Raw genomic sequence first — 461,373 nt, 5'->3', positions numbered from 1 at the left:
AAACGCGGATGAAGCTTCTCTTTCATTTGAGGAATTCCGCAAAATGGTGCTTGAAGATTACCGCATAGCAAATGAAAGCCGTCAGGCAAGTATACTGGGTCGACGGGAAGTGCTTACAGGCAAAGCCAAATTTGGCATCTTCGGCGATGGAAAGGAAGTGGCTCAACTGGCCATGGCCAAACAATTCCGGGAAGGCGACTTCCGCTCGGGATACTATCGTGACCAAACCTTCATGATGGCAGCCGGCCTGCTCAACATGGAAGAATACTTCGCGCAGCTTTACGCCCATACCGATGTACACGCCGAACCTTCCTCCGCCGGTCGGTCCATGAACGGACACTACGCCACACGCACCGTTAATGACGACGGAAGCTGGAAGCAATTATCCCAGTTAAAAAACTCCTCCGCAGACATTTCGCCCACAGCAGCTCAAATGCCCCGCCTGCTCGGACTGGCACAGGCATCCAAACTGTTCCGGGACAACAAATCCCTGCACGCATACACACAATTTTCAGAGAAAGGAAACGAAGTGGCCTTCGGAACCATCGGTGATGCAAGTACATCCGAAGGGCTTTTCTTCGAAACAATCAATGCCGCCGGCGTACTACAGGTACCGATGGCCATTTCCATATGGGACGACGGTTACGGCATTTCCGTTCCCAAGAAATTCCAAACCACCAAGGAGAGCATTTCAGAGATACTGAAAGGACTCCAACGTGATGAAAGCGCACCCGGCTACGAGATCTTCCGGACCAAAGGTTGGGACTATCCCGGCCTTTGTGAAACCTACGAAAAGGCCATTGCCATCTGCCGCAATGAACATGTTCCCGTAATGATCCATGTGGAAGAAGTGACCCAACCCCAGGGACACTCGACCTCCGGCTCCCACGAACGATACAAATCAAAAGAAAGGTTATCCTGGGCGGAAGAGCACGACTGTATCAAAAAGATGCGCGAATGGATCCTGCAATCAGCCATTGCATCCGATGAAGAACTTACAGCCATTGAAAAGAATGCCATCAAATTGGTACGGGATGCAAAGAACCGTGCCTGGGAAGCCTTTCAACGACCGATACGCAAAGAACGGGAAGCGTTCGTGACATTGATCAATACAGTAGCGTCTCAAAGTCCGCAAGCCGCTTTCATCCACAAATTGCGGGATGAAATCCTGGGACATCACGAACTTGAAAGACGCACCCTTGTCAGCGCCGCCAGGAAAATCCTCCGGATGTTACGCCTGGATGACATACCGGCAAAAGAACGCCTGCAAAGCTGGTTGCGTGACACGAACCTCGCCAACCTCGATCGTTATCAATCACACCTTTACAGCCAAAGCGACCATTCATCCCTGCTCGTGGATGAGGTTAAACCGGAATACAACGATGACCAGTTGGTCGACGGACGTGAAGTACTCAGAGATAATTTCGACGCCATCTTCAGTCAGAACCCGCTGGTGGTAGCATTCGGTGAAGATGTCGGATACCTTGGCGGCGTGAACCAGGCTTTCGAAGGCCTGCAACTGAAACACGGCGAGAACCGCATCATGGATACCGGCATCCGTGAAGCAACCATCATCGGTCAGGGCATCGGCATGTCCATGAGAGGCCTCCGCCCCATTGCCGAAATACAATACCTGGATTACCTGCTGTACGCCTTGCAGATCATCAGTGACGACCTCGCTACGGTTCGCTGGCGCACCAAGGGCGGACAAATGGCTCCGCTGATCATCCGCACCCGCGGACACCGACTGGAAGGCATCTGGCATGCCGGCTCACCCATGGCCACCATCATTCATTCGTTCCGGGGCGTGAATGTACTCGTGCCGCGTGACATGACCCGCGCAGCAGGATTCTACAACACCATGCTGCTATCCGACGACCCGGCCCTGATCATTGAGCCGTTGAACGGGTACAGACTCAAAGAAAAACTTCCATCCAACCTGGGACAGTTTACCGTACCGGTCGGGGTGCCTGAAGTCCTCTCGGAAGGAACGGATGTCACCATCGTTACCTACGGTTCACTTTGCCGCCTGGCCCTGGAGGCCGTGAAACAACTGCAGGAAGTAGGCATTTCCTGTGAACTCATTGATGTGCAGTCGCTGTTGCCCTTTGATGTAAATCACACCATCGTGGAATCGCTCAAAAAAACCAACCGCATCTTGTTCCTCGATGAAGATGTACCCGGAGGCGGAACGGCCTATATGATGCAACAGGTGCTGGAAGAACAAGGCGGATACCGCCACCTGGATGCAGCCCCGGTAACCCTCAGCGCCAAAGAACATCGACCGGCTTACGGTTCGGACGGGGACTATTTCTCCAAACCGAACGTGGAAGACATCTTTGAAGCCGTGTACCGGATCATGAACGAATCGGATCCCACCCAGTTCCCGGCCATCTGAAGAATCTACCTTTTTGAAAAGGCAAGGCTCTGCTTAAATTCAAACAAGACGTTTTATTAAAAAGGCCACGAAGTCACAAAAACACAAAAATCCCTTGGAAAAGATTTGTGAATGCTTGACAAACATCTTTGTGCCTTAGCGCCTTTGTGGCTGTTCAATCATATCATTTCCAACAAAAGAAACCATCCATCCAAGACAGTTAACTTCTATGTTGAACTGACCCCATACCCGGTTCCAGTTTGAGGATTCATTTGTAACTTCATGGCCCCATGAAGAAGATCACCGAATCCCCATCCCGTTTCGACAAACTCGAATCGTTGTCAGTAAGGGAACTTCTGACGGGTATCAACCAGGAAGACAAGACCGTTGCATACGCCGTGGAGAAGTGCATTCCCGCCATCCAACGCCTCGTTGAAGCCATCCTCCCGCGCATGCAAAACGGGGGGCGACTGTTCTATATCGGTGCAGGAACCAGCGGCCGGCTGGGCATCGTAGACGCATCCGAATGCCCACCCACTTACGGCGTAGATCACAACCTGGTGATCGGACTGATCGCAGGCGGTGACGGCGCCATCCGCAAAGCAGTAGAATTTGCGGAAGATGATGAGAACGGCGGCTGGAACGACCTCCAAAAACATAGCATCACCCCTAACGACAGTGTGATCGGCATTGCCGCTTCCGGTACTACCCCCTATGTGGTGGGTGCACTGAAACAAGCCCGGGAACAGGGCATCCTCACCGGCGCCATCACCTGTAACCCCGGAAGTCCGGTTGCCCTGGCAGCCGAATACCCCATCGAAGCCATCACCGGACCGGAGTTCGTAACCGGCAGCACACGCATGAAAGCGGGTACCGCCCAGAAACTCATCCTGAACATGATCTCCACCTCACTCATGATCCGGCTCGGACGGGTAGAAGGAAACCGCATGGTGGACATGCAGCTCACCAATCAAAAACTTGTGGAGCGTGGAATACGTATGCTGATGGAAAGATTGTCCTGCAGCCGCGAAGAAGCCGCCCGTCTGCTCAATGAGTACGGCAACGTAAGAAAGGCCATCCAGGCACGGAAGCATCCTTAAAAGCAAAGACCATACGTGCATACCATCGAGCCTTTTTACAGTTGGGACAATCTCTATGTCGCGTCCGAAGACAGCCGGTCGCCATTCTTCGAGCGCGAGTATTCGGAGTTCGAATTCGAGTACGCCATCTACGACCACCTGATCCATCCCCAGTGGGACACCATCGGCTCTCCCACCCTGTTCATCAAAATCCTGTATGTGGATTATGACGAGGGATACGCCATCATTGAACTGATGGGCGAATGGAACGACTGCCTGCATAACGATATCATGACGCTCAAGCGCGACATCATCGAACTAATCCAGGCGGAAGGCATCAACAAATTCATCCTGATCGGTGAAAACGTATTGAACTTCCATGCATCCGATGACTGTTACTATGAAGAGTGGTTTGATGAAGTGGAAGACGGATGGATCGCCGCGCTCAACTTCCGAAGCCATGTGCTCGAAGAGTTCCGCCGCTACAACATTGATTCCTACTTCCTGATGGATGGTGCATTGAACATGGTCGACTGGCGCACCTATCGGCCCGATCAGCTCTACGGGATGATCTCCCTCCAGGTCCGTCGAAGATTGGGCGCCTGACGGTTCATTCCTCCGTCAATAATGATACCTTTGGGGAAAAATTTGATTGCATGAATCCTACCAATTCCCCCAAGCTTACCACATGGTTAACCGTTCCGGAGCAAAGTGATTTCCCCATCCAGAACATCCCATTCGGCATCTTCCGATCGAATGCGTCCACCCCGCCACGCGTGGGAAGCCGCATCGGTGATACGGTCATCGACATACACGCACTTTCAACCCTCGGCTACCTGGGCAACTGCCCCGTACCAACCGAGGCGCTGGCACAGGACAAGCTCAACGCATTCTTCGCCATGGGCCGCCCTGCCATCACCGCACTCCGCAACAAGATCTCCGAAATATTCCGAAGCGACAACGCCGTGCTGCGCGACCATGAAGACCACCGCCTTCTGATCTGTCAACAGGTGAATGAAGTGACCATGCTGATGCCTGTATTTATCCAGGACTACACCGATTTTTACAGCAGCATGGAACACGCCACCAATGCGGGCAAAATGTTCCGCGACCCGGCCAATGCGTTGCTACCGAACTGGAAGCACCTCCCCGTTGGTTACCACGGCCGCTCGTCCTCCATCATCCTTTCCGGAACCGACATCCATCGCCCCAAGGGACAAACCAAGGCAGACGACCAGGATATGCCGTCTTTCGGCCCCTGCAAACTGCTCGACTTCGAACTGGAAATGGCCTTTATCACCTGCAAGGAAAACAAGCTCGGCAGCTCGGTCTCCACATCCGAAGCGCCCGACTACATCGCAGGCTTCGTGCTGTTCAACGACTGGTCGGCACGCGACATCCAGAAGTGGGAATATGTGCCGCTGGGTCCTTTCCTGTCTAAGAACTTTGCGTCCTCCATCTCTGCATGGGTCGTAACACTGGATGCACTCGAACCCTTCCAGGTGGCAAGCCCGAAACAGGATCCGCCCGTGCTTCCCTATCTTCAATACAAAGGCGACTGGAATTACAACATCAACCTGGAGGTATGGATCCAACCCGAAAAAGGCGAAAGTACCCGCGTCACCCTGTCGAACTTCAAATACATGTACTGGAACATCTGTCAGCAACTGGCTCACCACACAGTGAACGGTTGCAACATACAGGTGGGCGACCTCTACGGATCCGGCACCATCAGCGGACCGGATGACACCAGCTACGGTTCGATGCTGGAAATCACCTGGCGCGGCAGCAAACCGGTGAAGCTGAAAGACGGATCGGAAAGGAAGTTCATCCAGGACAGCGACACCGTGATCCTGAAAGGGTATGCTGAAAAAGACGGCGTGAGGATCGGCTTCGGGGAAGTTTCCACCAAGGTGCTTCCGGCCATTTGATCGCCTTGGATAAGACCCTGCGCGATTCGTATTTTGGTACCTTTGTACAGAAGAGATTGTTGATTGTATGCAAGTGATCGATCGGGAACAAGAGAAGTCTGAGATCCTCAAACGGTACCGCGCCCTGCTGCGCGATTGCCGGAGGAGCGTTACCAAACACGATAAGCAACTCATCCGGAAGGCCTTCAACACAGCGTTGGAAGCCCACATGGACATGCGTCGCAAGTCGGGCGAACCCTATATTTTCCATCCCATTGCAGTTGCGCGTATCGCTGCCGGCGAGATCGGCCTCGGCACCACATCGGTGGTGGCTGCGCTGCTGCACGATGTTGTGGAAGACACCGAGATCACCCTGGATGACATCAAGCGCCTGTTCGGCGTAAAGGTCTCCCGCATCATCGACGGACTCACCAAGATCTCCGGAATGACCGGCAACAGCACCTCCATGCAAGCCGAGAATTTCCGGAAAATGCTGCTGACGCTTTCCGACGATGTCCGCGTGATCCTCATCAAGCTGGCCGACCGCCTGCACAACATGCGCACGCTCGACTCCCTCGATCGCAAGAAGCAACTGAAGATCGCCTCCGAAACACTTTACCTGTATGCACCCCTGGCGCATCGCCTCGGACTCAACGCCATCAAAACGGAGCTGGAAGACCTCGGACTCAAGTTCACCGAACCCGACATCTACCACAGCATCGAGCAAAAGCTGATCGAAACACAAAAGGAACGGGCCCGATTCATCAACCGTTTTATCACCCGCCTGCGCAAACCGCTGGACGACCAGCAACTTCATTGCTCCATCAAGGGACGCCCCAAATCCGTGTACTCCATCTGGAACAAGATGAAGAACAAGGGCATCCCGTTCGAAGAGGTATATGACATTTTCGCCATCCGCATCATCCTCAAATCCGAACCCGACCAGGAGAAAGCCGACTGCTGGCGCGCCTATTCGGTGGTGACCGATCACTACCTCCCCAACCCCGACCGCCTGCGCGACTGGATATCCACCCCGAAAGCCAACGGGTACGAGTCGCTGCATACCACCGTAATGGGCCCGGAAGGTAAATGGGTGGAGGTGCAGATCCGTACCGAACGCATGGACGAGATCGCAGAACTCGGATATGCCGCCCATTGGAAATACAAAGACAGTGTGTCGGAGCATGCCCTGGAAGAGTGGATCCGCAAGATCAGGGAGATGCTGGAAAACCCCGAACCCAATGCGCTCGACTTCATCGACGATTTCAAGCTGAACCTCTTTGCCGACGAGATCTTCGTGTTCACGCCAAGGGGGGAATTGCGCACGCTGCCATCCGGTTCCACCGCGCTCGACTTCGCTTTCGACATCCATACCGTTGTGGGCTCCACCTGCCTCGGCGCCAAGGTGAATCACAAGCTGGTACCGCTGAGCCATACCCTGAGAAGCGGGGACCAGGTAGAGATCATCACCTCCTCCAAACAGTCGCCCAAGGAAGAGTGGCTCTCATACGTGGTCACGGCCAAAGCGAAATCAAAGATCAAAGACGTACTGAAGGAAGAGAAGAAAAAAGTGGCCGAAGAAGGCAAGGACGTGCTGGTCAAAAAACTCAAAGGCATGGGCGTTGAAATCAACAGCGCCAATTTTGCCGAACTGCAATCGCACTACCGCTGCACCAGTACCCTCGACCTGTTTTACCGGATCGCCATCAACGCCATTAACATGAAGGACCTCCGGAAATTCAAAGTGGCGAACGGGAAACTGCATTCTCCCCTGAAAGGCGGCAAAGGGGTCAAATCCCTTGAACAGATTGTAGCCGAAGCGGGCGGCAAAGGCGGCATGCTTGTTTTGGGCGACAAGCTGGACAAGATCGAATACCAACTGGCCCCTTGCTGCAATCCCATTCCCGGAGATGATGTGTTCGGCTTCGTAACGATGCAGGACGGCATTGAGATCCACCGCACCAACTGCGTGAACGCCGTGCAACTCATGTCTAACTATGCCTACCGGATCGTGAAGGCCCGCTGGATGGGACAGGAAGCCATCGCTTTCCTGGCCGGCATCCGCATCACCGGTATTGATGAAGTGGGATTGGTCAACAACATCACCAAGATCATCTCCGACCAGCTCAACGTGAACATGCGCTCCATCAGTTTCGATACCATCGCCGGCACATTTGAAGGAACCATCATGGTGTATGTTCATGACACCGAACACCTGAAAAGCCTGATCAATCAGCTGATGACAGTCGGGGGTGTGCATTCGGTCGAAAGGATCAGTTAACCCGGCATTTTGGTTGTGAACGGGTCTGGGTTTTTTCGTACCTTCATGCCTTCAAAACAGGAACACATTACGCAGCATACGCATCCATGCCTTCTGAAGACAAACAATTGCAGGATACCGTAAAAGGTATTTTCTCGGCGTTCCTGGAACAGCATGGTCACCGGAAAACCCCGGAGCGATTTGCCATCCTGCACGAAATCTACTCCCATGAAGGCCATTTTGACATCGAATCCCTTTATGTCAAAATGAAGAACAAAAACTACCGCGTCAGCAGAGCCACGTTGTACAACACCATTGAACTGCTGCTCGACTGCAACCTGGTCAGAAAACATCTCTTCAAAAAAAACATCGCCCAGTTCGAAAGGGCCTACAAGTCGCGCCAGCACGACCACCTGGTATGCACCAATTGCCAGCGCGTGATCGAATTCTGCGACCCGAGGATCCAGAACATCATGGATACCGTAGCCAAGCTCACCGGGTTCCATGTGGTACACCACGCCCTCAACATGTACGGCATCTGCAAAGAGTGTGCAGCCAAAAGCGAAACAAAATCAACCACCACCCAGAAGCAATTTCATGAGTCAGAACTTTGAGGTGATGCGCACCGACGACATTGCCATTATTGCCATCCACGGTAAATGGATTGACCCTTATCAGGGCAAAGAACTTCTTGATGAGGTCACCGAATTGCTGAGTGACGGCACCCTGCGGTTCATTGTGAACATGCACGATGTGCCCCAATTGAACAGCTCCGGCCTCAACACCATGATCCAACTCCTCACCAAAGTGAGAAACAATGACGGAGACCTGGTACTGGCCGAACTCTCCGACAAGGTGAAGGAACTTTACATCATGACGAAACTCAACTCTATCTTTTCCATTGCAGACACAGTGGAAGAAGCGAAAAACAAACTTTCAGTTAGCTAATCAATGAAGGCGGATATTTTACTTGGATTGCAATGGGGCGACGAAGGAAAAGGCAAAATCGTTGACGTACTCACCCCCCACTATAACATGGTGGCCCGGTTCCAGGGCGGACCTAATGCCGGACACACGTTGGAGTTCGACCAGTTCAAACATGTACTGCACACCATCCCTTCCGGTATCTTCCACGAGAAGACCCTGAACGTAGTGGGCAACGGCGTGGTGATCGATCCCGTGATCCTGTTGAAGGAAATTCAAAAAATCGAAGACCGCGGCATCTCCGTTGACAACCGACTGTGCATCTCCCGCAAGGCGCACCTGATCCTGCCTACACATAAGCTGCTCGACGCGGCTTCCGAAAAAGCCAAAGGACAGAACAAAATCGGATCCACGCTCAAAGGAATCGGCCCCACCTACATGGACAAAACCGGCCGCAACGGCCTGCGTGTAGGCGACATCGCCAAACCCAACTTCAAAGAGAAATACAACGAGCTGGTGAACAAACACCGCCAACTGCTGGATTTCTTCAGCTCCGAGTACGACCTCGCTCCCCTTGAACAGGAATGGTTCGAAGCCATCAAGCTGTTTGACAAACTGCGCCTTGTCGACAGTGAGCACCTCGTAAACGAATACCTCGACGCGAACAAAACCGTATTGGCCGAAGGCGCACAAGGTTCCCTGCTCGACATCGAGTTCGGGTCTTATCCCTTCGTAACTTCCAGCAACACCCTGTCGGCCGGCGCATGCACCGGACTGGGCATTGCACCCGCCCGCATCGGCGAAGTATACGGCATCTTCAAAGCCTACTGCACCCGTGTGGGCAGCGGCCCCTTCCCCACCGAACTGCTGAGCGAAACCGGTGAACTACTCCGAACCAAAGGCCATGAATTCGGCGCCACAACCGGCAGGCCCCGCCGCTGCGGATGGCTTGACCTGGTGGCATTGAAATATGCCATCATGCTGAATGGCGTAACCCGCCTGATCATGACCAAGGCGGATGTGCTGAGCGACTTCGACACCATCCGCGTATGTACAAAGTACAAGGTGAATGGCACAACCACCGATCGTTTCCCTTACGACATCTGCGACACCGAGATCGAACCGGTGTACGATGAACTACCGGGATGGAAGACCGACCTGACAGGGCTTACAAGTCCGGATGACATGCCCGAAGCACTCACGCAGTACGTGCATTACCTGGAGAACGCACTGAACCTTCCCGTGAGCATCGTATCCGTTGGCCCCGACCGAACACAAACTTTGCTGCGCGAAGCCATTCCGGCATAATTCGTGCATAAGGACCTCCACATGACAAAACCGATGGTCCGACGTTCATTCCCGATCCGCAAACTGGCTTTGCTGGCACTCGCCATATGCACGTGTAGCAGCCTGTTCGGCCAGTCGAAACCGAGGGAAATCAAAATCAACCATGCCGATGTCGCCCGGCTGGAGAACCAGGGAAACAATCCGGCCAAACGCCTGATCGGTCATGTGCAAATGGAACATGACGGGGTGATCATGACGTGCGACAGCGCCTGGCACTTCTCCGTTCAAAACGCTTTCCAGGCCTTCGGCAACGTGGTCATCCGGCAGAACGACACCCTCACCATCACCGGCGACTCGGCACGTTACGATGGCAAAAACAAGAAAGCCTACATCTTCCACAATGTTCACCTCCAGAACACCACCACCCAGCTCAACACCGATTACCTGATTTACGACCTGGATTCCAAACAAGGCAGGTATTTACTGGGTGGCACCATCACCGATAAAAACAACCAACTGAGCAGCCGCAACGGAACCTACGATGCGAACTCCGCTTCCTACGCGTTCAAAGACAGTGTGGTGCTACACAGCAAGCAATACACCATCCTCACAGACACGCTCCACTACAACACAAGAAGCCACCAGGCCACATTCCTCGGCCCCACACGCATTACCGGGGAGAACACATCCGTTTACTGTGAGAACGGCTTCTACAACACCTCTTCCGGCAAGCTGGAATACTACAAAAATGTGATGATCACCAAAGGCGACCGAAGCATTGGCGGCGACAGCATTGTGTACGATGAGAAGACCGGCATCGGCCAGATCTACGGCAGGGCCATCATGATCGATACCGCAGAACATACCATGATCCGGGGCGACTACGCCTCCTACCTGGATAGAAAAGACAGTTCGTTCGTTACCGGAAACGCACTGCTGGTAATGGTGATGGATGGTGATTCGATGTTCCTCCATGCCGATACCCTGACCAGCAAAGAAGACACCATCACAAAAAACCGCACGGTGTATGCCTATCATCATGTCAAGTTTTTCAAAAGCGATATGCAGGGCAAATGCGATTCGCTGACCTACCGCGAATCCGACTCAACCATGTACATGTTCGGTACGCCCATCCTGTGGTCGGAAGAAAACCAGATCACCGCAGCCAACATTCGCATCCGCATCTGGGACGACAAAGTGCAGAAGATGTTCATCGAGGAAAATGCCTTCATCGTTTCACAGGAAGATTCCTCCAAGTACAACCAGATCAAGGGAAGAATGATGACAGGCTTCTTCCTTGAAAACGCCCTCAGCAAAATTTGGGTGGAAGGCAACGGACAAACCATCTACTTCCCGAAATCCGAAAAGGGCTTCATTGGCGTGAACCGCGCCGATTGCAGCAACCTGTGGGTACGAATGCAAGAAGGCAAAGTGCATGATATCGTTTTCATGACCCAACCCGACGCCACCTTGTATCCGCTGGAAGATCTTCCGCCCCCGGACCGTATCCTGCGCGGGTTCCAGTGGCTGAGCAACCTCCGACCTTATCAGAAAGGAGATGTGTTCTCATGGTAACCGCCGGCCACATCAGTGAAGAATTCCGCGAACGTTGTATCACCCACATCACGGAATCACATGAACGCATCCTCAAATGCATAGACGCATTGAACGAGGAACAACTGTGGCTGCGCACCAACGCCGCTTCCAACAGCATCGGCAACCTGGTGCTGCACCTCAACGGCAACATCACCCAATACATCCTTTCATCCCTGGGCGGACAGGAAGACATGCGGGAACGTGACCTGGAGTTCAAAGAAGAAAGCCGCATCGCCGGAACCGAACTGAAGCAACAGTTCACTGAAACAATCACCGAAGCCATCCGGGTGATCAAAGCACAAAGCGTAGATGACCTGATGAAGATACGCAGCGTACAAGGCTTCACCTACACCGGCCTCGCCAACATCCTGCACGTGACCGAACACCTGTCGTACCACACCGGCCAAATCGCATTCTACACCAAGCAACTGCTGAACCTCGACCTGGGATTCTACGCCGGCATCAACCTGAATGAACACAACCGGAAATGAGTGAAGACCGGCCTGTATTCCCCATTTACCTTCGCTACACCAATGGCAGGTCTTACTTCAAGATTCTCTCGCCGACCTCCATGGTGGAATGGCAAGTAGTCGGCAGAACCATCGCCATGCACCCGTTCCAAGCACGCACCTACCCCGACCGCGTGATGATCGACGACCTGATCAACAACACCCACAACAACACCGAACGGATCACGGAACAGGAACTGAACAATTGGTTGGGGGGATTTTAGATGTTAGACATGAGACATTAGATGCCGGCCATTTCTAATTCCTAATTCCTAATTTCTAATTACCCCATCCATTGCCTTCGGGTTATCATTTCCCGGATCACTTTTCCAGCGGATTCTCCCGGTGCCTGTTTCATTTTTGTTACCTTCACCCCCGCCAAAACAATCTGGATTTCATGAAAAAAATGAGCTTCTTCCTGCTGCTGCTATTGATCTCGGCAGGACTCCGGGCACAGAACCTGGACAAACTGGATCAGTACATTTCCAAGGTGCAGAAAGACTGGAAGGTTCCCGGCCTTTCCGTGGGCATCGTGAAAGACGGTAAGCTTGTCTTCGCTAAGGGATATGGCGTTCTCGAAAAAGGAAAGAGCGAACCCACCAACGAACATACACTCTACGCAATCGCCTCCAACACCAAGGCTTTTACCTCCGCCGCCATCGCCAGGCTGGTGGATGAAGGCAAGCTGAACTGGCACGATCACGTGGTCGACTACCTGCCGTGGTTCAAGCTGCACGACCCCTGGATCACCGCCCACCTCACCATTGAAGACCTCCTCTGCCACCGGGTGGGCTTCCGCACGTTCTCCGGTGACCTGCTGTGGAATTCAACCACCTATAGTCGAAGGGATATCGTGGAACGCGCACGCTACCTCGAACCTTCTTACGATTTCCGCGCCGGCTTCGGCTACTCCAACATCATGTTCATCACCGCCGGTGAAGTCATCGAAGCAGTCACCGGACAGTCGTGGGAGCAATACATCACCGAACAATTCCTCAAACCCCTCGGCATGAACGAGTCGGTACTCAGTACAACCCAGCTTCCAGGAAAGAAGAACGTGGCAAGTCCGCATGCCCCCGAAAACGGCGAATACAAAGCCATTCCCTGGGAGAACTGGGACAACATGGGACCGGCTGGCGCCATCATCACCAGCGTAAGCGACATGTCCAAATGGCTCACCATGCAACTGGCCGGCGGCACCGTTAACGACCACACCTACTTCACCAAAAAACAGCAAGACTTCATGTGGGAAGCGCACAACCCACTGACCGTTTCGCAAGGATACAAAGACGCCTACCCATCTACCCATTACCGCGCGGCCGGACTGGGATGGTTCACATTCGATTACAAAGGCGTGAAGGTCGTGAACCACGGCGGCGGCTACATCGGCATGCTGTCTCAAGTGGCGATGGTACCTGAAAAGAACCTGGGCATCCTCATCTTCACCAACGGGCTTGAAGGCGTAAGCGGCCCCATCATGTACCGCATACTCGACACCTACCTCGGCGGCGATATGCCCGACCGGAGTGCACAGGGACTGGAAAGAAAAGAGAAATGGGAGGCATCTAAAAAAGCAGACAAAGAAGCCTTTGACAAAGCCACCATACAAGGAACCCAACCGAGCCTCGCACTTGAAAACTATGCAGGCACATACTCCGGCGACCTCTATGGCGATGCCACCATCGAAGTGAAAGACGGCAAGCTGAACCTGCAAATGGTACCCACCCCAGCCTTCCACGCCGTGCTGAAGCACCGCCATTTCGATACCTTCCTGGTGCAGTTCCCCGACTTCCCCTACCTGCCCGAAGGCACCGTGAACTTTGTGCTGAACGCCGCCGGTGAAGTGGAAGAAATGCGCATCTTCATCCCCAACGACGACTTCTGGTTTGAAGAGTTGAAGTTTGTGAAGCAGAAGAAAAAGGAGTAGACACGGACGTAGACGTCCGCGTCAGCGTTTTCCGAAGAGACCGGTTTATCGCACGCTTCAACTGCCGTCGGGCTATTCGTTACAAGTCCGGCCCGTGCACATGCCTTCGCACTGCGGGCTTTCCACTGCTATCCCGTCTATCTTGCCGGTGTCCTGGCGTTGTAGCTTCCGGATGACCCAAAGCACGGATTGCAAATCCGCGCCAGCCCCCTCCAATGAAGCATGGTCCGGCTGCCATGAACAACATTCCTAATTCCTAATTCCTAATTTAAAATTCATCACATAAGCAAACGCCTTCCCGAAACAATCAATCATGTCTCCCGCCATCATCGCTTCCTGCGAATGATCTTCCGCAGCGAGATCGCCTGCCAGTCCGTGCAGGTGCACACCCAGCAAACAAGCATCCAGGGACGGGTAGCCTTGTGCAAGCAATGCCGTGATGAGTCCGGTCAGGGAATCGCCGCTGCCGGCCGTGGCCATGCCGGGGTTGCCGGTGCTGTTGAAGAAGCATCTGCCGCGTGGCGTAAAGGTGGCGGTCACGCCTGATTTCAAAACAAGAAACACGCCGTGCTTCACCGCAAAATCACGGGCCAGTTGCAGACGCTCGCAGTCGCCCGGCTTGGCGCCGGTCAGCCTATCGAACTCGCCGATGTGGGGGGTGAGGATCGAACCCTGCGGAAGGAATGACAGCCACGTAGGATTCTCCGCAAGAATGTTCAACGCATCCGCGTCGAGTACAAGCGGACAAGGGGCTTCCTGTATCAGCAACTTCAACATGGAAGCAGTCCGGTCATCGGTACCGACACCGGGTCCGACGCCGATGGCACGGTATATCTCCAACGGGGGACATGCGGTCAGAAAACGTTGTTCCTCATCGGTCAACACCATCACTTCGGGTTGTGCAGTTTGCAGTATCTCATATCCGCAGGCAGGGATATAAACGGTCACCAGTCCGGCCCCTCCCCGCAAGCATGCACGCGATGCCAGAACCGCAGCACCCATCTTACCGTAACTTCCCGCCATAATCAGCGCGTGCCCGTAAGTACCCTTGTGCCCGAAACGTTGACGTACCTTCAGTAGGGGCGCCACTTCAGCTGGGGGCAACCACTCCCAGGGCGTATCAGTACGCGCGATGGCATCGGGGTGAAGGCCGATGGGCAACAAGTGCCATTGTCCGACAAAAAGCTGGCTGACCGGCAGCATGAAAGGAAGCTTGGGAAGTTCGAAAGACAGGGTATGTGTAGCACATATCACCCGGTCGGGGTGTACATCATCCGTATGATCGCAACTCAGGCCGGAAGGAACATCCACCGATACCACCACGCAACGGGAAGCATTGACATGCGCCACCACGGCTGCCGGCAGGCCTTCGAGCGGCCGATTCAATCCGGAGCCGAACAACGCATCAATCACCAACGTACCGGGAGCGAGTTCAGGCAGGTCATCATCCGTCATCACATCCACCACTTTCACCTTCGGAGATTTCGGAAGAAGTTTGAGGTTGGCCTTGAAATCATCGCTTGCCTCAGGGGTATACTGCACGACGTACACGGCAATGTCTTTGATGTACTTCGAGAGCAGCCGGGCAATGGCCAATCCGTCGCCGCCGTTGTTGCCCTTGCCGCAAAACAAACTTACAGACGGCGCTTCGGGGTATTGGTTGCGGATCCAGACAGCGCATGCAGAGGCCGCACGTTCCATCAGGTCAACGGATGCCACCGGTTCATGTTCGATGGTATAGGCGTCAACTTCCCTTGTTTGAGAGGCGGATAATATTTTCATGGATCTTGAGGATCTGTGGCAGCAACATCGTACTGCCGTCGTTAACGATCACGTCATCGGCTTTTTCCTCCCGCTGATCATCGTTCCATTGGTTGCGCATGCGGTTGCGTACGTGCGCTTCATCGGTGTGGTCACGTTCGGTCACGCGTTGAATGCGCAAGGACTCGGGGGCACTTACCGTTACCGCACGATCAACCTGCCTGTATGCACCACTTTCAAAGAGGATGGCCGCTTCCTTCACCACATAAGGCACATGGCTGTTCAACTTCAACCATGCATTAAAATCACGGGCCACGGCAGGATGAATGATGGCGTTGAGGGCTTCCAGTTTTACCGGATCGTTGAACACCACTTCCGCCATGCGTATCCGGTCGAGGGCGCCTCCGGCATCGTACATATCATCTCCGAAAGCTTTGCGGATGGCGTGTATCACCTGCGGGTCTGATGCAGTCAGCCGGCGCCCGGCCTCATCAGCCTGATAAACGGGTGCACCCAGCAGTGAGAAGACGTGGGCCACGAGGCTCTTTCCGCTTCCGATACCGCCGGTCAGGCCCACCTTGATCATCACTTGCGGATTAGGAATTCGACTTTCTGAGGTTCCAGGCGAATGGACGAAAGATACGAAGGCGCGCGGGAAAGGGTAACCTTAAGTGTACGCACCTGGGTAAGCATCACGCCTGCCACGTCGATCTCTGCGAAGAAATCGCCGGATTTCACCTCATCGAAATGGCTGAGTCCGACATTGTAGATCACCTTTACCTCTTCCGGGAAAATGCGCAGGCGCACAGAATCGGGCAGGTTCACCACATGTACGGGCACCATGCGCGTGTCTTCGGTAAAAGACTCAACGGGTATCTGTACTTTGATGCGGTCGTGGGACAAGTCGCACATGCGTGTCACTGAATCCTTCACCAGGGTCAAAGTTCCCGAAAAGTCTTCATGCACATCATCGGCTTCCACCGGCTGAGTAAAAACGCGTTCCACCTGCTTCACCAACACGGCAGGTCCGGAGATTGTTACGCTGTCGGGGGTCAGCATGGGGGTATCTTTCATCTGGAACTGTTTCCGGAAGGTCATGCGCGTATCAAGCACAACGGGCACTTTACGCGACGTACGTTCATCGAACCGGAACAGGATGGAATCGGGATCAATATCGGTCATGCGAATGTTCCGGTTCCATTGATCGCTGAAGTAAGAAAGTTTTTGATTGGGGAGGATGTAATACTCCTTGTCATTCTTCATCCGCAGACGAAGCTTGGCCACGTTCACCTGCAACTGAAGACCCGGCTCCCTGATGCGCAGGCCAAGGAGATCAAAACCGTTTCCGCTGACTTTCACCGTGGCCCTGAGCGGAAGTGAATCCACCAGCACCTTGTCTGACGGAAGCCCGGTATATACCAACCGGGTTGAGATGCGGGCGGACGAAGATTCGGACAATGTGATGAGCAACCAGAAGATGGTCGACAACAACACACAGGACAGGAAGACATACAGCTGCCGATTGCGGAGACCACGACGAATGTTGCTCCGAACGAACGATTCTTGCTGTGCCTTTTCGTCCTTCATGAACGATGTTTATTTGGATGATCCGGGCGGGCTTGTCTCTTTTGAGAAATCCATGGAGATGGCGCTCTTTTCCACCTTCAGGCGGTTGCCGCCTTCCACCTCAAGGATACATACATTTTCCTTCACTTCTGCGATCTTGGCATGAATACCACCAATGGTGATGACTTTATCGCCCGGCTTCAGGCCCTCTTTGAACTTCTTTTGTTCTTTGGCTTTCTTGGCCTGCGGGCGAATCATGAAGAAATAGAACACGATCAGCATCAGTCCGATCATGATCATGGTTTGGGATGAACCACCACCGGAGGGAGATGCAGCCTGAAGGAATATGGTTAATGTTTGTGACATGAATGAAATCGATTAGGGGGTATAAGAAAATAAATTACTCGGTTGCTTCACTACCGGGGGCAGCCACTTCACCGTAAAGTTTCAGGGTGGTTCTGTTCGGTTGTGTGTTGGCGAGGATGGTCACCGTTTTTTCCTGGCGGCCGCTTTTACCGTCGCTGTCGAATACCACGTCAATGGTACCGGTTTCTCCGGGGGCGATGGGTTGATCGGGCCACTTGGGTACGGTGCAACCGCAGCTGCCTGTAGCGTTGGAGATGATCAGGTCTGCTTTGCCATTGTTCTTGAACGTATAGGAGTGGGCCACTTTCTCTCCCTGGGTGATGGTACCGAACCCGTAGGATGGCTCGTCAAACTCCATGGTAGGCAAGTCGGCAGGGTCTCCTCCGTCGGCGCTGGCCGGATTTTCCACCAGGCCCGGTGAAAGGTCTTCGGTTGCTTGTTCTTGCTGATCACCTCCACAAGACATCAGGGTCAGGAAAGTGGCGGCAGCCAGAAAATTGAGATAATTACGCATGGTACTGAAATTTTGCAGATTAGAGATTCACGTTATCGGATTCATTCCACCAGGCCCCGACCCGTCTTTTTGATCTCCTGGGCGGTTCGGAGTTCGGCGAGTATTTTATCGAGTACGCCGTTCACAAACACTTTGCTTTTGGGGGTGCTGTAGTATTTTGAGATATCGATGTACTCGTTCAGGGTCACTTTCACCGGAATGGTAGGAAAGTCAACGAACTCACACAATGCCATCTTCATCAGGAGCATATCCATCATGGCAATGCGGTCGGCATCCCAGTTGCGTGTTTTATCTGCGATGAGCGATGAAAAGCGTTCATTGCCGCCAATGGTTTTGTTGTACAGCGATTTCACAAAATCCTTCTCCTCTTTGTCGAGCACAAACCAATCCTGGTGCGGCAATGCCTCTTCTTCCCCGGTCAGATCCTGGATCACCTTGATCACCTGGGCACAGGCGAACTCAAAGTCATCCACCCAGAAAATACTTTGTTCTTCAAAGAACTGGAACACACTTTCGGAAGGTGCGATCACTCCGTTGATCATGAAGATCACAAGGCGTTGGTCTGCGCCGTAGCTACTTTCGCTGTCGGTCATGTACTCCCTGTAGCGTGAACTTTCCTTCAATGTATTGTACAACCTCCTGACGATGGTGTCATCGGGCCAGTGAATCCTGCGGTTGGCAGGTAGTTTCATCACCTCTTCCGTATTCCGGATTTGGCGGAACACGCGGTTATCAATGAAGCGCCGGTTTGGATTGAGGTCTTCGGCTGTGGGCAGCAGCTTGAGTTTGGCATCCGACAATTGCTTCTCAGCAAAGTCAGATACCTCCAGCAACAACAACAACAGATTCAGGTATAGGTCCCACGTTTTCTGGATGCTGAGCATCAACTCCTTTTCACCTGCAAGCTGGTCTTTCCGGTCGGATTGTAGAAAGGCATACAATGCCTGCATCACTTTCACCCGCAAATGTCTCCTGTTCAGCATACCTCAAAAGAACAATTCATTTTCGAATACTCAGATAATGGCTAATTTTGGCAACCACCAAAAACGATGGATGTGTTTGGTGTGCAGCAAATGTAATGTAATTTTTCCTACCGGGAAGGGAATCCTAAGGGATAAAAGATCGGGGTCATGCGGGAGCTTAGATATCTCAATACATATTTTCGCAAGTACAAACTCAGGCTGTTGCTGGGTGCCCTCTTCGTTGCCGTATCCAATGTATTCGCCATCTTTCCCGCCCAGATCATCCGTCACGCGTTCGACCTGGTGGGCGATACCATCAGCACCTACCGGCTTTTTAACGGCTTCGGACTTCAGGCAGACCTGTACGAATCCCTGGCCTGGGTGCTGTTGCTGTTCGGAGGAATGATTGTTGGGATGGCATTGCTGAAAGGCCTCTTCATGTTCTTCATGCGTCAGACGCTGATCATCATGTCAAGGTTGATTGAGTTCGACCTTAAGAATGAAATTTTTGCCCACTACCAGAAACTCGACCTGGCCTTTTACAAACGCAACAACACCGGCGACCTGATGAACCGGATCAGCGAGGATGTCTCGCGCGTGCGCATGTACATAGGTCCGGCGATCATGTACTCCATCAACCTCCTATGCATTTTCATATTCGTGGTGAGCACAATGGTATCGGTGAATGCCGAACTGACCATGTATGTGCTGATGCCATTGCCTGTGTTATCGGTCATCATCTACTTCGTCAGCAACCAGATCAACAAACGCAGCGAGGTGGTACAGCGCAGGCTGTCTACCTTGTCCACCTTCGTACAGGAAAGCTTTTCCGGGATACGTGTACTCAAGGCCTATGTACGAGAAGACGAATGGAACAAACGGTTCGGCGACCAGGCGCAGTCGTACATGACCGAGTCGCTGAAACTGGTAACGGTGAATGCCTTGTTCATGCCGGCGATGACCTTGCTGATCGGGCTCAGTACGGTCATCACGATTTATGTAGGCAGCATGGAGGCATTGGCAGGAAGGGTATCATTGGGCAACATTGCCGAATTCGTGATTTATGTGAACCTGCTCACCTGGCCATTCACGGCGGTGGGCTGGGTAACTTCCATCATCCAGCGGGCGGCGGCATCGCAGCAACGGATCAACGAATTCCTGAAAACAGAACCTGAGATTCGCAACACAGGCACCCTGCTTATGCCGGAACACGCCGGAATCGAATTTTCTCATGTGACCTTCACCTACCCCGATTCGGGCATTACCGCATTGCAGAACATGTCCTTCCGGATCAAAGCCGGAGAATCCCTGGCCATTACAGGTCGCACGGGGTCGGGTAAATCCACGCTGGCCCACCTGCTGTGCCGCTTGTACGAGCCGGATGAAGGCCGGATCCTGGTGGGCGGAACCGACATCCGAGAGATGAACCGCGACGCACTCAGATCGAACATGGGTTATGTACCCCAGGATGTATTCCTGTTCTCCGACACGATCGGGAATAACATCGCGTTCGGATTGAAAGATACGCAGGCCGGTAATGCAAAGGAAAAACTGCAACATGCAGCACGTCAGGCAGGGGTATACGACAACATCATGGAGTTCAGGGAGGGTTTTGAAACACGCATCGGAGAAAGGGGCATTACATTGTCGGGCGGACAAAAACAACGGGTGTCGATTGCCCGCGCCATCGTGCGTGAACCGCGCATCCTGATCTTCGACGATTGCCTGTCGGCCGTAGACACGGAAACCGAAGAGGCCATCCTGCGGAACCTGAAAAAGGTCATGGAAACCAACACCTCCATCATCATCAGTCACCGGGTGTCTTCACTGAAAAACGCCGATCGCATCCTCGTGCTCGACCAGGGAGCCATTGTAGAGGAAGGTTCGCACGACGAACTGATCGCAAAAGGCGGCGAATACTTCACGCTGTACCAAAAACAATTAAGGGAAGACAGGCAGCGGAATTTGTCCGACGCCACGTAAGAGATTTCCGCTGTTTGTCGGTTTTTTCTCTACCAACGAATATTTTTTCCGGATAAATGTTGTTTCTGGAAAAAATTCTCTAAGTTTGCTTGAACAACATTCAACCATTTAACGGATTCTAAACCAATAGCGAGCAAGATGGAAGATTTTGAAAAGGACCAGAAGCAGAACCAGGAAGAAATTTATTCCAAGGTGGTAAGGGCAGGCAAAAGGACTTACTTCTTCGACGTGAAATCTACCAGATCAAACGATTACTACCTGACCATTACCGAAAGCAAGCGTCGTTTCAGCAACGACGACAACAAGTTCTTCTACGAGAAGCACAAACTCTTTTTGTATAAGGAAGATTTCGACAAGTTCAAGGAAGGGCTGGCCGAAACCATCCTGAAAATTCAGGCGCTTCAGGAAGAAAATCCTGTTCAGGAAACACATGACAGGGAGCCATCGGAAAACGGACACCGGAAAGAGGAACACGCTTCTTCTTCCGTGAATGCTTTTTCAGATGTGAGCTTTGAAGACCTGGGCAAAGAGCACGAGGAAGAAGTCGCAGAAGAAACTTCCCGTCACTAAAACATTTCTTCGCACACGATCGAACAGCCTTGTTGCCGAATGGCAGCAGGGCTGTTTTGTTTTGGGGGGTGCTCCCTGCGGGAGTGTAAATGGGCTGCGCCGTAAATACGCTGCGCTGTCAGAAGCTCCTTACAGTCGCGTAAGTACGCTGCGCTGTCAATTGCTCCCTCCGGTCACGTCAATGACATCCGGCCACGCATTGACTATTGACCACTCCCCCTCCTCCAACATTTTCCGGACACCAACTTGCTTGCCCGTCCGTAGCTTTAGGGAAGGCGGGAAACTTGCGACTTGAAACTTGAAACTCGCGACTTCCTGTGGCGTACCCATGGCACGCAAGAACCTACCATCCAAATGCATGCCACCAATGTGTTGCTCCTATGGAGCAGGCTGCCCACCAATCCTTAACAGCCAACTTGAGACTTGTAACTTGAGACTTGAGACTACCTATGGCATATCATCCATGTACGCCGAACAAACCACCCGCCTTCGCTCCGCTACGGACGGGCAAGCAAACTACCTTTAACTTATCAACACCTGTGTATAAATATCCGCTATAAACACTGGATAAAGTCTTAATTTTAACATGCCGGAAATAAACCCTGGCCGGCGACATATGGTTGCTTTCGGGTTCGCTTAAACCAGATTGAAATGAAGATCACTTACTACGGACATGCATGCTTCTCCCTGGAGACCGGCGATACCCGTATACTGGTTGATCCCTTCATTTCACCCAACCCGCTGGCAAAAGCCATTGACGTGACCACCATCCAAGCCGATTACATCCTCATCTCCCACGGACATGAAGACCATGTGGCCGATGCATTGGCCATCGCCAAGCGCACCGGCGCCATGCTGATTTCCAATTACGAGATCGTGAACTGGTTCGCTGCACAGGGCATCAAACATACCCACCCCATGAACCTCGGCGGAAGCAAAACGTTTCCTTTCGGCAGGGTGAAGTATGTGAATGCCGTTCATTCCTCCGGACTACCCGATGGAACCTACGGGGGCAACCCCGGTGGGTTCGTGATCGAAACGGATGAAGGCACCGTCTACTATTCCGGAGATACGGCCCTTACCATGGACATGCAGCTGATCAGCCGCAACCACAAGGTAAACCTGGCCTTGCTGCCCATCGGCGACAACTTCACCATGGGCGTTGATGATGCACTGGTGTGTGCCGAAATGGTGGGATGCAGGAAAATACTCGGACTCCACTACGACACGTTTCCCTATATCGTCATCAACCATGAGGAGGCGCGCGGGAAAGCCAAAGCCAAACAAATCGAACTGCTTTTGCCCGCCATCGGGGAAAGCGTTAACGTTACAAATTAGCTTATAGCAAATGGGAAAGATCATTGCGGTTGCCAATCAGAAAGGAGGCGTCGGAAAAACGACGACCGCCATCAACCTCGCTGCCGGCCTCGCTGTACTTGAACACAAGACACTGGTGGTGGATGCGGACCCGCAGGCCAACTCCACCTCCGGGCTCGGGTTCGACCCGCGGAACGTGACCACCAGCATTTACGAGTGCATCACCAACGACATGAACCCGGCCGATGCCATCTTGAAAACCGATACCCCGAACCTCGAACTCATCCCCGCCCACATCGATCTGGTGGGTGCGGAAATCGAGATGATCAACCTGCCGCAACGCGAGTACATGATGAAGAAGTCGCTGCAGAAGATCAAAGACGACTACGCCTTCATCATCATCGACTGCTCTCCGTCACTCGGCCTGGTAACCATCAACGCCCTGACCGCAGCCGACTCGGTGATCATCCCCATCCAGTGTGAATACTTCGCCCTGGAAGGTCTCGGCAAACTGCTTCATACCGTGAAGATCGTTCAGCAACGCCTCAACATCGACCTCTCGATCGAGGGCCTGCTGCTGACCATGTACGATGCCCGCCTGCGCCTGTCGAACCAGGTGGTGGAAGAAGTGAAGACCCACTTCCAGCAGATGGTGTTCGATACCGTCATCCAGCGCAACACCAAACTCGGTGAAGCACCCAGTTTCGGGAAGACCATCATCATGCACGATGCCACCAGCAAAGGTTCCATGAACTACCTGAACCTGGCCAGGGAAATCCTGCAGAAAAACGATATGACGCGCATGAGAGAATCGGATAAAATCATTAACATTGAAGAATGAGCGGAAAAAGAAATGCCTTAGGAAAGGGGCTTAGCGCCCTCTTGGAAAACGCCGGTACCGACATCACCACAGGGATCGGAGCGGAAGATGCGGAAAAGGTAGTTGGGGCCATCGCCCGCATACGCCTCGACCAGATCGAGGTGAATCCGTTCCAGCCCAGGTCTGAGTTCGACCAGGAGAAACTGGATGAGCTGGCTGCGTCCATCAAAGAACACGACATCATTCAACCCGTAACCGTACGCAAACTCGGTTACGACAAGTATCAGCTGATCTCAGGGGAACGTCGCCTGCGTGCCGCACAAATCGCCGGTCTCACCGACATTCCGGCTTACATCCGCGTGGCTAACGACCAGTCGATGCTGGAGATCGCCCTGGTGGAAAACATCCAGCGTGAGAACCTCGACCCCATTGAAGTGGCCATCTCATGCAAGCGACTGGTAGACGAGTGCAAACTCACCCAGGAAGAGGTGAGCGAGAAACTCGGCAAGAAACGCTCCACCGTTGCCAATTACCTGCGCCTCCTGAACCTGCCGATCGATATCCAGCAAGGCATCCGGGAGGGCAAGATATCCATGGGACACGCCCGCGCCATCGCCGGTGTGCCCGATGCAGAGCAGCAAATGAAGCTTTTTCAATCGCTGCTCAGTCAACAAATCTCCGTACGTGAAGCGGAGGACATGGCACGCAAAGCCATGCCCAAAAAAGTGAAGGGTGCCCCTCCGCCGGTATCTTTCGAAATGCAGAAGCTGAAGGAAGAACTGCGACAGTCGTTCGGCACCAAAGCCCAACTCTCCATCCAGGGTGAAAGCAGGGGAAAGATCACCCTTCCTTTCAAAACCGCTGATGAACTGGAATCCCTGCTGAAGAAGCTGGGACTGGCCTGATCCGGATGGCCATGCCCCGCACGATCCGGTCCCTCGCCCTTGGCTCGTTGCTGTGCCTGATCTGTTTCAGTGGTCACGCACAGGACTCCACAGCAGCGAAACAACCGGAACCGTTTCATTCTCCGAACAAAGCGGCGATCATGTCGGCGGTGCTACCCGGGCTCGGACAGGCATACAACCGCAAATACTGGAAGATACCAATCGTATACGGCGCTTTCGGAGGGCTTACCTATTTCGCCCTTTACAACAACAGCAAATACCGGCTCTACAGAGACGAGTACGTGGCCAGGATTAACGAAGACTCCGTGAACATCGACCCCGCACTCAGCTGGATCCCTACCGACAACCTGCGTTCGGCTCAGTCAACTTTCCGCCGGTACCGCGACTTCGACTTCATCCTGATGGGCGTGGTGTACACGCTCAACATTGTGGATGCTGTGGTGGATGCCCACCTGTATTACTTTGATGTGAGTGACGACCTGTCCCTCGAATGGCATCCTTCTTTGCTCCCCGTTCACTCGTCTTACCACCGAGCACCGGGCCTCACCCTCACCCTGAGGTTGTGATTTTTTCTTTTCTTTGAACCTTCAAAATATTCATCACCCTCAAGCGTAAGTTAGTATCACATGAACATTGCCATCATCGGTTTGGGAAAAATGGGACGCATCATCCGTGACATCGCCCTTGAGCGCGGCCACCAGGTGCCGGTAACAATAGACAAGGACAACCTGAACGACCTGAAAAGCGAAGCATTCAAAAAAGCGGACGTGGCCATTGAATTCACCACACCCGGAACCGCCGTTCCCAACATCATGGCCTGCCTGGATGCGGGTGTACCTGTGGTGGTGGGCACCACCGGGTGGATGGATCATCTGCCTGAAATATCAAAAGCTTATCAAGACAAAGGCGGTAGCTTGTTTTACGCCTCGAACTTCAGCATCGGGGTGAACATCTTCTTCCAGGTGAACAGGAAGCTGGCCGAACTGATGAACCCGCATACGAGCTACGATGTGACGATGGAAGAGATCCACCACATCCACAAAGCGGATGCACCCAGCGGCACAGCCATCACCCTGGCCGAAGGTATCCTGGAAAACGTCGACCGGAAATCGGCATGGTGCCTGGCCCCTTCCCTGCCCTACAAAGCCGAACAGCTGCAGATCGCAGCCCTTCGCACTGCAGAGGTGCCGGGAACGCATACCATCCGCTGGGAATCCCCCATCGACGACATCGAAATCAAACACACAGCAAAAGGTCGCCAGGGATTTGCCCTTGGTGCGGTCATCGCCGCCGAGTGGCTGAAAGGACGACAAGGCGTTTTCAACATGCCCGACCTGTTAAAAAATGCTTGAATAACCGAACAAGAAACAATATACGTCGGACCAGGCGCGTCCGTACACCAAAATACCATACGATATGTCATCTGAAGGAATCATTTGGATCCTGATACTGGTTGCCATCCATGCCGGATTATGGAAGATCTTTGAAAAAGCCGGTAAGCCCGGATGGATCGCCTTTGTTCCATTGCTCAACTACTACACCTGGCTGAAGATCCTCAAACGCCCCTGGTGGTGGCTCATCATCCTGGCATTACCCGTTGTAGGCATCATCATGTTGGCGGTGATGATCGTGGACCTGATGAACGCCTTCGGCCGAAAGAAATTAAGCGAACAAATGGTGGCCGTGCTGCTGCCCTTTTACATGCTGCCCAAGATCGGCTTTTCCAAAGAAGATAAATTCCTCGGCCCCCCTTCGCAATCCGAGGGGCAACGCTCCGCTTCCACCGAATGGAGGGATGCCATCATCTTCGCCGTGATCGCAGCAACCATCATCCGCACCTTCGGCTTCGAAGCATTTACAATTCCTTCTTCTTCCATGGAGAAGACGCTGATGGTGGGCGACTTCCTCTTCGTGAGCAAAGTCAACTACGGGCCGCGTGTGCCCAACACACCCATCGCTTTTCCCTTTGCCCACCACAGCTTCCCGTTCAGCAGCATCCGGGCGTATGTAGACTGGAGTCCGATCCCTTACCTGCGGCTGCCAGGATACGAGAAGATCAAAAACAATGACATCGTGGTGTTCAATTATCCGATGGAAGATTTCCGGCCGGTGGACAAGCGCGAGAACTTCATCAAGCGCTGCATCGCCATTCCGGGTGACACCCTGTTCATCGACAACCGCCAGGTGTACATCAACAGCAAGAAAGCAGAGACGCCACCCCATGCGCAGTTCACGTATGACATCGCCACAAACAAGCAAACCATCTTCAACGACCGGCAACTTTACGACATGGGCATTTCGGCCGACGAGGGCGGCTATGTATCCGAAGCCGGTGACCCGCGTAATTACAACCACTTCATCTACCCGCTCACGCAGGAGTCGATGAACAAACTGAAGGAACTACCCGGCGTGGAAGACATCAAGGTTCGTTGCAAGCCCAAGGGCAAGTTCGAGTCGGGGTTCCCTCCCTCACCCATGTATCCGTGGAATGTGGATAATTACGGGCCGCTCGTGATCCCGCAAAAAGGCGTCACCATTTCCATCAATAAGGAAAACCTGGCCATTTACCACCGGCTGATCACCGTATACGAAGGGCATACCGTGGCCGTATCCGGCAACGACATTCTCATTGACGGCAAAGCCACCGACAAGTACACCTTTGCGATGAACTACTACTTCATGATGGGTGACAACCGCCACAACTCGGCCGACTCCCGCTACTGGGGCTTTGTTCCGGAAGACCACATCGTGGGCAAGGCGGTGTTCATCTGGATGTCGCTGGATCAGCATGCCAACTGGCTGCATAAGATCCGTTACAGAAGGCTGTTCACCTTCATCAACAGCGGTGATTTGTCCCGGTCGTACTTCATCCACTTCCTGGTGATTGTTGTGCTGATCTCCGCCGGCACCAACATCTACCGGAAAAAGAAGGAGAAGAAAGCCAACGACGCAGCCTGACATGCCTTCCGATCAACTGGTTCTTTCCACCGCCTTCTTTCCACCGGCGGCATACTTTGCCGAAATCGCACGTGCAAGAGAGGTGCTCATCGAAGCGCACGAACACTACGTGAAGCAATCATACCGCAACCGTTGCTACATCTACGGTGCCAACGGCATCCTTCGGCTGACCATCCCTGTGAGCCATGGCAAGGGAGAGCACACGCCGGTGAGTGAGATCCGGCTTGACAACTCCTACGACTGGCGCAAGATGTTATGGAAGTCCATCCAAACCGCCTATCGTACCAGTCCGTTCTTCGAATACTACGAAGACCAGCTGCTACCCGTGTTCATGCAAGATGAAGACTTCCTCTTTCCCTGGAACCAGGCTTTGCTTACCCTATGCCTCCGGCTGCTGGAGATCAATACACCGGTACATACCACCGAAAGCTACATCCCCGAATACCCTGCCGATGTGCGTGACCTGCGCCGCATCCACCCCAAGGGCGCAAGCCGCGGACTGGTGCTGGAACCGCTGGCACATACGCCCTACCCGCAGGTGTTCAGCGGAACACATGGCTATATTGCCGGACTGAGCATATTGGATATGCTGTTTCATGTGGGACCGAGGACGGGAGACCAATTACTAATTAGGGATTAGGAATTAGGAATTGAGAATCTGTTCCAAACCCGAAAGCGGAAGGTGTGTAGGGTCTGGTGTCTGAAGTCTAGCATCTGATGTCTAATATCTAGCATCTAACATCCTAAAAAAAGGCCGCCCGAAACGGACGGCCTTTTTTGCATACGAACGAAGCCTGATTACTCCTTCACAACTTTTTGGATAAACACCTGCTGGGGTGTGGTGAGTTTCACCAGGTAGATGCCTTTTGGCTGCACGCCGAGGTCGATCTGATCTTGGGTGAACGTCGCATACGATTGCTCAAACACCACCTTGCCGGTCAGGTCGAATACCTAGAGAACGGCTGTATTCACTTCGCCATCCACTGCCACATTCACCGATCCGTTGGTGGGGTTCGGGAAAAGTTGCAAGCTGGTAACCGGCGACAGCACCACATCCTTCAATTGAATTTCCTGTTTACCGGCACCCATGCCACCGCCGGAAGCACCACCTCCGGTGGCGCCGCCACCTCCTGTACTACCGGAATGTTCCTGGTACACGATATGGTATGCTTCTGTTGGCAACAAGCAGCCATCGTTGGACCAAACCACCCTTTTAATCTTGTAATATTTGTTGGTTTGAAACACCACCGACGGATTGGTGGTGGAGAAGTCGATCTCCCCATCTCCGTCATTGTACTCAGGCCACCAGCCCGATGGATTGCTTTGCACCGTTGCAATGACATTGTGGGCCGGCGTACCATCCACCTCATAGATATACCAGGCTTCTCCCATGCCCGAAAGCACTTCGTTAAACGTAACCCGAACTTTGTAGGTATTGCCCCCTGCATAGAAGTAAGGAGGATACACATTGAAATTTTTGTTCATGGTGAGGTACGGGCTCTTGGACACCGTGATGCAGTCAGTGGTTTTGCAGCCCGTGTTCATGTCGGTGATCTCCAGGCAGAAGCTACCGGGACCCGACGGGGTGAAAGAACCGCTGGTGGAGATAACTTGTCCGACCCCCTGGTACCACTTGTAAGACACCATGCCACCGGGGTTGTAGGGCGCGTGGTTGTACAGGGTTGGATAGGGGTCTCCGTCGCACATGACCACATCCGGACCGAGATCTACCTGCGGCGGTGTGAGCACATTCACGGTGATGCTTTTGGTACCCTGGCAACCGGCGCCGCTGGTGGCGGTAACGGTATAGGTGGTTTTGTAAGCTCCCCATTTTCAGGACATCGCTAAACTAACAAACTTTCATCTTCTTCTGATGATTCCTTCAAGGGGCTAGCCCCTTGAAGGAATTTTTCTGCGTACATCACCGGTGGCAGACCTTTGAGACCATCGTGTGGCCGGTGATGGTTATAATCTTCTTGCCATATCTGGGAAGCGACCCGGAGTTGATCCAGGTTCTCGAAGATGTGCGCATCCAGTACTCCTCTGCGATAGGAGCCATTGAACCGTTCTACATAAGCGTTCTGCGTGGGCTTGCCGGGCTGGATATAGATGAACTCAATCTGATGAGCCTCGCTCCATTGCTGAGTAATCTGCGCAACCAATTCCGGGCCGTTATCCATTCTGATACGCTTGGGCTTTTCTCTGCGCCTGATCAGGTGATTCAATACCCATATAACCCTTTTGCTCTTCAGTGAGTAATCAATCTCTACATCCAGAATCTCCCGGTTGGCATCATCAATGACATTAAAGCAACGCACCTTACGGCCGTTCTCCAAACGGTCTTGCATGAAGTCGATGGACCAAGTGTGATTCAACTCCCGGGGAACTTCCAATCGACGTTTTACTCTGGCCGGCAATCGCTTCTTTGTTTTTCTGCGCATGGACAGTCCAAGCTTTTTGTATACCCTGTAAACCCTTTTGTGATTCCACGATTCACCTTCCAGGCGAAGTCGCCCGTAAGCCTTCCAAAAGCCCTCGCGGGGGTGGGCTTCGGCTTTGCTTAGCAATGCGTCTTCAATGACCTTATCGTCTTTGATCGATTCATAGTAAATCACCGATCGTGATACCTGCAATACACGGCACGCCCTGCTGATACCGTAACAGGATAGTTCATTGGCAATCGATCGCTTCTGGCAGGGCTTTAAAGCTTTTTTGAGATGATCTCCTTGGCCATCTGGTGATCCAGCGCCAACTCTGCATACATGCGCTTGAGCTTCGCATTCTCTTCTTCCAACTCCTTCAAGCGCTTCAGGTCACTGGCTTCCATGCCTCCGTATTTCTTCTTCCAGCTATACAATGTGGCCTGGCTGATGCCGTGATCACGACATACCTCAACGGCCGTTTTGCCTCCTTCATATTCCTGAAGGATCTTGACAATTTGATGGGCGGTAAACTTGCTCTTTTTCATACTTGACAGTTTAAATTTACTACATTTCTAAACTGTCCTGTTTTTAGGGGAGCTTACAATAATACTGACTTATATCATACTTTTTCTATTCAACAAGGCTATTTTTGCAAAAACAAAATCTTGATTTTTATCAACAAAAGCAACTTTTTGTCTTATTATACGTATGAGGAAAATAGTATAACTTAGCACCCATTAGATGTATAAAATAGTCTTAAAACCTAATATGATAAGACGTGTTGCATTATCAGCAATAAATACCCTTTTACCCCCCCCCCCCCCGAATTTTTCAATCATAAGAAGCCCTATAATGATGGTAACGGCAAGACCAAAATTATCCCCCTATTTGACATATATTCTACTTGCCATTATCTATCTATGTTTTATTATACCGAATACCTTTGGGCAAACAACATATACTTGGAATGGAAGCAATTCTTCTGCGTGGAATGATAACTTAAACTGGACACCGAATACAGGATTTCCTTTAGCAGCAGATGATGCTGTCATTACCTCATCAGGGTTTTCTCCTGTGCTTGATGCCACTCGTTCCATAACCAATCTTACGTTGAGTTCCGGAACGTTTGATCTAAATACATTCATTTTAACAATTACCGGAACTGCCACCTTTACAAGCGGTAATGTAAATAATGGTACAATCTCCCCGGCAGGGACAAGTGCGTCTTTCGGTGGTACAACTTTTGGAGCAAACGTATCGGCTAATTGTGCTACTATACTTTTAAATGGAAGCACTTTTAATGGAATAACAACTATTGAAAAAAACGGGGCTGCAAATAATACCTGCACTGGGAACAACACATTTAACGGTGCCACTACCATTATCAATAGTGGCACAGGATGGATACGGTTATCCAATACTACCCGCGATATTTTTAATGGCGATGTAACTTTTACAAATACTGGAACCAGCTTAATCTACCCGGCTTATAACGATGCGACCGGCACACAATTCAATGGTAATATAGTAGTAAACTGCACCGCTGGAACCGGGATCTATTTCGGGCAAGGAAGCGGGATAGCAACGCTCGCTGCAACAAAAACCATTACTGTGGGAGGCACTGGATTCACAATAGGTTCCTTGCGCTTAAGAAATTTTACCCAAACAGGTGCTACCTCACAAGCTTTGACCCTCACAGGTACTGCTGTTTTGTATTTCCAAACAGGAACTACATTTAATGGAGATGTTACTGTTGCAAGTCCTCAACTATACCTGAATGGTACTACATTTAACAGTATAACCACACTCGAAAAGAATGGGGCAACGGACAATGCAGGTATCGGAGGAAATACTTTTAATAATACTACAACAATTATTAATAGTGGAACGGGGTATCTTTTATCAACCAACACCACAGCTGATATTTATAATGCCGATGTTACTTTTACTGCTACAAATACGGGGAGAATAATTTCTGTTCAGAATGGAGTAAACACACAATTTAATGGCAACATCATTGTGAACAGCACAGCCGGCGGCTCAGTTGAAATAGGGAATAGTACAGGGACGTCAACACTTGCAGCGGGCAAAACTATTTCTATTGGCGGAAGCGGATTTTCCAACGGCACACTTGAACTTAGAAACTTTACGCAAACCGGTGCGACAGCACAATCATTCATACTAACAGGCACTTCAATTCTTCAACTTGGTTCCGGCTCAACATTCAATGGAAATGTAAATTTTACTTCCCCCCAGCTTTACCTCAATGGATGCACTTTTAATGGCACTGCCACTCTTGAAAAAAGTGGAGCGACCAATAACGCAAGTGCTGGTAATAATACTTTTAATGGCACCACTACCATTACCAACAGCGGAAGCGGGTATATATATCTTTCAAACACAACAAGAGATCTATTTAATGCCGATGTAACTTTTACAAGTACTGGATCAAATTTGATTTACCCCGCATACAATGATGTAACCGGAACTCAATTTAACGGTAATATTATTTTAAACAGTACGGGAGCTTCAACAGGCATCCGTTTCGGACAAGGTACCGGAACAGCCACATTGGCAAATACAAAAACCATCAGCATCGGAGGCAGCGGTTTCTCATCAGGAAATTTATACATCAGAAATTTTACTCAAGTTGGAGCAACCGCCCAGTCAATGACCACTTTTTCAGGCACAGTTATAGTATATCTCCAAACCGGGAATACTTTTAACGGAAACGTAACTTTTACTGCTCCGCAGTTGTATCTCAATGGAACCACATTTAATGGAACTGCGACTTTGGAACAAACAGGAGCAACCAATACCAACTGTACCGGAGGAAATACATTTAATGGAGTTACGACTATTACAACAAGCGGGAGCGGTTATCTCTCATTAGCATATACAAATCCTGATGTATTTAATGAAAATATTATTGTAAACAATCCCGGTGGAGGTGGTGTCAGATTTGGGCAAAATACTGGAACTGCCACCCTTGCGGCAACAAAAACAATCACCATTGGAGGCGGTGGATTCACTGCTGGTAATTTAATGTTTCGCAACTTCACGCAAACAGGAGCCACAGCCCAAAATTTTACTTTAACAGGTACAGCAATATTATATTTTCAGACAGGAACTACTTTTAACGGAGATATTTCTGCTGTTAGTCCACAACTCTTCTTGAATGGAACTACTTTCAATGGGGTCGCTACACTTGAAAAGAATGGAGCTACTAATAATGCAGGCATAGGAGGAAATACTTTTAACGGAATCACTACAATCATTAACAGCGGTTCAGGATATTTGATGACAGGCAATGGAACAGGGGATAATTTTAATGCTGATGTTACTTTTACCAATACAGGAGCTGGTATTTATGTAGCTTACGCAACTGGTGCCACCGCATTCAACGGTAATATTATCATTAATAGTACCGGAACAGTGGGAGTTCAGTTTGGCCAGGCAGGGGCCGGGACAGGGAGCTCTACGCTTGCTGCGGGTAAAACCATATCTATTGGAGGCAGCGGATTTTCAGGTACTGGTACACTTTTATTGCGCAGTTTCACCCAAACCGGGGCAACAGCACAATCGTTGGCATTAACTGGCACAGCTATACTTACTATAGGCCCTTCATCTTCGTTTGGTGGGAATGTTACTTTCACAGCGCCACAGCTTTATCTGAACGGATGTACTTATAGTGGCACCGCTACACTTGAAAAAAATGGAGCTACTGATAATGCAAGTACCGGAGGAAATATATTTAACGGGATTACCACTATTACCAATAGCGGATCAGGATATGTACGTTTGTCGAATACCACTTATGATATTTTCAACAGCGATGTAACTTTCACAAACAGCGGATCAAATTTAATTAATGTAGCATATACTGATGCAGTAAATCCTACTCAATTCAATGGAAACATTATTTTAAACAGTACAGGATCCTCAACAGGTATACGTTTCGGACAAAATACGGGAACAGCTACGTTGGCAAATACAAAAACCATTTCCATTGGAGGCAGCGGTTTCTCATCAGGAAATCTATACATAAGAAACTTTACCCAGACTGGTGCAACAGCTCAAACGATGACTACTTTCGCAGGCACGGTAGCATTATATCTTCAAACAGGAAACACCTTTAATGGAAATGTATCATTCACAGCCCCTCAGTTATATCTCAATGGAACCACATTTAATGGTACTGCAACATTAGAAAAAAGCGGGGCAACCAATAATAATGGAGTAGGCGGGAATACCTTTAATGGCGCTACGATTATTACAAACAGCGGAAGCGGATACCTCCGCCTTTCCAATACTACCCGCGATATTTTTAATGCCGATGTAACCTTTACCAGCAGTGGGTCTAATTTAATTTATGTAGCTCAAAACGATGCCACAGGAACACAATTCAATGGTAATGTTATTTTAAACAGTACCGGAACTTCAACGGGTATTCGTTTTGGTCAGGGCACTGGTACTGCCACGCTGGCAAACACAAAAACCATCAGTATCGGAGGCATCGGCTTTTCATCAGGCAATTTATACCTTAGAAATTTTACTCAGACCGGCGCAACCGCACAGACGATGACCACTTTCTCTGGCACAGTAGCATTGTATCTTCAAACAGGAAATACTTTTAACGGAAATGTTACATTCACGGCTCCGCAATTATATCTCAATGGGACAACATACAACGGGACAGCTGTACTTGAGAAAAGTGGAGCAACAAACAACGCAGGTGCAGGAGGAAATACATTTAATGGTGTTACAACTATTGCCAATAGCGGAAGCGGATATCTTATGCTTGGCAATGGCAACACTGATAATTACAACGCAGATATTACATTTACAAACACAGGTTCAAACTATATTTATGTGGCTTATGCTACTGCTGCTGCAACTTTTAATGGCAATATAATTGTCAATAGTACCGGGTCTTCACTGGGTGTTTTATTTGGTTCAACAACCGGAACAGCCACACTGGCAAATACTAAAACCATTAGTGTTGGCGGTAGTGGTTTTTCCACAGGAACGCTGTTACTAAGGAACTTTACTCAAACAGGAGCAACTGCACAGGCTTTGACATTGACTGGCACAGCCATTTTAACAGTTGGTACAGCAAGCACTTTTAATGGTAATGTTAATTTCACCTCCCCCCAGCTCTTTCTTAACGGATGCACTTATAACGGAACTGCTACGCTTGAGAAAAATGGGGCTACGAATAATCAAAGCGCAGGAGGAAATACTTTCAATGGAACTACAACAATTACTTGTAGCGGAAGCGGATATATTTTACTTGCTAATTCCACCAGAGACATTTTTAATGCTGATGTTACCTTTACAAATACAGGTTCAAATTTGATTTACCCTGCATATAATGATGCAACCGGAACCCAGTTTAATGGCAATATCATTTTAAATAGCACTGGGACTTCAACAGGAATCCGTTTTGGACAAAACACTGGTACAGCCACTTTAGCGAATACAAAAACCATCACTATTGGAGGCAGCGGCTTCTCATCGGGAAATTTATACATAAGAAATTTTACACAGACAGGAGCAACTGCTCAAACAATGATCACTTTTGCAGGCACGGTAGCATTATATCTTCAATCCGGGAACACTTTTAACGGAGATGTTACCTTCACGGCTCCACAATTATTCCTCAATGGAACAACATTTAATGGTACTGCTACCTTAGAAAAAAACGGAGCCACTAATAACACAAGTACCGGAGCAAATATATTCAATGCTACTGCCACCATAAAAAACAGCGGAACGGGAATTATGTATTTGGCCAATACCACAGCGGATGATTTTAATAGCTCCGCAACATTTATTCAAACAGGTGCAGGCACTTTATATCCTGCTTACAATACTAACTGCACTTTTTCAGGTGATATTTCAACCGTTGGAACTGTAACAGCCATTACATTTGCTCAGGCAGCCGGAGGCAGGATAACTATTGATGGCAATGGAGTACAAAACTTTAATGGTGCATCGGCACAAAAGCCGGTTGTCAGGAGAATGAGCATGACCACCTCTGGAGGAGGGACATTAACACTCAATGTTCTGGTTGATATCAACATTGATTTAACGATGACCACCGGGAATATTGTTACAACCTCAGTAAATCTTTTAACGCTAACCGATGAAAGTGTAACAACTACTGTTGGCAGTGCCGGCAGTTATATTGACGGTCCTATGGCATACATAATGTCTCTTAACGGAACAAGCACCTTAAATTTTCCTGTGGGTAAGGGAGGCGACTGGAGACCGGTGGTTCTTACTCCTACACACAATGCTGCAACAGCATATACCTATACTTCAGAGGTAATCAATTCTTCGGCAGCTGCTTTGGGATACACGTTGCCCGGAACAGTTGATAAAGTTTCTTCCGTAAGATACTGGCAGATTGACCGTACTCCATCAATCAATGCAAATCTGACCGGTGCAACAGCCCGGCTTTATTATGGAAGTACGGGCAATGGTGATGGAGTTACGGATTATACCAATCTTACCGTGTGTAAAACGAATGGAGCTGGCACTGCATGGCTCGATGCGGGAGGAACGGCAACAGCTAATAATGACGGGAATATAATTTCCAATTCCTTTACTTCCTTCAGTAGATTTACTCTGGGTAATTTGAATGGGGGTGCAAATCCTTTACCCATTGAGTTAATTTCATTTGATGCGAAAATGATTGATAACGGGGAAGTAAATACAACATGGATTACCGCAACCGAAACTAATAATGATTATTTTACCATTGAAAAATCTACTGATGCCTTGCATTTTGAAATTGTTGGCAAAGTTAAAGGTGCAGGTAACAGCACAGTTCCACACAACTATTCTTTAATAGATAAAAATCCGTATTCGAGTATTTCTTATTATAGGTTAAAACAGACCGATTTCGATGGTAAGTTTACATATTCTGATTTGGTTGCTGTTGAAAGTTCTGAAAAATTTGATTTTAATGTATTTCCAAACCCTACGACTAATGGTGATATTAATCTTAGTATCGTGGGAAATGAAAATGATGAAGTTTTAATTATTGTTAACGATTTGTTGGGAAGGAATTTTTATTCCAAAATTTTTATTCTGAATGATAACGGGAACGCTATTATTGCATTAGACAAATTGGAAAATCTTGTTCCGGGGGTGTATAACATTTTTGCAACGAACAATGAGAAATTGTATAACCGAAGAATTGTAATAAGGTAAATTGTGTTTTCTTTTCATAGTTGATTTTGGTTAATCAGCTAAAGGAGGGCCAATATGAGTCCTCCTTTTTAATTTTCAGATTTTCCTACTATGGAGGAAGGATTCATTCATAAATGAAATGATGTCTTTTATCACAACGATTAAAAGCATGTAAAAACTTGAAGAAGGTCATAAATACACTAATAGATGATTTAGAAAAAGAGTTAAAGCTCATTGAGAGCGAGGAGAGTAATATCCTCAAGAAAAGTGAACATTCTATATATAAAATTCAGGAGTGCCTCAAGAGTCTTGAAAAATTTGCGATCTCAAACAGATTTAAAAATACTCAGGAAGAAATATGTTTTTTTAAAGAATTAAAACCTCGTATATTTTCTAAGCTGATTTATTATGTACGGATTTACAACATAGAATCAAAGCGTCCGAATGGTAGCGATAGAGTTCAAAAAAAATATTTGATGAATGAGTTAGATCGCTTAAAGAGTTTTTTCGATAACAATCTTGAATTTTATCAATACTACCGAACCGGAGCAACGTACCTTGACGATAAATATTTTGTTCGAGGGAAACATGATATAAGGCTCTCGCTTGATACTTTCTTTTTTGCTACCAATTCTAAATTTTCTACAAGCCACGATTATAAGGTATCAAAAATCTTAGCCAACGAATTACTCAGGATTTATCTGAATGCAGAACTGACAGCCTTAGAACGGAAGGAAGAGCATCCATTGTGCGTCTTAAAACAAATCCGGACAAAAGGCGATCTAATTTAAGTCATAGATTTAACATTTGCTGACGGTGGTATTTTCTTCTTTGTTTCATGGTTCTTTCTTTGATTTGTTTTCGTCTGGCCAGGATCTGTTTATCCCTGCCGAAGAATACGTCGGCAGGGGTGAGATTTTCCAGTGATTCATGGTATCTACGGTTGTTGTAATATTCAATGAACTCAGCCAGTGCCTGGCGCAACTCATCGGGTGAATAGTAGTTGTCCAGCTTGATCACATTCTTCATGGACTGATGCCAGCGCTCGATCTTTCCCTGGGTCTGTGGATGACGGACTCTTCCGCGCACATGCTTGATCTCTCTGTCCTGGAAGAAGTCAGCCAGGTCTTTGGCGATGTAACACGGGCCATTGTCGCTGAGTACTTTGAGAGACTGTGTGGTTTTGTCAGGAACCACACCGGTGATCTCAATGGCCTTATCGATATTGCGCTGTACGTCATCGGCTGCCATGTTGGTGCATAGTTCGGCATGGATCACGTAGCGGGAGTAATCATCCAGTACCGTGCAGAGGTAATACCATCCCCAGTGTCCCACTACTTTCAGGTAAGTGAAATCGGTCTGCCACATCTGGTTGACCCGGGAGGTCTTGTCTTTGTACTGGTTGGCAGCATGATCCACCACAAAGGCCGGTGCAGTGATCAGCCCTCTTTCTTTGAGAATGGCATGCACGCTGGACTCGCTGATATACCAGCCCCGGTGATCTACGATGTGCCAGGCCAGTTCTCTGGATGAGAGGTCTTCCATGTCCAGGGCCAGCTCTACCACCTCCTGGCGTTTCTCATCGGGGATCCGGTTCCACTGGCTTCTTGCCGCCCGCTTCTTGGGAGCCAGTCCTTCAAACCCTTCCCGCAGATACCGGTCGTACCAGTCATAGAAAGTCGCCTTGGGAATGTCCAGCTCTTTCAGGGTGGCCCGTACGCTCAGATCACTGTTTTCCACTATGGAAATGATCTCCATTTTCTCTGATTGACTGTATCGCATATACCGCTGCCTTTTTAAGCGTCCCCACTCAAACTTTTTTTTAGGACCCTATTCTGCAGGGTGAGCTCGGCGACCACTTCTTTCAGCTGGCTGTTCTCCTTGCGGAAATGATCCACTTCGGTGGTGTTGGCCTCTCGGAGGGTATCTCCTAAAAGCCGTTTCTTACCGGCTTCCAGGAAGTCTTTACTCCAGCGATAGTAGAGGTTGGCGGCAATGCCTTCACGGCGACATATCTCTGAAATAGACAACTCGCCTTTGAGGCCTTCCAGTACGATTCTGATTTTCTCCTCAGCGGAGAACTTGCGGCGGGTCCTGCGTTTGATCTCACGGACTACCGCTTCGGGACTTTGATCTTTCTTTTTCATGTTTGGACTGTTTTTCAAGGTTCCGGTTTTTTACCTTGAAAGCTAGCTTTCAAGGTAAAAAACTGTGACTAAACTATTGTACCTTAACAGTCCGAATTTTGCTTACGCTGGACACCCAGCGCTTCTCGAATTCGCCGGCATCCAGAAACCGCTTCACTTCCCAGTAGTCTTTGTCTTTGGGAATGTGCACGGCAATCAGGTGTTTCACATGACTTACCTCCCAGTCACATCCCATGGCGGTGAATGCGGCACATACTTCATCGATCGTACGTTCATCAAACACCACCAGCCGCACCACGCTGTTGCCCGAAGGCCGCACGGTATTTTTCAGGCGCAACGTGTCTCCGTCGCTTGCGACTTCCACCACATCATCCATCGCAAGGTTCCTTGCAAAAAACGGGATGCTGGCCACCACATAATGTTCACCGGTTTGCGTGGCCCATACGCTCTCCGTTTTGCGTTCACCGTCTTCTTCATACACGACCAGCACACGGTAGCGCATGGCTTTGCCTTCCATGTGGTCGCGGGTATGGGTGGATTTGTTCATGATTGGAATGGTTGAATACGATCAGAAACTCTCGGCTTCTGACCGGTTAAATATAAAAGAAAGGAGAAATGATGTCAACTTCCGGAAGTGTGTTCAAACAAATACCTATACAGGCAACATTCCATCAACAACATTTACCTATCTTACCAACCGAAGTATAAGTTACGAACTCATAACGCCACACCTACCCCTATGGCCTACAACGAATTTCTCGCCGACCGGATCCGGAATATACTCCGCGACCAAAAGACCGCCTTTGAAGAAAAGAAAATGATGGGCGGACTCTGCATCATGGTGGATGATAAGATGTGTATCGGCGTTATGCAAGACGAACTCATGGCTCGGGTGGATCCCGACAACAAAGACACCTTGCTCAAGAAAAAAGGCGCCCGCATCATGGATTTCACCGGCAAACCCATGAAAGGGTTCCTCATCATCAATGCTTCCGGCATCGATAATGAAACCGATCTCTCCTTCTGGGTAAACGAATGCCTGGCATTTAATCCGAAAGCAAAATCGAGTAAGAAGGGGAAAGGTAAATGACTCACTGCGTTCGTGTCAATAGGCTACGCGGTCAATGGCTCCCTCCGGTTGCGTCAATGGCATCCCACCATCAAAGATCCACCTGCACCATATCTACCACACACACTCCGGTCGGATGCACCATTTTCAAATCAGCACATGAACAAATTATCAAATTAAATCCCTCCATGAAAAAAACCTCCTTCCTTTCCATCTCCCTCTCCCTCTTCATCAACCTTGCGGCTGCCGACGGCGACACGGTTTCCCTCTCTACCGATTCACTGGGTATCAACCTGGACTCACTGATCCGCAGCTACGCCCAGGAGATGGATTCCATCGAAAGCTCCCTCCATTACAAACAAGGGAAAATCATCCTCGGTGACGGCATAGCTACCATCAACGTACCCGATGGTTACAGATTCCTTGAATCGGAGGAAGCCGAACGCGTGCTCGTTGATGTCTGGGGCAATCCCAAAGACGACACTCCTCCCCTCGGCCTGCTGGTGCGCGCTGAACACGGCGTAACAAGTCCCGACTCATGGGCATACACCGTAGAATACGACCCCATGGGCTACGTCAAAGACGATGACGCCGATGACATCAACTACGACGACCTCCTGAAAGAACTCAAACAAGACGCCCAGGAAGCCAACAAACAACGCGTACAAATGGGATACGACCCCATCGAAATGATCGGCTGGGCCTCTCCTCCCTATTACGACAAAGACCGCCGCATCCTCCACTGGGCCAAAGAAGTTCGTTTCGGTGAAGAAGAAGAAAACACCCTCAACTACAACGTTCGCATCCTCGGCCGCAAAGGCGTGCTGGTGGTCAACGCCATCTCCGGCATGAGTTTGATCGACAGCGTGAAAGCAGACATCCCCAGCCTCTTCAGCATGATCGAATTCACCCCGGGTAATACCTACCTCGACTTCGACCCCGACGTGGATCAGGTAGCCGCATGGACCATCGGCGGTCTCGTTGCCGGGAAACTTCTCGCCAAAGTCGGCTTCTTCGCCATCATACTGAAATACCTGAAGTTCATCGCCATCGCTGTAGCCGGCGCCTTCTCGTTCATCTGGAAACGCATCAGAGGACAAAAAGACGAGCCAGCGAAAGAGTCGTAAGTCGTTAGTCACAAGTCTTTAGTTTTTTTGAAGCGGTACGCTTATCGTTCTGCCCAACAGCCGTCCCGCTATCCGCTGTACCCGCCCGGACTTTTTGATGCGGGAAATCAACTGACTCCAATGGTTTTTGGGCCTCGCCCGCCATAGCTTCAGCGAAGGCGGGTGCCACTCCTATCGGGGCTATGTTGCAGGCGTTCCGTCGTTGTCGCAGTTGAGAGACGGTAGATATTAGATGGCATGCCGCCCAATCCCTAATTTCTAATCCCTAATTCCTCATTCACCAAAGGCATTGCGCCCAAATACCACGGATACCAACTTACGACCAAAGACTAAAGACTTACGACTATTTGTGGCGTACCTACGGCACGCTGCATTCTTTTTCACGAATCACTTTGCTACCAATGTGTTGCTCCTACAGAGCAATGCGCATCGTCACATGAAAAGATATTTCGACTAACACATTCCTAATTCCTAATCCCTAATCCCTAATTCACCAAAGGCATTGCGCCCAAATACCACGGATACCAACTTACGACTAAAGACTATAGACTTACGACTATTTGTGGCGTACCTACGGCACGCTGCATTCTTTTTCACGAATCACTTTGCTACCAATGTGTTGCTCCTACAGAGCAATGCGCATCGTCACATGAAAAGATATTTCGACTAACACATTCCTAATTCCTAATCCCTAATCCCTAATTCACCAAAGGCATTGCGCCCAAATACCACGGATACCAACTTACGACTAAAGACTATAGACTTACGACTATTTGTGGCGTACCTACGGCACGCTGCATTCTTTTTCACGAATCACTTTGCTACCAATGTGTTGCTCCTACAGAGCAATGCGCATCGTCACATGAAAAGATATTTCGACTAACACATTCCTAATTCCTAATCCCTAATTCCTCATTCATCAATGGTATTGCGCCCACATACGCCGAATGCCAACTTACGACTAAAGACTATAGACTTACGACTATTTTTTCCGTACGTTTGCTTCCATGACAAAAGTGGAAACATTGGACCTGACATTCAACAAGAACGAGGATGCCATGCGCATGCTCCTTACCCGCCTGCGCAAAAAACACGAGGAAGTCTCCCTCGGTGGCGGCAAAGCCAAAATCGAGAAACTACACGAGCAAGGCAAGCTGACCGCCCGCGAACGCATCGAGAAACTGATCGACCCCGGTAAACCCTTTTTCGAAGTCGGCGCCTTCGCCGGCGACGGCATGTATGAAGAACACGGAGGTTGTCCCTCCGGTGGCGTGGTGACTGGTATCGGCTACGTCAGCGGACGCCAGTGCATGATTGTAGCCAACGATGCCACCGTCAAAGCCGGCGCCTGGTTCCCGATCACCGGGAAGAAAAACCTGCGGGCACAAGAGATCTCCATCGAAAACCGCCTGCCGATCATCTACCTGGTTGACAGTGCCGGCGTATACCTGCCCATGCAAGATGAGATCTTCCCTGACAAAGAACACTTCGGACGCATTTTCCGCAACAACGCCATCATGTCTTCCCACGGCATCATCCAGATCGCCGCCATCATGGGCAGTTGCGTAGCCGGAGGCGCTTACCTCCCCATCATGTCAGACGAGGCCATGATCGTGGATAAGACCGGCACCATCTTCCTCGCCGGCTCTTACCTTGTAAAGGCCGCCATCGGTGAAGACATTGATAACGAAACACTGGGCGGCGCCACCACCCATTGCGAAATCTCCGGGGTGACCGACTACAAATGCAAGAATGATGAGGATTGCCTGCAAAGGATCCGCAACATCATGGACAAGGTGGGCCACTTTGAAAAAGCCGGCTTTGACCGCGCCGAACCCCAACCACCTGCCAAAGACCCCAAAGAAATCTACGGCATCATGCCCGACGGCCGCGAGAAACCTTATGAGACGATGGAAATCATCGAACGCCTGGTAGACAATTCAGATTTCGAAGAATACAAAGCCAGCTACGGCAAAACCATCCTCTGCGGTCTCGCCCGTATCGATGGCTGGTCGGTAGGCATCGTGGCCAACCAACGAAAAGTGATCAAGAACAAGAAAGGCGAAATGCAGTTCGGCGGCGTCATCTACTCCGACTCTGCCGACAAGGCAGCCCGCTTCATCATGAACTGCAACCAGAAAAAGATCCCCTTGGTTTTCCTGCAGGATGTGACCGGCTTCATGGTCGGCTCCCGCTCGGAGCAGGGCGGTATCATCAAAGACGGCGCAAAAATGGTGAATGCCATGTCAAACAGCGTGGTGCCCAAGTTCACCGTGATCATGGGTAACTCCTTCGGCGCCGGCAATTATGCCATGTGCGGAAAAGCTTATGATCCCCGGCTGATTGCCGCATGGCCCACGGCACAAATCGCCGTAATGGGTGGCGCACAAGCCGCCAAAACGTTGCTGCAGATACAGGTAAGTGCCCTCAAAAGCAAAGGCCAGGAAATCGATGAAAAAGAAAAGAACGAACTGCTGAAAACCATCACCGACAGGTACAATTCGCAGATGTCACCTTACTATGCCGCATCCCGCCTGTGGGTAGATGCCATCATCGACCCGTTGGAGACCCGCAAGATGATCTCCATGGGTATTGAAATGGCCAACCATGCACCCATCACGCGGGCGTTCAACCCCGGCGTATTGCAAACCTGATTCGTCATGGACGCCAAACACATGCTCCGCGACCTGCTCGTATACCACGATCATTTCAATCGTGCGATATTGGAGTTGTTGATCGCACATCAAGATCGGGTGGATGAACGCGCCCACCCCCTGTTCTGTCACATCCTGAACGCACAACGAATCTGGAACAACCGACTCCGGGGAAAAACATCTTCATCTCCCTTTGAAACGTTTCCGTTGGAAAACGCCCTCGTTGTTCAGGAAGAGAACCATCGCACCACCCTTTCCCTGTTGGGAGATATGGATCCGAACGCAGTCATCTCCTATCAAAACACCAAGGGGCAATCGTTTCAAAACACAGCTGGCGACATCCTCCTCCATGTATGCAACCACACCACCCACCACCGGGCCCAAATCGTGTCGATGCTTCGTGCTGCAGATATCACACCACCTGTTTCCGACTACATTTTCTTCAAACGGGGCTTCTGACCTTTTCCAAATAAATCAGCTAGAACGCTGGTATTCTCATTATTTAAAGAGATATTTGTCCTTACCCGATTCCAAAATACTTTGACTACACCCACTGTAAACTCAATCATCACAGGCACCGGGAGCGAGATCCCGAAAACTGTCATTCCCAACGAACATTTCCTTCGAAATACTTTCTACTACGATTCCGGTGAGCTCATGCAAAAGCCCGTATCTGAGATCGTACAGAAGTTCTTCGAGATCACGGAGATTGAGGAAAGAAGGTATGCCGAACCCAACCAGGTGGCATCCGATCTCGGACTATTGGCAGCGAAGAAAGCCATCGCTTCGGCCGGTATTGATAAAGAATCGCTGGACTACATCATCGTGGCCCATAACTTCGGAGATGTGGATGCCAACAACATGCGCTCCGACCTCGTCCCCACCATTGCATCCCGCATCAAGCAAAATCTTGGAATTGTTAATCCCTATACCGTCTCCTATGACGTTCCCTTCGGATGCCCTGGGTGGCTGCAGGCACTGATCCAGGCCCACTACTTCATCCAATCGGGCGAAGCCAAAAAGGTACTGGTAATCGGTACGGAAACGCTGTCACGTGTCAGCGACCCCCACGATGTCGACAGCATGCTCTATTCAGACGGCGCAGGTGCCGTTGTGGTGGAAGCCCGGGAAGGCGAAGAAAAAGCAGGCATCCTTCACCACCTGACCCGATCAGACACCATTGACCACTGCCAGCTCCTGAAAATGAGCCGCTCCTATAACAATGAAGTGGACCCGAAGGCCATCTTTCTGAAGATGAACGGACGCAAGCTTTACGAATACGCGCTGAACCATGTACCCCAAACGGTGCAAAGCTGCCTTAACAAAGCAGGTTTGGGCCTCGCCGACATCAGCAAGGTATTGATGCACCAGGCCAACGCCAAAATGAACAAAGCCATCCTGTTACGCCTGTTCAAACTATACAACTACGAAGAAGCCGATGAGAATACCATGCCGATGACCATCTCAAAACTCGGCAACAATTCCGTGGCCACGCTGCCCATCCTGCTCGACCTACTGCTCACTGAAAAACTCAACGGCCACCGCATCCATCCCAACCAGTACATGGTGTTCTCTTCGGTAGGCGCCGGCATGAATGTGAATACAGTGGTGTACAAGATGCCCGGTTGATGTGACAATGTGGTGATGTGACAGTGTGAAAATGGGGGATCCCGCCAAAGATGAATAACATTCACCGCAAGTACCAGTTGACGCAATGCATACGTACGTCGGAACCAACTTGAGACTTGAAACTCGCCACTTGAGACTATTTATAGGTTCACATAGGCTACATGAATCATGAATCGCCTGACCCGGGACGACATCCAACTGTTGTTCGACGAAGCCCTGATCCGCGCCAAGAACAATGCCCTCACCCACCTCTTACAGGACATGCAGCACGTTCGCGATCAATGGATTCTCCATTGCCGCCAAAACCTATTGAACATACCTGAACCCCTTACCTCATGGAACGCCAAGATTCATCGCGGCGAGAACCACCACGGCCTGCCCTGGATGGCATGGGATTACCCTGCCCTGATGACGACGGAAGACATCTTCACCTTCCGGACCATTTTTCTGTGGGGACAAGGTATTACGTGCACCCTGCAACTCCAGGGCCACAGGCTGGAGCAACTGCGCCCTGTTCTGGAATCATCACAGGCAGCATTCGGTGAGAACTGGCAAATGGCCATGGGCAGGGACCCGTGGGAACATCGGTTTGTGGCACCGCACTACGAACCGGTGGCATCCTTATCTTCCGAAGCATGGAAAAAGAAAATCCAGCTTGATGCCTTTGTCAAGATCGGCAGGAAGCTGGATGGCATGGAACTTTCAGGAATGGAATACTTCGTAAAGGAAACAGGGGAAACTATTCTTTCCCTGGTCTTCCCGGCGCATCATCCTCTACATTGATATCAGGATCACGCTTGATCACCTCTTCGTCAGAGAGTGATTCTCCGGGCATATCGCGTTTCAGCGCTTTGTCCAGGTCTTCATCAGATGGCATGTTTCCCATCATCCCCTCTTCTTCCCCGTTGACCTCGAACTCCGGACGTACAGTGCCTTTATTGGCACGAATGGCCCGGATAGCCAACAGACGCGCACGACGTGAATGATGAATGGCCCGCAGGGGTTTGTTCTGCATCAGCAACCGGCGGGCCAGTTTCTGGTGGGCAATGCCCTTCGCCAGGTCACCGGTGAAGTTGCGGTTTTCTTTCACTTGTTGACGGGCATACAGGATCGCCACATTGGTTCTGCGCAGGAACTTCCTCGCGGCAATGCGGCTCACAGCTCTTTGCGCGGAAGCGGTATCAGGTGCAACCACGCTGGCTACCAGAAGGAAAAACAGGAGGAATTTCAGGTACTTCATGATTCCGGGTTTATCTCCTCATCCCAAAATATCATGCCAAAGTGCATTGAACAAAGAGGAGCATTCTTATGCCACGAAGGCACAAAGTCACAAAGGCAGGATGGATCTGCATCCGTTCCGTAGGGATAAGAGCCAATGTTTGCATTGTATTTAACCAACAAAACAATCTTCGTGTCTTTGTGCCTTTGTGGCTATACCAAATTCTCCCTGAACTAAAATCCCAAACGCCGCAATCCGTCCGTGGCCAATTGGAACGTGGCGTCCTTCTTCAGCACAGCCGAGTATATCTCCACGGCCTTATCGTCAAAGCCCAGCATCTCATCGCAATACCCGATCATGTACTCTGCCTTCAGATAGGTGCTGTCTACCTTCAGTGCGTCTTCAAAAAAGCCTTTGGCCAGCGCATATTTCTTGAACTCGTTCGCATAGATATAGCCGAGGTTGTAATGGGTTTGCAGGTGCCTGGAATCCTGTGTAAGGATCTGGTTATAGACTTCCAGCGCCTGGTTCACATGGCCGTTTTGCTGGTAGAACATGGCCTTCCCGTACATGGCCTCTATGCTCACAGGGTCCAGCCGGAGGGCGTTGTCGTAGTAATCGATCGCCAACGGATTGTGCTGAATACCGCTCAGAAGGCCCAGTTGCATGTAGGCATCATAGTAATCGGGGTTCTGCTCCACCGCCGTCTGGAAGCTGGAGATGGCCTTGGCGGTATCACCAAGCATCTTAAAGTCGAGCCCTTTCAGCATGTAAGCCTTCGACTGGTGTTTGTCGATCTTCAGTACCTGGTCGGCATACTCCACCGACTTGGGATAACCCTTCACATAGAGGTACAACTCGGCCAGTTTCAGCAGGGCCTCCACGTGGTCGGGTTTGAGGCGCACGCACTTCTCAAAGGCATCACGCGACTGGCGCGTTTGGTTGATATGGAAATAGGCTTCACCGGCAGTGAAATACACATCGGCCTTGGTGGAGTCCAGCTTCAGCGAACGGTCGATGTCTTTGATGGCGGCTTCGTAGAGCCCGCTCTCCGCTTGCATTTTCGAACGTTGGTAGTACAACGAAGCATCGTTCGGGTTATCCAGTATCTTCCGGTTGAGCGTCTCCAGGTCCGACACAGGCTGGTCTTTCTCAGTCGACGGGTTACATGCCGCCAGCCATACACACAGGGGCAGCATCCATATCAGCAGTTTTTTCATGGAGGCAAAGTAAGCAAATGATGTGGTAATGTGATAGTGGTTATTTGGTTATTGGTTATTGGTTATTGGTTATTGGTCAATGGTCAATGGTCAATGGTCAGTGGTCAATAGAAAGGCCGGACACCATTGACGCGACCGAAGGGAGCTTTTGACAGCGCAGCTTATTGACGCAAACGGAGGAAGTCAATGGTCAGTGGCCAGTGGCCAATAGAAGAGCCCGGCACCATTGACGCGACCGAAGGGAACCATTGACCAAATCGCAAGGTACTGGCGCGGATTTGAAAATGGGCGTTTGTCCAAGGGGGGCGATCCTCCCTATTCCAAATTCCTAATTCCTAATTCCTAATTCCTAATTTCTAATTTCTAATTTCTAATTTCTAATTTCTAATTACCAGTTGCCCACTTCACCGTTTCCACCGCATCCATCCACTGATCACGAATGGCGCCGGACAGTTCAACCTGGAAATAGTGCTCGAAGTCGTACAGCATATCAGTCGCTTCCTTAACATTGTTCAATGCCATCACCTCAAGCCGGCCCAGTATTTCCTCGATGCTTCCCGGGTAAAGCTTACCGGTGCCTTTGAGGCCGCGCATTTCTTTCAGGTAAGGCCCTGTCCTGGCGGTATCCATCTCTGTCGGCTCGTAGGCAGGTGTCTTTGGCGCAACCTGCACCTGGTCGCCTTTGGCATAGATTCGTTGGTTTCCCACAACCACCTGTTTCCATTCCCACTTTTCCCCCACAGGTAGAAACCGCAGCTCGGAGATCGTCAATCCGCCCTTTTCATTTTTCAGCATGCAGGTTCGGGCAATCCCATATTGTGCCAGCGACGCACCCGTGGCGCAATTGAACACGTCAAATTCCGAAACCATGATCTCCTCTTCACTCAAGCCCTTCTGCTCAAACCCGCATACCGCGAGGATCACACCGTTGTCCAGACCGACGGTTAACAAAGGGGTATCCTCCTCCCTGGAGCCGATACCGGCAAAGCAGGTGCAGTCATCGGATTGGGCGAAAGCGGAGAGGGAGAGAAAGGTGAAGAGGATGGTGAGGGAGCGGGGCATGGGAATGTGGGAATGTGGGAATGTGATAATTTGAAAATTTGATAATGGGGCGATGTGCTAATGTGCTGATTTGAAAATGGGGCTGCCGGGCAAAGATGAGCAATGGTTCTTTATTTGTCATTTTAATTACCAATTGACACAAACGAAGCAGGCATTTATATCATAACGGAAGTGAAATTATCACAACCACATTTTCGGAACTCATCTCAAGGAAACCGTCACTTTTCTTTTGCCTGTCAAAGTCAATGCATTGTTGATCCACCGGTGCGTGAGCATCACCAAATGTTGCTCACCATTTACCGAATCGTATCCATCCCACTCTTCTGTGAAAACCACATTCGAATCGGTATCCGGTCGCAAGTTGGCCAGTTCTTTTGCCTCAGGGTGCAATTGCAGTTCTTTTGTTTTCGGATCAACAATCAACAGATGCCCCCGAGACATGGCCCAACCATTTGATACCGTTACCTGAATAAACACATCATTCTGTCCATCAAAATTATAATCCTTAAACATAACATCAAACTCAACAGGAAATGCATCCAGACCGTGAACGCCATCTATCAATTGCCAACCATCGGGCCCGATGGTGTACACGCAAACGTCATACATGCTATCCGCAGGACATATCACCGCCAGTGCATATTTTTTATGTTCATCAAGAAAATACCCCGATTTAAAGTACAAGAAGGGATCGCGCTGATCCACCTGCATGGTATCCACGCTTATGGACTTGTTAAGTAATGCCTCCAGGATGACCGCATCGTTTGTGACGGAGGTATCCGCATCCATAAGGCTTGCTGCGGCATGTTCATCCGTACCCGATGATTCGCATCCGAAAAACGCCCCCACCAAAACCAGCAAAACGGCAACAACGCTGTAATTCATGCTTCGCGGATGTTTGAATGATTAGTTTCTAACCTCTATCTTTTTATACATGGCGCCTGGTTTGAGACACAAGAATGCATTCAGAAGATATTCATCTGTTCCATCAGCATGGTTGCATTCATGTTTTGACATACCCCATCCCTGTACGTATAGTCGAATTTCATTTCATTGTTCTCCATCTCAATTTCAAAGGCGATGTTCCGGATTTGTCCGGGATGAACAGCACTCAACCGGGTCAGGTCCACGTCGTGGGTGGCGATCATGCCCACACCGTTCAACCGGATGATGTTTTCAATGAGCTTACTTGCCCCCGAATGCTGGTCGCGGGAGTTGGTTCCTTTCAGTATTTCATCCAGCATGATGTAGGACATTTTGTTTTGCTTCACCTGGTCTACGATGAATTTGAGTCGCTTCAGCTCGGCAAAAAAGAACGACGTGTGCCGTTGCACCGAATCATTCGTTCGCATGCTGGTGAACAACTTTACAGGGGTAAAAGCGAACCTCTCCGCACACACGCATGTGCCTGCCATCGCCAGCACCAGGTTAACACCAATCATTCGCAGGAATGTGCTCTTACCCGCCATGTTGGCGCCGGTGATCAGGAGAAGGTTCGGACTGCCCTTCTGAACAAGGTCATTGGTTACAAGGCCCTCCCGATCCAGCAACGGATGCCCGCCTTTGCTCACCTCCAGATGAAACATGTCGGCATCAAGAACTTCAGGCACGTCATAGCCGGGATGGTTATACATGAAACCTGCCAGGCTTGAACATGCATCGAATTGCGCAATGGCGTGGATCCATTCCGGGAACATCTCACTGAATTCATCCACCCACTTTTCAATCTGGTACATGTAATTGATATCCCAAAGAAACAGCCCGTTCAATATACCTGCCAGCACCATGTTCAATCGGTTGTCGAGTTGATCCACCAGCCTGATCAGCCGGGCAAAAGACGCTGACGGCCCTTGATCATTCCGGAATGTCTTCCTTTTGATGGCAACCAGGTATTCCGAACTGAATTCTTCCTGTTCGATCGTTTCCATCAGGCGATAGAACTTTCTCAGGGTTGCCAGATTTTTGTGGATGAGCTGATGCCGCATGTTCACATACTTGAGGTGCTGACCGGTCAGCATCAACTGCAATGAGGAAAGTATCACCGGCAAATGAACCGGGACCAGTCCGACCGCCCACACAACCCATGCTGCCAGCGTAACAGCCGGAACCAGCTTGCGGATACGTGCATAGAATTTATTACCATAGAAAGTGTTCGGCACACCCAACCAATACTCAATCTGTCCGCGATCAGATGGTGATTCAACGGTGAGTTGTCCGACTGCCTGAAACCTCTGCCTCCATTCGATTTTGCCGGACAGCTCAATAACTGCTTTTTGCCGGGCGATGATTTCCTCCTTATCCGTGCACAAGTTTGTCAGGCATCCGGCAAGGGTCTCATTTCCGTGGCGGGTGCTGGTTCTGTTTAACATCTGAAATATGGAACCATCCCCGAATATGTCCATGTCGTATGAATAAGGATGCTCCGGATCCATATATTCCTTACCATTTCCAAACGAGGATATATCGCCGGCCAACGCTTTCACCTCGTTTCGATTGATCTTTAGCAACTCTTCCTTATATCTCTTCTCCTCTTTCAGTGCAGTGGTGGCTTTCACCAGGAATACAAATATGCCAACAGCCAGTACCAGTCCGCTCCAAAGCAACAGGTTGCTCTCCCGGAACAGCAACACGATGCAGGTGATTGCCATGCCGGCCAACATCAGCCTGAACAAGGAAATCCTTTCAACTTTTCCTGTGATTTGCCCGACCGAAGTGGTCAGTTCATTGATTTGTTTTTCGTAGTAATCGCCCGGTGACATATATAAGTTGTACAGTTTAACAACGGCCTCCCGGCCTCTGGCAGCGCAGATTTACACGCTGTACTTATCGCACACCGAAAGTACCAAATCCAACTGCCCGCTGTCGCGGATTTGTAATCCGTGACCAAAGTACCAAATCCTCCACAACCCGTGCATCCGTCTACCAACAAAAAACCCTTCACACCGGCGGCGTGAAGGGTTGGAAAAGGTACGGAGTTGTAAGAGGGTAATTCCGTAAGGAGGTAAAGAAGTAATCAGGTAAGAAGGTAAAGAAGTAAGGGGGTGACTGGAACCGTGTTACTTTCCTTCTTCTTCCTTCGCGATGACTTCCTTGATTTTGTTTTCGATCTCTTCGGCGAGTTCGGGGTTGTCGCTCAGCAATTGCTTCACGGCATCGCGGCCCTGGCCGAGTTTGGTGCCTTCATAACTGAACCATGATCCGCTTTTCTGGATGATGTTCTTGTCGGTACCCAGATCGATCAGCTCTCCCGTTTTGGAGATACCGGCGCCGAACATGATGTCGAACTCGGCGGTACGGAACGGCGGCGCCACCTTGTTCTTCACCACCTTCACCTTGGCGCGGTTACCGGAAGCGTTCTCACCGTCTTTCAACTGGCTGGTGCGACGGATATCCAGGCGGATGGACGCATAAAACTTGAGCGCGTTACCGCCTGTGGTGGTTTCGGGGTTGCCGAACATCACGCCGATCTTCTGGCGAAGCTGGTTGATGAAGATGCAGCAGCATTTGGTTTTGCTGATGGTGGCAGTGAGCTTACGCAGTGCCTGCGACATCAGGCGGGCCTGGAGACCCATCTGCGAATCACCCATCTCCCCTTCGATCTCGCTGCGGGGCGTGAGCGCCGCTACCGAGTCGATCACGAGGATGTCGATGGCGCCGGAACGGATGAGGTTATCAGCGATTTCGAGGGCCTGCTCACCGTTGTCGGGTTGGGAGATCAGGAGGTTCTCGATGTCCACGCCCAGCTTCTGCGCATAGAAGCGGTCGAACGCGTGCTCTGCATCGATGATGGCTGCGATGCCGCCGCGCTTCTGTGCTTCGGCGATGGCATGGATGGCCAGGGTGGTTTTACCGGAAGACTCCGGACCATAGATTTCAATGATGCGGCCCTTGGGGTAGCCGTTCACACCCAGGGCAATGTCGAGGGTCAGTGAGCCGGAAGGGATGACTTCCATTTCTTCCACGGCGGAATCGCCCATGCGCATGATGGCACCTTTGCCATATGTTTTTTCAAGCTTGTCGAGCGTCAGTTGCAGCGCTTTCTGCTTGTTCGCGTCGATCTTGTCTTCGGTCTTTTTTTCTACAGCGGTGGCCATATATCTGTTGGGTTAGGATGAAATACTTGGTATTGGTTTGAATGTCAGCCGAAGCTATCCCGACATGCTTTCAAGGACCTGGCTGGTATGCTCGGCCGTGTTCACATCGGTGATCACCTCTTCGATGATACCGGTCTCGCCGATCACGAATGTGGTGCGGATGATGCCATCGTATTCGCGACCCATGAACTTCTTGGGCCCCCACACGCCATAGGCGTTGATGGTTTCCTTCTCGGTGTCGGCGAGCAAAGGGAACGGCAGGTCGAACTTGACGGCGAACTTCTTGTGGCTTTTCACCGTGTCGGCGCTCACGCCCACCACGGCAAAGCCCTTCTTCAACAGCATGTCGTAATTGTCGCGCAGGTTGCAGGATTCCGCCGTGCAACCCGGTGTATCATCTTTGGGATAAAAATACAGCACCACTTTCTTCCCCTTGAAATTCTCCAGGGAGATGGCATTGCCATCCTGATCCTTACCGGAAAAAACGGGCGCTTTGTCACCTGGCTTCAACATCTTTTCAATTGCATTTGAATCGCCCGGAAAAGCATGTTTTCCGGGGAAAAGTTCATAAAATGATTGATCTACAAAGTAGGCGAAAAGCCCGGCGAATACCAACCCCGCCAACAATAAGTTATTAACATCGGTGCATCCCCGTGCGTAACAATCTGCTAACTTGGGGCACAACTGTAATCCGTATCATTGCCCCGTGAAAAAACTTACATTCATCGGCCTGCTGGCACTCATCGTGCAAACCGCCTCCGCCCAGAAGTTCGCCTTTTCTTATTCAGATGATTTCAACCGCCTGCGCACCGAAGCCGCCGCGCCCGAACAGGCCGGTGTGAACCAGCAGAACCTGGACCGGTTCGTCGCCGCCGACACCACCCTGAAAGACGAAGAAGTTTTGAAGCTGCTGATCGCCCAGACCACCCGTAGCAACTACCAACCCTACAACCTGGCCTTTACCGAGGTGCAAACCGGAAAACTCAATGAAGAAGGAAAATTTGCGGAAGCACTTGCGCTGTGTGATTCCATCCTGCAGATTTTCCCGTTTTCCACCAAAGCCCTCATCGAAGGTTCCTTTGCCTGCTTCAAACTGAACAAGCCCGACTCCAGCCGCAACCTGGCGATCCGCTTCAACCGCATCATGCGCGCCGTCGCCCGCAGCGGCACCGGCACCGACCCCGAGCATGCCTTCTTCGCCCTGAGCCCCATGGACCCTCCCCTCTTTATCTCCCGCTTCCTGGATGCGAAAGTCGGCGATATCACCACCACCCGCGACATCCACAACCTGCAGGTAGACATGGTGGAAATGAAATGGCCCGACCCCTCCACCGGCCAACCCCAAAGCCGTGTCCTCTATTTCTACATCGACCACGCCGCACAAACCATGTCCAAAGATGTGAAGTCGGCTTCCGAGCAGAAAGAGTCACCCGCCCCACAACCTGAGATCCCCAACACCAAGAAGAAGTCCGGAAAAAAGGAAAAGTGAAGAAGGCGGTCCGGTTTTTCAAACAAACAACCGTCGGGCTATTCGCTGCAAGTCCGTCCCTCACCCATGCCTTCACACTGCGGGCTTTCCGCTGCTATCCCGTCTAACTGGCACGTGCCCCGGCGTTGCTTCAATGCACGATGGATTCTATTCCTACACATATCCTGATGTTAATCCGTTATGCCGTTTATGCTATAAACCTATTACCCCTCCGGGGTAAGGCATTGCCACTTGCCACTTGCTTGCCCGCCGAAGCTATGGCGTAGGCGGGAAACTCACTGTGGCGTACCTACGGCACGCCTGAATCTCCCGTTGAACCACATACCACCAATGTATTGCTCCTATGGAGCAAGTCTTTCCACCAATCCAGGACCGCCAACTTACAAGTGAAGAATCCATCTTCAGAGAAGGTGACTTTATTGAAAAGAGGGCAAAACCCTCAAACTAAAAGAATGCCACAAAGGCTCTAAGGCACGATACTTTGCTTTGCTAAACCTTCCTTCGTGACTTTGTGCCTTGGTGGCTATACCAAATTCTCCCTGAACTAAAATCCCAAACGCCGCAATCCGTCCGTGGCCAAGAGGAATTTCAGGTACTTCATGATTCCGGGTTTATCTCCTCATCCCAAAATATCAGGCCAAAGTGCATTGAACAAAGAGGAGCATTCTTGTGATGCCACGAAGGCACGAAGGCACCAAGACACCAAGGAAGGACGGATCTGTCATCCGTTCCGTAGGGATAAGAGCCAATGTTTGCATTGTATTTAACCAACAAAACAATCTTCGTGTCTTTGTGCCTTGGTGGCAAAAAAAATCCGGCGGAGCCTGCGGTGCATGACCACCATCTAAGACCGCGGGTTTGCAAGTTGAACTAAAGACTTCTTCCTATCTTTACCCCCGCCCAAAACCCCTCTCATTCCCATCAAATAACCGCAGCAAGCTGCTGCACGCCATGACACATACATCCGCCAACGACACCATCGCCGAACGCCTGCAACAACTGGAATGCATCGCCCTGCAACTGGAAACGCCCGCGACCGACCGCAAAACGGTCACCGACGCGGTGATCCACTACGCCGAAAACTTTCTCGATTCACTGGAAGACAAGAAGGCCTATGTGATCAGCGAAGAGAAAGGCGCCGGTATCACCAGCCTCCCTGTCAGCGAATCCGGGCACGACATCCGAACCCTGCTTCACCTGCTCGAAACACAGGTGGATGAACCCGGCCTGAACCCGGCTTCCGGCGGCCACCTCGGCTACGTTCCGGGCGGCGGCGTTTACTATTCAGCCCTGGGCGACTTCCTCGCCGATGTCACCAACCGGTACGCCGGCATCTTCTTCGCTTCCCCCGGCGCCGTACGCATGGAGAACATGATGATCGAATGGCTGGCCGGATTCCTCGGATACCCGGAAACCTGCGGCGGCAACCTGGCCTCCGGCGGCAGCATCGCCAGCCTGATCGCCATCGTAACCGCCCGCGATGCCATGGAGGTGAAAGCACGCGACATCGAACGCTCGGTTATCTACCTGAGTCCACAGGTACACCATTGCCTGTACAAAGCCATCCGCATCGCCGGACTGCACGAATGCATCGTGCGCCACCTGCCGCTCGACGAAAGGTTCCGCATCCGGCCCAATAAGCTTGCGGAACAGATCGCAAAAGACAAGGCAGACGGACTCAAACCCTGGCTGGTCATCGCCTCCGCAGGTACCACCGACACCGGCGCCATTGATCCGCTCACGGAAATTGCCGGCATCGCCAAAAAGGAAAACCTATGGTTCCACATCGATGCTGCCTATGGCGGTTTCTTTGCCCTGTGCGACCAGGGACGTGAATTATTGAAAGGCATGGACCTGTCGGATTCCATCGTAGTGGATCCACACAAAGGCATGTTCCTTCCTTACGGACTCGGAGCTGTGTTGGTAAAAGACAGGAAGAAGCTGATGGCCTCTCATTACTACATCGCGAATTACATGCAGGACGCCCACCGCGGCGCCGACATCGATTCCCCCGCCGACCTCTCACCCGAACTCACCAAGCACTTCCGCGGCCTGCGCATGTGGCTGCCCCTGCAGCTGCTGGGCGTGCAACCGTTCAGGGCCGCCGTGGAAGAAAAGATGTTGCTGGCCCGCTACTTCCACAACGAGATCAGCCAATGGGAAAACATGGAAGTGGGCCCAACACCCGACCTGTCAGTGGTGGTGTTCCGCTATGTACCTACATCCGGAGATGCCGACGCTTTCAACCAGGCGGTAATGGACCGTGTATTGCAGATCGGCAGGTTCTTCTTCTCAACCACCCGCATTGACGGGAAGTTCATGCTACGCGTTTGCATTCTATCCTTCAGAACACACAGAAAAATGATGGATGAAGCATTGGCCATCCTGAAGGAACAGATCGCGCAATTGGAACGTGAACAGGCCGTTGTGTAGGTCCGGCAATCCTCGTATTTTTGCCCAACTAGCGACCGGACACATTGGAGAATCAATCATCTTATCTTTTCGAAGAAGCAGTGCTGGCTTTCAGCAAGCTCCCGGGCATCGGCAAGAAATCGGCCATCCGTATGGTGCTGCATCTGCTGCGTCAGGATGCGGAGGAAATGGAAGCCTTCGGACAGGCTGTGCTGAACCTGCGCCATGGAGTCAAGTACTGCCGCTCCTGCCACAACATGTCCGACGGCGAACTGTGCCACATCTGCAAAGACCCCATGCGCGACGGTCACACCATCTGCGTGGTGGAAAACCTGCGTGATGTGCTGGCCATCGAAAACACCCGCCAGTTCAAAGGACGCTATCACGTGCTGGGCGGCATCATCTCACCCATGGATGGTATCGGTCCGGCCGACCTGAATATCGAAGACCTGGTGGAAAAAGCGGCGAAGGGCGAAGTGTCGGAGATCATCATGGCACTCAGCACCACGATGGAAGGAGATACCACCAATTTCTACCTTTACAAACGACTCAAAGATCACGGCGTTCGCGTATCCACACTGGCCCGTGGCGTTTCCATCGGCGACGACCTGGAGTTTGCCGACGAGACCACGCTCGGACGCTCACTGTCGCACCGCATACCTTACGAAGACCTCATAGGAAGATAGCATATCCGCCATGAAACTCTCCGTCATCATCGTCAACTACAACGTTAAGTTCTTCCTGGAACAATGCCTGATGTCTGTGCAAAAAGCCGCAGCCGGACTCGACGTGGAAGTATGGGTGGTGGACAACAACAGCGTAGACGGATCCATGGCCATGGTACGCGAGCGTTTTCCGTGGGTGAAATGCATCAACAACAAACAGAACGTGGGGTTCAGTCGCGCCAACAACCAGGCAATCCGTGAATCCTCAGGCGAATACATCCTCCTCCTGAACCCCGATACGGTGCTGGAGGAAGACACCCTTTCCAAATCCGTCAGCTTCATGGACGCCCACCCCGATGCGGGCGGACTGGGCGTGAAGATGGTGGATGGCAATGGCAAGTTCCTGCGGGAGTCGAAACGCAGTCTGCCCACCCCTTCGGTTGCGTTTTACAAGATTTTCGGCCTGTCGACCCTGTTCCCGAAATCAGCCATCTTCTCACGTTACCACCTGGGTCACCTGGACGAGAACAAAACCCACAAGGTAGAGATCCTGGCGGGAGCCTATATGATGCTGCGCAAGGAAGCGCTGGACAAAACCGGCCTGCTGGATGAGTCGTTCTTCATGTACGGGGAAGACATTGACCTGTCGTATCGCCTGATCAAAGCCGGGTATAAAAACTACTACCTGCCCGAGACGCGTATCATTCACTACAAAGGGGAAAGCACGAAAAAGAGCAGTGTGAATTATGTGCTGGTGTTTTACAAGGCGATGATCATCTTCGCCAGGAAACATTTCTCCCAGAAGAACGCGCGGGTGTTCAGCACACTCATTCATACCGCCATTTACCTGCGCGCCTTCACCGCCATCGTCACACGGCTGGTGAAAGCCGCCCTACGCCCGCTTGCCGACGGGCTGCTTATCTGGTCGGGCCTTGCCCTGATGGCACCGTACTACGCATCACATGTACAATTTCCCGAAGGCGGCAGTTATCCCGACTTCTTTGGCAACATCATGCTGCCAGCCTATACGCTGATATGGATTTTGTCTCTGGCCCTCAACGGGGCTTACAGGAAACCCGCCAGGGCCATCCGGATTGTGAGGGGCATCGCCTCCGGCACACTTGCCATCCTCGCATTGTATGCGCTGCTCGACAAACAATACCAGGTATCCAGGGCCATGATCCTGATTGGATCCGCATGGGCATTCGCCGTGGTTTTCGGCGTGTTCCTGATCCGGTCGCTGTTCAAAGGAAGCGGATGGAGCCTGGATGAAGACAGGCCCCGCCAGGTGCTGGTGATCGGCAATGAAACGGAAGCCAGGCGCGTGAGAGGACTCCTGGAACAAACCCCCTCCCGTGTGCATATCCTGGGTTTTGTACTCCCGGACGAAAATACCAGGGATACATCTGGACTGAATTACCTCGGCTCCATCCAGCAACTGCGTGAACTGGCAATCATTTATAAAGCAGACGAGGTCATCTTCTGCTCCCAGGACCTGACCGCCCATCACATCATCGACACCATGTCTGCACTGGACGGTATGGACGTGCAGTTCCGCATCGCACCGCCGGAAGCGCTCTTCATCATCGGCAGCCAATCGATCGAAGCGCCTACGGATCTGTACGTGATCGACGTCAACTCGCTCGCACAGGTGTTCAACCGCCGCAACAAACGTTTCGCTGATGTGGCATCCGCCATTGTGCTGCTTGCACTGACTCCTTTCACCTGGTTCATGGTGAAAGGTCCGCGCGGCTACCTGAAGAACATTTTCCAGGTACTAACCGGTAAAAAAACATGGGTGGGCTACCATCCAAACGCTGGTGACGCCGGCAACCTGCCCAGGCTGAGACCGGGCATCCTCACTCCTTCCGATGCCTTACGGGAGAAATCGCTTCAACCCCAAACCCTGCAGGAACTGAACATGCTGTACGCACGTGATTACAGTGTTTCCCACGACCTGGCAATCATGCTGAAAGGATTTGCATACCTGGGACGACAATAGTTAATGTGTGGATGTGCCAATTTGAAAATGGGCATCCGACCGATGGATATCTATCAGGGGACTTTGGACTTGCTTGCCCGCCGAAGCTTTGGCGTAGGTGGGAGACTTGCGACTTAATGAGCTCATTGTCACGGCCTGTAGGCAATGAAAACAGGGTTGGTATTCCGAAATAATCGGTTATTTTTGCATGTACCATATTTTCAATGAATGTAGTGTTATGGCAAATGTAGAAGTTCTCATGCCCAAGATGGGCGAAAGTGTAGCGGAAGCCACCATCACCAAGTGGTTGAAAGAAGAAGGGGAAATGGTGGAATTGGATGAACCGCTTCTGGAAATAGCAACGGACAAAGTAGATTCGGAAATACCTTCTCCCTACGAAGGTGTTTTAAGCAAAAAACTTTTCAAGGAAGGTGATGTGGTGCAGGTAGGCAAACCCATTGCTGTGATAGGCAGTGAATCAGCCGCAAGTCAGCCCTCACCTGCTGCCGCACAAGCACCGGCCGATGAAGTACCGGCACAACCGGCTCCGGCAGCTCAGACAATGGAAACGCCTGCTGTTGCGGAAACATCCCACGTCAGTCATGCTGCCACACCCGCCCGTTCAGGCGACCGCTTTTACTCACCCCTGGTGAGAAACATCGCGCGACTGGAAGGCATTGGGATTGATGAGTTGGATGCCCTGGAAGGAACCGGCGTGAACGGCCGGGTAACCAAAAAAGACCTGCTCGCCTATCTGCCGGTACGGAAAAGAGGAAGGGTACAACCTACTGCCAATGGCAGCGCATCACATGTTGAAACAGCCCCCGCTGCACCACCTGCTCCGGCAGCCAAACCTGCGGCTCCCGCCCAGGCACCTGCTGTTTCGGTAAGCGGCGACGACGAAGTGATTGAAATGGATCGGATGCGCAAGCTCATCGCCGACCATATGGTGATGTCCAAGCATACATCACCGCACGTAACCTCGTGTGTGGAAGCGGATGTGACCAACATCGTGTTGTGGCGCGAGAAAATGAAAAAACATTTTGAGAAAAAAGAAGGTGAAAAGCTGACCTTCACCCCGATCTTCATCGAAGCCCTGGTGAAAGCCATCAAGGACTTTCCGTTGATCAACATATCGGTGGACGGCCAGCGCATCATCGTTAAAAAGAACATCAACATCGGTATGGCCGCGGCACTGCCTTCGGGCAACCTCATTGTACCGGTGATCAAAAATGCGGACCGCATGAACCTGCTGGGACTTACCAAAGCGGTGAATGACCTGGCCAACCGCGCACGTATCAACAAGCTTCAACCCGATGAGATCCAGGGAGGCACGTACACGCTCACCAATGTGGGCACCTTCGGAAACGTGCTGGGAACCCCCATCATCAACCAACCCCAGGTAGCCATCATGGCAACCGGTATCATCAAGAAAAAACCGGTGGTGATAGAAACACCGTCGGGAGACACCATTGGTATCCGCCACATGATGTTCCTCTCCCATTCTTATGACCACCGGGTGGTAGACGGCGCACTGGGCGGAAGCTTCGTACGTCGCGTAGCCGATTACCTGGAGCAATTTGATATGAATCGGGAAATTTAACAATTACAGCCCGGCGAGAAGGATCACCAGGGAGTTGACCGGGTATTTGTGGTTCACATACATCAAATGAAACATACATCACTCCGATCCTTCCGATATATAGCCACGGTTCTTTGCCTCCCGTTCATGGCATTGGCCCAGGATGAAGATCCGAAAGCACTCTTCGACAAAGCCGAATCGTACATTGAGTACCTGGATTTCCAGCAGGCACTACCCTACTACCTGAGGTTGATCAAGACCGATCCGGAGAACGCCAACTTCAACTACAAGGTGGGCATGTGTTACCTGCATTCCCCATCCGACCAAGGCAAGGCCATCCCCTACTTCAAAAAAGCGATCCTGCATACCACGCCGAAATACCATGTCAACAGTTTCAAGGAAACCAACGCACCTGATGACGCCTTCTATTATGTGGCACAAGCTTTCCACCTGGGCAATCAGATTGACAGCGCGCTGTATTACTACGACAAGTTCAAACCCCTGATCGAAGAAAAGGTACCCCACCTGCTCCCCGAAGTGGCCCGGCAAGTGAAGATGTGCCAGAACGCAAAACAATTGATGGCAAACCCCGTGAAGATCGACATCACAAACCTGGGGTCCACCATCAACACATCGTTTCCTGAATACGGACCCGTTCTATCCGTAGGCGAAGACGTGTTGATCTTCACCTCCTGCCGGGAGGGAAGCACCGGTGGCTACCTGACGGACGACGGGTATTTTTATGAGGACATCTACATCTCCAACAAAGAAAATGGCAAATGGACCCAGCCGGTAAGCATAGGTACCAACATCAATACAAGTGGAAATGAAGCCACCATCAGCCTTTCCGCCGATGGACAGGAACTGTTCATTTATAAAGATGACAACGGGGACGGCAACATCTATGTGAGCAAACTCAACGGCGATCAATGGTCTGCACCGGAAAAGCTCGGCCCTACCGTTAACACATCTTACCTGGAGACTCATGCCTCCATGACGCCGGACGGGAACCGCCTTTTCTTCGCAAGCGACCGCCCCGGTGGTTTCGGTGGTCTTGACATATACATGGTACAGAAACTTCCCACCGGCGAATGGAGCATGGCCCAAAACCTCGGTCCTAAGGTGAATACACAATATGATGAGGACGGCCCTTTCATTCACCCGGATGGAGTGACCCTGTACTTTAGCTCGGAAAGCGAAAGCAGCATGGGCGGGTTTGACATCTTTTCCTCATCATGGGACGAAGTGACACAATCATGGGGAAAACCAAAAAACATCGGATACCCCATCAACACAACAGCAGATGATCTTTTCTTCGTGATGACAGCCGACGGCAAACGCGCTTATTACTCTTCCGCCACCGAGGAAGGGTATGGCGACCGTGATATTTACATGATCCAGTTCGCCAGTCATGAAGAAACAGGCCTCACGGTGATGAAGGGAACGGTGCAAATCGGTGAATCAGGCAGGATACCCGAAGATGCGAAAATCACGGTGAGGGACCTTGAATCAAAGGAAGTACTAGGAGAATACACGCCCAACAAAAAATCCGGCAAATACCTGCTGATCCTGCCTCCGGGAAAGAACTACACGGTATCGTTCGAAGCACAAGGGTACATGACGCACAGCGAAAACCTGTTCGTTCCTCCCAAATCCACCTACAAGGAACTGAACAAACCCATCAAGCTCAACAACCTTGTGGTGCGCGACAAACTGGAATTGCGAAACATATATTTCGAGTACAACAGCGCCAAACTGACCAAAGACTCCGAGAAGGAACTGGACAAACTCTACGATTTCCTAACCACCAACACCAAGCTGGTTATCTCGGTTCAGGGACATACGGATAACAAGGGGAATGAAAAATACAACCTGGAACTTTCACAAAAAAGAACCGAGTCGGTGAAGAAATACCTGGTAAAAAAAGGCATCTTTGCAGCCAGGATCCGTGCGAAAGGTTTTGGTTCATCCCAGCCGATCGCAAAAAACACGAACGCGGACGGAAGTGACAACGAAAAAGGAAGGGCCCTCAACCGAAGGATTGAAATCATTATCATTGGGGGCGAAAACGAGTTTGATGTTGTAAAAAAAGACGAAGTACCGGAAGAATTAAAAATCAACCCAGAATAAGAAGGGAATCCTATGAACATTCCATTTCAACATGTGTTTCGAATCGCTGCAATGTGTGCGCTTGTTTGCGTGCAAACCGCAAACGCAAAGGCAGGAGGTGACGGAGACAACCGGAAATCGTTCGAAAAAGCCCAGGCGTACCTGAGTGACGAAAACTACCAGAAAGCCCTGCCATTGCTGGAGCAAATCCTCGAAACAGACCCTGAAAACGCGAATGTTCACTACCTGGTGGGTATCTGCTACCTGGAGAGCCAATCAAACAAAAGCCTGGCCATTCCCCACTTCAGGTATGCCATCAACCACACCACTTCCAGCTACAAAGAGGAATATTTCAAGGAGACCAAAGCACCGGACGATGCCATGTACCACCTCGCCCGGGCCTTCCACCTTTCCAACCAGATCGACAGCGCACTGTATTATTTTGAGAAATTCAACACGATCGTGGCGGATGACAAGCTCGATATCAAAAAGCAAGTGGCCAAGAAAATAGAGGAATGCAACACCGCCAAAGAACTGATGGCAAACCCTGTAAACATCACCATCACATCTTTGGGCATCAATGTGAATTCACCCTTTCCGGAATATGCGCCCGTGTTATCGGCTGATGAGTCTACCCTCATCTTCACTTCCAGAAGAGACAACAGCACCGGCGGTGAACTGACCCCGAGCGGCGAGTACTTTGAAGACATCCTCATTTCTTTCAAGGAAAACGGTGAATGGTCAAAGCCCCTGAGCATCGGCAGCAACATCAACACCCCCGGCCATGAAGCCACCATCGGTCTATCGGTGGACGGACAACAACTGTTCATTTACAAAGATGACATGGGAGATGGCAACATTTATGTCAGCCACCTGGAAGGCGATGTATGGACTACACCCGAAAAACTTGGATTCACCATCAACTCTCCCTACCAGGAAAGTCACGCGGTACTCTCTGCAGACGGGAACACCCTTTACTTCACCAGCAACCGGCCCGGTGGATTCGGCGGAAAAGACATCTACCGCGCCAAGAAGCTCCCTACAGGCGACTGGAGCCTGGCTACCAACCTGGGTGCTACCATCAACACACCTTACGACGAAGAAGGCCCTTTCATCCACCCGGACGGAGTAACCCTGTACTTCAGCTCGCAAGGACATAAAACCATGGGTGGTTTCGATGTTTTCTCTTCCGTTCATGATGAAGAAGAAGACACCTGGTCGGAACCTGTCAACATCGGATACCCCATCAATACCACCGATGACGATGTATTTTATACCACATCACCTGACGGCAAACGCGCCTATTATTCTTCCGCCAACAAAAACAGCGGCCTGGGAGAAAAAGACCTTTACCTGATCAGCCTGGCCACCACGGAGGAAAAACAACTGACCGTTGTGAAGGGATTGGTTAAAACCACTTACGGAACGGTTCCCTCGGACGGACAGATCGTGTTGACCGATGTGGAAACCAATGAGGTTGTGGGTATTTACAAACCCAACTCCAAAACGGGTAAATTCCTTTTGATCCTGCCCGCAGGAACCAATTACGACCTGTCGTTTGAAGCACAAGGCTTCATGTTCCACTCTCAGAACCTCGACATTCCGGAAGGAAGTGCTTACAACGAAATCAACACCGCCATTACGCTCGAACCGATCATCGTGGGTGAAAAGATTGTGCTGAACAACATCTTCTTTGAGTACAACAGCGACAAGCTCACACAGGAATCGAAACTCGAGCTTGATAAACTTTACCGCCTGCTTGACATCAACGAAAACCTGGCGGTAGGTATCCTGGGGCACACCGACTCCAAGGGCAGTGAATCATATAACATGAAACTCTCTCAGGCCCGCGCAGAATCAGTGATGAACTATGTGATCGGCAAAGGCATTGCCAAGGAACGCATGACAGCAAAAGGATTCGGAGAATCACAACCGATTGCCCGCAACGAAAATCCAGACGGATCAGACAACCCGGAAGGTCGGGCGCTCAACAGAAGGATCGAATTGAAGGTACTCAGTACCGAGGGAGAAGTGGACGTGATCGACCAAATTGAGGTCCCGGACAAACTCAAACCTGAGAAGAAGTAAAGTCCTGCAAGGGAGTCCGATACGGGCTCCCTTTTTTTCGAAACCTTTTTCCGGATGCGGGGTAAAATAGCATCGTTCCAACCCCAAAACGATCCCGGGCATGATTACACACCAACGCATCCTGCTTCTCCTTCCATTTGTATTGCTCACCCAACTTCTCTTTGCACAAACCAGCGAAAAAGAGCTCCTTGAATCCGCCCAGGAAATGATGGCCTACGGCGACTTTGCCAGCGCAGAAATCTACTACAACAAACTGCTGCAAAAAGCGCCCGACAACCCGGTCTACAATTTTGAAATGGGCGCGATGCTCTTTCTCACCGGCGACAGAAAATCCAGAGCCATCCCTTACCTTGAGAAAGCCAGGGATTTCAGGGTTGATGAGAACAGCACACCGGACATGTATTACTACCTCGGTCAGTGCTACCAGATTGCTGGAAGGTATGATGAGGCCATAGAAGCTTACAATTCTTTCAAGAACAACCTTAAGAGTACCAAGAAGGGCCTCAGTCTCCAGCAGGAAGTGAACCGCAGGATTGAATCGTGCAACCACGCCAAGATCTTCAGCAAATCAGCTGTCAGGGCCACCATCACCAATGCCGGAGAGAACATCAACAGCCCGGAACTCGACTACGGAGCCGTGCTCTCTTCCGACCAGACCATGATGTACTTCACCAGCCGCCGTACAGGCAACTTCGGAGAAAAAGCGTTTGATGAAACGTACCAACGGATGCTGAACAATGAAGACATCTACCAGGCTTCCATTTCGGTAGGCAACGGCATGATTACATTTGACAAAGCCAAGAAAGCTTCCACCCACATCAACACCACCGACCATGATGCCGTGATTGGTATCTCCAAAGACAACCTGAAACTATTCCTGTACCGCGACAATGATCTATGGTACTCGCAAAAAGCCGGTCGCGACTGGGGCGAGCAAAAACGACTCAGCCAGAAATTCAACACCAAGAAAGGACAGGAAACGAGCATTGCCATATCACCCGGACAGGATCACATCTTCATCGTAAGCAACCGCAAAGGCGGATACGGAGGAAAAGACATCTACGAATCGGTACTGCAGGCCGACGGATCATGGAGTCCGCTAATAAACCTGGGGCCCACCATCAATACGTCTTACGATGAAGAAAGTCCATACCTCAGCGACGACGGTAAAACACTCTTCTTTTCATCCAAAGGACACAGCTCCATGGGCGGATTCGACATCTTCGCATCCTCCTATGAAAAGGGCGACTGGACCGCTCCCAAGAACATCGGGTATCCCATCAATTCATCCAGTGACGACGTGTTCTTCACCGTTGACCCAACCGGTCATATGGGTGTATTCACCTCCGACAGAGAGGATGGCCTCGGTAGCTTCGACATTTACCAGGTGAAAATGGAAAAAGAAGATATCCCGGTTACGGAAGTGAGGGGTATCGTGCTGGCCGGCGCAGCCAAAAGTCCGATCGGCGCTAAGATCACCGTTACCAATACCTCCACCGGTGTTGTGGTAGGTTACTACTCATCCAATGAAGACACCGCCAGTTCAGACCATGGTAAATACCTGTTGGTATTGTCGCCCGGTGAAGAATACAACCTGCTGGTGGAAGCGGAAGGGTACAAACCCTATAACCAGGACATTTTCGTACCCGCCGAATTCGAATACCACCAGATGTACCAGGAAATTCATCTGGGAGAAGACAACTCCACCATGTACAATGCCCTCTTCGACATTGACACACAGTACGACAATGCCTATTCCTATATAGAGAAGCAATTGACCGTTGATCCGGAATATGCCGAATACCTCAAGAAAGACAATATGTATTCGGCCTACATCAACACACTCATCAAGATCGACAAAATATTGAGTGAAGACGCCAAGGTGGTGAACGACGGATCCAAGCCAGCCGCCGACAAATCAACGGAAAACGGCATTGGTCTTTCCGATTTCTTCACACCTGATGAGCTGCTTGCCGTCATGGCAGACTCGTTGGCAGATCAAGTCATCATTCTGCCCAACATCGAATTCGATTACAACAGGGCCACACTCCAGGAACCGTCGAAGATCGAATTGAATAAGTTATATACCTTCATGAAAAACAGCCCCAAAACGAAGATAGAATTCCGGGCACACACCGATGACCAGGGTGACGACGATTTCAACCTGCGGCTGTCGCAAAGCCGTGCCAATGCAGTCAAAGATTACCTTGTCTCCAAAGGGATTGATGCCGGGCGTATCAATGCAGTAGGATACGGTGAATACAAGCCCATTGCACCGAACATCCTCCCCGACGGATCTGACAACCCCAAAGGGCGTCAGAAGAACAGACGCATTGAAGTAAAAATCACACTATAGTTAGCTGGTAATTAAAAAATAATTACCTTAGAGCGAGCACAGAATGCTGGCGCGATGGGATTTGACGGAAGGATAACACTCAACATCTTCATCTTTTTGTGTACGTTTACCTGCTACGGGGCTGTGTCTGCACAGACCAGAAGGCCTACGTCCGCGAGGCAACAACCGGTTGTAGAAGGAAGTAAACGGGAAGCAAAAAGTAATTTCGAGATCGAAAACTATCGGGATGCGATCCCTGAATATGTGGCATTGCTCAAAGATGACGGTGCCAACCTGGAATACAATTACAGACTGGGGATCTGTTACCTGCAAACCTACATTGACAAAACACTCGCCATTTCATTCCTGAAAACGGCGATGGACAACCCCAAGCACGAAGAAGACACGCCGTATTACCTGGGCGTGGCCTATATGCATGCCCATCAGTTCGAAGATGCCATCAAGTATCTGGAGATGTATAAGAAGACGGTGGTGGGTAAGCCGAACGAAACCCGCATTGTAGAAACCACCATCCAGAATTGCCATGTGGCAAAAATAGCCATCCAAAATCCCATCCGGGTCAAGTTCGAAAACCTGGGAAGTGATATCAATACAGCCAACCCCGAATACAACCCATACATCTCACCGGATGAAGAAACATTGATCTATACCAGCAGAAGTAAAAAGAACATGGGCGATCTGTTGGATTTCGATGATGAGTACCCTTCGGACGTATTTATTGCCACGGCGAAATCAAACGGTGAATGGCGACGAGGTCGTAGCATCGGATCCATGATCAACACGGAACTGAATGAAGAAACCGCCGGCATGTCGGCAGATGGCCAATACCTGTTCATTTGCATCGACAACTTCAACGGCTACGGTGATATATGGTACGCCAGCAAACGCGGGCGTGGTTACCAGAGAGCAGAAACACTGGACAAAGATAACGTCAATGGCTCCGCCTACGAATCCAGCGCCACTGTTACCAATGATGAACAGGTACTCGTGTTTTCGTCCAACAGGGACGGCGGCCAGGGCGGCATGGACCTCTACATGTGTAAAATGCTACCCACCGGCCAGTGGGGCAAACCCATCAACCTGGGGCCAAAGATCAACACCCCTATGGATGAAGAATATCCCGCCTTCTCTCCCGACCAGCAAACACTGTATTTTGCTTCCAACGGACCGAAGAGCATGGGAGGCTACGACATCTTCAAAACTGAGTGGCAATCCGAAGGAACCGATTTCCAGGATCCCCAGAACCTGGGATTCCCTTTGAACACGACAGCAGACGAGACCACCATCTCATTTGACCAAACCGGGCGTTATGCCTATATGGCCCGCGGACACAAGGAAGGTTCTGGTGACCTGGATATCTACAGGCTCACCATTGAAGATGTGGATCCACGCTACAGCGTGATCAAGGGCTTCGTTCTCAATGCCGATTCCACCTCCAGCGGCAAGGAAGGGATTATCAATATTTATGATGCAGACTCCAAACTGTTGTTCGGTGTATACAAAATCAAACCGGAAGACGGAAAGTACCTCATCATTCTCCCTCCCGGAAAATGGCATGCCGAATTTGATCTGGAGAGTCTCGACAAGTTTACAGAAGATTTTGAAGTCAAGGGTAAAGGCGACTTTAAGGACCTGATCGAAAGGAATTTTATCATCGGAGGCGCACCCGAACCGGCTCCCACACCGAATGGCCCGCTCTCCCCTCCTCCGAAAAAACGGAGGTAGCACCCGTTCCCCTATCATGAAAATCATTGCCATCGGCCGGAATTACGCCGAGCATGCCAAAGAGATGAAGAGTGAAGTTCCGACGGAACCCGTATTCTTCATGAAACCGGAGACCTGCCTCATTAGAAAAAACAGGCCCTTCTTCTACCCCGACTTCAGCCAGGACATACATCACGAAGTTGAACTGGTCCTGCGCATCAACCGCGTTGGAAAAAACATCGCCACACGATTCGCTCACAAATATTACGACGAGATCGGTATAGGCATTGATTTCACCGCACGGGATGTGCAGGCGGAACTTAAGAAAAAGGGACTTCCCTGGGAAAAAGCCAAGGCCTTCGACGGCGCCGCTCCGCTGTCGGACACATTCCTGCCCAAGGATACGTTCAAAAACCTCGGGAACATTTCCTTTCACCTGGACGTCAATGACAGAACCGTTCAGAAAGGCAACACGAAAGATTTGCTGTTTACCTTTGACGAACTGATCTCTTATGTATCCCGCTTTGTAACACTGAAAAAGGGAGACCTGATCTTTACCGGCACACCGGAGGGTGTAGGACCGGTACAGAAAGGCGATCGCCTTCAGGCATACCTGGGCGATCAGAATTTACTCGACTTTAAGGTTATTTGATCCCCTTTGAAAAAACAGGGAGGGTAAATGTGCGGATGGGTGTGGAAACACTCAGCATATAGACACCCTGAGGCAAAGGCGGGAACCCCTCCACCTCCACCATGTTGTAGGTATTGCTAACGAACCGTTTCTCGTCGTTGAACAACCTTTGCCCCATGGCGTTGAACAACTCGATAAGGACGGTCTGATTCACGGCCGAATAAAAGTAGAAGTGCAGTTCATCCCCAAACGGATTGGGGTACGCCTGAATCAACTGGTCGTTGTCGAAATTGTCCCTGGTCATTCCATCCAGGATCATACTTGCAACCGCGAAGTTGGGAATACCATATCCTTTCAACGTATCCGGCGCAAAATACTGGTCGCCGCTTTGCTCAATCGCACGAATGAGTTGTTTGTTGGTGGCATTGGGATGCGCCTGCCACAGGCATGCTGCCAATCCGCTCACCAGCGGAGCTGAAAAAGAGGTTCCGCTTCCGGTCTGAATCCTTGGACTCGGACTCGCATCAGGCGCCACGGAAGCGATGATGGTCGACAATCCCTGCGCCACCACATTCGGCTTAATGCGCCCGTCATAGGTGGGTCCTTTCGAACTGAAGTAAGCCCATATCTTGAACTGATCCACAGCTCCCACGGCCAATACATCTGCACCGTCTGCAGGAACTGCAACGTATTTCCACGGGCTTGAGCCTTTGTTTCCGGCACTGTTTACCACAAGGATGCCCTTGGACGATGCTTTCTCCGCGCCCTTGGTTACCACCGTAGTTTTTCCGTCCAGGTCCGCATATGAATGATCTTCGGTGGCATCGTCAAACGTCGTATAGCCGATGGATGAATGAATGATATCCGCACCCACACTATCGGCGAATTCAGCAGCCACCACCCAATTGTCTTCTTCCATGACTTTCTCACTTCCCGAATCTTCTGCGCGCAACAACCAGTAATTGGCCTCGGGAGCGGTTCCCACCAATGCCCCGGGCAGGTTCCCTGCCATCACGGAGAGTACCTGCATACCATGGGTGTGGTCTTCGTACACGGAGGTACCTCCATCCACAAAATCCCTTGTTCCCATCAAATGCCCGTTCATGCGCAGGCTGTCAAAAGCCACGCGCGTACCCACTTCCCAGAACCCTGCATCGATCACCGCGATCAGCATGCCTTCTCCGTGAAAACCTTTGGCATGCATGTAGTCGCCACCCAGCATATAGGTTTGATGATAGGCCAGTCCATAATCATAAACCGCCTGGCTGGCTGCAGCCTCATGTGTCTTCAGTGAAGATACTTCGGAAAGATCTCCGAGCCGTTCGTCATTTTCACATTTATACGTGTGAACCGCCGAGGTGGCCTGCACGAAGGAAAAGGAGGATATCTTCTGTAACACGACAGGATTCTGAACTTCCACGCTCACGGCATTGAACCACCTGGAACGGTGAATCACTTTTGCACCGGCCTGAATCAGGGCATCTACCTGGCTTTGGGAAACGGGCAAGTCGTCTTCGGTAATGGGGATACCTTGCCTTTCACGTCTGGCAATGGCTTTTTCCGACAAAAACTCCTGGGGCCTATCAAGCGAGTAACCGCTGTTTGTCTTCCCGGTGAAATACACCCAGTAGCGTTTGGCGCCAACTGTTTGTGACCAAACGGGCAAAGCAGAGAGGACCAGTAGCATCAGGAAAACCGATGGCCAAACAATTCGCTTCATCAGATGTAGATTATGGGGACGCAATTTGCAATGTAACAATTGGCAAGATGAAATCAAAGCGGCCTTCTGTAAAAACAAACCCTCCTTTCATTCATGGATGGTTATTCCGACCAATCCAACAGGGTCATCGTGTAGTCCAGTCCGCCTTTGATTGTGCCATCCACTTCCTTATCAAGCACCCTGTAGGTCTTACGGACCATACCTACATGGAGGGCATACACTTCTTCAACACTTTTTTCTTCGATGAGATTGGCCTCATCCACCTGTTGCACGGTAACGGTGGAATCAAAATCAAACGTTCCTACGGTATAGGATTGGTGTACCGCGGTATAACGATAATTCCATGTCTCCAACGTATTCATGGCATTGCCATCCCAGCTGTGATTCTTCCGTGGCGGGAACTGGAGCCTTACATAACGCAGGTTTTCTTCCACACGTTCCAGGCGATCATCAAAGCGATTGGCGTACCACACATCCGAAATCAACCAGGGATCGGTATCGGCCTGACGCTTGAACCGTTCGATCCTGTAGGTCGTCTGACCGGTGTTATCCTTAAAAACATCGGCGATCACCTCCTTGATTTGGTAATGATAGTTGGTATCGGCACCATTCAGAAAGGCATCATACACGGTAGAATCCATGTCATATATCACCCAATGCCCTACATCCACCGGGTAATAGTCTGTATAGGTCAGGGGCGGATCCACGGTGCTTTTCTTGCAGGATGCCCATGCCGTCAACACACCGAAAATCAAAATGAATTTGAAGAAACCATGTCGGGTCACGGCTGAATCAAACGAGAGGGGGCTTATAAAGTTACGACGCAGACGCAAGGGGTTCCCTGAGTATAAAGCCTCCTCCGATCAGGTCCTCTCCGTCATAAAACACAGCAGATTGTCCGGGTGCCACAGCGGTCACCGGTGCGTGGAAGGCCACATTCACCTCATCGCCTTCCTGGGTGAGGGTACATACCGTACCCGGGTCTTTATACCGGATCTTGGTTACCGCTTCAAAGGATGTATCCAGACGATCCCACTTCTGCAGGTTCACCCTACCCACACGCATGTGTTGCTGTTCGAGGTCTTCCACATCGCCCAGCACCACGGTATTTGTTTCCGGGACGATCTTGACTACATATTTGGGCACGCCGGTGGCAATCTCAAGCCCTTTGCGTTGCCCTACGGTATAGAAGGGATATCCCTGGTGGTTACCCAGCACTTCGCCGTTCACAGACACGAACTTTCCACCCTGAACACGTTCTTCCAGCCCATCCACACGCCGTTTCAGAAAGCCGCGGTAATCGTTATCGGGGATAAAGCAGATCTCGTAGCTTTCCTTTTTATTGGCAAGGGCTTCGAATCCCCGGTCCATGGCCATTTTGCGAATATCGGTTTTGCGGAAGTTGCCCATGGGGAACAGGGTACGTTTCAGGCTCTCCTGGGTGAGGCCCCATAGCACATACGACTGGTCTTTTTCCACATCAAGTCCGCGCGACACCACATACCGACCGTTTTCATCCTGCCTGACGCGTGCATAGTGACCGGTGGCAATGAAATCACACGACAGTTGATCGGCACGTTTCAGCAGGGCTTCCCACTTGATATGGGTATTGCACAACACACAAGGGTTGGGGGTTCGGCCCGCCATGTACTCTTCCACGAAGTTATCGATAACCGCATCGCCGAACTCATCACGAATATCCAGGATGAAATGGGGGAATCCCTGTTCAACGGCCAGGATCCGTGCATCGTTAATAGAATCAAGGCTGCAGCAACCGGTTTCCTTTCGTGAACCGCCAGCGGAAGCATAATCCCACGTCTTCATGGTGATACCGATCACCTCATACCCTTCTTCATGCAGCATGAGTGCAGCCATCGAACTATCGATACCACCGCTCATGGCCACAAGTACTTTTCCTTTTCCTTTTCCTGCCATCACTTCACCAGGTTACCTTCGTGATATTTCTCAACCTTGTCCACGGTTCCGTCTTCTTTATAATAGGTCACCTCCCCTTCCAGTTGCCCGTTCACATAATTGGCTTTCATCTTGAGTACCTGCACTTCCAGTTTTTCTTCACGGTCCGCCTCTTCCTCTTCCCCGAATTGTTGGTTGTTGGTTTTGCCGGGCACTTCTTCCACCACCCATTTACCCACAGGGTAATATTCCAGGTATTCACCTTCAAGTTTGCCATTGACATAGTTCATCACTTTGGCCGGGATGCGACCAGGATGGTACTCAGTGAAGGTGCCGTTTACCCGGGTAGACCCGGTCATGTATCCATTGCTGTACCTCACGATACTTCCCAAACGACCATCTCCCAGGAAATACTTCCAGGTACCATTCTTGATCCCTTTGACATACGGCCCCGTCATCTGCACTTTACCACTTGGATAATGGAAAGTCACATCCCCTTCCAGGTGATCGTCGGTATAATGACCGGTGGTACGGATGGTTCCGTCTTCGAACTGCTGGACCCAGTCGCCGTCTTTCTTGCCGTCTTTCCATTGCATGCGGTTCACGATGTTGCCGGTTTCGGGGTAGTACTCTTCGAATGTGCCGTCTTTCACACCTTTCTTAAAGGATTCCTGTGAGGTCTTCTGGCCTTTCTCGTTGAAATATTGCCATACACCATCCTTTTCCTGCCCGATGTACCGGCCCATGGCCACAACCTGCCCATTCTCATGGTAGACTTTTGTATCACAGGTAACACCATCCGGGGCATAATCCATATCCGCCTCAAGCTTGCCGTTTTCCCGGTATCTTTTCAGAAGTCCGACAGGCTTATCATCCTTAAAAAAGCCGTCGTAGCGCACCTGGTCATTGGGATAGGTGCGGATCCAGTGGCCCTGCTTGTGTCCTTTGGCATCGGTCACATTCAGTGAGTCTTGAGCATGCACGGAGCCGAAGCCGGCCAGCAGCGCAATGAATCCCAGGATATATCGCAAACCTTTTATCATGAATACGAAGATAGTTACTTTGAAACGATCAACACGACAGCTTCGTGTCACAATTAGTTAACAGGCCACTTGCGAAGAAGATACAAATCCGGTGCCGGAAAAGCCCGGATTAAATGGATGGGTTCAATCTTTCGGACACGTGATACACGTTGCGGTCCGGAGAATTGCGTGAAACCAATTCGGCAAGGAAGCCGGTCAGGAACATTTGTGAGCCGATGATCATGGCCAGAAACCCGAGGTAGAACAACGGCCTTTCGGTCATCTTGTATTCCAGCCAGTACAGCTTGGCAAAGCTCAGGTAGCATGCGATTCCGAAGCCTGCGAGGAAAAACAAGGTTCCCAGCAACCCGAACAGGTGCATGGGTCGCTTACCGAACCGGGTCACAAAGGAAATTGACATCAGGTCGAGAAAGCCGTTAACGAAGCGTTCCCACCCGAATTTGCTATAGCCGTACTTTCTGGCTTGGTGCTGCACCACTTTCTCAGTGATCTTTTTGAATCCCGCCCATTTGGCAATGAGTGGAATGTAGCGATGCATTTCACCGTAAACCTCGATGGTTTTGATCACATCTTTCCGGTAAGCTTTGAGGCCGCAATTGAAATCATGCAGCGGGATGCCGGACATGATGGAGGTTGTTTTGTTGAAGAACTTGCTGGGCAGGGTCTTCATCAGGGGGTCGTAGCGCTTCTTCTTCCATCCGGATACGAGATCGTATCCATCCTCCATGATCATCTTGTACAAATCGGGAATCTCATCGGGGTTGTCTTGCAGGTCGGCATCCATGGTGATGACCACATTGCCGGTGGCTGCTTCAAAGCCGCAGTTGAGTCCGGCTGATTTGCCGTAATTTCTTCTGAAGCGGATGCCTTTAATGGATGGGTATTGGCGGGAAAGTTCGCCGATCACTTTCCAGGAACCGTCGGTACTGCCGTCATCAATTAAGAGGATCTCATGGCTCAGGTCATGTGCCTTGCAAACGCGATCAATCCACGCCACCAGTTCGGGCAGCGACTCCTCCTCATTCAGCAGGGGTATGACAAGCGACAGGTCCATATGTACTACGCTGAAGGGATACCGGTTTCCTCTTTTTTGATGAAGATGGAAGTGATAAGTGAGAAGATAAAACCGATGAGTACATGCCCTATTACAACCATCACCATAATCACACCCGGGGACATGAATATATTTGCAATCTTCATACCCTGCTCCAGTTGGGCATCGGTCAGGTTCGGATTGGATTCCAGCATTTTCTGCTGGGCTTCCGCCCTTGATTGTTCAAGCAGTCCGGGATCAATTTGATACATTAAAACGTATGTGTACAGCGCAACGATCAGCGAGGAAAACAACGCGATCATCACACCGGTTCCCAAGGCTTTACCATAAGAGATATGTCCGCCGAGATACCGGTCCCGGTACTGGATACATCCGTAGATAATGAATCCGAGTATGACGGCATATCCTGCCACCGCTGTTATTGTTGACCGCGTCATACCCGCCATGTAAAACAGAAGGTTTACGATAACGGCAGCCATTCCCAGCATACCCCCATAGGTCATGGCGATCTTCATGACACCGGGATCGTTGTTCTGGGAGGTGGAGTCGAGTAAAGGTTGTTCTTCTTGCATACTATAGGGTTATGGGCAAATATAACTAAAATGCAATGCCTGTATGTGAACGATTGATGTAGTCTGCCAGTGCATCGGTATCAAACTTTTGCTGTTCACCGCTTTCCATATTCTTCAGGGTGATCTGTCCGCTTTTCAGTTCTTCTTCACCCACCAGTGCCACCCACGGGATCGACTTCTGGTTGGCATACTGCATTTGTTTCTTCAGCTTAACCTGCCCGGGATACACTTCCACCCTTACACCTTTCTTTCTGAGCAGATGGGCAGCTTTCATGCAAAACTTCTCTTCCTCTTCACCGAAGTTCACAAACATCAGCTGGGTAGACATGGTGCTGGTTTCCGGGAACAGGTTGAAGGTTTCCATCACGTCGTAAATGCGATCCGCGCCGAAGGAAATGCCCACGCCCGACATACCCGCCAGACCGAATATACCGGTCAGGTCGTCATACCTGCCGCCACCTATGATGCTTCCGATGCCGCTTTCCGGAACCCCCACTTCAAATATGGCTCCTGTGTAGTAGTTCAGTCCGCGTGCAAGTGACGGCTCGAAAGAAATATGTTCTTTCCCGATGAATTCCGAGGCCATCTGCCACATATCGGTCAGCTCACCGATCCCTTTCTGTCCCACTTCGATGTCGGCCAGTTTCAGGCGAAGCGTATTCATCTTATCTTCCGAATCACCATTGATTTCAAGCAACGGCGTCATGAGGTTCACGGCATCCTGACTGAAACCCCTTTCCAACCATTCCTTTTGCACAGCTTCCAGTCCGATCTTATCAAGTTTATCCATGGCCACAGTGAGATCGGTGATGCGTTCGGGGGCACCCATGAGGGCCGCCATGCCTGCCAGGATCTTGCGGTTGTTAACCTTCAGTACCCATCCGGGAATCTTCAGTCGTTCCAGTACTTCACTGATGATCTGGATCAGCTCCACTTCGTTCAGCAGTGAATCGCTTCCGATCACATCCGCATCGCATTGGTAGAACTCGCGGTAGCGGCCTTTCTGCGGCCGGTCGGCACGCCATACGGGTTGAATCTGGTAGCGTTTGAACGGGAAATTGATATCGTTCTGATGCTGCACCACGTACCTTGCAAAGGGTACGGTCAGGTCATACCGAAGGGCTTTTTCCGAAATCTTGCCGGTCAGCTCACGGGATTCGGTAATGGCCAACTCGCTCCGGTCAACATCTTTCAGAAAATCCCCGGAGTCGAGGATGCGGAAGATGAGGCGATCACCTTCTTCACCGTATTTGCCCAGAAGCGTGGATGCATGTTCCATGGCGGGTGTTTCAATGGCCTGGTATCCGTGAAGGTGAAACACTTCACGGATCACGGAAAAGATATGATTGCGCCGGGCCATCTGCACCGGGGAAAAGTCCCTCGTGCCCTTGGGTACACTCGGTTTGGTCATGGCATGATCTTATCTGGGTAAACAATACCCTGCACGGAGGCGGTGTCTTCATACACCCTGTCCGGAAGCTCACGGAACACCACGATATCTTCCAGGCTACGGCCACCGCGGCCACCGGACAGCAGAACGCCGTCATAGTTCTTATATCCCGACCACAGGTCGCTGATGCTTGGCTCGGTCATGGAGGCATTGGCAAAATAATCCCACCGGCTCACCAGGTGGGTTTCCGGATCCACATACACCCGGTATTTATTCTCGGGCGTATAGCCCACGCTGTTCCCGAACGTGAGTTCCAACACGTCCGTCATTTTGCCGTCCTGGGTTGTATCCTTGCCCACGTACTTCAGGTTCACGCCCGGATCGAGAAGCTTGAAGGGCATCACGAGCCAGTAGCTGTCGTTCACCCATATCTGGCGGCCGATGTCAACGAGTTTCTTCAAAGTATCCGGCTCGGTGATCTCCTGGTTGCCTTCGAAAACGCGGCCGGTGGTGTCATTCACGTTGATCAGGAACAGCATATTCCATTTGTGGTGTTCAATGCGCACGCGCCCTGTGTATTTATCCCACAACAGGTGCCGGCTGCCAAAGAAACACCAGCCGATGTGGCGGGTGCGGTCCCAGGCTTCACGGCCACCCATGGCCTGCATGACTTCTTTTGCGATGCGCCTGGCTTCCGGATCGGCACTGGCGGTTTCCACTGCGGTTGAATCTGTGCCACCCTGTTCTGACGAGGGTGCATTATCCTGGCATGCGTTTGTCATCAAAACAACGGCGCCCAGCAAAACGATAAATGATAGCTGCCTGAACATGCACGCGAAAATAGGCAAAATCAGCGGGCCGGGCACATCCTTTATTTACCGATGATCTTAAATTCGGTACGACGGTTGCGGGCCCTGCCTTCCTCGCTGGTATTGGAAGCGATGGGGTTGGTTTGCCCGAACCCTTTGTAAGAAAGCCGGTCGGGGTCAATGCCTTCAATAACGAGGTACTGGTACACCGAACGGGCACGGTTGTTCGACAGTTCCATGTTCTGATGCGCATCGCCCTGGTTGTCGGTGTGCCCCTGGATGGCTATTTTGAGTGTGGGGTTGCGGGTGAGGTAATCTATAAACTCATCGATCATGGCCATGGCCTCTGCGGAGAGATCGAATGAATTGGTGGCATAGATGATATCATTCAACTGATACGACTCACCCACCTTGATCTCCTTTGTTTCAAAGGCCACCGTCATGGGCTTGACAGGTTCGGGCTTCTTGGTTTCCAGGTAAACGGCATTGAACGCCTTGTCTTTCTCTTTTACTGAAAGAATAAAATCCTCGTCAGCTTGTACCGTCACCGCAGCCACGTATTTACCATCATCCTTGTTTATCTTGATCTCGGTGACCTCCTTGGTCTTTAAACTCTTCAGCTCCAGTTTGGCGTCTTTTGCAACTTCACCGTTTTCATCCTTCACCTCACCTTTCACCAGCAACACCTTTTCGGGTTGGGCTTCTTTGTAGAGAGGGAAACTGTATATATCGTATCCCCCCACCCCGCCTTTCAGGGTATTGGATGCGAAGTAGGCGGTTTGCCCGTCGGTGCTCACGAAAAAGCCAAGCTCATCGGTTTCCTTGTTGATGGGGTAGCCGATGTTGGTGGGTTCCATCCACTTTCCGGTCTTCTTATCGGCTCGGGTGTAGAAGATATCATACCCTCCGAGCCCGGGATGACCGTCGGATGAGAAATAGAGCGTTTGGCTATCGGTATGAATAAAGGGAGATTTCTCATTGCCCGGGGTATTGATGGGAGCGCCCAGGTTCTCGGGTTTGCTCCATTGGGAACCGGGAAGGCGATGGCAGACATAAATATCGGAACCTCCGAGTCCACCGGGCCGCATGCTCGCAAAGTAGAGCGTTTGCCCGTCGGAAGAGATGGACGGCTGGGAATCCCATAGTTGGGGATCATTGATGTCGTCGCCCAGGCTGCGGATGTCGCTCCAATGACTGTTCCTCCATTGCGCATAGTAGATGTCACAGTTTTTTAACGAGGTACCGATGTCGGTACACACGGTGAAGTACAATTCTTTGTTATCAAGAGAAACGGTGGGTCCACCTTCGTTCATGTTGGTGTTGAAGGGAGGTGGCAGCGGTTCTCCTATCTGCCACTTGCCATCTTCCCTGTTGCTGCGGCAGAACTTCTCAATGCGATCATCCCCGGAAATCTCTCTTTCAAAAACATAATCGGCAGGCAGGTTCTTGTCCTTCCGGCTATATCCGCGTGTAAAGAAAAAATACTCATCGTCCGGAGATACCATGGCCAGGTATTCATCCACCTCGGTTGAAATGCCATCCACCACGTGCGGATCAAAAGGCACCGGATTCTTGTATACCTTATCATAGAAATTCGCCATGCGCAACAGTTTTTCGGCATCGGCCTTATCCTTGGCTGATTTGATGGACTGCGGATAGCCAAAGAACTTCTCGAGCAGCATGATCGACTTGTCGTAGTACTGCAGGTTGTATGCAATCTCCGCCATGTACAGGTAGGCATAGGGATCACGGTCGGGACAGCTCTGCACAGCTTTCTGGAAATACTTATAAGCGATTTTTTCCTGGTGATCTTTGTAGAACTCACCTCCGAGGAAGAGCTGAAGGTCGGTGAAGTCTTCCTCCTTATCGGCCAGTTCCTGGAGTTCTGACATGGCATTTTTGCGGTCGTATCTCCAACGGCTCAGTGCATCATCGAACAGGGCCTGGGACTTTTTTCCAGGCACGGGGCAATCCTGCGCGACCGCACTTCCCTGCAACGACGCCGACAAAACGAGCGCCCATAGATATATGTTCTTCCGGACCATACCAGTCATCTTCCCCGGGAACGGAAGTTTGGCCGTAGCTTATATAATCAACTGCAACTGTTATTTATTCAGCAAATCGTCTGCCTTTTGTTTGGCGGTATTTTCAATTCCATCCGCCTTACGATTGGCTTCGTCTTCCACCTGCTTCGCCTTTGCTTCACCTTCCTTGCGTACCTTGTCAGCAGCAACCTGTGCGGCTTTCTTCTTCAGCGGATTGCCTTTTCCTTCATCCTCAATCTTCTTGGCGTTGGCTTCCGCTTCGTCACGGATGCGTTGCGCAGCAGCTTTTCCTTCCGCACGCACTTTGTCTGCCTGTTTCTGTAATTCTTCGCGACCCTTGTCTTTCAGTTCCTCCACTTTTTCTTTCACCACTTCCTTCACCTGATCCTTCACCTGTGTGGTTGCACCTTTGATGCTTGGGGTGATGGTCGGATTGGTAACGGTACCACCGATCATCACATCCACAGGCAAGGTGGCGTTGGGGTCGTTTTTCAGTCCTGCGGAAGCCAGCAAACCGTTTACGGCATCGCCTCCCATATCGCTTCTGGGGATCTGCAGATTAAGAACATAGTCCAGGGTCTGATCAAATCCATTGGATCCCTGCATGGTTCCTTTCACATTCCCCAGCTTGAGGGGAACCGGGTCCACATGCACCCTTCCTTCGGAAAACCGGAAGGCCACATCCATGTTGTTGAATTCCCACTTTTTCAGTTTGGGGTTGCGCAGCACGTCAGCCATTTTTTCAAGGGGTTGGAAACCTTCCACCTTAATATTCTCGGCTTTCAAACGACCCTGACCGGCCAGTGTATTCATCACCGGTTCCATCTTATCATCCAGCTTCGTCACAAACGACATGCTGGTGGAATAGCTGCCTTTGCAGGCTTTGGCAATGGGTGCAATCTCGGCCACGGTATTAAAGGTAGATGTGGTTTGCTCCACATCGAAACCTTTGATGTCCAGACTGAAATCCACGTCGGGGGACTTCACATCTTTTGTACCATATGTGCCGTTCACAGTCATGGCACCTCCGAGGGTATTCATTTTGAAATTTTCGAGGGTAATCACCTGGTCTTTGATCTTCAGGGAACCCGACACGTTGTCCATCGGCATGTTATCGTACAACAGTTTCCCGAAAGACGCCGAAGCCACGAAATCAATGAACGGTGGCACTTCAATCACCGACAAAGCTTCTTCTGCAGGAGGAGCGGCTTCTCCGGATGCCGGTGTACCTTCACCTGACGCCGGCGTTGAAGCAGCTGCCGCTTCATCCTCTGTCATGAATTCATTCAGGTCGAACGAAGTGGATGTCATGCGGAAGTTACCCGCCAGTGTGGCACTGTCTTTTAATGCATAGGCCAGGTAATTGGTCACCTTTCCACTGGCCTGGAGATCGCTCTTTCCGATCATGCTGTTGAATTCGGCGAGGTCGAGGTACTGCGGACTGAAATTGAACTGCAGCTTATTGATTCGCATGCCCTGTGGGAAATCTTTGGTCTGGTAATACATATCGGCAATTCCCAAACCACCCACGGCGTGGAAGTCTTCATACCGTCCCTGGTCAATGGACGACTGGCGTCCTTTCAGTTCGAGGTCGGCAGTGATGATACCCGAAAGCTTGTCGTCCTTTTCCCTGGGCACGATGTCACCCAGCTTGCTCAGATTGATCACGCCCTTCATGGCGCCATCCACCTGGGGGTCGCTCACCGGGGTGGCGATGCGCATGTGCATATCGAAGGGGTTACCCATCATCTCCACATGAAATTTGCTGATGTCTACCACCGTCTGATCCGGGTCGCCGGTGGGGCTATCGATGTTCACGGCTACCTGGATGTTTTGCATGGCTCCGGGCAGGTCGGGGTATTTGAACATGGCATCTTCAATGACAATATTGGTACCGAAGCCCGGCATGATGCTGTCGTTATACAATCCCTTCACATACCCGTCAAGGGCCAGTTTCCCGGATGTCTTAACAGAGGCAAAATCGTTCGCATAGACGGCTGGCACCATCGACAGGAAATTCTTGAACTCATTCTTTTTGGCGGCGAACTTCAGGTCCATCACATAACCGTTGTCGGGCATGGCAAACTTTCCGTCCAGGCCGAGTTCGAGTTCATTCACTTTCAACTCATTTTCCTTGAAAGTGAATTCAAACTTGTTCATATCCGCATCCAGGTCTGCCTTCAGACCCACCACAGCCTTCGTCAGGTAAGGCACACCTTCGTAGGACATATCCACCGCATGAATGGATCCTTTTGATTTTACGGATGTGAAATCTGCTGTGAAGTCGCCACTCAATTCGAAGTCCAGTTCATTCAACACCATGGCGAATGCCAGGCTTTTGTCTTCGTAGGCCATATATCCCTTCACAATCTCCAGTGATTTCAGGGCGGCTTTGAACGGCGCTCCTTCAGAAGGGGCTTCCTCTTTTTCGGGGCTGGTTTCCGGGGCTGATGTTTCTCCGGTTGCAGATGACTTGGCGATGTCCCAGTTGGCACGCCCGTCTTCCAGCACGCTGAAATTCATGCGTGGCTGGTCCAGGCGAACGGTTTTGATCTTCATCTCGTTGCCACTGATCACGCTCATGAGGTCTACGGTAAGATGCAAGGATTTCATGCTGATAAGGGTATCCCCTTCGAACGGTTCCTTGTTGGCCACCGACAGGTCATTGATCTCAACGCTGAAGTCTGGAAATGATCGAATCAGTGAAAGATCGAAATCCCCGAAGTTCAGGGTGGCGTTCAGGTTGTCGTTCGCCGCATCCTTGACGGCCTGCACGATGTTATCCTTGAAAACAATAGGCAGAACAATGATGGCGCCCAACACCAGCGCAATGAGTACACCCAGGATGATGAATATTTTCTTGATCATATCAGAACAACGTTTGCTCGGTTTGCATGCTTTTGGTTTCCGATACAAATCGGTTTGACCGGAACCGGGCTTTAAAGGTAAAAAAAGTAAAGATGGGAATTCAGGACATCAGGTCTTCCTCCGTCACATCCTTCAACTGACCTTCCGAATGAGCCACAATGGTAGCTACTGTAGCGTCACTAGTCACGTTCACAACGGTGCGGCACATATCCAGGATGCGATCCACCGCCATCACCAGGGCAATGCCTTCCGGTTGTACACCTATGCCGGCGAGCACGATCATGAGCATCACAATACCTACGCCCGGCACCGCTGCGGTGCCAATGGAGGCAAGAGTAGCCGTAAGTACAATGCTGGCCTGGTCGGCCAGGGTAAGATCGTAGCCAAAGGCTTCGGCAATGAAGACGGCGGCCACGGCCTGGTAGAGGCAGGTTCCATCCATGTTGATGGTGGCCCCGAGCGGCAGCACAAAGGATGTCACTTTGTTGGATATTCCCAGGTGTTCTTCACACCGTTCCATGGTTACCGGCAGGGTGGCTGCGCTGGAACTGGTTGAAAAAGCCAGCAGCTGCGCCGGCATAATACCTTTGAAAAAGTCGAGGGGCTTTTTGCGTGCGAAGAGGTAAAGCAGCACGGGGTACACCACGGCAACCATCAGGAACAGGCCGATGATAACGGTAAGCGAATACATCCCGAGGGCCTGCATCAGTTCGCCGAGCGAATCGGCAAAACCCACAATCACACCCGCCATCAGCGCCATGACTCCGTAGGGGGCAAACAGCATAATCAGATCGATGATCTTCAGAAACACTTCATTCAGTCCGTCAAAAAAGCCCCGCACATGAACGGTGGTTTCCTGGGGTAACATCACCAGTGCCACTCCGAACAGAAGCGAGAATATAATCACCTGCAGCATTTTCTTGTTATCGGTGGCGGCGTCAATGAAGTTACGCGGCACCATGTCCACAAGAAACTGAAGCGGACCACTGCTTTTCACCTGTTCGGCGCCGGCCTTTCTCTCCTCCACCGAAGACGCATATTTCTCCTGAAGTTCCGTGCGCTTCTCCTGCGAGAACGATGTACCCGGCCGTGTGATGTTCACCAATATCAATCCGAGTGTAACGGCAATGACTGTAGTACCCAGGTAGAAGCCCATTGTTTTCAATCCGATTCTGGAAAGACTGGATATATCGGTCAGGCTGCTGACGCCTTTCACCAGCGATGCGAATACCAGGGGCACTGCGATGAGCTGGAGCAGGTTCATGAAGATGGTACCGAACGGACTGATCCAGTGCTCCACGAAGGTCACATGACCTGAGGCAGCTGCTCCCCAACCCAGAAACACCCCGATCAGCATACCTGTCAGGATTCTCCAGTGCAAGGCCATTTTTTTCATATCACATGGGATTTAACCGGGTTCCCCCTCATATCCGTGCGGTCTTGTGCAGCAGCACATGGTCTGCCAGCACCAATGCGGCCATGGCTTCCACGATGGGAACGGCTCTTGGTAGTACACAAGGATCATGGCGCCCTCTGCCTTCTACGGTAACGGATGCGCCTTCCTTATTGACGCTTTGTTGCGGACGCATGATCGTAGCCACGGGTTTAAACGCAGCCTTGAACAGGATGGGCATGCTATTGGAAATACCTCCCTGGATCCCTCCCGAATGGTTGGTCTGGGTGCGGATCTCATCTCCTTCCCGGATGAATACGTCATTGTGTTCCGATCCGCGCAAACGTGTACCGGCAAAACCCGAACCGTATTCGAAACCTTTGCATGCGTTGATGGACAGCATGGCAGCGCCGAGGTCGGCATGCAGTTTATGAAAGGCAGGCTCACCGAAGCCGGCCGGGCATCCGGTGACGGCAGCGGACACAACTCCACCGACGGTATCTCCGTCCTTGCGGATCTGATCGATCAGGGTGATCATTTTTTCGGCCACCGCAGCATCCGGACAACGAACAATGTTGGACTCAATGGAAATATGATCCGGAACTTCGGACGGATCTTCCATCGCGATTTCACCCACAGATGACACCCAGGCACGGATACTGATGCCTTGGTGCTGAAGCAGCTGGCGGGCAACAGCGCCACCCACCACGCGACTGGCGGTTTCCCGGGCAGAAGACCTGCCGCCACCACGGTAATCGCGATGACCATATTTGGCGTCGTAGGTGTAATCTGCATGTGACGGACGATACACTTCTTTGATGTGGTCGTAATCGGCAGACCGCTGATTGGCATTCCTGATAATAAACCCGATGGGGGCTCCGGTGGTTTTGCCTTCGAAAATCCCCGACAACCATTCCACGGTATCGGGTTCTTTTCTTTGCGTGGTGATCTTGGATTGACCGGGACGGCGGCGGTCCAGTTCCTGCTGGATGGCCTCCAGGTCAAGCGCCAATCCGGCCGGGCATCCATCGATCACGCCCCCCAGTGCAACACCGTGCGACTCACCAAAAGTGGTAAGCCTAAATATTTGTCCAAATGAATTTCCAGGCATGCGGCAAAAGTAAGATAAATCGGTGATCCGGTCCAGCAACTACCAAAAGGCCACCTCTTACAGGGTTCACCGGCAATATCATCCGTTGGTAGCTGAGATGAAGAAACTTTGTGTACGTTTGTATGTAGGTGTGGCGAACAGGAGCGCAGAATACCGATGGTCGGTTCACACACCTGCAGCAGGGCACATTACTTTGTTGAGAACCAAAAGTCAAAACCCAACATGCAACAGGAAGGGCAGGTGATCGAATGCATCCCCAATTTCAGTGAAGGCAGAGACAAAAGTATCATTGACGCCATATCGGACTCCATCACATCCGTAGAAGGCACAAAACTATTGCATGTGGACATGGGTGCGTCTGCCAACCGGACGGTGATCACCTTTGCCGGTCCACCCGACGCTGTGATTGAAGGGGCGTTCAGGGCCATCAAAACTGCGGCTGAAAAGATTGACATGCAACAGCACAAAGGCACACATCCCCGCATCGGAAGCACGGATGTTTGTCCGCTCGTGCCCATACGCAACATCACCATGCAACAGACCGTGCACTACTCGCGGATATTGGGAGAACGTGTGGGACAGGAACTGGACATCCCCGTATTCCTGTACGAAGAATCGGCACTGTTGCGCTCGCGCCATAACTTATCCAAAATTCGTGCGGGAGAATACGAAGGCATGGCGGAAAAGATCCTGCAACCCGGCTGGGCTCCCGACTTCGGAAGGGCCCACTTCAATGCACGGTCGGGGGTTACAGTGATCGGCGCCAGACCGTTCCTGGTGGCATACAACATCAACCTGAACACAAAAGACAAAGAGATCGCCAGGTCGATTGCGGAAGAAATCAGGGAGAGCGGCGCCATCCGGGGCTACGATGCCCTGGGTAACCTTGTGGTGCTGGCCGGGGAAATGAAAGCCGTCAAGGCCATCGGATGGTACATTGAAGAATACGGGAAAGCACAGGTTTCCACCAACCTGACCAACATTGACATCACACCCATGCATATGGTTTTCGAAAGGGTAAAGGAAAAGGCCGCAGGATTGGGCGTTGAGGTAACAGGATCGGAACTGGTGGGACTGATCCCCTTGCGTTCCCTGGAAACGTCAGCCAGGTTTTATTGCGGCAAGGAAGGAACCATCACAAAGGATGACCTCCAGGTTGCCATTGATCGCCTCGGTCTCGCGGAACTCAAACCGTTCCGACTGGAAGAGCGCGTCATTGAATATCTGCTGTAGCAACAAGATTGTTTCAGGGAGCCTTAACCTTCTTCAATCCATTGCGTATTTAAGTGAGGAACCACCGCAAAGGTACATGAGCACACCAGATGACAACGGCTTTTGGAACTCGGAAAGATGGAGTCGCCTGTACTACTTCTTTCCGTTTCAACTGCTGGTACTTCATCTGAAAAAGAACCAGCTCCTGCTGGTATTCTGGGCCATCATGTTCGGCTTCGTAGGCCAGCACATACTCGTACGCTACGGAATTCCCTACCTGTTTCTTGATCCCGAATACCTGGGCCGGGTCGACTTCTTCTCGTACCTCTTCATGGGCGTTACCGCCGGTGCCTTCATCATGGCTTTCCATATTTCCAGCTACATCGGAAACAGTTTCCGCTTTCCCTTCCTCGCCACACTATCGCGCCCGTTCTGGAAGTTCTGCGTGAACAACTCCGCCATCCCTTTCGCCTTTTGCATATACTACAGCTATAAAATCTACCTGTTCCAGGGCGAAAACGAATTCGTTCCGTTCGGCGACACCGTGATTGATATCCTGGGATTCCTGCTGGGCGTGTTCCTCTTCATCGCTTTTGCCTTTGCCTATTTTTTCAACACCAACAAAGACCTGTTCAAGATGTTCGGGGTGAGGGTGGACATGGAAGGACCTCCCGACATGCAGGTGCGTACCCTGGGAGACACCAAATACATCATCCAGAAACACGCCGAAAAACCCCCTCCCAAGAAAAGCAGACGCGGCAAGGAATGGCGGGTAGATACATACATGACAAGCCCGTTCAACATGCGGCTTGCCCGCAAATCTTTCCACTATGACAGGGCCATGCTCGAGCGGGTGTTCCGGCAGAACCATACCATGGCTGCGATCTTTGAAATGATCCTGATCGGAGCATTGATCGCCCTGGGCCTCTTCAGGGAGGTGAAGTACTTCATGATCCCCGCCGGTGCAAGCATCATTCTCCTCTTCACCATGTTCCTGATGCTGACCAATGCATTGAAGTTCTGGTTGCGGGGATGGTCTTTCACGGTATACGGACTGCTTTTCCTGCTCATCAATTTCATGGCGCAGTTCGAATTCTTCAACCCGGGGAACCGGGCCGTGGGAATGAACTACCAAACGCAATCCAAACCCGCATACACCATTGACCACCTCCAGGCACTGAACTACGATCCGGAGATGAACCACAAGGACATCAGTCGCACGGTGGAGATCCTTAACAACTGGAAGAAAAAAAATGAGAGCCTTTACCCTGAAAAGAAACCGAAGCTGGTCATCGTGAACACAAGCGGTGGCGGTTTACGCGCAGCGGTGTGGACGTTCAGGGCCTTGCAGTACGCCGACAGTGTATCCGGACAACAACTGATGAAGCACATGATGCTCATCACCGGATCTTCCGGAGGAATGATCGGTGCCGCCTACCTGAGGGAACTTTATTACCGGTCGCAAACAGCCGACACCAACCACATCAACCTGAACAACCCGCAATACCTGGACAACATCGGCACCGATATTCTGAATCCCATGGCATTCAGCGTTGCGGTGAACGACTTCTTCCTGCGCATACAACAATTCGAATATGAGGGCCAGACCTATCGCAAAGACCGCGGTTTCGCTTTCGAACAACAGCTCAACACAAACACGGGCAACATACTGGAACATCGGCTGAAAGACTACACGATTGCCGAATACAGCGCCACCATTCCAATGATGGTACTCACACCCAGCATCCTGAATGACGGCCGCCGCCTTTACATATCCGCTCAACCCATTTCTTATCTCACCCAGAATGCTCCAGTGGATAACCTGGTGAACGACCCCTTGCTGGAAGGCATCGAATTCACCCGGTTCTTCAGCGATCAGAACCCTTACAACCTCCGCTTCACAAGCGCCCTCAGGATGAATGCAACCTTCCCGTATATCTGTCCGATCGTATACCTGCCCAGCGAACCACCCATCCAGGTGATGGATGCCGGACTGCGTGATAACTTCGGTCTTAAGACCAGCCTTAAATTCATTTACTCCTTCCGATCATGGATCGCCAACAACACCAGCGGGGTGATACTCATCCAGGTGCGCGACCGATACAAGGAATATGAAGTGGATAAAAACCCCAGGGGTACCCTGGTACAAAACATGCTGAACCCGATCGGCAAGATGTACGACAACCTGTTTATCACACAGGATATGGACCACGACCAGCTCCTGCAGTATGCCAGCAAATGGTTCGGTAATACCATTGACGTGATCAAACTCCAGATGTACAATGAGCAGGATGACAAGGTGGCCCTGAGCTGGCACCTCACCACCAAGGAGAAAAAGAAGATCCACAATGCTGTGCTGGAGGCCCCGAACCAGGAAGCCTTCGAGAAAATCAGGGACATGCTGAAGCCGTAAAGAAACCACCTTCCGAGAAGGTGGATTTGTTAAAAGAGGGCAAAGCCCCCGGAAATCAAAGAATACCACAAGGGCTCCAAGACACGGTGGTTTGCTGTGCGAACTTTTCTTGGTGACTTTGTGCCTTGGTGGCAAAACAATACGGCGGGGCCTATAGAACCTACCTGCCGATGCACAGGCTAGCGTGATGACAGGCAGGCATGACCACCGCCTAAGACCTTGGGTTTCTAAGTTGAATAAAAAAATAAGCCCCCGGGAAATCCCGAGGGCTTATGACATAGAATGGGGGTACTATGCTTATGAAAGACTTGCAACCTTCTTGGTCAGGCTTGACTTCAGGTTGGATGCTTTGTTCTTGTGAATAATGTTGCTCTTGGCAAGCTTATCCAGCATGGCCGAAACCTTTGGCAACAGGTCCGTTGCTTCTTTCTTGTCGGTTGTGGTACGCAGCTTCTTGATCACGTTACGCGCGGTCTTGTGCTGGTATTTGTTCCTTTCTGTGCGGGCCTCGGTGGCACGGATTCGCTTCAGGGCTGACTTATGGTTTGCCATAATGACTTGCTTCGATCATTTTTATTAAGGGTGCAAATATAAGTTTTTTTTGAATTTCCACCAACAAGTTAAAAATCTGACCGGATTTTAGGATATCTGAATCCCATAGCCCCATCCACCCCACATTGCGATTATCTGTGTCTTTTGCTAATTTCGCCACCACATTTGAGACCGCAAAAAACACATCACCATGATATTCGACCTTGACATGATCAAAGCGGTGTATGCCCGCTTCCCCGAACGCATTGCCGCAGCACGTAAAGTGGTTAACAAACCCTTGACGCTCTCTGAAAAGATCCTCTACACCCACCTGTGGGATGGTTCAGCCACCACAGCCTATGAAAGGGGTAAATCCTATGTGGACTTCGCGCCCGACCGCGTAGCCATGCAGGATGCCACCGCCCAGATGGCCCTCCTCCAGTTCATGCAAGCCGGTAAGGAAACAACCGCCGTGCCTTCTACCGTGCACGCCGACCACCTGATCCAGGCACGCGTGGGCGCCGACAAGGACCTGCAGGAATCCATCAACAAAAACAACGAAGTATTCAACTTCCTCGCTTCCGTTTGCAACAAATACGGCATCGGTTTCTGGAAACCCGGCGCCGGTATCATCCACCAGGTGGTACTCGAAAACTATGCATTCCCCGGAGGTATGATGATCGGTACAGACAGCCATACAGTGAATGCCGGCGGACTTGGCATGGTGGCCATCGGCGTGGGCGGCGCAGACGCCGTTGACGTGATGGCAGGTATGGCATGGGAGCTGAAGTTCCCCAAACTGATCGGCGTGAAACTGACCGGAAAGCTGAACGGATGGACATCCGCCAAAGACGTGATCCTGAAAGTGGCCGGCATCCTTACAGTAAAAGGCGGAACCGGCTGCATCGTGGAATATTTCGGCGAAGGCGCCCGCTCCCTGTCATGCACAGGCAAAGGTACCATCTGCAACATGGGCGCCGAGATCGGGGCCACCACCTCCACCTTCGGATACGACGAGTCCATGTCGCGTTACCTGTCGGCCACCGGACGTGCGGATGTAGCCAAACTCGCCGATGCCATCAAGGAACACCTCACCGGCGATGACGAAGTATACGCCAACCCTGAAAAATATTTCGACCAGGTGATCGAGATCGACCTGTCGACCCTCGAACCGCATCTGAACGGTCCATTCTCGCCGGACATCGCCACCCCCATCTCCAAGATGCGTGAAGCCGCCGAGAAGAATGGGTGGCCGACCAAGATTGAATACGGCCTGATCGGTTCCTGCACGAACTCTTCCTATGAAGATATTTCCCGTTCCGCCTCCATCGCCAAACAGGCGGTCGACAAACACCTCAAAGCACAATCCCAGTTCACTGTGACCCCAGGTTCCGAACAGGTACGCTATACCATCGACCGCGACGGCTTTATCGACACGTTCAATCAGATCGGAGCCAATGTGTTTGCGAATGCATGCGGTCCCTGCATCGGCCAATGGGCGCGTGCGGGTGCTGACAAACAGGAGAAAAATACCATCGTCCATTCATTCAACCGGAACTTCGCCAAACGCGCCGACGGCAACCCGAACACCTATGCCTTTGTGGGATCACCCGAACTGGTCACAGCTATGGCGATCGCCGGTGACCTGGGCTTCAATCCACTTACCGATACCCTCACCAACGAAGAAGGTCAGCAGGTAAAACTGGATGAACCCAAAGGATTCGAACTCCCACCCAATGGCTTTGCCGTGGAAGATGCCGGTTACCAGGCACCCGCTGCTGACGGCAGCAAGGTGGACGTGGTGGTGAAGCCCGACTCAGAACGTCTCCAGCTCCTGACCCCCTTCCAACCCTGGGACGGCAAGAACATCACAGGCATGCGTGTGCTGATCAAAGCAAAAGGCAAGTGCACCACCGACCACATCTCGATGGCCGGCCCGTGGCTGCGCTACCGCGGACACCTCGACAACATCTCCAACAACACCCTCACCGGTGCGGTGAATGCTTTCAACGACGAAACCAACAAAGTGAAGAACGTTATCACCGGTGAATACGGTGAAGTGCCGGCGGTACAACGTGACTACAAAGCCAAAGGCATCCCAACCATTGTGGTAGGCGATTCCAACTACGGTGAAGGTTCTTCCCGCGAGCACGCCGCCATGCAACCCCGTCACCTCGGTGTTCGTGCGGTGCTGGTGAAATCCTTCGCCCGCATCCACGAAACGAACCTGAAAAAACAAGGCATGCTGGCGCTCACGTTCTCCAACGAAGCCGACTACGACAAGATCAGGGAAGATGATACCATATCCTTCACCGACCTGGATCAGTTCGCGCCAGACAAGCAGCTGACCCTGCGACTGGATCATGCCGACGGCACCTCGGATGAGATCAAGGTGAACCAGAGCTACAATGAAAGCCAGATCGAGTGGTTCAAAGCCGGATCGGCGCTGAACCTGATCAAACAACGCGAGAAAGCAAGCATCTGATCCGACCGGCATGGAATTGAAAAACGACCTCATCCTGCGGGCAGCCAGGGGAGAAAAGACCGAAAGAACGCCCGTGTGGTTGATGCGTCAGGCCGGACGCGTGTTCCCGGAATACCGGAGGGTGCGCGAAAAAGCCGGCAGTTTCAAGCAGCTGGTGGAGAACCCGGAACTGGCGTGTGAAGTCACCATACAGCCTGTGGACATCCTGGGCGTGGACGCCGCCATCCTGTTCTCCGATATCCTGGTGATACCGGAAGCCATGGGACTTCCCTACGAAGTGGTGGAAGCCAAAGGCCCTGTGTTCGAACGGTTCATCAAACGACCGGAAGACCTGGACAGCCTGCACATAGCCAACCCTGAGGAAGACCTGGCATATGTGGTGGAGGAAATCCGACTCGTGAAATCCGCCCTGGCCGGTCGCGTGCCGCTGATCGGTTTTGCAGGCGCACCATGGACCATCTTCTCTTATATGGTGGAAGGCAGCGGATCCAAAACCTTTTCAACCGCGCGCAAGTGGTTGTACACAGACGCGGAGACGAGTCACCGCCTGCTCGACATGATCACCCGATCCACCATTGCCTACCTGAAAGCGCAGGTGCAGGCGGGCGCCAACATGGTGCAGGTGTTCGACAGCTGGGCCGGCGTACTTTCGCCCGACCAGTACCACACCTTCTGCATCCCCTACCTGAAAGCGATCTGTGAAGCCATCACCGACGTGCCGGTGATCATCTTCGCAAAAGGCGCCTTCTTTGCCATGAACGAGCTGGCGCAACTACCATGCGAAGTGCTGGGACTCGACTGGAACATGCCCATCAGGGAAACCAAAGCACAGATCGGAAACGGAAAAACGGTACAGGGCAACCTGGACCCGTGCCTGCTGTATGCCGATAAGCAAGTGATCACAAAGGCCACCCACGCCATGCTGGAAACCTTCGGACCACAGCGGCACATCGCCAACCTGGGCCATGGCCTCTACCCGGACACAAACCCGGATCACGTTAAACATTTTGTGGAAGTCGTTCAGTCGTACCGCCACCGCGAATGATCGAAAAGGGAAATAAGAAGATCATCAGGGGCTGGGCCATGTACGACTGGGCCAACTCGGTGTACAGCCTGGTGATCACCTCCACCATTTTTCCCATTTACTACAATGCCGTTACTTCCTCCGATGGAAACGACCAGGTGGTATTCCTGGGCCGCCAGTTCACCAACACCGCCTTATACTCCTACACCATTTCCGCAGGTTTTCTGCTGGTGGTGCTGATCTCACCGCTTCTTTCCGGCATCGCCGACTACAGCGGGCGCAAGAAAGCCTTCATGCGCTTCTTCTGCTACCTGGGCTCTGCCGCCTGCTGCGCGCTGTACTTCTTCGACAAAGACCACCTGGGCATTGGCCTGGGGGGATTGATGCTGGCCACGATGGGTTTCTCCGGCAGCCTCGTATTCTACAACGCCTACCTGCCCGAGATCGCGGAGGTAAAAGACCAAGACAGGGTGAGCGCCCTGGGGTTCGGACTGGGCTATGTGGGCAGCGCCATCCTGCTGATCGTAAACCTGATCATGATCATGAGTCCGGAAACATTCGGTATGCCTTCGGATGGAACACCTGCCCGGATCTCGTTTGTGATGACGGGCATCTGGTGGTTCGGCTTCTCCCACATCACCTTCAGGGTACTGCCGAAAAACGTGTACCAGAAACAGGCATCGGGCAACCTGCTTACCAAAGGATATGCGGAACTGCTGGGTGTGTGGAAACAAATCCGCACGGAAAAAGCATTGCCGATGTTCCTCACCGCCTTCTTTGTTTACAGCATGGGCGTACAAACGATGATGTACATGGCCGCTTCTTTCGGTGACAAGGAAATCTCCATGAAAAGCGATGAGCTCATCACCACCATCCTCATCATCCAGTTTGTAGCCATGATTGGCGCCTGGGCCTTTTCAAGGGCCTCTTCCCTGTTCGGAAATATCCGGGCCCTGTCCGTGTCCCTTGTAATCTGGGTGGGGATATGCGTGTCCGCCTATTTCGTGTATACTGCCAATGCCTTCTACCTGCTGGCCGCCGTGGTGGGATTGGTCATGGGTGGCATCCAGTCGCTGTCGCGATCCACTTACGCCAAGATGCTTCCGGAGACACATGACCATGCATCTTATTTCAGTTTTTATGAACTCTGCGAAAAGACAGGCATCGTATTGGGCACAGCCAGCTACGGCCTGATCGAAGAGCTGACCGGCAGCATGCGGAATTCCGTTTTCGCCCTGATTGTCTTTTTTGTTGTCGGATGGTTCTTTCTGTTTCGCCTTCCGCGGAAAAATACCGACCTTTGACCACTCGAAAAAGCAAAGGCTTCGCGAATGGACGTTGAACTTTTTATCCCCTGTTTCATAGATCAGATCTACCCGGATACCGCCGCCAACATGGTACGGATCCTGGAACGCATCGGTTGCACGGTGCACTACAACCCCGACCAGACCTGCTGCGGTCAACCGGCTTTCACCAGTGGACACTGGGATGAAGCCAGGGAGGTGGCCGCCAAGTTTATCAAAGACATTGACAACACCCGGCCGGTGGTCACGCCCTCAGCATCGTGCGCAGGCATGATCAAGAACTATTACGACGACCTCTTCAAGAACTCAGCCCTGCACAATGAGTACAGGCAACTGCAGAAAAACACCTTCGAGCTGTCGGACTTCCTGGTGAACCACCTAAAGATCACCGACCTCGGCGCCAAGATGGATGGCAAGAAAGCCACCTACCATGATTCCTGCGCCGCCCTGCGTGAGTACGGCATCAAGCGCGAACCCCGCATACTGTTGGAAAAGGTGAAAGGTCTGGAACTCGTGGAAATGAAAGACACCGAAAGCTGCTGCGGCTTCGGAGGGGCATTCGCCGCCAAGTTTGAAGCCATCTCCAGCAGCCTGGCGGAGGTAAAGGTGAACAACGCCCTGGAAACGGAGGCCGACTTCATCGTAAGCACCGACGCATCCTGCCTCATGCACCTCAACGGATACATCCGCAAGGAAAAGAAACCGTTGAAGATCATGCACCTCGCAGACGTACTGGTTTCCGGTTGGGATTGATTTCATATTATGTATTGGGAAGCTTATTCACACAGCAAAATCAGGGACCGGGTTTTCCAGGCCCTGAATCAAAACCTGGATTTCCGGCAACGCGATGTGCTGGGACTCCCCGCCTCTTTTCTTGACCCCGAAGAGTTTTACCCCGACGCTCCGTTCCTGGATGACGCCCCGTACATGCGGGCCCTCAACTCCAACCCCAACCACATCGGATGCCATACGGTGACCCAATCCGAAGAAGCGTTCAAGGGAACGCAGGAGCTGGAAAGGGAAGCCATCGCCCTATGCGCGGAAGAGATCCTGGGTGGAGAAAGCGGACAGCAGGACGGGTATGTAGCGGCAGGTGGAACCGAGGCCAACATCATGGCGCTTTGGATCTACCGCAACTATTATATGGAGAAGCACAGCGCTCGGCCGGATGAAATCGCCGTGGTGTATTCGCAAGACAGCCACTACTCCATGCCGAAAGGCTGCAACCTGCTTTGCCTGAAACAACTGGTGATGGAGGTGGATGACAGCACCCGCCTCATCAAAACAGATGCCCTGAAGCAACAACTCGGCGACGCAGCAAAGAGCGGGATCAAGTACCTGATTGTGGTGATGAACATGTCCACCACCATGTTCGGTTCGGTGGATCCGATTGACGAGGTGACGGCGGTGCTGGATGCACAACCGCTCCCCTTCATGCTGCATGTGGACGGCGCGTTCGGCGGCTTCATCTACCCGTTCTCATCGGGCGATGAACGCTATACCTTCAAGAACCCGCATATCACCTCTTTTACCATGGATGCACATAAGATGCTGCAGGCGCCTTACGGTACCGGCATCTTTCTGATCAGGAAAGGATGGATGCAATATGCGATGACCAAAGAGGCACGCTACGTACATGGAAACGACTACACCCTCAGCGGATCCCGCTCCGGTGCAAATGCCATAGCGATCTGGATGATCCTTCGTACGCACGGGTCGGACGGATGGAAAAGCAAGGTGCGCAAGCTCATCGCCCGCACCGACCGTTTGTGTGAAACGCTGGACAAAAAAGGCATCGCGTATTACCGTCATCCCCACATGAACATCGTTACCATCCGTGGGAATGCAATCTCGCACAAAGTGGCAGAAAAATTTGTGCTGGTACCCGACACCCATGAGGGCGAGCCCAACTGGTGGAAGATCGTGGTGATGGACCACGTGACCCAGGGTATGCTGGACCGCTTCCTGGCCAGCGTTCACTAAGTCCGGTTACTTCTTACCGAGCTCGTCGAGCAACTCCTTCACAGCTCGTTCCAACTGCTGGTCTTTACCGACTGCTACCTGCTCGTACTCGTTCTTCACCTTGATGTCGGGTTGCAGTTCCTGGTTTTCCAACAGTGTACCATCAAGGCCCATGTAGCCTACCTCAGGAATACCGAATACGATACCTATATAAAGGCGCTCCCACCACACCGAGGTGCCGGTTCCCGGAACGGGCATCCCGATGAGTTTGCCGATGTTGAGTTCCTTGTAGGCATATGGAAAGATATGTGCATCCGAATAGTTGGTTTCGCACATCAGCACCACCGAAGGTTTGGTCCACCGGGTATCCGGACGAATGCCCAGCACCTGTCCGCGTGGGAATGTGGTGAAGTATTTCTTGCCGCTCAGGAACACACACAGCTGATCGTGCAGGTTGCCTCCGCCGTTGAAGCGTGTATCCACTACAAGCGCTTCCTTGTCGAAGTACTTGCCCATGGCTTTGTCATACACTTCCCGATAACTCTTGTCGTTCATACCCCTTACATGCACATATCCCAGGCGGCCTCCGGACAGGCGTTCGGTTTCATCCTCACGGCCTTTCACCCATCGTTCGTATAGCATGTTGCCTTCATCACCCACGGATGTAGCCTTCACCCTTTCTTCCCAGCGACCGCGGGAGGCGGGGTCGTAAAGTGACAACAACACATACTTACCTGATTTGTGGTTCAGCAGTTCATAGGGGTTGTTGGTCATGGTCAGCTGTTCGCCATCGATCTTTTCAATAACCACGCCGCGTTTCACCCTGGATGCCGCGAGGTCGAGCGGACCACCCGGCAATACCTCGGATACTTTCAGGCCGGCACCCACATAACCCCGATCGTACATCAGTCCGAGCGATGCCGTTTCATCCGATCCTTCCGGTGTTTTGCCGCGGTACTTAGCACCGGTATGGGAGGCATTCAGTTCACCCAGCATTTCACTGGCGAGCTCGGAAAAATCGCGGAGGTTGTTTACATCAGGAAGCACCCTTTCATATTCTTTCAGGTAAAAGGCCCAGTCCACACCTTGCATATCCACCTTATAAAATTTCTTCAGCGCCTGCCGCCACATATGTTCGAGGAAGTACTTGCGTTCTGCGGCTTCATCCACTTCCATTTCCGCTGAGAACGAGATGGCACTTTTCTTTCCGCCGGATGTTTCCACTGTATACATTTTATCATCGGATATCACGAACAGGGTTTTGCCGTCTTTGCTTAGGGTAAGGGTACCCATCCCACCCACATTGGCCAACGATTTGATTTCATCCTTGTAGAGGTTGCGGCTCCAGATGTCATATCCTTCATTGTCGGATTTGGCCATGTAGTAAAGCGTCCCGCCATCATCGCTCACAACGGCATCTGCCAGCCAGCTGGCATGGGGCGTCAGTTGTTTTGTGCGGCGTTCGATGCCGTTCAGATCGATCTTAATGGGAGGCACATACCCCCCTTCGCTCTTTTTATGATCCTTTTCCTCCTCCTTCAACAACTCCCATTCAACCTCCGACAGATTGGCGCGGTCAAAGGCTTCGCGGGTGAAATACATGGCCTCTACATCGTCTTCGGAACCGGAACCGCTGTGCCGGAAATTGCCGTTGCGGTCGGTGTACCAGATCATCGCTTTCCCGTCCAATATCCATTTGGGATGATAATCATTATATCCGCTGTTGGTTAGGTTCACCACTTTGCCGTCGCCGGCCGCACTGACCAGTCCGACTTCCCCGTCCCATCTTTCACGGTCGAAAAAGCTCACCAGTAACCATTTCCCATCGGGTGACCATTGAAAGTACTGATCGCCATCGATGTAACTGTAGGTATGATCTCCCGACATGGCCACGCGTGTACGACGGGTGGCAAGGGTGAGTATCTTCAGGGTGGTTCTTTCCTCCAGGTATGCAATCTCTTTTCCATCTGGCGCCCACTGCGGTTGAAACGCTTCTTCCGGGCCTTCCACCAGGGGTGTCTCTTTCAGCACAGTGGCCTGGTAGAAGTACTTCTCATCTTCCCTGACCATTTTGGTTTGATAAATATTCCAGCTGCCGTTGCGTTCGGCTGCATAAAGGAGGCTTTTGCCATCCGGACTGAAACTCACAGAGCGTTCCATCTCCGGGGTGTTGGTGATGCGTTTGGTGATGCGATGATCAACAGATGTCACGAACACTTCCCCTCTATTGATGAATGCGATCTCTTTGCCGTCGGGTGACACGTCCATCTCGGATACTTCCGATCCGAGCGGTTCGAACTTCCGCTCCAGGTCCCGTCCATCGTTGCGAACCTGAATGGAAACCTTGACAGGCTGCTCTCCATCGCGAACAGTATAGATACTTCCATGGTAACTGTAGCACATAAGTCCGTTCGAAGCGATAGACAGGTTGCGTACCGGGTGATTTTTATGATTGGTCACCTGGGTAACCTGGCTGGGATCCAAGAGGGGAAACTTCCACACATTGAACGATCCGCTTTTCTCGCTGAGGTAAAAAATCTCCTGTTCATTGGGCGCCCACACGGCGTTGCGGTCTTCACCTTCATATGTGGTAAGCTGCCGGTGTCGTTTGTTCTCCACATCCAGCACCCATATATCATGGGCTACGGAAGAAGTCTGGTGTTTCCTCCAAAGGTCTTCAACACCTTTCAGGTCATCATACAAGATCATCTTTCCCGACTTATGGTAGCGTGCATTCAGCGCGGGGGTCGTCAGGATCATGACGGGCATTCCACCGGCAACGGGTACTTCGTACAATTGCGGGAATCCCCAGGAAGGGAACTGAGATGAACCGGGATCATCGGTACGCCGTGACGAGAACAGCACTTTATCTCCTTCCGGGGTGAAATCGCTGGGAAGGTCGTTGGACGAATAATAGGTCAGACGCGTGGGTTTTCCGCCGGATGCAGGTATGGTGAACACATCGTAGTTGCCATAGCGGTCGGATGCAAAGGCGATGGTTTTTCCGTCGGGTGACCACACGGGCATGAAGTCATGGGCCTCATGCAATGTCAACACACGGGCTACGCCGCCGGCCACAGGAACGGTGTAGATATCGCCGCCGTGGCAGAAGGCGATGGTACTTCCGTCGGGTGATACAGCGGGGTAACGGTACCAGGTAGAATCGGTATCCTGGGCAAATGCACCTGCGCAAAAGAGGCTGCAGACAATAACGAGGAGGATGTTTCTCATAGAATGCAAGTCGGATGGATTTTTTTATTGGCTGCCCAAAGGTTACGAATTTGGACCAGATTCCAAAGTATCTGATTCAGCCGGAGTCAGATCAACGGATGAGCTTGTAGTTGCGGTACTCTCCCACCCGCCATCCGGTTATCCGTTCAATCCACCCGAGCACGCGGGTTTTGAAAGAAAGTTTACGTGACGAAGGGTCGAAGGCAAAAGACCAGTTCATGCGACGGATGCGGTCTTCCATCACCTCCGGATGTTGTCCTTCAAAACGGGCCAGGGAATCGATCCGGGAATAATCGAAACTATCGTAGATCTTCACGTTGGATTCCACCCAATTGTCATCATGCCACAATGCATGGAAAGCTTCCTGTCGTTGTTGCTGCACCTCCGGGGGGCGCACCCAACCGTAGTGATACATGGTGGCATTCGCCGGCTTCACATACAAAGACCTTCCGTCTTTTCGGAAGCCCTGTGCATCGCGGTAGGAATACACGGCGGGATCGGGGCGTACGGCACGCACCTCACGGCGGTACCAGCGCCTGGAATCGCCTACATAATCGTAAGAACCATAAAAATGAACGTAGTCAAACAGGAGTCCTTCCACCCGTTTGTCATCCTTCCATTGTTCCATGGCGGCACGCAACGGCCGGTGGCTTGATTCGGGAAGTACTTCATCGGCCTGAATGTACAGGGCCCAGTCGGCATCGGTGCGAACAGCACGCAGTGCCTTGTTCGTTTCTTCCGCGAGCACCCTTCCACCTTCTCTGAGGGAATCGTCCCATTCGGTTTCGATGATGCGGATCTTATCCGGAGCGATGGACTGTACCAGGGCCAGCGTATCGTCTTCAGATTTTCCCACGGCAACAATCACTTCATCGCATACAGGCAATATGGAACGCAGGGACTCCACCACCGGGTAGTCATACCGGATGGCATTGCGAATGAATGAAAAGCCGACAACTTTCAAAACTGGCAAACGTGCGGTCGTATACTACTTGATGGTGATGCTGATATTACCGGCCCTACCGCTGTTGTTATACTGGCGGAGGATCTTCAGTTGCCGGAAGTTTTCGGAATGGAACTGGCCGGTAGCACCATCATTAAAGGTGATGGAACCTTTGAGTATCTTGATGCGACCGAACACATTGTACTTCAGCTCTTCGATTTCAAGGGTGATGAGCCTGCGTTTCAGATCTTGCTGGATATCCTTGATCTCCTGCTCGGTTTGGGTGGCCTTGATAACCAATTCGAAATTCTTAGGGTTGTTGGCCTGTTGCGCAAAGGCAGTGCCGGAGATCAGCATGCACAACGCACAAAGGAAAACGGCGAGGATGGGTTTCATGGCGATGGTGTTGTTGGGTGGTTTTATGAACTGACCCCGGTATAGTTGGCGGGTGTAATGGTTTTGAGTTCCTCTTTCACCGCTTCAGTTACCTTCAGCTGTTCAATGAAAGCATGAATGGCTTTGCGGTCGATCTTTTCGTTGGTGCGTGTAAGTGCTTTGAGGGCTTCATAAGGTTGATCAAACCCTTCACGACGCAGCACGGTTTGAATGGCTTCGGCCACCACAGCCCAGTTGTTTTCCAGGTCGTTGGCGAGTGCTGCCTCATTCAGCAACAGTTTCCCCAGTCCTTTCCTTGTCGACTGAAGGGCAATGACCATGTGTGCGAACGGCATGCCCACGTTACGCAGCACGGTACTGTCGGTAAGGTCGCGCTGGAGGCGGGAAACGGGAAGTTTGGCCGCCAGGTGCTCGCACAGTGCTATGGCGATTCCGAGGTTACCTTCTGCGTTTTCAAAATCAATGGGATTGACTTTGTGTGGCATGGCCGACGAACCCACTTCACCTTCCTTGATCTTCTGGCGGAAGTACTCCATGGAGATGTAGGTCCACATATCCCGGCACAGGTCAATCAGAATCACACAGATGCGTTTCAGGGCGTCGAACAGCGCTGCGAGCTGGTCGTAATGTTCGATCTGGGTGGTGGGGAACGACCGGGTAAGGCCGAGGTTGCGCTCCACAAATCCCCTGGCAAAGGTCTGCCAGTCGGTATCCGGGTAGGCCACATGGTGCGCGTTCAGGTTGCCGGTGGCTCCGCCGAACTTGGCGGCGAAAGGCACCTGGTTCATGGCGTCCATCTGTATGCGCATGCGCTCCACAAACACCTGAAGTTCTTTACCTAATTTGGTGGGAGAAGCTGGTTGGCCATGGGTTCTGGCCAGCATGGAAACATCTTTGTACTGGATAGCGAGTCCTGCCAGATCTGCAACCAGTTCCTGCATCAAGGGCATCAATTCGTTCACAAGGGCCTCTTTCAATGACAGGGGCACACTGGTGTTGTTGATATCCTGGGATGTAAGTCCGAAATGCACGAACTCCCTTTCGGAACCGATCCCCCACGCTTCCAACCTTTGTTTGAGGAAATACTCGACCGCCTTCACGTCGTGGTTGGTTACCTTCTCAATGTCCTTTACTTCTTGTGCCTGTTCGGGTGTGAACTGCTTGACCAGGTCGCGCATGCGTTGGAACAACTCAGGTTTAACGCCCTTCAGTTGCGGAAGGGGCAGTTCACACAATGCGATGAAATACTCAACTTCCACATGCAGCCGGTAACGGATCAATGCGAATTCTGAAAAATAGCCGGCGAGGTTTTTGGTGACCCTCCGGTAGCGGCCATCTACCGGGGAAATTGCTGACAACTCGTTTAGTTCCATGTGATTGTGATAGGCGTCCAAAGGTAAGCAATCCGTGGGAAGGGTAAAGGCATGAGTTTTCCACAATTTCCGTGCTACCGGCAACGGCCTGAAACCGCATACCGAAGGGATAATTCGCTAATTTCGCAGCATGTCCTTCACCACCCAGGTACTGCTGGGCTTTCGCAGCTATGCAGAGGCCCATCAATTCATCCGCAACCATAGGCTGTGGGGCTACCTGCTGGTACCCGGAATCATCAACCTTATCTTGTTCGCGGTATTCGCGTGGACAGCGTGGCAATGGTCGGCTGCCATGCTGGATACCTTTTGGGCCTGGGCCAATCTGGACAGCTGGGGCTGGGCCGGATGGCTGAAAGGTTCCCTGGTGTTCCTTACGGGGTTTGTACTGAGGGCAGCCTTACTGATGATCTACCTCAGCATTTACAAATACATGGTACTGATCTTGCTTTCCCCTTTGCTGGCACTGTTATCGGAGAAATGTGATGAGATCCTGACGGAACGCTCCTATCCCTTCAGCATGAGCCGGTTGATGTCGGATGCATGGAGGGGCGCCCTGCTCGCCATCAGGAACCTGCTGGTGGAAGCGCTGATCACACTGGCACTGTATCTCGGGGGGATGATTCCTTTTGTGGGCATGGCAGCCCCGGTGCTTCTCTTGCTGACCGAAGCCTACTTTTACGGCTTTTCCATGATCGACTATTCGTTGGAACGAAAGCGCTTGAATCGCAAAGAAAGCATTGATTATGTAAGAAGATACAGACCCCTGGCCATTGCCAACGGGCTTGGGTTTCACGCCCTGTACCTCATTCCTGTGGTGGGCTGGATGATTGCTCCCACCTACAGTGTGGTTGCAGCCACCCTGGCCATCCACCAAATCCCGAATTCAGATGGAAAAACATAACGGTCCGTTGCAGGTATCAGCGGTTTCATTCGGCAACACGCGGCCCTTCATTTACGGCATGGAGCATATGGGGGTCATGGACCGTCACCGGGTTTCTCTGGATATTCCTTCCGAATGTGCCAGGAAACTGATTTCCGGAGAGGCCAATGTAGGACTCGTACCCGTTGCCGCCATTAACAGCATACCCAACGCCCGCATCATCACCGGGTACGGGATCGGCGGCTACGGACCTGTTGATTCCGTGATGCTTTTCAGCCAGGTACCGTTGGAAGAAATCCGCAGCGTTCTGCTCGACTACCATTCCCTTTCATCCATCCGATTGGTAAAGGTTCTGGCTGCCATGCATTGGAAAAAGAACTGGCAGTGGGCGCCCGCATCGCAGGGATATGAAGAGCTGATCCATGGCGAAATGGCCGGTGTGGTGATCGGTGATCGTGCTTTTACCTTGAACGAGCGCTACGCATACCGGTATGATTTGTCAGAGGCCTGGTTCGAACTAACGGGCCTCCCCTTCCTGTTTGCTGCGTGGGTTTCCAATACCGACCTGCCCGATGCATACATCGAAGAACTGAATGAAGCCTTCGCCTTCGGAACCAGCCACCTGGAGAACAGCGTAGCACAGGCATCCCATCCATACCTTGACGCCGCTGGCTTTGTCAATTACCTTCAAAAAATACGTTACGAACGGAATGAAAACATGATGAAAGGGTTCCGGCAATTCAACGAGTATATAAGCATGCTGGAACCTCAATTCAACCTGGAGATCAGGCCAAACAATTGATGATCAAATGATTCATCCAATATTTCTTTTAACTGTCACCGAAAAGCATTAGTTTAGCTTTAGTGTGCTGACACCAATAAGAATCGCGTGAAAAAAAGCTTCCCACTCCTTGCTTTACTGGTCATTTCAGTGGCCCGCTTCTCCCCGGCATACGCTCATGACGGGGAACATCCTGTAAGTCCGCCCCTGCTGGATGGCTTTCATCTTTACGGCGGGGTTGGCTTGCTGCACAACTACGGGGAAATCAAGGAACACCGTCTGATTCCGGTGCGGCGACACATGAATGAAAACATGCCGGGCTTTACTTTTTCGCTTCAAAAAAACCTGACGCGGGCGGTTTCTTTAAAAGGCATGCTGTTGTTCGGGCAGTTGCAAGGCACCAAAAGGGAACTGACCCTGGTAAGCGATGTGGTGACCCGGGGAGCCTATTTTCACAGCCACGTTTCCGAAGCAACGTTGGGTGTTCACCTCGACTTCGAGCGATTGTTCATGCCCTGGGTGTTGGATCCGTTCCGCAAATGGCGGTTCATGGGATACACCACCATCGGTTTCACCCGGTTCCAGAGCCAGATCTATTCCCTGAAAACCAAGGAGGCGGTCAAGAACCTGCAAAAGGGAATTGCCAACACCGGAAAAACAACAGAAGTGGTTGTCCCCGTTGGACTCCAGGCAGGATACCGCATCGGGAACAACTTCGAAGCCAACATTGAATTCTCCCTGCGCTTCATGGGTACCGACAAACTTGATGGATGGATTGAACCCAGCAGCCATAACGACAAGTACTCGTTCGTAGGACTCGGCCTCACCTATTCATTCGGGCCGAAGAAAAACCTGGTGAACAAAGAGGCCGAAAAAGTCAGCCATAACTTCTCCGTACAGGACATCATGAAGATGTGGAAAGCCCAGAAGGCGTTCAAGGAAAAGAACTATGTGGTGGGGCTCGCCCTTTACCAGGAATTGTACAAGAACAACCAGAACAATGCTTTCCTGAACTACCGGATCGGGCTCTCTCACCTGAACCTCAAAAACTCCCAGGAATCCATCTCATTTCTGCGCAGGGCCCACCAATTAGACCCTTACGTGGATCCTGAGATCCACCTGAAAATGGGCCAGGCTTTTCATCAGGAAGGTGAACTGGACAGCGCCATGACGCAATACCAACTTTATCGTCAGCTGATAAATCCCGACAAACTGGATGAAAACATCGTGAATACGTACATCAGCCAGGTATGGTATGCAAGGGAACAAATGGCCAAACCCGTTGATGTAACGATCCGAAACCTCAGCGACAAGATCAACACACAGTACCCGGAGTACTCTCCCTCTGTAACAGCTGATGGAAAAACGCTGATCTTCACCAGCCGGAGACCCAATACCACAGGGAAATCCATCGACATCAACGACCACGGTTATTACGAAGACATTTACATTTCCCACTTCAATGACAGCACACATGCATGGAACCAGGCGGAAGGCATCAAAGGTGCCCTGAACACCGACTACCATGACGCCGCCCTGAGCATCTCACCCGATGGCCATGACATTTACGTGTATAAGAACACGCCCAACCGCACACGCAGCGGCGACATCTTCGTATCACACAAAGGGGAAACAGGCAGGTGGTCGGCCCCGGAAAATCTAGGAAAAGACATCAACTCATCTTATTTTGAAACCGCTGCCAGCGTAACACCCGACGGAAAAACGCTGTACTTTGTCAGTGAAAGGAAAAACGGTTACGGTCGCGGTGATATCTACAAGAGTTACCGGGATGAGAACAACGTACGCCACGTAGAGAATCTGGGACCTGTGATCAATACCTCGGAAGACGAGATCTCCGTCTACATCCACCCTGACGGCAAGACCCTTTACTTCTCATCACGCGGGCACAAAGGTATGGGGGGCTACGACATCTTCCGGTCCGTGTATGAGAACGGTCAGTGGTCAGAGCCCGAGAACCTGGGATATCCGATCAACACCACCGACGACAACGTGCATTTCATTCTCACCACCGACGGAAAGAAAGCGTACTACGCCAGCGTGGAGAAAGACGGTCTGGGAGACAATGACATTTACGAAATCGACATGTCACGCTATGTGTTGCCGAGCCAGATGAACAACCAGGTGAAACCTGAAAAGGTGGAACTTGCCATCCTGGAAGGACAGGTCAAAGACAGCCAAACCGGCAAACCGGTGAACGCGGAAATGGTTATCGTCGACGAGGAAACGGGCGAGAAGGTGGCTTCTTTCCAGGCCGGGCAGAACGGCATGTACTTCATGACACTGGTGGCCAACAAACCCTATAGGATCTCCCTCAACCACGAACTCTACCTGGAAAAGAAAACGGAGATATCAACCGAAGTCCCCGAAGATACCGTAATGACCTTTGTCAGCGACTTCATGCTGGAAAGGAAGGAAAAACTTCCGGATGATGTGACACCCGAACTGTTTGAGGTGAAGAACATCCAGTTCAAGTTTGAGAAGGGCAGTTCAAAACTGGTGATCATTGACAGTTCGGTTGCGGAACTGAACAAACTGATCGATTACATGAAACGGGTGAAAAGCTTCACCATAGAGATCAGTGGGCATACCGACAACAGCGGAAGCCCGGAGTTCAACTACAAACTCTCAAAGGAAAGAGCACAGGTGGTGGGTGATTACTTCTCCAAAAACGGCATTGAAAAAGGCAGGATATTGGTGCAGGGATTTGGTGCCGACAAGCCGGTTGCAGACAACCAAACGGAAGAAGGAAGATCCAAAAACCGGCGTGTGGAAGTCCGTATCGTGGAGTAAGTGTTGCGTCAGTCCTGACTGCTGGGAATCCGTATCCATTTCACATCCTTGAGCACATCGTCAATGTACTGCTCGAATGACCTCAACTCTCTGGGACCCTGGTAGCGATTCACAATGGCTTTGTCTTTCCCGTCAAAATGGCAACGTGTTTCAGTGGACGGCAGGTCGGTGACATACTCATTGTCGTACTTATCCTCCATCTCAAAATACCCCACCTCATTTGCGTATTTTTTGATGTCTTCCAGTTTGGATGCAGGCAAATGGGCATAGAAAAACCCAACCGTATCCGTAAACCGCTTGGCGTCATACGTGGCATAACCACTCTGGTAAATCAGTACCTCGTACATCGGACAACGACCGAAACAAGCACCCCTCCTGAGGCGTGCAAATACGGAATCACCGTCTTGCACCTGATCTTTGACCTCCGTTGTTTCCGAACCTTTTGAATCATCCGGCTTGTCGCCCGAAGTCATTCCCTTTTTTCCGGAACCGCATGCCGCCATCAGCGCCACGCCCATAATCACCAACCAGTTGTACATATGCTTTTTCATAATAATAAAATTGGCTTTACCCACCTTGAACAAGAATGATTCCAATATCTGCTTTTAAGCGGGCTTATGCAAAACAAAATGGGAAGCACGGTGGATTTCAAAGGAAGCTCTTCAACCAACGGATGGCATCTCCTTTTTCATTTGCCCCGTAGAATTTGGTGGGTCTTACCGGAGATACTACGTTCACATAAAACCTGGCCAGAATGCGCTGAGGCAATGAATGCAAAATAAAGGCATCGGCAATGGTCAGGCGATTGGCCTCTTCACTACCCATGTATTTGAGCACCTGGAAAGAGGTAGTAGCAAAATCTTCGGCAATGATCAGGTTACAACAAGGTGATCCGCCGGTCGCCTCCTCAATGGCATCCTCTAGCATCTTCACATCTTCAACCTGGATGTAACACCCCTTGGCAATGCGTATTTCAGCAATGCCGGGTTCAGGAAAAGACAGGTTTATTTTGCCCGTTTTACGGAGTTTTTCTTGTACGCGCACACCTTAAGTTTCAAGAAATGACGAGGCAATATCAACGCTTGGGTGGCTGATATCCCCGTTGCTTCATCATCTCATCCATTCTTTCCTGGAACTTCGATTTTTTCTGGGAAGCAGGCTTCTTTTTGTTTTCCTGGATCTTTTTGTGGATCGCATCATCGTCAACAAAACGCCTGAATATCTGCTGCTGCAGGAAAGTAATCATGTTGGACAAGAAGTAATAGTACGTCAATCCGGAAGAATAGTTATTCAGGAAACCCATGAAGAAGACCGGCATCACATACATCATGATCTTCATCTGCTTGCCCATCTGGTCATTGCTTCCGTATTGCCCCGTGTTGTACTTCATGGTGGCAAAGATCGATGCGGTCATTAATAAGGTAAACAGACTGACATGATCTCCGTATCCCGGAATGTGAAACGGCAATTGCAAGACCGAGTCGTAGGTTGACAGATCTTTGGCCCAAAGGAACGGCTGCTGCCTGAGTTCGATGGACGCCGGGAAGAAGCTGAACATGGCGTACAGGATCGGCATTTGCAAGAGGGTTGGGATGCAACCTCCAAGGGGGTTTACTCCGGCCTGCCGGTACAGCGCCATGGTGGCCTGCTGCTTTTTCAGTGTATCTTCCGGTTTGAACTTTTTGCCCAGTTCCTCGATGTCCGGCTTCAGCACACGCATTTTAGCGGAAGACAAATAGGTGCGATAGGTAAGCGGAAACAGGAGCGACTTGATAAGTACCGTAAGCAACAGGATGATCAATCCATAGCTGAGATCAAAACTATCCAGGTAATTGAACACGGGGATCACGAGGAATTTGTTCACCCACTTAAACACGCCCCATCCGAGATAGATGATGTTCTCCATTCCCACATCCAGATCCTTCAGCGTCTTGTAGTGATTGGGACCGAAATAGAACTGGAATGCATGGTTCTCCGAAGCTTTGTGGTCATACGGAATACTCATTTCCGCCTTGAGGGTCTTCAGGTATTCGGCATGTATCTCATCATCGTCTTTTTCTTCAAAGGGCTTTACTTCCACGGACAGGGGTTTGTCCAACCCTTCCTTGCTCATCAGGGCTGCCGTGAAGAACTGAGATTTCATGGCCACCCATGAGGATTTGGCTTCAAGGTCTTTCTGGTCTTCCTTGGTGGTGCTGAGGTGATCGGTTTCACCATCTTCCATGTAGTGGTAGTAAACGCTGGTATTCCTGCGTTCGGTTTTGACATTTTTTTCCTGGCGGGGGGCATCGAATTCCCAATTCAGGTCTACAAAGTTGGTATTGGCTGCAATCACCTGGTCAAGCCCCACCATGTTGATATTGAAATCAACCACATAGCTACCGCCGGTGAGTCCATAGGTATATTCGATGTACTTTCCCTGGCCTGCCGAAGCGCGGAAAGAAATGGAATTCTTTTCACCGGCATTCACCGAAAAACCATCGCTACCCGGTGTGAAATACAAATCGTTGGTGGCAATCACACGGGTGCCTGCGGCAAAGCGCATGTTGAAAGATGACCTGTCCGGTGTGAACAGGTAGAGCGGAAGCGAATCGTAGGTATGATATTCTTTCAGCTCAGCGGAGACCATGCGACCTCCCCGGGTGGAGATCACCAACCTCACCTTGTCATTCTCAATGGTGATCAGCTTCTCCTCTCCCACAGTTGCATCGGCAAACACACCAAACTCATTCTGACGGAGGATGGCTTTCACACTGTCAGAAACTGTGGTGTCCTGTTGAACAGCGTTGCTGTTTGCTTCAGGTGTAAGGGAGTGCTGTTGCGCCGATTCCTCGGCCAGTTTCTTTTCTTGTTCTACCGCTGCAATACTGTCCTGGCGGCTCTTCTGAGCTGCCAGCTCCTCTTCGCTGGGTCGGTTCATGATGCTGAACACGACCATAATCAATCCGATCAGCGTCAGACCGATGATACTGTTTCTATCCATTCGCTGCTTTCAAGGCATGAAAAAATCAGCGCCAAAGATAACCAAAATGAAAGAAGATCGGGGGAATAGAGAGGCAATATCCGAAATTACTTCTCAGATACTTTTTCACGTTTACTGGAAACGCCTTTCTCAATAGCCGCCTTCACGAAATGAACAAACAACGGATGCGGGCTTTCAACTGTGCTTTTGTATTCGGGATGGAACTGCACACCTACGAAGAACGGATGCGACTTCAATTCGATGATTTCCACCAGCCCCTCATCGGGATTGATCCCGGAGGCCACCATGCCGGCTGCTTCGAACTCCGACAGGTATTCATTGTTGAACTCGTATCGGTGGCGGTGCCTTTCACGCACTTCCGGAGCGCCGTAAATTTTGGCTGCCAAAGTATTCTTCACGAGCCGACAAGGGTAAGCCCCCAAACGCATGGTACCGCCTTTCTTGGTCACCGTTTTCTGGTGTTCCATGATATCGATCACCGGGTGCGACGAATGGGCTTCCATTTCGGTTGAGTGCGCATCAAGCCCGAGCACATTCCGTGCAAACTCCACTACGGCGCACTGCATACCCAGGCAGATTCCCAGGAATGGGATTTGTGTTTCCCTTGCGTACTTGATGGCGAGTATCTTTCCATCGATCCCGCGGTCACCGAAACCGGGTGCCACCAGGATCCCTTTCAGGCCGGAAAGCTTGTCGGCCACATTGTCTTCATTCAGGTCTTCCGAATGCAACCATTTGATATTGACTTTGCATTCATTGGATACACCGGCATGGATAAAGGCCTCAGCGATGGATTTATAAGAGTCTTTGAGTTCAATGTATTTTCCGACCAGGCCGATGGAAACTTCCGTGCGCGGGTTCTTCAGGCGTGTCACGAATTCCGTCCAGCGGGTCAAATCCGTTGCGCCACGTACGGGCATTTTGAGTTTTGCCAGCACCACTTCATCAAGCTTTTCAGAACGCATCAGCAGGGGCACATCGTAGATGGTTTCAGCGTCGAGCGACTCTATCACCGCTTCCTTGCCGACGTTGCAAAACAGGGCCAGTTTGTTGCGAATGTCTTCCGTGATATGCCTTTCACTGCGGCAAACAAGAATATCGGGTTGCACACCTGCTGCCTGCAGTTCTTTCACCGAGTGCTGGGTGGGTTTTGTTTTCAACTCGCCGCTTGCGGCCAGGTAAGGAATCAGGGTCAGGTGAATCACCAGGCAGTCGTCTCCCATTTCCCAGTTCAGCTGGCGAACCGCTTCTATGTAAGGCAATGATTCGATATCACCAACTGTACCGCCGATTTCTGTGATCACAAAGTCGAATTTACCTGTATTACCCAGGTGCTGGATACAGCGTTTGATTTCATCGGTGATGTGCGGAATCACCTGAACGGTTTTCCCCAGGTAAGCGCCTTCCCGTTCCTTGTTAATCACATTCTGGTAGATGCGACCGGTGGTTACGTTGTTCGCCTGTGAAGTGGGTACATTCAGGAAGCGTTCGTAATGACCGAGGTCGAGGTCGGTCTCCGCTCCGTCGTCGGTTACATAGCATTCCCCATGCTCATAGGGGTTCATTGTACCGGGATCAACGTTGATGTAGGGATCGAGTTTCTGGATGGTAACTGCATAATCGCGGGCCTGCAACAGTTTCGCCAGGGAGGCTGAAATGATGCCTTTTCCAAGCGATGAAGTAACTCCACCCGTAACAAAAATGTATTTCGTGCCCGCCATTCGATCCTAGGTTTAACGACGGACCCAAAGGTAATAATTATCCGTGAGTTAATGGCATACGATCCGGCAATTCCGGGCATAAAAAACAAAAAGGCCCTGCAGGAAAACTTCCGCAGGGCCCGTCAGCATAACGCTGATCAGAAACTCATGTTCAATCCGAAACTCGGCATGAATGGAAGCTGGTTCACCCTTTCGTACCGAACCCGGTCGAAGTAAAAAATGTTCTCCCGGTTATAAGCGTTCGTGACACCCAGAATCATTTCCATTTCCGCACGTTCCCCAATATAGAACTTGCGCTTCACCGTCACATCCAGGCGGTGGTAATAGGGTAAACGCCCGCCGTTCAGTTCGCCATAATAGATTCCGAGTTCTTCATTGGAAGACACATAATCGGTGTTGATGCCATCCTGAAAATTCTGTTTGGGGAAGAAGCCACCGGTTTGCGTGAACGGGAATCCGGATCCCAGGTTCCATCGGGCATTGGCTTCGTAGTTCAGTTTCTTTCCAAAGGTATAGGAAGCCACCAGGTTCACATTGTGGCGGCGGTCGAAGTGCGGACTGTACGATTGCACGTCATCATGCCGGGTTACTTTTCCGAGTGAGTACACCGCCCAGATGTACATGCGTTTGAAATCGTACTTCACCAGGAAGTCGACCCCATAGGCCTTGCCCCTTTCGATGATGAAATCTTTTTTCAAGGCATCCGGTTTGTCGGCGTTGTCGCCATCGTCATCAAACACCTTGTTGCGGTTGAGGTTGGTCAGTTGGTTGAAATCCTTCACATAACCTTCCACGTTCAGATCCAGGTGCTCGCCCAGGTCGTATTCAAACCCGGCGATCAGGTGACGTGCTTTTTGCAGGTTGTGCTTCACATCCTTGCCGTCAAACGTCTTCTGCAGGTTGTCCGGACCCGACAGGAATCCGTAAAACAGATTCACTACATCCCGGTCGGAGGTAGCGCTGATCAGGTTTTGTGAGTAAAAACCACCTGCAAATTTCAACCTGAGTTTATCAGACACCATGTACTTTCCACCCAATCGCGGTTCCGGGGAGAAGGTCGATAGGGATGCATAATAGTGTGCCCTGAAACTGGGCTCCAGCAGGAACTTCTCGCGTGCGATCTTGTACCGGACGAAGCCTGCCAGCTCCGTGGTATTCTGTTGTTGTTCGATCTTACGCCCTACGCTGTTGGTGAAATTGAAATCGGTTTTGAATCCAAGCACATCCACCCCGTATTTGATCTCATCTTTGCCCGGATAGTACGTGAAATTCAAGCCCAGGTTGAATCCGTTGATCTCACTTGTCCGCGGTTTGGCATCCGCTTCGGCCAGGGAGATTCCATAATCCGAATAAGAAACGTGACCACTGATGAGGGTTGGGGATGCGCCGGGAATGAGAATGAAGTTGCTTCCGAAGCCCGAAGCTTTCCAGTCAAGATCTGACACGAACTGATAGTTCACCTTATCCCGGAAGTTGAATCCGAACAGGTTCAGCTTGCTGCCGTTACTTGAGTTCAACGACACCTTACCGTACAGGTCGGTGAAGTTGTAAGGCAAGCCACCTGTGTCAATATAGGTGTAGAGCAATTTCGAACTCTCTTTCAGGTATGAATTCTTGGCTGAGAAGATAAAGGAAGATGAACCTCCGTTCTCCGTTTTGCTCTTCACGATGGGTCCCTCGATCAGTGCTTTTGAGTTGAAGGTTCCGGCCGAAACCTTCCCGCTGATGTTCGACTTGTTTCCGTCGCGTGTGGTGATGTCCATCACAGACGAAATCCTTCCGCCATAATCTGCGGGAAAGCCCCCGGTGTACACATCCACATTCCGAAGGATGTCTGTATCGAACACCGAGAACAAACCGATGGAATGAAAAGGATTGTACACCACCATGCCGTCAAGCAGCACCACATTCTGGATAGGCGTACCTCCACGGATGTAGAGCTGTCCGCCCTGGTCTCCTGTGAACACCACACCTGGCAGAATCTGCAGGTACTGCGCGATATCCGGTTCACCGCCAATGGTCGGTATATGTTTGATTTGTTTCGGGGTGATGGTTTCAACCGCCACATCCACTTCCGTGGTTTTCTTCAGGGCCTCCTGAGAGATAACCACCGTACCCAGACGGATGTCCTGTTTCTTTAGGTAAGCATTCTGGTTCACAATCTGGCCGTTTCCAACCTTGATGTTCACACGCACGGTATCGAATCCGATATAGGAAACACGCAGGGTGTAATCTCCGGTAGGCAATTTGGTGATGTTGTAGTACCCGTTCACATCAGTCGCGATTCCGTACGTGGTACCTTCCAACACCACATTGGTGAAGATCACCGGCTCACCCGATTCTTTCTCGTACACAAAGCCACGAACACTTCCGGTCTGGGCCAGCGAGGCGGAAACAGATACCAGCAATAGCAAACAAGCAGCAATGAAATTCTTTTTCCTGTTTTTCATAACAAAAGATGACACGGGGAGTTAGGCCGCCCAAAGATATAAATATGGCACAGAAAACCAGGAAAAAAGGGGAATCGATTCACCAAATCGAATAGAAAGTTCTGGCAAGGTAAGGATTGCAGCGATACGGGTCAAGCGTGCATCAACCGCCAAACCATTTCCTGCAGCAGCTCTCCCTGGCTGTTGCTGGCATTGCCCACACCTTTCGACTTGAGGTCATAATCACGCAGGATGCGAATGGCATCCCGGGTTTGTGACGGGTTGAAATGCTTCGCGTAGCGTTCGTAATCTTTCAGGAAATACGGGTTCACCCTGAGCGCGGCAGCCAGTTCATTCCGGGGTTTGCGCTTGTGCACGTGGTACAACAACAATTTGCTGAAGAAATAGTACAACGAGCCCATGGTCAACACCATCGGATGTTCCTTCTCATTGCGCGCAAAGTAGTTCACGATCTGGTTTGCTTTGGCAATATTGCCTGTACCAATGGCCTTTTGAAGCTCAAAGCTGTTATAATCATTATTGATTCCGATGTAACGTTCGATCAGTTCGGGTGTGATCTGGTGGTCCGGAGGATCGGTGATGATCAGCTTCTGGAGTGCATTGTGAATCCTGTCGAGGTCGGTACCCAGGTATTCGGTCAGCAAAACGGTGGCCTTGGGAGTAATGGTGAATTTCCGCGCAGCCAGGTACCGTTCGATCCAGTCGGGCACCTGGTAATCCCTGAGTCGTTCGGCAACAAAAAGCACCCCTTTTTTGTCAATGGCCTTCACATAACTTTTGCGTTTGTCGGGGTTCTTGTACTTGTAGCAGAATACAAGGATGGTGGTAGACTGTGGCTTTTGCATGTATGATTCCAGCACCTCCAGGTTTTTCAGGTGTTGTGCTTCCCTTACAATCACCACCTGGTAATTCGCCATCATGGGAAAGCGCTTGGCTTCCACCAAGACCGCATCCATGCTGGTATCCCTGCCATACAGGATGGTTTGATTGAATTCCCGTTCCGACTCGGTCAGTACATGTTCGGCAATGTAGTTCGATATCTGATCAATGTAGTAAGGCTCCTCGCCGGCCAGGAAATAGACAGGGTGGTAGATTTGCTTTTTGAGGTCACCTAAGATCTGATCGAATTTCTTCATGTGCTTCGGCTTAGAACTTCAGGTGCCTTACGGTGAGTCCGTTGTTGATGAGTTCCTTCAACGACTCAATGCCGATGGCAAGGTGTTCTTTAACAAAGTTCTCCGTCACCGCCTTGTCGCTGGCTTCGGTTTTCACACCTTCGGCAATCATGGGTTGGTCTGACACAAGCAACAACGCGCCAGTCGGGATCCGGTTACGGAAACCCACAGCAAAAATGGTGGCTGTTTCCATATCGATGCCCATGCACCGGATCTTTCGCAGGTAATTCTTGAATTCATCATCATGTTCCCACACCCTGCGGTTGGTGGTGTACACGGTTCCCGTCCAGTAGTCCCTTTGATGGTTGCGGATGGTGGTACTAACAGCTTTCTGCAGGTTGAATGCGGGCAACGCAGGTACTTCCGGAGGAAAGTAATCATTGGATGTACCTTCCCCGCGGATGGCTGCGATGGGCAGGATGAAATCACCCACAGCATTCTTCTTTTTCAGTCCGCCGCACTTTCCCAGGAACAAACAGGCCTTGGGAGAGATGCCTGTCAGCAGGTCCATGACGGTAGCGGCGTTGGCACTTCCCATTCCGAAATTGACCATGCTGATGCCATCGGCTGTTACGGTTGGCATCGGTTTATCCCAGTTCACATCATTCACCCCATGAAGCTCCGCAAACAGTTCAAGGTAATGATTGAAATTGGTCAGCAGGATATAACTCCCGAATTCCTCAATGGTTTTACCGGTATATCTGGGGAGCCAGTCCTTAACGATCTCTTCCTTTGTTTTCATGGATCAACAATCAATGTACAAACCTATTACTTTTACGGTCAACATGGAAACGGTACTGCCACTTTACATATTCCGTACCCGGGTTCAAAACGGGCAGGAGCAGATCTTTGATCCGGTACGTAAAAAGTTCATTGCATACACCCCGGAAGAAACCGTGAGACAAAGATGGATCCGTTACCTGAGCGAGGAAATGCAATTCCCTATTTCCCTGATGTCGGTTGAAAAGAAACTCGCATACAACCAACGCACCAAGCGCAGCGACCTGGTGGTATACGATCTTTTCGGAAAACCGATACTCTTGCTTGAATGCAAGGCTCCGGAGGTGACCATAACCGAGGGTACCTTCCAACAGGCTGCCATGTATCACGCAACACTTCAGGTCAGTTATCTTCTGCTATCCAATGGTGCCCATCATGTGTTGTGTCACAAGTTACCGGAAACCGGCCAGTGGCAATTTCTTCGCAAGCTACCGGCCTACCCTGAATTGTGAAGCCCGGATTGTAAAAACGGATAACCATTGCGGGTTAATTTCGTATACCGGCCATGATCCGTTTCCGTCATGGCATGACACACATCCAACGCATTGCATTGACCCTGGCCTGCCTGTTACCGGTTTGCCATGACTCATTTGGCGCCGGCCCTAATCCTGCTGATCCACCGGCATTTTTACCCAAAACCATCATCGTAAAGATGAAGCCGGCATACAGGAATGCATGCAGCACCAACTTCATCGACCTGCCTGAGATCAACAGGTTCTTCAACCAGATCGGCACCAACCGGTCAGCAAAGATTTACCCCGATAAGAACCCGCAAAGCGGAACCGGGAAAAAATTTCCGGACAAAAAAGTAGATCTCTCATTGATCTACGAAATCACATGGACCGCCAACATGTCCGTTGATGAAGTAAGAAAAAAACTTCAAGCCACCGGCCTGGTGGAATATGCAGAACCACATAACTTACCGCAATTGCTGTTCACTCCGAACGACCCCAACCTTCCATCTCAATATGAGCACCCGCTGCTTCAATCATTTGATGCATGGGACATCAGCCAGGGAGATACTTCCGTGGTGATTGGCATTTCGGATACAGGAACCGACATCGACCATGAAGACCTGGTAAACAACATCAAGTACAACTATTTTGACCCCATCAACGGCGTGGATGACGACGGAGACGGATACATCGATAACTACAGAGGATGGGATCTGGGACAGAACGACAACGATCCTTCAAGCAACGACGTCGGCAAACACCACGGGGTATTCGTGTCCGGACTTGCGGCTGCCAGCACAAACAACGGACTGGGTATGGCCGGGGCAGGATTCAATTGCAAGTTCATGCCACTGAAGATCACCGATGCCAACGGGTACCTGACCAAAGGATACGAATCCATCATCTATGGTGCCGATCACGGATGTGATGTAATCAATTGCTCATGGGGAACAAAAGGCGGTAACAGTGCATACGAACAGGATGTCATCAACTATGCAACTTACAATGAAGATGTGGTGATGGTAGCAGCAGCCGGTAACGACAATGACCCTATTCCCTTTTATCCGGCATCCTACCAAAATGTACTGTCGGTAGCAGCCACCAACAACATGGACGTTAAGTGGGGCGGTTCTTCCTACGGAACCCTTGTTGATATTTCGGCACCCGGCGACCAGGTATACAGCACGTGGAACGGTGACGGTTACATCATATCCAGCGGCACATCCTTCGCAAGCCCGATTGTTGCAGGATGCGCAGCGCTTGTCAGATCATACTACCCTGACCTGAATGCGTCCCAGATCGCTGCATTGCTTAAAAGCACAACAGACAACATCGATACCATAGCCGGTAACACAGCCTATGCCGGACTGATGGGTACCGGGCGTGTCAACTTATTCAAAGCTTTGTCTACTTCCGGCTCACCCGCCATCGAACTGGATCACGTAGACATCGATGACGGCTACGACGGGATGTGGAATTCAGGAGATACGCTTGACATGGTGGTAACCGTCACCAATTTCCTGGCACCGAGCGGTCCGCTCACCCTCAACCTCAGCACCCAGTCCATCGACGCAGAAATATTCATCGACTCTTCAGGCATTGGCCCCCTGGGAACAGAAATCAGCGGCGACAACCAATCATACCCTTTCCGTATTAGAATCAGTGACAGCGCAGCATCCGGGGGCACCATCAACTTCAAACTCCTCATCAGCGATACTTCAAGCTACCAAACCTACGCGAACTTTTCCATCGACATCAACCTCGACTACCTGAACCTGACGGAAAACAGGCTGCATACCACCATAAGCTCCACCGGCGACATCGGCTACCGCAATCCTTACCAACAAAAAGGCATCGGTATATCCAAAGATGACCAGGCCAACATGGTTTATGATGCAGGGTTCATGATCGGTCGCAAAGGAAAAGTATCAGACAAACTGATCGGATCAATCAGCAGCCTGTATGATGCGGACTTTTCCATCCTGCAATCCATACGGGTTATCCCGTCATCCTTACGCGCCGACCATGAATCGGTAGCCAGGTTCGACGATTCGAATGCCGGCGCACCGCTATCGGTGCAAATCACCCAACGAAGCCTGGTTTACACCACCTCACCGGACGACAGTTATGTGATTCTGGAATATGTTGTAACCAACAAGGGAGCCACAGATCTTGATAGTGTGTATGCGGGGATTTTCACCGACTGGGACATTCAAAGCAACGACAAGAACCGGGCGGAAACAGATTCAGCGAAGCGAGTCGGTTACGTGCAGAACATTCAACCGGGTGGATGGTATGGAGGCGTGAAGGTTCTTTCATCCACCAAGTTCAACCATTATGCCATCGACAACAACCCAACAGGCAGCGGCGGAGTAATTGTGTCGGATGGATTTTCACCGGCAGAGAAGTTCAAGGTGATATCGCAACCGCGCAACCAGGCAGGAACAGCGTTGGGTGGTGGCGATGTAATCAGCGTTGTTTCCAGCGGACCGTACGATATTCCAAAAAACGACAGCGTGACCATTGCCTTTGCCATTCTGGCGAACGAATCCCTGGAAGGATTGCTCGAGAACGGCCAACGGGCGCAGCTTAAATACGACCCCACACTAACCGGCATATACGATACCAAGGGAGATGACCATACACCCCGTATCACCGCCTTCCCCAACCCCGGGAACAACATCCTTCGCATATCATCACAGGATCAACACCCCATCGTTGCGGTAGAAATCCTCGACATGAACGGAAAGCTGGTCTGCGCTTGGCCTCACCTGAAGCCTACCGGCACGACGGTTACACTCAGCCTGCCGGATCTCATCCCGGGTGCCTACCTGATCCGCACGCAGGACGCCGACGGAATGTCGTCATTCACACGCTGGATAGCTGCCGGCAAATGATGCGTAGGCACGGATTGCATTGCATATCAGGGTCAAATGTGGTAGCTTAGTCGCGAGTCTCCCCGAATACAGTTCTATCAAACGTACCTTATTCCAACATGACACGCAGCGCGGTTCACTTGCTCCTTTTCATTGGTCTCGCACCGGTTTCCCTGTTTGCCGGCAATGGTGTTTCCGCACCATCCGAATCCGTTCCTTCCCCACATGCACCTTACGTGATGCCTGCGGGCTTTGTCTCCGGGGTCGACTACAACGCGAACACGGTGATCATCAAACTCAAACCCGAATACCAAACTTTGTTTGCAACTGCTGATCATTTGCCTGTTCCGTTCAAGCAATTGATGAATCAGATCGGCACCAGGTCCTTCGCAAAAAAATTCCCTCACAAATCACCTCTTACCACCCGGAAAAATGCACTGGGGCAGCAACTGGTGGACCTGTCGCTTGTCTATGAGCTCACCTACTCCGCCGAACTGCCGGTGGAAAAAGTGGTGAACCGGATCCTGCAAATGGGCTTCGCCGAATACGCCGAACCCCACCTCATCCCCCACCTGGATTATACTCCCAATGACGGCCTGCTGAGCAACCAGACTTACCTCAACAGCATGCATGTACCGGAAGGATGGGACATCGACAAAGGTGACACCAGCGTGGTGATCGGAATCACCGATACCGGCACCGATACCGATCATCCCGACCTGATGAACAACATCGCTTACAATACCGCCGATCCGATCAATGGCACGGATGACGACAACGACGGCTATGTAGACAACTACCGGGGATGGGACGTGGGCATGAATGACAATGACCCTCAGTGGGAAGCACTGACACACGGAGTGGCCGTATCCGGACTTGCAGCTGCGTCCACAGACAACAGCGAAGGAATCGCATCACCCGCTTTTAAATGTCGCTTCCTACCGGTGAAGATCGCCGACAACACCGGAAGTCTTGTAGGTGCGTACGAAGGAATCGTATATGCCGCCGATCATGGTTGCCAGATCATCAACTGCTCCTGGGGAAGTTCCGGTTACAGTGCATACAATGAAGACATCGTAAACTATGCCGCCATCAACAAAAATGCCCTTGTGGTAGCCGCAGCTGGCAACACAAACAAAGACGAGGCCCATTATCCCGGATCATACAAGAATGCCCTCAACGTGGCGGGATACAACAATGACGGGCGCAAAGGCAGCTACTCCACCTATGGCTATACGGTGGATATCGGCGCACCCGGAACCAGTTCCTATTCCACCATTGATGGCGGGGCATACGGATCGATCGGGAACGGCACTTCATACGCAAGTCCGCTTACCGCCGGATGTGCTGCCGTGGTAAAATCACACTTCCCATCCTACACCGGCCTCCAGGTAGGAGAACGCCTTCGCATCACCGCCGACCTGGTAGACACCGTAACAGGAAACGCGACCTATACAGAGAAGCTGGGAGCCGGCATGGTGAACCTCTACCGCGCACTGACCGACCCGGATGCACCCTCGGTGGTGATGAGTGACGAGAACATCGATGACCACGGAGACAACATTTTTGTGGTGGATGATACATTGTGGATATCCGCCACATTCACCAACTACCTCGCCCCTACTTCCAACCTCACCGCCACACTCTCAAGCCCATCAAGCTATGTGACCATTACTGACAACCAAACCTTGCTGGGCGCGCTTGGCACGTTGGCATCCACCGACAACAGCGGCGACCCGTGGACCGTTGTGATCGATTCCGGAACACCTCAAAACACGGTGATCACCTTCGTGGTTGATATCACCGATGGCAGCTACAGTTCAAAAGCTTATTTCAAGCTTACGGTAAACGTAGACTACATCAACGTTACCATCAATGAAGTCAAAACCACGGTTACCAGCAAAGGCAGAACCGGGTACAACCTTCCCAACCAGGTGGAAGGACTCGGGTTTGTTTACAAAGACAGTTCCCTGATGTACGAGGGTGGATTGATGCTGGGCATTTCCAGCGGACCGGAAGTCTCTGACAACATGCGGGGCGCAACGGCCGGAAATACCGATGAGGACTTTGCTTCAGTGATACCTGTATACCAGGTGATCCCCTCCCTGAAATCGGATTTCGACCTGGCGGGTGAATTCAACGATGCACCGGCAAGCGTACCCCTGAATGCCCACGTCAAACACAAGTCGTTCGCATGGACGGAAGCCGGGCACACCAAATACATCATCCTCCAGTACACCATTATTAATGAAGGAAGCACCGCATGGAGTGATCTTCATGCCGGTATATTTTCCGACTGGGACATCATGGATTACAGTCAGAATCGCGTAGCTACCGATGCGGCTCACAAACTGGGATACGCATATAGCACACAGGCATCCGGTATTTACGCAGGCATCCGACTGCTGACCGGAGGGCCCTTTCTGCACTATGCCATTGACAACGACGGAACCGGGGGAGGCGTGAACATCTACGATGGATTTCCATCTTCCGAAAAATACACCACATTATCAACCAACCGTGACACTGCAGGCATGCGAGACATTGCTTCGGTGGTATCGAGCGGGCCTTTTAATGTGGCCCCCAATGATTCGGTGGTGGTTGCTTTCGCATTGATCGCAGGCGATGACCTGACAGACATCATTACCAGCAGCGACCATGCACAAGACAAATACGACTGGCTGGTGGGCCTGCCTACACAAAACCCATGGTCACTGCAGTTCGGCGACATCTTCCCGAACCCCGGCAAGGATCAGATCGGTATTCGCTTCGAACTGGAAACCGCCACCACGCTGTCGTTTGAAGTGTATTCCGTATCCGGCCAGAAAATCACGAAAACCAAACCCGTGAAATATGCAGCCGGTGCACACCAGGAAACGCTTTCCGTGGCACAACTGGCAGCAGGCACTTACGTACTGGCGGTGCGAAACGACAAGATGGTATCGAGCCGATCGTTCATCCTACGGAAATAGCAACCATGACACACTTCCCGCATTGTTCGTAACGGCGGAGATAAAATGTGATTGCCATTTATTACATTTGTCGAGAAACTGAAGGTATTATGGATTTATCGGAAATTATTTCAATCACAGGACAGAACGGACTTTTCAAGGTAGTAGCCCGTCACAAAAACCGCATGATCGTGGAATCCCTGGTAGACGGGAAGCGCTTGCCTGCGTACGCGCACCAACGCATCACCACACTGGAAGACATCAGTATATATACAACGGAGGAGGACATTTCCCTGAAGGATGTTTTCTCCAAGATCAAGGAAAAAGAAAACGGCGGCGCCTGTCCGGAAAGTAAATCCGACGCCGACACATTGAAATCATACTTTGCCGGTGTACTTCCCAATTACGACAAGGAAAGGGTGTACATCTCCGATATCAAGAAAGTGGTAGGCTGGTATAACATACTTCGCACCACCGACCTGCTGGAAGAAAAACCGGAAGAAGACAAGGAAAAAGAAGGAGAAGAAAAGAAACCGGCCAAAGCAACAAAAGCTGCAAAAAAGCCTGCCGCTACACAAGACAAACCTAAAAAAGCAGCTCCTGCATCCAAAGCGTCCTCCACCAAAAAAGCTGCACCCAAAAAGGCCTCCGCCCCAAAAACAAAAGGAAGTAAGGAAAAATAAACATGTCGAAACCGAAGCCGTCGGATGCATCGTCCGACCACGAACTACGACCCACAGACCCATCTACACTCAAAAGGAATTATCTCCCGAAAACTTTCCGGATCACATCATGGGAAGACCTGGAGCAACATTTCCATGAACTTCTCAACAGGGAAATTCACTCATTATCGGACCTGAAACAATGGATTCTTGACCGGAGTGAAGTGGATGCAGCCGCCACGGAAGAATTTGCTCGCCGTTACATCAACACCACACGCGATACACGAAGGAAAGATTTTCTTGAGTCCTTCCAGTTTTTTGCTGAAACCATCACGCCCAAGCTTTCCAATGTAGGCAACGAACTGAACCTGAAAATGCTTGCCTCCCCATTCCTTACGGATCTGGAAAACGGAGACCTGCATGTATACATACGTTCGGTGCGCAACGAAACCGAGCTCTTCCGGGATGAAAATGTACCCCTCTTCACCCAGATAGAACTTGCCGACCAGGAATACAACACCTTGATCGGTGCCATGACCATCGAACATGAGGGCAAAACACTGACCATGCCTCAAGCCGCGAAGGTGCTGAAAAGTGACGACCGGACATTGCGTGAGACCATCTATCGGAAAATTGCAGCAAGAAGGATTCAGGATCGAGACAAGCTGGACGATATATTCGATCGCATGCTGGGTCTGAGACAGGCAATCGCCCGGAACGCAGGTTTTGACAATTACCGGGATTATGCTTTCCGCGCCAAAGAACGATTTGATTACACCCCGCAGGATTGTCTTGATTTTCATGCTGCCATCCGCCAGGAGATCGTACCGGTGATCGCAACATTCAATGAACAACGTCGGCAAGCCCTGGGCATCGACACACTACGCCCCTGGGATACCGAGGTGGATGAAGACGGAAAAGCACCCCTGCAACCTTTCACCGATGAAGCCGACCTGATTCAAAGAAGCATCAACTGTTTCAACAAGCTGGATCCGTACTTCGGCAACTGCCTGAGTGAAATGAAGAGCCGTGGTTTCCTCGACCTGGAATCGCGGGTTGGCAAAGGCGCAGGTGGGTACAACTACCCGCTTGTAGAAACCGGCATCCCGTTTATTTTCATGAACTGTTCAGGTACCATGAGAGATGTGGTGGTGCTGATGCATGAAGGCGGACACGCCATTCACTCGTTCCTCACTGCCGATATTCACCCCTACTACTGCAGACAAACACCTCATGAGGTGGCGGAACTGGCTTCCATGACCATGGAATTGTTCTCCATGGCACACATGCAGGAAACCTTTGACCTAAGCGATGCGGATTATAACCGTGCACTGACGGAAAAACTGAAAGATGCCATCGAGTTGTTTCCCTGGGTAGCTGCAGTGGATGCATTCCAGCACTGGCTATACACCCATGAAGGTCATACGCGTGAAGAAAGACGCAATGCCTGGAAGCAATTGATGAATGAATTCGGCTCCACGGCAACCGGTATCGACTGGTCAGGGTTGGAGGAAAACCTGGACCATCTCTGGCACAAACAAGGTCACATTTTCTCGGTTCCCTTCTATTACATCGAGTATGCAATTGCACAACTGGGCGCACTCGCCATGTGGAAGAACTTCCGAACCGACAGGCAGGCCAGCCTCAACGCATACAAAAATGCACTGAAGCTGGGAGCAACAAAAGATATTCGGGAAGTTTATGAAACGGCCGGCATTTCCTTCAGTTTCTCAAAGGCACACATGGAAGATGTGATCTCGTTTGCCCGGCAACACATCCCGGACGAGGTGCAGTCGTAGGGTACGGAGCTCGTTTTTCGATGTTCGCTTGTTGTTTAAGAACCAAAGAAACAGATCAAACCAGCCACACCGGTAAAGGATAATAGATATTGGTCGGCAGATGTCGGATGATCTGGTGATACCTTTGTCGAAACAAACTCTCAACTTGAGACTCTCGACTTGAGACTTAAAACTCACTCCATCTCCGCCATCAGCGCCATCAACTTTTCGAAATGATGCCGCATCATCAGCGGTGTACACTCGAAGTTGTTCGCCATCATGGCAAAGGCCAGCAAGCGGCCTGAACGGGTGTGTACATATCCTGCATAACTCCTCACGCGACTCATGTATCCGCTTTTGGCATGCACATTTGCCTCCGCACGGGTACCGAAGCATAAACCGCGCAATGTACCGGTTCGACCTGCAACAGGCAGGGTACCGTAGATCTCATTGAACAAAGTGGTGTCACGGCCATATGCCTGAAGCATTCGAGCCAGTTGACTCGGGCTGATGATGTCGAAACGGGAGAGTCCGCTTCCATCCACCTGGTAAAATCCGCGCACATCCAATCCTTTCCTCTGCCAGTAACTTCTGATGATATCTGCCCCGGGAACAGTGCTACCAAAACCGGTTTTCTCCAATGCCACTTTCTTAAGAATGGACTCGGCATAGAAGTTCTGGCTGACCGTATTGGTATAGGTAATCAGATCCAGCAGCGGCGGGGATGATATCTTAAGTAGGGTCTTCCGCTCCGGCTGCTGACTTCCTATGCGGTTCAGGCGTCGCATGGTATTGGCAGAATCCCGCACATACACGCCCTTCCGCTTGAGGGCACCATACAACGTATATGCACACAGGTAAGCAGGATCAGGAACCTGACACTTAACGCCGAACTTCGTGGAGTCAGGAGACACATAGCCCTGCACGAAACACTTGTTCATATACGGAGAACCTGACACCCAGATGGCATTTCCTGGAGCATCTTTGCCTGTTTTCAGGTTGCTGACCAGGCTGAAATCCGGAATGACCATATCAGGCACCATGCGGAAAGTATCTTTCTGAACCTCCACCTGGATGTTGTAAACATTCTCGTTGAAAGACAAACCACTGGCACCCGCACAGTATCCGCTTTGCATATCTTCCCAGGCCCACCCCGCGGGTATCATGTCATATTCATAGGCGCGCGCATCACCGATAACCGAACCATACACCGTATCGATCCCGGCTGCCCGGATGGCCCGCACCCATTTCCTGATGATGCTATCGCGCCGTGTGGTACCGAACACTTCCGACCCCAAAGACGGATCTCCCCCGCCCCTGATAACGATGTTACCGAACAGCACCCGACGAGCGGTATCCAGGGTTCCCTCGTATTGCAGCAAAGTCTCAAATCGCGCATCAGGGCCTAACAGATCCAATGCCACACCGGTGGTTACCACCTTCATCACCGATGCCGGTATCAGGCTCATATTGGCGTTGTGCGCAGCCACCACGGTATCACTGAAAACCGGAATGGCAAAGAACCCCCATGAAGCATGTCTCAGCTCCGGCATGTCAGCCATCCGATCAAGGTAGTCATGCAAGGACGAAGCCGTAAGTGAATCAGGCTCAAACGGAGTGATGGTAAGAAGCGTGCTTGGGGGTGCGATTTCCGGCTCCGCACGTTGTGGGTCCCTGACCTCATGATCACCAAAAAACAACACCGTTACCAGTAGGATGGCCAGGCCGGTTAAGGCCCCCAGGATGACAAGCTTTCTGATGAAATTAGGTCTCATACCGGACAAAGCGGCGTTGAAGGTATAGGGAAATCACCATCTTTGCAAAACCATGTTGAACCGGAACCGTTCCATACCCCTGGTATTGTCTCCCAGAAAAAGAGGATTACACCTGATCACCCACGACATCGAACAGGCCATAGAAACTTTCCCCGAAACCGGTTTGTTGCATGTATTCATCCGACACACATCCGCCGGACTCACCCTGAATGAGAATGCCGATCCTACAGCCAGACACGACTTGCAAAAGTACCTGGACCGGCTTGTACCGGAGGATGATCCGGCCTATGTTCATACCCTGGAAGGATCGGATGACATGCCGGCCCACATCAAGTCAACACTTGTTGGAAACGATATAACCATTCCAGTGATGCAGGGACGATTGGCTCTTGGAACGTGGCAGGGCATCTACCTGTGCGAATTCCGCAACCATGCACCATCACGTTCGCTGATGCTAACCTTGCTCTCATGGTAAAACGCATTGTGCGCATACTTATCCGAACGGTCATCGGAATCGTGGGATTCTTCGTGTGGGTCTTTGCTTTTTCCAACTTACCTACCCGTATATATCGCTTTCCTGAAGCCCGGCCATTCACCGGTGACCATTTTTACAATCCCTACGATGGCCTGACAGAGGGTGGTTGGAAGATTGGCAACTTTCACGCTCATGCACACGCATGGGGCGGTGTTACACATGGATATGACAGCCGGGAGGATATCATCCGTAAATACCAGGCTTTTCACTACGACATCATCAACATATCGGATTACATGAAAATTCCGGAAGCACCCGATCCGGGAACCTTGCTTCGTGTTTATGAGCATGGCGTGAACATAGGCAAGCATCATCAGGTGGTAATCAATCCGAGCGAAGTAAACGGACTGGAATTCCCGCTCTGGCAGCACATCCACAACAAACAAACCATGATATCTTCACTAAAGGAAGACACGGGATGTGTGGTAGCGCTGGCCCATCCTTCTTTCAGTGTGGGATACAGTGTGGAGGAACTACAAAAGATCTCGGGCTATGACATGATGGAAGTTCTGAACCACCGCGCCTATTCCCTATCCAGATGGGATGCCGCCCTGTCGTCCGGCCACCCGGCATGGATACTGGCAGACGATGACATGCATGAGATTGCCGACTCAGCCTACCTGGCCCGCAACGCCACCCTGGTGTATGCACCCGACCTGAAAGCGTCTTCTATTGTAAATGCACTGCGCACCGGTAAAACCATAGGGGTGGAAATCTACACTTCCTTCGACGAGCCCCTGATGACCAAAACCTCCCGGATCGACAGCATGGAAAGAATCACAGGGGTACAACTCCAGCATGACACCCTGAAGATCGGGTGGACAAAGCCCGCCTCCCACGTAACGTTCATCGGACAAAATGGAGACACCCTGTTCCAAACCAAGGATGGCCTGAAAGCTGCTTACGGGATCAGACCTGAAGACACCTATGTGCGCACCGAGATTACGTTTGAAAGCGGAAACCGGTTTTTCCTCAACCCCATCATTCGCACCAAAGGTGGATCACCGCCGGTACCCCGTGTTGAAGAAAGGGTGGCGCTAACCTGGATATACAGGTTCCTCATGTTCCTGATCGTACTAACGCCGCTGGGTTGGTGGTGGAGGAAAAGACGTTAGAAACTCGGGCAAAAAATCGGCCTCAACTTAGGCTTTTTGGGTTTGCAATCGAACTGAAAGGCCATGGAGAATTCATGTGAACCACCGGTAATCGGACTGAGCTTACTGATGGTAACATCATAGGAATACCCCACCCGCACCATATCTCCTTTGATTCCCAGCACCAGGATCACCGCATCCCGCTCGAGCAGGCGCGTCCACAAACCGGCAACCAGGGGCCCCTTGCTGGTATACACACCCACATTCAGTTCCTTGAAATCACCCTGTTGCTGGTACAGCACATTCGGCGACAACATCACATCCGTTGAATGAGACTGATAGAAATTAAGTCCGGCATGCGCGGTGAATTTCATGGGCAACGGGCTTTCCGGTTTAATGATGGATTCATCCGGCTCGGTGAGGTGGTTCACCGCCACCCCAAAAAACGCGTGCTTGTTGTGCACCAGCAAACCAGAAGAGAAATCAACCACACCTTTGGTGGTCACGGGTTCCTGTTCCTGGGTTGGAAGGATAAAACCTTTTTTGTTGTCGATCTGATCGCCGAAAAGCAGTTTGCTCCAATCAAGTTTTCGCTGGTGATACTGTACTTCCACACCGAAGTTCAATGTCCAACGATTGGCAATCCGCTGGTGGTAGGCATAATCGAAACCAACCTGGGTAACCGAATAGGTTGCCTGCCCTGCCCTATCATGCAAAAAACGCAGCCCAACACCTCCTTGCAAAACTTGTACAAATTGGTCGTAGGAAGCCGAATAGGTTACAAAATCACCTGAAATAGCACCCCACTGATTGCGGTAATTCAAGTGCACCCTCGGGCAGATGGATGATCCGGCAAAGGCAGGATTAAGATAAATCGGATTGGCATAGAACTGGGAAAAATGTGCATCCTGCGCCTGTACGCTCGACCCACAAATGGCAGCGCATACGACAACGGTCATCAACAGCAGGATTCCTTTTATATAGATTCTCATTGGACGCAGGTATTTGGGTTGAACACTCATTCCATAAGGGTCAACCGGCATCCATTTTCCACAACCCCATTTTTTTAATGACCGGCGAATGACATGGAAAAGACAGCATTGCAGGCATGTAAATCATTGGCAGATAGCAGTTTTACCATCAATAAATTCATCCACTGGGGATTTTTAAATATTTTTGCCGCGGGTATGGAAATTGCGCATGTGCGCACCCCAGTAGAATACGAAAGCCGGAAGGTTTGTCAAAGAAACCCATAGTTCCCGATAACGAACTGATCGAGATGTATCGGAATTCGCACGATGTAAAGTACATCGGCGAATTGTTCATGCGATACCATCATCTCATTTCAGTCATTTGCCTCAAGCATCTGAAGAATCAGGATGACGCTCAGGATACGACCATGGACATTTTTGAGGTGCTCACGCACGATCTGAAAAAGCACCAGGTAAAACAGTTCAAGGCGTGGATCATGACGGTTACAAAGAACCTGTGTTACAAGCGACTCAGGAAGAGCGCCCACCTGACCGTTGACGAAAACATGCTAAAAGATGAGGGGGCATTTATGGAAATGGAGGCCGGTGCATCCCTTAATGAAATAAAGGAGACGCAACTCGTAAGGATGGAACAATACCTGGAAGAGATTCCGGCCGATCAATCCCAATGCCTGAAGCTATTTTTCCTTGAAAACAAAAGCTACCAGGAAATCTCGGATCAAACAGGAATGACACTGAACGAAGTCAAAAGTCATCTGCAAAACGGAAAGCGCAATTTGCGGATACGGATGGAAAAAACATGATCACAAAGGAACAAGCACAAGAAATGCTGAGTGAAGGAAACTGCCTCGAACTGCAGGACCTTTACGCGTACAGCCAAGGAACGCTATCCGGCGAAGCCAGGCTTCGGGCAGAGGCGCACCTGGTATCGTGCGTATTGTGCCGTGAAGCATTGGAGTGTACCGACGACGTTCCCCAGGATCTGGCCCAGCAATTTTCCCAGCGAATAGGTGCAATCGTGACGAAAAAGGCTGGCATTGCCGGGCAAAACAAAATCCTTGGGAACAAGCTGTGGATCTTTGCAGCCCTTGGAATCGTGCTTACATTTATTGGACTGCTGATGCTCCTCCCCGGAGATGAGTCCCCGGTCCAAACCGAAACCACACCCTTACCATCTGCTTCACCCGCAATGGAAGAACCCGCGCCAGCGCCTTCCGCCGCGGTGGTAACCGATACCACTGGCGAAGCATGGAGCGAAGTCCGTGATGAACAGGATCAAAAAATCGCCATATCCGAGCAGACAGACAAACCTGCAGAAAAGGAATCCTCCAAAAACAACGGTGAAGCACAAATTTCGTCAACCGAAAAGAACAAGAAAACCGCTTCCAGGGAAGACGCCAGAACCAAACCAGACCCCAACCAACCACCAAGGGAAGAAGTTAAAGAACCCAACAAACCGGTCTTTTCCCTGGCAGTTGACATCATGCGTCGTGAACACATCGAAAAACAGAAAAAACAAAAGGAAGAAGACAAAGAAGGTGGCAAGGCGTATTCCGCACTTTTCAACAACACCGATGAATACGATGCTGAAGGCATGCCACAGTTCCAGGGAGGAGATGCAGCACTGAACTCCTATCTCAAAACCAACAACCCGCTTCCCGAATCGGTGATGAATGACCAGGTAACCGGATCAGCCATTGTAAGCTTCACCGTAAGCCCGGAAGGCAACATCACCGATGTGGTCTTGATGAAAACGCTCGAAGGTGACCTGGATAAACAGATTGTTCAATCCATCCGGGAAATGCCGGCATGGCAGGCAGGAAACAAAAAGGGAAAAGACGGCTGGGCCAAGTACACCGTCATGTTCAAAGTGAACAAAACGCAGGAATAACTTCGCTTTTACTCCAACCAAAACCGGTCCTGCACCAAACGCATCCCTTATTTGCCTTAGGTAAACACGCCGAGCAACCGCACTTTTTTCAATCCGTATAATCCACCGGATTTACACACCTGTTCCAGTAGTGGTGTGTGGGCATTTAATCATTTACTTGATGCGTCCGGATTGAACCATGAGCATCCCTTCAAGGTGTCTGCACCAATGTATCGTATCCATTGGCACTCGGACAATACAGACGGGATGACCTACTTTGATGTGCAGCCAGGCGCATGGTCTGAACAGGAATATATGTTACACATCCGTCTTAAACGAATGGGCATGGACGACTTGTACATACCCAGGGAATTCGAATGGCTTGCCCCGACCGGATCATCTGCGCCGAATCCAACGAACACCATATTTACCTCCTCCCGGAAAACCTCATCCGATCCGGTATAACAAATGCATATAATGACACAAAGCGAACACGCTCAAACCCTGCAAAGTCTGCTGCCTACATCAGGCAACGGGTTACCCAAGCCGAAGGTCTTAATGGTAGATGACCACATGGAAAACCTGGTTGCACTGGATCGTTTGCTTAAAGACATGAACCTTGATCTGTATAAGGCAACCAGCGGAAATGAAGCATTAAAGCTGACCCTTCGCCATGACTTCGCCCTCGCTCTCCTGGACATCCAGATGCCAGAAATGGACGGGTATGAACTGGCCGAGATCCTTCGTTCTGAAGAAAAAACGGCACAAATGCCTTTCATCTTTATTTCCGCCATATATACAACCAACCTGAATGTATTCCGGGGCTATGAGCTGGGTGCCTTCAGTTACATAACCAAACCCTTTGATCCACAGGTATTGTTGAACAAGGTGAGAATCTTCATTGAAAAATATGAGCAACAACAATTGCTGATGGAGTCTCAGAAATGGCTGGAAATAAAAGTAAAAGAACGCACCGAAGCCCTCCAAAGATCCAACAAAGACCTGGAACAATTCGCTTACATCGCATCCCACGACCTGCAAGAACCCCTGCGTACCGTAACCAGTTACCTGCAAATGATCCAACGCAACAATGCCGGAAAACTGGATGAAAAAAGCGAACGGTACATCGAAATAGTGGTAAACGGAGCCAAACGCATGAAGGCTCTGATCGACGGGCTTCTGTCTTACTCAAAACTCGCATCCAATACAGATCTCGAGGTGGAGAAAGTGAATTGCGAGGAAACCATACGGAAAGTAATGACGGATCTTCGTGTAATCATTTCTGAAAACGGCGCGAAGATCACCACGGAAGGACTTCCTTCCATAGAGGCCAACCCGCTTCACATGCACCTGCTTTTTCAGAATCTGCTGAGCAACGCCATCAAGTTCAAGCATCCGGAAAGAACACCCGAGATCCATATCAAGGCGGTTAAGGATGATGAACACTACATCTTCTCGGTTCAGGACAATGGCATCGGCATTGAACAGGAATTCTTCGAGCGGGTGTTTGTGATTTTTCAACGGCTGCACACACGCCAGGAATACGAAGGAACCGGTATCGGATTATCAATTTGCAAGAAGATCGTTGAACGTCACAAGGGCAGGATCTGGATCACTTCGGAACCCGGAAAGGGTACCTGCATCCACTTCCGGATTCCCATCCACCATCCCAAAGAAGATCATCACCAAAAACAATGGAATTGAACACAGATATGAATGTAGAAGTCCTGCTCGTTGAGGACAGCCTGGAAGATGTTGAACTCACACGCATGGCGATTGAGTCTCATACACCCCACTTTCACTTACATGTAGTCAACGACGGTATGGAAGCGCTCAAGTTTTTGCGCAAGATCAATGGTTACAAAACCATGCCCACCCCAGACATTGTACTGCTGGACCTGAACCTACCCAGGAAGGACGGTCGCGAAGTGCTGGCGGAAATTAAGATGGATAATGAACTCAAAAAAATACCTGTAATCGTACTTACCACCTCCAATTCAGAAGCCGATATACTAGCCTGTTATAACAATTATGCCAACTGTTATGTCACAAAGCCCGTCGACCTTGAAAGCTTCATGGAGATGGCAAAAATCATTGAACAGTTCTGGTTCAGAGTCGTTTGCCTCCCCAAGAAACATGACCAGTCCGCTTAACATCCTGATGATCGAAGACAACCCTGATGACCAGCAGTTCTTCAGGGACCTTTTCTCCGAAAGCAGCCTCGGGCAGTTCAACCTGCACCTGACCGACCGCCTGAAAGATGGAAAGGAATACCTCAGAAAACATGCAATTGACGTACTTCTGCTTGACCTTTCGTTGCCCGACAGTTTTGAACTGGAAGGCTTCATAGAGATCAAGGAGGAATTCCCACATCTGCCGGTGATCATTCTCACGGGCATGAGTGATTTCAAAATGGCCGTCAAAGCCATTCAGTTCGGGGCACAGGACTACCTGGAGAAGTGGAGGTATGACGACTACCTGATGGCCAAGTCGATCAGGTACGCACTCGAACGCCAGAAGCTGCTACTGGAACGGGAAAAAGTAAGCAACCAACTGATGAACAGCCTGAAAATGCTGGATGTCGTCAACGTGGAACTGAAAGAGCTGAATGAACAACTTGAGGAAAAGGTCAGGAAACGTACCAACGATCTTCTGAAAGAAAAACAAAAGGTGGAGAAGCAACACCAGCTCATCACCGAAAGCTTGCAATATGCCAGCACCATCCAGCATGCCATCCTTCCGCACCAGCAGGTGATCATGCGGAACATCCCCGAGTCTTTCATTCTTTTCAAACCGAAAGACATTGTGAGTGGCGACTTTTATTGGGCAGCCAAAACCAATGGCAAGATCATCATTGCCGCTGTGGACTGCACCGGACACGGGGTTCCGGGAGCCATGTTATCCATGCTCGGATACACGCAACTCAACCAGATTGTCAGGGAAAACGGCATCACCAACCCACCGGATATTCTCACCAGGTTACACGACAACATGCAGAACCTGCTGAACCAGAAATTCATGCACTCGGGATCCAGCGACGGCATGGACATATCCCTGTGCTGTATCGACCAGAAAGAAAACAGGGTTTCGTATGCCGGAGCCATGCGCCCTTTGTTCCGCTACCGCAACGGTGAGTTATCTATCTTCTCCGGGAACCGCATGCCTATTGGCGGCAAATACCGGAACGGAACCCAGTATTTCCAGGGAGATGAATTCCTTTATGAGCGAGGTGATACCATTTATTTATTTACCGACGGATACATCGATCAATTCGGAGGAAACGAAGGAAAAAAATTCAAGTCGCGCAATTTTAAAACACTACTAAAAACGATTCACCAGCTACCTGCAGAACAACAACTCGAGGCCCTCGAAAAGCAATTCAACACATGGAAAGGCAACGAAGAGCAAGTCGACGATATCCTGGTGATCGGCCTGCGCATGTAGGAAAGAATGTGCGTGAATAGTTATCTTATGAACGGTTCCGACTCCATACAAAATGATACGCCGAACAAAGTCCGGGTGCTGATTGCAGACGACCACGAAATCATCCGGGACGGGGTCAAATTCATGCTGCGAGATTCTCCATTGATTCGTGTTACTTCAGAAGCCAAACATGGGAAGGAAGCAATTGCCATTGCCATGAAAGAGCGCCCTGACCTTATCATCATGGACATAAGCATGCCGGAAATGGATGGCATCGAGGCCACCAGGGAACTCCATCAGGTTCTGCCCGAAATATACATTCTCGGCTTTTCCGTGAATGATGACCTTTACAGCATCAGCCGTTTGGTGGAAGCAGGTGCCCACGGATACGTGTTAAAAACCACCGGATTCGAACAGTTGGTTGCCGCCATTGAAGTAATCATGGCAGACGGGTATTTCTTCAGCAAGGAAGTGGGCGCCCAGATGATGCGCTATTTCATGAAGCCGGGCAAGAATGGCCAGGCGATCATTTCATCCACGCTTTCACAAATGGAAGAAAACATTCTGAATCAGCTCAAATCCGGCCTCAACCCCGAAGAGATCTGTGGCAAGTTCCGATTGTCGCGACTGGCCGCAGACACCCACATCCGGAACATTCTTCTGAAAAAAAATGCCGTTCATATCAGGGAACTGTTCGATTCCTGAACTCCTGGATAGCGGTTTGGAACAACAGTATGCAGCATACAGCATACAGCATATAGCAAGAGCATACAGTATCGGTGCGGTATTCCGGCAGGTGCAAACAAATCGTCTATTTAGGAACTTAAAGGGACATCTGTCAGTCCCTACCCATATATGACCAATGTCACACCTGCCCCTGCGTGTGTATTGGTGGAATTCTATTATTTTTACCCCGTCACCAGGAATGGGATACCGGGAAGGTGTGCCAGAAGAAAAAGTAACAATGATCAACATACCTGTGCCTGAGGAAATATGAATTGGTTGACCAGCGATGTCCCTGCACGAATGAATCCGATCCGTTTCGTGGAACCCAAACCCTATTTTAGACCTTTGTTGCACTGATGGCATTCATCGGAACCATACTGCAGGAATCCATACGGCTGAGGCAAAACATTGCAGCCGGAAGAATCAGGGCTACCCCGTTTCTTCAACAACATAAAATACTGGAGAAGATACTCGGTAATGCTGAAGAAACCCTCTTCGGAACCGATCACGATTTTGTTTCCATCCAGAATGCGAAGGATATGCCGCAGGCATTCCGGCAAGCCGTCCCCCTCACCAACTACGAGACGATGCTGAAAGGCTACTGGCATCGAACCCTCAATGATGAAGAAGACATCTGCCACCCGGGCAGGACAAAGTTCTTCGCACTGACCTCGGGTACTTCGGAAGCCGCCAGCAAAAAGATCCCGGTAACGGCCAACATGATTCGTGCCGTACGCCGCACCAGCATCAGGCAAATGCTCACACTGTCCAACTTCGACCTGCCCGGAAATTTCTACGAAAAAGGCGTGCTTATGCTCGGAGGAAGTACCCAGCTTCAAAAGATGGGACAGCACTTCGAAGGTGACCTGAGTGGTATCCTGGCCAGCAACCTCCCTTTCTGGTTCTATCGGTTTTACAAACCTGGTCGTAAGCTGGCCATGGAACGCGACTGGACCACCAAACTGGAACTCATCACCCAGGAAGCGGCCAGATGGGACATAGGGATCATTGCCGGCGTTCCGGCATGGGTGCAAATTCTCATCGAAAAAATTATCGAACACCACAAGGTCAAACACATCCACGACATCTGGCCCAACCTGAAGTTCTTCGTACACGGCGGAGTGGCTTTCGAACCCTATAAAAAAGGATTCCGGAACCTGCTGGGGCAAGACATCAACTACATGGAGACGTACCTGGCCAGCGAAGGGTTCATGGCGTTCCAGAGTGGTGGTGAAGAACACATGCACCTGGTCCTGGACAATGGAATCTTCTTCGAATTCATCCCATATAACGAAGACAATTTTGATGACGCAGGCAACCTGCTTCCCCATGCAAAAACACTGCTCATCCATGAAGTACGCGAAGATGTGGATTACGCCGTGGTGATCACCACCAATGCCGGCACCTTCCGCTACCTCATTGGTGACACCATCAGGTTCGTGGACTGCAGCCGGAACCAAATTATCATCACCGGACGAACCAAACACTTCATCAGCCTTTGTGGTGAACACCTTTCAGTTGACAACATGAACCGCGGCATCGAAAAGGTAGGAGAGCAGTTCAACTGTGAGATCCGTGAATTTTCGGTGGCAGGAATTCCGCACGACGGACTTTTTGCACATCAATGGTACATAGCCATGGACAAGGAAGCGGATCCGGACCAAGTCAGGAATATTCTTGACAAGACCCTGGCTGAGGTGAATGATGATTACGGTGTAGAGCGCAAGGCCGCCCTGAAGGACGTCTGGATCAAACTGCTTCCTACCGAAGCGTTTTACGGCTTCATGCGACACCTCGGTAAAGAAGGCGGGCAGCATAAGTTTCCGAGGGTGCTGAAAGGAGACATCCTGAACAAGTGGACCCAATACCTGAAGACCAACCGGTATGATTGAAGCTGCGATAAAAGGCATAGGACTTGGCCTGGTGTTGAGCGTAATGGTAGGGCCGGTCTTTTTCGCGCTGATTGAAACAAGCATCAAAAAAGGACTCTTATCTGCTCTTTTCTTCGATCTCGGCATCATCAGCTGCGATGCCTTCCTGATGTTTGTTGCCTATAAAAGCACCACGAGTTTCGACATATCACCGGAAGCATTGACCTACATGAAGTACATCGGTGGCATCGTACTGATTCTGATGGGTGGGTTCAAAATGTTCAGACGAACCGCTATCTCCGAAGAAACAAAAACCATTGCAGTGGAAACCGAGCACTTTTACCAATCCTACCTCAAGGGTTTCTTTCTTAACATCCTGAACCCTGCCGTACTCCTTTACTGGACCGGAGTTGTGGTATTCGCCATCGGCACTTACAAAGGACGCAAAGACACATCCGTCTTTTTCCTCTCCATCCTGGCAACCCTGTTCTCCACGGATATGACAAAAGCCTACCTGGCGAAATTCCTACGCGGAATCCTCACTCCCCTGCTGATTGAGAGAATCTCAAGGATTGTCGGTGGCGTATTTGTTATCTTTGGGGTTGCACTGTTACTCCGTTAACCTCCATGGATACCTTCATCTCCTGGCTCAGCCACCCCCTGCCCTGGTATATTTCCGGGCCCCTGATCGGGTGCATGGTCCCTTTGTTACTCCTGTCCGACAACCTTAAATTCGGCATCTCATCCAGTTTTCGCCATATATGCACCGCCTGCTTGCCCAAAGTGAGCGACTACTTCCGTTACGACTGGAAATCCAAACGCTGGAGCCTCTTCTTCGTTTCAGGTGCCATGCTCGGCGGCTTTATCGCCGGACAGATGGTTCCCAACCCGAATCCCGTCGCACTCACCCAAAATGCCCGTGAGATGTTCCAGGGATGGAAGCTGGCAACACCCGACAAAGAACTGGTGCCGATGGACATATTTAACTGGAACCAGCTGTTCACCCTCAAAGGATTCATCCTTGTGGTGATAGGCGGATTGATGGTCGGGTTCGGAACCCGCTATGCCAATGGATGCACTTCAGGCCATTCCATCACCGGCCTGTCGTTATTGCGTCCTGAATCCCTGCTGGCCACCGTGTTCTTTTTCCTGGGTGGCCTGCTGATGTCGAACTTCCTTCTCCCGCTGATCTTACACCTGTAGCGTATGCCTTTGAGAATGTTGATATACGGTGCCCTGTTCGGTTTCATCCTGACCAAATCCGAAGCCGTTTCCTGGTTCAGAATCCAGGAGATGTTCCATTTTCAATCGTTCCATATGTATGGCATCATCGGCAGTGCCATTGTAACCGGATTGATCACAACCCAACTGATTAAACGAAACCGGATCAAAACCTTTTCCGGGCAAGACATACAGTGGCCGCAATACCAGTTCAGCAAGGGCCTCATGATCGGTGGTTTCATTTTCGGACTGGGATGGAGCATGACCGGCGCATGCCCGGGTCCCCTTTTCATCCTGACCGGGAACGGCTACACCGTTATGGCGGTTGCATTGCTCAGCGCCATTGCAGGCACCTACCTCTACGGATGGCTCAAACCCAAACTCCCTCACTGATGGAAAACCAGCAACTGATCATTCAAGCTCCCTACTCAGGTCGTGTTCTGTCCGAACACCCTCTGCAAACCCCGGAAGAAATCGATCAGATGCTGGACCGCGCCCGGCGGTTTTTTTCAGATCCCAAAAGCCGGTTGCCCAAACACAAACGAATCGATATTCTGCAGAAAACGGCTAGCCTGTTGGAAAATCAGAAGGAAGACTTTATCCGGCTGGCTGCGGAAGAAGGCGGTAAGCCTTATACGGATACGCTGGTAGAAGCTGATCGTGCCATCAACAGCATCCGCCTTGCCGTTGCACACCTAATGGAAATGCGGGGAGAAGAAGTGCCGATGGGACTCACACAGCCCTCGGGGCAACGATGGGCCTTTACAACGAGAGAACCCATCGGTCCCGTGGTATCCATCAGTGCTTTCAACCACCCCATCAACCTGACCGTGCATCAGACCATTCCTGCCATTGCAGCCGGATGCCCGGTGATCCTGAAACCTGCACTCACAACCCCGCTTACCGCCCTCGCCTTTCACCGCCTGCTAGCGGAAGCCGGCTTACCGGAAGACGCCTGCCAGATTGCATTGTGCAACAACGATGCGGCGGAACAACTGGCCATTGACCCGCGGACCGCATACCTGTCATTCATCGGTTCGGCACGCGTGGGGTGGCACCTGCACGCACATGTCGCACCCGGCACCCGGGTCGCATTGGAACATGGCGGCGTTGCACCGGTGATCGTTGACCGCTCCGCCGACCTGCCTTCCATGATACCCGCCCTGTGCAAAGGAGGTTTTTATCATGCCGGCCAGGTATGTGTGTCTACCCAACGGGTATATGTACATAAGAGCATGTTGAGCGAAATCACCGACATGCTGTGCCAACAAGCTGAAAAAATAGTGGTGGGAGATCCGTTGTCGGAAGCAACCGGAATCGGTCCGCTCATTACCGAAGCTGCCCGCGAACGCGTGCATCAATGGGTACAGGAAGCAGTCACAGGTGGTGGCAAGCTTCATTGCGGCGGACGCATGCTGAACAACGGATGCTATGAAGCCACGGTCATCAGCAATGCGCCTGAATCTTGTAAACTGTCTCGAGAAGAGATCTTTGGCCCGGTGATATCGGTGTACGGATATGACGATATGGATGAAGCCATTCATCGGGCGAACGACTTACCCTATGCTTTCCAAGCGGCGGTATTCAGCCGCGATGTTGACCAGGCCCTGCATGCCGCTTCCCGGCTGAATGCAGCGGCAGTGATGATCAATGACCACACCGCTTTCCGGGTAGACTGGATGCCTTTCGGCGGACGCAGCGTATCCGGACTGGGCATTGGAGGCATGGCGCAAGCCATGGAAGAACTCAGTCAAAACAAACTTATCGTTTTCAAAAGCCCGGCACTGCCCGCCTGACCTGATGGATGCATCTGCCGTTATCATCGCACTGGGCCTGCTGATTTTCTCGGCCTACCTGTTCAATGGATTGTTCAGCTATACACGTATCCCCAATGTGTTGCTGCTGCTACTTGCCGGCATCTTGTTCGGCCCCGTAACAGGATGGGTGGAACCAGCCGATTTCGGCCAGGTAGGGCCTATTTTCACTTCCATTACCCTGGTACTTATCCTGTTCGAAAGCGGCACCAAACTGCAGCTTTCCGAGGTGGCCCGCTCCATGGGATCAGCCACCCTGCTTACGGTTTTTCATTTTCTGGTTACGGCTGCTGTGGCCGGAGGAATCGCATATGGCCTGGCCCACGTGCCGCCGATCGGTGCTGCCTTTTTCGGATGCATCGTAGGAGGTACATCTTCGGCCATCGTTATCCCGATCGTAAACCAATTGGGAATGGATGCGCGGGGTGGTGCCATTCTGCTGCTTGAATCTGCATTGAGCGATGTACTCTGCCTGGTCACGGGCCTGTCGTTGCTGTCAGCCATGGAAGAAGGCGTCTTTCACCTGGGGCCCGTACTTCTGGGCATCCTCAGGTCTTTCCTGATTGCCCTTGTTGCCGGCATTGTGCTCGGACTCATCTGGTCGGTCGTGATCAAATGGATCCGCCGGATGCAAACCCCGCTGTTTTCCAATCTGGCCATGGTACTGCTACTTTACGGAGCCGTTGAAAAGCTCGGGTTCAACGGCGGAATCGCCGTGCTGGGATTCGGCATCACCTTGGGAAATGCACACCTCCTTGGAAAAACATCCATGGGCAAGTGGTTTGCCTCCCAGGAACTGCTGCTGGGTGAGCGCGAATTTTTTGCCGAACTGGCCTTCATCATTCAAACCTACTTCTTTGTGTACGTAGGCATTCATATGCAATTTGCAGGATGGACACCCTACCTGACTGCCCTCCTGATTGTGGTGCTGATCCTGGTCATGCGGCCGTTTATCGTACGGATGCTGGTGCGCGGAAAAATGCCCTTGAAAGACCTTGACACCATGGCGTTCATGGCCCCGAAAGGACTGGTACCTGCCATCCTTGCATCCCTTCCGTTGCAGCGGGGACTGGCACAAGGCAAACCCATCCAGGACCTGACCTATGCGATGATCTTCATCAGCATCCTGGTCTGCACCCTGCTGATCGCATTCGTCCAGCGGCATCCTTTTTCTGTTGCAGGACTCAAGCGGAAAGCGAAGGAGGAGGAAAGTAAGGAGGTAAAATGGTAAAGGGGTAAAGAAGTATAGAGGTAATAGGTAAAGAAGGAAAGAATCACTAATCGTCTATGCGTCTTTCACGCACCACCGTCGCCGGGTTGCCCCTGTATACTTTGTAGGATTCCAGGTCAGACGCTGCCACAGACTGCACACCGAGCACCGCATGGGAATGGCAGGTCACCCCCGGGCAAACGAGTGCTTGCGCACCTATCCACACACCTTCTTCCAAAACAATGGGTGCGGTGATCAGATCAAACGAAGGTTTCTTGTAATTGTGGTTACCGCACAGCAACATGGCACCCTGGGAAAGACATACATGGCTGCCGATGCTCACCTGTGCCAGGTTGTCGATCCACACACGCTCGCCTATCCAAACGTGGTCACCGATTTGCAGCTTCCACGGGTACTTGATGTTCACAGACGGTTTGATGACCACTCCTTTTCCCACCTTGGCACCGAACATACGCAACAGCATTACCTTGATGAAGGATACCGGAAACAGGGGATTGAGAAAGAAAATCACATTCACGAGATACCAGATGGACCTGCTGATGAATGGCCCCGGATGGTATTCCTTGTTACTGAAGGTAGAGAGATCCGTTTTTCCCATGATACTCGCGCAATGTACGTCAATTCACCGGGATGGTTCCCCCGAACATATTCCGGTGCTGTTGAATGGCATCCTGTGAGCGTTCAAACGCTTCCGCATATCGCCTGCTGGCCATTGACCATTCCTCATACACTTGACTACCCATGTCCAGGCATTGCACCAAGATGCTTTCAAACCTGAGGGAATCTTCCAGTGGCACATCCCAGCCGGCCTTCTCGCTTTCCAGGTTGCGCCAGGGGGTCTGGTCACTCAGGATCACCGGGCAACCGGCACCAAGGCTCTCTATGATCACATGTCCGAAGTTCTCATGGCGGGTCGGGAAGAAAAAAAAGTGGTATTTCGTGAAGGTATGTCCCACCTGCGCCGAAGGCAACTCTCCCTTGTAACTTACCTGAACGGATGGGGGAAGCTGTGCGATCACCTGTTGGCATTCATCCCAGTAGCTCCCATCCTCCGGCGGCCCATACACATCCAGTACAACCTGACCCTTCACCGGTAGTTTTTGTAACCGTTGCAAGGCGTACAGGAGGTTCTTCTTCGGCGATATGCGCGACAGGAAAATCAGTTTGAGGATGCCAGGCATTTTCACATTTCCCTCGCGAGGTGTAAGCGGTCGCAGTGAAAAAATATTTCCGGTCAGGCAAATGTGAGCGGAAGGTCCGAAAACCGAACGAACTTCCACCGCTTCTTCTGCGGACGTAACCTGCCACATGATCCGGCGCGTAAGGCCGGTTGTTTTCAGGATGGCCAGGAAAACTTTCTTCTTAAACGATTTGATGGCCAGGGCACCGGCACCCAACATACCTCGGGGAGCCAGGACCAACTGACCGGGCGTATTAAAAATACCATGCAGGACCAGGGGCATGATGGCGAACTTCATAGCGAACATGCTATTGAGGCATACAAAATCCCACGGCTGCTCTGTCAGCAACGAACGTATCTTTTTCCGCGTGATTGCAGAAGGTTCAAGGTACAGCACCTTCGCTGAGCCCACCTGTACCCAGGTATCCGATGGAACCTCCGGATACGGATTTGCTGAACCCAGGTCGCGGTTGGTTGTACACACGTAAAAATCAAACTCATCGCCGAGTGCACGCACCATTTCTGCCACAGACCGGATGGGGCCGCCTGCTTTGAACCCGGGCAGATACCATTCCGAAAATACCAGTATCTTCTTTCTAGACGTCAATATCGAGTTTTTGTATCCAGTCGCTAAGTGCAACAAGTGGCCAGATCCGCGACCATGTAACCGATGGATTTCCTTGCAGGAAATCATCCCACAAGCCGGTCAATGCATCCGGTCGCCAGCATGTATTTTCCTGCAGCAGACCGATTCGTTCCCGACAGAAGTCCTTCAGCTCATTGCGCATCCACACTTCCCAGGGCAATACGAAGCCCATCTTGGGACGGTTCACGATCTCATCAGGCAACAATCCCGCAAGGCTATCGGTCAGCAGTTTTTTGGGTGTGGCGGGATATTTCATGTCATCACCGAGTGAATATACATACTCCACCAATTCATGATCGAGGAAGGGCACACGCACCTCCAGGGCATGGGCCATGCTCATCTGGTCTGCATCGCGCAACAACACGTTTTGCATGTATGTAGTGATCTCCGCCCTGGAAACCTGCGATAACACGGGCACACTGTCCTCCTGGCGAACCAACCTGTTCTGTGGATGTTCGGAAGCCAGCAGGGAAGCGATCTGGCGATCAAGCAGCACTTGTCTGTTCAGGGCATAGATGGCATCAAAATCATACGCCGGCAATTGCAGGATTTGCCGGATCTTCTGCTGTTGTATGCCTTTTCCTCCTGCGAGCATCAGCATGCGTTTCAACGGTGCGGGCAAACCGAACAACCAGCGGTACTGATGCAACCTGTGCATTCTTTTGAAAATGGGGTACCCTGCAAACAATTCATCTCCCCCCAACCCTGACAACGCCATGGTGATACCGGCTGCCCGGGTCACTTTTGACACCACATAGGTATTGGGGCCATCACCGCTCGGATGATCCATGGCTCCCAGGGCATCCGGCAATGCATGCAGAAAATCCTTTGCTTCCAGTAAAATCTCATGGTGTTTGGCATGAAACCTTTTGGCCACCATGGCAGCAAACTCCCGTTCCGAATACGCTTCTTCCCTGAACACAACCGAAAAAGTGCTGACCGGCTGAGTAGACACTTCCGACATGGCACCCACCACGGCGCTTGAATCAATCCCTCCCGAAAGAAAGGCCCCGAAAGGCACATCCGACACCAACCTTCGCTCGACGGCCCGGTAGAACAATTCCTTCACCCGTTTCCGAACCTGTTCCGGCGAATCGGAAACCGGACGGTACGTGAGCGTCCACCATGCTTCTGTTCGCACCCCGTTGCGGTCTGCCATCAGGCAATGGCCTGGCATCAGCATGTGTACATCTTGCAGGAGTGTGGACGGGGCATGTACGGTTTGGTAACGCAGATATTCGGCGAGGGAAGCCATGCTCAGTTTGCGCGGAACCTGGCCCGAAGCCAGCAGGGATCTTACTTCCGAAGCAAACACAAGTCGGTTGCCATCGGCATGGTAATACAGGGGTTTGATACCCAACCGATCGCGGGCAATGAACAAGACCCGTTCCTGTTTATCCCAGATGGCAAAGGCGAACATGCCGTTGAATTTCTCCAGGCATGCCCTCCCCCATTTTGCATATGCTGCCAGAATGACTTCCGTATCGGTATGGGTCGTGAAGTCATGATCGGTAAGTTGCTGTCGTACTTCCCGGAAATTGTAGATCTCACCATTGTGAATGATCACATATCGTCCGCAGGCACTTTCCATGGGTTGGTTACCGGCGGCAGAAAGGTCGAGGATTGATAGCCTGCGATGGCCCAATTGCAAACCGTCCTCAACAAAGAATCCCTGGTGATCGGGGCCACGGTGTGAAATGGATTCGGTCATGCGAACGATTGCATCCGGCTCCTGCCTGGCGCCTTCCTTCAAAGTCATTATACCAGCTATTCCGCACATATCAGATCGTTTGAAGGATGGTTTTCAGGTTTTCTACAAACCGGTCATACCCGAAGGTTTCGTACACGTCATGTTGCCGTTTTAACCGGTGCTCCATGTCGGCTTGTGTGGGGTCTGCAAGGCATGCGCAGATAGCCTCGCGAACCTCTTCCGGGTTTTCAGGATCCACCAATGTCCCCAGGCGCCCGTGATCGAGTGCATCCACACTTCCATCTTTGTTGCCGGCCACCACCGGAAGGCCGTATGCCATGGCTTCGATGAACACAATTCCAAAACCTTCATGCAGCGAAGGCATCACAAACGCATCCGACAGGTTGTAATAGGCTTGCAGAACCTCATCATCCACATAGCCGGCAAGCCTTACCAGGTCCTGCACTCCATGGGTCATGATCAGTGCATCCACCCGTTGTTTTTCACCCTCGTCATATTTGCCCAGGATCACGTACCTGACGGAGGGAATCAGCTTTCTCACTTCGGGCAATGCGGCAATGACTTTATCATATCCTTTATAGGCTTCTCCCGAAGACAACCTGGCAACGGTGAGCACCACGCGATCGGTGGCAGAAAACCCGAACTTTTCCCGAAGTCGTGCAGCCGGAGCCAGCGTAGGTTTCGTGCGCATCTCATATCCGATGGTGTTGTGAAAAACGGAGACTTTGTCGGGTGCAACGTCAAAGATATCCAGGATACGTTGCCGGGTATAGGAGCTAACGGCCAGGATGTGATCGGCTTTCACCAGGGCCTTCTTTTTCCATACAGGCATGGGATTCCACACATCAATGCCATGTGCAATTAACACCACTTTGAGACGTGGTTTCAGGAACTTGCCAAGGAGGATAACGACCCAAAGGTTCACATGTCCGACAAACAATACATCTGTTTCCCGCAGGATGGCAAACACCTTGCGCAGGTAAGGAAGCAATCGTCCGTTGAATGCATGCACGGGAACGTCTCCCGGGACATCCTTCGAATCATGCAGTGACACCAGTTGCACTGCAGGTTCGGTTTCTCGGATGGCAGCGATGAAAGAGCGATTGAATTTCTCAATGCCTCCGGTACCCTTGTATGCGGTCAGGTATGTGAATGCAATTTTCATGAGGCGGATTCTTCCTCAATGGATGCAGGCGGTATCCGGAACCGTTTCATGTACCAGAGAACCGCCACAACCAGGAAGGCGGATTTCATGAACTGGTTAAACGCTGTGAGAAAATCATCTTCCGCTTTCACCACATAAAAGAAGAGGAACGGCACCCACAAAATGATTTCAGGCCTTTGATAAGATACCCTGGTAATTTGTCTGAATACCAGGTTGAAAAACAACCCGTAGATGGCCATAAAAAGAATTCCGCCGTTCCGACCGAAATTGGCATACGCTTCACCCACCAATCCCAGGTTCATGCTGGCTCCTCTCAGGGCAATACCCGTGTATTTCTCAAAATTTTCCCCTCCTCCTGACTTGGGTTTATTGGGATCCAGGATTCTTGGAACAAATGCTGCGCGAACGCCGTCGGATATGGTCTTACCCATGGCATAAGGTTCTTCGGAAGGCACCTTGTCCATGATGCGTGCAATGATCCAACCCTGGTTCAACCGGTCTACAAATGCCTGCCAGAAATCTTCGGACTGGTTTTCTTCCAGCTTCTCACCGGCAATCTCCATGATCAATTCGGTTTTACTGGCATCGTCATTCTCAAAGATCGCCGTTCGATAATCTTTTTTAATGGACTGGATCAAAACTACCATTAACAAACCGGCCGCAGTAAGAACAACCTTCCGGGTCACAGTGATCCTGTCAATGAATGCGTACAGCATAAAAAGGTAACCACCCCATAAGATCAGGTCATGAAACACGGAACTTTCACCGGCGTTGATCAACACAGGCGCAAACGACAGGATCAACCAGATCATCTTTCCCTGTACGTTGGCCAGATAGAGATACATGGCTCCGATGATGGAGAAGTTCTGCATCAATCCGAAAAAATAACCGAGGGAAGCCGGCATGGAGGTTCGCAGAAGATAGCTGAGAATGCCCACTATATACAACAGCCTGCCAGCTTTGCGGATATAACCCAGGTCATTGCTGAAGTTCACTTCCCAATTGGCTTTCTTTCGTCCCAGTGGCAACAGAAGTATGAGGGAATATGCCAATGTAGCAGGAACCACATAGTTCATGTATTCCGTCTCATCGATCACCATGCCGTAGAATTCACTTTCTGTGAAGAAATGATAGGACAGAAAAGGAGCAACCACCCATTGTACCAATGCGACACAAACGATCAACCACCGGATGGGCACATCTCTTCCGATGGAAGAAAACCACTGCAGGAATGCATACAGCAAGACAAAAACACCCACTTCGGCATACATGGTCACCCCTTCCACCGAAGACACGAAAATGAAAGTAAAAATGGCTGCCATGATCAAAGAGACAATGCGGCTGTTCATGCAGTGCCCTCCTCTCCTACAAATGCCTGAATCCCTTTTGCAATGGTTTGAAAAGAATGAATACGGCATCGTTCCCGAATGCCTTCTTCGCTCCATCGGGGAGTCTTGTATTGTTCAAACAGTTGTTGCATGCGATCACTAAGCGCATGTACATTTCCAAGCGGGTACACAAACCCTGTGCGACCATCGTCCACCATATCTTCAGCACATCCGCAAGCGTCACTAACAATAGCGGGAATGCCCATGGACATGGCTTCGTTCACCACCAACCCCCACGTTTCGCCGTAATCACTACTCAACACAATTGCATGAGCCCGGGGATAGATTGCCCTAAGCTCCGTTTGATTTTTGAATCCCAGAAACTTCACACCCGGCAGATCCCTGCAGGCATCCCGGCATGATTCCAGGAGAGGGCCTGTACCAACCATCCAAAGTTCGGCATCCGCATGGTTTCCAGTAAACATTCTGAATGCATCTATCACATCGTGCGGGCGCTTCTTATCAATGAATTTGGCCACCCATAGAAACACCGGACGCCGGCCTGTCTTGTCTTTGGGTTCTTCCTGAAGCTTCCAGAACTCCTGATCAATTGCGTGGGGGGAATATACGAGCTGACGGTTTCGAGCTCCCATCATTCTCATATATGCCAGGTTGCGTTTTCCTACATAAAAGATCGTGTGATATCTTCTCACGAACAATGGATAAAGAATTCTCTTCAGGAATTTTTTCTGTTTGTTCTCATGCGGATTCTCCTGGCTGTCACCTCGCACACCCATGGGTATCCGATGTCGCAGGCAATGGAAATATGCCTGCCAGTACGATTTCAGATACCACCCGAAGATCAGCACATGCGTGGCCTGAAGCCGTTGAATGGCTGCGCCTATCTGGGGTGTATCGCAACCTGAAAAAGAGGAAAGAGATGGATGTGTGGCCTTATTTTCCAGGAACTCATGGGCATATCCGTCCAACAGATCTACGTCCCATCTGAACGCAATTCCAAAGCCATCTTTACCCTGCAAAGCCGAATCAGGTTGTGCGCAATACAAGACCACCAGGTCCAATGACCGACTGAGATAACGAAACAGCGGTGCATAGTACTGAATGGGGTGCGAAACAACGATGACCAGCCTGGGCATAGATCTCCTTATAAGAAGTTAGGCCCGGTAAAAATGGCATCACCCCACACCAGCTTTTTACCATTGTAATAAGGATCATACAAATCCTGTAATTCAAAACCGAATCCTCGCAAGTATTGATAAATGTCCACGAAGTGAGGTTGTTCTTTGTATTGCTGAATAAAATAAACTTCCGTGTAGATCAGTGAGATGGTTGGCAACAGGTTGGTAGTACCCTTCAGCGCATTCAGTTCGCCTCCCTGGATATCCATCTTCAGGATATCGATACGGGAAAGTCCGTGTTCTTTGGCCAACCGATCAATGGTGATTCCTTCCACATCCTGGGTGCTGACAGTTTCAACCAGCTTGTCAGCGGAAATACCTGCCTGATTGGACGCCAGCAGGAAGTTGGTATCGTGTTTTTTGTTGACGTGCAGGGTAACGGTTTCGTTTTTATCGGTGACTGCATTGTTCAAGGGTGTAACCGCGGGTATGTCCTGGACATTGGCCGAAAGCGTTTCAAAAGAGGGCACAAATGGTTCCACCGCATATATTTTCGCCTCCGGAAAAAGTTGGGCATACTTTTTTGCTGTCAGCCCCATATGTGCACCCACATCCAGTATGGTATGCACCTTCCGGGAACCAAAAAGTTCTTTTTGTACTGCAAAGGCATCCTGAAGAAAGTCTTGTTTCTTAAGCTTCTTCAGGTAACCCACTCCGTGAATCTCAACACCAAATTTCCGGAGGTATTTATTCAACTGATTTTTCAAGTACCTGTGATTAAAAGTAAGTGCGAACTAAGGATGGGGAAAGATACTAAAACCTCACCGATGTGCGGGCTTGTCAACAAGGGATTCACCTCTGCGCCGCACCAAGCTATGCGGTACCGGGAGAGATTGACCGCAGCTGCCGCGTGAGTTGTTCGGGCCATTGAGCGGGATCTGTTCCAACGGCGCCTTCCCAGTGCTTTTCATTGGATGCTTCCGGTCGAATGCTTCGCAGGTAGTGATCAGGATGCTGAAACAGGATCGCATCCGACAGAAAACCGGCCCACAAACTAAAGGTACTGCTTGCCGAGGGCACAATGACCTTACTTCTGCTCATCAGCAATAACTCGGCAATATCTGACATCGGTGTTGCTCTTTGCACATCGGGTATCTGCAGTATCTCCTTCAACTCGTCATCGTACCCGTCACTGAAAAGTGTAACGGGCAGGTCGCTGCCGGCAACCGAACGAATGGCATGTATCATTTGGCTGAAGTAAGACAACGGTGTGCGTGCGTTGTGATTCCCCTGCATGGATTCCCCTTCCGGTATCCGGCGGAAGTCGCCCATGCGGATATGCACAGCCACCACCGGCGTGGGTGCATTGGCCAGTTGCATCAGGATGCTGTCGGCCACGAGGTGTTTCCCCATATATTGTCGGATTTGTTCCCGGTAGGGCTTGAGTCCGTCGAAGGCATGCTGCCAATATAACACCCTACTGAACACAAACACCTGTTTTTGTACCGCATCCACAGGTGTTTCCATGTCCGGCTCCGGAATCAATTTTCCAGCTAACCTTGCCCAAAGGAACCGGTTTCGGTTGGCCCCTTCAGGATCTTTGAAATAAGTGCGGTAGTACCGTTTGTGCTTTTCCCTTCTCAGCCAGGGTCCGAGGTGGAGGGTTGTCCAGTTAAACGTATACAAAGGCAGGTTATGCCGACATGCAAATGCATAGGCACGTGCCCATACCAGCAACTTGTTCCCGAGGCCGGCCCTGGGTAATTTCGCAAAAACCGCTGTCTTCATATACGTATGCGATCGCGGTTCACCATCCTCACGTTACTGATCCGGTATGATCCCTTATGCCCCATGAATGGCTTCAACCTTGTTACTTGCGGTGGCCGGGTTTTTGCCAGTTGCGCCCAACACACGATCCATGGCATCAACGAGTGCTTTCGCCGATTGAAGTGACGAGTATTTATCCAATGCTTTCAAATCAGGATTCCACGTATGTGTTCGCTGGCAGTAGGCGAGCAGGCCCTGTTCAAGCCTTGTCGTGAAAGGTTCGGCATTTTCATTTTCCTTGTATTCCACCAGGTAGGCATCTGCGTTGCACTCCTTCATGATCGCAGCAGCGGAACTTGCTTCATGAAAGATGGCAAACACGGGCTTTCGGGAAAGCAAGGATTGAAAAGTTTTGGAGGCGGTATAATGCCTTTCGGTGCTACCGATCACCAGTACCCCTGCAGCATTCCGCAACATGGCTTGTATATCCAGAAAAGGAAACCTGGTTCTTATTTCGGTAACATGATCGTTCATCCGGTGATCGGCGGCATAGTCTGCAATGGATTTACCCGTATAGGCGCCGGTTCCCAGAAAATAAAAATGCCAGTTCGGTGGCAGCTGGCCGGAATCTTTCAGACGGCTCAACACCTTCCAGAAGAGGTCCATGAAATAATGCGACTTGGGCAGAAACGCACCGGCATACACCACCGGCACCACTTTCTCATCCTTCGACCATGGAAACTCCACCCCTTCTTTTTCCACCTGGTGATCGTGCGGATCAAAACCATAAGGCATCGCTACGTGTGTTACACCTTTGGGAAAGTTCCGTTCGATCACGGGCATATAATACGCTTCAGATACCCCGCTGATCAGGCTGGCTTTTCGAACGGCGTACGGTTCCAGCACCCTGGCCACCTGGTTGCTCAACCAACCTTTTGAGAGGCGTTTGCGGGCATCTGTAAAACCATCCACCCAGGGGTCGATATAGTCGATTCCGTATGGGATACCGGTTTGGTCATGCAACCTCCTGCCAAGCAAAGCCGCATAGAATGAAGGAATGGGAATCCACAAAAAATCGGGTTTTTGTTCTTCAATGAGTTTTCTGCCCTCCTTCTCGAGATAGCGGAACGCCCTGATACCGATATCACCGATCCATCTGCGCTTGCTTTTCACGGGCCGGGCCCGCGTATAGTAAACCTGAACAGCAGGGTTCACCAACTTGCACATGTCCCAATCGGGTGATTCGTCATAAAATGTATGGTCTACGGTAAGCACGGTCACATCCCAGCCCAGTTGATCCATAAAATTGGCGATCAGGCGAGGTCGGTGTACACCGGCCAGGTTGGATGGTGGCCAGTGCGGGTAAAGGATCAGCAGTTTTCTTTTATGCATGATCAGTTGTAAGCTTTGCAATGATATCCAATAACTTCTTCTGCTCTTCTTCCCATGCATGCCCCTGCGCTTCCTGCCAACGGTTGTGTTGATCCTTACGAATGGATCCGATAGCGTCTCCTATCTGATGAAATGCATGAGAAAAGCCTTCCGGGGTTTGTGCACACACCTGACCGTGCCCTTTTTTCCGGTCCAGGAATAGGCGCTGCGCCCGCGTATCGGTGGCTAAGATAAATAGCCCCGCCTGATAATAGGCAAATATTTTATTGGTGAGGCAGATCTGTCGGTTCAGGTCGGCGGTATCCATTTCCACCGCAAGTCCCACATCGAATGCCGTGAGCCTTTGATGAAGTTCAGCCTGCGGGAGTGGTGGTTCGGTGGTGATCAGTTCTGCATTCGGCCTCACCCATTCATCATTGAAAGTCGGATCCAGGTGCCCGATCAGGTGCAGGTGATATTGATCCGCATATGCCTTCAGTGCTCCAATCACCATTTCGAGTCCGCGCCCACCGCTGATGTTCTGGGAGAACCACACCAACCGGATCCTTTGTTCATTGGCAGACTGTCCGGAAGACATGAACTCGCCCTTGGGAAAACAGTTGTTGATGACCGCATGGTGTTTGAGCTTTCCTGTCAACCCAAGGGTTTCCCCTTCAATCAGTGGAGAAGCGAAGTACACATATCCGGCCTTTGGCAACAAGGTTCGCATCAGGAACTCCCTGCGTTTTCTTTCTTCCTGCGGGCGGTGTTCCACACGTTCTCCCGGATGATAATCTTCCACGTCGATTACCAGGCGGCTGCCCGACTTCCGGGACAACCGGTAGGCCGGATACCATGCACCCAGGTTATGAGCGATCACCACATCGAATTTCTCCGGCATGTGTTTCAGACCACGCATCAGTCGAAAAGTGAGCTTATTGGCAGCCAGTGCCTGCATCCGAAGATTTGCAGGAACAACCCGGGCGAGGATGCGGGCGAGGAACTGAACACCGGTAGCAACCAACCAAGGCCATAGGGGGCTTCGGCCTGCCTGCAGGTATTTGATACGCGAAACGTTGTACCGGGTGCGTACCTGCGTTTCCACCTGGCGGGTCCAGTTATCCAGGTCGAAGCCTATCACATATACATCATAGCGACCTGTTCCTGAAAGTGCTATATACTCTTTCAGTAGCCGTGGATTGGAGGCAAGGTTGGCTGTGGTGATCAGCAATATTTGTGGTTTCCTATCTGGCTGCCTTTCCATACCAAATGCTCAAATCCCGTTCCAGCCATTGTTCCAGCTGCCGGATATCATCCATAAAATAGCGTTGCATGAGTTGTGTTTTCACTTCCGGCTTCAATCCGGGAGGGCTATACCGGGTCATACCGTGAATGCGTGCCTTCAGCCTCGAGTAGTTTTTTTCGGACAACCCCTTCTTCACCAACCCGGTTAACCCTGCCTTTCCGCCGAAAGCTTGCATCCATCGGTCCAGTCCGGTTTTCACCACCGTTGCATTGGCATGAACTTCCTGTTGGGGAATAAAGGCCTCCGCACCAAGGAATGCCAGCAGTCTCTGCAAGGTATCACTGCCGGCTCCGGGGCCGAACATTTCTTCAAAGATACCAACGAATATTTGCTCTTTCGGGAAGTACTCAAGAAAGCGGGTGATGCGCTCATGGTAACGGCTGCGTTCCACATAATAGGAAGGATCAAACCAATGGGTGAACCTGTCGCATGCTCCTCCGGGCTTATATGATTCGAGGGCCTGTTCGAAAGACTTCCGTTTTTCCACCCCGTGCATCTTGTGAAAATTAAATTGGGAATAAGCGCGCGCCACCGGGTTTCTCAAAAGCATCACCAGCTTGACTTGCGGCCCCAGCACCTTAAACATCCGTCCGGGCACATAATCATACTGCATGTAGTCGGGCGTGACTTCTCCCACTACACGGTACCCGGCAGCACCTGAAAAGTGTTGTTCATACCACTCCGGACCTTGATTGTAGTTGGCATCCCGATCAAAAAAATGCACTTCTTTGGAGGGGGCCAGGTAGATACCGGGATGCGTGGCCAACCATTCGTACAGTGTGGTTGTACCGGCTTTCTGGGCTCCTATTACGACAACATTTGGCAGCATCCTTATGGCGCAATTCGTTTCATCAGCGCAGCGAGCTGACCGGTTAGTTCTCTGCGGGTATGACTTTCCATGAATGCAGGGTCTGAACGCAACTCAATGCCTTCTTCGAGTATGTTAAGCATTTGCTTCGCTGCCTGCTCACAAGCATCGGGGTCAAAAATAACCGCCCTACCGGACGCGGCCAAAAGATCTTTTTGCGCACCTTCAGGGGTAAAGGCGAATACAGGTTTATCTGCCTGCAGGTATTCAAAAGTTTTACCGGCAATGAAGCAATCCCGCCCGCCTAACACTTTGGCTGAAGTGATGAGCAGCACATCTGATTCTTTTTCGAGGCGAACACATGCTTCCCGGGGCAAGAACCCCAGATGCTCCACCACGTGTTCCAGTCCGAATGTCCGCACCATTTCATCAAACCAGGGTTCCTTTTTCCCTGCGAAAGAAAGTTTCAACCTGGTTTCCCAGTGTGGTGCCAGCTTGAGCAATTCCCTGACTGTTTTAAAAATGAAATAGGGAGACCGGTATAACCAATCTTGTTTCCTGGGCGAGTATTGAAGCATTTTATGTCCCCTTTTACGCCACCATGGCAACATCATCATGTTTCGGCTTTCGGGAGCATAATAGAAACTACCGATATACGTCATCCTGAACACGGGCGGGTCGGGCGGCAAGTTAACCACCGCTGCCGGCTGTGTTCCGTTCTGATCGGCATCATACCCATTCGGAATGTAATTGAACTTCCCGGCAGGCATATCAGGGAACAGATATTTCCAATCATCGATGGTCTGGCGGGATGTACCGATAACGGCTGTTGCCTGTCGGAATGCTGCCTGTTCATTGGCTTTGGTACGCACATAGTGCAGATATGAACCGTAAGGCGTCATGTTCCAGTACGTCCAAGCATCGCGCATATCAAGCACCAGGGGAAGTTGGTGCTTTTCACAAACGCCGGCGGCGAGGGGTATGATACTGAAAGGTGGTGCGGTAACAAACACAAGGCGTGGTTGAAACTCCTTGATCATCCGGTCGGCCTCCCGGTAAAAGTGGTGCTTCCAGGCTGCCCCCTCCTTACCCCGGTACACATCAAAGTAGATATTTACAAATCGCTTCAGGGGAGATCCGTAGTAGTTGAGTACATTTTCTGTTGTGACCGGTGTCACCCGTTCCCGCACCTGAACGGGCAGCTCTTCAAACATCGCAGGATCGGTCTGGTATTTTTCATACACCTTCCCGTAGTCGTCAGGTGCCAGGGTGATCACCAGGGGCATGATGCCATGGTCAGGCAGATACTTTGCGAAGGCCATTGGTCGCAACGTACCTCCCGCATTCAGGGGCGGGAACTGGTATGAGATAAACAACACGTTCATCATGGCGAATCGGCGTGCTTCAGTTCCTGTTTCAAATCAGCGGCCAGAAAACCGGCGATTGCTTCGGTCCATTTCCTGTTGGGGTGTCCGTCGTGCGGAAACTCGTAGTCGGCGCGGTTGCCTTCGAGCCGGTCTTCATACCGGAAATAGCGAATATTCCGTGCCTTCAATTCATCCGGGAAAGTCGGATCCCGAAGAGATGCAGCTGCGATCATCACGTAGAACCGGTCGCTGCCATACCGCTCTTTGAACAGATCCCTAGCCCGCGCGATCAGATCGGCCGTGAATATGTAATCATCATGGTTGACTTTATGAATTTCGTTGATATTCAAAAATCGGGCGATGTTGCTTTTACCCAATATATGGTAGAAGTATGATCGTCCTTTCCGCCCGGTCCGGAACGAACCCTTCCTGACGGGTATGCCATCAGAACTCCTTTCGTAGTAGGGCATGTTGGATCCCCACTTGTTGTATACATACATCGATCCTATGTTCCGTTCAATGTGGGGATCTATGAACACGTATACCAGCACAGGCGGTTCCGAAGATAGCGACACCTGGGTATGGAGATCTGTTTTCTCAAGGATAGCCAGCATTTGCTGGGTTCCATATCCCATGTCTGCGTAATTGTATACCTGATAATCCTTCATGTTCAGACCGAGGAAATAGGGCAATGTTTCATCATCATTGAGTCCGGACCCGAATGTCACTGAGCAACCGAACATCAGGATGGTACCTGTTCGTGAGCTATCCGCCGACAGGGGTACACGGCGACGTCCGTATGCATCGGTAGCGTACCGGGCTTTCCAAACCGTATCATTTCCCCATATCAAAACAGAGGTTACGGATGTATCGGGTTTCATCACATAGCCCAACAAGTCATTTTCCAAGTGAAGTTTTTTTACGCCACCGGTTTCCCGGGTGGATGTGGTTACCGAGGAACCCGAAGGCCGTACCTTGATCAAAAGCTTACAAACAGCCTCTCCTCCCACAATCAGCACCGCAAAAAACCAACCGTTCAGCAACAACCACTTCAACCAATTGAGCCTGTATCCCCGCTTTTGAACGTTGCTGATCAGGTACCAGGTCAAAAGCAGGAACACGATCAACAGGCAGAAGACCTTCGCTATGTCACTCCAACTGTATGTCATCTCATATACTGTCGGGTTCGGGGATAGGTTTATAGTTCATCCCACTGTTTCAATTGTACCACAAACCGATCTGCCAGCAGGTTCCAGGAAAAGCGTTCCTTCACCCACTTTCTTCCGGTTTCTTTCAAAGCACTTTTATCAGATGGCATATCCGAAAGCAATGACTGAAGCTGTTCTGAAATTTGTTCAACCGCATCAACTGCATCTGCATTCACCAACCGGCAAAAAGAAGTGCGGGGAACCGCCTCAGGCACACCTCCGTCATTTCCGCCTATGACCATATTCCCGAAGTAAAGGGCTTCCAGGAAACTTATTCCAAATCCTTCAAAATCTTCTCCGTTCAGACTGAGGTTGGGCATGGCAAAAAGCGAAGCGGCATTCAGCAAACTGCACTTCTCATCTTCGGTTACATGTCCCAGAAAATGAACATTTGATCCGATTCCGAGCTCCTGTACCAGCGCCTGCAATACAGGTCCCTCATCTCCTTCCCCGGCAATCAGGTAATGTACCTGCGGGTTGCTTTCCAGCAGTTTCTTCATGGCGCTTATGACAAGGTGTATTCCCTTGCGTTTCACCAGGGCACACACCGATACAATCCATGATCCGGGTGCAGGCGGTAGGCCGAAGCGGGCAATCAGGGCATTCCGGTCAGACAAGGTCGCATGTGCCAGTGCATCTGTATTCACGCCCGGGTACAACACATAGCTTTTCGGATGTTGCATGTTCATGTGCCGTTTGAAAAGTTCGCTGCTTGCCACAGAATTGAATACAAGAAATCGTGCATAACGGCAATTACCTGCAAACCTCTTCCTGCCCTGCACTTCATACCTGATGATATCGAGTCCGTGCAACACAATGCCATAAGGCATAGACATCCGGCGGCACCAGCGAATGAAGATACCGGTCTGGTAATCGTAATTGGCGGTAACGAATACCAGCGGTGATTTCACGGTGCGCCTGATGCGCAACACTTCCCTGGCGGAAGCAATGTGCAGGTTCAGGTAATGTAGCATGGTGTTGACCTTCCGCAGGAAGAAAAGACCGTCTCCCGTACGTTGCCCCAGCTTTCTCTTATGGCGCAGCAGGGATGGTTCAACCGGAAAAGGATACACCTCGCTTTGTGGCACGGAGGTAATCGCATGTGAAAACATGTCCCTGTTTTGCAATTCACATGCTATGTGAAAGGAGTAATTGGCCACTCCTCCAATCTTGGGCGGGAAATCATTTGAAAAGAGAACGATCTTCCGCATGCAGGATCAGGCAAATTTCTCGACTTTTTTCAGGTCTTCCATTTGCTCACGAAGACTTTTACAAAACACGTTCGGATGTAGTCGTCTGTCAACCGGCTCATCTGTTTCAAAAGGAACGATGGTATAGGTTGTACCGAACACGTTCTGGAACAAATGAAGCATATCCAGTTTGGTATGATGTTCTTTTGTACCGGCCTGAAACAGTTTGGATCGGGTGGCAAGTTCGGGATCGCTCAACTCACGCTCGATCAGCCGGCACCATTCCAATGTGGTGATACCATTCCATAAATGGTTGGAAAACCCTTTCAACTCAGCACCGTTGGGTTGATTCAGGAACCATCCCAACAAGCCTTTCGGTTGGATATTGGCATCAGGGCCGATGATAGACACACGGGGAATGAGGGTATTTTTGCGGTGCACCAGGGCAACCTCTCCCAGGCGTTTCGACCAGCCGTAATCATCTTCCGCATCCGGGATATCCTCCAGAGCATATGGTTCACCCTTGCCTCCACTGAATACACAATCGGTACTGGGTTGCACCAGGGTTTGGGAGGCAGACATCCGGTTGGCGAGTTCCAGAGGAAGCACGGCATTGGCCCAAACGAGATCACCTGTTGCGGATGTTTTTTGTTTGATTCTGCCGATGCAGTTGATCACGACCGCATCCTGATGGCGGGTGATTTCACGCACAAAATCCTGGCGTGTTTCGGGTTCAAATCGATGGTGGATGGGTATCACTTCACATGCCAAACGTGTGAAGTAGTCGGTGACCATTTGCCCCAACATTCCGGAGGGGCCCAGTACAATGACCGGTCGCTCTTGTAAAGCCTTCATCAATGATAGGATTCCCGCTGTCCCATGGCATCCAGCAGTACACCGATCTCATCAACCGTTTTCAGCCGGGTGGTATTGGCGGATGTATATTCGTATCCCGGTTCGTAGTTCGCATTTCCGTTGTTTTCTTTGTACTCCGGAATGATCTCGAAATAATCCTTGGACTCCACGGCGCGCGTGATCTCGTATTCGTTCACAAGCACTTCATCTATTTTCTCACCCGGCCGTATTCCCACAATCGCGATCTGATCCACCGGCTTACCTGCCCTGGCAAGCATTGCAGCCGCGAGATCCTGTACAGTAGCGGCTGGTGCCTTCTTCACATAAATTTCCCCGCCCTTGCCTTGTGTCATGGCGTGTAGCACCAATTCCACTGATTGATCAAGTGTCATCAGGAAACGTGTCATGTGTGGATCCGTGATGGTGAGCTTCTGGTCATCCCTGATCAATTTATCGAACAAAGGAATCACAGAACCACGTGAACCCATTACGTTGCCATAGCGCACGCAACAGAAACGTGTATCCAGGGGCTGGCGGTTTTGGGAACAGATAATTTTTTCCATCATCGACTTGGAGATACCCATGGCGTTTACGGGTTTAACCGCCTTATCGGTGCTCAGGGCAACCACCATTTGCACGCCATTCCGAATAGCGGTTTCGCATACATTCTGCGAACCGATGATGTTCGTCTTCACAGCTTCTTCGGGATACTCTTCACAAGATGGCACCTGCTTGAGCGCGGCGGCATGAAACACGTAGTCGACACCCTTCATGGCGGTATGTAGCCTATTGGCATCCCTCACATCCCCGATCACATATTCGTAATCCGGGAAATCTTTCCGCATGTCATATTGTTTCTTCTCGTCGCGGCTGAAGATCACAATTCCTTTCGGATTCTTACCAGCAAGATAGTTTGCCACCTGGTTGCCGAATGAGCCGGTACCGCCTGTAATTAAAACTCTTTTACCTTTAATGTCCATATGTATAAGGTTGGCCGAGGAGGGCCGAAATCTGATCATCTTTCCACACAGCACCACCGTTTTTGAGGCGCTTTTTCACCGCAAGTCGCAAACGCGGCAATGCCTTCAGCAGTGCAAGATAAGAGTTTTTGCCAAGACGCCATCCCAGGAGCAAACGCACCGGCAACAGCAGAAAGAACCAGAAAAGGAAGCCACCGGAATCACCGTTCCTCACCATCCACAGGATCTTGTTGCGATTGATACCGATCGACAACTCGTCACTTTTTTGTTGTTCCTTGATGGTACCTCCGTCACGATGATAGAGGATTGCCTCCGGGTGATACACGATCTTCCACCCTTGTTTCCACGCACGGTGTCCGAGGTCGAGGTCTTCACAATAAGCCGGCCGGTACAACGGGTCAAAGCCGCCCAATCGGTTGTACATACCGGTTCGGAAAACCGCTGCACCACCACCACCATAAAGGGTATAGCGCAAACCCGATACCTGATCATCCAGATCCCAGCCGCTGGTCATCCAGCCTTTACCGACTGACATGGTACGCGGTGCGGCGGTTTCATTGATTCCTTCCCAATCCATCACATTGCATGAAACTGCAAACAGGCCAGGGTCTTTTTGCATGACCGGAATCAGGTGAAAGAGTACGTCGGGATGCAGCTTCATGTCATCATTCAGGATGAAAACAAACTCGCTTTTCATGTCGCTGACAAAACCGTTCAGGGAAAAGAGATAATCATTGGCGGGTGCTGCCACCAATTTGTATTGAGGAAACTCCTCTTCCACAAACTCCCGTGTGGGGGCATCATTCCCGTTGTCTACGATCAGTACATCCGTTTCACAGAAAGGAAGCGCCCGGTTCATCGCATCTTCCAGGGTCGGCAACAGGTGCAGCAGGTGACGCTTTCCTTTGTATGTGAGAACAAGAATTGTGCACGTTGATTTTTGTGCGGATGGCTGCAGGTCCTTCTTCTCCGTCATATACTTTTTCTCGCTTTAAGATACGCCTGGCAAAACCGATAGTACAAAAATTTCATGCGCCCCGCCTGGAGGCGGAAGAGCCGTTCGAACCCGGGTATGCTTTCGGGCGCAAACCATTTGAAGAGGAGGTGACTGAACAGATAGTAGTTCAGATAATCTTTGCAACGTGCACCGATCGACGGATACTGAATGGAGGCCAATGTATAAGCCAGGTAATTCTCTTCCAGATCCTTTTTCCGGTTGTCGGCACTTTGGTGTGCATTCCCGGAATGGAACCTGTAACGTCCGAGGGCTTCATTCAGCACCACTTGTTTCCCGGAGGGTTCGGCTGCATAGTTCAACAATGCATGCAGCACTTCATTGGAGTATGAAAGCCGCACATCGTATTCATGCCGGAGAAAGTATGCGGAACGGGCCATGAGTGATGAAGGAATGGCCCGCACCGGTTTCTTCTTCAGGAACCAATTGGTGAAGAACAGGTTTTCCTCCACGGTCTCCGGTGTACGGTAACGTTCCGACACGCGGTAAAGCTCGTCACCCGACTCATGATCAAATGCCACCATATCATGATAACAGAGCACCACAGCCGGGTGCTGCCTGAAGAATGCAACTTGTTTTTCAATTTTGAGGGGATCCATCAAATCATCGCCGGAAATAACCGCGATATACTCTCCCCTGGCCTCTCTCAATCCTTTGTTCACGTTCCTGCTCATGCCACCGTTTCTTTCCGAGTACAACACCTTGACTCGGCTATCCCATGTTTCAATGGCCCTGAGTTTATCCACATTGCCATCCGTGGAAGCATCGTCACAAATCAGAACCTCGAGGTTCCGGTAGGACTGAGCGAGGATGCTTTTGACACAATCCTCGATGAACCCGGCGTGATTGTACGTTGTTACGTGAATCGTAACCAAACCATCTATGAACGGGGTACGCATGGCACAATACGGTTATATCAACGGGTCAAGGGCTGTATATTTCCCTGTATCGAACTCGTAAAAATCGTGGGCAAACACTACGGCACCGAAGCCCTCTTTCCACTGGGCCAATCCCAGGTTCAGTTCTCTGCCGTTCTGTTCATTGGAAATTCCCAGACTGAAATACTGCTTTTCCGGCCGGTACCTGCCAACCAGGAAATCAGCCAACAAATCAAGCGCCGCCGTGTTTTTACCCGTTTCATTGGCAGATATATATTGGGCATGCGCCGTTCCTGGATGTTCAAATACGGTCATACCGGCAACAACTTCTCCCTGCAGCAACGCATTGTATTGTTTGATCTGATGGGGAAAGCGGGAATGAAGAAGCTGTATTTCCTCTTTGGAATGAACAGGTTTCACACCGTGACGTTCCATAAGGTTGGGAATCAGAACCTGTTCCCAGAAGGGTTCAAAACCTACTCCTTCTTCCACGGTCACACCGGCTTTCTCTGCTTTGCGGATGCCCCGCTTCCTTCTGTTCTGGTAAGACACCTCATGTTTCAGGGGTATCACAAAAGAAGTATCCCGGCGCACCAGTTGTGCATCTACCAGGAACAATGGATAAAGATCTTCCTGGAAAGAATGCGTGCGAAAATAATCCGGGAGCCTTTTGTACACGATTTTAGAAAAACCACTTTCGTGATAATGCCTGGTGATCTCACGGAAAATATGTGCCATATCCGTGATGCTGACCGGGGTGGCGCAAATGATGCCACCATAGGTGAGTCCCTGATGAGAAACGACCTGTCCATCTTGTGTCAGGTTAGCGGGAAAAACAGCCACCGGCCGGTCTTCCTGATATACAAGCACAGACGCATCATTGAACCGGTCTGCATGGTACTCCATAAAATTGCGGTAAAACAACAGGTTGGCGCACGGCGATCCCTGGATCAATGCATCCCAATGATCTTTTCTGTCTGGGGTATAAGAAACCACGCTGATCATATGGCAAGCAGGACATTCATGACCTGAAAAAATCAGAAATATTTTCTACTACATAGCTGATATCCCGATCGGTCATACCCGGATATACAGGCAAGCTCATCAGGTGTTCCGATAGTGATTCGGCGATGGGAAAATCTCCCTTTTTCCAACCCAGACCTGCGTATGCTTTCTGGAGGTGCGGGGGAATGGGATAGTGAATCAATGTACCTATCCCGCGTTCCTGCAAATACTTCCGCAACCGGTCTCTGTCGGGCACCTGAATAACAAAACAGTGATATACATGTGTCACCTGTGGATTCACATGTGGAAGGACTACATCCGGCAAGTCCGACAGACCTTCACGGTAAATGCCTGCAATGCGTTGCCGTTCTTCATTCCATTCGGGCAGTTTCCGAAGTTTAACACGAAGGAAAGCCGCCTGTAATTCATCCAGTCTTGAGTTCATGCCCTGCACATCGTGCACATATTTCTCCGGTGAACCGTAATTGCGCAAAACGCTGCCACGCGTATACAGTTCTTCGTCATTGCATACAATCGCGCCACCATCTCCCAGGGCACCGATGTTCTTGGCCGGGTAAAAACTGGTTGCATTCATGTGACCGAAGCTTCCGGTTGAACCGCCATTGCTTGTGGCTCCCTGTGCCTGGGCATTGTCTTCAATCACAAACACGTCATGATCGTTTGCCCACGTCATCATGGGTTTCATCACACAGGATTGTCCGTACAGGTGTACCGGTATCACGGCTTTCGTGCGGGAACTTTTCACACGATCAATCCCGTCGGTAGTGAGGTTATAGGTTTGCGGGTCGGGTTCTGCAAAAACAGGTATGGCTCCGGCCTGGCTGACCGCAAGTACGGTTGCAATGAAAGTGTTTGACGGAACAATCACCTCATCACCCTGACCAACACCAAGGGTTTTGAGGGAAACATGCAAGGCATCCAGGCCATTTGCTACACCGATGGCATACCGGCTTCCGCAGAATGCCGCAAAGTCTTTCTCAAAGGCTTCCACTTCTTTACCCAGCACAAAGTGATTGGCCTGGTATACCCGTTGGAAGGCATCCAGAAGATCGGCATGAAGTTCATCATGCATGTGTGAGAGGGAAAAAAAAGGAACGGTATGAATCATACGCTGAGTGACTGTCCGGATTACCGGTTGTTTCGCTTCAGGTTGACGAATATTTCCGAACCCATGTCGGGCATATACTTGGTCATGGCATACAGGCCGTCCAGCATGCGTTCATCGGCGATACCTGTATCCATGAGCTGTTTCATCTGCTTATGGGTAAAGGGCTTCACAAAATAAGAACCTGCTTCAACGATATCAAAACCCGCATCGGTAACCAGCTTTGCCAATGTATGTTTATCGTACACGGTATTTCCTTGCAGCAACAACTGTTGCTGGGATTTTTCAAACGTACTGTTGATGAGTCCCATCTCCAGGGCCAGCAACCGGTGAAAAGAATTGGCATTCGCAACATTCACGTGTACAATGGTATCCTTTCCCACAACATCCCGTACCACTTCCAGCATACCTTTGGGATCAGGAACCTCATTGAGCAAACCGCTCATAAGTACCATGTCAAAGTTGTACCCGGCGATTTTGGTTTTGGCATCTTCCATCAACAGGGGGAACACATCCACACGGTCTTCAAGTCCTTTCTTCCTGATATCAGCCAGGGCATGATCAACGAACATTTGCGCCGGTTCAACGATAACCAGTTTGTCAAAAGACGTCAGAACATCATATATGGGTTCGAGGCCGCATCCGATCTCCAGCACAACCCTGGGCTTGTATTGATCAAAACAAGCTTTCATGCATTTCTTGCGGTAATGCACCTGATAATCTTCAAATGCCAGACTGGCGTATTTTTCCTGGTAGTCTTTAAGATCTCTCATGTTCAAGTGGTATATACGTGGTAAAGTGACGCCGACAGGCTGGGAAAGCATGCATCATATGCGGGAGAAATCAAACGATTTGAAATCTTCATAGTCCCTGATATAGTCGGCTTCGTCAAAGGGTTCGGAAGCGAGGCAAAGCAAAACCGCATCATGTGAAAATACGATGTTGCGCCAGCACCCCGGGGGAATGTACAAACCCTTTTGCGGTGAATCCAGTTCAAAGCGGAAGGTTTCACCCGAGCTGGTTTCGAGTTCGAAAACGATGCGTCCGTTTACAGCGGCGATTACCTGCTGCAAACGTTTGTGTGCATGCTGGCCGCGGGTCACATTATGAGGCGTGTAATAAGTCCAGTAAACCCTTTTGATTTCGAATGGAACATTTGACGTACACTCGGCCACCGTGATGTAGCCGAGAGACGGGGAGCCGATTGCTCCCAGGTCGATGAGCGTAGGTTTTGTTGCCTGTTCAATCATATTGTGGCGGCACGATCACTTTGAGTTTATATCGCAGAAGCAGATACAACCGATGCTTTAAAGATAATAAGATTTTGAGTCCGACATAGTACCTCAACCAGCCTTCCAATTGCCCCAGGAGGCCAACACGATTTGAAAAATCGTAACCCAGCTCAACCAGTCTCTTTTGCTTTGCAAACACCTTGTTCACCAGGTACTGCTCACCGGGTGTGAGTTTTTTCCTCCATGCATTTTCACTGGATGCATCGATTTTCCGGGTATACATTTCTTCGGTGTACCATACCTGATCGACCATATGTTGTTTGGAGCTCTGACGGTATTTTTCGGGGCTCAGCATCTGATCGCTCCATTCCAGGTTCAGGAATTCGCACACCTTTCTGGCCACGGGTTCGGGTGCATGAATCAATGCTTCATACTTCACGAACATGAAGCGTCCGGCGCAGGCATCCATGGAAGCAAATCCTTTATTCACCATCCGGTTCATCGCCATCACATTCTGGGCCACGGAACCGGTAACATCCCTTCCCACCTTACGGCTTCCCCGTTTGCGAACTTCTTTCAGGGATGAGATCACTGCCCTCGGGTCACGCAGCACCCAGATAAACCTGGCATGGGGCAATATGCCGGCCAGTTGCTGAAACACAACCAGATTAGAAGGTGTTTTTTCGCTGACATAATGCAATTGCTGATCATTCAGCCGGTGAGTCAGCAAACCCGTGATCAGATCATGTATGGCAGAGACAACCTGTTGCTGATTACAAATGGTATCAATCCGTCCTTCCCGGATGCCGTGCAACAAGCTATTATAAAGTTTTACGATGGGTTCCAGGTGCTCAAACTCGGGCCCACCCCATATGTTGGGATGTGCCTCCAGCATTTGCTGAAACAGGGATGTGCCGGAACGGGGAAGACCACCGACAACAATCAGACCGCTATCTTTTTTCTCTTCAGGCATTTCAAATCATGGATCGAACGCTTCCGGCATTGCATACCGAAACCGATAAGGATGCACATTCCGCTTGCAAATATGGTTGAATGAAATGAATCATTGATGCGAATGGGCGGCAATTTTATCCAGGGCTTCCGTCAATGCATCCATGAGGGCATCGTCGACCGGCGTTTGAAACAGCGCTTTGATTTCAGGGAGGCGCTCGGGCTCCATTTCCCACCAACGTGATTCGAGCAGACGCGCTATGACAGGTTCCGGGAACCGCTTCCTGATTTCCCTGGCTGGCAGGCCACCCACTATGCTGTAGGGTTCCACATCATTCACCACCACAGACCCCGATGCAATGACACTACCCGTACCGATGCGGACACCATCTTTGATATAGCAATTGAATCCCACCCAAACATCGGATCCGATCTCAACCGTTTTATGCTCGTTATGCAGCACCTTGTCTGTGAACTTCTGTGATCGCCAGGGCAGATAGGGATTATAAAACAAGGGACTGGTACTGACAAAATGCAGGGGATGCTCGCCATGCGCCACTATGCTTCCGGGTCCGAAGCTGCAATAGCGGCCGATGTTGGCATATGCAATGTTGGTTCCATCCTGGAAGTATGTATATGCGCCCACTTTGCAATGGGCGAGCTTCCCTGAACCGAACAACTTGTTGAACCCTTCGAACTCACAATCCACCACGCGGTAGCGAGGTGACACGAAGACGTCCAATCCCCGCTTTCTCAAATCGGCTTCCACCATTTTATTGGCGTACATCTGTTTGACCAGCGGCAACAGATCACGTCTGAGAAAGGACAAGAAGCTAAACAATCTCATTCAGTTGATTCAACAGAGGCTGGAAAAACCGGGAATAGTTATAATTCTTTTCATAAAACTCCGGGATGTTCTGCGCAAGCATCTGCCTGCGACCGAGGGCGCGTTGAATGACCGCATCAATATCTTCTTCACCATCCCAGAACACCCCCACACCTTCCGTCTCAAAGCGCCTGAAATCATCCACATTGCCCGCAATCAAAGGTAGTTTATTTTTCAAATATGCGCCTATCTTGCCACCTGTGGGCGCATTCACCACCTCCTTGGGAATGCTTTGATCGTATAACACCAGACCCAGGTCTGCAGAGCTAATGGCATAATTCAGCAGGTAAGACGGCAGGGGCATGGTTGACAGTTTAATAAAGGGGTGATCTTGAAAGAGCAAACTCCCTTTGGACCGGCCCTGCAGCACCATGTGATAAGGCTTATCCCGGAACGACCTGGTTGCTTCGAAAATCTTCTTTGCCAACGACCACTGGAGGGTTCCAACCAATAACACAATCGGCTTGTCATCCAATCCGAACATATCCCGGTAAAAATGACTTTGCAGATGATCTGCTGCTCCCGGCGGTGCATTGGGGATCACAAAACAAGTATGATCATTAGGCAACCGGTTCACTTCCTTCTGGTACCGGAAGCGTTCTTCTCCGAGAGCAATGGTACACCAGGCCCTGGCATTGATTTTCCTGTCTATCCGCTTCAGCTGGTGTATGTTTTTCAATGCATGATCGTTCACTTCGGGGTCGAATACTTCATCTGCCAGGTAGATCATTGGAATACGTCTCAGGCGGGCCACCCTGTTCGCCAATATCGCACCCATGACCGGTGTACCTACCACCGCGTCATACCGCCGGTCTTGTTTGAGCAAATGCCTGATCCAGAAGTCAGCTTTCTGCCATACCGACTGGGGAAAACGGAACAACCGGATGCGGGTATCATAAAATGCAGGAGGCGGGTTGAAAGGGTTCTCAATATGATACAGGTCTACCAGATAACCGCCTTCCGCAAAATGACGGGCCAGTTCAGTGAAGCAATAATGCGCATCCACATAAGGCCTGTCCAGAAATAGCGCTACACGTTTCAAACCGATAGTTTTGTTTTCAGCCGCCGCCATCCGTAGCGGCATGAGGCCTCCAGTTTACCAATGGTCAACGGGTATCCGTTTTTCGTCATCCAGGCTCCTATGCTGTGTTCTATGAATGCAATCTCCCCACGGGTAAGGTATTGTTCGTAATCTCCGCTTTCTCCGCTTTGAATGTGATTGCTGTGCAACAGGGAGCTTCCCGACACCATCTGCCCCTGGATTTCCAACACTTCCCCTTCCCCTGCTTTTACGGCTTCCATCCTTTTCTTTTGCGCATCGATGGAGAATGCGGCCGCAATCGATGCGACCTGAGAGGCATTCAATTCCTTTGCCCCCAGAAATGCAGCCAGTTGACCGGTTGCCGTTTCCAGGTCTTTGTTGAAAGTCTCATACTTGGCGATGTGCACCTGATCGAGGGACGTCCATTTCCGAAAGTTATTCACCAGTTTTTGCAACATGGCCCAATCACACACTTCATCGAAGGTTTTGTCATTCTTGCGCATCAGGGACACGACCACATCCCTTGCATCCCGGTAAGAGTACACGCATAGTTTCCGGGGCAACTGATCAAACGACTTGAGATATGCGTGAGACTTGATCACATAATACCGGTCATCCGGCTTGGTGCGAATCAGTTCTTCCATTGATGCATCGTTCACCCAGCCTTTGCCTTCGCCCAGACCCGCCGTTTCAACAATCTCTTTTGCGAGTTGATATTGCAGGGTAGAACCCGATCTTTCCATGCCACCACAAAGTACCCACATATTTATCCGTTCAATGGATGGTTAGTTTGCATTTGCCTCCATCCGGGTCAGTAATGTCTGACGCCCTGTCCACTCCACTATGTAACCGTCTTTCCTTGCTTCCGGAATAATCAGGGAATGCTTCCAGGGAGCCATATGGTCTGTATCATCAATCAGGATCATGCTGGTAGGCGCCATTTTTTCCCTGGCATTCTGGTATGCTTTCAGGTAATTTTCGGCGCGGTTCATGCCTTCCACCGGCATGCCGTCTTCAGGGGTCCAAAAATCAAGATACAACAGGGATATCTGTTTGTCGTATTCGGTGAGAAACACCAGGCCGTCCTGAAGAAGCGGCTTGATCCGGTTATCTTTCTTCACCAGCGGCTCAAGTGATGTCAGTTGTTTTTCATCCAGGTCCAGTGCGTAAATTTCTCTCGCACGGGTTTTCACCCAATAGCGCATGCTATCTCCGGACATTTTTCCCTGCAGGCCGGAGCCGATCTCGACGATCACGCCACCGTTGATCCTGTTGAACATCTGCATGGTTCGTTTCAGAGAATAGGCAGGGGTAAAACGCCTGTACCAGGTACCATTCTTCCGTATCGGGATCATGCCGTGGAAGAGCATCAAATACATCATTCGGATCATAGGGTGGTGGGTTGTTTTCGGGCGAGTATGTCTTCAAAACTCTCCCTTGGGAACACATTCAACAGGCTACCGGGCGTGACGTTCACTATTTCCGTGCCCGACTGGTTGGCCACTTCCTTCACCTGCTTGTATATCTGCCACATGTTCTTGTAATGAGCACCGATGACTTCAAGATCGCGATGCTCACCCCATTCGTTGTAGCCGCTTTGCACGAGCTTGCTTTTATCGGCTTCATAAAAATGCTTGTACTGGTCGAGATGCAGGATCATGTCATGGTCAAACCCCACCAGGTATATTTTTCGGATGCCTATGTACATGGCCAGGTACATGGCTGCGTGTGCCACTGTTTGCACTTTGGGAATCGGCTTGGAGAAATTAAACGGATCGGTCATGCCTGCGGGGAATCCATGGTTGGTGACATAATACCGGCATTTATTCTCCGGGAACCGATTGTTGGCAGCCACGATCCGGGCATCGGTCACCGACATCATGACCTCGGTTTCCGTGTTGTCTTTCAGGTTCGACTCCAGGTCCTGCAACCAGGAATTGAACTGCGCTTCGGTAATGGGATGATGGGACGGTGCAAACAGGTGGAACTTTGGGCGGATGGCACGGAAAGCGTCATGCACAAAGAAGTTGCTTACACTCAGACAGAACTCCCCTTTCAGCCTTACCAGATCCATTTTGTTGATGGAGGGTCCGCAAGCGAGGATAAAGCACCGATCTACTTGTTCATAGGCCCGATGCAATGATTCATTGGTCCTTATCAGTTTCTTCTGTTTGGTTGTCAACCGGAGACCACCCAACGGGTCTGATGCCTTGGCAAGCCGGTCCAGCCATCCGGCAGCGATGGCTAAGCCCACGCTTCCTTTTCTCAACAACCGGTACCGAACACTATCCATATTGATATGTTTCCAAAATATACGTCACTAATTCTCTCACAGCTCCGCTTCCACCGGATCGTGTGAGGTGCAGAATCCCCGGAACCTGCCTGACGGTTTCCAGCGCATTGGCCGGACAAGCAGGAAGTCCGACTTTCCTTAGAACATCCAGGTCGTTGATGTCGTCTCCTATATAGGCCACTTCATGCCATCCGACCGACTCTTTCCTGCATATTTCTTCGGCAACTTCGAGTTTGTTTTGCACTCCCTGGTGAAGGTGATCGATCTTGAGTTTTCGCGCCCTTCTTGCTACAATCTCTGTATTTTCCGAAGTAATGATGGCGGTCTTTACGCCTTTGCCGCGCAAAAGTTCGATGCCCTTCCCGTCATGGGTATTGAACTTCTTGAGTTCATCACCCTTCTCCGAGTAGTACATGCCTGCATCGGTCAGTACACCGTCCACATCCATCATCAGCAATTTGATCGTGTGTGCAGGTTTCTGATATGTCTGGTGTTTCCGCATCAACTGCTCCGCCACCAGCCAATCCGATTCTTCATCGATTTCAACGGCTGTATACTCGAGCATTTCATATACACCGATGCTACCTGAAAGACGGTTGTGATCGCGCAAAATGTTGGCCACGGTATTAATGTAAAAGGCACCGTTCTCCATCAGCTGCCCGGAAAAATCCTGTCTTCTGGGACGTTCCGCAGGATTATAATTCACCGCAACGCCATCTTCCGTCCAGAAAAAACGCTTGGTTCTGACCACGCTCAGGAGCGAATCCTTTTCACCTGACCTGAGCAACTTCAAGGCCCGCTCTATGTCTTCAGAGCCGGTAAGCGGACTGGTGGCTTGCGCAAGAATCATCACATCCTGGCCCTCCGACTGACTTTGCCGAAGGTATTCCATCATTACGCTTTCGGTTGATGAATGATCGCGCGCATTTTCTTCCGACCTGCGGTACACTTCCACTTTTGCCAGCCCGAAGCCGTTCACCAGCGCTTCCAGTTCGTTGCAATCAGTGGCAACCACAACCCGGTCTACAGACGCCGCATCGTGCAATGCTTTCACGACCCAATACACAAGAGGCTTGCCGCAAAAGTTCTTTCCGTTCTTAAAGGGAATGGACTTGCTGCCACACCTCACGGGCACAAAGCCGAAGACCTTAGGCATGCTTCCTGAACTTTAACTTGTCACGCTGCACCTGCTCGATTGGCAGGATCTCTTCTTGTTTGTATCTCAGGGATTCGTGGGTGGCATTCAGGTCACGGATCAGTTTTTTGAGGCCGTTGGGTTCAAGCGAAGCGGCATGATCCGTTCCTTTCCAAGTGCGGTCTTTGGTGAAATGTCTTTCCACCCATCGGGCACCCAGCGTATATGCGGCGTTGTCGATGGCAATACCCAGGTGATGTCCGGAAAAACCAAAGCCGATCACGCGTCCTTCATATTTCTCCCGCAGTTTCAGAATTTCCAGGAGGCAAACATCCTTGAAAGGAACCGGATACCCAGATGTACAATTGTAGATAACCAATCGGTCCTTTGCATCTCCCTTCTCCTCGAAAAAGCGCACCACTTCTTCCACTTCATCCGACGTGGTCATGCCGGTAGACAAATGCACCTCTCCTTTGAACTCATCACGCAGCACCTGCAAGAGTTCGGTGTGGTTGTTACAGGCGGAGGGCACTTTGAGGAACTTCGGCTCAATGGCGATCATTTCCCTTGCGGAAGTGACATCCCATACTGAAGTTGAATATTCAATGTCGTGCTGTTCACAGTATTTTTTCAGGTCTGCATGCTGTTCCTGTGAAAGTTCCAGGAACTCCCTGTGCTCGCCATATGTATCGCCGTAGGAATGCATCTGATTGGGATGCGGTGCATTGTATTGTTCCTCCGTCAACAACTCCTTCGGATTTCTTTTCTGGAACTTGGCCACATGTGCATTACATTCCTTGGCGATCCTGATCAGCTCCTTGGCAATTTCGAATTCACCCTTATGGTTGCAACCAATTTCAGCGATTACAATGGGCGACTCATAGCTTTTAACGAACATAGAATTTTGAATTTGAACCAAAGATAATTAAGTAGAAAGAATATCAAGGATGGCTTGTTTGTAACGCGACCTCAGCTTTTCGCATGAAAACTCCCGCCAATACGTTTGACGGGCTTGTTCCGCCATCTCCTGCGAATGTTTGGCATCCGAAACAAGCCTCCCGAAACAGGTTACCAAAGCCTCGGTCTGATCCATCGGAAAAAGCAGGCCGGTGATTTCATGTCGGATCAGTTCCGGAATGCCATCCACGTCTGAAGCGATCACGGGTGTTTTCAGGGCCATGGCTTCAAGCACCACCCTTGGCAATGCCTCTGCACGTGAAGGCACCATCATGACATCTGCGGCCGCGATGTAGGAAAGCGCCTCATCGCTTTGCCCGGTAAACACCACCGAACCCTCCAGGTTTTGTTCCTGCAATTGTGTTCTTATGAAATCACCGAATTCATTCCGGTCGTTGCCTACAAAGTAAAGCTTGAGCGAGGGCTTTATTTCAACCATTTGCGGCAGGTACCGAATCAACAGGTCCTGCCCTTTTCGCCGGCTGAAACTGCCCACACACACGAGTGCGAATTCTTCGGGTGTCATACCCAATTTTTGCCTGAGTTCTCTTTTAGAATGTTTCTGAACTTCAGCAACCTTGTGCTCTTCGCAACAATTGGGAATGTACCAGGATGGGATCTCTCCGATGCGTTTGTTCTGACGCCACTCATCCCTGCAGTTGCCGGATACAAAGATGAGGAACGGATAAGACGCAAGTGCCTTCTCAGCCCATGAGAGGGACTGGTTCCCATCGGTAAAATGACGCGGCGACTCCCGCACGATCATGACTGCCGGAGCATTGATCTGCATGTCTTCCCTGAGTTCATGGCTGGCCAGGCTGTTCACCACAATCAGGTCCGGATGCATGGAGCCGAATGTGCTTTTATTGTAGGCTTTTTTCTGCCTGTACCTGTACCATGCCAGGGGAAAACCCAAACCAGGTGAAGGAAATGGATTTTTCACGGGGGGCTTAACCTCATGTGCATTTTTCAGGAAATCATCGGATGCACCGACGATCACTGGGCTCACCACCTTCACTTCCGGATCAATCGCCTTCAGCACCTCATACACGTCCAATGCAGACTTGGCCACGCCGTTGGTATTCCCGATGGTTCTGCTTACATACAACAACATACATGCGAGTTGATACAGGAATTCACATCAATATCTTTCTATCTGTTCAGGTAATGCCAGGTTTTTTTCAGAAAAGCCTTTACCAAATTCGGCCTGGGTCTGTATAATGGCAACAACGGGTTCATCTCGATCTCAAAATTTTTCAGGTCATCATCGGGCTTATAGCCCTCGATCAGGTGATCCGCATACGTGGCATGCAAGGGATCGGTTATATGTTGTTTTTCCTGAAAGGTTTCCAGTCCTTTGATCCGGGTGATGCTGGTTTCGAAGTGATCCCGGTTGATATACACCTGTCCTTTGTGCGAGATCCCGTCCAGGAAACCGCGGATGGCAACCTGGTAGTCAGGGTCTGTTTCCGCCATTGCCTTCCAGCTTTTCAATAACACATCCCTGAATTTCTCAAACTTGTGTGCATGCACAAAAGCCTTCCGGTAGATATCCATATAATACTGTTCGAAGTCATGCACACCAAACACCTGTTCTCCGTGCACAAAAGGGTGGCCAATCTTCTTCATGGATACAAAAGCTGCGGATTCAGGTCGGAGGGATGAACCTTCCTCAGGTATGAATGCCATGGCTTTATCAAGCAAAGACGTGCGGTAAGCATGGGGGCCACCCGACTTGGGTATACAGAACAGTTTGTCAAGAATCCGCCCTTGCACTTCGAATACTTCCGCAGGCTGGGCATTCGCGAATGAAACCAGTTGCCGAATGGCCCGTGTGGTCAGGATCACATCGGCATCCAGGCCTATGGTCCATTTCAAACCCATTTCCATGCCCACACGGTAGGTGGCCCGAACGGCATTGCTGAAAGGTCGTTCCTTCACAATGCGCACATGCCCTTCCGGTACCTGTGCACATACGGCTTCATGGCACTGTTTCTCCGTGCGCTCCGAGACACTTCTGATGATTACACTGACGTCCTGTACCATGCTTCCATTCAAATCATATGATGTCACGGAATTCCACCTGCTATTGGTAATTGAAATATGTCAGCATGGGCATGGCTTCCTTTTCGAAAGCGGCTCGTTGTTCCGGAGTAAGTCGACCGGCCTGTATCCTATTGATTCCGGGTTGCAGAACCGATGCAATTTCTTCCTGTCCGAACCAGTATTTCCGGTTTAACTCTCCGAACCTGGCTTTGTGGCTTCCGTCTTCCGCCAAGGTACGTTTCACCTTAAGGCGCAATTTCTTAACCGTTTCCGGTTTCAGTGATGCAAACGAAAAGAGCTCCTCGCCCACCCGGAACGGTTCTGCCAGCATATCTTCAAATTTCACCACCCTGTAATTGGGGTATTTTTGTGCATCCTCCAGCATGCGCTCACAGTAAGTTCGGTAATACCGTCCTACCTCTTCCGCCTTCCTGTTTCCGTTTCGCAGCCAACTTTCCGCAATGGCGTAACCGTTTCTAATCAACCCTATGTTATACACTTCCGAATAAACCCGGTTCAGGAGGCCGGTCATGCGAATGTCTTCGTTCACTCCTTTCACGCACAACACGCTGTTTTCAACTTCTTGCCTGTTGTAGGGCACTCCTTCCTCGCGGAACCGGTTGTCTTCATCTGTAGCATTTAATATTTTGCAGCGCTGCAATTCATGTTTCACCATGGAACGCATCACTGTTCCCACTACAGGCCAACTGAATCTTCGGCTGTAGACCAATTTGCTAACGATTTTGTTTTTGCCGGACCGATTGCCGAAGATTTCATTCAGCTCATAGGTAGACGAACACACTTGCGGGTGAGACTGAAGAATGTTCCACAAGACATTGGTTCCTCCTTTGGCAAACCCGTTGATCAGGATCCGTTTTCCCGGGTCATTCATTCGGAGACGCGCTGCAATTTGTAGTACGATTTGTACCAGTCCACAAATGAACCAATGCCTGCTTCAATTGTGGTATTCGGCTGGTATCCTGTAAGGTCTCTGATATGGGACACATCCGCATAAGTCTCTACCACATCGCCAGCTTGAAGTGGCTGGGCATCGATGATGGCTTTTTTGCCGATCTTATCTTCAAGAATCTTGATAAAATCAAGCAGTCTCACCGGCTTATTGTTACCCACGTTTAGAATGCGGTAGGGTGCGGAGCTGACATCGGGGCGTTGTGCGGTATGATCGTAGTCGGCGTTCGGCAACGGCGGTATAGGCACAAGGGACACCACGCCTTCCACAATATCCCCCACGTAGGTGAAGTCGCGTTTCATTTCACCGTAGTTGAACACCTTGATGGGTTTCCCTTCAAGGATTGCCTTTGTGAAAATGAACAGGGCCATATCGGGCCGGCCCCACGGACCGTACACGGTAAAGAACCTGAGGCCCGTTGCCGGAAGTCCGTACAAATGGGCATAGGTATGTGCCATCATCTCATCCGCTTTTTTGGTGGCGGCATAAAGTGAGATCGGGTGGTCTACATTGTGTTCTTCGGAAAATGGCGCCAGGCGGTTCAATCCGTACACCGACGAACTGGAAGCAAAGACCAGGTGTTCGGGTTGATGGCGTCGGCAGCCTTCCAGTATATTGAGAAAACCCGTAATGTTGCTGGAAACATATGCGTGGGAATTCCGGAGGGAGTACTGCACGCCGGCCTGTGCTGCCAGGTGAATCACGTAATCGAACTTTTCCCCTTCAAAAAGCCGCATCATGGATTCGTAGTCCTCCAGGTTGAGCTGGATGAACGCGTGCCCTTCGGATGTTTCCACTTTTTTCCCGTAAACCAACGCACCCGGCTCGATGCCTTGTTGCCGAAGCCGGTCATGCTTCAGATCAACATCATAGTAATCATTTACGGCATCCAGTCCCACCACCCGATACCCGAGTGAAGCCATTTTCCTGGCCACATGAAAACCGATAAAACCGGCATTTCCAGTTACAAGCACTTTCTTCATTCAAACATAATTAAATACGGCTGATGCTTCTGCAACTTCGCGATCGAACTCTCTTCTTTCACCGGCGGACCATTGATCGAGAACGGTCTTTTTACCTTTTCCCGGCCTTGAAGTTACAATGGCTTCATACCGGACGGCATCCAATTCAGCACTCAACCCCATAAAAGTAATCATCTCCCGGTATATGTCGTAATTAAGGTCTTCGATTCGAACGATAAACCGGTCTTCTTCGGGCAAAGCAAGCAGTTGCCGATGGATCGACATATTAACTGTATTCCACATCCAGGCGATCTTACCCACCTGCGACAAATCAAGCCAGGGCTGTAACTGTGTCCCTCTTGGAATGATCCTGCCGAAGAAGTGGTTTGTGCGCATGCCGTATTGAAACCCGGTTGCCCGGGAAGGGTCATCATGAACCGGATTTTCGGTATACCACCCTTTCACGATGTGTGACCTCACCACATCCACAGGGTTCCTGATGATATGTATGAAACGTGCGTTCAGTTTCTCGGAAAATTCTTTTACATGAAACGACAGGTAAGGGTTGGATTCGAAATACACGAACCCATTACCGGCCGCCTGATCAATATGCGCTTTGCGATGCCGGATCAACCCGGCATCATCCACGTTCAGTTCATTCCATTTGCAGTATCGGTAAAAGCTGTCGCCATCGAGGTCTACAATGTGGTGCGCGGCAACGTTTTTCTGCGGTTGCAACAGGCTTTCCAACAAGTGCGTACCGCATCGGCCGGTACCGATGGCAAAAACCGGTCTGTTCAACTTATCCATATTACTTTGACTCAGGCTTTACGATGTACAACTTCCGGATGGTCATGGGGCATAAACCTGTTCACAAAGATCAAATTCTTTCCGATAATACCGCCGGTTTCATTGGAATGGATGGCCGAGGGATTATGCCCGGCAGACAGCAGACATCCCTGATAACCCGATTCGATCAGCAAATCAATGGTTTCCGGGTCATAGCTTCCGCCGTTTCCAAATGGAATGGAAAACGCGCGTGACACTTTCACTCCCATCCGCTTCAGGTCCTCTTCGGCGGTACGGACTTCAAACAACTGTTCCTCCAGGGTAAGGCTCGCCATTACATAATGGTGAACGGTATGGTTGCCGTAGGAAAGCCACGGCGTATCTTTCAGGTCTTCCGCGCGCAGGTACAACCCGTCGCTGTCCAGGTTGAGTTGCGGGTTCACCTGACCGAGAAACTCCCTTAACCATTCACGTATCATGCGACTGTTACAAACAGATGGATCTTTGGTTTGCCGGTAGAACCCTTCAGGCATTAATGACACCGGTTTTTCCGAACGGAGGCTAACGAAATCAATGAAATCCTGCTGGCGTTTGTGACTAATGACATACCGCACCTGGTCCCTCCAAAAAGCATTGCCTTTGATCAGATCCGTGGTCAGGTACAAAGTGGCATGAACCTGCAGGTCTTCAAAAACCGGCAGTGCATGATCGATCACGGAACGGTATCCGTCGTCGATGGTCACCACACATACCCGGGCCCTGGTTCGGGTGTTTTCCAACCACTCATCAACAGAAACGAAGGCATAGCCTTTTTTCCGCAATCCGCTCAGTTGTGCGTGGAGTTGAGTCGGACTGACGTTATGAATATGGTTATTCAGGAAAGCATGTGTTGGTTGCGGATCGAAGGCATGGTACAGCAAACACATCTGCCTGGGAAGCTCCCGCTTCTCCCCACGCAACCCTTGTCTTATCTTTTCAAGCATCCGCTTCACTGCTTCTGTTTTTGGACATTCACAATGTCTGAAAATGCTTTTGCGAGACGACGCGTGAGCAACGCCGAGCCTTCCGTATTCAGATGCCCTGCCCCGTCAAACGAATAACTGACCTGGTAAAACTCCGGGTTTTTCCACGGGTTGGCCATATCAATATAATGATCCGGCGAAATCCGTTCCAACAGTGGGCGAATCTCCCGGTACCAACTCATCCTACTTTGCGGTGCAACAAAGAATATCAGATGCACATTCCGCTCATCACTGATACGGATAAGTTCTTGCAGCACTCCCAGGTGAACCGAATTGTAGCGGTCTAGCCTGAAGGTATCGCTATACGCTTCGATGGCTTCCTGCCTCAACACCTCAAGGTTTGAGGTATCATTCAGAAACCTGGCCCTTCTGGTTTTGATCTCACCTTCCTCTTCAATACGCTCTTCCAGGAACTGACATCCCCTTTTGCCTTTGCCCAGATTGGACACGTCGTACACCTGGTTTTGCCATGACGGGCTTCCGAAGATGTGCTGAAGATCGGAGCCGTTCACATTGGCAAAGCAATGATGAATCCACCCGGAAGATAATCTGCTGACCAGGCTATTTTTTTCCTGAAAACTCTGGGATGAATGTGCCAACAACCAGAGCGCTTTCAAATATTGAGAAGAAGTTAACCAATACTGGCCGCGTTTGGTATTGATGACATTACGGGACAAGTTCACCGGACCCACTTCCAGGATCACGTACTTCAGGTTAGGCACGAAATCATCATTCAACATTTGGCGATACAACCAGTTTGACTCCGGTGTAAAAAGAGCATTCACAGCCAGGTTGTAAGACCTTGTTGCCTGGGAGGTCCGGCAGGCCGTATCAAAAACAGCGGGATCCAATTGCCTGTACACGTGGCTTGTTCCGATGAAGAGTGTATTGGTTCCCTGCAAACTGCTATCGGTCAGCAATTGTAAGCGCTTATCGTGGTACACCTCATTGCCGTTCCAATAAGGCAACATGGCTGTCATTGCTTGCAGAACCAGAAAGACCAGCAAGAGCAGCAAACCCGATTTATACAAAAACTTAACCACGGTCAGAATTGAAAATAGATAAAACTTCTCTCCTTGCTGAAAAACGCGAAGACCAAGATGGCCAGGATCACATATACCAACCACCTGACCCATATCGGAAGTTGATCGATTCGCAGAGGATGCACCCGGTTTCTCTGCAGCCACTCGGCACCTACCAGGATCCCGATCCACCCGAGCAGACCTTTCCTGATCAATGGAGAATCAGGAACAGACAACAGGGAAGAGGAACACATGCGGTTCAGATACCCGAAGGCATCCCCGATGCTTTGGGCACGAAAGAAGACCCATGCAACAACCGTCAACACAAACGTGACTGAAATCAGCGCAAACGTGCGCATATCGGGGAACACTTTACCTTCACAAATTCCACCCTGGTGATGGCGGTTGACATTCAGCATCATGAGCGGCAGAAAATACAGGGCATTGATACCTCCCCAGGCAATGAAAGTCCAATTGGCACCATGCCAGAAACCACTGACCAGAAAAATAATGAAGATGTTGCGGATCTGATTTCCCTTGCTGCCTTTGCTTCCTCCCAAAGGAATGTAAACATAATCACGAAACCAGGTCGACAGGGAAATATGCCAGCGACGCCAGAATTCCGCTATGTCCCTGGAGAAATAAGGATACCTGAAATTTTGCATCAGGTCAAATCCGAACAGCCGCGCCGTGCCGATCGCAATATCCGAATATCCGGAAAAATCGCAGTAGATCTGGAACGCAAAGTAAACCGCACCGAGAAACAACACGCTCCCGTGCGCTGATGAGTATGCGCCGAAAACATGATCCACATCCACCGATAACTGGTCGGCTACCACTACTTTCTTGAAAAAGCCCCACAGCATCAAACGCAATCCGTCTACCGACTCCGCATAGTTGAACTTCTTCTGTCTTTCAAACTGAGGCAGCAGGTGCTCCGCCCTTTCGATCGGACCTGCAACCAGCTGGGGAAAGAAGCTTACGTATGCCAGAAAAGTCACCACATCTTTGGTAGCCGGCAATTTGCGCCTGTACACATCAATGGAATAGCTAAGGGTTTGGAATGTATAAAAACTGATTCCTACCGGCAAAATGAGTTGCAGGGACCAGTCGCCGGTATGTACACCCAATTGGCCGAGTGCGCGGACAAGCTCATGTACAAAAAAATTGTAGTACTTGAACATCCCCAGCAAACCGATGTTGGTCACCAGGCTGAGGGCGAGGAGCCATTTGCGTTCGGACTGCCGTTCTGTGCGGGACAATGCCAGGCCAACAAAAAAATCAACCAGGGAACTGAATGCGATCAGGGCAAGAAAACGCCAATCCCACCATCCGTAAAAGATGTAACTGACCACCAACAGAAAGGTATTCCTGGCTGTTTTGTGATGACTGAACACGCCCCAATACAATGCGAACACCAACCCGAGAAAGAAGATAAACTCAATCGAATTGAAAAGCATTGCAAAGAAGTAAAGTTAAACGATTCATCGGGTGCCGGAAAAAATCCGTGCCTGGAATAACATGCCTAACGCATTATTTCAAGGCACGAGAATCTTTCTCAAGTATATTATGAATTTTAAGAATGGATGCCGCCTTGAAACGAAGGTCGGTATAATCAAGCTCAAGAAATGCGGTTCTTTCCGCCATCGCATCAGCGGGTGCTTGTTTTGGCTTCTGTGCAACCGGCACCATCTTCCTGACTATGGAGCCAAGTATGTTCCGCGGCATGCGCCCGGAAGTGACCTGAGCTTGGCCGCCCTGCAGAGGTGTTCCGTTCCATGCAATAAGTGCTTTCAACACTTCATCCGGCAATACTCCTTTGCCCACGCCATTCTGCAGCACCTCCTGCGTATGAAGATCGAGGGCCATCCGGGCCTGTTGCTTTTTCAGGAATTTCTTCAGGCTTTTGTCCACCGCATACGGAAGTTCGGGGCCGTGCATGGACAGAAGTTCCTTTACGATTTTTTTGTTGTTCCGCTGTGCATCGGTGAGCTGCCTGGCCAACCTTGTGACCGAACCGAAGATCAGTGGCCTTTGTGATTCGAAATAGTGACTGCGTGCCAGCGTATAAGGTTGAAGGTAATAAGGCAAATGGAATTCCTGGTGCAACCTGTCACGCCACGCCGAAAGGGTTTCCGCATCTCTTTTCAGATATGTTTCCGGTAAGCGGTCGGGGATCATACCCAGTATGGCCTTGTCTGCATCGGTGCCCGCTTTGAAAAACGAGCGTAGAAATATACCCTGTTTACGGATGACGTGGTTTTCACTGTTCACCACATCGCGACCGAAGGGTTGATCACCCACCAACATGGACCGGCAACCTTTCAGAAAGAAATGTTCAAAGGAGACCACGTTGTTTAGCATTGCCAGCCTTCCGTCAAAAATCTTGAGTGTCTTTTCCCAGATATCCGGGTTAACGTATCTGTCACCTTCTTCGATCAGAAAATGATGTTCCAGGTCCAGTTTTTGTTCCTGGGACAACCGCCTGCTCAGATGTAATTCCGAAAGCGGTTCATCCAGCAGATCGCGGTTCACACCGAAGGTCATGGCCTGCATTTTGCGATCAGGCCCGAACAGGCTACGGAGGTAGTACAACATCATCCGGCTGTCTGCACCTCCGGACAAACCGATGTAATCTCCCGGGGCCATGTGCACCCTTTCCATGGTCTTCATCAAGGCCTGATCCAATATCGCGTGGTAGTCGTTACCCAGTACATCCTTTTCAGGATAGGAATACGTTTGCCATTGGTGTTCTTTGCGCCATTCCCTCCGATCAATGACCAGGGAAGCATCCAAACGCATGGCATGAATTTCCGGATCCCACGCACGGTCGGGTGGCAGGCATTTGGATCCCAGCAACCACGATATGGCTTCAGGGTCTGCCTGAAAAGAACCCTTCATTGCAATGATCAACCGTTGAGAAGTACTGACATACACCCACTCTTGATCCATGAAGTACCAAACCACTTCAGACCCTATGGTATCGGTTCGGATCAGCGCTTTTTCAGGAGTCGCTTCGATGGATAAATGAACACCATCCGGCAGTTCAGAACCCGCTTCATCCGCATCCTGTGTATGTGAATTATGCAAACCGAACAGTGCTTTGTTTCCAAGGTAAATGGCATAGTCGTTCGGAAAAAATTCAACAACAAGGCTTCCGGCAAGAAGGGTTGTTTTGGGTGGATTGTGCTGAACCCCGGCCGGCAGTATAAGCGCATTCAGCTTATCAATTACCGACCTGTCAGGAACAACTTCACCTTTTCTGGAAATGGCGTAGAGAATTACGGACATACTTAATAACTGTACTTGTAGATTTTTTTCACTCGCCTCGAGAAATTTGTAAGGACCTCATTGGGTATCGTACCCAGACGTTCTGCAAGGTCCATGATGGTAATCACATCGTTCACCACGAATACCTCATCCCCCTTTTTCACTTCCAAACCCGTCACATCAATCATACACATATCCATGCAGACCCAACCCACCACAGGTGCTTTCTTACCTTTCACCACCACTTCTCCAACACCATGACTCAGCATCCGCGGGAATCCATCTTCATATCCGACGGGAATCACGGCGATTTCACAATCGGCATCAACCCGCACCGTTCCGCCATACCCCACTGTTTCCCCCTTTTTCACTTTCCGAACAAGGCTTACATAAGTTGAAACGGATACAGCCTGTTGCAATTCATGGGTTCCGGATGCCATACCACAAATACCTATACCTATCCTCACCATGTTCATGGCTTTCTCGGGAAAACGAAGTGTTGCGGATGTGTTGAGGATATGGGCGGATACAGGGTAGCCGGTCAGGCTTTGCACCTCCGTCATTCCCTGATCAAACCGACTGAATTGGGTGTTGGTTAGTTCATCCTGTTCGGGATTATCAGCTGCTGCCGGATTGGAAAAAAGCGACTTGATTCTAAAGCGCGGATCGCTGTGAATCAGCTTAACCGCCGTGGCAATTTCATCGTGGTTCACGCCCAGGCGATTCATGCCTGTATTCAACTTCAGGTGAAGCTGCACGGTTATGTCCTGCACCGGGCTGGTAAGCAACTGCCGGATGGCGTCGGTGCTATGCACAACCGGTTCAAGATCGTACCCGGCAATGATATCCAGGTCATATTGATCGGGCTCAATCACCATGATCGGGAGGGTGATTCCACATTTGCGTAGTTCAACCGCTTCCTCCACGCATGCCACACCGAAGTAGTGAACACCCTTGTCTGACAGGAACCGGGTAATAACAGGCGCGCCCAGGTTATAGGCGTTTGATTTTGCCATGAACATCAGCTTGGTGTGTTCGGGAATATACTTCCGGAATGTAGCCAGGTTATGTTCGATGGCGTTCAGATCCACATACATCCTTTTGGAAGAAGCTGCCGCGTATAACGATCGATAGAGGTCATTTTCGCGATCGGCCGGAGATTGTGATACAACGATCACGTTGGACCGGTCCTGCACGACTTGCTTCAGAGCGGAAAGCAATTGATCCCGGGATCCCATCCGATGTACCGTTACAGACGGAGTCCGTAAGTCCACATCTTCCATTGCCAGGATTGAATTGATGGTTAACGCTTGCTCAGGATCGGTGTCCGACCCGAATACGTGCATCTCCTCAGGTTGTCCGAGCCGTATACCGTCCAGCACCAGCACAAACTGCTCTTTTGCTCCCAACGAACAAATCCGTTGCATGCCTGCCGGACCCAAAACACCTTCTCCTCCCGTATCCACCCAGTATCTCCATCCTGCATCCTCCTTAGCAGAAAATTCGATATTCATTGTATGATATAAATTTGATCAGGTATCCAATATTCCATATATGACATACCTTTCATTTTCAAATTCTTTCCGCCACGTTCTCAACGCATCGGCATAGTCAACCCCCATCGAATCCTTCGCATCCTTTGCAAAACGCTTATCCAACACCAAGGTATTAACATCATACTTATTTACAAAATGGCCCAAATCAGGGGTTGGAAAATTGACATAAACCTCATCATCTTTCAGCCGGTTGAAGGCATTCAGCTTACCGTCTGAGGTGTAGGGGTAGTAAAAGCGGGCGTGCGGATTGGACACAAAAGTACCCAGGGTGAAATTGTCTTTGGTGGGTATAACCAAAGTATTCCGGTTGCTCTTAAGTGCCTCGAAATAGTCTATCAAGGGTTTCATTTCCCCGATAGGTTCTGGTAGAAAAGACCGCTTCAAACGATTCAGATTCAGATACAGAAAATTCATGGCAATGACACACAAATTCAACAGCAGGAACCTGGTCATGAGCACATCCGAATGAGCCGGATCCCACCTCAGGACGTAAACCAGAAACACCACAATCAATGCGGGTGCTCCATAGTCAAAGTACCGTTCGGCCTCCCCAAGCAACTTGAAGGGCCTAAATGAAGTAAGCACGAATGCACCCAATGAGCAACAAACGAGGCCCGCCAAAAATGCCAGCAGGGATTGGTCGCGAAACATCTGCATTCTCTCCGGGTACATAGAAATATCATAAATCATATATACCATCATGGGTACTGAAAGCACCGCTATAAGCAATGTATTATTCCGAAACAAAGACTCAATCGCCCGATCGGGATTTCTGAATATATCGATCGGCAGCTTAAGTAAATCCGAAAAACTATTCCGTTTTGCAACCGGTGACTTTTTCAACCGCAACATATCAAAGTACCACTGGTAATGGTTGATTTTCATCACAAACAATTTATACGTTCCGGTTCTCGGAATAAGTAAACCTATGAGCACCACGCCGAGCAATACAGCGATGGGATATACCGACCAGCTGTACAAAGTCATTCCCAATGAGAACAACACCATAACCTGCATGGCAAACTGGGAAGACATCAGAATCAGCAGGCCGAAAACCAAGCACCCTAAAAAAGCAACAGGATGCAAATACATCATACCGTACAAAGACGCGAAATAACCGATGGAAAGAAAATTCCCCAACGTTCGACCACTGATGGTTTTCAACCTTTGGATCACCGGAAAGAAAACGGGTGTACTGGCGTACAGGATGGCACCCATGAAACTCAAATGATGGGCATCCATACCCATCGGCAATGGCAATGCACCACTTCCAATCAGATATTCCAGCAAGGCATAAACAAACAGCACACCCACGATATCAAAACCAATGCAGGCCATGATTCCGATCAGGTACGCACGGCCCTCCGGAAGCTTGCTTAACACCCAATGAAAAAAATTCGGATAGGCATTGAATCCTTTGATCACACTTTGGAAAGTCTCATACCCACCGATTCCGCGGGTTTTGGCCTTTTTGATTTGCCACAAATGCACCCGGGTATCTCCAGCAGGTACCATTACAAAAGGCAGGCGACTTAAAAAAGAGAACGCAAGCAACAACAGGATATCGATGATCTGGCCCAGCATGCGTCCGCTTTATATCAGATTAAGTTGTCGCAATTGATCACCAATCAGGTCGATACCCAGTCGCACACCCACCGTTTTAAACAACTCATCGGCACGACACACTTTATCACGAAACTCAACCTGCCGAACCAGTACGAGGCCGTCACCTGTTTTCACATACACACCTTTTCCAGGCAGATGTCGAACCACGTGTCCGGGGATTTCCTGGTAAACCTGTACCGGTATTTTCTCGGCATCCAGTATGATCAGTTTCTCATTGCGGTACACGGTAAATGCACCGGGACCTCCGGGCGGGGCGAGCGCCCGGACAAAATCAACCACCTGGTCTGAAGTCAATTCCCAGGAAAGGTAACAATCCCGCATGCCTCTTCTGCCCACATATGTGGCCAGGTCTTCTTCCTGAGGGCGTTCAGGCAAACTGCCCTTTGCATAATCCCTGAGGATAGACACAATATGATCGAGATAGTATGCTTCGATGCGGTCCTTCACTTCACCATAAGTATCCCCATCATCAATCGCGAATGCTTGTTGATGAACAATGGGGCCTCCATCCATGACTTCGTTCACACGATGAAACGTTATTCCTATTTCCTTCTCTCCGTTCAGCATGGCCCAACCGTTGCCGTGAATACCTCTCCACCTGGGCAACAAACCTGCATGCGAGTTGATCACCTTATGTTTGGTCACGAAGTCGACCGGGAGTAGTTTGATGTAGTTGCAAGCGAGGCAAACATCGAAAAGTTCACGGTCCAACTCTTCCAATGTACTCACCAGCTTCAACGCTCCGGTTTCGCCCATATCACTGGTAAGGAATACACGCACGATTTGCATGTCCGGCGCTGCCTGTATCCTTTCAACCACACGCCGCATCAGGTCTCCCCCGCCCATCAATGCAATCCGGATCATGTCCTTCATCCTTTTTGTGATATATAGATATTCACGCGTTTGGCATCCTGCATATCACCCATGCCCAGGAATACATCCTTCATTTCTTCACTGGTTGCATTCAGTTCATCCACAAACATGTTGCGTGAACGCAGGAATGAGATCAGGTGAGGATAAACGGAAATACCCCGTTCGGACCTTAGCCGGAAGCCCGCAGCAACGAGGGCATTCAGTACTCTTTTTCTTGACAACAAGGGCCTCACCAGGAATTCCTCTCCCCATTGCTCGCGGATCACACCGGACCCCGCCACATCCATCATGGCTTTCGGTCCGTTATTAAGCAGTTCCAGTACCAGATCAAATTCCGCGTTGGTCTCGCCGTTGATCAACGTGCCCTCAGCGGCAAGCAGTTCAGCCAGCTGTTTGATGGCAACCTCGTAATCGTTCATCAGATAGTACAAGCTTTCAAATGCCCAGACAACATCGCAGCATCCGGCTTGTAATGGCATGGCCAGCATGTCACTATGCACCAGCATGACCCGTTCTTCGAACTCCGGGCGACCTTCCAGGTACTGATGATAAAGTTTTTGCAAACCGCGATGGGATCCATCCACGGCAATGATATTGGCAGACGTATTTTCCAACAGCCATATCACCGCCCTGCCATCTCCACAACCGGCATCCAGAACGGTGCGTGGAGACATCTCTTTGAAAATGGCCTCCATTTGCTGATAAATAAGCGGTGTATCAAAATATGCGCGGGAACGTGGGTCTTTTGCACGCGAGGCAAAATCGGTGCCTCCTTTCTTCTCATAAAGGCCTACGTTTCCATCGGTGAATGTCTGCCGGCTATATATTCCAACTTGAAAAGAGAAACCGGCATCCTCCCTGATCGCACGTTCTTTCCAATTCATGATCAATTGGTTCATTGTAATTTCTTTGTCAATGTTCTTCTGGATACACCTCTTGCACCGAAAGATTCCTTAAACCTAAATATATTTTCGCGGGCCACCATTTTCACCGAAGAAGTTCCCAGGTCAAAAACCCTGCACCCCTTGCTAATGGCATCTTCCACAGAAGTAAGCAACAACAGCGACAAAGCCTGACTGTCCTGAAAATCGGGATCCTGGCAGATGTAAAAGGCAGAATCCACATCCGGCGTAATGCGCACCCGCCCGATTCCCGCCACCGGTTGATCTCCGACATAGGCCACGTCCGCAGAAAAACGATCCGGAAGTTCTGTGCACAGCCACTGCCATTGTTCAAAAGTATGGGTAGCTGACACACCGTGCTTTTCAAATGTTTTGCCAACCGTCACCCAGAAATCATCCGCAGGTGCATCCACCACACATCTCACCTCATTCTTCAGGGCTTTCTTCACATGCCGGCGGGCCGATGCGCTCAACAATTGTTCGCTCACATCGGAAACACCCTCAAGCATCATGGCATGAACCAGATCGGTGTTGCTGACCTCATAGCCATCTGCAAGAAGTGCAAAAAGCAGCGTATCATCCGGATTGCGATGGTATACCGGCAAAGACGGGGTAATAGTGATGCCGGAGACACCGACTTCCAATAAGTATTGATGAAACAGATCAAGCACCTCCTTTGCTTGTGCGTAACTCAGGTCAGCAGCAAACACAAAGCCACCGTACGAACCTCCGTAGGGAGACCGCACCTCGGTCGCTTCCTTTTCCCGGAACATGGCCAGGGGAATCAGACCGAACAACTCATCTCCTTTGTATACGCCAAGGTGATGTTCTTCAAACCTCGTTCCGTGGTATTTCAGAAAACAGGGGTCATGAAAAACCGTGGCACCGGGAAAGTTCAGCACAGCTTTTTGCCATGCTCCCGACTGGGTTTGGTCGTGGGTATGAAGGACTTCAATTCTCAGCTTGCCACTCATGCATCCAGTTCTTTAAAGTTGTACTCCGATGTTTTCCCGATCGGATGAATTCCAGCACCTGCAAGAGGGCGTCCCTGGTTCCCGGTACCTCCGAACGATTCCGGTATCCGAGCAATTGCCCGGCATCCTGGTAATGCACCTTGGCCTGCTCGTACCTGGCGAGGGTTTCTGTGTTCAGATACACATGTACCGGGTGAAAATTCAGCACGAACAACTGGTCATCTTCAAGCTTCAAACCTAAGTCTGCGAAAGATTTTCCGTACATCATGTGTACATCATCCTCCCAGTTGAAGGGCACGCGGATCATGCCATTCCAAAGTCTGAACGGCTGCAGGTTCCGTTGATACGGCATGAACTGGTTGGCATCATACAGCATGCCTTCCTTTGCAAAAAGATCCAACACGGGTGTACTTTGGGTGAGGGAGTGCGACCGAATGCCTTTCGCACCCGGGTATAATTCCCGCAAAGAACGAATGATCGATGTGATATCTCCGCCACCACCACCCAACAGCGGATTGAAATTGGGATGCAATCCCACCTCAAACAGGTCGGAGTTAAGTTCAGACAGCACGCGGGAGGCGTGTGTAGCGAAAAGCGTACAACACACACCATGGGACTCGAAAAGGGAGAGGGTGTCTTCAATCACAGCCTCCGGCGCCCAATCAATATCCATGGTGATGTGTATCATCTTCTTGTATTAAGGTCAGGAAACATCCGCCTGCCAGATGGTTACTTTCTTACCTTCCACAAAGGTAAAAGCGCCGGGATATGGTTTGGATTGAGCACGAATAAAATTGAAGATCTTTTCCGCATCCCAGGACCAATCAATCTGTCCGTCTTCAGGTTTGCGTTGAGGGTAAACGGTGGCCGCCGCCGGATCCTGCGGAATCCTGGGTGCATCCCCGGCAAGGATCCGGGGCACGTATTTCTCAACCAGGCGAACGGATGCTTGTTCGGCCTTAGCCAGCACATCCCGGATATACTCATCTGCGCCTATCTCAAATGCTTCCTGCCCCACCACATCACCATCATCCACACCATCCTCCATATGGAAAAGCGTTACCCCTGATTCTCTTTCACCATTGATAACCGCCCACACCAGCGGCGCTCCTCCCCGGTATTTCGGCAACAGTGATGCGTGGATACCGACACAGCCTTTGGAAGCCAGGTTGCGAACCTTTGCCGGAATCATGTGATACCAGCCAATTACAACCATCAGATCAAAGTGTATGTTATTGAGGAGCTCCATGTACTCCTGCAACCTACCGTTGGTCCCATGAACAGGAATGCCGTATTGGTTCTCAAACACATGAAAATCGGCGTGCAATACATTGGTCACACCTTTTTCCTTTGCGTATGAGATATCGAATTTCTGCTGCATGGTGAGAACAGCCGCCACCTCAACTCCGGTACGGATCAGCGCTTCACAACATGCATGTCCGATCTTGTTGGATCCTACGAACAGTATTTTCATTTATTCTCCATTGGTGCATCGGCCGAACGGCCCATATGCACGTGAGGTTATTTTACAGCGACGCGTTGGTTATCCAGAAATATCCGGCACCACCATTCAAAGCACATCAACGACCACAACAACAAACGGTGATTCACTCTCCTGTCAACGTGCTCATGCACGATCCGCTCCACGAATTCACGGTTGATGTATTCGGAAGACAAGGTTTTTTTATTGAGCAGAAGATCCTTCACGTAGTCGGCATTTTCTCCCCGGTACCAAGACTCATCGGGAGCTGAGAACCCTTGTTTGGTTCTGTTAACAATGACCTCCGGGAGAAACCCTTTCATGGCCTGACGCAACACGTTCTTGCCATCATCAAAATCAGCGTAGGCTTTGTTCTTTTTATGAAAGACATTCTCATCCAACCGTTTCATGTTCTCGAGGTTGCCCAGTTTGTGCCGGATGGGAATGCGTTGGGCGAAATCAACCAGTTCATTATCCAGGAAAGGATATCGTTCTTCCAGTCCGTGCGCCATAGACAACTTATCACCCACTACTAGAAGTCCGGGCAGAAAAGTCTTGATCTCAAAATACATGGAATTGGCGATATGCTGTTCGGGTGTATCGTATTTCAACTTGGAATTGAACCTGAACACCCGTTCGAACACCTGCCTGGGTTCTGCCGTGTTGAACTTCGTAAACACCTCGCTGCGGAACATTTCCGGTTTCTCGTCATCCTTCACCAATCGCTGCCAGAAGGCATAGTATTCATTAAAAAAGTCTGCCTGATCCAGAGAGCGGAATACACGGTAGTATCTCCAGGGATACCCTCCATAAAGTTCATCTCCTCCGGTTCCCTGCAGGCATACTTTCACAAACTTGGAGGCGAGGCGACTGATATAGAAATTAGGGTAACTCATTCCCACCCTGAGGTCTTCCAGGTGCCACACCACCCTAGGCAGTGACCAGCTGAGGTCACCGGCATTGATCACCTGTTCATAGTGCTCGGTTTTGAGGTGGTTGGCCATATGTTCGGCATCCCTTCTTTCGTCATAGTTGGCTTCCACCCCGGTTACACCCGACATATCAAAACCGGCGGTGAACGTGGTGAGTCTGGGAATGTGTCCGGATGCAATGGCAGAGATGGAACCCGAATCCATTCCTCCGGACAGGTATGAACCTACGGGCACATCCGATACCAATTGGCGGGCGGTGGCCAGTTCCATGAGGCGTTTGGTTTCATCGCGCGCCTCCTCAAAGGTCATGTTTTCATCGGGATTCGAAAAATCATAATCCCACCATGAATGATGAACAATGGGCAATGCATCTTTCCGAATTACAATGGTGTTGGCCGGAGGCAGCATCATCACACCGTCGAAAAGCGTGTGGTAGCGGAACTGGTTCTGAAAAGTAAAATATTCATTCAGTGCCGACAGGTTCAGCTCTGCCCTGAATCCTGGATATTTCAGAATGGCTTTGATTTCAGATGCGAACACGAAGGCATCCGCACCCAGCCAATAGTAAAGTGGTTTCACCCCGAAACGGTCCCTGCTGATAAAGAGGCTTCTCTCGCGTTTGTTCCATGCGGCAACGGCAAACATCCCATTCAGTTTTTGCATGAAATCCATTCCGTGCAGGGCTATTCCTTCCACCAGCACTTCGGTATCGCTTTGGGTATGGAATACTTGTCCGGCCGCGCTCAGTTCCGATTTCAGATCAAGGTAATTGTAAATACAGCCGTTGAACACCACAATCCAGTTTCCGTCTTTGGATTGCATGGGTTGTGAGGAGCGGGGATGCGGATCAATAATGGACAATCTCCGGTGGCCCACACCATATGCGTCCTTCACGTAATGTCCTTCCCCATCGGGGCCCCGATGTCCCAGTTCCGATATCATTTCCTGGATCAACCTGTCGGTAACAGGTTTTCCATTCAGGTGCAAAATACCGGCGATACCACACATGGCCTAGAGGTTCGCAATTTCACGAATGGCATTCACCACCCGTTGGTAATCATCATCTGTCATTCTGTTGTGCAACGGAATGGCCATGGATGCGTTGTTCGCCAGCAGAGATACCGGAAAGTCTTCGGGTGCATACCCATACTTTTGTTGGTAAAAGGTTTGGATGTGGAGGGCATGCGTTCCCGGACGCGTGTGGATGCCGTTTTTCAGGAGGTACTCCATCATATCGTTACGGGAGCAAGGCGACTTGCTTTCATCCACCATGGTCACATAGGATTGCCATCCATGCCGGTCATAGGTTTGATATGAAGGCGTTTTCAGCCAGGGTATGTCTTTCAACTCATGGTGATAGAACTCGGCGCGTTTCATCCGTTCATCAATCAGTTGTCGGAGTTTCTGAATCTGTACCACACCCATGGCTCCCTGAAGGTCGGTCATGCGGTAATTGAACCCCATCACTTCGAAAGCTGGCAACATATATGGGCGTGCACCCAGGTGGCGTTGTTCTTCCGAGATCGAGGCACCGTGGTTTCTCAATACATCCACTTTTTGCGCGAGTGCATCGTCATTTGTAGTAACCATACCTCCTTCTCCGGTGGTCACCGACTTGCGGGGGTGAAACGAAAAGCATCCCAGTTCACCGAGGCTTCCGGCGGATGCATCTTTATACCCGGCTCCTGCAGCGCAGGCAGCGTCTTCCACCAGGGGAATGCCGGGAGCCGCTTTGCGAATGGCATCCATATCCGCACACAAACCGAACAGGTGTACGGGAATAATAGCTTTGGTACGCGGGGTTAATTTCCTTGCAACTTCCGCAGGGTCGATGTTAAACGTATCAGGCAGAATATCCACCATAACAGGAGTTGCACCGCAATACAGCGCTGCATTGGCGGTCGCAATCCAGGTAAAGGCCGGCACAATCACTTCATCTCCCGGACCTACATCCAAAGCCAGAAGCGCCAGGTGTAAGGCTGTTGTTGCACTGGTGGTGGCAATGGCATGTTTAACACCATGCAGTTCTGCAAAGCGTTTTTCAAATTCGCGCACTTTTGGACCCTGCGTCACCCACCCGCTTTCCAGCGGCTCCTTCAGGGCCAGCCATTCTTCTTCTCCGAATGAAGGTTGCGAGATATAGATATCTTTCCGACTCATGAAACAACCGTATGAGATGGAACGGTTCCTGCATTATCTCTCCATGCGATCAGCTTCTTCAAACCTTGTTCTAGGCTGATACCATAGGTAAAGCCAAGGTCATCCGTTGCTTTCTCGGGCGACCCGATGCGATTTTGCACCAGTTGTCGGATGTCATCGGGTGAGTAGGGTTTGTATTGAACGTTGAGGTCGGATTGCTTGAGTTTGAGGATAAGTTCGCACAGGGTTTTGATGGAAGTCTGCACACCGGTGGCGACATTATAGAATCCGAATTCCGTGTCACTGGCAAGGGCTTTCAGGTTGCATGCTGCCACATCATCCACATAAATGAAATCATATGCCTGTGATCCGTCACCATTCACGGTGGGTACCTCATTTGCATCGATCTTATTAAGCATAACCGGAATAACACCGCTATAGGCTGCATCCTGGTCTTGTCCGGGTCCATAGACATTCATGTACCTCAACCCGATCACCTTCAGACCATACCTATCATTAAAAGCGGTACACATGGCTTCACCGGATATTTTGGTTGCCCCGTAGAAATTGCGGTTGTGAAAGGGGTGCGTTTCCGTCATGGGAACCTCCACGGCATCTCCGTATACCGATGCAGAAGAAGAGTATATGAGCTTCTTGACACCATGTTTGACGCAGGCCTCAAGCACGTTGAACGTTCCGGCAATATTCACTTCAAATGCTGTACGCGGGTAGTCTTTGCAATGCAGGAGCCACATGGCGGCCAGATGAAACACGTAATCAACGCCTTTCATTGCGGCATCCAAGATATCCAGATCGCGGATGTCACCACCATGGGAAAAGATTTTACATCGCGGATCACGAAGCGAGTCGGCGATGTTGTCTGTATTCCCCCGTGTGAAATTGTCGTAAATACAAACAGATTCCACATCGGTTTCGAGCAGTTTACGTACGACCGCACTACCAATAAAACCTGCGCCTCCGATGACCAGGACCTTTTTACCTTTGATGTTCATTTTTTTGGATTGACTGAATTTCCCATTTGGTTTCGGCTAAGATACCACCTTTGGATTTGCCGAATTTAAAATCTTGCCCGCCTGCTTCCGAAACCTGAAGTATGTTGAAAAGCAATACGTCATTAACCACCTGAATGGCTTTCCCGGCTGCCGATGTTATGGCAAGCGACACGTAATACGAACCCGGCTGAAAACGGTTGCCGATTTCCACCCGAACCACATGTTTTCCTTTTTCAAGATGCACCGGTGGCCTGTCCATCAACAGGTAGGAGTTAGACATCGGGACCTTACTGCTGTTAAAAATTCTCACAACCAGGTTGGCGCTTTCCACTGTTTCGTGCACCACAATACCCAACTCCAACCGGATCGGCGCAAAGAAGTAAACATCGTCAATGGCCTCCCGTTGTTCGTTGAGCAGCTTCACCGAAGTATATTCTGCCTGACCGGTATTGATATCACCTACGCCCTGAGGGATCTGCCCGTTTTGAAATACCTCGGCGTTGCTTTTGATGTAAAGATCTATGGCATCTTCAACATCGCCATCAAACTTCACCATGCCATTTTCCATGTGAATGCAACGGGTACATAGGCTTTTGATGGAAGCCATGTTGTGGCTCACAAACAAAATGGTTTTCCCCTGCCTTGCAACCTCCTGCATCTTTTCAACACAGCGCCTTTGGAACTCCACATCACCTACTGCCAGAACTTCATCAACAATCAGAATTTCAGGTTCAAGATGCGCGGCGACCGCAAAACCCAACCTTACCTTCATGCCGGACGAATAGCGTTTGGCAGGCGTATCGATATAGCGTTCGACGCCTGAGAAACTGATAATCTCATCCAGTTTCCCACGAATCTCTTTTTTTGTCATACCCAGGATTGCACCGTTCAGGAAAACATTCTCCCTACCCGTCAATTCCGGATGAAAGCCCGTACCCACTTCCAACATGGATGCGATGCGTCCTTTCACACCAATCCTTCCTGTGGTTGGCTTTGTTACCTGCGACAAGATTTTGAGTAAGGTAGATTTGCCTGCACCATTCTTTCCGATGACGCCCATCACCTCCCCTTGCTCCAATTCAAAGTTGACGTTACGCAGGGCCCACACATAATTGCTTGCTCCCGCTTCATTCCTGGCATTGACTTCTCCCACTTTCAGGATCGGGTCTTCTTTTCCACGGATTCTAGCCCATAGCCGGTTCAGATCATCTGCCATGGTATTGGCCCCCACGACGCCAAGTCTGTACAACTTAGAAACATCTTCAGCTTGGATAACAATTTGGCTCATTGGCTTATCTCGAACACGATCGGAATTAACCTAAACGGTATCAATAAAGGATTGCTCGGTACGATTAAAGGCGAATGCACCCAACATCAGGATCACGCACATGCATCCGAAGGAATACAGCAAATGCAGAAGACTAAAAGATCCAGCGCCCAGGAAAATATATCTAAACCCTTCAATGATGGAAGTAAGCGGATTGTACATGGCCACCCACCTGTACTTTTCGGAGATAAACGAAAGCGGGTAGACCACCGGCGTTGCGTACATCAGCAACTGCACCCCGAAACTCACCAGGAACTGAAGGTCGCGGTATTTGGTGGTCATTGACGATATGGTCATGCCCATGCCAAGGCCAAGACCAGCCAGGATGGCCACCAAAGGCACCACCATAAGGACTTGCAAACCGGGCACCTCCAATCGCCCTTTAACCACATAATATGCGATGGTTCCTATCAGCAAAAGCAATTGGATGGAAAACCGGATGAGGCTGGAGGTGACTACTGACAGGGGAACAATGATTCTGGGGAAGTACACCTTCTCAAAGATCCTTGCATTGGAGGTAAAAGTATTGGAGGTTTTTGAGATGCAATCGGCAAAGTAATTCCACCCGGTGATACCTACCAGGTAGAATGCCAGAGGCGGAAGTCCGTCAGTGGATATTTTTGCGACGTTACCAAAAATCACGGTAAAGACAATGGTGGTCAACATAGGTTGAATCAAAAACCACAGCGGACCAAGAATGGTTTGTTTGTATTGCGCGATGAAATCCCTTTTTACAAAAAGTGCCAGCAAATCGCGGTATTGCCAAATCCTACGCAGGTTCAAGTTAAACCATGCGCTCTGGGGCTTTATTTCTACCGTCCAGGCATGGGCGTGTTGTTCTTTCATCATCAGCTAATCCACATACTTTTTTCTGGACCAAAAGCTGAACAATCCCTTTGGCTTGGGTTCGTCATCCGAATAATAACCTTCCCACCCGTAACCATATCCGTAGCCTGAACTATATGGCATCATGGATCCGGAAACATCATTGGCGATGATGCCAATGTTCTTGACTTTGTAATGTGTGATTTGTTCGTTGATGTGCTGAAGCTGGGGCTTCTTGGTATAATTGAAGCGAATCATAAAGAGAATCACATCGGCCAGATCGGTGATCAGCAATGCGTCTGTAACCAATCCCATGGGAGGAGTATCAATGATTACAATGTTGTAGTTGCTCCTGAGTTCGTCCATCAGCTGTTTGAACTGTCCGCTTTCCAGCAGTTCCGCTGGATTAGGAGGTAAGGGACCGGCAGAAATAATATCCAGGTTCTGAATCCCGGTGTGTTGAACAATTTCATTCAACCCCATGCTTCCGATCAGATAATTGCTAAGCCCTTTCTCATTGTTAAGTTTAAAGTCCTGAAAGATACGGGGACGTCTCATATCCGCACCCACCAGTACCACCCGTTTACCAGACGCTGCATACAGAGAGGCAAGGTTGATGGCGGTAAAGGTTTTACCTTCGGAACTTACGGATGATGTAATCAGCAGAACAAGATCTGACTGACCTTTGGCCATGTAGTTGATCCCCGTACGGATCGAGCGAAAAGATTCGGCGATCAGGGATTTAAAATTGTCAATGACCACGAGATTGGTTCTCTTTTTACTATGCCCAACAAAGCCAAGGATAGGAATGCTGGTTGCAGCTTCTATATCCTTCTTTTCTACGATCCTGGTATCAAAATACATAAAACAGAAAACAATCAGGAAAGGGATGGCCAATCCGAACAACACGTTGGTGGTATATATCTTTGCTATGTTCGGCCCGGTCCTACCCACCTTCAGCATACTGGCTTTTTCAAGCACATTGGCATTGGTGATATCAGCTGCTTTGGCCAAACTTGCTTCAGCCTTTTTATTCAGCAGATAGGTATACAAATTGTTGTTCAGCGAATATTGGCGTTGAATATTCACCATTTCACGATGCGCATCCGGCAGTTGGTTCACCTGGCTCCGGGCATCGGCAATTTTCTTTTCGACGTTCTGCAGATCAATGTTGGTTTTGCTTTCCAGGTTCTCCAGATTTTCGAGCAACAGGGCTTTCATGCTTTTGATCTGCCGATTGATGGGCATCAGTAAAACATTGTCACCGGTGGTTTTGGCATCCACCATCATCTGTTCCTTATCTGCATATAATTGCACGAGGCGTCCCACCAATGAAGTCAGTATCTGGTCACCTATCTGCATGGTGGAAGGAATCACAAGCCCGCTGGCATTATCATTCTTCTGCAAATAATCTCTCAAGTAATGATAGTATTGCTTGGTAAGTTGCAACTGGTTTCTGTTATTCTCCAGATCAACCAACGACGTATATACCGACAATGCCGATCCACCGAAACCGAGGTTCATGTTGGATCGCTGAAATTGCTCCATATCATTTTCGGTATAGCTTAATGAATCAGAGATCACTCTCAACTGATCATTGATGAAAGACATGGTGCTGATAGCGATCCGGCTGTTTTTCTCTCTGCCAACTTCAATATAGACCTGCATCAGTTTGTTAAGAAACCGGATCTCTTTTTTGATACAATTACCGGTTATCGACAAGATCAATACGGATGACTCTTTGGTTTCCGGCTCAACTCTCACCCGGTTCTGGTAGGATTTGGCCATGAAATCAAGGTTGTTAAAAACAAAGAAATAGTGTTTATCTCCAAACAATTCCTCACGATACTTTTGGGTCAGGAGCACTTTGAAATGCGCTTCACCGATTGTCACCATTTTACCAAAAGGCAATATTTCTTCGACGGGATTGTCCTCGGGACCGTATTGAAGCATATATGTTTCAGGGGAGAGTATTCTGAGATGGCACTTTCGTCCCTGCAACCTGAGAAAACTGGATGCGTCCGCCACCACCTTAAAAGGACTGTTCCAATAGAGCTCTGTGGTCTTCACCCTTCCGAGATCATAATAGGAAATATCAAAATCAAGGCTATCCAACGTTCGCCTGATCAGCGGAAACGATTTAATCACCCCGATTTCATTCACCAACCGATTCCGCGCACTAACCAATTCCAATCCGCTCAGAAAATACTCCCTTCCCCAGGAAGAATATTCGTCATTTACCAATAAGCTGGCCGACACACTGTAGGTAGGAACCGAATACCTGACATTGTAAAAAGCATAACCGATAAAGATCAACAGACTTGCCGGAAACAAATACCAATAACGAAGGCACCGCAATGCATATGACTTGACGTCAAAACCTTTGCTTTCTGCAGATGCCCCACTCAAATGGGAGCTTCTCATCTGCGATGCAATTCCATTATTTATTTTCGTATTCATTCAAGCGGTTCGGCAGGCAAAGAAATGACAAGTTGGGCAAATTTAGCTTTTTTAAGACAATATGATCTGTATACCATCACTCCTGCAAATCATTGCAAAACCATTCGGGTTACTCCTTTGTTTTGGACGGAAGAAAGGCACTATGGTCTAAATGGTTAATTTTACCGGCAAACGATGGCGTCGCGGAATTACACCAAATCACGTTTCAGGCTCACCGACCCCTTGATATCCTTCCTCGGCATAGGGGCGGTACTGAGCATTGCCTCACTTGTGGCCTACCACTTACTTCTCGACAAGGAATGGATCAACACCAGGTTGTCGGAAGCGACCGTGACCGGCACCGAAGCATTCATCCGGTTGTTGGGATATTCCATGTTCAGGGAAGGAACCGTTCTGGGGCTGGAAGGAACCATCGGACTCAAGGTAGGTCCTCCGTGCAACGGCCTTGGGCTTTTCGTTCTCTTCTCCATATTTGTGATGGCATTTCCCGGACCTGCCAAGCACAAATTATGGTTCATACCTTCAGGGTTGCTCCTGTTGTATGTGTTAAATGTCATGCGTGTTTTTGCGCTGTGTCTGCTGCTCTTGCACCATCCGGATTGGCTGGCGTTCAATCACTCTTACACATTCACCGTAACCATGTACTTTATTGTGCTGCTGTTATGGATGACATGGATCAACCGCTGGAGTCGCTCTTTGAAACATGCACCTTCCTCATGAGGCGCTGACCACAATCCAACTTCCATGTTATCCCGAAAAACACCCCGACGTATGGTAACCGGTTTACTGGTTGTGTTTCTTCTGGCCACATGCTACCTGAGGGAGGTCATATTCCTTTCCATCCATGCAGCCGCCACACATCATCCGGACGTTTACAAATCCCACATGAAGGTTCCCGCATTCCTTTCCGGTCGCAGCGAAACCGACCTCATCATTTACAAATACCTCTTCACTGCAATATTCTCTGCCGCATGTATGACCTTGACCCTACTTGCCATTCACACACTATTCGCTAAAAAGAAAACCTCTTTACACTGCCTGTTCGCCTATGGCATGTTCATACTTGCCATTGCACTTACATGGCTGGCAGAAAAGTGGGTGTTTTCAAACCAAGGATACCCTTTAACGGTCGGGATGTTGCACATCCTCCAAAGCCCCATTGCACTTATCGTAATGATTCCTGTATTAAGAATTCATCAACAAGCCACCGGAACAGGTCAGGCTGCGGGCCACAACGTAACTTAACTGGTATATTTTCGTAATATTGGCCGTGCATACGAGCGTCAAATAAGAACCCCATTATTCCTTATCCATAAAATCCTACACGATGAGAAAGTTTTACACGCAAGCGCTATCCCTTACATTGCTTCTCACTTGCATTTTCAGTGGGCAATCAAAAGCGCAGCTAGCAGGCTACCTGTACCGTAAAACCATAACCATTGATGCATCCAAAGTATCAGGATCAGGCAGTCACACCAATTTTCCCGTTCTCATCAACCATACCGATGCCGACTTAAAAGACGCAACCAATTGCAACGGCTGGGACATCAAATTCACCCAAAGTGACGGATCCACGGTATTGGACCATGAGCTTGTCTCGTTTGACCATACTACCGGTCAAATCATCGCATGGGTTAATGTACCGTCTCTATCCACTTCTGCCAACACCATCATATACATGTACTACGGTTATGTGGATGCCATTGCCAGCAATCCGTCAACCACATCTACATGGAATTCCAACTACAAAGGCGTTTGGCACTTCCAGACCAATTACAACGATGCTTCATCCACAGGCAACAACGGAACCAACAACCGTGGTACACTAACCACGGGGCAGTCCGGTAAAGCCGTAGACCTGGAACAAAACAACTCCAATTATGTTGCGCTCAGCGATCCTGCTTTCGGCGACAGCGACCCTATAACAGTGGAAGCCTGGGTTAAAGCAGAAAGTCTCAGCGGCAACGACGCCACCTGGGGGGCTGGTGTTGTGTGCTCCACCACCGGTGACCAGAAAAACGACTTCATGCTGAACGTGAGTTCCAGCGGTTCAATCTCTTTCTTTGACTGGCGGAATAGCGGCGCAGACCTTGACGGAAGAAGCAGAACCGGAACCGGAGAAATCACCACCGGCACATGGTATTACATTGTAGGCGTATGGGACGGTTCAACCAACCGGATATACAAAAACGGGGCGGAAATCAGCGGCCTCACCGTATCATCCACCAGCAGCGGGTGGGCCACCCAACACCGCATCGGATCTGCTTATACCGTGCAGAAATATTATTTCGACGGATTGGTTGATGAGGTCAGGATATCCAATTCACAACGTTCTGCAGATTGGATTGCAACTACATACAATACCATCAACGATCCATCAACATTTTACAGCGTAGGTAGTGAAGAAAGCGTGTTGGATGTGAATGCTTTCGGTTATACCACACGCATCGACATTGACCCTGACCAGGTATCCGGATCAGGTGATCTGAGCAATTTCACCGTAATGATAAGCTTCACCGATGCAGGCATGAAAAGTGCCACCAACGGAGGAAATGTACAAAGCGATAACGGGTACGACATCATTTTCGCAGACGCTGACAACAGCCTTGTTCTCAATCATCAATTGGAAAAATATGATGCCACCACAGGAGAAGTGGTGGCATGGGTGAAGATTCCTACATTATCCGGATCCTCCCCAACCACCATTTACATGCATTACGGAAATGCTGCCATCACTTCGGATTATTCCTCCGTGGGAACATGGCCATGCACCTACAAGGCAGTATGGCATTTGCATAGCAGTTTCAATGATGCTTCTCCCTCGGGCAACAACCTCACAAACACAGGTTCAGCAGACATAACAGGTATCGCGGCAAACGCACAAGACTTTGAAAAAGGTTCACTCAATTATGCCACCTTCTCTGACCCAGCGCTGGATGATTCCGATCCGCTTACGGTTGAAGCATGGATCAACGTTGAAAGCCTATCGGGCAACGATGCAAACTGGGGCAGCGGTATCGTAGCATCCAATACCGGAGATAAAACAAATGATTTCATTTTAAGTGTGGATAAGAACGGAGCCATTCACTTCTCGGATTGGCGAAATGACGGGGCCGACACAGACGGGCGAAGCAAATCCGCCACCGGGCAGATCACCACCGGTACCTGGTACTACGTCACCGCCGTATGGGACGGTTCATCCCGAAAGATCTACAAAAACGGTAGCCAGTTGGGTGGTTTATCCAACGCCACCACCGGCTCCGGTTGGACCTACATGAATTCCCTTGGTCGCAGCTACACCACATCCGGATACTATTTTGATGGCATCATCGATGAAGTAAGAATCTCCCGAACCGAACGTTCCGCCGATTGGATTGCCACAAACTACAACAACATTTCCAACCCTTCTTCTTTTTTCACTCTTAATAAGATTGTAAGGTCTACCACAACCGGTAACTGGTCGGATGGCTCTACATGGGAAGGTGGAATCGCACCCACATCCACAGACAGTGTGATTATCCAGGCCACGGATGTAGTTACACTCACCGCTAATGCCAGCTGCGACGGTTTGAACATTGAAGCCGATGGCACATTGGACGCATCCACGGGCGATTACAAACTGACGCTGACCGGGGTTTTCACCAATGCAGGCACCTTCACTCATCAAGATGGCGAGGTAGAAATGGCCGGCACGGAAGCGCAGGAAATCTCGGGCACCACCACCTTCCATGACCTTACCATCAACAACTCAGCCGGTGTCACTATCAGCTCAGGGACTTCTTACATCGAAGGCAGTCTTACACCTACCCTGGGAACATTGACGATTGATCCTGCGGCAGGATTAACACTGCTGTCAAACTCCAGCCACACCGGACGCATCGGCTCCTTCAACGGATCCTCTGACATATCCGGTAATGTAACCGTACAACGATTCGTACCGAAAGTCCCGGCCTATGCAGGCTTCCGACACTTGGCCTTTCCCATTGAAAACGCAGACTTGAGTGATATTGACGACGACATCACCCTCTCCGGTGTTACCGGCTCAACTGGATCCGGCAGTGCATGGACCGGTTACTGGAACAATGTCTACTGGTATGATGAGGATCAGGTTGACGATGGCACCATGGATGCAGGTTGGGTTGCCCTCACAGATGTTACCGATTTACTTGATTATAGGCTCGGCTACAACATATGGATTTACAAAAACGACCTGAATGCAACTTTTGATGTAACAGGCACGCTGCACACCGGCAATACCACCTTCAATATCACCTATGATAACCGAGGAGCCGCAGAAGACAACGGATGGAACCTGATCTCCAATCCCTATCCCTCCCAAATCGACTGGGAACATGCGGATGTGGTATACAACGGAAGCGTTAACAATGCCATCTACGTATACAACGATGCCCATGAACACTATGAAGGTTGGGTAAATGGCATTGCTCTGAACCATGGAACCCAATACATCGCATCAGGACAAGGTTTCCTTATCCAAACCAGTGGCGCAGCACCCACTCTGACCATGACGGAAGATGTTAAAACCAATGTCGCCACAACCTTCTATGGTCGTCAGAATATGGCAGCCATGCCGGACATGTTCAAAATCAACATCACCAACAACACCCTGTCAGATCAATGCGTGATTACTTTCAGGGATGGAGCAACCAACCAATTCGACAAAACCATGGACGCTCACAAACCATGGATGACGTTAAAAGGAACACCGAACATCGCCTCCTTGTCATCCGAAGGTGAATCCATGGCGATCAATAGCCTGCCCATACCCGAACAACGCTTGCAAATCCCTTTGAGGGTGAAGGTCCTCACACCCGGAACCTACAGCCTGAGTGCCTCAGATATCAAAATGAATGACAAGTTTTGCATGATGCTTGAAGATAAGCTAACCGGAAAGGTTATGGATCTTCGCTCCATGGAGACCTATACTTTTGATACGCAATCCAAAGATGTCAAAGACCGATTTGTCGTACACCTGAGCATTAATCCGGTTTTGAATGTTCAAAGCACGCCTGCCGCCTGCCAAGGTAGCGCCACTGGAAAGGTTGCCGTAAGCGCCAACCAGGGAGAGTGGGTATTTGACTGGTTCAATGCAGATCACCAACTGATCCGCTCAACGGGAATTACCGGCAAGGAAATGGAACTCGACCATTTGAAGCCAGGAACATACTATGTGCAGGCGCGAAACAATGATGGAACATTGACTTGTGGCTGGAATGAAACTACCATTGAACTGGGTTCAGCCACCGAAATCAACCTGACAACCAACCCTGAACAGTCCCAGCCTTCTCATTGCAACATGGCCGACGGAACTGTAAGCATTGCTGTCAATGGCGGTATAGAACCCTATACGATATTATGGTCGGATGGCGGCAGCGGTGCCGAAAGAACCAACCTTAAAGCAGGCGTTTACAATGTTAAAATAACCGATGCCGCCAGTTGTACAACTGACAATGAAGTAGAAATAACCAGCGTAAATAACGTTGTATCTCAATTTGCCGTTGCTACACAGAAGCCGGCAGCCGAAAGCAACATCTCGTTTACGAATACGTCAGAACACGCAAATTCCTATTCATGGGATTTTGGTGATGGAACAGCCGCCAATCACCAGGCTAATCCGGTTCATGTATACACAAAACCAGGTGTTTACACGGTAAGTCTGACGGCATCAAACGGCAACTGTACCACCCTAACCACACAGGATATTCTGGTTGATAAAAAAACCGGGAATATTACCCCCGGAGATGGCGCCCCAACACTGGAGGTCAGCACGGTAAACAACAACATACTAGTGAGGGTCAATGGAAATGCCCAGAACGGAATGGCTGACATTTCCCTGTACAACCTGCTTGGACAAGAACTCTCACGGAAGGAAGCAAGTGGAAATCAACTAGTCACCTTCCAAGTTAACAAGTCCGGCATATACCTGTTGCAGGTTCGGGTTGATGGAAACACTGTACTAACCCACAAGGTCACTGCCCATAACTAGGCAATAAGACGTAGTTGTATTTTAAAAAAGCTCGTTGGTCGACCAGCGGGCTTTTTTGGTATAAATCAACATCCAAACAGCAACCTTAGGCACAAACAACTAGTAAAATAGGCTTATACAATAAACCTTAGGCTTTTACAACAGTTGTGCTTATATGTTGTCCACCACGCGTTCATCTGTACATAAAGCTGTCACGGGAATTCTTCTCCCCATCCTTTTCATGTTCAGTCCCGGCCTTCATGCAGCAACCCGAACATCCGTCAGCACAGGCAACTGGGGTACCAATTCCACCTGGGATTGTAATTGCACGCCGGCCACCACCGACGATGTTGTAATATCCAACAACACCACGGTAACGCTGAACGCCAATACCACCATACGCAACGTAACCATCAACAGCGGTTCAACCCTCAACAATGCCAACCGCAGGATCAGCATCACCGGCACATACACAAACAACGGAGACCATGCCGGTTCAGGAAACATAAACCTGGATGCAACAACAGGCGGATCCATAAGTGGCACCGGCACGTTCAGTCATACCGGCATCCTGAACATCAACAATGGCAACTTCAACATCCTTGCGGGAACCAATCTTACCAAGACCACTGGCAGGCTCACTATTGCCAATGGCCTCACCGTACACAATTACGGCACCATCATTTACGGAGATATTATCCGGGGTGGCAACTCCGCTTCAACCTGGATAAACGAAACCAACAGTACACTCAAAGCAGGAAGTACATTGCTTGCAACGGGTACGCTTATAGCCAATGCAAGCGGAAACACCGTGAGTTATTATGCAGCGGGCAATCAAACCCTGAAGGCACCGCAAAACAACGAATATTTTAACCTGACCCTGGAAGGCACCGGAACCAAGTCCTTGTCAGCCGCAACCTACCTCTATGGTGACCTGAATATATTGAGCACACTGGATGTGACTACCTCGAATTACGCCATTACCATTGAAGGAAACTGGGACAATGAAGGCACTTTTACCTACCGGTCCGGTACAATTACGTTCACAGGCAACAATGATCAGATCATCACCGGGGCACTTGATCTAACCTTCTACCGGATCACCATCAACAAAGCTGCCGGAAATATTACACAGGACAAAAATATCACGGTTAATAACCGAATCACCATGACCGCCGGAACCATCACCACCGGCACAAACACCCTCACACTCGGCATCTCCGCCGCCAGCCCGGGCACATTGACGTACAGCACAGGTAGTGTCATCGGAACTTTCGAAAGATGGGTGGCATCCACCGGGGTTACCTATACGTTCCCGATGGCGAGTGCGAATTACTTCGTTCCGGCCTACCTGACATTTACCAACCTGACACCTGGTACGCTCATCATTTCCTTTTCCGAAAGTTATGGCGGCACCTTGGGGCTTCCCCTGGGAGAGTCGGGCGACTCAATCCGAAATGTATATTCGGAAGGATATTGGAATCTGACCGCAGCCAACAGTTTGGCCAGTACCAACTATGGGATTGATTTGAATGCCTCAGCCCTTGCCAGTTTCACGGTTGATAATTCCACGCGGATTCTCAAGAGAACCAATGAATACTCGGCATGGACATTGAACGGAAATCATGCACTACCCACGGGCAGCACGGTTAAAAGGACAAACCTAAGCGGTTTCTCACAGTTCGGCTTGGGCGATACCACGAATTGCGACCCACCGGCTACATCGGCAATCAGCGGAAACGATAGCGTATGCATCAATACCACCGGATCAGCTTACTCTGTGACCAACACGCCGGGTAGCACATATGCGTGGAGTGCAACGGGTGGCACCATTGCTTCCGGACAAGGAACCAACAGCGTTACCGTGAACTGGGGCGCTACAGGAATGCAGGGGCAGGTGGCCGTCATTGAAACCAACTCATGCTCGGCAGGAGAACAGGTTGCGTTTGATGTGAACATTCACAGCATATCACCCGCAAGCATTTCCGGGAATACATCTGTTCCTGAGAACGCCACCGGAGAGGTATACTCTGTGACCGCAGAACCAGGATACACCTATTCATGGGTTGTTACCGGAGGATCCATCACCGCAGGCCAGAACACAAACAGCATCACCGTAACATGGGGTGCCGCCACAACCGGCAATGTAGAGGTTACCGCCACCAGTGCATGCGGATCCGCCACCCCTCTGGATGAAGACATCAACGTGTATGTGGTAATCACCAGTAAAGGAACCGGACAATGGAACAACACAAACACATGGGACTGCGGTTGCACACCCACTTCAACCAGCAATGTGGTGATCAAAGCTACGCACACCGTTACATTGGCTGCCAACACAACCGTGGCCAACCTGGTGATTGAACCCACGGGAACCCTGTTCGACAACAACCGACGCATGACGGTTACAGGCGACCTGACGGTAAACGGAACCTACACGGGAACCAATCGCCTGGATATGAATGGCACCAACAAAACAATCAATGGAACCGGCACCATTTCCACATCAGGAGAGTTCAGACTCTCGGGCGGAAACAAAGTCATTCATTCCGGTGCGAACATCAATCGCTCACCTGGCATCATGAGTGTAAACGGGGGCATTACCGTACAAAACCATGGAATCATGTTGCTGGGTAGCGACCTGACTGCCAACAATGCCTCCTCCACATGGATCAACGACGAAAGCGCCAGTCTGACCATAGGAGGTGCGCTTCTTTCCACCGGCATTCTGGAAGCATCAGCCAGCAACAATACGGTAGAGTACAACGGCGCTTCCGGGCAAACCATCAAAGCAACCGATTACTTCAACCTGCAATCCACCGGACTGAGCACACTCAATCTGGCAGCCGATATGATCGCATACGGAGACGTTTACATAGGCACCGGCAATACACTCAACAGCAACAACCATAACCTCCAGGTGAAGGGCAACTGGACCAATGAAGGCGGCACTTTCAACGAAACAACAGGAACCGTTACCTTTAACGGCATCGGTACACAGATGATCACCAATACCGCAGGCGAAGCCTTTAACAGCATGACCATTGCTGCGGGAAGTTCCGTTCAGGTGGCCAATGGCACCTCCATGTCCATCAACGGCACACTGACCAATACCGGAGGCATCGTAAACAACGGCACCCTGACATTGACCGGTGGGTATTCCGGACAAACGGGTAACCTTTCCGGCAACGGCAATACCATTCTTACCGGAGGCAACTGGGCACCAGCAGCTGGCAAGTTCCAATCCGGACAAGGTACCATCACTTTCCAGGGCACCAGTGCTCAGACCATCACTTCCAACAACAGTTTCTATAACCTCACGGTGAACAACAGCAATGGTGTAGCCGTCGGTTCCGGCAATCAATCGCTGCAAAATATCCTGGTGTTGCAGAACGGTAATTTTAACACCAACAACAACTTCACATTGCTGTCAACCGCCACCCGTACCGGAAGAATCGACTCTGTACGCTCAGGAGCAAGCATTACCGGAAAGATCACCATTCAACGCTACATCAGCGGTGATGCCGGTTTCCGCAATGTCAGCTTTCCAATCACCGATGCCACATTCCTGGAACTGAACGATGACATCACCCTGACAGGCATGACCGGTACAGGTAATGGATACAGCAATTACTGGGCTTCCGTGTACTATTACGACGAAGACTATGCAGGTGGAAGTTCCATTGATTCAGGATGGGTGGCCGTTAAAAATGTAAACGATGCCATCGATCCTACCAAAGGATACGACATCTGGATGTACAATGTAGACCTGCCTGCTACCTTGTCAGTAACCGGCACACCCTACGTAGGTGATAACACATTCACCCTGACCTATGACAACACAGGATCACCCACCGATGACGGATGGAACCTGGTGAACAACCCATACCCTGCCCCAATCGATTGGGATCACAGCAGCGTGGTGCGAAACGGCTCTGTGAGCGGCGCCATCTATATCTTCCGTGACGACATCCAGCAATATGCATCTTATGTGAGCGGACTCGGCACCAACAACGGAAGCAACGTCATTCCTTCTTCTCAGGCATTTTGGGTACAAACTGTAGGAGCTACTCCCAGTCTGACCATGAAAGAAAGATCCAAGTCAGCCATTGATACCGCATTCATGGCGATGGCCGTGCAACAGTTGATCACCCGGGTGAAACTCACCAACAGCAAAAATGAATCCGACGAATGTGTGATTCAGGTTCAGGATGGTTCATCCCTGGGCTTTGATCCTGCACTGGATGCCCGTAAATTATGGAGTATCGGTACAGGCAAACCCAACATCGCCATGGTAATGAACAATGATATCTTGTCTATCAACCGACTGCCTTTTGATGGCGAAGCCGTGACCGTACCACTAACGGTAAGAATTGAAAAAGCAGGAACCCACACCATCCAGGTGGATTTATCAACCATGGAAACCAGTTCCTGCATCATGCTTGAAGACAGGGTCACCCATTCCTGGCAAGACATGCGGACAGACGGAACTTACACGTGCACCATCGATTCCGGTGAAACCAACGGACGCTTCTACCTGTATCTTGGTCGCCCCATGACCGTTGAAACCGCTGCACCTTCTTGTACCGGCAAAGCAGATGGTAGTATCATTGTGGATCCCGGACAATCCGGCGCGTACAACCTGGAACTGATGAACAACAACAGTACGGTAATTAGGAAGGATTCCATCCGCGGCATGGATACACTGACCGGAATCCCCGCTGGAAGTTATACACTTACCCTTACAGGGATAGGACTTTGCGGAAACATGACCCAGGATGTAACATTGACCGCTCCCGCATCCGTTCAGGTGTCCGGAACGGTTACTAACCAGGTTTCCTGTACCAACAAAGCGGACGGTGCCGTCATGGCAAGCGCTTCCGGTGGTACGCCTCCCTATACGTTTATATGGAACAATGGCGATCAGGGTCAAACCATTAACAGCCTGGTTCCCGGTGATTATACGGTCACCATTTCAGACCAACTCGGATGCCCTGCAACGAACATGGTAACACTGGAAAACCCGGAACCTGTGGTTTCCGGCTTCATCCTGAATGAAGATACGTTGAAGCTTCCGGATAACGCCGAGGCAGCCTGTTTTAACATGACCAGCGGGGCACAATCCTATGTATGGGATTTCGGCGACGGAAGCCCGCTCTCCTACACCAAATCACCCACACATACCTATTCACAGGAAGGCACATACGTGATCCGGCTTGTTGCAGGCATGGATGATTGCACCGATACAACCACACACACCGTGGTTATACTGCCCCCGGATGTGGTTACCGGCACGGGCGATACACCCGGAAATAGCACAACATTCTATGCAACCAAATGCGGAGACCAACTCTGTATCATTTCCAATATCAAAACACACGACCCGGTTACCATTACCCTTTATGACATCGCCGGAAGACGCATGTACACAAAGGATTTTCAACAGGGGATGGAAAACAACCTGTACTTCAACCCGGGCAAAACAAACGGAATACTCCTGGTACAAATTAAAACCAGAACCGGAGTCTTCAATCAGAAATTAATGACAGAATAGTTGCTCACCCCTCACTTTACAGGGGTTTTACTGGGATTTTTAGCGCCCATCCCTTACTTTTGGGTGTTAAATCCTCCGTATGATCCGCTTCGTATTTCTTACGTGGCTGGTGTTTTATTCATTATACAGCACCGGCCAAACCATCCATAGTATACAATCAGGCAAATGGCAAAAAGCCTCAACCTGGGACTGCAACTGCATTCCTGGAACCAGCGACACCGTAATCATTGGTACCGGAGACAGTGTTTGGCTTGGCAGCAAAATCGATATCGCCAACCTGACAATCGAAGCAGGTGCAGTCTTTGATGGCAAAAGCCGGGCGGTAACCGTAACCGGACAACTGAGCGTACCCGGTCATATGTACTTGGGAAGCAAGCTTACTATGAGCAGCTCCGCCTTCCGGCTTAGTGGTACCGGCACCATAGACAACAACAAAAATATCCTGATAAGTTCACCGGCACTTGAACTTCCGGCATCAACCGACCTTACCGTAACCGGTAATCTCAAAATCGATGCCGGTGGCCAGGTCACATCATCCGGCACATTACATGTAGGCAAATTGATCGCTACGGATGCCACCTCACATTGGACCAACAGTTCCAACAGCCACCTGTATACGGATGGCCCCATGTTTTCCGGAGGTACCCTCTACGCTTCAGCTGCGAACAACGGAATCCACTATACCTCATCATCCAAACAAGATATCATTGTACCTGCAGACGGTTACTACCACCTGATCATACAAGGCTCCAACAACAAACCCCTGCAGGGAAACGTGGTTGTTTATGGCAACCTGGAACTTACCGACGGTAACCTGAACCTTAAGGGTTATACGCTTGCAATACATGGCAACTTCACCCAAACAGGCGGTAGTTTCAACCCCAATAATGGCAAAGTTATCCTGGCGGGAAATCAACCACAGTCCATCACAACACTTGACAACAATCCGTTTTACGACCTTGAGGTGGCAGGCTCGGATACCAAAACCCTGCAATCTGATATTGTGGTCAAAAACAACCTGACCATTTCATCCGCGCTGGATGTTTCAACCAACAGCCGAAACATCGAACTTAAAGGAAACTGGATCAATACGGGCACATTCACATCTCGGCAGGGAACGGTATCATTCAGCAACAACATCGCACAAACCATTTCGGGTACACAACGCTTCTGCAATGTGGAATGCAACAACCGGTCCGGTGTATCGATCATTTCCGGAATGTCGGAGATCAAGGATTCCCTAAAACTTGCAAGGGGGGAATTTAACACGAATGATTCCCTGGGATTTTATTCTTCAGCCAACCGTACGGGCCGACTGGCCACCATGCCATCCAATGCAAGCCTGACAGGAAAGATCTTTTTTCAACGTTACATTGGGCCCGGAACAGCTGGTTTCCGGCACATTGGTTTCCCGGTAACCGGCGCTACGGTAAATGAGCTGAACGATGACCTTACATTAACAGGCATTGCGGGCACGGGCAACGGTTATGAATCATACTGGACCAGCATGTACTCATATGATGAAGACTACGCCACCAGTGGATCCATCGATTCGGGATGGACCGCCATACATAGTGTCCTGGATACGCTCTATCCGTTTACCGGCTACAGTCTTTGGGTGTACAAGACCAACTTACCATGCGTACTGAATGTGCAAGGTACCCCGATACAAGGAAATGTAAACATTCCTCTCACGTATGCATCCAATGGAAGCCCGTCAGAAAATGGATGGAACCTTGTTTCCAATCCGTACCCCAGCGCCATCAATTGGGACCACAGTGAAGTGGTATATAATGCAAGTGTGGGCAACGGAATATATGTGTGGAATGCCAATACACAGCAATACGCTTCGTATGTAAATCACATTTCCACCAACGGAGGAAGTGCAATCATTGCACCGGGACAGGGTTTTTATGTGCTAACAACAGGTGTGGCACCCACCCTCTCTATGACCGAAAATGTAAAGACCAATGCCACAGCAAACCTCATTGGCGGTCGGGTGCAGTCCACTCATACACAACTTCGCCTTGCATTGCAATACAACGGCCTCAGCGATGAAACGGTATTGTACTACCATCCTGAAGGTCATGTGGAGTGGGACTTTGCGTTGGATGCCGCCAAAATCCCAAGTATCAATGCAGAGGCTCCCTATCTAGCCAGCAATAGCGATCGGGGACCGCTTTCGATCAATGCCATCTCCCCACTGCAAGGACAAACCGAAGTACCTATTACCATTTCGGTAGCTACTTCCGGACGCTACCAGTTGAATGCGATTGAAGTACCGGAAGGCCAATATTTTCTTTGGGACAATGAACTAAAAAAGACCACCCCCATTGTCGTCGGAAAGTCCATTACACTGGATCTGAAATCCGGCGAATACGACAACCGGTACTCGATTATTTTAATACCTATCCAAAGCACAAAACCTTCAGAAGACGCTAACCTTGCCGCAGATGAAACAAAAGACGATACATACATCAGCAAACAACCGGTTTCGCAAACAACCCTTACCCTTCCCCTCCGGACTTGGGAATCTTCAGAAGGTTTATCAGTGGATTTAAGGGGATGGGACCAACCTGTGAACATCAGGATCGTGGACCTGACGGGTAGAACCATTTATACCCGGAACAACGTACAATCAGGCAACATTGTGAATTGCCGTTTCACGCCTATAACCTCGAACACCGCGGCCATTCTGGAAGTAACCGGCAAGGAACATACTCAGGCGGTATTGATTTATCTTTCCGGAAGGTAGCATTGCAAAAAAATTAGTACTTTTAGCCGCCTAAAAACCATAAGTGGGTTGCCATGAAAAAACTAATATCCGTAACTGCTTTCCTCTTCATGATGGGCCTGATTCCCGCCCTGGCTCAACCGCCGGTGGGTGGCCCTTCCGGTGACCCGGGACCCGCAGGTCCGGACAACGTACCCATTGATGGTGGCATAGGGTTGCTGATTGCCGCCGGACTTGTATATGGTGGTAAAAAAGCATACGACTATCGCAAGAATTAAAAGATCGCAATATTTCCATTCAAATATTTTCTAACCCCAGGAGTGCCCCCTCGCATCCGGCCTCACTCATTAACACTTTAACACAGCATGCGAAGAGACCAGCAAGTTTTCGACCTCATCCAGGAAGAATACAAAAGGCAGCTAGAAGGACTTGAACTGATCGCCTCAGAGAACTATGTCAGTCAACAGGTAATTGACGCCATGGGTTCCTGTTTAACCAACAAGTACGCCGAAGGCCTTCCCGGGAAACGCTACTATGGCGGTTGTGAAGTAGTTGACCAGGTGGAAAACCTGGCGATCAATAGGCTCACGGAATTGTTCGGAGCAGCATGGGCAAACGTGCAACCTCACTCCGGTGCACAAGCCAATGCCGCCGTTATGTTGGCGACACTGAAACCCGGTGACACCATCCTTGGTTTTGACCTTTCACACGGAGGCCACCTCACACACGGGTCACCCGTGAACTTCAGCGGCAAACTTTACCGTCCGACATTCTACGGGGTTGAAAAGGAAACCGGAACCATCAATTACGACAAGGTGGCTGAAACAGCACGCCAGGAAAAACCCAAACTGATCATTTGCGGTGCTTCAGCTTACTGCCGCGATTGGGACTATGCAAGATTACGTGCCATTGCAGATGAAGTGGGTGCCTTGTTGCTCGCCGACATTTCCCACCCGGCAGGATTAATCGCCTCGAAATTACTGAACAATCCTTTGCCTCATTGCCATATCATCACGTCCACCACACATAAGACCCTTCGCGGACCCCGCGGCGGTGTAATTATGATGGGACAGGATTTTGACAACCCCTATGGCTTGAAAACCCCGAAAGGTGAAATCCGAAAAATGTCTTCCCTATTGGATTCAGCGGTATTTCCGGGAACACAGGGCGGCCCCCTGGAACACGTAATCGCTGCCAAAGCCGTTGCCTTCGGTGAAGCTTTGTCAAATGATTACAAGTCATACTGCCAACAGGTAATCACCAATGCCCAGGCCATGGCAAAGGCATTTGTAGACAAAGGTTACCAGGTAATTTCTGGAGGCACCGACAATCACCTGATGTTGATTGACCTTCGTTCAAAAAATGTTACCGGTAAGGATGCAGAGAATGCGCTGGTACGCGCGGAAATCACCGTAAACAAGAACATGGTTCCGTTTGATGACAAATCACCCTTTGTTACATCCGGCATCCGCATTGGTGCTTCGGCCATCACCACACGTGGTTTCAAAGTAGAGCAAGCGCTTGAGGTGGTGGATCTGGTGGATGAGGTGGTAACCCACATCAATGACGAAGCCCGCATCAAAGCCGTGGCGGAAAAGGTGAAAAGCCTCACCCATTCATACCCGCTTTTTGCTTCAGAGGCAACGGCCAACGCCTGACAAAACTTTCAAAACATCTGAATGGGATCAAAGTTGCCAACCGGCTCTCAGTCGGCTGGCAACCCATTGATCAATGGGAAAGGTCAGAGCTGCCTCATGCAGATCCTGCCGGGGCACCCATCGGAAAGCCTGGGCACCATCGGTCTCATGAACAAAATCAAATGGTTTTCGGCTGGTCTCAAGTGTAGCTATATTTTCAAGATCAGCGAGATAGTAGATACTGATCAGTTGTTCGTTGTCACGAAAGGCAGAAGCTTGAAAGAAATCAGTGGTGTAATAATGCCCGGTCACCTTAGCCTCCAGGTCCATTTCTTCCCTGAATTCCCTAATCAGGGCATCATGCAATCCTTCCCCGAACTGCAAACCTCCGCCCGGGAATTTGGTCATTCGCATGCCCATCCGAAACTCATCGGTGAGCAGCACCTCATCGGATTCATTCCGAACAATACCGTACACACGAACATTGAAGATAGGTTTCACGAGAACCCCCGTTCTTTTTTCAGGTCTTCGTAGGCTTGATTCACCTGCTGGAACTTTTCCTGGGCCGCCTTTTGAAAATCTTTACCCAGGTGTTCCACTTTGTCGGGGTGGTACTTAACCGCCATCTTACGGTAGGCCTTTTTGATCTCCTCCACGCTTGCATCCGGGGTGATTTCCAATATCCGGTATGCAGCTTCCCTGTCTTTAACAAACATGGCCTTGATGGACTCAAAATCCTTGGCACTGATACCCAAATGATGTGCTATGTTTGAAATGGTTTCAACCTCCCTGGGATCCACATGTCCGTCCGCCAATGACACCCCGAACAGGAAATGCAGCAGTTGCAGGCGTACCGGATGAGCCATGTTATCACGGATCTGGGTGCATATCTCCTTCACCGGCAGGTCTTGTTTGAGAATCTCCCGGAACAGCAACATTCTTTCCTGGGTATGCTCCTTCCCGAATTGATGAACGAAGAATTTCCTGACGTAATCCAGTTCCGATTTCAGGACTTTGCCATCGCTCTTCATAACCGCTCCGGCAAGCACCAGCAGGCTGGCGCCGAAATCACCCGGATGTGTGGCACCAGGTCTTCCTCCACCACCTTTTGCCTGTTCACTGTCTGCAAGTGCCCCGAGAGCAAAACCGATGATGCCTCCGATGGGACCCATAAATGCCCATCCCAGGCCACCCCATAGCCATTTAGAATAATTTGTCATAGAATTTCAAAGGTAAAAACCAGGTGGGACCCCTCTTTAATTTTTGCCGCAAATTTTGCAATAATCCTCCTTGATACCGGGATTATCGAAGATCTGGAACGAGTGGTGTTGCCGGTCTATAAGCTCGCAGTACGCTTTCGGATCCATTTCATGAAGCTTGACCAGAGCCTGTCTCAGCTTGGGAGAATTCAAACGTTCCGGAACATATGTACACAGCGAAATAAAGGTTTGCAGCAGCCGCTCATCAACCTGTTCACGAACCACAAAAGGATCCAGCAATTTCAAGGCATACTCGTAATTCTTGCGTTGTTCAACAAATATCACGGCAAGTTTCAGGGCATTCTGCCAGGTGGCCTCGCGGATATTAAAAACCTCTTTAATCTTGTCGATGCTTTCCTCCACAATGGGTTGTCCTCCTTCCAAACTATCAAAAGTCTCAATCACTTTGAACCGGAACTCCAGGTTGAGTGCATCAATGTCATCTTTCTGAATATCGGATTTATAGAACTTATCAATCTCCTCCTGCATCTTCCGTACATGTGTTTCGTCGGAAATAGGGTCATTTTTAACTGCACACACCATCCGGTTAAAGGCGATATACAAATCTGCCGGCGAAAGCTTTGCTAACTCGCTGATCACACCGCATTCACTGGCATCCAGGGTATCCTTCACCTGCAGGTTTTCAAACCATATCTGGTTGTTGATAAGATGAGCGAACTCTTTTTGATGGGGGATTTCCGTAGCTGAGATGGCATCTTCCGTATAGCGTCCCATCATCATCTTTTGAATCATGAAATTCTGCAAGGCGGTAGCCAGTTTGGGATCATTGTTCTTCAATGCCTTTGCAAATTTACTGATCACATAAGGCTGCTCATTCTTCCCCTGGATGTTATACTCAATGGTCATCAGGATCTGGGCATATCGTTCTTCCTGAAGGATGGGTTCAAGGTTTTTGAGTAGCGAACGGTTGTCGCTTATCTCCTTGCTTGCCTGCTCCCGGGTCATTTTGGCCAGATATTCATAAGGACCGCCCTTCACCTGTTTCTTAAACTCGCTCCACGAATCACTGGTGATGATGGTACGTTTCACATGCCCTTTCTGCAATTTTTCCAGGGCACTTACAATGCTCTCGGCACGTTTCTGTTGCAACTTGGCATTCTTCAATGAATCACCTTCAATGGAGGAATACGCATATATTTCCAATTCCTTCACGATGAAATCAGGCTCATTGAGGGATGCGATGAATGCCTTGATATCCTCCGGTTTGTATTCAGCCTTGTTCTTGTCGAAAGGAATTTTAAAGTTCAGTACGGTTTTATCGGCAGCCAGCTTGTACACACCATCCGTTGCCACGAAAACCGTATCCGGAATCATGTGCAGGGGTGTTACCGATTCCACACCCGATTCAGCCATAAACTTGCGGGTGATATTGGCGCACACCATCTTGTCAATGATCACCATCAGATTAAGTTCTATATCCGGGTTATCAAAATTGGCTGGCAATGTAGCCAGCGGTACCCTGATCTTATTGGCTTTTCGATCTTTAATTTCATTGCGTTTATAAAGCTTGTTGGCATACATGCGTTTCAGCATAACCCCTTTGTTGACCTGATCATGATCAATGATGTTGTAAGGCTTGTCGCACGGATACTGTTCTTTCTGGACGATGTCCACGGCCAAGCCGTCTTTGGGGTGGCGAATCATCCGTTTGAACAGTTTCAGGTTGTCATATTCAAAGTAGATTGTACTTCCTTCAATGGATAGCCCTTTCTGAAGATCCTGCAAGTCCTGGAATTTCCCACAGGTTCTGCAAGAGCGTTCATCACCCGCTTTCAATCCGTACTTTTTTGTGGAATAAGGAAAACTCAATTCCTCCTTTTTGGCGGCCCCTTGATTCAACATGTCGTACGCCCCGAAAACCACCGACACATATACCCTTTTTCCTTCCTGATCAAGTGCTGCACCTGCGGATGCAAACACCAAACCTCCATCGGCAAGCACCTCTGCGTCGCGTTTGTTGGATATCCACTTCTGGACCACTTCATCCGCTACTTTATCGTAGGTAAAGGGGTCGCGGCCTTTGGCGATATTGGCTTTGGCAACCAGTTCCTTGGCATGATGTGAACCGCCGTAGTACTTCACCCGGCTACCGGTATCCTTCTTCTTACCACCACCCACCTCGGTCACAGCCTGTTCAATCTTGGCCATGAATTTAGAGTGATCCGCCGATGCCTTTTCTGCTATTTCCTGGCCCACAAGCGAATCCAGCCCCTGTTCCAGACGATACGCATTGATCTTTTGCACCAACAACATCTGGAGGGTTTTGGGCGAAAAATCTTCCGGATCTATATTGGAAAAAGGTTGTTGTAAGTTGTCTTCCTCCTGTGCATTGGCTTTACGAATACCACCTGCGACAAGCACCAGACTCAGTAAAAAAAAGCGGAAATGCAAAATACTCATTATAAACCCATTATCCTTGCAAGGTAACCCGCAAAGTAATGCAGTAAATTAACAAATAAAAATTTTATCAACAGATTTCTGTGTAACTGCATACACATGTCCTGCCCAACATCCTGAATGCATTCCCAGAGGAACAGACAATCATCGCTCTTTTGCGACCACTCAGATTCCCGAATCCAACTCTGTCAATTTTTAGCACAAACGGATGGCTCGGGGAATATCTCAGGAGGTTTCAAAAACGATTGGTTTTTGATTCCGAATGAAGTAAAACTCCTTCCATGACTGATATTGCAAAGAATGGGGGACTGGTGTATTCAAAGAAAAAAACACCACGCTCAGCTATTGTTATCATCAATTCGACGTAGCAACCACGGGGTATCCACAGGCATCCCGATCCGCTTTCTGTCTCCTGTTTTGATTTGGCATTAATGTTCGGAAAAGATATCTTTGCGCGCACATCCATTATACACCGCACATGCCTTCACTTAAGCGCCTTTTGATTACCATTTTGGCCGTCTCTCCCCTTGTGACTTTGGCACAGGAAGAGAGCGTCGATTTCAAAAAGACATTTCTGGAAGCCGAAAGGTTTATTGGGGTTTCCAATTATGAGAAGGCCTTGCCACTTTTCACCAGGTTGGCTGAAATGCAACCCGACAATGCCAACCTTTCTTTCAAGATCGGTGTGTGCCTTTTCAATTCATATTCGTTCAATTTTCCGGTGGATCAGGAGAAGTCAATTACCTATTTCAGGAAGGCCATTCAAAATACAACACACGAATACCGAACCGGGCACCCGAAAGAGACTCAGGCTCCGGTCGACAGCTATTTCTATTTGGCAGAAGCCTTTCATTTCCTGCACCAGATCGACAGCGCCGAATATTACTATTCGGCATTCAAGCAGCTGATTCAGGATTCTGACCCGGAGTTGATCAAAGAGGTGGATCATCGCCTGGATCAATGCAGAAATGCACGTGAGTTGATGGAGAATCCCCTGCCTGTGTTCATCACCAACCTCGGATCCCGTATCAACAGCGCTTACAATGATTATGCACCGGTGATTTCTGCAGATGAAACCACGTTGATCTTCACCTCCACCCGTGCAGGCAGTACAGGCGAGAAAGTCGGACTTGATGGTCAGTACTACGAAGACATTTACATTTCACACATTGAGGGTCGTGCCTGGTCCAACCCGGTAAGCATCGGAGGAACCATCAACACCCCTGACCACGAAGCCAGCATCAGCCTTTCACCCGACGGTAATACATTGTACCTATACAAAGCCAACGGGGACGATGGCAACATCTACCAATCCACCCGCATGGGTGATTCCTGGACAGAACCCGAAGAACTCAACGCACACATCAACTCGCCGGCTTACGAGTCACACGTAACCGTAACGGAAGACGGCCAAACCATGTATTTCTCAAGCGAACGCGTGGGTGGTCCGGGTGGCCTTGATCTGTATGTTTCTCACAAAGACAACAATGGCGACTGGGGATCTGCCACACTCATGCCAAGCAATGTGAACACGGAATATGACGAGGACAGCCCGTTCATTCATCCGGATGGAAAAGCCCTTTACTTCTCATCCAAAGGGCATAAGAGCATGGGCGGAATGGATATCTTCAAGACAGAACTTCAGGATGATGGCAGTTGGAGCGACCCGGAAAACATCGGCTACCCCATCAATACTGCTGCCGACAACATTTTCTATGTAACCAACCGTGCCGGAACCCACGCCTATTTCGCGTCCGTACGTGAAAACGGGTATGGCGGACTTGACCTTTATCGTATCGTTATTTCCGAAGATGAGTCAAACATGAATGAAGGCGGAGAGCCGAAAGCGGATGCAAGCAGTGAAGAAGAAGTTGAAGAGGAGGCTACTGAAGCGGAAGAATTGGTCGATGCTGCCAGTCCGGAAGAAACAACGGAGGTAACAACCACTACTCCGGAGAACAAAGACAACAAGGATGTGAAGAATACCAGTGGCACGGATGGCGCTGCTGTGACCAAAAATCCGGCAACCGGCACCACACCCGAAGCCAACAACAAACCGACCTCTGAAACCACCCCAGTAGCCACAACCAAACCCACCAAGCCTCAGGTACCTGAACAAGGTAAATGGGAGATTCTGTACTTTGAGTACAACATCGGCCTTCTGAATGTGGAGTCGGTGGAAAAAGTAAAAAGAATGCTTACCATCCTACGCCAGAAACAGGATGTCAAGATTGAAATATCCGGACATACAGACAGCGTTGGGGGTGACGATTACAACCTGCGCCTGTCCAAGACCCGCGCGCAATCGGTATATGATTACTTCCTCCGGAATGGCATCGATGCCAAACGCATGACCGTTGTCGGCAAGGGAGAAAAAGAACCGGCGGTACCCAACGATACCAAGGAAAATCAGGCGAAAAACAGACGTGTTGAAGTAAAGGTGGTTCAGTAAGAAGCACCTTCAATCACATGCCCGTGCATGTCCGTGTACGACCGCATGAGGTCTGCGGTCATGCACGAATGAACCGGAAGGAAAAACATCAGATCTCCGGGTTTGATTCGTTTCATGCGTGCGCCTGAAATCTTCACTTTCCCATGTTCCTGCGATAACCCGGAGATGTATTCATCACGCTGCACTTGCCCCCAACAACCATCAACCAGATCGGTCACCAGTCCGTAACATGGTTCACCGTGCCATTGGATCATTTCCTTGGAAAAATGCACACCGCCACCATAAATCAATACCTCTCCACGCTCCGGATAACATGCGATAACCGGACAAGCCATTGCCACCGCTACATCCTGGGCCGAACACGAACCGATTACCATTTGCATCACATCGTAGAAAACAAAATTACCGGGCCGTACTTCTTCCGCACCCGACCAATCCTTCGCTACGCTGCACCCCGGGGTATCACCCACCGATATGTGGAGACCATGAAACCCTTGCTCTGCCAAGAATAGACGCACGGTATGCAAAATCTGAAGGGTCTCATCAAACACCCGCTGTATGGCTTCCTCATGTCGTAACTGATATGTATGTCCGGCATGAGCCATCAATCCCTGAATCTCCATCACGGGGCACATTGCAATCTCCTGGCATAGGCGCAAGATACCCGGATGATCGGAGGCATCGATTCCGGCTCGGTTATATCCTGTATTCACCTTGATCCACATACCCACCCGGTGTTTCAGGTGCTCATGAAGAAACAAAACCGGCCCGGAAGCTTCCACAACCAGATTTAAGCGAATCCGCGCAGCCAGCGCATTGATTTTTTCAATTTCCAGGATGTTCACAGGGATGGCAACCGTAATATCATCCCAGCCATGATCAGCAAAGTACAAGGCCATGTCCAGCGAAGAAACGGTGATCTCCCTGGTGCCCTCATCCCTGAACCAGTTCCCAATTTCAGCCGATTGATGTGTTTTGAAATGCGGCCTGAACCGCACCTTGGCTGCCAGTGCCTTTGCGGTCATTGTACGGATATTGGCAATGGCCTTTCTTTTGTCTACAAGCAGCGTAGGTTGAATGATGTTTTGCATGCCGCGGATGGTTATGAAGTCAGAGCGAATGATACAGCATCTTGCGATGAGGAATCCCTACTTCATCAAAGATATCGCCAATGGGCCGGAATCCAAAGGGGCGGTACAAACCTTCCACTTCTGCCTGTGCATGCATATAAATCGGCTGCCCGAAGCTCTTCGCATAGGCCAATGTTGCTTCCACCAGGGCCTTTCCTATTCCCAATCTACGGAACGGATCCAGCACCGCATACCTTTCAAGCTTTACACCTTCGGATGTAGTTCTCACGCGGGCTGTTCCGGCGGGTTCTCCCTTCCACATGGCCAGGAAATGTTCACAACCGGCATCCAATCCGTCAAACTCTTCTTCTTCAGGACATGCCTGCCCTTCAATAAAAACAAGGGTACGGATGTATTCCGCAACTGGCCATCGCATTCCATCGTCCATTCGAAAACGGATGATTTCCGGTACTTGGATATGCGAAGCAGCGGACAAGGTTCAGAAGAGATAGCTGATCCCGCTTTCCAGTCCGAACGTAATATTCCGTGAGGCTGGCAATTCAGGATCCTTCCACCGGCCATTGTTGTCGGCATCCCGGATGGATATATCGCCATGACCGCCCAGGTAGAGGAATGCCTGGCCGTACAGTTTGAGGTACACCCCGGCAGTCATCAAAGCAGAGATATCAATGCTTTTCATGGATCCTGAAAAATCGATCTGATCACTTTTTTCTTTAAAGCTTCGCTGGAGTGTTACATCACGGTATTCCTGCCCATCGATCAGTTCCTTCGCATTGGCCAGAATTCCTATCTGAGGCCCGGCTGTTACCTGGAACACCACATGCCTCGTATTCCGGGAATTCCAACCCACCTGCAAAGGAACCTTGAGGTAGTCAAGTTTGAAATCGATCGAACGGTTCCTCACCTTCCCCTGAATGCTGTCGTAATGGGTGAAGCGAAATCGCTGCCCCTGCACGGAATAAAACAACCCGGCATGCAGAGACCAGGTGGTATCCACATAGGTAGTGATCATGCCACCCATGGCAACCCCAACGGTTTTGAGATATGTGGTTTCTCCATGTTGACTCACCAGTTTGTTGACTTCAGGCACCCGCTCGGTGAATACGGTTTTGTTGCGATAAGCCTTTCCCTCAAAAAGCGATTGCTGCACAATCACCCTGGGGCTGATCTCCATTCCGTTTGCGTACCGTCCATTGAAACGCTTGGTATACATACCCGCATACTTCACATCAGCAAGGTTACCATATCGCTTCACATGTTTCATGGTCACATACTGGTGGTAATGCAGGTAGTCGCCCAGGGAATTCCTGGCCTTGAAATGCCCCAGCACTTCCCCGCTTTTGGCACTGATGATATAATGGAGCGACTGGGTTCTGCGATAGTGGACGAGCTGCACAAAAGCCACCGTTGAATCTTCCTGCATAATGGCCTGTTCGATCCGGTCTTTGGCAACCACTTCTATTTTCTTGGGATATACATACCGGACTTCCTTGATGTCGTCCGACGAAAATGTGCGGAAATCCTTTTTATCAATCAACAAGGTTTTATCCCCGATCTCCGGATGGTTCTCTGTTTTGGGTCCGCGTTTGTCTTCATCAACAGGTGCTCCACGGTCGTGAAGGTATGCCTGCATTTGTTTTATGCCGATCACGACTTCACCGAGGGATGGAATATCGTCGGGCATCCGGATGGTGGCGATCCGGCGTTTATTCTCCGGCAAATAGATCTCCAGGCGCCTCACATCAAGTGAGGTAGGTGCATCCTCTTCAGGCAGTTCGGTGATGCTGAACTGCCTGGAACTCATTTGCAGAATGACATAGTTGGTGTCTTTGGCCTGAATGAATGCTTCGACCTTGATCATGTCCAGGAAAAGAACATCCTTGGCCGCCAGGTACCAGTAATCTTCCACCGCCTTTTTCAGGCTTTTGTTGATGGATCGGATGTCTAGTGATTTCTCATCTTCCATGGCCACCACAAGCCTCCGTCGCTGCAACTGTTCAACGTCCGATTTCTTACCGACTCCGAAGGGTTTGATCCCGATCGGCTGCATAACGGTCATGCCCGGTTGTTGTGCGTTCACAACGGTAACCTGACCCGCAATACAGATCAATCCCGGTATCAACCAATGAAAAATCCTGGATAGCCTCATATGCATGATATTGGGAAAGCAAAGGTAGAAATTAAGAAAGGGTTTTGAACAATATCCTACCTTCATCACATGAATATACTTTCACATCTGTATCTGGCAGGAGATGACGAGGGGTTGATGGTAGGCAATTTCATCGCCGACGCCGTGAAAGGAAAAAAACATGAGGAATATTCCGCACCCATTGCCAGGGGCATCCGGATGCACCGGTTTATTGACAGCTACACCGACCGGCATCCTGCAGTGCTGACCTGTAAAACATGGCTGTATAAAGAACATGGTAAATGCGCCGGAATCATTACCGACCTTTTTTTTGACTATTTATTGGCGAGCAAATGGCATGCGGCGGATGCAAAGGGCTTCCGGAAATACACCCACCACGCGTATGCCGTTCTGATGCGCCATTACCTGCATATGCCCGAGCAAATGCGCAGGATGCTGCCATATATGATCAAGGGCGACTGGCTATACAGGTACCGGAATACGGAAGGCATACGCCGTTCACTGGAAGGGCTCGAAAAACGCACGTCGTTCCCCTGGCCAATGGCAACATCGGTAGATCATTTGCTGGAAAATGAAAAGGCCTGGCACAAACAATACGAACTGTTTTTCCAGGCCCTGAAAAATGATCTTGTCAACGGGGGATTTCCCCACATACTTTCGATCTAGTCTTTGTACATGGCATTCACTTCTTCATTGGTAGGAAATGGCGTTCCCGTATCTCCCGCTTTCCTGGACCACCAAATGATTTTTCCATTTCCCTTACAGGCATAAGGGGCTACGGTATCACCGGCTGTTACTTCGAACCAGGCAAAACACCGCCAGGTCTTGTTCTCCTCCTGCACGCAGCACTTCAGGTCGATGGCTTCAGAGCATTTGTTGCGTAACAGTGCTTTATAGGTATCCGCAAAGGCATGACACTGACTGCAATCCTCATCTCCCCATTTGGAATCATATTGTTCTACGCAATCGGTCCAATCATCTTGTGTTGCAACCGTATCTTCTCCTTCGGTCATGTTCGGGAACAAGTAGATCCCAAACATCAGCACCGGTAACGTGAATATGAACTTCATGGTGTTGGCTATTTACAATGGTTGTTCTTCAGAATGATCTTGGCTTCCTTGTTTCCCAGCTTTTTGGAGCGGTTCCAATCCTGGCAGGCACCATCCGTATCCCCCGACTTTTTCTTTGCAAACCCACGGTTGTTATAGGCTTCCTGGTCTTCAGGGTCCAAATCAAGCACGCTGTTATAGTCGGCAATGGCCCCCTTGTAATCCTTTAGTTTCATTTTGGCAGCTGCACGATTATTAAATGCCCACTTGTGCTTCGGGTCCTGTTTCAACAGGTCATCAAAATCATGAATGGCTCCCTCATAATTACCCGACATGAGATAGGAATGTCCCCTTTGTTTGATGGCATTAAAAGCGGTCGGATCAATTTCAAGCACCTGATTGTACTTCTCGATCGCTGATTGATATTCCCCTTTGTTAAAGAGTTGATTGCCCTCGTTCATCAGGTCATTCACCTGCGAATCCTGTGCCATTGCCATCATCACAGGCAGGAGTGTCAGAATCCAAAACATGCGTGCGCGTTTCATCATTCAAAAGGTTTTGTGCGTTTGTATTTCTCATTCTGCGCCACCAGAATCATATGCTTCAATGCATCCATCACGACCGCAGCCTCTTCAGGAGAAAAGTCAAAGGCAAAGTTCACCCTGGCGTAAAACCGTTTTTCCTTGTCCTTATAGAACTTTCTGGTAACACAATCTTCTTCCCCATCCCGGCAATGCATGTTAATCGACCGTTCACTTTCATTGTAGGTTACTTGTGCCGTATCCATGTCATTCATAAAAAGCCAGTCTTCCCGATAAGGGGCTCCGTCTTTCTCATAAGTCACCACCAACTTGCCACCGGTCTTCATTTCCAGTTTACAATTGTCTTTCATTTTGGATTGAAGAAACTCAACCGTTTTTTCCATCGTAATGACTTCCTGTGCACGAGAAACAACACTCTGTAACACACCGAAGAACAGGATTAAATAGGTATATTTGTAAAAATGACAGGTCGACATTTCGTGAATCTTTTACCTTTGATGCATGCCTTATACTGAATTTTGGCACTTAAAGTTATTGATGGGTTACGGATGCGATATCAATGACAATATCCTGAAAGCTTTCACGCAAAAACCAAACCAAAGCGAACTTTTTTTGCTGGCATAAGCTTTGCCGTACCTTACAAATTATATGAACCCTGAACAATACCGATACAAACAGCCAATGCCCAAAGCACCTTCAGGGCACACCTTCAAGGGTGCCCTATCCGGTATAAAGGGATGGTTGTTTGTATTTCATTTGTTCTTTGTGGGTCCGGTTCTGGGACAAAACGTATTCGATATCCAGGGAACCGTTCGGGTAAAAAGCGGAAACCGGGGTGATGTAAAGATTACAGTTTCTAAAGATGGCGGATCTGCCAAATCAATCGGTCTTAGCGGAGGTGGTTTTTTTTCTGAGCCTTTGGACTTCAACCACACCTACATTTTCACATTTTCCAAACCCGGGTACGTCACCAAGAAAATCAGCGTAAATACCAAAGTACCTGCAGACCGGTTACAGGATGAATTCGAACCTTTCGATTTCATTATTGAACTCTTTGAACAAGTGGAAGGCGTGAACACCATCGTGTTCAATCAACCCGTCGGTAAAATCGAGTATTCGGCTGAAATGGACGACTTCGGCTATGATACAGACTATACAAAATCCATTCAATCCCAACTGGAAAAAGTTGAACAGGAACTCGAAGAAAAATTAAAGGAACAGGAACAAGCCAAGAAGGATGCGGCCAAACAGGCCAAAGCAGATGAAGCTGCCAAGAAAAAGGCAGAGGAAGAAGCCGCTAAAAAAGCTGCAGCAGAAGCTGAAGCCAAGCGAAAAGCCGAAGAGGAAGCTGCCAGAAAGGCTGCTGAAGAAGCGGAGGCAAAGCGAAAAGCGGAGGAGGATGCTGCGAAAAAAGCCGCTGAAGAGGCTGAAGCAAAACGGAAAACAGAAGAAGCCAAGAGAGCTGCCGAGGCAGAGGCAAAAAGAGCTGCTGAGGCTGAAGCAAAACGCAAGGCAGCTGAAGATGCAAAGAGAGCCGCTGACGCCGAGGCCAAACGAAAGGCAGACGAGGATGCCAAGAGAGCTGCTGATGCCGAAGCCAAACGAAAGGCGGACGAAGCAGCCAAGAGAGCCGCTGATGCCGAAGCCAAACGAAAGGCAGACGAAGATGCCAAGAAAGCCGCTGATGCTGAAGCCAAACGAAAGGCGGATGAAGCAGCCAAGAGAGCTGCTGATGCCGAAGCCAAACGAAAGGCGGATGAAGCAGCCAAGAGAGCCGCTGACGCCGAGGCCAAACGCAAGGCGGATGAAGATGCCAAGAGAGCCGCTGATGCTGAAGCCAAACGAAAGGCGGATGAAGATGCCAGGAGAGCCGCTGATGCCGAGGCCAAACGAAAGGCGGATGAAGCAGCCAAGAGAGCCGCTGATGCCGAGGCCAAACGAAAGGCGGACGAAGATGCCAGGAGAGCCGCTGATGCCGAGGCCAAACGAAAGGCAGATGAAGCAGCCAAGAGAGCCGCTGATGCCGAAGCCAAACGAAAGGCAGATGAGGATGCTGCCAGGCAGGTTGCAGACGCCCGGGCAGGCAAGCAAGCCAGGGAAGCAGAAGCAGCCAGATTAAAAGCAGAACAGGAAGAAAACGACCGGAAAGTACGTGCTGCTCAGGCTGCCGCCGAGGCCAGAAGAAAAGCTGCTGCGGACGCAAAGATGGCAGAAGCCAAACGTTTAAAGGACAATCCTCCGAAAATAAGCCTCACAAAAAAGATTGAGGCGGAAAAAAACAAAGATTACCCCGAAGGCAAAACGGAAGAGCTTATTGAAGAGAGAACCAGAACCATCAAAAAAGTAATCATCAGCCGGGAAGGGAATGTCACAATCTATAAACAAATCAATTACCAGTGGGGTGGCATCTTTTTCTTCAAGGATGATGAAAGCATCAGCAAAGACTTGTTCGAACGCGAAACTGCCGACTAAGGCTTTGCCGGTTCGGTTTGATCAAACCCATCTTCTTTCCACACCCATTTGAAATCACACACATCGAAATACCCCATCACGGTTCCTTTTTGAACACGAATGATGGTGGCCGATGAAGTGAACTCCAGTTTGGAATATTGCAAGGGTAAAGCCCAAGCTCCTTCCACCATACATCCCCATTTCCCACCACGCGAAACAAACACACAACCATTGCGAATCAATCCCGCCTCTTCGAATTCAACAGGTATGATTTCACGCCCCAGGCTATCGATAAAACCAACCATGCCTTTCTTTTCCACCCTTGCCATGCCTTCCGCAAATGAATACGCCCGGTCGTACTGGTAAGGCACCATCACCCGGAGCTTATGATTGAGGTATCCCCACTTCCCCCGCTTCTTCGCAGGAAGCAAACCACACTGGTAGTACCCGAGGTCTTCATAGTCACGCGGAACCACCACCCGACCGGCGGTATCAATCATGCCCCAGCCCTTTCCCTTTTTCGACTTCGCCTTTCCATGTTGAAAACCAGCCCAGTTGGCCACATCCACATCTGCCTCTGCTGTCACGGGGATCATCACCTCACCCTTCCGGTTCACATAGCCCAGATGCCCCTCCTGTACCACCAGGGCCCTGTTGTTGGAGAAGTTACCCACCAGGTCATATTCAGGTCGGAGCCTCCAATGTCCGGCAGGATCCATAACACCGAATTCATCCATGGATCTCACCCTGGCCAATCCATCATGAAACGGCTCCCCCCATTGCAGCTGACAAGGGATAACCAACTCACCGGAGGTATTCACATAGCCGGTTTTCCCATCTGAAACCACACGTGCCAGGCCTTCCGAAAAATCACCCGCCTGATCAAAAACAAAAGGTATGACAACTTTGCCTTTCCGATCGATGAAACCGTATGCATCCTCCTTCTGTGCCGCAGCCAAACCTTCTGAAAATTCATTCAACTGGTCATACTCCAAAGGAATAACCACCCTACCGGTACGCTCAACAAAGCCGTAATGCGTTCCATCATACACCAATGCATACCCATCTTTAAACGATTCAGCTTCCTCATACTGGAAGGAAACCACGGTATATCCATGCTTGTTGATGAATCCGACTTTGCCATGCCGTCCTGCCATGGCCAATCCTTCAGCAAAGTCAGCGACCCATTCAAACTGGCATGGCACAAGCACCTTGCCCGTGCTATCGGCATAGCCCCACTTTCCCTGACTTCGGATGGCAAACAGGGTTGTCTGAGACAATTCAAGCTCTTGTTCAACCTGATTGCGAAACGGATAGTCAGGATACATCTCCAGGAACTTTGCAATGGTTTCCGGCTTGTAATCAACCACATTCAGCTGGTAAAGGTTGTGCCAGGCGGCAGACACATTGGGATTCGACGGGTACTGTCGGATAAAGCCGTAATAATCCGATGCCTTTCCCGACTCGGTCTCCAATGCGAAAATCGTATTCTGGGCTTCCCTGACATAGGGGCTCTCCGGGAAATCACGAATGAACCCGACGTAAGCATCCACCGTTCCGCTTTCGGTATGCTCCTTGTATAACAATGCCTGGTAAATATCATTGGCCTCTTCTGCCTCCTGCGCATCCGGGTACCGATCCAGAAACCTGAACATGGCATCGGATGTATTCTGCGCCCTCGCCCTTGAAAATGCCACTGTATTTCTTCTCTTGACAGCCAAATCATATTGGGGAGCCCCCACGTAAAACTCCAGGAAATGATTGTAAATAGCCTCATCTCCAGCCTGGACAGCCCGGATAAACGCCGCCCCGTATATATTCTGCTTCACACTGTCAATCCGTGCCGAATCCAACAGGTCCCGCCATTTCTCGCGTTTGGAGGGTTTCAATATCGCATAGGCCTGTTCACTCATGGTGACGTACCAGAATGAACTGTCCAGGTCATGAAACGGATTGTCGTTTCTCAGATAAATACATGCCAGACCATAGCCCGCTGCCGCCTGGTTGCGGCTCAGTCCTTTCTTAAATGTATGCCTGGCCTTGAAATAATTATATACCTGAAGTGACTCAAACCCCTGGCGCGTACTGCACGAAACCACAAACAACATGCATACAAGCAACACCATACCAACCCCGCCTTGTCCTATCCCATGGATGGACAACAGGATTCTTTTCAGTTTCCTGTGCATGGATTTATGTTTGATTTCTGAACACATGTTGCTGTTGCACAAAAGTATAATGAATTTCAGGAAGGAAAAATCGGCCATGAATTCATTGGCCTGAACCATTCCGGAAGTACCCCGTATAAGAATATGCCATTAATTTGCGGATCGGGGCAGGTCTGCAGTGCCTTGCTTTTCAACTGCCAGGAGGATGGCTTCAATCAGACATACATATCGTTGTTTAGGGCTCATCATTGTGCTTTGCATGATGAGTTGCCAGGGTCACCGTTCCGACGGCATGGCCGATGGCGATGAGGGCGTTATGGGTTTACAACGCATTAAGGCGCGGGGTAAACTGATTGCGCTGACGGAGACCAGCTCCACCAGCTATTTCATTTATAAGGGTCGGCCGATGGGCTTTGAATACGAACTCCTTCATAGCTTCGCCAATCACCTGGGGGTTGATCTTGAGATCAGGGTGATTGAAAATTTTGATGACATCTTCACCCAACTGCTCACAGGGGAAGCAGACGTTGTAGCAGCCAACCTCACCATCACCAAGGAAAGAAAGAAAATTGTTGATTTCACCGAGTATCACTTATTGACCCGACAGGTGCTTGTTCAACACAAGCCGGTGGGATGGGAAAAGATGAAACAGACAGAGATCGACAAACACCTGATTCGAAATCCACTGGATCTGGCAGGCAAAACCATAGAAGTCAGAAAATCATCCAGCTTCTATCAACGCCTGCTGAACCTATCGGATGAAATCGGCGGCAAGATCAACATTGTGGAAAGTCCGGGCGAACTGTCCCAGGAAGAGCTCATCAGACTTGTAGCCTTGGGTGAAATAGACATGACCGTTGCTGATGAGAACGTGGCGCTCATCAACAACACCTACTATCCCGACATCGATGTAGCCACCCCCATTTCCTTTCCCCAACGAATCGCCTGGGCCGTATCCAAAAGCTCCCCCATGTTGTTGCAGGAACTCAACCGGTGGCTCCATCAAACCAAGCGCAAACCAGCCTACTACACCCTGTACCGCAAATATTTTCTGAGTCCCAAGGCCTCGTCCGAACGCATGAACAGTGAATACTCTTCCCTGTCGGGAGGGAAAATCTCCGCTTTCGATGACGACATACGGAAATTCAGTCAACGCATTGATTGGGACTGGCGGCTTCTGGCAGCACAGATCTACCAGGAATCACACTTCAACCCGGAAGCACGCTCATGGGCAGGCGCATATGGCCTTACCCAGCTGATGCCGGGCACAGCCAGGCAGATGGGATTTGATACCATCACCACCGCGTCTCAAAGCATAGAGGCAGGCGTAAAACTCATCGAAAAACTCGACAACTACTGGCAGACATATGTGGAAGACAAAGACGAACGCATCAAATTCATCCTGGCATCCTACAACGTCGGACTCGGCCATGTGGTGGATGCCAGACAATTGGCCATCAAGAACCATTACAATCCGAATGTATGGTTCGGGCAGGTCGACAAATTCCTTATACTAAAATCGCAACCCAAATACTTCAAGGATCCTGTAGTCAAATACGGCTACTGCCGGGGTGACGAACCTGTCAAATATGTGCAAGACATCCTGAACCGATATGAACACTACTGTAACAACATCGGTCAGACAGAACCGGAGATTCATTCGCACAACTTTGCACAAACACCCCGTTAGCGAAGAATGTCCGGCTGCTCTTTGTCAATGGTTATCGGTCAATGATCGGAGGTTATTTGACACGACCAAAGGGAGCTATTTACCGCAAAGCATATTTACAGCGCAGCGAATTTACGTGACCGAAGGGAACTATTGACCATTGACAAACAACCATCCTCCATTTCTTCCCATTCACACATTTGAATGCACCATTCGGCAAAATCAACCCTGCGTTTCTGCCAGAAACCTATACTTTTGAATGCGATTTACATTGATGAACAAGAAAGCCCTACTTCTACTCGCCCTTTTCACCCTCATCGGATTTTCACTGATTGGGGTACTTGTCATGTACATTTTTCATCCATCCAAATTGGAATTGATCCTGGATCACGGCATGCCATGGCATCTGCAAATTCTGATCGGACTGGCATATGGCACACTCACGGGATGGACGGCAAGGTCATTGATCGCCAGTGATTTCATGACACCGGTACGTGAAAAATACGCGGGCCTGCTAGGCAACATCAGCCTCAGCCCTGTGGAGATCATTTTTATTTCACTCTGTGCCGGCATAGGTGAGGAAATGTTGTTCAGGGCGGCATTGCAACCCCTTTTGGGACTGTGGTTCACCAGCATCCTGTTCGTGGCACTTCACGGATACCTGTCGCCCAATGACCTGCGCCTCTCCGCCTACGGCGTAGCCCTCACAGTGGTGATCGCCGGCATCGGCGTATTGTTCATCACCTGTGGCATCATCACGGCCATGGTATCCCATGCGATGATTGACATCATTCTGCTCTTCATGATGGATGACGAAGCGGACACACCCCGGCATTCAACGGAATAATCAAGAAAGATCATGAGGCATCGCTCACGCGCAACTTCCTTCCCACATGCAGGACGGTGTTGCGCCGGATGCCGTTGAGTTCGCACAACCTGCTGATGGACATCCCGTATCGCTTGGCAATGTTGTAGAGACAATCGCCCCTTCTGATCACATGGTACGTCACACCGGTGGGATACGCACTGTAGTACCATCCGTGATAGTGCAACACCACCGAATCACTGATCAGTTTGTTTTCCCGTAACGATATCACATGGGCGGGATTGATGGGTTTGCCCTTATAGCGCATTTCAAAATGAAGATGACTGCCGGTAGAATGCCCTGAACTTCCGCCCAGACCGATTACCTGTCCCGCATGAACGGTATCACCTTCGGACACCTTGAAACGATGCAGGTGCCCATAAAAAGTCTCCAAGCCATTGTAGTGACGGATAACCACGAGCCTGCCGAACCCACCGTCGGTATGTGCTATTCTTACCACACCATCAAATGCGGCATGTACCGGGTCCCACACATGCAGATCGATATCGACCCCATTGTGGTTCCGACCATCGCGGTATCCGTACTTCGAGGTGAGGGTGCCCACAATGGGAGGAACAAACTGCTGGCTATCGGTCAATAGCACGATGCTTACCGTGGTATCATGTTTCGACAACTCATCCGGGTAAGGGTGTGTTTCCTTTGTATCCCAGTTATGATATATATGATCGGCAGGATAGGGTTCCGGCTCAGAAGCACCGACTGTCAATCGCTTTGAAAAATGGGAAAGACTGGCCAGAATGGTGGGGCTTATGTAAGATTGATCCAGCAATGAATCCACGAGGTGAATCATATCCGCTTCATCGAGGCTGCTAAGACGCAGCAACAGTTCCTTGTGCTGGTTGCGGACTGTGGTATCTGCAGCCCATACTTCCACCGAGTCCTTTCCCTCACCCCATTCAGATCCGGGATGATTTCCTGCCAAGGTAGCACCAGGTGCAAGAATCACAAGGGCTACAAACAGCCCCAACCTAATATATCTCATGGGTAGTGTCATATCAGAGGCAGAACAGCAACTGATTTTATATGAAGGAACCCAAAAATAGGGATTGCATCAGTTGTTTCCTATATATGTCCTCAAAACCAACGACCTGTTTTAGATCAATGGCCCGATTCCCTCTACGAAGATGAAATTTAACTATATTTGAAGAACCGCATGGAACAGGGGAACATCATCAAGACAGGCAAGGGGAAAGCAACGATGCTGAAGAATGGCATCATCCTCGTTGAAACCGATGACAACCTGGTGCTGGAGGTTGAAGATGCGAAGGAATTCACCTCAGCCGTTGAAAAACTGGCAAAAGGCAACAAATGCCTGCTCATTACCAACCCGGGCAAGAACACCACCGCCGGTCCTGAAGTCAGAAAATATGCCGCCTCGGAAGAAGCCAACCGGCACATCAGGGCAAGGGCCATCATCACCCAATCGTTCGCGCAGGAATTGATGGCCAATTTCTTCCTGAGGTTCAATGCACAGATCATTCCCACCAAATTATTTCACCACAGGGAAAAGGCCATCAAATGGCTACTCGGATTATCGGATAAAAAGCCACAAGTATCGTTGCAAAAGTCTAAAAAATGAAAGGCACCGAAAGCACCATCCAAACCCCGTTCGGCACGATCAGCCAGTCTGGTAACCTGTTGATCGCAGACCTGAAGCCGGATCAGTATCTGAACCTTGAAGCCACACGCAACATCCTGGATGCCCTTGACCGCCTGGCCGAAGGCAAACGCTTTCCACTTTTATCGGTTGTCGGAAAAAACACGATTGCCGACCCTGAATCAAGGCAGTATGTTGCAGATACGGTTAGAAAGGATGCCATTTCAAAACATGCTGCGGTCGTAACCACATTCGGTCAGCAACTGATAGGAAACTTCTTTGTGGCCTTTAACAAACCCATCGTTCCGACAAAGATATTCAGCAACCGGGAGTCTGCATTGGAATGGCTGCAAACGGAAGACTAAAGCTTACCCTTCCGAAATCCATTTGGTGAAAGTATCCACCGGTCTTCGTTGACTTTCGGGCCATGCCTCGTTCGGGTACCCCAGATACAGAAACCCCAGGCAACGATCACGTTCACCGAGTTCCAGGAAAGCCTTCATTTCCTCTGTATAGGTCAAACCACCCGAGCTCCAATAACTTCCGATGCCATATGCCGTGGCCATCAGCATGATGTTCTGAACCGCACAGGCAACTGCTTCCACCTCCTCTATCTCAGGTATCTTCTCTTCCGGCTGGCGTTGCATGCATATCGCTATCACAACCGTGGCCCGCAAGGGACGATCTCTCAGCTGCTCCCATTTGGCCTTCACAAACCTGGAACCTTCATTCAGTCTTTCATAGGTTTGTGCCTGAACCCCAGACAGCCTTTTCACACCGTCACCCTCAAACACGATGAATCGCCAGGGTTGTGTCATTCCATGCGTGGGCGCCCATCGGGCTACATCCAGCAGTTTTTCAACAATCTCACGATGCACCTTTCTGGAGGAAAAACTTTCCGGCTTGATGGTTCTCCGTTCTCTGATCAGGCTGCTGATCTCACTCAAATTGAATTTCATACTCGTACTTGCTTCCATTTGATGCTACAACCCAGGCTGGGAACCTGGGCATCACTTACCGGTTTTCCGGCCAACATACAATCCACCGCATGCCTGAGATCCGCAGCATCCGATACCACGTCGTTACCCGGTCTGGAACCATCCATGCGGCCCCGATACACGCAGCGGAGTTCATGATCGAATATGCTGAAATCCGGCGTACAAACAGCTTGGTAGGCCCGTGCCACCTCCTGGGTTTCATCAAACAGATAAGGAAAGGGAAAATCCATCGATTGCGCAAGGCCGCGCATCTTGTCAGGGGCATCTTCAGGATAATGTACCACATCATTGGAACTGATGGCAATACATTGCACCCCTTTGCCGAGATAATCACGACCGAATTCCACCAGTGCTGGCAAGACATGTTTCACGTAAGGGCAATGGTTGCAAATGAACATCACAACCGTGGCCTTATCACCCCGCAATTCTTTCAACCCTACATTTTGACCGGACCTAACATCCGGCAATGTAAAATCGGGTGCTTCAAATCCCAACGGAATCTGGGTGGTCTCTGCTGCCGGCATGATCAGGATTGTTCAAGCACGGCATCAATGCCCCTGTCAACCAATGCCTCACACATGGGCTTCAGCTTTCGCTTCTCGCCTTCCTTGACGGTAGCCTGGCCTTTGTGATGAATCAGTATCGCGCATTGTTCCGCCTGAACAGGATCATGGTTACAAACCTCAACCAGCGACTCGATGACCCAATCGAATGTATTCACATCATCATTGAATACAACCAACCTCGGGCCGGTCAGGGTTTCTTCCAACAACCCAACATCTTCAAGTGTTTCGGTTCTTTGTGCCATAACAATTTGAATGTTTCCATACAAAGTTAACTAATTTTGAGGTGGATATCCGATTCCGATGAAACACATCCCCACATCCTCATCAACACCTGTTGCCTTGCTAACCGATTTTGGAACAGGCGACTGGTATGTGGGCGTGATGAAGTCGTGCATGCTAAAGAAAGTTCCGGGTCTTACCTTCATCGATATCAATCATTCCATCCCTCCTCAGGATATCCGGGCCGCCGGCTTCGTCTTCTGGAATGCGTTCCCTTACCTTCCCTCCGGATGTATTGCACTGCTGGTGGTGGATCCCGGGGTGGGAAGCAACCGCAGAATACTCATCTCCAGGATCGGCGAGGTTACCGTTGTTTACCCCGACAACGGCATCTTGAATTTTGTCCTGGCAGAACAGGAAAATGCAAAGCACTTTGTCGCACCCACCTCCTACCCTGTGCCCCATGGCCCCACATTTCACGGACGCGATGTGTTTGCGCCCACCGTATGCCGCATCCTCCTGGAGCCGGACGTATCCGATTGGGCCGAACCAACCGACCTCCCAACCCCCATCAATCCTTTTGCAACCGGTGAACAGGGTCAGGTGATTTATGTCGATCATTTCGGCAACCTCATCACCAACCTAAGGCTCAAATCTGCACCCGCAAGAAACCTGGGCATAGGCAACCAGATCATCCCCTTTGCTTCCACCTTTGCGGAGGTCCCGGAAGGCACCCCACTCGCTTATATCGGAAGCAGCGGACTGGTGGAAATAGCCATCAGAAACGGGCATGCGGCAAATACATTCGCATCCCTCAACAACAACCAACCACCAATAGGAATGGAATGTGTAATATTGTCATCATGATACGGCAGCATTGCAAACCCATCTTTCTTGCGATCGCCCTGATCGCATGCACCCAATCACTGATCGCGCAAAACGACCCCAAGGAGATCATCCGCAAAGCGGAAGATAAACTCAAGGGAACCACCAGTCAGGCCGAAATGACCATGACCGTAGTGAGGCCCAAGTGGGACCGGACCATCTCCCTGAAGACATGGTCGAAAGGTCAGGAACTGGCCATGATCCTGATCACAGGACCGGCCAGGGACAAAGGCACCGCCTTCCTCAAAAAAGGCAAAGAGGTATGGAACTGGCAACCCACCATCGAACGCATCATCAAACTCCCCCCATCCATGATGATGCAATCCTGGATGGGCAGTGACTTCACCAACGATGACCTGGTGAAAGAATCGTCTACCATTCACGATTACAACCACGCCCTTGGCAAAGACACGGTCATTGCAGACAGGAAATGCTGGACCATCGTTCTTACACCCAAAGAAGATGCTCCGGTGGTTTGGGGCAAGGTGGTCATGTGGGTTGACCAGAAAGATTACATGCAGATGAGGGCGGCCTTTTATGATGAAGATGGATTTCTTGTAAACACCATGCAGGCTTCCGACATCGGTGACCTCGGTGGCAAAGTTTTACCCCGCACCATGGAAATGACACCCGTTGACAAACCGGGAAACAAAACAATCATTCACTACCAATCCCTGGTGTTCGATCAACCCATCGACGACAACTTCTTTACGGTGGGTCAGCTTAAAAGTCTTCGCTGAACATGGTCCGGAAGCTGGCATGGAGAAACCTCTGGCGGAATCGCAGAAGATCCGTCATCACCCTTGTTTCCGTTGCCCTTGCTGTAATCCTTTCTTCGCTCATGATGAGCATCAAGAACGGTGTTTATGCCAACATGATCGAATCGCTCATGGGTTCGTTCACCGGCTACATTCAACTGCATGCGAAAGGGTATTGGGAGGAAAAAAATCTGGATGAAAGCCTTGAACTCACCGATTCACTAAAGGCAAGCCTTAACAACCGCAACGAACTGAACGGTTTCCTTCCACGCATTGAAACCGGTGTGTTGGCAGCCTCCGGGAACCAAACCAAGTTTTCCATGCTGGTGGGAATGGATCCGGAAGCAGAAGACCGGAATGCACACCTGAGCGAACGCGTTTCAACCGGCTCATACCTTACGCCCGACGACAAGGCCGTGCTTGTTGGTGCCGGACTGGCCGAATACCTCAAACTGGATGCAGGCGACACCATCGTACTGCTCAGCCAGGGCTACCACGGTTCCAATGCAGCTGGCAAGTATCCGGTCAAAGGCATCATTCATTTCGGTTCCCCTGAACTCAGCAAACAACTGGTGATCCTGCCGCTGAAGGAAGCACAATGGCTGCTCGATATGCCGGAACGCATGACCTCCCTCATCCTTATCCCCAAAAAACCCGGCCATGCGGATGTGATCGCCAGCCATCTCAATGAATCAGCCGGACCGGGTTATGAAGTCCTTTCCTGGCAAACCATGAACCCTTCCCTGGTGCGCATGATGGCCACTGACAAAGTGGAAGGCTATGTGTTCATGTCGGTGCTGTACCTGATCATTTCATTCGGACTTTTCGGAACCATGCTCATGATGCTGGCCGAACGCCGCCATGAATTCGGGGTGCTGGTGGCCATGGGCATGCGCCGGGGTATGCTGGCGCGAATGGTATGGATTGAACTGTGCATGCTGTCGCTGCTGGGTGCCGTGATAGGCATCGCCGGCGCCTTTCCCGTGTGCGCCTGGTTTCACTACCACCCGATCTCCCTTGGCGATCAGCTCAAAGACATGGTGGAAGAATACGGTATGGAGGCGGTTATGCAGGCCAGCATGAACCCGCTGATTTTCGCAGGTCAGGCGGTTGTGGTATTGATCGTTGCCACCATCATCGCCTGTTATCCGCTGGTCAAGCTGCAATGGCTGAATGCCATCAAATCGATGCGGGCATGAGGATGATCATTCGCATATCGTGGCTGAATGTATGGCGGCAAAGGGTACGCAGCCTGGTGGTGATCACCGCCATTTCACTCGGCCTGTGGGCAGGACTGTTCATTTCCGCATTCGTGAGGGGCATGATGGAGCAGAAGATCCAGAACGTGATTGACCTGGAGCTTGCCGATGTACAGGCCCACAAACCCGGATTCCGCGACGAATACCTGTCGGACATGACGCTCCCGGATGCAGCTCAGATTTCTGCAAAACTTCGGGATGATAAAAGGGTGCGGGCCGTTACCGAGCGCGTACTGGTGAACGCCATGGTGGCCAGCAGCAACCACTCCGGCGGCGCAAGGGTCATGGGCGTTGACCGTGAAGACGAAATGAAGGTGTCTATCGCCGGCGCTCACATGAAAGCAGGTTCATTCCTTGAAGGTGAACACCGCAATCCCATTGTGATCAGCGCCCGAACCGCCGAGAAATACAAAGTAGACCTGCGATCCAAACTGGTACTCACCTTCCAGGATGTGAACCGCGAAATGACCCACGTGGCGTTCAGGGTGTGCGGCATCTACGACAGCGGCAATCCCATGTTTGACGAAGCACACATCTACGTGAACAAATCCGATCTGCAAAACCATTTGTCCATCGGAAACAACATCCACGAGATAGCCGCCATCATGTACGACCACAACCAGGCCGAATCCCTGGCCGCCTCCTATGCCGCCGAATTTCCCGGTAGCGAGATCATGGCCTGGCTGGATCTTTCACCCGGCATGCGGTTCATGATCACCGCCATGGACACCTACATGTACATGATCGTGGGCATCATCCTGCTGGCGTTGCTCTTCAGCATCGTGAACACCATGCTGATGGCGGTACTGGAACGGGCCCGGGAACTGGGCATGCTGATGGCCGTGGGAATGACCCGCACCCGTGTGTTCCTGATGATCATGCTGGAAACCATCTTCCTGGGCATGGCCGGAGGTCCCGCCGGGCTGCTGCTGGCGTGGAGCACCATCAGCTGGTTCGGCCGACATGGCCTCAACCTGGGTTCCGGTGCCGCGTATGGCGACTTCGGGTTCTCCAACATCATCTACCCTGCCCTTGATACCCACAGCTACATGGAAGTAACATTCATGGTGCTGACCATGTCTGTTCTCGCTGCGATATATCCCGCATGGAAAGCCTTACAATTGAATCCGATCGAAGCCATCCGCCAAACCTGACAACCATGGAAATCATCACCACCCAACACCTCACCAAAACATACGACGAAGGTCCCGTGCCTGTACACGCGGTCAACGACGTATCGCTCAGCATCAGCGAAGGCGAATTCACGGCCATCGTGGGCCCGTCCGGCAGCGGCAAAACAACGTTGCTCAACCTGCTGGGAGGGTTGGACAAAGCCACATCCGGGTCCGTGATCATCGGCGGAACGCAACTTGAGAATCTCTCGGAAAACGAACTGATCCGGTTCCGGCTGAACAACATCGGCTTCGTGTTCCAGGCTTACAACCTGATACCCGTACTCACCGCCAGGGAGAATGCAGAGTTCACCATGCTGTTGCAAAACCGGCCGAAGAAAGAACGCCAGGAACGGGTGGACGTGCTCCTGAAGGAAGTCGGACTCGAAGACCAGGGTTACAAAGTACCCGGTGCCCTGTCAGGCGGACAGCAACAACGCGTGGCAGTAGCCAGGGCATTGGCCCCGAAACCTCGCTTCGTGCTGGCGGATGAACCCACCGCCAACCTCGACAGCCATTCGGCGGAAAACCTGCTGAACATCATGGCGCGACTGAACAAGGAAGAAAAAACCACCTTTATTTTCTCCACACACGACCAACGCGTGATCGACCAGGCCAGACGGGTGATCACCCTGGTGGATGGGAAAGTGGTGTCAGATGAAGTGAGATAGCATAACAGCAAGAGCAAGAGCAAGAGTAAGAGCAACAGTGAAACCCTGGCATATGATAATGAGCAAGCGATTCGTGTACGTACTCACACTGGTTTGCTGCATGGGTATAGCCCGGGCGGATGACAGCGTACCCGATTTCGAGTGGCAGCTCAACGGATATGTAAAAGACCTGGTCACCACGAGCTTTCTTCATCCCGCCAACGGACTACCCACCGACAACCTGATCCACAACCGCATCAACTTCAAAGGCTACTGGAAATCCAAACTTACCGGTGCACTTGAAATTCGCAACCGGCTGTTCACAGGATACTCGGTAAAGAACTTCCAGGGATTTGTCGATTATGTTGACAACGAGCTGCCGAACACCGTGGACATGTCGGCCACGCTGGACAAGTCACCGGATGTGATCGCACAGTCCAGGATCGACAGGCTGTATATCGACTGGCGCAGGAACAAGTTCGAACTCACCGCCGGCAGACAGCGCATCAACTGGGGCATTGCGCTGGCATGGAATCCGAACGACATATTCAACGCCTATTCCTTCTTCGATTTTGACTACGAGGAACGGCCCGGCAGCGATGCCATCCGGGTTCAATACCAATACGGTACGTCATCAGGACTGGAGGCTGCCGTGCGAACATGGGTCAAGGGTGACGGTCCCGCAGCCGCCTGCCGGTGGAAGTTCAACCTCAAAGGATACGATTTCCAGGTGATCACCGGCACGATCAACCAATACGCGGTATGGGGAGGCGGTTGGGCAGGCAACATCAAAACTTCCGGCTTCAAGGGAGAATTCAGCTTTTTTCACCCCCTGGTAAGCGACACCGTTCACACATTTTCCGCATCCGCCACGTGCATGTGGGACTATACCCTTCCCAAGGGCCAATACATCACCCTGGGCGTATTGTACCAGAACCAAGGCCTCTCCGGCGCAAGCAACCTGAACCTGCTCAACTTCAATGTATCCGCACAAAGCCTCTCCCCCTTCCAGTTCACGGCGATGGGGCAGATGATGTTTCCGGTAACACCCCTCATCAATGCCGGCGGAGCCCTGATGTACAGTCCGGCCGGAAACACACTCTTCCTCAATCCCACCTTTTCATGGTCGGTAAAAGAGAACATCGACCTCAGCCTGGTGGGACAATGGCTGTATGTAAAATGGAATGAAAAATACCGGTCCGGAGCCAAATATATGTTCCTCCGAATGAAGTGGAATTTTTAGAGAAATCGCCCGGAAATTAAGGCAGTTCAAGGTCAGCTCCCTATCTTTGCGCCGCGTCCTAACCCAATCTGAATGCAACTGCTCAATAGGCTGATCACCGGTACATTGATATTGGGGATCATTTTCTTGTCAGCTTCCATCGTATCTCCCTCGGAATCGGTCATCGAAGAATCTGTGGTGATACACGCGCCCGCACCTGTGGTGTTCGAGCAGGTGAATGTACTTCGCAGTTGGGAGAATTGGTCGGAATGGAAAAACCTGGACACGGCGGTCTTTGATCGCGGGTACAGCGGACAGGCACGCGGCGTGGGATGCACCCATGAATGGGCCAGCTCAGACCCGCGCGTTGGGCACGGCAGAACAGAGATCACCGAAAGTGAACCTTACGAATGGTTGAAGATGGATATCCGCATGGGACCTGTCAGCGGTGAATCCACCTGGCATTTTCAGAGCGACGTAGACAGCGTATTTGTATCATGGAAGACCAGGGTTCCACTGAACTTCACCCAGCGCATCTGGCCGGGATGGTTCCTGACGGATGCTTCTGAACCGTACTTCATCGCAAGCCTGAAAAACCTGAAGGCTTACACTGAATCGCTGCGTTAATCGGCCAGGTGCACAAACCGCGACCGCACCTGCTTACCATTCTTTTCCATCACCGCCACATACAAACCGGAAGACATACCTGTTAAAGACAATTCCGTACTTCCCTTCACGAGCATGCGATCCGTTACGCATCTTCCCACCGCGGAATAAATCCGCAGAGACACGCCATCCTCCTGGGTATACAGCGTCAGATGGTCATCGGCGGGATTGGGATATACGGATACGCCCCAACCGTTGTCCAGGGATTGAACATAGGTAGAAGACTCAACGACCTCCAGCACATGCGGGTCATCAAAACGATACTTGCCGTCATTGTCAACCGCTTTGGCAAGCACGACTTCATAGCCGGTTGTATCGGGCACCCAATTCATGGAATAGGGCGCGGTGCTGTCGGCGCCGAGCAGGCGGTAACCGGCGAAGAATTCCACATAGGCTACAGCGCCGTCGGGATCGGATGCGGAGGCGCTGATCGTTACCGGCTGCCCTTTTACCACCTGCGTCATGGTTGCGGGAGCGGTGAGGGAAACCACGGGTTCGTTGCCGCACTTGCCGGTGAGCACACACAGGGCGTCGTACTTGGGTGCGTTTGACAGGTTGTTCGGATCGCTCAGGTAGTTGATATCCTCGGTGGCACCCCAGCATCCGTAGCGACTCACATTTCCGGCCAGCACAAAATAATTGGCCAGGTCATTGGTGCCCACGGGGGCATTCCCGTTGGCCGTTGCGGAGAACCAGTTATCTGCGTAATTGTGGATCACGGCAGTTTTCACTTCCGGGATGCGGTTGGCGGTGATGCGGTTGGCCAGGTTGGATGTATTGCCGCCGCCGTTGTCCGGACCTCCCTCGTACTGCAGGTGCACCAGTCCCCACTGATCGGCCAGTTCGGCCAGCGTCTTGATGGCATCCACATTGGCGTCGCTGTTGGACGACATCAGGCTCACGATCTGCTGCGGGGTATCGGATGAACCGAAACCGCCGTCGTTGAAATAGGGCGCGGATGCAATGCCATAGATGTAGTTTTTTGGTGGGCCGTAGGTGGTGTTGATCCAGTCGAGCACATCGGTATACCAGGGCAGCCATCCGCCGATCTGCCATGCGAACACGGGCCGGATGCGGGCGCGGGCGGATACCTTATCGCACATCACCTGTTCGAAGATCTCCCCGAAACGGATCACGCGTTTGGCGGTACGTCTTGCCCTGCGGCGGTCATCATATTGCGTGCTGTTGCGGATGTCGGCATCTTCGGGTGCATTCAGCACCGCATCGTAGTTGTATTGGTATTGCGGAAAACTTCCGTTCCACACTTCGTTGCTGTACTCGATGTAGATATTCACATCGGGCCTGAGCCGGTCTTTCATCAGGTTGGCCAGTGCGGTCACATACGCATCATCGGCGGCAACGGGGATGTTGATCCAGATGTCGCGGCCGAAATAGTTGGACAGTGCGATGACGTATTCCCAGGGCATGGCGTTGTTGTAACGTGGATCCGACATCTGCTGGCGTTGAGACCAGGTGGTGGTGGCCGGGTAGGTCGGGTTGTTGGCGGATACGTTGGTTTTTAGGTAGTCCATGAACCGGATGCACTGGAAGGGACTGAGTGCATTCAGGAATGCGGTGCGAAAATACTGCGGACTCCAATGCGGAATACCGGGCCGCGTCAGCCGGATGTTTTTGAGGCCGGGGCCGTTGCCGGAATTGGTTTGACTGAAGTTCACCATCAGGAAACCGTAGTTGCCGAGGGTGCCCTGGCTGGAGCCACCGCCGGGCGGAAAGGATATGTCCAGCTCGGTCATATTGGTGTTGGCATCGTGGGTCTGGTTCAGGAACTGGATGGGGGCATCGCTCCAGGAGGACAAGGTGGCGGTACCTACAAAAGACAGGTGATAAGTTCCGCTCACATCCACATTGAAACGTGCGGGATCATCGGTGGGCGGGTTCCATGCGCCAAATGGCCGGTGGTCAAAAAACAGCAAGCGGAAATCTTCCGTGGGCCATCCCTGTGCATCGGTGGTGGCGTTGCCTCCGTTGGCGATGCTTTCCCACGCGTTTGCGGTGGGTGTGACGCTGGGCAGTTCGAGGGCAAATCCCCCTGCGGATCCGAGTCCTACGCCCATTTTCCCCGGAAATGGCTGCGCAAGCGCGCTGCCTCCCAGGAATACCAGGAGAAGTAAATAGGGTTTCAATGGTTACGGGTTTGGTTACTCAACCAATATAACCAAATATTTGGAAGAGGACCAGAATTTCTGCACGTCGGTGATCACCAGCTTATCCACCTTTCCGTCGCCTTCCCATTTGTAAGTGCCTTCCGGGTGGTTGGTGATGAGTTTGGCGGTTTTCACATAGAGCGGGATCTCGGGAAGATCGCGCACATCCACCTTTCTGAAATAGTCGCGGTTGAAATCCGACACCAGTTTTTCCATGCGGCCCAGCCCGATGAATCCACCTTCTTTGGTGAGCACACCGTTTTCTTTAAGTTCCTTGTAGGTGCCGTAAGCATACCACGCTGTATTGATCTCGGTATCCTTGTCGGCCAGGTCCTGGATGCGGTTGTTGTATTCCTTGAACAGATTCTCCAGCTGGTCATTTACGCGGAACAGTTCCTGCTGAAGCTTGGCGATCTCCGCATCTTTGTGCTGCAGCTGTTCCACCAGCATATCAATGCGTTTGTTGAGTTCGGCAATGTTGAGTTTTGATTTCTTGAGGGAAGCGTTGAGGGAGTTGAGCTTCTCTTTGTTCTTCAGCATCAGGTCCTGGATCAGCTGGATATCCTGTACGATCTGTTCCTGTTGTGACAGCTGGAGTTCAGGATCCTTTCCCTTTCCTGTCAGCACCTGTTCCTTCTCCTTGATAGTAGACAGGTTCATTTCAATTTCATTCATGGCCCCGAAATACTCATTCAGGGTAGAGTCTTTCGCCTCACCTTCGCGGATCAGTTCGAGGTTTCTCATTTTCAGGGCTTCCATTTCCGGGTTCACGGCGTCGCCGGATTCATCGGCACATGATGCAAGTCCCACAGCTATGATTGCAAAGAAAAAGATCCGTTTCATGTAAGCGAGGTTTTCAGGTTTGGTGTTACGAAATTAAGAAATCCATTTCCAGTCTGTTCAACTTTTGGTAAAATGACGGCACATTCTTCACGATGCACTGTTTTCCTTCCTCCCTGTCAGACGCAACAGGAACCTTTCCGCGCCTTTCATCACCTGGTAAGAAAACCAGTCGAAAGCCATGGTTACCCAACGGAAACGCGTCTTTGTTGAAAGTCTTATTTCCACCGATCGATGTTCCAGCAAATCCAGAAAATGATCTTTCCAATCCAACGCCAGTTGCTGGCTTTGCATTTCCACATTCAGCTCCAGGCTGCCAAGATCACTCAGGTTATTGAGGTTATAGGAACCGATGGTAAGCCAGTAATCGTCGGCCATGGCCACCTTGCCATGTACCATGCCGGGCTGGTATTCATACACGCGTATGCCATATTTGAACATCCACCTGTAGAGATACCTTGAAGCTCCTTTCATGAAAGGAATGTCCGATTCGGAGGCCATCAGGAACCGAACATCGGCACCCCTTGCGGCAGCATCCTGGATGCGCTTTTTGATTTTGCGTCCCGGAAGAAAATAGCTGGCGATGATGTACACGTTGTGGCGGGCCATGGTCACGGCTTCCAGGTATGACCTGGAAATCTCCGATCGGCCCCACAACCAGTCGTTGCGACGTATCCTAACCTCCGCCCGGGGATTTGCCACCAACCAGTTATCTCCTTTCATCCGGCGCAGTGTCAGGTGTTTTTTGGCGAACAAGGCTTCACAAAAGGCATGTGCATCCTGTGCGATGCCTCCTTTCACCAGCACGGCATAATCAAGCCAGGGAGCCGCACCCAGGCCCATGTATTTATCGGCCACATTGATGCCTCCCACAAGGAGTATTTCGTGGTCGGCCACCACCACTTTATGGTGAAGCCTCCTGCCCGATTGCCAGCGTTTACCGAAGCGCCACCGCCCGAACTCCCTGAAATGAATCCCTGCAGCTGCCGCCCGGTGGCCGAATTTTCGCTGGAAATCGGAAGACCCGAACGCATCCACCACCACATACACATTCACACCCCGGTAGGCGGCTTTTTCCAGTGCGGTGAAGATCAGGTTGCCGGTTTGATCCCCGGCAAAAATGTAGTACTGAACATGCAGCACGCGGCGTGCTTCCGAGATGATCTGCTGAAGCGCCGCAAAATAATCCGGACCGTCGCTGATGACCCGGATATGAGATGAATCCGTCAATGCAGAACAGCGGTTGTTCCCGAAGTATGGCGTACCAACATCAGGATCGGATCAGGCGGAAGGCGTGGTTCCATTGGTTGCGGGTGATGCCCGGGATGCACCACAGCATGCACAGGGGCTCGATGGCACGGGCCGCTTCAACGGCACCCATGTCTGCCGGATCGTGGCCGAACTGTTCCAGGAGTTGTGACACCTGTTGCTTGGCTTTGTCATCATTTCCACAAATGAACATGGTGGGCTTTCCTTCCGGGAAAGAAGGGTTCACCATAAAAGCATTGCCGATGCAACTGAAGGCTTTAACAAACCGTACCGCGGGAAAGCGCGACTGGAGATCTTCCATCTGGGACTTATCAAGGGACGTGTAGAACGGAAGTACGCCGTTTACCGGTGCACCGTCTGCAATCGGGTTGGTGGTGTCGATCACAATCTTGCCTTTCAGGTTGGCGGCACCCGCCAGTTCCAACGCAGAAACAGCGTCATTGCCTTTCACCGAGAGGACGATGCATTCGGCGAAAGATGCCGTTTCCGCGAATGTTCCCACTTTCTTTTCCAAAGGCACCCGTTTCTGTTCAGGATTCAGTTCAGAACTCTGAGCCGCTAACGCTTTTCTGAGATCTGCTTCGTATTTTTTCCTTCTCTCTCTAGCCCTTTCAATCCTTTTCTTAGCGGATTCTCCCTTAATGAATACTGGACCCATATCCTCAGATATGGCATCTACTTCTTGTTCCCTAAAAATCGGTGTCTTCAACCATTCCGACAATTTGGACGGGTCCCGGGTGCCCATCATCACTTCATAACCGTGTTTAAGGAAACCATCCGCCAGCACACGGCCGACGATTCCTGATCCGAGGATACCTACTTTTTTGAACATATGATTCTATTTGAACATGTGAAAATGTGACGATTTGAAAATGGCGACCATGTCACCAAGACAAATATACACGACTTAAAATCGGGTTCAAGTTGATATTTGATTACCAAACCGACTGTTAATAAAAGTTACTTTCATTATGTAAAGTCAATATGAACCCTATCTTTACGAAACATCATTATGGATGCGATCATTACACGGGTTCATGCCTTTGAAAGGTGCACTTTGTCGTTCGACGGGGATGTGCTCACCCTTGAGCCCATAGGTGAGGTGGTGGCTGGACCGGACGACAGCAAGATGCTGCTGGAGGTGGCCGCCATGATCACAGGGAATCAACCGCATTACGTACTTGCAGACCTGAGGAATGTGATCATCCACACCACGGTCGACAGCCGTGAGCGGATCGCCGCCCATCCTTTCAACAACCAGAAACTGGCGTATGCGTTTGTGGTGGACTCCACCGCCCAGCGTTTGCTGATCCGGTTCATGGTTAACTTCTACGACCTGAAAGTACCCGTGAAATTATTCTGCACCAAAGAAGAGGCGCTGGCCTGGATCATGGAACTGAAAATCCGGAACCGGCAAGACAAGGCACATGCAGATCACCTTAACGCAGATTCTCTCGTAACAGAAGAACTGGTCGCCCACTGACGTACGTCATTCCGCACCAAATCTCAGCCGGTACTTTTGCAGAAAAAACCGATGAAAAAGTTCCTGCGGATTTTTCTGGCACTGCTTCTCCTTCTCGTTGCATTCCTGTTCTGGTACAAATGGCATTTCTCCATGGACCGGGTGAGTGCCTGGCAAAAGGGGAATCCTCAGTCCACGGGTCGCGTCCTGATCGCCACCCAGGGGAGTGACTTTAAAGATGCCGTTACCGGTCAGTTGGCAGACACCCTGGCCAAGGGCGGCTATTTTGTGCAGGTGGCGGATGTGGACACGCTTCCATCCATCAACCCCGCAGAATGGGACGCCATCGCCATCCTGCACACGTGGGAATTGTGGCAGCCACCGAAGGTCATCGCAGGATATTTCGACTCACATCCGCCCATGGAAAAGCTGGTGGTGCTTACCACCTCTGGCGACAGCCATTACCACATCGATGGTGTGGATGCCATCACATGCGCCAGCCTGATGGAGGATGCGCCGCAGAAAGCAGATGAAATGTACCGGCGAATCGAAGAGATATTGACGAAGGACAAGCGTTGATCGCTCCCGCAATTCAACACTGATACAAGTTGTGGCGTAACTACGGCACAACAACTCCATCCATCCGATTCAGAAATCAAGTCTCCTGATTGTAGTAGATCTTGTAGAACTTCCTTCCCCCGTCATCGGTGCCCCGTTCGATCATGTTGCGGTTGCCATGGATGTAGATATGGAAGTTCTTGTCGAGCTTCAGTACACTCTTGAAGATCCGGGCCTGTTTTTTCACTGCCTGGGGTGAGATGGCAAAACCTTCGGGAATCTGCAAAGCATTTTCCTGTTCGTAAAAATCCTTGAAGTTTTTGAATGACTCCATCACGCTGGGATCTCCGAATACGGTGGCACCGAATGTCTCCCCGTCCAGCTGATCATTCTCTTTCAGGTAGCTGATGGAACGGTTGAGGAAGGTGGCTTGGTCGGCCCTGTCCACCTCAAACTCTTCGGTTAGCTTGTCGCTAACAAACGCCTTGGTGAGGTTCATGAAATTGGCGGTATCGTGGTAGTTGTCGACCGCAGGAACCAGGTTCAGGAAATCATCTTTCCAATAGACACCTCCCGACAGGCGGCTGGTTTTATCGAGCTGGCAAACCCTGAAGCCTTCTTCACCTTTCATGTTGAAAATCAGGCATACCTTTTCCGGTTTCTGCAGGTTGATGCCCGCAGCGAAACCGAGGTGGTAGTTATCACCGTCTTCTGTCAGCTGAAGGAAATCCTCGTTGTGTTCCACCTTGAAGATCGCCACCAGGTCGGTTGCCTCCCCGTCGAGACGCACATCACGCAGGTGCGCCACCACCAGGTCGCCAGCGGGTATGGATACGTGCACAGCCTTTTCATAATGGTGTTTGGCAATGTCACACGACATCTCGTGTAATTTGGCCGGGTTCTTAAAAATGGTAGATACCGCTTTGGCGATGGGGTTCGTCACCGGTTCACGGAACACAAAATATTCGGGATTGTTGAACGGTGATATCAGGTATCTCTTGATAAGGCTTTGCAGGTGCTCATCCTTAACGGGTATCGATTCTTCGGAGAGCATCAATACTTCTCCTTCGGTCTGGTTGCCTACGCGATGGGCGGAAAGATTGGTAACAAGGGCATCTTCCAGGTAAATCATACATCAGGGGTTTTATAAAAACGGACGGCAAATATACACATTCGCTCAGGCTACATGTTCCGTCGGTACTGACCGCCCACTTCGAACAGGGCGGATGTCACCTGACCGATGCTGCATTGCTTGCAGGCTTCCATGAGGCTTTCGAAAATGTTTTTGTTTTCCAGGGCGGTCCGTTGCACGTTCTGCAGCAGGGCATCGGCACCGGCGGCATTTGCTTCCTGCAGTGCATTCACTGTGCTGATCTGTTGTTGCTTTTCTTCTTCCGTGGCACGAATCACTTCGCCCGGTGTGATGGTGGGAGATCCTTCGCTGCTGAGGAATGTATTCACACCGATCAGTGGAAGTTCGCCGGTATGTTTGAGGGTTTCATAGTACAGACTTTCTTCCTGGATCTTACCGCGCTGGTACATGGTTTCCATGGCACCCAATACGCCACCGCGTTCGGTGATGCGATCGAACTCAGACATCACAGCTTCTTCCACCAGGTCGGTCAGCTCTTCAATAATGAAGCTGCCCTGCATCGGGTTCTCGTTCTTGGCGAGGCCGAGTTCATGGTTGATGATGAGCTGGATGGCCATGGCCCTGCGCACGCTTTCTTCGGTGGGGGTTGTGATGGCCTCGTCGTATGCATTTGTGTGCAGGCTGTTGCAGTTGTCGTAAATGGCATACAACGCCTGCAGTGTTGTGCGGATATCGTTGAATGCGATCTCCTGGGCATGCAGGGAGCGTCCGCTGGTCTGGATATGGTATTTCAGTTTCTGGCTGCGTTCATCCGCACCGTAGCGATCGCGCATGGCTTTCGCCCAGATGCGGCGCGCCACCCGTCCGATCACGGCATATTCCGCATCCACCCCGTTGCTGAAGAAGAAACTCAGGTTGGGTGCAAATGCATTGATGTCCATGCCCCGACTCAGGTAGTACTCCACATAGGTGAACCCGTTGGCGAGTGTGAATGCGAGCTGACTGATGGGGTTGGCGCCTGCTTCCGCGATGTGGTAACCGCTGATCGAAACCGAATAGAAATTGCGCACGCGCCGGTCGATGAAGTAGGCCTGCACATCGCCCATCAGGCGCAGGGCGAATTCGGTGGAAAAGATGCAGGTATTCTGTGCCTGGTCCTCTTTCAGGATGTCGGCCTGCACGGTTCCGCGCACCGATGTAAGCGCCTGTTCCTTGCACGCTTCATACACATCCGCAGGCAATACCTGGTCGCCGGTTACGCCGAGCAGCAGCAGTCCGAGTCCGTCATTTCCTTCCGGCAGACTTCCTTCCACACAATCTTTCAGATGAGCGGGCAGATCGCGTTTTGGGTTGCCGGCACCATGATAGGTCGGTCGAAACTTTCCCTTGAACAGGGAAGTGATCTTTTTCCGGACATCATCCACCAGGTTGTTTTCAAGGATGTACTTTTCGCATTGCTGATCAACGGCGGCATTGAGGAAAAACGCCAGCATCATGGGGGCCGGACCGTTGATCGTCATGGAAACGCTGGTCTTCGGATCGCACAGGTCGAAACCGCTGTAAAGCTTTTTGGCATCATCGAGACAGCAGATGCTCACGCCCGAGTTGCCGATTTTCCCGTACACATCGGGGCGCTCACCGGGGTCGCGGCCGTAGAGTGTCACGCTGTCGAACGCTGTCGACAAGCGTTTGGCCGGCATGCCGAGGCTCACGTAGTGGAATCGTTTGTTGGTACGTTCCGGACAACCTTCACCGGCGAACATGCGGGTGGGGTCTTCTCCTTCGCGTTTGAACGGAAATACACCGGCGGTATAGGGAAACTCGCCCGGTACGTTCTCCTGCAACTGCCATCTGAGCACGTCGCCCCAGGATTCATAGCGCGGAAGGCTCACCTTGGGGATGCGCGTATGCGACAGGGTGCCGGAAGAAGTTTTCACAGTCACATCCTTGTCGCGCACCTTATAGGTATAGGTATCGCCGCTATACATATCGATCTTTTGCGGCCAGCTGCGAAGCAACTCCATGTTCTTCACATCCAGTTTCCGCAGGTACTGTTCGTATTCTTTCCTCAGGTCAGACAGGGAACCTTCGCCTTTGGGCAGTTCCGACTTCTCCATCGGTTTGAGTCCGGATGTATCGCCGGACAAAACCTGCATGGCCGTCGCCAGTCCGTAAAGCTTTCTTGACACATCCTTCTGCGCTTCCGTCCACTCGTTGTACTTGCGCACCGTATCGCTGATCTCGCTCAGGTAGCGGATGCGCGCCGGCGGGATCACATAGATCTTTTCACTTTCTCCCTTCTCCTCCTTGAAATGGGTATCGAGGGGTGCGCCTGTTACGGATGCCAGTCGCTTCATGAGGTGCATGTAAAGCACATTGGTACCCGGGTCATTGAACTGACTGGCAATGGTACCGAATACGGGCACCTTGGCATCTTCCAGGTCAAACAGCTGGCGGTTGCGTTTGTATTGTTTCTTCACATCGCGGAGGGCATCGCTGGCGCCGCGCTTGTCGAATTTGTTCAGGGCGATGAGGTCGGCGAAATCGAGCATGTCGATCTTTTCCAGCTGGGATGCGGCGCCGTATTCGGGCGTCATCACATACAGGCTCACGTTGCAATGGTCCACGATCTCTGTATCGCTTTGTCCGATGCCGGATGTTTCCAGCAGCACGAGGTCGAAGGCTGCGGCTTTCAGGATATCCACTGCTTCCTTCACATGCTGACTGAGGGCCAGGTTGCTTTGGCGGGTGGCCAGGGAACGCATGTAGCACCGCTTGTTGAAGATGCTGTTCATGCGGATGCGATCGCCGAGGAGGGCACCACCGGTTTTCCTTTTGGAAGGATCCACCGAAATGATGCCGATGGTTTTATCAGGGAAATCGATCAGGAAACGGCGAACGATCTCATCCACGAGTGAACTTTTTCCGGCGCCACCTGTGCCGGTGATGCCGAGTACGGGCACCTTGGATTCGGAGGCTTGTACGGATACCTGGTCAAGGATCGCCCGATGGTTTTCGGGGTAGTTCTCGGCTGCAGATATGAGACGTGCAATGTCGATGGGACGTTGGTCTGACAGGCGTTTGGCTTCGCCGTTGAGGTTGATGCCGGTTGCAAAATCGCATTTGGCAAGCAGGTCATTGATCATGCCCTGGAGTCCGAGTTCACGGCCATCATCAGGGTGATAAATGCGCGCGATTCCGTATGCCTGTAGTTCTTCGATTTCGGATGGAAGGATGGTTCCGCCGCCGCCGCCGAAAATGCGGATATGGCCGCACCCCTGTTCTTTCAGCAGGTCGTACATGTATTTGAAATACTCCATGTGTCCCCCTTGATAGGAGGTGATGGCGATGGCATTGGCATCTTCCTGGATGGCACAATCGACCACTTCCTGCACGCTGCGGTCGTGACCCAGATGGATCACTTCTGCGCCGGATGCCTGGATGATGCGACGCATGACGTTGATGGCGGCATCATGTCCGTCGAACAAAGAAGCGGCGGTGACGACACGCACTTTATGTTTGACCTTATATGCGGGAGCTTCAATCATATGAAATGACGAATTATGAATGACGAATGACGAATGGTGGAAACAAATCGGGTACCCTGGTCCGTCACGGAACAAGGCAGGAGCGTTTCAGGAAACCGTACCATCGACTTCAGCATCATGTACATTCAACTAAATAAAATATTCCGGTTAAGACCACTCATGAAGGTTTGCGAATGTAGCAAAAAAGGGCAGTTTTTTCAACTTTCTTCCGGTCTGTCCCACCGGGTAAGTGCGTCTTCGGTATTTGGAAGTTTTGCTACTTTCGAAGCGGATTCCGGCCCGGACGCATCGGGCACATACAGATCAAACCCATCGAACCGATGTTCTTCATCTTCTCCAAGCTGATCGCCTTTCTGACCACCCCCTTCTTCTGGGTTGTGCTGCTGATGTTATATGGTTGGTGGAAAAAGAAAAGGAAGGCATTGGTAGCGGCGGGCATCACCCTGCTGGTGTTCTCCAATTCATTCATCCTTGATGAGGTATCACGACAATGGGAACCACCGGCGGTGCATCTTGACACGCTGGCCAGGGACTATGACGTAGGGATCGTGCTGAGCGGCATGGTATCGTATGATCAGACACTTGAACGGATAGGGTTTCACGAAAGCATCGACCGGATGTTGCAGGCAGTGGATCTGTATAAGCAGGGATTCATCCGGAAGATCCTGATCAGCGGCGGATCAGGAAGTATCCTGGAAGACGACAGGGAGGCCTTGTTATTGCAGGAATACTTCACCCGCATCGGGCTTCCGAAAGAAGACATACTGATTGAGCCCGAATCCAGGAACACCCACGAAAATGCCGTCAACAGTTCCATGTTACTGAAGGAGCACCTGCCTCACGGCAAATACCTGCTGATTACTTCGGGCTATCACATGCGAAGGGCGCTGGCGTGTTTCCGAAAAGAAGGCATCGATGCGGATCCGTTTGTCACCCACCGGAGCAGCGGTCCCCGCAAATTCATTCCCGACCACCTGCTACTGCCCAGTGCCTCCACCCTTGCCGGCTGGGAAAGGCTTACCCATGAATGGGTCGGCTACCTTGTTTATGCCGTGACCGGCTATGTCTGAGGCAGGTCTTCTATAGGGCAATAATGTTAGGTTATTGTTATTTCTTACACGTTTGTCGACAAATTCATGGAAAATTTTACCTTTGCGTGCGGTTTTAGACAAAACTGAGCATCCAATGGCGCCCGAATTCAGAGACTTACCCAAACGTACCCTTGTAACAACGGTCATTATGGCTGTTACCCTGGGGGGAGTATTTATGGTTGATGTGTACATCAAACCCACTGTGCAGCAATCACCCGATGAAAAGATCGTAACACCTGTTCACCACGAGGAGGTGTCTGCCAAGCACCTGGTACAGCTACCTGCTGCAGTGCCCCAGGCGGGAGCGATCTCTTTCAGTCAGTCGGGTAAATAACCAAGGCTTCAGGTCAGGCGGTGAGTGCCGCCAGCTGTGCTTCCAGGACTTTGATCCTGGCCTCTGCATCCGCTTTCTTCTTTTGTTCGGCTTCCACCACCTGTGCGGGGGCGCCGCTCACGAAGCGTTCGTTGCCCAGTTTCTTTTCCACAGATGCGAGGAACCCTTTGACGTAGTTGAGTTCTTCCTCAAGCTTCTTGCGGTTCCCTTCCAGGTCGGCGCCTTCGGGCAGGGGAATGTACATTTCCGTTGCGCCCACCAGCAACATCTGGCTTCCTTCCGGTTGATCTTCTACCCATGATAGTTCAGCAAGGTTGGCCAGCTTGGCTAGCATGCCTTCCAAAACCCAGGATACAGACAACTCATTGCTACGCTTGATGCTTATGGTCAAGGGATCTTTGGGTGACATGCCGTGTTCGTTACGGAAATTCCGGACGCGCATCACCAGTTCCCGGGTATGATCAAATGAACGGATCAACTCCAGGTTCACATGGCCTTCGTCTTCAGGCCAACGTGATGTCATAATAAATCCTGCCTTCTTCTCATCTTCCAGGTTTTGCCACAATTCCTCGGTGATAAACGGCATAAAGGGGTGAAGCATCGCCAGCAGATCCCGCAGGTATTTGCGGGTAATCTCCATGGTTTCAACGTCCATCGCCTGACCTTTGGCCGGCTTGATCATCTCCAGGTACCATGAGCAGAAGCCGTCCCATGTAAGCTTATACAGGGTCATCAGCGCATCCGACAATCGGAACTTATCAAACTGATCATCCAGCTGCGCCTTTGCATCTTTCAATGCTTCCCCGAACCATTGAATGGCTTCCCGGGCGGCCTGACTTTGCTGCGCATTCGCGTCCACCTCGAAACCTCGGATGAGCCTGAATGCATTCCACAGTTTGTTGTTGAAGTTGCGGCCCTGTTCGCACAGTCCTTCATCGAACGGCAGGTCATTCCCGGCGGGTGAGCACAGGAGCATGCCCACACGTACACCATCCGCTCCGTACTTCTTAATGAGTTCCAGCGGGTCGGGTGAGTTGCCGAGCGACTTGGACATTTTCCGGCCTTGCTTGTCGCGCACGATGCCGGTCAGGTACACATTCTTAAAAGGCAGTTCGCCGCGGTATTCGTAACCGGCCATGATCATGCGTGCCACCCAGAAAAAGAGGATCTCGGGGGCGGTCACCAGGTCATTGGTGGGATAGTAATAGGATATGTCTTTGTTCTTCGGGTCTTTGAAACCATCGAAAACGGAGATGGGCCAGAGCCATGAAGAGAACCAGGTATCCACCACATCTTCGTCCTGCCTCAGGTCGGCAGCTGTCAGGTCTTTGTTACCCGAGGCTTCCCGGGCAAGCGGCAGGGCTTCTTCGGCGGTTTTGGCTACCACCACATCTTCTTCACCCGGACCGTAATACCAGGCCGGGATGCGTTGCCCCCACCAGAGCTGGCGCGAAATACACCAGTCCTTCACGTTCTCCATCCAATGTTTGTAGGTATTGATGAACTTGGGCGGGTAAAAACGGATGTCGCCGTTGACCACATGTTCGAGGGCAGGTGCGGCCAGTTCTTTCATCCGGCAGAACCACTGCATGCTCAGGCGCGGTTCAATCACAACATGCGTGCGTTCCGAGTATCCCACCTTGTTCATGAGGCTTTCGATCTTCACCATCAGGCCTTCTTCCTTCAGCGCTTTGGCCACGGCATCGCGTGCTTCAAAGCGTTCCATGCCTGCAAACCTGCCGGCTTCCTTGCTGAGGGTGCCGTCGGCCTCCATGATCTGGAGCATGGGGAGTTGGTGGCGTTGACCGATCTCATAGTCGTTCACATCGTGAGCGGGTGTGATCTTGAGGGCACCTGTACCGAATTCCGGATCCACATAGGTATCTGCGATGACGGGCACGAGGCGGCCGGTGAGTGGCACCTTCACCTGTTTCCCGATAAAGGATTGGAACCTGGGATCATCAGGGTGTACGCAAACAGCCGTATCACCGAGGATGGTTTCGGGTCGGGTGGTGGCCACTTCCAGGAAGGCATCTTCACCTTCTACGGCATACTTCACATAAAACAGGCGCGACTGTTCTTCCTGGTGATACACCTCCTCATCGGAAACGGCGGTGAGTGCCCTGGGGTCCCAGTTCACCATGCGGTATCCGCGGTAGATATGTCCTTTCTTATGTAGGTCGATGAATACATCCAGCACGGCATCCGACAGGTCTTCTTCCATGGTAAAGCGTGTACGGTCCCAGTCGCAGGAAGCTCCCAGTTTCTTCAATTGTTCCAGGATGATACCGCCATGTTTCTCTTTCCAGGCCCAGGCATGTTCAAGGAAGGCTTCGCGTGTGAGATCGGATTTCTTAATACCCTCTTCACGAAGTTTGGCCACCACCTTTGCTTCGGTGGCGATGGAAGCGTGGTCGGTACCCGGCACCCAGCAGGCGTTCTTACCGAGCATACGTGCCCGGCGTACCAGTACATCCTGGATGGTGTTGTTCAGCATGTGCCCCATGTGCAGTACACCTGTCACATTGGGCGGAGGGATAACAACTGTGTAAGGTTCCCTGTCATCCGGTTCGGAATGAAACAGCTTTGCATCCGTCCATGCGGTGTACCACTTATCTTCAATGGCAGCGGGGTCGTAGGTTTTCGCGATTTCCATGTCTTCAAAATATGCAAGCGCGAAGTTATGATTTTTGGCGATTCTCCTGACACGAAGCATGTCACGCGCCTGCTTGGCACGATTTGTGAAGACATCTTTATCAGGAGTTAACAATTGGAATTGTTTACATTTACAGGAATAAATGGCTACTTTTGTTGTAGCATCTTCTACTGCACCTAAATTGAAACCTTAATAAATACCACCATGAAAAAATCAGTTTTAACCTTAGGACTTGCGCTTTGCGGCACCTTATTCGCATTTGCACAGGACGCGGCACCTGCTGCTCCGGCGCCTCAGGACAATCCCAACGCACCCGAGATCCAGTTCGAATCGGACGTGATCGACTATGGCACCATTGACTATGAAGCCAATGGTGAACGTGTCTTCAAATTCAAGAACACAGGTAAAGAGCCGTTGGTGATTCTGAGCACGAATGGTTCTTGCGGATGCACCGTGCCTTCTCACCCTACCGAGGCCATCAAGCCAGGTGAAACCGGTGAGATCCATGTGAAATACGCCACCAACCGTGTAGGTCCCTTCACCAAAACCGTTACGGTAACTTCCAATGCCAAAACCGCCACCAAGATCCTGAAGATCAAAGGTACGGTGAAAGCAAAACCGGAAGAGCCCGGAATGACCCCGGTACAGGACAACAGCCACACACCGGTTGCCACACCTGATCACAACTAATGAAAAAGATCACCTATCTGATCCTTTTGAAAACCCTGCTTTTTGCGGGGTTTTCTTTTGGTCAGAACCCAATACCTACTCCCGCATTCCGGTTCGAATCGGACGTGTACAAGTTCGGAAAGGTGCAGGCGGATAGCATCCTCTCCTTCTTCTACACGTTTCAGAACACGGGCAATGCCCCCCTGGTGATTGCCGACATCAAGGTCGAGTGCGGATGCACACAGGCCGACTGGCCCGATCAGCCCGTGGCCCCGGGAGCAACGGATACCATCTTCGTTGCCTTCGATACTGCCGGTAAATGGGGCTTCCAGAAACGTACACTTGAAATCACCGCAAACACCCTGACCAATCCGACCATCCTTACTTTTAAAGGGGTGGTGGAGAAAGAGAAGTTACGGGATTAAGGAGATGTCAATGGCTCCTTTCAGTCGCGTAAATGCGCTGCGCTGTAAAGAGCTCCCTTCGGTCGTGTCAATTGCCTCGGACTCTTATTGACTGACGAATACTGCATATTGTTTCCACCGAAGTAACAACCTTGGGAGCCGGCCGCTCCGAAACCCTGAATTTCAACTTGCCTGCCTGCCGTTGCTTTAGCGGATGAGGTGGACTCGCGACTTGAGACCCGTCACTGCAAATCATACGCACTTAATTCCTACCTTTGCAGGCTAACTATTTTCAAGATTTTACTTTAACGATAACCGACGTTATGCCTAAGATTTCTCAGAAAGGGCAGCAGATGCCAGCCTCCCCCATCCGTAAACTGGTACCCTTTGCGGAAGGCGCCAAGAAGAAGGGTCGTACCGTGTATCACCTGAACATCGGTCAGCCTGACATCGAAACACCTGCCAATGTACTGGACGCGATCCGGAACTTTGACCTGAATGTGATTGAATACAGTCACTCCGCCGGTATCGAAAGCTACAGGAAGAAACTGCTTGAGTATTACACAAAGGTGGGCATCGAGCTGACACTCGATCAGCTGATCGTAACTGCCGGTGGTTCGGAAGCGTTGCTGGCCACCTTCATCACCTGCATGAACCCGGGCGATGAGGTGATCATCCCCGAACCTTTCTACGCCAACTACAACAGCTTTGCCCTGGCCGCCGGCGTGGTGGTAAAGCCTGTTACCTCTTATATCGAAACAGGTTTCGCCCTGCCCCCGGTGAGTGAATTTGAAAAGCTGATCACCCCGAAGACCAAGGGCATCCTGATCTGCAACCCCGGCAACCCGACCGGATATCTCTACACCCAGGAAGAACTGGAAGCGCTGCGCCAGCTGGTGCTGAAGCACGACCTGTTCCTGATCGCCGACGAGGTATACCGCGAGTTTTGCTACGGAGATGCCGTTCACCATTCCACCCTGAACCTCGAAGGTTTGGAAAAGAATGTGGTGATGGTGGATTCCGTATCCAAACGCTACAGCATGTGTGGCGCCCGCGTAGGTTGCATCGTTACCCGCAACAAGGAAGTATTTGACGCGGCCATGAAGTTCGCGCAGGCACGTTTGAGTCCGCCCACCCTGGGCCAGGTAGGTGCCGAAGCCGCCGTAGACACCCCAGAATCTTATTTCAAGGAAGTAAAGGATGAATATGTGAAGCGCCGCGATACCGTGGTGAATGCGCTGCGCAAGATGGATGGCGTTACATGTCCCCTCCCCAACGGTGCCTTTTATGTAATCGCCCGTTTGCCGATCGACGATGCCGACAAGTTCTGCCAATGGTTGCTGGAAAGCTTCGAGCACAACAACCAAACGGTTATGCTTGCCCCGGCCACCGGATTTTATTCCACCCCGGGTCTTGGCAAGCAGGAAGTGCGCATCGCGTATGTACTGAACCTGGAATCGTTGAAGAACGCCATGGCTGCCCTGGAAGCCGCATTGAAAGTATACCCGGGTCGCACGGAAGCGGTGGAAGCGAGTGCCAAAGCGCATTCCTGATCCATGCTTAACCGATGATATCCATCCCCTGTCGACAACGGCAGGGGATTTTTGTTGGTCCTATTTGGAGGAGATGTTGTTTTGAACCACATAGGCACATAGCGCAGATAGGCTATGTGGTTTTTCTATTGTGACCTATATATCTATGTGGTTCAAAACTTCAGCCTTTATTCAAAGTCGGGATATAACAGGTACTTGCGGCGGAGTTGTTTGAAGTCAGACAGTGCCGGCTCCCAGCTTTTGCGAATGTCTTCCTCCTGCACCTGCGCCATGATTTGCCGACGTAGGGCATGATTGCCAGCCAGCTTGTCAAAGGAACTCCGGAAGAAATCCTTGCCCATATTCATATCCCGGTAAGCTTCCAACAACCAGAAAAGGTATAATCTGCCTGCATTCTTGATGTAGATATCACCGAATTCAGTCACGTCCATCCCCTTGCACAATTCACCCTTGAATTTCGGATCGGGAGCTGCGCCAGGTATTGATTGGGGGGTGAAAGTGATCTTGCCTGCCTTGAAATCAGGATGGCCGAACACCTGGAACGGTTTGTCTGTGCCTCTGCCCACGCTCATCACCGTACCTTCGAACAGGCACAGGGACGGGTACAGGTAGATGCTGGCCATGTCGGGCAGGTTCGGAGAAGGTTTCATCGGAAGTTCATAGAACATGCTGTGATCCCAATGTTCACAGGTCACCACCTGCAGGTTGCATGCACGTCCGCCTTCCAGCCAGCCTTCGCCATTGATCATCCGGGCCAGTTCACCCACGGTCATGCCGTGCACGATGGGGATGGGATGCATCCCAATGAACGACTTCACGGAATCGTCCAGCACAGGACCATCCACATAAAAACCATTGGGGTTGGGGCGATCGAGCACGACGAAGGCCACATTGTTTTCCGCACAAGCCTCCATGGCATAGTGCATGGTGGAAATGTAGGTATAGAATCGGGCGCCAACGTCCTGGATATCGAACACCACCACATCCAACCCCTTGAGATCGGCGGGCAGCGGTTTCTTGTGGCTGCCGTATAGTGACACAACGGGCAGGCCGGTACGTTCATCCTTTTCATCGCTCACCTTCTCCCCTGCACCATGGTCGCCACGAAAGCCGTGTTCGGGAGCAAACACTTTCGATACCTGCACACCGAGCGAGAGCATGGTGTCTACCAGATGGGTTTGCCCTATGCGGGATGTGGGATTGGCTATCAGTCCGACCTTCTTCCCCTTCAGCAGCGGCAACCACTGTTCGGTCCGATCGGCACCCGTGCGCACCGGCACCGGGGCGGTTTCTTCCTGTCCGAGCGGTTTGGCTTCGAACGCTGCCTGACCACAGGCCGTTTGCGTGAGGCTCAACAGCAGAACCGCGGCCATCAGGCACAAATGTTTACCTTTAGAACGAGAATTTGAACTGGGCATGAACACTGAATACTTTATTGCCCGCCGGATGCTGAAAGGCAACAACCAGGGTTTGGCGGAACTCTCCAGGCCGATCGTACGGATCGCCACCCTGGCAGTGATGTTGGGCATTACGGTAATGATCGTGGCTATTGCTATCGTCACAGGATTCCAAAAGGAGATCCGCGATAAAGTTATCAGTTTCGGTTCTCATATTCAAATCAACAACTACGACTTCAACACGTCGTACGAGCCCACCCCCATTACCACCGATCAGAAATTCCTGCCCGAACTCCGCAAGACCCCCGGCATCCAATCGGTTCATGCCTATGCATCCAAGGCAGGCATCATCAAAACCGACACCGAGATTCAGGGGGTGGTGATGAAGGGTGTGGGAACGGATTTCGACTGGGCGTACTTTTCGAAGAAGCTGACCGAGGGGGATGTGTTGACATTGTCGGACAGCAGCCGTTCCAACGACATCCTCATCTCCAGGAGCCTCGCCACCAAGCTGGGCCTGCATGTGGGAGAAAAAGTGAATACCTTCTTCATCGAGGACCCCACCCACTCGCGTTCACGCAATTTTCTGATCAAAGGCATTTATGAAACCGGACTGGAAGAATTCGACAACCTGTATGTGTTCTGCGACATCCAGCAGATCCGCAAACTGAACGACTGGGCTCCTGACCAGGCGGCGGGGTTCGAAGTGCTGATCGACAACTACAAGGACATTGACAGGATGGGTACCGTCGTCAACGACATGGTGGGTTACCAATACCTGGCGCAAACGATCAAGGAGCTGTACCCGCAACTGTTTGACTGGCTCAACCTGCAGGACATGAACGTGGTGGTGATCCTGGTGCTGATGTCGATCGTGGTGGTGTTAAACATGACAACCGCCATCCTCATCCTGATCCTGGAGCGCACCTCCATGATCGGTATCCTCAAATCCATGGGTGCCAGCAACTGGCAGATCAGGAATATCTTTTTATACAACGCAGGGCACATCATCAGCCGCGGCATGCTCTGGGGCAACCTGACCGGCATCGGTCTGTGCCTGTTGCAACAGTACTTCGGCATCATCCCGCTGGACCAATCGTCATACTACCTGTCGCAGGTCCCCATCAACCTGCAGCTTTCCCATCTGCTCATCATGAATGCCGCGGCCTTTGTGGTGATTGTCGCAGTGATGATCCTGCCGACGTATTTGGTGGCGCATGTGAGTCCGGTGAGAGCGTTGCGGTTTAGCTGATGCTAATTAGAAATGAGGAATTAGAAATTAGAAATTGAGCGGCAAGAGAACCGTAAATCGCAAAGATTTATGGTTTGCTTTTCGTGGTTTGGATTTTTGCTTTCATGGTTTTTTGAATGCTGCTCAGAATACGCATTAACTCTTGCGCATCTGTCATGATGCCTTTCACCTCCTCCTGTTCCAATATTCCACTATCCACCAAAAGCCTGATCCAAAACAAAGTTTCCCGACTCTCTTTATACGCAATGGTCATCCTTGCTAAAAAATCCCTGCTGCTTTGTCCTCCAATGGCTTCTTCCACATTAGCCGCTATTGAAGTACCACATCTTAGCAGTTGACGACCCAATGTATATTCCTTTTTTTCCACAAGCTTTTTATGGAGCGTAATTACATGTATAACGAAACTGTAACTTTTATCTTGAACAATGTTCCTTTTCATAGGCCACAAAAATGAAGCATCCATTTTACTTCATTGGCGGATCTTTTGCCACATCTTACTTCTGCAAGAAGATCCCTCATTTTATCCAGCAAATATCATGTACAATGCTCATTTCTAATTCCTAATTTCTAATTACTCATTACCTTTACTCCATGTATTACAACAACATCATCGAAACCATCGGCAATACGCCGTTGGTAAAACTGAACCGAATTGTGAAGGAAGTGCCGGCGACGGTGCTGGCCAAAGTGGAAACGTTTAATCCGGGCAACTCCGTGAAGGACCGCATGGCGCTTCGCATGATTGAAGATGCGGAAAAGGCGGGCAAGCTGAAGCCGGGCGGAACCGTCATCGAAGGCACCAGCGGTAACACCGGCATGGGACTGGCACTCGCCTGCATTGTGAAAGGATACAAACTCATTTGCACCACCAACGACAAACAGAGCAAAGAGAAGATGGACGTGTTGCGTGCCATGGGTGCGGAAGTGGTTGTTTGTCCGACCAACGTGGCACCCGACGATCCCCGTTCCTACTACTCCGTTGCACGAAAGCTCAACCAGGAGATTCCCAACTCGTTTTACCCGAACCAGTACGACAACCTCTCGAACCGGGCCGCACACTACGACACCACCGGTCCGGAGATCTGGAAACAAACCGAAGGCAAGCTGACCCACTTCGTGGTGGGCGTAGGCACCGGCGGCACCATCTCCGGTGTATCCAAATACCTCAAGGAGCAGAACCCCGACATCCAGGTCTGGGGCATCGACACCTACGGCTCGGTATTCAAGAAATACAAAGAAACAGGGGTGTTCGACGAGAAAGAGATCTACCCTTACATCACCGAAGGCATCGGGGAAGACATCCTGCCGAAGAATGTCGACTTCAACCTGATCGACCATTTTGAGAAGGTGACCGACAAAGACGGCGCCATCTATGCGCGCCGCCTCGCCCGTGAAGAAGGCATCTTCGTTGGTTATTCCGCCGGTTCGGCCGTGGCCGGGATCGTGCAGATGAAAGACCAGCTTTCCAAAGACGACGTTGTGGTGGTGCTCTTCCACGATCATGGCAGCCGGTATGTGGGCAAGCTTTTTAATGACGACTGGATGCGTGAACGCGGGTTCCTCGAGAAGGAAGTCTACACCGTGGGGCAACTCATCCACAACCGTTCGGAAAAAGACCTGATCTCGGTATCTGTGGATCAGACCGTGGCCGATGCCGTGAAGAAGATGACCGAGTTCGACATCTCCCAACTGCCCGTGTTGAAAGACGGGAAGCTGGTAGGCGCCTTATCAGAAGGTGCGCTGTTCGCGAAACTGCTGAACGACCCGGCCTTGAAATCAGCCAGGGTGGAAGATGTGATGCAGGGCCCCTTCCCCACCGTATCTCTGAATGAAGCGGTGGAAGATGTGGCCAAGCTGGTGAACAAGGAAAACCCCGCCGTGGTGGTGGAAGAGAACAGCCAGTTTCACATCGTTACCAAACACGACCTCATCCGCGCACTGGCACGGTAAGTGATGCCGACCTACACCGACCAGACCGGCCATTCCATTGAGTTGAACGCCCCTGCACGGCGCATTGTATCCGTAGTGCCCTCCCAATCGGAATTGCTGTGGGACCTTAACCTGCGCGATGAACTGGCAGGCATCACCAAGTTTTGCATCCATCCGGAAGACATGTTCCGCTCCAAAACCCGCGTGGGTGGCACAAAGGTGTTGAACATGGACACCATCGATTCCCTGCAGCCCGACCTCATCCTGGCGAACAAAGAAGAAAACGAGAAGATACAGATCGAAGCCTTGCGGGAGAAATACCCGGTGTGGACCAGCGACGTGCGCGACCTCCCCTCTTCCCTTGAAATGCTGGTGGAAGTGGGCAAGATGACCGACCGCCTGGATGCCGCCTACGAATGGGTGGGAAAGATATCCGATGCCTTTGCCGTACTGCCATCGGTACCACTTGCACAACAACCTTCGGCAGCTTACCTGATCTGGCACAACCCTGTGATGCTGGCAGGTGCAGACACCTTTATTGACGACATGCTGTTCCGCTGCGGCTTCCGCAATGTATGTCCAGCTAACCAGGGCCACTACCCTTCGGTGACAACGGAAGGATTGAAAGCCCTCAAACCCGACTTCCTGCTACTGAGCTCGGAACCCTATCCCTTCAAAGAAAAGCACAAAGAAGCATGGCAGGAAAGAATGCCCGGCACACAGGTGATCCTGGTGGACGGTGAGCTGTTCTCCTGGTACGGTTCAAGACTGGCGAAAGCGCCGGAGTACTTTTTGGAAGTGAGGAAGGCGTTTGTTGCTGGACTCAGATGAAGAGTCGCCCTCCTCTCCCGTACATACGGGATTCTATGGGGTAAACCGGTTACAAGTTGATGCGGCCGTAATGTCTGATACAGACCAGAAATTCCCATAACTCCAGATTCACAACTTACCGGATGCTCATTTATTCCTACCGGATATTTTATGGTCGCTTGAGAATCGCCGGTGATCGTTTACTTTTATATTTCAAATGAAATGCAGGCAAGATCATTTGTTCGAGGCCCCTGCTATCCAATATAATCAGGTTGATGATTTCATATCATCCATGTTTTTATTCCTCATCTTGTTGAACATGAAACTGCACACCTATATAACAACCGCATGCATCGTGGGGATTTTCTCGCTGACTGCTTATGCCCAGCATCCCCTATCCGATGTTTCCCCGAACCCTATGCTGTCAACGCAGCATTCGCCGGAAGATCAACGCCTGAACAACCTTTCGCTCTCTCCGATTACGGCCCTCTGTGACAGCAGCTACACCTGGGTATGGAACGATTCGTCCTCTAGCTGGGGCCTCTCTTCAAAGGAGCTATACATCTACAACACCCAAAACCAAATCGCAGAAACCACCTTCCTGGATTGGACGGGAACCGACTGGGTGTTATGGAGGCGCCAATTCAATATATACAACACGCACAACCAAACGGATTCCATTCTGATGGTGGAATGGGCCAATCAAACATGGAACAACCTTGGCCTCACTGTCTATATCTATGATGCAAATGACCAGGTAGTCAATATTGTAAAAAAAGCATGGAAAAACGGAGCCTGGGAAAACACAGCACAGTACACATACACCTACGATTCCAACAATGACCGGGTAAAGTATCTGGTTCAGTTCTGGAACAACGGGGCCTGGGAAAACAGCAGCCAGGAATTTTACACGTACAACACCGATCATACGATCGCGGACCTGGTTCACCAGGCATGGACCACCGGTCTCTGGGAGAACTTGTGGCGGATGACCTACACTTATGACCTCAATCTGAATCTAACGGACATTCAGCAAGAAGGATGGCAAAACACAAGCTGGGAGATCCTCGGACATACCGTTTATACATATGACCCCAACAACAACCGAACGAACACTCACGATTCCCTGTGGGATGGTACTTCATGGCAACCGATGAAAAGAACAACTGAAGCATACGATACCAACAACAACCGAACAAATTATCTGCAGGAAACCCGAAGCAACAGCACATGGATAAATGACTTTGAACTCCATTGGGTGTATGATGCAAATGATGTTGAAAAGATCCTTGTCTACACCAATTGGGATCAGTCCGGTTCATCCATTCAGTACGCCGACAGTACCCTTTACTTTTACCACCTCATTAACGGCATCCCCGAAAAGCAGCAAGCGCAAGGGTTCAGGCTCTATCCCAACCCGTTTTCCACACAAACCATGCTGCTATTCGATCAGGAACAACACAACAGCCGGATCCGTGTTTTTGATGAGATGGGAAGAGAAGTAGAAAACCAATCCTTCTCCGGACGTCATTTCATATTGAACCGGGATAGACTGCCATCAGGCAACTATTTCATCCAGGTGACGGACAACCACGGCGGGCGAATGGCGAAACAGATCACCATCCGGTAGCGCTTTATGTTCCAAAGGACATCCGCCTCTCTCCTTGTCCTTACCTCCTGCTGACGGTCGCAAGAGTACGGTGCAACTTTCGCCGAGCGCAGCCTCAAACTTGTAACGATTCCCGCCACCCGGTTGGAGGAATCAACACTTTTCTATCTTTATGACACCATATATGCATGCAAATGGGAACACCTGAAACCATACGTTTTTATATTCTGGCTCATATCTTCATTTCCTTCACGGGAGGTGTATTGTTGCTTGCATTGTGGTACAACATACGGCAACGTTTCAAAGCCATCCTGGAAGAAGAAGACGCCAGGAAGCGGGTAGACAAAGGTTTGTTGTACCTGAGTGCATCCATGTTCGTTTGGGTGGCGTCCGGTTGCTGGGCTTACATCGGAACCGGATTAAACTGGGATCACACCCTCTATTATAAGGTGGGTGAAACCATGTTCTCTTTGGTGAACAACCTTTTCATGGCATTGGCCCTGTTTTACTTTTACTATGCGCCCGGCTTCATCTACAGCAACGAGCGCAACATCTCAAAGATCATCGCTGCCATCGTACTGACGGCACTGGCTACTTTCGCACTAACGCTGTTTCAACCGGAGAACAGTCACTACTGGATCGTTGGCATCCCTGATCTGATCATATCCGCATTCCTGTGCGTGCTGCTGGTGGTTTCCTTTTACAAGGCCTTTGTCAGCAATCACCTGCACGTTGTGGCCGTCATTTCCATCATTGTACTGACATTGATGTTCGCCTCCCAATTACCCCAGGTATTCCTGTCGCTGGACAACCGCTTTGTAAACACATTGCTGAAGCTGGTGAGCAAGACGTCTCTCATCGCGTTGTTCCTGCTGCTTGCCACGAACTGGGTCATTCGTCTTGCCCTGGCTCCCAGACCCGCCGAGATGAAGATCCGCTTCATGGATTGGTCACTGGTCAGGATCAGCATTCCCTCCAAGGATGTAAATGACGTGGTGATCGACTTCGGTTCGAAAACGACGCAATACAGGAACCTGCTGAAGTTTGCCATCCGCCGGAAGCATGGCGATGCACAAACCCAAAGCATCCTGATCGGTATGGGCGGAGAGATCACCAACCAAACTTACCTAAGTCGCATCATCGACAACATGAACCAGGTACTCCGGCTCGACAAAGAAAGCAAACTGGAACGAAGGGATCTGTTCACTTTCATCGGCGAAAGTCGGTACCGCCTGCGCATGGTCCCGGAGAACATCGTGATTGATCCCGCCTTGCTCGGGGAGTTCATCAACACCCCTGAAAACAAAGAATATAAGGCCCTGTGTAACGGATTGTAACCGGAGTTACAATTCCTGACAATCAACAAATTTCCCGAATACTTTGCGACAGGCCTTCGTGATATGATACCTGTGCCGGTTCTTGGACCCTATCCAAAAAACCAAGCACATGCAACCAACCAACACCCTTTTATTCGGACACCCAAAAGGCCTCCTTTATTTGTTCTTCGCCGAGCTATGGGAGCGTTTCTCTTTTTATGGAATGCGGGCGCTGCTCACGCTGTACATGACCAAAGAACTGCTCTTCACCGATCAAATGTCCTTTGGCATTTATGCCGCTTATATGTCATTGGTATATGTCACGCCTGTGATCGGGGGCTTTGTGGCCGACCGGATCCTCGGGTATCGGAAAGCCATTGTGCTTGGCGGGATACTGATGGCCATCGGGCATGTTCTGCTAACCATTCAAACACCGGTGTTCTTTTACGGGTCACTGGCCATCATCATTGTAGGAAACGGCTTCTTCAAACCCAACATCTCCTCGTTCGTGGGCGCGCTGTACCCTAAAGACAGTTCAAGGCGTGACGCCGGGTTCACGATCTTCTACATGGGCATTAACATCGGGGGGGCGGTAGCCCCCATGTTATGTGGTTGGGTGGCGCTCACATACGGATGGCACTTCGGATTCGTGCTTGCCGGTATCGGAATGCTCACCGGACTCCTGGTATTTCGCCGGGGGCTGCAAAAGGAAGTATTCGGCACGCACGGCCTGCCTCCCAACAATGCCAAGTCCACTCCCGGTAAGTTCGGGCTGAGTTCCCGACAATGGGTAGTCATAACGGCCGTCCTGGCTGTTCCTCCCATGGCCCTGCTGGTGAAGCTTTACATGTATGAACATGTTCTGGTGTGGCTGCTCACGGGCATCCTGATCGGCATACTGGTTTACATTTACAGAACCTCGGATGCAATGGAACGAAGCCGCTTGTTGGTCGTGGTGTATTTCACCCTCCTTGCCAGCGCTTTCTGGGCGGTTTTCGAGCAGGGAGGCAGCTCGCTCACCCTTTTTGCAGACAGGAACGTTCGCCTGGCCGGCCTGAGCGCCGCACAAACCAACAGCATCAACTCCGGGTTCATCATGTTTCTGGCCATTCCCTTTTCCATGCTTTGGACCTACCTCAACCGGTACAACCGGAACATCGGTTCCGCTTACAAGTTCGGCATCGGGTTGCTGCTTACGGGACTGGCTTTTGTGGTGTTCGCGGCATCTGCCAACCACGCGGATGCTGATGCACAAACCCCGATGTTTTACCTGGTTGCAGGGTATTTCGTGCTGACCGTTGGTGAAATGTTCCTCTCTCCCATCGGTTTGTCAAAAGCCACCGAACTTTCACCGGCCAAATACATTTCCTTCGTGATGGGGGTGTGGTTCACCTCGTCTTTTTACGGACATTTCTTTGCAGGAAAGATTGCCGGGATGACCGGGGTGAGCGATTCGGGTGACTGCTTATTCTGCGACGGCATATGGAGCCGCATCATTCATTGGATCACCGGCCTGAACCATGATGCTACCCTATCCAGGGGTGAAGCATTCACCCAGTTGTATGCATATGTTTCCGTGTACGCCGTCATCGGGGTTTCCACCCTGGCATTGGGGATATTGGCGTTGGCGCTTGCACCCTTTGTAAAGGGCAGGATGAAAGGTGTGAAATGATGGAGATCACAACCCGGTGATAGAGGATCCTCCTGCGAACACCCGAAAACGGGGTATTCCCATCTCAAGCCTCTTTCACAGACAGGATCACTTTGTATTCCCACAGCTTTGCCTTGAGACCCTTGTATTGGTAGATGCCGCATTTGTAGTGGTTCCTGGCAAACCGTGACACCCTGGGGTTGATGATCTTGTACAGTTCAGAGGGTGTTGCAGCCAGAAGGGACGCCCGGTACATGTGCTTCGCACTTCGCTGAACGGCCTGGGTATAATCATCCACACGGGTGCTGCCAAATCCGGCCTGGCTGAGGTTCTTCACAAAAGACTCCGTTGAGCTCAGGTTGGCAACGGCCCAGGTATGGCCCCATTTTTTGATCCAGTTATGCGGGTCGGATTGACCGTCGCTGGTCAGGAAACAATCGCTCATGATCAGCCTGCCTCCCTTCTTCAGCAACCGGTATGCTTCTTTGATGAACCTGGTTTTATCCTCTGCCGAAGAAACGCTTTCGCACGCCCAGATCACATCAAAGGATTCATCCGGAAAAGAGGTTTGGGTGTAGTCCATCAACTGGAAGTCGACCCGGTCTTTCAATCCTTTTTCAGCTGCCAAAGCCGGGCAAAACCCACTTGCCTTTCACTCAGCGTTATTCCGGTGACCTTTACCTTTTTACGCTCACTCACGAATATGGCCGCTCCTCCGACGCCACAGCCTGCATCCAGGATGCGCTCATTGTCCTTGATTCCGGCCGTTTCCATCATGATCCTGTTCGTGTTGAAAATGGCTTCCCTGAAATTTCTGGTGGATGTGTCCCATATCCCGTAATGCAGGGAGTGGCTTCTTTTGATGTCCCACCATTGCTCATAATGGATGTGGGTGGTGTTGTAATATTCAGCAATGTCCTTTGCCTGGAAGGTCGTCTCATTCATGGTGTGCACATCTCAAATTTTTCCGGCGTGAATATAGATAAAATCCATTTTTGAACGGCCTTCCGGAGAAGATGAAAGCGGCCAAACATTCACGATCCATCTGTTGTCATCCACCATTCATCATTGGTCATTCTTAATTCGTCATTCTTAATTCGTAATTTTAACCACATGCGCACCCGCTCATTCTTCCTGCTCCTCCTCCTTTCCGCCTGCGGACCGTCTCAATACGAACGGGAATTGCAGGTGCAGGTAGACAGCTTGCAACACCAGGTGGCCAGAACCTACAAACCGGGGCTGGGAGAATTCATGAGCAACATCCAGGCCCACCACAACAAGTTATGGTTTGCCGGACGGCACCGGAACTGGAAGCTGGCCGATTTTGAGATCCATGAGATCATGGAAGCGGTGAACGACATCGGAACGTTCCAGGCGGAACGGAAAGAAAGCAAGATGGTACCGGAGATGCTCACGCCTGCATTGGACACACTCGCAGATGCCATCCGGTTGCAGAACGGCGAGGAATTCGACAAGCGTTTCGAGGCCCTCACCAACACATGTAACAACTGTCACCGCGCCACCGGTTTCGAGTTTAACGTGGTGAAGGCTCCGGAAACACCGGCGTATGATAACCAGAGGTATGAGTGAGTCGGGAGTGAAGAGTGGCGAGTTTCAAGTTGGCAACCGGAGATACCGGGGCCGTTGACTCCAAGGAATATCATGTTGATAAGCGAGAGAGAGCGGAACACTGAAGGTCTGCCACAATGGGTCAACAGTAAATAGTCAATGGCTGGTTGGAATCCATTGACGCGACCGCAGGGAGCTTCTGACCATTTACACGACCGAAGGGAGTAACTTACCACCAAAAGACTTGCCGTCCGCAACAACCTCAATAGATCAGCTGAAGCGTTCCGGTGCGAACCAGGTTCTCTTCCTTTTCGGTATCGTACCGGATGAGGTAGTTGTATTTCCCGGGACGCGCTTTTTTGCCCGAAGGCAGCAAACCATCCCAGCCCCTCCACCATAACTCATAACCATAACTGTATACCAGGCAGCCATTCCAATCATAGACGTTGCAATCCTTTATCTGAATATTGACTGCGGACACACCCCAGTAGTCATTTATACCGTCCCCATTCGGGGTGAATGCACTGGGCACATACAACGCAGGCAAACACGCTCTTACATTCATCAAAAGGTAACTATCACACGTACCTTTTACCGTATCACATATTTGCAGGAAAAGCTCCACTTCCTTACTAAGGGTAATGGATGAAGCCGTGTCCGCCCATGGCATCCAAATATATCGGGCATTGGGAATATTCAGTTGGGAGGCATCCAATGTGATGGATTCGTATGGATACATGCAAAACTCCTGTCCGCTGTACAATTCAACCTCAACTTTTTTATTTTCCCAATCCTCCTGGTAAACAACATGTTCAATATCTTTCTTTGAACAGCCTACAAACATCATCAAAAGGATGAAGCCTCCGAACCCTATGGCAATATGTTTTTTCATTTGATCTGATACCTGGCTGTTACCCGAAGCATGCTCACATTGCCTGCGGCCCTAAGCCATGTTTTAACAGGGAATGTTAATCCCGCACCCACACGCAATCCTTCCAACGGGGAACCGCCAACGGATACATCTAAAAAATTCCTGTTCCGCAGCCCCACCACCCCGTAGTACTTACCGGCGTACGAAACAGACACCTGCGGTCTGAGCAATCGGTAAGGACCGAACTGAGCTTCAAATGATGGTGATGCGATCCATTTGTCGTGCCATGCAAAATGGTAAGCGGCGTAGGCATTCAGCACCCATTCTCTCACTGGAAATTGGGTAGTGTTACCAAACATGCCATGCCTGGATTCGAATACATCCCTGAACGCCAATCCCACTTCATGGTGCTTTCCCGAATAAAACACACCTGCGTGGAGGTTGTAATGGGTTTCCCTGTCATCCTTGGGAGCCCTTTGCTGGGTTGGGTAAATGAACCCGAGATCGGGATTAATCTGATCATAAAACGTAGTAGCATCCCAGTTTAACAGGGTGGTTCTCTGTTGAAACGCCGCTCCTAATCTCATGTATTGATATCCGCGCAGGTGCAATGCATGGGCATATGAGATCATACGCTGCTGCAACCAGCATCCGGCCTCGTCATACACCCGTTGTTCAGCATATCCCAGGCTGTTTTTCTTTGAGCGGCCCAGGTTTACCTCCGCCCTGGCGCTGAAAGCAAACGATCCTCTTTCGCTGTCGGCGGTGGTCGCATGGTTCAGAAAGTCCGGCCTGTCTCGGGAAGCATCGAAGCCAACCGACAACCGGGAACACGCATAACCGGTGTAAGCCGGATTATCTTCCAACGTATAAGTTGTACTCTGGAAAATATGGCCGGATGCCAGGGAGTCGGGATTCCATTGGTCCAGCGAATCCAAAGACATTACAGAAGATTCAGGAAGCTCGTGGTTTTTCCGGTAGGCATCCAACTCTGCATCTATCTTTGTCAGCTTTGCCCGTGAACGTTCCAACGCAAACCCGAACCCTGCATTGGCAGCAAGCTGAACAGGATGTGTCACTTTGATAACAGGACCGTAATAGGAAGGATACGACTCCTCCACACGTTGTATAAACGGTGCCACATTGAAAAAGAAAACGGTTCCTCCTTCCCATGGTTGGTACCGGTATCCCAGCTTGGCAAAAGGCGAAGTCAAGGAAAAAAAAGGCGAAACAAATAATCCCATACCGGTTGTAAAATGTCCCCTGCCGGTTCCCAACATCAGGTTGACTTCCGGATATAAGATTATCAAGGATTTCTCCGTACCGTTGATATCAGCCACGGTAGTACCCACTCCTGCCTGAAGAGACAGGCTGGTAAAAACGCTCAGTGGTATCCTTCCATCATAACATAAACTGTAGATACTGCCATACGAACTCAAGGCCCAAAATGCATCTGCATAGATGGAATTTGTGGCCATATGTCCGAACTTATTCAACCACATCATCCGTTTGTGTTCAGAGCTTTCCTTGCCATTATCAATGGTGTCGGTAAGTTCTGGTACATCCGGAATATGCCCATCGCCGACCCAGATACCGGGCAGTGACACCTCTGGCATTTCTGTGGCTACACCTTGTGACGGTTGTGCCACAGCCATACCCACCAGCATCAAGCTCGCCAGAAGAAGAAGTATCAATCGGTACGACATGCACCAAATGTAATGTAATATTTAATCTGACACAAGATATGTAAGATAATAGCACCCGTTTTCAGCGAGGACCACGGTTGCTGATGAGTGTTTATCATTCACATATGCACCGGTGAACCGCCATCTGCTCTTTCACCCTCCCCTGGCAAGCCAACCGACCGAATACATATTCATCCCTACCGGATACTAAGTTGTGTGCGAACACCTGACATTTCACGCTTACATTTACAAGGATGCGGTGTGTGCCTGGAAAAGCTTCCGGCGATTTTCACATCCGCACCCTTTTTAAAATATCCCTGTGATGAACAAAACAACCTTCGCTCTGTTCCTGACCCTTCTCGCCTGTTCTGCATTGTTCGCCCAGAACAACTCACCCATTACGTCCGGACGGACGTACCCCTCTTTCACTCCGGAAGCCCAACCGGTTCGGAATGGCAACGAACCGATTGCTTCGCCCGATGCAACCGGGGACACGATATGGTCCGAAGATTTTGCCGGCGGATTGCCCGCCGGGTGGAAATCCGTTGACCTCACCGCAAACGATTTCAAATGGAAATATACCACTGACCCGGTTGTTCACTGCACGTATACCAACATCACCTTTCAAAGCAGCACATCCGACAATGGTTTCATGTTGCTGTTCGGCGACAAATACAATTCCGACGCAAGTTGCACCAACACGATTTCAGGCACCTTTATGGATGCATTCATCCAAACGCCGGCCATTGACCTTTCCGGGTACACCTCGCTGCAATTGAACTTCCAGCAAGCCTTCCGCTATTGCTGCAGCAGCATCTACTCGCACCTGAGCGTGTTTGTTTCCAACGACAGCATCAACTGGACGGAGTTTGACGTAACCGATGGCATTGGTGCCAATGTCGCATCTTCCATCCCCGTTTACAAAAGCATCAACATTACAGCGGTGGCGGCCAATCAGCCCAAAGTATTCTTCCGGTTCCATCAATACGGAGCGGCACATTACTACTGGTGCATGGATGACATTGCCATCACCGAAGCGCCCCATGACGACCTGAGACTGCTGGAAGGCAAGTTCAACATCAACGGCAGCGACAACATCTACACCCATATCCCCATGCAACAGGCTGCAGGATACGCCATGAATTTCAGCGGCCACGTATACAACTACGGCAACAAGACGCAAACGGGCGCCATCCTGAACGTTCAGGTGAAGAAGGATTCGGGAAGCGTTGTATACAATGAGAGCACGTCGCCTGTGACCATCCCATACCTGACCTATGACACCCTTCCGCTTGCCGTAGCTTATCCCATCAGCACAACGGGCAACTGCATAGAAATGGGTGATTATAAAATCCTTTTCGCTGTTTCACAGAACGAAACCGATGAGGTACCCGAGAACAACGCCGATACCCTGAACTATACCCTGACGGATTCGGTATACGCAAAGGACCATGGCGTACCTTACGGGAAAGTAGCGCCCAAAGACTTCACCTGTTGCACGCATGACAACGCCCAAATCGCCTCGGTGTTTACGCCTGTCGTTGCTGACACCGCCACTTCCATCTCGGTTTTCATTTCAGGGTCATCAAGCCCTTCCGGGATCACGCTGATCATGCACCTCTACCCATTCACCGGTTCTCCCGCCCACGTAGCACCCGTCCCAATCGCATCATCTGCGGTGCATGACCTGACCAGCCTTGAACTGAACAAATGGCTGACCTTGCCCTTCATGTCGGCTGCCAGGCTGATGAAAGACACTTCCTACCTGGCATCCATCCAGATAAAAGGGGTGGACAAGGGATACAATGTCTACTTTGGAAAAGATGAAGCAAAGGCGGCAGATTCAACCGTATTTGTCTATAACAACAGCAGTTGGTACTTTATCAATGAACAGCCCATGATCCGCCTGAACACCAATGGCAGCGGATGTGTGGACCGCTGTCCAACTCTCCAGTTAACCTCCACTCCCGACAGCTGCGGCACTTTCCGAGGATCGGTGAATGCGAATGTAACGGGCGGATTCGGTCCTTTCCACTACCAATGGTCCAACGGAGCCACAACCAAACATGCCCAGGCGGAGGCCGGCATCAATACGGTCACCGTCACCGATTTGGGGGGCTCATGTATGCTCATCGACTCAGTAATGGTCGGAGGCTACCCGGACACACTCGATCTGGGCGATGACATAAAGGTCTGTCCGGACAACATCAACCCGGTGATCCTGGATGCCGGTCCGGGGTATACCTCTTACACGTGGTCCACCGGTAGCACCACCCAAACCGAAACCATCCAGGCGTTGGGCTCTTACTCGGTGATGGTCACCAATGCCGTCGGATGCGCGTACAGAGACACGATGGTCATGAAATCGTCCGGACCCGAACTGGGACCCGACACCACCATCTGCCTTGCAGACAGCATCCTGCTGGATGCAGGCCCCGGTTACACCAGCTACCTTTGGTCTACCGGCGCCACCACGCAAGCCATTTACACCGTGCATGACAAGAATCTCTACATTGTAAATGCGACGGATTCCAACGGATGCGCCACCAGCGATTCCATTTTGGTGGATCAGATTCCATCCTACATCTATGGAACGATATGGACCAGTGACGGGAAACCGCTGATGTATTCGAACATAGATCTGTTCATCATGGACTCCGACACCAACGTATATAAGCTCGACTCTACGGTTACCGACAGCCTGGGTAAATACAGGATTCCGCTGCCGCCCTTTACGCAAGTATGGTTCAGGGCCTTTCCGGATTCTGCGCGTTACCCGCTGGAAATGCCCACCTACTATGACGACACAACCCTGGTTATCGGAAATTCATCCGACATCTTCACCACAGGCTGTACCCCACGCAACATCTCCTATTACACCATTCACGGCAAAAACCCTGGAGGATCGAAAAGGATCGGCGGCTATGTGACCGAGGGTACAAACAAGCATGCAACCACGCCTACACCGGTTGCCGGCCTGGCGCTGATCCTGAAAGACAAAAACAACAAAAAGATCGGGTACCAGATCACCGATGCCAATGGGCATTTCAGTTTTGGCAACCTGGTAACAGACACCTACGTCATCTGGGCCGATCGCTGGCGCATACCCAATGACAACCCACCTGTTGTAGACCTGAAAACTTCAGACCTGAACAACCTCGAATTCAAGCTGCATAAAACCTGGCTGGAACTCGTGACCGTCACATCTACGGTAAAAAGTGATCTCCCGGAGGGGGAAGATGTACAACTGTACCCTGTACCCTCCGATGGCCGGATCGTTATTTCCAACGGATCCGGACTACCCGAAACCGGCCGGCTACGTGTGTATGATGTCACCGGGCGGCAGGTATACGATCAGGCATTCGTCACCCGGCAGCCGATTGACCTCTCTGCATTACCGGCAGGTTATTACACCGCGTCCATCATCCTGGGCGACCGGGTGATCACACGAAGGATGGTGATGCATAAGCTGGCGGATGTGAGAAAGTAGATGTGAGACTTTGGACTATTCATCGTTGAATACAATCAACGTAGCAAGTTTCAGGTTATGCTGGCGCAGACTTGCAGTCCGTGCCAACCTCAGCAGAAAGGGCCACTTAGTCATTCAGCACCCGTAGTTCCGGGCGGCGGCGGGCGCGGTGCGATTCCGTGTCATGGGCCACGGGATGTGTATCACGCCGATTTGATCCTGTTGATTCGTTTGCAATCCACACACATCCGAACCAAATCACTGCATTTTATTTCATAAGAAAGAAACCACGCTTATTCGGTTCATTCCGTGTTGAATTTCTACCTAACTTGAAGCGGGGCGGGGATTGGTGCGCCCCGAGATACAAAATACAACTTCACCCATCCAAGATCAACCTATGGCAGCTCTGACTTGTAGTAATTAACAACCCCAACCTTGCTGTAGCTACAAGCTACGAAATAGTCCGACGAAGGTACAACCTTCGCCGAACGCGATCGTCCGTCAAGCAACCAGGAATCACGGCTGCTGTGTCCTTCATGTTCTTGTTGCGTACCTACGGCACGCTTTGTTTCTTTATGGAATCATGATGTTTCCACCCATGTTGCGCTCTGATGGAGCGCCCGACGAAGGCACAACCTTTGCCATATGCATGTATGAGATATTAGATGTTAGACAATAGACGTTAGACTACCTATCGTTGAATACAATCAACGTCGCCGTAACGGTTATGCGATATGCCTACGTTGCCCCAACTTGCTTGCCCGCCCGTAAGCTTGGCAGAGGCGTGAGACTCGCCACTTGAGACTTGCGACTATAGAAAAAAGCCCCCACGCAAATACGTGAGGGCTTTTTTCTATACATTCAAGAACCATCAGGCCTGGGCCGTGGGACCGCCGAAGTTCATGGGCACACCCTGAACGGATTCGGTGTCTTTGATCTCACCATGAACCGACTCGAACTTCTCGATGTTGTCCTTCATGGCACGCAGCAAACGCTTGGCATGTTGAGGGGTCAACAGGATGCGGGACTTGACGCGCGCTTTGGGTACGCCGGGCATCACCTTGATGAAGTCGAGCACGAACTCCGAGTTGGAATGGGTGATGATGGCCAGGTTGGAATAAGTTCCTTCCGCCACCTCTTCCGACAGCTCGATATTGAGCTGGTTCTCGTTCGGATCGTGTTTGCCGTTGTCAGCCATGGTTACTTGGTTTCTTCAGCCACTTCGATGTTCTTGTTCTTGCCTTCTTTGTCGCCCACCAGCGTATCGTACTCTTCCTGCGAGCCTACGATGATCTTGTCGTATTCGCGCAGACCTGTACCGGCAGGGATCTTGTGACCTACGATCACGTTCTCCTTCAGACCGGCGAGGAAGTCGATCTTCGCAGCCACGGCAGCCTCGTTGAGTACCTTGGTCGTTTCCTGGAAGGACGCGGCCGAGATCCAGCTGTCGGTTTGCAGAGACGCACGTGTGATACCTTGCAGGATGGAGCTGGAAGTAGCGGGCACCGCATCGCGGGCTTCCACCAGCTTCTTGTCTTTGCGCTTCAGCATGGAGTTTTCATCACGCAACTTGCGGGCATTGATGATCTGACCGGCACGCAGTGAATCCGAGTCACCGGCATCCACAACGATCTTCTTACCGAAGATCCAGTCGTTCTCTTCCGTGAACTCGGTTTTGTTGGTCAGCTGTCTTTCGAGGAAGCGGGTGTCACCCGGATCGATGATTTCCACTTTGCGCATCATCTGACGCACGATCACCTCGAAGTGTTTGTCATTGATTTTCACACCCTGGAGACGGTACACTTCCTGCACCTCATTCACCAGGTATTCCTGCACCTTTGTCGGTCCTTTGATGGACAGGATGTCCGACGGGGTGATGGCGCCGTCAGAAAGCGGCTCGCCCGCTTTCACGAAGTCGTTCTCCTGGATCAGGATGTGCTTGGACAGCGGCACCAGGTACTTCTTCACTTCGCCGGTCTTCGACTCGATGATGATCTCGCGGTTACCGCGTTTGATCTTACCGAATGATACGATACCGTCGATCTCGGAAACAACCGCGGGGTTGGACGGGTTACGTGCTTCAAACAGCTCCGTTACACGCGGCAGACCTCCGGTGATGTCACCCGACTTGCGGGTGGCACGCGGGATCTTCACGAGTACTTCGCCTGATTTCACCTTGTCGTTGGCGTTCACCATGATGTGGGCGCCCACAGGAATGTTGTATGTTTTCAGCGGATCCGCACCCTTCTTGCCGGGCAGGATCTTGATCATCGGGTTCTTGGTTTTGTCTTTGCTCTCGATGATCACCTTCTCTTTGTAACCGGTTTGTTCATCCGATTCTTCCTTGAAGGTGATGCCTTCTTCGATGTTATCGAACTCAAGCACACCGTCGAACTCAGAAATGATCACGGCGTTGTACGGATCCCAGTCGCAGATCATGTCGCCTTTGGCAACGGTCGCGCCCGGTTTCACATACAGATTGGAACCGTATGGGATGTTGCTTGTGGTAAGCACAATGCGGGTGTTCGGGTCGATGATGCGGAACTCAGCGGAACGACCAATCACCACCTGTGTTTTGGGGTCATTGGCACGTGCCACCACACGCAGTTCGTCGATCTCAACGATACCGTCGTACTTGGCCACCAGTTGTGATTCGGAAGCGATCTTACTCGCGGTACCACCCACGTGGAAGGTACGCAGGGTAAGCTGTGTACCCGGCTCACCGATTGACTGTGCGGCGATCACACCCACGGCCTCTCCGTTCTGTACCATGCGGCTGGTGGCGAGGTTACGTCCGTAACACTTCGCACAAACACCCACTTTGGATTCGCAGGTCAGCACCGAGCGGATCTCCACCTGTTCGATGGGCGACTCTTCAATGCGGGTAGATACCTCTTCGTTGATCTCATCACCGGAATTGATGATCAGTTCGCCTGAGAGCGGATCGTAGATATCATGAAGCGATGTACGACCCAGGATACGGTCGAACAGGCTTTCCACCACCTCTTCATTGTTCTTCAGGGCAGTGGCCACCAGTCCGCGCAGTGTACCGCAATCGGGCTCTGTGATCACCACGTCCTGTGCGACGTCCACGAGACGACGGGTCAGGTAACCGGCGTCGGCCGTTTTGAGGGCCGTATCCGCGAGACCTTTACGGGCACCGTGCGTGGAGATGAAGTACTCCAGGATCGACAGGCCTTCCTTAAAGTTGGAGATGATGGGGTTTTCGATGATTTCCCCGCCGGATGAACCTGACTTCTGGGGTTTGGCCATCAGACCACGCATACCGGACAGCTGACGGATCTGTTCTTTCGATCCACGGGCACCGGAATCCAGCATCATGTAGATCGGGTTGAAGCCCTGGTTGTCGGTAGACAGGGTGTTCAACAGCTTCTGGGTGATGCGTGAGTTGGTATGTGTCCAGATATCGATGATCTGGTTGTAGCGTTCGTTGTTGGTGATGAAACCCATGTTGTAGTTGTTCATCACCTCGTCTACCTGACCGTGCGCATCTTCGATCATCTTTTCCTTGTCTTCGGGAACGATTACATCGAGCAGGTTGAATGACAATCCGCCTTTGAAGGCCTCGATGAACCCGAGCGACTTGATGTCATCCAGGAAGCGTGCGGTATCGGCAAGGCTGGTCTCCTTCATGATGCGGGAGATGATGCGCTGCAGTGATTTCTTGGTCAGCAGTTCATCGATATAGCCGATACCTTTGGGTACCACCTGGTTGAATATCACACGACCCACGGTGGTTTCCACCACCTTGATCTTGAGTTCACCTTCTTCCTTCACCTCGGTGCGCACCTTGATATTGGTGTGCAGGTCGGTCACTCCTTCGTTGTATGCGATGATCACATCTTCGGACGAGTAGAACGTCATGCCTTCACCTTTCATCACACGGGTATCGTCGGTCACACGGCTCTTGGTCATGTAGTACAGACCGAGTACCATGTCCTGCGACGGTACCGTGATGGGCGCTCCGTTGGCGGGGTTAAGGATGTTATGGGAAGCCAGCATCAGCAGCTGTGCTTCGAGAATGGCGGCATTGCCCAGGGGCACGTGCACGGCCATCTGGTCACCGTCGAAGTCGGCGTTGAATGCCGAACATACGAGCGGGTGCAGCTGAATGGCCTTGCCTTCGATCAGCTTCGGCTGGAAAGCCTGGATACCCAACCTGTGCAGCGTCGGAGCGCGGTTCAGCAGCACGGGGTGTCCTTTGAGTACGTTTTCGAGAATGTCCCAGATCACGGGATCCTTACGGTCTACGATCTTCTTGGCCGACTTCACGGTCTTCACGATACCCCTTTCGATCAGCTTGCGGATGATAAAGGGTTTGAAGAGTTCAGCCGCCATGTTCTTAGGCAGACCGCATTCGTGCAGTTTCATTTCAGGACCTACGACGATGACCGAACGTGCTGAGTAGTCAACACGTTTACCGAGCAGGTTCTGACGGAAGCGGCCTTGCTTACCCTTGAGGCTATCGCTGAGCGATTTCAGTGCGCGGTTCGACTCGGTCTTCACGGCGCTGGCCTTGCGGCTGTTGTCAAAGAGTGAATCCACGGCTTCTTGCAGCATACGCTTCTCGTTGCGCAGGATCACTTCAGGCGCCTTGATCTCGATGAGTCGTTTCAGGCGGTTGTTGCGGATAATTACGCGACGGTAGAGGTCGTTCAGGTCAGATGTGGCGAAACGTCCACCGTCCAGGGGAACGAGTGGGCGCAGTTCCGGCGGAATAACCGGCACCACTTTGATGATCATCCATTCAGGACGGTTTTCTTTGATATCCTGGGATTGACGGAAAGCTTCCACCACCTGCAGGCGTTTCAGGGCCTCGTTCTTCCTTTGCTGGGAAGTTTCGGTGTTGGCCTGATGACGAAGGCTGTATGACAGTTCGTCGAGTTTCAGGCGGCCCAGCAGTTCATACAGGGCATCGGCGCCCATTTTGGCGATGAACTTCTGCGGATCGGTGTCATCCAGGTATTGGTTTTCCTTCGGGAGTTCTTCCAGGATGTTCAGGTATTCTTCTTCCGTGAGGAAGTCGAGGTAACCGATACCGTCAGCTTCTTTCACACCGGGCTGGATCACCACGTAGCGTTCGTAGTAGATGATGCTGTCCAGCTTTTTGGTGGGCAGACCGAGCAGGTATCCGATCTTGTTGGGCAGCGAGCGGAAATACCAGATGTGTGCAACGGGCACCACCAGTTGGATATGGCCCATGCGTTCGCGGCGCACCTTCTTCTCGGTTACTTCAACACCGCATCGGTCACAAACGATGCCTTTGTAGCGGATACGTTTGTACTTACCGCAATGACATTCCCAGTCCTTCACCGGACCGAAGATCCTTTCACAGAAAAGGCCGTCGCGTTCGGGTTTATAGGTTCTGTAATTAATGGTTTCCGGCTTCAACACCTCTCCACTTGAACGTTCCAGGATGCTCTCGGGTGAGGCAAGGCTGATCACGATCTTTGAGAATTCGCTTCTTGACTTATTGTCTTTTCTAAAAGCCATGTTGGATATGATGATTAAGTTATCTGCTTCAGTTACAATTCGTCGGTTGTGATCGCATCGATCAGGGCTCCAGCGCTACGTCCAGTCCGAGTCCCCTCAGTTCGTGCAACAACACGTTGAAGGATTCGGGGATACCGGGACGCGGCATGGCATCACCTTTCACGATGGCTTCGTAAGCCTTGGCACGTCCGACTACATCATCCGACTTCACGGTCAGGATCTCCTGCAGGATGTTGGATGCGCCGAACGCCTCGAGCGCCCATACTTCCATTTCCCCGAAACGCTGACCACCGAACTGGGCTTTACCACCGAGCGGCTGTTGCGTAATGAGGGAGTAAGGACCGATGGAACGTGCGTGCATCTTGTCATCCACCATGTGACCGAGTTTCAGCATGTAAATCACACCCACGGTTGTAGGCTGCTGGAAACGTTCACCTGTACCTCCGTCGTAGAGATAGGTTTTACCGAATGCAGGGATACCTGCTTCCTTGGTATGCGCCTGGATCTCGTCGATGTGAGCACCGTCAAAGATCGGCGTGTAGAAGCGTTGGCCTGTTTTGAGTCCGGCCCATCCCAGTACGGTCTCATAAATCTGACCGAGGTTCATACGGGAAGGTACACCAAGCGGGTTGAGGACGATGTCCACGGGCGTACCGTCTTCGAGGAACGGCATGTCTTCGTCGCGAACGATCTTGGCCACAATACCCTTGTTACCATGGCGACCGGCCATCTTATCACCCACCTTCAGCTTGCGCTTCTTGGCGATGTAAACCTTGGCCAGCTGAACGATACCTGTGGGCAGTTCATCACCCACGGTCACCTGGAACTTCTTGCGTTTATAGATACCCATCAGGTCATTGGCCTTGATGCTGAAGTTGTGCAGCAGCGACTTGATGAGGTCGTTCTTGTGTTTGTCCTGTGTCCAGTTGTTGGGATCCACCTGACCGTAATCCACCTTCATCAGTACCTTCTGGGAGAACTTGGTTCCTTTGGGGATCACATTTTCCTTGAAGATGGTTTGTACACCGTTGGAAACCTTTCCGCTCACCAGCACGATGAGTTTGTCCACCAGTTTGGTTTTCAGTTCGAGGGCTTCCTTGTTGTATTCGGCGTCCAGCTTTTCGATGAGGGCCTTGTCGGCATTGCGTGCTTTACGGTCTTTCAGGGCGCGTGAGAACAGCTTCTTATCGATCACCACACCTTCCACTGACGGAGGCGCCTTCAGCGAAGCATCCTTCACGTCACCTGCCTTGTCGCCGAAGATGGCGCGCAGCAGTTTTTCTTCCGGAGAAGGATCGGTTTCACCTTTCGGGGTGATTTTACCGATGAGGATATCGCCTTCACGTACTTCGGCACCCACGCGGATGAGTCCGTTCTCGTCGAGGTCTTTGGTAGCCTCTTCGCTCACGTTGGGGATATCTGCGGTCAGTTCTTCCAGTCCGCGCTTGGTGTCACGCACTTCGAGCACGTACTCATCAATGTGGATGGAAGTGAAGATATCTTCGCGAACCACCCTTTCGGAGATCACGATGGCATCCTCGAAGTTATAACCCTTCCAGGGCATGAAGGCCACCATCAGGTTACGGCCGAGGGCGAGTTCACCGTCTTCGGTGGCGTAGCCTTCGCAGAGCACCTGGCCTCTTTTCACCTTCTCACCTACCGAAACGATCGGGCGCAGGTTCATGCAGGTACTCTGGTTCGTTTTCTGGAATTTGGTAAGGGTATACGTTTTAACATCATCGTCAAAACTCACCAGCATTTCCTCTTCATTGCGAATGTAGCGGATGGTGATCTTTTGGGCATCCACGTATTCAATCACACCGTCGCCTTCCGAGTTGATAAGTACGCGAGAGTCGCGTGCCACCAGCGGTTCGAGGCCGGTACCCACAATGGGGGCCTGTGGCTTCATAAGGGGAACGGCCTGACGTTGCATGTTCGATCCCATGAGCGCGCGGTTGGCATCGTCGTGCTCGAGGAAGGGAATCAGGGATGCGGCGATGGACGCGATCTGGTTCGGGGCCACGTCCATGAGGTCAATCTTATCGGGTTCAACCACGGGGAAGTCACCTTCGAAGCGCGCTTTCACGCGGTTGTTGGTGAATGTGCCGTCGTCTTTCAGGATGGCGTTGGCCTGGGCAATCACCTTCTGGTCTTCTTCCTCGGCGCTCAGGTAAATCACATCCTTTTCGAGTTTCACTTTGCCCTTATCCACGTTGCGGTAAGGTGTTTCGATGAAGCCCAGTTTGTTGATCTTGGCGTATACGCACAGGGAGGAGATCAAACCGATGTTCGGACCTTCAGGGGTTTCGATGGTACACAAGCGACCGTAGTGGGTGTAGTGTACGTCACGAACCTCAAAGCCGGCGCGTTCACGGGAGAGACCACCGGGACCGAGTGCCGACAAACGACGTTTGTGGGTGACTTCGGCCAGGGGGTTGGTCTGGTCCATGAACTGAGACAGCTGGTTGGTACCAAAGAACGAATTAATCACGGAAGAAAGGGTCTTCGCATTGATCAGGTCGGTTGGAGTGAACACCTCGTTGTCACGCACGTTCATGCGTTCGCGGATGGTACGGGCCATACGGGCCAATCCCACACCGAACTGGGTGTGCAGCTGCTCGCCTACGGTTCTAACGCGGCGGTTGCTGAGGTGATCGATATCATCCACATCGGCTTTGCTGTTGATCAGCTCGATGAGGTACTTGATGATGGAAATGATGTCTTGCTTGCTCAGCACACGAAGGTCCTGATCGATTTCCAGTCCGAGTTTCTTGTTCAACCTGTAGCGACCTACTTCTCCGAGGTCGTAACGGGTTTCTGAGAAGAACAGCTTTTCGATGATACCGCGCGCGGTCTCTTCATCCGGTGGCTCGGCGTTACGCAGTTGGCGGTAGATATGCTCAACAGCTTCTTTCTCAGAGTTGGAAGTATCTTTCTGGAGTGTGTTGTAGATGATGGCGTAGTCGGCGGAGTTCACATCTTCCTTGTGGAGGATGATGGTTTTTGCGCCGGAATCCAGGATCAGATCGAGGTGATCTTTTTCCAGGATGGTTTCACGGTCGAGGATGATCTCATTCCGTTCGATGGACACCACTTCACCGGTATCTTCATCCACGAAATCCTCCAACCACGTGCGGAGTACGCGGGCAGCCAGCTTACGTCCAACGCAATTCTTGAGGGAGGCTTTGCTCACCTTCACCTCATCGGCGAGGTTGAAGATCTCAAGGATGTCTTTATCACTTTCGTAACCGATGGCACGCAGCAGGGTGGTTACGGGCAATTTCTTTTTACGGTCGATGTAGGCATACATCACCGAGTTCACGTCGGTAGCGAACTCGATCCAGGAGCCCTTGAACGGGATCACACGGGCCGAGTACAGTTTGGTACCGTTGGCGTGGCGGCTTTGGCCGAAAAACACGCCGGGTGAACGGTGGAGCTGGGAAACGACCACCCTTTCGGCACCGTTGACCACGAAGGATCCTTTGAGTGTCATGTAGGGGATCATACCCAGGTACACGTCCTGCACGATGGTTTCGAAATCCTCGTGTTCGGGATCGGTACAATACAGCTTCAGTTTGGCCTTGAGGGGCACGCTGTAGGTCAGACCGCGCTCGATACATTCTTCAATGGTGTATCGCGGCGGATCGATAAAATAATCAAGGAATTCCAACACGAAGTTGTTCCTCGCATCGGAGATGGGGAAGTTCTCGGAGAACACCTTGTACAACCCTTCGGAACGCCGATTTTCAGGGGTTGTTTCCAGTTGGAAGAACTCCTGAAATGATTTCAATTGTATTTCTAGAAAATCGGGATATTCGAGGGTATTTTTGGTAGAAGAGAAATTGATGACTTTCTTCTTAGACACAGAGGCTGCCACAGGCTAAGGTTTAAGGTTAAGATTAAGAACCCAGGGTAATCAAACGGTCATAGGACCCCCTTCCATGAAGAGGGTCCTGACCATCAAATGCTTGTTGAATGAAGCAAATTACTTGAGCTCAACTTCGGCTCCTGCTTCTTCAAGCTGTTTTTTCAAAGACTCTGCTTCGTCTTTGCTTACACCTTCCTTAACGGGTTTCGGGGCGCCATCAACGAGGTCTTTGGCCTCTTTCAGACCCAGACCGGTCAGGTCCTTCACCAGCTTCACAACGGCCAGTTTTGAGGCACCACCAGATTTTAGGATCACGTCGAAGGTAGATTTAGCTTCGGCTGCGTCAGCGGCACCACCTACAACTCCACCGGCAACGGCCACAGCAGCTGCTGCGGGCTCAATACCATACTCGTCCTTCAGGATCTGAGCAAGTTCGTTTACCTCTTTTACAGTCAGGTTTACCAACTGATCTGCAAAAACCTTAAGATCTGCCATTTTTATTGATTTTAGAGATGAATTACTTGTTTAACGTTTACTCACTTTTGGTTTCCTCCCCTGCTGCATCATTGTCTTCTGCGGCGGGTGGTGTTTCCTGTGCCGGTTGCTCAGCTGCCGGAGCGGCTGAAGCTTTGGGCGTAACCGGATTTTCCTCGAGGGTCTTCAACAGGCCAGCGAGGGTATTTTTTCCTGACTGCAATGCAGAAACCACATTCTTGGCCGGAGACTGGAGCAGGGCGATTACCTCTGCGATCAGTTCGTTCTTCGACTTCAATGCAGCCAAAGCATCAACCTGATCATCTCCGATGTAGATGGATTCTTCTACAAACGCACCTTTCAGGATCGGTTTGTCATAAGTCTTCCTGAATTCCTTGATAATCTTGGCCGGTTCATTGGCCACTTCGGAAAACAGAATAGAGGTAGGTCCGGCCAGGATTTCGTAGAGTTGGGCATACCCATCTCCGGATTTCTCCATGGCCTTCAACAACAGTTTGTTTTTTACCACCTCAAGACTCACGCCCTTTTCAAAGCATTTCCGACGGAGGTTATTTGTTACCTCCACGGTCAGCGCTGAAGTATCGGCCAGGTAAAAGTGAGGGTTGCCGCTCAACTTGTCGGCCAACCGATCAATTACCTGATTTTTCTCTTGCTTGTTCATAGTTCGAGTGTTAAAGCAGGTACAACCTTATGCTTCTGCGATCGTTTTGGTATCTACGGCAATTCCTGGGCTCATCGTAGATGAAAGGGAGATACTTCTAAGGTAGGTCCCTTTTGCAGACGATGGTTTCAGTCGCACAATGGTTTGAATTAACTCCCTGGCGTTTTCATACAGTTTATCACTGTCGAAGGAAGCTTTGCCAACGGAAGCGTGGATAATACCCTGCTTATCCACTTTGAAGTCAATTTTCCCCGCTTTGACTTCGGTAACTGCCTTCCCTACTTCCGGCGTAACAGTTCCGGTTTTGGGGTTGGGCATGAGGCCACGGGGGCCCAGGATTCTTCCAAGTGCACCGATTTTCGCCATCACGCTAGGCATGGTGATGATCACATCGATATCGGTCCACCCGTTTTTGATTTTTTCGATATAGTCGTCCAGTCCGACATGGTCTGCACCCGCCTTCTTGGCTTCATCTTCTTTATCGGCTGTGCAAAGAACCAGCACACGTACTTCTTTACCCAGTCCGTGAGGAAGGGTAACTGTTCCACGTACCATCTCGTTGGCCTGGCGTGGATCAACGCCCAACCTGACCGCAAGATCAACGGAAGCGTCGAAGTTTGCGTTGGAGACTTCTTTGATCAGTTTTACAGCCTCATTCAATTGATAGGCTTCACCCGGCTTGATTTTGGCCAGGGCTTCTTTTCTTTTTTTGCTGATTCGTGCCATCTGCTTGCTTCACTAAATTGTTTATGCAGGTGCGTTTCCGCCTGCTACGTTGATGCCCATGCTTCTTGCGGTACCCGCAACCATTCTCATGGCTGATTCCACAGTGAATGCATTCAGGTCAGGCATTTTATCTTCTGCGATCTTGCGTACCTGATCCCAGCTAACCGTTGCCACCTTTTTCCTGTTGGGTTCGGGGCTACCGGATTTCAGCTTCGCCACCTCTTTCAACTGAACAGCCACCGGAGGGGTTTTGATGATGAATTCAAAGGACTTGTCCGTGTACACGGTGATAATAACCGGGAGGACTTTTCCCGCCTGATCCTGCGTACGCGCATTGAACTGTTTGCAGAAATCCATGATATTCACCCCTTTGGCACCCAATGCAGGGCCGATGGGGGGAGCGGGATTGGCGGCGTTGCCTTTTACCTGAAGTTTAATCAGGCCTGATATTTCCTTTGCCATTTTTGTAGACTAAAAATGATTGATTAAGATTCTTTCTCTACCTGCATATAACTCAACTCCAGCGGGGTTTTCCTGCCGAAGATCTTCACCATTACCTTCAGTTTCTTCTTTTCGTCATTGATCTCTTCGATCACACCACTAAAACTGTTGAAAGGTCCGTCGATCACCTTCACCGTTTCTCCTACGATGAACGGAACAGTGATTTCTTCTTCGCTTTCCGTGAGTTCATCCACCTTACCGAGAATTCGGTTCACTTCTGACATCCTCAGCGGATCCGGCTCTCCCCTGTTACCAAGGAAGCCCATTACACCGGGAATATTTTTCAACACGTGAGGGATTTCACCCGTGAGGTTAGCCTCAATGAGGATGTACCCTGGAAAAAAGTTTCTTTCCTTGCTGATCTTTTTTCCTTTGCGGATCTGGTACACCTTCTCCATAGGGATGAGCACCTGGGATATGAAGTCCTGAAGGCCGAGGCGGGAAATTTCGGATTCAATATAATCCTTGACTTTCTTTTCCTTGCCACTGGCAGCCCTTACGACATACCATTTTTTACCGCTATTTTCGGTCTCACTCATGAGCGTTGTTATCGCTGTATTCACTTGAACATACTATAAAAAAGACCGAGGACACCCTTCCAGGCCATTTTATCCGACGAGTTGATACCCAGGGTGACATCCATCAGAACCACCGCGATTGCGATGATTACCGAAGCAACCATTACAATGATCGCGCTGCTTTGCAGTTCACTCCAGGTTGGCCAGGAAACCTTGTTGACCAGTTCGTCATACGTTTCCTCAAAGTATGTTTTCAGTCCCACAGCTTTATTATTGACACGGGTGGAGAGACTCGAACTCCCAACCTATGGTTTTGGAGACCATTGCTCTACCAATTGAGCTACACCCGTAAATGTTCAACCTAGCAGAGACAGCCGAAGGTGTACCCGGAAAGGTACACCCTCATGCTGCATCGCTTTGGATTTATTTTACAATTTCAGTTACCTGACCGGCACCTACGGTTCTGCCACCTTCGCGGATTGCGAAACGCAGACCTTTATCCATGGCAACGGGCACAATCAGCTTTACATCGATGGTAACGTTGTCACCGGGCATCACCATTTCACGTCCTTCGGGGAGCATGATCTCACCGGTAACGTCTGTGGTGCGGAAATAGAACTGAGGCCTGTATTTGTTATGGAAAGGAGTGTGGCGACCGCCTTCTTCCTTTTTCAGAACGTATACTTCAGCCTTGAATTCAGTATGCGGGGTGATTGAGCCTGGCTTGGCGATTACCATGCCACGACGGATGTCATTCTTATCAATACCACGCAGCAGCAGACCCACGTTATCACCGGCTTCACCGCGATCCAGAAGTTTGCGGAACATTTCCACACCGGTAACGGTTGATTTCAATTTTTCTTCCTGCATACCCACGATCTCAACTTCCTCACTCACGTTGATCACACCGGTCTCAATTTTACCAGTTGCTACAGTACCACGACCGGTAATGGAGAATACATCTTCCACAGGCATGAGGAATGGCTTTTCCACATCACGTTTTGGAACGGGAACGTAGTCATCCACGGCCTTCATCAGTTCCATGATCTTGTCAACCCATTTTGCATCGCCGTTCAGGCCACCCAGTGCGGAACCGCGGATGATCGGTGTGTTGTCACCGTCAAACTCGTAGAAAGAAAGAAGTTCGCGGATTTCCATTTCAACGAGATCCAGCAGTTCAGGATCGTCTACCATATCCACTTTGTTCATGAACACAACGATACGGGGTACACCTACCTGACGTGCAAGCAGGATGTGCTCACGGGTCTGGGGCATCGGACCGTCAGTAGCAGCAACCACAAGGATAGCACCGTCCATCTGTGCAGCACCCGTAACCATGTTCTTCACATAGTCAGCGTGACCGGGACAGTCAACGTGCGCGTAGTGACGGTTCTCAGTTTGATACTCAACGTGTGATGTATTGATGGTAATACCACGCTCTTTTTCTTCGGGAGCGTTGTCGATTGAGTCAAATGACCGCAATTCTGCCAGGCCAGCGTTGGCCAACACAGTTGTAATAGCAGCCGTGAGCGTGGTTTTACCGTGGTCAACGTGACCGATGGTACCAATGTTCACGTGCGGTTTGGTCCGTTCGAATTTTTCTTTTGCCATGACAGTTACTTAAGTGTGGTTAAATATTTAACATTCCAGATTCAACTATGCCGCAGGGCCTGATGCCCGCTGCCCAATTTTTTCCTTTTCCTTAATGTCTGCGTTTGCAGATCTATTCACCAGCACACCTGCGAATCCTGGTAAAGAATGACTTCCTTTTGAGCCAATGATGGGATTTGAACCCATGACCTCTTCCTTACCAAGGAAGTGCTCTACCCCTGAGCTACATCGGCTGCTGAGCTTTTGAGAGCGGGAGACGGGATTCGAACCCGCGACCCTCAGCTTGGAAGGCTGATGCTCTACCAACTGAGCTACTCCCGCCTAACCTTAATTCGGTTTCAAGGCATATTCCCTGTAAAGCTCGCGTGGGGAGAGCAGGATTCGAACCTACGAAGGCGAAAGCCAACAGATTTACAGTCTGCCCCGTTTGACCGCTTCGGTATCTCCCCATTTGCAGGTTTATTTATAAGAACGTAAGCCGATGGAGGGATTCGAACCCCCGACCAGCTGATTACAAATCAGCTGCTCTGGCCAGCTGAGCTACATCGGCAATTATGCTGGAAATCAATAATTTACTATCAAACAACAAATACTTTCCGAAAAAGAACTGCAAATCTATAAAAAGAAAGCTCTCGATCAAAATGTTCTTCAGAAATATTTTACATAAGGACACAAAAAAAACCCCGGCGGTTTGCCGGGGTTTCCAGGTTCTTTGAATTAGAGGTTAGACTTTCTGAAGCTTTTCCTTGTGCCTTTTGATCTGCCTGCGGAGGGCCTCAACCGTAACATCCGTAGACTCTTCAAAGGATTTTGCATGTTTTTTAGCAAACAATTCCTTGCCAGGAATGTTCAGCCTTATTTCAGCAACCTTGTTATCGTTACCGTTGACGCCTTTTTCCAGTCGCAAGTATACTTCGCCGCCAATGATATTGTCGTAAAACTGCTCAAGCTTATTCACACGGTCTTGAACAAAGGACACCAGTTTCTGATCTGCATCGAAGTGGATGGAATGAATTTTCAGATTCATGATAAGCCTCCTTTTTTATGCCCTGGGATGGGCTTGTTTATAAACTGACTTTAATTTCTCTACTGTATTGTGGGTATAAACCTGTGTTGCCGCAAGTCCGGCATGACCCAGTAATTCCTTGATGGCATTGAGATCAGCGCCTGCATTCAAAAGGTGCGTGGCAAAGGTGTGCCTCAGCACGTGCGGGCTTCTCTTCTGACGCGTGGTAACTTCAGACAACACACGATTTACAAGATTATATACAAACTTGGAATATAGCGGCGCACCTTTTGCAGTCACTAACAAGGCCGGTAACTTGTCACCAGGAAAAGTTTGATTCCGGATGGTCACATAATCCTTAATCAACGCAGACAAATCCTTTGTGATCGGAATGATCCTTTCTTTATTCCGCTTACCCAACACTTTTAAGGAACCATTGAAGTAATCCACATCACCGTCTTTCAGTCCCAGCAACTCAGACAAACGCATGCCGGTTCCGTAAAATATTTCCAGGATCAGACGATCCCGTGCCCCCTCAAAACCATCTCCAAAATCTGTATCCGACCAGATCTTTTCCACCTGTTCGGTCTCAAGGTACTCCGGAATGCGTTTGGGCTTTTTAGGTGATACGACCTTCTGCATGGGATTGACCTTGACCAGGCCTTCCCGGTGCATGTACTTGTAAAAACTTTTTAGGGTGCTGATCTTCCGGTTGATCGTGGCGGCGGTCATCTGTTGCCCGGCAAGATTTGCCAGCCAACTTCTGACCATCATGTGATTGACATCGGTCAGATCAAGAACTCCGAACGTGGAGTCGAGGAAAGAAGAAAACTGATTGAGATCCTTATGATACGAAACGAGGGTGCGGGGAGAGTACCTCTTTTCAATTTGCAGATAGGAAAGGAATCGGGCAAGCATAAGTACCAATAAAAGCGTACATCTTCTTTAACGTTAAAGATAAAAAAATGTTATCGAAGATGAAAGCCCGGGGTCCTTATGAAGGCAACTGATCCTTCATCTGCTCCTTGTAAACGGCTTTCAGTTTCTTCTGTCTTCTATCAACAGAAGGTTTGGTGAAAGTCTGGCGATCGCGCAACTCGCGAACCACACCGGTACGTTCAAATTTCTTTTTGAACTTCTTCAGTGCTTTCTCGATGCTTTCGCCTTCTTTTACGGGAATAATGATCATGTTCGTGTTCGTGATTAAGGTCGGCAAAGGTAAATAGTAATTCCTGAATATCAAAACATCTTCGTCCTTTACCTGCTATTCTTTGAGGATTTCTCTAGCTATCACCAGTTTCTGGATCTCAGATGTGCCTTCACCGATGGTGCAAAGCTTGGAATCGCGGTAAAATTTCTCCACCGGAAATTCCTTCGTATATCCGTAGCCTCCGAAGATCTGAACCGCCTCTGTTGACACGCGTACAGCCACTTCGGAAGCATAGTATTTTGCCATGGCTGCCAGTTTGGTTACCACTTCCTTCGCATCCTTTTTGGCTGCGGCCTGCATGGTCAACAACTCGGCTGCTTCAACCTCGGTACGCATGTCGGCCAGTTTGAATGAGATGCCCTGGAAGTTGGCGATGGGCTGATCGAACTGATGGCGTTCCTTGGCATACTTCACAGCAGCATCGAGCGCACCTTTGGCAATGCCCAATGAAAGTGCAGCTATGGAGATCCGTCCACCATCCAGCACCTTCATGGCCTGGCGGAACCCGTCCCCTACTTCGCCTAAAACGTTCTCTTTCGAAACCCTGCAGTTATCAAAGATCAACTCCGTGGTTTCAGATGCCCGCATGCCCAGCTTGTCTTCTTTCTTGCCTGCGGAAAAACCGGGAGTTCCTTTTTCAACTACAAAAGCGGTCGTGCCATTGCGGTCTCCTTTCTCACCGGTACGAACAATCACCACGGCTACGTTTCCGCTTTTTCCGTGGGTGATAAAATTCTTGCTTCCGTTGAGAATAAAATCATTCCCGTCAGCAACCGCAGTTGTGAGCATGTTGCCGGCATCCGAGCCCGTGTTGGTTTCTGTGAGTCCCCACGCCCCTATCCACTCGGCAGTTGCCAGTTTCGGAAGCCATCTTTGCTTCTGTTCCTCGTTGCCGAATTGCAGGATATGACCGGTGCACAGGGAATTATGCGCGGCCGTTGACAACCCGATCGACCCGCATACACGGGCTATTTCGGATATCACGGTCACATAGTCCTGATAAGTCAATCCTGAACCGCCATAGGTGGTTGGAACCAGCACGCCCATGAGGCCCAGTTCGCCCAGTTTCTTGAATACCTCAACCGGAAATTCCTGTGATTCGTCCCATTTCATCAGGTCGGGACGGATGTGTTTATCCGCGAAAGTACGGATCATATCAGCGATCATGCGCTGATTCTCGCTTGTTTCAAATTGCATACGAAATCAATATTCGACCAAACTGTGGATGTGCTCTGAATACTCGGCCAGCCTGGTATTTCCACTCAGAAACGACAAATGTATCAAAAAAATGAATCCTGCGATTTCCCCTTTTGCTTTTTTGATCAGGGCCGCTGCCGCCTGGGCAGTTCCGCCGGTAGCGAGCAGGTCGTCATGAATGAGGATGCGCGCGCCGGGCTGAAACGCATCCACATGCATTTCCACTTCTGCCGATCCGTATTCGAGATCGTATTTGTGCGTGATGGTTTCATAGGGTAGTTTACCCAATTTCCTGACTGGGATGAACGGCACAGCCAGTGCTTCCGCCAATCCCACACCAAAAAGGAATCCCCTGCTTTCGATGCCGGCCACGCCATCCGGTTTCCAGGGCCGAACCTGGTCCGCCATCACCTGAACGATGTCGTGGCATAGCGCATAATCCTTGAGAATCGGAGTGATGTCTTTGAACAGAATACCCGGCTTGGGAAAGTCGGGAACGTCCCGGACGGCAGTCTTAATCCTTTGTTCCATGTTGTACATTTAAATAGGGTGCAATTTTAGGATATAATTCACGGGTGACCAATTTTCGTGTTAGCAAATCTGATATTTCATTGAAGGGTGACCGCCGCCGCGCATTTACGATGTCTTTCACCAGGTCGTAGGTCAGGTAAGGATGGTGCAATAAGGTTCTAAACCCTGCCGTATTCAGGTTTATCCGAACCAGATGGGTATCTACGATGGTGAGAAAAGGAAGCATTCCTTGCCAGGTCACCGAATCAATCCCATAAACCTCAAGGAGCTGATCGGTACTGTAAAACCCACCCAAAAGATCCCTGTATTTGATGATCCGTGTCGACAACTTTTCCCCGATCCCCGGCAACGTGATCCATTCCTGACGTTCGGCTTGGTTAACGTCTAGCATCACATGGTGAGTTGAGCGCAATGGTTTTTCACGAACAGGTTCTTTATGCAGGTTCTTATTCAATGGGGTTTGAACGCGGATTTGTACGAAGGGAAGCAATCTACCAAAGGTGTGATCATCCATTGCATATAGCTTTTTCAGGTCACTTGCCTGACGAAAGCGCCCTCCGTGTGCAACATAGGCCACCCACTGTTTCAGCAAACGCCCTTTAACCCCCATGCGTTCAAGCTCCTTTTCGGTTACAGTATTCGGGTCGAATACTTCCGGTACAATCTCCGGTGCATACCGTTCAACCGTATCTGTATCCTTGGCTTCCATCGTGGTAGAGAGAGCCGGCACATCCGACGGTTTATCGGGTTGCCACAACATATTAACAGCAGCTAAACTTAGTATCAAACTTACCAACGCAAGAACACCTCTTTGTTCATTGCGAGAATAGGTAAGCCATTCCAACCATCTTTCTTTCATGGGACTTTGCTAAAACAAGGAGGGCAGTCGTTGTCGACTGCCCTCCTCATTGATTTATATGTAATGATATCCTACTTATACCTGGTAATCTCCCCGCTTTTAATTTTGGCAAGGAACACATTAAGTTTGGTTCTGACTTCCGGCGCCAGAATGATCAACCCCAGAACATTCGGGAAACACATAGCAAAAATCATGGCGTCGGAAAACCCAACCACACTTCCCATGTTCAGGGCGGCGCCGAAAACAACAAACAAGAGAAAGATCATTTTGTAGCTGAGGTCTGCGATTTTGGTATTTCCAAAAAGGAAAGTCCATGCTTTCAAGCCGTAGTAAGACCATGAGATCATGGTAGAAAATGCGAAAAGCACCACAGCCACGGCCAGCACATAACGGGCACCCGGGATCACGCTTTCAAATGCTTTGGAGGTCATGGTGATGCCATCAGTTTCACCGCTATTATAGAAACCGGTGATCACAATGACCAATGCAGTCATGGTACATACCACAACCGTATCAATAAAAGGTTCCAGCAAAGCCACGAGCCCCTCTGTAACCGGTTCATTTGTCTTTACTGCGGAGTGAGCGATCGACGCTGAGCCGATTCCTGCTTCATTGCTGAAAGCGGCCCGCTGGAATCCGGTGATCAACACCCCGATGATGCCCCCGTATATGGCTTCGGGAACAAAAGCGCCGCTGAAAATCAGAGAGAATGCATGTGGAATTCTCGCTGCGTCACCGAAGATGACGATCAATGCAGCGAGCACATACAATCCGCACATAAAAGGAACAATCTTATCCGTCACTTTGGCAATCCCTTTGATACCACCTACGATTACAATGAACACAAGGGCCGCCATTATGAGGCCGAACACCCATCTGCCTCCGCCGGCTAAAAAGCTGTCTTCTCCTCCGGTAATGTTGATGAATTGCTGGCAGGCCTGGTTCACCTGAAACATGTTGCCTCCACCGAAAGAACCACCAATACAGCATATGGCAAATATCACTGCCAGAATACTACCGAAGGTGGCCATTCCTCTTTGTTTCAATCCTTTCGACAGGTAGTACATGGGGCCACCGGACACCACACCGTCCTTACCAACGTTGCGGTAGATTACGCCGAGGGTACATTCTACGAACTTGGATGACATTCCCAGCAATCCAGCTACGATCATCCAGAATGTAGCACCGGGTCCACCCACAGAAATTGCAATTGCCACACCGGCTATGTTGCCAAGTCCCACCGTACCGGAAAGTGCGGTTGTGAGTGCCTGGAAGTGCGACACCTCTCCTTCGTCGTTCGGATCATCATATACCCCTCGCACGATGGACAATGACAACGGAAACCCTCTCAGGTTAATGAACCCGAAGTAAATGGTAAAACCGATCGCTCCCAGGATCAGCCAGATCAAAACAAAAGGCACTTGCTTTCCGCCTCCAATAGGCACTGCACTGAAGATAAAACTTGTAATGGCATTGGATGCTGGTGTCAACGCCTCATCAATGGCCTGGTCAAATGTTTTGGATGCCTGCACAGTCTGCGCAGTGTCACCTTGGGCATAACTGTGAACCGGCAACGCCGTGATACAGAAAAACACCAATAGAGAAGCGAAAAAAGCTGATAAACGCATGTGAAAAGGGGTTTTTATTTCTGCGGCCAAAGATAGGACCAATTTACAATTTTGAAAGAAATGTCAAACTTGCTCCAGCTCTTTGAGCTGTTCAGCCAGCAATGCCAGTCCTTTCGCAAAGGATGTAGGCTTATAATCCAGTTGCTCCATGGCCTTGGTCAGCACGAAACCGGTCTTCGGGGGTCTTTTGGCTGCCTGGTTCAGTGAGTCTGATGTGATCTCGCGGATCAGCAATTCATCCTCTTCAAAAAAATGAGCGACTTTTTTGGCCAGTTGCACCATATTCATCATTTCATTGCCTGAAACATGGAAGATACCTGTGGCTTTTTTCATGCCCGCAGAAATGCAGGCCACCGCCAGGTCTTCCGCAAGCGTCGGCATGCGGTACTGGTCATTCACAATGTTAAGCGGTTCGCCTTTGGCCAGGGCTCCTTTCACCCAAAGCACGATGTTGGAACGGCTCATTCCTTCACAAACACCATAAATAATAATGGTACGGATGATGGCCCAGGGTAATCCGGATGCAGATACCAGTTTTTCCGAAGCTACTTTGGATGCGGCGTAATGGCTCAACGGATTCACGGCATCTTCCTCGCGGTAGGGTCCGTTTTGACCATCGAAAACGAAGTCGGTTGACAAATGAATGAAGTGTGTTCCCAGCGGCTTGCAAGCCTCAATCAGGTATTCAACCGCATTTACATTCACATCCCAGCAGGCCTCGCGGTTGGTTTCACACGCGTCCACATTGGTCATGGCGGCGGTATGGATCAATACATCAGGCCGCACATCCCGGATGATTTCCTCTACCGCCTTCCGATCGGTGATATCCAGGCTCCTGTATTCGTACCCTTCTTTTCCGGTGATACGGTTTTCTCCTTGAGACGTGGCAACCAAACGAACTGCGGGATTACCCGCCAATGCATGCACGATCTTCTGTCCGAGCAAGCCGTTGCTGCCGGTAATCATCCACGTGTTTTTATGTGTTTTCGCTTCCATCAGGTGATAGAAAAAATCTCTTTCAGCTTACCCACCTGTTCCGGGGTGCCCAGCACAAATACTTTGGCGTTCGGGGAAATGGGGGTATCAGGAGAAGGGTTGATCACGAACTGACCTTCGGCTGTGCGGAATCCGACGATGTTGGCGCCGGAGCGGTTGCGAACTTCCAGGTCCCGGATGGACTTATTCCTGAGGTTTTCAGGCAAGTGGTCAAAACTGATCTCCTCCAGGTTGGTGTCGAGGGCATACTGGCCGATAATGTAATCAATGAATTCGATCACATCCGGCTTCAGCACCAAGGATGCCATGTGTGCCCCCCCGATCTTATCGGGCATGATCACATTGTCTGCACCCGCTCGCCGTAATTTCTTGTCTGAAGATTCTTCAGAAGCACGGCTGATGATGGTCATATCAGGATTCATTTCCCTTGCGGTAAGCACAACCAGCAAGTTATCTGCGTCTTTCGGTAAAGTTGTGATCAAAGCCTTTGCATACGCCACCCGGGCCTTTTCCAGTACATCGTCGTGGGTGGCATCTCCTTCAATAAAAAGATGTTCATGTCCTTCACGGATGACGGACACCATATGATCCGTCTGTTCAATCACCACGTACGAATGTCCGGCTGCACGAAGTTGCTGGGCAGCCTGGCGACCGTTACGGCCCATGCCACAAATCACTACATGTTTATTGAGCTGACTGATGTCGCGGTTCACTTTTTTATCCTTGAAAAACCGTTGAAAATCTCCCTCAACCACATATACGGTCACGGCCGAAACGGCATATGCAAATGTACCAAAACTTGTTACAATCAGAAGGACGGTAAACAACCTGCCTCCGCTGCTCAGTTCATTCACTTCCCTGAAGCCCACGGTGGAAACGGTGATGACAGTCATATAGAGGGCATCCAGCAATTGCATACCCTCAATGATCATGTAGCCGGCGACACCGATCAGGGTGATGAGCAACAACAGGGTAAACGCAACGAATATTCTTGACAATCTAGCCATCAATCTCAGGTTGTTTTAGCGATCCGTTCCGACTTACATATTGCTTAAGGCGTACCCCGGATGATCTGCTGACCTATGGCGCAAAGTAAACACTTTTTGGCCTTGCAGTAAGTTCCGTGCAAATGAATCAGTGCCTGGCTATCGCCCGCGTGTATTGGCTCAAAACCCATCCCCGAGAACACATTTGTGATGCTATTCCGTTCCGGATGCAAGGTTTCCATCCAGTGAATTGCTCTGGCTTTCCTCCCCTGATCACCATTTTGAGATGCAAAAGCAAACAGGGTTGGAATAAAGGCATTCAGCATGATTATGTTCGCCGTGGCCAGCCCCAACCGGGTGGTTCTTTTTCTGCAAACGGTGCTGAACTTGCTGTGATGTGCCCAGTAAGATGCAGCATTGACGCGGATTTGTCGAAGCAGGGGCTCGGGCTCGGTGGCTTCCAGAAGCATGTCAAGCCAGGAAACGGATTGATGGATCAGTGCTGCAAACTGCGAGATGCGCAGCGTAGGAAAACTGGCGGGGCGCATCCGCAGAAACTTCCACACATGTGCCTGCATCGGCTGCAGTTGATGGGCCGCTTGCAAATAGCGGTACTCCGAGACAAGCTGAGCCACATAAACTTCTTCTGATGTGAGGGGCAGAAGTCCAGCCTGTCCGAAATACAGTGCTTCCAATGTTGTCAGACACGCCCTCTTCTTCCGGGCAAGCTTCAATGGCACCCTGCCCGCCAGCCATTGGAATGGAAGGCCATTCACCGGCAGGCCCATGCACCTTGCCATCATCAGGTAAAGGGCATCCTCCCAATTACTTCCCTGCCCGGCCAGTTTTTGCAATACGGCCGCCTTTTCAACGAGTCGCTCCGCGAGCATGCGATCCAACCAGGAAACCAAGCGTATGCGTTCCATTTCAGGCCAGGCAAACGCACACGGCAACCCCTGTCCCCGTTTTTGCAACAACCGGGCACGTTCCCAGAAGGCATCCGGAATCAGGTCCTTCAACTCCACCGTTTCCGGAACACGACCGGATACCGTCCGAACCGATTTGTCATGTTCGTAGACCACATGAAGGATTACATGGTCGTAAGCAGGATCATACTGGTGACCATGACGCTCCCAGTCGGACGAGCGCAAATGAACTTCGACCGGGCCCACCCATAAGGTATCGCCCAACCTCAGGCGAGAATCGGAGAAATCGGGGCCACCATTCAGTTGGCGCTTACCCGGACGAACAACCTGAAGGGGTTCACCTTTGCTGGTTTCCCTGGGTGGATACTTGAAGATCTGCCACTCCCAGGCGATCTGAATCAAAACCTCCGGAATATCGTACACCGACGGAGGTGTGGTTTTGGGGTAGAGGAAGGACTGTTTTACCATATGGTACGGGTGCCCTCCCCGAAAAGAAAGAAATACTGGGTGCAAAGATAAAGCGGCAAAAAGGATTCCGTATCTTTAGGGCAAGATCTGACATTACATTTTCTCATGATAACACTTTCTATCCTTTCGAGAGGTAAAACGCACATGGCAAAAAGTCTTTTGTCTGTGTTGTTGCTTATACTTCCGGTTATGATGGTGTATGCACAAACGGAAGACAGTTCTGCGGAAGTCAAGGTGAAGATCGACAAGATGCCGAAATTTGAAGGTGGTCAAAGCGGTTTGTCAGAATATCTGGCCAATACCATTCAATTACCTGAAGCGGGTGCTCCCGGTTCAGGGGGGGGAACCGTGGTTACGAAGTTTGTGATCGATGAAAAAGGCAAGGTAGGCCAAGTCACGATCGTACAAGGTGTAAATGAGTTTTACGACAAGGAAGCCAAAAGGGTAATTAGCCAAATGCCGAGATGGACACCGGCAATGAAAGACGGTAAGCCGGTATTGATGGAATTTACGCTCCCGATCAGCTTTCCCCCGTCCTAATTGGGTTTAGCCGGCATGTACTTCCAACAGCTTACCCATTTCCTGTTGAAGGGCATGTGCCTCACGGCGGGCCGCTTCGGCAAAATCCGCACCACTGCTTGCATATATGATGCCGCGTGAACTGTTCACGAGCAAACCCACATCCCGGTTCATACCGTACCTGACTACATCCTCAAGGCTTCCGCCCTGTGCACCCACACCGGGCACAAGCAGGAAATGATCCGGAACAATGGCCCTGATCTTTTTCAGGTCCCTGGCCTGGGTAGCGCCCACTACATACATGAGATTTTCGTCTGTACCCCACTGCATGGATTCAGTCAGTACTTTTTCAAAAAGTGTATCGCCGGATTTGAGTTGCAGTTGCTGGAAATCATGGGCACCGGGATTGGAAGTCAATGCCAGCAATACCGTCCACTTCCCTGCATGGTTCAGAAACGGCGAAACGCTGTCGTGCCCCATGTAAGGCGCTACGGTAACGGCATCAAAGGAATAGGTTTCAAAGAAAGTCCGCGCGTAGAGGTCGGCCGTATTGCCTATATCACCGCGCTTGGCATCGGCGATCTTGAAGATTCCTTCCGGAATGTATTCAATGGTACGGGCAAGGCTTTCCCATCCCGAGGGGCCCATGGCCTCATAAAATGCGATGTTGGGTTTGTATGCCACACAGACATCGGCGGTGGCATCGATGATGGCTTTGTTGAAGGCAAACACCGGATCTTTTTCTCCCTGAACGGATGCCGGCAATTTGTGCAGATCGGTATCCAGTCCGACGCAAAGAAAAGACGCCTTGCTGCGGATGCTGGTGATGAGTTCGCTTCTATTCATACCTTACGCGTTCACGGTTCCTTCCTTGAGGCGCTCCGCATTTTCGGCCACCTGAAGGGCATCAATGATCTCACCTATATCTCCGTCAAGAATGGCACTCAGGTTATACATGGTAAGGCCGATGCGATGGTCGGTTACCCGTCCCTGCGGGTAGTTATAAGTTCGGATTTTGGCAGAACGATCGCCGGTTGCCACCATGGTCTTCCGTTTCTTGGAGGTTTCCTCCATGCGCTTCTGCAACTCGATTTCGTAGATACGTGATCGAAGCACCGAAAGCGCCTTCTCATAGTTCTTGATCTGTGATTTTTCATCCTGGCAGGATGCAACGATCCCTGTTGGAATGTGCGTCAGGCGGATGGCCGAGTAGGTGGTGTTCACCGACTGACCTCCGGGTCCTGAGGAACAGAACGTATCTTTCCGGATGTCGGAGTCCTTCAACTGGATGTCGATTTCCTCGGCCTCCGGCAGAACCACAACCGAAGCGGCGGACGTGTGTACACGACCCTGCGTCTCTGTCTGCGGTACACGCTGCACACGGTGCACACCCGACTCATACTTCATGACGCCATATGCCCCTTGCCCGATCACGTTGAATACAATTTCCTTGAATCCACCTGCGGTACCTGGCGTGGTTTCCACGGTTTCAAGCTTCCAGTTGCGGCTTTCCACAAAGCGACTGTACAGGCGGAACAGGTCACCGGCAAAAATGCTGGCTTCATCACCGCCGGTTCCGGCACGAATTTCTACGATGGCATTGCGGTCGTCTTCCGGGTCTTTGGGGAGAAGAAGGAGTTTGATCTCTTCTTCCAGTACATCCTTCTTTTCCGATAGGGTATCGATCTCCGCCTTGGCCATTTCGCGAAATTCCTCGTCCTTCTCGGTCTCCAGCATCTTTTTGGAAGAAGCCAGGTTCTCCACCACTTCCTTATAAACTTTATAAACAGCTACGATCTCTTCCAAGTCTTTGTATTCCTTGGCCAGTTTAACGTACAACTTCTGATCCGAGATCACCTTCGGATCGGTGATCTGCACCCCAACGTCTTCCCAACGTTTCTTGATCGCTTCGAGCTTATCGAGCATAGCAATTAGTGATAAAGGTAATTTCCGTGCGGGCCTTCTATGGCGACTTCCGCCCTATCTGCTGCTTCCACCCTTCCTATTACGGTCGCCTCAATACCGAATTCTTTTGCAATGCGAATCACTTCAGACGCCGCATCTTCATGGTCCATATAAAGTTCGAGCCGGTGCCCCATATTGAACACTTTATACATTTCCTCCCATGGTGTTTCGGATGTTTCCTGAATCAATCTGAACAGTGGTGGAATGGGCAGCAAGTTGTTTTTAACCACCCGCGATTTGTCCGGCAGGAACTTCAGCACTTTGGTTTGTCCACCACCTGAGCAATGAATCATACCCCTTATGTGTGGCCGCACCGATTGGAGCACCCTATGAATCACAGGCGCATAGGTACGTGTAGGAGAGAGAACAAGTTTTCCCACGTGCAAACCTGTTTCAGGTTCGATGTCCGTCAAACGGTGAGAACCGGAATACAGCACCTCATCGGGCATCAGGGGGTCGAAGCTTTCGGGATAGGTATGCTTGTAAAATTTATCCAGTACATCATGCCGGGCGGATGTAAGCCCGTTGCTTCCCATCCCGCCGTTGTATTCGGTCTCATAGGTTGCCTGTCCATAGGATGCCAGTCCGACCACCACCTGTCCTGGCCGGATATCGTTCACAATTACATCCGATCGCTTCATGCGAACGAATGCAGTGAAGCCTACGTCAAGGGTGCGGACAATGTCACCGACATCTGCGGTTTCACCACCTGCCAGGTGTACATCCACGCCTAGCTTTTGAAGATCGTTTGCCAGTTCGGCAGCGCCTTCGATCAGTTTTTTGACCACGTCTCCGGGAATAAGGTTCCGGTTGCGGCCGATGGTTGAGGAGAATACAATTCCGCTGGTGGCACCGATACAGATCAGGTCGTCAAGGTTCATCACCAGGGCATCCTGCACAATGTTCTTCCATACGGACGCATCACCTGTTTCTTTCCAGTAAAGGTAAGCCAGGGCTGTTTTGGTGCCGGCCGTATCGGCGTGCATGACGTTGCAATAGGCATCATCATTACCTGCATAGTCAGGAAGCACCTTACAAAAAGCATAAGGGTATAGTCCTTTATCCAGCCCGGCAATGGCATTGTGCACATCATGCTTGTCGGCGGAGACACCCCGCAGGTCATATTTCAGGTTTTCACTCATTTCTATTCAATTCCATTTGCAAAAATAGGTGCTTTTTTGAAGCGACCGCCGGTAAATACGCACAACATGTGAGTCTGGTCCGGATAAAAAAAAAGCATCCCGTATGTGCGGGATGCTTCTTTGTATCGATTATTTGCTAGTTGGCTCCGCCACTTGGTGCTTTGCCATCATTGGAAGCTTTGGGAACGTAGTTATCACGAATCACCGAGAACACCGTACGACGGTTCTTTTGGTGAGCGGCTTCTTTCTCCTCTTCCGTAGACAATTTGGCAATATCCGCATCGGTCACCAGCAGGCGGCTTTCTCCGTAGCCCACGGGAACCATGCGATCGGATGGTATACCTTTGGAAACGAGGTAGTCCACACATGACTGGGCACGTTTCTGAGAGAGTGTTTTGTTGTATTTATCGCTACCCCTGGAATCTGTATGTGCCGACAGTTCAATCACGATGGTGGGGTTGTTGACCAGTACCTTGTAAAGGAAATCCAGTGAATCTTTGGACTCTGGACGCAGTTCGTATTTATCCAAATCGTACAGCACATCTGGGAAACGGATTTCCTTGGTTGCGGTACTTTGAAGATAGAAATCATGAACGAGGTCAGCGGATTCCGTCAGTCCCATGGTGGTTTCCGTACCATTGTCGTTCAGAAACTTTTGTTTGCTTGCTGTCAGATCATATGTCATGTTCTGTTTGATCTGGGTGAAGTAGTGACCTACCGTATCGGTTTCCAGTGTAATGGATTCTCCGTTGCCACCGTCAATGGTAATTTTCGTGCTGGGGAGATAGCCTTTTGATTCCACGTCATAAGCCACACCTTGCAATGTGAACACGAGTGGCGGCAACCAGAACATGTAGATATCATCACCACCTTTGCCATTGGCGCGATTGGAGGTAAAGTAACCTCTTTCGGCATTCTTCTCAACAATGATGGCGAAATCATCCCCGGCGCTGTTGATCGGGTACTTCATGTTTTCGGGTTTCTTCCAGTCGTCGCCGTCGGGTTTGGCGAAAAAGATATCGAGTCCGCCCATCCCCGGTTGACCATCTGATGCGAAGTACAGGGTACCGTCGCTGTGAATGAACGGATACATTTCGTTGCCGGGTGTGTTGATGGTTGGCCCCAGGTTCTTTGGTTCCGACCATGTACGGCTTTTCTTGGTATAGGTGGCCATCCAGATGTCTTTTCCGCCCTGGCCGCCGGCCATATCGGAAGCAAAGTAAATGATGGATTCGTCATCCGTCAGTGATGGGTGGCCTACCTGCACCGTATCATTTCCAAAGGGAAGTGGTTCTATATCGGACCAGCCTGTACCCTTTTTCTTTGCCGAGCAAAGCTTACAAACTGTGCTTCCTGTTTTTTGCACATCACACCGCGTGAACACCATGGAGGAACCACGGTCATCCAAGAATGAGCTTCCGTCATTGGCCGGTCCGTTTACCTCTCCGGCAATGGGTGTTGGTTGGCTCCATTTGCCGTTTTTATCTCTTTTGGTCTCGTAAATATCGCTGAAGCTTTGGCCTACCCACTCATCGATACCTTTTCCGAGTGAACTTGGGCGGGTGCTGGTAAAATACAACAGGGAATAATCTTTCTTGGCATACGAAGGTGAAAAATCGTGGTATTCCGAATTGATCAGCGCCATGTTCTCCACCTTGTAGCGGGTGGGATCATCCTTCCATTTCTGGGCGTTGGTGCATGCCTCCACTCCTTCTTTTCCGCGGATGTCATCCGGTTCCAGTGCTTTGTATGCATTGTATTCCACGATGGCCTCGTCGTACTTTTCATTCGCCTTCTTCATGTCGGCATAGTACAGCTGAGCAACGTGATCTTTGTATTTAGCTTTCAATGCCTTGTCGTACCAAACCTCCGCCTGACGGGTATCATTGGACATGCGGTAACACTCGGCGGTTTTGAACAGGATCTCAGCTTTCTGCGCTGGCTTTTTGGCTTTGGTGTATGCCTTCTTATAGAGGTCGATGGCCTCGAAATACTTCATGGCGTCGTAAGCATCGTTGGCTTCCTTCATGAAGTTCATTTGAGCCGAAGCGGAAAGACTTACGATGAACAATAGAATAAACGCGCAAAGAATGCGGGATAATCGTGTCATAGAGGTATGTTTAATTAGGGGCACAGTACGTTATCGCCATTTAACGATGTGGCTAAAATAACTAAATATTTCAAAATTACGCAAAGATAAATTTAGACTTGAAAAGGGCATTGAAGCAAAGAGGCCCTACCGGAAAAGGAAGGGCCTCTTTGCAACCAGGAGCTGATCATCTGGCAAACAGCAATTCCCTGTATTTGGGAAGCGGCCACATTTCATCATCCACCATTAACTCCAGTTTATCTACTTCATAACGAATGACATCAAAGTACTTCCTTACGTTGTCACAGTAGGCAATTGCTTTTGCTCTCGCATCCGTCAGCTTATTGGCTTTCTTTCTCGCCTCAACCATATCATCCACCGCCTTCTGAATCACGGCGATATGTGTGGACATGGTTTGAATGGCGGACAAGGGAAAAGCTGCGGCCTTTTCATAGTCCGGCTTAGCAAGCACTTCTTTCAATCCGCGTACATTCTCCAGAAGAATGTTTTGGTAACGGATAGCCACAGGAATGATGTGGTTGGTGGCAAGATCACCCATGACGCGCGATTCGATCTGGATCTTCTTTGTGTATGTCTCCAGCTGGATTTCGTGGCGGGCGTGAAGCTCTCTTTCACTGTAGATATCGTTCGCCTCAAAGAACCGCGAAGCTTCTTTTGTAACCATTGCATCCAGGGCTTCCGGGGTGGTCTTAATGTTAGCCAGCCCACGCTTGGCAGCCTCTTTCACCCACTCATCGCTGTATCCGTTTCCTTCAAAACGTATATCTTTGGAGTCGATAATGTATTGACGCAGGACTTTAAAGATGGCTTCGTCCTTCTTAAGACCCTTATCAATCAATTGATCTACTTCATTTTTAAAGTCACGCAGTTGTTGCGCCATGATGGCATTCAAAACCGTCATTGCAGATGCACAATTGGCTGATGAACCAACCGCCCTGAGTTCAAACTTGTTGCCTGTAAATGCAAATGGCGAAGTTCGGTTTCGGTCGGTGTTGTCCAGCAGGATATCGGGAATCTTACCAATGTTCAGCTTCAATTCTGTTTTCACATCGGAAGACATCTTGCCTTTTCCAACTTTCTCCACCACTTCATCCAGGATGGCCGTCAGCTGAGAACCGATAAATGCGGAAATGATGGCCGGGGGCGCTTCATTTGCACCCAAACGGTGGTCGTTTCCAGCAGAAGCGATAGACGCGCGAAGCAGGCCTGCATGTGTGTGAACCGCCTTCAATGTATTCACAAAAAAGGTCAGGAATTGCAGGTTTGTCTTCGGCGTGGAACCAGGACTCAACAGGTTCTTGCCAGTGTTGGTTGCCAACGACCAGTTGTTGTGTTTACCGGATCCGTTCACACCTGCATATGGCTTCTCGTGCAACAACACGCGGAAGTTGTGCCTGCGAGCCACTTTTTCCATCACATCCATAAGCAATTGGTTGTGATCTACAGCCAGGTTGCACTCTTCAAATACGGGGGCACATTCAAATTGATTCGGGGCCACTTCATTATGCCGGGTTTTTACCGGAATACCCAACATCAATGATTCTTTTTCAAAGTCGCGCATGAATGCCGCCACCCGATCTGGGATGGATCCGAAGTAATGATCTTCCAGCTGTTGGTCTTTTGCAGACGCATGTCCGAACAGTGTTCTGCCGGTCAGTGCCAGATCAGGACGCGCATTGAACAGAGAAGAATCCACCAGGAAATATTCCTGTTCCCAACCCAGGGTTGCTGTTACTTTGGTAACATTCTTATCAAAATACTGACAAACATCCGTTGCCGCCTTGTCCACCTGATGCAAGGCTTTGAGAAGTGGCGTTTTGTAATCCAGCGCTTCACCGGTATAGGATACAAAAATGGTAGGTATACAGAGGGTCTTACCTATAATAAAGGCCGGAGATGTCGGATCCCATGCAGTATATCCGCGTGCTTCAAAAGTATTACGCAAACCACCGCTCGGGAAGCTGGAAGCATCAGGCTCCTGCTGCACCAGTTGGTTTCCACCGAACGATTCAAATGCACGTCCTTCGGGTGTCGGTTCAAAGAAGGCATCATGCTTTTCAGCGGTGGTACCCGTCAACGGTTGAAACCAGTGAGTATAGTGAGTTGCACCCCGCTCGATGGACCATGCTTTCATAGAAGACGCCACCTGGTCTGCGATCTTGCGACTCAACCTCTCCCCTTTCTGTACCGCATTCATAACACTTTCAAAGGCATCGTCCGGCAGGTATTCGCGCATGGCGTCCATACCAAACACTTTTGAACCAAAGTAGCTGGAAACCGACTCCTTCGAACCATTGGTCGCCTCGGGCAACCTTTGCAACAGGCTTTCCAGGGCCTCGAATCTTAAACTGGTTAGTGATGACATCTTGAATTGTTTTTATAGGTGTATGCTTATTTAATGACACAAAGGTATCACTTGAAAGGGGTACTTGTCAACATTTTTACAAATATTTTACAAACACCCCTCAATTTTTACACACTATATCGAAAAAAAGTTACTTTTTCAGACACACCCCCTGCAAAAACAACATGATTCCGCAAAAAAAGTTAAAACAAGTGCAGGATATAGATCAGGTATGTAATCAGCAAAAGGAATCCGGACAGGCGGTTCACCCGGAAGCGATATGCCATCAAGGGCAGGATCAACAGGGCGATGCCCATCATCCAATATACATCTACGGAGCGAATGGTCTCCGTTACGGCAATGTCTGAAAAGAGCGAAGTGCAACCCAAAATACCCAGGAGGTTAAAAATGTTCGAACCAATCAGGTTGCCTACGGTAATATCCGTTTCCTTTTTCAGTGAGGCGATGATGGAAGTAACGAGTTCGGGAACGCTGGTACCGAATGCTACGATCGTGACCGCAACCACGTACTCTGAAATTCCCCATTTAATAGCAAGACTTGAAGCACCTTTGATCAACCAATCCGCGCCGAACGCCAATCCAACACATCCTGCAATCACCCACAGCAGGCTTTGCCAGACGGGCTTAGTCGACCGTTGAACAACCCCCTCTTCATCCACTCCCGCGTCACCCTGCTCACCCTCACGTCTCGACTTAATCACAAGCCACGTCATAAAGGTCACCAGGATCACCAGAAACACACTTCCTTCCGAAAGCGAAATATGTCCGTCTGAAGCAAACCACCAGAAAAGCAGGGACGCAATCATCATCATGGGCCAGTCGATCCTGACCGATATGCGGTTCACAGCTACCGGGGCAACCAACGCTGTTATTCCCAGAATAAGGCTGATGTTGGCCACATTCGACCCCACTACGTTACCAATAGCAATATCCGGGTGGCCACCCAATGCAGCTTGCACGCTTACCAGAAGTTCAGGAGCTGAAGTGCCAAATGAAACAACCGTCATTCCAACCACCAGGGTTGAAATGCGCATTCTCAGGGCCAGGGCAACTGCTCCTCTCACGAGAAACTCCCCTGAAACCACCAGTGCGATCAAGCCGCCCAGTAAATAGAGGTAATCATTCATAGCCCGAAGAAGGCTATTCCTTAATGTGCTTGGTCAGGTCTGTGCTGTCTTTCAAATCCTTGGCGCTGTCCTGGATCTCCTTTTGCACGGCATTGGCCGCATTTTTGAATTCCCGCATGCCTTTGCCCAGCCCCCGGGCCAGTTCCGGAATTCGCTTGGACCCAAAGAACAACAGGACCACCAGAATGATCAGCACCAACTCACCGCCGCCAAGATCAAAAAATAGCAGCATTTGCTGTTCGTATTGATTATTTCTTGTCTTCCTGACTGCCTTTCTTCGCGAGGTCAATCACAACCGGTGTGGCGATGCAAATGGATGAGTAGGTACCAACAACCACACCCACCAGCAATGCGAACGAGAAACCCCGGATCACCTCACCACCCAAAAGGAAGATAGCCAACAACACAAGGAACACAGTCATGGAAGTATTGAATGTTCGACTCAGGGTGCTGTTCAACGCATTGTTGATCACCACACCCATTTCACTTCGTTTGTGTTCTGCAAGGTACTCACGAATGCGGTCAAACACAACCACGGTGTCGTTGATGGAATAACCGATTACGGTAAGTATCGCAGCAATGAATGCCTGGTTAATCTCCATGGAGAAGGGCACGATGCCATCAAGGAGAGAGAAACAGGAAACCACCAACGCCACATCATGGAACAGGGCGAGCAAGGCACCCAGCCCGAACTGCCATTTTTTGAAACGGATCAGGATATACACAAAGATCACGAAAAGGGAAAACACAATGGCCCACACCGCATTCTGTTTGATGTCATCTGCAATGGTAGGGCCTACGGTTTGTGAACCCATGACTTCCCAGCCATCTGGCCGAACAGTGGAGATTCCTTCCTTCAGTTTATCTTCCACCTGTTGTTCCACATCCGAACCTTCCTGGTCGATCATGTATTTGGTGGTGATACTCACCTGGTTGGATTCACCGAAAGTCTTCACCTCAGGAACTTCTCCGCCGAACGGCACTTTCAGCGCCTCCTGAATCTGGGTGGTGCTGACATCCTTATCGAATCGCACCACATAGTTTCTGCCACCAACGAAATCAATTCCGTAGTTCAGGCCTTTGGTCACCAGCGAGCCGATTCCCAGCAGGATCAACGTTCCGGAGACTGCATAGTAGATCTTTCTTTTCTCAACAAACTTGTAAGCTACATTCTTCAGCAGATTCTCCGTTGCTTTTGTGGAGAAACGCACTCCCTTATCCTTGTCCATCATCCAGATAAACACAAGACGGGTAATAAAGATACCTGCGAACAGGGAAGTCAGGATACCGATGATAAGCGTGGTAGCAAAACCCTGGATGGGGCCGGTTCCAAACACGTACAGAACGATACCTGTCAACATCGTGGTTACGTTGGCATCCACAATGGATGAGTAGGCCGCCATATAACCGTCTTTCAATGCCAGACGTACGCCCTTGCCCTTATGCAGTTCCTCACGGATGCGCTCATAGATAAGCACGTTGGCATCCACAGCCATACCAATGGTGAGTACGATACCCGCAACACCAGGCAGGGTGAGCACCGCTCCGAGTGAAGCAAGCACGCCCAAAATAAAGAAGATGTTTGCCATCAGCGCCACGTTGGCCACCATACCGGCATTGGAATAGTAGAATACCATGTATACCAACACAAGGATCAGGGCGATGGCGAACGAGATGAAACCGCTTCGGATCGCCTCGTCTCCCAGGGATGGTCCTACAACCGCTTCCTGCACGATACGTGCCGGAGCCGGAAGTTTACCTGCTTTCAGTACGTTGGCCAAATCCTCCGCTTCCTTGATATCGAAGTCGCCGGTGATGGTTGAAATACCATTCGGAATCTCACCCTGAACGGTGGGAGCTGAATACACATATCCATCCAACACAACAGCAACAGCACGCTTGGGTGTTTGAGAAGAAGCTTCTTTGGTAATCTTTTTCCAGGAATTGGCACCCTGCGGATTCATAACCATCACCACCTCAGCGTTTGCGCGGTTCTGACCGAATTCCTGCCGGGCATCAATCACCACATCACCTGCCAGGATGGGTTTACCGTCACGGTTGGTAACCTTGAGTGCGTACAAATGAAGGAACCTACCCTCATCATCAAAAGCCTTCACACCCCAGCGAAGCATCATATCCCTCGGCATGAGGTTGCGAATCTCCGGCATATTGAGGTATTCATTGATTTTACCAGTGTCTTTGATAGCCGCATATCCGGCCATCGGACCACTTCTGAGGCGATTATCACTATCCAGAAGCGGATGCAGTACTGCGAACAACGGATTATCCTTCGACCATTCTTCAAAAGATTTGTTCTGAGCGCTGGCGGATGTGTCAGAGCCGGTAGAATCGCCGGTACCCAGCAGGGCATTCAAAGCATCGTTGATGGAGTCTTCTTTGGAAGTAGCAGTTTCCTGAGCGGTTTGATCGATGGTCACTTTGGATGAATCCGCAACAACCGTTGAATCCGGTGATGTCAACGCACCCAATGCATCTTCCTTATCGGCACCTTCTTTTCCCTCACCGCTTACATTCATTTGTGCCAGGCGGCTGTTCACCTTCTCCAGCACCGGATACGTTTCACCTGCCTCGTAGGTCTCCCAGAATTCCAGCTGGGCGGTTTGCTGAAGAATACCCCTTACACGTTCAGGATCTTTCACACCCGGCAGTTCTACCAGGATGCGGCCGGAGTTACCCAGCTTCTGGATATTGGGTTGAGTAACGCCAAACTTGTCAATACGTGTGCGGAGAATATTGAAGGTACGATCAATGGCCGAATTGGCTTCTGCGCGGATCACCGTCAACACTTCTTCGTCGGTTGACTCGAAGTTGATTTTATCCTTCAATTCCAGCGTAGAGAAAATCGTCTTCAGCTGTGCATTGGCATCCAGCTTCTTGAATTCCTGCCCGAACAGGGTCACGAAATCCAGGTTGGAATGCTTCTGTGCTTCCTGGGCATTCTGCAGCGCTTGAAGAAAGGTAGGGTTCTGGCTGTTGTTGGCCATGCTGCGGATCAGGTCCACTGTTGAAACTTCCAACGTTACATTCATTCCCCCTTTCAGGTCAAGCCCGAGGTTGATCTCGTTGCTCTGTACTTCCTGGTATGTATAGTTCTTGATGCCCAGGTTATATACAGGCTTGGTCTTGATGGAGTCGAGATAATCATTCTCCTTTTTAAGGTCGCCATTGGCATATGCCTTGGCATCTTCACGCACTTGATATCCGATCCAGGTGAACGAAATCTGAAAGAGACAAACCAACGCGAAAACAACAGTGAATATCTGTATCGCAGTCTTATTTTGCATAGTGAGAAAAATTTACAGGCGGCAAAGATAGAATATCATACCTTAATAACCAATTGGGTTCTGCGATTCCGTAAAGCTTAACAAGTCGACAGGATTCTGTTCAGATTCATGTCCTACTTTTTAAGCTCTTCAGGCTTTTCTGCACGCCGACCGAAATCCGCTTGTACCCAACCGTTCACCCAACCACACAAACCTCCCGCGTGAACAAAGCAACACAACGTAGGTTTTTACTGTATATTTGTTAGAGAAGCATTTGTCATGAAAAACCTATTTGCACCCATCCTTTTTCTGTTCTGTGTCGCCGCCTTCCAGGGGCAGGCACAAACATTAACATATGACCGCGACACGACAACCGTGGTCAAGGAAGGAGGCAAACCGTTCAGGTTCCCCTGGGCGGGCGGACTGAACTTCGTGCAGGTATCCAGCATTGATATGAACCTGGACGGAAAGAAAGACCTGTTCGTATTCGATCGCACCGGGAACAAAATCTTCCCATTTATTTTCCAGGGAGGAACCGACACCATCAACTACAAGTACATGCCCGAATATGCGAAGTTCTTCCCCGACCTGCACGATTGGGTGTTGCTGGTCGATTATGACAATGATGGCAAGGAAGACATCTTCGGATATTCCAACAGTGGCTTTGCTGTATACAAGAACATTTCATCCGGTGTACTGGATTTTCAACTGATCGATCCACTGGTGCATACCCAAACCACAAACTTCCCCAACCTGTATGTCAGTCCGGCCGACATCCCCGCCATTGCCGATATCGACAACGACGGCGACGTGGATGTGCTCACTTTCGAGCAGAACGGCCAAACCGTGGAATTCCACAAGAACCTTTCGATGGAAACTTTCGGCCACGCCGATAGTCTTAAGTTCAAACGGCAACCCGACTGCTGGGGCTATTTCAGTGAAAACATCAGCAACAACAAAGTGACCATGAACATTTCCTGCCCGTACAAAAAAGCGGCACCCGACGAAACCGATCGCACAGATCATTCCATACATTCCGGTTCAACGGTACTGGCACTGGATATGGATGGTGACAACGACAAGGACCTGATCCTGGGTGATATCTCATTTCCTAATCTGGTACAACTCACCAACGGAGGTACGGTAAGTTCAGCGCTGGTAACGGCGCAAGACACCAGCTTCCCATCGTACGACGTACCTACTGACATGGATATTTTCCCTGCCTCATTCTACCAGGATATAAATCACGACGGCAAACGCGACCTGATCGTTAGCGCCAATTCCCAAAACACCTCGGAAAACTTCAAAAGCGTATGGTATTACAAGAACACGAATACCGACAATGCACCCATCTTCGTCAAACAAACAGAATCTTTGCTACAGGAAGACATGATTGATCTGGGACAAGGCGCCAATCCAGCCTTTTTTGATTACAATGCAGACGGACTCCTCGACATGATTGTTGGCAACTACGGATATTACGAAGGAGGCGGAAACTATAAATCCAAACTGGCCCTGTTCAAAAATGTGGGCACGGTAAATCAACCTTCTTTTGCCTTGATAGATCGGGATTACCTGGGACTTTCCTCACTGGGGTTGTACAACATCTATCCGACTTTCGGCGACATGGATGGGGATGGGGACAAGGACATGATGATCGGTGATTACAATGGTGTGATACACTATTACGAAAACAGCGCCGGGCCGGGCAACCCTGCCAGTTTCAGTTTGAAACAGGCCAACTACCAATCCATCGACTGCGGCAGTTTCTCCGCACCCCAGATCGTGGATGTGGACAACGACAACATTCCCGACCTGCTGATGGGTGAACGTAACGGAAACCTGAACCTCTTCCCTAACCTGGGCACCATCAACACCCCCATGTTTAACCTGGATATAGATGCAGTAACATGGCAAAGCGGAAACACCGTGCGGTACACAATCCTGGGCACCACCAACCTCAGCAAACTCTGGCCCGGCGACAAACTAACGGTAACCGGCTGCACCAGCTTCACCAACAATGGCACATTCGAAATTACCGCAGTGAATGCCGGCAGCAGGTACATTGAAGTGTACAATGCCATCCGCGATGACCCTTCCTACGATGAGCCTTCCGGTTCCGTAGCAATAGGGATCGGGTTTGATGAAAATTTCGGAGATGTGGATGTCCGGCAGTTTGGATACTACACCGGTTACAGCACGCCCTTTCTGTACAAAGACAGCGGCAAGTTAAAACTGCTGTTGGGTTCGGAAAGCGGGTACATTTATCATTACGGAAACATCGATGGCAACCTCAGCGGTACCTTCACCGAATCAGATACCACTTACATGAACATCTGGGAAGGAGAACGCACAACCATTGCCGGCGCCGACCTGAACAACGACAACATCATAGACCTGGTGATAGGCAACTACGGAGGCGGCCTGGCACTCTTCTGGGGTAAACTGATCACCGGCATTGAACCCGAACCTGTCAAAGGTGAATCATCCGCTGCCTTTGTGGTATTCCCCAACCCGGCCAAAGATCAGATCCGGATCCAATGGAACACCCCGTGGAGCCAGGGTGCAGTCCCTTACACCATTACCGACATGACGGGAAAACTTTTGAGAAGCGGCACACTGGTCTCAGCCCAGCAAACCATCCCGACAGACAACCTGGCCCAGGGCGTTTACCAGCTCAATCTTCGTATGGAAGACGCGCAACGTTACAGCCGCTTCGTGATCGGGCAATAGAACACCGGTCACCCATCTGCACAAAAAAAGGCGCTTCAATTTGAAGCGCCTTTGCTATTATCTTAAAAACAGATCAGGCAGTCTGCATACCATCCAGCACACCCATCACTTCACGAACCGCTACCGCTGATTGCTCAAGCAGTGCACGTTCATCATCGTTCAGTTGGATTTCGATCACCTCTTCAATGCCATTCTTGCCAAGTTTTACAGGAACGCCGAGGTAGATGTCTTTCATGCCATATTCGCCCTGCAACCATGCGCAGCAAGGGAAGATTCTTTTCTGATCGCGAACGATGGCTTCCACCATCTGGGCAGCTGCCGCACCGGGTGCGTACCATGCGCTTGTTCCCATCAGGTTCACCAGTTCGCCGCCGCCTTTCTTGGTGCGATCTACAATGGCATCGAGTTTGTCCTTATCAATCATCTCGGTTACGGGAATGCCACTCACGGTCGTATAGCGCGGAAGCGGAACCATGGTGTCTCCGTGACCACCCAACAACAGAGCCTGAATATCTTTCGGAGACACATCCAAAGCTTCGGCAAGGAAAGCGCGATAGCGAGCGGTATCCAGGATACCGGCCATACCGAATACCCGGCGGGAATCCACTTTGGCAGTGAGGTAAGCACAATAGCACATCACATCCAGCGGGTTGGAAACCACGATGATGATGGCATTCGGGGAGTGCTTCATTACATTTTCAGTAACCGTTTTCACGATACCCGCATTGGTAGCGATGAGGTCATCGCGGCTCATTCCCGGTTTACGGGGAAGACCTGAAGTAATCACCACCACGTCCGATCCGGCTGTGCGCGCATAATCGTTGGTGACACCGATGGTACGGGAATCGTACAAATTAATGGGAGCCGTCTGCCAGATATCCAGGGCCTTCCCTTCTGCGAGTCCCTCCTTGATATCCACGATAACAACTTCGTTGGCCAACTCTTTATGTGCAACTACATTCGCACAAGTGGCGCCAACGTTGCCAGCTCCGATAACACTGACTTTCATGATAAGTAAAGATTATGGTTAGCAATTGATATCCTTCAAAACCCTTCAAAGATAACAAATTTGACATCCGCCATCCTTTTCCGGGGTTGAATCTGTTTTCACGCAGCCGGCATTTGAGCAACCGAATCTGTGTCGAACGATCCGTTACGCGTCGATCTTGGCGTACTTGGCATTCTTCTCGATGAACTCACGGCGCGGTGGCACATCATCTCCCATCAGCATGGAAAAGATCCTATCTGCCTCAGCCGCACTTTCAATGGTCACCTGCCGCAGGGTACGCGTTTCCGGGTTCATTGTTGTAGACCAAAGCTGCTCGGCATTCATTTCTCCGAGACCCTTGTACCGTTGAACGTTCACACTGCTTTCCTTGCCTTCCTTGGCAAATTCCTTGATGGCCACATCACGATCGGCATCATTCCAGCAATACCTTTCATCCCTGCCTTTTTTCACCAGGTAAAGCGGAGGCGTTGCAATGTAGATGTTGCCGGTCTCCACCAACTCCTTCATATAACGGAAGAAGAAGGTAAGAATCAGGGTGGTGATATGGCTGCCATCCACGTCGGCATCCGTCATGATCACGATCTTGTGGTAACGAAGCTTTTCGGTATTCAGGGCGCGTTCATCTTCTTCCGTTCCCTGTGTAACTCCCAGTGCCGTGTAGATGTTTTTGATTTCCTCGTTTTCGTAGATCCTGTGTCCCATGGCCTTCTCCACGTTCAGGATCTTACCCCTCAAGGGTAGGATGGCCTGGTACCTGCGGTCACGACCTTGCTTGGCCGTACCACCTGCCGAGTCTCCCTCAACCAGGAATATTTCACATTGGTGCGGATCTGTTTCACTGCAATCCGATAACTTACCCGGGAGACCTGTGCCGGTGAGCACGCTTTTGCGTTGCACCATTTCACGGGCCTTGCGAGCGGCATGACGGGCCTGTGCAGCCAGGATCACTTTCTGAACAATGGTTTTGGCTTCCTTCGGATGTTCTTCCAGGTAATTGGTGAGCATTTCACCCACAGCCACATCCACAGCACCGGTCACCTCATTGTTTCCCAGCTTGGTTTTGGTTTGTCCTTCGAACTGGGGCTCCGCCACCTTCACTGAGATAACGGCGGTGAGTCCTTCACGGAAATCATCTCCGCTGATCTCGAATTTCAGCTTGGCCAGCATGCCTGATTTCTCTGCATATCCCTTGAGGGTGCGGGTGAGCGCACGACGGAAACCCGCCAGGTGTGTACCGCCCTCATGTGTATTGATGTTGTTGACGTACGAATGGACGTTCTCGGAGAATGTGCTGTTGTAGAGCATGGCAACTTCCACGGGGGTTCCGTTTTTTTCGCCTTCCATGTAAATGGGCTCGGGGATCAGCTTTTCCCGTGTGGCATCCAGAAACTCTACGAATTCCCGGAGACCACCTTCGGAGAAGAACTCATCTTTGCGTTGCTCTCCCTGTTCATTCGGGCGCAGATCCGTCAGGGTCAGATGAATGCCTTTGTTCAGAAAGGCCAGTTCCCTGAGGCGCGCCGATAAAGTATCATATTGATATTCGGTCGTGGTGAAAATCGATGCATCGGGAAGGAACGTGGTACGGGTGCCCGTACGATCGGTGGTACCCACTTCCTTCACAGGATAGAGCGGCTTTCCCTTTTCGTATTCCTGCTGGAAGACCTTGCCTTTGCGATGCACTTCCACGGTTACATGTGTAGAAAGGGCGTTCACACAGGAAACACCCACACCGTGCAAACCGCCCGACACCTTATAAGTGTCCTTATCGAACTTACCTCCTGCGTGGAGGACCGTCATCACCACTTCCAGCGCCGATTTCTTCTCCTTCTCGTGCATCTCGGTGGGAATACCTCGACCGTCATCGTTCACGGTGATCGACTGATCCGGGTTGATGAATACCTCAATGTTCCGGCAATACCCCGCCAGCGCTTCATCAATCGAATTATCCACCACCTCATATACCAGATGATGCAAGCCCTTCGAAGACACATCACCGATGTACATCGCCGGACGCTTACGCACGGCCTCAAGGCCTTCCAACACCTGTATACTGGAAGCTGAATAATCTTTTTCCTGCGCCATTTTCGTTTCCATTTCTTCTAAGTATAATACGAACACTCACCCGCGGCCATACCTGCGCTGACAATCCATTCTGAACGCTAAGGATTTTACCGGATTCCGAAAGTCATTTCCCGTTGCTTTTTTGACGCGAAAAATCTGCCGAAACCCCAGTTTTTCCGGGGGCTAGGCAAAGATAGCATTTTTGGCTTCCCGGGCCGCCTTCAACGGCGCATAACGGTTGCTTTTTTTCAACATTTAATTAACACGGAGACTTACTGACCCCAGAAGGAATAACTGAAGCCTGCCAGCAGCTGAATACGCTGTGATGGGTAGTTGTTCCAGACCATGTAACGCTTGCCTGTCAGGTTCTGCAACCTCACAAAAGCGGAGAGGATCTTGGAGTAGCGGTATTCAACCCTCAGATTGAGATCAAGATAACCCTTCAGGTAAGGGTCTGTTTTCACCACCGGGTTTTCCGGATCAAGGAAAGGCCGTTTGCCCACATAGAAGGCATCCAGTTGAAGCAGGATCTTGTTCTGCATGTTGTACCTGGCCGACAATCCTCCCTTCATCTGCGGACGGTACCAGGCGGACCGGATGGAGTCGGTTTCGTAGGTGGCATATTGGGCCGATGCAGTGACCCTGATCTTGCGCTGATCATCAAAGGAAACTTCGCCCCGGAACGTATGCGCCATGAGTCCGTCATAAACGGGCAGGAACTTGTTGTAAAGCACCAGATCAGGATCTTGAATAAAGAACAACTCGTTCTCGATGTTGCTCAGGCTGTAGTTCACATGGAAAGCCGTGTGTTGGCTCAATGCACCTCTTAATCCGCCCCTGACCTTCAACTCCCGCCGGTTCTTCATCAGGAAATCCCGGCTATCCGTGGAAATAAACGGATTGGCTTCGGCGAGCCTTCCCAGGTCGTTCCGTTCCACATCCCCGATGCCCTGCACGTAAGCGGTAAGAACCTTTGGTATCAAGTGAAAGCCCAGTTGCACATCCGGGAAGAAAGTGATTTCCCGCAGACTATCTGACTCAAGGAAGAGGTTCAGGCCCAACGTAAAGTACCATTTCTCGCGCCGGGTGCTGATCCGCGGGTTCAGGTTCAGGATGATGGCGGATGCCGTATCCTGCACCAACGCCTGCCGGTAATAATCCGTGCGCAAATCAATCTGCAGGAATTCCGTGTGGAAGGCTTGCTCCATCCCTCCCTGAATGCGCAAGTGACTTTCACCCGTCCCGTACAGATCCTCAAACCTTCTGAAACCCAAATCGCCGTGCAGGTGCATCTTACCGGTATCCACCTGCTGGCTCAGAAAACCTATGTTTCCATCCAATCCGACAAACCGCTGCTTGATGTCATTCTTTTCAACCGGAATATGGTAGTAAGGGATCAGGGTATCCAGGTCGTTAAACCCGTAATAATGGACCACCTGCCTGTTCCAGTTCAGGGACTCATTCAGTGTGAATGTGGACAAGAATTGTTTACCATACACCGTAGCGAGGTTGTCGCTAAAGCCGCTGTATCCATAGTCCAGCAAATTTCCCGCTGATGACATGTGCTTCAGATGAAGCCCCTGTGAGTATTTCTTGTTGCGGATGGAATTCAGGTACAATTCGGCATACGGAGTGGTGTAATTTCCCACGCCGCCCTGAAAATACCCCCTATACAAACGAGGTAGTTTTTCTCCCTTGAACTTGGCTGCAGTGATCGGTTCCGGTGCATAATCCGTAGCCACCTGACGCGGCAGCACTTCGTATTCCAGTTTCGGGGTCGGCAGGGTGGTGTCCGGAATCTGCGGTTCGTCCATCAAACGCACAGCTTCAGTCACCGCCGGTTTAAAGCTGGTTTGAACCACGATCTCCACGGGCTTCAGGTCTTTATCCTGTGCCCGTACCGAGCTTCCGACACATACCACCATCACCAGGGTGGGTATATATCTCCAGGCTTTACTCATCCTTGTGATCCTCCTCATTGGGTGCGGTGTTATCAGCCGGCGGGTTCGCGTTGGGGTCAAGTTCTATTTCCAGTTCCTCTTTCTCTTTCTTGACTTTTCCGGCCTTTTCCTCTTCCTCCAGTTGCTGGAGTCGCTGGATCGCCTTTTCTCTCAATTCAGTGCCTTTGTAGTCGTCAATAATGCTTTGCAGGGTGTACTTGGCCTGGAACATGTCACCTTGCTGGTAATAATTCTCTGCCAGCAGCAACAATGACTTTGTTACCCATTCGTCGTAGGAGGTCAGATCCCCGATCAGTTGGAAGATGAGGGTTTCGGATGCTTTATAATCCTGTCGGGTGTGTTTGATCAGGGCCATCTGGTAAAGTGCCTTTGCTGCCGAAGCGCTCTTGCCTTTCTTCACCACCCAGTCATACTCATCGTATGCTTTGTCAAGTTCATTCTGCACGTAGAACCCATCCGCCATCATCAGGTGGGCTTCCACGGTGAGTCCGACATCCTGTTTTTCCATGGCCAGCACACGTTGAGCCGCTTCGATCAATGCAGCGGGTTGATCCAGTCGTGCCAACGAGCGCATTTGCCCAACCAGCGCACTTTGCCTGTTGGCCTGTGATTCCGCTATTTTTTCCAGCTGGCGATAGTAATCCAACGCCTGATCAAACTTCTTTTGCTGGAATTCGATATCTGCCAGGGACCTGAGAGATTTTTCCGTGAAGACATTTTTCGGACGACCGATCACGTATTTATATCCGGCCCGTGCCTTGTCAAAATCCTCGATGAAATTGAGGCATTCCGCTCTGTAGAACTGGGCATTCACACTGAATATACCTTCAGGGAAGCGCTGCAGATAGGAACTGAAATCCTGCATGGCGCCGGCGCAATCGCTCTTCATGTACTTGTTCTCTGCAGCGAGGTAAAGGATGGAATCCTGAGACACTTCCTCAAGTGAAGTACCAGGTAAATGTTCCTTCAACCAATCGAAAAAATCATCCACGTTGCCGCGTTCGATGTAAATATCCTGGAGATCTTTCAGGGCCTGACGGGCGGCATCCGATCCGTAATGTTCGGTGGCCACTTTCTCGAAAGCATTTTGCGCCTCGGTGACCTTTCCTGACTGCAACTGCATCAGTCCGCCCTTCAGGATGGCATCTTTTACATACACACTGCCGGGGTAATCCGATTCTACCTTTTTATATTGCGCGAGTGCATCATCCACCCGATTCATGGTTTGATAGGTGTTGGCCAGTTCGTAAGCCGCTGCCGCTGCAAAACCCGACTTCGGATATTTGGACAGCATTTGCTCGAGGATCTGTATCTTCTCCTGGTACTTACTCAGCACACCCAGCACCATTGATTTCTGGTACATGGCATAGTCAACATCATTGGCCCCCACCCCGATGGCTTTACCATAATATTCAAGTGCATTGTAGAAATCTTTGTTCAGGTAATATCCGTCAGCAATGCGTAAAAAGGCATCATTCAATCTCGGCTTGCTTTTCACCCGGTTGTCATCCACAAATCGCCTGAACCAGGTAATGGCCTCTGCATAATTCTGCTGCTTATAAAAAGCATATGCGCTGCCATAATAAGACACGGGATATTCCTCCAGGTTGAATGCCCCCGGCACCAGGGTGAACTGCTCATATTCCTTCAATGCCTCATTGTACCCACCGCGTTTATACCATGATTCGCCCATCCAGAAATGTGATAACGCCTCTGTTTTCCGGTTGATGGGTTGGGTGAGCGACTTCTGAAAATGAGCGATGGCTTCGGGATATCTTTTGGTTCCGTATAGTTCGAGTCCACGGTAATAAGCTACTTCCTGGTAAGCCGCTTTCTGTTTGGCATCCATGCTGCTCATCGACTCCAGAACTTCCAACGCTCCCTTGTAGTTATGGGTAGTGAAGAAGATGCTCATCAGGTATTGGTACACCTCTTCTTTGTGGGAAGATTTGGGGTATTTGTTCAGGTAATCACGGAAGGCATAAATGGCCCGGTTGTAAGGGTTATAAGAAAGCTCGTAGGAAAGTTTTGCGTAGTTGTACAATGCATTCTCCGTTACATCCGGATCATAGTTCATGCGGGAAGCCGCTGCAAAAGCATTCTGTGCATAGGTCTTCTGGTCGGACTTGTAATACGCATCACCCAGGTGGTAATAGGCATACTGGGTAAGGGAATCGTTGACGGACACGATCTGTTTGAAAGCGTTCACCGCGGGTTCCCATTGCATGCTTTTGTAGTAGGCATACCCGAGTTGGTACAGATCTTCCCGGCTTGCGAAATAACTTTTCTCCTGGAACTTTTCAAGGTACGGCACAGCTTCCTTGAAGCGGCCTGTGCGGTAGTATGCTTCACCCAACAGCCGGGCAATCTCCGCTTCCCGCTTGGGGATCACCGAATCAAGCAACGGGGTTGCGTATGCAATCAGTTCTTCGTTGCGCCTTTGCAGGTAGTAAATCTGACTGATATAATAGGGAACCACGGGCGCAAAATTGGGGTCGTCGCGAAGCTCCATGAATTCTTCCAGGGCCGTCTCATTGTTGCCCTGCGTATAAGCGATGTGCGCATGGTAGTATTTGGCCAGCGGGGCATAAACCGACCCGCTGTTCTTTACCTGAAAGAAATTCCGCGACGCTTCATCGAAGTGCTCTTTCGCAAACAGGCTATAGCCGTTTTTAAAATAATATTCCCCCACTTCATCATCCGTGAGATCATACACATCGCATTGCTCGAAATACTGAGCTGCTTTCCGGTAGTTCTTATTCCGGAAGTGGTACAGTGCCAACTCAAACGGCACCTTCGCTGCCTTGGGGTGCTCGGAATGCTTGTATGCAAATTGGGTAATCCTGGCCTCGGCATCCTTGTTGAATAACTCTATCGCACACAACGCATAGTAGTACTCAGATTCCGCGGCGATCTCATCGTAGGGACTGGAAGCCATGGCAATGGCCCTTGTGAAAGCCTCCTGGGCCGCACCATACTTTTCTTTTTCAAACAAGGTAAGACCTTCGCGGAAAAAGCGACGCGGATCGCGGGGCATTTCCGTTTTCTGGGCCATAGCCATCCCCGAAAACATCACCGCGAACATCACCAAAAGGAGGTATTTCAACCGCTTCAACAAAGCAATGTTCATCAAAATATAAAGGTATACATGGGACCCTCCCCGACCCGGAATTTGAAACGGAAGTTATTAACGCACTATTGTTAAAAGGATTCCTTCCCGTGTTTTTACGGGCGGCAACGTTTCTCATGCGTATTTTCTAACTTTGTGGTCATGTATATTCTGAAGATCAAGGGCAAGGCACGCATTCCCGATTATGTGCAGATCCGCGAAGACGACTTCACCCTGAAGGCGTACTTCAGGGTTGACAGGCCTGAAAAGGCATTGGAAAAATGTGGACTTTCATACGCAGAAGCCGTTATCCAGCGTATTATTGCCGAGCTTCCATTCGGTAAGATCCAACGCCTGGTGCTTCCCGATAACACATCAGAAAACCCGGCATAATACATGGGCCTAGACACCATCATTTCCATCAGACAAGCCTCCGTTTACCAGAACAAACACCTGGTGTTGTCGGATGTGAATCTTCAAATCAACAAAGGTGAATTCGTTTACCTGATCGGTAAGACAGGCAGCGGAAAAAGTTCGTTGCTGCGCGCCCTTTACTGCGATCTTCACTTTGAAGAAGGAGAGATTGATATCGCCGGATACACCCTGCAAAAAATCAAACGGCGCAAGATTCCCCACCTCAGACGCAAGCTGGGCATTATCTTTCAGGATTTCCAACTCCTGTCGGACCGGTCTGTCAAAGACAACCTGCTCTTCGTACTGAAAGCCACCGGATGGCATAAGAAGCACGACATGGATGCCCGCGTAGAAGATGTGTTGCAGAAAGTAGGCATGGGCACCAAAGGATTCAAGTTCCCCCACCAACTTTCCGGCGGCGAACAGCAACGGGTATCCATCGCCAGGGCGCTGCTCAATGACCCTGACGTTATCCTTGCTGACGAACCCACAGGTAACCTTGACCCGGCCACTTCAGAGGACATCCTGAAACTCATGAAAGAAATCAGCACATCGGGAAGGGCCGTGCTTATGGCAACCCACGATTATTCCCTGATGGAAAAATTCCCGTCACGAACCGTTGTTTGTGATGACGGCAAAGTATTTGAGCAAGCCACCACCAACGCCTGACCTACACGGCCATGCTTTCGATCCTGGTTCCCATATACAGGTTTGATGCAGGAGCCCTGATCCGCGAACTGCACGAACAGGCCACTTCATCAGGAATCCCCTTCGAGGTGCTGTGCATGGACGATGGATCCGGACCGGGTTTCGAACACAATGCCACCGTTTGCAACGATCTGCCGCATGCTCATTACCTGGCTTTACCGGAAAACATAGGAAGGAGTGCCATCCGCAATCGCCTGGCGCAAGAAGCCGGATATGATCATGTTTTACTGCTCGATTGTGATGCCGCCCTTCCCGACGGCCGGTTCATCGAACGCTATGTCCCTTTCCTGAACAAAGACATGGTGGTATATGGAGGCAGGTCTTACCAGGCATCCCCACCCGACAACAAGCAACTCATGTTACATTGGTTGTACGGAAGCAACCGAGAAGCCATCCCTGCAGAGGGAAGAAGCGGTTACCAACAGTTCATGACCAACAACATCCTGGTTCCGCGCCAGGTGGTGCTGAACCACCCATTGTCGGAAACACTGAAAGGATACGGACACGAAGATACTTTGTGGGGATTGGAACTGGAAGCTGCTGGCATACCCATCGAACACATCAACAATCCGTTGGTACACATCGGCCTGGAAACCGCCGCATCCTTTCTTCAGAAAACAAGAGAAGGCGTACAAAACTTGTTGCGACTGGATGCCATGGGCGTGGATGACCGGCACATTCAATTGCTGGCAACCTATCGAAAACTTAAGAGGTGGAGGCTCCGGGGGCTCATTAGACAAGTAATGCGAATCAAAATGCCCTGGCTGGAAAAGAACCTGCTCTCATCCAACCCGAGCTTGTTTTATTTCGACCTGTATAAGCTGGGATGTATGCTGGGTGCGGTCCGTTAAGTTTTGACGGCGGCATTCAATACCGCTTCCCACTTCTTTTTTTCCTGCTCCCAGGTAAGCTGGGATGCTGCCTTTTTCAGGTTGGACTTCCACGCATGCCTTTTGTTCTCATCGTTCAGCATGTTGCGAATCTGTTCCGCCAGCAATTCCGGTTCAAGGGATGCGGTCACCTCTCCGACACCGTATGTTTCAACGATGTTCTTCACCTCCACCATGGGTGTTGCGAGCACCGGCACCCCGGCCGAGATGTAGTCGAACAATTTATTGGGTAAACTGAAACGATAATTGATGTTGCTGTCTTTGTCGAGCGTCAGGCCCAGGTCGGCATGGGCGGTATATTGGCGCAAGCGTTCGGATGGCATCTTGTCCATGATCTTCACCTTTCCGGCACAATCATGTTCTGAAGCCCGCTTCCGGAGCAATGGGAACACATCACCTCCTCCAATGATAAGAAGAAGCGCGCCTTCCAGGCGAACGACAGCTTCAATCGCTTCCTCCGCGCCGCGGTCTACATTGATCCAGGATCCTTGCAGGATGATGATCTTTTTGTCCGAAGGCAATCCCAGTTCATTCCTACCGGCATGCACCACGCCGGTTTTCTGTTCCCCGATGTTTCTGACCACTTCGAACTTTAACCCGTATTCCTTTTCAAAGAGCGCCGCGATGGAATCATTCACGGTAACCCGGTACTTTACCTTCGGCACCAGCCATTTTTCAAATCCTTTCCAGATGCTTCTCACCAGCCGTCTTCCCATCAACTCGGGCACCCCGGTAAAGTATTCATGGCTATCGAAAATAAGCGGGAGCCGGCGCAAACCGGCTGCCAGGTACGCCGCAGGAAGCGTATCCAGATCATTCGCAACGATGTGCGTACACCTCACCCCAAGCAGAAATACAAAAAGCCGTAAGTTATATGCTGCATAAAACAAAGGCCCCGACCTGAAGGGAAGCCGGAACCGAACAGCGGGGAACGGGTAGTCATTCAACAACGCACTTTCGGGAAGTTGCCGCCCCACCACCATCACATCCATACCCAATGCTGCCGCAACACGGGCATGACGTAGCACGCGCTGATCGGTGACCAGGTCATTGGTGACACAAAAGCAAATACGTTGCCTGTTTTCCATCTTCTTGCGAGCGGTTGGGTAAAGAAACGAACTTATGCCCTATTTTTGTTGCCCGCTGTTTATGATGTTGCAGGAAAACATATCCCTGGTTCCCTACCATACATTCCATTGCCAGGTACAAGCCCGGTACCTTATCCGTTGCGATTCGGTGGAGGATTTCCGGAATGCTTTCCGGGATACGCGTTTCCAAGATCTCCCGAAACTCATCCTGGGTGGTGGCAGCAATGTGCTGTTCAGAAATGACTACCGAGGTGTGGTTCTGCTCAACGGGATCAAAGGCATTTCGGTGGAACGCGAGGACGATGAACATGTATGGCTGCGTGCGGCCGGTGGTGAAATCTGGCATGAAGTGGTGATGTTTGCGGTTGAACACGGATGGGGCGGCATCGAAAACCTGTCGCTGATTCCTGGAAGTGCAGGTGCTGCGCCCATGCAGAACATTGGTGCTTACGGTGCGGAACTGCAGGATGTTTTCGAGAGCCTGGAGGCATTGCACATTGAATCAGGTGAGATAAAAACATTTGACCGGACATCCTGTGCCTTCGGATACAGGGAAAGCATATTCAAACATGCAGCAAAAGATCAGTATGTGATTACATCCATCCTCTTGCGACTGAGCAAGCATCCCGTTGTTCATATAGCCTATGGCAACCTGGTGGAAGAACTGGAGAAGGCTGGGATCTCGCACCCTGCAATACGCGATGTAAGCGAAGCCGTATGCCGCATCCGACGAAGCAAACTCCCCGATCCTTCGGAAATAGGCAATGCCGGAAGTTTCTTTAAGAATCCGGTGATCGATGCAGGGCTTGCAAATCAATTAAAGACACTTCATCCTGACATGCCGGTATACCCGCAGGAAAACGGTCAGGTCAAGCTGGCCGCGGGCTGGCTGATTGAGCAAGCGGGCTGGAAAGGCCACCGAGAAGGAGAGGTAGGTGTACACAAACGACAAGCACTGGTATTGGTGAACCATGGGCACGGAAGCGGATCAGATATCCTCCGGTTGTCAGAAATGATGATGCACGACGTGCACCGGAAATTCGGAGTGACTTTGGAAAGGGAGGTCAACCTCATCCCATGAAAAAGCGAATGCTCTTCATCACACATGAAATTCCCTTCCCTCCTGCAAGTGGTGGCACGATCAAGACATGGAAGTTGCTGGAGTATTTCGCGCAAACCCATGAGCTGAGTCTTGTTTGTCTGAAAAAAGGACAAACGAGTGAGGGCGAAGCAGACATGTTGGATAAACTCCGTCCGGCTCGTTATTTTTCAAAGGCTGTAGACATTCCGCGCAATGCTTCCAGCTACCTCCAAAGCATCCTGAAAAGAACCCCCCTGCCGATTTACAGGAATTACGACAAGGAGGTCGCAGAAGTTGTGAATGAATACGCCATGGATTGCGACATCTTGTTTGTGGATCATTATGAAATGTTCTGTTATGTCCCTGAGGTACCTCCATGTAAAGTTGTTTTACATACACACAACGCGGAGTTCCTGCTTTGGAAGAGACATAGCATCGAAGAAACGTCATGGCCAAAGAAACTTGTAACACGATGGGAGGCCGGCAGGGTTTTAAGAAAGGAAAAGGAATACATCCGAAGATCGGATCTCGTACTTGCATCCGAAAATGACCGGGACGTACTGAAAAGGGAGGGATTGGACACTTCTCATTTTACGGGTACCTATCATTTGGGAAACGATGAAATGTTATCCTGGCCGGAAATGGATTTCAGCCATACTCCCAAACAGGTTTTGTTTGTAGGGTCTTTGTGGTGGGAACCCAATATTGACGGTTTGCTTTGGTTTTTATCCCATGTGTGGGCGCAAGTGGTTCAGAAAGACCCCGGGATACACCTGGTCATTGCTGGAAAACAAAGGGACAATCGCATTGAAAAGGCCAGTAAATCCATCCCCAATGTGGAAATAGCGGGTTTTGTAGAGGACCTGGGGCCATTGTATGCCCACAGTCGGATCGCCATTGCCCCTTTGCGGTACGGAAGCGGGATGAAAGTAAAAGTATTGAACTATCTGTACCGTGGCATCCCCGTTGTTGCCAGCCCGGTAGCGCTGGAAGGAATTCCGGTTCAAGCGGGAAAAGATCTATTGGTTGCTGAATCACCGGAGCAATGGATTGAAACCATCCTTCGACTGGCCGGGGACATTCAGCTTTGCTCACAAATTGGCAAGACGGGACGTCAGACTGCTGCACTCAAACTTACGTGGATGGCTCACTTGAAGGAAATCGGAGACGCCATTGACGCTCTCCTGGATCAATAGGCATTTTCATCGCCACGCACCATATTCAATACGGTTTTCACGATGATTTTTAGATCCATGACCATGGACCAGTTCTCGATGTAGTACACATCCGTTTTCACGCGGTTTTCCATCATCTCAGGGGTTTCGGTTTCACCCCTGTACCCAAGCACCTGTGACAAGCCGGTGATACCAGGCTTGATCAGATGCCTGACCATGAACTTGTCTACAATGGTAGCATATTCTTTGGTGTGATTTAACATATGTGGTCTGGGACCTACAACCGACATGTCGCCCTTGAGCACATTGTAGAATTGGGGGAATTCATCGAGACTGGTCTTCCTGAGAAAAGCGCCCACCCGCGTAATACGGGAATCTCCCTTGGTTGCCTGAACGTGATGGGCATCATCATTCACCAGCATGGAACGGAATTTATAACACCAAAACTCTTTGTTGTCCTTTCCTGTTCTTTTCTGCCTGAAAAATACCGGCCCTTTTGAGTCGAGTTTGACCAATATGGCAATAAGAGGGAACAACCATGAACACACACCCACCAGAACGAGAGAGGAAAATGCCACATCAAAACAACGCTTGACAAATCGGAACACCACATTTTCCAGGGGCTCGTTCCGCATGATCATAACGGGGATGTTGTTGTAAAAATCGATACCCACCCGACGCATTTCAAACGCCCGGAAGTCAGGCACGATCTTGAAACGGATCAGGTTGTTTTCAGAAAAAGCCATTAAATCCCTGATGATATTCGTTTCGTGCAAGGGCATGGCACAATAGATCTCATCAATGTTCTCGCGCCTGCAGAATGATTTGATTTCGCCTATTTCTCCCAGGAACTTATCTGGTGAGAGACAATCGTCCTGGCTCTTGTCAAAGAAACCGACAAAATGATACCCGTATGAAAGATCCGATTCAAAGAATTTCTGCAACTCCTTTCCTACCGGACCGCACCCCACAATAACCACACGGCGGAAGTTGTAGCCTGCCTTGCGATACACAGACAACATATATAAGACCAGTAAGCGCCATCCGAAAAGCACAGGCCCGAAAATCAGGAAGGTCAGCATGAGCAGTTCACGCGACAACGTGTATCCCTTCTGGATAACAATAAATGAGAAGATCAACAGAATTTGCAAACCCAGCGCACGAAGCAGGTTAAGTATGATTTTCTCGATACGGGTGACCCTGTATATGTCATAAAGACGAACAACAAACACAACCAGTATCCAGAAAATGTTCAGAAAGGAAAGCAAAGACAGGTATTTCTCGTCCTGCACGGTGAGCACCCGGTCAAACTTCATGTAGAAGGCAACCAGGAAAGCCAGGTTCAGAAAAAGTACATCGCCCAGGAAATGGATGATGTGAATGTATCTAGAATATTTATTGTCCATTGAATGGATTACGCAACTTTTGCAAAGTTAATAAACGTTACTTATCTATTGGCTATAAAAATCGTACCAAAAACTGTTTATGCATCAAAGTAATTTTGCAACAAGGCCACAATTCCATTATGTTCGACTGTGACTTTAATATTAAAAAGAATAGTATTTTCGCAGTTAAATGTGATTGAGCCCAGGTGGGCAAGTATTGTAGAACATAAGCTGTACACGCTGTTAGTCCTCAAGGATTCGGTACCGGCAAATTCAGGAAAACATGAAAATATCATCATCTACCAAGGTTTACATTGCAGGTTGCGGAGGCATGTTGGGGCAGGCGGTATACAAGCAATTCTCCGCACATGCTAATGTCAAGGCCACAGACATCGACCTAAACGAGTCATGGCTTGAAAAAGCAGATGTGAGATCCTACACGGAAATACGTGATTCAATTTTATCCTTTCAGCCGGATCTGATTATCAACCTGGCGGCACTCACAGATCTTGAATTTTGTGAACTCAACCAGGAAAATGCTTGGCTAACCAACGCACTTGGCGCCGAGAATTGCGCTCTGGTTGCCCGGGAAATGAATGTTCCTCATGTATACATAAGCACTGCGGGCATTTTTGATGGTCAGCAGGAATACTACAACGATTTTGACACACCTAATCCACTTGGGATATATGCAAAATCAAAGTACTACGGAGAACGGTTTGTAGAAAAGACCTTGTCAAGGTATTACATTTTCCGTGCTGGCTGGATGATGGGTGGTGGAGAGAAGAAAGACAAGAAATTTATTTACAAAATCTTCAAGCAGTTGAAAGCCGGACAAAAGGAACTATTCGTGGTTGAAGACAAACTCGGCACGCCCACATATACAAAGAGCTTTGCAAATGGCATTTTTGAGATTGTACAAACTGGTCAATACGGTTTGTATAACCAAGTATGCAATGGTGATTGCAGCAGGTATGATGTTGCCTTGGAGTTTGTAAAGCTGCTCGGGCTGGAAAATGACATCACTGTTACCAAGGTGAGTTCCGACCATTTCAAAGAAGATTATTTTGCTCCCAGGCCGGCATCAGAAAAGCTAATCAACATGAAACTGAATGCCCGCAACCTCAACTTCATGCCCTCATGGCAAGAAGCGCTGGCAGAGTATGCAAAGGAGTTCTCTTCTATTCAGCAGAAGGCATAACATTGAAGATAGCTGTTCTTGGCATTCGTGGCCTCCCTGCTAACTATGGAGGTTTTGAGACCTGTACAGATCACATATCAAAACACTGGACGGAACAGGGTCATGATGTATTGGTGTTTTGCCGGAAAAACCGCTACAAAACACGTCCCAAGCATTATGGCGGGGTCAAGTTGTGTTATGTTGCCTCAATCAATGCCAAAAGCTTAGACACCATATCACATACATTTCTTTCTGCGATCAGATTGATATTCTTTTACCCGGGCTTCAAATATGTTCACCTGTACAATACAGGAAATGCGCTTATCATACCATTATTAAGGTGGGCGGGAAAAAAGGTGATCATTTCCGTTGATGGCATAGAATGGAAACGGGAAAAATGGGGATGGGCAGGAAAAACCATGCACAAACTGGGTGAAATAGTAGCCAGGAAATACGCACACAAGATCATTACAGACAATCAGGTTGTATCACAATATTATTTAGACCATCGCCAGGTAAATACGGTCATGATCCCTTACGGAGCAAAGATCACGACCAGGAAACCCTTGCTTTCGGAGGAAATACTGGAAAAGTTCCAACTCCAGGCTAACGGGTATTTTCTATTCGTTGGGCGCCTTGTTCCTGAAAAGGGTGTTCACCATCTGATTGCTTCCTACAAAAAACTGAAGACAGAATTTCCACTGGTTATTATTGGAGATGACCAACACACAGATTACAGAAATCAATTGTTTTCAGAAGCATCCGATCGTATTCGGTTTCTTGGTTATCTCTACGGCGATGAATACGAACAATTATTGGTAAACGCACTCATATACGTATCGGCAAGCGAAATGGAAGGAACTTCACCCTCATTGCTTGCAGCAATGGGCGGACATGTATGTGCATTGGTAAATGGTATTGAAGAAAACCGCGCCACAGCCGGGGACAGTGTTTACTACTTTGAGAAAAATAATTACGAAGACCTTACAACCAGGTGGCAAACCATTGCGAATGATCCAAAGCGGATTTCAGAAATGGCAAAAACCGGGTATGCATACGTGCAAACACACTACAACTGGCAATCAATCGCCAACAGGTACCTGGAAGTATTTGAAAGCTTATAAAACAAGCTTATCCTGGTCCATGCAGTGCATCAAGGATCATACATCCTTCCGGTTTTTGAGTACTTTGGCCGGTACACCACCCACCACTGAATAAGGTGGTACATCTTTGTTAACTACTGCCCCTGCAGCAATTACACTGCCTTTACCAATCGTAACACCCGCCAATATTTTTGCGCCTGCACCGATCCACACATCTTCCTCTATTATTGTTTCCATTCGTTCTACGCCCTGCTCTTTGATTGGAATTTCGGTGCTGTCGAAATTGTGATTTTCGGAAAACACAGAGACAAAAGGACCGAAAATGACATTGTTGCCTATTCGAATCTGCCCTCTCACACCAATGAAACAATGGTGGTTAATCCCAACATTGTCACCTATCACCAAACCTTGTCCAACATTTCGCAACACACCTGTACATTCGATCATTGCAAATTCACCGAGTGTGAAATTATCGCCAATACGTACCCCGTCCACCGACAACGCCTGAATTTTCGCATACCTCCTCAGGTTTAGATTTCTGCCGCAACTTATTTTAGAGGCGAATTGCACTTGTACACCTCTTTGCATGAACACAAACCCTTTGGACCTTCGAAGAAAGGGTTTTACAAACAGTGTCCCTCTGATCAAAGACACCAAACGTTCAAAGAAAATAATTACCATTTCCCTGACTGAAAACTGGTAAGATACCTGGTAAGACTCACCTTTTACCTTAGAAACAATTTTTTGGAGAAAGTGGCTATTTCCCATAAGTGGTCTGGTAAAGTTGTGTAACGTCTCTCATGTGGCACTGCTTGGAATAGTGCTGATTGAATCGCTCTCTACATGCTGTGAAGAAACTCCTGTTTGTTAACTCATCGTCCATGGCTTTCCAATTCTGATGCGCATCCGGAGAATCAAAATTCAGCAAGTATCCGGTTTTCTCAGGATCAACCAACTCTTTGAAGCCACTGTGATCCGAACAGATAACCGGTGTGCCCACCGCATAGGATTCGATGACCGTCATCGGACAATTCTCATACCATTTTGCAGGCTGAACAACTGCTTTGGCTCCTGCTATCAATGTCAACAGTTCGTTTCCGTATTTGGGTCCAAGGTAGGTCACATACGCTGTATTTTTGATCCGATCCACCGATTCACCCTTCCCAACCACCAGCAATTTAAACTTCAATTTATTTGCCATTTCCTGAAATTCAACAATTCCTTTCTCAGGAGAGACCCTGCCATAGTACAAATAGTAATCCCGGTTATTGGAAGGAGACAAGATAAAATCAGACGGAAGCTGGTAGAAATTGGGAATGACCCGTATAGGCACATCCACACGTCTGCTAACCAGATCTGCTAAAAACTGACTGGGGGAAATAATGGCATCCAGGTAACGGTTGTAATAATTCAGCCCATGGTATAATGTTGACTCCAAAGCACCGAGCGTACTCTGAAAATAGGAATCATTGAAACACCTGTCTTTGATACAATTCACAAAACTTCCCTCTACACATTTTGTACAGGTTGCATCGCGTTGAAAGTTGTAAAGGCGATGATATGGACAAACCATCTGACTGTCATGAATGGTTTGCACTACCTTTATACCGCGCTTGTGCATTTCAGGAAGGATGCTGGCAGTGAGTTGGAAATTGTAGTTGTGAAGGTGAACAATATCAGGCCGGAACCGATCCAGTATTTTGGCCATTTTAGAACGGTTCTTGCCCGAGTATACCGTTGCAAATGATTTGCTGAACTTTTTCAGCAAACCCATACTCCCGTAGTCAATTTCCTCTGCAAACGTGCCGTATTTGTCTTCCACCAGCATGTCCGCGTGTTCCATCCCCCAATAAGCCACATCAAAACCCTCCTCGACAAGTGCCCGGCTCAAACTGAACATGTAAGATTCAGCACCGCCCACCTGGTGCATGTACTTGTTAACCTGCAGTATTTTCATAAACAGCTTTCATGTTTCCGGTCCCGAAAAACCTTTTGGCATTGCGCAGAATCAGTGCCAGATAAATCACGCCCAGAGCAGTTTCAAAAAAGACATAGCAAAATATGAATTGTGTGATACTGGCAGGATGCACCACAAGCAACATAATCACCTTTACGCACATTGCAGTGGCCAAGACAAATGCATTTTGCCGTGTTTTGTGCATATAGTTCAAGAGATATACGCCGGCCTCTGTCATGATATAGAATGGTAATCCCAACACCAGATACTGAAGAAACAAATGGGAATGCGCGTATTCCACCGGATAAATCACACCGAAAATGACCTTGGCAAAAAGGACCACAAACAATACAACTGCAATGGCATACACAGCAACCTGTAACACACTCCGACGGGCATCGTGCCATTGAGAAGTGACCGCCAATTTGAGCTTGCTGGAAACGAATGCTGTAAAGAACAGCTGAAGGGACAGGTATATATTAAACGCAGCCGAATAATACGCCACGGAAGTCGTATCCAGCATTCCATTCAGCAACACAACCTCCGAACGTTTAATTCCTACCAACGCAAAATAATACATAAGGTACCAGCGGGATGAAGTAAACACCTTCTTCACCTGAATAGAACTGAATCCTATGTCGAGAGGATATCTTGATTTGGCCAACCCATACAAGACGATGAATGCAAGAAAGGACACCAACAGTAAAGTCAACAACAACATCTCCAACCCGACCACAATGCCCCCTATCCAAATGATGCCAAGAACAATGATCCGAAACAACGGTTCTGCAACAATTGCCAAAGAATCGGTACGAATCTCCGTCTGCCCTCTTGCAATCATTTTCACAAACGCCACTGATCCGGTAAAAAAGATACTCCCGGTTGCAAGCATCACCAGGAAAAAGTAATCCGGTTTGAAAACGCCTATGATGGCGAAAAACAAAACCGCTGCAATCAACGAAAAGAAATTCTTGGTAGTGAACAAGCTTGGAAGCTCATCCAATTGGTTTCTGAGACTGTTATTAAACGCCAGACTGTTGATACCGCCATCCATCACAACGGATACCAGCAATACGATAGACAACACATAAGAATAGCGTCCGTAATCTTCAACCGACAAAATACGTGTCACCAGAATTACGCTGAGGAAAGCCATCATCCGTCCGGTCACCTCCAAAACTGGAATAACAGGTATACCAGGCAGGATATATGACATTCTGCGCTTCATATGCCATCCATCCGTTTAAAGTTACCCGCAAAACCCATCAGCATAAACATGTCATTCACTTTTTCTCAAGACCACTTTATACAACCATATGAAAACCAAACTGAACACAATGGCATAAGAATACAAGATTCCATTTCGGATCGAATAAGGAAAATACGCCATGAGGTAACAAAACATAATCAGTACGATTTCCCTATGGCTGTGCAAGACCCAGAAAAAATATTGATTTAACAACAAGCCGAGCAGAAACATTTCTATAATCAATCCCCAGAATCCAAAATCCACATAAATCTGCCCCAGAATGGTAGGTGTCATTCCTCCTCCTTCAAATTCAATTCCCAGTTTGTTTTTAAGAAACAGGCTCATATCCAACTGGTGTCCTGGCAGCAGTACCGCAAGTCCTCTCAAGTGCATCATGCCGTGTTCTCGCTCTTCATGTTCGGAGTAATACCGATAAACCGTGGTAAGGTTGTATTTCATCGCGACCAGTTCATTCAGAAAAGTGACCGTAATGGGCCTGTCAAACGACCCCGCATTTCTATATCTACCGAAATACGCAATGGATAAGATAAATACAACAGGAATCACAACACTTTTAATGGAGATCCTTCTCTTGAGTACCAGCAGGTAGACAAAAGATGGCACAAATACATAATAAAAGCTTGTCCTATTCGATTCGAGAACCATCAGAAATAACAACACCCCCCCCAGGAGAAAATTAAAACCTCTTATATGAAATGACTGCTTGAGCACATAGCGTTTGATAGAGGCTATACACAGCATGAGCAAAGCAATATTCGCATTGTACTTAATCACAAAGAACAGTGGGTTTACAGCTCCGGTATTCCCTACTGTTCTTGCTTCATTTATGTTTGCCTGGAGCAGTGGTATTCCGAAAAAGAGAAAATAGACAATCATGGAGATGACGCCCATTCCCAATGATATCGTTATGTAGTTGTTATATGCTTTGGGGATAAACCGAATGTTCATCTGCTGAGGAATATCTCTATTCAAAAAAACCGCCAACGGAACACCTACATTAAATGACAGAAATGCATACACAATGACCCACGACAACTCGTGATCATAAAAAAGGCCTGATATATCAGTCACGGAAAAAATCAGGTAGTATATGCTGTTAAAAACAAATACCGGACTGAACACAAAATTCTTTCTGAATGTCTTTTGTTGTATCCAGACACTGACAAAATATATGCTCCACAAAGCAATCAGTGGGTTGATACAATCTGGATTAAAAGTCCGGGCTGCGAGATACTCTACAACGAATGCAATAATGATCAGTATCCTCAGCATTGATTTGAAAGTTCTACAAATCCGGTGATCCAGTTAATATGATAAAACCGCGCTGCATCAGACGACCTCAATCGCTTTACAGGCTCCATCCGAAGAAGTGCCTCCTGAATCTCACCCAATGAAGAGAAAATACACTCAGGCGGCAGATAGTCCTCCTCCGTACCATCCGCATGTACGGTCAAGACAGGCAATCCAAACAACACAGACTGCAACACAGCAAGCCCTCCGTCTCCCGGAAGAACAAAAATATCCGCAGCAAAATAGTGAGGCTTCAGTTCTTCATATGCATACTTCGGGCCAAGCAACTTAACATGCCTGATTGAATTTTCCTCAACGTATTTGATTAAAGGTTCATATTCGCTACCTCCTCCCACAATATCCAACATGTAAGTACGCGTACCCGCCCTGTTCAATGCAGAAACCATATCAATCAACTCACGCACCATCTTTCTCTTCTCCACAACACCAACATACAACAACCGAATCTGTTGAGAATTGGTTTCCCTGGTATCTGCAACATGATTCACTTCTTCGCGAATACCCTCAAAATAGCTTGTATTGATTGCGTTCAGAAGGCAGTGGCAGTTTCCTGCGTGCATGTATTCCGACATGTAACGCCTACCCTTTTGAGAGTATGCAATCTGGGCATCCGTTAGCATAATCAATATGCCCATGACAAAATCTATTACCTTCCTTCTGGGTGTGCGAACCATTTGTGAGGAACCGGAATCCCACCAGATGATCTTTTTACCCAATAGCTTTGCCAAAGGAACAATGAACAGATTATTCAACACATTCGTGGTTCCTTCCAGCAACAACACATCATGTCTGAAAACCTGCAACAAAACGGCAGGATACAAAAAGACCGTGGTTGATCTTACATCTCCGGAATACCCCAACTTAAGGGCAGGAAGTACCTTTATGTTTACATTCCTGTATTCAACTTGCTGAGGACGGTACAACCGCAGCGTACCTTGTCCGTCTCCAGCGGAAGTAGCAATGGTTACTGAAGAAAAAAAAGGAGAAAGTTCTTTAAGAAGTTCATACCGGTATTTTGTCAGAACCCGTTGAACTATAAGCAATCGTTTGGCTTTCGTTTCAACCATTGCAGATATTCAAGCATGATTGAGTAAACCGCAAAAATCCAACACTTCAATACCCGGTTTGAGTCGTAACTGTGCAAAAATATCATGTTTAACCAAGGCTACAACCAAGTCGGCCTCCGACACAGCTGTCTCAAAAGGAACAATTTCAATACCCTCCACCTCGCGCACATGGGGTTCAACCACTTTAAGCACACAATTCTCTTTCATCAGCACCTTGACCACCGATACAGCCGGTGATTCCCTCAAGTCATCAATATTCGGTTTAAAAGCCAAACCCAAACATGCAATCACCGGTTTGCGTTTGTTTTTCAATTCAAATGCCAGGGACGCGTTTTTGATTTTCTCAATCACCCACTCGGTTTTGTAGTTATTAAGCTCACGTGCCTTCCGAATTATGACAGCCTCCTCAGGGAAGTCGTGTACAATGAACCACGGATCAACCGCAATACAATGACCGCCCACACCGGTACCAGGCTGAAGGATATTCACCCGTGGGTGACGATTTGCAAGACGAATCAATTCCCACACATCAATACCCGCTTTATCACAAATAATAGACAACTCATTGGCAAAGGCAATGGATACATCCCGCGAGGCATTTTCCACCAGTTTGCACATTTCAGCCGTACGGGCTTGCGATTGGTGCAATTGCCCTTTTACAAATTTCCCATAGAAGGCCGTTGCCAATTCTGTCGACTTCACGTCTAGCCCACCTATCACGCGATCATTGTTGCTCAACTCCTCTATCACGTTGCCTGGCAAAACTCGTTCGGGGCAATATGCAAAATATACTTTGCCCTTCAACTCAGGCCGGACCGCCTCAACCAATGCATTCATTTTTTCCGTTGTCCCAACCGGGCTGGTGGATTCTATAACAACCAACTGCCCTTCTGCCAAAACAGGCAATATCATTTTAACCGCCGACTCTACATACGCAAGATCAGGTTCATGATCATTTTTGAACGGCGTCGGAACCGCAATCAGGTATACAGGTGCCGAAACCGGCTCAAGAAATGCTTTGAGATAACCTCTTTCCACTCCATGTTTGACCAAACCGTCCAATGCCGGTTCCACAATATGTATCTCACCCCGGTTGATGGTACTAACCACATCCGGGTTCACATCCACCGCATGCACGTTCAGGTTTTTGGCTGCCATCAAGGCTGCTGTCGGTAGCCCAATATAGCCGAGCCCCATCATGACAACATCCGGTGTTGCCTTTCCATGTTTTTCAACCATTTTTCACTCGTATCATGTGTTCTATAAAAGCCCGAATCCGCTCACTGGCTTTGCCATCACCATATGGGTTGTGCAACTTAGCCATGCGTTCATAACGCATTTTGTCTTGCAACAAACTCCTGGCTTCATCTACAATCTTGTTCTTGTCCGTGCCCACCAGAATCACAGTACCTGCTTCCACTGCTTCCGGTCTCTCGGTTGTCTCACGCATCACAAGCACAGGCTTACCCAAACTCGGAGCCTCTTCCTGCACGCCACCACTGTCTGTAATAATCAACCTTGATTTATCCATCAACCAAACAAATGCAGGATAAGACAAAGGTGAAATGAGGTGTACATTGGAAATTCCTTCCAGGTATTTGTAAACCGGGCCTTGCACATTCGGATTCAGGTGCACCGGGTAAATGATCTCCACTTCCTCGGTTTGAGCCAGCTCCCGCAGGGCCATACAAATGTTCTCAAATCCGGAACCGAAGTTCTCCCTGCGGTGGCCGGTCACCAATACCCAGTCTTTGCCTGCAGGCACCTTGTCACGCAGGTTAGAAATTTCGGGGTGATGGTACCCATCGGCATTCACAATGGTAACGCTTTCAAGCAATGCATCTATGACCGTATTGCCGGTGACCGTCAAAACAGCCTTATCCACACCTTCTTTTGTCAGATTATCTGCAGCGCGGGAAGTGGGAGCAAAATGATACGTTGCAAGTCTACCCGTTAAAACACGATTGGCTTCCTCCGGAAAAGGCGCCTGCATATCGTAGGTGCGCAAACCCGCTTCAACATGACCAACAGGCACATGATTATAGAATGCAGACAAAGTGGTGGCCATCGTCGTGGTCGTGTCACCATGAACGAGCACCAGATCTGGCTGGAAGTCATCCAACACAGGCTTTACTTCCTGCAGCACGGCCGCTGTCAATCCATGCAATCCCTGACCGGGCTTCATGATATCAAGATCGTATTCGGGAGTTATTTCGAAGAATTCCAACACCTGATCAAGCATTTCCCGGTGCTGGGCAGTCACACATACCCTCACATCCAATGCGGTACCGTGTAACTTTAGTTCGCGTATAACCGGTGCCATTTTAATGGCTTCCGGCCTTGTACCGAAAACAAACAATACCTTACTTTTCATCGGGAGTCAAAGATACTCATTCCCCCGATCCCGCAAAACATTATCAGCTTAGGGAAACCGGGCTAATTGACGTGAACCCGGTTCAACTTATATCTGCGTTTCAGGGGCCCGTCTCCGCTCTTGTAAGCGAGACTGTATGCCAGCGTAATCTCATGCGATCCGCTGTTGGATGACCTTAATGAGGAATACAGGAAATCATAAGAGTAAATCACCTTGAAGTGTTCCTTGATAACCGCACCGGCCAGCAACACCACCGCATCACCCGTCCGGTAAGAAATGCCGGCATAGATCTTTTCATCAAACAACAGGTTCGTGTTCACATGCACCTGCACAGGGTTGGCCTTGACCGCATGAACCAATAACGAAGGCTCCACTTTGAGTTTACCCCGCGTATCTATCTCATATCCGGCCATCAAGTAGTAGTGATTCTCCAGCGGGATGGATGCCGGGAGCGGTTTGCCATTAAAAAACTGCAACCGCCCTTCCAGCAGGTGCAGGGCTGAAATACCCACATGCAGCTTGTCATTGTAGAGATACATCCCGAAGTTGGCATCAGGGGTGATGTCTTTGTCTCGTGTATTCAGGTCTATCAACTGGTCGGTGGCGTCATACAGTTCCATTTGCCTTCCGTCTACACTGTACTGAAGCAATCCGCCCGACAGGCCCATGACCAGGTTCACTTCTCCAAGCTGAAGATGGTAAGCATACGCCAGGTTCAACCCGATCCGGTGAAAAGGCCCGGCAGCATCATTGAACATATAACCTCCCACACCCATCTTTCCATTGGGTAACACACCGTGCCCGCTAAGCACCTGCGTTACCGGCGCATCTTCAAAGCCCACCCACTGGCTGCGATGGTTCAGTTGAATATTGATAAAAGGGTCTGAACCGGCAACGGCAGGATTCAGCAACACACGATTAAACATGTAATGACTGAACACCGGCAACTGCTGTCCACGACCCATAAACGGCAAAGCAAGCAGCAACAATGCCCCAATCCATACACCCGGTTTCATGCCACCTTGTCTCATGGTCATCTGATTATGGTCAGTATTCCTTTAATCACATCCGATCCGTCACCGAGATCCAGCATGTAGTAATAAGGTGCAGCCGGCAGATCTTTCCCATCGATCATCCCGCCGAAATCATTCCGATAAGATGTGAATGTCTGAAGTAGGTTCCCATTCCGGTTGTAAAGACGAATCACAGCCGCCGGGTACCGATCGAGGTTGGTAATAATCCATGTATCATTCGACCCGTCCTGGTTGGGAGTGATGGTATTGGGAATATGCAGTTTTACATCTTCCGATATACACAACTGATGAACAGAGGTATCCGTACATCCCATGCTGCTGCAGGCAATCATCGATACATCAAAACAACCGGTATCCTGAAATACATGGGTGGGATTGAAAGCGCTTGACGTAGAGTTATCATCAGCAAAATACCATGTACATGCCGTACCGCCGGAAGTTACATCCGTAAACTGCACTTCCTGTCCGGCAGAAATATCGGTCGGCGAGTAATTGAATTCCGCCACCGGATTCGAATAAACACGTATCATATCCGCATAGGTTAGTGAATCCGAGCAGCCGCTTGAACCATTGGTCACAACAAGTGTAACATCATAGTTTCCGGGAGACGTATAGTTGTGAGCAGGGCTGTTCTGTGACGATGTGGAACCATCTCCGAAATCCCATGCATACAGGGTTCCACCGTTCGAGAAATTACTGAACTGAACATACAGGCTTCCGCAACCGGATGCAGTATCATTGAAGTTTACCGTAGGTTTGGCACCGAGGGTCACACCTTTTTGAATGGAATCCGAACATCCCACGGAATCCGTTGCCACAAGCTTCACCAGGTATGTACCCGACCCTGCAAACAGGTACACCGGGTCCTGCAGGTTGCTGGTACCGGTACCGGCAAAAGTCCATTTCCATCCGGTGATGCTACCGCCCACGCTGTTGGACAGGTCGGTGAAACGGATCGAATCACCCGTGCATCCACCGGTGTTAGAGAAGTTCACATTGGGTCCGGGGTTGATGTTCACCTCCATGCTATCCGTAGCTGCGCACCCATACGTATCCGTCACGGTCACGTAATAGGTCATATCGCCGGAAGGACTTGCTTTCGGATTGGATACACCCACCTGGCTCAATCCGCCCGAAGGTCCCCATACATAATCAATTCCACCCGTCGCCTGCAGTTGAACAGAATCACCGGCACACATGAGCTGATTGGTGCCCGCATCAGCCGGCGGTGGAGTTCTCAACGATACCAACACGGAATCATAACCCGTGCAACCGGCGGTATCGGTAACCTGCACGTAATAATAGGTAAGCGCAACCGGTGTGGCCACCGGATTAAAAATTGTGTCGTTGTTCAATGTGGATGCGGGCGTCCACTGGTAGCTGTTCCCGCCCGACGCCGATAGCTGAACGGAATCACCCGGACAGATGGCCGTATCCGCTGTTACGGTCACCGTCAGATTGGTACCGATGCTGACCACCACCGAATCACTGTCCTTGCAACCGAACGCATTCGTTACGGTCAGCCAGTACGTAGTAGTGGATGTGGGATTTGCGACCGGGTTGGCAATCGTTGCGTTGTTAAGCCCGGTTGACGGACTCCACAGGTACGTACCAGCACCGCTGCCATTCAATTGGGTGGCACTTCCCAGACACATGGTCACATCCGTTCCTGCTTCGGCACTGGGTACGGGATTAACAACAACAGCCACTGAATCGATAGCAGAACATCCTCCGGCACCGGTAACGGTGAGGTAATAGGTGGTGGTTGCAGATGGTCTTGCATAAGGCATGGCGATGTTCGGATCACTCAATCCTACAACCGGAGACCATGCATAGGTTCCGCCACCACTGCCATTCAGCTGTATGCTGTCACCCATACACAAGGTAGCGCCGGCACCTGCTTCAGCCAATGGTATGGGTGCAACGGCAATGGTAACAGAATCCAGGTGGCTGCATCCGCCGGACGTATCCTCCACCAGCACATAGTACTTAGTGGTAGATGTGGGCGTGGCCACCGGATTGAAAACGGTCGAATCACTTAGCGTGGCCGCCGGCGACCATGTGAACTTTGTACCCCCACCCGTGGCTGCCAACTGAACATTGCTTCCATCGCAAATCGTGGCATCAGCTGTTACCGATATGTTGAGGGACGACCCCACACTCACTTCCACCGAATCGGTTCCGGAACATCCGCCGCCATTGGTTACTGTCACATGATAAGTGGTGGTGGAAGAAGGATTGGCAATAGGGTTGGCGATGTTCGGATTGGAAAGACCCGTGGAAGGCGACCACACGTAAGTGACGCCACCTGATGCGTTAAGTTGTACGCTGCCACCGGAACAGATGGTCACGTTGCTGCCGGCATCCACAGACAGGGAAGCACCCACCGTAACAGTAACAGGAACCCTGAACGTACCCGGGCATGTACCCACATAAAGCGTTGTATCAGCGTTGAGGGGGCCTAATGCAAGCGGACTTCCCGTTGCCAGCAGATTGCCACCCACTTCCGCATCCCACCAGGTAACGGTAAGTCCGCCGGGGGCGGTGCCGACAATATTCGGTGCCAAATCAACTGAGCCGCCCAGGCACACCGTTGTATCATTGATCGCAAGGTCGAATCCTCCAATGGTGCCGTTTATGGTACCGGCATGGCCGGAAGTAGCACCATTCGGTGGGAACTCCGTAAGGGAAGTTGCATTCGTGGTGCCATTCTTTCCACCCGATGCCGTAACGGTCAACGCACCATTGGAAATGGCCACATGGCCACCACCACCACCACCACCAGGACCTTCTGCTTCGGTGTTTGAACCGGCGCTGGGTTTGTTGAACTGGGAACCTCCACTGCCGCCATTGGCCTGCACGGTAACGCCCGATGCGCTGCCCAACGTGTTGAGAATAACCGTTCCGCCTGCGCCACCACCACCTGCACCATCATTTCCTCCGGATGAAAAACCGGCACAACATGCATCCCCGCCTTTGACTCCGTTCGATATGATTTGTCCCGATCCGCTGATATCGCCATACACCATCGCAAAGATGACACCGCCTCCTTCACCGCCCACACCGCCGTCGCCATTGTTGCTGTCGCCCGCTCCACCGCCGCCGCCGAGAAAAAGTCTGCCTGAAGAATAATCGAGTGGTCTTCCTCCAAACCCACCCAAAGGCTTTCGGTTGTCTCCTGACCAGGCCGCCTGTTCAGGGCCCACCACAGTGGCATCGGCATTCAAATCGCTCCATGTGTATCCGCCTCTTCCACCTCCGGATGAAACGGACGTGTGAAAGCCGGCAGCTTCCAGTTCCCAAGCCTGGATCCATCCGGGTTGACTTGTATCCGGGTTGCCGGTTGACAGCCACGCAAGCGGATCTCCGCCATTGCCACCTCCACCACCGCCGGAGTTGTGGGAGTTACCTCCACCACCGCCGTTGGCCGGTGCACCACGTGAGTATCTACCTCCGATGGTTGCATCATAATACGCCTGGTATCCCCCGATCCCCTCACCCTTCTCTCCACCAAACTTGGGATCCAAATTCTTCACACCATAAAAACCCCAGTCGGTCTGGGTATCCAGTCTGCCTCCCCGGAAGCCAAGTCCGCTGGCATCCATGGTTCCGTTCACCACCAGGTCATTTTCCACTTCAATGATCACCAGTCCACCCGTCTGACCATCCCACGCCGGAGCTGTTACCTTTGAACCGCTGTTAATGGTAAGGTCTGCATAACGGGGCACCCGGATCACCTGCACATGTCCGCTATCGGCATAATCATGCTGCAATCCGCAATCCAGTTCGATGGTATTGGCATTGGGCACACCTAGTACCTGTGCGAATTCATACTGGCCGGATGAGACGTAGTTCAGTACCGCACCATAGGTGATGTCATTGGGAGCACCATCCAGGGTTGCTCCCTGCGCCTGATAAATGAACACCAGATCGCCGGTGGCCAGTGCAGCAGAGAACCGACCATTGGCGTTCAGCGCACTGTTGTTAACGGTGATGCCGGTGCTTCCGGCCGCAACATCTGCGGTGAGGTATGTGTATTCGTTAACGACGGTGGATGCGGCAGATAGGGTAACGCTTCCCGCCTTTCCCTTTTGAGCCGAAACGGTGGTACTTCCGGCCAGGATCGCCAGCGAAACCATGCACGCAAAACGACGACTACCGGCTCTGTACCTGATCTTCATGTCCCCGAAAACAACGATTAAAAGAATGCCCTACACTTTGCATTTGAAAGTCCAATTAACGGAAATTATTCCTAAAGGTCAAATTTGGGTAAAAATCGTACAGCTTTAACCGCCTGTTCATTTTTGTACCTTCGCAAGGTAACATATCTATGCAAAGTACACCCCCACAAACAGCTGCAAAATTCGGATTTGACGAAGTGCTTGAACGGCTCAATCCCGGGCAACGCCTTGCGGTGGAAAGCATAGAAGGTCCGGTGCTTGTACTTGCCGGACCGGGTACCGGAAAAACGCAGGTACTGGCTGCGCGGATCGCTTACATGCTGCAACACCCCGACCTGCAGTTGCACCCCGAAGAGATCCTATGCCTCACCTTCACCGAAGCCGGAACAGTGGCGATGCGCAGGAGGTTGCTGCAATTCATCGGTCCGACCGCCCACCGTGTAGGCATCTTCACTTTTCACGGATACTGCAATGATCTGATCCTGGCCAATCCTGACGTATTCGGGGTACGCGATTTCGAGCCCATCACAGACCTGGAAAGGCTGGAAGTGATGAAACGTCTGATCGAAGAACTCCCCAAAGACCACCTGCTGAAACGATTCAAAGGTGATCCTTATAGCGATGTAAGCCGCCTGCAGCATTTGTTCCAGGTGATGAAAAGCGAAGACTGGACCGAGCAGACCATTAAGGATACAGTGAAGCAATACCTGGATGAACTGCCAACCCTGGAGGAATTCACATACAAACGGGCCAATGCCAAACAGGGCATCCAGGCGGGTGATCCCAATCCCAACAAGATCAAACCGGTTCAGGAGCGGATGGAGAAACTGCTCGCAGGTGCCTCCCTGTTTCAACGCTACCAGGACATCATGAATGAGTTGCGGCGTTACGACTATGCCGACATGATCCTATGGGTACTCCGGGCCTTCAAGGAACAGCCTGAATTCCTGCAACTGCAGCAAGAGCGATACCCATATTTCCTGGTGGATGAATACCAGGATACCAACGGTGCACAAAACGAGATCCTCCAATTGCTTGCGTCTTATTGGGAAAAACCCGACGTGTTCGTGGTGGGCGATGACGACCAATCGATCTTTCGCTTCCAGGGCGCCAACATCCGGAACATCCTCGACTTCTGCACACTTTACCGGCAACATCTGCGAACCGTCGTCCTCACCGAAAACTACCGTTCATCCCAGGTGATCCTCGATGAGGCAAGGCGACTGATCGAACACAACACCGAGCGACTGAACAATTCGCACCTGCCGGGGCTCAACAAAACCCTGGTGGCGCGTCACCCTGCCTTCGCCCACCTGAAAGACGAACCCGCGGTATGGGAATGCCCCAACAACCTGCATGCCTTGCAGGTTCTCACCGACAGCATCCGGGCACGCCACAACCAAGGAACGCTCTACAAAGACATGGCGGTAATCTACCGCAACCACGCCTCCGCAGAACCTTTCATCCGCATCCTGGAGCAGCAGGGCATCCCATATAAAACCGGCCGTAAGGTGGATGTGCTCACACTGCCCATCATTCGGCAGCTCATCACCGTATTCAACTACTGCGCAAAAGAAAACCAGCGGATCCTGAGCGGCGAGTCCCTGCTTTTTGAACTGTTGCACTTCCCTTTTGCCAACCTCAACCGCAGAGACGTACTTAAACTGGCCATCCGCATGGCCGCCAAATCCAAACCTCATGCTTCCTGGCGGGAGCTGACCGGCGATCACCTGCTGCTCGCCACCCTCGAACTGGAAGACCCCCAGGCCGTGATCCGGCTCAACACCTGGCTGGAAGATGCCATCCGCGATGCACACCACCTGCCCCTCCCCCTGTGGATCGAGACGGTGCTGGACAAAAGCGGGTTCATGAAACACCTCCTGGCCTCACCGCAACGCATCTGGCATCTGCAGGCCGTGAGTACTTTTCTTTCGTTTGCCCGCGCCGAAACCAACCGCCAGCGCAAACTCACCCTCGCCGGTTTCCTGGAGACACTGGAGTTGATGGAAGCCAACCGACTCAGCCTGCCGCTGGAAAAATCCATCGACCATGAAGGTGGCATCAACCTGGTGACGGCACACGGTTCCAAAGGGCTTGAGTTCGAACATGTGTACATCATCGACGCCACCAAAGATCAGTGGGAAAGCAGCAGGAAGGGAGGCAACAACCGCTTCACCTTCCCGGATACACTGACACAGGCCGGTGAAGACAGCGACACCGAAGAAAGTCGGCGCCTGTTCTATGTTGCCATGACACGCGCCATGCGTTCACTCACACTCATTTATCCAACCAGCCGCGACCAAAAAGAACTTGAGCGTTGCCTGTTCGTGGATGAATTGCTGGAAGGCGGAACCATGCAGGTCACACATCCAGCTGCCAAGGAAGAAGACCTGATCCGGCTGCAAGCACTGTTGCTGTTACCCTCTCCGGAACTCACCCTGCCCGAAGCCGAATCACAACGGGTCGCAGAACTGCTGCAACACTACCAGATGAACGTGACCCATCTGAACAAATACCTCGAGTGCCCGATCGCCTTTTTCTACGATCACATCCTGCGCGTTCCCACCGTGGAGAACCAGTACATGGCATTCGGAACGGTGATCCACGATGCACTCCGACGCTTTTTCAACCAATGGAAGGACAAAGAAGCATTACCGGATGCCGACTTCCTGGTAGATTGCTTCAGACATGAGATGCACCGACATCCCGCTGCATTCACCACACTGCAATTTGAAGATCGCCTGCACCAGGGCGAAGACATCCTCAGAAGATACCATGCCCATTACTCATCGTCATGGAACCCGGTGGTGGTTACCGAATACCACATCCGCCAGGTGGAAATTGACGGTGTGCCGGTAAACGGAACGCTCGACAAGATCGAGTTCGAAGGCAACCATGTGAACGTGGTGGATTACAAAACCGGCAAGGTGGCCAACGGCAAGAGCAAGCTTCAAAGCCCGAACGACAAGCACCCCGATGGCGGCAACTACTGGCGGCAGCTGGTGTTTTACAAGTTATTGGTGGATGCGGACAAACGCACGAACTGGGCGGTACAATCCGGAGAGATCGACTTCATCGAACCGGATGAAAAAGATGCGTTTGCAAAAGAAAAGATCTTCATCACACCTGCCGACGAAGGCATCGTAAGGGCACAGATCAAAGACACCTACCAGCAAATCATGGCACAGAAATTCAGTCCGGGCTGCGGAGAAGAAACATGTGAATGGTGCAACTTTGAGCGGGAAATGCTGGGGTGAAGTTGCGAGTTACAAGTCTCAAGTTTCAAGTTGGCAACCGACGTCGATAAGCTGCTTGCAGGCAATACATTCACAGGCACAATCTCAACTCTTCACTTGAGACTCGCCACTTGAGACTTTCAACTCAAACCCCTTCACCGCTTCCAACGTCTTTTCCAGCATCTCATCGGTAAAGTCAAGGTGGGTTACAAAGCGGATGGTTTGGGGGCGAACGGAAAAGGCCAGGATGCCTTGTTCCTTCAGGTAAGCCAGAAACTTGTCGGCCTGCACCTCATCTTTCAGGCGAAACACAAGAATGTTGGTGAACACATCGGCCACTTCCTCCACATACGAAAGTGTATTTAATGCAGCTGCCAGCGCAGCCGCCCTGCGATGATCTTCCTTCAGCAGGCCCACATGGTGCTCGAGCGCATACAGGCCGGCAGCCGCCAGCACCCCCACCTGTCGCATCCCGCCACCGATGGCTTTGCGCACCTTGCGGGCGCGTTTGATCATGTCGCTACTTCCAACCAGCACCGATCCTACCGGGCACCCGAGCCCTTTCGACAAGCATATGGAAATGCTGTCGACATGCTTTCCATATTCCGATGCATCCGCACCTGAAGCCACCAGGGCGTTGAAAATCCTGGCACCATCCACGTGGAAGATCAATCCTTTGTCCCGACACACTGCAGACAACGCCCTGATCTGATCCAACGAATAATAATTGCCGCCGGTCATGTTGCAACTGTTTTCAACCACCACCATGCGTGTACGGGTGTGCCAGTCCGTATCCGTTTTGATGTTCCGCGTTATATCTTCAGGCAACAGAATGCCGTTGCGACCGTAGACAACGCGGATGGATGCACCGGATAACATGGCGGGTGTACCGCCTTCATAGTTGTAGATATGACTGAACTCATCGCAAATGATCTCATCACCCGGAACGGTATGCGTGCGGATCGCCACCTGGTTGGTCATCGTACCCGACACTCCATACAAACCGGCTTCCATCCCGAAACGGCTCGCCATTTCCGCCTCCAGGGCTTTCACCGTAGGGTCTTCTCCAAATACGTCGTCGCCCACCGCGGCCGCCACCATGGCCTGCAACATGGCGGGTGTGGGTTTGGTAACGGTATCACTTCTGAGATCAATATAGCTCCGGCTCATATCGTTAATTTTATTATTCTTGTTGATTCAATCGCCCGAATTTAATGGATATCTCCCGAATAGTGAAGACAGGATGGTTTTGCGGACTAGGTTTGATGTACGGGACCTTGACCATGGGCCAGGCAACTGCACCAGAAACCGTTACCACTTCCACCCCATATTGGGTGTACTTTACCGACAAGGGAGGGCAGGCGTTTGATCCGTATGCCTTCTTTGACCCGTTGGCGATTCAGCGAAGGAAGACAGCCGGTATTCCCGTATTCGACAGCACCGACATACCGGTTGACCCTCGGTACATCCGTGAAGTAGGTTCAATATGTGATTCGATTGATTACCCGAGCCGGTGGTTCAATGCGCTGGCCATATATGCAAAACACGACCAGTTGAACACCATCCGTTCATTGCCATTCGTAAGCAAAGTAGAAGCAATGACTCCAATGCTTCTTGAACCGGCGTGGCAAACAACCGGCAAACTCAACTGCAGGCAAACCGACCTCCTTGTACAGCAAACCGCATTCATGGAAGGAGCGCTTTTCAAAGAGGCCGGGCTTACAGGCCGTGGCATCCGAATCGCCATACTGGATGCGGGTTTTCCAGGTGTAGACACCGACCCTGTATTCCAACACATCCGCAGTCAGCACCACATCATCTCAACGTACGACTTTGTTAAGAAACAAGAATGGGTCTACGGCTATAGCACACACGGCGCCATGGTGCTGTCGTGTATTGCGGGCATCTACGACAGCATACCGGTCGGACTTGCACCCGACGCAGAGTTCCTGCTGGCGCGAACTGAAAATGTCATCCACGAACCCTTTTCCGAAGAAAAAAACTGGCTGGCCGCCGTGGAGTGGGCAGACAAACAAGGGGTACAGATCATCAACAGTTCACTCGGGTACACCGTGCAACGCTACTTCCCGGAAGACATGAACGGCAAAACCAGCCTCATCGCAAGGGCGGCTACGATGGCGGCATCCAAAGGCATCCTGGTGGTGAATGCAGCGGGCAACGAAGGCGACAACCGGTGGAAGCACATTGCCAGTCCGGGCGACGCCGACAGCATCCTGACCGTGGGCGCCATCAATCCCAATACAGGGTACAAAAGTGATTTCAGTTCGATCGGCCCTACCGTTGACCATCGCCTGAAGCCCAATGTTTCTGCGTTCGGTACGGTGATGGCTTCCACAGGACATGGAACGGGAAACCTTGAGGAAACCAGCGGCACTTCATTCGCAAGTCCGCTTGTGGCCGGGTTCGCCGCCTGTGCCTGGCAGAAAGACACCACGCTTACCAACATGCAAATGCTGGAACTGCTCCAGCAATCGGGACACCTGTACCCGTATTTCGATTATGCCCACGGATACGGTGTACCCCAGGCATCTTTCTTCACCAAAGAAATGAAGATACCCAAGCCTACTTTCGAGTTCGCGGTAGATTCCACCGGCTACATTGAAGTGGACATCCGTGACACAAGCGGCCTGGACACGATGAACATGTTTGCCACTCCCCCCCTGTTCACACAGCGGGAGGATGACGAGCATGAACCTATAAGTGCGATGAATGCAAGTCGCGCCAAACCCTACCTCATCTATTATCACATCGCAAACGCCAGTGGCATGCTCAGAAGGTATGCCGTCATACAAGTGCAATCCCACACGCCGCTAACGCTAAGCATGTATCAGTTCAAACCCGGCGACCAGCTTTCTGTATGTTTCCGCGGTTATGTTCATACCTATGTATTCAAATAAGAAGTTCTGCAGATGAGAAGTGTTGTGATATGCATATTGATCCTGTTACCGGGCTGGCTCATGCAGGCTTACGGACAGGCAGTATTGATGGAAGAAGATGTTGCGGGCGATACGGTTCCGGATATGTACGGCCCCAACCGGAGGCACTTTGTGTTTGAATATGTGGGCTTCGGTTCACATGGCGGTCAGGCGGAAAAGAACGGACGCATCAATGGCGCATCCAGCATCCAGTCGCGCCTTGGCTACACGTATAAACTCAGGATCAACCAGCTGCTGGCAACGGGCATCAGCCTGGGCTACGCATACGATGTATTCGCCATCAAGCAAACCGATAACAAAGCGATACCGGATACGGTTCGCCACAGCAGCGAGAAGATGCGGTTCCACCTGCTCACCTCAAATGCATTCTTCCGGATTTCCCTTTCTCCCAGACGCGGAAACATCCTGGGCAACTACATCGACCTGGGCGGATACGGTAACTGTGTGCTGGGCGCCAACCACAAAACCATCGACGACATGCCGGACGGCACGCGTATCAAAACCGTGGTTTCCAGGGAAGGGCTGCATGAGACCTTGCAGTACGGACTATTCAGCAAGCTGGGCTTTCAATTTGTTGTGATCTTCGCAGAATACCGGATGTCAGACCTGTTCAAGGCAAACAGAAACATTCCCGAAACGCCACGTTTTATGGCGGGCATCGAGTTCAACTTACCGATGCAATAAGGGGCTCAGCCTTTGAAATGGCGGATCATCAACGAGATCTTGCTTTTCAGTTCGCGACGGTCCACAATGCTATCGAGGAAGCCGTGTTCGAGCACGAACTCTGCGGTTTGAAATCCTTCCGGTAAATCCTTCCCTATTGTTTCCTTCACCACACGCGGACCGGCGAAGCCGATGAGGGCACCCGGTTCAGCGATGTTAAGGTCGCCCAGCATGGCAAAAGATGCGGTTACACCCCCGGTGGTCGGATCGGTGAGCAGCGAAATGTAAGGGATGCGCTTTTGCGCCAGCACCCCAAGCCTGGCAGCGGTCTTGGCCATTTGCATCAGGGAAAAGGCAGCTTCCATCATGCGGGCGCCACCCGACTTGGAGATCATCAGGAACGGTGCCTTCCTCGCAATGGCGAAGTCAATTGCCCGGGCAATCTTCTCCCCTACCACAGCGCCCATGGAACCACCTATGAAGTCGAAGTTCATGCAGGCTATCACCACATTGTGCCGTTCGATCTTGCCGAAGGCCGACATGATGGCATCGTGTGCATTTGTCTTCTTCTGCGACTGCACCAACCGGTCGGTGTACTTCTTGGTGTCCTCGAAATGGAGGGGATCGGCGGCTTCCATATATGGATCGAGTTCTTCGAACTTGTTCTTGTCGAACAGGATCTTGAAGTACTCGGCGGGGCCGATGCGTTGATGGTAGTTGCATGAGGTACACACATACTGGTTATCCTCATGGTCTTGCTTGGGAACAATTTCTTTGCACGACGGGCATTTGTACCACAGACCTTCCGGGGTTTCTTTCTTTTCCCGGGTGGACGTAGTTATTCCCTCCTTGATTCTTTTAAACCAACCCATATAACTCTACTATAGGTTTTGATCTGAATTATGCCAGATCAATATCCGCAGAAAGATACACGTCCTGAATGGCCTGGAGCAGTTCCACTCCTTCCTTCATGGGTTTTTGAAAGGCCTTTCTTCCGGAAATCAGTCCCTGGCCACCCGCTCGCTTATTGATCACAGCGGTTTGTACGGCTTCGGACATATCGGAGGCCCCTTTGGATTCTCCACCCGAATTGATCAGACCGGCACGGCCCATGTAGCAATTAGCCACCTGGTAGCGACACAGGTCGATCGGATGCGGAGAAGTCAGTTGGTCGTATACTTTCGGATGCGTTTTGCCAAATTTAATGGCATTGAATCCACCATTGTTGGTGGGCAATTTCTGTTTAATGATGTCTGCCTGAATGGTCACACCCAGGTGGTTTGCCTGGCCGGTGATATCGGCAGCGGTGTGGTAATCCACCCCGTCCACCTTGAACCCGCTGTTGCGCAGGTAGCACCATAGCACAGTGGCCATTCCCAGCTCATGGGCACGTTCGAATGCCTGGGCCACTTCCACGATCTGGCGGGATGACTCTTCTGAACCGAAGTAGATGGTGGCGCCTACGGCTACAGCGCCCAGGTTCCATGCTTCCTCAACGGTACCGAACATCACCTGATCGTACTTATTGGGGTAGGTCAGCAGTTCGTTGTGGTTGATCTTAACGATGAACGGAATCTTGTGCGCATATTTTCTGGATACAGAAGCGAGTACACCATAGGTAGATGCCACGGCATTGCAACCACCTTCAATGGCCAGCTTCACGATATTCTCAGGATCAAAATAAATGGGATTCGGAGCAAAAGACGCCCCGGCTGAATGCTCAATACCCTGATCCACCGGAAGGATGGATAGGTAACCGGTATGTGCCAGGCGACCATGCTGATACAGGGCGGAAAGGTTCCGCACCGTTTGGTTGTTCCGCTGTGTCAGTGAGAAGACCCTGTCGATAAAATCAGGGCCCGGCTGATGAAGCATTTTCTTATCAATGGTTTCACACTTGTGGTTCAGGAGAGAGTCTGCCTGATCGCCCAACAGCGCTTCAATCTTTTTAAGTGACATGCAATGGGTATTTAAGAATAACAGGCAAAGCTAAAAAAATATCGCCTGATCGCAATTGGGTCGTGAGTCGTAAGTCGTAAGTCGTTAGTAGTCAATGGGCATTAATAATGGTCAATGGTCAATAGTCAATAGTCAATAGTTAATAGTTAATAGTTAATAGTTAATGGGACCCGGGTTTCATTGACGCGACCGAAGGAAGCCTTTGACAGCGCCGCGTATTGACCCGACCAGCGGGAGCAATGACCATTTACACGACCGAAAGGCAGGTAGAGAGTCTCAAGTCGCGAGTTAAGAGTTGATATACGGCCCGAGAATGGTCTGTCCCCATTGAAAAACTACCGGGCACAATGCTCCAATTGAATGGATGCTACCAACTTGAGACTTGAAACTTGAAACTTGAGACTCGCAACTTGAAACTCGCAACTCTTAAAACGGATATCCGATCCCCAAATTCACATTCGCGAAAGGATAGCGTTGCCCGTTCGAATTAAAGTAGTTGTCTTTCCACGTGCGGTCGAACAGGCGTTGCAGCGTGAACCGTTCTCCGTAATCAAAAGCCGGATCAATGGTTTTCAGGCCCATGTCGAGGCGGATGATGAAGAAGGTAAAATCGAACCGGAGGCCGGTTCCAATGCCAAGTGCGAGGTCTTTGTAGAATGAGCCGGTGAATTCGCCTCCCGGACGGGCATCATCTTTCCGCATCAGCCAGATGTTGCCCGCATCGGCGAAGAGGGCTCCTTTTAACGACTTGATGATCCCGAACCTATACTCTGCATTGGCTTCTATGCGGATATCACCTGTCTGGTCGAAGTTACTGATACCGCTGTAGCTACCGGGTCCCAGCGAACGCACCTTCCAGGCACGCATGCCGTTGGCGCCGCCTCCGAAAAAGCTTTCTTCCAACGGCAACACCATCAGGTTGCCATACGGAGCGCCCACTCCCCCGCTCAGCCGAAGCACCAGTTGGTCATCGTGGCGCAGGGTAAAATAATGCCGGTAGTCCAGGTGCATGCGGGCATACTGTGCGAACCGCACCCCGAGCAATGTATAACCATCACCGGTATCCACGCTGCTTCCGAGGTTATAGATTCCCCGAAGTATGTTCCCGGCGATCTTCGCATCGGCCCTGAAAAATGAGAAATGGCGGGCATCGGACTTTTCCTGGTTGTTGAAGATGAAGCTGTAGCTACTTCCGAGGGTAAGGTGGTCCTGGTAGCTGTTCAGCAGGAAAATGTTCTGGCGGCTTTCCAGCACTTCGAGTGCGGCGGGTTCAAGGTGTACTTTCACATAGTTGAAATCCACCGGCGTGAGTATATGGGTTTTTGTGGACGACTCCCTCCATTTATAACCCAGCGCCACTTTTCCGATGCGGCGGAGGTAATCGGCACGGCGCTGGAAGAAGTACGACACCTGTATGGTGGTGCGGGGGTTGAAGTATTGCGAAACATGCTCGTACCTGAATGGCACCAAAAATTTGGGGATCTGCAGGGTCACTTCCGGCCCGAACTCCACCGTATTGAAAGGCGACTTGTCGCGCGTAATGCTGTCGTTCTGCAGGTTCAGCGACTTCTGCGCTTCGAGCGCGCCTTTGAACTTCACCTCCAGGATCTCGGCCCCGTGGAAGGCGTTCCGGTGGCGGTACACCAGGTTGCCGGCGATGCCCAGGTTGCCGCCCGAGTGGGTTCCTTCCGTTTCCAAAGAAACCGATTGCAGGGGCGACGGCGTCAGGCGAATGAAGCTGTTCAGCACATAGCCGCTGTCGGCTGCGGGAACGAACGCCACATCCACAAACTTGAATTGCCCCAAAGAAGCCAACCGGCGGTAGGTATTGTCAGAATTCTTTTCCTGATAAAGGGAACCCTTTTCAAGGAAGATGCAGCGAAGAAGGGCCTCCGGTTTGAACTCCATCGGGCCGGTATGCAGGAAGTCCGCCTGTTGGGTATACGTCGTATCAGGATTTACCTGACCTTGCTGCAGCAGCTTGTACCGGGGGTACACAAATATATTCCCGATGGTATAGGGATGGTGAAAAACCGTTACAAGGGAATCGCCCGATTTGCGGGTGAAGTCTTTGATCCCGAGGAACAGATCCACCTGGCGGTTGCCCACCGTACTGTCCACCTTAAAATAAATATAATCCTGGGCGATGGTATAGTAGCCCCGATTCCTGAGTTCAGCATTGATCCACTTCCTTTCCGCATGCAACACATCCACGTCGTACCGGTTGCCTGTTTTCAACAGCGTTCGCGACTCCCTCTCACCTGCCACGATGCCTTTCAACACCGGATCCGCGATATCATACATCACATTGCGAATGGTGTACGGCTTACCGGCCGTAACCATATAATGCACCAACGATTTCCGGCGCTGCTTCCTTTGCATATGCCTTTTTCTGAAGGTCACCGTGTCTTTCACTTCGGCATTGAAGAAACCTTTGCTTCGCATGTACAGCTGCAGTTGCCGGGAGGTACGTTCGGTTAACATGCTATCGAGCAGCACCGGTTCTTCCCCGATGGTGTTCCGCATGAACTTTCTCATCTTGGTTTCCTTCTTTGATCCGGCAGCCTGGTAAACGGCCAGGTGAAACCGAAACAACCCCAGGATCTTTCGGTTCGGCTTTTGCTTGATAAGGGATTGCAGCGCCTCCTTATCGATTTCCGGAGCGCCTTCCACGGTTACTTGATTTTTCACAAGCAATGAACTGCCTTCGGGCAAATGCCTGGTAATGCTGCACCCTGCCAGCGTCAGCAACAGGATCGGCATCCATGCGAATCGCCGGAAAGATATTTGGTTGGGCAGGGTTGTCATCAGCGCGACGCAAATTTACTATATTCACCGCAAGCGCCATACCACAAGGAGATTACATCAATGAAATCGCTCAGCAAAGCACAAATCAAATGGATCCGTTCCCTCCATACCAAGAAGGGACGGGCAGCATCTGCCTGCTTCATGGTGGAAGGACACAAGGCCGTGGCAGAAGCACTGGCCTCGGGTGTTCCCCTCAAGCTGATAGCAGGATCGGAAGAAATCCTTGCCACCATGGGGCCAGAACAACCCTTTTTCCATACCGCCACATCCGACCAACTCGCCACCGTCTCTGCATTGAGCACACCGCCCGGCATCGTTGCAGTGGCAGAAATTCCCCAGACCGATTTTTCACCGGAGATGATACGCGGGCGCACCGCTTTCATATGTGACGGCATCCGTGACCCCGGCAACCTGGGCACACTGGTGCGTACAGCCGACTGGTTCGGGCATCCCTGCATGATCTGCTCGCCCGACTGTGCCGATCTGTTCAATCCCAAAACAGTTCAGTCAACCATGGGTTCCGTCTTCCGGGTGCCGGTTTTTTATATGGACCTGCAACCTTTGATGAAACTCTTTCGTGAAAGCCATAGTCCCATCTGGGCCACCACCCTGGATGGCGACAACCTGTTTGACCGGCAGGACATCGCGCCAGGCCTCATTCTCCTGGGCAGTGAATCTCATGGATTGAAACCGGAACTCGCAAAAGAGGCCACTGGTTCATTACGAATTCCCGGCGGAACCCGTGGAACGGAAAGCCTGAATGTAGCCATGGCCGGCAGCATCCTTGCCGCCGAATTCCACCGACTTACTCGAAATAGAAAGTGAACATCACCATCTTGGACCGCAGCACACGAATGGCCTGCGAGTAAATCTGGTCTTCGTGTACCAGCAGATCGGGAATCCCGAAACCCATTTTGATTTCAGGGGTGAATTTGAAAAATTCAAGGTAGAAGTCGATGCCCATGCCCACTTCAAACAACAGGTCACTTTTGTGGATCCTCACAAATATTTCTTCGGGCTTCAGGTTCTGGTCGGCACCTTCCTGTGATGCCAGGTCAAGCATATAAGTGGCACCCGCCACCAGGTACACACGGTAGTTATTCAGCCTGGCTGCGCGGTATTTGACATTGAACGGAAACATCAGGAATGTACTTTCCACATTTTTCTTCTGCTCAATGATGGCATTTTGCTTGGTGGAACGAACCCTGTATGTAAGTCCGCGTTCGGCAAAAGAAAGTGTGGGCAGAAACCGCAGGTTCATGTGCTGGTTCATCCGAAGATCGGAAACGATGCCGAGGGAAAATCCCGACTGCGCATATGGCTCTACCGATAGCACCGAATCCAGACTGGCAATGTCGGGTGAAGTTTTGACGATGAAATTGGCACTGTTGATTCCGAGCAGAAAACCGAAATGCAACTGCTGGTTGTCATAAGTCGACAGGAATTTAACGGTTTGCTTCTGTGCCTGCACGCTTACACAGAGGCACACGAGGCATAACATGGCAAGCGCCGTATGTCGGATGCGGTTCAAACCTTATTTATCTCCGGTATAAATGGAAGCGATGCCGAATGAAAGACGAACGCAGTTCACTTTTGAGAATCCCACGCTGCGCATCACATCCAGAAAACGGTCGCCTTCGGGGAAAGCCCTGACCGATTCCGGCAGGTATGCATAGGCAGCATCGTGTTTGGAAATCTTTTTACCGACCCAGGGCAGGATGGTTGAGGAATAAAACCGGTAGAGTTGTTTGACCGGGAAGGTGGTGGGATTTGAAAATTCAAGCACCACAGCCCTTCCGCCCGGTTTCAATACGCGGTGGATATCAGCCAATCCTTTGTCGAGATGTTCGAAGTTCCTCACGCCAAAAGCAACGGTGACCGCGTCGAAAGTATTGCTGTCAAAGGGGATATTTTCGGAATCGCCTTCCAGCAATTCAATGCGGTCCGACAATCCTTTTTTGTTGATCTTTTCCCTTCCCACTTCCAGCATCCCGTTGGAGATATCGATGCCGGTCACCTTATCGGGATGCAGGTCCAGCGCCTGTATGGCGAAGTCGCCCGTACCAGTGGCCACATCCAGGATCTGTTTCGGCGCCACTGGCTTCAGGTGCTTCAAAGCTTTGTTGCGCCAGCGGATGTCGATGCCCATGGAGAGCACATGGTTCAGAAAATCGTACCTGGGCGAGATGCTATCGAACATCCCGGAAATAACTTCCTTCTTCTTGTCGAGTGTGGTTTCTGAATGCAAATCCGGCCGGCGTTTGAATGTTCAGGCGCAAAGATACACATTCTGCCTTCCCTGCCTCAGCCGACCATGATCTGCGCCCGGGGATAGTGAAAACGCTGGCCACCTTGCTTTCTACCCAAAGCATTCAGCAGTAGCAGCAGTCCAACCCTTCCCACGATCATGGATGCCATGAGCACGGCCTGGCCGATCGCCGACATTTCCGACACCGGCGTACCACTCTGACCGGAAAGGGTGATGGCCGACATCTCCGCCATCAGCAACTGAAGCACGCGCCAGTTCGGGTCGGTCAGGCACAGGATGAACGCACCCATCACAATGGCGCCCACCATGAAGATTACGATGGAAAAGGAGCGGCTGAAGATATCGAACGATAGCACATGCCGTTCGAACTGCACATCTTTCTTGCCGCGGATGGTGGCCGTAGCCGAAAGGAGGATGGCGGTGAAGGTGGATGTTTTGACGCCACCCGCCACGGATCCGGAAGCACCACCGACGAACATCAGGAACAGCATCAGCATCACCACCGACTGGGAAGCTTTGGAAAAGTCGACAGTAGAAAAAGCACATGACCGGTTGATGGCCATGAACAGGGCCGAGATCCCTGCCTCCGAATAATTGCGACCCACCAGGGAGTTTTCCTTTTCGAGCAGGAAGAACAACACACCACCGGCGATGGCCATGAAGATGGCGCTGTACAATGCAATGCGGGTATTGATGGCGACACGTTTCCATGGCAGCCTCAACCGCGTTCTTAGGTTGGATATGCCGAACAGATCAAGAAGCGGCAGGTACCCAAGCCCACCCAGGAACACCAAGATGGCAATCATCAGGTGCAGTACATACGATGTTTCCAACAGCGGATTTCGTATGCCGCCGGTATACAGACTGAACCCTGTATTTGAAAATGCGGAGACCGCATGAAAAAAGGAACTGTACAATTTGTCACCCACCGTGGCAAAGACCATTTCTTTCGGCCACAGCATGTAGATGCCGATGGTGCCAAGCACCTCGATGAGCAGGCAGATACCGAAGATCTGCCTCAAGACACCTTCTTTACTGAACAGCCTGTCTGCGCTCTGGAAGTCTTCCACCAGGGCCTGTTTCCGGATCCCCGACCCGGAAGAAAACTGGCTGCTCATGTAGGTGGCGAACACCAGGATATTGATCAAGCCTATCTGCATCAAAAACAACAACACCAACTGCCCTTTGAAGGTCAGCGTTGCGGCGATGTCCACCACGGTAAGTCCGCACAGGGTAACGGCACTCATGGATGTAAAAAGGGCCTTGTTCGCATTCAGCGCCACTGCTCCCACTCCACACTCGGGCAACATCAGCAGTCCGGCACCCAGACCGATCCAGAACAGGTAGGAAATAATGAGGATGCGCACCGGACCGGCGCGTTCGAAAAACAGCACGAAGGTGGTTTTGTTCAACTCGATCCCCACGATCAGCAGGAGGTACACCTGCACGAACACGAGGTACAGCGGGCGCACATTGTGAAAACCGAACTTGGCGAACATCACTTCCACCAAAGGGAAGTTGAACAGGTACGAGCTGGTGCCATCCACCACAATCCATATCATCAATACGCCCTCCAGCCACGACTCCCGCAGGAAGGCCGGCACATCAAAGGTGTAGATGATACGCAGGGCGTAGTGCAACACATAAAACCCGAGGCTGCATCTGATGATCCACAAGGGGAGGTCCCGCGATTGGGCATCCAGCGGAAACCCATAGGAATAAATCAGGGTAGATAGGGCAGCAATGGCCACCATGAAACTGGACCAGCGCAGCAACAGCAGTACGCGGTCTCTGGAGTAGTAAATGCGAAGATTTACCTTTTCACGGAATGACTGATAGGTCATAGGCCAGACGTGACGGATAAAGGTAGCCAATCCCCGATCAGCACACGCTTCATCCTACCAAAACTTTTCAACTTCGGCCTTAAGCCTTTCCATCGGCACGGTAACCACGCCCACGCTTTCACATACGAGTCCGCCGCCCAGGTTGGCGAGGAACGCCGCATCTTCGGGTGCGAGTCCTGCGGAAATGCCCAATGTGGCCAGTCCGATCACTGTATCACCGGCGCCGGACACATCGGCTATGTCGCGTTTCACGGCAGGGATATGGCGGAAGCCATCTTCCGAAAGCACCACCACGCCTTGTTCGGCGAGGGTCACCATGAGTACTTCATGTCCCTTCTCCTTGCGGAACGCCTCCATGGTTTCCTGCAGGCCTTTCAGGTCGTGGCCCGACAGGTCTTTGCCGGTGCCTTCCGCCATTTCGCGCAGGTTGGGTTTGAACAGGGTTGCTTCCTTATATACCTGGAACTGGTTTCGTTTGGGATCCACCGTAACGGGAATTCCTTTTTCCTTTCCGAAGGCAATGATGCGGTCGATCAGGCCGGGCGTGAGGAGTCCTTTGTCGTAATCCTCCAGCAGCACCGCCTTCACTTCTCCGCTTGCCATGCAGTTGCGGATCGCCAGCCACACCTTTTCTTCGGCATCGGTATCGAGCGGTGTCACGGTCTCCTCATCCACGCGCAGCATCTGGTGGTGGTTGCCGATGATCCTGGACTTGATGGTCGTAGGCCGGTTGGGTACGTCCACGAGGAGGGCATCATCCAAACCTGCTTTTTTAAAAAGTCCGCGGCAGATCCTGCCTCCGTCATCATCACCTACCACGGCAGCCACCATGGCTTTGGCACCGATGGCCTGGAGGTTCCTGGCCACGTTGGCGGCACCTCCGAGGCGGTGTTCCTTATGGGTAATGGCCACCACGGGCACGGGCGCTTCGGGTGAAATGCGGTTCACCTTGCCCCACCAGTAGGCATCCACCATCACGTCTCCCACGATCAGCACCGACTGGTCGGCCAGTGCACGGAAGAGCGCTTCCGGCGATGTGAATCCTGGAAAACGTTTCTGACTCACGCGAGCTTGGCCAGGGCGTCTTTTACACGGGTGAAGGCTTCCTTCAGACGTTCGTCGGAAGTAGCATATGACAGACGGATGTAGTCAGGCGTACCGAATGCTTCGCCGGGAACAGCGGCCACGTGGGCTTCTTCCAGGAGGTACATGCAGAGGTCGTTGCCGTCGTTGATCTTCTTGCCGTTCGCCGACTTGCCGTAGAAAGCGGACACATCCGGGAACACGTAGAACGCACCCTGGGGGTTGTTCACCTTCATGCCCGGGATTTTTGCAATCATGTCAAGTACGATGTCGCGGCGTTTGCGGAAGGTATCCACCATCTCCTTCACCTCTTTCGGGTCCATTTCCACCGCACGGTGTGCGGCTTTCTGTCCGATGGAGCAGGTACCGGATGTGATCTGTCCCTGCATCTTGTCGCAGGCTTTGGCGATCCATTCGGGGGCGGCCATGTAGCCGAGGCGCCATCCGGTCATGGAATAACCTTTGGAGCATCCGTTGATGATGATCACGCGGTCGCGCACGTTTTCGAACTGAGCGATCGACTCGTGTTTACCAACGAAGTTGATGTATTCATAGATCTCATCGCTCATGATGTAGATCTCGGGATAGTCCGCGAGCACATCGGCGATGGCCTTGAGTTCTTCTTTCGAGTACAGGCTGCCGGTGGGGTTGCACGGCGAGCTGAACATGATAAGGCGGGTTTTGGGGGTGATGGCCTTTTTGATTTGCTCGGCGGTCACCTTGAAATCGTTGTCGAGTCCGGCCTCAATGATCACAGGTTTGCCTTCGGCGAGCTTCACGATCTCGAGGTAGCTGACCCAGTATGGGGCGGGGATGATGACTTCGTCTCCCGGATCCACGAGGGCGAGCACGGCGTTGGCGATGGATTGCTTGGCGCCGGTGGACACCACGATCTGGGTGGCTTTGAAGTCGAGGTTGTTGTCGCGTTTCAACTTACGGGCGATGGCTTCACGCAGTTCCTGGTAACCGGAAACGTGGGTGTAGAAGGTGAAGTTCTCTTCGATGGCCTTTCGTGCGGCTTCCTTCACGACCTCAGGTGTGTTGAAGTCGGGTTCACCCAGGCTGAGGCTGATCACGTCTACGCCCTGGCCTGACAATTCTCTTGCTTTACGGGCCATCGCAATGGTTTGCGACTCCGAAAGCGCTTGCATCCTTTTCGCTAATCTTTCCATGGTTTTATTTGGGTATGAAAAACAACACGCAAAGCTACACATTCTGTCCGATCGTTCTGCACTCCCTCCCGCTGCAGCTGACAAAAAATTCCGATATTTAGCAATTCAACAAAATCAGCCTGGTGTATGACTGCCATCAATTCCCTGTTCGAAATCCTGAAGTTGATCTTACCCGCAGCGGTCGTGTTCCTGACCGCCTATTATACCCTGAAGAACTTCCTCGACAACGAAAGCCGCAAGAAAGCGATGGAGGTCAGGCAGGCCAACTCATCAATCACCCTGCCCGCACGCATGCAGGCCTATGAGCGACTGGTGCTGTTCCTGGAAAGGATCAGTCCGGACAGCATGGTGCTGCGTGTGCATGGCAACACGGTGAAGACGGCCAAACAACTGCACAGCGAGCTGCTGGCGGCGGTGCGGAGCGAGTTCGAGCACAACATCACCCAGCAGGTATATGTATCGGCCAAGGCCTGGAGTGCTACGCAACGCGCGAAGGAAGAAACCATCAAGCTGATCAACCTTGCTTCCACCCAGGTGAGCGACAAAGGCAACGGGCTCGACCTGAGCAAGGCCATCTTCCAACTGGGCGACGAGCTGGAGGAGCTCCCGACGAGGATTGCGCTGCAGATCGTACGGAATGAGGCGAAGCAGCTGTTTGTTTGAGGGGAGTAAGGGGGTAAGGGAGTAAGGGAGTAAGGGAGTAAGGGAGTAAGGGGGTAAGGAAGTAAAGAGGTAAATAAAGGAAGGGGAAGTAGTATGTGGCTTTGAAAACACAAAACATCAAGCAAACAAATGGTATCTTTTCCTTTCTTTTGACCACACATTAACCTGCTAAAAACCACTCCCAACCATCCATTCCTCCTTTGCAACCTTTTACCATTTCACCCCCTTACCCCCTTCCCTCCTTACTTCCTTACCTCCTTACCTCCTTACCTCCTTACTTCCTTACCTCTTTACCATTTACAACTCCCCCATGAGCAAACTCAGATGGTACATCTTTCTCATCGGCATCGCCGGGGCATCCTTCTTCTACTTCCGGTATGTGGCGAAGAAAGACCTGCCGGGTGGTGACCTCCAACTGCTGGATGGCTCAATCCTCCCCCATGCCTCCATCTCAAACAAAGTGGTGGTGGTGAACCTGTGGGCCACGTGGTGTCCGCCGTGTGTGGCCGAGATTCCCGCATTGAACCAGCTGAAAAACGCATACGCGTCCGACGACCGCGTGGTGTTCCTGGCCGTATCCGCAGAAGACCCGGAGAAGGTGAAGAACTTCCTGTCACGCACTGCATTTGATTTCATCCAGGTGGATCCGTCCCACGCCTACGACTTCAACAAAGGCCTTTCACGCGTATACCCGCGCACGTTCGTGTATGACAGGTCGGGGAAGCTGGTGAAGACGTTTACAGGGAAGATGGAGGGGGAGAAGCTTGCTGAGTTGGAAGGGCTGATAAAGTGAAGTCGCGAGTTTCACGGCAGTTACTCCCTCCGGTCGTGTCAGTGCGCTGCGCTGTCAATGGCTCCCTCCGGTCGCGTCAATGACATCCGCCCCCATTGACCCGCCTCCACGCTGTTACGGGCGGGCAGGCCATTGACTATTGACCACCCAACTATTCCCCTTCCCGCAAACTTCTACCTACTACCGTCTCGAACAACAATAAACGAACATCCAACAACAAAATCACCGCCGTTCCTTACACATGCAAGTTCATGCATCAGTTTGTCTCCTTTGATATTGATAAACATCCTAACTTGAACTGGGGCGGGGATTCGTGTGCCCCGGGATAATGACAAATGACGAATTACGAATGGGCGCCCGGCCAACGTATGCCGGATGCCATTGAAAAGGCGCGAGCCTCCCTTCGGTTGCGTGATGTTCATTTTCAAATGACCACATTCCCACATTTTCAAATCATCTTCTGGTTGCCACCCATGTATTCCTCCTATGGAGCAGGCTGTCCTAATGTCCATTACTGCCAACTTGAGACTCGCGACTTGAAACTTGCGACTCATGACTGGCTCCCTCCGGTCGCGCCAATGACATCCGGCCCTATTGACCCGCCTTCACTCCGTTACGGACGGGCAGGCCATTGACCACTGACTATTGACCAATTACACATCCCCACATTTGTCTTACATTAGCCGTGTAGTAGATGTCAAGCAAACATGAGCAAAACAGATCACCTGAAAGAACGGAAGTCCGCATTCTGTACCGAATCCGGCATTGAAATCAAACGTGTGTACGGTCCGACCGACGGCGAGCAGCCCGGTCAGTTCCCCTACACCCGCGGCGTGCAGGACAGCATGTACCGCACCCGCTTCTGGACCATGCGCCAGTACGCCGGGTTCTCCACCGCCGAAGAATCCAACAAGCGCTACCACTACCTGCTGAACAACGGCACCACCGGACTCTCCGTGGCCTTTGACCTGCCCACGCAGATCGGCTACGACTCCGACCACGAACTCTCCGAAGGCGAAGTGGGCAAATCAGGCGTGGCCATCGACACCCTCCGCGACATCGAGATCCTGTTCGACGGCATCTCACTCGAGCAGGTGTCCACCTCCATGACCATCAACTCCACCGCCTCCACCCTGCTGGCCATGTACATCGCACTGGCGAAAAAACAAGGCGCCGACCTCAGCAAGATCTCCGGCACCATCCAGAACGACCTGCTGAAGGAGTACGCTGCCCGCGGCACCTACATCTACCCGCCCAAGCCGTCGATGCGCATCATCACCGACATCTTCGACTACTGCAGCCGCGAACTACCCAAGTGGAACACCATCTCCGTTTCCGGATACCACATCCGCGAAGCCGGCGCAACGGCCGTGCAGGAGCTCGCCTTCACCCTCGCCAACGGCAAAGCTTACGTGAAAGCCGCCCAGGACCGCGGCCTCGACATCAACGTGTTCGCACGACGCATCTCTTTCTTCTTCAACGCCCACAACAACCTGTTCGAAGAAGTGGCCAAGTTCCGCGCCGCCCGACGTATCTGGGCCCGCATCACCAAAGAACTCGGCGCCACCGACCCGAAGGCACAGATGCTGCGCTTCCACACCCAAACCGGCGGCAGCACCCTCACCGCCCAGCAACCGCATAACAACATTGTGCGCGTGGGACTGCAGGCCTTGTCCGCCGTGCTCGGCGGCACCCAGTCGCTCCACACCAACGGCTTCGACGAGGCGCTGGCCCTTCCCACAGAAGAGGCAGCCACCATCGCCCTGCGTACCCAGCAGATCATCGCCAACGAAAGCGGCGTGGCCGACACCGTAGACCCCCTCGCCGGCTCCTACTTCGTGGAAGCCCTCACCGAAGAACTCGAGCAGAAAGTCATGGAGTACATCACCCGCATCGACCAGATGGGCGGCGCCGTACAGGCCATCGAAGAAGGCTTCATCCAACGTGAAATCTCCGACTCAGCCTACAGGTACCAGCGCGACATCGAGCAGAAAGAAAAGATCATCGTGGGCGTGAATGCCTACACCGGCGGCGAGCAAAACGAGGTGGACCTGTTCCAGGTGGATGACAAAGTCCGCGACGACCAGGTGCGCAAGCTCCACGAGGTGAAAGCATCCCGCGACAATGCAGCCGTTATCCAATGCTTGCAGCAACTGGAAGCTGCCGCCAAATCCGACGAGAACGTGATGCCACATATTCTGCGTGCTGTGGAAGCCTATGCCACGCTGGGGGAGATTTCGGACGTGATGCGAAATGTTTTCGGAGAGTTTAGGGGATAATTAATAATTAGGGATTAGGAATTAGGAATTGGGGGAGTGGCGAGTGGCGAGTCTCCCTCCTTCGTTAAAGCTACGGGCGGGCAAGCAAGTTGGCGGCCAGGGATGTTTGGCAATTTGCTCCATAGGAGCAACACATGGGTGGCATAAGGTTGGATGGGAGATGAAAGCGTGCCATAGGTACGCCACATGAAGTTGCAAGTCGCAAGTTGGCGGCCGTCAGATGTGTAGCGGCTTACTCCGGAGGAGTAATAGGTTTATAGAAAACGGTTTGACAAATGATTACCGGCATGCCGGAGGTATGCAAGAGGGAGGGGTGAGTGAGGCACGGATTACAAATCCGCGCAAGCATGGTTCGTAAACACACCTATCATACCACAAGCAGAAAATCTCGTTAAAATGAAAAAGTATATTTTAATAGACTGGCAAGACTATTGGAAAATATTTGATGAATTAATTGACCTCTTAAATTCGGATGGCAAAACAGAAATCAGCTCTAAGCTGAGAGACGCACAGAAACACAATAACGGCCTAACAGACGGCTGGTACGAGTTTATGTTTGCCTTTGAACGGGTTCTAAAATCGGACAGGCAAATCATGACAAAAGAGCAATGGGAAATAGCGGATTTTTTGATCAATGAATTAAAGAAATCACTAAAGAATAGGTAAGCATAAACCGGACGAAAGGCAGCATACGCCGACAATACCGATTCCATGTCTCACACCAAAACCTTCCTTTATCTTCTGCTCTTGCTGACAGCAACCGGCTGTGACCCTGCCATGTTGCTTTATGTTTCAAATGAATCATCCCAGGAAAAAGTCATTGAGGTTTTCACAGACCCCTACAATCCTCCCTCGGAAGACTCTATCCGGCTGTTTCCTTCATCGGAAAAACTCAATTTAAAAACCTACGTCCGGGCAACTACATCAACCCCTATCACCAAGGATGCAATGGCGCATCGATATACATTCAACCTGCAACCAGGCATGGCCACTTTGTTGCAACCCGCCACAATAGGAACGCCGATCATATACATTGTAACCGAACAGGACACCACTTTTTTCATTTGCCCACGAAACACACCGAGAGAACATAGATTCCAGAGAATCCGAGGACGTAACTACATCAGCACCATTCATTAAATTATCAAGCCCAATAATTAACCCGCCAACCAGAAATGAACTTCATAACTGATATCTTTAAAAGTCAGATTAGAAAAGATTGCGAGAGAGTTTTTACATTTCTTGAAAAAGACGGGTTCGAAAAATCATTTGCAGTATTTGGAACCGAATCCACATTGACATATAAAAAGAATGATATAAGGCTGACGTTGATGTGGTATCTATCCGGTGAGAATCCTTGGTTTTTGATTCAAATCAAAGAAAAAGAAATTTCGCTTGAAGACTTGGAACCAGAAATCCGAAATCGATATAAATTCATCAAACCTGGGCAACAGAAATTTTTAAATTGGGCTTGGAAATTCATGAAAAGAAAAGAATATCTCGAATTGATTGCTTTGCAAATAAAAAATGCACTATAATTCCACCTCAATGTCAACGGAATTTACGATTCCTACCTCCTCCTCACCCTCTATCCCCTACCACTCACACAACCACACCCACCGTTCGGACATCGCGTCTCTTTTGTTTTATTTCACGTTGTATCTTGTAAATAATAGAACCACACAAGATGCGACAGGAATACAAGTTGAATGTGCCTACTCCCTGCACAGAGGATTGGACTTCCATGACGAAGAATGACCTCGGAAGACATTGCTCGCATTGCGCCAAAACGGTGGTGGATTTCACCGGGCTCACCGACGCGGAAATCCTGAACATCATCCAGAACGCATCCGGCGGATTGTGCGGCCGCCTGAACACCCATCAGCTGAACCGTCCGATCATAACACCCCGTAACACCCACCGCTCCCGGTTCCCGAACATCCTGGCCGGACTCTTACTGATCGGCACCGGTAGCAAGGCATTGGCAACAAAACCAATCATCGCCCAAACGAATGTGTTCATTGATGTGAATGCGGAAATGGTGAAGCCTCCATCCGTTGCGAACAATGAACAGGTGGTGGACAGCTTGAAAAATGTTATCCAAGGAAAGGTATTGGATGCGGAGACCAAAGAACCCATAGTCTTTGCCACCGTTCAAATACAGAATACAGAAACAGGGGTCGCTACTGACATCAATGGTGAATTTAAGTTGGTTATTCCGGATGGTTTGTTGACGAACATATCCCTTCTGATCATCCGATATGTTGGGTATGAAGACGCAGAAATAGCAATAAGAAAAGAAGACCTACCCCTGACAAAAGAATTTTTGGTTATCCCCATGAAGACAACCATCCTGGGCGAACTTACTATCATTAGAAAGAAAAGGTGGTGGCAGTTCTGGAAAAGGTCAACGCCCCGCCCAACAGATGAAATATAAGGCTGTCTTGGTTCACACACATTAACAATCCGTACCTTTCCCCACCCACACCTACCCACCATGATCTACTACCTCATCGCCACCATCGCCATCATCATCGGTGTCACCGCTTCCATCAGACGCAGAAGACGTAAATGAACCACCCGCTTACCTCCACGGACCCGCTCACCGAACTGGCGAAGCAAAAAGGCATCTCTACCTGGAACGAGCTTACCACATTCGTAAAAACCCTGCCCTACGGACGAAACAACAACCGGTCGGATCTCAGCCTGGTGCTATCGGAAATGAAAGGCACATGCAGTTCCAAGCATGCCCTGCTGAAACAGATGGCCGACCTGAACCACATACCGGATGTGAAGCTGATCCTCGGCATCTACAAAATGAACCGGTTGAACACGCCCGGGATCGGAACCGCGTTGGACGGTTTCCCGGTCGATTTCATCCCCGAAGCACATTGCTACCTGAAAGTCGCCGGTGAACGCATGGACATCACCACCCCCGCATCCGACATCAAAAACCTCGAAACCGATATCATGGAAGAAAGGGAAATAACACCGGGGGATGTCGACACGTTCAAGGTTGATTTTCACCAAACGTTCATCCGGAAATGGATAGCAGACGACCGCATTCCCCTTACCTTTGAACGCATCTGGCAGATACGCGAAACATGCATCAACCATCTATCGGCATGACCACCCACTACGCCCCCATCCACGGCCTCAACATGTATTATGAGATCCACGGAGCAGGAAATCCCCTCGTGCTCATCCACGGTGGCGGCTCCACCATCCAAACCAGTTTCGGACGGGTGATCCCGCTGTTTGCGAAACATAGAAAAGTGATCGCTGTTGAGATGCAGGCACACGGCCGCACCGGCGACAGGGATGCAGACCTCACCTTCGAACAGGATGCCGACGACATCGCCGCATTGCTGCAACACCTGAACATACCCAAAGCCGACATCCTCGGTTTCAGCAACGGTGGCACCACGGCGCTGCAAACAGGCATCCGTCACCCTGAAGTAGTCAACCGCATCATCGCCATATCCCCCCTCTGCAAACGACATGGTGCACATGCCTGGTTCTGGGACTTCATGCCGCAAGCCAAACTGGAAAACATGCCGCAGCCCCTGCAGGACGCTTACCTGGAAGTGGCACCCGACCCCAACAGCCTGCAGGTGATGCACGACCGGGACGCCAAACGCATGGTGAACTTCAAAGACATTCCGGACGCACTGTTGCAATCCATCCAGGCGCCCACCCTCATCCTCGCGGGCGACAACGATGTGGTGACGCCCGAACATGCACAGGAAATGGAACGGATCATTCCCAATGCAAAGGCGGTGGTGATCCCGGGCGGTCATGGCGCCTGCATCGGCGAGATCACCACACTGACAGCGGATACGAAAGAAACGGATTTTGCGGTGGAGATGATGGAGGATTTTTTGGGTTGATGAGGGGGTTCGCCTATAGCTGTGTTAATCTTGCTGATTCATTCCTATTCTTTGAACCACATAGACACATAGGGCACAATAGGATTTCACATAGGCTATGTGTACTATGTGGTTCAAAACACCTTCCTCCCATTTTCCCAAAACCCTTAACTTCCCGGAAAAATCAACCGTTTGCAATGACAAAAAACGTTGGAATGATCGATCGCCTGTTGCGGTTCCTGCTGGGTGTTCTCCTGGTCTGGCTCGGACTTTGGCCCATGAACGGACTTCACGGAAACGTGCTTGGCATCCTCGTGGCCCTAGTTTCGCTCCTGCCCTTTTACATGGTTGCCACCCGGTCATGTTTTGTCTTCAAGTGGTTGCACATCCATTCCCTTTCAAAAGCCGAGTGCCGGAGATATGGTGATCCGCTTGCAAAAAAGTGAGAACGGAAGTCATGCCTTTTCATTCGTATCAGCATTGAACCACATAGACACATAGGGCACAAAAGTATTCACATAGCCTATGTGTTCTATGTACCTATGTGGTTCAAAACCCAACACAGCCCATGAACCCACACATCAAAACCGCCCTGCAGCTTACCTGGATGGTGGTATGGGCCTACTGGCTCATCTCCGGGTTTCGCGTAAAAAAAGCCAAAAGCCGGGAATCACTTTTCAAACGATTCATACAATACTGGTTGCCGCTGCTGGTGGCCTTCTGGTTGCTGGGCAAAGGAGAATGGTTCGGGCATACCTGGTTTCGGGAGAACTTCGTGCCGCACAACAATGCGGTGGGCATCACCGGACTGGTCCTATGCCTGGCGGGTGCAGCCATCGCATGCCATTCCCGTTACCTGCTGGGTAAAAACTGGAGCGTGTCGGTGCAGCAAAAGGAAGGCCATGAACTGATCCGCAGCGGCATGTACAGTGTTGTGCGGCATCCGATCTATACCGGACTGCTGTTGCTCTTCATCGGGAATACACTGATCGTGGGCGACTACCGCGGCATCCTGGCCGTGCTGATCGTTTTTGTGTCTTTCTGGATGAAGCTGAAGAAAGAAGAAAAAGTATTGGAAGAAACCTTCGGTGAAGCGTACGTTGCATACAAAAGTCAAACGAAGGCGTTGGTGCCGTATGTGTTGTGAAAGTCGCGCCAAAATGAATGATGGGCCGCTGGCGCGGATTTGTCATCCGTGCCCATGAATTCAGTAGTTTATCAAACCACATAGACACATAGAACACATAGGCTATGTGAATTTCTACTGTGACCTATGTGCCTATGTGGTTCAAGAACATCCGTCACACATTCATCCTTCCTATCATAAAACACATCCGGAAGACAAGGAAGCGGCTGGCGCGGATTTGCAATCCGTGCCGATGCATTTGTATTTTTATTGAACCACCCATCCATATCATCCCATGAACCCCGACATCCAATCATACAACGACCAGCAAACGCCCGCCGAAAAAGCCATCTGCGACCTGCTGGCAACCGCCATCAACAAAGAACTCACCGAAGCGGAAAACAAGATCTGGCATGCCCATCCTGTATGGTTTCTGGACGGAAACCCGGTGGTCGGATACAGCAAACTCAAAAGCTGCATCAGGTTGCTGTTCTGGAGCGGGCAAACATTTGAAGAAGAAAAACTCCAGGTGGAAGGCAAGTTCAAGGCAGCCGAATATCGCTACACATCCGCCGACCAGGTAGACCAAACCGACCTGCAACGTTGGCTGAAAAAAGCCCGCGACATCCAGTGGGATTATAAAAACATCATCAAAAGAAAAGGAAGGTTGGAACGGATCCGGTGAAAACCCCGAATACGCCGGTCCCGTTTCGTGCGCTTCATTTTGAATTTAATATACCGTACGGTATATTTGCGTCATGGTCAGATCCGAAAAAACCAGGCGGTACATCATTGAAAAGACAGCGCCCATTTTCAACAAAAAGGGATATGTGGGAACGTACCTTTCAGATATGACCGAGGCGACCGGGTTAACCAAAGGAAGCATCTATGGCAACTTCAAGGACAAGAATGAAGTGGCCCTGGAAGCATTCAGGTACAATTATGAGCTTCAAACAAAACAGATCCTGGAAGACGTGGAGAAGGAAACCCGGGCGTGCGACAAACTCCTGGTGTTCCTGGGACACTACAAAACGGTCTACAAAACCATTTTCAAAAATGGCGGGTGCGCGATCCTGAATACCGCTGTTGACGCAGATAACGGGAATGAATTCCTGAGGAAAGAAGTGGTGAAGAAAATAAACAACTGGTCGAACATGATTGTTTCCATCTTACAACAAGGAATGGAGGAAGGAGAAATCAAACCGTTGGATGCATCCGAATACGCGTACAAGATGATCGCCATGGTCGAAGGAAGCATTCTCCTATCCAAAACACTGAACAAACCGGATATCCTTCTGAAAAACCTGGAACTCCTTGAAGAAGATATTTTAAAGTTGAGATCCGTTTAAAAAAATTTTAACCCGACATATACCGGACGGTATATAAATACAGGAACATATGAAAAGAGTGGTTATAACAGGTATGGGAGCCATGACCCCCATCGGGAACAATGTGCCTGCCTATTGGAAAAATTTGCTGGATGGCACTTCCGGTGCAGGAGAAATCACGCGGTTTGATGCCAGCAATTGCGGTACCCGGTTTGCATGTGAGATCAAAGCCTACGATCCCCTGAACCATTTCGAGAAAAAGGATGCGAGAAAACTGGATCGGTTCTGTCAGTACGGCCAGGTTGCGGCGCAAGAAGCCGTGACGGATGCAGAAATAGATTTTTCAAAAACAGACAGAACACGGGTAGGGGTTATTTTCTCCAGCGGGATCGGCGGCTTCGAGACTTTCGAACAGGAAATCACCGACCACGCACGACACACCGATGCCAGGTTCAATCCGTTTTTTATCACCAAGATCATTTCCAACGGACTGTCGGGCCACCTGTCCATCCGATATGGATTGAACGGCATCAATTATTGCCCGGTCACCGCATGCGCCTCTTCCACCCAAAGCATCATCCATGCTTTTAACTATATCCGGATGGGGAAAGCAGATATCATCATCGCCGGCGGTTCCGAAGCGCCGATCACGCCCGCCTCCATCGGCGGCTTCAACGCCATGAAAGCCATGAGCACAAACAACGAACATCACCGGACGGCTTCACGTCCTTTTGATATCAACCGCGACGGATTTGTTGTCGGTGAAGGAGCCGGAGCGCTGATCGTGGAAAGCCTGGATTCTGCGCTGAAAAGAAATGCAAAGATCTATGCCGAAATAGCCGGAGGCGGAGAATTTTCGGATGCCTATCACATGACCGGAACCCACCCCGAAGGACTGGGTGCATTCCTGGCCATGAAAAGCGCGCTCGATGAGGCCGGCATCCACCCGCAAGACATCGATCACATCAACGCCCACGCCACATCAACCGGTGTAGGTGACCTTTCGGAAGCGAAAGCCATCGAAAAACTCTTTCATGCCCACCTGAAAAACATCCGCATCAATGCCACCAAATCCATGACCGGTCACCTGCTGGGCGGCACCGGTGCCATCGAGGCAATCGCCACATGCCTGTCGGTTCAAAACAACCAGGTTCCACCCACCATCAACACAAGGGAAGTGGACCCGGACATATCCCCCGAGATGAACCTCACATTGGGAGAAAAGTCAACCGGAGAAATCAACCACGCCCTGAGCAACAGCTTCGGTTTCGGAGGGCATTGCGCTGCCATTGTTTTGAAAAAATATCCGGCGTGACCTGAAAGAAGCAATCATAAAATGATTTGAAAATGGAGCAGATGGATCTTTAAACGCGTGTTAACATTTACGCTACCGCAGGAAGCCCTTACTTTTCAGAAGAAGCCGGTTTATCGCGCGTTCCAACTGCCGTCGGGCTATCCGTTGCAAGTCCGTCCCACACACCCGCCTCCGCCATGCGGGCTTTCCTCTCCTATCCCGTCTGATTGGCAGGTGCCCGGTCGCTGTATCGATGCCCCCATTCGCCTTTCGTCATTCGTAATTTAAAGCCAACATGCTTGCCCGCCGTAGCTTTAGCGAAGGTGGGAGACTTCATTTCTAATTTCTATTTCCTAACTTCACACATCATCTTGCCCCTCCCTCCGTGCATGGCAAAATGAAATGACAGGCCTATGTGACACGTGTCACTGTATGGCACTTCATCGACAATTAGCTTTGAACCAAAACCAATTGCCCCCATGGAAAACACAACCAACCATGCCGCCCAATGTCCCGTTACCGGCGCATCAGGCGCACCCACCACGGCAGGTACCAAAAACCGCGACTGGTGGCCCGACCAACTCAAACTGAACATCCTTCGCCAGCATGCCCCCGCTTCCAACCCGATGGGTGATGATTTTAACTATGCCGAGGCTTTCAAAAAGCTCGACCTGGAAGCCGTCAAGAAAGACCTGCACCAGGCGATGACCGACTCGCAGGAATGGTGGCCGGCCGACTTCGGCCACTACGGCCCCTTCTTCATCCGCATGGCATGGCACAGCGCAGGCACCTACCGCATCGGCGACGGTCGCGGCGGCGCAGGCAAAGGCCTCCAGCGCTTCGCCCCGCTGAACAGCTGGCCCGATAACACCAACCTAGACAAAGCCCGCCGGCTGCTGTGGCCCGTCAAACAGAAGTACGGCCGCAGCCTGTCATGGGCCGACCTCATGATCCTGGCCGGTAACATGGCCCTCGAATCCATGGGTTTCAAAACCCTCGGATTCGGCGGTGGCCGCGAAGATGTGTGGGAAGCAGATGAATCCATCTACTGGGGTGCGGAAACCAAATGGCTCGACGACAAACGCTATACCGGCGAACGCGACCTCGACAACCCGCTCGCCGCCGTGCAGATGGGACTCATCTACGTAAACCCCGAAGGCCCCAACGGCAACCCCGACCCCATCGCCGCCGCCAAAGACATCCGCGAAACGTTCAAACGCATGGCCATGAACGATGAAGAAACCGTAGCCCTGATAGCAGGCGGACATACATTCGGAAAAGCCCACGGCGCCGGAGACCCAGCCCTCCTCGGTCCGGAACCTGAAGCCGCCGGCATCGAAGCACAGGGCTTCGGCTGGATCAGCAAATACAAATCCGGCCATGGCGACGACACCATCACCGGAGGTCCGGAAGTCACATGGACACAAACACCCACCCAATGGAGCAACTACTTCTTTGAAAACCTGTTCGGGTTCGAATGGGAGCTGAGCCAAAGTCCGGCCGGCGCCAAACAATGGGTGGCCAAAAACGCTGAAGCCGTGATGCCCGATGCACAGGATCCGTCCAAAAAGCATGTACCCACCATGCTTACCACAGATCTGTCGCTGCGCTTCGACCCGGCGTATGAGAAGATCTCCAAACGCTTCCTCCAACATCCCGATCAGTTCGCCGATGCGTTCGCCCGCGCCTGGTTCAAGCTCACCCACCGCGACATGGGCCCCATCACCCGCTACCTGGGCGCCGATGTGCCCAAGGAAGATTTCATTTGGCAGGATCCCATCCCGGCGGTAGATCACAAGCTCATCGATGAAAAAGACATCAAAGGACTGAAAGACGAAGTGCTGGCTTCCGGCCTCACCGTTTCGCAGCTGGTGGCCACCGCATGGGCTTCCGCCTCCACCTTCCGTGGCTCCGACAACCGCGGCGGCGCCAACGGTGCACGTCTCCGCCTGTCGCCACAAAAACATTGGCAGGTGAATGATCCGCAACAACTGTCGAAAGTGCTGGACACACTGGAAGGCATCCAAAAAGAGTTCAACAAGGCACATGCCGGCAAGAAGAAAGTTTCCCTGGCCGACCTGATCGTACTGGGCGGATGCGCTGCTGTTGAAAAAGCGGCGAAAGATGCCGGACACGCGATCACGGTGCCATTCACACCGGGCCGCATGGATGCCACCCAGGAACAAACCGACGTGGAATCATTCGCTGTGCTGGAGCCAGTGGCCGACGGATTCCGCAACTACAGCAAAGGCGGCGCCGGCAGATGCGCCGAACACATCCTGGTCGACAAGGCGCAGCTGCTCACCCTCACCGCCCCGGAACTGACGGTGCTGATCGGAGGCATGCGCGCACTCGACACCAACTACGACCATTCCAAACATGGCGTGTTCACCGACAGACCGGGCATGCTCACCAACGACTTCTTCGTGAACCTGCTCGACATGAACACCGAATGGAAAGCCAACGACGACACCAAAACCGTATACGAAGGGAAAGATCGGAAGACAGGTAAAGTGAAGTGGACCGCCACCCGCGCCGACCTGGTCTTCGGTTCGAACTCCGAATTGAGGGCATTGGCCGAAGTCTATGGCAGCAGCGATGCCGGCAAGAAATTCGTAGAGGATTTCGTCGCCGCCTGGAACAAGGTCATGAACCTGGATCGGTTTGATGTATAGGGATCGTTAGAAACCACATGAAGTTATATGAAGGGTGATCCGTTGCGGTCACCTTTCGTATTTTTTAAAAGTGTAAGCATCCCGTTACTTTATCCGGATGATCTGCATTATTTGAAAAATAACTGCACTATGAAGAAAATCACACAACTGATCCTGCTCGCCCTTTGCACATGCAACCTTTGTTTCGGGCAGACGGACTCCATATATGCCGCCTGTGTGAAAGACGCCACGATTTTTTATCATGCAAGGGATTTCCAAAAATCGGCGAACAAATACAAGGAAGCGTTTGATCAACTGGAAGGCAAAGCTTACCCCAACGACAGGTACAATGCTGCATGTTCCTACGCATTAGCCGGAGATTCGGAAACAGCGTTTTATCATTTGTTCCGGCTGGCAAATGCACCCACACGATATCAGAATTACAACCACATCACCGTTGACGCCGACCTCAACAACCTGCACAAGGACCCGAGATGGAACGAGCTGATCTCATTGGTGAAAGCCAACAAAGAGGAAGCGGAAAAAGACTTCGACAAACCGCTGGTAGCCATGCTGGACACCATCTACATGGAGGACCAGCAGCACCGGTTGAAACTGGATGGCATAGAAGCAAAATACGGACTGAATTCCAGCGAGGAGAAAGCAGTTTGGGATACGATCAATACAATGGACTCGATCAACCTGATCCGGGTAAGAAAGATTCTGGACGAACATGGCTGGCTCGGACCAAATGTGATTGGTCAGCAGGGCAACATGACCTTGTTCCTGGTGATCCAGCATGCAGATCCGGAAACACGGGACAAGTACCTACCTATGATGAGGGACGCCGTGAAACAAGGAAATGCCAATGCAAACCACCTGGCACTCCTGGAAGATCGTTCAGCCCTGGACAAAGGGAACAAACAGATCTACGGCAGTCAGATCACCATCGACCCGGAAACCGGAGAACCCTTTGTATCGCCGTTGATCGATCCCGACAACGTAGATCATCGACGCGCAGAAGTGGGACTCGGTCCGCTGCAGGATTATATCTCCCACTGGGGACTGACATGGAACGCCGACGCGTACAAGAAAAAATTACCGGAGTATGAAAACAGAATGGGGAGGTAATGGAAAACAATACCTTACATCCCTTCCTCTTCAGAAGTGATTCCGGATATCCGTTTGCGCCGGAACGATGGTACAGAGGCCGCGAATGACCATGATCGATAAACGAACACGGAGCAACATTAGACAAACATTCAATATTGGGCAACGAAATCGATTCACCCAAATGAATATTTAGCTAATTTCCGCCCCGAAATCAATGGCGGCAGATGTGCCTGCCTGAATCAAACGTATCTACGCATCATTTACCATCCATGACCCAAACTGTGGCCAACAATGCCGGTGCCTATGTTCAGTACGGATGCGGCTTGTCCGCTCCTGAAAAATGGCTGAACTTCGACGCCTCACCTACCCTGAGAATTCAAAAAATACCGGTTCTCGGACAAATCCTGCGCAAAAAACTGAACGTGGTTTTTCCCGACAATGTCATCTACGGAGACATCGTCAAAGGACTGCCGATAGAAGTGGATTCCTGTGAAGGCGTCTACTGCTCACACGTAGTTGGAACACCTGTCACTGAAAGATTTCAGGACCGCATTGAAACACACCTATGATATCCTGAAAGAAGGAGGAAAGTTCCGTTGTATTGTCCCCGACCTTGAATACGCCGCAAAAAAATACCTCTCCGATCTCGAAAACAATGTCGAAGAAGCCAGCATCGAATTCATCGGAAAAAATACCCTGGTGGGCATTGAAGACAGGCCGCAGGGACTGAAAGGCATCCTGACCACCGTGTTCGGCAACTCGCACCACCTGTGGATGTGGGACCACAAATCATTGGCAAAAGAACTCGAAAACATCGGGTTCAAAAACATACGTCCCTGTAAGTTCAACGACTCCCAGGACAACATGTTCTCACACGTAGAAGACCCCGGCAGGTTTGAAAACGCCGTGGCCCTGGAATGTGAAAAATAAACGGGCAAACGCGATGACCGGTTCACTCATACTATCGCTCCAACGCCATCAGCAGGTTTTCGCCGGACTCTTCGCTAACGTTTCACGCGATCAAATCAACTGGCGATCCGAACGCGGAAAATGGAACATGCTGGAAGCTGTCTGCCACCTGCTGGATGAAGAACGCGAAGATTTCCGCGCCCGCGTCAAAAGCATCCTGGATGATCCCACACAGCCGCTTCCCCCCATCGACCCGGAAGGCTGGGTTATCACCCGGAAATATGCCGAACAGGATTTTGATATAACCGTGACGGGCTTCCTCAATGAACGGGAAACCTCCGTGGCATGGTTGAAAAGCCTCAAAGATCCACAGTGGGACAACACCTACCAACATCCCAAACTCGGACCCATGTCGGCCCGGCTGTTCCTTACCAACTGGGTGGCGCACGACCTGCTCCACATCCGCCAGATCACCCGCATGCATTACCAGTACCTGGCCGCGAATACGGACATCAGTCTGGATTATGCGGGGAAGTGGTGATGATTCTTAGTCTTTAGTCGTAAGTCTTTAGTCTTTAGTTGGCCGGAACTACCAAGAGCGGCTTGCTCCGTAGAAGCAACACATGGGTGGCACATGTTACGATAAGAGATTCGTGCATGCCGTAGGTACGCCACAACCATTATGAATGTCGAATGTGCATCATTAGAAGCTAGTGCAGACGTGTCGCGGACGTTGTCGCGGACGTCCACGTCCGTGACTCAAACCACCACGTCCGTGACACCAACCTCCATCAACTAATAACCAACAACCAATAACTACGCCTACTTCTCATCCACGATCACGAACACATCTTCGTTCTCTCGTTTCATGAGGTACTGCTCGCGAGCGAACTTCTCCAGGTGCTCGGGGTCGGTCATCAGCTCTTCCATCTTTTCCTTGTTTGACAGGTTCTCGCGAATAAAGTATTCCTGGTCTTCCTTCAACCGGGAAAGTTTGCTGCGTTCCTTCCACTGGGCCATCATGTTGTGGCGATCGAAGAACATCATCCACAGCAGGAATATCGCGCTGGTGACCAGGTAGGGGTTCCGCACATATTTCGATTTTGACCACCGCTGCATAACGGCCTTCAGCTGTGTCCACTTCTCACGCATAGTATACAAAGATACAATGCAGAAAGGGCAAACGGGGAGGTCCCATTTGCCCTTTTTCAACATCATCCGGTTGGTAGCCCCTATCCGAGGAACGGGTAACGGTAGTCGGTAGGAGGTACGAATGTTTCTTTGATGGTGCGAGGTGACAGCCAGCGAAGCAGGTTCAGTTTCGAGCCGGCCTTATCGTTGGTACCCGACGCCCTGGCGCCGCCGAAAGGTTGTTGGCCGACCACAGCGCCTGTGCACTTGTCGTTAAGGTAGAAGTTGCCCGCCGCGTTCGAAAGCTTGCGGGTCACATGTTCCAGCACATAACGGTCCTGCGAAAAGATGGAACCGGTGAGCGCATAGGTCGAGGTGGTGTTCACCAGGTCAAGCGTCTCCTCGAACTTCGCATCTTCATACACATATACGGTCAGGACCGGGCCGAAGAGCTCCTCGCACATGGTCACGTACTTCGGGTCTTTGGCCTGGATCACAGTGGGCTGAATGAAGTATCCTTTGGATTTATCGTAACCACCACCGATCACAATGTCGGCATCCTTGTCGGCCTTGGCGCCATCGATAAAGGACGCGAGCTTGTCAAAGGATTTCTCATCGATCACCGCATTGATGAAGTTGGAGAAGTCTTCGGTACCGCCCATCTTGAACGAACCGAGATCGGCTTTCATGAATTCGCGCACTGCGTCCCACATGCTGGCGGGAATGTAGGCACGTGAGGCAGCGGAACATTTCTGTCCCTGATACTCGAAAGCGCCGCGCGACAGGGCCGTGGCCACTTCTTTGGCATGCGCGGAGGGATGGGCGAGGATGAAGTCCTTGCCGCCTGTTTCCCCTACGATGCGTGGATATGCCTTATAGTTTTGGATGTTCTCACCGATTTTCTTCCAGATGTGCTGGAACACGCCGGTGGAACCGGTGAAATGGAAACCTGCGAAATCGGGATGCGAGAAGATCACGTCTCCGGCGGTTTTCCCGTCGACCAGAACCAGGTTGATCACACCGTCGGGTACCCCGGCTTCCTTGAACACCTGCATGATCACATGGGCTGAATAGATTTGGGTGTTGGACGGCTTCCATACCACCACGTTGCCGCACATGGCAGCAGAGGTGGTCAGGTTGCCGGCGATGGCGGTGAAATTGAACGGACTCAGGGCAAACACAAAGCCTTCCAGCGGGCGGTACTCAAGTCGGTTCCACACACCGGGTGACGAGATGGGTTGATCGGCGTAGATCTCCGTCAGGTATTGTACATTGAAACGGAGGAAGTCGGCCAACTCACAGGCAGAGTCGATCTCCGCCTGGAATACGTTTTTAGACTGGCCCAGCATGGTGGCTGCATTGATACGGTCGCGATACGGACCTGCGATCAGGTCGGCAGCTTTCAGAAAGATGGACACGCGATGCTCCCATGCCAGGTTCACCCACTTTTCACGGGCCTGCAGCGCCGCATCTATGGCCGCCTGAACATGACTGGCATCGCCTGCATGGAAATGCCCGAGTGTATGGGCATGGTCATGCGGCGGGGCCATCCTACCCAGCTTTCCCGTTTTCACTTCTTTTCCACCGATCACCATCGGCACTTCCGTTTCAACGGAGCGCATGGCTGCAAGGGTCTTCTCCAGGGAAATTCGCTCGGGGCTTCCCGGTCGGTACTCGCGAACGGGTTCATTCACGGCTTTCGGCACGTGGTAAACTGCTTTGGGCATATCTATGAATCTTAAATCAGGTTAATACAACTACAACAAGAGCTGCAAAACTGGAGAGAATAATCCAAATAACCCAACCCCTGCGAAAATTGAATGGGCATTGGAAAAAAAAGTACAGAAACAGGGCTAATTCAGGCGGAATGGGGCTTCCAACTGGAACTCGGGGATGACCACTTCAAAGGGATTTCCATCGTCAACATTCACCATCAGGTATTTGCCGCGCATCACCCCGAAGTCGGTCACCAGGTTGCATGCCGACTCATATGTATAGGACTCACCGGGCTTGAGGATCGGCTGGTTGCCCACCACGCCCTCGCCTTCCACTTCACGATAGTCGCCGTTGGAATCGAGGATCTCCCAATACCTGCGCATCAGTTGCACAGTCTCCCTGCTCTCGTTCACAATGGTAATGCGATAGGAAAAGACAAAATGGGGTTGCTCCGGGTTGGAATACCCCGGCTCAAACTGCCGCTCGACACTGATTTTAATCCCCTTGGTTACTTTGATGATCATGTAATCGGACTCTATGCTTGCAATGATAAGAATTATAACGGGTGCTTTGCAAGCCAGGCAACCGTTTCACCCAAATCTTTATGCACAGTTTTTAAACAGTTTTTCAACTGTTCAGGTTACGGTCACAATTTTTTGAGCGAATTGAACTGGATGTATCCGATGAGGTGGTCGTAGTCGTCGCCGAACGGACGGTCGTAGACAAGGATCATGTAGTCGTTCTCGGTTTCGAAATGCATACCTTCCACTTCGGTGATGTCGGGTACGGAATCACCCTTGGCCTTGAAAGCATATACATAGTTGTAATAGCCCTGTTTCAGCATCACATCCAGGATATACGCGAGGCGGTCGGAATTGTACGTCATCTTAAAAGCCGGCTCGCACTGGTTGTCGGACAGGGCGCCGTAGACGTACATATCACCACCCAGCATCGGGTGCGCCATGGGGAGGGCGAAATGCACGTGCACGTAGTCGGCATCGGTGATGGCGTCGCGGCCTTCCTGCACGGCCACGAGAAATTTTCCGTTGATGTCGGGCTGACTGGCATAGCGCTTGAACGGACGCTTCTCATCGGCATACAGGTACACGTGCGTACCCGTTGAATCCCGGCGGATGTCGTGAATGCGTTCCGACAGGTAACGAAGGCTTTTGGTATCAAAGAAGCGGTATTCGTTGTTTCCGGGGAAGACATTTTTGGTGTCGTCATCATAAATCAGCACATCGTCTTTCACGAACAGGGGCTTCATGTCGGTAACGGCATTGTCCCACCTGCCGTTCTGCATCAGCACCACCTTAAAGGCGCCGAACGGGTCCTGGATCTCATATGAACCCCGGAAGATATTGAAGTCGATTTCCTGTTTGTAGTTCATATCATCCAGCCGGGAAGGCTTCTTCAGGTCGGGGGCCACCGTCACCTGACGATCAACGATCATGAACCGCCGGGTAATAAGGATCCGCTCCGGCTCATTGGCATCAAACACCTTTATAATATAGTTGCCCGACTTGGTGAACTGCACATCGTCGTTCGGCAGCGACAATTGATAATGGGTATACGGCACCAGGGTGTTGAAGGAATGGGTATAGGTGGGGATGCGGTTTTCGGGCCAGCCGGTAAGGTACTCGTCCTGGTTCAGGTCCGACGGCGACCAGTCGGCATTGCAATGCACGAACGTATACCTGTATTCGCGGAACACATCGTCCATGTCGTCGAAATGCAATTCGAGCTTGTATCCTCCGCGCAGCTCCAGCAACGGCATCGAGAGCGGGTCGCCCTCCATGTGCAGCAAAACGGTTTTGATGTGATCGGTATAGGTCCTGTCGGTCATGGTCACCTCCGGAAGCGAGTCTGACAGGGCGAAAGCAGGCGTAAAGCGCAGAACAAAAAGGAGGACCGGGGCAAGAAAACGGCTGAAATTCACTGGTCGATAGCTAGCGTACATAAGATTCAACAAACGGGGAGCAGGTATCAGTTAATATATTGTTCATCTAAATTTGCCAAAATGTGTTAAGAACCGAAAACAAATTTTTAATTTTGGCGGCCTAAACGTTCCCATATTTTACTGATGACAACATCGAAAACAGTAAAAATCAGGAAGGGAATGAACATCCCGCTGAAAGGCGAGGCAGATAAAGTTCATGGCACCCCTCCTGTATCTGATACCTTTGCGATCAAACCTACGGATTTTCATGGAATCCGGCCCAAGCTGACGGTTAAGCAAGGGGATGAAGTCCTGGCGGGAAGCCCGCTGTTCTTCGACAAAGACAACCCCGACATCGTGTTCACGTCACCGGTCAGCGGAGAAATCGCAGAAATCGTTCGCGGCGAAAAGCGCAAGATCCTCGACATCCTGATCCTGGCCGACAAACAGAACCGGCATGTGGATTTCCCCAAGGGCAACCCGTCAAATATGTCCAGGGAGGATGTGATCAAGACCCTGCTGAAAAGCGGCACCTGGCCGATGATCCGCCAACGCCCGCTCGACATCATCGCCAACCCCTCCGACAAACCCAAATCCATCTTCATTTCCGCGTTCGACAGCAATCCGCTGGCACCGGACATGGATTTCGTGGTACACGGAAACGGCGACGATTTCCAGACCGGACTGGATGCACTGGCCAAATTAACCGAAGGCCGCGTGCACCTGAATGTGAGAAATGAACAAGGTGCCTCCAAGGTATTCCTGAACGCACGGAACGTGCAGGTGAATAAAGTGTCCGGGCCACACCCCGCAGGAAACGTGGGCGTGCAAATCCACCACATCGACCCCATTAACAAAGGCGAAGTGGTTTGGTTCGTAACGCCCCAGGACGTACTGGTGATCGGCCGGTTGTTCAACACCGGAAAATTCGATGCTTCCCGTATGGTGGCGCTCGCCGGCCCGGGTATAAAGAAACCCCAATATTATAAGACCATGATCGGTGCTTCCGTGAAGGGACTGATCAATGAACACGCTACCGAAGGCAACCACCGCATCATCAGTGGAAACCCCCTGACCGGCAAAAAGATCGGGAAGGACGGATACCTCGGGTTCTACGATGCCCAGATCTGTGTGCTGGATGAAGGTGATCATTATGAATTCTTCGGATGGATGGCGCCAGGTGGCAACAAATTCAGCCTGTCGCGCACCTACCCGTCATGGCTCATGAAAAGCAAGAAGTACAACATCGACACCAACCTGCATGGCGAACACCGTGCATTCGTGATGTCGGGGCAGTATGAAAAGGTCTTCCCGATGGATATCTTCCCGGTGTACCTGATCAAAGCGATCATGGCCAACGACATCGAGAAAATGGAAGAACTCGGGATCTACGAAGTGGCCCCTGAAGACTTTGCATTGTGCGAATTCGTGTGTACCTCCAAAATCGACGTGCAGGATGTCGTGCGGAAAGGACTCGATCAGATACGCATAGAGAACGCACCCGCCAAGCATCACTAAACACAGCATACCCGTCCAAAAAACCCCAATACCTTGAAATTTCTCAGAAACCTACTGGACAACATCAAACCGAACTTCGAGAAGGGAGGAAAGTTTGAAAAGTACTATCCGGTTTACGACGGCATCGAAACATTCCTGTTCGTGCCCAACCACACCACAAAGATCGGTTCGCACATCCGTGACGCCATCGACCTGAAACGTACCATGATGACCGTGATCATCGCGCTCCTGCCCTGCATGCTGTTCGGGATGTGGAACGTGGGTCATCAGCACTACCTCGCCATCGGAGAGATGGCCGGACTGGGCGACGGCCTGATGGACAAGTTCCTGTTCGGACTGATCCGAGTGCTGCCCATCATTGCGGTCTCCTATATTGTCGGACTCTCCATCGAGTTCGTTTTCTGTATCATCAAGAAGCACACCATCAACGAGGGCTTCCTCGTGAGCGGTCTGCTCATCCCCATGGTGATGCCGGTAGACGTACCTCTCTGGATGGTGGGTGTTGGTACCGCCTTCGCCGTGATCATCGGCAAGGAAGTATTCGGCGGCACCGGCATGAACGTGCTCAACCCGGCCCTCACAGCCCGCGCATTCCTCTTCTTCGCTTATCCGACCAAAATGTCGGGTAACATGGTATGGATTGATACCAACGTGGCAAGCGACAGCGGCAAACACATCGTTGACGGCTTCAGTGGCGCTACGCCCCTGGGCAACCTCGCCGAACTGGTGAGCCTTGACAGAACATCTGCCCGTGCTGCGGAAATACACCAGATGATTGCTCCCGACGGCATACACAGCCTCTATAACTCATTCATGGGATTCATTCCCGGCTCGATCGGAGAAACCTCCGCCCTCGCCTGCCTCATAGGCGCAGTCATCCTGATTATCACAGGCATCGGCAGCCTCCGCATCATGGCCTCCATGTTCGCCGGCGGCCTCACAATGGCTATGCTGTTCAATGCCTGGGACGCCAACATGTTCATGGAAGTCAATGCCATCCACCAGTTGATGCTGGGTGGTTTCATGTTCGGTATGGTGTTCATGGCAACCGACCCGGTTTCAGCCGCTCAAACGCCGACAGGCAAGATCATATACGGATTCCTGGCCGGGTTCCTGGCCATCATGATCAGGGTGTTTAACCCCGCATACCCGGAAGGTGTCATGCTGGCCATCCTCTTCATGAATGTAATGGCGCCGCTGATCGACCACTATGTGGTGGATGCGAATGTGAAACGCCGGATGAAACGATTGAAAACCGCTTAATACTATCTTCCGATGAACAAAGAAGGAAGCGCTTATACTTTTACTTTCGCCACCATCATGGTGGTGGTTGTGGCCACCGTGCTGGCCGTGGCGGCCATCTCCCTGAAACCATATCAGCAGGAGAACCTGATCCACGAGAAAATGATGAACATCCTCAAAACCGTAGGGGTGGAATCCACCATGAAAACGGCGCCGGACCTGTTCAGCAAATACGTGAAGGAACGCATCGTACTGAATGCTTCCGCCAATGCACAACCCGCACATTCCGGTCCGATTGACCCAAAAGACGCAGGTGATGCCTTTAACGTGGATGTGCGCGGCGAGTACAAGGAATTCAAAGCCGGCACCCGCACCGCAGATGCCATGGAATACCCCGTTTTCATCTGCGAAACACCCGAGGGTCGTTTCACTGTGCTGCCGATGGTGGGCACCGGACTGTGGGGACCGATCTGGGGATACATCGCCCTGAAAGAAGACATGAACACGGTATACGGCGCCACCTTCGATCACCAGGGGGAAACACCCGGACTGGGAGCTGAAATCAAACAGCCGCATTTCCAATCCATGTTCAAAGACAAGCAAATTCATGACGAATCCGGTACCTTTACATCTATACAGGTGGTGAAAGGCGGCGCTGATCCGTCGGATCCTCACGGAGTAGATGCGATCACCGGCGGCACCATCACCAGCAAAGGTGTGGATGAAATGCTGAACCGCACCCTGCAGGTATACGAACCTTATCTCAAATCTAACGCGAAATAAGCATGGCTACAGAAACACAAACCGCAGCAATTGAGGCTCCGGTAAAAGAACCGAAAGAGCCGCTTTTCTCCAAGAAGAATCGCAAGCTGATCACCGATCCGCTGAATGACGACAACCCGATCACCGTGCAGGTACTCGGTATCTGTTCGGCACTGGCCATCACCGTTCAGGTGAAACAGGCCCTCGTGATGGGTATCTCCGTAATGGTGGTAACCGCCGTGGGCAACCTGCTCATCTCCATGATGCGCAACATGATCCCCAACCGGATCCGCATCATCGTGCAGCTGGTGGTTGTGGCCGGACTCGTGATCCTGGTTGACCAGGTGCTCAAAGCCTTCATGTACGACGTCAGCAAACAGCTGTCGGTATTCGTGGGACTGATCATCACCAACTGCATCATCATGGGTCGCCTGGAAGCCTTCGCCCTGGGTAACAAACCCTGGCCTTCCTTCCTGGACGGGATCGGAAACGGACTCGGATATGCAGTCATCCTGCTGATCGTAGCCTTCTTCAGGGAGATCTTCGGATCAGGCAAACTGTTCGGATTTGAAATCCCCGGTGTGAGCTGGGCGATGGCGCACGGTTATATGAACAACAACCTCATGATCCTGCCTCCGATGGCATTGATCATCCTCGGTATCGTGATCTGGGTACAAAGATCCAGGAACCCGAAACTGATCGATAAATAACAGCAGGGACAACCGAATCCGAACGCATAAGCAACCACACACATGGAAAATTTATTCAACATATTCGTCAAGGCCGTCTTCATCGAGAACATGATCTTCGCCTACTTCCTGGGCATGTGTTCTTTCCTGGCCGTATCCAAAACGGTTAAAACAGGCGTGGGCCTGGGTGCAGCCGTGATCTTCGTACTGGGCATCACTGTACCTGTGAACTACCTGCTTGAGACCAAGGTTCTGAAAGCCGGTGCCCTCAGCTGGCTGAGCCCTGAATTTGCCAACCTCGACCTGAGCTTCCTCAGCTTCATCATGTTCATCGCCATCATCGCGGCCATGGTGCAGCTGGTGGAAATGATCGTGGAAAAGTTCGCTCCGGCACTGTACGGCGCACTGGGCATCTTCCTCCCGCTGATTGCCGTGAACTGCTCCATCCTGGGTGGCGCCCTGTTCATGCAGGAACGCCAGTATCCCTCGATCGGTGAAGCCACCGCATTCGGAATCGGTTCCGGAGTGGGCTGGTGCCTCGCCATCGTAGCCATCGCCGCCATCCGTGAAAAGATCCGTTATTCCAATGTACCCGCACCACTGAAAGGACTCGGCATTACGTTCATCCTGACAGGATTGATGGGAATGGCTTTCATGAGCTTCATGGGTATCAAACTCTAATTACGACCAGATATGTTTTTCATTCTTTCAGCGACATCCACCATTGTTACCAGTATTGTTGTTTTCCTGGTATTCCTGATGCTGCTCATCGCCATCATCCTTTTTGCGAAAGCAAAACTGATGCCCTCCGGCCTTGTAAAGGTCACCATCAACGGAGAAAAAACCATTGAGGTGGAAGCCGGCAGCAGCCTGCTCAGTACCCTTGGCAACAACAAGATCTTCCTGCCCTCAGCATGCGGCGGCGGCGGTACCTGTGCCATGTGTAAATGCCAGGTGCTTGAAGGTGGCGGAGAGATCCTGCCAACAGAAAAGCCTTACTTCTCACGCCGTGAAGCACAGGATCACTGGCGTCTCGGTTGTCAGGTGAAAGTGAAAAATGACATCCAGATCAAAATTCCCGATGAGATCTTCGGTATCAAGAAATGGGAATGCGAAGTGGTATCCAACTACAACGTGGCTTCTTTCATCAAGGAATTTGTTGTAAAACTCCCTCCCGGGGAAACACTCGACTTCAAAGCCGGCGGATACATCCAGATTGATGTACCCGCTCTCGAAGTGGATTTCAAAGACATCGACATCACCGCGCATCCGCGCATGGGCAAGAAGCCGGATGAGTATCAGTTGGAATGGGACAAGTTCAAGCTGTGGGATCTGAAGATGAAGAATCCCGAACCCATCTTCCGCGCCTACTCGATGGCCAACCACCCGGCAGAAGGCAATATCATCATGCTCAACATCCGTATCGCCACCCCACCGTGGGACCGTGCGAAAAACACATGGATGGCTGTAAATCCCGGTATTTGCTCCAGCTTCGTATTCAGCCGCAAGCCGGGCGACAAGGTAACCATCTCAGGCCCTTACGGTGAGTTCTTCATCAAAGACACCCAGGCGGAAATGATCTATGTGGGCGGTGGCGCCGGTATGGCCCCCATGCGTTCACACCTCTTCCACCTTTTCCATACCCTGAAAACCGGCAGAAAGGTGTCATATTGGTACGGTGGTCGTTCCAGACGCGAACTGTTTTACCTCGACGATTTCCAGCAGATCGAAAAGGAGTTCCCCAACTTCAAGTTCTACCTGGTCCTCTCCGAACCCACACCGGAAGACAACTGGAAGCCGAAAACGGGCATGGATGATACTGCAGGAGATGGCTTCACCGGTTTCGTACACCAGGCGTTGATCGACAACTACCTGAGCAAGCACGATGCCCCGGAAGACATCGAGTTCTACTTCTGCGGTCCTCCGATGATGAACGCAGCCGTGATCAAGATGTGTGACGACTTCGGTGTGCCTCCCGAAAATGTGTCCTTCGACGACTTCGGTGGATAATCCCGGCATCCGGCCGCACCATACCGGTTCCGGATCTTTTTTCCGGTCTGCCAGATGGCTCCGGGCTTGCGCCCTGTTTGTAATCCTATGGGCCGGCGCCTGCACCAACAGGCAGCCCGATGCAGACGGACAGCAGGCCGATTACACAAAGATCAGCGGCTATACCCAGGGTACCACTTACAACATCACGTATCTCGACGGCCATTCCCGCGACCTTCGCACTGCGATCGACTCGATCCTGCATGTGATCGACATGTCGATGTCGTTGTGGGTGGATTCTTCCACCATCTGCCGTTTGAACAGGAACGAGCAGCTAGGCTACCACGACCGCCATTTCTACAACGTATTTAAGAAAGCGGAACAGGTATCAGCAGCTACCGATGGTGCCTTCGATTGTACCGTGGGGCAGCTGGTGAATGCCTGGGGCTTCGGTCATGCCGATAAGGCCCATCCCGACAGCAGCATGATCGACAGCCTGGTTCAGCTGGTGGGATATGACAAGGTGGACATGCACGATGAGGAGTTGCACAAAAGCGATCCCCGCATCAAAATTGACTTCAACGCCATTGCTCAGGGCTACACCGTGGATGTACTCTGCGACTACCTGACATCCCTTGATATCCAAAACTACCTGGTAGAAGTGGGTGGTGAATTACGGGCCACAGGTGTAAGTCCGAAAAACACCGCCTGGAAAATCGGCATCGACAAGCCGGTGGAAAGCGACGAACACGAGATACAGGCCGTGGCTTCGATGCAGGACATGTCCATGGCAACTTCCGGCAACTACAGGAAGTTCTACGAAGAAAACGGGGTGAAGTACTCCCACACCATCGACCCGAAAACCGGGTACCCTGCGCGGCACTCGCTGCTCAGCGCCACCATCATTACCAAAGATTGTATGACAGCCGACGCATACGCCACAGCCATGATGGTGATGGGTGTTGACAAGGCAAAGACATTCCTGGCATCACACCCCGAACTGGGCGGTTATTTGATCTATGGGGATGAAAATGGCCATTACCAGACCTGGATGACCGATGATATGAAGCAAATCCTGGAAGAGGAAGAAGCTTCATCCGAATAAGATTCAGCGCATTACTCCGAATCTTCCTTCTTGCATTGCTCGCTGGGCTTGGCACCACAAAGGCCGCACACGGCGCCTTCTTCCTGCAGCATGGGGTTGTTGCTGGCACATGTACCGGCGAACTGACCGTCTTTCTTCACGAGAATCTTGATGGCAATTCCTGCGAATGCCAACCCGAGCAAACCGATGGTAACGAGTATCAATTGCATACAACAAAGGTACGGAAATCCGAAGCGGAATGCCAGTACCTGTGAACCGGTTTATTCCAGAACCATGCGCCCGCTTGAGGAAGCGCCCTGCTCCGTTCTCGCCCTGTAGAAATAGATGCCTTTGGGCTGCGAACCAAGGTCCAGTTCATTGACGCCCGGGTTCAGTTGACGTACAGCCACACGAACGCCCAGGGAATTGTATACTTCCAGTACCACAGGTTCATGTTCATCTACCTGTACCTGCAGGATGCCTGAAGAGGGGTTGGGATAAACGCTCATTGTAAGCATTGCCTCCTGTTTTTCGTCCACAGAACCCAACACCCCTACACATCCGGCATATTCATCCGTGACGATATTCCTCACCACCGGGGTATAACTCACCACCTGACCCAGTTCTGTTGAATCAAACATAAGGGTATCCGTAGACAGGGTATCCGGTGCCGTTACAAGGGCCCAGGAACCAAACTCACATTCCACGGAGTCCATGCTTGCTTTGGTTCGGACAAGTCCGGTATGAAGGTCATAGCTATTTGTTTTAATCCCATACATCGGGCCATATCCTGTGAGCAACACACCACCGTCTTCCAAGGGCTTAACGCCATTTGCCACCATTCCGACACTGTAGGAATATCCTACACCTTGCAGGTTGGTTTTGATAAATTCGGAACCATTGTACCTATCTTCGTATCCAATAATCACGAGATTGCTGTCGGTTGTCAATGTCATGCCCGGCTTATAATTGTAGTAAAGATATGGGTATGCACAGTTTAGGTTCCTTTGCAATGAAATCACCGATCGGGGCATACCTGAATGGTCTGTATGCATGATCTTGGCGGAACCAGACAACCGCAATAAACTTACAAGACCCGATTGGGTGCGCACCATACCATCCAGCGAGGCCATGACATCATAGGACCTGGACCACACAAGGTTACCGGATGGTGAAATACCTGCCATATATGGCATATCACCTGTTATAGTACCTCCTATTACAAAACTGCTATCGGCCAATTGAACGGAAGCATTCACCTGTATGTGCATATTCGGGTATGAAAGAATTTTCTTCCATTCCATTGTACCCTGGGCATCCAGCTTAACCAGGAATATTTGCTGATAACCGGAATTATTCTTTCCATTGCCTGTTACCAGAAAGCCATCGTCATCCGTTTGAATGATGTTTATTGGTTGAAAGCCAAATACGCTATCGGTGATTTGCACGGCCCATTCCACATCGCCGGTCGTCGATTTCATTTTTACCACAACACCCTCGCCCGTATACCAAAACGCTTTACCCGTGTGCCCGCAAGCAACCAGAGATGAATCACCAACCTCTACTACATCATTGAAATATTCATCGGAAAACGCTCCGTATACTTTGGACCATTTGATGGCACCAGTATTTGACACCATCAATACCAGCGGCCCGTTGACTTTATTATTATTAAATTCTCTTGAAGATCCAACCATCACATACCCCCCGTCACTGAGTTGTATGGTAGTAACACCGAATATGCTTTCCCCTCCACTGTAAACCCTTGAAAAATGGGTGGTCTGGGCTTTCACCATAGAACACACAACAAAAAAACCAAAAAGGAATGGGTGTAGTTTCTGTCGCATATGAATTGAGATAGATAAGATGCAAGCAAAGTATATCCTTATCAAGAAATTGTCAACAGGCATTCAATATTCGTCCGTAAAAAATGTATAGCCGTTCGCGACTATCAAACATCCGGTTGTTCTATTCCAACGGATACGCCTTCCCCTTCCCCTCCCTTTTTACCGTTAACTTTTTCGGATGCCCGGCATAATATACATCCCCGGGTGCATAGATATAGGCCCCCACTTCTTCAGAGGCACGGACATATACGTTACCGGTGGAGTACTGCCAGATGTAGGTCCAGACCGTTTGCAGGTTCTCGGCATGGGTGAAGCCGGTGCCCACGGTGTTCACCTGGAATACGCCGGCTGATCCCGAAAGTGTGAGGTCGCCGCCACCGTGCATATGCGCCAGTACCTGGCCGGCTTTTACCAGTAGCTGTACATCTCCGGGACGTTTCATATGTACATCCAGCTGGTTGGCATGCAACGTATCCAGGCTGGCCAGCAGGCCGGGACCGTCGCTGGTCACTTCGATCAGGCCGGGCACCGTCACATACACAGCGATCCGGGTATCGAAACGGCGTACCCAGTTGCAGGTGTTGTCGTTGCTAACCACCAGTTCTCCATTTTCTACGGTTGTGTGGATGTTGGGCAAGAGGTTTTCGCCTCCCTCGATGCGGGCTGTATAGGTCGAGTCTATCTGGATATACACATCCACCCTACCTACCAGCCGAAGCTTATCGAACATGGGCAAGGTCCGGTACTCCGCGCGGAAATCTCCCACGCCTTTGAAACAGTCGCCACGGTTTTCGGGTTTACAACCGGCCCACAGCATCCATGCCGTCACACATATATACCACCACGTTCTCTTCATTACCCGGCCCCTTTCTTCTTTTTTACCGGCATTCGGAATCCGGCGCCCAGTTCCAGATAATCTGCATCAAACAAATGTGTTTTCAGGGAGAAGTTGGCATACCAGTGGTCATTCACATCGTATCGGATGGCCAGCCTGTGGAAGATGGGCTTACGTGCCGGGTATGCCGCCACAAGGTAGGCGCCCTGAAAAAGCAGCACATGAAGGCGCCCCATGACCAGGCCACCGTATACGCTCACGCCCATACGTGTGCCTGCCGCTTCGCTGCCTATGTCGATGCTATCAGCCAATGCCTGGTGGTACACGGATGCGTCGTAGAATCCTTCCAATGCCGCGCCGTATTCACCTTTCAGGCCTCCCCTGCGCGACAAAGCCAGGATGGCGGTGCATGCGCGGTACTTATCCGTGCCCGGGGGCACAATCTCTTTCAGGCCGCCACCCAGTGTCAGCGAGGCTTGCCAGGCGTGGTCTACAGGTTCAGGAGCGTCATGTACCACGGTTTGACTCTGGCCACTGGTTCCCCAAGAAAAACCGGTGTTCACCGTCATCAGGTTCAGACCGAGGTTGGGGGTTTTGAAGGCCCCGTTGGAAAAGTGCGAGAGGCCGATCCCGGCGTGCAGGTTCAGCCGGTCCGAGAGTTTCCACCGGGCATCCCACATCAGCTGGATGAAGATGTTGATGTGGCTGCTCATGGCCGTGTTTTTGTGGTTTTCAATCCGGTCAAAGGTTTTCTCCACCCAACCGGGACCGGTGGCGATGCGCAGCCGGGTAACGGCTGGAAAGTTTCCACCCAGGGGCAGATGTATGTAGGGAGCAAAGCCCAGTCCGTGCCCCAGCAGTACCGGGTTCCCCAATTCGGTATAAAAGAGCATCAGTCCTTTTTCAGGGTAATTGTAGGCCCGTTCCCAGGAACGGGTGCCACGGGTTTGTTGCGACACGCATAGCTCTGCAGCCCTGGAGTGCTGCGTGATGAGATGACCCATCTTTTTGGTGTGCGACATCACGAAGCCATAGTGGAAGCGGCTTTGGATGCGCCATCCGGTTTGCACCGAATCGGCAGGTTGTTGCGTCGCCGCCCGTACCGTAAGCAGGGAGCACACCAATGATGTTATGAAACATACCGGGAACCGCATGGTTGCTAAGGTAGATAATAGTCTTTAGTCGCAAGTCATTAGTCGTTAGTATTGGGATGTTAGATATTAGACAATAGACTTGCCCGCCGAAGCTATAGCGTAGGAGGGTAACTCGAGACTCAAGACTTCCTGTGGCGTACCTACGGCACGCTTTCATCTCCCATCCAACCCTATGCTACCAATATGTTGCTCCTATGGAGCAAATTGCTAAACATCCCTGGTCGCCAACTTGCTTGCCCGCCGTAGCTTTAGCGAAGGCGGGCGACTTGTAACTCTCCCGGGGCGCACCAATGCCCTCCCCGATTCAAGTTAGTTCTTATTCCTTTGGTAGATGAACCCAGGTGATGCATCTTCTTGCACGTGTAAGAAGCAACAGCACTTTGGATGGGATGATGCAGATTGGAGCATGGTCCAATTCCTAACCTCGCATTCCTAATCTCCCATCAATCACAATCGGTCATTCTTGTGGCGTACCTATGGCACGCTGGAATTTCTCCACTACCCGATGCCACCGGTGTATTGCTCCTATGGAGCAAGGCACCATCCATCAGGAAAGTGCTGCTGACGCAAGCCTGCCCAACCACAAACCAGAAACAACAAACGACAAACATTTTCCCCAACCAACTTGAGACTTGCTTGCCCGCCGTAGCTTTAGCGAAGGCGGGAGACTTGCAACTCATTTCCCGTATCTTGTCCCCTCAAACCTTCGCCATGAACGACACCTTACAATCTTTCCAGCGCCTGCTCGACATCATGAACGACCTGCGGGAGAAGTGCCCGTGGGACAAAAAACAAACGATGGAAAGCCTCCGCCACCTCACCATCGAGGAAGTGTATGAACTGGCGGACTCCATCCTTGAAAAAGACATGAAGGGGATCCGCGGCGAGCTGGGCGACCTGCTGCTGCACATCGTGTTCTATGCAAAGATCGGATCGGAAACCAACGATTTCAACATGAAGGATGTGCTGGATGGCATCTGTGAAAAGCTGATCCAGCGCCACCCGCACATTTATGGTGATGTGAAGGTTGAGAACGAAGAGGATGTGAAGCGCAATTGGGAAAAACTGAAACTGAAAGAAGGAAAGAAATCGGTTCTGGAAGGCGTACCCGTTTCATTGCCCGCTTTGGTGAAGGCTTCACGCATCCAGGACAAGGCGAAGGGTGTGGGGTTCGACTGGGACAACCGTTCCCAGGTATGGGAAAAAGTGCGTGAAGAAATGGAAGAACTGAGGGAAGAAGTGGAAAAGAATCCCGGTGCAGAGGCGGTGGAAGCCGAGTTCGGCGACGTGATGTTTTCCCTGATCAACTACGCCCGTTTCATCGGTGTGAACCCGGAAGATGCGCTTGAAAAAACCAACCGCAAGTTCATCCGCCGCTTCCAGGCCATGGAAGACATGGCCCGTGACCAAGGTCAGGCGTTCGACCAGATGTCGCTGGAAGAGATGGATGTGTTGTGGAATGAAGCGAAGAAGGCATAATCGACGGATATCCCTTCATCCAACCCTTGCATTCCTGGTCATAAAAAAGGCAGGCTCCTGAAGGAACCTGCCTCATCTTTTTATGCATTCGCCTGATGTTAGCGGGCTGCCATGTAGCTGGCCACACCTTCGTGCGACTCCTTCATGGCTACTTCACCCTTGCGCCAGTTGGCCGGACATACCTCGCCATTCTCTTCGAAGAACTGGAGGGCATCCACCATGCGAAGGGTCTCATCCACACTGCGACCCAGCGGGAGGTGATTCACCACCTGATGTTGAACGATACCGTTCTTGTCGATCAGGAACAGACCACGGAAAGCGATCATGGGGCCTGAAGCCGCCATTTGGTCGTTTTCATCGTATTGGTATTCACCGAAAAGCACACCGAAGTTCATGCTGATGGTCTTGGCTGTATCTGCTACCACCGGGTAGGTGATGCCTTTGATGCCGCCCATTTCCTTGGGCATTTGCAGCCAACCCCAGTGAGATTGTTCGGTATCTGTGGAACAGGCCACAACAGCCACATCACGTGCTTCGAACTCGGCCAGCTTCTCCTGGAAAGCATGCAGTTCGGTGGGACAAACAAACGTGAAATCCTTCGGGTAGAAGAAAAACACGACATGCTTCTTACCCAGGTATTGATCCAGGGAGAAGTCGTTAACGATCTCACCTCCGTGAACCACCGCCTTTGCGGTGAACGAGGGAGCTTTCTTTCCTACAAGTACTGACATACCAGATTGGGTTTTGAATGATATTCGTTGGTTGATAAAAAATGAAGTTGCAAATGTACAAAATCCACCGCAAACAGCCGCAAAGACTGAAGTTTTAAAACGTATCCGTACCGGTCACCGGCAATGAATTCCCATGAGAAACAATCAAACCATGCAAAAGGTTCAATCAGGCACCGAGAAAGTGGGCGGCGAAAGCCAGGGATACACCAACCAGTATGGTGATCAGCTTGTAGGCATTGAACCGGTGGTCGTGACTGGTTTCAAAGAGGATGATGGTGGATATATGCAACAACATACCCGAAACCACTGCCAACACAACAGGCACCAGGAAACCTTCCTGCATCCACAGGGTCTCTGCATGCGTGGCAAACCAGGCGCCGGCAGGGCTGGTTAGTGCAAAGATGGCGAGTATCAGGTAGACCCTGGACATCTTCATGGTTCCTTGCGAGAGAACGGTGGTAATCACAACCGCCACAGGGATTTTATGCAGGAAGATGCCTGCCAGCAACGACTGACCGAAATGCGTATGCGGCACATCCCCGCCCAGGGCCATGCCCTCCACAAACGAATGCACGAAAAGGCTCACCAGTACAGCCATTGAAAGGGAATGCTGACCGGTATGCATGTGCCCGTGCTCCATGCCATCAGAAAAATAGCTCAGGATCAATTGGATCAGAAAGCCCACCAGAATAAACACCCCACTGCGCATGGCCAATGCCCCGTATACTTCCGGGATCATCTCCATTACACATACCGACAACAGATATGCACCGCTGAACGAGAGCAGGAACTTCACCGTTGACGTTTTAGGGCGCAGGGCGAACACAATGCCGCTTCCCAGTATAACGGACAGGATCAGTCCGAGCGCAACTACAATATCCATATCGCCAATAACATCTTAAAAAGCTTCAATACCTCCAAGGCCACCCATCATCTGGTCTTACCTTCTTACTCCATTACCTCCCCACTCCATCAACACATCAGCACATAAGCACATCAGCACATTTTTCTTGCCACCATAATCAAACGTTCCGAATGGCGTGCATCAAAGGGTGCCAGTGCATAATCACCGAATGTTTGTTCCAGCCTCAGTGCATTCTTCTCAAACATACGGTTAAAATCTTCCAGGGAAAAAGCCCTGACCTTTTCTTCAAAGTTGAACATCTGCCCCTGATCTTCGAAACAGATGGTCTTCACAAAGCAATCCCCCACCCTTTTTTTCTCCGTTTCAAAGGTCAGTCCACCCGCCTGTACTACTTCCTTGCAAGGCAGACATGTTCCAGCCACTTCCGCGTTGAAGAAGTCGATCACCAGCACGCCACCGGGTTTCATGTTGGCCGCTGCCGCCCGTATCACCGACAGGTTCTCATGATCGGAAGGAAAATACCCGAAGCTGGTGAACATGTTCAGAACCGCATCAAAATAGTTAACCCGGAAAATCTGGCGCATGTCATGAACGAAGAACACTTCCTGCGAAGTGGCATCCGCAGAAGCGGCCTCCACGTTGGCCGGCGACAAATCCACGCCTGTTACCTCATACCCTTTGTCTGCCAACGAGTGCGCATGCCGGCCCCGCCCGCATGCCAGATCAAGAATACGACTTCCGGCTGGCAAACAGAGCACGTCCATCAGCCTATCCAGAAAATCCGCCGCCTCCCTTTCATCGCGGTGGGAATACAGCTTGTGATAGTAGGGTGAATCAAACCAGGATGCGTACCAGTTGCTCATCACATGACCGTTTCCGGCAAAGGTAGATAATCCTGCCATACCTCACAGGCCCCATCTCTCGGTGTGAAATCATACCTTTGAAGGATGTCTGGTTTCCGTTATGCGCACAACGCACTTATCATGATGGCCCTGCTTTTCGGCTGCAGCGAAGGTCGTCCTTCAATCGCCACGCTGAACATGGCCGGGTTGCACGGAACAACCATTTCCCTGGAAGAGATTAAACAGGCACCTGCCACCGTATTCGCGTTTTTCAGTCCGGACTGCCCCCTCAGCGAAAACTACAGCCTGACCCTGAACCGGCTGAACAATGCCTTTTCAGGTCAACATGTACAATGCTACATGGTATTTGCAGGTACCTCCTACTCCGTGCAGGAGATCGATTCTTTCTGTCTCCGGTTTCATCCGAACATGCCCGTGTTGCTGGATACCGACTACACCCTCACCCACACACTGGGTGCCACGATCACACCCGAAGCATTCCTGGTGGACTCTACAGGCGCCGAACGCTATCACGGCAAGATCGACAACTGGGCCTTTTCCCTGGGCAAGCAACGGCTCAAAGCCACCGAACACTACCTCCGGGATGCATTGGAAGCGGTGCTGTCCGGCCAGGACCCTCCTGTAAATGAAACCGATGCCGTGGGCTGTTTGATTGAATGAAAGCAATCAGGTACATGTTGCTGCCGGTGCTGGTAATGTGCTGGATGACCGGATGCCAGGTTAAGGATGATACACTTGCATTCGACCTGCCGGATACCGTTACCTTCAACCGCGACATCGCCCCCATTGTTTTTCACAACTGCACCCCATGCCACAGACCCGGTGAAGCGGGTCCGTTTCCATTCACGAACTATGCCCAGGTTAAAAAAGGGGCAAGATGATCCGCCATGTGACCGGCTTACGGTACATGCCACCCTGGCCTGCCGACCGCAGCTACCGGCATTTCTCGAATGAGCGCGGATTAACCGACCGCGAGATCGCCCTGGTCGCCAAATGGGTGGAAGACGGTATGCCGGAAGGCAACAAAAACGACAAACCCGAATTACCGCAATTCCCCGACCATTCCCAGCTGGGCACACCCGACCTCGTGCTGAAAATGCCGGAACCCTACCACATCCCCGGCGACAACACCGACCATTTCATTGTGATGAAGATCCCCTACGAACTGGAACGGGACACCTTCATCCGCCTGATCGAATTCGTACCCGGCAACAGGGAGCTGCTTCACCACATGAACGGCCACCTGATCTCTTACAACCCCGACAAGAAAACACATGTGAATGAAGGCATGATGGCCGTGGATCAGGAAAACGGCGAGATCGAACCCACACGCATCCACCACCTGCTCGGACTGCTGCAGGACGACGGCTCCTACCCCGCCCTCACCACTTCCGTGTGCAACTACCTGCCCGGAGTGATCCCTCCCGAATACCCGGCAGGAATCGGCGGATACCGTATGAGCCGAAAGGGAGCCCTTTACATCAACAACATGCACTATGGCCCGTCTGCCCTCGACACATCCGACCAGTCATACTTCAACATCTTCTTTGCCGACAGCCCGCCCAAACGCCCGATCAACGAAGTGATCATGGGTACGCTGGGCATATCCGACATCGAACCGCCGCTGATCATCGAACCCGACAAAGTGCAGAAATTCACCACGCGGTTGGAAGTGATCACGGACCTTTCCCTAATTACCATCAATCCGCACATGCACCTCCTGGGCAAATCCTTTCTGGCATACGCCGTAAAGCCCGACGGAGACACCATCCCCCTCATCCGTATTCCGCAATGGGACTTCAAATGGCAGTACTTCTATACGTTTAAAAAACTACTAAAGATCCCTACCGGTTCCGTAATTGTGGCGGAAGGCGTGTATGACAACACGAAAGACAACCCTTACAATCCCTTCGATCCGCCACGCCGGGTGGGAGAACGCAACATCAGCATGCGCACCACCGACGAGATGTTCCAGTTCATCATCACCTACGTGCCATACCAGGCAGGCGACGAGAACGTGAGCCTGGAATCACCGGAAGCGGCGGGGTTTGTTAGGTGATGGATGTGAGACATTAGACTTTAGACTTTAGATATTAGACGTTAGATGGCCGGGGTAAGCGACAACGACCGGTTACCAGCAAAATAGACGGGATAGGAGTGATACCCGCTTGTGATCTGTCAAGGTGAAATAATGTGAATGACATTGTGCAATGCATCTGCCTTCGCTGAGGCTATAGCGGGTAAAAACGGATAGCCCGAGGGCAGTTGGAACGGGCGATAAACGGGCTTCTTTAGAAACCAAAACAAAACATCCCTGATGGGTTTGCCGTCTGGGGCAAAACGTGCTGTTGTCTAATATCTAAAGTCTAATGTCTCATATCCCATACCTGCGACTAAAGACTAAATGTTATTTTTGTAAAAGGACAGTTTACAATTACCATGAGTACCCCTCACGTATATGCGAAGGACATCTTTCAGCTGATGTTCGAAACGGCCGCAGAAGGCATGCTGGTAGCTGATCACCAGGGAACCATCCGGCTCTGCAATCCCAGGATATCAGAAATGTTCGGTTTTGCCAATGACGAACTGGTCGGGCAAAAGGTAGAACTCCTGATTCCCCGCAGGTATTCCACACACCACCCCACACACCGTGAATCATTCCAGCAACACCCCGCCAAACGCCCCATGGGCATCGGCCGGAAATTATACGCCTTAAGAAAAGACGGATCTGAATTTCCGGTGGAGATCAGCCTCAACCACCTGACCAGTGAGGGCGAAGCGATGACCGTTGCCCTGATCACGGATATCTCGGAGCGGGTGCAGGCGGAAGAGCGCGTCATGCTGGAAAAAAACCGGTCTCAATCCTACCTGGACATGGCCGGCACCCTGTTCATCGTCACACAGGAGAATCACCACCTTTCCCTCATCAACAAGCAGGCCTGCGAAGCGGTAGGCAACACCGAACGGGATGCCATCGGGAAAAACTGGATCGCCAACTACGTAGCACTGAACGACAGGAAAAAAGTGGCAGACCTGTTCAACGAACTCTTTCGTTTGCCTGCAGGCTCACGCGTTGAAAGCGAGTTCGAGATCATAGGTACAGGCGGTCATCCAAGACTGGTGGCCTGGCACCACATCGTATTGCAGGATAGCGACACCAAAGGAATTCTCAGTTCCGGACAAGATATTACCGAACGGAAAGCGTTCCAGGAAAAATTGCAGGCACTGAATACCGAACTGGAAGAACGCGTTACCGAACGAACGAAAGAATTCGAAAAAAGTCAACACCTGTACAGCATCATCGCCCGGAACTTCCCCAACGGCACCATCAATGTGCTGGATCGCAATCTGGCCTATATTTTCGTGGAAGGCAGGGAGCTGTATAAACTGGGCATCACCAGCAAAAACCTGATCGGAAAAAAAATCACCGACCGCCTGCCATTGGAAACAGCCGAAAAGATCATCAACGAATTGCAAGGGGTTTTCAACGGCGAGCCCCAGGTGATCGAGGTGCAGAAAAAAGAAAACCACTACATCCTGAATGCCGTACCGCTACCGGATGAAGACGGCGTCATTTCCCAGATACTGGTGGTGGAGAACAACATCACCGCGCAGAAGAAAGCGGAGCAAGACATGCAGGAGGCGCTGCGCAAGGAGCGGCAACTGAACGAACTCAAATCACGCTTCGTGTCGATGGCCTCCCATGAATTCCGTACACCTCTTTCCACCATCCTCTCGTCATCAGGTCTCATTGAAAAACACCTGGAACGTTCGGGGCAGATGAATGCCATTGCAGAGAAAGTGCTACCCCACTTCAACCGGATCCGCTCGAGCGTGAACAACCTCACCGGCATCCTGAACGATTTTCTGTCGTTGGATAAACTGGAAACCGGTGGGGTATGCATACAAACCAAACGCTTTGCCATCACCGAACTGGCGGAAGAAGTCCTGGAAAGCTTCGGAAACCTGGTCAAGAAGAACCAACACATTCAGTACACACACACCGGGGAAGAAGAAGTGGAACTGGACCCACAGATGCTCCGGAACATCATCAACAACCTCATCTCAAATGCCATCAAATATTCGAGCGAAGGTAGCCTGATTGAGTTCACCACAGGCGTGGCCGACGAAAAACTCACCGTGGAAGTGCGCGACCATGGCATCGGTATACCCGACGAAGACAAGGCACATATGTTCGAACGATTCTTCCGTGCCAAGAATGCCATCAACATACAGGGAACCGGACTGGGCCTCAACATTGTCAAGCGATACACCGATTTGATGGAAGGAACCATTACCTTTGAAAGTGAAAGCGGGAAAGGCACCGTGTTCACCATCTCATTTCCTCAACTGATCTGCCATGAAGAAAAGAATACTACTGATTGAAGACAACCCCGATGTACGGGAGAACACCGCGGAAATCCTTGAACTGGCAGACTACGCAGTGGAAACGGCAGAGAATGGTAAGGTGGGATTGGAAAAAGCCAGGATGATCAAGCCCGACCTGATCGTTTGCGACATCATGATGCCCGAACTGGACGGATTCGGCGTGCTTTACATGCTGGGAAAAGATGTGGACACAGCAGGTATTCCCTTCATTTTCCTGACCGCAAAAACCGAAAAAGTGGATTTCCGGAAAGGTATGACCATGGGTGCGGATGATTATATCACCAAACCGTTTGAAGAAATGGAACTGCTGAACGCTATTGAAACACGCCTGCTGAAAAGCGAAAAATTCAAAAAAGCGTTCGCAGGCACAAGTGACAGCCTGAATGAATTCCTTGACGACGCCAGAAGTCTGGAAGACCTGAAAAACCTGTCGGACGACAGGAAGACCCGTTCCTTCAAAAAGAAAGAGATCCTCTACCACGAAGGCGATTTCCCCAATGCTTTGTACTTCATCAAATCCGGAAAGGTAAAAACCTTCAAGATGAACCAGGACGGAAAGGAGTACATCACCGGGCTTTACAAAGAAGGTGATTTCATCGGCTACATGGGATTGCTCGAAGAAAACACATACAAAGACACCGCCACAGCCCTTGAACCCGTGGAAGCCATTACCATCCCCAAACAGGATTTCCTCTCGCTGCTGTATAACAACCGCGAAGTGGCCGGCAAGTTCATCCGCATGTTGTCCTCCAACATCATGGAAAAGGAAGAGCAGCTGCTGAGCCTCGCATACAACACCGTCAGAAAACGGGTGGCCGAAGCCCTCATGTTCCTGCAGAAAAAATACATGCAGGAAAACCAGGCAGCATTCCAAATGGCCATCTCGCGAGATGACCTGGCCAGCATCGTGGGAACCGCTACCGAGTCGGTGATACGCACCCTTTCCGATTTTAAGGAAGAAGGCCTGATCGAGATCCAGGGACGCGACATCAAGATCGTAAACGCCAACAAACTTGAACACCTGCGCTTTTAAAGCCTTCTCTGACGAAAGTCATACTTCCTGCTGACGTACTTCATTCCCCACAGGGCACGAATGACGCACATTTGTGCTTCGGAGGCGTCCTGTACATGCAGGACCATGGTCCGTAAGCCAGATGAAGAAGATCCTCGTACCGACCGATTTTTCGGAGAACGCTGCGCACGCAGCACAGTATGCCCTGGCCTTGTTTCAATACGAAGCCGTGCACATCATGCTGTTCCATGCCTATAACCTTCCCCACGGCATTTCCGATACGCTGATCTCAATCGACGACATCCTCAAGCAAAACGCAGAGGATGCATTGGCGACAGAAATCAGCCGACTGACAAAGATCAACCGCAATCCCAGGGCCATGTTTTCTTCCAAGGCCGTACCCGGTGAACCGTCAGATGCCATTGTACGGGATGCAACCAAAGATTCCTTTGACCTGATTGTGATGGGTACGAGGGGGGCAGGAGGCATTCGGGGATGGTTGATGGGTAGCAACACCGTAGCCGTGATTGAACGCGCCCCCTGCTCCGTATTGGCCATCCCCGGAAATGTCTCCTTTACCAAGCCCACAGAGATTGTTGTAGCCGTAGACCGCATCGCGTCCCTGAGAACCAGTAACCTGGGGATGCTCAAACACATCGGCGCTACGTACCAGTCACACATCACCCTGATGCATGTGGCCACCGAAGAAGAAGATGATGACAATGAATTGAGGCTGAAAGCAGGGAATTCCATTTTCTCACCTCCCATCCAGGTATCCGCGGAAACAATCCGCAACCCGAACTTCATTTCCGGACTGGAAGAATACCTCCAAACCAAAGGCCCGACCCGGTGGCTGGTGATGATCCCCCATCGCCGCAGTTCCCTTGACCGGCTGGTGCGCAAAAGCCAGACGAAACTCTGGGCCAGACACACGTCAATTCCGCTGCTGGCACTGAAAGAGTTGAGGTAGAGATTGGTTAAGTGGCGAGTCTCAAGTGGCGAGTCTCAAGTCGCTAGTTTCAAGTTGGCGACGTACGAACAATCGTACATTCTTTGGATCAAAAGACGAATTCGGGATCAGGGTATGTCGTGACTTCGTGTGGCTTATCGGTTGCACGCTGAAACCCCGCTCAGCCGAACACTACCAATGTCTTCCTATGGGGTAGATCATCGTTTATCTTGGGAGCCAACTTGAGACTCGCCACTCGCAACTTGAAACTCACAACTCCCCCCACACCTTCTCCCCCACTTCCGAAACTGCATGGTAATCATAGTTGCCTTCCACACGACGGATCACGTCCTTGGCGTGCCTTGACACGTGCATGAATTCCGAAAGTGAACGCTCCACACCCATCAGTACCACCGGCAGGTCCTCCTCCTTCATATATTTTCCAAGCAAGACATCCACTTCCCGCATGAAGGCTTCTTCCCGTTCATGATTCACCTGGCTTTCTTCATAGTTGGTAAACGCCCCCAGGGAAGATTGGCTGGTCTGATACTGTTGTTCAAATTTTTTCGGGAAATCTTCATTGATGATTTCTTCCAGCATACCATCCTCTCCTTTGAACAAACGCGTGGCACCTTTTGACAATGCCAGCACGTAAATGGCTTTGTGTTTCTGTTGTTGCGCTTCTACCTCCGAGGTATCAAAGGACTCACCGATCACCGTCTTCGCCTGCACCGGATACGGAAACACCATCGTTTCGAAAACACCTTCGGAAAAATAGATCCCCAAACCTTCCTTTACATGCTGCAGGTCGATGGTTTCCGTTTTGTGTTCCAGTTTTTTGTAGATCTCCTCGGCACGGATCGCATCAAATTGTTCGGTAAGATGTTGGCGAACTTCCTTCAATGCATTCTTCAGGATGATGTGATTCTGCCGCGCGTCCGGGTATGCGGGTTTGGTGGGGATCACCATGGTGATGCACGGCCCATCGCCGGTACCGGCCGAATTCAGCTTCTTCTTCAACGCACTCATAACCGTACAATCAGGATGGGAATGAGATCAATGGAATGTGTGTACTGATGGCCACCTTGCGTGTTACACTTTTGTGGAAGATGCGTTCCATCAGTTTGCGGTGATGCGCCACCATGGCAATCAGGTGGGCACCGGTTTCGTCGGCCACGCGTTCGATGACCTCACTTACATCGTCACCAGCCGCTTCACGGAATTCTACTTTCAACCCCTCGTACACCTTGCCCAATGTAGCATGGGTGGCGCTCTGCACACTGGCCATGCTTTTCTCGTTCACGTGCACCACCGTCAGGCGTGCATCGAAATGTCGTGCGAATGCGGCCAAGGCATCGGGCGCATCCACTCCACCTTCGGTTTCCGCATCAGATGCAAACAGGATCTTTTCCGGGGAATGGATCTCCGCCTTTTCGGGCACAATGATCACCGGACATGGGAGATGACGGATGCATTCCACGGCATGACTTCCCACCAGTAACTCCCGCATCGGGCTCATGCCATGCGAACCCATAACCACCATTGCACCTTCCTCCTTTTTGGCCAACCTGGCAATGGCATCCACCACATCGCCTTCATACGCCTGGCAAACCAACTCGGCGCCAATACGCCCCTTCAGTTCTTCGGCTTTTTTCTGCAAGTCCTGCTCGGCCTTTTCCTTCAGTATTTCCAATCCGGGAATCACCGCAGAAGGATACGTCAATGGAATCTGGTACACATGTATCAGTAGAAAGCGTGTGGCCGTTTTTCCAAAAAGCCCGATGGCATACTCAACTGCCTGGTCGGAACATGCACTGAAATCAGTAGGTAAGATGATGGTTTTCATGGTTCGTTTTGCTGAGGTCCGGGCAACAAAAAAGGCGTTGAAACATTGTCATCACGCCCTGCTTTCCATGCCCTTCAACCTGTTCTGTATGATGGATAGGCTAAGTTATGGATTACAAATATCTTTTACCATGACTTACATCACCGGCCGCGGTGAAAAAGCCTTTTCGTATTTTTGAAGATGCTCCGGTGCTACCTGTTTGTTTTGCTTACCTGCCACTTCGTTTCGATTGCGAGAGCACAGTCGACTGACCCCGGCATTCCGGTGATGCGCATTGCTTTCTACAATGTGGAGAACCTGTTTCACCCCGAGAATGACAGCCTGACCCTTGACGATGAATTCACACCTGACGGAAAACTTCACTGGACGTACAACCGCTACCGCACCAAGCTTCAGCACATCAGCAAGGTACTGATGGGTATTGGCGGCTGGGACGGGCTTGCCATTGCCGGCATGTGCGAACTGGAAAACCGGCAGGTGCTTGAAGACCTGTTGAAGGATACGCCGCTTTCAAACGGCAACTGGGGCATCGTGCATCACGACTCACCCGACCGCCGAGGAATTGACGTCGGGTTGATCTACAACAGGCGGTTCTTTACAGTGATTTGCGACAGCGCATACCGCGTGTGCCCGCCGGGAAGCCAGCTTCGTACGCGAGACATCCTGTATGTGAAAGGTGTGATTAACGGTAGGGATACGCTGCACATCATGGTGAACCATTGGCCCAGCCGGCGGGGTGGCGCCGAAGAATCGGAACCGAAACGAATATATGCCGGTCGGGTGTTGAAAGCCATTGCCGACAGCATCCTGCAAAGACAACCTTCGGCCATGATCCTGGTCATGGGCGATTTCAACGACGGCCCGGGCAACGCCAGCATCCGGCAGCTGATTGATACCGGAGTCACCTTCCGGCATACGATGTTACCGCAGGACCCTTTCAGCGGAAGCCATAAGTTCGCGGGCGACTGGGAGCTGCTGGACCAGATCCTTGTGAGTCCGAATTTGCTGGATGGCGTCAACGATTGGCAGGCTTGCCGTGGTCAGGTGTTCACTGCCGACTTCCTGATGGAAGATGACAAAGGGAGCGGCGGCGTTAAACCCCTCCGCACGTACGCTGGTCCCAACTACATCGGTGGCTTCAGCGACCACCTGCCCGTTTGGATCGAACTTTCAAAAATCCCACAGCCATGAAAGTGATCCGCCAAATCCTCCGCTGGCTGGCCATCGCCCCTATCCGGTTTTACCAGTTGTCCATCTCTCCCCTGTTGCCACAAACATGCAGGCATACGCCCACTTGCTCCACCTATACCATTGAAGCCATCAAGGAATGGGGTGTTTTGAAAGGACTCTGGCTCGGCGCCAAACGCTTGTCTAAATGCCATCCCTGGGGAACCCACGGCTATGATCCTGTGCCGAAAAGAAATGCCGCATCCGGCAGCGAACAAAAAAAATGACCCCGGATCTGCCGGGGTCATCTTGCAACCACTAAAACACGCTAAGCTTTACTTTTCGTCTCGGATGAGTTGTACATAACCCGAGTATTCCTTGTCTTTGATCTGCACCAGGTAGAAGTAGGTACCCGACGGAACCGGCACACCTGCAACGGTGGTACCGTCCCACGACAACCGACCGTAGTCAGGTTGATAGATGACTACCCCCCATCTGTTCATGATCATTTTCATGAAGGTGCAACGGGTCAGGTCACCATCGGTTTGAATTTCAAAGTAATCGTTGATGCCGTCGCCATTGGGTGTGAACACAGACGGGATGGTGAAGTTCTGATAGGTATGCCATTCCCCGATCGTGTCCGTCACCATGATGGAGTCGCGGCAGTCGCCGTTCACCACCACCAGTTTGATGTTGGGTAGGGTATTGTAGTCGAACAGGTGCGTCGGCGAAGGGTTGCTGCTGGTGGTACCGTCACCGAAGTCCCAATAGTAATTGCTGCCGTTTGCCGTCAGGTTGTTGAACTTGATTTTCAGTCCGTCACATGTAGGCTCCTGCGTCATGCTGAAGTTGGGCATCGGCAGCGGACTGCTTGACAACATCACATCATCTGTTGCTTCACAACCGTTGGTATCCGTCACGGTGATTACATAGGTCATGGTACTGGTGTTAAGCACGGTAATCGAAGAGGTGGTGCTTCCGGCGTTGTCATTCCACAGGTAGGAATACCCAGGTGTACCGCCCGTCGCCAAACCACCGATGGTGAACGTGAGGTTGTCGCAACCACCCGTATCGGACCCCAATTGGATGTCGAGCACCGTGGGTTGTGTCAGGGCTACAATGGCCGTGGTGTCACAGCCGTACTGATCACTGACGGTCACTGTATACACACCTGCTGCCAGTCCGGTTGCCGGGTTGGTGGTTTGTCCGTCACTCCATATATAAGTAAAAGGTGGTGTACCGCCGGCCGGGATACAGATCGCTTCGCCGTCGTCGCTTTCAAAACAAGAAAGATCGGTGCCGGTGGCCGTGGCCGTTGTGGATGGGGCCGATGGTACGTTCACGGTGCGGATCAGCACACATCCGTTGGCGTCTGTGACAGTAACTGTATACAAGCCGGATGACAGACCGGTGGCCGTTACCGAATCCTGCGAACCGGCATCGCTCCAGACATAGGTATAACCCGGCGTGCCACCTGCCACATTCACGGTAGCCGTACCGGTTGACGTACCGCAAAGGGCTTCCGTGCTATCCGCTGTAGCGGTAATAAGAGTGGGTTGATTGATGGCAACGGAATCGGTATCTGCACATCCGTTTACATCCGTCATGATAATAACATAGGTTCCGGCATTCAACCCCACGGCTGTGTCGGTGGTTTGGGCAGTGACATCATCCCACAGGTAGGTGAAGGGTGCTGTTCCACCGACAACGGTTACAGAGGCCCATCCGCTGGAGTCACCGTTGCATGCGGCATCGGTTCCCGTCACGCTAAGCACGGGGGAAGGTTGATCGGCAATGGTCACCGAATCCAGCACCTGACAACCGTTGAGATCCGTCATGGTCACGTGATAGGTTCCGGCAGGGAGTCCGGTCACCGATGCGGTACCGGAGCTGTTGGCATCATCCCACACATAGGTATAGCCGGGTGTGCCACCACCGGCGGTGATACTGATGTTTCCGTTTGCGCTGGTACAGGTTTCGTCGTTGCCGGAGGTAGTATGTGTCAGAATGGTCGGTTCAGTCAGCACCTGGTTGTTGGTGGAGATACATCCGTTGCCATCGGTGACCGTCACGAGGTGGTTACCTCCTGAGAGTCCGGTTGCGGTGGCGGTGGTCTGGCCATCACCCCATACATACGAATAAGGCGTTTGCCCGCCGCTTGGTGTCACGGTGGCCGTTCCGTTCGAATCGGCGAAACAGAGCAGGTCCACGCCGGACATGGTGGTAGATGGCGCCAGTTGGTCGCTGATGTTCACCGAGGAGGTTTGTGTACATCCGAGGCTGTCTGTTACCGTCACGTTGTAGGTACCCGCCCTCAGGCCGGTTGCGGTGGCGGTGGTTTGTGTGGAGTCATCATCCCACACATACACATAGCCTGGTGTACCGCCGGAAGCGGTTACTGTGGCGTCTCCATCCGGCTGGCCACATGAACTGTTGTTTTTCCCGGTGGATATGGACAACACCGTCGGCTGGGTGATGCTGGCAGTGTCAAAGCCAACACATCCGTTGGTATCGGTGATGGTCACGTGATATGTTCCCAGGATCAGGCCGGTGATGCTTGCACTTGTTTGCGAAGAAGGGTCATCCCATTGATAGAAGAAGGGAGATGTTCCGCCGCTGGTGCTGAGGGTGATGGTTCCATCGTTGCCGCCGTTACACGACACATTGGATACGGAGGGATTTCCTGCAAGCGGTCCGGGCTCAATGATATTGGCAGGGATCACCTGGCTGCAACCATTGTCGTCGGTAACGGTCACATTACAGCTTTGGGCCTTGAGGTCGCTGATGTTCTGCGTCGTTTCTCCATTGCACCACAGATAGGTATAAGGCGGGATGCCACCGGAAGGGACGACGGTTGCATAGGCATCACTATCGCCATTGCAAACCAGCGCCGATGCATCCACGGTCAGCGTCAGCACACCCGGGTCTGTAATGGTGATGGAATCTTCCGCCACGCAGGCATTGGCATCGGTAATGGTCACGTGGTGTACGCCGGGTGTAAGTCCGGTTGCCGTTGCAGTGGTTTGTCCGTCGGTCCACAGGTAGGTGAAAGGACTTGTGCCACCGGAAGCGTATGAATTGGCGATGCCATTGAAGTTACCGATACAATCGATGGTGCTGGAATCGAGGATTTCGGGCACGAGTGGGAATGGCCCCGGCAGGGCTGTGGCCAGTTCAAAGGTACATCCGTTCAGGTCGGTGACGGTCACATTGTAATTACCCTGGAACAGGCCGGTGGCGGAGGCAGTGGTCTGGGCGGTGGAATCATCCCATACATACGTATAGCCGGGTGTACCCCCTGTTACGGTAAGTGCAATATCTCCGCGGTCGGCATAGCAGAGCACGGTGGTGGGTGTATCTGCCACGGCCAGGTCATTCGGTTGTGTAATGGTGATGGTGCGCGTTCCCGAACACATGCTGTTGTCGTCTACGGTTACGGTGTAGGTACCTGCAAGGAGTCCGGTCACGGTTTGGGATGTATGTCCACCTGGCGACCAGGAATACGTGAAGGGCCCGGTACCATTGTTGGGTGAAACGGAGACCATGCCCGTGCTGTCGCGATAACAGGCAAGGTTGGTGCTGGATGGTGTCAGGGCAATCACCGTTCCTTCGGTAACGGTAATGGTATCGGATCGGAAACAGGCAACGGTATCCATCACCTGTACCACATATGTACCTGGTGCAAGGCCGGTGGCGGTTTGTGTGGTTTGTCCATTGTTCCATAAATAGGTCCCGGTTCCCCCGGTAACCGTTACGGTGGCTGTTCCATTGGCACTACCGCAGGCGGCGGGTGTCATGGAGGTAGAAAGGCTCAAAACGGAATTTCCGTCGATCACGATGGATGAGGTATCCTGGCAGGTGGAGCCGTCATCCACGGTCACCTTGTACACACCCGGCATGAGGCCGGTGATATCTTCCGTGGTGGCACCATTGTCCCACGCGTAGTTATATGGCGCACTGCCTCCGATTACGGTCAGGTCTGCGGTACCATCACCCGCACCGCCGCCGGTGCAAGTAATGGCTGTATCAAGACCTGTATTGCTATTCCTTATATAGGCACTTAGCTTTATCCAATTCACTCCTGCCAGGTTTCCGGTATAATCCATGGTCACATTACCACCGGTTGCAGGTTCATCCGAAAACCATCCCCAGATCGATCCCTGATTGTCGTTCCAGCGCATGGTTTGACCAGCTCCGGGACCGGTCACTGTGCCGGCATTCGTAGCCATCAGATCCACTACCAGATCCCTGTTGGATACGGTGGTAACGGTTACACTGGCACTTCCACCTGTACCATACCAACTTACAGTATTGAAAAACGGTGATCCTCCTGAAAGATTCACACAGGAATACGACACTGCTCCTCCTGCAGCGTTGGTGGTTTTGTTGGCACAGCTGACTTCTATATCTGCAGTTCCGGTTGCAGGATTTTTCAAGTACCACCACTGTACTGCTGCGGTTGGAGAAATCGAACTGGTGCTTGCCTGTGTGAGCGCATTCCCATCGTATGTTACTGCCGAAGGGCCGGTATTTCCGCTGTAGGTAATCCCAACTATTAACAATCGGTTGGGAGCTGGTCCTACGGTATGTTCCCAGGAGAGCGTCCATGCGCTACCAGGGGAAGCGCCGGCTTCATGGCTGCTGTTATCAAACTGTACCGATCCGCAATTGGTAAACACCGTATCACAATATTCATCACACACGGTGGCATCCGCTTTGGCGAGGTTGAGGCCGCATTTATAGCAGCTGTCGATCACCACGGGGAAATCTTTCAGGGTATCGTTACAGAAGTTGCTGGTGCCTGAGTAACCAATGAGGTTCACCATGTAGGTACCGGGTCCCGGATAGCTGTAGGTTGGATTGCTGACAGTTGATGTATCGTTGGGGTCGTTGGCCAGGTCACCGAAATCCCACAGGTAGGAAATGGCACCCACGCTGCTGTTGGTAAAAGTAGCCGAGCTGTTGAGGCAATTGGTGCTATAGTTACCGATGGCGGTCACCACATCTTTCTGGCAGCTCAATACATTGAACTGGAAGTCGCGGCGGGTGGTGCTCAGGAACACACCGTTGCGGTATTCGGAGACGCAAACACCCACCACATATTGTCCTACGTTGGTAGGGGTTCCTTTCAAGAGTCCATTGGCATCAATAGTAAGCGTGCCCCCCATGGGATTGTTTTGGGTGAAGGGCGGTTTGAACGTGATCGGACTGTATGGCGGAGTGAAAGGCGGCTGCGGCATGGGTGTTCCGCTTGGAGAATTCAGCGGGGTACACAGAGAATATACGAGTGAGTCGCCGTCGGGATCGGTGGCGGAGTGATCAAAACTCAGCTCCATGCCGGCGCATACAAACACGGGCGGCCATTGGTTGATGGTTGGGTTGCTGTTACAAGTCACCACGGTACGTGACGGGATGGTGGCGTAATAGGTAGCACCCACATTGCCGGGGTTGTTCACGTTAACGATGGTCGGGTTGCGGCAGCACCGCTGGTAGACGAGTTGGTAGCCACCGGTGATATTGGGGAGGTTCACGGTTCCTTTATAGGTGGTCACCTCGATGCAGATATCGGTGGGGATCTTTACGCACTGATCGATTTGGTTGATGGTAGGTGGCACCTGTGTAACGGCGCCATGGTTGAGGTACAGGGTTTGTACCAGGTTGTTGTTCACATTGAATACCCCGACAGCTGCGGGATTATCGAATGGAGGAATACCGGTATAGCAATCCCTGAACACAGTCAAGGTGATCTCATATTGCGTACCGCCGAGGCAGCGGTAGTTGATTTCACCTCCTACAATGTGGGACGCCTGTGCCGGGAGAACGGCAAGTAAAAGGCAGCCTATCGCTGCCAATTTGGGATAAAAACGCATGGCTCTTCCCTTCTTTATTCGCTTCAAACTCTACTGGATTAATGGAAGGTTCTACGCAGGGTCCCCCCAAAGGTTTCCTGCAATTTTGCACGCATTATCCGGTCTTCTGGTGATAGGGCAATGGTCACAGGTCCTTGCGGTTTAAACCACTCCATAAGTATGCTTGCGTGAGGGTAGGATAAAATCCTTTCCAAGAAAATTGGTGTGGATTCCAAAAGTTGTTATATTTGCCCGCCGTTTTCGGGTGTATTATCTGAAAATGATCGTTCTGATAAGCATGTCCATTTTCAGATTTGCACATTCGCAAATTGACATATAATAATGGCCCGTTCGTCTAGGGGTTAGGACGCAAGGTTTTCATCCTTGAAACAGGGGTTCGATTCCCCTACGGGCTACTCTGCAAAACCCAATGGAAATCCATTGGGTTTTTTCGTTTCGCCCTCCGGGGGCTAGCCCTACAGGCTGGCTCCTCCCTAAAATGCTCCACTGGAGCATTTCTTAACGGTCGGCCCTCCTACGGGCTACTCTGAAGTAGAAAGGCCGCTGATTGTCATCAGCGGCCTTTTTTGATTCCAGGGGCGCGGCCTTTCACTTCAGAGTTGTCCCGCGCGCGAACGAGGAACGAGTTCTGCTGCGGGGCTACAAAAACAGCAAGAGCATACAGTGTGGAGCATACAGAACCTCCGATTCACCGTATGCTCTTGTTGTTTTTGCCCTGTATGCCGTATGCAGTTGCTGAATATCTATTCCGACAACCTCCTGATCATCGCGTAAAGCATCTTCGAAAGTTCTTCCAGCCTTTCGTGGAATATGCGGCAGGAGCTTTCCGATCTTCCCTTTTGTGGTCAACCCAACAATCCAGCCCTCCCCAATCAAAGGTTCACACTCAGATTTTTGAATTCCCTACCTTGTGACGATGAAGCTTTATACCCTTCTCATACTACTTACCATTTCATCATCCGGATGGACACAAACAAAGGTATGGACAGCACCCTTCTCTCCTTCATTTGGTAACACCATAGTATTCGAGGCAGATACAATCACTTCCTATTTTGTAAAAGTGATATTCAATTCGACCGAGAACGTGAATGATACCGCCATTGATATCTCCACTTATCTTATTGTTGATTCTATTCCCCAAGAAGACACAAATTACAAATGTTATCTTGTTCAGAATATTGACACGAAAGGTTTTCAGTGTTTTCCTATGATTCTGAGTGAGGATGATCGCATGTATACGGATATCATCTTTTTGCAAAACAACCTAACCTACGGAAGTACCGATGAATTGAAAGCTGCCCTAAAAGAATTAGATGAATATAATGGGCAAAGTAGGTCCGCATTGGACATTGTTTTTTTAAGTTGTAGCATGGGACAAGCATTTACATTGAAATGATTGCCCTCACCACCACCTTCAAATCCTCCACCGGGTTCGATTTTCGTCCCCTTCGGGCTACAAAAACAGCAAGAGCATACAGTGTGGAGCATACAGAACCTCCGATTCACCGTATGCTCTTGTTATTTTTGCCCTGTATGCTGTTGCTGACACTGTATGCTGACATTAAGGGTAAACCACCCTCTGGGATGGCGTTTTTTCGTTTCGCCCTCCGGGGGCCTGCCCTGCAGGCCGGCTCCTCCCTAAAATGCATGAGCAACGGCAAGAACGAGAGGGTCCCTCCCATCCAAAAGTTCTCCCAAATCCTGCATTTTTTTATCTGAAAACATGTTCCCGAAGTGTTTTGGGGGCTTGATTTCACTTCTTGCATCAAACAAAAACCCCAGGAACATGAAGCAGAATGGATCTTTCAAATGGCTGCTTGTCAGCGCATCATTTTTATCCGGAATTACGACCGCAAGCGCCCAGCATCTTTGGTATCCCGACAGGAAAAATGGCGACATCATCATGAACGAGGTGATGGTCACCAACACCACCGGTTGCTCTTATTGGGAAACCATGGGTTGGAATGTGGGCAGCCAGGGTGGCGCCTATTGCGGCATCCAGCAGAAAAGCCAGGGAACCAACTTTATCTTTTCCATCTGGGATCCGATCGGAACCTCCACCCCCATCACCGCACCTTATAAACTGCCCAACTCCATTGTGACGAAATTCGGCGGTGAAGGCACCGGCCTGCACTACGACGACAATTTTCAAGTCGGTTGGAAAATGAACACGTGGGTGAGAACCGTCAGCAGACGCTGGGATTACAAAGGGCATAGCTTCTTCGGCTTCTGGAGCTACGACCACGGAACAGGCAAATGGACGCACCACGTGACCATGGATTTCCCGGTTGCAAACGTACGCTTCAACAGCGGCGGAACCAATTCATTCCTGGAAGACTGGTGCAGCTCAAGCCAGAACTACCGGAAAGGACTTTACAAAAACGGCTACAAGCGAACGTACGACACCAAAACATGGATCCCCTGGAATACCGCCTCCTACTCGGGAAACGGATCCTCATCCACCGACAACAAAGCCAATGCCGGCGTTGAGAACGGCGCTTACTTCATGGAGTTCGGCGGCAGTACGGTGAAGAGCATATCCGAAGGCCAGTCGTTTAACATCACCCTCCCTGCATTGCCCGTGCTAACCGTCGGACAGCTCACTTCCATCACGGTAACCGATGACCCCGATTCCGTACATGTGGCATGGGTAACGGATCAGACAAAAAGTCCACAGTTTTCCTTTACCATCCAGGTGGTGAATTCCTCCAACGTTGTGGTGGTAACCATTACGGACACGGTGCCGCACCTGAGATCACGCTCCGTCAGCATCAAAAACCTGCCAGACGGCGATTATACCGTGCATGTATATATGACGGACATTTTTGACCAACAATCGAATGAAATGACAAAAACCATTACCATCGGCACTACCACCGGAATTTCGGATCACGGATTGGAACAGACAAAGGCTTTCTCACTATTTCCCAACCCCTGCAACAAGTCGGCAAACATTGTATGGAATGCGGATGTGGTCCGGGAAGGCCACCTGTCTGTTCACGACCTCGCCGGTCGGGTAATTATGGAGGCTATGCCTGTATCCGGCAACACAAGCTCCCTTGATGTTTCCGCACTTCCCGATGGGGTTTACATCGTGCAGTTAACCGATATGAACGGACATGCACGTCAGCAGCTCAAACTTATAAAGGCCGGTCTTTAGAAGGCCAGTCGTGATTTAAGGAGCCGGTAGAGTCGGATCCAATACGGAGCGAACCGTGTGAACCCCAGGGCATGCGGTTTCGCTCCTTTTCATTTTGGGTGAACCGGATCTCAATACCCGCCCGTTTATCGGTTGCCCCTTTCGGCCGCAACAACCATCTGAACAAAATTCACTATATTGGGGGTACGACAGTAGTGGTGCTTTCAAATTTTCGTGTGTGTTTGAAGGATCGGTGGCATCTCATCTCATCCGACAACCAAATGTATTAGCAAACCCAGGGAATAACATCCTTCGTGGATGCCTGTGGGTGTGCATACGATCTGAAAAGGAATGCCCCCTGCGGTCATCATGTTTCATTGCAGGCGCATGCATCAGGTTCTGATCATATACATCATCTTACAGAGTTTGCTCTTCTCCGTGGCATTGATCGCCAGCCACAAGAAAGAGAACCGCCCCCTGGCTTTCTATTTTTTCTATCTCTTTTTGTTCCACACCCTTTTTACATTCTGTTCCCGCGACCTTTTCCCCAGCCTTCAATGCAACCAATGGGTCCGCACCGGTTATGAATTCATTGCGCTTTGCAACACGGCCATCGTCACGCATTTCCTGTATTCACTTCTGAACAAACCCATGCCCCGGTCGCTTTACGCCTTGTGGATCCTTCCTTTCATACACGTCACCTTCGACTACCTGACCAGGAGGCATGATCCCGGGCTTTACTTTGCCGGATTTTACAACAACTGGTACCTGAGCTTCCCTATGTATGTGAAGATATTTTTTGTGGGTTTGATGGCATGGCAAATACGCATCTTCCAACAAGAGATCCATGCAACCGATGCCTCCAAACAACATGTTCAGCGACTCAAACTCTACTGGGGAAAATACTTCGTTTACTTTCAACTGGCGTTGTCATCCCTGTTGCTGCTCTATATAGCATTCACGCTTATGAACGGCAGGGTGTTTCAGGCAGATGTACCTGCCTTGACGTATTCGACGGACTACTACAACCTGATCAACCGGATCTGCACAGCTTTTTTTATGCTTGTGTTCGGTTATCTCGCTTTGCGAAACCCCACCGTGTTCAGCGCAGGTTCGGTTCATTTTCATTTTGAACAAAAAATGGTGGAGGCTGTCTTACCGAAGGAAGAGAAACGCCTGCACGAGAAATCAGAATTGACGGACACACAGCTCGAACAGTATTCGGAAATACTCAGCAAGCTGATGAATGAAAACAAGGTGTACCTCGATCATGACCTGTCGCTGAACAAACTCTCCAATCTTTCAAACATTCCTTCGCGCCAGCTCTCACAATATATCAATTCAGCCTTCAACAAAAACTACAAAGAATACATCAACGGTTACCGCGTCACGAATGCAAAGGACCTGCTCATGAAAGACGATTCCCTTACCATTTATTCCATTGCCGTTGACAGCGGGTTCAATGCAGAATCTACATTTTACCAGGTATTCAAGCAGCAAACGGGGCTGACGCCGAAGCAATACCAGGATAGATGTAAAAACAACAAGGGCATACAGCATACAGCATACAGTGCTTCAACCGAAACATAAAGGCATTTCACGGATCCAACAATGACGATTGATCCGGGACGACGGAACACCTGTATGCTGTTGCTCTTACTCACATCCTGTCACTTACAATTACATCCGCCAACTGTTTCAAGATTCTTCACATAGGCGTTGTAGGTATCCTTGTCGTCAAAATTCTTTTGACAAACTTCCTCGTCCTGCTGGTTGTTGTTCCCCTGGCAATCCGTACAATGCACGCACTTGCCACAGGCAGTGAGACAAGCGGAAAATGTGATGAATGCGAATGCGAATACTTTGAATGGGGTCATGACGAGGTCGGTTTGTTTACGAGGTAATATACGGTGGAGCAAGGGCAAGTGCAAGAGCATGGATACTCCCTCCCGTCTGAAACTTAAAGGCATTTCACGGCTCCGTCAAATGACAAGTGATCAAGGCACGACAAAACTACTGTTGCTCTTGCTGTATGCTGTTGCTGTATGCCGTATGCTGTATGCCGTATGCTGTATGCTGTATGCTGTATGCTGTATCCTCATTTCACCCCCAACACAAACCCCACCCCGAACACATTTTCAATGGCGATGTCCGGATCATCCTTCAGGTACTTTCGGATTTTGGTAATGAACACATCAAGGCTCCGGCCCAGGAAGTAATCGTTTTCTCCCCAAACCTCTTTCAGCATGTGTTCCCGCTTCACCACCCGGTTGCGGTGGTCCGAAAGGTATTTGAGGATCTTGCATTCCTTTTCGGTCATGCGTTTTGATTTGCCGTTGATGGTCAGCAGCAGGTTGGCGGGATCAAACACGTACCGTCCCAATGAAATGATTTCAGCTTTGGATTCACCCTCCGGCATCCGACGCACCACGGCCCTGATCTTCATGAGCAACACTTCTTCATCAAAAGGCTTCGTGATGTAATCATCCGCCCCGAGGCCATACCCTTTCAGTTTGTCTTCCTTCAAAGACCGGGCGGTGATGAAGAGAATGGGCACCCGTTCATCCTTCCGACGGATTTCACCCGCCACGGTGAACCCATCCACCTTCGGCATCATCACATCCAGCAAACACACGTCATACGGATACGTGTGGAATGCGTTCAATGCCAGCTCACCATCGGCACAAAGGGTCACCTCGCAACCTTCCTGCTGCAGGTAATCAACCAGCAACATGCCCAGGTTGGGGTCGTCTTCCGCAAGCAATATTTTCAATTTCTCTTTAGACATAAGGCAGCGTGATGGTGAATGTGGTGCCGGCTCCCTTCTTGCTTTCCAGGTGAATCGTTCCGTGATGCAAATCAATGATCTTCTTCACATAAGACAAACCTATACCAAAACCTTTCACGTTGTGCACATCTCCCGTGGGCACCCGGAAAAACTTCCCGAACACTTTCTTCTGGTGAACACGCTCGATTCCCACACCCTTATCCGCCACCGACAGGATGACCGACAAATTGCTGTTCCACGTACGGATGCGTACTTCGGGCTTCTCGTTTGCGTACTTGATGGCATTGTCGATCAGGTTGCCAATTGCATGAACGAGGTGCATCTCGTCACCCATGACGATGCTATGTTCCGCCCCGAGGTCAAGTGTCACCTCTCCTTCTTTGTTTTCGATCTGTAGTCGCATCCGTTGGCATGCCTCGCGGATGAGTTGGTGCAGATCACACCGGGTTTTCCGCAAGGGGATTTCCCCTCTTTCAAGGGCCGTCATACCCAACACCTGCTCCACCTGAAGTGTCAGTTTTTCATTTTCTTCCAGGATGATATCGGTATAGTGCCTTCGCTTTTCTTCCTGGTCCGGCCCTCCTTCCCGTGTGAGCATCTTTCCTGCCAAGGCGATGTTGGTCAGCGGGGTTTTGAACTCATGCGTCATGTTGTTCAGGAAGTCGGTGGTTTGCTCCGACAGCTGTTTTTCCCTGAGGAGCGACAAGATGGTTCGCCATGACATCAGCATCACCACCAGGATCAGTGCCACCGAACTGATGAATGGCACCCCCATTTCCGCCAGGATGAACTGCTCCCTGTCGGGAAACACCAGCTTCAGCAACATACCACCATTCCCGGCGGGGCCACCTATGCAGGCCTGGAACTGTCCGGACCCAGCGGCGCCGTTGTCCAGACTCCAGCCGGTGCCCATTGGCATGGGGCCGGGTTGAATTTCAAAATGATAATCGATGTGGATGTTGTATTCCTCCATGTAGTGATTGAGCAGCGAATCGATCTTCTGCGCTTCATCCTGACCTACGGAGATCTGGAGGTTTTCGGTAACCTTCTGATCGGAGCTGAGCGCTTCCGCGGTTCTGGAAAGTACCATGTTGGCCTTGTCGTTGAATATCTCTTCCTTGATCGCGGCCGTCCCAAGGATCCAGTTGATCTGGATAATGAGCACGATGACCAGGGCAAGCGATGAAAGGGTGATATACAGAAAGGGCCGGTGTCTTTTCATTCGGGCATATCAAATGTATCTCTTTTTCCAGGGCAAAACACCTGAAAAACCAGCATTAACAAGTCATTAACAGGCCAATAACCACTCACTAACAACCTCCGGTACGCAGGGCATGTACCTTTGTTGCATCACCAAAATCAACCGTTATGAAAACCATTCCTGCCACATTGCTCCTGTTATTCCTGGTATCCACCTGTTCCGGTCAGAACTTCAAATACGAGTTTCCGCAGGCTCCAGGCGAATTGCGTTACAACCTGCGCGACACCCAAGCACACCGGGTGAAAAAGGATCAGTTGGAAAGGGCGGAACGGTTGGGAGATTTCATCCCCTTTTATCCCGACAGTTGGATTGCTGACTATCGGAGCGTACAGATCACGGTTACCGTGAACGGTCAAACGCTGACAGCCAAAAGCAGGAATGATGTACTCACGGAGGAACAAAAGAATCTGCTCCGGAAAATCGGCTACGGCAGCGACATCGTGGTTGATGCGTTGTGCTCCCACAAGAACCCGGTGACGGGAAAACCGGAGGAAGTAAACATGCATAACTACGTTACGTTGGCACCCGAAACAGAAGCGGAATTTACCGGGGATCAGCAACAGATGGAAGCCTACTTCAAACGGAACTGCTCCGATCAAGTCGTGGATCGCGTATGGCTGATCGCCCTGGAGCGGATGTCGGCCCGGTTCATGGTGAACGAGAACGGCGTGGTCAGCGATGCCCGGATCCAGCAGTCATCCGGATCACGGGAAATAGACGACCTGTTTCTCAACGCCATCCGGAACATGAAAGGCTGGAAACCGGCCCGGGATGCGCGCGGGGTAAAAGTGAAGGAAGAGTTTGTGGTGAGCGCGGATAGCGGGAAAGGATGCTGAATAACAGCATACAGCAAGGGCAAGGGCAAGTGCGAGAAGGCTTCCTCCAACCGAATCTGAATGGCGTTTCACGGATCCTTTCAATGACCGTTGACCCGGGACGACAGATCCACCTGTATACTGTTGCCATATGCAGTTGCTGATTTTCTTACCTTTCCTCCATGAGCACCCTCAGCAACTTCAAAAAATTCACCGACACCCTGCCACGACAGGGACAAAAAATGCCGGTGCTGTTCACCTCCCATGGCAACCCGATGGACATCCCCCTATCGCGTGATGAGCGCCCCTTCTGGAACGCGCTTTTCGAACTCGGACAAACCCTGAAAAACAAGTTTGATGTAAAAGCCGCCCTGATCGTTTCCGCGCACTGGTGCACCCGAGGCACATACGTGAACATCTCCCCGGAACAAGAACAGATCTTCGATTACTACGGCTTCCCGAAAGAATACTATGAGGTTTTCTACAAAGCCCATGGCGCACCGGCGATCGCGCATGAAGTGAAGAAGATCGTACCGTCCATCACAGAAACACCCGAATGGGGCCTTGACCACGGCGCATGGCCCATGCTGATGCATCTCTTTCCAAATGCCAGCATCCCGGTGTTCCAGATGAGCATCGACTACTACGCCAAACCGGAGTACCACTACGAATTGGGCAGGCAACTCAAATCGCTTCGCGAGAAAGGCGTGCTGATCATCGGTAGCGGATCGCTCATCCACAACCTGAAACTGGCCGGACAAAAGATGATGAAAAACGACATGACGCCGTACGGATGGGAAGCAGAATACGATGCGTGGATCAAGCAACAGATCGACCAGCGCAACCTCAACAACATCATTGATTACGAGAACAGCCACACCCTGGGCAAGCTGGCCGCACCCACGCCTGATCATTATGTGCCGGTGCTCTATAGCCTGGGCCTGATGGATCCCGGCGACGAGATCCGGTACTTTTATGAATCACCACCCACCATTCCGGCGTTCAGTGAAAGAAGTTTTTTGATCGGATGAGAAACTGCAACGGCATACAGCAAGAGCATACAGTAGATACGTCGTCCCTGATCGATCATCCCATAACCGATCCGTGAAACACTTTTATGTTTTTAGTTGGAAGAAGTACATTTGCTGTATGCTGTATGCTGTATGCTGTATGCTTGCCCGCCGAAGTGAAACGAAGGAGGGCTCACTCCACCACCAGCTTCTCTCTTTGCACACCACTTTCAGTGATCAGCTGCACTACATAGATACCCGCCGCGCAACCGGTCTCATGCCAGTGATACGCCTTCTGACCGGGAGCAACCGGCACATCCAATACCAGCGCACCCAGGGAATTGAATACCTGCAATTGTCCGTCCGATGCTGTTCTGAAACGGAAGGTCACCTGGCCAGAAGCAGGGTTCGGATACATGGTCAGTACGTATTCTTCCCGTTCGGGCAATGACCCATTGTTCACATTCACCATGTATTCATACGGACCGATGTCCCACTGTGCACCGCCTGCATTGTCACCATCCAGCGGACGGGTCACCCCGTCAAAGTCCAGGTCACAGATGCCGGTTGCATCCGCACCTTTGTCGATCGCCAGGGTGCTGGCCATGGTCAGATGGAAGTCCACCGGAGGGTTCATCAACTGCGGGTCACCTTCCTGCCCCATGCTTTCCTGACCCGTATAGGCAGTGGTGAACTGAGTAAGATTGCCATAGGTGCTGTTATCAATCCGGAACAGGTCGCAGCTGCTGCAATGGTAAAGATTGGCATCCAGTTCCGTTGCACTGAGTGCAGCTCCGCGCATGTACACCATCGGTGATTGCGCATCGGAGCGATTGAAAATATTATTCTTGACATACACATTCGTGAGGCTACCGGCATCCACATTCAATGCATTCTTCACTGTAATATCATATAACAGGTTGTTATAGATATACACCCGCGTAGCCGGATAATCAGAGATGCCGATATAACCAGGGTATCCATCCCCAAGACTGGTGACGGTCTGCTCCACATTGCTGTAAAGAATGTTGTTCCGGATCACGAGCGAATCCACACCGATCTGTCCGCCCCCGCTTTGGTCCTTGATGGTGATCCCGTCTACGGTGTGGTAGATGACATTGTTCTCGATCAGGATGTCGGACTCGCCGTAGTCGCTGTCGCCACCGGCACTGATGCCTGTCAGGTAAAAGTCATGTAGTTCATTGCCACGAATCACGGCATGGGTAACGGTTCTCACCTTGATACCAGCCACATGACCTTCGATCTCATTGTTCTCCACCGTGTAATTTTCACCATGCGCCAGGTACAGGTGCCAGTCGAACCAAGAATCGGGCTTACCATTGTTCACAAGGTGGTTTCCAGAGATCGTCATGTTCTCACCTTGTATATATACGCCTTGACTGTGGCCTGTCTCGGGTGCGATGTTATAGTTCTCTGCCACATAAGAATTCAGCAGGCTGTTGTCGTGGGTATACAGGATAACGCCGGCAGCGAGTCCGGTCACTTCCATTCCGTCGAACGTGATGTGATGGGGCAGGTAAGTATAAAAGGATTCGTTCACGTAGAGACCAACCGGCCGGTTGCCCGGAGTTGCGGTGGTGGTTACGTGGATGTTCCGTATCACCAGGTATGCGCTTTCCGCACCTTGTGTACCCGATCCGCGCACCGTAATCACGTTACCGGTTGAGGTTTTGTCGAATACGGGTTTGGCGCCGCTTCCATACGCATCAATCACAATTGGATTGCCAGGTGTACCGGCACAGGTGGCCAGGGTGAGATCAGCGGTTGATCCCGACCAGGTATCACCGCGCAGGAAGAAGACAGTGTCTCCGGGAGCGGCAGTTGCATTCAACAGGTTGGATGCTGACGGGAGCGATCGTTTCGGGCCATCGCCATTGCCATCGGGATAAGGCAGAAGACCCGACCAGTTATCATTCCCCTGACTTTCGGAGAAATAGTAGTTGGTGGCGTGCGCCAACTGCAGGAGCACAACCGACAGGATACATAGACAGAGCTTTTTCATACCGTTCTAATGTCTGAAACTTTCAATAGGTAAAGGATGGAACTATAGATGCAACCCCATCAATATACGGGATAATCCGGAAGGAAAAAGCAGGAATGTATGAAGGGAAGGATTGGGTTCACGAAAGGGAGATGACAGGATACAGCAAGAGCATACAGCATACAGCAAGAGCATACAGCATACAGTACCCACTCCCAAGCGAATCGTAGAGGCGTTTAACGGGTTTTTACAGAAAGTTTGACTCCGGTAGGCGCAGCTAAGCCATCTGTTGTTATTAAAACAATTGATCACAATCTTCATTAAGCTCGTTCACTATTTAAGTTTTTTTACATTTTCTTAAATGAGAACCATCATTCTTTAAGACGACTTTACAATCTTAAGAGCAAGCATATATTTGGGTCCAACCGAATCGCTAAGACGTTTCACGACTCCGTTCAAAAACGATGGATCAGGATTGCCGGAACAACTGTATGCTCTTGCTGTATGCTGTTGCTGTACACAGTATGCTTGCCCGCCGAAGTGAAACGAAGGAGGGCTCAATTTTTCACCAACCGTCCGCTCCACACCGTTCCTTCTGACCTCAGCACCACAAAGTAGATACCTGCCGGCAACATGGTGAGATCCACGTTGAACATACCCTTCTGCAGATCACCATTGCCCAATGAACGGATCTTCCTTCCGCTGTGGTCCATCACATCCAAGGTAGCGGATGACAGGTTTTGTGAAGACGAAATCACAAACACACCGTTGCCCGGGTTCGGGAACACCCGGATTCCGCCATTCTCCATAGCAGACGGAATGCCGGTGTACACATAATGATAGATATCCGAAACGTCTGAACATCCGTTCGCGCCCGTTACCTCCACCGTGTAATCTCCGTCGGCCAAGGGCGTACACGTTTGCGCATTGGCCCCGGAAATGGGTTGCCCGTTCAGGTACCACTGGTACGTGGTACCGCTGACGCTTGACGTAAGTATGTTGTTCGACTCGGTTACCACCGGCTTGCCGGGGCCCGGGTTCACCGTCACCTGCACAGGCACCAGGTCGCTGCGACACGCTTCGGCTTCCACTTCCCAATCATAGAAGTAATAGTAGTAGTCGACGCTGGGTGCATTGGTTCCGGTGATGGATACCAAACCTCCATACGAATACGGGAATGCGCCACCGGTGGTGTTTCTGTACAGGTCAATCGTGTCGCTTGTAATTTGCAGGAACCTGCCGGCGCCCTGGGGTATGTCTAAGTCGAGTAAAACCCGTTGCCCTCCGACATGTAGGTTCACGGTTCCGGACGCGATCACATTTCCGCCGTTGCCATCCTTCACCGTGAACGCGCGTTCACCGGCAGATCCTGCATATACATATACCGATTTCAACCTGAACGGCTGAAGCGCATCAAACAGCAATCCGTAACCGGCCGACTGGTGCATACCGCCCGTTCCGATCAACGTATCTGCGGGCCCCACATGGCCCGACGCTACATTCTCCTTTGCACATACATAATACGTTTGACTGGCGGTCAAGGCCGGAGTGACCCAGGTGGTGCCCTCTCCCACCCTGTTGTTGCCGCCCCCGTCATCGTACCATTCAAACACACCGGTGCTCCCGGATGCATTCAGCGCGGCGCTATCACCACTGCAAATGGTCACACCATTCGCGGTGGGTACCGACATGATGTATACATCCACCTGCTGCGTGGTTTGGTCTGAGCTGCCGGAACCATTGTCAACCGTTAGCTTAACCGTATAGGTTCCATTGCTGGTATAGGTATGCGTGGGGTTTTGCGTGGAGGATGAACCGCCGTCACCGAAATCCCACGACCAGTTGGTGGCGCCGGTGGATTGATCGGTAAAGCTGACCATGCCGTCGCAGCTGCGTGTGGTGCTGGCTGTAAAGCTGGCGGTGATCGCGTTGATATTGAAATCCCAGATGCCCTGCCCCCACGTAGAGAACCTGGCCACTTCCTGGCTGCCGTACTTCACACAGTAAACGATCTGGCCCCAGAATACCGGCACGTCGTCATCGGTTGCCAGCGGATACCATTTCTCTTCAGCCACATTGAACACATACGGTCCCATGTTGGTGGATGCAAATACCATCGACCCGTCAGACATGCCCGCCATGCCATTCACTTCTGCAGAAGGAAAATAGTTGGCACCGCTGCCGGTCACATTCTTCCAGGTGACGCCACCGTCTTTAGAGAGGATGGTCTTCACCGATGTGCCGGATTGGGAAGCGAAAAGCACGATCTTTTCATCGTTGGGCGAACTCCACCCCATGCCTTTGTTCTGACTGGAACCCGACATGCCCGTTGCCGATTGTCCGGCGATCTCGCTCCACGATGTTCCGCGGTTGGTTGATTTGAATACCCGACCATCCTGCAGCAGGTACACCACATCTGGGTTCACATGCGACTGCGCGAGGCCTTGTACATAATCACCTGAGTTGGCAGGATCCTGTTCCAGGTCGGAGAATTGCTGCGTGCCGGTGTTGTATTCCATGCGACGGAGTGTGCGGCTGAGCACCCATATCCGGTCTCCGTTGTTCCAGTCGCCTACCGACGGCGTGAAGTAATATCCGCCGTTGAAGTCATAGGAAGAAGAACTTTTGCTGGTCCCGCTGAGTCCTTTGTATGTGGTGCCATTGTACAATTGAATGCGGCTGAACACACCTTCCCCGAAATATTCGTACCTCCATCCGATGAGGCCGTCACCGGTAATGCAACACGGACCGTCTCCTCCACCTACCTGGTCCCAGGAAAGGAGGTCGTTGCCGTAGCTGTTCAGGCGGGTGTTCTGCCAGCCCTGATCCTGTGTACCTGTGGTCATGTCATCGATGTTTTTTGCACCGTAGATGAAACCGCCGCGGTAGGTTTCCTGCGTGGGTTTATCGAAAAGGGAGATGTTGTAGTACACCCCGTCGATGTCGCTTTTGTTGGGATAGCTGGTCTTTGTCCACTCGTTGTATGAGATAAACACACCGCCGTCGGATGACCGGAGCGTCATCAGCTTTCCATCCTTATCATAGAAAAACTGGTTGCCCTGGAAATCGGGATGGTAATTGGTACGCACCTTCGGATCATTGCCCACAGAGTTCTGATAATACCCCCAATACTTGTTGGCTTCGTAGTTGGTGGTTACGCCGGCATCGCGTGTGGTGAGCGGAATGGTGTACCCACCGATGAGGATGTTCGGATCCTCCGGGCTCACGCCGGGGTAGTGACCTGCATCCATGTCGTCACCTATGTCATTGTAATAAACGCTGGTTGTATGTTGGTAGGTCCAGGTCTGACCGTCATTGGTGCTCACATACCATTTCTTGTTGTTCAGGGTGATCCACAATTTCCGGCTGTCGCCACCAATGCCGATGCGACCGCCGGTGGTGGGACTTCCCACCTGGTCGAAAGAAGTTTTCTGGCTGTTCAGTTTGAAGAACTTCGCATCCACGGCAAGGTATACGGAGGATGCATTGGGCTGGCTGCTCCACCGCGGTGAATACAACCGGGCATTGCTGGCGGATGAACCGATGGTCTGGAACTCGGAAAAGGATGCACCGGTATCGGTGGACTTATATACTTTCTTTCCATCGGTCGCATAGATCACGTTGTTGTCTTGCCGGTTCACGATGGTGCTTTTAAGTGAAGACGGGAGTCCGGTTGCATTGCTCCATGTCTTACCGCTGTTGTCGGAATACATGATACCACCGTTCTCGTATGCAGCGATCACACGGCGACCGATACCTTTGGGCAACACAATGAGGTCTTCAAAACGTGCGGGGTGTTTGGGATTGATGAGGGTCCAGTCATCACCTGTAAGGGTACCTTTCCAGATGAACTGCACACCGCCATAGTGACCGTTGGTGACGGCATACACAGTGTCGGTTCCTTCATCCATTTCGGTATAATAGAAAGTTCCCGGCATGTTGTAAGGGCCACGACAAACCCAGTTTCCACCGAGCGCACCACCGGCATAGCTGCCTTGCACTTCGGATACCCGCCGTGCAGAAAGCTGTGCGAGGGAGTTACGTACCTTTTCGAATTCAGCCTTGTAATGCTGCGCTTCTTCCGGCGTCCATGACCTGTTCTTGTCGGGGTTGTTTTCATTCTCATCCTCGGGACCATATTCACCGGGATGACCAATATCCATCAGCTGCGGACGTACCAGATCAGCATCGGATCTACTTTTATACTTACCAACGATCAGAACCATGCAGGTAAAGACCGCCAGCACAACCGCGGGGAGGGGCCTGAATTTCATACGAAGAGTTTTAAAAAGCGCCATGAGACAGGATGTGGTCGGACATAACCCTACACAATATAACCTGGCATCATTTCCACCAAAAGAAAGTCACTACACTTACACGAGATGCAATGTAGGGAATGCAAACCTAAAACGCAATTTTATTTTGATCACTAGGAGAATAGCTTTCAAGAATCGAAATTAAATTTCGATCAAACACACTTCACCCCTCCTTCACCAACTTCTCAAAATATGCCTTCAACATGTGGCTCCCTCTTGTTGGCTACCATATCCATGGCCAGTACCTGCTGATTTTTTAAATGCAGATCGCATGAAGGAATACAGGACCAAAGGCAGAAGTCCGTGCGACAAACGCACCATTACTTCGAAGGCATACTGGTTGATGCTTTCCCAGAAAAAATCAACATAGAAGTTCGCGGCGATGCGCGCAAAAGCCGTCAGCAACCCCCAACCCACCGCGTATAACAAGAATGGTCCTGCAACCTGTGAAAAAAAGATCGCAATGCCCACGATGAAATCCATACATGCTGCCACCTGCAGGAAAGACCGTGCAGCGGGTTCTGACATGCCGAACACATGTATGAGCATGTCTACAAAACCACCCGGCTGAGGATAAAACCCTACCGCATACAAACCATGTCCGATAAACGTTGCGGCGATTGCAAGCCGGGCATACAACATCCAACGCCCTAGTGTTACCTTACCAAACACCCAAGCCCATAACAAAACCGGACATGCGATCTGGATCACATGCTCGAGCATCACACCCAACTGAAAGGCCCGTTCCTTGCACTCGAGAAAAGACAAAAACACCAGCAGAAAAGCACCACCCCATAGCACCCATCCCATCCACTTGCGATCCTTCCTTACCAACCATACACACAATGCAGCCACCACATAAAACCAACCGGCGCACCTGATCATGATTTGAATTCCCCGATCAACCGCCGGGTTCGTTACATAACTGTTCCAATCCGCTCCCGTAAGGAAAGTAACCACCCCCTCCATCAGACGCTGATCCCACAACAGGGCACGGAAAGGCGCATCCCACACCAGGTGCTGCCACGCACGACCCGCAAAAACGAAAAAGCATGCTACCTTCAGTATGGCGATGAACTGACTTCCCGAATGGTGAGCCGGACTGCTTTGACATTCCACGTCACGATGTTTCATATAACCAGACCACCCGTGCACGTTTCATTCATTGTATTTAATAAACCTTTTGTAAATGGTTTGTTCTCCCATATCCAGCTTCAACAGGTATTGCCCTGCCTTCAAAGCAGACACATTCAATAAAAAGCCCCTTGTGCCATGGCTCACAGTTACCTTTTTTGATAACACCGGTTGACCGGTAACATCAAATATGCTTAACCATGCTTCTTCCGTCAGTTGTAGGCTGTTCTCGGTAACAATGATTTGAACTGACGTGTGAGCAGGATTCGGCCTGATGGCAATGTCAAGTTCAGGTGCCGTAGATTGCCTATACCCGGTTCCGGAAAATGCACCCACAACAATCGATGCTGGCGGAGTATCGGTAATGGCACCGGCGTTATCGGTTGCCGAAGCATGAACAGTGTACATTCCACTGGCAACGGGCAGCCATGAAAACGAATAGGGTGCAACGGCATCCATGTTCACTGAATTTCCATCCACAAAAAACTCCACCTGCTTCACGGTACCATCGGGATCGGTTGCGGTGGCCGCCAGCACAATGGGTTGAACCGATGGAAAAACATCTCCATTGGCTGGTGTAGTTAAAGAAACCACCGGAGCCAGATTGGGTTGAACAATGTAGGTTACCGCACCGTTCCCCGGATGCCAGATATTGAGATTGACAGGTGGCAAGAAGACATTGTTGTCACTTACCGTTCCTACCTGATCAGCATTGTTCACATCAATGGTGCGCAGTTCAATGGTGTCTGCACTTACAAAAATCCATTTGAATTGATTAAAGATTCCACTGTTGCGTGTCCATGATTTGGCGTCGTCATTTAAACGCAAGGGAGCACCCCAACATCCTTCCCCGGTATAAACCGTCCCTTTCTCATCTTCCCTAACAAATCCCTCTTCACTTCCAATGGCAACGGATGGCATAATGGGCCACGTGGTTTTCACCGTATGCGCATCACACTCCACCACCAAACGCACACCCTGATCGTAGAACATTTGCGCCCAACTGCTGTACTGACTGAAACCTTCAGGTTTTACACTGGTATGTGGACGCATGGGTTTGTGATACTGGGCCATCTTCCATGCAACCGATGCGTTTGCAGCAAGATCGCTGGAAAGCCACGAGGTTTGCGTACCCGAAATAGAAATCTCTGTATTGAGTGTATAGCAACGGATTAAACCACCTGCAAATGTAAGTGCATAATAAATGTTGGAATCGGGTACATCAAACAAGTTTGTTATGATGGAGTTGGATGTCTCATGGTTACCGCGGGCCGCCACTATGGGGACCATCCTGCCGTCAATACCGATGGTAAGTTGCCAATCGTCCATCCAATCCTTCCATTCCACATCGGTACCATCAGCCGTCATGTCACCACCGAAAAACACGGCGTGCGGACGCAACTTGGCCACGAGCTTGTTAGCCTGCTGACGAGGAGCCCGATTGTTTCGAGAATCCCCACCGGCAATGAACGAAAGACGTGCACTGGGGTCAGACGGCGCCGTTTTGAACCAGAACCGTTCGCTCGTGCCTTCGGTATCGTGGATCACGAAATAGTAGGCTGTGTTCGGCACAAGACCTTTTAAGCGCACATACTGATTGTTCATCCCTCCATATGCAACAGCACGATCCGGTGCTTGACCGGAAGGATATAAAGCATAGTTCGTTCCGTAGTCGATGGTGCCATAATATACCACCGGACTATCACCGGATACCTGCTCCCAACCGATAACAATCGTAGTTGCAGGATCATCCCGCAACATGAGCCTGTATCTGTTTGTTTTCGCATAAATCATCAGGCTTATGCAGACAAACACGGATATGAGATTCAATCTTTTCATTTTGAAATAAAGCCACAGCTACATACAAATTGACAAATTTCACACACATTTCACAACAACTCCATAGATTTGAATCATGGAACGCAGGACATTCATTTCCTTTCTGGGCGCCGGTACCATCGGTGCAGCCCTTGCACCCAAATGGTCGTGGGCCTATCCGGCTCCGTTTACCATCAAGAGCCTGAACCCTTCCGATATGGATGCACTGACGTTGGCAGAAGGACTCGATTTCCAGGTGCTGATCAAATATGGCGATCCGATCAACGCAAAGCGCACGTTCGGTTACAACAACGATTACATCGCATTCTTTCCAGGCAAAAGCGCCGACGAGGCCACACTCTGGGTGAACCACGAATACATGGATCCGATGTTCGTCTCAGGTTATGTGAAGGGCACACCCAAAACCCTGGAGCAGGTGGAAAAGGAAATGGAAGTGGTGGGAGGTTCCATCCTCCGTTTAAAGAAAAAAAACGGGCATTGGACCTTCGTTTCCGATGATCCCGTCAACCGCCGCCTGGATGCCAACACACACATACCTTTTCATTGGCATGAACCCATTGCAAACAGCATGGATGCCATTGGCACCCTGGGCAATTGTGCCGGCGGTATAACACCCTGGAACACGGTGCTCACTTGCGAAGAAAACTATGACGACTACTACGGAGAACGAGAAAGCCTCGACGCTCCGCTGGAACCCGGCATGTACCAATGGCACCTCCACAAACCCTACCCCACCGAACATTACGGATGGGTGGTAGAGGTAAACCCTGCCACCGGCGAAGCCCAAAAACATGTGGCGCTCGGTCGCTGCGCCCACGAATGCGCCACCGTAGTGGAACTGGAAGACGGACGCGTGGTGGTATATTCGGGAGACGACAAGGAAAATGAATGCCTCTATAAATTCATCGGTTCCAAACCCCGATCCTTGTCGGAAGGCACCCTTTATGTAGCCAACATGGAACAAGGCCGGTGGATTCCGATTGATATTGAACAATCCGAGGCACTCAAACTACAGTTCGGCACTCAAACCGAAGCACTGATCCGGTTGCGGAAATCCGCATCCATCGTTGGCGGCACCCCCCTCGACCGCCCGGAAGACATTGAAAAAGATCCGCTGACTGGCCATATCCTGGTGGCGCTCACCAACAACGTTCCCAAGGGCAATCACTTTGGCTCCATCCTCAAGATCAAGGAGGAAGGGAACCGGTACGACAGCCTGCATTTCACCCACGAGACCTTTCTCACGGGAGGCGAAGAAACAGGATTCGCCTGCCCAGACAACCTGGCCTTCGACACGGCCGGCAACCTCTGGTTCACGTGTGATGTGGGTGGCAGCGCCCTGCACAAAGAACCCTACACAAGTTTCGGGAACAACAGCCTCTTCGTAGTGCCGCGCCATGGTGCGGATGCCGGCAAACCGATCCGCGTGGTGAACGGTCCGATGGGTGCGGAGCTGAGCGGTCCGTGTTTCACACCCGACGGCAAAACCCTTTTCCTGAGCGTACAGCACCCGGGAGAGAAATCCCCTTCCGCCGACAACCCGATCAGTCATTGGCCGGATGGCGGCACCGCCACGCCCAAACCGGCCGTGGTGGCCATTTACGGTGAAGCTTTGAACAAATTACAGGGACTCTCGTAACGCACCCGGCCAACGTTCTTCACGGTTCACGCCGGTTCCGAACAATGCGAAATCATACCGCACCGGATCACTGGCATCGAACTTCCTGAGGTTTGCGGTCAGTTCCTCCACCGCCTGCCAGTCGTTCTGCTTCCGATTTAACAAGCCCAGCATCCGGGCCACGGTTCCGGAATGTACGTCCAGCGGACACATGAGCATGGAAGGTGAAACCGAGTGCCACAGGCCGAAATCAACACCGCCTTTATCCCTGCGAACCATCCACCTGAGAAACATATTGATGCGTTTGGCAGCACTGTTGCGCATGGGATCCGACACATGCTTCTCGCAACGCAGGGCATGGGACTGAGAGAAAAACACCTTTCGGAATCGGTGGATGGCTACCCCCATATCGCCTGTATCCGCTCCCTGTGCAAACACATGTTCCAATCCGCCCTCATGCAAATACATATGCCGCAATGCCTTCACAAAACAGCGGGCATCGTTGGCATTGAACGTGCGGTGAACGAAATCATCGAGGCGTTCCAGGTCGGGATCACGGGCCTGCATCACATAGTCGAATGGCGCCATGCCCATCAATTGCATCAGCTTCTCACCACTGGCAATGATGGCCGGTCTTCTCCCCCATGCCAGTGTAGCTGCAAAGAAGCCTGCTATCTCGATATCTTCTTTCCGGGTGAACATGTGGGGAATGCATACGGGATCATCTGCGATGAAATCCGGGCGGTTGAATTGCTCCACCTTGCGATCAAGGTATGCCCGAAGCTCCTCGGTGTCAACAGGCTGTTGTTTGCGAGCAGTTTTCATCAATAGGCTTTCAGGTCAAACACGTGTGCATCCGGATTGTGCGTATTGAAATACCCGTACCCATTGGTCACGTTTGTGGGATAATTGATCGGTTCCCCCGTGAGCTGGTTCAGGATGTTACCCGACTTCTTGAACGCGTGGAGGAACTCGAAATATCCTTCGCTGATGTTGGAGAGTACCACGGCAATGGTGTCCTGTCCGGAAACCCCTTCAAGCACTTTGGATGCCGTGTACTTTCCATCCTCAAACAACTGATCCGATATAAGTTCCACCTCGCTGAGCTGATTGGCACCGTCGCCGAAGTAGTCGGTGATGTCGAGGTTGGTTCCCACCGACGGATCCGATCTTTTGTAAAACCCGACCAGGTACCAGTTGGGCACCGTGGGGTCGTCTTCGATGGAATAATGCACGGTGATGATCGTATCGTCCGGCGTGCGCACCACACCCGGAAACACCGTGTCGAAATTCACGCGAGGAAGCATGGTGGATGTAGCTGAAATCTCTTGTCCGGACACGGGATCCTTCGCATGCAGCTCATAGGTGCCGTAGTCATACACCAGGCTGAGGTCACTCGCATAGATCCCGGGGCTCACCATATGGAGGGTGTCTGTGCGACCCAGGTAGCTGATCGTAACCCATGCATCCGAGATCAGGATCTTATCCAGGAATGCCTGCGACACCTGTCCGTCAACGATGGGATCCGAGAGCGGACTGAAACTCCGGGTCAGGGCCACCACCAGCTCTTTATCCGGAATGATCTGGGACGCCACCACCGGCCGGGGCTGGTGCTCTTCCACGGCAATCTCCAGGGGATCGGGGATGCAGGAGGAGAGCAAGAGCATACAGCATACGGCAACAGCATACAGCAAGTGCAAGCGGGATTGAAAGAGCAAGTGATATGTATGCGAATGCCTCATCAGAACCTGAAGTTGTATGCAACGGATGGAATGAAACCGAACAAACCGCGGGCCACATAGTGCACCGTTCCGTCTTCCTTTTTCTGTATTTCCGTAAGGAACGGCTGTGTGCGGTTGTACAGGTTGTACCCACCGATGAACCATGCGCTTTCAAACTTCTTGCCGGGTTTGTTGCGAATCACGAGGTTCATGTCCATGCGGTGCGAATCCGGGAAGCGGGATGCATTCTTGCCTGAATAGATGGGCAGCAGATCAATGTTTGACAACGAAGCGTTGGGCATGAGAAACTGCCCGGTGAGGGGCGTAAACCATGCGCCGGAAGCATACACCCAAACGGCCGACAACCCGATCCTTTCGGAGAATTGGTAGTTACCGACCACCGCAAGGTTATGCCTCCGATCATATTTGGCGAAGAACGGCTCCCCGTCGTTCAGTTCATCGAAATACCTGCGTGTCCACGACAGGCTGTAGCTGATCCATCCGCTGAACCTGCCTTTGTTCTTGCGCAGCATCAACTCGGTACCGTAAGCAACCCCGCGACCACGGATCAATTCATCTTCGTAGTTGTCGTTCAATATCACCTGTGCACCTTCGCGGTATTCGATGAGCGACTGCATTTCCTTATAGTAGGTTTCCAGTCCGAACACAAACATGCCATCTTTCCATTTCTTTTCAGTGCCCAGCGCCACCTGGTCGGCCGACTGTGGCGGCACCCTGTCAGTAACCGGGTACCACAAATCGGTTGGCAATGCAATGGATGAACTCGACACCAGGTGCATATACTGTTTCATGTGGGTATAACTGGTGGTCACTACATGGTTATCACCCACCTTCACGGAAAGGGCGAACCTGGGTTCCAGTCCGTCATACACCGAATGCTGGGTCTGGGTGGCTGAGTAGCGCAACCCATAATTCACAGAAGCACGCGTTCCTAACTTCCGTTCATGCTGGACATACATGGCCCCTTCATAGGTAGAGATGAGATTTCCTTGCCTGGATTCATAGGTAGAAGATATATCACCGGTGGTGCTGATCACATTGGGCCTGAACCTGTGGTTATAGTAGGTACTACCGAACTTGATGTGGCTCCATGGCCGGTGAAAGTATTCAAAGTCGGCCTTGGCCTGGTAGTCGGTGATGGTAGACTTAATCAGGATGTGGTTATCGGAAAAGACACCTGACACGTCGTAGTGAAACTGGGAATGGATGAGTGATACATTTGAAAAAAGCCGTTTGCCATACACGTGGTTCCAGCGGGCGGTGGCAGTTACATTTCCCAGCAGGAAGCGGAAATTGAACAGGTCATCCTCCACATCGGCCTTGAAACGCAACACATCGTTTCCCGAGAAAGTGCTCAGGAAGATCCTGTCCTTATCGGTCAGCTTCCAGTTCATCTTGGCGTTGACATCATAAAAATAGTAGGGCAAGGGATCGCCTTTCTGGATGGTTTTAAGGACCTGGTCGATATAGGTTCTTCTCCCGGCAAACAGGAACGATGCCTTTCCTTTTTTGATGGGGCCCTGCAGGGTGAGACGGGAAGACAACAGTCCCACACCACCGTCGGCATGAAAGTGTTCGCTGTTTCCTTCCTTCATCCGGATATCCAGAACAGATGAAAGACGGCCGCCGTATTCTGCCGGAAATCCAGCCTTGACCAGGGAAATGTCATGCAGGGCATCAGGATTGAATACCGAGAAAAAACCAAACAGGTGGGATGCGTTGTATACGGTTGCGCCGTCCAGAAGAATCAGGTTCTGGTCACCGTCGCCACCCCTGACAAACATAGCGGCGCTTCCGTCGATGCCTTTGGTAACACCAGGCATCAGCTGAGCAACCTTGATCACATCCACTTCACCTCCGATGGCAGGTATTTTATCGAGGTCCTTCACCACCACCTTGGTGGCACTCAATGACGACTGTGCATGCTGTTCTTCCGGCTCTTTCCGTTTGGCCTCGATCACCACGGTATTCAGTGACATGGTTGCCGGGGCAAGTGCGAAGCTGAGGGTGGAATCACGGTCAGGTTGTAGTCTTCCGGTAGTGATAGGTTGATAACCGATGTAGGTACAAACCAGTTCGCACGTGCTGTCCGGAAGCGCCAGCGCATAGTAACCATATACATTGGTGGCTGCGCCCACGCTGGTTCCCCTGATGTATACGGCGGCACCAATCAATGCTTCACCGCTTTCCTTATCGGTTACATACCCGCTTACGGAATGTGTTTGCGCCCGCACCGGTATTGTCGGAATCACCAGCACAGTCGCACAAGCAAGTAAACGGAAGGCTGCAATCATTTACCAAAGGTATGGGAAATAACACGCACCCGAATGGTGAAAAGTATAAGGTGGGGTAACAAAAAAAACCGGCGGGCACGGAGGTCTTCATCCATGCCCGCCGGCTAGGTTAGGGTGTCAGCATTTGTCATCCTTGCATCCCGGCATCATTCGCCGGTACCTGCATCTTTGGTATCCAGTTTTAGCAACAGATAAGAATAGGTCATGGCCGATGACTGGGCACGTTGCTCATTGGTGGAGGAGCCTGCGTGACCGCCTTCTGTATTCTCATAATAGTAAACTGGGTAACCCATGCTCATCATTTTGGCCACCATTTTCCTGGCATGGCCGGGATGCACGCGGTCGTCACGTGTGGAGGTATAAAAGAAAACTTCCGGGTACTTCATGCCTTCCTTGACGTTCTGGTAGGGTGAGTACTTTTTGATGTATGCCCATTCTTCGGGAATATCGGGGTTTCCGTATTCGCCCATCCAGCTGGCACCGGCAAGCAGTTTGTTGTACCGCTGCATGTCCAGCAGGGGAACCTGGCAAACCACAGCATTGAACAGATCAGGTCTTTGGGTGAATGCCACGCCCATCAGCAGACCGCCGTTGCTGCCTCCCATGATGCCAAGATGACTGGGAGATGTTACCTTCTTTGCGATCAGGTCTTCCGCCACTGCATAGAAGTCGTCAAATACATTTTGTCTTTTTTCCTTCATCCCTGCCAGGTGCCACTTGGGGCCATACTCCCCTCCGCCGCGGATATTGGCCAAAACAAAAACACCGCCGTTTTCCAGCCACGAGGCACCGATAACTCCGGAGTACGACGGCTTGATTGAATACTCGAATCCGCCATATGCATACAACAGGGTGGGATTGGTGCCATCGTATTTCATGCCTTTTGCAGACACGATGAAATAAGGAACCTCCGTCCCGTCTTTCGACTTCACCTTTATCTGGTTCACCTGGTATTTGCCGGCGTCAAAGTAAGCGGTGAGCGACTTGAGGGGTTTAACGGTTCCGTCGGAGGCGTTGGCTACAAACAAGGTGGTGGGTGTCAGAAAATTCTCGAACTGGAAAAAGTACTGGTCAGAAAATTCATCGGTACCCACAATGGAGATGGTTCCGTGGGCCGGTGCATCCACCTTGGTATGGTTCCAGTTTCCACCGACGAAGGTGTATACATGCAGCGCACCGTTGACATCGTTCAGCATGCTCACCAGCAACTTGTTTTTGGTCACGGCCACCTCGGACACGCTTGAATACGCATCCGGTTCCAGCACCTGTCGGATCGACTTCTTCCCGGCCAACAGATCGGTGAAGTTCAGACTCACAACGGCGCCCTGTTTGTAGGTCTTGCCATCCACGGTCCAGTCCGACTTCAGGTCCACGATCAACTGATTTTGCAACACACCCCGGATGTTGGCATCCTCCGGAACATCCACCATGGTCAGTTGGTTGTTGCGCCAAACATAGTCGTGTCCGCTAAAGAAGGTGATCTCCCTGCGAATCACCGCATAGGTTGTTTTGTCGTCGCGCATGGCATACCCCCAGGAGCCCACATCGGTTGTATCACCCTGATGAATGAGTGTGGCAGCCGTAAGGGGTGTGCCTCTTTTCCAGATTTTCACGTTGTTGGGATAACCGGAAGCCGTCATGGTATGTGCGCCGAAATCCGATGACACGATCACCGTGTTTTCATCAAGGTAAGCTGCACTGCCTTTTGCCTCCGGAACATAAAATCCGTTCTCCACGAACGATTTGGCATCCGCATCAAACTCCCGGATCACCACGGCATCGGCACCACCTTTCGACAAGCTGACCAGGAACCGCTTGTATTCAGGATACAACCCGTCGGCTCCCTTGAACACCCACTTGACGTTGTCTTTGGCCGACATGGCATCCAGGTCCAGCAGCGTTTCCCATGCCGGATTTCCGGCCAGGTAGGCTGCCTTTGGAGACCGCCTCCAGATGCCGCGTACATGGTCTTTGTCTTTCCAGAAATTGTAAACAAAGTTGCCATGAACAGAAGGAGTTTCAATTCGATCCGTGGCATTGTATATGTCCAGGCATTGATCGTAAATATGCTGGTATTCCCTGACCTTGCTCAGTTTGTCCAGGGTGATCTTGTTCTGCTCGGCAACAAATGCCAGGGCCTTCTGTCCCTCAACTTCCTCGAGCCACAAGTTGGGGTCCTGCTGTGCACGCAGGACAAGGGTAAACAAAAACAGGGGTATGGCGATCAACGCATGCTTTTTCATCATCATAAAAGTTTGGTGAAGGGGATCGATAAAATTAAGGGGACAAAAGGTGGCCACATGTACTAAGTTGACAAATGATGTTACTCAATTAGCCTTTTGCACCGGGGGTGTCCTTATTTGGCAGCAATGGGGCTTCATGGCAGCTAGCGCAGATTTGTAATCCATGCATACCTCATCCAACAAAAAGTCCCGCGTGTACGGGACTTTTGTTCGGAAGGCCGTTCATGCAGAACGGTCCAACTTTCCACACACTACATGATTTTATTTTATCTTTAACAAACACAAAAAGCGCGGCATATGGTTACCGTCATCAAAAAAGGAACAAGCAGATCAAAAATCAGGCAACTGCTGACGAACATGAAAAAGCGAAGCCGAAAAGGATTCGAGGCGCACAAGTTTTGTGGAATACTGCAATTGAACAAAGACGCCGTGGAAATCCAAAAGCGCCTGCGAGATGAATGGTAATAAGCTTCTCCTCGACACCAATATACTATTATACCTACTCGGCGGAGATAAGACGTTGGCGGTACTTCTTGAAGGGAAAAGCACATACACATCCTTCATTACCGAACTGGAGTTATTCGGATTTGGAACTTTAAAGGCCAAAGAAAAACTTGGCATCAAGAAGGCTTTGGAACAATGTACCATTATAGACATAAATGCAGGTATTAAACAACTGACCATTGAAACCCGACAGACTTTTGGGTTGGCATTACCCGATTGTATCATTGCCGCAACGGCCATTTATCTTGATATTCCATTGATCACAGCTGACCAGGGGTTTAAAAAGATAAAATCCCTGGATATCATTCTTTACGAAAAATAAGCTGGCGCGGATTTGTAATCCATGCATACCTCATCCAACAAAAAAAGTCCCGCGTGTACGGGACTTTTGTTCGGAAGGCCGTTCATGCAGAACGGTCCAACTTTCCACCTATGTATTGTTCAGCGGTTATCCGGCCGCAGACGGATCGTCAAATGTAGTTGCCGCAGCGGCACCGGGTGCGGTTGTTTGTGTAATGCTCTCGGCCACCATCTTGGTTTTGCTGCGATCGGTACTGGTGATGTGGTGCATGACTTTGGCACCGAAATAGAAGGCGATCATCATCTGGAACGCCGTCAGCAGTCCGCTTACCTGTGTTTCAAACTGCCCGCCCACCTTGATGTTGATCACTTCGAAAAGCACCACGGCAAACAGCAGGCTCATGGTGAGGATGCCGCGAAAGGCGCCGCGTGGGATGCCCATTGTTTCCATGGCATAGGGGTTCGGGTTTTCAGGTGACCAATTGCCGAAGGTGTACTTGCGGAACAATTTAACCAGCAGTGTAACGAGCAGGATCACCCAAAGAATGGCGGGTATGTATACCCACGTCAGGTACTCGGCGGTGGTTCCGGACCAGGCCGGATGTTGCGCGACTTCCACTACTTTTTCCACAACCTGTGCAGGTGTATTGATTGGGGCTTGGGCAGGCATGAGGGTATCTGTTTGAATCACGTTAATATGGGTTAAATCACCAGTCCGATGACAAGTCCGGCCACGAAACCAATGACGGTAAAAATCTTAAGACGCTTGCGACCGCGCACCTGACCGATCTGGGCTTTCTCCAGGTCGGCATCGCATGTTTTCCATGTCTCCAGGTAATGCTGGTAGAGTGTATCCTTGTCGGCAATGGTGCTGTCTTTCGCAGCGATCATCTGTTGTAAGGTTTGTGCCTTCGCCTCGTGAATGGTAATCATGCTATCGCAGATGTCCAGTTTCTTTTTGGCGGCAAGGGCCCGATCGAACTGGCGGTTGTTGAGGATCCACAGGGTATCGTTTCCTGTATGCACCGTTCGTGTTTCTCCCGGCCGGATCACCTGGGGGTAGGTTTGCGCACCGGCGGAGCCCATCCACAAAACCACACACAGGACCATCCCCGCGAACCTTCCGTATACCTTATCAGCCTCCGAACGCATCTTGAAATTGTTTGAGTTTGTCATCGATACTTAATGATTGTACATCCGCATCCACCTTTTCCTTCTTGGCCCTGAGAAGATCCAGCTTGGCATCCAGCAATTCCACATCTTTCTGCATCAGGGCCAGGCGCTGTTCCCGCTCCTGTATGCGGTCTTCAATAACCTTTCGGTATGCCTCCTCCTGCTGACGAATGGTATCGTGTTCGCTGCGGATGTCATCCACGGTTTTGTTACCGCGGAGCCATTTCATGAACAGTTGATAAGGCGCAGCGAGTGCTGCAAAAAGAATAGTCAGCCACTGCCATTTGAAATGCAGGTATCCCTTCTCATGCAGGTAACCGATGGTACCCAGCACGAGGATCACTCCGATCAGGATCAGCAGTGGTTTCCAGTTTTTCATGGGGATGCAGTTAAGGCGGGCCTATCAGGATTCGGCATCGAGGAACTGCCCCGACACCCAGCCTTCGATCTCGGTGGTGATCTTGTACCAGTTGCCCGACTTATCGAGGATCTTCACCTTCACACCTTTTTCAAGTGGTTTGGCAACTGTATCACCGGACACGTCGGGTTTGGAACGGATGTTCAGCTTGTCCACGTTCACGCGACCGGCGGGCGGAAGAACAGGTGCATCGTCTTCATCGCGACCACCGATGTTCAGGAGACGCTCACGCATTTTGTCGAGCGGAAATGCCGGTCCCGGATCCACCTTGCGGCCGGGAGAAATTTCTTCGTGACCGAGGATGGTTTTGATGTTGTAAGCGGGTATCAATGCGCGGCAAATGGTTTCCACCGCTTCGATCTGCTGCTCGGTGTAAGTATGCCAGTAGCGGGGCGATTTCTCGTTACGGTGAACGGCATACAACACTTCATTGGAGGGATAAGTGCGGCCGAACCACGCCTGGTATACATCACCCGTTTTGGTGAGCACGCCTGCGTTGTCGATCTCAATGCCGATGGCATAGTTGTTATATCCGACACGATCTCCATATGCGCTTTTTCCGGCATGCCAGGCGATGATGTTGAAAGGCACCAGTTGGGTGATGCTGCCGTCGCGGCCCACCACAAGGTGAGCGGAGGCTTTCGCCGCTGGGTTGCACAGGCTGCGAACCGATGACTCGGCGCTGGATCCGGCGGTATAGTGAATGATGATGGTATCAGGCAATCCCGTTTTGAACGGGCCGCTGACGTTGGGCGATTTCACCAGCGGTTTGATGGCCGCATCGCCTGCAAGCAGGTGGTCTTTTACTTCCATGATGTTCGTATGTTTTGAATGCAGAAGGCCTTCCCGATTTTCTCCAACTCCACCCTCCTTCGGACAAATGTATACAGTTGTAAATGGTCAGCCAAAGGGCAAACAAATCCTCCAATAATCCCTTGACTTTTTTACACAGCTCCACTCCTGGCCCACATCACCTTATCGGAAAGACAAAAACATCCTTCCGTAACCAGCTTTGAATCAACAATAGCAATCCTTTCTTTCGACACCCCTCCATGCTTCCCCTTGTTGACACCTGGTGTCAACGACCCGTTGAATTGTTAAAAATCATTTGGATTAGCAATTCGTCTTACCTGCAATTTTTTTCAATCCACCCCCTGATCATTTCTGTGAACAGGGAAGTTCATTAGCCAACTCCCAAACTACATATCCGGTACCTATACTTCAACCCGCAATTTGACGTACCTTTGCCCACCTTTGTTGAATCCAGCATGCAATACATTTACGCAGAAAACCTATCCGTTCATTATGGTGAACGCACCTTGTTCAAAGACCTCACCTTCGGTTTGAACCGGGGCGACAAGGTGGCGCTTGTGGCCAACAACGGCAGCGGAAAATCAACCTTGCTGCGCATCCTGGCCGGCAAAGACCAGGCCAACGAAGGCAGCGTGTTCCGGCGTGAAAGCATCCGCATGGGCTACCTTGAACAGGCCCCAGCATTCCCGGCCGGAGTCACCATCCGCGAACTGATCAGCGGTTCGCACACCGAAGTAACCAAAGTCATAGAGGCCTACCATAAAGCCCTGGAAGCACAGTCCGAAGACTACTCCCCCCAAACACAAAAGGCACTCGAGCTGGCCACCCATGCCATGGATGAATGCGAAGCGTGGGACTACGACCGACGCATGCAACAGATCCTGTCCCGCTTCGAGATCACTGATCTGGAACAAAAGGTAGACACCCTCTCCGGCGGGCAACAAAAACGGTTGGCACTGGCCATGACGTTGCTGGACTCACCCCAGTTGTTGCTGCTTGACGAACCGACCAACCACCTGGATGTAGACATGATCGAGTGGTTGGAAGACTACCTTGGGCAAAACAACGTAACCGTATTCATGGTCACCCACGACCGCTACTTCCTTGACCGGGTGTGCAACCACATCATCGAACTGGAAGACGAACGCATCTACCACCACAAAGGCAACTACACCTATTTCCTGGAAAAGCGGGACGAACGCGAGACCATCCAGGGCGTGGAAAAAACAAAAGCGGGAAAGCTCCTCAAAAAAGAACTGGAGTGGATCCGCCGCCAACCAAAAGCCCGCGGCACCAAATCAAAATCCAGGGTGGATGCCTATCATGACCTGGCCGACAAGCATGCCGACGGAAAGGTGAAACAGGAACTCAACCTGGAAGTGAAAATGACCCGCATCGGCGGCAAAATCCTGGAGCTGAAAAAAGTGTACAAGTCCTACGGCGACCGGGTGATCATGAAAGGGTTCGACTATACCTTTAAAAAGGGAGATCACATCGGCATCGTGGGCCGGAACGGCGTGGGCAAAAGCACCTTCCTGAACATCATCACCGGCAGCGAAACGGCGGACTCCGGAAAAGTGAACGTGGGCGAAACCATTGTATTCGGATACTATTCCCAGCAAGGACTGGCCCTGAAAGAAGACAAACGGGTGATTGAAGTCCTGCAGGATATCGCCGAGGTGATCACCATGGCCGACGGCAAAAAAGTCTCCGCAAGCCAGTTCCTGGAATATTTCATGTTCCCGCCACACATCCAGTACAACCCGGTGTCGAAACTCAGCGGCGGCGAACGCAGAAGGCTGTACCTGCTCACCGTGCTGATCCGCAACCCGAATTTCCTCATCCTCGACGAGCCCACCAACGACCTCGACATCCTCACGCTGACCCGCCTGGAGGAGTTCCTGCAAAACTACCCCGGCTGCCTCCTCATCGTTTCGCACGACCGGTACTTCATGGACAAGCTCGCCGATCACCTGTTTGTCTTCAAAGGCAACGGAGAAATCAAAGACTATTACCACAGCTACTCGTCTTACCGCGAACTCGCACGAACGGAAGAAAAAGAGGCGAGGAAAGACCCGGGAACAACCCCTGCCCCGGTTACACAAGACGCATCCCAACCGGTTGAACAGAAGGAAAAGAAAAAGCTGGGCTATAAGGAACGAAGGGAACTCATGCAGCTCGAAAAAGACATCGCCACATTGGAAACAGAAAAAGGCCAACTGGAATCCGACCTGCAAACCCACGCCAGCGACATGGAAAAGGTGATGTCGCTGACCGCCCGTTATGACGTTGTGAACAAGGAATTGGACGAAAAATCAGACCGGTGGCTGACCCTCTCCGAATTGGCCTGATACGTTGTTGACAGTAACATCCGATCGGAGTTTGGCAAAAAAATACCACAATCTATCCTGCCTTTCGGCTATTTTTGTTGATCGCATAGTTTGAACGATTTCCTCCCCCATTAATTAACCAAGTGTGTAAACAACCGGCCCGTCCAATCATTTGGAACGGACAGTGCTTAATAAACCCATACGTATGCAACACCGCTATCCCAACCTCCCCGGCATGACAAAAGGGGCCTTCATCCTGGCCATTTTCACCCTTTTCAACATGCAGGCAAAAGCCCAGAAGTTCATTGACCTGATGATGCAGGAACACGTGAACTACCAGGAGGTGATCGACGCCGGAAACGAGTATTTCAAACAGGTAGGTACCGACGGGGAAACCGGCTACGATCTTTTCAAACGATGGGAATACCGCAACGGACGCAAGCTGGACAACAACGGCTATGTGATCAGTGAAGCCCAGGCCGCAGCAGAAACAGAGGCCTTCATGAAACAATGGGCCTCAAACAGCCTGAATAAAACCTCGGAAATCAAGGCAGCCAACTGGGAAGAACTGGGTCCCACCTACTGGAACCGCACCCAGGGATACAACCCGGGCGTAGGTCGCGTGATCGCTATTGCCGTGGAACCCACCAACCAACAACTCATCTACATCGGTTCACCCGGAGGTGGTGTCTGGAAAAGCACCGACGGCGCCAACAACTGGACACCCGTCGGAGACGACATGAGCAGCATGACCATCTGGTCCCTGACCATCGACCCGAATGATGTAAACACCGTGTACCTGGGCAACGCCGCAGGCAAAGTATTGAAAACAACCGACGGCGGCACCACATGGAACGCCACCGGCACCGGCCTCTCAGGCAACATCCGACGGGTGCTGGTGAGCAAAAACACACCCGGACTGGTCTTCGCGTCTTCCGCATCCTCCGGTATCTGGAAATCCACCAACGGCGGTACCACATGGACCAAGATCCTTTCCGCCAAGATCGAAGACATGGAGTTCAAACCCGGTGACGAAAGCGTGATCCACGCATGCGGTGACGACTACTACCGCTCCACCGACGGCGGCAACAACTTCACCAAAATCACCAGCGGATTCACCACCAGCGAACGCATGAAAATGGCCGTGACCGCCGCCAACCCCGAATACGTATACCTCCTGCAGAAATCCGGCAGCCAATACGGCCGCTTGTACCGCTCTACCAACGGCGGCACCAGCTTCACCGTTCGCAACAGCTCCAGCAAAAACTACCTCGGTTATGCAGATGACGGCAGCGATAGCGGTGGCCAGGCCAGCCGCGACATGGCCATCTGTGCCTCCCCCTCCAATGCCGAAGAAGTACACATCGCCGGTATCCAATGCTGGAAGTCCACCAACGGCGGTACCGACTTCACCATCGAAACCTACTGGAGCCTGCCCAACAGCATCGGCTACAACCACGCAGATGTGGAAGTGCTGATGTATGTGAACGGCACCATGTACTCCGGTTCCGACGGCGGTATCTATAAAAGCACCAACCAGGGCGGCGACTGGACCGACCTCACCACCGGCACCGGCATCCGCCAGTTCTACCGAATGGCCACTAGTAAAACCGATCCCTACGTACTCGCCGGCGGCGCACAGGACAACGGACTTTCATCCATGGTGTCCAAAGGTCAGTGGGTAGACTGGATGGGAGCGGACGGCATGGAGGTCATGATCGATCATACCAACGCGAACATCCATTACGGCACTTTGTATTATGGTGACCTTTACAAGTCAAAAGACAAAGGACAAACCCGCTCCAACCTCACCACACCCGACCAGGGCAACTGGGTCACTCCCTACCTGATGGATCCGGTGGACCCCAAGATCATTTACGGTTGCTTTACCGACCTCTACCGCCACACCAACGGAGGTGAGGGCGGGTCATGGACCAACGTAACCAGCTCCATCACCGTGGGCGGCAACATCGATGCATCCGCCATCGCCGCCAGCAACCGCGATTACATTTACATCTCAAGAGACAACAACATCTGGCGCACATCCAACGCCACCGCTGCCTCCCCATCATGGACCAGCATCAGCAGCGGCCTTACCGGCAACGTCAACTGGATCACCGTGGATCCCGACGACCCGCAACACGTCATAGTGGCCAACACCGGCTCCAAGGTGTACGAATCCAAGAACGGAGGCGGCACATGGACCAACATCTCAGCCGGACTTCCCGCCGTTGCCGCACAATGTGTGGTCATGGATGACAATGCGGAGAATGGCATTTACGTGGGCATGTCCCCAGGTATATACTACCGGGATGACAACACGGGCGGATGGGTTCCTTATACTGCCAACCTGCCGTTGGTTGAGATCAGCGAATTGGAAATCGCGTACGGCATCGACAAGCTCAGAGCCGCTACCTACGGACGCGGCATATGGGAAACAGACACATATGCACAAGGACCTCCACTGCCTGAATTCACCTCCAATGTAACCAAGAGCTGCAGCGGCGCCGTGCAATTCACAGATCAATCCCTGCCCTCACCCGATACCTGGGCATGGGAATTCGGCGACGGCGGTACATCCACCCAGCAAAACCCATCCCATACATACGCCACCAGCGGCGTGTATACCGTGAAGCTGACCGTTTCCAATTCCAACGGTTCCAACTCCACCACCAAATCTTCCTATATCACAGTTGAAATCCTGAATCCGCCCACAGGCACCGACGGCCAGATCTGCGGCGCCGGCACAGTGAACCTCTCCGCCACAGGTTCCGGAACAGGCAGCCTCAACTGGTACGACGCTTCCTCCAACGGCAACCTGCTGCACACCGGAAGCACTTACAGTCCGAACGTAACCGCCACCGACACCTTCTATGTGGCGGAAGAAACCATCGGACCCGTGCAAAATGTAGGCCCCACGGATAACACATTCGGCGGCGGCGGATATTACACTTCCGGCAACACGCACGGACTGTACTTCGACATCCTCGCCCCCACCACCATCAACAGCGTGTATGTATATGCCAACACGGCCGGCAACCGCACCGTGGAAGTGCAGGATGCAACCACCAACGTGGTGGCCAGCTCGGTGGTTAACTTCCCGGCAGGTGCAAGCCGCATCAACCTCGGCTTCAACCTTGACCCCGGAACCGACTACTTCATCAAAATCTCCGATGACGGAAGTCCGGTTGACCTCTACCGCAACAGCGACAGCCCGTCGTATCCGTATGTCCTCTCAGGCCTGGTGTCCATCAACCGCTCCAGCGCGGGAACCGATCCCACCGGATACTACTACTATTTCTACGACTGGGAAGTACGCGAGCAGGGATGTGCCAGCGCCCGTACGCCGGTAATCGCCAGCGTAACCTGCACCGACCTACCCGACATGCCGAACCAGGATGAAGCAGTAACGGTGTACCCCAACCCGGCGCAAGACAGGCTGTATGTGAAGTTCGACAACAACGGTGCAAGAACGGTGGAAATCCGGGTGATGAACATGCTCGGACAGGAACTGTACCACACCTACTCCAGCACGGTGAACGGATTGTTCAGTTACGATTTAACTCAACTCCCGGGTGGCAACTACATAGTGAAGGTAATGAATGGTCTGAAAGAAAGTTCCCATCACGTGGTGATCAGCCACTAACGCTGCCAGGGAAGTAAGAGAAAAACGGCTGTCCATTCCGCTTGGCAGCCGTTTTTCTTTTGGGTAGTTTGAAGCGGTACGTTTATCGTTCTCTCAAACTGCCGTCCCGCTATCCGCTATACCCTTGTCAATTTTGGCTCGGAGAATGCTTCACCAACTACAAACAACAAACCACCCGCCTACGCTACGCTCCGGACGGACAAGCAAACCTCTTCAAAGGGTGCCGCTTCTATCGGGGCTAGATGGCAGGGGTTCGGGCTTCGTCGCTTGTTCTTGCGGCTTACGAGCTTGATGTTTTTTCATCACAAAACATTTCATCTCCTGATTTCGTACATTTATAGCGATAAAGCAATGTTGCCCCCGTTTCAGACATTGCACCGGGTGATCAAAGACTACAACCATGAAAGAAGTGACCGTAAAAATACCCGACAAGCGATTCGGTTTTTTTGTGGAACTGATCAAACAACTGGGCTTAGAGGTAACCGAGCAACCTGATATTCCCGAAGAGCACAAAGCCATCGTAAGGGAGCGGATGAAAAAATCAGCTCAAAACCCCGATCGGCTTCTTGATTGGGACAAGGTAAAGGATGATTTCCGGCTGGACTAGGCATGTCCTTCAAGATCAAAATTGAGCAGGATGCACATAGTGATATCCAGCACGCCATTGACTGGTACAATCAACAACAACCAGGTCTCGGTCGAAAGTTCCACGCCCAGGTAAAAACCTCTTTTTCCAAACTCAGGACCAATCCATTCTTCCAGATTCGCTACGAGAACATACATTGCCTTCCATTGAAGAAATTTCCTTTCATGGTTCATTTTACCATTGACGAAAAGGGACGGGAAGTAACGGTATTGGCCATATTCCACACTTCCCTGAATCCTGAGGGTTGGAAGAAAAGAAAGTAAACCATCGCAACAGGGGAATTCAATCATGCAACCCGATGCATGGGCCCAACGTTCATAGCTAAGATGAGAAAATGGACGTCACATCTCACCCCGGTTCCCCGCTTCGCCCTACCCTGCCTGGTGCTATTGCTGACCGCCTCGTTCAAGCCGGGGCGACACGCTTACGACGGCCTGAAGGGTACGCTGTACACCAAGCAGGGCAATCCGTTCACCGTTGAAGTGCTTTCTCCGCGCAAGCTGGCTTTCAGTCCGAACACCAACCAGAAAGCCAAAAACCTATTGAACACGTTGTGGGTCACACCCCGTGGCAAAGAAGCGCTGGTGCACCTGCTGAAAACCAAATCGCATGTTACCCTGGAAGTGAGTGACCATATAGGTTTCAGAAAAGACGAAGACCAAATATTCCATCTGATTGGAGGACACGCAAACCCAGAAGTCGGACAAGACACCACCTGGATTCCTGAGCATGACGGTGGAAATGTGCGCAAAGAGATCACCATCCGGGTCTTTCTCGGTTCATTCCGGTACATGAAACATCCTGACATGAACCTTGACCACGAAAGCCTGTTCCTGCTATTGGACTCTACCGAATCTGTGGTTCAGGGAAAGGATGCGGACACCCTGCTCAAATACAAGAAAAGATGGGATCCCGGAACGCTCCGGTTATACTATTACCTCATAGGTGTACACGAGATCAGTCATACGATGTCCGAAGCCTACAAACAAGAAAAGCAACTGGGCCGCAGCGAAGAATTTGCCTATTCAAAGGAAGATCTCGCCAAGAAACAACGACGCCGGGTGCGCTGGTCGTTGCGCCGTTCCCTGCGGTATCCGAAATAGGTTACCCGCCCGCTACTCCGGCAAAAACCTCGGCACAATCCGTTGGTGCGTGCCTTGCTCAAAACCGTATGCGATCTCAATCAGCACAGGTTCGCTCCAGGCGCGTCCGAAGAACGAAATGCCCACCGGCAACCCGTCGATGTTGCCCATCGGAACGGATATGTTCGGGTAGCCGGCGATAGCGGCAGGAGATGAACTGCTCACCTGGAACGCATCCCCGTTGGTGTGATCGGTTTTCCAGGCTGGTGAACCGGTGGCGCCCATGATGGCGTCGAGGTTGTTGTTTTTCATCACCTTGTCGATGCCGTTCTCACGCATGGCCTTGTGCATGGTTGCCAGCGCTTTCTGGTATGCTGCGTCGGTGAGGTCGCCCTTCGCCTGCGCCATTTCCACCAGGGATTGGTTGTAGAAGTTGAGCTCCACACTGTCCTTCTTATTAAAAGCGATCAGGTCTTCCAGGTTCTTGATGGGTGCATCAGGACCGAGTGAAGACAGGTATTTGTTGAGGCCGTCTTTGAATTCATACAGCATCACTTCAAAGGAAGGTCCGTTCGCATCGGCATCTGAAATGCGGTCGAGTTCGATGACCTCTGCGCCCTGTGACTTCAGGAATTTCACCGCCTGTTCCATCAGTGTATCCACCTTGAAGTTCACACCATAGGTTCCTTTGTACAACCCGATGCGCTTGCCTTTGAGTCCGTCCGCTTTCAGGAACGGCGTATAGTCGGTCAGGTAGTGTCCTTCGCTGGCAGCCGTCTTGCTGTCGGCGCTGTCAACCCCTACCATCGTGCCCAGGCAAATGGCCGCATCGGTAACGGTGCGTGCCATGGGACCGGGTGTGTCTTGTGTAAATGAGATGGGCACCACACCGGAGCGGCTGATCAGTCCGACCGTTGGCTTGATACCTACAATGCCGTTCGCAGTGGATGGGCACACAATGGATCCGTTGGTTTCGGTGCCGATAGCAACCATACACAGGTTGGACGAAACGGCCACACCCGAACCGGAGCTGGAGCCACACGGATTGCGATCAAGCTTGTACGGGTTTTTGGTCTGACCACCTACGCCGCTCCATCCGCTGCTGGACAGGTCACCACGGAAATTGGCCCATTCGCTCAGGTTGGTTTTCCCGATGATCACGGCACCGGCGTCGCGCAATTTCTTAGCCACCCAGCTGTCGTTCAACGGGTGTGATCCCAGCAGCGCACGTGAGCCTGCGGTGGTCTCCATCTGGTCATGCGTATCAATGTTATCTTTCAGCAGAACGGGAATGCCGTGCATCGGTCCGCGCACTTTTCCCTGTTTCAGTTCTTCATCCAATGCCTTCGCGATGGCAAGTGCATCGGGGTTCACCTGGATCACCGCATTCAGATGCGGCCCGTCATCATCCACTGCCTGGATGCGATCGAGGTACGCCTTCACCACACTTTCAATGGTGAACTTGCCATCACGGTATCCTTCGCGGAGTTGTTCGATGGTGTACTCCTCGTATGCGAAAGCTGCGGGTTCTGCCTCAGTCACAACGGGCCCGGAAGACGTTTCCGGCGCTTTGTTTTCACAGGAAAAAAGGAAGAGGGCCGGCACGGTCAGGGCCAGCAGGCGAAGGATGTTTTTCATGACAAGAGGGTGTTTTGGTCGCGCTAATGTAAGACCTCCCCTTCACGTGTGCAACCTGGCACAGGAGGGTCAGGCATTCAGCGTGGATATCTTGTGCGGTACATTTCCGCGCTCGGTCAGGCGGACCACCACACGAACCACATTCAGCAAAAATCCGGGGTTGATGAGCTTCCCTCCGAAAGCGGTCACGCGGACATCTTTGGCAGCGATGGCAGCATCCCTTGCGGCCTGATCGGGAAGAGCAGCGAGCTCGCAGGCCAGTTGCCATGCGGCATCGCGGGCAACATCCATGCTAAAGATGGCGAGGCTCTCGTCCATACGTTTACCGATGCGGTCGATCCATCGCATCATGGGCCAGATGACGGAAAGTTCATCCTGCACCGTGTTCACCAGGTTCCCGAGCACCTCATTGATCTTAAAGAAATCTCCCTTCAGCTGATAGATGGAATCACCGGGTGCAACGGCGGCGGCGGCAATGGCCAGGTCGAGGCCGATGTGGGCGTTCATCCCGGCGAACAGATGCTGCAGCACGATGAGCTCACGGCGACCGGCCGCTTCGAATGCCAGCTGCCAGGAAGGACTGTCGGCTCTACCGCTGTGGAATGCATCGTATGCTGCCAGGTATCGGTTGGCAAATGTGGTGTCGAGGCGTTCCATCCTTGGGCCGTCATCAAAATAACCCGCATTGATCTTGTCGCGCACGGAAACCGTCACCCTTTTGTAAAGTGCCGGGAAATACCCGAGCGGACTTCCGGCATGCGTGGCATCGGCAATAATACCTTCCAGCAATGTGATCACTTCATGTATATCCCTGGCCTGCATATAAGGGTTGGATTTCCGGCCGAAGATAACCAATTGGGTACTTCGTTCCGGGATTATTTCCGCTTTCGCTCACGGGCTTCTTCCTTGCGTTGGGCCTGGCGGATTTTGGAGATGCGGTCGCGGTAAATACCGCTCAACTTGCCAATGGCCTGCATGGCAGCTGTGGTGACCGAGTACTCGTTTGCGTGGCGGTTGTTGTAGAGCGTATTGAACCGCCCGAAGCGCCTCCGTTCTTCGGTGCGTTCCTTTTCCAATAACCTAATCTCACTGTAGAGGCGTTTCCTTTCGATGGAAGCGGATATGCGTTCGGAGCGCATGTCCGATATCTGTTGGTTGTGGTAGGTCACCTGCTGTTCATTTTCCGCCATCAGTTTCCCCAGCTGTTCCTTGTATAGCTGATCTTCGCCCATGTCATACTGGCTCAGCTTTTTCAGGTTACGAACGATGTCGAGGTTGGTCTTGAGCAGTTCGCGGGTGGCTTTTCCATCTTCCTTGATACGTTCTTTTTGGTTGAGGATGGAGGCATACAATTGCTCTCGCACATTGTTGCTGAGATAGGCACCGTAGAGTTTGAGGTAGCTCAGGCTGTCTGAAAGCGCCTTCAGTTCATCTTCTCGCTGGAACGAAAAATGTTTGCGCAGGTCGGTGCGTGCTTCAATGAGTGCTACGATGTGGTCGCGGTCTTTATCGAGCTGGTTCCGGTCGCGCTGCATGAATGTGTAGAGCTCGGGAATTTTCACGCGGATCAGGGTGCTGTCTTCGCGAACGATCGAGCTGGCCGTATCGTGGTTGAGGTAGATACTTTGCAGCAGCTGGTCGCGCTCGGCCAGCTGATCCGGGGTGGGTTCTTTGCGGTTGTGGCGGGTCTGGTCGAGCCGCAGTTTGCGCACCGCTTTGTTTTCTGCCGCGAGGGCATCCCTCATTTTTCTGTGCTGTTCGCCACCGCGGTCGAGGTTAGCGATGTGGCGGCTCAGGGCGCGCATGAGTCCTTTATCGAGCCGGATTTGTTCGTTAAGCAGCTCGTTGGACGATTTGAACAGATCGCGGTTTTTATCGCGGTACGATTTGAGTTCTTCGCGGCAATCGGTGCGGTAAGACATATAATATTGCTTGGCCAGCTTCAGGCGCACGATGGCGGTATCGTAGGTTGCGATCGGATCTGCACCCGACACATCTTCCATCACCCCTGCTGCATCCCGACCCAATTCAGTCGCATGTTTGTAAAGCCCTTCCGCCATCACGCGATTGTTGAATGGATTAAAGGCATGCGCCTGCAGTGCAGGGATAATGGCGCCTTTGCGATGATCAGCCAGGCGCAGGAGGCTGTCGTTCGGTTCGCATGTAGCCGGCGGAAATGCGTTGGGGGTGGCAAAGAAAAATGATAGGCTGTCATGCTCCCACGCACGCATGGGCACGGGTGGATTGAGCAGTTGCCATTCACAGATGGAGGGCAGGTGGTCTTCGGCGAATACTTTGGGATCGGTAAGAAAATACAGATCAACAGGTGCCTTTTCAAAGTGTGACCTGGGTGGCAGTTCAACTCCAAGGGTGATGAGCAAGCGTGGGATAAGTCCTTTGCGCCGATCGGAAATATAGCCGGCACTCCAGGTGGGGTCTACGAGTCGCCATGTACCATTCACCTGCACGACGTTCCATGCATGGTCATCGCGGATGAAATGGTCGCCGGGTTCGTAATTGCTACCCTTGTCGTACCCCACCACCACTTCTGTCTTTATGCCGGAGGCCTCACAGAGCGCTTTGAATAATTCCGCATAACCGAGGCAAACGGCCTTGCGGCGAATCAGCAGCCGACCCGGGGGTATACGCTTTCTCTTGTTTCTGGCATACGCCCGCACGTTGTAGCTTATGTGGCTTCTCACCCAATGAAAGATGGCTCTTACTTTGGCCTCATCATCATCATAGGGTGAAGTCAGGTAATTGGAAAGTTTTTTAACGGAAAGAGAGGCGCCCAGCGGTACCTTGGAAGCGTGACCATCAATTGGGGTGTAATCAGGCACCTGGGCCCGGGCCACACCTGACAAAGACAAGGCAATTATATAAGTAATGATCCGGATCCTCATGCCATCACTGCCAGGTGATAATGATACGAAAATAAATCAGGGGGCGAATGCATGGCCATCGGAAATCGAATGCTTTTTCGGGCATAGATACAATACTGGCAATAGTTTCAACAGATACGCTAAAATGGAATACTAAAGTTAGTTCTACTTTTGTTTGAAACGTATGATAATACCTTATACATTTGTACCGTTGATTGCTTCACAGACAGTGAGTACTCACCTGATTAAATCTATTAAATTTCGCTCTTTATATTCTGTTTTCAGAGAAAAATATGTCGCGTCGACGGTTCTAGGCTCACTCCTCAAAGCACACTACACACACTTGAGACTCTACACCAAAGCTTGCCTCGGCGTGACATTTTAAAAAGGCTACCTCTCCGGTAGCCTTTTTTGTTTTCTACCCTCCACATTTGCCTCCACATTTGTTTTGGCTTTTAAAGAATCTGCGGAATGTACAAGCGCAAGAATGACATTAAGGCCAAATATTTCAACACAATCTTGTAACAATACCCAAACAATCACCCTTCACTCGAATTGAAAACCATATTTTCCCGATGCGCGGAATACTAAAAAAGAGGGATGATGCGGTTTGTGCTGGCTTTTGCGCAGATATACATTTGCACGCGTTCGGACCAGCCATCCGTACATTCCGCGTCTATTAGTAGTAAGTAAGTCTAATCCCCAAAAATTGTTGTAATGAAACACAATTACACGAAAGTACTATCCATCGCATTGCTTTTGTTTGCCGGCAGTGTGCAAGCCCAGGTGATCCGCAAGGCCCCTGCGGTTGAAAGAGCGATCAGCAAGACTGATCTGGTGAATGAGCAAACACAAGATGTGCAAAACGCCACAGCAGGTATTCAGGCATTCGGTGACACAATCACAGGCATGTACTGGGATTTTGCAAGCGGCTTCCCCTCCGGATAGATGATGGAAAACACCGATGGCTCAGGCAACGACTGGGAATATTCCACCGACTCGGCCATCTCTTGTGTATATGTGAACCAGTTTGCATTCAAATCTACCACTGCATCCAATGGCTACATGCTATTCTTCGGCAACAAATATAACGCCGATGTTGCATGCGCCAACGCATTGGGTGATACCCCATGGGATGCTTTCTTCCAAACCTCAGCCCTGGATCTTTCCGGCGAGAGTTCTGTGATTCTGAAATTCCAACATGCTTACCGCTGGTGCTGCCAGCTCACTTCACGTTTGGCCGTGGAGGTTAGCAACGACAGCACTTCATGGACAGAGTTTCCGGTAAGTGATGTAGGCGTAAATGCCTCCAGCCCCAACCCGGTGTTGGCACAAGTAAACATTTCCGCCGTGGCTGCAGGTCAATCCAAAGTCTGGATTCGTTTCCACCTGATCAACACAGCCCACTATTACTGGACCGTTGATGATGTTGCCCTGACCCAAGGTGCGGCGAATGACGTTCAGCTGTCCAACACAGCTGCCGACTTCAACTACACTTACGGTGGTTATTATTCACAAATGCCGTTGCGTCAGGCTTCCACTTCCAGCATCGCTTTCCGCGGTGAAGTATTCAACAACGGTTCCGCTACCCAAACCAATGTTACACTTGATGTGGACATCCAAAAAAGCGGCTCCAGCGTTTACAGCCAAACCAGCCCCGGCATCTCTTTGGATCCTAACGTAACCGATACCTTGGAGATCACCAATGCCTTCTCTCCCGGTGCCACCGCAGCAGATACAGGTGAATACACCATCAATTACACGGTACAGCAAACAGAATCAGAAGAAAATCCGGGCGACAACAGCTCATCCAGCACATTCATGGTGACTGACACCGTATTTGCACGCGACAACGGTGTTCTGAACAATGCCTTTGGTCCGGACAATTACCTGTGCTGTGTTGCAGATGGTTCTGAAGTAGGTCTTATCTTCGAATTCTCAGCAGATGACCTGGCCCGCTCCATTACGTTTTACGTTGCCAATACGACCAACATAGGTTCAGGACTGTCGATCTTCGCCAACCTTTACAAGATTTCCGCATCTGGTGATTTCAGTTCATCGCCCGTGGCCCAATCGGATCTGCGCGATATCGACAGCACTGACCTGGGTAAATGGATCACTGTACCGTTCGCTACCCCCGGCGACGTAATGATGGACAGCACCTATGTTGCTTCTATCGCGGTCTTCGGTCTTGACAACGGTTCTTTCCTGCGCCTCGGTGACGACCTGACAACCAATCAGCCGGACCCGAATATCGCACCGACCACATTCATTTCTACCGGAACCACATGGTACTGGATCACCAACTCACCGTTGCTGCGCCTAAACACCACAACCACCGTTGGCACGGATGAAATTTCCAAGAAATACAACCTGACCTACTACCCCAACCCAACCAACGATCAGGTTCACCTGTTCGCCACCAACCTGGGCAACCAGAAAGTGACCATCTCTGTGATGGACTTGTTGGGCAACCAGTTGTTCTCCAAAGAGGTGACCACCCAAAACGGCACCGTCAGCGAAGACATCTCACTGGCCAATCAGGCAGAAGGTATTTACCTGATGCGTATGCAAGGTCAGGATTGGGAAAAAACCATGAAAGTAACCAAGGTCAGATAAGAAACCCTTTAGGTTAGGGTAGCAGCAAGGCACCGGTTGCACCACCGATTCTACCCAAGCTGTGTTTGCAGAACATCAAACCAAGTTTAGCCTTGTTGCAAAAAAAAGCGGCTCTTCAATGAAGAGCCGCTTTTTTTATAGGGATTCCTGCATGATCTTAACCATTGGCACACGCCGGATCTTGCCTTCAATCCATTGCCTCAGATCAAAATAAATGAGGATGACGTTCATGTCGTGGTGATCGCTGAGTGCGTCAATTTTGTCGCGGATGCTCTTCAGCGTATCCTTGACTTCAGTTGGCTTGGTGGTCTCAAACATCAGCTTCAGGCTGTTAACCAGCATCACCGTCACATTGTTATCCAACGGTAACTTCACAAACTGCCTGTAAGCAGAACGCAGCAGATACGGGAACAACGATTCATTGTCGAGTTCATAGTGCAACACCAACCTGAGCAGATGGCAAGCCACTACAAAATCCGAGCGGATGTGGGTGATGGTTTCATTGAAGATCTTGTTCAGCCAAACCAGGCTGGTCTTATAATCCTCTGCAAGGAAGTGCAAGATGGAAATATTGAACCACCACACCGTAAGGCTTTGCGTATTCATTCGCCTTTTGTAGAGGTTCAATCCCCTTTCCACTTCCGGCAGAATG

The 461,373-nt window shown here is 50.9% G+C and carries 372 protein-coding genes, 6 tRNA genes and 3 pseudogenes (2 of these 381 running past the window's edge); 167 read left to right on the top strand and 214 right to left on the bottom strand.

The genetic code is table 11. From position 1 onward, the window contains the following. The 12 genes from H6585_05020 to H6585_04965 all read left to right on the top strand — a co-directional run. Positions 1-2,398, top strand: the 3' portion of a protein-coding gene (locus H6585_05020; GenBank protein MCB9447690.1) for a transketolase. Its footprint begins 26 nt before the window's first position; the window shows 2,398 of its 2,424 coding nt (coding positions 27-2,424); the start codon falls outside the window, past its left edge; it ends in the stop codon at positions 2,396-2,398. A gap of 269 nt (positions 2,399-2,667) precedes the next feature. Continuing rightward, positions 2,668-3,477, top strand: coding sequence for an N-acetylmuramic acid 6-phosphate etherase (murQ, locus tag H6585_05015; GenBank protein ID MCB9447689.1), 810 nt, complete (start codon positions 2,668-2,670; stop codon positions 3,475-3,477). A 15-nt stretch (positions 3,478-3,492) separates the two neighbouring features. Then, positions 3,493-4,062 (top strand): hypothetical protein, encoded by a 570-nt coding sequence (locus tag H6585_05010; GenBank protein ID MCB9447688.1) that lies wholly within the window; start codon positions 3,493-3,495, stop codon positions 4,060-4,062. A gap of 50 nt (positions 4,063-4,112) precedes the next feature. Beyond that, on the top strand, positions 4,113-5,387 hold the full coding sequence (gene fahA, locus H6585_05005) for a fumarylacetoacetase (protein MCB9447687.1): 1,275 nt from the start codon (positions 4,113-4,115) through the stop codon (positions 5,385-5,387). 67 nt (positions 5,388-5,454) lie between these two features. After that, positions 5,455-7,647: a bifunctional (p)ppGpp synthetase/guanosine-3',5'-bis(diphosphate) 3'-pyrophosphohydrolase gene (locus H6585_05000; protein ID MCB9447686.1), complete on the top strand. Its 2,193-nt coding sequence runs from the start codon at positions 5,455-5,457 to the stop codon at positions 7,645-7,647. A gap of 86 nt (positions 7,648-7,733) precedes the next feature. Next, positions 7,734-8,240: a transcriptional repressor gene (locus H6585_04995; protein MCB9447685.1), complete on the top strand. Its 507-nt coding sequence runs from the start codon at positions 7,734-7,736 to the stop codon at positions 8,238-8,240. Then, a complete protein-coding gene (locus H6585_04990; GenBank protein ID MCB9447684.1) occupies positions 8,224-8,574 on the top strand; it encodes an STAS domain-containing protein in 351 nt (116 codons plus the stop codon). The genes H6585_04995 and H6585_04990 overlap by 17 nt, the downstream gene beginning before the upstream one ends. 3 nt (positions 8,575-8,577) lie before the next feature. Continuing rightward, positions 8,578-9,858 (top strand): adenylosuccinate synthase, encoded by a 1,281-nt coding sequence (locus tag H6585_04985; protein ID MCB9447683.1) that lies wholly within the window; start codon positions 8,578-8,580, stop codon positions 9,856-9,858. 21 nt (positions 9,859-9,879) lie between these two features. After that, positions 9,880-11,412 (top strand): LPS export ABC transporter periplasmic protein LptC, encoded by a 1,533-nt coding sequence (gene lptC, locus H6585_04980; GenBank protein ID MCB9447682.1) that lies wholly within the window; start codon positions 9,880-9,882, stop codon positions 11,410-11,412. Then, positions 11,406-11,924, top strand: a complete 519-nt coding sequence (locus tag H6585_04975) for a DUF1572 family protein (GenBank protein ID MCB9447681.1) — start codon at positions 11,406-11,408, stop codon at positions 11,922-11,924. Before lptC ends, H6585_04975 begins: the two co-directional genes overlap by 7 nt. Continuing rightward, a complete protein-coding gene (locus H6585_04970) occupies positions 11,921-12,166 on the top strand; it encodes a hypothetical protein (GenBank protein ID MCB9447680.1) in 246 nt (81 codons plus the stop codon). Before H6585_04975 ends, H6585_04970 begins: the two co-directional genes overlap by 4 nt. A gap of 173 nt (positions 12,167-12,339) precedes the next feature. Next, the gene (locus tag H6585_04965; protein ID MCB9447679.1) at positions 12,340-13,869 is read left to right on the top strand and encodes a serine hydrolase; all 1,530 of its coding nucleotides are present in this window, start codon (positions 12,340-12,342) and stop codon (positions 13,867-13,869) included. Positions 13,870-14,118: 249 nt separating this feature from the next. On the opposite strand, the gene H6585_04960 is transcribed toward H6585_04965, so the two are convergent. Genes H6585_04960 through H6585_04935 form a run of 6 tightly spaced genes read right to left on the bottom strand, consistent with a single transcriptional unit; the run spans position 14,119 to position 19,059 of the window. Next, the gene (locus H6585_04960) at positions 14,119-15,651 is read right to left on the bottom strand and encodes an NAD(P)H-hydrate dehydratase (protein ID MCB9447678.1); all 1,533 of its coding nucleotides are present in this window, start codon (positions 15,649-15,651) and stop codon (positions 14,119-14,121) included. Next, positions 15,614-16,216 carry a dephospho-CoA kinase gene (locus H6585_04955; protein ID MCB9447677.1) on the bottom strand — a complete coding sequence of 201 codons (603 nt, stop codon included), beginning with the start codon at positions 16,214-16,216 and terminating at the stop codon, positions 15,614-15,616. Before H6585_04955 ends, H6585_04960 begins: the two co-directional genes overlap by 38 nt. After that, positions 16,216-17,217 carry a hypothetical protein gene (locus tag H6585_04950; protein ID MCB9447676.1) on the bottom strand — a complete coding sequence of 334 codons (1,002 nt, stop codon included), beginning with the start codon at positions 17,215-17,217 and terminating at the stop codon, positions 16,216-16,218. The genes H6585_04955 and H6585_04950 overlap by 1 nt, the downstream gene beginning before the upstream one ends. Positions 17,218-17,226: 9 nt before the next feature. Beyond that, positions 17,227-17,562, bottom strand: a complete 336-nt coding sequence (yajC, locus tag H6585_04945; protein MCB9447675.1) for a preprotein translocase subunit YajC — start codon at positions 17,560-17,562, stop codon at positions 17,227-17,229. Between the two features lie 34 nt (positions 17,563-17,596). Beyond that, positions 17,597-18,076: a DUF1573 domain-containing protein gene (locus H6585_04940; GenBank protein ID MCB9447674.1), complete on the bottom strand. Its 480-nt coding sequence runs from the start codon at positions 18,074-18,076 to the stop codon at positions 17,597-17,599. Between the two features lie 41 nt (positions 18,077-18,117). Beyond that, on the bottom strand, positions 18,118-19,059 hold the full coding sequence (locus H6585_04935; protein MCB9447673.1) for a transcription antitermination protein NusB: 942 nt from the start codon (positions 19,057-19,059) through the stop codon (positions 18,118-18,120). Positions 19,060-19,206: 147 nt separating this feature from the next. Between H6585_04935 and H6585_04930 the strand changes: the two genes are divergently transcribed. From H6585_04930 to H6585_04890, 9 genes are all read left to right on the top strand, one after another. Beyond that, entirely contained in the window at positions 19,207-21,021 is a 1,815-nt protein-coding gene (locus H6585_04930) for an ABC transporter ATP-binding protein (protein ID MCB9447672.1), read from the top strand. Between the two features lie 138 nt (positions 21,022-21,159). Continuing rightward, positions 21,160-21,591 carry a PUR family DNA/RNA-binding protein gene (locus tag H6585_04925; GenBank protein ID MCB9447671.1) on the top strand — a complete coding sequence of 144 codons (432 nt, stop codon included), beginning with the start codon at positions 21,160-21,162 and terminating at the stop codon, positions 21,589-21,591. A gap of 651 nt (positions 21,592-22,242) precedes the next feature. Then, positions 22,243-22,929 (top strand): metal-dependent hydrolase, encoded by a 687-nt coding sequence (locus H6585_04920; GenBank protein ID MCB9447670.1) that lies wholly within the window; start codon positions 22,243-22,245, stop codon positions 22,927-22,929. A 10-nt stretch (positions 22,930-22,939) separates the two neighbouring features. Next, positions 22,940-23,749 (top strand): ParA family protein, encoded by an 810-nt coding sequence (locus tag H6585_04915; protein MCB9447669.1) that lies wholly within the window; start codon positions 22,940-22,942, stop codon positions 23,747-23,749. Further along, the gene (locus tag H6585_04910; GenBank protein ID MCB9447668.1) at positions 23,746-24,633 is read left to right on the top strand and encodes a ParB/RepB/Spo0J family partition protein; all 888 of its coding nucleotides are present in this window, start codon (positions 23,746-23,748) and stop codon (positions 24,631-24,633) included. Before H6585_04915 ends, H6585_04910 begins: the two co-directional genes overlap by 4 nt. An 11-nt stretch (positions 24,634-24,644) precedes the next feature. Further along, entirely contained in the window at positions 24,645-25,199 is a 555-nt protein-coding gene (locus H6585_04905) for a hypothetical protein (protein MCB9447667.1), read from the top strand. Positions 25,200-25,259: 60 nt separating this feature from the next. Then, positions 25,260-25,985, top strand: a complete 726-nt coding sequence (gene dapB, locus H6585_04900) for a 4-hydroxy-tetrahydrodipicolinate reductase (protein MCB9447666.1) — start codon at positions 25,260-25,262, stop codon at positions 25,983-25,985. A 64-nt stretch (positions 25,986-26,049) separates the two neighbouring features. Beyond that, the gene (gene lepB, locus H6585_04895; GenBank protein MCB9447665.1) at positions 26,050-27,591 is read left to right on the top strand and encodes a signal peptidase I; all 1,542 of its coding nucleotides are present in this window, start codon (positions 26,050-26,052) and stop codon (positions 27,589-27,591) included. A gap of 1 nt (position 27,592) precedes the next feature. After that, on the top strand, positions 27,593-28,231 hold the full coding sequence (locus H6585_04890) for a WbqC family protein (protein ID MCB9447664.1): 639 nt from the start codon (positions 27,593-27,595) through the stop codon (positions 28,229-28,231). 158 nt (positions 28,232-28,389) lie between these two features. On the opposite strand, the gene H6585_04885 is transcribed toward H6585_04890, so the two are convergent. From H6585_04885 to H6585_04875, 3 genes are all read right to left on the bottom strand, one after another. Further along, the gene (locus H6585_04885; GenBank protein MCB9447663.1) at positions 28,390-28,518 is read right to left on the bottom strand and encodes a T9SS type A sorting domain-containing protein; all 129 of its coding nucleotides are present in this window, start codon (positions 28,516-28,518) and stop codon (positions 28,390-28,392) included. A gap of 24 nt (positions 28,519-28,542) precedes the next feature. Further along, positions 28,543-29,346: a hypothetical protein gene (locus tag H6585_04880; GenBank protein ID MCB9447662.1), complete on the bottom strand. Its 804-nt coding sequence runs from the start codon at positions 29,344-29,346 to the stop codon at positions 28,543-28,545. 89 nt (positions 29,347-29,435) lie between these two features. Continuing rightward, positions 29,436-30,559, bottom strand: a protein-coding gene (locus H6585_04875) for an IS3 family transposase (protein MCB9447661.1) whose coding sequence is annotated in 2 segments (ribosomal slippage) — positions 29,436-30,307 and positions 30,307-30,559 — 1,125 coding nt in all. Because the reading frame shifts where the segments join, the coding sequence is not laid out codon by codon here. Between the two features lie 196 nt (positions 30,560-30,755). Here H6585_04875 and H6585_04870 point away from each other — a divergent pair. Continuing rightward, positions 30,756-37,235: a hypothetical protein gene (locus tag H6585_04870; GenBank protein ID MCB9447660.1), complete on the top strand. Its 6,480-nt coding sequence runs from the start codon at positions 30,756-30,758 to the stop codon at positions 37,233-37,235. Positions 37,236-37,393: 158 nt separating this feature from the next. Next, positions 37,394-38,005, top strand: a complete 612-nt coding sequence (locus tag H6585_04865) for an RteC domain-containing protein (protein ID MCB9447659.1) — start codon at positions 37,394-37,396, stop codon at positions 38,003-38,005. Position 38,006: 1 nt separating this feature from the next. Here the strand turns inward: H6585_04865 and H6585_04860 are convergent. Both H6585_04860 and H6585_04855 read right to left on the bottom strand, forming a co-directional pair. Next, a pseudogene (locus H6585_04860) lies at positions 38,007-39,361 on the bottom strand (IS3 family transposase). Between the two features lie 73 nt (positions 39,362-39,434). Next, complete coding sequence (locus H6585_04855; protein MCB9447658.1) at positions 39,435-39,908, bottom strand: DUF4265 domain-containing protein; 474 nt, start codon at positions 39,906-39,908, stop codon at positions 39,435-39,437. A 192-nt stretch (positions 39,909-40,100) separates the two neighbouring features. On the opposite strand from H6585_04855, the gene H6585_04850 reads away from it, so the two are divergent. From H6585_04850 to H6585_04825, 6 genes are all read left to right on the top strand, one after another. Continuing rightward, the gene (locus H6585_04850; protein ID MCB9447657.1) at positions 40,101-40,451 is read left to right on the top strand and encodes a TfoX/Sxy family protein; all 351 of its coding nucleotides are present in this window, start codon (positions 40,101-40,103) and stop codon (positions 40,449-40,451) included. Positions 40,452-40,618: 167 nt separating this feature from the next. Then, positions 40,619-41,557: a DUF2167 domain-containing protein gene (locus H6585_04845; GenBank protein MCB9447656.1), complete on the top strand. Its 939-nt coding sequence runs from the start codon at positions 40,619-40,621 to the stop codon at positions 41,555-41,557. 1,025 nt (positions 41,558-42,582) lie between these two features. Further along, positions 42,583-44,211 carry an acyl-CoA carboxylase subunit beta gene (locus H6585_04840; GenBank protein MCB9447655.1) on the top strand — a complete coding sequence of 543 codons (1,629 nt, stop codon included), beginning with the start codon at positions 42,583-42,585 and terminating at the stop codon, positions 44,209-44,211. Positions 44,212-44,217: 6 nt separating this feature from the next. Then, positions 44,218-44,670: a DinB family protein gene (locus H6585_04835; GenBank protein MCB9447654.1), complete on the top strand. Its 453-nt coding sequence runs from the start codon at positions 44,218-44,220 to the stop codon at positions 44,668-44,670. 81 nt (positions 44,671-44,751) lie between these two features. Next, positions 44,752-45,840 (top strand): ketoacyl-ACP synthase III, encoded by a 1,089-nt coding sequence (locus tag H6585_04830; GenBank protein ID MCB9447653.1) that lies wholly within the window; start codon positions 44,752-44,754, stop codon positions 45,838-45,840. Positions 45,841-46,008: 168 nt separating this feature from the next. Continuing rightward, on the top strand, positions 46,009-46,623 hold the full coding sequence (locus tag H6585_04825; GenBank protein MCB9447652.1) for a hypothetical protein: 615 nt from the start codon (positions 46,009-46,011) through the stop codon (positions 46,621-46,623). Here the strand turns inward: H6585_04825 and H6585_04820 are convergent. The 7 genes from H6585_04820 to bcp form a co-directional block, all read right to left on the bottom strand. After that, positions 46,580-47,080, bottom strand: a complete 501-nt coding sequence (locus H6585_04820) for a hypothetical protein (protein ID MCB9447651.1) — start codon at positions 47,078-47,080, stop codon at positions 46,580-46,582. The two genes, H6585_04825 and H6585_04820, sit on opposite strands and share 44 nt — an antisense overlap. A gap of 212 nt (positions 47,081-47,292) precedes the next feature. Continuing rightward, positions 47,293-48,279 (bottom strand): tetratricopeptide repeat protein, encoded by a 987-nt coding sequence (locus tag H6585_04815; protein MCB9447650.1) that lies wholly within the window; start codon positions 48,277-48,279, stop codon positions 47,293-47,295. Between the two features lie 384 nt (positions 48,280-48,663). Then, positions 48,664-49,341, bottom strand: a complete 678-nt coding sequence (locus H6585_04810) for a hypothetical protein (protein ID MCB9447649.1) — start codon at positions 49,339-49,341, stop codon at positions 48,664-48,666. A gap of 201 nt (positions 49,342-49,542) precedes the next feature. Beyond that, entirely contained in the window at positions 49,543-50,226 is a 684-nt protein-coding gene (locus H6585_04805; protein MCB9447648.1) for a hypothetical protein, read from the bottom strand. Positions 50,227-50,306: 80 nt separating this feature from the next. Next, entirely contained in the window at positions 50,307-52,100 is a 1,794-nt protein-coding gene (locus H6585_04800; protein MCB9447647.1) for a hypothetical protein, read from the bottom strand. A gap of 297 nt (positions 52,101-52,397) precedes the next feature. Further along, complete coding sequence (gene recA, locus H6585_04795; GenBank protein ID MCB9447646.1) at positions 52,398-53,435, bottom strand: recombinase RecA; 1,038 nt, start codon at positions 53,433-53,435, stop codon at positions 52,398-52,400. Between the two features lie 54 nt (positions 53,436-53,489). Further along, positions 53,490-53,948, bottom strand: a complete 459-nt coding sequence (gene bcp, locus H6585_04790; GenBank protein MCB9447645.1) for a thioredoxin-dependent thiol peroxidase — start codon at positions 53,946-53,948, stop codon at positions 53,490-53,492. A gap of 193 nt (positions 53,949-54,141) precedes the next feature. Between bcp and H6585_04785 the strand changes: the two genes are divergently transcribed. From H6585_04785 to H6585_04740, 10 genes are all read left to right on the top strand, one after another. Continuing rightward, complete coding sequence (locus tag H6585_04785; protein ID MCB9447644.1) at positions 54,142-54,924, top strand: DUF4919 domain-containing protein; 783 nt, start codon at positions 54,142-54,144, stop codon at positions 54,922-54,924. 951 nt (positions 54,925-55,875) lie between these two features. Next, positions 55,876-57,357: an aminotransferase class V-fold PLP-dependent enzyme gene (locus H6585_04780; GenBank protein ID MCB9447643.1), complete on the top strand. Its 1,482-nt coding sequence runs from the start codon at positions 55,876-55,878 to the stop codon at positions 57,355-57,357. 44 nt (positions 57,358-57,401) lie between these two features. Next, on the top strand, positions 57,402-58,022 hold the full coding sequence (recR, locus tag H6585_04775) for a recombination protein RecR (protein MCB9447642.1): 621 nt from the start codon (positions 57,402-57,404) through the stop codon (positions 58,020-58,022). A gap of 1 nt (position 58,023) precedes the next feature. After that, positions 58,024-60,003 carry a glycosyltransferase gene (locus tag H6585_04770; protein MCB9447641.1) on the top strand — a complete coding sequence of 660 codons (1,980 nt, stop codon included), beginning with the start codon at positions 58,024-58,026 and terminating at the stop codon, positions 60,001-60,003. Between the two features lie 217 nt (positions 60,004-60,220). Next, on the top strand, positions 60,221-61,585 hold the full coding sequence (locus tag H6585_04765) for a 2-oxo acid dehydrogenase subunit E2 (GenBank protein MCB9447640.1): 1,365 nt from the start codon (positions 60,221-60,223) through the stop codon (positions 61,583-61,585). 66 nt (positions 61,586-61,651) lie between these two features. Beyond that, entirely contained in the window at positions 61,652-63,694 is a 2,043-nt protein-coding gene (locus tag H6585_04760; GenBank protein ID MCB9447639.1) for an OmpA family protein, read from the top strand. A 12-nt stretch (positions 63,695-63,706) separates the two neighbouring features. Next, positions 63,707-65,761 carry a PD40 domain-containing protein gene (locus H6585_04755; protein MCB9447638.1) on the top strand — a complete coding sequence of 685 codons (2,055 nt, stop codon included), beginning with the start codon at positions 63,707-63,709 and terminating at the stop codon, positions 65,759-65,761. 100 nt (positions 65,762-65,861) lie between these two features. Then, entirely contained in the window at positions 65,862-68,117 is a 2,256-nt protein-coding gene (locus H6585_04750) for an OmpA family protein (protein ID MCB9447637.1), read from the top strand. A 243-nt stretch (positions 68,118-68,360) separates the two neighbouring features. Beyond that, positions 68,361-69,842, top strand: coding sequence for a PD40 domain-containing protein (locus H6585_04745; protein MCB9447636.1), 1,482 nt, complete (start codon positions 68,361-68,363; stop codon positions 69,840-69,842). A 16-nt stretch (positions 69,843-69,858) separates the two neighbouring features. Next, the gene (locus H6585_04740; GenBank protein MCB9447635.1) at positions 69,859-70,473 is read left to right on the top strand and encodes a fumarylacetoacetate hydrolase family protein; all 615 of its coding nucleotides are present in this window, start codon (positions 69,859-69,861) and stop codon (positions 70,471-70,473) included. Here H6585_04740 and H6585_04735 read toward each other — a convergent pair. The 12 genes from H6585_04735 to aroC form a co-directional block, all read right to left on the bottom strand. Next, positions 70,466-72,172: a S8 family serine peptidase gene (locus H6585_04735; protein ID MCB9447634.1), complete on the bottom strand. Its 1,707-nt coding sequence runs from the start codon at positions 72,170-72,172 to the stop codon at positions 70,466-70,468. The two genes, H6585_04740 and H6585_04735, sit on opposite strands and share 8 nt — an antisense overlap. Positions 72,173-72,273: 101 nt before the next feature. After that, the gene (locus tag H6585_04730; GenBank protein ID MCB9447633.1) at positions 72,274-72,915 is read right to left on the bottom strand and encodes a hypothetical protein; all 642 of its coding nucleotides are present in this window, start codon (positions 72,913-72,915) and stop codon (positions 72,274-72,276) included. A 73-nt stretch (positions 72,916-72,988) separates the two neighbouring features. Next, positions 72,989-74,071 carry a tRNA 2-thiouridine(34) synthase MnmA gene (gene mnmA / locus H6585_04725; GenBank protein ID MCB9447632.1) on the bottom strand — a complete coding sequence of 361 codons (1,083 nt, stop codon included), beginning with the start codon at positions 74,069-74,071 and terminating at the stop codon, positions 72,989-72,991. Between the two features lie 35 nt (positions 74,072-74,106). Then, entirely contained in the window at positions 74,107-75,129 is a 1,023-nt protein-coding gene (locus H6585_04720; GenBank protein MCB9447631.1) for a toxin-antitoxin system YwqK family antitoxin, read from the bottom strand. A 109-nt stretch (positions 75,130-75,238) separates the two neighbouring features. Beyond that, positions 75,239-76,183, bottom strand: a complete 945-nt coding sequence (locus H6585_04715) for a glycosyltransferase (protein ID MCB9447630.1) — start codon at positions 76,181-76,183, stop codon at positions 75,239-75,241. A gap of 5 nt (positions 76,184-76,188) precedes the next feature. Further along, positions 76,189-76,755 carry a DUF4199 domain-containing protein gene (locus H6585_04710; GenBank protein ID MCB9447629.1) on the bottom strand — a complete coding sequence of 189 codons (567 nt, stop codon included), beginning with the start codon at positions 76,753-76,755 and terminating at the stop codon, positions 76,189-76,191. Between the two features lie 25 nt (positions 76,756-76,780). Then, the gene (locus H6585_04705; protein ID MCB9447628.1) at positions 76,781-78,166 is read right to left on the bottom strand and encodes a histidine--tRNA ligase; all 1,386 of its coding nucleotides are present in this window, start codon (positions 78,164-78,166) and stop codon (positions 76,781-76,783) included. Further along, on the bottom strand, positions 78,163-78,813 hold the full coding sequence (locus H6585_04700) for a hypothetical protein (GenBank protein ID MCB9447627.1): 651 nt from the start codon (positions 78,811-78,813) through the stop codon (positions 78,163-78,165). Before H6585_04700 ends, H6585_04705 begins: the two co-directional genes overlap by 4 nt. A 203-nt stretch (positions 78,814-79,016) precedes the next feature. Next, complete coding sequence (locus H6585_04695) at positions 79,017-80,999, bottom strand: OmpA family protein (GenBank protein MCB9447626.1); 1,983 nt, start codon at positions 80,997-80,999, stop codon at positions 79,017-79,019. A gap of 60 nt (positions 81,000-81,059) precedes the next feature. Beyond that, on the bottom strand, positions 81,060-83,867 hold the full coding sequence (locus tag H6585_04690) for an AsmA family protein (protein ID MCB9447625.1): 2,808 nt from the start codon (positions 83,865-83,867) through the stop codon (positions 81,060-81,062). Between the two features lie 100 nt (positions 83,868-83,967). Further along, positions 83,968-85,263 (bottom strand): dicarboxylate/amino acid:cation symporter, encoded by a 1,296-nt coding sequence (locus tag H6585_04685; GenBank protein ID MCB9447624.1) that lies wholly within the window; start codon positions 85,261-85,263, stop codon positions 83,968-83,970. Positions 85,264-85,291: 28 nt separating this feature from the next. Further along, complete coding sequence (gene aroC / locus H6585_04680; protein ID MCB9447623.1) at positions 85,292-86,371, bottom strand: chorismate synthase; 1,080 nt, start codon at positions 86,369-86,371, stop codon at positions 85,292-85,294. A 222-nt stretch (positions 86,372-86,593) separates the two neighbouring features. Between aroC and ftcD the strand changes: the two genes are divergently transcribed. Next, entirely contained in the window at positions 86,594-87,604 is a 1,011-nt protein-coding gene (gene ftcD, locus H6585_04675) for a glutamate formimidoyltransferase (GenBank protein MCB9447622.1), read from the top strand. Between the two features lie 76 nt (positions 87,605-87,680). After that, entirely contained in the window at positions 87,681-89,996 is a 2,316-nt protein-coding gene (locus tag H6585_04670) for a patatin-like phospholipase family protein (GenBank protein ID MCB9447621.1), read from the top strand. Between the two features lie 297 nt (positions 89,997-90,293). On the opposite strand, the gene H6585_04665 is transcribed toward H6585_04670, so the two are convergent. Then, positions 90,294-90,548, bottom strand: a complete 255-nt coding sequence (locus H6585_04665) for a 30S ribosomal protein S20 (GenBank protein ID MCB9447620.1) — start codon at positions 90,546-90,548, stop codon at positions 90,294-90,296. Positions 90,549-90,738: 190 nt separating this feature from the next. On the opposite strand from H6585_04665, the gene H6585_04660 reads away from it, so the two are divergent. From H6585_04660 to H6585_04640, 5 genes are read left to right on the top strand one after another with little or no spacing between them, the layout of a single operon-like run. Beyond that, a complete protein-coding gene (locus tag H6585_04660; GenBank protein ID MCB9447619.1) occupies positions 90,739-93,012 on the top strand; it encodes an aconitate hydratase in 2,274 nt (757 codons plus the stop codon). Positions 93,013-93,022: 10 nt separating this feature from the next. Beyond that, complete coding sequence (gene hemE, locus H6585_04655; GenBank protein MCB9447618.1) at positions 93,023-94,057, top strand: uroporphyrinogen decarboxylase; 1,035 nt, start codon at positions 93,023-93,025, stop codon at positions 94,055-94,057. Then, entirely contained in the window at positions 94,054-95,340 is a 1,287-nt protein-coding gene (locus H6585_04650; protein MCB9447617.1) for an MFS transporter, read from the top strand. Before hemE ends, H6585_04650 begins: the two co-directional genes overlap by 4 nt. 27 nt (positions 95,341-95,367) lie before the next feature. Then, a complete protein-coding gene (locus H6585_04645; GenBank protein MCB9447616.1) occupies positions 95,368-96,093 on the top strand; it encodes a (Fe-S)-binding protein in 726 nt (241 codons plus the stop codon). Between the two features lie 9 nt (positions 96,094-96,102). Continuing rightward, complete coding sequence (locus H6585_04640; protein MCB9447615.1) at positions 96,103-97,323, top strand: aspartate aminotransferase family protein; 1,221 nt, start codon at positions 96,103-96,105, stop codon at positions 97,321-97,323. Between the two features lie 6 nt (positions 97,324-97,329). On the opposite strand, the gene H6585_04635 is transcribed toward H6585_04640, so the two are convergent. The 4 genes from H6585_04635 to purB form a co-directional block, all read right to left on the bottom strand. Then, positions 97,330-100,533, bottom strand: coding sequence for a PD40 domain-containing protein (locus H6585_04635; GenBank protein ID MCB9447614.1), 3,204 nt, complete (start codon positions 100,531-100,533; stop codon positions 97,330-97,332). A 91-nt stretch (positions 100,534-100,624) separates the two neighbouring features. Beyond that, positions 100,625-101,497, bottom strand: a complete 873-nt coding sequence (locus tag H6585_04630) for a glycosyltransferase family 2 protein (protein ID MCB9447613.1) — start codon at positions 101,495-101,497, stop codon at positions 100,625-100,627. Positions 101,498-101,521: 24 nt separating this feature from the next. Further along, a complete protein-coding gene (locus H6585_04625) occupies positions 101,522-101,872 on the bottom strand; it encodes a hypothetical protein (GenBank protein ID MCB9447612.1) in 351 nt (116 codons plus the stop codon). Positions 101,873-101,895: 23 nt separating this feature from the next. Next, the gene (gene purB / locus H6585_04620) at positions 101,896-103,245 is read right to left on the bottom strand and encodes an adenylosuccinate lyase (protein MCB9447611.1); all 1,350 of its coding nucleotides are present in this window, start codon (positions 103,243-103,245) and stop codon (positions 101,896-101,898) included. 130 nt (positions 103,246-103,375) lie between these two features. Between purB and H6585_04615 the strand changes: the two genes are divergently transcribed. The 3 genes from H6585_04615 to H6585_04605 all read left to right on the top strand — a co-directional run bounded on the left by H6585_04615 (position 103,376) and on the right by H6585_04605 (position 107,717). Beyond that, a complete protein-coding gene (locus tag H6585_04615; GenBank protein ID MCB9447610.1) occupies positions 103,376-104,146 on the top strand; it encodes an EI24 domain-containing protein in 771 nt (256 codons plus the stop codon). Next, positions 104,133-104,927: a menaquinone biosynthesis protein gene (locus H6585_04610; protein MCB9447609.1), complete on the top strand. Its 795-nt coding sequence runs from the start codon at positions 104,133-104,135 to the stop codon at positions 104,925-104,927. The genes H6585_04615 and H6585_04610 overlap by 14 nt, the downstream gene beginning before the upstream one ends. A gap of 87 nt (positions 104,928-105,014) precedes the next feature. After that, complete coding sequence (locus tag H6585_04605) at positions 105,015-107,717, top strand: PD40 domain-containing protein (protein ID MCB9447608.1); 2,703 nt, start codon at positions 105,015-105,017, stop codon at positions 107,715-107,717. Between the two features lie 8 nt (positions 107,718-107,725). Here H6585_04605 and H6585_04600 read toward each other — a convergent pair whose 3' ends face one another. From H6585_04600 to H6585_04570, 7 genes are all read right to left on the bottom strand, one after another. Continuing rightward, a complete protein-coding gene (locus tag H6585_04600; GenBank protein ID MCB9447607.1) occupies positions 107,726-108,268 on the bottom strand; it encodes a hypothetical protein in 543 nt (180 codons plus the stop codon). 97 nt (positions 108,269-108,365) lie between these two features. Then, complete coding sequence (locus H6585_04595; GenBank protein MCB9447606.1) at positions 108,366-108,761, bottom strand: hypothetical protein; 396 nt, start codon at positions 108,759-108,761, stop codon at positions 108,366-108,368. Positions 108,762-108,792: 31 nt separating this feature from the next. After that, on the bottom strand, positions 108,793-110,700 hold the full coding sequence (gene yidC / locus H6585_04590; protein ID MCB9447605.1) for a membrane protein insertase YidC: 1,908 nt from the start codon (positions 110,698-110,700) through the stop codon (positions 108,793-108,795). An 86-nt stretch (positions 110,701-110,786) separates the two neighbouring features. Next, on the bottom strand, positions 110,787-112,421 hold the full coding sequence (locus tag H6585_04585; protein MCB9447604.1) for a CTP synthase: 1,635 nt from the start codon (positions 112,419-112,421) through the stop codon (positions 110,787-110,789). A gap of 137 nt (positions 112,422-112,558) precedes the next feature. Beyond that, positions 112,559-114,871: a TonB-dependent receptor gene (locus H6585_04580; protein MCB9447603.1), complete on the bottom strand. Its 2,313-nt coding sequence runs from the start codon at positions 114,869-114,871 to the stop codon at positions 112,559-112,561. A 131-nt stretch (positions 114,872-115,002) separates the two neighbouring features. Then, the gene (gene holA, locus H6585_04575; protein ID MCB9447602.1) at positions 115,003-116,007 is read right to left on the bottom strand and encodes a DNA polymerase III subunit delta; all 1,005 of its coding nucleotides are present in this window, start codon (positions 116,005-116,007) and stop codon (positions 115,003-115,005) included. Positions 116,008-116,017: 10 nt separating this feature from the next. Further along, positions 116,018-116,788: an AMP nucleosidase gene (locus H6585_04570; protein ID MCB9447601.1), complete on the bottom strand. Its 771-nt coding sequence runs from the start codon at positions 116,786-116,788 to the stop codon at positions 116,018-116,020. On the opposite strand from H6585_04570, the gene H6585_04565 reads away from it, so the two are divergent. The 5 genes from H6585_04565 (at position 116,787) to H6585_04545 (ending at position 125,569) form a co-directional block, all read left to right on the top strand. After that, positions 116,787-117,278 (top strand): type I restriction enzyme HsdR N-terminal domain-containing protein, encoded by a 492-nt coding sequence (locus H6585_04565; GenBank protein MCB9447600.1) that lies wholly within the window; start codon positions 116,787-116,789, stop codon positions 117,276-117,278. The two genes, H6585_04570 and H6585_04565, sit on opposite strands and share 2 nt — an antisense overlap. Before the next feature lie 53 nt (positions 117,279-117,331). Further along, positions 117,332-120,178: a S8 family peptidase gene (locus H6585_04560; protein MCB9447599.1), complete on the top strand. Its 2,847-nt coding sequence runs from the start codon at positions 117,332-117,334 to the stop codon at positions 120,176-120,178. A 98-nt stretch (positions 120,179-120,276) separates the two neighbouring features. Further along, positions 120,277-123,129: a S8 family peptidase gene (locus tag H6585_04555; GenBank protein ID MCB9447598.1), complete on the top strand. Its 2,853-nt coding sequence runs from the start codon at positions 120,277-120,279 to the stop codon at positions 123,127-123,129. Between the two features lie 89 nt (positions 123,130-123,218). Next, a complete protein-coding gene (locus H6585_04550) occupies positions 123,219-123,791 on the top strand; it encodes a DUF5606 domain-containing protein (protein MCB9447597.1) in 573 nt (190 codons plus the stop codon). A 2-nt stretch (positions 123,792-123,793) separates the two neighbouring features. After that, positions 123,794-125,569: a M3 family oligoendopeptidase gene (locus H6585_04545; GenBank protein MCB9447596.1), complete on the top strand. Its 1,776-nt coding sequence runs from the start codon at positions 123,794-123,796 to the stop codon at positions 125,567-125,569. Positions 125,570-125,742: 173 nt separating this feature from the next. Here H6585_04545 and dacB read toward each other — a convergent pair whose 3' ends face one another. Next, positions 125,743-127,323: a D-alanyl-D-alanine carboxypeptidase/D-alanyl-D-alanine-endopeptidase gene (gene dacB / locus H6585_04540; GenBank protein ID MCB9447595.1), complete on the bottom strand. Its 1,581-nt coding sequence runs from the start codon at positions 127,321-127,323 to the stop codon at positions 125,743-125,745. 52 nt (positions 127,324-127,375) lie between these two features. On the opposite strand from dacB, the gene H6585_04535 reads away from it, so the two are divergent. Together H6585_04535 and H6585_04530 are read left to right on the top strand one after the other, a co-directional pair. Beyond that, positions 127,376-127,798 (top strand): YjbQ family protein, encoded by a 423-nt coding sequence (locus H6585_04535; protein ID MCB9447594.1) that lies wholly within the window; start codon positions 127,376-127,378, stop codon positions 127,796-127,798. Continuing rightward, the gene (locus H6585_04530; protein MCB9447593.1) at positions 127,792-128,973 is read left to right on the top strand and encodes a hypothetical protein; all 1,182 of its coding nucleotides are present in this window, start codon (positions 127,792-127,794) and stop codon (positions 128,971-128,973) included. The genes H6585_04535 and H6585_04530 overlap by 7 nt, the downstream gene beginning before the upstream one ends. Here the strand turns inward: H6585_04530 and H6585_04525 are convergent. Then, complete coding sequence (locus H6585_04525) at positions 128,970-129,944, bottom strand: type IX secretion system membrane protein PorP/SprF (GenBank protein ID MCB9447592.1); 975 nt, start codon at positions 129,942-129,944, stop codon at positions 128,970-128,972. The two genes, H6585_04530 and H6585_04525, sit on opposite strands and share 4 nt — an antisense overlap. A gap of 93 nt (positions 129,945-130,037) precedes the next feature. Here H6585_04525 and H6585_04520 point away from each other — a divergent pair, with 93 nt between their 5' ends. The 13 genes from H6585_04520 to H6585_04460 all read left to right on the top strand — a co-directional run bounded on the left by H6585_04520 (position 130,038) and on the right by H6585_04460 (position 142,100). Beyond that, entirely contained in the window at positions 130,038-130,208 is a 171-nt protein-coding gene (locus H6585_04520; GenBank protein MCB9447591.1) for a hypothetical protein, read from the top strand. Further along, a complete protein-coding gene (locus H6585_04515; protein ID MCB9447590.1) occupies positions 130,190-130,747 on the top strand; it encodes a sigma-70 family RNA polymerase sigma factor in 558 nt (185 codons plus the stop codon). The genes H6585_04520 and H6585_04515 overlap by 19 nt, the downstream gene beginning before the upstream one ends. Next, a complete protein-coding gene (locus H6585_04510) occupies positions 130,744-131,835 on the top strand; it encodes an energy transducer TonB (GenBank protein MCB9447589.1) in 1,092 nt (363 codons plus the stop codon). Before H6585_04515 ends, H6585_04510 begins: the two co-directional genes overlap by 4 nt. A gap of 456 nt (positions 131,836-132,291) precedes the next feature. Next, positions 132,292-133,518, top strand: a complete 1,227-nt coding sequence (locus tag H6585_04505) for a response regulator (protein MCB9447588.1) — start codon at positions 132,292-132,294, stop codon at positions 133,516-133,518. After that, the gene (locus H6585_04500; protein ID MCB9447587.1) at positions 133,509-133,967 is read left to right on the top strand and encodes a response regulator; all 459 of its coding nucleotides are present in this window, start codon (positions 133,509-133,511) and stop codon (positions 133,965-133,967) included. The genes H6585_04505 and H6585_04500 overlap by 10 nt, the downstream gene beginning before the upstream one ends. Then, positions 133,951-135,258, top strand: coding sequence for a SpoIIE family protein phosphatase (locus H6585_04495; GenBank protein ID MCB9447586.1), 1,308 nt, complete (start codon positions 133,951-133,953; stop codon positions 135,256-135,258). The genes H6585_04500 and H6585_04495 overlap by 17 nt, the downstream gene beginning before the upstream one ends. A 27-nt stretch (positions 135,259-135,285) precedes the next feature. Next, a complete protein-coding gene (locus tag H6585_04490; GenBank protein ID MCB9447585.1) occupies positions 135,286-135,942 on the top strand; it encodes a response regulator transcription factor in 657 nt (218 codons plus the stop codon). 377 nt (positions 135,943-136,319) lie between these two features. Then, positions 136,320-137,855, top strand: coding sequence for a GH3 auxin-responsive promoter family protein (locus tag H6585_04485; GenBank protein ID MCB9447584.1), 1,536 nt, complete (start codon positions 136,320-136,322; stop codon positions 137,853-137,855). Beyond that, a complete protein-coding gene (locus H6585_04480) occupies positions 137,848-138,456 on the top strand; it encodes a LysE family transporter (GenBank protein ID MCB9447583.1) in 609 nt (202 codons plus the stop codon). The genes H6585_04485 and H6585_04480 overlap by 8 nt, the downstream gene beginning before the upstream one ends. Before the next feature lie 5 nt (positions 138,457-138,461). After that, a complete protein-coding gene (locus H6585_04475) occupies positions 138,462-139,037 on the top strand; it encodes a YeeE/YedE family protein (protein ID MCB9447582.1) in 576 nt (191 codons plus the stop codon). Between the two features lie 3 nt (positions 139,038-139,040). Continuing rightward, the gene (locus H6585_04470; protein MCB9447581.1) at positions 139,041-139,448 is read left to right on the top strand and encodes a YeeE/YedE family protein; all 408 of its coding nucleotides are present in this window, start codon (positions 139,041-139,043) and stop codon (positions 139,446-139,448) included. Beyond that, complete coding sequence (locus H6585_04465; protein ID MCB9447580.1) at positions 139,448-140,851, top strand: aldehyde dehydrogenase family protein; 1,404 nt, start codon at positions 139,448-139,450, stop codon at positions 140,849-140,851. The genes H6585_04470 and H6585_04465 overlap by 1 nt, the downstream gene beginning before the upstream one ends. A gap of 4 nt (positions 140,852-140,855) precedes the next feature. Continuing rightward, positions 140,856-142,100 (top strand): cation:proton antiporter, encoded by a 1,245-nt coding sequence (locus H6585_04460; protein ID MCB9447579.1) that lies wholly within the window; start codon positions 140,856-140,858, stop codon positions 142,098-142,100. 46 nt (positions 142,101-142,146) lie between these two features. Here the strand turns inward: H6585_04460 and wcaF are convergent, their stop codons facing one another. The 52 genes from wcaF to H6585_04200 form a co-directional block, all read right to left on the bottom strand. After that, positions 142,147-142,698 (bottom strand): colanic acid biosynthesis acetyltransferase WcaF, encoded by a 552-nt coding sequence (gene wcaF, locus H6585_04455; protein ID MCB9447578.1) that lies wholly within the window; start codon positions 142,696-142,698, stop codon positions 142,147-142,149. A gap of 19 nt (positions 142,699-142,717) precedes the next feature. After that, positions 142,718-143,887, bottom strand: a complete 1,170-nt coding sequence (locus H6585_04450; GenBank protein MCB9447577.1) for a glycosyltransferase — start codon at positions 143,885-143,887, stop codon at positions 142,718-142,720. Further along, positions 143,877-145,706, bottom strand: a complete 1,830-nt coding sequence (gene asnB, locus H6585_04445) for an asparagine synthase (glutamine-hydrolyzing) (GenBank protein MCB9447576.1) — start codon at positions 145,704-145,706, stop codon at positions 143,877-143,879. Before asnB (H6585_04445) ends, H6585_04450 begins: the two co-directional genes overlap by 11 nt. Before the next feature lies 1 nt (position 145,707). Further along, positions 145,708-146,802, bottom strand: coding sequence for a glycosyltransferase family 4 protein (locus tag H6585_04440; protein ID MCB9447575.1), 1,095 nt, complete (start codon positions 146,800-146,802; stop codon positions 145,708-145,710). Then, positions 146,799-148,124 carry a hypothetical protein gene (locus tag H6585_04435; protein ID MCB9447574.1) on the bottom strand — a complete coding sequence of 442 codons (1,326 nt, stop codon included), beginning with the start codon at positions 148,122-148,124 and terminating at the stop codon, positions 146,799-146,801. The genes H6585_04440 and H6585_04435 overlap by 4 nt, the downstream gene beginning before the upstream one ends. Positions 148,125-148,147: 23 nt before the next feature. Next, positions 148,148-149,287: a glycosyltransferase family 4 protein gene (locus H6585_04430; protein MCB9447573.1), complete on the bottom strand. Its 1,140-nt coding sequence runs from the start codon at positions 149,285-149,287 to the stop codon at positions 148,148-148,150. Between the two features lie 8 nt (positions 149,288-149,295). Continuing rightward, positions 149,296-150,036 carry an FkbM family methyltransferase gene (locus H6585_04425; protein ID MCB9447572.1) on the bottom strand — a complete coding sequence of 247 codons (741 nt, stop codon included), beginning with the start codon at positions 150,034-150,036 and terminating at the stop codon, positions 149,296-149,298. A gap of 106 nt (positions 150,037-150,142) precedes the next feature. Beyond that, complete coding sequence (locus H6585_04420) at positions 150,143-151,057, bottom strand: alpha-1,2-fucosyltransferase (GenBank protein MCB9447571.1); 915 nt, start codon at positions 151,055-151,057, stop codon at positions 150,143-150,145. Positions 151,058-151,111: 54 nt separating this feature from the next. Then, the gene (locus H6585_04415; GenBank protein ID MCB9447570.1) at positions 151,112-152,428 is read right to left on the bottom strand and encodes a hypothetical protein; all 1,317 of its coding nucleotides are present in this window, start codon (positions 152,426-152,428) and stop codon (positions 151,112-151,114) included. Then, complete coding sequence (locus H6585_04410) at positions 152,421-153,638, bottom strand: hypothetical protein (protein MCB9447569.1); 1,218 nt, start codon at positions 153,636-153,638, stop codon at positions 152,421-152,423. Before H6585_04410 ends, H6585_04415 begins: the two co-directional genes overlap by 8 nt. A 13-nt stretch (positions 153,639-153,651) precedes the next feature. Beyond that, complete coding sequence (locus H6585_04405) at positions 153,652-154,542, bottom strand: sulfotransferase domain-containing protein (GenBank protein MCB9447568.1); 891 nt, start codon at positions 154,540-154,542, stop codon at positions 153,652-153,654. Between the two features lie 2 nt (positions 154,543-154,544). Next, complete coding sequence (locus H6585_04400; protein ID MCB9447567.1) at positions 154,545-155,909, bottom strand: glycosyltransferase; 1,365 nt, start codon at positions 155,907-155,909, stop codon at positions 154,545-154,547. After that, positions 155,906-157,057, bottom strand: a complete 1,152-nt coding sequence (locus H6585_04395) for a hypothetical protein (protein ID MCB9447566.1) — start codon at positions 157,055-157,057, stop codon at positions 155,906-155,908. The genes H6585_04400 and H6585_04395 overlap by 4 nt, the downstream gene beginning before the upstream one ends. Positions 157,058-157,086: 29 nt before the next feature. Continuing rightward, positions 157,087-158,307 carry a glycosyltransferase family 4 protein gene (locus tag H6585_04390; protein MCB9447565.1) on the bottom strand — a complete coding sequence of 407 codons (1,221 nt, stop codon included), beginning with the start codon at positions 158,305-158,307 and terminating at the stop codon, positions 157,087-157,089. A 6-nt stretch (positions 158,308-158,313) separates the two neighbouring features. Next, positions 158,314-159,141, bottom strand: coding sequence for a sugar nucleotide-binding protein (locus tag H6585_04385; protein MCB9447564.1), 828 nt, complete (start codon positions 159,139-159,141; stop codon positions 158,314-158,316). Continuing rightward, positions 159,141-160,121: a polysaccharide biosynthesis protein gene (locus H6585_04380; GenBank protein ID MCB9447563.1), complete on the bottom strand. Its 981-nt coding sequence runs from the start codon at positions 160,119-160,121 to the stop codon at positions 159,141-159,143. The genes H6585_04385 and H6585_04380 overlap by 1 nt, the downstream gene beginning before the upstream one ends. Further along, entirely contained in the window at positions 160,111-161,097 is a 987-nt protein-coding gene (locus H6585_04375; protein ID MCB9447562.1) for a glycosyltransferase, read from the bottom strand. The genes H6585_04380 and H6585_04375 overlap by 11 nt, the downstream gene beginning before the upstream one ends. Further along, positions 161,094-162,035, bottom strand: a complete 942-nt coding sequence (locus tag H6585_04370) for a glycosyltransferase family 2 protein (protein MCB9447561.1) — start codon at positions 162,033-162,035, stop codon at positions 161,094-161,096. Before H6585_04370 ends, H6585_04375 begins: the two co-directional genes overlap by 4 nt. Before the next feature lie 12 nt (positions 162,036-162,047). Then, positions 162,048-163,019, bottom strand: a complete 972-nt coding sequence (locus H6585_04365; GenBank protein MCB9447560.1) for a GNAT family N-acetyltransferase — start codon at positions 163,017-163,019, stop codon at positions 162,048-162,050. Between the two features lie 16 nt (positions 163,020-163,035). After that, the gene (locus tag H6585_04360; GenBank protein MCB9447559.1) at positions 163,036-164,148 is read right to left on the bottom strand and encodes a DegT/DnrJ/EryC1/StrS family aminotransferase; all 1,113 of its coding nucleotides are present in this window, start codon (positions 164,146-164,148) and stop codon (positions 163,036-163,038) included. Positions 164,149-164,168: 20 nt separating this feature from the next. Then, the gene (locus H6585_04355) at positions 164,169-164,918 is read right to left on the bottom strand and encodes a methyltransferase domain-containing protein (protein ID MCB9447558.1); all 750 of its coding nucleotides are present in this window, start codon (positions 164,916-164,918) and stop codon (positions 164,169-164,171) included. A 54-nt stretch (positions 164,919-164,972) separates the two neighbouring features. After that, positions 164,973-165,395: a WxcM-like domain-containing protein gene (locus H6585_04350; protein MCB9447557.1), complete on the bottom strand. Its 423-nt coding sequence runs from the start codon at positions 165,393-165,395 to the stop codon at positions 164,973-164,975. After that, positions 165,388-166,350 (bottom strand): sulfotransferase, encoded by a 963-nt coding sequence (locus H6585_04345; protein ID MCB9447556.1) that lies wholly within the window; start codon positions 166,348-166,350, stop codon positions 165,388-165,390. The genes H6585_04350 and H6585_04345 overlap by 8 nt, the downstream gene beginning before the upstream one ends. A gap of 90 nt (positions 166,351-166,440) precedes the next feature. Continuing rightward, positions 166,441-167,175: a CatB-related O-acetyltransferase gene (locus tag H6585_04340; protein ID MCB9447555.1), complete on the bottom strand. Its 735-nt coding sequence runs from the start codon at positions 167,173-167,175 to the stop codon at positions 166,441-166,443. Beyond that, positions 167,162-168,256 carry a hypothetical protein gene (locus H6585_04335; protein ID MCB9447554.1) on the bottom strand — a complete coding sequence of 365 codons (1,095 nt, stop codon included), beginning with the start codon at positions 168,254-168,256 and terminating at the stop codon, positions 167,162-167,164. Before H6585_04335 ends, H6585_04340 begins: the two co-directional genes overlap by 14 nt. Further along, positions 168,253-168,999, bottom strand: a complete 747-nt coding sequence (locus H6585_04330) for a sulfotransferase domain-containing protein (protein ID MCB9447553.1) — start codon at positions 168,997-168,999, stop codon at positions 168,253-168,255. Before H6585_04330 ends, H6585_04335 begins: the two co-directional genes overlap by 4 nt. 42 nt (positions 169,000-169,041) lie before the next feature. Next, entirely contained in the window at positions 169,042-169,647 is a 606-nt protein-coding gene (locus H6585_04325; GenBank protein MCB9447552.1) for a hypothetical protein, read from the bottom strand. Next, a complete protein-coding gene (locus H6585_04320) occupies positions 169,644-170,549 on the bottom strand; it encodes a hypothetical protein (protein ID MCB9447551.1) in 906 nt (301 codons plus the stop codon). The genes H6585_04325 and H6585_04320 overlap by 4 nt, the downstream gene beginning before the upstream one ends. Next, positions 170,542-171,705: an acylneuraminate cytidylyltransferase gene (locus tag H6585_04315; GenBank protein MCB9447550.1), complete on the bottom strand. Its 1,164-nt coding sequence runs from the start codon at positions 171,703-171,705 to the stop codon at positions 170,542-170,544. The genes H6585_04320 and H6585_04315 overlap by 8 nt, the downstream gene beginning before the upstream one ends. Continuing rightward, positions 171,698-172,582: an N-acetylneuraminate synthase family protein gene (locus tag H6585_04310; protein ID MCB9447549.1), complete on the bottom strand. Its 885-nt coding sequence runs from the start codon at positions 172,580-172,582 to the stop codon at positions 171,698-171,700. Before H6585_04310 ends, H6585_04315 begins: the two co-directional genes overlap by 8 nt. A gap of 27 nt (positions 172,583-172,609) precedes the next feature. Next, on the bottom strand, positions 172,610-173,755 hold the full coding sequence (locus tag H6585_04305; GenBank protein ID MCB9447548.1) for a glycosyltransferase family 4 protein: 1,146 nt from the start codon (positions 173,753-173,755) through the stop codon (positions 172,610-172,612). Between the two features lie 38 nt (positions 173,756-173,793). Further along, positions 173,794-174,714 (bottom strand): hypothetical protein, encoded by a 921-nt coding sequence (locus H6585_04300; GenBank protein ID MCB9447547.1) that lies wholly within the window; start codon positions 174,712-174,714, stop codon positions 173,794-173,796. 13 nt (positions 174,715-174,727) lie between these two features. Further along, positions 174,728-175,579, bottom strand: coding sequence for a sulfotransferase (locus tag H6585_04295; protein MCB9447546.1), 852 nt, complete (start codon positions 175,577-175,579; stop codon positions 174,728-174,730). Continuing rightward, a complete protein-coding gene (locus H6585_04290) occupies positions 175,576-176,640 on the bottom strand; it encodes an NAD-dependent epimerase (GenBank protein MCB9447545.1) in 1,065 nt (354 codons plus the stop codon). The genes H6585_04295 and H6585_04290 overlap by 4 nt, the downstream gene beginning before the upstream one ends. Beyond that, entirely contained in the window at positions 176,641-177,429 is a 789-nt protein-coding gene (locus H6585_04285; protein ID MCB9447544.1) for a hypothetical protein, read from the bottom strand. Between the two features lie 11 nt (positions 177,430-177,440). After that, on the bottom strand, positions 177,441-178,391 hold the full coding sequence (locus tag H6585_04280; GenBank protein ID MCB9447543.1) for a polysaccharide deacetylase family protein: 951 nt from the start codon (positions 178,389-178,391) through the stop codon (positions 177,441-177,443). A gap of 5 nt (positions 178,392-178,396) precedes the next feature. Then, the gene (locus H6585_04275) at positions 178,397-179,473 is read right to left on the bottom strand and encodes a hypothetical protein (protein MCB9447542.1); all 1,077 of its coding nucleotides are present in this window, start codon (positions 179,471-179,473) and stop codon (positions 178,397-178,399) included. Positions 179,474-179,475: 2 nt separating this feature from the next. Further along, positions 179,476-180,912, bottom strand: coding sequence for an MBOAT family protein (locus H6585_04270; protein ID MCB9447541.1), 1,437 nt, complete (start codon positions 180,910-180,912; stop codon positions 179,476-179,478). Between the two features lie 73 nt (positions 180,913-180,985). Continuing rightward, positions 180,986-182,743: a hypothetical protein gene (locus H6585_04265; protein MCB9447540.1), complete on the bottom strand. Its 1,758-nt coding sequence runs from the start codon at positions 182,741-182,743 to the stop codon at positions 180,986-180,988. Between the two features lie 2 nt (positions 182,744-182,745). Next, complete coding sequence (alr, locus tag H6585_04260) at positions 182,746-184,236, bottom strand: alanine racemase (protein ID MCB9447539.1); 1,491 nt, start codon at positions 184,234-184,236, stop codon at positions 182,746-182,748. 18 nt (positions 184,237-184,254) lie between these two features. Further along, the gene (locus H6585_04255) at positions 184,255-185,862 is read right to left on the bottom strand and encodes a hypothetical protein (protein ID MCB9447538.1); all 1,608 of its coding nucleotides are present in this window, start codon (positions 185,860-185,862) and stop codon (positions 184,255-184,257) included. A gap of 9 nt (positions 185,863-185,871) precedes the next feature. Further along, positions 185,872-186,777, bottom strand: a complete 906-nt coding sequence (locus H6585_04250; protein ID MCB9447537.1) for a hypothetical protein — start codon at positions 186,775-186,777, stop codon at positions 185,872-185,874. After that, positions 186,774-187,661 (bottom strand): class I SAM-dependent methyltransferase, encoded by an 888-nt coding sequence (locus H6585_04245; GenBank protein MCB9447536.1) that lies wholly within the window; start codon positions 187,659-187,661, stop codon positions 186,774-186,776. The genes H6585_04250 and H6585_04245 overlap by 4 nt, the downstream gene beginning before the upstream one ends. A gap of 11 nt (positions 187,662-187,672) precedes the next feature. Further along, positions 187,673-188,653 carry a GNAT family N-acetyltransferase gene (locus tag H6585_04240; protein ID MCB9447535.1) on the bottom strand — a complete coding sequence of 327 codons (981 nt, stop codon included), beginning with the start codon at positions 188,651-188,653 and terminating at the stop codon, positions 187,673-187,675. After that, a complete protein-coding gene (locus tag H6585_04235) occupies positions 188,631-189,341 on the bottom strand; it encodes a hypothetical protein (GenBank protein ID MCB9447534.1) in 711 nt (236 codons plus the stop codon). Before H6585_04235 ends, H6585_04240 begins: the two co-directional genes overlap by 23 nt. A 15-nt stretch (positions 189,342-189,356) precedes the next feature. Continuing rightward, entirely contained in the window at positions 189,357-190,127 is a 771-nt protein-coding gene (locus tag H6585_04230) for a methionyl-tRNA formyltransferase (GenBank protein MCB9447533.1), read from the bottom strand. 47 nt (positions 190,128-190,174) lie between these two features. Then, positions 190,175-192,073, bottom strand: a complete 1,899-nt coding sequence (gene asnB, locus H6585_04225; protein MCB9447532.1) for an asparagine synthase (glutamine-hydrolyzing) — start codon at positions 192,071-192,073, stop codon at positions 190,175-190,177. 3 nt (positions 192,074-192,076) lie between these two features. Next, positions 192,077-193,225 (bottom strand): DegT/DnrJ/EryC1/StrS family aminotransferase, encoded by a 1,149-nt coding sequence (locus tag H6585_04220; GenBank protein ID MCB9447531.1) that lies wholly within the window; start codon positions 193,223-193,225, stop codon positions 192,077-192,079. Beyond that, entirely contained in the window at positions 193,222-194,217 is a 996-nt protein-coding gene (locus H6585_04215; protein ID MCB9447530.1) for an NAD-dependent epimerase/dehydratase family protein, read from the bottom strand. The genes H6585_04220 and H6585_04215 overlap by 4 nt, the downstream gene beginning before the upstream one ends. Then, positions 194,201-195,505: an ABC transporter ATP-binding protein gene (locus H6585_04210; protein MCB9447529.1), complete on the bottom strand. Its 1,305-nt coding sequence runs from the start codon at positions 195,503-195,505 to the stop codon at positions 194,201-194,203. Before H6585_04210 ends, H6585_04215 begins: the two co-directional genes overlap by 17 nt. Positions 195,506-195,535: 30 nt before the next feature. Further along, the gene (locus H6585_04205; GenBank protein MCB9447528.1) at positions 195,536-196,390 is read right to left on the bottom strand and encodes an ABC transporter permease; all 855 of its coding nucleotides are present in this window, start codon (positions 196,388-196,390) and stop codon (positions 195,536-195,538) included. Between the two features lie 6 nt (positions 196,391-196,396). After that, positions 196,397-198,793: a polysaccharide biosynthesis tyrosine autokinase gene (locus H6585_04200; protein ID MCB9447527.1), complete on the bottom strand. Its 2,397-nt coding sequence runs from the start codon at positions 198,791-198,793 to the stop codon at positions 196,397-196,399. A gap of 210 nt (positions 198,794-199,003) precedes the next feature. On the opposite strand from H6585_04200, the gene H6585_04195 reads away from it, so the two are divergent. From H6585_04195 to H6585_04165, 7 genes are all read left to right on the top strand, one after another. Further along, complete coding sequence (locus H6585_04195; protein MCB9447526.1) at positions 199,004-199,549, top strand: archaeosortase/exosortase family protein; 546 nt, start codon at positions 199,004-199,006, stop codon at positions 199,547-199,549. A 51-nt stretch (positions 199,550-199,600) separates the two neighbouring features. Then, positions 199,601-200,074, top strand: a complete 474-nt coding sequence (locus tag H6585_04190; protein MCB9447525.1) for a hypothetical protein — start codon at positions 199,601-199,603, stop codon at positions 200,072-200,074. A gap of 82 nt (positions 200,075-200,156) precedes the next feature. After that, the gene (locus H6585_04185; GenBank protein MCB9447524.1) at positions 200,157-204,836 is read left to right on the top strand and encodes a DUF2341 domain-containing protein; all 4,680 of its coding nucleotides are present in this window, start codon (positions 200,157-200,159) and stop codon (positions 204,834-204,836) included. Between the two features lie 220 nt (positions 204,837-205,056). Beyond that, the gene (locus H6585_04180) at positions 205,057-210,369 is read left to right on the top strand and encodes a PKD domain-containing protein (GenBank protein MCB9447523.1); all 5,313 of its coding nucleotides are present in this window, start codon (positions 205,057-205,059) and stop codon (positions 210,367-210,369) included. Between the two features lie 79 nt (positions 210,370-210,448). Beyond that, entirely contained in the window at positions 210,449-213,124 is a 2,676-nt protein-coding gene (locus H6585_04175) for a hypothetical protein (protein MCB9447522.1), read from the top strand. 53 nt (positions 213,125-213,177) lie between these two features. Continuing rightward, complete coding sequence (locus H6585_04170; protein MCB9447521.1) at positions 213,178-213,381, top strand: hypothetical protein; 204 nt, start codon at positions 213,178-213,180, stop codon at positions 213,379-213,381. A gap of 87 nt (positions 213,382-213,468) precedes the next feature. Next, positions 213,469-214,761, top strand: a complete 1,293-nt coding sequence (locus H6585_04165; protein ID MCB9447520.1) for a serine hydroxymethyltransferase — start codon at positions 213,469-213,471, stop codon at positions 214,759-214,761. A gap of 27 nt (positions 214,762-214,788) precedes the next feature. Here H6585_04165 and H6585_04160 read toward each other — a convergent pair whose 3' ends face one another. The 3 genes from H6585_04160 to H6585_04150 are packed head-to-tail and all read right to left on the bottom strand — an operon-like array spanning position 214,789 to position 218,420. Next, on the bottom strand, positions 214,789-215,232 hold the full coding sequence (locus H6585_04160; protein ID MCB9447519.1) for an NUDIX hydrolase: 444 nt from the start codon (positions 215,230-215,232) through the stop codon (positions 214,789-214,791). Positions 215,233-215,237: 5 nt separating this feature from the next. Continuing rightward, complete coding sequence (locus tag H6585_04155) at positions 215,238-215,960, bottom strand: TerB family tellurite resistance protein (GenBank protein MCB9447518.1); 723 nt, start codon at positions 215,958-215,960, stop codon at positions 215,238-215,240. 36 nt (positions 215,961-215,996) lie between these two features. Continuing rightward, positions 215,997-218,420, bottom strand: a complete 2,424-nt coding sequence (locus H6585_04150) for a hypothetical protein (GenBank protein ID MCB9447517.1) — start codon at positions 218,418-218,420, stop codon at positions 215,997-215,999. 475 nt (positions 218,421-218,895) lie between these two features. On the opposite strand from H6585_04150, the gene H6585_04145 reads away from it, so the two are divergent. Continuing rightward, complete coding sequence (locus tag H6585_04145; protein ID MCB9447516.1) at positions 218,896-220,869, top strand: PD40 domain-containing protein; 1,974 nt, start codon at positions 218,896-218,898, stop codon at positions 220,867-220,869. Here H6585_04145 and H6585_04140 read toward each other — a convergent pair. From H6585_04140 to H6585_04130, 3 genes are read right to left on the bottom strand one after another with little or no spacing between them, the layout of a single operon-like run. Continuing rightward, the gene (locus H6585_04140; GenBank protein ID MCB9447515.1) at positions 220,863-221,960 is read right to left on the bottom strand and encodes an alanine racemase; all 1,098 of its coding nucleotides are present in this window, start codon (positions 221,958-221,960) and stop codon (positions 220,863-220,865) included. The genes H6585_04145 and H6585_04140 overlap by 7 nt on opposite strands. 19 nt (positions 221,961-221,979) lie before the next feature. After that, positions 221,980-222,387: a GNAT family N-acetyltransferase gene (locus tag H6585_04135; GenBank protein MCB9447514.1), complete on the bottom strand. Its 408-nt coding sequence runs from the start codon at positions 222,385-222,387 to the stop codon at positions 221,980-221,982. A gap of 51 nt (positions 222,388-222,438) precedes the next feature. Continuing rightward, entirely contained in the window at positions 222,439-224,109 is a 1,671-nt protein-coding gene (locus H6585_04130) for a PorT family protein (GenBank protein MCB9447513.1), read from the bottom strand. 69 nt (positions 224,110-224,178) lie between these two features. On the opposite strand from H6585_04130, the gene H6585_04125 reads away from it, so the two are divergent. Further along, a complete protein-coding gene (locus H6585_04125; protein MCB9447512.1) occupies positions 224,179-224,775 on the top strand; it encodes a DUF479 domain-containing protein in 597 nt (198 codons plus the stop codon). Here the strand turns inward: H6585_04125 and H6585_04120 are convergent. From H6585_04120 to H6585_04110, 3 genes are read right to left on the bottom strand one after another with little or no spacing between them, the layout of a single operon-like run. Then, entirely contained in the window at positions 224,772-225,179 is a 408-nt protein-coding gene (locus tag H6585_04120) for a hypothetical protein (GenBank protein ID MCB9447511.1), read from the bottom strand. The genes H6585_04125 and H6585_04120 overlap by 4 nt on opposite strands. Before the next feature lie 8 nt (positions 225,180-225,187). Continuing rightward, a complete protein-coding gene (locus H6585_04115) occupies positions 225,188-225,688 on the bottom strand; it encodes a tetratricopeptide repeat protein (protein MCB9447510.1) in 501 nt (166 codons plus the stop codon). A gap of 14 nt (positions 225,689-225,702) precedes the next feature. Then, on the bottom strand, positions 225,703-226,083 hold the full coding sequence (locus tag H6585_04110; GenBank protein MCB9447509.1) for a hypothetical protein: 381 nt from the start codon (positions 226,081-226,083) through the stop codon (positions 225,703-225,705). Positions 226,084-226,381: 298 nt separating this feature from the next. Between H6585_04110 and H6585_04105 the strand changes: the two genes are divergently transcribed. Continuing rightward, on the top strand, positions 226,382-228,172 hold the full coding sequence (locus H6585_04105; GenBank protein MCB9447508.1) for a hypothetical protein: 1,791 nt from the start codon (positions 226,382-226,384) through the stop codon (positions 228,170-228,172). Here the strand turns inward: H6585_04105 and H6585_04100 are convergent. Next, the gene (locus H6585_04100) at positions 228,169-230,340 is read right to left on the bottom strand and encodes a WG repeat-containing protein (protein ID MCB9447507.1); all 2,172 of its coding nucleotides are present in this window, start codon (positions 230,338-230,340) and stop codon (positions 228,169-228,171) included. The genes H6585_04105 and H6585_04100 overlap by 4 nt on opposite strands. A gap of 949 nt (positions 230,341-231,289) precedes the next feature. On the opposite strand from H6585_04100, the gene H6585_04095 reads away from it, so the two are divergent. After that, entirely contained in the window at positions 231,290-232,009 is a 720-nt protein-coding gene (locus H6585_04095; protein MCB9447506.1) for a transglycosylase SLT domain-containing protein, read from the top strand. Between the two features lie 238 nt (positions 232,010-232,247). After that, complete coding sequence (locus H6585_04090; GenBank protein ID MCB9447505.1) at positions 232,248-232,835, top strand: CPBP family intramembrane metalloprotease; 588 nt, start codon at positions 232,248-232,250, stop codon at positions 232,833-232,835. 10 nt (positions 232,836-232,845) lie between these two features. Here the strand turns inward: H6585_04090 and H6585_04085 are convergent, their stop codons facing one another. Beyond that, complete coding sequence (locus H6585_04085) at positions 232,846-233,856, bottom strand: peptidoglycan DD-metalloendopeptidase family protein (GenBank protein MCB9447504.1); 1,011 nt, start codon at positions 233,854-233,856, stop codon at positions 232,846-232,848. A 159-nt stretch (positions 233,857-234,015) separates the two neighbouring features. On the opposite strand from H6585_04085, the gene H6585_04080 reads away from it, so the two are divergent. Further along, the gene (locus H6585_04080) at positions 234,016-234,453 is read left to right on the top strand and encodes a hypothetical protein (protein ID MCB9447503.1); all 438 of its coding nucleotides are present in this window, start codon (positions 234,016-234,018) and stop codon (positions 234,451-234,453) included. Continuing rightward, complete coding sequence (locus H6585_04075; protein MCB9447502.1) at positions 234,450-234,836, top strand: hypothetical protein; 387 nt, start codon at positions 234,450-234,452, stop codon at positions 234,834-234,836. Before H6585_04080 ends, H6585_04075 begins: the two co-directional genes overlap by 4 nt. Before the next feature lie 3 nt (positions 234,837-234,839). On the opposite strand, the gene H6585_04070 is transcribed toward H6585_04075, so the two are convergent. From H6585_04070 to H6585_04060, 3 genes are read right to left on the bottom strand one after another with little or no spacing between them, the layout of a single operon-like run. Then, positions 234,840-235,430 (bottom strand): nitroreductase, encoded by a 591-nt coding sequence (locus H6585_04070; GenBank protein MCB9447501.1) that lies wholly within the window; start codon positions 235,428-235,430, stop codon positions 234,840-234,842. Further along, a complete protein-coding gene (locus H6585_04065; protein ID MCB9447500.1) occupies positions 235,427-235,993 on the bottom strand; it encodes a thioredoxin family protein in 567 nt (188 codons plus the stop codon). The genes H6585_04070 and H6585_04065 overlap by 4 nt, the downstream gene beginning before the upstream one ends. Before the next feature lie 2 nt (positions 235,994-235,995). Beyond that, on the bottom strand, positions 235,996-236,277 hold the full coding sequence (locus H6585_04060; GenBank protein ID MCB9447499.1) for an ATP-dependent Clp protease adaptor ClpS: 282 nt from the start codon (positions 236,275-236,277) through the stop codon (positions 235,996-235,998). A gap of 58 nt (positions 236,278-236,335) precedes the next feature. On the opposite strand from H6585_04060, the gene H6585_04055 reads away from it, so the two are divergent. From H6585_04055 to H6585_04025, 7 genes are all read left to right on the top strand, one after another. Further along, positions 236,336-237,121: an SAM-dependent chlorinase/fluorinase gene (locus H6585_04055; GenBank protein ID MCB9447498.1), complete on the top strand. Its 786-nt coding sequence runs from the start codon at positions 236,336-236,338 to the stop codon at positions 237,119-237,121. Continuing rightward, a complete protein-coding gene (locus H6585_04050) occupies positions 237,118-237,879 on the top strand; it encodes an outer membrane lipoprotein-sorting protein (protein ID MCB9447497.1) in 762 nt (253 codons plus the stop codon). Before H6585_04055 ends, H6585_04050 begins: the two co-directional genes overlap by 4 nt. A 2-nt stretch (positions 237,880-237,881) precedes the next feature. After that, positions 237,882-239,096 carry an ABC transporter permease gene (locus tag H6585_04045; protein MCB9447496.1) on the top strand — a complete coding sequence of 405 codons (1,215 nt, stop codon included), beginning with the start codon at positions 237,882-237,884 and terminating at the stop codon, positions 239,094-239,096. Then, complete coding sequence (locus H6585_04040; GenBank protein MCB9447495.1) at positions 239,093-240,310, top strand: ABC transporter permease; 1,218 nt, start codon at positions 239,093-239,095, stop codon at positions 240,308-240,310. The genes H6585_04045 and H6585_04040 overlap by 4 nt, the downstream gene beginning before the upstream one ends. Positions 240,311-240,315: 5 nt before the next feature. Then, the gene (locus tag H6585_04035) at positions 240,316-240,999 is read left to right on the top strand and encodes an ABC transporter ATP-binding protein (GenBank protein ID MCB9447494.1); all 684 of its coding nucleotides are present in this window, start codon (positions 240,316-240,318) and stop codon (positions 240,997-240,999) included. A 58-nt stretch (positions 241,000-241,057) separates the two neighbouring features. Next, a complete protein-coding gene (locus tag H6585_04030; GenBank protein MCB9447493.1) occupies positions 241,058-242,221 on the top strand; it encodes a hypothetical protein in 1,164 nt (387 codons plus the stop codon). 72 nt (positions 242,222-242,293) lie between these two features. Continuing rightward, on the top strand, positions 242,294-242,827 hold the full coding sequence (locus tag H6585_04025; protein ID MCB9447492.1) for an SRPBCC family protein: 534 nt from the start codon (positions 242,294-242,296) through the stop codon (positions 242,825-242,827). Here the strand turns inward: H6585_04025 and H6585_04020 are convergent. The 5 genes and pseudogenes from H6585_04020 to H6585_04000 all read right to left on the bottom strand — a co-directional run bounded on the left by H6585_04020 (position 242,824) and on the right by H6585_04000 (position 247,972). Beyond that, on the bottom strand, positions 242,824-245,010 hold the full coding sequence (locus H6585_04020; GenBank protein MCB9447491.1) for a T9SS type A sorting domain-containing protein: 2,187 nt from the start codon (positions 245,008-245,010) through the stop codon (positions 242,824-242,826). The genes H6585_04025 and H6585_04020 overlap by 4 nt on opposite strands. 15 nt (positions 245,011-245,025) lie before the next feature. Further along, a complete protein-coding gene (locus H6585_04015; protein MCB9447490.1) occupies positions 245,026-245,874 on the bottom strand; it encodes a hypothetical protein in 849 nt (282 codons plus the stop codon). 87 nt (positions 245,875-245,961) lie between these two features. Beyond that, positions 245,962-247,101: a hypothetical protein gene (locus H6585_04010; protein ID MCB9447489.1), complete on the bottom strand. Its 1,140-nt coding sequence runs from the start codon at positions 247,099-247,101 to the stop codon at positions 245,962-245,964. A 40-nt stretch (positions 247,102-247,141) separates the two neighbouring features. Further along, a complete protein-coding gene (locus H6585_04005; protein MCB9447488.1) occupies positions 247,142-247,798 on the bottom strand; it encodes an NAD(P)-binding domain-containing protein in 657 nt (218 codons plus the stop codon). 48 nt (positions 247,799-247,846) lie between these two features. After that, positions 247,847-247,972: pseudogene (locus tag H6585_04000) on the bottom strand (NAD(P)-binding domain-containing protein). Between the two features lie 180 nt (positions 247,973-248,152). Here H6585_04000 and H6585_03995 point away from each other — a divergent pair. Both H6585_03995 and H6585_03990 read left to right on the top strand, forming a co-directional pair. Further along, positions 248,153-248,623, top strand: coding sequence for a hypothetical protein (locus H6585_03995; GenBank protein ID MCB9447487.1), 471 nt, complete (start codon positions 248,153-248,155; stop codon positions 248,621-248,623). A 51-nt stretch (positions 248,624-248,674) separates the two neighbouring features. Beyond that, on the top strand, positions 248,675-249,181 hold the full coding sequence (locus tag H6585_03990) for a hypothetical protein (protein ID MCB9447486.1): 507 nt from the start codon (positions 248,675-248,677) through the stop codon (positions 249,179-249,181). A gap of 76 nt (positions 249,182-249,257) precedes the next feature. Here H6585_03990 and H6585_03985 read toward each other — a convergent pair whose 3' ends face one another. Together H6585_03985 and H6585_03980 are read right to left on the bottom strand one after the other, a co-directional pair. Continuing rightward, positions 249,258-250,292 carry a nucleoid-associated protein gene (locus H6585_03985; protein ID MCB9447485.1) on the bottom strand — a complete coding sequence of 345 codons (1,035 nt, stop codon included), beginning with the start codon at positions 250,290-250,292 and terminating at the stop codon, positions 249,258-249,260. A 50-nt stretch (positions 250,293-250,342) separates the two neighbouring features. Further along, positions 250,343-253,801, bottom strand: a complete 3,459-nt coding sequence (locus H6585_03980) for a methylmalonyl-CoA mutase family protein (GenBank protein ID MCB9447484.1) — start codon at positions 253,799-253,801, stop codon at positions 250,343-250,345. Positions 253,802-254,121: 320 nt separating this feature from the next. Here H6585_03980 and H6585_03975 point away from each other — a divergent pair, with 320 nt between their 5' ends. Further along, positions 254,122-254,871, top strand: a complete 750-nt coding sequence (locus H6585_03975) for a YdcF family protein (GenBank protein ID MCB9447483.1) — start codon at positions 254,122-254,124, stop codon at positions 254,869-254,871. A 115-nt stretch (positions 254,872-254,986) separates the two neighbouring features. Then, positions 254,987-255,226, top strand: coding sequence for a hypothetical protein (locus H6585_03970; GenBank protein ID MCB9447482.1), 240 nt, complete (start codon positions 254,987-254,989; stop codon positions 255,224-255,226). Between the two features lie 13 nt (positions 255,227-255,239). On the opposite strand, the gene H6585_03965 is transcribed toward H6585_03970, so the two are convergent. Further along, positions 255,240-257,882, bottom strand: coding sequence for a valine--tRNA ligase (locus H6585_03965; protein MCB9447481.1), 2,643 nt, complete (start codon positions 257,880-257,882; stop codon positions 255,240-255,242). 204 nt (positions 257,883-258,086) lie between these two features. On the opposite strand from H6585_03965, the gene H6585_03960 reads away from it, so the two are divergent. From H6585_03960 to H6585_03950, 3 genes are all read left to right on the top strand, one after another. Beyond that, positions 258,087-258,572 carry a DUF1573 domain-containing protein gene (locus tag H6585_03960; GenBank protein MCB9447480.1) on the top strand — a complete coding sequence of 162 codons (486 nt, stop codon included), beginning with the start codon at positions 258,087-258,089 and terminating at the stop codon, positions 258,570-258,572. Continuing rightward, the gene (locus H6585_03955) at positions 258,572-258,976 is read left to right on the top strand and encodes a DUF1573 domain-containing protein (GenBank protein ID MCB9447479.1); all 405 of its coding nucleotides are present in this window, start codon (positions 258,572-258,574) and stop codon (positions 258,974-258,976) included. The genes H6585_03960 and H6585_03955 overlap by 1 nt, the downstream gene beginning before the upstream one ends. Positions 258,977-259,278: 302 nt before the next feature. Next, on the top strand, positions 259,279-260,508 hold the full coding sequence (locus H6585_03950; protein MCB9447478.1) for a pyridoxal phosphate-dependent aminotransferase: 1,230 nt from the start codon (positions 259,279-259,281) through the stop codon (positions 260,506-260,508). 167 nt (positions 260,509-260,675) lie between these two features. On the opposite strand, the gene H6585_03945 is transcribed toward H6585_03950, so the two are convergent. Then, entirely contained in the window at positions 260,676-261,881 is a 1,206-nt protein-coding gene (locus H6585_03945) for a DUF1343 domain-containing protein (GenBank protein MCB9447477.1), read from the bottom strand. Between the two features lie 43 nt (positions 261,882-261,924). On the opposite strand from H6585_03945, the gene H6585_03940 reads away from it, so the two are divergent. Beyond that, on the top strand, positions 261,925-263,157 hold the full coding sequence (locus H6585_03940; GenBank protein ID MCB9447476.1) for an ABC transporter permease: 1,233 nt from the start codon (positions 261,925-261,927) through the stop codon (positions 263,155-263,157). Positions 263,158-263,224: 67 nt separating this feature from the next. Here the strand turns inward: H6585_03940 and H6585_03935 are convergent, their stop codons facing one another. Beyond that, positions 263,225-263,596 carry a four helix bundle protein gene (locus H6585_03935; GenBank protein ID MCB9447475.1) on the bottom strand — a complete coding sequence of 124 codons (372 nt, stop codon included), beginning with the start codon at positions 263,594-263,596 and terminating at the stop codon, positions 263,225-263,227. Positions 263,597-263,748: 152 nt separating this feature from the next. Here H6585_03935 and H6585_03930 point away from each other — a divergent pair, with 152 nt between their 5' ends. The 5 genes from H6585_03930 to H6585_03910 all read left to right on the top strand — a co-directional run bounded on the left by H6585_03930 (position 263,749) and on the right by H6585_03910 (position 270,493). After that, a complete protein-coding gene (locus tag H6585_03930) occupies positions 263,749-265,107 on the top strand; it encodes a cystathionine beta-synthase (GenBank protein MCB9447474.1) in 1,359 nt (452 codons plus the stop codon). A gap of 3 nt (positions 265,108-265,110) precedes the next feature. Continuing rightward, positions 265,111-265,917: an ABC transporter substrate-binding protein gene (locus tag H6585_03925; protein ID MCB9447473.1), complete on the top strand. Its 807-nt coding sequence runs from the start codon at positions 265,111-265,113 to the stop codon at positions 265,915-265,917. Between the two features lie 298 nt (positions 265,918-266,215). Continuing rightward, positions 266,216-267,526 carry a T9SS type A sorting domain-containing protein gene (locus tag H6585_03920; GenBank protein MCB9447472.1) on the top strand — a complete coding sequence of 437 codons (1,311 nt, stop codon included), beginning with the start codon at positions 266,216-266,218 and terminating at the stop codon, positions 267,524-267,526. A gap of 173 nt (positions 267,527-267,699) precedes the next feature. Beyond that, positions 267,700-268,842, top strand: coding sequence for a hypothetical protein (locus H6585_03915; protein ID MCB9447471.1), 1,143 nt, complete (start codon positions 267,700-267,702; stop codon positions 268,840-268,842). 109 nt (positions 268,843-268,951) lie between these two features. Further along, positions 268,952-270,493, top strand: coding sequence for a peptide MFS transporter (locus H6585_03910; protein ID MCB9447470.1), 1,542 nt, complete (start codon positions 268,952-268,954; stop codon positions 270,491-270,493). Between the two features lie 64 nt (positions 270,494-270,557). On the opposite strand, the gene H6585_03905 is transcribed toward H6585_03910, so the two are convergent. Both H6585_03905 and H6585_03900 read right to left on the bottom strand, forming a co-directional pair. Beyond that, on the bottom strand, positions 270,558-271,100 hold the full coding sequence (locus H6585_03905; protein ID MCB9447469.1) for a methyltransferase domain-containing protein: 543 nt from the start codon (positions 271,098-271,100) through the stop codon (positions 270,558-270,560). Beyond that, on the bottom strand, positions 271,079-271,417 hold the full coding sequence (locus H6585_03900) for a class I SAM-dependent methyltransferase (GenBank protein MCB9447468.1): 339 nt from the start codon (positions 271,415-271,417) through the stop codon (positions 271,079-271,081). Before H6585_03900 ends, H6585_03905 begins: the two co-directional genes overlap by 22 nt. 168 nt (positions 271,418-271,585) lie before the next feature. On the opposite strand from H6585_03900, the gene H6585_03895 reads away from it, so the two are divergent. Next, a complete protein-coding gene (locus tag H6585_03895) occupies positions 271,586-272,062 on the top strand; it encodes a hypothetical protein (protein ID MCB9447467.1) in 477 nt (158 codons plus the stop codon). Positions 272,063-272,303: 241 nt separating this feature from the next. On the opposite strand, the gene H6585_03890 is transcribed toward H6585_03895, so the two are convergent. Together H6585_03890 and H6585_03885 are read right to left on the bottom strand one after the other, a co-directional pair. Continuing rightward, on the bottom strand, positions 272,304-272,933 hold the full coding sequence (locus H6585_03890) for a gliding motility-associated C-terminal domain-containing protein (protein ID MCB9447466.1): 630 nt from the start codon (positions 272,931-272,933) through the stop codon (positions 272,304-272,306). Next, the gene (locus H6585_03885; protein ID MCB9447465.1) at positions 272,930-274,618 is read right to left on the bottom strand and encodes a type IX secretion system membrane protein PorP/SprF; all 1,689 of its coding nucleotides are present in this window, start codon (positions 274,616-274,618) and stop codon (positions 272,930-272,932) included. The genes H6585_03890 and H6585_03885 overlap by 4 nt, the downstream gene beginning before the upstream one ends. Positions 274,619-274,919: 301 nt before the next feature. Between H6585_03885 and H6585_03880 the strand changes: the two genes are divergently transcribed. Next, a complete protein-coding gene (locus H6585_03880) occupies positions 274,920-278,087 on the top strand; it encodes a T9SS type A sorting domain-containing protein (protein ID MCB9447464.1) in 3,168 nt (1,055 codons plus the stop codon). Between the two features lie 850 nt (positions 278,088-278,937). Here H6585_03880 and H6585_03875 read toward each other — a convergent pair. The 25 genes from H6585_03875 to H6585_03755 form a co-directional block, all read right to left on the bottom strand. Beyond that, positions 278,938-279,264: a DUF3467 domain-containing protein gene (locus H6585_03875; protein MCB9447463.1), complete on the bottom strand. Its 327-nt coding sequence runs from the start codon at positions 279,262-279,264 to the stop codon at positions 278,938-278,940. 2 nt (positions 279,265-279,266) lie between these two features. After that, the gene (gene rpoC / locus H6585_03870) at positions 279,267-283,580 is read right to left on the bottom strand and encodes a DNA-directed RNA polymerase subunit beta' (protein MCB9447462.1); all 4,314 of its coding nucleotides are present in this window, start codon (positions 283,578-283,580) and stop codon (positions 279,267-279,269) included. A gap of 61 nt (positions 283,581-283,641) precedes the next feature. Then, positions 283,642-287,457 (bottom strand): DNA-directed RNA polymerase subunit beta, encoded by a 3,816-nt coding sequence (gene rpoB, locus H6585_03865; GenBank protein MCB9447461.1) that lies wholly within the window; start codon positions 287,455-287,457, stop codon positions 283,642-283,644. A gap of 108 nt (positions 287,458-287,565) precedes the next feature. Then, on the bottom strand, positions 287,566-287,943 hold the full coding sequence (gene rplL, locus H6585_03860) for a 50S ribosomal protein L7/L12 (GenBank protein ID MCB9447460.1): 378 nt from the start codon (positions 287,941-287,943) through the stop codon (positions 287,566-287,568). Positions 287,944-287,980: 37 nt separating this feature from the next. Next, on the bottom strand, positions 287,981-288,604 hold the full coding sequence (locus H6585_03855) for a 50S ribosomal protein L10 (GenBank protein ID MCB9447459.1): 624 nt from the start codon (positions 288,602-288,604) through the stop codon (positions 287,981-287,983). A 27-nt stretch (positions 288,605-288,631) separates the two neighbouring features. Beyond that, entirely contained in the window at positions 288,632-289,330 is a 699-nt protein-coding gene (locus H6585_03850; GenBank protein MCB9447458.1) for a 50S ribosomal protein L1, read from the bottom strand. A gap of 21 nt (positions 289,331-289,351) precedes the next feature. After that, complete coding sequence (gene rplK / locus H6585_03845) at positions 289,352-289,792, bottom strand: 50S ribosomal protein L11 (protein ID MCB9447457.1); 441 nt, start codon at positions 289,790-289,792, stop codon at positions 289,352-289,354. Positions 289,793-289,815: 23 nt separating this feature from the next. Next, positions 289,816-290,370 (bottom strand): transcription termination/antitermination factor NusG, encoded by a 555-nt coding sequence (gene nusG / locus H6585_03840; GenBank protein MCB9447456.1) that lies wholly within the window; start codon positions 290,368-290,370, stop codon positions 289,816-289,818. A 20-nt stretch (positions 290,371-290,390) separates the two neighbouring features. Then, entirely contained in the window at positions 290,391-290,612 is a 222-nt protein-coding gene (gene secE, locus H6585_03835) for a preprotein translocase subunit SecE (GenBank protein MCB9447455.1), read from the bottom strand. A 14-nt stretch (positions 290,613-290,626) separates the two neighbouring features. Beyond that, a tRNA-Trp gene (locus tag H6585_03830) sits at positions 290,627-290,699 on the bottom strand. Positions 290,700-290,772: 73 nt separating this feature from the next. Further along, positions 290,773-291,960 (bottom strand): elongation factor Tu, encoded by a 1,188-nt coding sequence (tuf, locus tag H6585_03825; protein MCB9447454.1) that lies wholly within the window; start codon positions 291,958-291,960, stop codon positions 290,773-290,775. Positions 291,961-292,121: 161 nt separating this feature from the next. Next, positions 292,122-292,193, bottom strand: a tRNA-Thr gene (locus tag H6585_03820). 15 nt (positions 292,194-292,208) lie between these two features. Next, positions 292,209-292,281: transfer RNA gene (locus tag H6585_03815), tRNA-Gly, on the bottom strand. Positions 292,282-292,326: 45 nt separating this feature from the next. Then, positions 292,327-292,409: transfer RNA gene (locus H6585_03810), tRNA-Tyr, on the bottom strand. A gap of 27 nt (positions 292,410-292,436) precedes the next feature. After that, positions 292,437-292,510, bottom strand: a tRNA-Thr gene (locus H6585_03805). 174 nt (positions 292,511-292,684) lie between these two features. After that, a complete protein-coding gene (raiA, locus tag H6585_03800) occupies positions 292,685-292,987 on the bottom strand; it encodes a ribosome-associated translation inhibitor RaiA (protein ID MCB9447453.1) in 303 nt (100 codons plus the stop codon). A gap of 15 nt (positions 292,988-293,002) precedes the next feature. Next, positions 293,003-293,884, bottom strand: coding sequence for a tyrosine-type recombinase/integrase (locus H6585_03795; protein ID MCB9447452.1), 882 nt, complete (start codon positions 293,882-293,884; stop codon positions 293,003-293,005). Between the two features lie 76 nt (positions 293,885-293,960). Beyond that, positions 293,961-294,155 carry a 30S ribosomal protein S21 gene (locus tag H6585_03790; protein MCB9447451.1) on the bottom strand — a complete coding sequence of 65 codons (195 nt, stop codon included), beginning with the start codon at positions 294,153-294,155 and terminating at the stop codon, positions 293,961-293,963. A 75-nt stretch (positions 294,156-294,230) separates the two neighbouring features. After that, complete coding sequence (locus H6585_03785; protein MCB9447450.1) at positions 294,231-295,373, bottom strand: acyl-CoA dehydrogenase family protein; 1,143 nt, start codon at positions 295,371-295,373, stop codon at positions 294,231-294,233. A gap of 6 nt (positions 295,374-295,379) precedes the next feature. Further along, entirely contained in the window at positions 295,380-295,913 is a 534-nt protein-coding gene (locus tag H6585_03780; GenBank protein ID MCB9447449.1) for an adenine phosphoribosyltransferase, read from the bottom strand. Next, complete coding sequence (locus H6585_03775) at positions 295,888-296,763, bottom strand: helix-hairpin-helix domain-containing protein (GenBank protein MCB9447448.1); 876 nt, start codon at positions 296,761-296,763, stop codon at positions 295,888-295,890. The genes H6585_03780 and H6585_03775 overlap by 26 nt, the downstream gene beginning before the upstream one ends. Before the next feature lie 71 nt (positions 296,764-296,834). Then, positions 296,835-298,391, bottom strand: coding sequence for an alanine:cation symporter family protein (locus H6585_03770; protein ID MCB9447447.1), 1,557 nt, complete (start codon positions 298,389-298,391; stop codon positions 296,835-296,837). 63 nt (positions 298,392-298,454) lie between these two features. Continuing rightward, entirely contained in the window at positions 298,455-299,387 is a 933-nt protein-coding gene (locus H6585_03765; GenBank protein ID MCB9447446.1) for an SDR family oxidoreductase, read from the bottom strand. Further along, positions 299,387-300,394, bottom strand: coding sequence for a potassium channel protein (locus tag H6585_03760; GenBank protein ID MCB9447445.1), 1,008 nt, complete (start codon positions 300,392-300,394; stop codon positions 299,387-299,389). The genes H6585_03765 and H6585_03760 overlap by 1 nt, the downstream gene beginning before the upstream one ends. A gap of 44 nt (positions 300,395-300,438) precedes the next feature. Continuing rightward, positions 300,439-301,767 carry a DUF2851 family protein gene (locus H6585_03755; protein ID MCB9447444.1) on the bottom strand — a complete coding sequence of 443 codons (1,329 nt, stop codon included), beginning with the start codon at positions 301,765-301,767 and terminating at the stop codon, positions 300,439-300,441. Between the two features lie 144 nt (positions 301,768-301,911). On the opposite strand from H6585_03755, the gene H6585_03750 reads away from it, so the two are divergent. Further along, positions 301,912-302,307: an energy transducer TonB gene (locus tag H6585_03750; GenBank protein ID MCB9447443.1), complete on the top strand. Its 396-nt coding sequence runs from the start codon at positions 301,912-301,914 to the stop codon at positions 302,305-302,307. A 6-nt stretch (positions 302,308-302,313) separates the two neighbouring features. On the opposite strand, the gene pyrF is transcribed toward H6585_03750, so the two are convergent. The 8 genes from pyrF to secDF all read right to left on the bottom strand — a co-directional run bounded on the left by pyrF (position 302,314) and on the right by secDF (position 314,300). Beyond that, positions 302,314-303,132: an orotidine-5'-phosphate decarboxylase gene (gene pyrF, locus H6585_03745; GenBank protein MCB9447442.1), complete on the bottom strand. Its 819-nt coding sequence runs from the start codon at positions 303,130-303,132 to the stop codon at positions 302,314-302,316. Positions 303,133-303,135: 3 nt separating this feature from the next. After that, on the bottom strand, positions 303,136-304,212 hold the full coding sequence (gene prfA / locus H6585_03740; protein ID MCB9447441.1) for a peptide chain release factor 1: 1,077 nt from the start codon (positions 304,210-304,212) through the stop codon (positions 303,136-303,138). Positions 304,213-304,217: 5 nt separating this feature from the next. After that, positions 304,218-305,393, bottom strand: coding sequence for a phosphoribosylformylglycinamidine cyclo-ligase (locus H6585_03735; GenBank protein MCB9447440.1), 1,176 nt, complete (start codon positions 305,391-305,393; stop codon positions 304,218-304,220). A 136-nt stretch (positions 305,394-305,529) separates the two neighbouring features. Further along, positions 305,530-307,503 (bottom strand): OmpA family protein, encoded by a 1,974-nt coding sequence (locus H6585_03730; GenBank protein ID MCB9447439.1) that lies wholly within the window; start codon positions 307,501-307,503, stop codon positions 305,530-305,532. A gap of 166 nt (positions 307,504-307,669) precedes the next feature. Then, a complete protein-coding gene (locus H6585_03725; protein ID MCB9447438.1) occupies positions 307,670-309,868 on the bottom strand; it encodes a glutamine synthetase III in 2,199 nt (732 codons plus the stop codon). 182 nt (positions 309,869-310,050) lie between these two features. After that, on the bottom strand, positions 310,051-310,995 hold the full coding sequence (locus H6585_03720; GenBank protein ID MCB9447437.1) for a calcium/sodium antiporter: 945 nt from the start codon (positions 310,993-310,995) through the stop codon (positions 310,051-310,053). Positions 310,996-311,008: 13 nt separating this feature from the next. Next, on the bottom strand, positions 311,009-311,227 hold the full coding sequence (gene tatA, locus H6585_03715) for a twin-arginine translocase TatA/TatE family subunit (GenBank protein MCB9447436.1): 219 nt from the start codon (positions 311,225-311,227) through the stop codon (positions 311,009-311,011). 16 nt (positions 311,228-311,243) lie between these two features. Then, positions 311,244-314,300 carry a protein translocase subunit SecDF gene (gene secDF / locus H6585_03710; protein MCB9447435.1) on the bottom strand — a complete coding sequence of 1,019 codons (3,057 nt, stop codon included), beginning with the start codon at positions 314,298-314,300 and terminating at the stop codon, positions 311,244-311,246. A gap of 258 nt (positions 314,301-314,558) precedes the next feature. Between secDF and H6585_03705 the strand changes: the two genes are divergently transcribed. Further along, complete coding sequence (locus H6585_03705) at positions 314,559-317,012, top strand: T9SS type A sorting domain-containing protein (protein MCB9447434.1); 2,454 nt, start codon at positions 314,559-314,561, stop codon at positions 317,010-317,012. 73 nt (positions 317,013-317,085) lie between these two features. Here the strand turns inward: H6585_03705 and mdh are convergent, their stop codons facing one another. From mdh to H6585_03685, 4 genes are all read right to left on the bottom strand, one after another. Beyond that, the gene (mdh, locus tag H6585_03700; GenBank protein MCB9447433.1) at positions 317,086-318,021 is read right to left on the bottom strand and encodes a malate dehydrogenase; all 936 of its coding nucleotides are present in this window, start codon (positions 318,019-318,021) and stop codon (positions 317,086-317,088) included. Positions 318,022-318,165: 144 nt separating this feature from the next. Further along, positions 318,166-320,106 carry a DNA topoisomerase (ATP-hydrolyzing) subunit B gene (gyrB, locus tag H6585_03695; protein ID MCB9447432.1) on the bottom strand — a complete coding sequence of 647 codons (1,941 nt, stop codon included), beginning with the start codon at positions 320,104-320,106 and terminating at the stop codon, positions 318,166-318,168. A 251-nt stretch (positions 320,107-320,357) separates the two neighbouring features. After that, positions 320,358-322,064: a TonB-dependent receptor gene (locus H6585_03690; GenBank protein ID MCB9447431.1), complete on the bottom strand. Its 1,707-nt coding sequence runs from the start codon at positions 322,062-322,064 to the stop codon at positions 320,358-320,360. Then, positions 322,039-325,176, bottom strand: coding sequence for a tetratricopeptide repeat protein (locus tag H6585_03685; protein ID MCB9447430.1), 3,138 nt, complete (start codon positions 325,174-325,176; stop codon positions 322,039-322,041). Before H6585_03685 ends, H6585_03690 begins: the two co-directional genes overlap by 26 nt. Before the next feature lie 141 nt (positions 325,177-325,317). Here H6585_03685 and H6585_03680 point away from each other — a divergent pair, with 141 nt between their 5' ends. The 3 genes from H6585_03680 to H6585_03670 are packed head-to-tail and all read left to right on the top strand — an operon-like array spanning position 325,318 to position 327,128. After that, positions 325,318-325,548: a fructose-6-phosphate aldolase gene (locus tag H6585_03680; protein ID MCB9447429.1), complete on the top strand. Its 231-nt coding sequence runs from the start codon at positions 325,318-325,320 to the stop codon at positions 325,546-325,548. A 3-nt stretch (positions 325,549-325,551) separates the two neighbouring features. Further along, positions 325,552-326,238, top strand: coding sequence for an ATP-binding cassette domain-containing protein (locus H6585_03675; protein MCB9447428.1), 687 nt, complete (start codon positions 325,552-325,554; stop codon positions 326,236-326,238). Positions 326,239-326,249: 11 nt separating this feature from the next. Next, the gene (locus H6585_03670) at positions 326,250-327,128 is read left to right on the top strand and encodes a glycosyltransferase family 2 protein (protein MCB9447427.1); all 879 of its coding nucleotides are present in this window, start codon (positions 326,250-326,252) and stop codon (positions 327,126-327,128) included. Here H6585_03670 and H6585_03665 read toward each other — a convergent pair. Continuing rightward, positions 327,125-328,255, bottom strand: a complete 1,131-nt coding sequence (locus H6585_03665) for a glycosyltransferase (protein MCB9447426.1) — start codon at positions 328,253-328,255, stop codon at positions 327,125-327,127. The two genes, H6585_03670 and H6585_03665, sit on opposite strands and share 4 nt — an antisense overlap. A 61-nt stretch (positions 328,256-328,316) precedes the next feature. Between H6585_03665 and murB the strand changes: the two genes are divergently transcribed. Beyond that, positions 328,317-329,336, top strand: coding sequence for a UDP-N-acetylmuramate dehydrogenase (gene murB, locus H6585_03660; protein ID MCB9447425.1), 1,020 nt, complete (start codon positions 328,317-328,319; stop codon positions 329,334-329,336). Next, the gene (locus H6585_03655) at positions 329,333-330,532 is read left to right on the top strand and encodes a glycosyltransferase (GenBank protein ID MCB9447424.1); all 1,200 of its coding nucleotides are present in this window, start codon (positions 329,333-329,335) and stop codon (positions 330,530-330,532) included. Before murB ends, H6585_03655 begins: the two co-directional genes overlap by 4 nt. Here the strand turns inward: H6585_03655 and H6585_03650 are convergent. Next, positions 330,526-331,917, bottom strand: coding sequence for an undecaprenyl-phosphate glucose phosphotransferase (locus tag H6585_03650; protein MCB9447423.1), 1,392 nt, complete (start codon positions 331,915-331,917; stop codon positions 330,526-330,528). The genes H6585_03655 and H6585_03650 overlap by 7 nt on opposite strands. Positions 331,918-332,179: 262 nt before the next feature. Here H6585_03650 and H6585_03645 point away from each other — a divergent pair, with 262 nt between their 5' ends. Both H6585_03645 and H6585_03640 read left to right on the top strand, forming a co-directional pair. Further along, complete coding sequence (locus H6585_03645; GenBank protein ID MCB9447422.1) at positions 332,180-333,097, top strand: NAD(P)-dependent oxidoreductase; 918 nt, start codon at positions 332,180-332,182, stop codon at positions 333,095-333,097. 2 nt (positions 333,098-333,099) lie between these two features. After that, a complete protein-coding gene (locus tag H6585_03640) occupies positions 333,100-334,200 on the top strand; it encodes a DUF1972 domain-containing protein (GenBank protein ID MCB9447421.1) in 1,101 nt (366 codons plus the stop codon). 36 nt (positions 334,201-334,236) lie between these two features. Here H6585_03640 and H6585_03635 read toward each other — a convergent pair whose 3' ends face one another. From H6585_03635 to H6585_03595, 9 genes are all read right to left on the bottom strand, one after another. Continuing rightward, on the bottom strand, positions 334,237-334,947 hold the full coding sequence (locus H6585_03635; GenBank protein ID MCB9447420.1) for an acyltransferase: 711 nt from the start codon (positions 334,945-334,947) through the stop codon (positions 334,237-334,239). Beyond that, the gene (locus H6585_03630) at positions 334,937-336,136 is read right to left on the bottom strand and encodes a glycosyltransferase family 4 protein (protein ID MCB9447419.1); all 1,200 of its coding nucleotides are present in this window, start codon (positions 336,134-336,136) and stop codon (positions 334,937-334,939) included. Before H6585_03630 ends, H6585_03635 begins: the two co-directional genes overlap by 11 nt. Next, the gene (locus tag H6585_03625) at positions 336,117-337,352 is read right to left on the bottom strand and encodes an oligosaccharide flippase family protein (GenBank protein MCB9447418.1); all 1,236 of its coding nucleotides are present in this window, start codon (positions 337,350-337,352) and stop codon (positions 336,117-336,119) included. Before H6585_03625 ends, H6585_03630 begins: the two co-directional genes overlap by 20 nt. A gap of 63 nt (positions 337,353-337,415) precedes the next feature. After that, a complete protein-coding gene (locus H6585_03620) occupies positions 337,416-338,678 on the bottom strand; it encodes an oligosaccharide repeat unit polymerase (GenBank protein MCB9447417.1) in 1,263 nt (420 codons plus the stop codon). Then, positions 338,672-339,469: a glycosyltransferase family 4 protein gene (locus H6585_03615; protein ID MCB9447416.1), complete on the bottom strand. Its 798-nt coding sequence runs from the start codon at positions 339,467-339,469 to the stop codon at positions 338,672-338,674. The genes H6585_03620 and H6585_03615 overlap by 7 nt, the downstream gene beginning before the upstream one ends. A gap of 324 nt (positions 339,470-339,793) precedes the next feature. Then, a complete protein-coding gene (gene wecC, locus H6585_03610) occupies positions 339,794-340,984 on the bottom strand; it encodes a UDP-N-acetyl-D-mannosamine dehydrogenase (GenBank protein ID MCB9447415.1) in 1,191 nt (396 codons plus the stop codon). 31 nt (positions 340,985-341,015) lie between these two features. After that, positions 341,016-342,158 carry a UDP-N-acetylglucosamine 2-epimerase (non-hydrolyzing) gene (gene wecB, locus H6585_03605; protein ID MCB9447414.1) on the bottom strand — a complete coding sequence of 381 codons (1,143 nt, stop codon included), beginning with the start codon at positions 342,156-342,158 and terminating at the stop codon, positions 341,016-341,018. A gap of 62 nt (positions 342,159-342,220) precedes the next feature. After that, positions 342,221-343,189 carry a type IX secretion system membrane protein PorP/SprF gene (locus H6585_03600; GenBank protein ID MCB9447413.1) on the bottom strand — a complete coding sequence of 323 codons (969 nt, stop codon included), beginning with the start codon at positions 343,187-343,189 and terminating at the stop codon, positions 342,221-342,223. A 2-nt stretch (positions 343,190-343,191) separates the two neighbouring features. After that, a complete protein-coding gene (locus H6585_03595; protein ID MCB9447412.1) occupies positions 343,192-347,373 on the bottom strand; it encodes a gliding motility-associated C-terminal domain-containing protein in 4,182 nt (1,393 codons plus the stop codon). A 149-nt stretch (positions 347,374-347,522) separates the two neighbouring features. Here H6585_03595 and H6585_03590 point away from each other — a divergent pair, with 149 nt between their 5' ends. Then, positions 347,523-350,630 carry an ATP-dependent helicase gene (locus H6585_03590; GenBank protein MCB9447411.1) on the top strand — a complete coding sequence of 1,036 codons (3,108 nt, stop codon included), beginning with the start codon at positions 347,523-347,525 and terminating at the stop codon, positions 350,628-350,630. 84 nt (positions 350,631-350,714) lie between these two features. Here H6585_03590 and H6585_03585 read toward each other — a convergent pair whose 3' ends face one another. Then, positions 350,715-351,779 (bottom strand): aminotransferase class I/II-fold pyridoxal phosphate-dependent enzyme, encoded by a 1,065-nt coding sequence (locus H6585_03585; protein ID MCB9447410.1) that lies wholly within the window; start codon positions 351,777-351,779, stop codon positions 350,715-350,717. 95 nt (positions 351,780-351,874) lie between these two features. Between H6585_03585 and H6585_03580 the strand changes: the two genes are divergently transcribed. Both H6585_03580 and H6585_03575 read left to right on the top strand, forming a co-directional pair. Continuing rightward, on the top strand, positions 351,875-353,527 hold the full coding sequence (locus H6585_03580) for a S8 family serine peptidase (protein MCB9447409.1): 1,653 nt from the start codon (positions 351,875-351,877) through the stop codon (positions 353,525-353,527). Positions 353,528-353,539: 12 nt separating this feature from the next. Then, positions 353,540-354,250 carry a hypothetical protein gene (locus tag H6585_03575; protein ID MCB9447408.1) on the top strand — a complete coding sequence of 237 codons (711 nt, stop codon included), beginning with the start codon at positions 353,540-353,542 and terminating at the stop codon, positions 354,248-354,250. Positions 354,251-354,255: 5 nt separating this feature from the next. Here the strand turns inward: H6585_03575 and H6585_03570 are convergent, their stop codons facing one another. The 3 genes from H6585_03570 to H6585_03560 all read right to left on the bottom strand — a co-directional run bounded on the left by H6585_03570 (position 354,256) and on the right by H6585_03560 (position 358,996). After that, positions 354,256-355,101 (bottom strand): acetyl-CoA carboxylase carboxyltransferase subunit beta, encoded by an 846-nt coding sequence (locus tag H6585_03570; protein ID MCB9447407.1) that lies wholly within the window; start codon positions 355,099-355,101, stop codon positions 354,256-354,258. A 28-nt stretch (positions 355,102-355,129) separates the two neighbouring features. Beyond that, positions 355,130-356,188: a class I fructose-bisphosphate aldolase gene (locus tag H6585_03565; GenBank protein MCB9447406.1), complete on the bottom strand. Its 1,059-nt coding sequence runs from the start codon at positions 356,186-356,188 to the stop codon at positions 355,130-355,132. Between the two features lie 426 nt (positions 356,189-356,614). Continuing rightward, positions 356,615-358,996, bottom strand: a complete 2,382-nt coding sequence (locus tag H6585_03560; GenBank protein MCB9447405.1) for a BamA/TamA family outer membrane protein — start codon at positions 358,994-358,996, stop codon at positions 356,615-356,617. Between the two features lie 60 nt (positions 358,997-359,056). Between H6585_03560 and H6585_03555 the strand changes: the two genes are divergently transcribed. Next, positions 359,057-359,821 (top strand): RNA methyltransferase, encoded by a 765-nt coding sequence (locus tag H6585_03555; GenBank protein ID MCB9447404.1) that lies wholly within the window; start codon positions 359,057-359,059, stop codon positions 359,819-359,821. Here the strand turns inward: H6585_03555 and H6585_03550 are convergent. The 5 genes from H6585_03550 to H6585_03530 all read right to left on the bottom strand — a co-directional run bounded on the left by H6585_03550 (position 359,802) and on the right by H6585_03530 (position 365,364). Next, the gene (locus tag H6585_03550; protein MCB9447403.1) at positions 359,802-360,527 is read right to left on the bottom strand and encodes a PorT family protein; all 726 of its coding nucleotides are present in this window, start codon (positions 360,525-360,527) and stop codon (positions 359,802-359,804) included. The two genes, H6585_03555 and H6585_03550, sit on opposite strands and share 20 nt — an antisense overlap. A gap of 3 nt (positions 360,528-360,530) precedes the next feature. Then, positions 360,531-361,196, bottom strand: a complete 666-nt coding sequence (gene ubiE, locus H6585_03545; GenBank protein MCB9447402.1) for a bifunctional demethylmenaquinone methyltransferase/2-methoxy-6-polyprenyl-1,4-benzoquinol methylase UbiE — start codon at positions 361,194-361,196, stop codon at positions 360,531-360,533. Positions 361,197-361,300: 104 nt separating this feature from the next. Beyond that, on the bottom strand, positions 361,301-363,109 hold the full coding sequence (locus H6585_03540; protein ID MCB9447401.1) for a hypothetical protein: 1,809 nt from the start codon (positions 363,107-363,109) through the stop codon (positions 361,301-361,303). A 54-nt stretch (positions 363,110-363,163) separates the two neighbouring features. Beyond that, entirely contained in the window at positions 363,164-364,174 is a 1,011-nt protein-coding gene (locus tag H6585_03535) for a D-glycero-beta-D-manno-heptose-7-phosphate kinase (GenBank protein ID MCB9447400.1), read from the bottom strand. Further along, the gene (locus H6585_03530) at positions 364,171-365,364 is read right to left on the bottom strand and encodes a pyridoxal phosphate-dependent aminotransferase (GenBank protein MCB9447399.1); all 1,194 of its coding nucleotides are present in this window, start codon (positions 365,362-365,364) and stop codon (positions 364,171-364,173) included. Before H6585_03530 ends, H6585_03535 begins: the two co-directional genes overlap by 4 nt. A gap of 126 nt (positions 365,365-365,490) precedes the next feature. Between H6585_03530 and H6585_03525 the strand changes: the two genes are divergently transcribed. The 18 genes and pseudogenes from H6585_03525 to H6585_03440 all read left to right on the top strand — a co-directional run bounded on the left by H6585_03525 (position 365,491) and on the right by H6585_03440 (position 381,933). Beyond that, the gene (locus H6585_03525; protein MCB9447398.1) at positions 365,491-366,027 is read left to right on the top strand and encodes a hypothetical protein; all 537 of its coding nucleotides are present in this window, start codon (positions 365,491-365,493) and stop codon (positions 366,025-366,027) included. A 310-nt stretch (positions 366,028-366,337) separates the two neighbouring features. Next, the gene (locus H6585_03520) at positions 366,338-366,820 is read left to right on the top strand and encodes a TlpA family protein disulfide reductase (GenBank protein ID MCB9447397.1); all 483 of its coding nucleotides are present in this window, start codon (positions 366,338-366,340) and stop codon (positions 366,818-366,820) included. Between the two features lie 707 nt (positions 366,821-367,527). Continuing rightward, a complete protein-coding gene (locus H6585_03515; GenBank protein ID MCB9447396.1) occupies positions 367,528-369,099 on the top strand; it encodes a methylmalonyl-CoA mutase family protein in 1,572 nt (523 codons plus the stop codon). Between the two features lie 396 nt (positions 369,100-369,495). Then, on the top strand, positions 369,496-369,765 hold the full coding sequence (locus tag H6585_03510; protein MCB9447395.1) for a hypothetical protein: 270 nt from the start codon (positions 369,496-369,498) through the stop codon (positions 369,763-369,765). Between the two features lie 45 nt (positions 369,766-369,810). Further along, positions 369,811-370,239 carry a hypothetical protein gene (locus H6585_03505; GenBank protein MCB9447394.1) on the top strand — a complete coding sequence of 143 codons (429 nt, stop codon included), beginning with the start codon at positions 369,811-369,813 and terminating at the stop codon, positions 370,237-370,239. 35 nt (positions 370,240-370,274) lie between these two features. Continuing rightward, complete coding sequence (locus H6585_03500) at positions 370,275-370,637, top strand: hypothetical protein (protein MCB9447393.1); 363 nt, start codon at positions 370,275-370,277, stop codon at positions 370,635-370,637. A gap of 149 nt (positions 370,638-370,786) precedes the next feature. Beyond that, positions 370,787-371,536 (top strand): carboxypeptidase-like regulatory domain-containing protein, encoded by a 750-nt coding sequence (locus tag H6585_03495; GenBank protein MCB9447392.1) that lies wholly within the window; start codon positions 370,787-370,789, stop codon positions 371,534-371,536. A gap of 191 nt (positions 371,537-371,727) precedes the next feature. After that, entirely contained in the window at positions 371,728-372,228 is a 501-nt protein-coding gene (locus H6585_03490; protein ID MCB9447391.1) for a hypothetical protein, read from the top strand. Then, the gene (locus tag H6585_03485; GenBank protein ID MCB9447390.1) at positions 372,204-372,989 is read left to right on the top strand and encodes an alpha/beta hydrolase; all 786 of its coding nucleotides are present in this window, start codon (positions 372,204-372,206) and stop codon (positions 372,987-372,989) included. Before H6585_03490 ends, H6585_03485 begins: the two co-directional genes overlap by 25 nt. Positions 372,990-373,165: 176 nt before the next feature. Continuing rightward, positions 373,166-373,414: a DUF2892 domain-containing protein gene (locus H6585_03480; GenBank protein ID MCB9447389.1), complete on the top strand. Its 249-nt coding sequence runs from the start codon at positions 373,166-373,168 to the stop codon at positions 373,412-373,414. Positions 373,415-373,536: 122 nt separating this feature from the next. Beyond that, entirely contained in the window at positions 373,537-374,115 is a 579-nt protein-coding gene (locus H6585_03475; GenBank protein MCB9447388.1) for an isoprenylcysteine carboxylmethyltransferase family protein, read from the top strand. A gap of 274 nt (positions 374,116-374,389) precedes the next feature. Continuing rightward, positions 374,390-374,779, top strand: a complete 390-nt coding sequence (locus H6585_03470; GenBank protein ID MCB9447387.1) for a DUF1801 domain-containing protein — start codon at positions 374,390-374,392, stop codon at positions 374,777-374,779. Positions 374,780-374,852: 73 nt separating this feature from the next. Then, entirely contained in the window at positions 374,853-375,443 is a 591-nt protein-coding gene (locus H6585_03465; protein ID MCB9447386.1) for a TetR/AcrR family transcriptional regulator, read from the top strand. A 49-nt stretch (positions 375,444-375,492) separates the two neighbouring features. After that, positions 375,493-376,737: a beta-ketoacyl-ACP synthase II gene (gene fabF, locus H6585_03460; GenBank protein MCB9447385.1), complete on the top strand. Its 1,245-nt coding sequence runs from the start codon at positions 375,493-375,495 to the stop codon at positions 376,735-376,737. A 458-nt stretch (positions 376,738-377,195) separates the two neighbouring features. Then, complete coding sequence (katG, locus tag H6585_03455) at positions 377,196-379,391, top strand: catalase/peroxidase HPI (protein MCB9447384.1); 2,196 nt, start codon at positions 377,196-377,198, stop codon at positions 379,389-379,391. Between the two features lie 129 nt (positions 379,392-379,520). Further along, positions 379,521-380,501 (top strand): hypothetical protein, encoded by a 981-nt coding sequence (locus H6585_03450; GenBank protein MCB9447383.1) that lies wholly within the window; start codon positions 379,521-379,523, stop codon positions 380,499-380,501. Between the two features lie 251 nt (positions 380,502-380,752). Next, positions 380,753-381,413, top strand: a pseudogene (locus tag H6585_03445) (methyltransferase domain-containing protein). Then, a complete protein-coding gene (locus tag H6585_03440) occupies positions 381,403-381,933 on the top strand; it encodes a DinB family protein (protein MCB9447382.1) in 531 nt (176 codons plus the stop codon). Before H6585_03445 ends, H6585_03440 begins: the two are co-directional and overlap by 11 nt. Before the next feature lie 281 nt (positions 381,934-382,214). On the opposite strand, the gene H6585_03435 is transcribed toward H6585_03440, so the two are convergent. The 4 genes from H6585_03435 to H6585_03420 all read right to left on the bottom strand — a co-directional run bounded on the left by H6585_03435 (position 382,215) and on the right by H6585_03420 (position 386,199). Next, a complete protein-coding gene (locus H6585_03435) occupies positions 382,215-382,511 on the bottom strand; it encodes a septum formation initiator family protein (protein ID MCB9447381.1) in 297 nt (98 codons plus the stop codon). 113 nt (positions 382,512-382,624) lie between these two features. Further along, complete coding sequence (pruA, locus tag H6585_03430; protein ID MCB9447380.1) at positions 382,625-384,250, bottom strand: L-glutamate gamma-semialdehyde dehydrogenase; 1,626 nt, start codon at positions 384,248-384,250, stop codon at positions 382,625-382,627. A 126-nt stretch (positions 384,251-384,376) separates the two neighbouring features. After that, a complete protein-coding gene (gene apaG / locus H6585_03425) occupies positions 384,377-384,763 on the bottom strand; it encodes a Co2+/Mg2+ efflux protein ApaG (protein ID MCB9447379.1) in 387 nt (128 codons plus the stop codon). A gap of 122 nt (positions 384,764-384,885) precedes the next feature. Then, entirely contained in the window at positions 384,886-386,199 is a 1,314-nt protein-coding gene (locus H6585_03420) for a DUF5103 domain-containing protein (protein MCB9447378.1), read from the bottom strand. Between the two features lie 123 nt (positions 386,200-386,322). Here H6585_03420 and H6585_03415 point away from each other — a divergent pair, with 123 nt between their 5' ends. The 7 genes from H6585_03415 to H6585_03385 are packed head-to-tail and all read left to right on the top strand — an operon-like array spanning position 386,323 to position 393,483. Next, positions 386,323-387,696 (top strand): Na(+)-translocating NADH-quinone reductase subunit A, encoded by a 1,374-nt coding sequence (locus H6585_03415; GenBank protein ID MCB9447377.1) that lies wholly within the window; start codon positions 386,323-386,325, stop codon positions 387,694-387,696. A gap of 33 nt (positions 387,697-387,729) precedes the next feature. Continuing rightward, positions 387,730-388,959, top strand: coding sequence for an NADH:ubiquinone reductase (Na(+)-transporting) subunit B (locus H6585_03410; protein ID MCB9447376.1), 1,230 nt, complete (start codon positions 387,730-387,732; stop codon positions 388,957-388,959). Between the two features lie 12 nt (positions 388,960-388,971). Then, positions 388,972-389,721: an NADH:ubiquinone reductase (Na(+)-transporting) subunit C gene (gene nqrC / locus H6585_03405; GenBank protein MCB9447375.1), complete on the top strand. Its 750-nt coding sequence runs from the start codon at positions 388,972-388,974 to the stop codon at positions 389,719-389,721. Positions 389,722-389,723: 2 nt separating this feature from the next. Next, positions 389,724-390,410 carry an NADH:ubiquinone reductase (Na(+)-transporting) subunit D gene (locus tag H6585_03400; protein MCB9447374.1) on the top strand — a complete coding sequence of 229 codons (687 nt, stop codon included), beginning with the start codon at positions 389,724-389,726 and terminating at the stop codon, positions 390,408-390,410. Between the two features lie 42 nt (positions 390,411-390,452). After that, entirely contained in the window at positions 390,453-391,070 is a 618-nt protein-coding gene (gene nqrE / locus H6585_03395; protein ID MCB9447373.1) for an NADH:ubiquinone reductase (Na(+)-transporting) subunit E, read from the top strand. A gap of 12 nt (positions 391,071-391,082) precedes the next feature. Further along, positions 391,083-392,399 carry an NADH:ubiquinone reductase (Na(+)-transporting) subunit F gene (locus H6585_03390; protein ID MCB9447372.1) on the top strand — a complete coding sequence of 439 codons (1,317 nt, stop codon included), beginning with the start codon at positions 391,083-391,085 and terminating at the stop codon, positions 392,397-392,399. Further along, complete coding sequence (locus H6585_03385; GenBank protein MCB9447371.1) at positions 392,371-393,483, top strand: FAD:protein FMN transferase; 1,113 nt, start codon at positions 392,371-392,373, stop codon at positions 393,481-393,483. Before H6585_03390 ends, H6585_03385 begins: the two co-directional genes overlap by 29 nt. A gap of 11 nt (positions 393,484-393,494) precedes the next feature. Here the strand turns inward: H6585_03385 and H6585_03380 are convergent, their stop codons facing one another. From H6585_03380 to H6585_03365, 4 genes are all read right to left on the bottom strand, one after another. Beyond that, a complete protein-coding gene (locus H6585_03380; GenBank protein MCB9447370.1) occupies positions 393,495-393,692 on the bottom strand; it encodes a membrane or secreted protein in 198 nt (65 codons plus the stop codon). Between the two features lie 51 nt (positions 393,693-393,743). After that, entirely contained in the window at positions 393,744-394,943 is a 1,200-nt protein-coding gene (locus H6585_03375; GenBank protein MCB9447369.1) for a T9SS type A sorting domain-containing protein, read from the bottom strand. A gap of 487 nt (positions 394,944-395,430) precedes the next feature. After that, the gene (locus H6585_03370) at positions 395,431-396,165 is read right to left on the bottom strand and encodes a DUF2807 domain-containing protein (GenBank protein ID MCB9447368.1); all 735 of its coding nucleotides are present in this window, start codon (positions 396,163-396,165) and stop codon (positions 395,431-395,433) included. Beyond that, positions 396,165-397,265 carry an acyloxyacyl hydrolase gene (locus H6585_03365; GenBank protein ID MCB9447367.1) on the bottom strand — a complete coding sequence of 367 codons (1,101 nt, stop codon included), beginning with the start codon at positions 397,263-397,265 and terminating at the stop codon, positions 396,165-396,167. Before H6585_03365 ends, H6585_03370 begins: the two co-directional genes overlap by 1 nt. A gap of 744 nt (positions 397,266-398,009) precedes the next feature. On the opposite strand from H6585_03365, the gene mazG reads away from it, so the two are divergent. Then, positions 398,010-398,777: a nucleoside triphosphate pyrophosphohydrolase gene (mazG, locus tag H6585_03360; GenBank protein ID MCB9447366.1), complete on the top strand. Its 768-nt coding sequence runs from the start codon at positions 398,010-398,012 to the stop codon at positions 398,775-398,777. Positions 398,778-398,875: 98 nt separating this feature from the next. On the opposite strand, the gene H6585_03355 is transcribed toward mazG, so the two are convergent. From H6585_03355 to H6585_03345, 3 genes are all read right to left on the bottom strand, one after another. Then, positions 398,876-399,508, bottom strand: a complete 633-nt coding sequence (locus H6585_03355) for a peroxiredoxin (GenBank protein MCB9447365.1) — start codon at positions 399,506-399,508, stop codon at positions 398,876-398,878. 166 nt (positions 399,509-399,674) lie between these two features. After that, the gene (locus H6585_03350; protein MCB9447364.1) at positions 399,675-400,391 is read right to left on the bottom strand and encodes a ZIP family metal transporter; all 717 of its coding nucleotides are present in this window, start codon (positions 400,389-400,391) and stop codon (positions 399,675-399,677) included. A gap of 113 nt (positions 400,392-400,504) precedes the next feature. Continuing rightward, entirely contained in the window at positions 400,505-401,275 is a 771-nt protein-coding gene (locus H6585_03345) for a methyltransferase domain-containing protein (protein ID MCB9447363.1), read from the bottom strand. Between the two features lie 45 nt (positions 401,276-401,320). Between H6585_03345 and H6585_03340 the strand changes: the two genes are divergently transcribed. From H6585_03340 to H6585_03315, 6 genes are all read left to right on the top strand, one after another. Further along, positions 401,321-401,896 (top strand): redoxin domain-containing protein, encoded by a 576-nt coding sequence (locus tag H6585_03340; protein MCB9447362.1) that lies wholly within the window; start codon positions 401,321-401,323, stop codon positions 401,894-401,896. Beyond that, positions 401,893-402,117 carry a hypothetical protein gene (locus tag H6585_03335; GenBank protein MCB9447361.1) on the top strand — a complete coding sequence of 75 codons (225 nt, stop codon included), beginning with the start codon at positions 401,893-401,895 and terminating at the stop codon, positions 402,115-402,117. The genes H6585_03340 and H6585_03335 overlap by 4 nt, the downstream gene beginning before the upstream one ends. Further along, complete coding sequence (locus H6585_03330) at positions 402,114-403,295, top strand: hypothetical protein (GenBank protein MCB9447360.1); 1,182 nt, start codon at positions 402,114-402,116, stop codon at positions 403,293-403,295. The genes H6585_03335 and H6585_03330 overlap by 4 nt, the downstream gene beginning before the upstream one ends. Before the next feature lie 380 nt (positions 403,296-403,675). Continuing rightward, positions 403,676-405,622, top strand: a complete 1,947-nt coding sequence (locus H6585_03325; protein ID MCB9447359.1) for a PAS domain S-box protein — start codon at positions 403,676-403,678, stop codon at positions 405,620-405,622. Then, on the top strand, positions 405,597-406,658 hold the full coding sequence (locus tag H6585_03320) for a response regulator (protein ID MCB9447358.1): 1,062 nt from the start codon (positions 405,597-405,599) through the stop codon (positions 406,656-406,658). Before H6585_03325 ends, H6585_03320 begins: the two co-directional genes overlap by 26 nt. 121 nt (positions 406,659-406,779) lie before the next feature. Then, on the top strand, positions 406,780-407,607 hold the full coding sequence (locus H6585_03315; GenBank protein ID MCB9447357.1) for a universal stress protein: 828 nt from the start codon (positions 406,780-406,782) through the stop codon (positions 407,605-407,607). Between the two features lie 249 nt (positions 407,608-407,856). Here the strand turns inward: H6585_03315 and H6585_03310 are convergent, their stop codons facing one another. Continuing rightward, on the bottom strand, positions 407,857-408,615 hold the full coding sequence (locus H6585_03310; GenBank protein ID MCB9447356.1) for a hypothetical protein: 759 nt from the start codon (positions 408,613-408,615) through the stop codon (positions 407,857-407,859). A gap of 10 nt (positions 408,616-408,625) precedes the next feature. Beyond that, positions 408,626-409,432, bottom strand: a complete 807-nt coding sequence (locus H6585_03305) for a universal stress protein (GenBank protein ID MCB9447355.1) — start codon at positions 409,430-409,432, stop codon at positions 408,626-408,628. Positions 409,433-409,606: 174 nt separating this feature from the next. Here H6585_03305 and H6585_03300 point away from each other — a divergent pair, with 174 nt between their 5' ends. Further along, the gene (locus H6585_03300; GenBank protein MCB9447354.1) at positions 409,607-410,623 is read left to right on the top strand and encodes an endonuclease; all 1,017 of its coding nucleotides are present in this window, start codon (positions 409,607-409,609) and stop codon (positions 410,621-410,623) included. Next, complete coding sequence (gene yidD, locus H6585_03295; GenBank protein MCB9447353.1) at positions 410,620-410,886, top strand: membrane protein insertion efficiency factor YidD; 267 nt, start codon at positions 410,620-410,622, stop codon at positions 410,884-410,886. Before H6585_03300 ends, yidD begins: the two co-directional genes overlap by 4 nt. A gap of 48 nt (positions 410,887-410,934) precedes the next feature. Here yidD and H6585_03290 read toward each other — a convergent pair whose 3' ends face one another. Beyond that, complete coding sequence (locus H6585_03290; GenBank protein MCB9447352.1) at positions 410,935-416,496, bottom strand: gliding motility-associated C-terminal domain-containing protein; 5,562 nt, start codon at positions 416,494-416,496, stop codon at positions 410,935-410,937. Between the two features lie 296 nt (positions 416,497-416,792). Between H6585_03290 and H6585_03285 the strand changes: the two genes are divergently transcribed. The 4 genes from H6585_03285 (at position 416,793) to H6585_03270 (ending at position 421,198) form a co-directional block, all read left to right on the top strand. Further along, positions 416,793-416,864, top strand: a tRNA-Glu gene (locus tag H6585_03285). Between the two features lie 689 nt (positions 416,865-417,553). Further along, positions 417,554-417,865, top strand: coding sequence for a hypothetical protein (locus H6585_03280; protein MCB9447351.1), 312 nt, complete (start codon positions 417,554-417,556; stop codon positions 417,863-417,865). A gap of 390 nt (positions 417,866-418,255) precedes the next feature. Next, positions 418,256-419,629: a DUF3472 domain-containing protein gene (locus H6585_03275; protein ID MCB9447350.1), complete on the top strand. Its 1,374-nt coding sequence runs from the start codon at positions 418,256-418,258 to the stop codon at positions 419,627-419,629. 366 nt (positions 419,630-419,995) lie between these two features. Beyond that, on the top strand, positions 419,996-421,198 hold the full coding sequence (locus H6585_03270; protein ID MCB9447349.1) for an AraC family transcriptional regulator: 1,203 nt from the start codon (positions 419,996-419,998) through the stop codon (positions 421,196-421,198). A gap of 80 nt (positions 421,199-421,278) precedes the next feature. Here H6585_03270 and H6585_03265 read toward each other — a convergent pair whose 3' ends face one another. The 3 genes from H6585_03265 to H6585_03255 form a co-directional block, all read right to left on the bottom strand. Continuing rightward, entirely contained in the window at positions 421,279-421,485 is a 207-nt protein-coding gene (locus tag H6585_03265; GenBank protein MCB9447348.1) for a hypothetical protein, read from the bottom strand. A gap of 221 nt (positions 421,486-421,706) precedes the next feature. Next, positions 421,707-422,396, bottom strand: coding sequence for a response regulator transcription factor (locus tag H6585_03260; protein ID MCB9447347.1), 690 nt, complete (start codon positions 422,394-422,396; stop codon positions 421,707-421,709). After that, complete coding sequence (locus H6585_03255; GenBank protein ID MCB9447346.1) at positions 422,389-423,618, bottom strand: HAMP domain-containing histidine kinase; 1,230 nt, start codon at positions 423,616-423,618, stop codon at positions 422,389-422,391. The genes H6585_03260 and H6585_03255 overlap by 8 nt, the downstream gene beginning before the upstream one ends. Positions 423,619-423,764: 146 nt before the next feature. On the opposite strand from H6585_03255, the gene H6585_03250 reads away from it, so the two are divergent. Together H6585_03250 and H6585_03245 are read left to right on the top strand one after the other, a co-directional pair. Further along, positions 423,765-424,493 carry an energy transducer TonB gene (locus H6585_03250; protein ID MCB9447345.1) on the top strand — a complete coding sequence of 243 codons (729 nt, stop codon included), beginning with the start codon at positions 423,765-423,767 and terminating at the stop codon, positions 424,491-424,493. 161 nt (positions 424,494-424,654) lie between these two features. Next, positions 424,655-425,503, top strand: a complete 849-nt coding sequence (locus tag H6585_03245) for a dioxygenase (GenBank protein ID MCB9447344.1) — start codon at positions 424,655-424,657, stop codon at positions 425,501-425,503. Between the two features lie 172 nt (positions 425,504-425,675). On the opposite strand, the gene H6585_03240 is transcribed toward H6585_03245, so the two are convergent. The 4 genes from H6585_03240 to H6585_03225 form a co-directional block, all read right to left on the bottom strand. Continuing rightward, on the bottom strand, positions 425,676-427,505 hold the full coding sequence (locus H6585_03240) for a right-handed parallel beta-helix repeat-containing protein (GenBank protein ID MCB9447343.1): 1,830 nt from the start codon (positions 427,503-427,505) through the stop codon (positions 425,676-425,678). A gap of 536 nt (positions 427,506-428,041) precedes the next feature. After that, the gene (locus H6585_03235) at positions 428,042-431,758 is read right to left on the bottom strand and encodes a PKD domain-containing protein (GenBank protein ID MCB9447342.1); all 3,717 of its coding nucleotides are present in this window, start codon (positions 431,756-431,758) and stop codon (positions 428,042-428,044) included. Positions 431,759-431,998: 240 nt separating this feature from the next. Further along, positions 431,999-432,919, bottom strand: coding sequence for a hypothetical protein (locus tag H6585_03230; protein ID MCB9447341.1), 921 nt, complete (start codon positions 432,917-432,919; stop codon positions 431,999-432,001). Between the two features lie 39 nt (positions 432,920-432,958). Next, positions 432,959-434,695, bottom strand: coding sequence for a T9SS type A sorting domain-containing protein (locus H6585_03225; GenBank protein MCB9447340.1), 1,737 nt, complete (start codon positions 434,693-434,695; stop codon positions 432,959-432,961). Positions 434,696-434,849: 154 nt separating this feature from the next. On the opposite strand from H6585_03225, the gene H6585_03220 reads away from it, so the two are divergent. Further along, on the top strand, positions 434,850-436,412 hold the full coding sequence (locus H6585_03220; protein MCB9447339.1) for a DUF839 domain-containing protein: 1,563 nt from the start codon (positions 434,850-434,852) through the stop codon (positions 436,410-436,412). Here H6585_03220 and H6585_03215 read toward each other — a convergent pair. The 4 genes from H6585_03215 to H6585_03200 all read right to left on the bottom strand — a co-directional run bounded on the left by H6585_03215 (position 436,395) and on the right by H6585_03200 (position 442,673). Continuing rightward, positions 436,395-437,216, bottom strand: coding sequence for a TIGR02757 family protein (locus H6585_03215; protein MCB9447338.1), 822 nt, complete (start codon positions 437,214-437,216; stop codon positions 436,395-436,397). The genes H6585_03220 and H6585_03215 overlap by 18 nt on opposite strands. Next, positions 437,216-438,058 (bottom strand): DUF4249 family protein, encoded by an 843-nt coding sequence (locus H6585_03210; GenBank protein ID MCB9447337.1) that lies wholly within the window; start codon positions 438,056-438,058, stop codon positions 437,216-437,218. The genes H6585_03215 and H6585_03210 overlap by 1 nt, the downstream gene beginning before the upstream one ends. Before the next feature lie 74 nt (positions 438,059-438,132). Beyond that, on the bottom strand, positions 438,133-440,427 hold the full coding sequence (locus H6585_03205) for a TonB-dependent receptor (GenBank protein MCB9447336.1): 2,295 nt from the start codon (positions 440,425-440,427) through the stop codon (positions 438,133-438,135). 146 nt (positions 440,428-440,573) lie between these two features. After that, the gene (locus H6585_03200) at positions 440,574-442,673 is read right to left on the bottom strand and encodes a S9 family peptidase (GenBank protein ID MCB9447335.1); all 2,100 of its coding nucleotides are present in this window, start codon (positions 442,671-442,673) and stop codon (positions 440,574-440,576) included. Between the two features lie 451 nt (positions 442,674-443,124). On the opposite strand from H6585_03200, the gene H6585_03195 reads away from it, so the two are divergent. After that, positions 443,125-443,496, top strand: coding sequence for a type II toxin-antitoxin system VapC family toxin (locus H6585_03195; GenBank protein MCB9447334.1), 372 nt, complete (start codon positions 443,125-443,127; stop codon positions 443,494-443,496). 126 nt (positions 443,497-443,622) lie between these two features. Here the strand turns inward: H6585_03195 and H6585_03190 are convergent, their stop codons facing one another. From H6585_03190 to H6585_03175, 4 genes are read right to left on the bottom strand one after another with little or no spacing between them, the layout of a single operon-like run. Beyond that, on the bottom strand, positions 443,623-444,144 hold the full coding sequence (locus tag H6585_03190; GenBank protein MCB9447333.1) for a hypothetical protein: 522 nt from the start codon (positions 444,142-444,144) through the stop codon (positions 443,623-443,625). Positions 444,145-444,176: 32 nt separating this feature from the next. Continuing rightward, the gene (locus tag H6585_03185; GenBank protein MCB9447332.1) at positions 444,177-444,626 is read right to left on the bottom strand and encodes a hypothetical protein; all 450 of its coding nucleotides are present in this window, start codon (positions 444,624-444,626) and stop codon (positions 444,177-444,179) included. Continuing rightward, positions 444,610-445,026 carry a hypothetical protein gene (locus H6585_03180; GenBank protein ID MCB9447331.1) on the bottom strand — a complete coding sequence of 139 codons (417 nt, stop codon included), beginning with the start codon at positions 445,024-445,026 and terminating at the stop codon, positions 444,610-444,612. The genes H6585_03185 and H6585_03180 overlap by 17 nt, the downstream gene beginning before the upstream one ends. Positions 445,027-445,050: 24 nt before the next feature. Further along, positions 445,051-445,878: an N-acetylmuramoyl-L-alanine amidase gene (locus H6585_03175; GenBank protein ID MCB9447330.1), complete on the bottom strand. Its 828-nt coding sequence runs from the start codon at positions 445,876-445,878 to the stop codon at positions 445,051-445,053. 455 nt (positions 445,879-446,333) lie between these two features. Here H6585_03175 and H6585_03170 point away from each other — a divergent pair, with 455 nt between their 5' ends. From H6585_03170 to H6585_03150, 5 genes are all read left to right on the top strand, one after another. Beyond that, the gene (locus H6585_03170; GenBank protein ID MCB9447329.1) at positions 446,334-448,229 is read left to right on the top strand and encodes an ABC-F family ATP-binding cassette domain-containing protein; all 1,896 of its coding nucleotides are present in this window, start codon (positions 446,334-446,336) and stop codon (positions 448,227-448,229) included. A gap of 184 nt (positions 448,230-448,413) precedes the next feature. Beyond that, positions 448,414-451,854 carry a PKD domain-containing protein gene (locus H6585_03165; GenBank protein MCB9447328.1) on the top strand — a complete coding sequence of 1,147 codons (3,441 nt, stop codon included), beginning with the start codon at positions 448,414-448,416 and terminating at the stop codon, positions 451,852-451,854. A 400-nt stretch (positions 451,855-452,254) separates the two neighbouring features. Next, positions 452,255-452,461, top strand: a complete 207-nt coding sequence (locus H6585_03160; GenBank protein MCB9447327.1) for an addiction module protein — start codon at positions 452,255-452,257, stop codon at positions 452,459-452,461. A gap of 2 nt (positions 452,462-452,463) precedes the next feature. Beyond that, a complete protein-coding gene (locus tag H6585_03155; protein ID MCB9447326.1) occupies positions 452,464-452,763 on the top strand; it encodes a type II toxin-antitoxin system RelE/ParE family toxin in 300 nt (99 codons plus the stop codon). 63 nt (positions 452,764-452,826) lie between these two features. Then, entirely contained in the window at positions 452,827-453,603 is a 777-nt protein-coding gene (locus H6585_03150; GenBank protein ID MCB9447325.1) for a hypothetical protein, read from the top strand. Positions 453,604-453,615: 12 nt separating this feature from the next. Here H6585_03150 and H6585_03145 read toward each other — a convergent pair whose 3' ends face one another. The 3 genes from H6585_03145 to H6585_03135 all read right to left on the bottom strand — a co-directional run bounded on the left by H6585_03145 (position 453,616) and on the right by H6585_03135 (position 458,123). Continuing rightward, positions 453,616-455,220 (bottom strand): amidase, encoded by a 1,605-nt coding sequence (locus H6585_03145; protein ID MCB9447324.1) that lies wholly within the window; start codon positions 455,218-455,220, stop codon positions 453,616-453,618. 69 nt (positions 455,221-455,289) lie between these two features. Continuing rightward, positions 455,290-456,042: a hypothetical protein gene (locus tag H6585_03140; GenBank protein ID MCB9447323.1), complete on the bottom strand. Its 753-nt coding sequence runs from the start codon at positions 456,040-456,042 to the stop codon at positions 455,290-455,292. 53 nt (positions 456,043-456,095) lie between these two features. Further along, entirely contained in the window at positions 456,096-458,123 is a 2,028-nt protein-coding gene (locus tag H6585_03135; protein ID MCB9447322.1) for a hypothetical protein, read from the bottom strand. Between the two features lie 696 nt (positions 458,124-458,819). Here H6585_03135 and H6585_03130 point away from each other — a divergent pair. Both H6585_03130 and H6585_03125 read left to right on the top strand, forming a co-directional pair. Next, positions 458,820-459,050 (top strand): hypothetical protein, encoded by a 231-nt coding sequence (locus H6585_03130; GenBank protein MCB9447321.1) that lies wholly within the window; start codon positions 458,820-458,822, stop codon positions 459,048-459,050. Then, positions 459,051-460,721: a T9SS type A sorting domain-containing protein gene (locus H6585_03125; protein MCB9447320.1), complete on the top strand. Its 1,671-nt coding sequence runs from the start codon at positions 459,051-459,053 to the stop codon at positions 460,719-460,721. Positions 460,722-460,856: 135 nt separating this feature from the next. Here H6585_03125 and H6585_03120 read toward each other — a convergent pair whose 3' ends face one another. Next, a protein-coding gene (locus H6585_03120) for a hypothetical protein (GenBank protein MCB9447319.1) crosses the window boundary here: on the bottom strand, positions 460,857-461,373 show its 3' portion. 1,007 nt of this gene lie beyond the right edge of the window; 517 of the gene's 1,524 nt are visible here — the last part of the coding sequence; the start codon falls outside the window, past its right edge; it ends in the stop codon at positions 460,857-460,859.

It is taken from the genome of Flavobacteriales bacterium (assembly GCA_020635855.1).
Taxonomy (GTDB): domain Bacteria; phylum Bacteroidota; class Bacteroidia; order JACJYZ01; family JACJYZ01; genus JACJYZ01.
Note: the sequence above shows the minus strand (reverse complement) of the source record. Positions and strands in the feature narration are given on the sequence as shown.

What these genes read in the sequence shown, in the direction of transcription:
- murQ (MCB9447689.1), top strand. Translation starts at nt 2,668, where the DNA reads ATGAAGAAGATCACCGAATCCCCATCCCGTTTCGACAAACTCGAATCG.
- fahA (MCB9447687.1), top strand. Translation starts at nt 4,113, where the DNA reads ATGAATCCTACCAATTCCCCCAAGCTTACCACATGGTTAACCGTTCCG.
- H6585_05000 (MCB9447686.1), top strand. Translation starts at nt 5,455, where the DNA reads ATGCAAGTGATCGATCGGGAACAAGAGAAGTCTGAGATCCTCAAACGG.
- H6585_04995 (MCB9447685.1), top strand. Translation starts at nt 7,734, where the DNA reads ATGCCTTCTGAAGACAAACAATTGCAGGATACCGTAAAAGGTATTTTC.
- H6585_04990 (MCB9447684.1), top strand. Translation starts at nt 8,224, where the DNA reads ATGAGTCAGAACTTTGAGGTGATGCGCACCGACGACATTGCCATTATT.
- H6585_04985 (MCB9447683.1), top strand. Translation starts at nt 8,578, where the DNA reads ATGAAGGCGGATATTTTACTTGGATTGCAATGGGGCGACGAAGGAAAA.
- lptC (MCB9447682.1), top strand. Translation starts at nt 9,880, where the DNA reads ATGACAAAACCGATGGTCCGACGTTCATTCCCGATCCGCAAACTGGCT.
- H6585_04975 (MCB9447681.1), top strand. Translation starts at nt 11,406, where the DNA reads ATGGTAACCGCCGGCCACATCAGTGAAGAATTCCGCGAACGTTGTATC.
- H6585_04970 (MCB9447680.1), top strand. Translation starts at nt 11,921, where the DNA reads ATGAGTGAAGACCGGCCTGTATTCCCCATTTACCTTCGCTACACCAAT.
- H6585_04965 (MCB9447679.1), top strand. Translation starts at nt 12,340, where the DNA reads ATGAAAAAAATGAGCTTCTTCCTGCTGCTGCTATTGATCTCGGCAGGA.
- H6585_04960 (MCB9447678.1), bottom strand. Translation starts at nt 15,651, where the DNA reads ATGAAAATATTATCCGCCTCTCAAACAAGGGAAGTTGACGCCTATACC.
- H6585_04955 (MCB9447677.1), bottom strand. Translation starts at nt 16,216, where the DNA reads ATGATCAAGGTGGGCCTGACCGGCGGTATCGGAAGCGGAAAGAGCCTC.
- H6585_04950 (MCB9447676.1), bottom strand. Translation starts at nt 17,217, where the DNA reads ATGAAGGACGAAAAGGCACAGCAAGAATCGTTCGTTCGGAGCAACATT.
- yajC (MCB9447675.1), bottom strand. Translation starts at nt 17,562, where the DNA reads ATGTCACAAACATTAACCATATTCCTTCAGGCTGCATCTCCCTCCGGT.
- H6585_04940 (MCB9447674.1), bottom strand. Translation starts at nt 18,076, where the DNA reads ATGCGTAATTATCTCAATTTTCTGGCTGCCGCCACTTTCCTGACCCTG.
- H6585_04935 (MCB9447673.1), bottom strand. Translation starts at nt 19,059, where the DNA reads ATGCTGAACAGGAGACATTTGCGGGTGAAAGTGATGCAGGCATTGTAT.
- H6585_04930 (MCB9447672.1), top strand. Translation starts at nt 19,207, where the DNA reads ATGCGGGAGCTTAGATATCTCAATACATATTTTCGCAAGTACAAACTC.
- H6585_04925 (MCB9447671.1), top strand. Translation starts at nt 21,160, where the DNA reads ATGGAAGATTTTGAAAAGGACCAGAAGCAGAACCAGGAAGAAATTTAT.
- H6585_04920 (MCB9447670.1), top strand. Translation starts at nt 22,243, where the DNA reads ATGAAGATCACTTACTACGGACATGCATGCTTCTCCCTGGAGACCGGC.
- H6585_04915 (MCB9447669.1), top strand. Translation starts at nt 22,940, where the DNA reads ATGGGAAAGATCATTGCGGTTGCCAATCAGAAAGGAGGCGTCGGAAAA.
- H6585_04910 (MCB9447668.1), top strand. Translation starts at nt 23,746, where the DNA reads ATGAGCGGAAAAAGAAATGCCTTAGGAAAGGGGCTTAGCGCCCTCTTG.
- H6585_04905 (MCB9447667.1), top strand. Translation starts at nt 24,645, where the DNA reads ATGCCCCGCACGATCCGGTCCCTCGCCCTTGGCTCGTTGCTGTGCCTG.
- dapB (MCB9447666.1), top strand. Translation starts at nt 25,260, where the DNA reads ATGAACATTGCCATCATCGGTTTGGGAAAAATGGGACGCATCATCCGT.
- lepB (MCB9447665.1), top strand. Translation starts at nt 26,050, where the DNA reads ATGTCATCTGAAGGAATCATTTGGATCCTGATACTGGTTGCCATCCAT.
- H6585_04890 (MCB9447664.1), top strand. Translation starts at nt 27,593, where the DNA reads ATGCCTTCCGATCAACTGGTTCTTTCCACCGCCTTCTTTCCACCGGCG.
- H6585_04870 (MCB9447660.1), top strand. Translation starts at nt 30,756, where the DNA reads ATGTATAAAATAGTCTTAAAACCTAATATGATAAGACGTGTTGCATTA.
- H6585_04855 (MCB9447658.1), bottom strand. Translation starts at nt 39,908, where the DNA reads ATGAACAAATCCACCCATACCCGCGACCACATGGAAGGCAAAGCCATG.
- H6585_04850 (MCB9447657.1), top strand. Translation starts at nt 40,101, where the DNA reads ATGGCCTACAACGAATTTCTCGCCGACCGGATCCGGAATATACTCCGC.
- H6585_04845 (MCB9447656.1), top strand. Translation starts at nt 40,619, where the DNA reads ATGAAAAAAACCTCCTTCCTTTCCATCTCCCTCTCCCTCTTCATCAAC.
- H6585_04835 (MCB9447654.1), top strand. Translation starts at nt 44,218, where the DNA reads ATGGACGCCAAACACATGCTCCGCGACCTGCTCGTATACCACGATCAT.
- H6585_04825 (MCB9447652.1), top strand. Translation starts at nt 46,009, where the DNA reads ATGAATCGCCTGACCCGGGACGACATCCAACTGTTGTTCGACGAAGCC.
- H6585_04820 (MCB9447651.1), bottom strand. Translation starts at nt 47,080, where the DNA reads ATGAAGTACCTGAAATTCCTCCTGTTTTTCCTTCTGGTAGCCAGCGTG.
- H6585_04815 (MCB9447650.1), bottom strand. Translation starts at nt 48,279, where the DNA reads ATGAAAAAACTGCTGATATGGATGCTGCCCCTGTGTGTATGGCTGGCG.
- H6585_04810 (MCB9447649.1), bottom strand. Translation starts at nt 49,341, where the DNA reads ATGCCCCGCTCCCTCACCATCCTCTTCACCTTTCTCTCCCTCTCCGCT.
- H6585_04805 (MCB9447648.1), bottom strand. Translation starts at nt 50,226, where the DNA reads ATGAATTACAGCGTTGTTGCCGTTTTGCTGGTTTTGGTGGGGGCGTTT.
- H6585_04800 (MCB9447647.1), bottom strand. Translation starts at nt 52,100, where the DNA reads ATGTCACCGGGCGATTACTACGAAAAACAAATCAATGAACTGACCACT.
- recA (MCB9447646.1), bottom strand. Translation starts at nt 53,435, where the DNA reads ATGGCCACCGCTGTAGAAAAAAAGACCGAAGACAAGATCGACGCGAAC.
- bcp (MCB9447645.1), bottom strand. Translation starts at nt 53,948, where the DNA reads ATGTTGAAGCCAGGTGACAAAGCGCCCGTTTTTTCCGGTAAGGATCAG.
- H6585_04780 (MCB9447643.1), top strand. Translation starts at nt 55,876, where the DNA reads ATGACACATACATCCGCCAACGACACCATCGCCGAACGCCTGCAACAA.
- H6585_04765 (MCB9447640.1), top strand. Translation starts at nt 60,221, where the DNA reads ATGGCAAATGTAGAAGTTCTCATGCCCAAGATGGGCGAAAGTGTAGCG.
- H6585_04760 (MCB9447639.1), top strand. Translation starts at nt 61,652, where the DNA reads ATGAAACATACATCACTCCGATCCTTCCGATATATAGCCACGGTTCTT.
- H6585_04755 (MCB9447638.1), top strand. Translation starts at nt 63,707, where the DNA reads ATGAACATTCCATTTCAACATGTGTTTCGAATCGCTGCAATGTGTGCG.
- H6585_04750 (MCB9447637.1), top strand. Translation starts at nt 65,862, where the DNA reads ATGATTACACACCAACGCATCCTGCTTCTCCTTCCATTTGTATTGCTC.
- H6585_04740 (MCB9447635.1), top strand. Translation starts at nt 69,859, where the DNA reads ATGAAAATCATTGCCATCGGCCGGAATTACGCCGAGCATGCCAAAGAG.
- H6585_04735 (MCB9447634.1), bottom strand. Translation starts at nt 72,172, where the DNA reads ATGAAGCGAATTGTTTGGCCATCGGTTTTCCTGATGCTACTGGTCCTC.
- mnmA (MCB9447632.1), bottom strand. Translation starts at nt 74,071, where the DNA reads ATGAGCGGTGGTATCGATAGTTCGATGGCTGCACTCATGCTGCATGAA.
- H6585_04720 (MCB9447631.1), bottom strand. Translation starts at nt 75,129, where the DNA reads ATGATAAAAGGTTTGCGATATATCCTGGGATTCATTGCGCTGCTGGCC.
- H6585_04715 (MCB9447630.1), bottom strand. Translation starts at nt 76,183, where the DNA reads ATGGACCTGTCGCTTGTCATACCCCTGCTGAATGAGGAGGAGTCGCTG.
- H6585_04710 (MCB9447629.1), bottom strand. Translation starts at nt 76,755, where the DNA reads ATGCAAGAAGAACAACCTTTACTCGACTCCACCTCCCAGAACAACGAT.
- H6585_04705 (MCB9447628.1), bottom strand. Translation starts at nt 78,166, where the DNA reads ATGACCAAACCGAGTGTACCCAAGGGCACGAGGGACTTTTCCCCGGTG.
- H6585_04700 (MCB9447627.1), bottom strand. Translation starts at nt 78,813, where the DNA reads ATGCAGGCCATGGGTGGCCGTGAAGCCTGGGACCGCACCCGCCACATC.
- H6585_04695 (MCB9447626.1), bottom strand. Translation starts at nt 80,999, where the DNA reads ATGGTCCGGAAGAACATATATCTATGGGCGCTCGTTTTGTCGGCGTCG.
- H6585_04690 (MCB9447625.1), bottom strand. Translation starts at nt 83,867, where the DNA reads ATGATCAAGAAAATATTCATCATCCTGGGTGTACTCATTGCGCTGGTG.
- H6585_04685 (MCB9447624.1), bottom strand. Translation starts at nt 85,263, where the DNA reads ATGAAAAAAATGGCCTTGCACTGGAGAATCCTGACAGGTATGCTGATC.
- aroC (MCB9447623.1), bottom strand. Translation starts at nt 86,371, where the DNA reads ATGCCTGGAAATTCATTTGGACAAATATTTAGGCTTACCACTTTTGGT.
- ftcD (MCB9447622.1), top strand. Translation starts at nt 86,594, where the DNA reads ATGCAACAGGAAGGGCAGGTGATCGAATGCATCCCCAATTTCAGTGAA.
- H6585_04670 (MCB9447621.1), top strand. Translation starts at nt 87,681, where the DNA reads ATGAGCACACCAGATGACAACGGCTTTTGGAACTCGGAAAGATGGAGT.
- H6585_04665 (MCB9447620.1), bottom strand. Translation starts at nt 90,548, where the DNA reads ATGGCAAACCATAAGTCAGCCCTGAAGCGAATCCGTGCCACCGAGGCC.
- H6585_04660 (MCB9447619.1), top strand. Translation starts at nt 90,739, where the DNA reads ATGATATTCGACCTTGACATGATCAAAGCGGTGTATGCCCGCTTCCCC.
- hemE (MCB9447618.1), top strand. Translation starts at nt 93,023, where the DNA reads ATGGAATTGAAAAACGACCTCATCCTGCGGGCAGCCAGGGGAGAAAAG.
- H6585_04650 (MCB9447617.1), top strand. Translation starts at nt 94,054, where the DNA reads ATGATCGAAAAGGGAAATAAGAAGATCATCAGGGGCTGGGCCATGTAC.
- H6585_04645 (MCB9447616.1), top strand. Translation starts at nt 95,368, where the DNA reads ATGGACGTTGAACTTTTTATCCCCTGTTTCATAGATCAGATCTACCCG.
- H6585_04640 (MCB9447615.1), top strand. Translation starts at nt 96,103, where the DNA reads ATGTATTGGGAAGCTTATTCACACAGCAAAATCAGGGACCGGGTTTTC.
- H6585_04635 (MCB9447614.1), bottom strand. Translation starts at nt 100,533, where the DNA reads ATGAGAAACATCCTCCTCGTTATTGTCTGCAGCCTCTTTTGCGCAGGT.
- H6585_04625 (MCB9447612.1), bottom strand. Translation starts at nt 101,872, where the DNA reads ATGAAACCCATCCTCGCCGTTTTCCTTTGTGCGTTGTGCATGCTGATC.
- purB (MCB9447611.1), bottom strand. Translation starts at nt 103,245, where the DNA reads ATGGAACTAAACGAGTTGTCAGCAATTTCCCCGGTAGATGGCCGCTAC.
- H6585_04615 (MCB9447610.1), top strand. Translation starts at nt 103,376, where the DNA reads ATGTCCTTCACCACCCAGGTACTGCTGGGCTTTCGCAGCTATGCAGAG.
- H6585_04610 (MCB9447609.1), top strand. Translation starts at nt 104,133, where the DNA reads ATGGAAAAACATAACGGTCCGTTGCAGGTATCAGCGGTTTCATTCGGC.
- H6585_04600 (MCB9447607.1), bottom strand. Translation starts at nt 108,268, where the DNA reads ATGAAAAAGCATATGTACAACTGGTTGGTGATTATGGGCGTGGCGCTG.
- yidC (MCB9447605.1), bottom strand. Translation starts at nt 110,700, where the DNA reads ATGGATAGAAACAGTATCATCGGTCTGACGCTGATCGGATTGATTATG.
- H6585_04585 (MCB9447604.1), bottom strand. Translation starts at nt 112,421, where the DNA reads ATGGCGGGCACGAAATACATTTTTGTTACGGGTGGAGTTACTTCATCG.
- H6585_04580 (MCB9447603.1), bottom strand. Translation starts at nt 114,871, where the DNA reads ATGAAAAACAGGAAAAAGAATTTCATTGCTGCTTGTTTGCTATTGCTG.
- holA (MCB9447602.1), bottom strand. Translation starts at nt 116,007, where the DNA reads ATGAAGAAATTCGATCAGATCTTAGGTGACCTCAAAAAGCAAATCTAC.
- H6585_04565 (MCB9447600.1), top strand. Translation starts at nt 116,787, where the DNA reads ATGGATCAACAATCAATGTACAAACCTATTACTTTTACGGTCAACATG.
- H6585_04570 (MCB9447601.1), bottom strand. Translation starts at nt 116,788, where the DNA reads ATGAAAACAAAGGAAGAGATCGTTAAGGACTGGCTCCCCAGATATACC.
- H6585_04560 (MCB9447599.1), top strand. Translation starts at nt 117,332, where the DNA reads ATGATCCGTTTCCGTCATGGCATGACACACATCCAACGCATTGCATTG.
- H6585_04555 (MCB9447598.1), top strand. Translation starts at nt 120,277, where the DNA reads ATGACACGCAGCGCGGTTCACTTGCTCCTTTTCATTGGTCTCGCACCG.
- H6585_04550 (MCB9447597.1), top strand. Translation starts at nt 123,219, where the DNA reads ATGGATTTATCGGAAATTATTTCAATCACAGGACAGAACGGACTTTTC.
- H6585_04545 (MCB9447596.1), top strand. Translation starts at nt 123,794, where the DNA reads ATGTCGAAACCGAAGCCGTCGGATGCATCGTCCGACCACGAACTACGA.
- dacB (MCB9447595.1), bottom strand. Translation starts at nt 127,323, where the DNA reads ATGAGACCTAATTTCATCAGAAAGCTTGTCATCCTGGGGGCCTTAACC.
- H6585_04535 (MCB9447594.1), top strand. Translation starts at nt 127,376, where the DNA reads ATGTTGAACCGGAACCGTTCCATACCCCTGGTATTGTCTCCCAGAAAA.
- H6585_04530 (MCB9447593.1), top strand. Translation starts at nt 127,792, where the DNA reads ATGGTAAAACGCATTGTGCGCATACTTATCCGAACGGTCATCGGAATC.
- H6585_04525 (MCB9447592.1), bottom strand. Translation starts at nt 129,944, where the DNA reads ATGAGAATCTATATAAAAGGAATCCTGCTGTTGATGACCGTTGTCGTA.
- H6585_04520 (MCB9447591.1), top strand. Translation starts at nt 130,038, where the DNA reads ATGGAAAAGACAGCATTGCAGGCATGTAAATCATTGGCAGATAGCAGT.
- H6585_04510 (MCB9447589.1), top strand. Translation starts at nt 130,744, where the DNA reads ATGATCACAAAGGAACAAGCACAAGAAATGCTGAGTGAAGGAAACTGC.
- H6585_04505 (MCB9447588.1), top strand. Translation starts at nt 132,292, where the DNA reads ATGACACAAAGCGAACACGCTCAAACCCTGCAAAGTCTGCTGCCTACA.
- H6585_04500 (MCB9447587.1), top strand. Translation starts at nt 133,509, where the DNA reads ATGGAATTGAACACAGATATGAATGTAGAAGTCCTGCTCGTTGAGGAC.
- H6585_04495 (MCB9447586.1), top strand. Translation starts at nt 133,951, where the DNA reads ATGACCAGTCCGCTTAACATCCTGATGATCGAAGACAACCCTGATGAC.
- H6585_04490 (MCB9447585.1), top strand. Translation starts at nt 135,286, where the DNA reads ATGAACGGTTCCGACTCCATACAAAATGATACGCCGAACAAAGTCCGG.
- H6585_04485 (MCB9447584.1), top strand. Translation starts at nt 136,320, where the DNA reads ATGGCATTCATCGGAACCATACTGCAGGAATCCATACGGCTGAGGCAA.
- H6585_04480 (MCB9447583.1), top strand. Translation starts at nt 137,848, where the DNA reads ATGATTGAAGCTGCGATAAAAGGCATAGGACTTGGCCTGGTGTTGAGC.
- H6585_04475 (MCB9447582.1), top strand. Translation starts at nt 138,462, where the DNA reads ATGGATACCTTCATCTCCTGGCTCAGCCACCCCCTGCCCTGGTATATT.
- H6585_04470 (MCB9447581.1), top strand. Translation starts at nt 139,041, where the DNA reads ATGCCTTTGAGAATGTTGATATACGGTGCCCTGTTCGGTTTCATCCTG.
- H6585_04465 (MCB9447580.1), top strand. Translation starts at nt 139,448, where the DNA reads ATGGAAAACCAGCAACTGATCATTCAAGCTCCCTACTCAGGTCGTGTT.
- H6585_04460 (MCB9447579.1), top strand. Translation starts at nt 140,856, where the DNA reads ATGGATGCATCTGCCGTTATCATCGCACTGGGCCTGCTGATTTTCTCG.
- wcaF (MCB9447578.1), bottom strand. Translation starts at nt 142,698, where the DNA reads ATGGGAAAAACGGATCTCTCTACCTTCAGTAACAAGGAATACCATCCG.
- asnB (MCB9447576.1), bottom strand. Translation starts at nt 145,706, where the DNA reads ATGTGCGGAATAGCTGGTATAATGACTTTGAAGGAAGGCGCCAGGCAG.
- H6585_04440 (MCB9447575.1), bottom strand. Translation starts at nt 146,802, where the DNA reads ATGAAAATTGCATTCACATACCTGACCGCATACAAGGGTACCGGAGGC.
- H6585_04435 (MCB9447574.1), bottom strand. Translation starts at nt 148,124, where the DNA reads ATGGCAGCCATTTTTACTTTCATTTTCGTGTCTTCGGTGGAAGGGGTG.
- H6585_04430 (MCB9447573.1), bottom strand. Translation starts at nt 149,287, where the DNA reads ATGCCCAGGCTGGTCATCGTTGTTTCGCACCCCATTCAGTACTATGCA.
- H6585_04420 (MCB9447571.1), bottom strand. Translation starts at nt 151,057, where the DNA reads ATGAAGACAGCGGTTTTTGCGAAATTACCCAGGGCCGGCCTCGGGAAC.
- H6585_04415 (MCB9447570.1), bottom strand. Translation starts at nt 152,428, where the DNA reads ATGCATAAAAGAAAACTGCTGATCCTTTACCCGCACTGGCCACCATCC.
- H6585_04405 (MCB9447568.1), bottom strand. Translation starts at nt 154,542, where the DNA reads ATGCTGCCAAATGTTGTCGTAATAGGAGCCCAGAAAGCCGGTACAACC.
- H6585_04400 (MCB9447567.1), bottom strand. Translation starts at nt 155,909, where the DNA reads ATGATGAACGTGTTGTTTATCTCATACCAGTTCCCGCCCCTGAATGCG.
- H6585_04395 (MCB9447566.1), bottom strand. Translation starts at nt 157,057, where the DNA reads ATGACATACAGTTGGAGTGACATAGCGAAGGTCTTCTGCCTGTTGATC.
- H6585_04390 (MCB9447565.1), bottom strand. Translation starts at nt 158,307, where the DNA reads ATGCGGAAGATCGTTCTCTTTTCAAATGATTTCCCGCCCAAGATTGGA.
- H6585_04385 (MCB9447564.1), bottom strand. Translation starts at nt 159,141, where the DNA reads ATGAAGGCTTTACAAGAGCGACCGGTCATTGTACTGGGCCCCTCCGGA.
- H6585_04380 (MCB9447563.1), bottom strand. Translation starts at nt 160,121, where the DNA reads ATGGACATTAAAGGTAAAAGAGTTTTAATTACAGGCGGTACCGGCTCA.
- H6585_04375 (MCB9447562.1), bottom strand. Translation starts at nt 161,097, where the DNA reads ATGACGGAGAAGAAGGACCTGCAGCCATCCGCACAAAAATCAACGTGC.
- H6585_04370 (MCB9447561.1), bottom strand. Translation starts at nt 162,035, where the DNA reads ATGCGTACCCCGTTCATAGATGGTTTGGTTACGATTCACGTAACAACG.
- H6585_04365 (MCB9447560.1), bottom strand. Translation starts at nt 163,019, where the DNA reads ATGATCAGCGTGGTTTCTTATACCCCAGACAGAAAAGATCATTGGGAT.
- H6585_04360 (MCB9447559.1), bottom strand. Translation starts at nt 164,148, where the DNA reads ATGATTCATACCGTTCCTTTTTTTTCCCTCTCACACATGCATGATGAA.
- H6585_04355 (MCB9447558.1), bottom strand. Translation starts at nt 164,918, where the DNA reads ATGAGAGATCTTAAAGACTACCAGGAAAAATACGCCAGTCTGGCATTT.
- H6585_04350 (MCB9447557.1), bottom strand. Translation starts at nt 165,395, where the DNA reads ATGATTGAACAGGCAACAAAACCTACGCTCATCGACCTGGGAGCAATC.
- H6585_04345 (MCB9447556.1), bottom strand. Translation starts at nt 166,350, where the DNA reads ATGCCTGAAGAGAAAAAAGATAGCGGTCTGATTGTTGTCGGTGGTCTT.
- H6585_04340 (MCB9447555.1), bottom strand. Translation starts at nt 167,175, where the DNA reads ATGAGATTGTTTAGCTTCTTGTCCTTTCTCAGACGTGATCTGTTGCCG.
- H6585_04330 (MCB9447553.1), bottom strand. Translation starts at nt 168,999, where the DNA reads ATGGAAAGATCGGGTTCTACCCTGCAATATCAACTCGCAAAAGAGATT.
- H6585_04325 (MCB9447552.1), bottom strand. Translation starts at nt 169,647, where the DNA reads ATGATCCGAATGATGTATTTGATGCTCTTCCACGGCATGATCCCGATA.
- H6585_04320 (MCB9447551.1), bottom strand. Translation starts at nt 170,549, where the DNA reads ATGGATAGTGTTCGGTACCGGTTGTTGAGAAAAGGAAGCGTGGGCTTA.
- H6585_04315 (MCB9447550.1), bottom strand. Translation starts at nt 171,705, where the DNA reads ATGCCTAAGGTCTTCGGCTTTGTGCCCGTGAGGTGTGGCAGCAAGTCC.
- H6585_04310 (MCB9447549.1), bottom strand. Translation starts at nt 172,582, where the DNA reads ATGTTCGTTAAAAGCTATGAGTCGCCCATTGTAATCGCTGAAATTGGT.
- H6585_04305 (MCB9447548.1), bottom strand. Translation starts at nt 173,755, where the DNA reads ATGTTGTTGTATGTAAGCAGAACCATCGGGAATACCAACGGCGTGGCC.
- H6585_04295 (MCB9447546.1), bottom strand. Translation starts at nt 175,579, where the DNA reads ATGAATGACCCGGGAAAACGGATCCTGATCAACGGGTTTGCCAAAGGA.
- H6585_04290 (MCB9447545.1), bottom strand. Translation starts at nt 176,640, where the DNA reads ATGAAGAAAGTGCTTGTAACTGGAAATGCCGGTTTTATCGGTTTTCAT.
- H6585_04285 (MCB9447544.1), bottom strand. Translation starts at nt 177,429, where the DNA reads ATGGATAAGTTGAACAGACCGGTTTTTGCCATCGGTACCGGCCGATGC.
- H6585_04280 (MCB9447543.1), bottom strand. Translation starts at nt 178,391, where the DNA reads ATGCTTGAAAAGATAAGACAAGGGTTGCGTGGGGAGAAGCGGGAGCTT.
- H6585_04270 (MCB9447541.1), bottom strand. Translation starts at nt 180,912, where the DNA reads ATGCTTTTCAATTCGATTGAGTTTATCTTCTTTCTCGGGTTGGTGTTC.
- H6585_04265 (MCB9447540.1), bottom strand. Translation starts at nt 182,743, where the DNA reads ATGTCCGTAATTCTCTACGCCATTTCCAGAAAAGGTGAAGTTGTTCCT.
- alr (MCB9447539.1), bottom strand. Translation starts at nt 184,236, where the DNA reads ATGAATATCGAATTTTCTGCTAAGGAGGATGCAGGATGGAGATACTGG.
- H6585_04255 (MCB9447538.1), bottom strand. Translation starts at nt 185,862, where the DNA reads ATGCTGGGCCAGATCATCGATATCCTGTTGTTGCTTGCGTTCTCTTTT.
- H6585_04250 (MCB9447537.1), bottom strand. Translation starts at nt 186,777, where the DNA reads ATGAAGGACATGATCCGGATTGCATTGATGGGCGGGGGAGACCTGATG.
- H6585_04245 (MCB9447536.1), bottom strand. Translation starts at nt 187,661, where the DNA reads ATGAATTGGAAAGAACGTGCGATCAGGGAGGATGCCGGTTTCTCTTTT.
- H6585_04240 (MCB9447535.1), bottom strand. Translation starts at nt 188,653, where the DNA reads ATGAGTGGCAAGCTGAGAATTGAAGTCCTTCATACCCACGACCAAACC.
- H6585_04235 (MCB9447534.1), bottom strand. Translation starts at nt 189,341, where the DNA reads ATGATACACATCACCATGGATATTGATTGGGCGCCGGAGGCTGTGATT.
- H6585_04230 (MCB9447533.1), bottom strand. Translation starts at nt 190,127, where the DNA reads ATGAAAATACTGTTCGTAGGATCCAACAAGATCGGACATGCATGTTGT.
- asnB (MCB9447532.1), bottom strand. Translation starts at nt 192,073, where the DNA reads ATGTGTGGTATCGCCGGTATTTTGCACCTGAATGGAAAACCTGTTACC.
- H6585_04220 (MCB9447531.1), bottom strand. Translation starts at nt 193,225, where the DNA reads ATGAGTCGGAAAGATATCTATATCTCGCAACCTTCATTCGGAGAAGAA.
- H6585_04215 (MCB9447530.1), bottom strand. Translation starts at nt 194,217, where the DNA reads ATGAACATCAAAGGTAAAAAGGTCCTGGTCATCGGAGGCGCAGGTTTT.
- H6585_04210 (MCB9447529.1), bottom strand. Translation starts at nt 195,505, where the DNA reads ATGAGCCAAATTGTTATCCAAGCTGAAGATGTTTCTAAGTTGTACAGA.
- H6585_04205 (MCB9447528.1), bottom strand. Translation starts at nt 196,390, where the DNA reads ATGAAAGAACAACACGCCCATGCCTGGACGGTAGAAATAAAGCCCCAG.
- H6585_04200 (MCB9447527.1), bottom strand. Translation starts at nt 198,793, where the DNA reads ATGAGAAGCTCCCATTTGAGTGGGGCATCTGCAGAAAGCAAAGGTTTT.
- H6585_04195 (MCB9447526.1), top strand. Translation starts at nt 199,004, where the DNA reads ATGGCGTCGCGGAATTACACCAAATCACGTTTCAGGCTCACCGACCCC.
- H6585_04190 (MCB9447525.1), top strand. Translation starts at nt 199,601, where the DNA reads ATGGTAACCGGTTTACTGGTTGTGTTTCTTCTGGCCACATGCTACCTG.
- H6585_04185 (MCB9447524.1), top strand. Translation starts at nt 200,157, where the DNA reads ATGAGAAAGTTTTACACGCAAGCGCTATCCCTTACATTGCTTCTCACT.
- H6585_04180 (MCB9447523.1), top strand. Translation starts at nt 205,057, where the DNA reads ATGTTCAGTCCCGGCCTTCATGCAGCAACCCGAACATCCGTCAGCACA.
- H6585_04175 (MCB9447522.1), top strand. Translation starts at nt 210,449, where the DNA reads ATGATCCGCTTCGTATTTCTTACGTGGCTGGTGTTTTATTCATTATAC.
- H6585_04170 (MCB9447521.1), top strand. Translation starts at nt 213,178, where the DNA reads ATGAAAAAACTAATATCCGTAACTGCTTTCCTCTTCATGATGGGCCTG.
- H6585_04165 (MCB9447520.1), top strand. Translation starts at nt 213,469, where the DNA reads ATGCGAAGAGACCAGCAAGTTTTCGACCTCATCCAGGAAGAATACAAA.
- H6585_04155 (MCB9447518.1), bottom strand. Translation starts at nt 215,960, where the DNA reads ATGACAAATTATTCTAAATGGCTATGGGGTGGCCTGGGATGGGCATTT.
- H6585_04150 (MCB9447517.1), bottom strand. Translation starts at nt 218,420, where the DNA reads ATGAGTATTTTGCATTTCCGCTTTTTTTTACTGAGTCTGGTGCTTGTC.
- H6585_04145 (MCB9447516.1), top strand. Translation starts at nt 218,896, where the DNA reads ATGCCTTCACTTAAGCGCCTTTTGATTACCATTTTGGCCGTCTCTCCC.
- H6585_04140 (MCB9447515.1), bottom strand. Translation starts at nt 221,960, where the DNA reads ATGCAAAACATCATTCAACCTACGCTGCTTGTAGACAAAAGAAAGGCC.
- H6585_04135 (MCB9447514.1), bottom strand. Translation starts at nt 222,387, where the DNA reads ATGGACGATGGAATGCGATGGCCAGTTGCGGAATACATCCGTACCCTT.
- H6585_04130 (MCB9447513.1), bottom strand. Translation starts at nt 224,109, where the DNA reads ATGAGGCTATCCAGGATTTTTCATTGGTTGATACCGGGATTGATCTGT.
- H6585_04125 (MCB9447512.1), top strand. Translation starts at nt 224,179, where the DNA reads ATGAATATACTTTCACATCTGTATCTGGCAGGAGATGACGAGGGGTTG.
- H6585_04120 (MCB9447511.1), bottom strand. Translation starts at nt 225,179, where the DNA reads ATGAAGTTCATATTCACGTTACCGGTGCTGATGTTTGGGATCTACTTG.
- H6585_04115 (MCB9447510.1), bottom strand. Translation starts at nt 225,688, where the DNA reads ATGTTTTGGATTCTGACACTCCTGCCTGTGATGATGGCAATGGCACAG.
- H6585_04110 (MCB9447509.1), bottom strand. Translation starts at nt 226,083, where the DNA reads ATGGAAAAAACGGTTGAGTTTCTTCAATCCAAAATGAAAGACAATTGT.
- H6585_04105 (MCB9447508.1), top strand. Translation starts at nt 226,382, where the DNA reads ATGCCCAAAGCACCTTCAGGGCACACCTTCAAGGGTGCCCTATCCGGT.
- H6585_04100 (MCB9447507.1), bottom strand. Translation starts at nt 230,340, where the DNA reads ATGCACAGGAAACTGAAAAGAATCCTGTTGTCCATCCATGGGATAGGA.
- H6585_04095 (MCB9447506.1), top strand. Translation starts at nt 231,290, where the DNA reads ATGTTGTTGCAGGAACTCAACCGGTGGCTCCATCAAACCAAGCGCAAA.
- H6585_04090 (MCB9447505.1), top strand. Translation starts at nt 232,248, where the DNA reads ATGCGATTTACATTGATGAACAAGAAAGCCCTACTTCTACTCGCCCTT.
- H6585_04085 (MCB9447504.1), bottom strand. Translation starts at nt 233,856, where the DNA reads ATGAGATATATTAGGTTGGGGCTGTTTGTAGCCCTTGTGATTCTTGCA.
- H6585_04075 (MCB9447502.1), top strand. Translation starts at nt 234,450, where the DNA reads ATGAAAGGCACCGAAAGCACCATCCAAACCCCGTTCGGCACGATCAGC.
- H6585_04070 (MCB9447501.1), bottom strand. Translation starts at nt 235,430, where the DNA reads ATGAAATTCAATTTGAGTGAGATCAGCAGCCTGATCAGAGAACGGAGA.
- H6585_04065 (MCB9447500.1), bottom strand. Translation starts at nt 235,993, where the DNA reads ATGCCGGCAGCAGAGACCACCCAGATTCCGTTGGGATTTGAAGCACCC.
- H6585_04060 (MCB9447499.1), bottom strand. Translation starts at nt 236,277, where the DNA reads ATGGCACAAAGAACCGAAACACTTGAAGATGTTGGGTTGTTGGAAGAA.
- H6585_04055 (MCB9447498.1), top strand. Translation starts at nt 236,336, where the DNA reads ATGAAACACATCCCCACATCCTCATCAACACCTGTTGCCTTGCTAACC.
- H6585_04050 (MCB9447497.1), top strand. Translation starts at nt 237,118, where the DNA reads ATGATACGGCAGCATTGCAAACCCATCTTTCTTGCGATCGCCCTGATC.
- H6585_04045 (MCB9447496.1), top strand. Translation starts at nt 237,882, where the DNA reads ATGGTCCGGAAGCTGGCATGGAGAAACCTCTGGCGGAATCGCAGAAGA.
- H6585_04040 (MCB9447495.1), top strand. Translation starts at nt 239,093, where the DNA reads ATGAGGATGATCATTCGCATATCGTGGCTGAATGTATGGCGGCAAAGG.
- H6585_04035 (MCB9447494.1), top strand. Translation starts at nt 240,316, where the DNA reads ATGGAAATCATCACCACCCAACACCTCACCAAAACATACGACGAAGGT.
- H6585_04030 (MCB9447493.1), top strand. Translation starts at nt 241,058, where the DNA reads ATGAGCAAGCGATTCGTGTACGTACTCACACTGGTTTGCTGCATGGGT.
- H6585_04025 (MCB9447492.1), top strand. Translation starts at nt 242,294, where the DNA reads ATGCAACTGCTCAATAGGCTGATCACCGGTACATTGATATTGGGGATC.
- H6585_04015 (MCB9447490.1), bottom strand. Translation starts at nt 245,874, where the DNA reads ATGAAACGGATCTTTTTCTTTGCAATCATAGCTGTGGGACTTGCATCA.
- H6585_04005 (MCB9447488.1), bottom strand. Translation starts at nt 247,798, where the DNA reads ATGGGTCCAGTATTCATTAAGGGAGAATCCGCTAAGAAAAGGATTGAA.
- H6585_03995 (MCB9447487.1), top strand. Translation starts at nt 248,153, where the DNA reads ATGGATGCGATCATTACACGGGTTCATGCCTTTGAAAGGTGCACTTTG.
- H6585_03990 (MCB9447486.1), top strand. Translation starts at nt 248,675, where the DNA reads ATGAAAAAGTTCCTGCGGATTTTTCTGGCACTGCTTCTCCTTCTCGTT.
- H6585_03985 (MCB9447485.1), bottom strand. Translation starts at nt 250,292, where the DNA reads ATGATTTACCTGGAAGATGCCCTTGTTACCAATCTTTCCGCCCATCGC.
- H6585_03980 (MCB9447484.1), bottom strand. Translation starts at nt 253,801, where the DNA reads ATGATTGAAGCTCCCGCATATAAGGTCAAACATAAAGTGCGTGTCGTC.
- H6585_03975 (MCB9447483.1), top strand. Translation starts at nt 254,122, where the DNA reads ATGTTCTTCATCTTCTCCAAGCTGATCGCCTTTCTGACCACCCCCTTC.
- H6585_03970 (MCB9447482.1), top strand. Translation starts at nt 254,987, where the DNA reads ATGGCGCCCGAATTCAGAGACTTACCCAAACGTACCCTTGTAACAACG.
- H6585_03965 (MCB9447481.1), bottom strand. Translation starts at nt 257,882, where the DNA reads ATGGAAATCGCGAAAACCTACGACCCCGCTGCCATTGAAGATAAGTGG.
- H6585_03960 (MCB9447480.1), top strand. Translation starts at nt 258,087, where the DNA reads ATGAAAAAATCAGTTTTAACCTTAGGACTTGCGCTTTGCGGCACCTTA.
- H6585_03955 (MCB9447479.1), top strand. Translation starts at nt 258,572, where the DNA reads ATGAAAAAGATCACCTATCTGATCCTTTTGAAAACCCTGCTTTTTGCG.
- H6585_03950 (MCB9447478.1), top strand. Translation starts at nt 259,279, where the DNA reads ATGCCTAAGATTTCTCAGAAAGGGCAGCAGATGCCAGCCTCCCCCATC.
- H6585_03945 (MCB9447477.1), bottom strand. Translation starts at nt 261,881, where the DNA reads ATGGCCGCGGTTCTGCTGTTGAGCCTCACGCAAACGGCCTGTGGTCAG.
- H6585_03940 (MCB9447476.1), top strand. Translation starts at nt 261,925, where the DNA reads ATGAACACTGAATACTTTATTGCCCGCCGGATGCTGAAAGGCAACAAC.
- H6585_03935 (MCB9447475.1), bottom strand. Translation starts at nt 263,596, where the DNA reads ATGAAAAGGAACATTGTTCAAGATAAAAGTTACAGTTTCGTTATACAT.
- H6585_03930 (MCB9447474.1), top strand. Translation starts at nt 263,749, where the DNA reads ATGTATTACAACAACATCATCGAAACCATCGGCAATACGCCGTTGGTA.
- H6585_03925 (MCB9447473.1), top strand. Translation starts at nt 265,111, where the DNA reads ATGCCGACCTACACCGACCAGACCGGCCATTCCATTGAGTTGAACGCC.
- H6585_03920 (MCB9447472.1), top strand. Translation starts at nt 266,216, where the DNA reads ATGAAACTGCACACCTATATAACAACCGCATGCATCGTGGGGATTTTC.
- H6585_03915 (MCB9447471.1), top strand. Translation starts at nt 267,700, where the DNA reads ATGGGAACACCTGAAACCATACGTTTTTATATTCTGGCTCATATCTTC.
- H6585_03910 (MCB9447470.1), top strand. Translation starts at nt 268,952, where the DNA reads ATGCAACCAACCAACACCCTTTTATTCGGACACCCAAAAGGCCTCCTT.
- H6585_03900 (MCB9447468.1), bottom strand. Translation starts at nt 271,417, where the DNA reads ATGAATGAGACGACCTTCCAGGCAAAGGACATTGCTGAATATTACAAC.
- H6585_03895 (MCB9447467.1), top strand. Translation starts at nt 271,586, where the DNA reads ATGCGCACCCGCTCATTCTTCCTGCTCCTCCTCCTTTCCGCCTGCGGA.
- H6585_03890 (MCB9447466.1), bottom strand. Translation starts at nt 272,933, where the DNA reads ATGAAAAAACATATTGCCATAGGGTTCGGAGGCTTCATCCTTTTGATG.
- H6585_03885 (MCB9447465.1), bottom strand. Translation starts at nt 274,618, where the DNA reads ATGTCGTACCGATTGATACTTCTTCTTCTGGCGAGCTTGATGCTGGTG.
- H6585_03880 (MCB9447464.1), top strand. Translation starts at nt 274,920, where the DNA reads ATGAACAAAACAACCTTCGCTCTGTTCCTGACCCTTCTCGCCTGTTCT.
- H6585_03875 (MCB9447463.1), bottom strand. Translation starts at nt 279,264, where the DNA reads ATGGCTGACAACGGCAAACACGATCCGAACGAGAACCAGCTCAATATC.
- rpoC (MCB9447462.1), bottom strand. Translation starts at nt 283,580, where the DNA reads ATGGCTTTTAGAAAAGACAATAAGTCAAGAAGCGAATTCTCAAAGATC.
- rplL (MCB9447460.1), bottom strand. Translation starts at nt 287,943, where the DNA reads ATGGCAGATCTTAAGGTTTTTGCAGATCAGTTGGTAAACCTGACTGTA.
- H6585_03855 (MCB9447459.1), bottom strand. Translation starts at nt 288,604, where the DNA reads ATGAACAAGCAAGAGAAAAATCAGGTAATTGATCGGTTGGCCGACAAG.
- H6585_03850 (MCB9447458.1), bottom strand. Translation starts at nt 289,330, where the DNA reads ATGGCACGAATCAGCAAAAAAAGAAAAGAAGCCCTGGCCAAAATCAAG.
- rplK (MCB9447457.1), bottom strand. Translation starts at nt 289,792, where the DNA reads ATGGCAAAGGAAATATCAGGCCTGATTAAACTTCAGGTAAAAGGCAAC.
- nusG (MCB9447456.1), bottom strand. Translation starts at nt 290,370, where the DNA reads ATGAGTGAGACCGAAAATAGCGGTAAAAAATGGTATGTCGTAAGGGCT.
- tuf (MCB9447454.1), bottom strand. Translation starts at nt 291,960, where the DNA reads ATGGCAAAAGAAAAATTCGAACGGACCAAACCGCACGTGAACATTGGT.
- raiA (MCB9447453.1), bottom strand. Translation starts at nt 292,987, where the DNA reads ATGAATCTGAAAATTCATTCCATCCACTTCGATGCAGATCAGAAACTG.
- H6585_03795 (MCB9447452.1), bottom strand. Translation starts at nt 293,884, where the DNA reads ATGCTTGCCCGATTCCTTTCCTATCTGCAAATTGAAAAGAGGTACTCT.
- H6585_03790 (MCB9447451.1), bottom strand. Translation starts at nt 294,155, where the DNA reads ATGATCATTATTCCCGTAAAAGAAGGCGAAAGCATCGAGAAAGCACTG.
- H6585_03785 (MCB9447450.1), bottom strand. Translation starts at nt 295,373, where the DNA reads ATGCAATTTGAAACAAGCGAGAATCAGCGCATGATCGCTGATATGATC.
- H6585_03780 (MCB9447449.1), bottom strand. Translation starts at nt 295,913, where the DNA reads ATGTACAACATGGAACAAAGGATTAAGACTGCCGTCCGGGACGTTCCC.
- H6585_03775 (MCB9447448.1), bottom strand. Translation starts at nt 296,763, where the DNA reads ATGAAAGAAAGATGGTTGGAATGGCTTACCTATTCTCGCAATGAACAA.
- H6585_03770 (MCB9447447.1), bottom strand. Translation starts at nt 298,391, where the DNA reads ATGCGTTTATCAGCTTTTTTCGCTTCTCTATTGGTGTTTTTCTGTATC.
- H6585_03765 (MCB9447446.1), bottom strand. Translation starts at nt 299,387, where the DNA reads ATGGAAGCGAAAACACATAAAAACACGTGGATGATTACCGGCAGCAAC.
- H6585_03760 (MCB9447445.1), bottom strand. Translation starts at nt 300,394, where the DNA reads ATGGCTAGATTGTCAAGAATATTCGTTGCGTTTACCCTGTTGTTGCTC.
- H6585_03755 (MCB9447444.1), bottom strand. Translation starts at nt 301,767, where the DNA reads ATGGTAAAACAGTCCTTCCTCTACCCCAAAACCACACCTCCGTCGGTG.
- H6585_03750 (MCB9447443.1), top strand. Translation starts at nt 301,912, where the DNA reads ATGGCAAAAAGTCTTTTGTCTGTGTTGTTGCTTATACTTCCGGTTATG.
- pyrF (MCB9447442.1), bottom strand. Translation starts at nt 303,132, where the DNA reads ATGAATAGAAGCGAACTCATCACCAGCATCCGCAGCAAGGCGTCTTTT.
- prfA (MCB9447441.1), bottom strand. Translation starts at nt 304,212, where the DNA reads ATGCTCGATAAGCTCGAAGCGATCAAGAAACGTTGGGAAGACGTTGGG.
- H6585_03735 (MCB9447440.1), bottom strand. Translation starts at nt 305,393, where the DNA reads ATGAGTGAAAACCTGAAATATGACCTGCGGGGTGTCTCCGCCGACAAG.
- H6585_03730 (MCB9447439.1), bottom strand. Translation starts at nt 307,503, where the DNA reads ATGACACGATTATCCCGCATTCTTTGCGCGTTTATTCTATTGTTCATC.
- H6585_03725 (MCB9447438.1), bottom strand. Translation starts at nt 309,868, where the DNA reads ATGTCATCACTAACCAGTTTAAGATTCGAGGCCCTGGAAAGCCTGTTG.
- H6585_03720 (MCB9447437.1), bottom strand. Translation starts at nt 310,995, where the DNA reads ATGAATGATTACCTCTATTTACTGGGCGGCTTGATCGCACTGGTGGTT.
- tatA (MCB9447436.1), bottom strand. Translation starts at nt 311,227, where the DNA reads ATGCTGCTATTTTTTGATCTTGGCGGCGGTGAGTTGGTGCTGATCATT.
- secDF (MCB9447435.1), bottom strand. Translation starts at nt 314,300, where the DNA reads ATGCAAAATAAGACTGCGATACAGATATTCACTGTTGTTTTCGCGTTG.
- H6585_03705 (MCB9447434.1), top strand. Translation starts at nt 314,559, where the DNA reads ATGAAAAACCTATTTGCACCCATCCTTTTTCTGTTCTGTGTCGCCGCC.
- mdh (MCB9447433.1), bottom strand. Translation starts at nt 318,021, where the DNA reads ATGAAAGTCAGTGTTATCGGAGCTGGCAACGTTGGCGCCACTTGTGCG.
- gyrB (MCB9447432.1), bottom strand. Translation starts at nt 320,106, where the DNA reads ATGGCGCAGGAAAAAGATTATTCAGCTTCCAGTATACAGGTGTTGGAA.
- H6585_03690 (MCB9447431.1), bottom strand. Translation starts at nt 322,064, where the DNA reads ATGAGGAGGATCACAAGGATGAGTAAAGCCTGGAGATATATACCCACC.
- H6585_03685 (MCB9447430.1), bottom strand. Translation starts at nt 325,176, where the DNA reads ATGAACATTGCTTTGTTGAAGCGGTTGAAATACCTCCTTTTGGTGATG.
- H6585_03680 (MCB9447429.1), top strand. Translation starts at nt 325,318, where the DNA reads ATGTATATTCTGAAGATCAAGGGCAAGGCACGCATTCCCGATTATGTG.
- H6585_03675 (MCB9447428.1), top strand. Translation starts at nt 325,552, where the DNA reads ATGGGCCTAGACACCATCATTTCCATCAGACAAGCCTCCGTTTACCAG.
- H6585_03670 (MCB9447427.1), top strand. Translation starts at nt 326,250, where the DNA reads ATGCTTTCGATCCTGGTTCCCATATACAGGTTTGATGCAGGAGCCCTG.
- H6585_03665 (MCB9447426.1), bottom strand. Translation starts at nt 328,255, where the DNA reads ATGGAAAACAGGCAACGTATTTGCTTTTGTGTCACCAATGACCTGGTC.
- murB (MCB9447425.1), top strand. Translation starts at nt 328,317, where the DNA reads ATGATGTTGCAGGAAAACATATCCCTGGTTCCCTACCATACATTCCAT.
- H6585_03655 (MCB9447424.1), top strand. Translation starts at nt 329,333, where the DNA reads ATGAAAAAGCGAATGCTCTTCATCACACATGAAATTCCCTTCCCTCCT.
- H6585_03650 (MCB9447423.1), bottom strand. Translation starts at nt 331,917, where the DNA reads ATGGACAATAAATATTCTAGATACATTCACATCATCCATTTCCTGGGC.
- H6585_03645 (MCB9447422.1), top strand. Translation starts at nt 332,180, where the DNA reads ATGAAAATATCATCATCTACCAAGGTTTACATTGCAGGTTGCGGAGGC.
- H6585_03635 (MCB9447420.1), bottom strand. Translation starts at nt 334,947, where the DNA reads ATGGGAAATAGCCACTTTCTCCAAAAAATTGTTTCTAAGGTAAAAGGT.
- H6585_03630 (MCB9447419.1), bottom strand. Translation starts at nt 336,136, where the DNA reads ATGAAAATACTGCAGGTTAACAAGTACATGCACCAGGTGGGCGGTGCT.
- H6585_03625 (MCB9447418.1), bottom strand. Translation starts at nt 337,352, where the DNA reads ATGTCATATATCCTGCCTGGTATACCTGTTATTCCAGTTTTGGAGGTG.
- H6585_03620 (MCB9447417.1), bottom strand. Translation starts at nt 338,678, where the DNA reads ATGCTGAGGATACTGATCATTATTGCATTCGTTGTAGAGTATCTCGCA.
- wecC (MCB9447415.1), bottom strand. Translation starts at nt 340,984, where the DNA reads ATGATGGGGCTCGGCTATATTGGGCTACCGACAGCAGCCTTGATGGCA.
- wecB (MCB9447414.1), bottom strand. Translation starts at nt 342,158, where the DNA reads ATGAAAAGTAAGGTATTGTTTGTTTTCGGTACAAGGCCGGAAGCCATT.
- H6585_03600 (MCB9447413.1), bottom strand. Translation starts at nt 343,189, where the DNA reads ATGAGACAAGGTGGCATGAAACCGGGTGTATGGATTGGGGCATTGTTG.
- H6585_03595 (MCB9447412.1), bottom strand. Translation starts at nt 347,373, where the DNA reads ATGAAGATCAGGTACAGAGCCGGTAGTCGTCGTTTTGCGTGCATGGTT.
- H6585_03590 (MCB9447411.1), top strand. Translation starts at nt 347,523, where the DNA reads ATGCAAAGTACACCCCCACAAACAGCTGCAAAATTCGGATTTGACGAA.
- H6585_03585 (MCB9447410.1), bottom strand. Translation starts at nt 351,779, where the DNA reads ATGAGCCGGAGCTATATTGATCTCAGAAGTGATACCGTTACCAAACCC.
- H6585_03580 (MCB9447409.1), top strand. Translation starts at nt 351,875, where the DNA reads ATGTACGGGACCTTGACCATGGGCCAGGCAACTGCACCAGAAACCGTT.
- H6585_03575 (MCB9447408.1), top strand. Translation starts at nt 353,540, where the DNA reads ATGAGAAGTGTTGTGATATGCATATTGATCCTGTTACCGGGCTGGCTC.
- H6585_03570 (MCB9447407.1), bottom strand. Translation starts at nt 355,101, where the DNA reads ATGGGTTGGTTTAAAAGAATCAAGGAGGGAATAACTACGTCCACCCGG.
- H6585_03565 (MCB9447406.1), bottom strand. Translation starts at nt 356,188, where the DNA reads ATGTCACTTAAAAAGATTGAAGCGCTGTTGGGCGATCAGGCAGACTCT.
- H6585_03560 (MCB9447405.1), bottom strand. Translation starts at nt 358,996, where the DNA reads ATGACAACCCTGCCCAACCAAATATCTTTCCGGCGATTCGCATGGATG.
- H6585_03555 (MCB9447404.1), top strand. Translation starts at nt 359,057, where the DNA reads ATGAAATCGCTCAGCAAAGCACAAATCAAATGGATCCGTTCCCTCCAT.
- ubiE (MCB9447402.1), bottom strand. Translation starts at nt 361,196, where the DNA reads ATGTTCGATAGCATCTCGCCCAGGTACGATTTTCTGAACCATGTGCTC.
- H6585_03540 (MCB9447401.1), bottom strand. Translation starts at nt 363,109, where the DNA reads ATGACCTATCAGTCATTCCGTGAAAAGGTAAATCTTCGCATTTACTAC.
- H6585_03530 (MCB9447399.1), bottom strand. Translation starts at nt 365,364, where the DNA reads ATGGAAAGATTAGCGAAAAGGATGCAAGCGCTTTCGGAGTCGCAAACC.
- H6585_03525 (MCB9447398.1), top strand. Translation starts at nt 365,491, where the DNA reads ATGACTGCCATCAATTCCCTGTTCGAAATCCTGAAGTTGATCTTACCC.
- H6585_03520 (MCB9447397.1), top strand. Translation starts at nt 366,338, where the DNA reads ATGAGCAAACTCAGATGGTACATCTTTCTCATCGGCATCGCCGGGGCA.
- H6585_03515 (MCB9447396.1), top strand. Translation starts at nt 367,528, where the DNA reads ATGAGCAAAACAGATCACCTGAAAGAACGGAAGTCCGCATTCTGTACC.
- H6585_03510 (MCB9447395.1), top strand. Translation starts at nt 369,496, where the DNA reads ATGAAAAAGTATATTTTAATAGACTGGCAAGACTATTGGAAAATATTT.
- H6585_03505 (MCB9447394.1), top strand. Translation starts at nt 369,811, where the DNA reads ATGTCTCACACCAAAACCTTCCTTTATCTTCTGCTCTTGCTGACAGCA.
- H6585_03500 (MCB9447393.1), top strand. Translation starts at nt 370,275, where the DNA reads ATGAACTTCATAACTGATATCTTTAAAAGTCAGATTAGAAAAGATTGC.
- H6585_03495 (MCB9447392.1), top strand. Translation starts at nt 370,787, where the DNA reads ATGCGACAGGAATACAAGTTGAATGTGCCTACTCCCTGCACAGAGGAT.
- H6585_03485 (MCB9447390.1), top strand. Translation starts at nt 372,204, where the DNA reads ATGCATCAACCATCTATCGGCATGACCACCCACTACGCCCCCATCCAC.
- H6585_03480 (MCB9447389.1), top strand. Translation starts at nt 373,166, where the DNA reads ATGACAAAAAACGTTGGAATGATCGATCGCCTGTTGCGGTTCCTGCTG.
- H6585_03475 (MCB9447388.1), top strand. Translation starts at nt 373,537, where the DNA reads ATGAACCCACACATCAAAACCGCCCTGCAGCTTACCTGGATGGTGGTA.
- H6585_03470 (MCB9447387.1), top strand. Translation starts at nt 374,390, where the DNA reads ATGAACCCCGACATCCAATCATACAACGACCAGCAAACGCCCGCCGAA.
- H6585_03465 (MCB9447386.1), top strand. Translation starts at nt 374,853, where the DNA reads ATGGTCAGATCCGAAAAAACCAGGCGGTACATCATTGAAAAGACAGCG.
- fabF (MCB9447385.1), top strand. Translation starts at nt 375,493, where the DNA reads ATGAAAAGAGTGGTTATAACAGGTATGGGAGCCATGACCCCCATCGGG.
- katG (MCB9447384.1), top strand. Translation starts at nt 377,196, where the DNA reads ATGGAAAACACAACCAACCATGCCGCCCAATGTCCCGTTACCGGCGCA.
- H6585_03450 (MCB9447383.1), top strand. Translation starts at nt 379,521, where the DNA reads ATGAAGAAAATCACACAACTGATCCTGCTCGCCCTTTGCACATGCAAC.
- H6585_03435 (MCB9447381.1), bottom strand. Translation starts at nt 382,511, where the DNA reads ATGCAGCGGTGGTCAAAATCGAAATATGTGCGGAACCCCTACCTGGTC.
- pruA (MCB9447380.1), bottom strand. Translation starts at nt 384,250, where the DNA reads ATGCCCAAAGCAGTTTACCACGTGCCGAAAGCCGTGAATGAACCCGTT.
- apaG (MCB9447379.1), bottom strand. Translation starts at nt 384,763, where the DNA reads ATGATCATCAAAGTAACCAAGGGGATTAAAATCAGTGTCGAGCGGCAG.
- H6585_03420 (MCB9447378.1), bottom strand. Translation starts at nt 386,199, where the DNA reads ATGTACGCTAGCTATCGACCAGTGAATTTCAGCCGTTTTCTTGCCCCG.
- H6585_03415 (MCB9447377.1), top strand. Translation starts at nt 386,323, where the DNA reads ATGACAACATCGAAAACAGTAAAAATCAGGAAGGGAATGAACATCCCG.
- nqrC (MCB9447375.1), top strand. Translation starts at nt 388,972, where the DNA reads ATGAACAAAGAAGGAAGCGCTTATACTTTTACTTTCGCCACCATCATG.
- H6585_03400 (MCB9447374.1), top strand. Translation starts at nt 389,724, where the DNA reads ATGGCTACAGAAACACAAACCGCAGCAATTGAGGCTCCGGTAAAAGAA.
- nqrE (MCB9447373.1), top strand. Translation starts at nt 390,453, where the DNA reads ATGGAAAATTTATTCAACATATTCGTCAAGGCCGTCTTCATCGAGAAC.
- H6585_03390 (MCB9447372.1), top strand. Translation starts at nt 391,083, where the DNA reads ATGTTTTTCATTCTTTCAGCGACATCCACCATTGTTACCAGTATTGTT.
- H6585_03385 (MCB9447371.1), top strand. Translation starts at nt 392,371, where the DNA reads ATGTGTCCTTCGACGACTTCGGTGGATAATCCCGGCATCCGGCCGCAC.
- H6585_03380 (MCB9447370.1), bottom strand. Translation starts at nt 393,692, where the DNA reads ATGCAATTGATACTCGTTACCATCGGTTTGCTCGGGTTGGCATTCGCA.
- H6585_03375 (MCB9447369.1), bottom strand. Translation starts at nt 394,943, where the DNA reads ATGAAATCGACGACCGGCGATGTGGAATGGGCCGTGCAAATCACCGAT.
- H6585_03370 (MCB9447368.1), bottom strand. Translation starts at nt 396,165, where the DNA reads ATGAAGAGAACGTGGTGGTATATATGTGTGACGGCATGGATGCTGTGG.
- mazG (MCB9447366.1), top strand. Translation starts at nt 398,010, where the DNA reads ATGAACGACACCTTACAATCTTTCCAGCGCCTGCTCGACATCATGAAC.
- H6585_03355 (MCB9447365.1), bottom strand. Translation starts at nt 399,508, where the DNA reads ATGTCAGTACTTGTAGGAAAGAAAGCTCCCTCGTTCACCGCAAAGGCG.
- H6585_03350 (MCB9447364.1), bottom strand. Translation starts at nt 400,391, where the DNA reads ATGGATATTGTAGTTGCGCTCGGACTGATCCTGTCCGTTATACTGGGA.
- H6585_03345 (MCB9447363.1), bottom strand. Translation starts at nt 401,275, where the DNA reads ATGGCAGGATTATCTACCTTTGCCGGAAACGGTCATGTGATGAGCAAC.
- H6585_03340 (MCB9447362.1), top strand. Translation starts at nt 401,321, where the DNA reads ATGTCTGGTTTCCGTTATGCGCACAACGCACTTATCATGATGGCCCTG.
- H6585_03335 (MCB9447361.1), top strand. Translation starts at nt 401,893, where the DNA reads ATGAAAGCAATCAGGTACATGTTGCTGCCGGTGCTGGTAATGTGCTGG.
- H6585_03330 (MCB9447360.1), top strand. Translation starts at nt 402,114, where the DNA reads ATGATCCGCCATGTGACCGGCTTACGGTACATGCCACCCTGGCCTGCC.
- H6585_03325 (MCB9447359.1), top strand. Translation starts at nt 403,676, where the DNA reads ATGAGTACCCCTCACGTATATGCGAAGGACATCTTTCAGCTGATGTTC.
- H6585_03320 (MCB9447358.1), top strand. Translation starts at nt 405,597, where the DNA reads ATGAAGAAAAGAATACTACTGATTGAAGACAACCCCGATGTACGGGAG.
- H6585_03315 (MCB9447357.1), top strand. Translation starts at nt 406,780, where the DNA reads ATGAAGAAGATCCTCGTACCGACCGATTTTTCGGAGAACGCTGCGCAC.
- H6585_03310 (MCB9447356.1), bottom strand. Translation starts at nt 408,615, where the DNA reads ATGAGTGCGTTGAAGAAGAAGCTGAATTCGGCCGGTACCGGCGATGGG.
- H6585_03305 (MCB9447355.1), bottom strand. Translation starts at nt 409,432, where the DNA reads ATGAAAACCATCATCTTACCTACTGATTTCAGTGCATGTTCCGACCAG.
- yidD (MCB9447353.1), top strand. Translation starts at nt 410,620, where the DNA reads ATGAAAGTGATCCGCCAAATCCTCCGCTGGCTGGCCATCGCCCCTATC.
- H6585_03275 (MCB9447350.1), top strand. Translation starts at nt 418,256, where the DNA reads ATGAAGCAGAATGGATCTTTCAAATGGCTGCTTGTCAGCGCATCATTT.
- H6585_03270 (MCB9447349.1), top strand. Translation starts at nt 419,996, where the DNA reads ATGCATCAGGTTCTGATCATATACATCATCTTACAGAGTTTGCTCTTC.
- H6585_03265 (MCB9447348.1), bottom strand. Translation starts at nt 421,485, where the DNA reads ATGACCCCATTCAAAGTATTCGCATTCGCATTCATCACATTTTCCGCT.
- H6585_03260 (MCB9447347.1), bottom strand. Translation starts at nt 422,396, where the DNA reads ATGTCTAAAGAGAAATTGAAAATATTGCTTGCGGAAGACGACCCCAAC.
- H6585_03255 (MCB9447346.1), bottom strand. Translation starts at nt 423,618, where the DNA reads ATGAAAAGACACCGGCCCTTTCTGTATATCACCCTTTCATCGCTTGCC.
- H6585_03250 (MCB9447345.1), top strand. Translation starts at nt 423,765, where the DNA reads ATGAAAACCATTCCTGCCACATTGCTCCTGTTATTCCTGGTATCCACC.
- H6585_03245 (MCB9447344.1), top strand. Translation starts at nt 424,655, where the DNA reads ATGAGCACCCTCAGCAACTTCAAAAAATTCACCGACACCCTGCCACGA.
- H6585_03240 (MCB9447343.1), bottom strand. Translation starts at nt 427,505, where the DNA reads ATGAAAAAGCTCTGTCTATGTATCCTGTCGGTTGTGCTCCTGCAGTTG.
- H6585_03235 (MCB9447342.1), bottom strand. Translation starts at nt 431,758, where the DNA reads ATGAAATTCAGGCCCCTCCCCGCGGTTGTGCTGGCGGTCTTTACCTGC.
- H6585_03225 (MCB9447340.1), bottom strand. Translation starts at nt 434,695, where the DNA reads ATGTTGCGGGATGATCCTGCAACTACGATTGTTATCGGTTGGGAGCAG.
- H6585_03220 (MCB9447339.1), top strand. Translation starts at nt 434,850, where the DNA reads ATGGAACGCAGGACATTCATTTCCTTTCTGGGCGCCGGTACCATCGGT.
- H6585_03215 (MCB9447338.1), bottom strand. Translation starts at nt 437,216, where the DNA reads ATGAAAACTGCTCGCAAACAACAGCCTGTTGACACCGAGGAGCTTCGG.
- H6585_03210 (MCB9447337.1), bottom strand. Translation starts at nt 438,058, where the DNA reads ATGCTCTTGCTCTCCTCCTGCATCCCCGATCCCCTGGAGATTGCCGTG.
- H6585_03205 (MCB9447336.1), bottom strand. Translation starts at nt 440,427, where the DNA reads ATGATTGCAGCCTTCCGTTTACTTGCTTGTGCGACTGTGCTGGTGATT.
- H6585_03200 (MCB9447335.1), bottom strand. Translation starts at nt 442,673, where the DNA reads ATGATGAAAAAGCATGCGTTGATCGCCATACCCCTGTTTTTGTTTACC.
- H6585_03195 (MCB9447334.1), top strand. Translation starts at nt 443,125, where the DNA reads ATGAATGGTAATAAGCTTCTCCTCGACACCAATATACTATTATACCTA.
- H6585_03190 (MCB9447333.1), bottom strand. Translation starts at nt 444,144, where the DNA reads ATGCCTGCCCAAGCCCCAATCAATACACCTGCACAGGTTGTGGAAAAA.
- H6585_03185 (MCB9447332.1), bottom strand. Translation starts at nt 444,626, where the DNA reads ATGCGTTCGGAGGCTGATAAGGTATACGGAAGGTTCGCGGGGATGGTC.
- H6585_03180 (MCB9447331.1), bottom strand. Translation starts at nt 445,026, where the DNA reads ATGAAAAACTGGAAACCACTGCTGATCCTGATCGGAGTGATCCTCGTG.
- H6585_03175 (MCB9447330.1), bottom strand. Translation starts at nt 445,878, where the DNA reads ATGGAAGTAAAAGACCACCTGCTTGCAGGCGATGCGGCCATCAAACCG.
- H6585_03170 (MCB9447329.1), top strand. Translation starts at nt 446,334, where the DNA reads ATGCAATACATTTACGCAGAAAACCTATCCGTTCATTATGGTGAACGC.
- H6585_03165 (MCB9447328.1), top strand. Translation starts at nt 448,414, where the DNA reads ATGCAACACCGCTATCCCAACCTCCCCGGCATGACAAAAGGGGCCTTC.
- H6585_03160 (MCB9447327.1), top strand. Translation starts at nt 452,255, where the DNA reads ATGAAAGAAGTGACCGTAAAAATACCCGACAAGCGATTCGGTTTTTTT.
- H6585_03155 (MCB9447326.1), top strand. Translation starts at nt 452,464, where the DNA reads ATGTCCTTCAAGATCAAAATTGAGCAGGATGCACATAGTGATATCCAG.
- H6585_03150 (MCB9447325.1), top strand. Translation starts at nt 452,827, where the DNA reads ATGAGAAAATGGACGTCACATCTCACCCCGGTTCCCCGCTTCGCCCTA.
- H6585_03145 (MCB9447324.1), bottom strand. Translation starts at nt 455,220, where the DNA reads ATGAAAAACATCCTTCGCCTGCTGGCCCTGACCGTGCCGGCCCTCTTC.
- H6585_03140 (MCB9447323.1), bottom strand. Translation starts at nt 456,042, where the DNA reads ATGCAGGCCAGGGATATACATGAAGTGATCACATTGCTGGAAGGTATT.
- H6585_03135 (MCB9447322.1), bottom strand. Translation starts at nt 458,123, where the DNA reads ATGAGGATCCGGATCATTACTTATATAATTGCCTTGTCTTTGTCAGGT.
- H6585_03130 (MCB9447321.1), top strand. Translation starts at nt 458,820, where the DNA reads ATGAAACACAATTACACGAAAGTACTATCCATCGCATTGCTTTTGTTT.
- H6585_03125 (MCB9447320.1), top strand. Translation starts at nt 459,051, where the DNA reads ATGATGGAAAACACCGATGGCTCAGGCAACGACTGGGAATATTCCACC.